At 39.9% G+C, this 461,373-nt stretch carries 388 protein-coding genes, 3 tRNA genes and 1 riboswitch (2 of these 392 running past the window's edge); of the genes, 214 read left to right on the top strand and 177 right to left on the bottom strand.

What is annotated here, in order from left to right; genetic code table 11:
- Both BM015_RS04705 and BM015_RS04695 read right to left on the bottom strand, forming a co-directional pair.
- Positions 1–1,257 carry the 5' portion of an ATP-dependent DNA ligase gene (locus tag BM015_RS04705; protein WP_090655019.1) on the bottom strand. It extends 360 nt beyond the left edge of the window, so 1,257 of the gene's 1,617 nt are visible here — the first part of the coding sequence; it begins with the start codon at positions 1,255–1,257; the stop codon falls past the left edge of the window.
- Between the two features lie 339 nt (positions 1,258–1,596).
- On the bottom strand, positions 1,597–2,637 hold the full coding sequence (locus BM015_RS04695; RefSeq protein ID WP_090655284.1) for a ligase-associated DNA damage response exonuclease: 1,041 nt from the start codon (positions 2,635–2,637) through the stop codon (positions 1,597–1,599).
- A 128-nt stretch (positions 2,638–2,765) separates the two neighbouring features.
- Here BM015_RS04695 and BM015_RS04690 point away from each other — a divergent pair, with 128 nt between their 5' ends.
- Complete coding sequence (locus BM015_RS04690) at positions 2,766–4,409, top strand: M28 family metallopeptidase (protein ID WP_090655013.1); 1,644 nt, start codon at positions 2,766–2,768, stop codon at positions 4,407–4,409.
- A 231-nt stretch (positions 4,410–4,640) separates the two neighbouring features.
- Here BM015_RS04690 and BM015_RS04685 read toward each other — a convergent pair whose 3' ends face one another.
- A complete protein-coding gene (locus BM015_RS04685; protein ID WP_090655011.1) occupies positions 4,641–4,847 on the bottom strand; it encodes a hypothetical protein in 207 nt (68 codons plus the stop codon).
- A gap of 90 nt (positions 4,848–4,937) precedes the next feature.
- The gene (locus BM015_RS04680; protein ID WP_090655280.1) at positions 4,938–6,053 is read right to left on the bottom strand and encodes a saccharopine dehydrogenase family protein; all 1,116 of its coding nucleotides are present in this window, start codon (positions 6,051–6,053) and stop codon (positions 4,938–4,940) included.
- Positions 6,054–6,128: 75 nt separating this feature from the next.
- Between BM015_RS04680 and pnuC the strand changes: the two genes are divergently transcribed.
- From pnuC to BM015_RS04625, 11 genes are all read left to right on the top strand, one after another.
- Entirely contained in the window at positions 6,129–6,806 is a 678-nt protein-coding gene (pnuC, locus tag BM015_RS04675; RefSeq protein ID WP_090655008.1) for a nicotinamide riboside transporter PnuC, read from the top strand.
- A 53-nt stretch (positions 6,807–6,859) separates the two neighbouring features.
- Positions 6,860–7,411, top strand: coding sequence for an AAA family ATPase (locus BM015_RS04670; RefSeq protein ID WP_090655005.1), 552 nt, complete (start codon positions 6,860–6,862; stop codon positions 7,409–7,411).
- A 330-nt stretch (positions 7,412–7,741) separates the two neighbouring features.
- The gene (locus tag BM015_RS04665; protein WP_090655002.1) at positions 7,742–11,119 is read left to right on the top strand and encodes a SusC/RagA family TonB-linked outer membrane protein; all 3,378 of its coding nucleotides are present in this window, start codon (positions 7,742–7,744) and stop codon (positions 11,117–11,119) included.
- 19 nt (positions 11,120–11,138) lie between these two features.
- Positions 11,139–12,842, top strand: a complete 1,704-nt coding sequence (locus BM015_RS04660) for a SusD/RagB family nutrient-binding outer membrane lipoprotein (RefSeq protein ID WP_177191806.1) — start codon at positions 11,139–11,141, stop codon at positions 12,840–12,842.
- 171 nt (positions 12,843–13,013) lie between these two features.
- Positions 13,014–13,592, top strand: coding sequence for a redoxin domain-containing protein (locus BM015_RS04655; protein WP_177191805.1), 579 nt, complete (start codon positions 13,014–13,016; stop codon positions 13,590–13,592).
- A gap of 1 nt (position 13,593) precedes the next feature.
- A complete protein-coding gene (locus BM015_RS04650; protein WP_090654994.1) occupies positions 13,594–14,910 on the top strand; it encodes a c-type cytochrome in 1,317 nt (438 codons plus the stop codon).
- A gap of 8 nt (positions 14,911–14,918) precedes the next feature.
- On the top strand, positions 14,919–18,263 hold the full coding sequence (locus BM015_RS04645; protein ID WP_090655277.1) for a VCBS repeat-containing protein: 3,345 nt from the start codon (positions 14,919–14,921) through the stop codon (positions 18,261–18,263).
- Positions 18,264–18,384: 121 nt separating this feature from the next.
- Positions 18,385–19,632, top strand: a complete 1,248-nt coding sequence (locus tag BM015_RS04640) for an ROK family protein (protein WP_090654991.1) — start codon at positions 18,385–18,387, stop codon at positions 19,630–19,632.
- Between the two features lie 196 nt (positions 19,633–19,828).
- A complete protein-coding gene (locus tag BM015_RS04635; protein ID WP_245751221.1) occupies positions 19,829–22,873 on the top strand; it encodes a SusC/RagA family TonB-linked outer membrane protein in 3,045 nt (1,014 codons plus the stop codon).
- A gap of 7 nt (positions 22,874–22,880) precedes the next feature.
- Complete coding sequence (locus tag BM015_RS04630; RefSeq protein WP_090654985.1) at positions 22,881–24,506, top strand: SusD/RagB family nutrient-binding outer membrane lipoprotein; 1,626 nt, start codon at positions 22,881–22,883, stop codon at positions 24,504–24,506.
- A 104-nt stretch (positions 24,507–24,610) separates the two neighbouring features.
- Complete coding sequence (locus BM015_RS04625) at positions 24,611–27,913, top strand: VCBS repeat-containing protein (RefSeq protein ID WP_090654982.1); 3,303 nt, start codon at positions 24,611–24,613, stop codon at positions 27,911–27,913.
- Positions 27,914–27,985: 72 nt separating this feature from the next.
- On the opposite strand, the gene BM015_RS04620 is transcribed toward BM015_RS04625, so the two are convergent.
- Positions 27,986–29,515 carry an amino acid permease gene (locus BM015_RS04620; RefSeq protein WP_090654979.1) on the bottom strand — a complete coding sequence of 510 codons (1,530 nt, stop codon included), beginning with the start codon at positions 29,513–29,515 and terminating at the stop codon, positions 27,986–27,988.
- 126 nt (positions 29,516–29,641) lie between these two features.
- Between BM015_RS04620 and BM015_RS04615 the strand changes: the two genes are divergently transcribed.
- The 5 genes from BM015_RS04615 (at position 29,642) to lpxB (ending at position 34,794) form a co-directional block, all read left to right on the top strand.
- A complete protein-coding gene (locus BM015_RS04615; protein WP_090654975.1) occupies positions 29,642–30,874 on the top strand; it encodes a dicarboxylate/amino acid:cation symporter in 1,233 nt (410 codons plus the stop codon).
- 20 nt (positions 30,875–30,894) lie between these two features.
- Positions 30,895–31,581, top strand: a complete 687-nt coding sequence (locus tag BM015_RS04610; RefSeq protein WP_090654972.1) for a DedA family protein — start codon at positions 30,895–30,897, stop codon at positions 31,579–31,581.
- A gap of 77 nt (positions 31,582–31,658) precedes the next feature.
- Complete coding sequence (locus tag BM015_RS04605; RefSeq protein ID WP_090654969.1) at positions 31,659–32,894, top strand: MFS transporter; 1,236 nt, start codon at positions 31,659–31,661, stop codon at positions 32,892–32,894.
- A 140-nt stretch (positions 32,895–33,034) separates the two neighbouring features.
- Positions 33,035–33,559 carry a DUF2231 domain-containing protein gene (locus BM015_RS04600; protein WP_090654966.1) on the top strand — a complete coding sequence of 175 codons (525 nt, stop codon included), beginning with the start codon at positions 33,035–33,037 and terminating at the stop codon, positions 33,557–33,559.
- Positions 33,560–33,657: 98 nt separating this feature from the next.
- Complete coding sequence (gene lpxB, locus BM015_RS04595) at positions 33,658–34,794, top strand: lipid-A-disaccharide synthase (RefSeq protein WP_090654962.1); 1,137 nt, start codon at positions 33,658–33,660, stop codon at positions 34,792–34,794.
- On the opposite strand, the gene BM015_RS04590 is transcribed toward lpxB, so the two are convergent.
- From BM015_RS04590 to BM015_RS04565, 6 genes are all read right to left on the bottom strand, one after another.
- Entirely contained in the window at positions 34,791–35,501 is a 711-nt protein-coding gene (locus tag BM015_RS04590; RefSeq protein ID WP_090654959.1) for an RluA family pseudouridine synthase, read from the bottom strand. The genes lpxB and BM015_RS04590 overlap by 4 nt on opposite strands.
- 14 nt (positions 35,502–35,515) lie before the next feature.
- Complete coding sequence (locus BM015_RS04585) at positions 35,516–36,502, bottom strand: pseudouridine synthase (protein WP_090654956.1); 987 nt, start codon at positions 36,500–36,502, stop codon at positions 35,516–35,518.
- Positions 36,503–36,598: 96 nt separating this feature from the next.
- Entirely contained in the window at positions 36,599–37,486 is an 888-nt protein-coding gene (locus BM015_RS04580) for a carboxylesterase family protein (RefSeq protein ID WP_143075747.1), read from the bottom strand.
- Between the two features lie 214 nt (positions 37,487–37,700).
- Positions 37,701–37,774: transfer RNA gene (locus tag BM015_RS04575), tRNA-Asn, on the bottom strand.
- A 65-nt stretch (positions 37,775–37,839) separates the two neighbouring features.
- Positions 37,840–39,030 (bottom strand): GTPase HflX, encoded by a 1,191-nt coding sequence (gene hflX / locus BM015_RS04570; protein WP_090654951.1) that lies wholly within the window; start codon positions 39,028–39,030, stop codon positions 37,840–37,842.
- A 51-nt stretch (positions 39,031–39,081) separates the two neighbouring features.
- The gene (locus BM015_RS04565; RefSeq protein WP_090654948.1) at positions 39,082–39,864 is read right to left on the bottom strand and encodes an outer membrane beta-barrel protein; all 783 of its coding nucleotides are present in this window, start codon (positions 39,862–39,864) and stop codon (positions 39,082–39,084) included.
- A 339-nt stretch (positions 39,865–40,203) separates the two neighbouring features.
- Between BM015_RS04565 and BM015_RS04560 the strand changes: the two genes are divergently transcribed.
- The 3 genes from BM015_RS04560 to BM015_RS04550 all read left to right on the top strand — a co-directional run bounded on the left by BM015_RS04560 (position 40,204) and on the right by BM015_RS04550 (position 42,225).
- Positions 40,204–40,680 (top strand): META domain-containing protein, encoded by a 477-nt coding sequence (locus BM015_RS04560; protein WP_090654945.1) that lies wholly within the window; start codon positions 40,204–40,206, stop codon positions 40,678–40,680.
- A 45-nt stretch (positions 40,681–40,725) separates the two neighbouring features.
- Positions 40,726–41,697 (top strand): aldo/keto reductase, encoded by a 972-nt coding sequence (locus tag BM015_RS04555; protein WP_090654941.1) that lies wholly within the window; start codon positions 40,726–40,728, stop codon positions 41,695–41,697.
- Positions 41,698–41,760: 63 nt separating this feature from the next.
- Positions 41,761–42,225 carry a hypothetical protein gene (locus BM015_RS04550; RefSeq protein ID WP_090654938.1) on the top strand — a complete coding sequence of 155 codons (465 nt, stop codon included), beginning with the start codon at positions 41,761–41,763 and terminating at the stop codon, positions 42,223–42,225.
- A 51-nt stretch (positions 42,226–42,276) separates the two neighbouring features.
- Here BM015_RS04550 and BM015_RS04545 read toward each other — a convergent pair whose 3' ends face one another.
- From BM015_RS04545 to BM015_RS04530, 4 genes are read right to left on the bottom strand one after another with little or no spacing between them, the layout of a single operon-like run.
- Complete coding sequence (locus BM015_RS04545; protein ID WP_090655274.1) at positions 42,277–42,792, bottom strand: YeeE/YedE family protein; 516 nt, start codon at positions 42,790–42,792, stop codon at positions 42,277–42,279.
- A gap of 9 nt (positions 42,793–42,801) precedes the next feature.
- Complete coding sequence (locus BM015_RS04540) at positions 42,802–43,365, bottom strand: YeeE/YedE family protein (protein WP_090654935.1); 564 nt, start codon at positions 43,363–43,365, stop codon at positions 42,802–42,804.
- A 21-nt stretch (positions 43,366–43,386) separates the two neighbouring features.
- Complete coding sequence (locus BM015_RS04535; protein WP_090654932.1) at positions 43,387–44,172, bottom strand: sulfite exporter TauE/SafE family protein; 786 nt, start codon at positions 44,170–44,172, stop codon at positions 43,387–43,389.
- 44 nt (positions 44,173–44,216) lie between these two features.
- A complete protein-coding gene (locus BM015_RS04530; protein WP_090654929.1) occupies positions 44,217–44,861 on the bottom strand; it encodes a Crp/Fnr family transcriptional regulator in 645 nt (214 codons plus the stop codon).
- A gap of 139 nt (positions 44,862–45,000) precedes the next feature.
- Here BM015_RS04530 and BM015_RS04525 point away from each other — a divergent pair, with 139 nt between their 5' ends.
- From BM015_RS04525 to BM015_RS04490, 8 genes are all read left to right on the top strand, one after another.
- Positions 45,001–47,397 carry a heavy metal translocating P-type ATPase gene (locus tag BM015_RS04525; RefSeq protein ID WP_090655271.1) on the top strand — a complete coding sequence of 799 codons (2,397 nt, stop codon included), beginning with the start codon at positions 45,001–45,003 and terminating at the stop codon, positions 47,395–47,397.
- A gap of 183 nt (positions 47,398–47,580) precedes the next feature.
- Complete coding sequence (gene ccoS / locus BM015_RS04520; RefSeq protein ID WP_090654926.1) at positions 47,581–47,739, top strand: cbb3-type cytochrome oxidase assembly protein CcoS; 159 nt, start codon at positions 47,581–47,583, stop codon at positions 47,737–47,739.
- Between the two features lie 8 nt (positions 47,740–47,747).
- Positions 47,748–49,940 (top strand): cytochrome-c oxidase, cbb3-type subunit I, encoded by a 2,193-nt coding sequence (gene ccoN / locus BM015_RS04515; protein ID WP_177191804.1) that lies wholly within the window; start codon positions 47,748–47,750, stop codon positions 49,938–49,940.
- 31 nt (positions 49,941–49,971) lie between these two features.
- On the top strand, positions 49,972–50,148 hold the full coding sequence (locus BM015_RS04510) for a CcoQ/FixQ family Cbb3-type cytochrome c oxidase assembly chaperone (protein WP_090655264.1): 177 nt from the start codon (positions 49,972–49,974) through the stop codon (positions 50,146–50,148).
- A 7-nt stretch (positions 50,149–50,155) separates the two neighbouring features.
- Positions 50,156–51,337, top strand: coding sequence for a cbb3-type cytochrome c oxidase N-terminal domain-containing protein (locus tag BM015_RS04505; RefSeq protein WP_177191803.1), 1,182 nt, complete (start codon positions 50,156–50,158; stop codon positions 51,335–51,337).
- Between the two features lie 5 nt (positions 51,338–51,342).
- Positions 51,343–52,761 (top strand): cytochrome c oxidase accessory protein CcoG, encoded by a 1,419-nt coding sequence (ccoG, locus tag BM015_RS04500; protein WP_090654921.1) that lies wholly within the window; start codon positions 51,343–51,345, stop codon positions 52,759–52,761.
- Between the two features lie 11 nt (positions 52,762–52,772).
- Positions 52,773–53,213 carry a FixH family protein gene (locus tag BM015_RS04495; protein ID WP_090654918.1) on the top strand — a complete coding sequence of 147 codons (441 nt, stop codon included), beginning with the start codon at positions 52,773–52,775 and terminating at the stop codon, positions 53,211–53,213.
- Positions 53,210–53,920: a sulfite exporter TauE/SafE family protein gene (locus BM015_RS04490; protein ID WP_218148420.1), complete on the top strand. Its 711-nt coding sequence runs from the start codon at positions 53,210–53,212 to the stop codon at positions 53,918–53,920. Before BM015_RS04495 ends, BM015_RS04490 begins: the two co-directional genes overlap by 4 nt.
- A gap of 87 nt (positions 53,921–54,007) precedes the next feature.
- Here the strand turns inward: BM015_RS04490 and BM015_RS04485 are convergent, their stop codons facing one another.
- The 6 genes from BM015_RS04485 to BM015_RS04460 form a co-directional block, all read right to left on the bottom strand.
- Positions 54,008–55,423: an MBL fold metallo-hydrolase gene (locus tag BM015_RS04485; protein WP_090654911.1), complete on the bottom strand. Its 1,416-nt coding sequence runs from the start codon at positions 55,421–55,423 to the stop codon at positions 54,008–54,010.
- A 163-nt stretch (positions 55,424–55,586) separates the two neighbouring features.
- Complete coding sequence (plsX, locus tag BM015_RS04480) at positions 55,587–56,543, bottom strand: phosphate acyltransferase PlsX (RefSeq protein ID WP_090654908.1); 957 nt, start codon at positions 56,541–56,543, stop codon at positions 55,587–55,589.
- A 15-nt stretch (positions 56,544–56,558) separates the two neighbouring features.
- Positions 56,559–56,753: a 50S ribosomal protein L32 gene (gene rpmF / locus BM015_RS04475; protein ID WP_090654905.1), complete on the bottom strand. Its 195-nt coding sequence runs from the start codon at positions 56,751–56,753 to the stop codon at positions 56,559–56,561.
- A 16-nt stretch (positions 56,754–56,769) separates the two neighbouring features.
- Complete coding sequence (locus tag BM015_RS04470) at positions 56,770–57,309, bottom strand: YceD family protein (protein WP_090654901.1); 540 nt, start codon at positions 57,307–57,309, stop codon at positions 56,770–56,772.
- Positions 57,310–57,636: 327 nt separating this feature from the next.
- The gene (locus BM015_RS04465) at positions 57,637–58,290 is read right to left on the bottom strand and encodes a gluconate 2-dehydrogenase subunit 3 family protein (protein ID WP_090654898.1); all 654 of its coding nucleotides are present in this window, start codon (positions 58,288–58,290) and stop codon (positions 57,637–57,639) included.
- 146 nt (positions 58,291–58,436) lie between these two features.
- Positions 58,437–60,173 carry a GMC family oxidoreductase gene (locus tag BM015_RS04460; RefSeq protein WP_090654895.1) on the bottom strand — a complete coding sequence of 579 codons (1,737 nt, stop codon included), beginning with the start codon at positions 60,171–60,173 and terminating at the stop codon, positions 58,437–58,439.
- Between the two features lie 152 nt (positions 60,174–60,325).
- Here BM015_RS04460 and BM015_RS04455 point away from each other — a divergent pair, with 152 nt between their 5' ends.
- The 5 genes from BM015_RS04455 to BM015_RS04435 all read left to right on the top strand — a co-directional run bounded on the left by BM015_RS04455 (position 60,326) and on the right by BM015_RS04435 (position 66,015).
- Positions 60,326–61,822 (top strand): gluconokinase, encoded by a 1,497-nt coding sequence (locus BM015_RS04455; RefSeq protein WP_090654892.1) that lies wholly within the window; start codon positions 60,326–60,328, stop codon positions 61,820–61,822.
- Positions 61,823–62,263 carry a GNAT family N-acetyltransferase gene (locus tag BM015_RS04450; RefSeq protein ID WP_090654890.1) on the top strand — a complete coding sequence of 147 codons (441 nt, stop codon included), beginning with the start codon at positions 61,823–61,825 and terminating at the stop codon, positions 62,261–62,263. It abuts the gene before it with no gap.
- A 72-nt stretch (positions 62,264–62,335) separates the two neighbouring features.
- On the top strand, positions 62,336–63,613 hold the full coding sequence (tyrS, locus tag BM015_RS04445; protein ID WP_090654887.1) for a tyrosine--tRNA ligase: 1,278 nt from the start codon (positions 62,336–62,338) through the stop codon (positions 63,611–63,613).
- Positions 63,613–64,293: an alpha/beta hydrolase gene (locus tag BM015_RS04440; protein ID WP_090654884.1), complete on the top strand. Its 681-nt coding sequence runs from the start codon at positions 63,613–63,615 to the stop codon at positions 64,291–64,293. The genes tyrS and BM015_RS04440 overlap by 1 nt, the downstream gene beginning before the upstream one ends.
- A 156-nt stretch (positions 64,294–64,449) precedes the next feature.
- A complete protein-coding gene (locus BM015_RS04435; protein WP_090654881.1) occupies positions 64,450–66,015 on the top strand; it encodes an SUMF1/EgtB/PvdO family nonheme iron enzyme in 1,566 nt (521 codons plus the stop codon).
- A 72-nt stretch (positions 66,016–66,087) separates the two neighbouring features.
- Here the strand turns inward: BM015_RS04435 and BM015_RS04430 are convergent, their stop codons facing one another.
- The 7 genes from BM015_RS04430 to BM015_RS04400 form a co-directional block, all read right to left on the bottom strand.
- Complete coding sequence (locus BM015_RS04430) at positions 66,088–68,241, bottom strand: TonB-dependent receptor (RefSeq protein ID WP_090654878.1); 2,154 nt, start codon at positions 68,239–68,241, stop codon at positions 66,088–66,090.
- A 68-nt stretch (positions 68,242–68,309) separates the two neighbouring features.
- On the bottom strand, positions 68,310–69,296 hold the full coding sequence (locus tag BM015_RS04425) for a pyruvate dehydrogenase complex E1 component subunit beta (RefSeq protein WP_090654875.1): 987 nt from the start codon (positions 69,294–69,296) through the stop codon (positions 68,310–68,312).
- A gap of 155 nt (positions 69,297–69,451) precedes the next feature.
- Positions 69,452–70,606, bottom strand: a complete 1,155-nt coding sequence (locus BM015_RS04420; RefSeq protein ID WP_090654872.1) for a hypothetical protein — start codon at positions 70,604–70,606, stop codon at positions 69,452–69,454.
- A 99-nt stretch (positions 70,607–70,705) separates the two neighbouring features.
- On the bottom strand, positions 70,706–72,355 hold the full coding sequence (locus tag BM015_RS04415) for a tail fiber domain-containing protein (protein ID WP_090654868.1): 1,650 nt from the start codon (positions 72,353–72,355) through the stop codon (positions 70,706–70,708).
- 240 nt (positions 72,356–72,595) lie between these two features.
- The gene (locus tag BM015_RS04410; RefSeq protein WP_090654864.1) at positions 72,596–73,219 is read right to left on the bottom strand and encodes a response regulator transcription factor; all 624 of its coding nucleotides are present in this window, start codon (positions 73,217–73,219) and stop codon (positions 72,596–72,598) included.
- Between the two features lie 2 nt (positions 73,220–73,221).
- Entirely contained in the window at positions 73,222–75,165 is a 1,944-nt protein-coding gene (locus BM015_RS04405; RefSeq protein WP_090654861.1) for a sensor histidine kinase, read from the bottom strand.
- A 270-nt stretch (positions 75,166–75,435) separates the two neighbouring features.
- Positions 75,436–78,804, bottom strand: coding sequence for a vitamin B12-dependent ribonucleotide reductase (locus BM015_RS04400; RefSeq protein ID WP_090654858.1), 3,369 nt, complete (start codon positions 78,802–78,804; stop codon positions 75,436–75,438).
- Positions 78,805–79,156: 352 nt separating this feature from the next.
- Between BM015_RS04400 and BM015_RS04395 the strand changes: the two genes are divergently transcribed.
- Positions 79,157–79,915 carry a phosphoglycerol geranylgeranyltransferase gene (locus BM015_RS04395; RefSeq protein ID WP_090654855.1) on the top strand — a complete coding sequence of 253 codons (759 nt, stop codon included), beginning with the start codon at positions 79,157–79,159 and terminating at the stop codon, positions 79,913–79,915.
- 91 nt (positions 79,916–80,006) lie between these two features.
- Here BM015_RS04395 and BM015_RS04390 read toward each other — a convergent pair whose 3' ends face one another.
- A complete protein-coding gene (locus tag BM015_RS04390; protein ID WP_090654852.1) occupies positions 80,007–80,741 on the bottom strand; it encodes a LytR/AlgR family response regulator transcription factor in 735 nt (244 codons plus the stop codon).
- Positions 80,742–80,747: 6 nt separating this feature from the next.
- Entirely contained in the window at positions 80,748–81,806 is a 1,059-nt protein-coding gene (locus BM015_RS04385; protein WP_090654848.1) for a sensor histidine kinase, read from the bottom strand.
- 209 nt (positions 81,807–82,015) lie between these two features.
- On the opposite strand from BM015_RS04385, the gene dxs reads away from it, so the two are divergent.
- The 4 genes from dxs (at position 82,016) to BM015_RS04365 (ending at position 85,758) form a co-directional block, all read left to right on the top strand.
- Positions 82,016–83,947 (top strand): 1-deoxy-D-xylulose-5-phosphate synthase, encoded by a 1,932-nt coding sequence (gene dxs, locus BM015_RS04380; RefSeq protein ID WP_090654845.1) that lies wholly within the window; start codon positions 82,016–82,018, stop codon positions 83,945–83,947.
- 122 nt (positions 83,948–84,069) lie between these two features.
- Positions 84,070–84,567: a SixA phosphatase family protein gene (locus BM015_RS04375; RefSeq protein ID WP_090654843.1), complete on the top strand. Its 498-nt coding sequence runs from the start codon at positions 84,070–84,072 to the stop codon at positions 84,565–84,567.
- Between the two features lie 33 nt (positions 84,568–84,600).
- The gene (locus BM015_RS04370) at positions 84,601–85,038 is read left to right on the top strand and encodes a VOC family protein (RefSeq protein ID WP_090654840.1); all 438 of its coding nucleotides are present in this window, start codon (positions 84,601–84,603) and stop codon (positions 85,036–85,038) included.
- A gap of 66 nt (positions 85,039–85,104) precedes the next feature.
- The gene (locus tag BM015_RS04365) at positions 85,105–85,758 is read left to right on the top strand and encodes a tetratricopeptide repeat protein (protein ID WP_090654837.1); all 654 of its coding nucleotides are present in this window, start codon (positions 85,105–85,107) and stop codon (positions 85,756–85,758) included.
- Between the two features lie 152 nt (positions 85,759–85,910).
- Here the strand turns inward: BM015_RS04365 and BM015_RS04360 are convergent, their stop codons facing one another.
- Both BM015_RS04360 and BM015_RS04355 read right to left on the bottom strand, forming a co-directional pair.
- A complete protein-coding gene (locus BM015_RS04360) occupies positions 85,911–86,558 on the bottom strand; it encodes a LysE family translocator (protein WP_090654834.1) in 648 nt (215 codons plus the stop codon).
- Positions 86,559–86,566: 8 nt separating this feature from the next.
- Positions 86,567–87,607 carry an ATP-grasp domain-containing protein gene (locus tag BM015_RS04355; protein ID WP_090654831.1) on the bottom strand — a complete coding sequence of 347 codons (1,041 nt, stop codon included), beginning with the start codon at positions 87,605–87,607 and terminating at the stop codon, positions 86,567–86,569.
- A gap of 110 nt (positions 87,608–87,717) precedes the next feature.
- Here BM015_RS04355 and BM015_RS04350 point away from each other — a divergent pair, with 110 nt between their 5' ends.
- From BM015_RS04350 to BM015_RS04320, 7 genes are all read left to right on the top strand, one after another.
- Positions 87,718–88,497, top strand: coding sequence for a (Fe-S)-binding protein (locus BM015_RS04350; RefSeq protein ID WP_090654829.1), 780 nt, complete (start codon positions 87,718–87,720; stop codon positions 88,495–88,497).
- 36 nt (positions 88,498–88,533) lie between these two features.
- Positions 88,534–89,781, top strand: coding sequence for a thioredoxin fold domain-containing protein (locus BM015_RS04345; RefSeq protein ID WP_090654827.1), 1,248 nt, complete (start codon positions 88,534–88,536; stop codon positions 89,779–89,781).
- A 124-nt stretch (positions 89,782–89,905) separates the two neighbouring features.
- Positions 89,906–90,724 carry a sterol desaturase family protein gene (locus tag BM015_RS04340; protein ID WP_090654824.1) on the top strand — a complete coding sequence of 273 codons (819 nt, stop codon included), beginning with the start codon at positions 89,906–89,908 and terminating at the stop codon, positions 90,722–90,724.
- Between the two features lie 126 nt (positions 90,725–90,850).
- Positions 90,851–91,444, top strand: coding sequence for a superoxide dismutase family protein (locus tag BM015_RS04335; protein WP_090654821.1), 594 nt, complete (start codon positions 90,851–90,853; stop codon positions 91,442–91,444).
- Between the two features lie 106 nt (positions 91,445–91,550).
- Positions 91,551–92,378 carry a rhomboid family intramembrane serine protease gene (locus BM015_RS04330; protein ID WP_090654818.1) on the top strand — a complete coding sequence of 276 codons (828 nt, stop codon included), beginning with the start codon at positions 91,551–91,553 and terminating at the stop codon, positions 92,376–92,378.
- 12 nt (positions 92,379–92,390) lie between these two features.
- Positions 92,391–92,912 (top strand): hypothetical protein, encoded by a 522-nt coding sequence (locus tag BM015_RS04325; protein WP_090654816.1) that lies wholly within the window; start codon positions 92,391–92,393, stop codon positions 92,910–92,912.
- A 209-nt stretch (positions 92,913–93,121) separates the two neighbouring features.
- Positions 93,122–94,009, top strand: a complete 888-nt coding sequence (locus BM015_RS04320; RefSeq protein ID WP_090654813.1) for a dienelactone hydrolase family protein — start codon at positions 93,122–93,124, stop codon at positions 94,007–94,009.
- Between the two features lie 2 nt (positions 94,010–94,011).
- Here BM015_RS04320 and argH read toward each other — a convergent pair whose 3' ends face one another.
- From argH to BM015_RS04270, 10 genes are all read right to left on the bottom strand, one after another.
- Positions 94,012–95,343, bottom strand: coding sequence for an argininosuccinate lyase (gene argH, locus BM015_RS04315; protein WP_090654809.1), 1,332 nt, complete (start codon positions 95,341–95,343; stop codon positions 94,012–94,014).
- 83 nt (positions 95,344–95,426) lie between these two features.
- A complete protein-coding gene (locus BM015_RS04310; protein ID WP_090654805.1) occupies positions 95,427–96,527 on the bottom strand; it encodes a M20 family metallo-hydrolase in 1,101 nt (366 codons plus the stop codon).
- A complete protein-coding gene (argB, locus tag BM015_RS04305) occupies positions 96,527–97,318 on the bottom strand; it encodes an acetylglutamate kinase (protein WP_090654802.1) in 792 nt (263 codons plus the stop codon). Before argB ends, BM015_RS04310 begins: the two co-directional genes overlap by 1 nt.
- A 19-nt stretch (positions 97,319–97,337) precedes the next feature.
- Positions 97,338–98,306, bottom strand: a complete 969-nt coding sequence (locus tag BM015_RS04300; protein WP_090654799.1) for a Rossmann-fold NAD(P)-binding domain-containing protein — start codon at positions 98,304–98,306, stop codon at positions 97,338–97,340.
- A 126-nt stretch (positions 98,307–98,432) separates the two neighbouring features.
- The gene (locus BM015_RS04295) at positions 98,433–99,593 is read right to left on the bottom strand and encodes an aspartate aminotransferase family protein (protein ID WP_090654796.1); all 1,161 of its coding nucleotides are present in this window, start codon (positions 99,591–99,593) and stop codon (positions 98,433–98,435) included.
- Positions 99,594–99,617: 24 nt separating this feature from the next.
- The gene (locus tag BM015_RS04290) at positions 99,618–99,971 is read right to left on the bottom strand and encodes a four helix bundle protein (RefSeq protein ID WP_090654793.1); all 354 of its coding nucleotides are present in this window, start codon (positions 99,969–99,971) and stop codon (positions 99,618–99,620) included.
- A gap of 24 nt (positions 99,972–99,995) precedes the next feature.
- Positions 99,996–100,976 (bottom strand): N-acetyl-gamma-glutamyl-phosphate reductase, encoded by a 981-nt coding sequence (gene argC, locus BM015_RS04285; RefSeq protein ID WP_090654788.1) that lies wholly within the window; start codon positions 100,974–100,976, stop codon positions 99,996–99,998.
- Positions 100,963–101,325: a cupin domain-containing protein gene (locus BM015_RS04280; protein WP_090654785.1), complete on the bottom strand. Its 363-nt coding sequence runs from the start codon at positions 101,323–101,325 to the stop codon at positions 100,963–100,965. The genes argC and BM015_RS04280 overlap by 14 nt, the downstream gene beginning before the upstream one ends.
- 70 nt (positions 101,326–101,395) lie before the next feature.
- A complete protein-coding gene (gene argG / locus BM015_RS04275) occupies positions 101,396–102,634 on the bottom strand; it encodes an argininosuccinate synthase (RefSeq protein ID WP_090654783.1) in 1,239 nt (412 codons plus the stop codon).
- A 116-nt stretch (positions 102,635–102,750) separates the two neighbouring features.
- Positions 102,751–103,479, bottom strand: a complete 729-nt coding sequence (locus tag BM015_RS04270; RefSeq protein ID WP_090654780.1) for a GNAT family N-acetyltransferase — start codon at positions 103,477–103,479, stop codon at positions 102,751–102,753.
- 412 nt (positions 103,480–103,891) lie between these two features.
- Here BM015_RS04270 and BM015_RS04265 point away from each other — a divergent pair, with 412 nt between their 5' ends.
- Positions 103,892–104,224: a hypothetical protein gene (locus BM015_RS04265; RefSeq protein WP_143075746.1), complete on the top strand. Its 333-nt coding sequence runs from the start codon at positions 103,892–103,894 to the stop codon at positions 104,222–104,224.
- A 111-nt stretch (positions 104,225–104,335) separates the two neighbouring features.
- Positions 104,336–105,946 carry a Na+/H+ antiporter gene (locus tag BM015_RS04260; protein WP_090654775.1) on the top strand — a complete coding sequence of 537 codons (1,611 nt, stop codon included), beginning with the start codon at positions 104,336–104,338 and terminating at the stop codon, positions 105,944–105,946.
- Positions 105,947–105,954: 8 nt separating this feature from the next.
- Here BM015_RS04260 and BM015_RS04255 read toward each other — a convergent pair whose 3' ends face one another.
- On the bottom strand, positions 105,955–106,890 hold the full coding sequence (locus BM015_RS04255; RefSeq protein WP_090654773.1) for a CPBP family intramembrane glutamic endopeptidase: 936 nt from the start codon (positions 106,888–106,890) through the stop codon (positions 105,955–105,957).
- Between the two features lie 84 nt (positions 106,891–106,974).
- On the opposite strand from BM015_RS04255, the gene dusB reads away from it, so the two are divergent.
- Positions 106,975–108,009: a tRNA dihydrouridine synthase DusB gene (gene dusB, locus BM015_RS04250; protein ID WP_090654771.1), complete on the top strand. Its 1,035-nt coding sequence runs from the start codon at positions 106,975–106,977 to the stop codon at positions 108,007–108,009.
- Positions 108,010–108,053: 44 nt separating this feature from the next.
- Here dusB and BM015_RS04245 read toward each other — a convergent pair whose 3' ends face one another.
- Positions 108,054–108,773: a head GIN domain-containing protein gene (locus BM015_RS04245; RefSeq protein WP_177191802.1), complete on the bottom strand. Its 720-nt coding sequence runs from the start codon at positions 108,771–108,773 to the stop codon at positions 108,054–108,056.
- 233 nt (positions 108,774–109,006) lie between these two features.
- On the opposite strand from BM015_RS04245, the gene guaA reads away from it, so the two are divergent.
- Both guaA and BM015_RS04235 read left to right on the top strand, forming a co-directional pair.
- Positions 109,007–110,542: a glutamine-hydrolyzing GMP synthase gene (gene guaA / locus BM015_RS04240; RefSeq protein WP_090654766.1), complete on the top strand. Its 1,536-nt coding sequence runs from the start codon at positions 109,007–109,009 to the stop codon at positions 110,540–110,542.
- Between the two features lie 30 nt (positions 110,543–110,572).
- Entirely contained in the window at positions 110,573–111,748 is a 1,176-nt protein-coding gene (locus BM015_RS04235; protein WP_090654763.1) for an ABC transporter substrate-binding protein, read from the top strand.
- 30 nt (positions 111,749–111,778) lie between these two features.
- Here BM015_RS04235 and BM015_RS04230 read toward each other — a convergent pair whose 3' ends face one another.
- The 4 genes from BM015_RS04230 to BM015_RS04215 form a co-directional block, all read right to left on the bottom strand.
- Positions 111,779–111,970 (bottom strand): hypothetical protein, encoded by a 192-nt coding sequence (locus BM015_RS04230; RefSeq protein WP_090654761.1) that lies wholly within the window; start codon positions 111,968–111,970, stop codon positions 111,779–111,781.
- 218 nt (positions 111,971–112,188) lie between these two features.
- Complete coding sequence (locus tag BM015_RS04225) at positions 112,189–112,755, bottom strand: hypothetical protein (protein ID WP_090654759.1); 567 nt, start codon at positions 112,753–112,755, stop codon at positions 112,189–112,191.
- 22 nt (positions 112,756–112,777) lie between these two features.
- Complete coding sequence (gene cmk / locus BM015_RS04220) at positions 112,778–113,464, bottom strand: (d)CMP kinase (RefSeq protein WP_090654757.1); 687 nt, start codon at positions 113,462–113,464, stop codon at positions 112,778–112,780.
- A gap of 38 nt (positions 113,465–113,502) precedes the next feature.
- Positions 113,503–114,129, bottom strand: a complete 627-nt coding sequence (locus tag BM015_RS04215) for an outer membrane lipoprotein periplasmic chaperone LolA1 (protein ID WP_090654755.1) — start codon at positions 114,127–114,129, stop codon at positions 113,503–113,505.
- A gap of 151 nt (positions 114,130–114,280) precedes the next feature.
- Between BM015_RS04215 and BM015_RS04210 the strand changes: the two genes are divergently transcribed.
- The 8 genes from BM015_RS04210 to BM015_RS04175 all read left to right on the top strand — a co-directional run bounded on the left by BM015_RS04210 (position 114,281) and on the right by BM015_RS04175 (position 120,575).
- Positions 114,281–115,114, top strand: a complete 834-nt coding sequence (locus tag BM015_RS04210; RefSeq protein WP_090654754.1) for an outer membrane protein assembly factor BamD — start codon at positions 114,281–114,283, stop codon at positions 115,112–115,114.
- The gene (locus tag BM015_RS04205; protein WP_090654752.1) at positions 115,083–115,424 is read left to right on the top strand and encodes a DNA-directed RNA polymerase subunit omega; all 342 of its coding nucleotides are present in this window, start codon (positions 115,083–115,085) and stop codon (positions 115,422–115,424) included. The genes BM015_RS04210 and BM015_RS04205 overlap by 32 nt, the downstream gene beginning before the upstream one ends.
- Positions 115,425–115,483: 59 nt before the next feature.
- Complete coding sequence (coaBC, locus tag BM015_RS04200) at positions 115,484–116,677, top strand: bifunctional phosphopantothenoylcysteine decarboxylase/phosphopantothenate--cysteine ligase CoaBC (RefSeq protein ID WP_090654750.1); 1,194 nt, start codon at positions 115,484–115,486, stop codon at positions 116,675–116,677.
- Positions 116,670–117,587 carry a type IX secretion system protein PorD gene (gene porD, locus BM015_RS04195; protein ID WP_090655262.1) on the top strand — a complete coding sequence of 306 codons (918 nt, stop codon included), beginning with the start codon at positions 116,670–116,672 and terminating at the stop codon, positions 117,585–117,587. The genes coaBC and porD overlap by 8 nt, the downstream gene beginning before the upstream one ends.
- Positions 117,584–117,949 (top strand): DUF4296 domain-containing protein, encoded by a 366-nt coding sequence (locus BM015_RS04190; protein WP_090654748.1) that lies wholly within the window; start codon positions 117,584–117,586, stop codon positions 117,947–117,949. The genes porD and BM015_RS04190 overlap by 4 nt, the downstream gene beginning before the upstream one ends.
- Before the next feature lie 94 nt (positions 117,950–118,043).
- Positions 118,044–118,622 (top strand): outer membrane beta-barrel protein, encoded by a 579-nt coding sequence (locus BM015_RS04185; protein WP_090654746.1) that lies wholly within the window; start codon positions 118,044–118,046, stop codon positions 118,620–118,622.
- A gap of 96 nt (positions 118,623–118,718) precedes the next feature.
- Complete coding sequence (locus BM015_RS04180) at positions 118,719–119,576, top strand: beta/alpha barrel domain-containing protein (RefSeq protein WP_090654744.1); 858 nt, start codon at positions 118,719–118,721, stop codon at positions 119,574–119,576.
- A 3-nt stretch (positions 119,577–119,579) separates the two neighbouring features.
- A complete protein-coding gene (locus tag BM015_RS04175) occupies positions 119,580–120,575 on the top strand; it encodes a GSCFA domain-containing protein (protein WP_090654742.1) in 996 nt (331 codons plus the stop codon).
- Positions 120,576–120,589: 14 nt separating this feature from the next.
- Here BM015_RS04175 and BM015_RS04170 read toward each other — a convergent pair whose 3' ends face one another.
- Both BM015_RS04170 and BM015_RS04165 read right to left on the bottom strand, forming a co-directional pair.
- Positions 120,590–121,846 (bottom strand): sterol desaturase family protein, encoded by a 1,257-nt coding sequence (locus BM015_RS04170; RefSeq protein ID WP_245751219.1) that lies wholly within the window; start codon positions 121,844–121,846, stop codon positions 120,590–120,592.
- A gap of 140 nt (positions 121,847–121,986) precedes the next feature.
- Positions 121,987–122,265 (bottom strand): hypothetical protein, encoded by a 279-nt coding sequence (locus BM015_RS04165; RefSeq protein WP_090654738.1) that lies wholly within the window; start codon positions 122,263–122,265, stop codon positions 121,987–121,989.
- A gap of 205 nt (positions 122,266–122,470) precedes the next feature.
- Here BM015_RS04165 and BM015_RS04160 point away from each other — a divergent pair, with 205 nt between their 5' ends.
- The 3 genes from BM015_RS04160 (at position 122,471) to BM015_RS04150 (ending at position 125,188) form a co-directional block, all read left to right on the top strand.
- Positions 122,471–122,956, top strand: coding sequence for an RNA polymerase sigma factor (locus BM015_RS04160; protein WP_090654735.1), 486 nt, complete (start codon positions 122,471–122,473; stop codon positions 122,954–122,956).
- Between the two features lie 17 nt (positions 122,957–122,973).
- Complete coding sequence (locus BM015_RS04155) at positions 122,974–124,125, top strand: anti-sigma factor family protein (RefSeq protein WP_090654733.1); 1,152 nt, start codon at positions 122,974–122,976, stop codon at positions 124,123–124,125.
- Positions 124,126–124,324: 199 nt separating this feature from the next.
- Positions 124,325–125,188: an outer membrane beta-barrel protein gene (locus BM015_RS04150; RefSeq protein WP_090654731.1), complete on the top strand. Its 864-nt coding sequence runs from the start codon at positions 124,325–124,327 to the stop codon at positions 125,186–125,188.
- Between the two features lie 204 nt (positions 125,189–125,392).
- On the opposite strand, the gene BM015_RS04145 is transcribed toward BM015_RS04150, so the two are convergent.
- The 5 genes from BM015_RS04145 to BM015_RS04125 all read right to left on the bottom strand — a co-directional run bounded on the left by BM015_RS04145 (position 125,393) and on the right by BM015_RS04125 (position 132,962).
- Positions 125,393–127,210, bottom strand: a complete 1,818-nt coding sequence (locus BM015_RS04145) for a CocE/NonD family hydrolase (protein ID WP_090654729.1) — start codon at positions 127,208–127,210, stop codon at positions 125,393–125,395.
- A gap of 108 nt (positions 127,211–127,318) precedes the next feature.
- Positions 127,319–128,857, bottom strand: a complete 1,539-nt coding sequence (locus tag BM015_RS04140; protein ID WP_090654727.1) for an arylsulfatase — start codon at positions 128,855–128,857, stop codon at positions 127,319–127,321.
- A 56-nt stretch (positions 128,858–128,913) separates the two neighbouring features.
- Complete coding sequence (locus BM015_RS04135) at positions 128,914–130,089, bottom strand: DUF2264 domain-containing protein (protein ID WP_245751217.1); 1,176 nt, start codon at positions 130,087–130,089, stop codon at positions 128,914–128,916.
- A gap of 62 nt (positions 130,090–130,151) precedes the next feature.
- Entirely contained in the window at positions 130,152–131,663 is a 1,512-nt protein-coding gene (locus BM015_RS04130) for a sulfatase family protein (protein ID WP_090654723.1), read from the bottom strand.
- A gap of 12 nt (positions 131,664–131,675) precedes the next feature.
- Positions 131,676–132,962 carry a DUF3472 domain-containing protein gene (locus BM015_RS04125; RefSeq protein WP_090654721.1) on the bottom strand — a complete coding sequence of 429 codons (1,287 nt, stop codon included), beginning with the start codon at positions 132,960–132,962 and terminating at the stop codon, positions 131,676–131,678.
- Between the two features lie 189 nt (positions 132,963–133,151).
- On the opposite strand from BM015_RS04125, the gene BM015_RS04120 reads away from it, so the two are divergent.
- From BM015_RS04120 to BM015_RS04110, 3 genes are all read left to right on the top strand, one after another.
- Entirely contained in the window at positions 133,152–136,136 is a 2,985-nt protein-coding gene (locus BM015_RS04120; RefSeq protein ID WP_090654719.1) for a glycoside hydrolase domain-containing protein, read from the top strand.
- A gap of 280 nt (positions 136,137–136,416) precedes the next feature.
- Positions 136,417–139,209 (top strand): PKD domain-containing protein, encoded by a 2,793-nt coding sequence (locus BM015_RS04115; RefSeq protein ID WP_090654717.1) that lies wholly within the window; start codon positions 136,417–136,419, stop codon positions 139,207–139,209.
- 459 nt (positions 139,210–139,668) lie between these two features.
- Positions 139,669–140,463, top strand: a complete 795-nt coding sequence (locus BM015_RS04110; RefSeq protein ID WP_090654715.1) for an N-acetylmuramoyl-L-alanine amidase — start codon at positions 139,669–139,671, stop codon at positions 140,461–140,463.
- Between the two features lie 133 nt (positions 140,464–140,596).
- On the opposite strand, the gene secA is transcribed toward BM015_RS04110, so the two are convergent.
- Positions 140,597–143,917 (bottom strand): preprotein translocase subunit SecA, encoded by a 3,321-nt coding sequence (gene secA, locus BM015_RS04105; RefSeq protein WP_090654713.1) that lies wholly within the window; start codon positions 143,915–143,917, stop codon positions 140,597–140,599.
- Between the two features lie 250 nt (positions 143,918–144,167).
- Between secA and BM015_RS04100 the strand changes: the two genes are divergently transcribed.
- The 4 genes from BM015_RS04100 (at position 144,168) to BM015_RS04085 (ending at position 147,108) form a co-directional block, all read left to right on the top strand.
- Complete coding sequence (locus BM015_RS04100) at positions 144,168–144,629, top strand: hypothetical protein (RefSeq protein ID WP_143075745.1); 462 nt, start codon at positions 144,168–144,170, stop codon at positions 144,627–144,629.
- 106 nt (positions 144,630–144,735) lie between these two features.
- Entirely contained in the window at positions 144,736–145,617 is an 882-nt protein-coding gene (atpG, locus tag BM015_RS04095; RefSeq protein WP_090654709.1) for an ATP synthase F1 subunit gamma, read from the top strand.
- A gap of 91 nt (positions 145,618–145,708) precedes the next feature.
- Positions 145,709–146,473, top strand: a complete 765-nt coding sequence (gene scpB / locus BM015_RS04090) for an SMC-Scp complex subunit ScpB (RefSeq protein ID WP_090654707.1) — start codon at positions 145,709–145,711, stop codon at positions 146,471–146,473.
- A 137-nt stretch (positions 146,474–146,610) separates the two neighbouring features.
- Positions 146,611–147,108, top strand: coding sequence for a cupin domain-containing protein (locus tag BM015_RS04085; protein ID WP_090654705.1), 498 nt, complete (start codon positions 146,611–146,613; stop codon positions 147,106–147,108).
- A gap of 125 nt (positions 147,109–147,233) precedes the next feature.
- On the opposite strand, the gene asnS is transcribed toward BM015_RS04085, so the two are convergent.
- A complete protein-coding gene (gene asnS, locus BM015_RS04080; protein ID WP_090654703.1) occupies positions 147,234–148,673 on the bottom strand; it encodes an asparagine--tRNA ligase in 1,440 nt (479 codons plus the stop codon).
- 169 nt (positions 148,674–148,842) lie between these two features.
- Between asnS and BM015_RS04075 the strand changes: the two genes are divergently transcribed.
- Positions 148,843–149,796 carry a 3-keto-disaccharide hydrolase gene (locus tag BM015_RS04075; protein ID WP_090654701.1) on the top strand — a complete coding sequence of 318 codons (954 nt, stop codon included), beginning with the start codon at positions 148,843–148,845 and terminating at the stop codon, positions 149,794–149,796.
- 101 nt (positions 149,797–149,897) lie between these two features.
- Here BM015_RS04075 and BM015_RS04070 read toward each other — a convergent pair whose 3' ends face one another.
- Both BM015_RS04070 and BM015_RS04065 read right to left on the bottom strand, forming a co-directional pair.
- Positions 149,898–150,347, bottom strand: a complete 450-nt coding sequence (locus BM015_RS04070; protein WP_090654699.1) for a CBS domain-containing protein — start codon at positions 150,345–150,347, stop codon at positions 149,898–149,900.
- Between the two features lie 176 nt (positions 150,348–150,523).
- Positions 150,524–151,756: an ABC transporter permease gene (locus BM015_RS04065; protein ID WP_090654697.1), complete on the bottom strand. Its 1,233-nt coding sequence runs from the start codon at positions 151,754–151,756 to the stop codon at positions 150,524–150,526.
- Positions 151,757–151,897: 141 nt separating this feature from the next.
- Here BM015_RS04065 and BM015_RS04060 point away from each other — a divergent pair, with 141 nt between their 5' ends.
- From BM015_RS04060 to BM015_RS04050, 3 genes are all read left to right on the top strand, one after another.
- Positions 151,898–152,476 carry a hypothetical protein gene (locus BM015_RS04060; protein WP_143075744.1) on the top strand — a complete coding sequence of 193 codons (579 nt, stop codon included), beginning with the start codon at positions 151,898–151,900 and terminating at the stop codon, positions 152,474–152,476.
- A gap of 410 nt (positions 152,477–152,886) precedes the next feature.
- Positions 152,887–153,129, top strand: a complete 243-nt coding sequence (locus BM015_RS21360) for a hypothetical protein (protein WP_143075743.1) — start codon at positions 152,887–152,889, stop codon at positions 153,127–153,129.
- Positions 153,101–153,916, top strand: coding sequence for a sensor histidine kinase (locus tag BM015_RS04050; protein WP_090654691.1), 816 nt, complete (start codon positions 153,101–153,103; stop codon positions 153,914–153,916). Before BM015_RS21360 ends, BM015_RS04050 begins: the two co-directional genes overlap by 29 nt.
- Before the next feature lie 39 nt (positions 153,917–153,955).
- Here the strand turns inward: BM015_RS04050 and fmt are convergent, their stop codons facing one another.
- From fmt to BM015_RS04025, 5 genes are all read right to left on the bottom strand, one after another.
- Positions 153,956–154,897 carry a methionyl-tRNA formyltransferase gene (gene fmt / locus BM015_RS04045; RefSeq protein WP_245751215.1) on the bottom strand — a complete coding sequence of 314 codons (942 nt, stop codon included), beginning with the start codon at positions 154,895–154,897 and terminating at the stop codon, positions 153,956–153,958.
- Positions 154,898–155,018: 121 nt separating this feature from the next.
- The gene (locus tag BM015_RS04040) at positions 155,019–157,196 is read right to left on the bottom strand and encodes a S9 family peptidase (protein WP_090654689.1); all 2,178 of its coding nucleotides are present in this window, start codon (positions 157,194–157,196) and stop codon (positions 155,019–155,021) included.
- Positions 157,197–157,367: 171 nt separating this feature from the next.
- Complete coding sequence (locus BM015_RS04035; RefSeq protein ID WP_090654687.1) at positions 157,368–158,915, bottom strand: Rne/Rng family ribonuclease; 1,548 nt, start codon at positions 158,913–158,915, stop codon at positions 157,368–157,370.
- A gap of 269 nt (positions 158,916–159,184) precedes the next feature.
- Entirely contained in the window at positions 159,185–160,024 is an 840-nt protein-coding gene (locus tag BM015_RS04030) for a tetratricopeptide repeat protein (protein WP_245751213.1), read from the bottom strand.
- A 23-nt stretch (positions 160,025–160,047) separates the two neighbouring features.
- Positions 160,048–160,338, bottom strand: coding sequence for an HU family DNA-binding protein (locus tag BM015_RS04025; RefSeq protein ID WP_090654685.1), 291 nt, complete (start codon positions 160,336–160,338; stop codon positions 160,048–160,050).
- Between the two features lie 195 nt (positions 160,339–160,533).
- On the opposite strand from BM015_RS04025, the gene BM015_RS04020 reads away from it, so the two are divergent.
- From BM015_RS04020 to BM015_RS04005, 4 genes are all read left to right on the top strand, one after another.
- On the top strand, positions 160,534–162,159 hold the full coding sequence (locus BM015_RS04020; RefSeq protein WP_090654683.1) for an ABC-F family ATP-binding cassette domain-containing protein: 1,626 nt from the start codon (positions 160,534–160,536) through the stop codon (positions 162,157–162,159).
- A 117-nt stretch (positions 162,160–162,276) separates the two neighbouring features.
- A complete protein-coding gene (gene recN, locus BM015_RS04015; protein WP_090654682.1) occupies positions 162,277–163,932 on the top strand; it encodes a DNA repair protein RecN in 1,656 nt (551 codons plus the stop codon).
- Between the two features lie 179 nt (positions 163,933–164,111).
- Positions 164,112–168,650, top strand: coding sequence for a glutamate synthase large subunit (gltB, locus tag BM015_RS04010; RefSeq protein ID WP_090654680.1), 4,539 nt, complete (start codon positions 164,112–164,114; stop codon positions 168,648–168,650).
- A 54-nt stretch (positions 168,651–168,704) separates the two neighbouring features.
- Positions 168,705–170,168, top strand: coding sequence for a glutamate synthase subunit beta (locus BM015_RS04005; RefSeq protein WP_090654678.1), 1,464 nt, complete (start codon positions 168,705–168,707; stop codon positions 170,166–170,168).
- Positions 170,169–170,239: 71 nt separating this feature from the next.
- Here BM015_RS04005 and purE read toward each other — a convergent pair whose 3' ends face one another.
- Together purE and BM015_RS03995 are read right to left on the bottom strand one after the other, a co-directional pair.
- Positions 170,240–170,764 carry a 5-(carboxyamino)imidazole ribonucleotide mutase gene (gene purE, locus BM015_RS04000; RefSeq protein ID WP_090654676.1) on the bottom strand — a complete coding sequence of 175 codons (525 nt, stop codon included), beginning with the start codon at positions 170,762–170,764 and terminating at the stop codon, positions 170,240–170,242.
- A 33-nt stretch (positions 170,765–170,797) separates the two neighbouring features.
- The gene (locus BM015_RS03995; protein WP_245751211.1) at positions 170,798–172,288 is read right to left on the bottom strand and encodes a 5-(carboxyamino)imidazole ribonucleotide synthase; all 1,491 of its coding nucleotides are present in this window, start codon (positions 172,286–172,288) and stop codon (positions 170,798–170,800) included.
- A 258-nt stretch (positions 172,289–172,546) separates the two neighbouring features.
- Here BM015_RS03995 and BM015_RS03990 point away from each other — a divergent pair, with 258 nt between their 5' ends.
- The 7 genes from BM015_RS03990 (at position 172,547) to BM015_RS03960 (ending at position 177,646) form a co-directional block, all read left to right on the top strand.
- A complete protein-coding gene (locus BM015_RS03990) occupies positions 172,547–173,206 on the top strand; it encodes a LysE family translocator (RefSeq protein WP_245751209.1) in 660 nt (219 codons plus the stop codon).
- A gap of 34 nt (positions 173,207–173,240) precedes the next feature.
- Positions 173,241–173,798, top strand: a complete 558-nt coding sequence (locus tag BM015_RS03985) for a hypothetical protein (RefSeq protein WP_143075742.1) — start codon at positions 173,241–173,243, stop codon at positions 173,796–173,798.
- 18 nt (positions 173,799–173,816) lie between these two features.
- On the top strand, positions 173,817–174,539 hold the full coding sequence (gene mtgA / locus BM015_RS03980; RefSeq protein ID WP_090654671.1) for a monofunctional biosynthetic peptidoglycan transglycosylase: 723 nt from the start codon (positions 173,817–173,819) through the stop codon (positions 174,537–174,539).
- Between the two features lie 76 nt (positions 174,540–174,615).
- Positions 174,616–175,794, top strand: coding sequence for a methionine aminotransferase (locus BM015_RS03975; protein WP_245751208.1), 1,179 nt, complete (start codon positions 174,616–174,618; stop codon positions 175,792–175,794).
- Between the two features lie 173 nt (positions 175,795–175,967).
- Positions 175,968–176,387 (top strand): hypothetical protein, encoded by a 420-nt coding sequence (locus BM015_RS03970; protein ID WP_090654666.1) that lies wholly within the window; start codon positions 175,968–175,970, stop codon positions 176,385–176,387.
- Between the two features lie 128 nt (positions 176,388–176,515).
- Positions 176,516–177,286, top strand: coding sequence for an oxygenase MpaB family protein (locus tag BM015_RS03965; RefSeq protein ID WP_090654664.1), 771 nt, complete (start codon positions 176,516–176,518; stop codon positions 177,284–177,286).
- Positions 177,287–177,343: 57 nt separating this feature from the next.
- Entirely contained in the window at positions 177,344–177,646 is a 303-nt protein-coding gene (locus BM015_RS03960; RefSeq protein WP_090654662.1) for a polyhydroxyalkanoic acid system family protein, read from the top strand.
- Positions 177,647–177,703: 57 nt separating this feature from the next.
- Here BM015_RS03960 and BM015_RS03955 read toward each other — a convergent pair whose 3' ends face one another.
- The 11 genes from BM015_RS03955 to BM015_RS03905 form a co-directional block, all read right to left on the bottom strand.
- Positions 177,704–178,624: a helix-turn-helix domain-containing protein gene (locus BM015_RS03955; protein ID WP_090654660.1), complete on the bottom strand. Its 921-nt coding sequence runs from the start codon at positions 178,622–178,624 to the stop codon at positions 177,704–177,706.
- Positions 178,625–178,706: 82 nt separating this feature from the next.
- A complete protein-coding gene (hisIE, locus tag BM015_RS03950) occupies positions 178,707–179,378 on the bottom strand; it encodes a bifunctional phosphoribosyl-AMP cyclohydrolase/phosphoribosyl-ATP diphosphatase HisIE (RefSeq protein WP_090654657.1) in 672 nt (223 codons plus the stop codon).
- A gap of 165 nt (positions 179,379–179,543) precedes the next feature.
- The gene (gene hisF, locus BM015_RS03945) at positions 179,544–180,305 is read right to left on the bottom strand and encodes an imidazole glycerol phosphate synthase subunit HisF (RefSeq protein WP_090654655.1); all 762 of its coding nucleotides are present in this window, start codon (positions 180,303–180,305) and stop codon (positions 179,544–179,546) included.
- Positions 180,305–181,027, bottom strand: a complete 723-nt coding sequence (gene hisA, locus BM015_RS03940) for a 1-(5-phosphoribosyl)-5-[(5-phosphoribosylamino)methylideneamino]imidazole-4-carboxamide isomerase (protein ID WP_245751206.1) — start codon at positions 181,025–181,027, stop codon at positions 180,305–180,307. Before hisA ends, hisF begins: the two co-directional genes overlap by 1 nt.
- Entirely contained in the window at positions 181,024–181,605 is a 582-nt protein-coding gene (gene hisH / locus BM015_RS03935; RefSeq protein ID WP_090654653.1) for an imidazole glycerol phosphate synthase subunit HisH, read from the bottom strand. Before hisH ends, hisA begins: the two co-directional genes overlap by 4 nt.
- On the bottom strand, positions 181,605–182,522 hold the full coding sequence (gene hisB / locus BM015_RS03930; RefSeq protein WP_090654650.1) for an imidazoleglycerol-phosphate dehydratase HisB: 918 nt from the start codon (positions 182,520–182,522) through the stop codon (positions 181,605–181,607). Before hisB ends, hisH begins: the two co-directional genes overlap by 1 nt.
- Complete coding sequence (gene hisC / locus BM015_RS03925; RefSeq protein ID WP_090654648.1) at positions 182,522–183,574, bottom strand: histidinol-phosphate transaminase; 1,053 nt, start codon at positions 183,572–183,574, stop codon at positions 182,522–182,524. Before hisC ends, hisB begins: the two co-directional genes overlap by 1 nt.
- Positions 183,575–183,576: 2 nt before the next feature.
- Positions 183,577–184,854, bottom strand: coding sequence for a histidinol dehydrogenase (hisD, locus tag BM015_RS03920; protein WP_317040512.1), 1,278 nt, complete (start codon positions 184,852–184,854; stop codon positions 183,577–183,579).
- Positions 184,851–185,711 carry an ATP phosphoribosyltransferase gene (hisG, locus tag BM015_RS03915; protein WP_090654646.1) on the bottom strand — a complete coding sequence of 287 codons (861 nt, stop codon included), beginning with the start codon at positions 185,709–185,711 and terminating at the stop codon, positions 184,851–184,853. Before hisG ends, hisD begins: the two co-directional genes overlap by 4 nt.
- A gap of 245 nt (positions 185,712–185,956) precedes the next feature.
- Positions 185,957–186,029 (bottom strand) — tRNA-Phe (locus tag BM015_RS03910).
- 51 nt (positions 186,030–186,080) lie between these two features.
- Positions 186,081–186,806, bottom strand: coding sequence for a 3'-5' exonuclease (locus BM015_RS03905; protein ID WP_218148419.1), 726 nt, complete (start codon positions 186,804–186,806; stop codon positions 186,081–186,083).
- A 52-nt stretch (positions 186,807–186,858) separates the two neighbouring features.
- Between BM015_RS03905 and BM015_RS03900 the strand changes: the two genes are divergently transcribed.
- From BM015_RS03900 to BM015_RS03890, 3 genes are all read left to right on the top strand, one after another.
- A complete protein-coding gene (locus tag BM015_RS03900) occupies positions 186,859–187,851 on the top strand; it encodes a hypothetical protein (protein WP_090654642.1) in 993 nt (330 codons plus the stop codon).
- 87 nt (positions 187,852–187,938) lie between these two features.
- On the top strand, positions 187,939–189,096 hold the full coding sequence (locus BM015_RS03895) for a sensor histidine kinase (protein WP_090654640.1): 1,158 nt from the start codon (positions 187,939–187,941) through the stop codon (positions 189,094–189,096).
- Positions 189,097–189,125: 29 nt separating this feature from the next.
- Positions 189,126–189,212 (top strand) — tRNA-Leu (locus BM015_RS03890).
- Between the two features lie 39 nt (positions 189,213–189,251).
- Here the strand turns inward: BM015_RS03890 and BM015_RS03885 are convergent.
- The 3 genes from BM015_RS03885 to BM015_RS03875 are packed head-to-tail and all read right to left on the bottom strand — an operon-like array spanning position 189,252 to position 196,463.
- A complete protein-coding gene (locus BM015_RS03885) occupies positions 189,252–191,216 on the bottom strand; it encodes a DUF3857 domain-containing protein (protein WP_090654639.1) in 1,965 nt (654 codons plus the stop codon).
- 15 nt (positions 191,217–191,231) lie between these two features.
- Complete coding sequence (locus BM015_RS03880; protein ID WP_090654637.1) at positions 191,232–193,160, bottom strand: DUF3857 domain-containing transglutaminase family protein; 1,929 nt, start codon at positions 193,158–193,160, stop codon at positions 191,232–191,234.
- Positions 193,161–193,172: 12 nt separating this feature from the next.
- Positions 193,173–196,463 carry a toxin-antitoxin system YwqK family antitoxin gene (locus tag BM015_RS03875; RefSeq protein ID WP_090654635.1) on the bottom strand — a complete coding sequence of 1,097 codons (3,291 nt, stop codon included), beginning with the start codon at positions 196,461–196,463 and terminating at the stop codon, positions 193,173–193,175.
- A 232-nt stretch (positions 196,464–196,695) separates the two neighbouring features.
- Here BM015_RS03875 and BM015_RS03870 point away from each other — a divergent pair, with 232 nt between their 5' ends.
- The gene (locus tag BM015_RS03870) at positions 196,696–197,658 is read left to right on the top strand and encodes a DUF3078 domain-containing protein (protein WP_090654633.1); all 963 of its coding nucleotides are present in this window, start codon (positions 196,696–196,698) and stop codon (positions 197,656–197,658) included.
- Positions 197,659–197,761: 103 nt separating this feature from the next.
- Here BM015_RS03870 and BM015_RS21800 read toward each other — a convergent pair whose 3' ends face one another.
- From BM015_RS21800 to BM015_RS03855, 3 genes are all read right to left on the bottom strand, one after another.
- Entirely contained in the window at positions 197,762–198,643 is an 882-nt protein-coding gene (locus BM015_RS21800) for a TraR/DksA family transcriptional regulator (protein WP_245751204.1), read from the bottom strand.
- Positions 198,644–198,649: 6 nt separating this feature from the next.
- On the bottom strand, positions 198,650–202,048 hold the full coding sequence (gene ileS / locus BM015_RS03860; RefSeq protein ID WP_090654631.1) for an isoleucine--tRNA ligase: 3,399 nt from the start codon (positions 202,046–202,048) through the stop codon (positions 198,650–198,652).
- A 179-nt stretch (positions 202,049–202,227) separates the two neighbouring features.
- Positions 202,228–202,701 (bottom strand): septal ring lytic transglycosylase RlpA family protein, encoded by a 474-nt coding sequence (locus BM015_RS03855; RefSeq protein ID WP_090654629.1) that lies wholly within the window; start codon positions 202,699–202,701, stop codon positions 202,228–202,230.
- 312 nt (positions 202,702–203,013) lie between these two features.
- Between BM015_RS03855 and BM015_RS03850 the strand changes: the two genes are divergently transcribed.
- From BM015_RS03850 to BM015_RS03840, 3 genes are all read left to right on the top strand, one after another.
- Positions 203,014–203,757, top strand: coding sequence for an electron transfer flavoprotein subunit beta/FixA family protein (locus tag BM015_RS03850; RefSeq protein WP_090654627.1), 744 nt, complete (start codon positions 203,014–203,016; stop codon positions 203,755–203,757).
- Positions 203,758–203,831: 74 nt separating this feature from the next.
- Entirely contained in the window at positions 203,832–204,788 is a 957-nt protein-coding gene (locus BM015_RS03845; protein ID WP_090655243.1) for an electron transfer flavoprotein subunit alpha/FixB family protein, read from the top strand.
- Between the two features lie 69 nt (positions 204,789–204,857).
- Positions 204,858–208,223, top strand: coding sequence for a methylmalonyl-CoA mutase family protein (locus BM015_RS03840; RefSeq protein WP_090655240.1), 3,366 nt, complete (start codon positions 204,858–204,860; stop codon positions 208,221–208,223).
- A gap of 9 nt (positions 208,224–208,232) precedes the next feature.
- On the opposite strand, the gene BM015_RS03835 is transcribed toward BM015_RS03840, so the two are convergent.
- The 5 genes from BM015_RS03835 to BM015_RS03815 form a co-directional block, all read right to left on the bottom strand.
- Complete coding sequence (locus tag BM015_RS03835) at positions 208,233–209,495, bottom strand: TCR/Tet family MFS transporter (RefSeq protein WP_090654625.1); 1,263 nt, start codon at positions 209,493–209,495, stop codon at positions 208,233–208,235.
- Positions 209,496–209,552: 57 nt separating this feature from the next.
- Positions 209,553–212,039, bottom strand: coding sequence for a M14 family metallopeptidase (locus BM015_RS03830; protein WP_090655238.1), 2,487 nt, complete (start codon positions 212,037–212,039; stop codon positions 209,553–209,555).
- Positions 212,040–212,115: 76 nt separating this feature from the next.
- Positions 212,116–213,615: a tetratricopeptide repeat protein gene (locus BM015_RS03825; RefSeq protein WP_090654622.1), complete on the bottom strand. Its 1,500-nt coding sequence runs from the start codon at positions 213,613–213,615 to the stop codon at positions 212,116–212,118.
- 67 nt (positions 213,616–213,682) lie between these two features.
- A complete protein-coding gene (locus BM015_RS03820) occupies positions 213,683–214,441 on the bottom strand; it encodes a zinc ribbon domain-containing protein (RefSeq protein ID WP_090654620.1) in 759 nt (252 codons plus the stop codon).
- A gap of 9 nt (positions 214,442–214,450) precedes the next feature.
- Complete coding sequence (locus tag BM015_RS03815; protein ID WP_090654618.1) at positions 214,451–215,548, bottom strand: Nif3-like dinuclear metal center hexameric protein; 1,098 nt, start codon at positions 215,546–215,548, stop codon at positions 214,451–214,453.
- A gap of 105 nt (positions 215,549–215,653) precedes the next feature.
- Between BM015_RS03815 and BM015_RS03810 the strand changes: the two genes are divergently transcribed.
- Complete coding sequence (locus BM015_RS03810) at positions 215,654–216,499, top strand: aminotransferase class IV (RefSeq protein WP_090654615.1); 846 nt, start codon at positions 215,654–215,656, stop codon at positions 216,497–216,499.
- On the opposite strand, the gene mce is transcribed toward BM015_RS03810, so the two are convergent.
- Positions 216,494–216,904 (bottom strand): methylmalonyl-CoA epimerase, encoded by a 411-nt coding sequence (gene mce, locus BM015_RS03805; protein WP_090655233.1) that lies wholly within the window; start codon positions 216,902–216,904, stop codon positions 216,494–216,496. The two genes, BM015_RS03810 and mce, sit on opposite strands and share 6 nt — an antisense overlap.
- A 104-nt stretch (positions 216,905–217,008) precedes the next feature.
- Between mce and BM015_RS03800 the strand changes: the two genes are divergently transcribed.
- The 3 genes from BM015_RS03800 (at position 217,009) to BM015_RS03790 (ending at position 222,082) form a co-directional block, all read left to right on the top strand.
- The gene (locus BM015_RS03800) at positions 217,009–217,353 is read left to right on the top strand and encodes a HesB/IscA family protein (protein WP_090654613.1); all 345 of its coding nucleotides are present in this window, start codon (positions 217,009–217,011) and stop codon (positions 217,351–217,353) included.
- Positions 217,354–217,580: 227 nt separating this feature from the next.
- Positions 217,581–220,502, top strand: a complete 2,922-nt coding sequence (locus tag BM015_RS03795; protein WP_245751202.1) for a SusC/RagA family TonB-linked outer membrane protein — start codon at positions 217,581–217,583, stop codon at positions 220,500–220,502.
- Between the two features lie 17 nt (positions 220,503–220,519).
- On the top strand, positions 220,520–222,082 hold the full coding sequence (locus tag BM015_RS03790) for a RagB/SusD family nutrient uptake outer membrane protein (protein ID WP_090654609.1): 1,563 nt from the start codon (positions 220,520–220,522) through the stop codon (positions 222,080–222,082).
- Between the two features lie 55 nt (positions 222,083–222,137).
- Here BM015_RS03790 and BM015_RS03785 read toward each other — a convergent pair whose 3' ends face one another.
- Positions 222,138–223,061 carry a GyrI-like domain-containing protein gene (locus BM015_RS03785; protein ID WP_143075741.1) on the bottom strand — a complete coding sequence of 308 codons (924 nt, stop codon included), beginning with the start codon at positions 223,059–223,061 and terminating at the stop codon, positions 222,138–222,140.
- A 113-nt stretch (positions 223,062–223,174) separates the two neighbouring features.
- Between BM015_RS03785 and BM015_RS03780 the strand changes: the two genes are divergently transcribed.
- From BM015_RS03780 to BM015_RS03755, 6 genes are all read left to right on the top strand, one after another.
- Positions 223,175–225,283, top strand: coding sequence for a T9SS type B sorting domain-containing protein (locus BM015_RS03780; protein WP_090654605.1), 2,109 nt, complete (start codon positions 223,175–223,177; stop codon positions 225,281–225,283).
- Positions 225,284–225,378: 95 nt separating this feature from the next.
- Positions 225,379–227,655, top strand: a complete 2,277-nt coding sequence (locus tag BM015_RS03775; protein ID WP_177191801.1) for a CRTAC1 family protein — start codon at positions 225,379–225,381, stop codon at positions 227,653–227,655.
- Between the two features lie 74 nt (positions 227,656–227,729).
- Entirely contained in the window at positions 227,730–231,041 is a 3,312-nt protein-coding gene (locus BM015_RS03770; RefSeq protein WP_090654601.1) for a VCBS repeat-containing protein, read from the top strand.
- A gap of 42 nt (positions 231,042–231,083) precedes the next feature.
- A complete protein-coding gene (locus BM015_RS03765; RefSeq protein ID WP_090654599.1) occupies positions 231,084–234,425 on the top strand; it encodes a VCBS repeat-containing protein in 3,342 nt (1,113 codons plus the stop codon).
- A gap of 40 nt (positions 234,426–234,465) precedes the next feature.
- Positions 234,466–236,499 (top strand): kojibiose hydrolase, encoded by a 2,034-nt coding sequence (locus BM015_RS03760; RefSeq protein WP_090654598.1) that lies wholly within the window; start codon positions 234,466–234,468, stop codon positions 236,497–236,499.
- 207 nt (positions 236,500–236,706) lie between these two features.
- Entirely contained in the window at positions 236,707–237,009 is a 303-nt protein-coding gene (locus tag BM015_RS03755; RefSeq protein WP_090654596.1) for an SWIB/MDM2 domain-containing protein, read from the top strand.
- A gap of 141 nt (positions 237,010–237,150) precedes the next feature.
- Here BM015_RS03755 and BM015_RS03750 read toward each other — a convergent pair whose 3' ends face one another.
- Together BM015_RS03750 and parS are read right to left on the bottom strand one after the other, a co-directional pair.
- A complete protein-coding gene (locus tag BM015_RS03750) occupies positions 237,151–237,606 on the bottom strand; it encodes an RES family NAD+ phosphorylase (RefSeq protein ID WP_090654595.1) in 456 nt (151 codons plus the stop codon).
- An 11-nt stretch (positions 237,607–237,617) separates the two neighbouring features.
- Positions 237,618–238,214, bottom strand: coding sequence for a type II RES/Xre toxin-antitoxin system antitoxin (gene parS / locus BM015_RS03745; protein WP_090654592.1), 597 nt, complete (start codon positions 238,212–238,214; stop codon positions 237,618–237,620).
- A 373-nt stretch (positions 238,215–238,587) separates the two neighbouring features.
- Between parS and BM015_RS03740 the strand changes: the two genes are divergently transcribed.
- The 5 genes from BM015_RS03740 (at position 238,588) to BM015_RS03720 (ending at position 243,607) form a co-directional block, all read left to right on the top strand.
- Complete coding sequence (locus BM015_RS03740) at positions 238,588–239,454, top strand: COG1470 family protein (protein ID WP_090654590.1); 867 nt, start codon at positions 238,588–238,590, stop codon at positions 239,452–239,454.
- A gap of 4 nt (positions 239,455–239,458) precedes the next feature.
- On the top strand, positions 239,459–240,472 hold the full coding sequence (locus tag BM015_RS03735; RefSeq protein WP_090654587.1) for an ABC transporter ATP-binding protein: 1,014 nt from the start codon (positions 239,459–239,461) through the stop codon (positions 240,470–240,472).
- Entirely contained in the window at positions 240,417–241,436 is a 1,020-nt protein-coding gene (locus tag BM015_RS03730; RefSeq protein ID WP_090654585.1) for an ABC transporter permease, read from the top strand. Before BM015_RS03735 ends, BM015_RS03730 begins: the two co-directional genes overlap by 56 nt.
- A 142-nt stretch (positions 241,437–241,578) precedes the next feature.
- Positions 241,579–241,713: a tyrosine-type recombinase/integrase gene (locus tag BM015_RS22040; protein ID WP_394333754.1), complete on the top strand. Its 135-nt coding sequence runs from the start codon at positions 241,579–241,581 to the stop codon at positions 241,711–241,713.
- Positions 241,714–241,936: 223 nt separating this feature from the next.
- Positions 241,937–243,607 (top strand): Helicase associated domain protein, encoded by a 1,671-nt coding sequence (locus tag BM015_RS03720; protein WP_090654583.1) that lies wholly within the window; start codon positions 241,937–241,939, stop codon positions 243,605–243,607.
- Between the two features lie 127 nt (positions 243,608–243,734).
- On the opposite strand, the gene BM015_RS03715 is transcribed toward BM015_RS03720, so the two are convergent.
- Positions 243,735–244,220: a transposase gene (locus tag BM015_RS03715; protein WP_090654581.1), complete on the bottom strand. Its 486-nt coding sequence runs from the start codon at positions 244,218–244,220 to the stop codon at positions 243,735–243,737.
- Positions 244,221–244,250: 30 nt separating this feature from the next.
- Here BM015_RS03715 and BM015_RS03710 point away from each other — a divergent pair, with 30 nt between their 5' ends.
- The 3 genes from BM015_RS03710 (at position 244,251) to BM015_RS03700 (ending at position 245,943) form a co-directional block, all read left to right on the top strand.
- Positions 244,251–244,688: a hypothetical protein gene (locus BM015_RS03710; RefSeq protein WP_090654580.1), complete on the top strand. Its 438-nt coding sequence runs from the start codon at positions 244,251–244,253 to the stop codon at positions 244,686–244,688.
- Positions 244,689–245,072: 384 nt separating this feature from the next.
- On the top strand, positions 245,073–245,564 hold the full coding sequence (locus BM015_RS03705; protein ID WP_090654579.1) for a BON domain-containing protein: 492 nt from the start codon (positions 245,073–245,075) through the stop codon (positions 245,562–245,564).
- Between the two features lie 10 nt (positions 245,565–245,574).
- A complete protein-coding gene (locus tag BM015_RS03700; RefSeq protein WP_090655230.1) occupies positions 245,575–245,943 on the top strand; it encodes a LysM peptidoglycan-binding domain-containing protein in 369 nt (122 codons plus the stop codon).
- A gap of 121 nt (positions 245,944–246,064) precedes the next feature.
- Here the strand turns inward: BM015_RS03700 and BM015_RS03695 are convergent, their stop codons facing one another.
- Positions 246,065–247,306 (bottom strand): TCR/Tet family MFS transporter, encoded by a 1,242-nt coding sequence (locus BM015_RS03695; protein ID WP_090654577.1) that lies wholly within the window; start codon positions 247,304–247,306, stop codon positions 246,065–246,067.
- 217 nt (positions 247,307–247,523) lie between these two features.
- Complete coding sequence (gene pncB / locus BM015_RS03690) at positions 247,524–248,708, bottom strand: nicotinate phosphoribosyltransferase (RefSeq protein ID WP_090654576.1); 1,185 nt, start codon at positions 248,706–248,708, stop codon at positions 247,524–247,526.
- A 62-nt stretch (positions 248,709–248,770) separates the two neighbouring features.
- On the opposite strand from pncB, the gene BM015_RS03685 reads away from it, so the two are divergent.
- Complete coding sequence (locus BM015_RS03685) at positions 248,771–249,457, top strand: class I SAM-dependent methyltransferase (protein ID WP_090655228.1); 687 nt, start codon at positions 248,771–248,773, stop codon at positions 249,455–249,457.
- 89 nt (positions 249,458–249,546) lie between these two features.
- On the opposite strand, the gene BM015_RS03680 is transcribed toward BM015_RS03685, so the two are convergent.
- On the bottom strand, positions 249,547–250,236 hold the full coding sequence (locus BM015_RS03680; RefSeq protein ID WP_090654574.1) for a Crp/Fnr family transcriptional regulator: 690 nt from the start codon (positions 250,234–250,236) through the stop codon (positions 249,547–249,549).
- Positions 250,237–250,374: 138 nt separating this feature from the next.
- On the opposite strand from BM015_RS03680, the gene BM015_RS03675 reads away from it, so the two are divergent.
- From BM015_RS03675 to BM015_RS03665, 3 genes are read left to right on the top strand one after another with little or no spacing between them, the layout of a single operon-like run.
- Positions 250,375–252,261: a chloride channel protein gene (locus BM015_RS03675; protein ID WP_090654573.1), complete on the top strand. Its 1,887-nt coding sequence runs from the start codon at positions 250,375–250,377 to the stop codon at positions 252,259–252,261.
- Positions 252,262–252,288: 27 nt separating this feature from the next.
- On the top strand, positions 252,289–252,714 hold the full coding sequence (locus tag BM015_RS03670; protein ID WP_090654571.1) for a hypothetical protein: 426 nt from the start codon (positions 252,289–252,291) through the stop codon (positions 252,712–252,714).
- 48 nt (positions 252,715–252,762) lie between these two features.
- Positions 252,763–253,899: a trans-sulfuration enzyme family protein gene (locus BM015_RS03665; protein WP_090654569.1), complete on the top strand. Its 1,137-nt coding sequence runs from the start codon at positions 252,763–252,765 to the stop codon at positions 253,897–253,899.
- 7 nt (positions 253,900–253,906) lie between these two features.
- Here the strand turns inward: BM015_RS03665 and egtD are convergent, their stop codons facing one another.
- The 5 genes from egtD to BM015_RS03640 form a co-directional block, all read right to left on the bottom strand.
- Positions 253,907–254,875, bottom strand: coding sequence for an L-histidine N(alpha)-methyltransferase (gene egtD, locus BM015_RS03660; RefSeq protein WP_090654567.1), 969 nt, complete (start codon positions 254,873–254,875; stop codon positions 253,907–253,909).
- A gap of 71 nt (positions 254,876–254,946) precedes the next feature.
- Entirely contained in the window at positions 254,947–256,092 is a 1,146-nt protein-coding gene (gene egtB, locus BM015_RS03655) for an ergothioneine biosynthesis protein EgtB (protein ID WP_090654565.1), read from the bottom strand.
- Positions 256,093–256,150: 58 nt separating this feature from the next.
- Positions 256,151–257,722: an ABC transporter permease/substrate-binding protein gene (locus tag BM015_RS03650; RefSeq protein ID WP_090654563.1), complete on the bottom strand. Its 1,572-nt coding sequence runs from the start codon at positions 257,720–257,722 to the stop codon at positions 256,151–256,153.
- On the bottom strand, positions 257,722–258,675 hold the full coding sequence (locus BM015_RS03645) for an ABC transporter ATP-binding protein (protein WP_090654561.1): 954 nt from the start codon (positions 258,673–258,675) through the stop codon (positions 257,722–257,724). The genes BM015_RS03650 and BM015_RS03645 overlap by 1 nt, the downstream gene beginning before the upstream one ends.
- A gap of 209 nt (positions 258,676–258,884) precedes the next feature.
- Positions 258,885–260,144: an ABC transporter permease gene (locus tag BM015_RS03640; protein ID WP_090654560.1), complete on the bottom strand. Its 1,260-nt coding sequence runs from the start codon at positions 260,142–260,144 to the stop codon at positions 258,885–258,887.
- Between the two features lie 334 nt (positions 260,145–260,478).
- On the opposite strand from BM015_RS03640, the gene BM015_RS03635 reads away from it, so the two are divergent.
- The 4 genes from BM015_RS03635 (at position 260,479) to BM015_RS03620 (ending at position 264,451) form a co-directional block, all read left to right on the top strand.
- Positions 260,479–261,180, top strand: a complete 702-nt coding sequence (locus tag BM015_RS03635) for a succinate dehydrogenase cytochrome b subunit (protein WP_090654558.1) — start codon at positions 260,479–260,481, stop codon at positions 261,178–261,180.
- Between the two features lie 38 nt (positions 261,181–261,218).
- Entirely contained in the window at positions 261,219–263,192 is a 1,974-nt protein-coding gene (locus tag BM015_RS03630; RefSeq protein ID WP_090654555.1) for a fumarate reductase/succinate dehydrogenase flavoprotein subunit, read from the top strand.
- A gap of 83 nt (positions 263,193–263,275) precedes the next feature.
- A complete protein-coding gene (locus tag BM015_RS21790; protein WP_245751200.1) occupies positions 263,276–263,524 on the top strand; it encodes a four helix bundle protein in 249 nt (82 codons plus the stop codon).
- 177 nt (positions 263,525–263,701) lie between these two features.
- The gene (locus tag BM015_RS03620) at positions 263,702–264,451 is read left to right on the top strand and encodes a succinate dehydrogenase/fumarate reductase iron-sulfur subunit (RefSeq protein ID WP_245751198.1); all 750 of its coding nucleotides are present in this window, start codon (positions 263,702–263,704) and stop codon (positions 264,449–264,451) included.
- Positions 264,452–264,470: 19 nt separating this feature from the next.
- On the opposite strand, the gene BM015_RS03615 is transcribed toward BM015_RS03620, so the two are convergent.
- The gene (locus tag BM015_RS03615; protein ID WP_090654551.1) at positions 264,471–266,000 is read right to left on the bottom strand and encodes a sulfatase family protein; all 1,530 of its coding nucleotides are present in this window, start codon (positions 265,998–266,000) and stop codon (positions 264,471–264,473) included.
- Positions 266,001–266,383: 383 nt separating this feature from the next.
- Between BM015_RS03615 and BM015_RS03610 the strand changes: the two genes are divergently transcribed.
- From BM015_RS03610 to BM015_RS03585, 6 genes are all read left to right on the top strand, one after another.
- Positions 266,384–267,076 carry a hypothetical protein gene (locus BM015_RS03610; RefSeq protein ID WP_090654549.1) on the top strand — a complete coding sequence of 231 codons (693 nt, stop codon included), beginning with the start codon at positions 266,384–266,386 and terminating at the stop codon, positions 267,074–267,076.
- A gap of 110 nt (positions 267,077–267,186) precedes the next feature.
- Positions 267,187–268,026 (top strand): KPN_02809 family neutral zinc metallopeptidase, encoded by an 840-nt coding sequence (gene ypfJ / locus BM015_RS03605; protein ID WP_090654547.1) that lies wholly within the window; start codon positions 267,187–267,189, stop codon positions 268,024–268,026.
- Positions 268,027–268,621: 595 nt separating this feature from the next.
- On the top strand, positions 268,622–269,998 hold the full coding sequence (locus BM015_RS03600) for a UDP-N-acetylmuramate--L-alanine ligase (RefSeq protein WP_177191800.1): 1,377 nt from the start codon (positions 268,622–268,624) through the stop codon (positions 269,996–269,998).
- Positions 269,999–270,260: 262 nt separating this feature from the next.
- Entirely contained in the window at positions 270,261–271,367 is a 1,107-nt protein-coding gene (locus BM015_RS03595) for a hypothetical protein (protein ID WP_143075740.1), read from the top strand.
- Positions 271,368–271,388: 21 nt separating this feature from the next.
- Positions 271,389–272,396, top strand: a complete 1,008-nt coding sequence (locus tag BM015_RS03590) for a T9SS type A sorting domain-containing protein (RefSeq protein ID WP_090654541.1) — start codon at positions 271,389–271,391, stop codon at positions 272,394–272,396.
- Positions 272,397–272,535: 139 nt separating this feature from the next.
- The gene (locus BM015_RS03585) at positions 272,536–273,669 is read left to right on the top strand and encodes a lactonase family protein (RefSeq protein WP_090654539.1); all 1,134 of its coding nucleotides are present in this window, start codon (positions 272,536–272,538) and stop codon (positions 273,667–273,669) included.
- A 63-nt stretch (positions 273,670–273,732) separates the two neighbouring features.
- Here the strand turns inward: BM015_RS03585 and BM015_RS03580 are convergent, their stop codons facing one another.
- Both BM015_RS03580 and BM015_RS03575 read right to left on the bottom strand, forming a co-directional pair.
- A complete protein-coding gene (locus BM015_RS03580; protein ID WP_090654537.1) occupies positions 273,733–274,233 on the bottom strand; it encodes a methylated-DNA--[protein]-cysteine S-methyltransferase in 501 nt (166 codons plus the stop codon).
- A 164-nt stretch (positions 274,234–274,397) separates the two neighbouring features.
- Positions 274,398–274,727, bottom strand: a complete 330-nt coding sequence (locus tag BM015_RS03575; RefSeq protein ID WP_090654535.1) for a tRNA-binding protein — start codon at positions 274,725–274,727, stop codon at positions 274,398–274,400.
- Positions 274,728–274,806: 79 nt separating this feature from the next.
- On the opposite strand from BM015_RS03575, the gene BM015_RS03570 reads away from it, so the two are divergent.
- The 12 genes from BM015_RS03570 (at position 274,807) to BM015_RS03515 (ending at position 286,129) form a co-directional block, all read left to right on the top strand.
- Complete coding sequence (locus BM015_RS03570) at positions 274,807–275,220, top strand: OsmC family protein (protein ID WP_090654534.1); 414 nt, start codon at positions 274,807–274,809, stop codon at positions 275,218–275,220.
- Between the two features lie 43 nt (positions 275,221–275,263).
- Complete coding sequence (locus tag BM015_RS03565; protein ID WP_090654532.1) at positions 275,264–277,729, top strand: penicillin acylase family protein; 2,466 nt, start codon at positions 275,264–275,266, stop codon at positions 277,727–277,729.
- A gap of 74 nt (positions 277,730–277,803) precedes the next feature.
- Positions 277,804–278,151, top strand: a complete 348-nt coding sequence (locus tag BM015_RS03560; RefSeq protein WP_090654530.1) for a hypothetical protein — start codon at positions 277,804–277,806, stop codon at positions 278,149–278,151.
- A gap of 72 nt (positions 278,152–278,223) precedes the next feature.
- Positions 278,224–279,339, top strand: a complete 1,116-nt coding sequence (locus BM015_RS03555) for a glycosyltransferase family 4 protein (RefSeq protein WP_143075739.1) — start codon at positions 278,224–278,226, stop codon at positions 279,337–279,339.
- A 109-nt stretch (positions 279,340–279,448) separates the two neighbouring features.
- Entirely contained in the window at positions 279,449–279,937 is a 489-nt protein-coding gene (locus tag BM015_RS21350; RefSeq protein ID WP_143075738.1) for a DUF4573 domain-containing protein, read from the top strand.
- 216 nt (positions 279,938–280,153) lie between these two features.
- Positions 280,154–281,173 (top strand): aldo/keto reductase, encoded by a 1,020-nt coding sequence (locus BM015_RS03545; RefSeq protein WP_090654524.1) that lies wholly within the window; start codon positions 280,154–280,156, stop codon positions 281,171–281,173.
- Positions 281,174–281,192: 19 nt separating this feature from the next.
- Entirely contained in the window at positions 281,193–281,942 is a 750-nt protein-coding gene (locus tag BM015_RS03540) for a prolipoprotein diacylglyceryl transferase (protein ID WP_090654523.1), read from the top strand.
- Between the two features lie 171 nt (positions 281,943–282,113).
- Entirely contained in the window at positions 282,114–283,526 is a 1,413-nt protein-coding gene (locus BM015_RS03535) for a radical SAM protein (RefSeq protein ID WP_090654522.1), read from the top strand.
- Between the two features lie 4 nt (positions 283,527–283,530).
- On the top strand, positions 283,531–283,812 hold the full coding sequence (locus tag BM015_RS03530; protein WP_090654520.1) for a hypothetical protein: 282 nt from the start codon (positions 283,531–283,533) through the stop codon (positions 283,810–283,812).
- Between the two features lie 2 nt (positions 283,813–283,814).
- Complete coding sequence (locus BM015_RS03525; protein WP_090654517.1) at positions 283,815–284,108, top strand: hypothetical protein; 294 nt, start codon at positions 283,815–283,817, stop codon at positions 284,106–284,108.
- 180 nt (positions 284,109–284,288) lie between these two features.
- Positions 284,289–284,831, top strand: a complete 543-nt coding sequence (locus tag BM015_RS03520; protein WP_245751196.1) for an RNA polymerase sigma factor — start codon at positions 284,289–284,291, stop codon at positions 284,829–284,831.
- Positions 284,828–286,129: a porin family protein gene (locus BM015_RS03515; protein ID WP_090654513.1), complete on the top strand. Its 1,302-nt coding sequence runs from the start codon at positions 284,828–284,830 to the stop codon at positions 286,127–286,129. The genes BM015_RS03520 and BM015_RS03515 overlap by 4 nt, the downstream gene beginning before the upstream one ends.
- A gap of 40 nt (positions 286,130–286,169) precedes the next feature.
- Here BM015_RS03515 and BM015_RS21485 read toward each other — a convergent pair whose 3' ends face one another.
- From BM015_RS21485 to BM015_RS03485, 7 genes are all read right to left on the bottom strand, one after another.
- Entirely contained in the window at positions 286,170–286,343 is a 174-nt protein-coding gene (locus tag BM015_RS21485) for a hypothetical protein (RefSeq protein WP_177191799.1), read from the bottom strand.
- Between the two features lie 436 nt (positions 286,344–286,779).
- A complete protein-coding gene (locus BM015_RS03510; protein WP_090654511.1) occupies positions 286,780–287,160 on the bottom strand; it encodes a GxxExxY protein in 381 nt (126 codons plus the stop codon).
- Positions 287,161–287,375: 215 nt separating this feature from the next.
- The gene (locus tag BM015_RS03505) at positions 287,376–288,086 is read right to left on the bottom strand and encodes a peptidoglycan DD-metalloendopeptidase family protein (RefSeq protein ID WP_090654509.1); all 711 of its coding nucleotides are present in this window, start codon (positions 288,084–288,086) and stop codon (positions 287,376–287,378) included.
- A 54-nt stretch (positions 288,087–288,140) separates the two neighbouring features.
- Entirely contained in the window at positions 288,141–289,109 is a 969-nt protein-coding gene (locus tag BM015_RS03500) for an ARPP-1 family domain-containing protein (RefSeq protein ID WP_090654507.1), read from the bottom strand.
- 120 nt (positions 289,110–289,229) lie between these two features.
- Positions 289,230–291,842, bottom strand: coding sequence for a TonB-dependent receptor (locus BM015_RS03495; RefSeq protein WP_090654505.1), 2,613 nt, complete (start codon positions 291,840–291,842; stop codon positions 289,230–289,232).
- Between the two features lie 158 nt (positions 291,843–292,000).
- Positions 292,001–292,705, bottom strand: a complete 705-nt coding sequence (locus BM015_RS03490; protein ID WP_177191798.1) for a LytR/AlgR family response regulator transcription factor — start codon at positions 292,703–292,705, stop codon at positions 292,001–292,003.
- Positions 292,705–293,745: a sensor histidine kinase gene (locus BM015_RS03485; RefSeq protein WP_090654503.1), complete on the bottom strand. Its 1,041-nt coding sequence runs from the start codon at positions 293,743–293,745 to the stop codon at positions 292,705–292,707. The genes BM015_RS03490 and BM015_RS03485 overlap by 1 nt, the downstream gene beginning before the upstream one ends.
- A gap of 326 nt (positions 293,746–294,071) precedes the next feature.
- Here BM015_RS03485 and rho point away from each other — a divergent pair, with 326 nt between their 5' ends.
- Positions 294,072–295,754, top strand: coding sequence for a transcription termination factor Rho (gene rho / locus BM015_RS03480; RefSeq protein ID WP_090654501.1), 1,683 nt, complete (start codon positions 294,072–294,074; stop codon positions 295,752–295,754).
- A gap of 187 nt (positions 295,755–295,941) precedes the next feature.
- Positions 295,942–297,858, top strand: coding sequence for a molecular chaperone DnaK (gene dnaK / locus BM015_RS03470; RefSeq protein ID WP_090654497.1), 1,917 nt, complete (start codon positions 295,942–295,944; stop codon positions 297,856–297,858).
- 227 nt (positions 297,859–298,085) lie between these two features.
- Here the strand turns inward: dnaK and BM015_RS03465 are convergent, their stop codons facing one another.
- From BM015_RS03465 to BM015_RS03440, 6 genes are all read right to left on the bottom strand, one after another.
- On the bottom strand, positions 298,086–299,312 hold the full coding sequence (locus BM015_RS03465) for a T9SS type A sorting domain-containing protein (RefSeq protein WP_090654495.1): 1,227 nt from the start codon (positions 299,310–299,312) through the stop codon (positions 298,086–298,088).
- Positions 299,313–299,361: 49 nt separating this feature from the next.
- Positions 299,362–300,171, bottom strand: coding sequence for an N-acetylmuramic acid 6-phosphate etherase (gene murQ, locus BM015_RS03460; RefSeq protein ID WP_090655222.1), 810 nt, complete (start codon positions 300,169–300,171; stop codon positions 299,362–299,364).
- Between the two features lie 118 nt (positions 300,172–300,289).
- Positions 300,290–300,859, bottom strand: coding sequence for an LPS export ABC transporter periplasmic protein LptC (gene lptC / locus BM015_RS03455; protein WP_090654493.1), 570 nt, complete (start codon positions 300,857–300,859; stop codon positions 300,290–300,292).
- On the bottom strand, positions 300,852–302,261 hold the full coding sequence (locus tag BM015_RS03450; RefSeq protein ID WP_143075737.1) for a hypothetical protein: 1,410 nt from the start codon (positions 302,259–302,261) through the stop codon (positions 300,852–300,854). The genes lptC and BM015_RS03450 overlap by 8 nt, the downstream gene beginning before the upstream one ends.
- Entirely contained in the window at positions 302,236–302,961 is a 726-nt protein-coding gene (locus BM015_RS03445) for a type III pantothenate kinase (RefSeq protein WP_090654489.1), read from the bottom strand. Before BM015_RS03445 ends, BM015_RS03450 begins: the two co-directional genes overlap by 26 nt.
- 5 nt (positions 302,962–302,966) lie before the next feature.
- Positions 302,967–303,614, bottom strand: coding sequence for an LON peptidase substrate-binding domain-containing protein (locus BM015_RS03440; RefSeq protein ID WP_090654487.1), 648 nt, complete (start codon positions 303,612–303,614; stop codon positions 302,967–302,969).
- Between the two features lie 95 nt (positions 303,615–303,709).
- Here BM015_RS03440 and meaB point away from each other — a divergent pair, with 95 nt between their 5' ends.
- Positions 303,710–304,615 (top strand): methylmalonyl Co-A mutase-associated GTPase MeaB, encoded by a 906-nt coding sequence (gene meaB / locus BM015_RS03435; protein ID WP_090654485.1) that lies wholly within the window; start codon positions 303,710–303,712, stop codon positions 304,613–304,615.
- Between the two features lie 10 nt (positions 304,616–304,625).
- Here meaB and BM015_RS03430 read toward each other — a convergent pair whose 3' ends face one another.
- Positions 304,626–304,871, bottom strand: a complete 246-nt coding sequence (locus tag BM015_RS03430) for a hypothetical protein (protein ID WP_090654482.1) — start codon at positions 304,869–304,871, stop codon at positions 304,626–304,628.
- Between the two features lie 186 nt (positions 304,872–305,057).
- Here BM015_RS03430 and BM015_RS03425 point away from each other — a divergent pair, with 186 nt between their 5' ends.
- Positions 305,058–305,642 carry a zinc ribbon domain-containing protein gene (locus tag BM015_RS03425; protein WP_090654480.1) on the top strand — a complete coding sequence of 195 codons (585 nt, stop codon included), beginning with the start codon at positions 305,058–305,060 and terminating at the stop codon, positions 305,640–305,642.
- 5 nt (positions 305,643–305,647) lie between these two features.
- The gene (locus BM015_RS03420; protein ID WP_090654479.1) at positions 305,648–306,412 is read left to right on the top strand and encodes a CPBP family intramembrane glutamic endopeptidase; all 765 of its coding nucleotides are present in this window, start codon (positions 305,648–305,650) and stop codon (positions 306,410–306,412) included.
- A 72-nt stretch (positions 306,413–306,484) separates the two neighbouring features.
- Here BM015_RS03420 and BM015_RS03415 read toward each other — a convergent pair whose 3' ends face one another.
- On the bottom strand, positions 306,485–307,150 hold the full coding sequence (locus BM015_RS03415; RefSeq protein ID WP_090654478.1) for a hypothetical protein: 666 nt from the start codon (positions 307,148–307,150) through the stop codon (positions 306,485–306,487).
- A gap of 27 nt (positions 307,151–307,177) precedes the next feature.
- Positions 307,178–308,668 (bottom strand): RNA polymerase factor sigma-54, encoded by a 1,491-nt coding sequence (gene rpoN, locus BM015_RS03410; RefSeq protein WP_090654476.1) that lies wholly within the window; start codon positions 308,666–308,668, stop codon positions 307,178–307,180.
- 70 nt (positions 308,669–308,738) lie between these two features.
- Here rpoN and BM015_RS03405 point away from each other — a divergent pair, with 70 nt between their 5' ends.
- The 3 genes from BM015_RS03405 (at position 308,739) to BM015_RS03395 (ending at position 311,474) form a co-directional block, all read left to right on the top strand.
- Entirely contained in the window at positions 308,739–309,053 is a 315-nt protein-coding gene (locus BM015_RS03405; RefSeq protein WP_090654474.1) for a hypothetical protein, read from the top strand.
- A 64-nt stretch (positions 309,054–309,117) separates the two neighbouring features.
- Positions 309,118–310,221, top strand: coding sequence for a Gfo/Idh/MocA family protein (locus BM015_RS03400; RefSeq protein ID WP_090654472.1), 1,104 nt, complete (start codon positions 309,118–309,120; stop codon positions 310,219–310,221).
- 143 nt (positions 310,222–310,364) lie between these two features.
- Entirely contained in the window at positions 310,365–311,474 is a 1,110-nt protein-coding gene (locus BM015_RS03395) for a hypothetical protein (RefSeq protein WP_090654470.1), read from the top strand.
- Between the two features lie 18 nt (positions 311,475–311,492).
- Here the strand turns inward: BM015_RS03395 and BM015_RS03390 are convergent, their stop codons facing one another.
- The 4 genes from BM015_RS03390 to BM015_RS03375 all read right to left on the bottom strand — a co-directional run bounded on the left by BM015_RS03390 (position 311,493) and on the right by BM015_RS03375 (position 321,949).
- Positions 311,493–314,834, bottom strand: a complete 3,342-nt coding sequence (locus tag BM015_RS03390) for a VCBS repeat-containing protein (protein ID WP_090654468.1) — start codon at positions 314,832–314,834, stop codon at positions 311,493–311,495.
- Positions 314,835–314,858: 24 nt separating this feature from the next.
- Positions 314,859–316,997 carry a CRTAC1 family protein gene (locus BM015_RS03385; protein WP_245751194.1) on the bottom strand — a complete coding sequence of 713 codons (2,139 nt, stop codon included), beginning with the start codon at positions 316,995–316,997 and terminating at the stop codon, positions 314,859–314,861.
- A 203-nt stretch (positions 316,998–317,200) separates the two neighbouring features.
- Entirely contained in the window at positions 317,201–318,733 is a 1,533-nt protein-coding gene (locus BM015_RS03380; protein ID WP_090654463.1) for a RagB/SusD family nutrient uptake outer membrane protein, read from the bottom strand.
- A gap of 51 nt (positions 318,734–318,784) precedes the next feature.
- On the bottom strand, positions 318,785–321,949 hold the full coding sequence (locus tag BM015_RS03375; protein ID WP_177191797.1) for a SusC/RagA family TonB-linked outer membrane protein: 3,165 nt from the start codon (positions 321,947–321,949) through the stop codon (positions 318,785–318,787).
- Between the two features lie 583 nt (positions 321,950–322,532).
- On the opposite strand from BM015_RS03375, the gene BM015_RS03370 reads away from it, so the two are divergent.
- The gene (locus BM015_RS03370; RefSeq protein WP_090654459.1) at positions 322,533–322,994 is read left to right on the top strand and encodes a GNAT family N-acetyltransferase; all 462 of its coding nucleotides are present in this window, start codon (positions 322,533–322,535) and stop codon (positions 322,992–322,994) included.
- A 245-nt stretch (positions 322,995–323,239) separates the two neighbouring features.
- On the opposite strand, the gene folE is transcribed toward BM015_RS03370, so the two are convergent.
- From folE to BM015_RS03335, 7 genes are all read right to left on the bottom strand, one after another.
- The gene (gene folE / locus BM015_RS03365; protein ID WP_090654457.1) at positions 323,240–323,836 is read right to left on the bottom strand and encodes a GTP cyclohydrolase I FolE; all 597 of its coding nucleotides are present in this window, start codon (positions 323,834–323,836) and stop codon (positions 323,240–323,242) included.
- Between the two features lie 24 nt (positions 323,837–323,860).
- Positions 323,861–324,274, bottom strand: a complete 414-nt coding sequence (locus BM015_RS03360; protein ID WP_090654455.1) for a 6-pyruvoyl trahydropterin synthase family protein — start codon at positions 324,272–324,274, stop codon at positions 323,861–323,863.
- Between the two features lie 3 nt (positions 324,275–324,277).
- Positions 324,278–324,775: a 6-pyruvoyl trahydropterin synthase family protein gene (locus tag BM015_RS03355; protein WP_317040510.1), complete on the bottom strand. Its 498-nt coding sequence runs from the start codon at positions 324,773–324,775 to the stop codon at positions 324,278–324,280.
- A 175-nt stretch (positions 324,776–324,950) separates the two neighbouring features.
- Complete coding sequence (locus BM015_RS03350; RefSeq protein ID WP_090654453.1) at positions 324,951–325,520, bottom strand: hypothetical protein; 570 nt, start codon at positions 325,518–325,520, stop codon at positions 324,951–324,953.
- On the bottom strand, positions 325,517–326,776 hold the full coding sequence (locus BM015_RS03345; protein WP_177191795.1) for an LVIVD repeat-containing protein: 1,260 nt from the start codon (positions 326,774–326,776) through the stop codon (positions 325,517–325,519). The genes BM015_RS03350 and BM015_RS03345 overlap by 4 nt, the downstream gene beginning before the upstream one ends.
- 57 nt (positions 326,777–326,833) lie before the next feature.
- The gene (locus BM015_RS03340; RefSeq protein WP_090654449.1) at positions 326,834–328,261 is read right to left on the bottom strand and encodes a hypothetical protein; all 1,428 of its coding nucleotides are present in this window, start codon (positions 328,259–328,261) and stop codon (positions 326,834–326,836) included.
- Positions 328,224–328,784, bottom strand: a complete 561-nt coding sequence (locus BM015_RS03335; protein WP_090654447.1) for an RNA polymerase sigma factor — start codon at positions 328,782–328,784, stop codon at positions 328,224–328,226. Before BM015_RS03335 ends, BM015_RS03340 begins: the two co-directional genes overlap by 38 nt.
- Before the next feature lie 117 nt (positions 328,785–328,901).
- Positions 328,902–329,122: riboswitch (cobalamin riboswitch) on the top strand.
- Positions 329,123–329,240: 118 nt separating this feature from the next.
- Here BM015_RS03335 and BM015_RS03330 point away from each other — a divergent pair.
- From BM015_RS03330 to BM015_RS03320, 3 genes are all read left to right on the top strand, one after another.
- Positions 329,241–331,100, top strand: coding sequence for a TonB-dependent receptor plug domain-containing protein (locus BM015_RS03330; RefSeq protein ID WP_177191794.1), 1,860 nt, complete (start codon positions 329,241–329,243; stop codon positions 331,098–331,100).
- 88 nt (positions 331,101–331,188) lie between these two features.
- Complete coding sequence (locus BM015_RS03325) at positions 331,189–331,380, top strand: cysteine-rich CWC family protein (protein WP_090654443.1); 192 nt, start codon at positions 331,189–331,191, stop codon at positions 331,378–331,380.
- A 33-nt stretch (positions 331,381–331,413) separates the two neighbouring features.
- Positions 331,414–332,127, top strand: a complete 714-nt coding sequence (locus tag BM015_RS03320) for a Dph6-related ATP pyrophosphatase (protein ID WP_090654441.1) — start codon at positions 331,414–331,416, stop codon at positions 332,125–332,127.
- A gap of 105 nt (positions 332,128–332,232) precedes the next feature.
- Here BM015_RS03320 and BM015_RS03315 read toward each other — a convergent pair whose 3' ends face one another.
- On the bottom strand, positions 332,233–332,802 hold the full coding sequence (locus BM015_RS03315; protein ID WP_090654439.1) for a MarC family protein: 570 nt from the start codon (positions 332,800–332,802) through the stop codon (positions 332,233–332,235).
- 76 nt (positions 332,803–332,878) lie between these two features.
- Here BM015_RS03315 and BM015_RS03310 point away from each other — a divergent pair, with 76 nt between their 5' ends.
- On the top strand, positions 332,879–333,373 hold the full coding sequence (locus tag BM015_RS03310) for a thioredoxin family protein (RefSeq protein ID WP_090654436.1): 495 nt from the start codon (positions 332,879–332,881) through the stop codon (positions 333,371–333,373).
- Positions 333,374–333,515: 142 nt separating this feature from the next.
- Here BM015_RS03310 and trmD read toward each other — a convergent pair whose 3' ends face one another.
- Together trmD and BM015_RS03300 are read right to left on the bottom strand one after the other, a co-directional pair.
- Positions 333,516–334,199 (bottom strand): tRNA (guanosine(37)-N1)-methyltransferase TrmD, encoded by a 684-nt coding sequence (trmD, locus tag BM015_RS03305; RefSeq protein WP_090654434.1) that lies wholly within the window; start codon positions 334,197–334,199, stop codon positions 333,516–333,518.
- 41 nt (positions 334,200–334,240) lie between these two features.
- Positions 334,241–334,633, bottom strand: coding sequence for an RNA-binding S4 domain-containing protein (locus BM015_RS03300; RefSeq protein ID WP_090654432.1), 393 nt, complete (start codon positions 334,631–334,633; stop codon positions 334,241–334,243).
- A gap of 152 nt (positions 334,634–334,785) precedes the next feature.
- Here BM015_RS03300 and BM015_RS03295 point away from each other — a divergent pair, with 152 nt between their 5' ends.
- The gene (locus tag BM015_RS03295; RefSeq protein ID WP_090654430.1) at positions 334,786–335,241 is read left to right on the top strand and encodes an FKBP-type peptidyl-prolyl cis-trans isomerase; all 456 of its coding nucleotides are present in this window, start codon (positions 334,786–334,788) and stop codon (positions 335,239–335,241) included.
- 204 nt (positions 335,242–335,445) lie between these two features.
- On the top strand, positions 335,446–336,132 hold the full coding sequence (locus tag BM015_RS03290) for a hypothetical protein (protein ID WP_090654428.1): 687 nt from the start codon (positions 335,446–335,448) through the stop codon (positions 336,130–336,132).
- 18 nt (positions 336,133–336,150) lie between these two features.
- Here the strand turns inward: BM015_RS03290 and BM015_RS03285 are convergent, their stop codons facing one another.
- The 4 genes from BM015_RS03285 to BM015_RS03270 form a co-directional block, all read right to left on the bottom strand.
- The gene (locus BM015_RS03285) at positions 336,151–337,593 is read right to left on the bottom strand and encodes an efflux transporter outer membrane subunit (RefSeq protein ID WP_090654426.1); all 1,443 of its coding nucleotides are present in this window, start codon (positions 337,591–337,593) and stop codon (positions 336,151–336,153) included.
- Positions 337,594–337,616: 23 nt separating this feature from the next.
- Positions 337,617–340,781, bottom strand: a complete 3,165-nt coding sequence (locus BM015_RS03280; protein WP_090654424.1) for an efflux RND transporter permease subunit — start codon at positions 340,779–340,781, stop codon at positions 337,617–337,619.
- 22 nt (positions 340,782–340,803) lie between these two features.
- Entirely contained in the window at positions 340,804–341,991 is a 1,188-nt protein-coding gene (locus tag BM015_RS03275; RefSeq protein ID WP_245751192.1) for an efflux RND transporter periplasmic adaptor subunit, read from the bottom strand.
- A 326-nt stretch (positions 341,992–342,317) separates the two neighbouring features.
- On the bottom strand, positions 342,318–342,866 hold the full coding sequence (locus tag BM015_RS03270) for a hypothetical protein (protein ID WP_090654422.1): 549 nt from the start codon (positions 342,864–342,866) through the stop codon (positions 342,318–342,320).
- A 94-nt stretch (positions 342,867–342,960) separates the two neighbouring features.
- Between BM015_RS03270 and pepT the strand changes: the two genes are divergently transcribed.
- The 3 genes from pepT (at position 342,961) to BM015_RS03255 (ending at position 348,076) form a co-directional block, all read left to right on the top strand.
- The gene (gene pepT / locus BM015_RS03265; RefSeq protein WP_090654420.1) at positions 342,961–344,211 is read left to right on the top strand and encodes a peptidase T; all 1,251 of its coding nucleotides are present in this window, start codon (positions 342,961–342,963) and stop codon (positions 344,209–344,211) included.
- 24 nt (positions 344,212–344,235) lie between these two features.
- Positions 344,236–347,298, top strand: coding sequence for a ligand-binding sensor domain-containing protein (locus tag BM015_RS03260; protein WP_090654418.1), 3,063 nt, complete (start codon positions 344,236–344,238; stop codon positions 347,296–347,298).
- Between the two features lie 139 nt (positions 347,299–347,437).
- Positions 347,438–348,076, top strand: a complete 639-nt coding sequence (locus BM015_RS03255; protein ID WP_090654416.1) for a response regulator — start codon at positions 347,438–347,440, stop codon at positions 348,074–348,076.
- A 56-nt stretch (positions 348,077–348,132) separates the two neighbouring features.
- Here the strand turns inward: BM015_RS03255 and BM015_RS03250 are convergent, their stop codons facing one another.
- Complete coding sequence (locus tag BM015_RS03250; RefSeq protein WP_090654414.1) at positions 348,133–350,121, bottom strand: tail fiber domain-containing protein; 1,989 nt, start codon at positions 350,119–350,121, stop codon at positions 348,133–348,135.
- A gap of 323 nt (positions 350,122–350,444) precedes the next feature.
- Here BM015_RS03250 and BM015_RS03245 point away from each other — a divergent pair, with 323 nt between their 5' ends.
- The 3 genes from BM015_RS03245 (at position 350,445) to BM015_RS03235 (ending at position 353,080) form a co-directional block, all read left to right on the top strand.
- Positions 350,445–351,389: an SPFH domain-containing protein gene (locus BM015_RS03245; protein WP_090654412.1), complete on the top strand. Its 945-nt coding sequence runs from the start codon at positions 350,445–350,447 to the stop codon at positions 351,387–351,389.
- 56 nt (positions 351,390–351,445) lie between these two features.
- Positions 351,446–352,402: a CvpA family protein gene (locus BM015_RS03240; RefSeq protein WP_090654410.1), complete on the top strand. Its 957-nt coding sequence runs from the start codon at positions 351,446–351,448 to the stop codon at positions 352,400–352,402.
- A 72-nt stretch (positions 352,403–352,474) separates the two neighbouring features.
- Positions 352,475–353,080 (top strand): 2,3-bisphosphoglycerate-dependent phosphoglycerate mutase, encoded by a 606-nt coding sequence (locus tag BM015_RS03235; RefSeq protein WP_090654409.1) that lies wholly within the window; start codon positions 352,475–352,477, stop codon positions 353,078–353,080.
- Positions 353,081–353,242: 162 nt separating this feature from the next.
- On the opposite strand, the gene BM015_RS03230 is transcribed toward BM015_RS03235, so the two are convergent.
- The 5 genes from BM015_RS03230 to BM015_RS03210 all read right to left on the bottom strand — a co-directional run bounded on the left by BM015_RS03230 (position 353,243) and on the right by BM015_RS03210 (position 358,100).
- Positions 353,243–354,484 carry a glutamate-5-semialdehyde dehydrogenase gene (locus BM015_RS03230; protein WP_090654407.1) on the bottom strand — a complete coding sequence of 414 codons (1,242 nt, stop codon included), beginning with the start codon at positions 354,482–354,484 and terminating at the stop codon, positions 353,243–353,245.
- A gap of 117 nt (positions 354,485–354,601) precedes the next feature.
- Positions 354,602–355,636, bottom strand: a complete 1,035-nt coding sequence (gene proB / locus BM015_RS03225) for a glutamate 5-kinase (protein ID WP_090654405.1) — start codon at positions 355,634–355,636, stop codon at positions 354,602–354,604.
- A gap of 150 nt (positions 355,637–355,786) precedes the next feature.
- The gene (locus BM015_RS03220; RefSeq protein WP_090654404.1) at positions 355,787–355,978 is read right to left on the bottom strand and encodes a hypothetical protein; all 192 of its coding nucleotides are present in this window, start codon (positions 355,976–355,978) and stop codon (positions 355,787–355,789) included.
- A 367-nt stretch (positions 355,979–356,345) separates the two neighbouring features.
- Positions 356,346–357,506 carry an MFS transporter gene (locus tag BM015_RS03215; protein ID WP_090654402.1) on the bottom strand — a complete coding sequence of 387 codons (1,161 nt, stop codon included), beginning with the start codon at positions 357,504–357,506 and terminating at the stop codon, positions 356,346–356,348.
- Between the two features lie 216 nt (positions 357,507–357,722).
- Positions 357,723–358,100, bottom strand: coding sequence for a hypothetical protein (locus BM015_RS03210; RefSeq protein WP_090654400.1), 378 nt, complete (start codon positions 358,098–358,100; stop codon positions 357,723–357,725).
- Between the two features lie 307 nt (positions 358,101–358,407).
- Between BM015_RS03210 and BM015_RS03205 the strand changes: the two genes are divergently transcribed.
- Positions 358,408–359,166 carry a L,D-transpeptidase family protein gene (locus BM015_RS03205; RefSeq protein WP_090654399.1) on the top strand — a complete coding sequence of 253 codons (759 nt, stop codon included), beginning with the start codon at positions 358,408–358,410 and terminating at the stop codon, positions 359,164–359,166.
- Between the two features lie 38 nt (positions 359,167–359,204).
- Here the strand turns inward: BM015_RS03205 and BM015_RS03200 are convergent, their stop codons facing one another.
- The 5 genes from BM015_RS03200 to BM015_RS03180 form a co-directional block, all read right to left on the bottom strand.
- The gene (locus BM015_RS03200; RefSeq protein WP_090654397.1) at positions 359,205–360,317 is read right to left on the bottom strand and encodes a glycosyltransferase; all 1,113 of its coding nucleotides are present in this window, start codon (positions 360,315–360,317) and stop codon (positions 359,205–359,207) included.
- A 93-nt stretch (positions 360,318–360,410) separates the two neighbouring features.
- Positions 360,411–361,352 carry a sulfotransferase gene (locus BM015_RS03195; protein ID WP_177191793.1) on the bottom strand — a complete coding sequence of 314 codons (942 nt, stop codon included), beginning with the start codon at positions 361,350–361,352 and terminating at the stop codon, positions 360,411–360,413.
- A gap of 25 nt (positions 361,353–361,377) precedes the next feature.
- On the bottom strand, positions 361,378–362,292 hold the full coding sequence (locus BM015_RS03190) for a sulfotransferase (RefSeq protein ID WP_090654394.1): 915 nt from the start codon (positions 362,290–362,292) through the stop codon (positions 361,378–361,380).
- Positions 362,289–363,269 carry a hypothetical protein gene (locus BM015_RS03185; protein WP_090654392.1) on the bottom strand — a complete coding sequence of 327 codons (981 nt, stop codon included), beginning with the start codon at positions 363,267–363,269 and terminating at the stop codon, positions 362,289–362,291. Before BM015_RS03185 ends, BM015_RS03190 begins: the two co-directional genes overlap by 4 nt.
- 19 nt (positions 363,270–363,288) lie before the next feature.
- Positions 363,289–364,317: an MBOAT family O-acyltransferase gene (locus BM015_RS03180; RefSeq protein ID WP_245751191.1), complete on the bottom strand. Its 1,029-nt coding sequence runs from the start codon at positions 364,315–364,317 to the stop codon at positions 363,289–363,291.
- Between the two features lie 616 nt (positions 364,318–364,933).
- Here BM015_RS03180 and BM015_RS03175 point away from each other — a divergent pair.
- Together BM015_RS03175 and BM015_RS03170 are read left to right on the top strand one after the other, a co-directional pair.
- Positions 364,934–365,662, top strand: coding sequence for a sugar transferase (locus BM015_RS03175; RefSeq protein ID WP_090654389.1), 729 nt, complete (start codon positions 364,934–364,936; stop codon positions 365,660–365,662).
- 53 nt (positions 365,663–365,715) lie between these two features.
- Positions 365,716–366,837, top strand: a complete 1,122-nt coding sequence (locus BM015_RS03170; protein WP_090654387.1) for a UDP-galactopyranose mutase — start codon at positions 365,716–365,718, stop codon at positions 366,835–366,837.
- A gap of 99 nt (positions 366,838–366,936) precedes the next feature.
- On the opposite strand, the gene BM015_RS03165 is transcribed toward BM015_RS03170, so the two are convergent.
- Positions 366,937–367,974: an alpha/beta hydrolase gene (locus BM015_RS03165; RefSeq protein ID WP_090654386.1), complete on the bottom strand. Its 1,038-nt coding sequence runs from the start codon at positions 367,972–367,974 to the stop codon at positions 366,937–366,939.
- Between the two features lie 39 nt (positions 367,975–368,013).
- Entirely contained in the window at positions 368,014–368,829 is an 816-nt protein-coding gene (locus tag BM015_RS03160; protein WP_090654385.1) for a glutaminyl-peptide cyclotransferase, read from the bottom strand.
- A gap of 117 nt (positions 368,830–368,946) precedes the next feature.
- On the opposite strand from BM015_RS03160, the gene BM015_RS03155 reads away from it, so the two are divergent.
- The gene (locus BM015_RS03155) at positions 368,947–369,666 is read left to right on the top strand and encodes a DUF4197 domain-containing protein (protein WP_090654383.1); all 720 of its coding nucleotides are present in this window, start codon (positions 368,947–368,949) and stop codon (positions 369,664–369,666) included.
- A 4-nt stretch (positions 369,667–369,670) separates the two neighbouring features.
- On the opposite strand, the gene BM015_RS03150 is transcribed toward BM015_RS03155, so the two are convergent.
- From BM015_RS03150 to uvrB, 3 genes are all read right to left on the bottom strand, one after another.
- Entirely contained in the window at positions 369,671–370,018 is a 348-nt protein-coding gene (locus tag BM015_RS03150) for an MmcQ/YjbR family DNA-binding protein (RefSeq protein WP_090654381.1), read from the bottom strand.
- A gap of 147 nt (positions 370,019–370,165) precedes the next feature.
- On the bottom strand, positions 370,166–371,869 hold the full coding sequence (locus tag BM015_RS03145) for an N-acyl-D-amino-acid deacylase family protein (RefSeq protein ID WP_090654380.1): 1,704 nt from the start codon (positions 371,867–371,869) through the stop codon (positions 370,166–370,168).
- Positions 371,870–371,913: 44 nt separating this feature from the next.
- Positions 371,914–373,953, bottom strand: coding sequence for an excinuclease ABC subunit UvrB (gene uvrB, locus BM015_RS03140; protein WP_090654378.1), 2,040 nt, complete (start codon positions 373,951–373,953; stop codon positions 371,914–371,916).
- Between the two features lie 247 nt (positions 373,954–374,200).
- Here uvrB and BM015_RS21345 point away from each other — a divergent pair, with 247 nt between their 5' ends.
- From BM015_RS21345 to BM015_RS21340, 3 genes are read left to right on the top strand one after another with little or no spacing between them, the layout of a single operon-like run.
- The gene (locus tag BM015_RS21345; RefSeq protein ID WP_143075735.1) at positions 374,201–374,386 is read left to right on the top strand and encodes a hypothetical protein; all 186 of its coding nucleotides are present in this window, start codon (positions 374,201–374,203) and stop codon (positions 374,384–374,386) included.
- A gap of 59 nt (positions 374,387–374,445) precedes the next feature.
- Positions 374,446–374,628, top strand: coding sequence for a hypothetical protein (locus tag BM015_RS03135; protein ID WP_090654376.1), 183 nt, complete (start codon positions 374,446–374,448; stop codon positions 374,626–374,628).
- A gap of 57 nt (positions 374,629–374,685) precedes the next feature.
- Positions 374,686–374,868: a hypothetical protein gene (locus tag BM015_RS21340; RefSeq protein ID WP_143075734.1), complete on the top strand. Its 183-nt coding sequence runs from the start codon at positions 374,686–374,688 to the stop codon at positions 374,866–374,868.
- 240 nt (positions 374,869–375,108) lie between these two features.
- Here the strand turns inward: BM015_RS21340 and BM015_RS03125 are convergent, their stop codons facing one another.
- From BM015_RS03125 to BM015_RS03110, 4 genes are all read right to left on the bottom strand, one after another.
- A complete protein-coding gene (locus BM015_RS03125; RefSeq protein WP_090655212.1) occupies positions 375,109–377,532 on the bottom strand; it encodes an ABC transporter permease in 2,424 nt (807 codons plus the stop codon).
- A 189-nt stretch (positions 377,533–377,721) separates the two neighbouring features.
- Positions 377,722–378,666: an energy transducer TonB gene (locus BM015_RS03120; RefSeq protein WP_090654372.1), complete on the bottom strand. Its 945-nt coding sequence runs from the start codon at positions 378,664–378,666 to the stop codon at positions 377,722–377,724.
- A gap of 95 nt (positions 378,667–378,761) precedes the next feature.
- A complete protein-coding gene (hemE, locus tag BM015_RS03115; RefSeq protein WP_090654370.1) occupies positions 378,762–379,790 on the bottom strand; it encodes a uroporphyrinogen decarboxylase in 1,029 nt (342 codons plus the stop codon).
- A gap of 186 nt (positions 379,791–379,976) precedes the next feature.
- On the bottom strand, positions 379,977–381,431 hold the full coding sequence (locus BM015_RS03110) for an NADP-dependent isocitrate dehydrogenase (RefSeq protein ID WP_090654368.1): 1,455 nt from the start codon (positions 381,429–381,431) through the stop codon (positions 379,977–379,979).
- A 137-nt stretch (positions 381,432–381,568) separates the two neighbouring features.
- Between BM015_RS03110 and BM015_RS03105 the strand changes: the two genes are divergently transcribed.
- Complete coding sequence (locus BM015_RS03105) at positions 381,569–382,207, top strand: DNA-3-methyladenine glycosylase family protein (RefSeq protein ID WP_090655209.1); 639 nt, start codon at positions 381,569–381,571, stop codon at positions 382,205–382,207.
- A gap of 1 nt (position 382,208) precedes the next feature.
- On the opposite strand, the gene BM015_RS03100 is transcribed toward BM015_RS03105, so the two are convergent.
- Positions 382,209–382,979 (bottom strand): DUF5995 family protein, encoded by a 771-nt coding sequence (locus BM015_RS03100; protein WP_090654366.1) that lies wholly within the window; start codon positions 382,977–382,979, stop codon positions 382,209–382,211.
- A 205-nt stretch (positions 382,980–383,184) separates the two neighbouring features.
- On the opposite strand from BM015_RS03100, the gene BM015_RS03095 reads away from it, so the two are divergent.
- Positions 383,185–383,565 (top strand): BlaI/MecI/CopY family transcriptional regulator, encoded by a 381-nt coding sequence (locus tag BM015_RS03095; RefSeq protein WP_090654364.1) that lies wholly within the window; start codon positions 383,185–383,187, stop codon positions 383,563–383,565.
- Between the two features lie 5 nt (positions 383,566–383,570).
- Positions 383,571–385,085 (top strand): M56 family metallopeptidase, encoded by a 1,515-nt coding sequence (locus BM015_RS03090; protein ID WP_090654362.1) that lies wholly within the window; start codon positions 383,571–383,573, stop codon positions 385,083–385,085.
- A gap of 76 nt (positions 385,086–385,161) precedes the next feature.
- Here BM015_RS03090 and queA read toward each other — a convergent pair whose 3' ends face one another.
- The gene (gene queA / locus BM015_RS03085; RefSeq protein ID WP_090654358.1) at positions 385,162–386,211 is read right to left on the bottom strand and encodes a tRNA preQ1(34) S-adenosylmethionine ribosyltransferase-isomerase QueA; all 1,050 of its coding nucleotides are present in this window, start codon (positions 386,209–386,211) and stop codon (positions 385,162–385,164) included.
- 290 nt (positions 386,212–386,501) lie between these two features.
- Here queA and BM015_RS03080 point away from each other — a divergent pair, with 290 nt between their 5' ends.
- From BM015_RS03080 to BM015_RS03040, 9 genes are all read left to right on the top strand, one after another.
- Positions 386,502–387,794: a M28 family metallopeptidase gene (locus tag BM015_RS03080; protein WP_090654356.1), complete on the top strand. Its 1,293-nt coding sequence runs from the start codon at positions 386,502–386,504 to the stop codon at positions 387,792–387,794.
- Between the two features lie 230 nt (positions 387,795–388,024).
- Positions 388,025–388,705: a YceI family protein gene (locus BM015_RS03075; protein ID WP_090654354.1), complete on the top strand. Its 681-nt coding sequence runs from the start codon at positions 388,025–388,027 to the stop codon at positions 388,703–388,705.
- 134 nt (positions 388,706–388,839) lie between these two features.
- Complete coding sequence (locus BM015_RS03070) at positions 388,840–389,202, top strand: hypothetical protein (RefSeq protein WP_090654352.1); 363 nt, start codon at positions 388,840–388,842, stop codon at positions 389,200–389,202.
- A 130-nt stretch (positions 389,203–389,332) separates the two neighbouring features.
- On the top strand, positions 389,333–390,040 hold the full coding sequence (locus BM015_RS03065) for a DUF481 domain-containing protein (protein WP_245751189.1): 708 nt from the start codon (positions 389,333–389,335) through the stop codon (positions 390,038–390,040).
- 180 nt (positions 390,041–390,220) lie between these two features.
- Positions 390,221–391,375: a patatin-like phospholipase family protein gene (locus BM015_RS03060; protein WP_090654348.1), complete on the top strand. Its 1,155-nt coding sequence runs from the start codon at positions 390,221–390,223 to the stop codon at positions 391,373–391,375.
- A 174-nt stretch (positions 391,376–391,549) separates the two neighbouring features.
- Positions 391,550–392,104, top strand: coding sequence for a hypothetical protein (locus BM015_RS03055; protein WP_090654346.1), 555 nt, complete (start codon positions 391,550–391,552; stop codon positions 392,102–392,104).
- Positions 392,105–392,211: 107 nt separating this feature from the next.
- Complete coding sequence (locus BM015_RS03050) at positions 392,212–393,582, top strand: TRAFs-binding domain-containing protein (protein WP_090654343.1); 1,371 nt, start codon at positions 392,212–392,214, stop codon at positions 393,580–393,582.
- Positions 393,583–393,614: 32 nt separating this feature from the next.
- Complete coding sequence (locus tag BM015_RS03045; RefSeq protein WP_143075733.1) at positions 393,615–394,334, top strand: hypothetical protein; 720 nt, start codon at positions 393,615–393,617, stop codon at positions 394,332–394,334.
- A gap of 85 nt (positions 394,335–394,419) precedes the next feature.
- Positions 394,420–399,738: a CHAT domain-containing protein gene (locus BM015_RS03040; protein WP_090654339.1), complete on the top strand. Its 5,319-nt coding sequence runs from the start codon at positions 394,420–394,422 to the stop codon at positions 399,736–399,738.
- Between the two features lie 8 nt (positions 399,739–399,746).
- On the opposite strand, the gene BM015_RS03035 is transcribed toward BM015_RS03040, so the two are convergent.
- From BM015_RS03035 to BM015_RS03020, 4 genes are all read right to left on the bottom strand, one after another.
- Positions 399,747–400,238 carry a cytidine deaminase gene (locus BM015_RS03035; RefSeq protein ID WP_090654337.1) on the bottom strand — a complete coding sequence of 164 codons (492 nt, stop codon included), beginning with the start codon at positions 400,236–400,238 and terminating at the stop codon, positions 399,747–399,749.
- Positions 400,238–400,483 carry a DUF6429 family protein gene (locus tag BM015_RS03030; RefSeq protein ID WP_090654335.1) on the bottom strand — a complete coding sequence of 82 codons (246 nt, stop codon included), beginning with the start codon at positions 400,481–400,483 and terminating at the stop codon, positions 400,238–400,240. Before BM015_RS03030 ends, BM015_RS03035 begins: the two co-directional genes overlap by 1 nt.
- Before the next feature lie 134 nt (positions 400,484–400,617).
- On the bottom strand, positions 400,618–401,136 hold the full coding sequence (locus tag BM015_RS03025) for a hypothetical protein (RefSeq protein WP_090654333.1): 519 nt from the start codon (positions 401,134–401,136) through the stop codon (positions 400,618–400,620).
- Positions 401,137–401,146: 10 nt separating this feature from the next.
- Positions 401,147–401,581 (bottom strand): hypothetical protein, encoded by a 435-nt coding sequence (locus BM015_RS03020; RefSeq protein ID WP_143075732.1) that lies wholly within the window; start codon positions 401,579–401,581, stop codon positions 401,147–401,149.
- A 463-nt stretch (positions 401,582–402,044) separates the two neighbouring features.
- Here BM015_RS03020 and BM015_RS03015 point away from each other — a divergent pair, with 463 nt between their 5' ends.
- The 11 genes from BM015_RS03015 to BM015_RS02965 all read left to right on the top strand — a co-directional run bounded on the left by BM015_RS03015 (position 402,045) and on the right by BM015_RS02965 (position 416,694).
- On the top strand, positions 402,045–405,542 hold the full coding sequence (locus tag BM015_RS03015) for a histidine kinase (RefSeq protein WP_177191792.1): 3,498 nt from the start codon (positions 402,045–402,047) through the stop codon (positions 405,540–405,542).
- A 19-nt stretch (positions 405,543–405,561) separates the two neighbouring features.
- Positions 405,562–406,311 (top strand): LytR/AlgR family response regulator transcription factor, encoded by a 750-nt coding sequence (locus tag BM015_RS03010; RefSeq protein WP_090655206.1) that lies wholly within the window; start codon positions 405,562–405,564, stop codon positions 406,309–406,311.
- A 113-nt stretch (positions 406,312–406,424) separates the two neighbouring features.
- Complete coding sequence (locus tag BM015_RS03005; protein ID WP_090654327.1) at positions 406,425–407,669, top strand: MFS transporter; 1,245 nt, start codon at positions 406,425–406,427, stop codon at positions 407,667–407,669.
- Between the two features lie 19 nt (positions 407,670–407,688).
- A complete protein-coding gene (locus tag BM015_RS03000; protein WP_090655203.1) occupies positions 407,689–408,537 on the top strand; it encodes an ROK family protein in 849 nt (282 codons plus the stop codon).
- Positions 408,538–408,612: 75 nt separating this feature from the next.
- Complete coding sequence (locus BM015_RS02995; protein WP_177191791.1) at positions 408,613–411,261, top strand: glycoside hydrolase family 2 protein; 2,649 nt, start codon at positions 408,613–408,615, stop codon at positions 411,259–411,261.
- A 17-nt stretch (positions 411,262–411,278) separates the two neighbouring features.
- Complete coding sequence (locus BM015_RS02990) at positions 411,279–412,757, top strand: flavin monoamine oxidase family protein (RefSeq protein WP_090654324.1); 1,479 nt, start codon at positions 411,279–411,281, stop codon at positions 412,755–412,757.
- 18 nt (positions 412,758–412,775) lie between these two features.
- Entirely contained in the window at positions 412,776–413,498 is a 723-nt protein-coding gene (locus tag BM015_RS02985) for a c-type cytochrome (protein WP_090654322.1), read from the top strand.
- A gap of 291 nt (positions 413,499–413,789) precedes the next feature.
- On the top strand, positions 413,790–415,244 hold the full coding sequence (locus tag BM015_RS02980) for a rhomboid family intramembrane serine protease (protein ID WP_090654321.1): 1,455 nt from the start codon (positions 413,790–413,792) through the stop codon (positions 415,242–415,244).
- A 32-nt stretch (positions 415,245–415,276) separates the two neighbouring features.
- On the top strand, positions 415,277–415,426 hold the full coding sequence (locus BM015_RS21480) for a hypothetical protein (RefSeq protein WP_177191790.1): 150 nt from the start codon (positions 415,277–415,279) through the stop codon (positions 415,424–415,426).
- Between the two features lie 145 nt (positions 415,427–415,571).
- Complete coding sequence (locus tag BM015_RS02970) at positions 415,572–415,898, top strand: hypothetical protein (protein ID WP_143075731.1); 327 nt, start codon at positions 415,572–415,574, stop codon at positions 415,896–415,898.
- 73 nt (positions 415,899–415,971) lie between these two features.
- The gene (locus BM015_RS02965; protein ID WP_090654316.1) at positions 415,972–416,694 is read left to right on the top strand and encodes a hypothetical protein; all 723 of its coding nucleotides are present in this window, start codon (positions 415,972–415,974) and stop codon (positions 416,692–416,694) included.
- Positions 416,695–416,781: 87 nt separating this feature from the next.
- Here BM015_RS02965 and BM015_RS02960 read toward each other — a convergent pair whose 3' ends face one another.
- From BM015_RS02960 to BM015_RS02945, 4 genes are all read right to left on the bottom strand, one after another.
- A complete protein-coding gene (locus BM015_RS02960) occupies positions 416,782–417,504 on the bottom strand; it encodes a glucosamine-6-phosphate deaminase (protein ID WP_090654314.1) in 723 nt (240 codons plus the stop codon).
- A 125-nt stretch (positions 417,505–417,629) separates the two neighbouring features.
- A complete protein-coding gene (locus BM015_RS02955) occupies positions 417,630–419,150 on the bottom strand; it encodes a Gfo/Idh/MocA family protein (RefSeq protein WP_090654312.1) in 1,521 nt (506 codons plus the stop codon).
- Positions 419,151–419,321: 171 nt separating this feature from the next.
- On the bottom strand, positions 419,322–420,050 hold the full coding sequence (locus tag BM015_RS02950; RefSeq protein WP_090654310.1) for a 3-keto-disaccharide hydrolase: 729 nt from the start codon (positions 420,048–420,050) through the stop codon (positions 419,322–419,324).
- Positions 420,051–420,224: 174 nt separating this feature from the next.
- Complete coding sequence (locus BM015_RS02945; protein WP_090655200.1) at positions 420,225–422,192, bottom strand: beta-N-acetylhexosaminidase; 1,968 nt, start codon at positions 422,190–422,192, stop codon at positions 420,225–420,227.
- A gap of 310 nt (positions 422,193–422,502) precedes the next feature.
- Here BM015_RS02945 and gcvH point away from each other — a divergent pair, with 310 nt between their 5' ends.
- From gcvH to BM015_RS02900, 9 genes are all read left to right on the top strand, one after another.
- Positions 422,503–422,883, top strand: a complete 381-nt coding sequence (gene gcvH, locus BM015_RS02940) for a glycine cleavage system protein GcvH (protein WP_090654308.1) — start codon at positions 422,503–422,505, stop codon at positions 422,881–422,883.
- 104 nt (positions 422,884–422,987) lie between these two features.
- The gene (locus BM015_RS02935; protein WP_245751187.1) at positions 422,988–423,383 is read left to right on the top strand and encodes a VanZ family protein; all 396 of its coding nucleotides are present in this window, start codon (positions 422,988–422,990) and stop codon (positions 423,381–423,383) included.
- Positions 423,384–423,595: 212 nt separating this feature from the next.
- Positions 423,596–425,197 (top strand): NAD(P)/FAD-dependent oxidoreductase, encoded by a 1,602-nt coding sequence (locus BM015_RS02930; protein WP_090654304.1) that lies wholly within the window; start codon positions 423,596–423,598, stop codon positions 425,195–425,197.
- Between the two features lie 116 nt (positions 425,198–425,313).
- Complete coding sequence (locus BM015_RS02925) at positions 425,314–426,255, top strand: ABC transporter ATP-binding protein (RefSeq protein ID WP_090654301.1); 942 nt, start codon at positions 425,314–425,316, stop codon at positions 426,253–426,255.
- A 133-nt stretch (positions 426,256–426,388) separates the two neighbouring features.
- Positions 426,389–427,702, top strand: coding sequence for an ABC transporter permease (locus BM015_RS02920; RefSeq protein WP_090654298.1), 1,314 nt, complete (start codon positions 426,389–426,391; stop codon positions 427,700–427,702).
- 166 nt (positions 427,703–427,868) lie between these two features.
- Positions 427,869–428,516 carry a hypothetical protein gene (locus tag BM015_RS02915; RefSeq protein WP_090654297.1) on the top strand — a complete coding sequence of 216 codons (648 nt, stop codon included), beginning with the start codon at positions 427,869–427,871 and terminating at the stop codon, positions 428,514–428,516.
- Positions 428,517–428,588: 72 nt separating this feature from the next.
- Entirely contained in the window at positions 428,589–429,011 is a 423-nt protein-coding gene (locus BM015_RS02910; protein WP_090654295.1) for an acyl-CoA thioesterase, read from the top strand.
- 106 nt (positions 429,012–429,117) lie between these two features.
- On the top strand, positions 429,118–430,191 hold the full coding sequence (locus tag BM015_RS02905; protein WP_090654293.1) for a class I SAM-dependent methyltransferase: 1,074 nt from the start codon (positions 429,118–429,120) through the stop codon (positions 430,189–430,191).
- A 105-nt stretch (positions 430,192–430,296) separates the two neighbouring features.
- Entirely contained in the window at positions 430,297–431,544 is a 1,248-nt protein-coding gene (locus BM015_RS02900) for an NAD(P)/FAD-dependent oxidoreductase (RefSeq protein WP_090655197.1), read from the top strand.
- Between the two features lie 77 nt (positions 431,545–431,621).
- On the opposite strand, the gene BM015_RS02895 is transcribed toward BM015_RS02900, so the two are convergent.
- The 3 genes from BM015_RS02895 to BM015_RS02885 form a co-directional block, all read right to left on the bottom strand.
- Positions 431,622–432,191, bottom strand: a complete 570-nt coding sequence (locus BM015_RS02895; protein ID WP_090654291.1) for a hypothetical protein — start codon at positions 432,189–432,191, stop codon at positions 431,622–431,624.
- A 220-nt stretch (positions 432,192–432,411) separates the two neighbouring features.
- A complete protein-coding gene (locus BM015_RS02890) occupies positions 432,412–433,719 on the bottom strand; it encodes a PQQ-dependent sugar dehydrogenase (RefSeq protein WP_245751185.1) in 1,308 nt (435 codons plus the stop codon).
- Between the two features lie 100 nt (positions 433,720–433,819).
- Positions 433,820–434,425 carry a NanQ anomerase/TabA/YiaL family protein gene (locus tag BM015_RS02885; protein ID WP_090654288.1) on the bottom strand — a complete coding sequence of 202 codons (606 nt, stop codon included), beginning with the start codon at positions 434,423–434,425 and terminating at the stop codon, positions 433,820–433,822.
- 180 nt (positions 434,426–434,605) lie between these two features.
- Between BM015_RS02885 and BM015_RS02880 the strand changes: the two genes are divergently transcribed.
- Positions 434,606–437,023: an ABC transporter permease gene (locus BM015_RS02880; RefSeq protein ID WP_090654286.1), complete on the top strand. Its 2,418-nt coding sequence runs from the start codon at positions 434,606–434,608 to the stop codon at positions 437,021–437,023.
- Between the two features lie 375 nt (positions 437,024–437,398).
- On the opposite strand, the gene BM015_RS02875 is transcribed toward BM015_RS02880, so the two are convergent.
- From BM015_RS02875 to BM015_RS02865, 3 genes are all read right to left on the bottom strand, one after another.
- Complete coding sequence (locus BM015_RS02875; protein WP_090654284.1) at positions 437,399–437,821, bottom strand: putative toxin-antitoxin system toxin component, PIN family; 423 nt, start codon at positions 437,819–437,821, stop codon at positions 437,399–437,401.
- Positions 437,811–438,038 carry a hypothetical protein gene (locus tag BM015_RS02870; RefSeq protein WP_090654283.1) on the bottom strand — a complete coding sequence of 76 codons (228 nt, stop codon included), beginning with the start codon at positions 438,036–438,038 and terminating at the stop codon, positions 437,811–437,813. The genes BM015_RS02875 and BM015_RS02870 overlap by 11 nt, the downstream gene beginning before the upstream one ends.
- 289 nt (positions 438,039–438,327) lie before the next feature.
- Entirely contained in the window at positions 438,328–439,320 is a 993-nt protein-coding gene (locus BM015_RS02865; RefSeq protein ID WP_090654281.1) for a GlxA family transcriptional regulator, read from the bottom strand.
- A gap of 194 nt (positions 439,321–439,514) precedes the next feature.
- On the opposite strand from BM015_RS02865, the gene BM015_RS21695 reads away from it, so the two are divergent.
- The 4 genes from BM015_RS21695 to BM015_RS02850 all read left to right on the top strand — a co-directional run bounded on the left by BM015_RS21695 (position 439,515) and on the right by BM015_RS02850 (position 444,209).
- Positions 439,515–439,904 carry an SRPBCC family protein gene (locus tag BM015_RS21695; protein WP_218148416.1) on the top strand — a complete coding sequence of 130 codons (390 nt, stop codon included), beginning with the start codon at positions 439,515–439,517 and terminating at the stop codon, positions 439,902–439,904.
- Between the two features lie 6 nt (positions 439,905–439,910).
- Positions 439,911–440,435, top strand: coding sequence for an SRPBCC family protein (locus BM015_RS21690; protein ID WP_245751183.1), 525 nt, complete (start codon positions 439,911–439,913; stop codon positions 440,433–440,435).
- Between the two features lie 332 nt (positions 440,436–440,767).
- Positions 440,768–443,155, top strand: coding sequence for an ABC transporter permease (locus tag BM015_RS02855; RefSeq protein WP_090654279.1), 2,388 nt, complete (start codon positions 440,768–440,770; stop codon positions 443,153–443,155).
- A gap of 313 nt (positions 443,156–443,468) precedes the next feature.
- Complete coding sequence (locus BM015_RS02850) at positions 443,469–444,209, top strand: head GIN domain-containing protein (RefSeq protein ID WP_090654276.1); 741 nt, start codon at positions 443,469–443,471, stop codon at positions 444,207–444,209.
- A gap of 6 nt (positions 444,210–444,215) precedes the next feature.
- Here the strand turns inward: BM015_RS02850 and BM015_RS02845 are convergent, their stop codons facing one another.
- The 3 genes from BM015_RS02845 to BM015_RS02835 form a co-directional block, all read right to left on the bottom strand.
- A complete protein-coding gene (locus BM015_RS02845) occupies positions 444,216–445,919 on the bottom strand; it encodes a M1 family metallopeptidase (RefSeq protein ID WP_090654274.1) in 1,704 nt (567 codons plus the stop codon).
- Positions 445,920–446,021: 102 nt separating this feature from the next.
- Positions 446,022–447,104: a DNA replication/repair protein RecF gene (gene recF, locus BM015_RS02840; RefSeq protein WP_090654272.1), complete on the bottom strand. Its 1,083-nt coding sequence runs from the start codon at positions 447,102–447,104 to the stop codon at positions 446,022–446,024.
- 15 nt (positions 447,105–447,119) lie between these two features.
- Complete coding sequence (locus BM015_RS02835) at positions 447,120–447,698, bottom strand: Uma2 family endonuclease (protein WP_090654270.1); 579 nt, start codon at positions 447,696–447,698, stop codon at positions 447,120–447,122.
- A gap of 357 nt (positions 447,699–448,055) precedes the next feature.
- Here BM015_RS02835 and BM015_RS02830 point away from each other — a divergent pair, with 357 nt between their 5' ends.
- The 15 genes from BM015_RS02830 to BM015_RS02760 form a co-directional block, all read left to right on the top strand.
- Complete coding sequence (locus BM015_RS02830) at positions 448,056–448,736, top strand: MotA/TolQ/ExbB proton channel family protein (RefSeq protein WP_090655192.1); 681 nt, start codon at positions 448,056–448,058, stop codon at positions 448,734–448,736.
- 30 nt (positions 448,737–448,766) lie between these two features.
- Positions 448,767–449,165, top strand: a complete 399-nt coding sequence (locus BM015_RS02825) for an ExbD/TolR family protein (RefSeq protein ID WP_090654268.1) — start codon at positions 448,767–448,769, stop codon at positions 449,163–449,165.
- Positions 449,166–449,194: 29 nt separating this feature from the next.
- The gene (locus BM015_RS02820; RefSeq protein WP_090654265.1) at positions 449,195–450,247 is read left to right on the top strand and encodes a hypothetical protein; all 1,053 of its coding nucleotides are present in this window, start codon (positions 449,195–449,197) and stop codon (positions 450,245–450,247) included.
- 3 nt (positions 450,248–450,250) lie between these two features.
- Positions 450,251–451,414 (top strand): hypothetical protein, encoded by a 1,164-nt coding sequence (locus tag BM015_RS02815; RefSeq protein WP_090654263.1) that lies wholly within the window; start codon positions 450,251–450,253, stop codon positions 451,412–451,414.
- A 55-nt stretch (positions 451,415–451,469) separates the two neighbouring features.
- The gene (locus BM015_RS02810; RefSeq protein ID WP_090654261.1) at positions 451,470–452,633 is read left to right on the top strand and encodes a sialidase family protein; all 1,164 of its coding nucleotides are present in this window, start codon (positions 451,470–451,472) and stop codon (positions 452,631–452,633) included.
- A 30-nt stretch (positions 452,634–452,663) separates the two neighbouring features.
- Positions 452,664–452,861, top strand: coding sequence for a hypothetical protein (locus tag BM015_RS02805; RefSeq protein WP_090654259.1), 198 nt, complete (start codon positions 452,664–452,666; stop codon positions 452,859–452,861).
- Positions 452,862–452,876: 15 nt separating this feature from the next.
- Positions 452,877–453,782 (top strand): DMT family transporter, encoded by a 906-nt coding sequence (locus BM015_RS02800; protein WP_245751181.1) that lies wholly within the window; start codon positions 452,877–452,879, stop codon positions 453,780–453,782.
- A 257-nt stretch (positions 453,783–454,039) separates the two neighbouring features.
- Positions 454,040–454,924 (top strand): EboA domain-containing protein, encoded by an 885-nt coding sequence (locus tag BM015_RS02795; RefSeq protein WP_177191789.1) that lies wholly within the window; start codon positions 454,040–454,042, stop codon positions 454,922–454,924.
- 30 nt (positions 454,925–454,954) lie between these two features.
- Positions 454,955–455,941, top strand: coding sequence for a TatD family hydrolase (locus BM015_RS02790; RefSeq protein ID WP_090654257.1), 987 nt, complete (start codon positions 454,955–454,957; stop codon positions 455,939–455,941).
- 6 nt (positions 455,942–455,947) lie between these two features.
- A complete protein-coding gene (gene eboC, locus BM015_RS02785; RefSeq protein WP_090654254.1) occupies positions 455,948–456,841 on the top strand; it encodes a UbiA-like protein EboC in 894 nt (297 codons plus the stop codon).
- A gap of 59 nt (positions 456,842–456,900) precedes the next feature.
- The gene (locus tag BM015_RS02780; RefSeq protein ID WP_090655187.1) at positions 456,901–458,061 is read left to right on the top strand and encodes a 3-dehydroquinate synthase; all 1,161 of its coding nucleotides are present in this window, start codon (positions 456,901–456,903) and stop codon (positions 458,059–458,061) included.
- A complete protein-coding gene (gene eboE, locus BM015_RS02775; protein WP_090654252.1) occupies positions 458,058–459,263 on the top strand; it encodes a metabolite traffic protein EboE in 1,206 nt (401 codons plus the stop codon). The genes BM015_RS02780 and eboE overlap by 4 nt, the downstream gene beginning before the upstream one ends.
- A gap of 10 nt (positions 459,264–459,273) precedes the next feature.
- On the top strand, positions 459,274–460,632 hold the full coding sequence (locus BM015_RS02770; RefSeq protein WP_090654250.1) for an alkaline phosphatase family protein: 1,359 nt from the start codon (positions 459,274–459,276) through the stop codon (positions 460,630–460,632).
- Positions 460,633–460,709: 77 nt separating this feature from the next.
- Entirely contained in the window at positions 460,710–461,123 is a 414-nt protein-coding gene (locus BM015_RS02765) for a response regulator (RefSeq protein WP_090654248.1), read from the top strand.
- On the top strand, positions 461,095–461,373 hold the beginning of the coding sequence (locus tag BM015_RS02760; protein ID WP_143075730.1) for a PAS domain S-box protein. The gene runs 2,985 nt beyond the window's last position; the window shows 279 of its 3,264 coding nt (coding positions 1–279); it begins with the start codon at positions 461,095–461,097; the stop codon falls past the right edge of the window. Before BM015_RS02765 ends, BM015_RS02760 begins: the two co-directional genes overlap by 29 nt.

Raw genomic sequence — 461,373 nt, 5'->3', positions numbered from 1 at the left:
AATCATCACTGCATCTATGGTGAGCGGATCAATCTTCCATTTCCACCAGTCGCCCACTTTTCTGCCCACCTGGTACACAGATGTTTTGCGTTTCAGCATAATACCTTCCGCATTTATAGTGCGGCTGGTGGCGCGGGTAGCAGCCAGTTCATCCCAATTATTAAAATAAATAACGGGCGACAGCCGCAGCACCGGTTCATTCGCCCCGGCAACAATTTTTTCCAGCACAGCCCGGCGTTCCTGCAGTGTTTTGCCCCGAAAATCTTCTCCATTAAACTCCAAAACATCGTAAGCAATAAAACCTACCGGCGATTCCGTTAATTGCTTTTTGGTAACGTTCTTCCTTCCAATTCTTGTTTGCAATAATGCAAAGGGCAAAACAGTAAATTCATTATTTGAAGCATCTGCATTGGTTAAAGTAATAATCTCTCCATCCAAAGCCACGCCTTCCGGCAGTTTTTGCTGAAGAATAGCATATTCGGGAAACTTCTCCGTCATTAATTCTTCGCCGCGGCTCCATACAAACAGTTCATTATTTCTTTTGATGATTTCGCCGCGAATGCCATCCCACTTCCATTCAGCCTGCCACTCCTGCGGCTCCCCTAAAGTTTCCGGATTTTCTTCCAGGGCATACGCCAGGTAAAAAGGATAGGGCTTTGAATAATCAATGATGTTTGCATTTTCACTTAAAAGGTCATTAAACGCCGTGGTAACGGGGTCCCAGTTGCCGCTAATGCGGTGCGCAATCACCGAAGACTCCAGCTTTACCGTTTTGGCCAGCGCATTTACCATTTGTTTTTGCGAAATGCCGATACGGAAATTGCCGGTAAGCAGTTTATTAAACACAAAACGCTCATCTTTATGCATGCTGCGCCAGCAACCGGTAATAAATTCCTTTTTTACGGCTTCGCTTTCCTTTTCGAGCGAAATAAGTTTTTCTATGTAGAAAGATAACGAAGACTGGCTGGCTTCTTCCGTGGCTTCGGGCAGGAGTAAAGCAATGGTTTCGGCCATATCGCCCACCGAACCGTAACATTCGCCAAACAGCCAGCCCGGAATTTGCGCTATTTCCACGCACCATTGCGGTAATAAGGATGAGTTTACCAGCCGGCGCGGCCTGCGGCCGCTGAACAAGGCAATCACCCACACTTTATCTTTATCATCTGCCAGGGAAAAATAGTTGATAAGCGCTTCCTGCTTCTCCAATGTTTTAGTAGAAGCGCCCAATATATTTACAAGGTTTGCAAACTCCTTCATATTGTGGTTACTCACATTTTTAAAGGGCTGGTTTTCCCCCTTTTCCTGGAAAACTTCCCCCTTTTATTGTTTATTCTCCCCCTTTTTCTCAAATATTTCCCCCCTTTCTTCAATTTTCTCCCCCCTTTCTTCAAATATTTCCCCCTAAAACCGATTCTTTTCCCCGGAATTTTGAAAAAACTCCCCGGAAAACTGATTCTTTTCCCGAGAAAACAGGAAGAATTCCCGACAAACCCCATTCATTTCCCGATTTATGCCATCATTTTCCCGAGAAACCTGATTCTTTTCCCGATTTATGTCATCATTTTCCCGAGAAAGCCGGTTCTTTCTTCCCCATTTTCAATCCATTTTTCCCGATTCTTCAGCTAAACCTGCTGCATTCTCCTTTTCTTCCTCTTCTTCACCATATTCTGTTTTTACTTCGGCGCTCCAAATGCCTTTTTCATTTAAATAACGGCTGAAAACAGCCTGGTAACCGTGCGTTACATACACTTTTTCGGCCTTCGTGGCTTTAATGGCCTGCAATAAACCGGTCCAGTCGGCATGATCGCTTAAAACAAAGGCGCCGTCCACGTTTTTCCGGCGCACATTACCGCGAACCTGCATCCATCCGCTGCAAACACCAATGGCGTAAGGCGAAAATTTCTTTAACCACGAAGAACCTTCGGCGCCCGGCGGCGCTATTACTATACTTTCTTTCAGTTTTTCCTTTGAGGTTTCAGGCATTACACGTTCTGCCTTAATTTTTGGGAGCGAAATACCGGCATTTATAATGGCCTGGTGCATATTCCAGGTGGCGCCGTGCATAAAAATGGTTTCGTCAAAATCTTCCAGCGCTTTTAATACGCGCTGCGCCTTGCCCAAACTGTAGGCTATAATAATGCTGGTTTTATTGAGGGCTTTATTGGCAAGAATCCAGTTGCGCATGTTTTCAAAAACCGCTTCCTGGTGTTTCCAGCAATAAATAGGCAGCCCAAAAGTGGATTCAGTAATGAAAGCATTGCATTTTACGGGCTCGAATGCGCCGCTAATGCCGTCGTTGGCCACTTTATAATCGCCGCTGGCCACCCAAACTTCATTATTACATTCAACCCGCACCTGCGAAGAACCAATAATGTGCCCGGCGGGGTGCAGGGAAACCTTTACACCGTTAATGGTTTTGGTTTCGTTCCACTCCATCGTTTCATAATGGTTATTGCCAAGGCGGGCCTGCAGCAAAGGTTTGGTGAGCGTGTGGCATAAATAATTTTTGCTGCCCCATTTGGCGTGATCGCTGTGCGCATGGGTGATGATGGCATAATTAACCGGCTTCCAGGGATCGATATAAAAATTGCCGGCGCGGCAAAACAGGCCTTTATCGGTGAATTCAATCAGCGGCATAAGTGGGAAAAGTAAATCAAAAATGTTTCCAAAGCTTTGCATGCGGAATATTGCAGCCCTTGCAAGGTTCTAAACTTTCCGGAAATTGTTAGCCTGTTTATTTTTATACTTGTGTTTAAATTGATTGTATGCGTAACCTGTATTTCCTCCCTGCCATAGCCTTGCTGGCTGCTGCGTGTAACCAAAATGAAAGCAAATCTTCGGGCGAAACCGCCGCTGCATTTAACCGCGACAGTATGATGCAGAATATAAAAGTATTATCCTCCGATTCGTTTGAAGGTCGCAAGCCTTTTTCGGCGGGCGAAACCAAAACAGTGGCTTTTTTGGAAAATGCTTTTAAACAATTGGGGCTTGAACCGGGCAATGGCAGCAGTTATGTGCAGGATGTGCCAATGGTGGAAATAACGCCTTATGCGGACGCGGTGATGAAAGTGCAATCGCCCAACGGCAGTTTTGATTTGAATAAGACGGATGATTTTGTGGTGTCAACCGAAAGAACGGATTCAGTGATTTCCCTGGATAATGATGAACTGGTTTTTGCCGGTTATGGCGTGGTGGCGCCGGAATATAACTGGAACGATTATGCCGGTATTGATGTGAAAGGAAAAGTGGTGCTGGTAATGGTGAACGACCCGGGCTTTGGCGTGGATACCACCATTTTTAAGGGAAAAACTATGACGTATTATGGCCGCTGGACTTATAAATATGAAGAAGCGGCAAGGCAGGGCGCGAAAGGGATTTTTATTATTCACAATACGGAAGCGGCGTCTTATCCTTTCAGCGTGGTGCAAAGCTCATGGGGCAGTTCAAATTTATATCTTGATAAAAGGGGCGATAACCAATACCACTGCGCCTTGCAGGGCTGGGTTTCTGCAGATGCAGCCAAGAAATTGCTGGCGGCTGCGGGCAAAGACAGCTCTTTGTTAGTAAGTGCTAACAAGCAGGGTTTTAAAGCAGTGCCGCTGGGTGAAAAATTATCGCTGAAGGTAAGGGTGAAGTCAAGCTATAATACTTCGCATAATGTGCTTGCCAAACTTACCGGCAGCAAAAGGCCGGATGAATATGTTATTTACACGGCGCACTGGGACCACCTGGGTATTGGGCAGCCCGATGCAAAAGGCGATTCCATTTATAACGGCGCTATTGATAATGCCAGTGGCACGGCGGCGCTGATTGAAATGGCAAGGGCATTTACTTCCTTAAAAGAAAAGCCGGAACGCAGCATTTTGTTTTTGGCGGTTACGGCAGAGGAGCAGGGGCTGCTGGGTTCAAAATATTATGCGGAACACCCGGTGTATCCTTTGGATAAAACAGTGGCCGATTTGAATATGGATGTGGTGGATGCATATAATAAGAAAAAGGATGTTGTAATTGCCGGCCAGGGCCAGAATGAACTGGAAGATTATGTGGAAGCGGAAGCAAAACAGCAGGGCAGGTACCTGGCGCCGGAAGCGCACCCTGAAGCAGGACATTACTTCCGTTCAGACCATTTTAGTTTTGCTAAGGTAGGCGTGCCGGCTATAAGCAGTGGCGGCGGTGTGGATGTGGTGGGCAAGGGAAAGGAATATGGCGAAAAGCTGGAGGATGATTATAATGCCAACCGCTATCACCAGCCTGCGGATGAATATGATTCAACCTGGACGTTTGATGGTGGGTTGCAGGATATGCAGATGCTGTTTTCCATAGGAGATAAATTAGCGAATGAAACTACTTTCCCCAAATGGAAAGACGGTTCTGAGTTTAAGGCTGTGAGGGATGGGATGATGAAATAACCCGTAAATAAGGAGGGTGGGGAAAGTGAGATACTTTTGTGCTGAGAGTGATTAAGCCTTGTTATGAAGGTCTTCCCTCAATTTATAAAGTTCATCTGTAGTAATAAAATTTGTAAAGCCCTTCCTGGCCAGTCCTTTGATTAATTTTTTGTCAATTAATGAGTAAATCGCCGATTTTACCATTTGTGTTTAGGATAGCGCTAAACACCATATTGGCATCTACAATAAATTTCACTTAATAAAACGTTTACGGTTTTTATCCCACCATGAAGCATTTACTTCATCAGCTAATTTATCGGCGTCAGACTGCTTTGCTTTACTTTTAGAAGTGGCTTCAAGATATTTTACATAATCAATCAATCTTTGAAGGCCGAAGCTGTCAACAGAAGAAGATAGTGTGATTACAATCTTATCATTATTTGTACGTTCAACTAACATGCTTAAAATGTTTACTCAAAGGTAAAGGTTGGATTCTTAATTATTTCTTCAGCTAAATACAATTGCAAGGCATCTTTTAGCGCTTTGCAATTAATATTCTTTCTTGTTCCACTTCACATTCCTTGCCTTTAAATAATCTATTACAAATTCAAAGGCCGGTTTGTGTTTGCCAACAAGTTCCGGCGGGAACACGCCTTTTTCTGTAAAAATATTATTCGCAATAAGATTGGCGGATGCCGTGCATGTATAACCCGTGGTGCGGCTCATGGATGAAGTTTGGGTGGCAGCATCATAACGGTCGAGCAGGCTATACTCAATGGTTTTGTTTGCAGACTTTAAAATTACTTTCATTACCGTTAATTCTTCTTCGGCTTCATCCAGCTTCCATTCTTTAAATAAAATTTTTGAAGTGAATTGCAATGGCGATATTTCGTTTCCATCAATGTTTATCTTCTTATCATTAAAAAAGCCGCTTTCTTTTAAAGCTATGATGAGATCAGCATGGCCGGGATAACGCAGGGTTTTTTCTTTCTGGTTTTTTATATGCGGCATAGTAAACAGTAAGGAGCGCAGGCCATCTGTATTAAAAGTTTCCAGCGTGCCTATTTCATCAAACTGTATATGTTCAAGCTCGGTGAGGGCGGGTTTTATAACGATGTTGCCGTTTTCCATCAAGCGGGCGGGACGGGTGTATTCTTCAATTACATCCACCGGCGAAAACGGCGCTTTATATTCAAACGGCTTTTTGCGGATCTTAGGTAATCCGCCCACATATATTTCAAAAGCATCAATGGGCATTTCTGCATCATATCTGCCAATAATATAATTGCTCATGCCGGGCGCCACGCCGCAATCGGTAATAACCGTTATATTTTTTTGCTTTGCCAAAGCATCTAATGCCAAGGCATTTTCGGGAAAGAAGGAAATATCGGCAACATTTTTTCCGCATTCAATAACGGCTTTCAATGTTTCAAAACCCATAAAACCCGGAACAGCCGTTACAACGAGGTCAAAAGGCTGCAGCAATGTTTTATAAGAAGCATGATCCTGCAGGTCGGCTTTTATGGTTTTGATGGCTGCATTCTTTTGCTGAACCCGCTGCAGGTTATTTTCATTAACATCGATGGAAGTAACCTTATGCTCTCTGGAAAGATCGGCGGCCATAACGCTGCCCACCATACCGGCGCCTAAAACAGCAATATTCATGGGAAAAGTTTTTGCAAATATGAAGGAAACAGGCATAAATTTCCTCTTTCAAACTTTACAACCCAATTTTGAAATATGGATTTTGATACCATCTGGCACCAATTTACAGCAGGCATGCAGGCAACCACCTGGCTTGAATACGTGGCCGTATTTACGGGGATTGCCAGCGTGTATTATTCAAGGCTGGAAAATATTTGGGTGTACCCAACCGGGTTGGTGAACACCATTATTTATATATGGCTGAGTTTAAAAGGGCATTTGTTTGGTGAAGCCAGCGTAAATCTCTATTACACCATTATGAGTATTTATGGCTGGATTTTATGGACGAAGAAAGATGCGCTGCAACATCATGTTGTAAATATCAAATTCTCCAATGGCAAACAATGGGTGCAGCAGTTATTGTTTTTCGCAGCTTTTTATACAGGCATTTTTTTAATTCTCACTTATGTAAAACAATCTTTTGCACCGGGCGCTATTCCCTGGGCCGACGCCTTTGCGAGCGCTACTGCCTATACCGGCATGTGGTTAATGGCAAAGAAGAAAGTAGAAAGCTGGTACTGGTGGATAGCCACTGATTTTGCATCCATTCCACTATACTTTGTAAAAGGCTATGTGTTTACGAGCGTATATTATTTTGTATTATTAATAATGGCTTTTTTTGGTTTGATAGAGTGGGTGCGGAGGGCTGGCAAAATTAAGCCAATAGCTGATAGACCACAGACCATGGCAGGCGGCTCGCAAAAAACAATTTAAAACTGAATCAATACTATGGATTATCGACTGTTGTCCATTGACTCACTGAAATCATGATTAAAAAAATTGTAACCATAGGCCCCGAAAGTACCGGCAAGAGTACGCTGGCCCGGCAGCTTGCCGAACATTTTAATGCACTGTGGTGCCCTGAATATGCGAGGGAATATTTGCATCAGAATGGTGTAAAGTATAATTATGATGATCTGATAAAAATAACGCAGGGCCAGTTGGCTATGGAAGATTATTGCACGGTAAAACTGCAAGACGCAAGCTCGCAGCTCGCAGCTCACAGCTCACAGCTTCTCTTCATCGACACCAATATGTATGTAATGAAAGTGTGGTACGAATATGTTTTTGGCAAATGCGAATACATGGTATTAGATGAAATTGCCAACCGGAACTATGATCTTTATCTTCTATGCAATATAGATTTACCCTGGACGGCAGATGAAATGCGGGAATACCCGGATGAAAAACCCCGGATTGAATTGTATCATATATATAAAGACCTGCTTATAAACCAAAAAACGCCCTGGATTGAGATAAGCGGTAACTATGAACAACGCCTGCAGGCTGCAATAAATAACATCAATAAATTTTTATAGCCTTGTCGGGGCCAGGTTATCCTGCCATTTTTCAAATTTAAAAACCCAACAAAACTTTTTAAATTTTTTATGAAAGGTTAGGTGGGTTTATAAAAATCCGCTTATTTTGACCCCGAAACTTAACTTATTGGTAACACTGGCTATCGAAACTGACTAATATCAAAAAATGTTATACCCAGACTTAGGCAGGCATTTATATGCCGATATGTAATGAATCGATTAAACCGCACCTGTACTTATTATAAGATGCAGGCAAAAATTTTAAATGTGAACTGCTTCCTCTCATTATAAAAATCAAACATTAAATCTCTAATTAATCAAACTGTTATTATGAAAAAACGATTCCATTTTTTATTCTTTCTCGTGTTTGTACTGCTAACGGCAGGTGCAAATGCGCAAGAAAAGAAAACGATTACGGGAACTGTGTACGACAGCCTTCATAAAGGCCTGCCCGACGTTTCCGTGCATGTAAAAAACAGCAAAACAGGTTCTGTTACTGATGCCCAGGGCAATTTTAGAATAGCTGCCGGTGCAGGCGATGTACTGCAATTTTCTTCAATTGGATATGAAGCGCAGGAGGTAGCTGTGGGGAATAGTTCAAACGTTTCAGTTACGCTTAAAAGTGCCAGCAATTCTTTGAATGAAGTGGTAGTAACAGGTTTCGGTTCAAGAACAAATACCAGGAAGTTATCGTATGCCACCCAGGAAATTAAAGCTACAGAGCTGCAAACAGCTCCGTCTCCAAATGTATTAAATTCCCTTCAGGGTAAATTGGCCGGTGTGCGTATTGACCAGGGCACAGGCGGTGCGGGTTCAAGTTCGCGTATTCGTATTCGCGGTAATACATCTTTAACCGGCAATCAGTCGCCTTTATTTGTAATTGATGGCGTTTTAATTAAACCAGGCATATCAGGCCCGGAATCATGGTCAGATAATAACAATGTTGACTTTGGAAATATTCTTAAAAACATCAATGAAGATGATATTGAGAGCATATCTGTTTTAAAAGGTTCTGCAGCCAGCGCTTTGTATGGTTCCGGTGCGCAGAATGGTGTAATACTTATTACAACTAAAAAAGGAACAGGCCGTGGCTTAGGCGTTAGCGTAAATATAACCGGGATGTGGGACAAAGCTTACAAAACGCCGGATTTCCAAACAGAATATGGCGGCGGTATCTCTCCAACTTTTGAAAAAGATGCGGATGGTAATAATATATTGGATCCCGACTGGAGCCCTTATTACAATTTCGGCCCTAAAATAGATCCCAATGTTATGGTGAAAGACCTTGACGGTCACATGAGACCATGGAAGAATTATGATTTCCTGGATTTTTTTCAAACAGGTGGTCAGCAAAACTATAATGTGGCTTTAACCGGCGCTACAGAAAACAGCTCAATCCGGGCGTCTTTCTCCAAGAATATTTCAACAGGCCTTATACCAAATGGCTCTAAACTTGACAGGAACACATTTACTGTAAGAGGAACTCAGAAGTTGGGTAAAATATTCAATGTGGATGTTAGTGCCACTTATGCACAAAGTAAAAATACAAATCCAACAAGGGAAGTAAGTAACTATAACCCGTTATTCAGGTTTACTTATTACAGGGCTAATACAACGGACTGGAATTATTACCTTAAAAACTATATGGACACCGTAAATGGCGGGCAGGTGCTGGGTGCAGCAGACCCTTATGGCGTGAATACATTTTTATGGACAACTTTCCAAAATAACCAGTATAGCTACGACGATAATTTAAGAGCGAATATTGACTTTACAACCTATATACGCCCGTGGTTAACTTTGTTAACAAGGGCAAATCTTAATAATTATGATGTTCGTATTGAAAAGAAATTTTTAGGTTCAGGCGCAGGTTATGCTAACGGGTATTATTATGTTCAAAACTCTCAAACGAGAAATTATAGATTTCAGGCACTTTTAACTGCAAGCCGGAATCTTACAGATGATCTTACAGGCAGCCTTACACTTGGCGCGGAGAAAAATAAAGATAAGCTTGGCATGGTGCTTACCCAAAATACAAACGGTGGGCTATCAACCAACAATCCATTTTTCTTTAATTTAAGTAATTCTGTAAACCCGATTTCTACAACACAATCATATAGCCCGTCAAGGCTTACAAATGCCATTTACGCCTACGGCGATTTCACATGGCGTAATATGTTAACCCTGAATTACAGTGTGAGGCAGGATTATAATTCAACCCTTACTTATGCAGATGGTACCGGGAAATATACTTTCGTTTACCCATCTGTGGGGGCATCTTTCATATTTTCAGAATTGCTTAAAAATTCATCTGCTTTAGATTTTCTTAGCTATGGACAGTTAAGGGCTTCTTATGGTATTACCGGTAAAGATTATGATCCGTTTGCATTAAACCAAATTGGTAATTATAATTTACAGGGGGCAGATGAAATCGTTGGCCCCGACGGGTCAGTAACTACAATACCGCATGCAGGATTTACTAATCTTACCCTGCCCAATAAAGATTTCAAAAACGAGAAAACCAAAGAAATTGAAATAGGAGCGAATTTGAAATTCTTTAATAACCGTTTAGGGATAGATGTATCCTATTATAATAAGAATACCTATAACCAGATATTAGCGCTGACTATTCCTGCAGAAACAGGCGGTAACAATGCCATATTTAATGTGGGACAGGTGCGTAACCAGGGTTTGGAAATATTGCTGAATGCAACACCTATACAGCGAACAAACTTCTCCTGGAATTTTATTGCCAATTTCTCAACCAACAAAAACACGATAATATCATTGGCACCTGGTATTGCTCAGTATAATTTGCTAACGGCCTTCGGTGCTGATGTGCGTGCAATTGCAGAACCGGGCAAACAATATGGTGCTGTTTACAGCGGTTATTCTTTTGCCTATTACCAGGCTACAGATGGTGACGGCAAGCCAATTGATGATCCAAATAACGGAAAGAAAGTTATAGGCAATGCGCCTAATGGCTCCAATGGGCTTACCTTTTTACGCGCCCAGGATTATGGACCAGGCCTCGTACACGATAAATATCTTGGTACTATAATGGAGAAGTTTATTGCCGGTACTTATCAAACATTTACATACAAAGATTTCACACTCGGCTTCCAGGTTGACGCAAAAGTAGGCGGCTTAATGGCATCCGGCACTCATCAATATGGTGGATCAAATGGTTCATTTACTTACTCACTTCCAGGCAGGGATGCAGCTCATGGTGGTATTGAGTACACCGATGACCAGGGTGTGGTGCAGGACGACGGTATAATTCCCGACGGTGTATTTGGCCAGGGCGTAACTGCAAATGTAAACGGTCAAACAATTGATCTTGCCGGCCTTACATGGCAGGAGGCTTATGAAAGCGGCTACGTTAAACCCAAACCGGCATGGCAATATTATGAGGATCTTACTCAGTGGTCATCCGGCATACGTGAGTATTCGGTATTTGATAATTCATGGGTAGCATTAAGGGAAGTAGCTATCGGCTATAATCTCCCCAAGAAAATTTCTTCAAAATTAAAAATGAACAACCTGCGGGTGAATCTTATAGGCAGAAACTTAACTTATATATGGAAAAATGCCAAAGGCGGTATAAACCCTGAAGGATTAAGCAGTAACAATGCAGCAGCTTTCGCAGAATATGGCGGTCTGCCTTATGTTAGGAGTTTAGGGTTTTCGCTAAATGCTAATTTTTAATTTTTTAACTCAATTTAATATGAATAAGCTTTTATTAATAATAATAACATTGGCGGTTTTTGCAGGCTGTAAAAAGCAGGATTTTGTAGATGCCAATATAGACCCTACAGTGGTCTATTCTGTTCCCCCAGAAAATCAGTTTTTGAATGGCAGTAAAACCATTTTTGCCAACGATTTTGAAGCGTATTACGAAGTGTATAGGAATATAATGCCCTGGCTTCAATTGAATACACCATTAAACGGGAATGCAAAAAACTTTACCGAAGCATCAAATCCTTTCAGCAGGTATGACAATTTGTTTGGAAGAGGCGGCGGTGCATACTTATACGACGTTAATGTACTTATAAGCAAACTGCCCGACGGTGTAAAAAAAGACTCTTATGCACAGCTTGGCGCCATAGCAAGAATATTGCTCGATTTTGAATATTTCTATGTTTCTGATATTTATGGCAGCATTGCTTATACACATGCTTTTGAAGGCCGTTATAACTCAGTTTATACAGTGCCTTTCGACAACCAGCAAACTATTTTCAGCGGTATAGATGCCGACCTTAAAAATGCAATTGCGGAAATCAAGAATGCTCCTGCAGGCCAGTTTGATATAGGTAATTATGACCAGTTTTACTATGGCGATGTTTCTAAGTGGGTTAAAGCTGCTAATGCCTTACGCCTGCGCATCGCCATGCGTTTGTTGAAAAAAGACCAGTCAACAGCCGAAAGCATTATAAAAGAAGTGCTCGCCAGCCCCTCATCAGAACTTATGAATGCAAACGATGACAGCTGGACCTTCAAAGCGTCAAGCAGCCTTACTTCCGGCGGTAACTTTAATCCTGACCAGTTAAGGGCTGCCAAAGGAATGGTGGATTTTATGCTGAAAACCAATGATCCGCGCACAAGAATATTTTTTACAAAAAACTCTTACAGCAAAGAAAACTTTGATCTTGCCAAAGCGCAGGGTTTGCTCAGCAATTCGGCCGTGTTTATTGACCAGCGTTATGTGGGCAGCTATGCTTCGCCGGATTCTTCGTCTAATACAAAAATTACCAATCAATATTACAGAACCCGCACCATAGCCAAGGGTTCATCCAATCTTGTATTGGATACATTAAGCAATATCAACCCGCGTATGTTCCAAACGGCATTCAATGGCGGCAATGGTATTCAGTATTTTCCTTTAATTACGAATGCTGATTTCCTCTTTATGCGTGCTGAAATTGCTGCAAGGGGTATTGTTCCGGGTAATGTTGAAGATCTTTATACAGCAGGCGTTGCAGCCTCACTCAATTATTACGGCGAAATGGCAGTTAGCCATCAGGTGCTGGATTATTATCTGGAAACAGATGCCGGCACACAGGTAGCAGCGCCAACACAGTCTGAAATTACAGATTACCTGGCCCAGCCTGATGTTAAATTCAATCCGGCAAAAGCATTGGATCAGATCGCCTCTCAATCATTCCTTAATTCATTTAAAGAATGGAATGAAGCCTGGGCACTGGTTAAGAGAACAGGTTTACCAAATAATTCAACTGTTTTAAAACTTGAAAATTTATATTATAATGGTGAATTGCTCGCAATACCGCGCAGGGCGCCGAGGACAATTCCTAACACGGGAGATATAAACTACCAGAATGTAACAGATGCATATAACGAAATGGCCCAGGACCCTAATTATGGCAGTGGCCCTGGCGATATAAGCGGACGTGTTTGGTGGGATGCGCCATAGCAGAGATTTTGATTTGATTTTTTACAAGCAAACTCCCTGTTATTGGCAGGGAGTTTTTTAATTTACAATCTTTATTAACCGTTTTTGCAAGGCAGATATATAAATGGGAACATGATTTCTATAGACAAGCGAATAAAATTTCGGGTAAATAGTTTTGGTATAGTTACAGTTATGTTTTTTCTGTTACTTGTCCAAAGCGTTGCTGCGCAGCAAAAAAATGATTCCGTGTTTAGCGCAGCCATTATTTCTAAAATTGCATTGATGCCTGCAGATGCCGGCAAAAGCTTTTATTTAAATGCAGATAAAAGTGCAAACCCTGAAACGCTTTTGATTTTTTTATCGCCCGAATGCCCTTTGTGCCAAAATTATTCTTCTGTATTAAATGATTTATACAAACAGTATTCAGACCGGGTAAACATTTATGGGATCATTCCCGGCAAAGCATATTCGGCAATAGATGTAAAAGCTTTTCAGAAAGATTATCATATACCATTTCCATTATTAACAGACCCCCATAAAGAGCTTACACAATACCTGCAGGCCACGGTAACGCCGCAGGTAATTTTATTAGATAAAGAATACAGGCTTCTATATAAAGGCGCTATTGACAACAGGCTGCAATCGCTGGGCAAGCAAAGATTAAAACCTACTGCTTTTTATTTAAATGATGCTTTGCAGGCGAGTTTATCAAACAAAATAATTTCAATAAAACGGACAAAAGCAGTTGGCTGTATTATAAACGATTACTGATATGAGAAAACTGTTGAATTCATTGCTTTTACTACTGCTTTTAAAAAATGTAAATGCACAAAAAATTACTTATTATGAAGATGTGCAGCCCATCATTCAAGCTAATTGTGCACCTTGTCATCAGCCTGGTAAAGCGGCGCCTTTTTCTTTGTTAACATATGATGATGTAGCCAAACGGGCAACGTTTATAAAGAAAGTGGTACAATCCCGTTATATGCCACCATGGAAAGCAGATAATAGTTATGTTCACTTTGTAAATGACCGTTCCTTAACGCAGCAGCAAATAGATCTTATTTCCGAATGGGCGGATAACAAAGCGCCGGAAGGAAAAAAGAAGGCTGTACCGGCTAAAAGCCAGGCACTTGAAGGTACGGGTTATAACCGCAAACCAGACCTTGTTTTAAAAACACAGGAACCTTTTACCGTAAAAGGCGATGGGCTGGAGCGGTTTATTGTTTTTAAAATTCCTTTTGAATTAAAAGATACTGCCAATGTTGAAGCCATAGAGTTTTACAGCAATAATGAAAAGCTTGTGCATCATGCCAATTATGAATTTCATGAAGTAGCAGACACTTCTATTGATATTTATAAAACGGCTGATTTTATCAATCTTACCGATGATGACCGCAAGAAGTATGATCAATATCTTCCCTACAGGAAAACGATAACGTACTATGGTGGCTGGATTCCCGGCTCGAGCTATGAATCTTTTCCCGGCGATATTGGATGGGTAATGCCTAAACGTGGCGTTATTCTGTTAACCGTGCATTATGCACCCGCTGTAAAAGATACTCCCAGCATATGCGGCATTAATCTGTTCTTTAAAAATACACCGGTAAAGCGGCCGGTAAAAGTTATCAGTTTTGGTTCCGGCGGCATTGGCCAGCAGGAAATAAAACCATCGCCCTTTTATATACCGGCAGGGCAAACTAAAACGTTCAGTCTTGAAGTAACTAACCCCGGTGAAGATTTTTCCCTCATGGATGTTTGGCCGCACATGCATTATATTGGTAAAGAGTTTACGGCATATTTAACAACGCCGCAAAACGATACCATTAATTTGGTGCATATACCGGATTGGGATTTTCGCTGGCAGGAAATCTATCGTTTCCAACACCTTGTTCATGTGCCAAAAGGATCAACTTTACACATTACAGGCAGGTATGATAATACAGCAGATAATCCATTCAATCCATTCAGCCCTCCGCGAACAATATGGTCTTTCGGCGACATGCGCTCTACCGATGAAATGCTTACCTTAATGATGGTGTTTTTGCCTTATCAAAACGGAGATGAAAATATAAAGCTGCAAAAATGATATTGCTTATGAAAAGGGTGATTTTCATTTCTTTTTGTTGTGGGTTTACCGGTTTAATAAACGCTCAAAATGCAACACTGCCTTTATTCACTTTAATGGACTCCAAAGAAACAGGAGTTTATTTTGAAAATGATATTAAGGAAGATGATTCGCTGAATGTGCTGCGTTATGAATACTTATACAATGGTGCAGGTACAGGTATTGGCGATTTCAATAATGATGGCTTGCCCGATATATTTTTTTCATCCAATACATCTTCTTCAAAATTATTTCTCAATAAAGGCGGTTTTAAGTTTAATGATATTACCAAACAGGCAAACGTGGAAGGCAATGGCACATGGGGAACCGGTGTAAGCATTGCCGATGTGAATGGTGATGGATTGCTTGATATTTATGTTTGTCATTCAGGAAAGTTTATCAATCCGCAAAAGCTTTGCAATGAGCTATTCATTAACCGCGGATTGGTAAACGGTATTCCTGTTTTTAAGGAAATGGCCAAAGAATACGGCCTTGATGCGCCCGGCACACAAAGCACGCAGGCTGCCTTCTTTGATTACGATAACGATGGCGACCTGGATATGTTTTTATTAAATCACTCCAACCATGGCTTCGATCCTTTTATGCAAACACGCAAACAGCGGTCAACGCCTAACGTGAATTATGGAAATCAATTATTCCGTAACGACCGCGATGCTGCCGGTAATATGCATTTTACAGATGTTACTCTAAAAGCGGGTATCATTAATAATGCGCTCAATTTTGGTCTAAGTGTAATTATCAGCGATATAAATAAAGACGGTTGGCCTGATATTTATACCACCTGCGATTATACGGAAAGAGATTGTTTTTATATAAACAATAAGGATGGCAGCTTTACAGAATCACTCGAAAAATCTTTCGCCCATATTTCCAAGAATTCAATGGGAGCCGATATTGCCGATTATAACAACGATACAAGGCCGGATGTATTTACGCTTGATATGTTGCCGGAAGATAATTACCGCCGGAAATTATTAAGAGGTCCCGATGATTACGAACATCATCAATTGATTGTGGATAGCGGTTTTTATTACCAGGAAATGCGCAATATGCTGCATCTGAACCAGGGCACAGATGAAAAAGGCAATATGCGTTTCAGCGAAATTGGCCAGTTGGCAGGCGTTTCAAATACCGACTGGAGCTGGAGTGGATTATTGGCAGATTTTGATAACGATGGCTGGAAAGACCTGTTTATAAGCAATGGTTACCTCCGTGATTTTACCAATATGGATTTCTTGAAATTTTCGGTTGCCGCAGCAAAAATTGAAGCTGCAAAAAGGGGTAATCAAAACTTTCAAACCTATGACCTCGTTCAGCAAATGCCTGCAACTAAACTCAGTAATTATCTCTTTCAAAATAATCATGATTTAACTTTTACCAATAAAACGAACGATTGGGGTTTATACACGCAAACAATATCCGGCGCAGCAGCTTATGCAGATTTTGATAATAATGGTACACTTGATCTTATTGTTTGCAATAATAACGAACCAGCTATGTTATACCGTAATAACGGCGCATTGCTCAATCATTATATAAAGCTGCGGATAGAAGGAGACAGCCTTAACAGAGGGGCTTATGGTGCAAAGGTTACCGTAACAACTCCTGATGGCAATAGTCAATACCAGGAATTATATCCGGTAAAAAGTTACCAGTCAACTGTAATGCAGGATATGATTTTTGGAGTAGCCCAAAATAAAATCGTCAGGGAAATTAAAATAGTATGGCCTGGTGGAAAACAAATTATTTTAAACGATGTGGAGGCTGATCAGGTGATTCAGTTAAAACAGGCTGATGCCCGGTATATGCAGCAGGTATCAGCAGTTTCCAAAAAAATATTTGCCGATGTAACGGCTTCAACCCAACTGAATTTTATACATAAGCCCAATGATTTTGTAGATTTTAAATCAGAGCCACTTATACCATACCAGTTATCAAAACAAGGCCCGGCATTAGCAAAAGCTGACGTAAACGAGGATGGCCTTGAAGATGTTTTTTTAGGAGGCGATATTAACCAGTCATCTATATTATACCTGCAAACAAGCGAAGGAAAGTTTAAGCCATCACCATCCCAGCCCTGGAATACCGATGCAGCTGATGAAGATGTAAATGCTGTTTTTTTTGACGCAAATAATGATGGTTTTGCTGATTTATACGTTGTAAGCGGCGGAAACGTATATGAAGATGGTTCACCCGAATATCAGGACAGGCTGTACATGAATGATGGCAAAGGGAATTTCATAAAAACAATAGATGCCTTACCCATAATGACAAGCAGTAAATGCGCCATTGCCGTCGGCGATTTTGATAAAGATGGTTACATAGATGTGTTTGTGGGAGGAAGAGGAATTCCGGGCTCATTTCCCCTGGCATCCAAAAGTTATTTGCTGCATAACAATTCAAAGAACGGAACTGTAATTTTTACGGATGTTACGGATGATATTTGTACAAGCCTGCGTTTGCCCGGCATGGTTACTGCAGCCTGTTTTGCAGACATAAATGATGATACATACCCTGATTTATTAATTGCCGGTGATTGGATGCCTGTAATGCTTTTTATTAATAGCAATGGGAAATTTAAAGATGTTTCAGACAGGCTTCCAAAATTGAACGGTATGTGGGCTTCCGTTACGGCCGCAGATGTTGACAATGATGGTAAAACAGATTTTATTTTAGGCAATAGCGGTTATAACAACCAACTTAAAGTAAGCGATAAAGCGCCACTTACCATGTATGCATCCGATTTTGATAATGATGGAATAATAGACCCTCTTATATGCAGTTATATACGAGGAGTAAGTTATCCCATTTATTCCAGGGATGAGCTGTTAAACGCAATACCTTCCCTCAGGAAAAAATTTATCAGGTACAGTGATTATGCCAATGCCCGCATCAGCGATATTTTTTCAAAAGATAAAATCAAACAAGCTGTAGTGTACACCTGCAATAACCTTGCATCGGGTATATTGTATAATAATGGCAATAATGATTTTGAATTTCAACCCTTTCCTCCCGAAGCTCAATTTTCAAAAATATTTGGAAGCATTACAGACGATTTTGATCATGACGGGTTAAAGGATATTTTAATTGCAGGCAATTTTTATGTGTATAAAACGGAGCTCGGACAGAATGATGCCAGCCTTGGGTTGCTGCTAAAAGGCACGGCTAACCGCAAATTAAAACCAATGCATCCCACAGAATCTAATTGTTATATTGATGGAGATATGAGGGCGATGGTTGAGATAAAAAATAAAAACGGTTCTTTAATAATTGTTGCTAAAAACGGAGCTGCAGTGCAAGTATTGGCAAAATAAGAACCGGCTATTTAATTTTTGGAAAATTGGTAAAGGGAACTTTCTAAATTTTTTTCAAAAGATTTGTTACATTCATTAATTATTTATTAATATTGGTGAATAATAAAGCTACTAACAAACATTGGATAAGTTAACTGCGCATAAAAAGGAAGTCATAAAAGAACTCTTTTTCTCGGGTGAGTTATCTGCCGCTGATATAAGCACAATTACTAAAAAAAGTCTTCCCATTGCAGGGAAAATATTAGCTGAACTTATTAATGATAAATGGATAATTGAGAACGGTTATGCCGTGTCAACGGGTGGCCGCCGCCCGCAAATGTTTTCACTGGCGCCTGATAATTTTTATATAGCCGCCATATCCATGGACCAGCATGTAACACAGGCTGCACTGATAGACGTAAATAAAAATATAGTTAGTGAAGTTGAAACCCTTGAGTTAAACCTGAAAGAGAATGATGCCGCCCTGAATATGCTGATCGATTTCATTAACACCTTTATTCAAAAAACACATATTCCAACCAATAAAATTGCAGGTATTGGCATTGCAATGCCAGGGTTTATAGATGCTAACAAAGGGATTAATTATTCTTTTTTCAGGAATACCAAAGGTTCACTCAGTACGCACATAGCCGAAAAAACAGGCCTGCCCGTTTTTATTGATAATGATTCAAGTGTTATGGGCCTGGCTGAGCTGCGTATGGGCGCAGCCCGCAACTGTAAAAATGCAATGGTTATAAATGTTGGCTGGGGCATTGGCCTTGGAATGATTATCAACAATAAGTTATTCAGGGGAGATAATGGTTTTGCAGGCGAGTTCAGCCACATTCCGCTTTTTACCAATAATAAAATTTGTGACTGCGGCAAAACCGGTTGCCTGGAAACGGAAGCTTCGCTGTATGTGATGGCCGAAAGGGCTATGAAAGCAATAGAAGAAGGCAAAACAACCATGCTGAAGAATCTTTCGCTGGACCAAATGCAGGAAACAGCCAATAAGATTTTATCTGCTGCTGTTAAGGGCGACAAATTTGCGGTGGAACTATTGTCAGAAAGTGCCTTCAATATAGGCCGCGGCGTATCCATACTTATACATATAGTTAATCCGGGTAAAATAATAATAACAGGAAGAGGAACCGTAGCCGGGAAATTATGGCTTGCGCCGTTGCAGCAGGCTTTAAACACCTACTGCATTCCAAGGCTGGCAGAAAATACCACAGTGGAAATTTCTTTGCTGGGTGTTGAGGCCGGTTTAATGGGGGCAGCCGCTTTAGTGATGGAGAATTTGAATAAAGATTTTATCCAGAAAACAGGCAAAGGCAAACCTGAATTGCATTCTGTGCAGAAAGAAATGAAAAACACTGCTGCTGTTTAATTTTCACGAGCTGTTTTTCTGTAAAGAAGCAGCGCGCAACTGAAAAAACATCTCTGATAAATAAGTACCTATAATATCGAACTAATATTAAAAATGCTTGTATTTATTGAATCTCTTAATTAAAAATCAAATCTCAATGAGAAAGTATCCTCCTCCACAAATGCTTGTGTTGCTAATTGCGCTAATCTTTTGCTCAATGAAATCATCTGCACAAACAAGATCTTTAACCGGGGTTGTAAAAGACTCCGCCAACCAGCCCCTGGTTGCCGCCACGGTAACTGTAAAGGGCAGTAAAGTTTCCACCACTACTGCTGCAGACGGAAGTTTTACCATTGCGGTACCTGCCGGTAATGTAACGCTTGAAGTTAGTTATGTAGGCTATAACCCAATGTCTGTGCCTGTGGGGCCAGACCAGGCAGATGTGTCGGTTGTAATGCAGTCCGGCACCAATACCATCAGTGATGTGGTAGTAACAGCGCTGGGTATTAAGAAAGATGAGCGGAAACTGGGTTATGCCATAAGTACCGTAAACGGCGATGCACTAAATAAAGCACGGGAAACCAATGTGGCATTGTCGCTCGGTGGCCAGGTAGCCGGCCTGAAAGTTACAGGTACGAGCGGTGGGCCCGGCGGTACAGCCAGGATACTTTTAAGGGGTATGCCAAGCATGAACTCAGGTGGCTCTCCCTTATTTGTAATAAATGGTGTGCCAATGGATAACTCTAACAGAGGCGCCTCTGGCGAATGGGGTGGTGCTGATGCCGGTGATGGCATTGGTAATATTAATCCGGATGATATTGAAACCATGACTGTTTTAAAAGGCCAGGCGGCTTCTGCATTGTATGGCGCCCGTGCTTCCAATGGCGTTATTCTTATCACTACCAAATCGGGGTCAAAGGGTTCTCCTACTGTTGAATATAATGTTAACTATGTTACAGATAAACCAATTGACTTTACAGATTACCAGTATGTATATGGCCAGGGTCAAAATGGAGAAAAACCAACTACGGCTGCCGGTGCATTAGGTACAAACCGGTTAAGCTGGGGTTCAAAACTGGATGGAAGCCAGGTAATAGGATTCGACGGTAATCAATATTCATACAGTCCTTATAAAAATAACTTCAGCAATTTTTACCGCAGCGGTTATACACTTACCAATACGGCTTCTGTAAGCGGTGGCGGCGATAATGGTTCGTACAGGGTTTCTGCTTCCACTTTAGGCAATGATAATGTTACGCTGAAAAGCGGCATCAGCAGAAAAACAATCAATTTAAACCTAAATCAGAATGTTACTAAAAAACTGAATGTTGCTGTAATTGCCAACTATATTGATCAAAAAGACAGGAACAGGGAATATTTGAGTGATGGCCCGGGCAATCCTAACAACTTCCAGTTTTTGGCAAGCAACGTAAATAATGAAATCTTTAAGCCAGGCGTTAATGCCGATGGCTCAGAAATTGTTTTTAGTGATGATAATTATGTAACCAATCCCTGGTTTGTAGTAAATAACTGGATAAACAATACCGGCAGAAAACGTTTAATTGGAAGCCTGAGCGCTAAATATAATTTCACTGACTGGATTTATGCTATGGCAAGAGTAGGTTATGATCATGAGAATGATGATTACCTGAACGTTACTCCAACAGGTACTTCTTATTCTTATAATTCGGCAGGCCAGTCTGGAAGCATTAACCAGTCCAATGCACAAACATCAGAATTGAATGTAGATGGTATTGTTGGCGTTAATCATTCAATTACAAAAGATGTTTCTTTTAATGCAACATTAGGCGCCAACCTCAGGAAAAACAATTTTCAATCAGTTGGTGTAAACGGTGGCCCTTTTGTAGTGCCTTACTTATACACTCCTGGAAATGTTGTTAGTTTTGGAAGAAGTTATTCTGAAATACATAGAGAAGTACATTCTGCTTATTATTCAGTTGAATTCAGCTATAAAGACTTATTAACTTTAGCTACAACCGGCAGATATGATGCCTTCTCCACTTTGTATAATTCAGGCATTCCAAAGGATCAGCGGAATATATTCACACCATCCGTATCAGGAAGTTTTGTATTTTCTCAATTGCTTCACAGCCCGGTATTGAGCTTTGGTAAGTTAAGAGCTTCTTATGCTCAAACAAGCGGTGAGCCTGCCAATGCGTATGCAACCGCAGTGTATTATAGTGTAGGTAATTCAATAAACGGAACACCTACGGGTAATTTTAGCTCCACTTTGCCTAATCTCTTTTTAAAGCCATTTACAAAAACAGAATTTGAAGTAGGTACTGAACTTAAATTTTTCAGCAACAGGTTAGGTTTGGATGTTGCCTGGTACACGCAAAAAACTAAAAACGAAATCATGAACGGAAGCCTGAGCAGTGCTACCGGTTACACAAGCAGGGTGGTTGCTAATGGTTCTGTTCAAAACCAAGGCCTTGAAGTTGCAATAACAGGTACGCCGGTAAGAGGTAAAGATTTCAACTGGGATATCACTTTAAACTACACCCATGTACAAAACAAAATACTTACAACAGACGAAGCAGATAACGATATAGGCCTTGGTACTTACAGGCCTTTGAATGCCAATACTGCATTTGTCGTTGGTTTGGCCGGTCCGCAAATTCTTGCACATGATTATACTTATGATTCAAAAGGCCAGGTAGTTGTAGATGCAGATGGTTTGCCAATACAGGGGGGCCTCATTCCTATGGGCAGCGTTTTACCAACTGATTATGGTGGATTGAATAACTCATTTACTTACAAAAATTTCAATCTGTCTTTCCTGGTTGATTATAATTATGGAAATAACGTATTATCTGCCACCAATTATTATTCTATTTATCGTGGTTTGAATAAGATGACGCTTGAAGGAAGAGAAGGCGGTATTACAACCGGCGTTTATGCCGATGGCACTGCCAATACTGTTGCTGCAAATGCGCAGGCTTATTACCAAAGGCTGGCAACGATTTCAAAAATAAATGTGCTAAGTGGTGATTACATTAAATTAAGGCAGGTAACATTAGGTTACACTTTCTCCGAAGAGATGCTTAAAAAAGTTCCTGTTATACGCACGCTGCAAATATCGTTTGTAGGCCGTAACCTGTTTTATCTAATGAAGAAGAGCGATAACATTGATCCTGAGGGCGGCTTCAGGGCAGATGTAAACTACGCAGGCATAGAAGGGACCAGCCTTCCATCAACAAGAACATTTGGCTTTAATGTAAACATCAAATTCAAAAACTAATTTTATCATGAAGAAGATATTAATATTTATTGGTGCAGCAACGGTTATGCTGGCGGCATCGTGCACCAAAGACTTTGATAAGATAAATACTAATCCTGGCTCAGCGTCAGGTGAAAATTTTGATCCGAATCTTTTGCTGCCGACTGCAGAAATAAACTATGTAAGTACCATACAAGGTTATAGTGGTGCTATATTGTTTCAAAGTATGTGGGTGCAAATATTTGCGAATGCAGAATATCCAACATATTATAGCAATGGCGATAAATATGTGGCATCAGGCAATATTTTAACTTATGCTGCAAGCATCTGGAATAACGCATACCAGGCTGCAAGCAAAGCGAAAGAGATACAAAACCTTATCGCAGAAAAAGGCACTGCACAAACCAATTTAAGCAGTGTTGCCTTTATTGTTCAGTTATTGAATTTAGAGCTGATTACAGATGTGTATGGCGATTGCCCTTACTCACAGGCGTTACAGGCAAAAACAGCCAATATTGCTTTCCCGGTTTATGATAAGCAATCTGATATTTACCCGTCAATGCTTAACAGCCTTGATTCTGCAATAAGTACGCTAGATGCATCCGGTGATAAAATTACCAACGATATAATTTATGATGGTGATATAACAAAATGGAAAAAGTTTGGTTATTCACTGATGCTTCGCATGGCAATGCGTTTAACTAAAGTTGATGCCGCTACTGCACAGAAATATGCGGAGAAAGCTTATGCAGGTGGCACCTTCAGCAGCGTTGATGATAACGCCTTTATTAATTTTGATAATGCAAATGGTTATAATAATGCCAACACAAGCGCTTTGCAGGTTCCTGAAGATTTTTCTCAGGTTAGATGGAGCAAGCCATTGATGGATTTTCTTAAAGCGGGTAATGATCCAAGGGTTTCTGTAATTGCTGAAATCCCAGAAAACGGCACAACCAATAATAATGATAAAACGCTTGATGGTGACCACACTTTTGCTAAACAAATAGGCATGCCAAGCGGCTACGATCAAAATGGTGGTGCTACAGATATAAGCAAGGAACCTAATTATCCGGGCGCATCACCTGCAGATGCCTCAATTAATGGAGATGCAGCATTTGCTGTTGGCTTGTACTCAAGGCCTACTGCAGCGCTTTATACAAGAAGCCTGAGTACACCGGGTTTTATTCTCACATATGCTGAAACAGAATTGCTGCTGGCTGAAGCTGCCGTAAGAGGCTGGAATGTTGGAAATGCATCAACACATTATCATAATGGTGTATCAGCGGCGCTTCAATCTTATGGCACATTTAACAGCGTGGGTGAAATATCTGCTACTGAAGCAGAAACATATGCTACTGCACATCCGCTTGTTACTTCTTCAACAGAGGCTTCTCTTGCCCAGATCAATATGCAATTCTGGGCCACCACCGGCACATTGTTCAATTTTATTGAAGCATGGAATAACTGGAGAAGATCTGGTTATCCCGTATTAACACCGGTTAACTATGCAGGAAATTTCTCCGGCGGACAAATTCCAAGAAGAGAAACTTATCCTTCAACCGAACCGTCTACTAACGGCGAGAATTACAACGCAGGTGTTTCCTCAAATGGCGGCGATACCTGGACCAATCGTGTTTGGTGGGATAAGGAATAATGATAAACTTTTAAATAATTAAACTTTAAGGCTGCTTTTTAAGGGCAGCCTTTTTTTTACTTTTATACACCTGCAATCATTAGCAGCCTTTCAAGATATAGCTGATGCAACAAATAAAAATTACTGCTGTTTGTTCCCTCTTATTCATAACGTGCTTTTTAAATGTTTCTGCGCAGCAAAAACTATTTAACCTGCTTGATTCAACTAAAACGGGCATAGGCTTCAGCAATCATTTAACCGAGTCGGAAGAACTTAATGTACTGGCCTTTGAATATTTCTTTAATGGCGGCGGCGTGGCGGTGGGCGATATTAATAATGATGGTTTATTGGATATTTTCTTCACTGCCAATATGCAGCCTAATAAGCTTTACCTGAACCTTGGCAACATGAAGTTTAAAGATATTACGCAGGAAGCCAATCCTTTGATGGGTGGAAGGCCTGGCGGCTGGAAAACAGGCGCTACAATGGCCGATGCAAATGGCGATGGGCTGCTTGATATTTATGTATGTTATTCCGGCATAGCAGATGATGAAACAAGAAGAAACCAGTTATTTATAAACAAAGGCAATTTGAAATTTGAAGAAGAAGCCAGGCAGTATGGTTTGGATGATAAAAGTTACAGCACCCAGGCCGCTTTTTTTGATTATGATAATGATGGCGATTTAGACATGTTCCTGCTTAACCACAGCAATAAAAAAATTGGTAATGAGGAGTTGGCAAAATATCGCAATGATGTTGACAGCCTTGCTGGCAGCAAGTTATATGAGAACGACGGGCATGGCCATTTTAAAGATATGTCTGCCAAAGCGGGATTGCACCAAAGCGCTTTAACCTTCGGGTTAGGTATCGCTATTGCCGATATTAATAAAGATGGATGGCAGGATGTGTATGTAACTAATGATTATAACGAACCTGATTATTTATATATTAATAATCACGACGGTACATTTACTGATGATACAAAGAACCGTTTACAACATCTTGCACAGTTTTCAATGGGCGTAGATGTGGCAGATTATAATAACGATGGTTCGCCCGATATTATTAATCTTGATATGCTGCCTGAAGATAACAAGCGTCAAAAGCAATTGCAGTTACAGGAAAACTACGAGTCGTTCCAGTTAATGATAAGCCAGGATATTTATAAACAATACATGCACAATGCCCTGCAATTAAACAATGGCGATGGCACATTCAGCGAAATTGCACAGTTTGCAGGCGTTTCAAATACTGACTGGAGCTGGACGCCTTTACTTGCCGATTTTGATAACGATGGCTATAAAGACCTCTTTGTTACAAATGGTTATTTAAGGGATTATACTAACAAGGACTTTTTAAAATACTGGGGCGATTATAAAGTGAAAAAAGCCGTGGAGCGACAACCGGTTTTATTAATGGACCTTGTAAAAGCCATGCCTGCAACAAAGCTGCCGAATTATATTTTCAGGAACAACCATGATCTTACATTCTCGAATAAAATAACAGATTGGGGGATTGATGAACCTTCCATATCAAGCGGTGCTGTGTATGCTGATCTTGATAATGATGGCGATCTTGATCTTATTGTAAACAACGTTAATCAACCTGCATTTATATATCAAAACATGAGCAGGGATAATGATAACGCTGCTTACATTTCAATACAATTAAAAGGCGTGGGCCAAAACAGTTTTGCCATTGGTGCGAAGGTTTATGTTTACACAAATGGCAATGAACAATACCAGGAAGTAAATCCTTCCCGCGGGTATTTATCATGCATACCGGCAACTGTAACTTTTGGATTAGGCGCTGCCACTGTTGTAGATTCCATCCGTATCATTTTTCCTGATCAAAAAACAATACTCCTGCAAAAGCAAAATATAAACCAGCATCTTGTTATTAATGAAAAAGAAGCAACGCAAAAATATAATCAGCCTTCAGCCAAACCTTCAAAAACGATATTTACTAAAAAGGATAATATTTTAAAATATACAAGAACAGAGTTTGATGAAAACGATTTTAAGCGCCAGCCATTAATGTTGTTCATGCTTTCCAAAACAGGTCCTGTAATGGCTAAAGCCGATATTAATAAAGACGGGCTTGATGATATTTTTATAAGCGGCGATGGTAATAGCCCGGGCAAGATATATGTGCAGCAAAAAGATGGATCATTCAGGCCAATTGCCGGTTTAAATATTGGCGATGAAAACGCTTCCGCCATTGCAGCCGCTGCGTTTTTTGATGCTAATGGCGATGGTTATCCTGATTTATATATCGCCAAAGGTGGCTATTCATTATTCGAACCAAACACGCCAGCCTTGCAGGATGAATTGTATATAAACGATGGCAAAAATAATTTTGCCATTTTACAAAATGCTTTGCCTGATATGAGCGCTAACAGCAAGAGCTGTGTAAAACCCTGCGATTATGATAACGATGGCGATATTGATTTGTTCGTAGGAGGCAGGGTTATTCCCGGCCAGTATCCTGCAACGCCCGAAAGTTTTTTATTGCAGAATAATGGCAAAGGCTATTTCACCAAAATAAAAGCAAGCTTTGAAAAAGCCGGCATGGTTACAGATGCACAGTGGATTGATCTTAATGATGACGGAAGAAAAGATTTGATTATGTGCGGAGAATTTATGCCTTTAAAAGCATACATAAATTCAGCTAATGGTTTTACAGATGCAACACTAACTTATTTTCCGGGAAACAATAATGGTTTCTGGAACACACTTACTGTGGCTGATATAAATGATGATGGTAAGGAAGATATCATTGCAGGAAACCTTGGTTTGAATTCACAGATACATGCATCATCTGATGAGCCGGCAAAAATGTATTATGCCGACTTTGATGGCGATGGCAATCTTGACCCCGTTTTCAATTTTTATATTCAGGGTAAAAGTTATCCTTATGTGAGCAGGGATGAATTAAACAATCAAATTACAGGCATGCGTAAAAAGTTTACAACATACAGGGATTATGCAAGCGCAACTATTACGGATATCTTCTCTCCTGATGAAATATCGAAATCAGATTCACTTACCGTGAATGAATTACATACCTGCGCATTCATAAACAAAGATGGAAAGTTTATTAAAACAGTATTGCCTTCACAGGCGCAGTTCACTTATATATCAAAAATAATTGCGGATGATTTTGATAAAGATGGTAAAACAGATTTATTGTTGTTCGGCAATCATACAGATAACAGGTTAAAGCTTGGCGCTATTGATGCATCTTATGGTACTTTATTGAAAGGCGATGGAAAAGGCAGCTTCATTTATGTACCGCAAACATCATCGGGCATGAGCATAAAAGGCGATGTAAAATCTGCATTGCAAATGAATGTTCATCAGTCTTCATACATATTTGCAGGCGTTGCAGGCAGCGCATTGCAGGTGTATAAAATAAACGATGAATAAGCAGTTATTTTTTGTTTGCCTGCACAAAAAAGGCCGGTTTCAAAGACCGGCCTTTTTCTATTACGGGATAAACTATTTCTTTTCAAAATCTGAAGCGCTTGGTAAAATTTCACCGGCAGCAGCGCCCACCCTGCTATGTTTTTTACTATAGCCAAAATATATTATCAGTCCTATAATCATCCATACTAAAGCACTTGCTAAAGTTTCATTGGGCAGGCCAACAATCATAGCTGTACATACTAACATTCCGAGAATAGGAACCAGCGGCACCATAGGTGTTTTAAAAGGACGTTTTATTGTTGGTTCTGTTTTGCGCATAATCATTATACCGAGGCAAACCAGCACAAAGGCGAATAAAGTTCCGATGGAAGTAAGGTCGCCTGCTACATTAACAGGAACAAAAGCAGCAAACAATCCTACAAAAACAAACAGTACAATATTGCTTTTATAGGGGGTGCGGAATTTGGGATGCAGGTCGCTGAATATTTTTGGCAATAACCCGTCGCATGACATAGTATAAAAAACCCTTGACTGCCCCATCAGCATTACCAGTATTACTGAAGAAAAGCCAAGCAAAATGGCAAAAGATACAAGCTTTGCCAGCCAGCCATAATTAGTCATGTATGTTTGAATAGCATAAGCAACAGATGCTTCCTTACCTGACTTTACAAAATCGGTATAAGGTGCAACGCCGGTTAAAACGTAAGAAAAAAGTATGTAGAGAATGGTGCAGATAAGCAATGAGCCGAGAATGCCTACCGGCATATCCTTCTTTGGGTTTTTTGCTTCCTGTGCTGTTGTTGAAACAGCATCAAAACCAATAAAGGCAAAAAACACAATACCTGCCCCGGTTAATACACCGCCCCATCCATGCCTGAAGAAATTGGAATACGAGTATTCAGATCCATCCGGCAGTATAGCGGGTTTTGCATCTTCGGGAATAAAGAAAGGCGTATGGTTTGCGCTGTTTATAAAGCCCCATCCAATCGCAATAAAAACAAGCACAATGGCCACTTTTATAATAACGATAATCATGTTTACACGGGCAGATTCCTGCGTGCCTTTTATTAATAATACAGACAGCATCAATAAAATAAACAATGCCGGTATATTCATAATGCCATGATGCATTACCCCGTTTGCATCCTGCAAAGATTCAAACGGCGAGTGGCACCATTCATACGGTATCGTTTTCCCCACAAGTATGTTTAAATATTCACTCCATGAAATAGAAACCGTGGCGGCGCCAAGAGCGTATTCAAGTATCAGTGCCCATCCAATTATCCAGGCTATTAATTCGCCCATAGTGGCATAGGCATAAGTATATGCGCTCCCTGCAATGGGGATCATGGAAGCAAATTCAGCATAACATAATCCTGCAAAAGCGCATCCAATTGCAGCAACAATAAAAGAAATGGTTACGGCAGGGCCTGCATGCTGGCCTGCTGCTGCAGCCGTTCTCACAAATAAGCCTGCGCCTATTATTGCGCCAATGCCAAGAGCAATAAGGTTACCCGCATTCAATGTGCGTTTTAATCCTTTTTCTCCTTCCTCTGCCTGTGCCAGCAAAGAGGCCAGCGTTTTTTTTCTGAATAAGCTCATAGATTTAGTTATTAATAGCCGGAAAAATAAGGATTTATTTTTTTGCAGATAAAATGTTTTAAGCTGCCCGTGGAAACAAGCCTTTGATTGACTTTATTAATATTATATTGCAAACGAAATTATCTGATGAGGAAACGCAATAATCTTACACTCTATATTTTGGTGGCGATGGCTTTGGGCGTGGTGGTTGGCTATCTTGTATTTCTGTATTGTTTGCCCGAAACAAGAAACGGGTTTGCTATAAAAATAAAGCTACTTTCCACTATTTTTTTAAGGCTTGTGCAAATGATAATTGCACCGCTTGTTTTTTCTACACTCGTGGTAGGCATAGCCAAACTCGGAAATATCAAAACCGTGGGCCGCGTTGGCGGCAAGGCTTTGCTGTGGTTTATTTCAGCTTCACTGGCCAGTTTATTACTGGGCATGCTGCTGGTGAATGTTTTTAAACCAGGCGCCTCTATTGATTTAAGCAATGCTGATATCGTTGGCGCGGAAGACCTTATTGGTAAAACACAGCAATTCAGCCTGCAAAACTTTGTAGAACACGTTTTTCCTGTAAGCGTAATTGAATCAATGGCCGAAAACCAGATACTGCAGATTGTAGTGTTTTCAGTAATGTTTGGTATTGCCACGGCGGCATTGGGCGATAAAGGCAAAATTGTAATAAAAGGCCTTAATGCGGTTTCTCATGTTATTTTAAAAATGGTGGATTATGTTATGATGACGGCGCCGCTTGGCGTTTTTGGCGCTATTGCAGGTGTAATGGCTGTGCAGGGCCCTAAAATATTTTTGTTCTATGCGAATTACTTTTTATACTTTATTATAGGCATTGCATTATTGTGGCTTTTGCTGCTGATTGTTGGATTTATTATTCTCAATAAAAGATTGCCCAATCTTTTAAAGCACATTGTTCAACCATTAATTATTGCCTTCAGCACAACAAGCAGCGAAGCTGTTTTTCCAAAACTTACCGAAGAGCTGGAAGAATTTGGCTGCGATGAAAAAATAGTCTCTTTCGTTTTGCCGCTGGGCTATTCATTTAACCTTGATGGCAGCATGATGTATATGACTTTTGCAAGCCTTGCCATAGCACAGGCTTATGGCATTCAAATGGACTATGGCACCCAGCTTACCATGCTGCTGGTTTTAATGCTTACCAGCAAAGGAATTGCAGGTGTGCCGCGGGCATCGCTGGTGGTGGTAACAGCCACATGTGCTATGTTTAAAATTCCGCCGGAAGGCGTTGCTTTAATATTGCCCATTGATCATTTTTGCGACATGTTTCGCACGGCAACCAATGTGCTGGGCAATGGATTGGCAACAAGCGCGGTAAGCAAATGGGAAAAGGCATTGGATTGATTACTTATTAAACAAACAAAATGATTCATTTATTAGAATTTCAATGGCACGATCTTATTAATCCTGAGTTTTACATAAAGCTTGGCGGGCTATGGTTATTGTTGTTTATCATATTTGCTGAAACAGGTTTATTTGCCGGCTTCTTTTTGCCTGGCGACAGCCTGTTGTTTGTAGCCGGCATTTACAGCCGCGACCTCGCTTCTTCTGTTATTCCTTCCACAAACGAAGTAGTTGATCTTTTCTTTTTATGGATAATAATTTCATTGGCCGGTATTATCGGGAATTTTGTTGGCTACTGGTTTGGGCGAAAAAGCGGGCCTTTTTTATATCATAGAAAAGATACCCTGCTGTTCAAGAAAAAATATTTAGTGCGTGCCACGGAATTTTATAATCAATATGGCGGATGGGCCATTGTTGCTGCACGCTTTGTGCCTATCATAAGAACGTTTGCGCCGATTGTTGCAGGCGTGGTGCAAATGGACAAAAAGAAATTTACATACTTTAATATCGTGGGTTGTGTGGCGTGGGTGGGCGCTATGCTTTTTGCCGGCCATTTTCTTTACAAATGGGTCATGAGCAAATTCGGAATTGACCTTAAAGAACATCTTGAGATGATCGTAATAATTATTGTGGCAGTATCCACGCTTCCTATCATTTATAAATTCTTTTTTGCCAAAGACAAAAAAGATTCAGAAAAGGCCGTGTGAAACGCCTGTGTGAAAATCTTATGCAAGATGTTTATCTGAACATTCCATGAAACAACTGAAAAAATAATTATGCACGAATGAAAAATAAGCAGCAACAATCTGTATTCAGCTTTGCTGTGCTGGTTGCAGCGCTGGGCTATTTTGTTGATATCTATGATTTGCTTTTATTCAGCATCATCCGTGTGCCCTCGTTAAGATCTTTAGGCCTGAATGATGACCAGATTGCAAAAGACGGTTTATTCATCATTAATATTCAAATGCTGGGCTTGCTTATCGGCGGCATTTTATGGGGTATTCTGGGCGATAAAAAAGGCAGGCTGAAAGTTCTATTCACTTCCATCATTTTGTATTCGCTTGGCAATATTGCGAATGGTTTTGTGCAAACCGTAAATCAATATGCGCTGGTGCGTTTTATTTCGGGCATTGGCCTCGCCGGTGAGCTTGGTGCAGGCATTACGCTGGTAACAGAATTATTACCCAAAGAAAAACGTGGTATTGCCACTTCTTTTGTGGCAGGCATAGGGTTAACAGGTGCAGTGGTAGCATTTTTTATCAAAGAAATGTTTCCCTGGCGAACCTGCTATTTTATTGGCGGCGGCTTAGGCTTCCTGCTTTTATTGCTGCGGGTAAGCGTGCTTGAATCGGGCATGTTCAAGAGCATCGAAAACAAAAATATTTCCAAAGGAAATTTCCTTATGCTTTTTACCAATAAAACACGCCTGCGGAAATATATAACTGCTATTTTTATTGGTTTGCCCACCTGGTATGTCATTGGCATTCTTGTTACCTTTTCAAAGGAATTTGGCGCTCACATGAATATACAGGGCGCTATCGATCCGGGTAAAAGCGTAATGTTTGCTTATGCGGCCATATCTGTCGGTGATATCCTTGTGGGTTTTGTAAGCAAATGGCTTATGAGCAGGAAGAAAGCTTTATATGTTTTTTATGCTATAACCGCCATTGGCATTGTATGGTTCTTTAACCTGCATAATGCAACGCCTTTTCATTTATACCTGGTGTGTGCGCTGCTTGGTTTTGGAACGGGTTTCTGGGCCATATTTGTAACGATGGCTGCAGAACAGTTCGGCACAAATATCCGCGCCACAGTTGCCACCACCGTTCCGAATATGATCCGCGGCTCATTAAATCTCGTTTCCATTTTTTTTGTATGGCTGCAGGGTTCAACCGGTAATTACTTAACGGCGGGCTGGATTACCGGTATCGTTGTATTTATTATCGGCATATTATCGGTGGTTTTTACCGATGAGACTTATCATAAAGATCTTGATTATACTGAAGGAGATATTGCCTGATAAATCTATCAGGTCTTATTGCTTAATTTCATTTCCCCGTATTAAAAATTCACTTACCTGGAAAGAATAATTTCAACAGGATGCTTTGCATTCTATGCTGACCATGAATTTCATGGCACATTTTTTTATGCTGTTATAACATGCAAAGCAGGATAAAAATTTTAGGCCATGCATTGCATCCAATGCTGGTTCCATTTCCCATTGCCTTTAACACAGCTACGATGGTTTGCTGTATGGTATATGCTTCCAAAGGTGATCCGTTCTGGTTTCATGTAGCTTTTATTGCCAACTGCGCCGCTATTGTTACTGCGGTGGTTGCAATGCTGCCCGGTTTAATTGATTGGTTATCTATACCAGAATTGACCGACGCTAAATCAACCGGATTGAAGCACATGATTGCCAACGTTGTTTCGGTAAGCTTTTTTATTGCAAGCGCCATAGTAATGTATCCTGATCTTAATGAAGCAAATCCATCTATACGCTCGAATATTATGCTCACTGTAATAGGCTTTCTGGTAATGTTATACGCAGGATTTAAAGGCTGGTCTATGGTGCAGCGTCATCATATTGGGGTTGATATTACCACTCATGAGGAAATACCTGAACAGGATGAAATTCAAAAAAATGCCAGCGAGATTTTTTCTGATACAAAAGAGCACATTTAATAAAGAAATGCAATAAAGAATTTTGCAAGCAGCTTCATTTACTTTTCTTTACTTTATCTTTTTTAATAATAAATGTTTCCGCCTGGCGGAATATAGTTATGAAGTATTACATCATTGCGGGTGAGGCAAGCGGTGATTTGCATGGCAGTAATCTTATAAAAGAAATAAAGAAACTCGATGAAGCCGCAAGCATCCGGTGCTGGGGCGGCGACCTGATGCAGGCCGAGGGTGCAACGCTGGTAAAGCATTACCGCGATCTCGCTTTTATGGGATTTGCCGAAGTGGTAATGAACCTTAAAACCATTTTTAATAACCTCAAATTCTGCAAAGAAGATATACTGAAGTTTCAGCCGGATGTGCTGGTACTGATTGATTATCCCGGCTTTAATTTACGCATTGCCGAATGGGCAAAAACGGTTAACGGCCAACAATCAACAGTCAACTGCAAAACTGTATTCTACATTTCTCCCCAGGTTTGGGCCTGGAAAGAAAGCCGTGTACCTAAAATGAAAGAAACGATAGATGAAATGATCGTTATTCTTCCATTTGAAAAAGAATATTATAAAGACAAATGGAAGTGGGATGTGGATTATGTGGGCCATCCACTGGTGCAGGTAGTTGAAGAGTTTAAGCAATCTGCCGCCGGCCATCAGCCATCAGCTAATAATATCATTGCATTGCTCCCCGGCAGCAGGAAACAGGAAATTGCAAAAAAGCTTCCCATAATGCTGGAAGTGAGCAGGCACTTTCCGCAATACCAGTTTATTTTGGCAAAGGCGCCTGGCCTGGAAGATGCGTTTTATGAAAGCTTTGTGCGCAATTACACAAATGTTTCTTCTGTTCGAAATAAAACATATCAACTGCTTACAGAAGCAAAGGCGGCATTGGTTACAAGTGGTACGGCAACTTTAGAAACGGCCTTATTCGGCGTGCCAGAAGTGGTTTGCTACAAAGGAAGCAACATAAGTTACCAGATTGCAAAGCGGTTGATTAAAATTAAATATATAGCACTCGTTAATTTAATTATGGATAAACCTGTGGTTAAGGAATTAATTCAAAACGAGCTTACTGTAAAAAACCTGAAGCAGGAATTATCAAAACTGCTTTTTGATGAAGCCAAAAAAGAGCAATTCAGGAAAGATTATGAAGATTTAAAAAACATTTTATCTGCAGGCGGCAATGCATCGGCAAATGCAGCGAAGATTGTTGTGGATACAGCAAAAAATAAGAACTAATTATTCAGTTTTCTTAACTGCTGCAACAACGCTTTCAGGTCTTTCGGCAGCGGCGCTTCAAATGAATATTCCTCTTCATTAAATATAAATTTCAACGAAGCACTGTGTAAAGCCAGCCTTGATAAAAGAGGCCTTTCCTCAATTTCATGCTTACTTAAATTATATTTCTTTTTAAGCGAAGACAGCAAAACAGAGCTGCCATCTCCGTATAAATCATCGCAAACAATACTATGCCCGATAAATTGAGAATGAATGCGTATTTGATGTGTTCTGCCGGTAAGGATTTTAAATTTTACCCAGCTAAAACGCCTGAAATCTTCCAGCATCTCATACTCGGTAAATGAGGGTTTTCCTTTACTGCTTAAAATCATTTTTCCGTTGCCGGAAGGATGCTGCATTATAGGCTCTTCAATTTTTCCGCTTTGCGGGGTAATGCTTCCATGCACAAGGCCGTAGTAAATTTTTTCTGTGGTGCGGCTTTCAAAAAGCTGCGAAATTTCTGCATGCGCAGCTTTATCTTTTGCAAAAACAATTACGCCGCTTGTGCTTTTATCCAGGCGGTGCACGGTAAAAATTTCGCCATATTTATCAGCTAATATTTGCTTAAGCGAAACCTCTTTTCCTTCTCTGTCCGGAATGCTGAGCAAGCCCGCCGGCTTATTAATGGCAATTAATTTATCGTCTTCAAAAATTGTTTCAAACTTCATTATCCAATTCTGTATTAATTTTTCTTTGGCGAGGGTTTCTTTTTCACAAAGCTTTGGTTCATATATTTCAATAAGCGAACTTCTTTTTCATGCAAGAAACGCCATTTGCCACGTTCCAGGTTTTTTTTGGTAAGATTGGCAAACAATACCCTGTCGAGGCCTTTAACTTCATAACCCAAATGTTCAAACAAGCGGCGCACAATGCGGTTTCTGCCACTGTGAATTTCGAGGCCCACCAGCGATTTATCTTTCGGGTCGGCATAGCCGGCAGCGTCAGCAGCTATAAAGCCATCTTCCAGCTCAACGCCTTTGAGCAGGGCTTCCATATCCTTTTTAAGTAAAGGTTTGTCAAGCTTTGCCTCGTATATTTTTTTTATTTCGAAAGATGGATGCGTTAGCTTCTGTGTAAGGTCGCCATCATTGGTAAGCAACAGCACGCCGGTTGTGTTGCGGTCTAACCTGCCTACCGGGTAAATTCTTTCGCCTGTGGCTTGTTGCACCAGTTCAAAAACCGTTTTACGGCCATGCGTATCTTTTGCTGTGGTAATGTAATCCTTGGGTTTGTTCAGTAAAATGTAAACCAGGTTTTTTTGTATATGAAGCTGTTTGTTATTGAATACAACCTTATCGGCTGATGTTACCTTATAGCCCGGTTCGTAAATTATATTGTTGTTTACTTTTACTTTACCTTCTTTCACCAGCACTGCCGCTTCCCTCCTGCCACAAACGCCTGCATGGGCAATAAATTTATTAAGCGGTATTTCTCCCGGGTTTGAACTATTAGCCTTATCTGCTTTTGTGTTTGGGTTTAATGGTTCATGGCCTGGTTTTACCGGCCTGGAAGTCCTGGGTTTTGAAGACTGCAATTCATAATTTAATTTTTTTTCTTCATACCGCTTCTTCTTTTCTTCTTTCCACCTGCGCTTATCCTGTTTTATCGCCTCTTTTTTGCGGGAGTTCTTTTCTTTATTTATAAATTTTTCAAACGAATGCTGCTTCATGTATCTGCTTTGAATGGCAAATGTCAATCAATTAAATAAAAAATGCTTTAAAACTTAAGTTTCAAAGCATTTAGATTGTTTTAAGCTATGCTTCTTTTACCTGCGGTACTGCAAAGCCCATTCAAAGAAGTTTTTCTTATTTACACGCCAGCTTGTATCATAAGCCTGGTTCCAGGCGCTGTGGCCAACGCCTTTCAAACTTGTCAATATTGCCGGGATTTTTGGATTCGCCCCGTTTATAATGTTGGTATAGTTTACAGCATTTCCATAAAACGAATCAGCAGTACCGCAAATATTCCAGCAGGCGATATTGAATTTGGCAACGTTTGTTATTTTATCCGGATGGTCCGCCGCTGCAGAACTTACCGGCCCGATAGCCGCAAACTGCTGGCAGAGGCTCACATCATCCGTCATACAGCTCCATAAGCCCCAGCCACCCGCGCTGAAACCGGTTAAATAAACACGGGAAACATCTATTCTGTAAGTCTTTTTTAATGAAGCAAGCATAGTTTTTATCTGCGGTGCACTCCAGCCCCAGCTTACCGGGCACTGTGGTGTGAAAACAATAAACGAATAGTCTTTTCCATCCGCAGGATTTTTAGAAACGGGATCCCATCCTTTGGAAATGTGGTATGCAATTGTGCCGCTATGCAATAAAGCCTTAATATCTGTGCCTTGCTCGCCCACTCCGTCAAGGGCAATTATTAAAGGATATTTTTTCCTAATGCTTTTTATACCATTATAACCGGCCGGCAGCCATAATAATGCCTGTGAAGTGGGATAGGTATAATCGCCGGTAGCTATTGTTATTTGCTGCTGGCGGCCAACAAGGTCGCCTGTCTGCGTTTTTCTTCTTAATTTTTTAATAGAAAGATCAGATTCATTTGCAGCCGAGACCGTGCTGAGCTGAGCAGTTTCTTTTTTACAGGAAGGAGAAGCCATCAATAACATTACAAACAATACAATAGAGCTTAATTTTCTCATTGAAAAAACTTTACAAAATTTAGTAATAAAAGATATTGGAAAGTAAGTAGTTAAAGCGCCCATGCGGGCGCAAAATTTATGCCATAAGAGGGTTGAATAAAGGATAAATGTGATATTAACTTTTAATGGTTCAGATAGTTGGCTTACAAAAGATTCCTTTTATAAAGAAGACAAAAAAAGCGCTACGATCCTCGTAACGCTTTCATTTTTAAAGCTCCTCAGACTGGACTTGAACCAGTGACCCTCTGATTAACAGTCAGATGCTCTAACCAGCTGAGCTACTGAGGAATGTTTCAGGGGCTGCAAAAATAGTCGTTTTTATATTTTTACCAACTCCTTTTTTAAAATTAGCGTTAAAAGAAATATTCTGTCTTGTATGGATACCGCTGCCGGTACAATGCCCGCACATTTTCCAATACAATATTCCGCAGTTTATCAATATTTCTTTTCTCCACAGCCGAAATAAAAACCGCTTTATTTTCTGTTGCCTTTTGCCATCTTTCTTCAAGCTGGTGCAAAATTTCCTGTTTGGTGCCTGCATCCAGCCATTCATCAAAATTCGTTTCTTCGTAAGCATCAATTTTGTTGAAAACAGTTATAACAGGTTTATCAACCGCACCCAGTTCCTGCAGGGTTTTATTTACTGTGGCCATCTGCTCTTCATATTTCGGGTGTGAAATATCCACCACATGCAGCAGCAAATCAGCTTCACGCACTTCATCCAGCGTGCTTTTAAAACTTTCAATTAAATGATGCGGCAGCTTTCGTATAAAGCCAACCGTATCACTCAGGAGAAAAGGCGTGTTTTCAAAAACAACTTTACGCGTAGTAGTATCAAGCGTGGCAAACAATTTATTCTCGGCAAATACATCGCTTTTGCTCAGCAGGTTCATAATGGTGCTTTTGCCAACGTTAGTATAACCCACTAATGAAACCCGTATAAATTCACCACGATCTTTACGTTGCGTAAAAGATTGTTTATCTATTTCCTGCAGCCTTTTGCGCAGCAGCGAAATTTTATCCCTTACAATACGGCGGTCTGTTTCAATTTCTGTTTCGCCCGGGCCCCTTGTGCCAATACCGCCACCAAGCCTTTCAAGGTGTTTCCACATGCCACGCAAACGCGGCAAAATATATTGGTACTGCGCCAGCTCCACCTGGGCTTTTGCACGGGAAGTTTTAGCACGTCTTGCAAAAATGTCGAGAATAAGATCGCTGCGGTCTATGGCTTTAACGCCGGTGGCTTTTTCAATATTGGTAATTTGCGAGCCGCTTAGTTCATCATCAAAAATGATGATATCCGCCGGGTGCGTTTTAATATAAGCCGCCACTTCTTCCAGCTTTCCTTTTCCTATAAATGTCCTGCTATCGGGCTGCGGTAATTTTTGCGTAAAGGTTTTAATGGCAACTGCGCCGGCTGTTTCGGCAAGAAAGGCAAGCTCATCAAGATTTTCCTGCACCTCGCGTTCTTCCTGGCTCTTTTGCACTATGCCCACGAGCACTGCCCGTTCTTCAGCTTTTACCTGTTGCTTAATATCAATCAAATGCTGTAGCTAATTTTTTTAAAAGTTAAACCAATTCACCCAACCTGCAAATTACAGGCCGCTTAAAGTAAGCCCGATTGAAACGGGGTGAATAACCGGGCCGGCGCCGGTTTTTAAAAAGCTGGTAACCTGGTAAGAACCATCAAGTGAAATGTGGCCAAAACCAATACGGCCGGTTAATGCAAAGCGTGTGCTGTTTATAAACCGCTTGTCAGATTCTTTCTGAATATAATTTTTTGCATAAATGGGATTACCATTGGCATCCACATAATTCTTTCCTTTTGTGTGGGCGGTAACCAATAAGCCACCCTTTATGCCCAGCGCCATCTTAAAGCCTTTATCGGGCTGAACCGGGTTGCCGGAAAACCGCAATTCAAGCGGCACTTCAATAAAACCGGTTGACAGTTTGAATTTATCAAAATGATTAGTGTTGGTTACATTAGTAAACGGCAATGTGCCCGTTTGAGATTTAAGGTTTACGTAAGTATTGGAAAAAAAGATATTGCTTGTTCCTATTCCTAAACCTAAACCCACGCTAAAATGCGGGCTGTTGCGAAAAGGTTTATCCAGCATTACATAAATATTAAAATGCCTTGAAAAGCCTGATGTATTTATGCTGTCCGGCACATTTGGCCACATATCGTAACCATACTGAACCATAAAATGATCGTTTGCCCTTGTGCTCAAATCAAGCTTAGACCACTCCCTGTTTTTTGGCGCCGGTTCCGACATAATGCGGGACAGGGCTGAAGTATCAGTATTAACCTGTGCTTTGGCAGCAACAAAAGCAGCTATTGAAAAGAATAGCAGGAAAAACTTTTTCATCTGGTTCATAATATTTGAGTTTGCTGGTTGCAGAAATCCTGGTTATAATCAGTTATTTCCCGCTTTATGCTTTGTTAATTTTTAAAGTGCGGACAAAAATAAATGAAATCAATCCACACACCCGGTTAAAATAACGCAAAATAAATCTGGTTTTGGCAAGGGCATAAGCATTTGCATCCCGAAATAATTTTTAACCCTGATTTCTTTATCAAACATAAAGCTTAACGTGGCTGGCGTGGCTTAAAAATTGATTCGTTTTAGGCATGAAACCGGGCATGTTAATTCTTCTCACATAGGGAATGTAACAGCAAGGTTACATGAGGCCATTGAAAAAACAAACTTATACGAATGAAACATTTATTATTTGCAAGCCTTGCCCTGCTGCTCATAAACGGCCAGGCGAATGCACACATCAATATGCCGCAAAAAACAGGCAGCGCAAAAATTGCAGCCGCCTTTCATGAAAGCGATACGGCAACCCTCAGCGGAAAATGGGAATTAATGCCTGTGCTGAGCTCTGATACCGCTGCCGGCAAAATTCCTTTCATTGTTTTCAATATTAAAAACGGCAGGTTTACCGGTAACACCGGCTGCAACAATATGAGCGGCGCCTTTTTGCTTTCGCAGGATGCCCTTCAGTTTAATGAAAAGCTAATCTCCACCAAAAAAACCTGCCCCGGCTATAACGAAGAGGCTTTTATGGAAAACCTGCTTAAAACAAACCGTTATCAAATTGAAGATGGCGTGCTTCAGCTAATGTATAACACAACAGTATTGTCAAAATGGGTGCGGCACGCAGATAAAAACCCCACCAAACAAATTTAGTTTGCATGGGCGCAGGTTTTTATCTTTAAACCTTAAAACACTACAATGCAATACAGAAAATTTGGGCGCACCGGCTGGCAGGTTAGCGAAATTGGATATGGCATGTGGGGCATGGCAGGCTGGACGGGCTCTGAGAGCGAAGAAGTAAACCGCGCTCTTGACAAATCGGTTGAAATGGGCTGTAATTTTTTCGATACTGCCTGGGCTTATGGCGATGGTTTAAGCGAACAAATATTGAATGCTGTTTTAAAAAGGCATGCAGGCAAGAGATTGTACGTTGCCACCAAGATCCCGCCCAAAAACCGCAAGTGGCCTTCTAAAAGAGAATTCCTGTTAAAAGATGTTTTTCCTTCTGATTACATAATTGAATACACGGAAAAGAGCCTTAAAAACCTCGGCGTGGAAACCATAGACCTGCAGCAGTTTCATGTGTGGGAAGATGGCTGGGCCGATGAGGATGAATGGCAGGATACGATTATTAAATTAACGCAACAGGGTAAAGTGCGGGCCTGGGGCATAAGCATAAACCGCTGGGAACCCGATAATAGCCTGAAAACCCTGCATACAGGCCTTATAGATGCGGTGCAGGTGATCTATAACATTTTTGACCAGGCGCCTGAAGACAATCTTTTCCCGCTTTGCCGCAAAATGGATATTGGCGTAATTGCCCGCGTGCCTTTTGATGAGGGAACCCTCACCGGCACGCTCACCAAAGAAACCGTTTTTCCCGGGGAAGACTGGCGTTCCACCTATTTTGTTCCTGAAAACCTTAGTTCAAGCGTTGATCATGCGGAAGCTTTGCGGCCTTTGATCCCCGGTGGAATGACTATGCCCGAAATGGCGCTGCGTTTTATTTTAAGTAACCCCGATGTTTCCACAACCATCCCGGGAATGCGCAAACTAAAGAATGTTATGGCCAATATGCAGGCAGGCGATGGCAAGGGCTTAACCGAAAACTTATTACAAGAATTGAAAAGTCACCGTTGGGACAGGGAACCTACCCAATGGTCGCAATAAATATTGTAAGGACACTATTTTTAAAAGCAATGACAATGGTTCATTGCTTTTTTATTTTCTGCTATGCAATATTCTTTCCTTTTTAGGCTGATTTTCTTCGCTGATTACTCCGGCTGCGGCCCTGTTCAGGGCAGTGTGCTGAAAAAACAACGAAAATTGCGGGTGAAACGCGGAGAAATAATCGTTTTTCCAGCGAAAAGAATGGGTTTTATAGGAAATTATACCAGGAAAACAGCGAAAAGAATGAATAAAACAGCGAAAAAAATGAATTTTCCGGCGAAAATTTTTCGCAAAAGCAGCGAAAAGAATGGGTTTTCTCGGGAAAAGAATCGATTTTCTGGGGAATTTTTCCTGTTTTCTCGGGAAAAAATTGAGTTTTCTGGGGAGTTTTTCGGGTTTTTTCGGGAGTTTTTTCAAAATTCTGGGGAAAAGAAACAGTTTTCTGGGGAAGACGAACGCATTTCTGGGGAAGATTTCCGGGTTTCTCGGGAGAAATTCCATGAAAAGGGGGAAGCTAATCCGGTTTGAAGACGTTTTTTTAAACCTGGAACCTGGAAAATCTCCTTCTGCACATCAATATTAATGGGGTAACTTATCTCTCAGCTTTCCATACACCCAGGTACCGGCAACCGCGCTGGCAATTACCACTGCAATCACCGTAAAACCTGCGCCCAATTGTGCAAACAGTGGCCCGGGGCAGGCGCCCGTCATTGCCCAGCCTAAACCAAAAATTAAACCGCCGAAAATTTGCCCTTTATTAAATTTTTTGGGGTGAAAATGTATGGTTTCGCCATAAATAGTCTTTATGTTGAACTTTTTTATGAGCCACACAGCAATTATTCCCGTTATCACGGCCGTGCCTATAACGCCATACATGTGAAAACTTTGCAGTCTGAACATTTCCTGGATACGAAACCAGGAAACCACTTCAGATTTTACCAGCACAATGCCAAACAAAATGCCCGTAATAAGGTATTTGAAATTAAACCAACAGGGGTGCTGCAGCTCACTTTCGTTTATGCACGAAGTATCTTCGGAACGCACCTCATAATCTGTAATAAAATCAACCGGTATATTTTTTTCAACAGTATTCATAATCATTTTTTATAAAGAAAGAATATAAGGCAGGATGAGGTTGGCCATTATAAAACCGCCCGCCATAAAACTAATGGTGGCAACCAGCGATGGCCACTGCAGGTTACTTAATCCCATGATGGAATGGCCGCTGGTGCAGCCGCCGGCATACCGCGTGCCGAAGCCAACAAAAAAGCCACCCACCATCAGCAGCACAAAGCCCCTTGCAGAAAAAAGCGCCGGCCAGCTAAAAAGTTCGGCGGGCAATAAACCGGCGGTATCGTGTATGTTATAATTATTCAGTTCAGCCATTAATGCCGGGTTTACCTGCACGGGGTTTGGATTAGCGAGAAAATGCGCCGCAATAAAACCGCCGCCAATAATGCCCGCAGCAAAAAACAGGTTCCATATTTCTTTCTTCCATTTGTATTGAAAGAATTGAATGTTTGCGGAAAAACATGCGGCGCATATATGCCGCAGGTTAGCCGATATGCCAAAAGATTTGTTGCCTGCAATTAATAAAACAGGCACCATCAGGCCAATTACCACGCCCGACACATACCAGGGCCACGGTTGTTTTAATAGTTCAATCATTGTATAACTCTTTAAAAAAAATCAATTAAGCAAGGTTTCTTTAATAATGATATAAATGCCCATTGCCAGCACAAACCAGCCGAAAACTTTCCTGAGTTTTTCACCATCAATTTTTTTGCTGAATAAACCGCCTATGAAAATGCCGGCAATGGCAATGGCAGAAACGGTTAAAAGAAAAAACCAGTCTGTTTTATGATGGCCTATATCGCCCGCAAAACCCGTGAGTGAATTTAGGGCGATAATGAGCAGCGACGTGCCTACGGCTTTTTTCATGTGCAGGTGCAGCAGTAAAACCAGCGCCGGTATTAAAAGAAAGCCGCCGCCGGCGCCAAGAAAGCCTGTAACAAGGCCAATGCCCGTTCCGTATAAAATTAATACGCCAATGTTTTTTTTATGATTGGAGTGATGTTCTGTTACCTTATTCGTAAGCATGGAAAACGATGCGGCCAGCATTAATACGCCAAACAAAATCATGGTAAGCACAGAGAACTTAAAATGAAAACCGGCAATGAATATATCTTCAGGAATATTGGGAATGATGAGTTTTCTTATAACAAAAACGGTAAGTATGGATGAAATGCCAAACAATAATGTTGTTCTGAAATCAACCAGGTTTTTGCGCCAACTGTTGAAGGCGCCAATTAAGCTGGTGGAACCAACAATAAATAAAGAATAAGATGTGGCAAGCACCGGTGATACGCCAAACAAATACACTAAAACCGGAACAGTAAGAATAGAACCGCCGCCGCCTATTAACCCCAGTGAAATCCCGATAAATAAAGAAGCGATATAGCCGGTAATGTGCATGCAGCAAAATTGCGGTTATGTTTTTACCCGGCAAGTGATATTTATCACGCAGTGGTATTAATTTTCTTTATCCATTCAATGGAATTTCTGTTAAGGCCCACAAGGCCTTTGGCTTCCATTTTTTTAAGTAAGCGGCTTATTACTTCGCGGGAAGAATTAAGATCGCTGGCAATATCGTGGTGTGTTAGTTTTAAGATGGGCCCGAATTGCGCTACCTGTTTTTTCAAATAAAATTCAAGGCGCTCATCCATATTGGAGAAGGCAACTGCATCAATGGTTTTAAGCAATTCTTCAAAACGGTTGCGGTAAGAAGTTATTACAAATTCATACCAGCCTTTATAGCGGCCCAGCCATTTATCCATAAATTCAAGAGGTACCGTTAGCAGTGTTGCATTAGTAATAGCTTTTGCCATTACCTCGCTTGTTTCCTGTTTATAAGCACAAACCATAGATAAGGAACACGCCTGCCCTGCATTAAGATGATAGATAAAGAATTCATTGCCTTCATCATCTTCACGGTACAGTTTAACAACGCCTTCAATGATCAGTATTACAGAGCGGATGTGCTGGCCCACACGCAGTAAAGTTTCTCCTTCTTTTACATAACGGGTTACACCGTGTTGCAGCATTTCTTCATACAATTCATTTTCAAAGCCGGGAAATAGTTTTTGCAACAGCAGTTTATCCATGGGTGCAAAATTATTTTATTGAAGCTAAGTTTATTGAAGCTTACAGGTTATGGCCTTAAAACTGATTTAAGTCATGCTTTTGCTTGTCCGCAATCAGTTAATCAAAATTTGCGCAGTCATAGTTTCGCCGCTTATTTATATGAACGCATACACCGTAAGTAAGGCTGTAACCTGTTATCATTGCGGCGAAGATTGTACTTCAGTCGTTATAAGCGATGGCAGAAACTTTTGCTGCGAAGGCTGTAAAATGGTGTATGCTATTTTAAATAAAAACGGCCTTTGCGATTATTATGCTATCAGCCAAAACCCCGGCAGCAGCCAGCGCATAAAAGTGCGGGAAAACAAGTTTGCTTTTCTCGATGATGAAAAAATAAGCGCCCCGCTGCTTAATTATAAAGATGCGCATCAAACCTTTATTACTTTTTATATTCCGCAAATACATTGCAGCAGTTGTTTATGGCTGCTGGAAAACCTGCATAAGCTTAATAAAGGGGTTATAAGCAGTAAGGTAAACTTTGAGAAAAAAGAAGTTGATATTATTTTCAATCATGCAGCAGTTAGTTTGCGCAAGGTAGCTGAGTTGCTGGTGAGTATTGGTTACGAACCTTACATCAGCTTCAGCGATATGCGCAAAGCAAAGCCCCGGCTTGATAAATCGAAGATCTTTAAAGTGGGCGTTGCCGGTTTTTGTTTCGGCAATATTATGCTGCTGAGCTTTCCTGAATACTTGGGCGTGAATGCGCAGGAGCACAACCTTGTGTTACTGTTCAGGATATTGAATGTATTGCTGAGCCTTCCCGTATTTTTTTACAGCGCCTCGGAGTTTTACATCAGCGCCTGGAAGGGCCTTAAACATGGCTTTTTAAACATAGATGCGCCTATTGTTTTAGCCGTTGCCGTTACGTTTATAAGAAGTTTATATGAAGTGTTTGCCAATACGGGCGGCGGTTATTTCGACAGCATGAGCGGGATTGTTTTTTTTATGCTTATAGGAAGGGTTTTGCAGGATAAAACATATCAACAGCTCAGCTTTGAAAGAGATTATACCGCTTATTTCCCGATAGCGGTAAGCAGGATGAACAGTGGCGTGCAGCAGTCGGTTGCGCTACCCGATATTCGTTTGGACGATACACTGCTTATTCACAATGAAGAACTGGTTCCTGCCGACGGTATTCTTACAAAAGGCCAGGCATTGATCGATTATAGTTTTGTAACCGGCGAAAGCATGCCGGTAGTGCGGGAAATGGGTGAAATAATTTATGCCGGCGGCAAACAGGTTGGCGGAAATATTGAATTGCTGGTTATTAAAGAAGTGGCGCAAAGTTATCTTACCAAGCTTTGGAACCGCGATGAAATGAATGCCCGCAAAAAAGACGAAGCGCGGTCATTCGTGCATATACTTAGCCGCTATTTTACCTGGGTGGTGCTTACTATTGCCATAAGCGCCGCATTATACTGGAGTTTTAATGATACATCTAAAATATGGCCTGCTGTTACAGCCGTTTTAATTATCGCCTGCCCCTGCGCACTGCTGCTGAGCAACACGTTTACCAACGGCAATATTCTCCGGATTTTAGGCCGCAACCATTTCTACCTGCGCAATGCACAGGCCATTGAAGAGATTGGGAAAATTGACACAATTGTGTTTGACAAAACAGGAACCCTAACTACAAGCAGCAACCACTCGGTTGAGTATGCGGGTGATGCAATTACTGCTGAAATGAAGCAGCAAATTGCATCGCTTGCTGCTCAATCTAATCACCCGGTAAGCAGGGCCATCGTTAATTATTTTGATGCGAAGCATGTATTGCCGGTTGCGGCATTTAACGCAGTTACCAGCAAAGGCGTAAGTGGAATTGTTAAGGGCGATTGTATTAAAATAGGTTCCAGGCAATTTGTGCTTGAAGATGGTGTTACGGAAGCCGCATCTTCTACCTATATCTCTGTAAATAATAAGTTGATTGGCCGTTTCTTCTTTAAAAATCAATACCGGGACAACCTGTATAAACTTGTTATGCAATTAAAATGGAAATACAGACTGGCTGTGCTAAGCGGCGATAACGATGGAGAGCGTAATTATCTTGGCGGGTTGTTTGGCGCAGATGCCGCCATACTATTCAATCAGAAGCCGGAAAATAAACTGCAGTTTATTAAACAACTGCAGCAGGATGGTTATAAAGTAATGATGGTAGGCGATGGCCTTAACGATGCCGGTGCTTTAAAACAGGCAGATGCAGGAATAGCTATAACTGATAGCGCCAATAATTTTACGCCTGCCAGCGATGGTATAATTGAGGCAGAAAAACTGCCTTTGTTATATCGTTTTATATTGTTTTGCCGCATGAATAAAAATATTGTTATCACCAGTTTCGTGGTATCAATTCTTTATAATATTATTGGAATATGGTTTGCTGTGCAGGGTTCTTTATCCCCCATGATAGCGGCCATCTTAATGCCTTCCAGCAGCTTAAGCATATTGCTTTTAACTTTTGGCTGCAGCAGTATTGCGGCAAAAGTTTTAAGATTAAATAATTAGTCCCGAAAAATCAAATAAGCAGGCTTCTTCAATATCCGGGGCTTGTCTTTACCTCTTCAAAAAAGCTGTAAACCATTATTTACATAAACCTGTACAGAGAATGATTTTAATCAGCTTTCTGTTTGAATTGTGTCATAATTCTGTCAGAAACCGCCGGATATTTTTGTGCTTTCTAAAATTTCTATGAGCGTAATCTTTTTATTGTTGACCGCAAGCATCCTGATTGCAGCGTTGTTCCTGCTGGCTTTTTTATGGAGCGTAAAAAAAGGCCAGTACGATGACCAGCAAAGCCCGCCTGTAAGAATGCTGTTCGACGATAAACCTACAAACAACAATCAATAAACATTTCTATGCTTAAACAAAAAGACACGATAGGTGGCATTACTGTGCCGGATGAGGTGCAGGAAAAACTGGCTGTTGAACGGTTTTATTACGATAATAAGATCGTTAAAATGTTTGCCTATGCAACTATTCTCTGGGGCGCTATTGGAATGCTGGCGGGCCTGCTTGCCGCCATACAATTGTATTTGCCCGGCGCCAATTTTGATACGGCAGAAACAACTTTTGGCCGCGTAAGACCGGTACATACCAATGCCGTTGTATTTGCTTTTGTAGGCAACGGTATTTTCATGGGTGTATATTATTCGCTGCAGCGGTTATGTAAAGCGCGTATGTTTAGCGATAAGCTGAGCAAGGTACACTTCTGGGGCTGGCAGTTAATTATAGTGACAGGCGCTGTTACATTGCTGGCGGGTTATACCACAGGTAAAGAATATGCAGAGCTTGAATGGCCAATTGATATTTTAATCACTATTGTTTGGGTGATTTTCGGTATCAATATGTTTGGTACTATTTTAAAAAGAAGAGAAAGCCACCTGTATGTGGCAATATGGTTTTATATAGCTACCTGGGTTACAGTTGCCATGCTGCATATTGTAAACTCTTTCGAAATTCCTTTTTCTGCTTTTAAAAGCTATAGCTGGTATGCCGGTGTGCAGGATGCGTTGGTACAATGGTGGTACGGCCATAATGCCGTTGCTTTCTTTCTTACCACACCTTATCTCGGCCTTATGTATTACTTTTTACCCAAGGCTGCCAACAGGCCGGTATATAGTTACCGTTTATCTATTATACATTTTTGGGCGCTGATATTTATTTATATCTGGGCAGGCCCGCACCACTTATTATACACTGCTTTACCAGATTGGGCGCAAAGCCTTGGCGTTGTGTTTAGCGTTATGTTGATTGCACCAAGCTGGGGCGGTATGCTCAACGGTTTATTTACTTTAAGAGGTGCATGGGATAAAGTGAGGGAAGACCCTGTTTTAAAATTTATGGTGGTGGCAGTTACCTGCTATGGCATGGCCACTTTTGAAGGCCCTATGTTAAGCCTTAAAAGCGTAAATGCCATCTCTCACTTTACAGACTGGACCATTGCGCATGTGCATGTTGGCGCATTAGGCTGGAATGGGTTCTTAACTTTTGGCGTGCTGTACTGGATCATTCCAAAAATATTCAATACAAACCTCTATTCAAAAAAGCTGGCCAATACACATTTCTGGATTGGTACCATTGGTATTGTGCTGTATGTGGTGCCAATGTATTGGGCCGGCTTTACCCAGGCAACCATGTGGAAAAGCTTTACAGAAGAGGGTTCGCTTACGTACCAGTTTTTAGAAACGGTTACCAATATAGAATCTATGTATGTTTTGAGAAGCATCGGCGGAACTGTTTTTCTTACCGGTGTATTTTTAATGGCATACAACCTGTTTAAAACCGTTAAATCAGGAAGCCTTGTGGCCAACGAAGCGGCAGAAGCTGCACCGCTTTCCACACACCAGGTAATAGCACACAGCGATAAACACTGGCACCGCTGGATTGAAAAAAGGCCTGTTCAAATGCTGGTGTTCAGCCTCATAGCCGTAGCAATCGGCGGCATTCTTGAAATAGTGCCCACTTTTCTTATAAAAAGCAATGTGCCCACTATTGCATCTGTTAAACCATATACGCCGCTTGAATTACAGGGCAGGGATATTTATGTGGCCAACGGCTGTTATACCTGCCATTCGCAAATGATAAGGCCTTTCAGGGATGAGGTGGCGCGTTATGGCGAATACAGCAAGGCCGGTGAATTTGTTTATGACCACCCGTTTCAGTGGGGCAGCAAACGCACCGGGCCCGACCTGGCAAGGGTGGGTGGAAAATACCCGGATAGCTGGCATTATAACCACATGATGGACCCGCGTATTATGAGCCCTGGTTCTATTATGCCGGCTTATGCCTGGATGCTCGACAAACAACTGGATACTGCTTCAACCGGCGCCAGGATAAGGGCTATGCAAAAACTGGGGGTGCCTTATGCCGAAGGTTATGATAAAATAGCCAACCAGGATTTAATGAAACAGGCAAATGAAATAAAGAATAATCTTAAAAAAGATAAGATAGAAACCAGCAGCACCGCAGAGATTGTTGCGCTGATTGCTTACCTGCAAAGGCTGGGTGTTGATATTAAGAAATCCGGCGATGCCGCACCGCTGCAATAATTCAAAAATTTTAATTCAAAAAATTAGTTACATGAGCTTCATACATTATCTCGAAAGCATTACAGGCGTTTCCATATATGCGCTTATTTCTTTCGGCATATTCTTCAGCTTCTTCGTAGTAATGTCTTTATGGGCATGGAAAGCAGACAAAAAACTCATTAAAACATTAAGCAATATTCCACTGGATAACAGCGCGGAAATAAACTGATATGAGCATGAAAAACAAGTCTATAAAATTGATTGCCTTTTTTGCAGCAGTGCTGCCCTTAGGTGCATTGGCGCAGGATGGCCCTAAAATGAATGAGGCTAAAAGCCCGCAGGCAATTGCTTTGTGCATTATTGCCGCATTGCTGGCGCTGGCCATTTATGTGGCAGCAAAAATGCTGGTGCAACAGGCAAAAGCCAATCTTAAAAAGATTAAAAAAAGCACGGCAACAAAATTAGTTTCAGCTTTATTATTCGTGTTTTTAAGCAGCTCCCTGTTTGCACAGGATGCTGTGGTAACAGATGATGCCGCAGCCGGAAAAACGGAAATAGTTAAAGCCGCTATACCACTATCTTCTACAAGCTTTTATGTGCTCGTTTCTGTAATAGGAGTTGAAATAATTATCCTTATCAGTATAATTGGGCAGGTAAAATCTTTAATGAAAGCTAACGAAGAAGCGCCTGTTGCAGAAAATGCAATAGCCGTTGAAACAACAGAAGAGCAATTGTTCAGCATTAAAAAAATATGGGGCAAGCTCAACAGCTTTAAACCTATACAGGAAGAAGCGGATATTGAAATGAGCCACGATTATGATGGCATTCGCGAACTTGATAACCGCTTGCCGCCGTGGTGGCTGTATGGCTTTTATATCTGTATCATTTTTGCCGTTGTTTATCTCTGGCGCTTTCATGTATCTCACACCGGGCCGTCTTCTGTTCAGGAATTGGAAATAGCCATGCACCAGGCAGAGGAGCAGCGGGCGGGCTTTCTTGCCAAATCAAAAAACAATGTTGATGAAAATACGGTTACCCAATTAACAGAGGCATCGGATATTGATGCAGGCAAAAAAGTGTTTACTTCCATGTGCGCTGCCTGCCACGCTGCTGATGGCGGTGGCGGCGTTGGGCCCAACCTTACCGATGATTACTGGCTGCATGGCGGCAGTATAAAAGATATATTTAAAACCATTACTTACGGCTGGCCTGATAAAGGCATGAAAAGCTGGAAAGATGATTACTCCCCATTACAAATTCAGCAAATAGCCAGTTATGTAATGTCGCTGCATGGAACAAAACCTGCAACCCCAAAAGAACCACAGGGAGATTTGTATAAAGAGGCGGGCGCAACGGCTGCTGACAGCAGCGCTGTAAAAGATAGTGCGCTTAAAACAACCACCGCTCTTGTGAAATAAAAAGAATGAATACAGCAACAACAAATAATAAACATAGCGACGAAAACTTTCGCGACAGCCTGGCAACGGTTGACAAAGAGGGAAAACGAAAGTGGATATACGCATGGAAACCTAAGGGAAAGCTATACGCCATCCGCAAATGGTTAAGCTACTTGTATTTTATAATTTTCTTCGGGCTGCCTTTTGTAAAAATTAATGGCAGGCCGCTGTTCATGTTCAATATACCCAAAGGCAAGTTTGTTGTATTTGGTAAGATTTTCTGGCCGCAGGATTTCTTCATCTTCGGTTTGGCTATGGTTACTTTTATCTTCTTTATTATTCTTTTTACAGCGGCCTTTGGAAGATTGTTTTGCGGCTGGGCCTGTCCGCAAACCAATTTTATGGAAATGATGTTTCGAAGAGTTGAATTCCTGGTGCTGGGCAATGCCAATCAGCAAAAAGCTTTAAAAAATGCGCCGTGGACGGGCGGCAAAATATTTAAAGTTGGCCTTAAGCATGTATTGTTCTTCATATCATCATTTATCATCGCCAACTTTTTCCTCGCATATGTTATTGGTATAGATGACCTGGAGAAAATTATTACCGAACCGGTAAGCGAGCATATAGCGGGCCTTTCATCCATACTTATTTTCAGTGGTGTTTTTTATGGCGTATATGCCTTTTTCAGGGAGCAGGCCTGCACGGTAGTTTGCCCTTATGGAAGATTGCAAAGCGTGCTGCTCGATAAAAATTCAATGATAGTTGCCTACGATTATAAGCGTGGGGAACCGCGTGGTATAAAAAAGAAAAATCAGCCGGCCGAATTGCAGTTGGGCGATTGCATTGATTGTTTTCAATGTGTGCGTGTTTGCCCTACCGGTATTGATATACGCAATGGGGTGCAAATGGAATGTGTTGGCTGCACCGCCTGCATTGATGCCTGTAATGATGTGATGGATAAAATTCATAAGCCGCGTGGTTTAATCCGTTATGCATCTGAAAATTCTATTGCCACCGGCGAGCCGCTGCACTATACAACACGCATGAAAATTTATACAGGCTTATGTATGGTAGTGCTGGTGCTGCTGAGCGTGCTGTTGTTTACAAGAAAAGATATTGATGTAACCGTTATGCGTACGCCGGGTCAATTGTTCCAGGAAAGAGGTGAAGACAGCGTATCAAATCTTTACAACATAAAAGTGATGAATAAAACGGATAAAGATATTCCGCTAACAATAAAGATGAAGAACATGGATGGAAGTGTGCAGGTGGTTGGTAAACCCTATGTGCATGTAGCAAAAGAAGGGCAAGGTTCGGGGTCATTCTTTTTAATTCTTCCTAAAAAAGATATTCATAACAGGAAAACAGAAATAAAGCTGGCTTTGTATGAAGGCGATAAAGAAATTCTTACAGAAACAACCAGCTTTTTGGGGCCTGTGCAATAAAAATTTAAACTATGAACTGGGGACATAAATTAGCCATTGTATTTGTTGGTTTTGCGGTGCTGATTGGAACATTAGTGTACAAGTGCACGCAGCATAAATTCGATCTTGTTTCTGATGATTATTACAACCAGGAATTAAAATTTCAGGATAAGATAGACGGCAGCAAGGCAGCGGCAGCAATAAGCCCGGTAAAAATATCGCAAACGCCAGGCGATATTTTTATTCAGATGCCGGAAGAGATGAAAGGGCTTTCCCTGGAGGGCGATGTTTGGCTGTATTGCGCCTCCGATGCCGCCAATGATGTTAAGCTTCCCCTAAGCCTTGATGCCAATGGCATAATGGAAATTAATAAACAGAAAGTGCCGGGCACAAACTATACAGTTAAAATATCATGGAACAGCAGCAATAATAAATATTATAAGGAGCTGCCACTTACTGTTACAAAACAATGATGTGGCAATTAATCATACCAGCTTTTGCACTTGGCTTGTTCAGCAGCTTTCATTGTGTGGGCATGTGCGGCGCTATAGCATTTTCGCTGCCGGTAAATCATTTATCTAAACCCAAAAAAATTGCTGGCATTTTTTTGTATAATCTTGGCCGCATAGCCACATATAGCACTATAGGTTTTTTATTTGGGCTAATTGGAAGGCAGTTATATATAGCCGGCCTGCAGCAATGGTTTTCAATTATTGCAGGCATAATAATTATGCTTGCAGTATTGCAATATGTTTTCAGAAAACCTTTAATGCACTTACCTGGTTTTGGTAAAGTTCAGTTGCTGGTTCAAAACCTTATTGGCCGGTTCTTGCGGGCAAAAAATATAGGCCAATTGTTTTTACTGGGCATGGCAAATGGTTTGTTGCCCTGTGGATTAGTATATTTTGCTGTAATGGGTGCTGTGGCTGCCGGTTCTGTATTAAATGCTGCCTTATTCATGGGTTTATTTGGGCTGGGCACTTTGCCTGCTATGTTCCTGTTTGGTTATCTTGGTATGAGTATAAATGTTGCAATACGCAACAAAATGAAACAGGCGGTACCTTATTTTCTTACAGTTATGGGCATGCTGTTAATACTGAGAGGGTTGGGCCTCGGTATTCCATACGTGAGCCCATTGCTGCCACATGTTGTGCAGGAAGGTGCGGTTAGCTGCCATTAACTTTTTCTATCCTTTTGTTTATCAAATAAGGCCGCTCTCATTCCTGCGAGCGGCCTCTGTATTAAGGGGGGTATTTAATCTTAAAGTTTATAGCTGTGTTGTGGGAGCAACAAATTCGCTCAGTTTAAATTTGCCGCTTTCTTTTATAGCTTTAAAACCTCCTTTTATGTCAATGAGGTTATCGAACCCTCTTGCCCGCAAAACAGAATTGAATATCATTGAGCGGTAGCCTCCGGCACAATGCACATAATAGGTTTTATTCTTATCAAGTTGCGCCATGCTGTCGTTTATAAAATCGAGCGGTGCATTTTCTGCATCAGTAATATGCTCGCTGTCGTATTCGCTCTTTTTGCGTACATCAACAATTTCAATATTTTCTTTTTGCATGGCGTCTGCCAGTTCATCAGCAGAAATAGAGTGGATATTGTCTGTTTCCTTGCTTGCATTTTTCCAGGCTTCAAAACCGCCCTTTAAATAACCGATGGTATTATCATAACCCACACGGGCAAGCCTTGTTATTACTTCTTCTTCCCGGCCTTCATCTGTTATTAACAAGATTTGTTGTTTTATATCGGGAATTAATGTGCCCACCCAAGGCGCAAAGTTTCCATCTATACCAATATTGATTGAGTTGGGAATAAATCCCTTTGCAAAAGTTTGCGGGTTTCTTGTATCCAATACCAATGCACCTGTTTCGTTGGCTGCGGTTTCAAATGCATTAGGGCCGAAGGCATGCTGTCCTTTTTCAAGCACTTTATCAATGCTTTCGTAGCCGTGAATATTCATCATTACATTCAATGGAAAATAAGCCGGCGGTGCAACAAGGTCTTTTGTAACAGCTTTTATGAATTCATCTTTACTCATTGGCTGCAAAGCATAATTTACTTTTTTCTGATGGCCCAGCGCATCGGTTGTTTCCTTGCTCATGTTCTTGCCGCAGGCGCTGCCGGCGCCGTGTGCAGGATAAACAATAATGTCATCGTTCAGCGGCAGAATTTTATTGTGAAGTGAATCGTACAGGTAACCGGCCAGCTTATCCTGTGTAAGTTCGTTATTTACTTTTTGCGCAAGATCGGGGCGGCCCACATCGCCTATAAATAATGTGTCGCCCGAAAACAAGCCAACGTCTTTCCCGTTTTCATCTTTCAGTAAATAACAAGTGCTTTCCATGGTATGGCCGGGCGTATGCAATATTTTAAATGCAACCTTTCCAACTTTAAATTCCTGCCCGTCTGTTGCAATAATGGCTTCAAAATCTGGTTTAGCGGTTGGGCCGTAAACAATAGGCGCCCCGGTTTTTTTACTCAGGTCTAAATGGCCGCTCACAAAATCTGCATGAAAATGCGTTTCAAAAACATACTTTATTACCGCATTATTTTCTTTGGCTTTTTTTATATAGGGGTCCACTTCGCGCAAAGGATCAATAATAACAGCTTCGCCTTCACTTTCTATATAATATGCACCCTGTGCCAGGCAACCCGTATAGATTTGTTCAACTGTCATAATTTAAGATTTATGGTGTAAAATTAGAAAGAAACAAAGCCTTTTTCGGTGACTGAAATCACATAGACAGGATGATGGCCCTTAGCAATTTAATGGAAATAATTTGGTAAATAAACCAATGCGGAATAATAGATAAAACAGGAGCTTACTGGTTGAAAAGAAATCAGGAGGCGGAAGTTCCGGTGCGCCGGAATGCGGTTTTGATTGTTCCGCACACATCGGTTTCAATCATTTTTTGGGCCAGCAGCAGCATATTGCAAAAGGCAACATCATTGCTTATACCATGCCCGATTATTACCGGTTTAGATACGCCGAGAATGGGCGTGCCGCCATAATTTTCATAAGCAAAGCGGCGGATAAATTCATCATTGTGCATATCCCGGCTTTTGGCAATATCGTACATTGATTCGCCTAATTTTAATACAACATTGCCGGTGTAACCATCGCAGACAGTTACATCGGCACCGGCATTAAAAATATCACGGCCTTCAACATTACCAATAAAATTAATACGGGAATTGTCTTTTAAGAGCGGGTAAGTTTCTTTGCACAGCGTATTGCCTTTACCTTCTTCTTCACCAACATTTAATAATCCTACTCTTGGATTGGAAATGCCTAAGACACTGCTGGAGTAAATGCTGCCTAAAACAGCAAACTGGTCTAAATGCTGCGCTTTACAATCAACATTTAAACCTACATCGAGCAAAAGCGCTGTATCTCCGCCTATTTTGGGAATTACAGAAGCAATGGTAGGCCGGGAAACACCTTCAATAGGTTTTAAAAAAAACATGGCACCCACAAGCATGGCGCCTGTGTTGCCGGCACTTAAAAAAGCATCAACCTTGCCCGAAGCTAATAACTGAAAACCTTTGGAGATGGAAGAATCAGGCTTTTCTTTTAAAGCCTTTGTAGGGTTTTCATTATACCCGATTATTTCCGCCGCGTGAATAACAACTGTTTTTTCTTCCGGTAAATTGTATTCGCTTAAGAGCGCCCGGACCTGCTGTTCATCGCCAATGCAATAAACGGTAGCATTATTATGCTGCAGGTACAGTTGTAAGCCTTTAACAGCTTCCAGCGGTGCGAAATCACCGCCCATCATGTCAAGAGCGAGATTCATTAAAGCGATAATGGTTTATGCTTTTAGCGGAGCTTTTTCAGAAACAACTTTTCCTTTATAGTACAGCTTTCCTTCGCTCACATGTGCACGGTGGCGTACATGCAATTCGCCGGTAGCGCTGTCTTTGCTCAAAGTTACTTCTTCAGCTTTGTAATGTGTTCTCCTCTTCGCGCCGCGTTGCTGAGAATGCCTGCGTTTTGGATTTGGCATAGTTTATTGTTTATAATTATTTAAGATCTTTAAGTTTATTTAAAGCCTCCCACACCGGGCTGGCTACTTTATCTGTTTCTTTTGCCTGCGATAATTTCGCAAGTACTTCCTGGTTACATTGCGTATTGCCTTCTTCATCCGGCGGACAGGTTTTCTGCAAAGGAATGCTCAGGTTTATAAATTCGTATATCCAATCTGCCAGGTGTAAATGGCTTTCGCCGTGGCTGATGTAATATACATCAGGATCTTCTTCCTGTTCATTCATTTCGTCGGGATTATCAACCAGCTTCACCATTACTTTAAACTCATCCCATAACTGGAGCGTAAGCGGGTTACCGCAACGGTCGCAGTTTACGTCAATAGTTCCGTCAACATCAAACTTTAAAAACATGAACCCGTTTTTCTTGTCAAGTTCAAGTTTTACCGTTGCGTTGCAGTTTGAAAAATCCTGCTCGCCATAATTTGTAAAGAACTTATCATCAACCTGGTATTCAAAATGATGAAGCCCGGGCTTCAGGCCAACGAACGCTATTTCAAACTCTCTCCTGAAATTCATGCCTGAAAAATTTGGGGTGGCAAAGGTAACTGAATTTTGCTTAAGAAGCAAAGCTACACGTTTGCAGAACGATATAACACCATGGCTTAGCTAAAAGTTTAACAAATTAATCTTGCCACATTTGGCGAAAAGCTCAATTTTGCTTTTGAATGGCTTTAATATTGTTAAGCAATTTGAAAATCCGTAAAACCGTATTCTGAATTAACATGAGAAACCTTAAAAATATAATCGTTTCTGTTTCAACAGCGTTCGCTTCGCTTATTTACACAAAGAAGAGACTTCAAAAAACAAACAGGCTTCGTATTATACATAATAGCAGCAACCGCTTTAAGAAAAGCTGATGCATTCCTTTAATTCTTTCTCTGTGTAGGCAACGCCATATTGTTTTTGAACATCTTCGGGCACACCGTTCCATTGATTCGGCTTGTTGCCAACGTAGCCAATATCGTCCCAGCCAATTTGGGTTGAATAAAACCCTGTAGCAGTAAGGTTACGCATCAGGTTAAAAAATGAAACGCCGTAACTCATTTCCGGTTTTGCCTTTTCAGGATACGCAATTTGATCAACCACTTCTATCTGCTGCTGCGCTGAACAATCCTTAAACGCTTTTTGATAGGCATTTAAACAATGCACATCCATCCATCTTAAACCTCCACGCAACGGTGTTTGCAAGTTGGGTTCATCTTTTACAATAAACTCTATAAAGTCGGCAACCTTGGCATCGCTGGCGCTGCCACTCACGTCATCTTTTGGAATAATTATATCCGCAAGCACGGTAATAGTGGCAAATTCATCAGGGGTAAAAAACTTATCCCCTTTCCTGATGGCATCATCGTGTGCTTTTTCTTCCGGCATACGGTCTATAGCGGGTTCTGCCAGTTTTGTAAGCGGTTCTTTTTTGTCTGTTTTGCAGGCATCTGCCAAAACGCTGGTTGTAACAGCGCCCACGCCAAGTATTTTTAAATGTTTCCTTCTGTCCATGACCGGGATTTTATACGATTTGTGTGATGATCCTGATTGTCTTTAGTGAAGATCAGCACAGAAATAAATTTAAAATTATTTATTAATGAGTTGCCTGATTGATATGTCCTGTCAGGCAAACCAGAAAAATCAGTTTATAATCGTGGTTATAAATTTTGTTTCTTCATCTGGTCAACGATATAATCGCTCGCCCTCCACGATAAAGCAAGAATGGTATGCGTAATGTTTTTATCTGCCTGTGAAACAAATGCTCCGCCATCCACACAAAAAACATTTTTGGCATCATGCGCCTGGCACCATTCATTAAGGGCAGAAGTTTTGGGGTTACTGCCCATTCTTACTGTACCAGCTTCATGAATAATAACGCCGGGGTCGTGCAAGCCGTAATTATTTTCCGGCCCGTCGTCGCCATAAGTAATAACGGCACCCATTTCGGTTAAAATTTCCTTGAAGGTTTCCTTCATGTGTTTGGCCTGTTTTATTTCGTATTCGCTGTTTTTTACATTGAAACGAAGAACGGGAATGCCATATTTGTCAACCGTAGTGGGGTCAATTTCGCAGTAATTGCTTTCCAGCGCCAACGCTTCGCCGCGGCCGGCCATGCCAACCGAAGCGCCATAAAAAAAGCGGTAATCTTCTTTCAGCGATTTACCGTAGCCGCCTGCTTCTTTTTTAGTTCTTGTAGCTACCTGCTTACCGTTAATGTTTTGAATATTCCAGCCAAAGCCATAAGCCGGCTGATCCATGCCGCCACCATATTCAATATGATAACCACGGGGAAAATCGAGCTTTTTATTATCCAGCCACCAGGGCGTATAAACGTGCATGCCGCCTACGCCATCTTCATTGTAGCGCTTACGGCCAAAAAGATTTGGCAGGTAACCACCCATATCAGCACCGGTTGAGTCATGTAAATATTTCCCTACCACGCCACTTGAATTAGCCAAACCGGCCGAATGCCTCGTTGACTTTGAGTTTAACAGCAACCTTGCACTTTCGCAGGCGCTGGCAGCCAATATTACAGTCCTGCCTTCCACCACGTATTCCTGCATATCTTCTTTATTCACATACGAAACGCCGGTTGCCAGGCCTTCTTTGTTTGTGATTACCTCACGCGCCATGCAGTTGGTAAGTAAATCAACATTGCCGGTTTTTAAGGCCGGGATAATTAATACGGATGAAGATGAAAAGTCAGCATACACTTTACAGCTCCTGCCGCACTGGGCACAGTAAAAACACTGGCCGCGTTCATCATTTATTTTTTTGGTAAGAATAGATAAACGCGAAGGAATTACCGGAATGCCGAGTGAGGTGCCTGCTTTTTTAATCAGCATTTCATGCAAACGTGGTTTTGGCGGCGGTAAAAACACGCCGTCCGGATCGTTAGGCAAACCTTCATTGGTGCCAAATACACCAATAAGCGATTCTACTTTATCATAATAAGGTTTAATATCATCATAACTAATAGGCCAGTTATCGCCAAGCCCGTCAATGTCGCGCCTTTTAAAATCCCTGGGGCCAAACCGCAGGGTAATCCTGCCCCAGTGATTGGTTCTGCCACCCAACATTCTTGCGCGCCACCAGTTCCATTTTGTGTCATCAACATGCGTATAAGGTTCGCCGTCAATTTGCCAGGCCCAGTAGCACCCGTCAAAGTCGCCAAACGGCCTGAATTTTGTGCCGCGGCCCCTTCTTGGTGAAGCCCATGGCGGCTGCAACTGGTTACTATTTTTAGCAGGATCATACATTGGTCCTGCTTCAATTAAACAAACTTTTAAACCGGCTTTTGCCAGAACATACGTTGCCATGCCGCCACCTGCACCGGAGCCAACAATTACAGCATCATATTTTTTCGGATTTTTCTTAACCTGAAGCGTGCCCATCTTGTTATTTTGGATTTTTCGTTAGAAAGGCTAAAATAAGTATTACTCTTTAACCGCATGCTTTTTTATTTTCGTTTTAATAAACCGTTGAGAATTGAATAAGATTGGAGCACAAAAGCGTTATTGCATCATTCCGCAGTTAACTATGTATAATGAATATAATCGCAATTGATATTGGCACTTCCAATTGCAAGGCTGTTATAACCGGCACGGATTTAAAAGCTTTAAAAACTTTTGAATATGCCACCACGCCTATAACGCCCAGGCAGGGTTGGAATGAACAAAATGCAGTCACCATTTTTAACGCGGTTGTAAAGCTGCTTCAGCAATCGATACGTTTTTGCGGGGAAGAAAATATTGCCTGCGTATCGTTTAGCGCAGCTATGCATAGTTTTCTCGCCGTTGATAAAAACGGGGTGCCTTTAATAAATATGATAACCTGGGCTGACCTGCGCAGCGCCAAATATGCACAGGCGCTTGAAAAGAAAAATCTTGCAAAAAAATTATACAAAGCCACAGGCGTTCCCATTCATGCCATGTCGCCTTTATGCAAATTGATGTGGCTGAAAGCAGAGCAGAAAGCTATATTCCGCCGGGCGCATAAATTCATTTCCATCAAAGAATATATTTTTTTTAAGCTCTTTGGTAAATATATAATTGATCATTCCATTGCTGCCGCCACGGGTTTAATGGATGCAAAAAATATTTGCTGGTACGGCGAAGCATTGAGACTTGCAGATATTACAAAAGAGCAACTTTCTGAATTAAAGCCGGTTGAACATTATGAAACAGCCTTGCTTTCTCCCATAAAAAAGAAACTGAAACTCAAAAAAGAAATCCCTTTTGTGCTTGGCGCCAGCGACGGCGCATTGGCTAACCTGGGCTGCGGCATCGTTAATGCAAACAACGCGGCAGTTACGGTGGGCACAAGCGGAGCGGTGCGCATAACATCAAACAAATTTTTAATTGATAAAAAGCAAAGGCTTTTTTGTTATTACATCGGCGATGGAGCTTATATAACAGGCGGCGCCTTAAATAATGGCGGCATTGTGCTGCAATGGCTGGTTGAAAAAATTTTAAAACAGCCTTTCAGGGATGAAAAACAGCTTGACGTATTATTTAAATCGGCTGCGGCCGTTAAGCCCGGCAGTAACGGGTTGATCTTTTTACCATACATTCTTGGCGAAAGGGCCCCGGTTTGGGACGAGAATGCCAAAGGCTGTTTTATCGGATTAACAGAAACACACACGGAAGCGCATATTATACGGGCTGCGCTGGAAGGTGTTTGTTTTGCTGTGGTAGATGTGTTGCTGGCACTGGAAGAAACCAGCGGTAACATTAAAAATATTTACTTAAGCGGGGGCATTCTGAAATCGGAAGTTTGGGTGCAGTTACTTGCAGATATTTCCGGCAAAAAAATAATGCTGAATGAAGCCGCAGACGCATCGGCGCTGGGCGCAGCTTTCATTGGCAGGAAGGCGTTGGGAAACGTAAAGAGCCTGGCAGCCGCCAAAATGTTTTTGCAAAATGTAAAAACGGTTAAGCCTTCAGCGGCCAATCATCGCATATATAAAAAATACTTTACCGTTTATAATGATTTGTATGGGAAGTTGAAAAACGTTTTCGCTGAATTAACTGCAATAAATTAAATGGAAATAATTATAAGAAAAGCAGAACCTGAAGATTTTGAGGAGATTTACAGGCTCATCAGAGAATTTTCAACATTTATTAAAACTCCCGAAAAAGTTACGATAACTCCCGAACAAATGTTGCAGGATAAAGATTGCTTCAATTGCTTTATTGCAGTAGATAATAATAAAAAAATAGTTGCTTTTGCTACATGGTTTATTGCATATTATTCATGGACGGGCAAGGCTATATACTTAGATGACTTGTATGTTTTAGAAAAATATCGTGGCTTGGGTATCGGAAGCAAATTATTGGATCAACTGATTGCAACAGCAAAAGAAGAAAATTGCAAAAAGTTAAGATGGCAGGTATCAAACTGGAATAAAAAGGCGATTGAATTTTATAAAATGCGTGGAGCTGTAATTAATGACATAGAAATAAATTGTGATTTGAAATTGTAAATGCGCTGCGCTTGTTCTGCCTGCCAGTATTAGAATAGCCCGCTCCCTTATTTTTGCACAAATTTTTTTGAAATGAACCTGATTGAAGAATTGCGCTGGCGCGGAATGATACAGGATATTATGCCTGGCACAGAAGAGCAATTATTGAAGGAGCAAACATCGGCCTATATTGGTTTTGACCCTACTGCCGAAAGCCTGCACATTGGCAGTCTTGTTCCTATTTTATTATTGGTGCATCTGCAAAAAGCCGGTCATAAGCCGTATGCATTGGTGGGCGGCGCCACAGGCATGATTGGCGACCCTACCGGCAAAAGCGAAGAACGTAATTTACTGAGTGAAGATGTTTTGCAACGCAACCAGGATGGCATACAAAAGCAACTGGCAAAATTTCTGCAGTTTGATGAAAGTAAACCCAATGCCGCTGTAATGGTAAACAATTACGATTGGTTTAAAGGAATGAGTTTCCTCGATTTTATACGCGATACGGGTAAACACATTACCGTAAATTATATGATGGCAAAGGATAGCGTAAAGAAAAGAATTGAGAGTGAAAACGGCATAAGCTTTACAGAATTCACTTACCAGCTTATCCAGGGTTACGATTTTTATTGGTTATATAAAAACCACAATTGCAAACTGCAAATGGGTGGCAGCGACCAGTGGGGAAATATAACAACCGGCGCGGAATTAATACGTCGTAAAGCCGGCGGCGAGGCTTTTGCTTTTACCTGCCCGCTGCTTAAAAAAGCAGATGGCGGCAAATTTGGCAAAAGTGAAAAAGGAAATGTGTGGCTGGATGCAGAAAAAACCTCGCCCTACCATTTTTACCAGTTTTGGTTAAACGCTGCTGATGATGACGCCAAGAAATGGATCAAAATCTTTACTTTTTTACCAAAAGAAGCAATAGAAACGCTCATACAGCAACATGATGAAAATGCCGCTCAACGCCTGCTGCAGAAAACGCTTGCAAAAGAAGTTACGCTATTTGTGCATGGCGAAGAAGGTTTAAAACAAGCAATAGAAACAACTGAAAAATTATTTGCCAATCAATCAGCACCGGCTGAAAGTTTAAGTGAAGACGACCTCGAGGGCATGGAAGGCGTTGTTAAGATTGATTATGATGGAGATAAAGTAAAAAGCGGTATTGATGTAATTTCTTTTCTCACTGAAACTAATATTTTCCCGAGCCGTGGTGAAGCCAAAAAAATGATTCAGAACGGCGGTATAAGCATTAACCGCAAAAAGGTTGAAGATGCCAGTTTGGTTATTGCTTCTGATAAGTTGCTGCATAGCAAATACTTATTAGTACAGAAAGGCAAGAAAAACTATTACCTGGTTAAAGTTGGCTAATGCAAAACCTTTATTGCATTTCGGGGTTGGGCGCAGATGAAAGGGTATTTCAATACCTCGATTTATCTTTTGCCCGTCCTGTTTTTATCAGTTGGATAAACCCGCTGCCGGGCGAAGCCCTGGAAGCTTATGCCAGCCGTCTCAAAGAGAAATTTATTGGCGAAGAAGATCCGATGATTATTGGCCTCTCGTTTGGCGGCATGCTGGCCACAGAAATTGCAAAACAGCTCCCAAAAGCAAATGTTATTATCATTTCAAGCGCTAAAACCAAGAAAGAACTGCCATTTTACTGGAAAATTCTCCGTCACATACCTGTTTATAAGGTTCTGACATACAGCCTGATAAAGCAAACATTGGCAGTACAGGAATATTTCCTGGGCGCTGGTTCTGAATTGAGCAGGCAATATGAAAAAACGGTAGTAGATAAGGCAAATATGCATTTTTATAAATGGGCCATTGGCGCAATTGTTTCCTGGAAAAATAAAATAATCCCTTCTAACGTTTTTCATGTACATGGCAGCAACGACAGGCTGCTTCCGATGCGGTTTATTAAGCCAAACTTTGTAATAAATAATGGAGGACATTTAATGATAATAGAAAATGCGGCAGAAGTTTCAGCGGTTTTAAAACAAATATTTGCAGTAAAATATAAACCCGGTGGATTAAATTTGATGTTTTAAATCCGCAATAATTATACAAGTGATTGATTTATAAGTTCAACCTTTTCTATGAAAGGCCAAAGCATGTTTGGACGCTTTACAAATTTGTTTATAATTGTGCGCAATATTTCAAACTTTATATCGTTGTTTTAGATTCTAAAAGATTAATTTTCAAAAATGATAAGGCTGCTTAAATTTTCGATGTACACTTTTTTGCTTGCCGGCCTGCTGGTTTCCTGCAAAAAGGGTGGAAGCAAAAGTTCCTGGAAAAAAAAGGATGGTACCAGTGATGTAACCGGCTGGCACTATAATGATAAAGATCAGGGTGGTTATTACGTGGCCAAACCTAAAGATATTAAAACCGGGCCCGGCCTTGTGTTTGTGCAGGGCGGTACTTTCACCATGGGCTCAACTGAAGAGGATGTAATGGGCGATAATAACAACTTCCCACGCCGCGTTACAGTTAATTCTTTTTTTATAGATAAGACGGAAGTAGCAAACGTTCATTACCGGGAATATATTCACTGGATTGAAAACGTATTTTCCGATCCTCAGTATGAAGCCGTAGTTCAGGGCGCAAAACCCGATACGCTTGTTTGGCGCAGCGAACTGGCTTATAATGAGCCTTATGTTGAATATTATTTCCGCCATCCTTCTTATAATTATTACCCTGTAGTTGGCGTAACCTGGAGACAGGCCCATGATTTCTGCATCTGGCGTACTGACAGGGTGAATGAACTTGCTTTAATAAAATCCGGTTATCAAAATAAAAACCTGATTAAGCAGGAAATGAATGGCGGCGGCCAGGACAATTTCAATACAAAATCCTATTTAATGGGTGAATATGAAGGCGTTCCGGGCAAACCGAAAAAGAACCCATTAAAAGATGCCCAGGGCAGGCCAAGAACGACCGTTGCTTTTGAAGATGGCATTTTATTCCCTGATTACCGCCTTCCAACAGAAGCGGAATGGGAATATGCAGCTTTAGGTTTAGTAAGTGAAAACCCTGCGCCGCGCAGAAGCGAAAAGAAAAGAGGGGAAGAATTGATTGCCAATAAGCAGATATATGCCTGGAAAAATGATGGCTACGATAACCTGCGCGCTACCAAAAAAGGCGCTATGCAAGGTGCCATGCTGGCCAACTTTAAACGTGGAAATGGTGACTATATGGGTGTTTCCGGTGGCTTGAACGACCGTTCTGCAATACCGGCTTCTGTTACCTCTTTCTTTCCAAATGGCTTTGGCCTTTATAATATGAGCGGAAATGTGAGCGAATGGGTGGCTGATGTTTACAGGCCTAATTCATTATTAGATGTGGATGATATTAACCCTTACCGCGGTAACGTTTTTATGCAGGTTGACAAAAGCGGTGGCGAAGGAAATATGAGGGATAGCCTGGGCCGCATTAAAATGATTCCTGAGAACGATTCAGCTTTGGCTGATCGCCGCAATTACCAGCGTTCTTATGCTATTAATTACTTGGATGGTGATTCTGCCAGCCGCGTATTTTATGGATATGGTGTTACAACTTTAATCAGCGACCAAAGCAGGGTTATAAAGGGTGGAAGCTGGCTTGATATGCCTTACTGGCTAAGCCCCGGCGCCCGCCGTTTTTATGAAGAATATGAGAGCAGCGCCACCATTGGCTTCCGTTGCGCCATGACGCATTATGGGGCTCCCGAATCAGGATCTACTAAAACCAAAACAGGTAACTTCTTCCCTAAGAGGAGGCAAAAGAGATAAGAATAAATCATGATAAGATAAAGGCCACCTGCGCAGGTGGCCTTTATTATTGGAGTTAATTGATGAATTATTCTATAATTCCAGTTTCACGCCGCCAAAATAATTTCTCAGTGGTGAAGGATTAAAATACCTGCCGCCAATTGCATTCAGGTCGTTTCCTAAACTGTAATTTTCATTTAAAAGGTTATCAACACCAAAATAAAAATCAAGCAGGGTTTTACCGAATAGCTTTTTAAACCCGAGCTTTAGCTGGAGCAATTTATAATTTTCAGCATACACATCATTGGCGTCTGTAAGCGGTATGGCTGAAGTAAAATTAAAGTTGGCGTTCAAGTATAGTCCCGGCATTGTATAAATATCAAGCGTGGTAACATTTACATTTTTTGGAACGCCGGTAAGATGGTTGCCTGAGAAATCTTTTGCCCCGGTAATATAATTATTGAATTTGTATGGCTGATAAGCAAAACTGTTTGAAACCGAAACTGTTTTAATGAACCGGTGGTTATTCCTAACCAGAAATCCATTCAGCCATATCTCAAAACCTGGCTGCTGCGTTCCGCCTGAATTTACAAAATAGTCTGCACCTGTGCTGTCTGTTTGCGCAACGATGGCATTCTTTAAGTTAAAACTGTAAACAGAGGCGCTGAACTCAATGCGCTTCTGCAATGCCGAACCTTTAATGCCCGCCTCATAATTCCATCCATATTCTGGCTGAAGGTTATAAAACTGGTTGGTAGAAGGCCGTACTTCTGCCAATGTGGGCGGCGAAAAACCCTTTGAGGCTATTGCAAATAATGCAAGATTATTATTAACCGAATAAAGCAGGCTAAGTCTTGGCGCCCACAGCATATTTGTGTTTTGATGCTGCCAGTAATTATAAACACTGTCTGAAATGCGGTTGTATTTTAATAACTGCCGGTTGGCGCTTAACCCCGCCTGCACGAGCAATTTTCTAAACTTTACATTCACCTGTGTAAACAAAAGATATTGCGTAACCTGTACTTTGTCGTTATACAATAAATCACCGGGTTTCCCGCTGTTGTTTCCGCAGTTGTTGATATTTGAAATATTCTGCTGCCATTCTGCCCCGGTAAGCCATTTTATTTTCAAAGCATTCATTTCAAATACAGTTCTTGCACCATAGTTTGATTCGCCCCGTTTTTCATAGTTTGTAATAAACGGGTTTTTAAAACCAGTGTGGTTTACGGTTACCGAAGTAGTATTACTCCAGAGGTTATTAAAAACGGAACGAAGGCTTAGCCCGGCAAAACCTGTTTTATTATAAATTCCTGCCTTTTGCTGAACAGCGCCTGGAAGGGTTGTTGTTGGCTGCCTGGCTAACGTTGGCAAAGAATCCATTTGTGCTTTGGTGATGCCGCCGGGTGTTTCATAATGAAGATCAGTGTAAAATAACAGGGCAGATAATTGTTCTTTGTTGCTCATATTCCAGTCCATGCTCAATTGCACAGCATCTTTGCGCATAGCGCTTTGCTGCCTGTAACCATTATTTTGATAATGACTCTGTTGTATGCTGAAATTAAGTTTTTTAGACTGGTGATTGAAAACGAGCTGCTCATTCAGTAAGTTATACGAGCCGGTTTCCACATTGGCGCTAAAGGTCTTCTGCATGGACGAAGGATTTGTTTTCAGCAAAACCGCACCGCCGGTATTGGCGCCATATAAGCTGCTGGCAGGGCCTTTAATTATTTCAACAGAAGAAAGCTGGCTGATATCAATAAGATTTAAATAAGTATTGCCACCGGCATCGGTAAGCGGGATATTATTCCAGTAAACTTTTATGTTTCTCACACCAAATGGTGAGCGCAGCAGGCTGCCCCGTATGGAAAGCCGGTAACTGCCCGGGCTTCTTTCTTCCATTCTTACCCCGGCTACGGCATTAAAAACGGGCACCAATGTTTTATTATCGAATCGTTCAAGTTGCGATTTGCCAATAATGGATATGGTGGCAGGAGCATCTTTCCAGTTGGCGGCGCCACCAAACGCGGTTACGGTTACGGGCTCCAGTATGGCCGTATCGGCAGATCTTTTAGCAGAATCAGTTTGAGCACTGGTGGAAGCAGACATCAGGCAGAAAAAAATAAAAAATAAAGAAAACCTTAATGAATATTTTGCTGACCTGGAATTGAGGCAACTGCTGCCATAAAAATATGCAGCAGAAGGGAGTGACACAACCGTGCTGAATTGAAATACCAAAGCTAGCTTCATAACAATAAAAATCCCGATGTTGTATTGCAAACATCGGGATAAATCTCATTCCTGTTAAAATATGAACTTTATTTCTTCAGGTACATTACTTCTTTTACAAGGTTCACGGTGCGGTCAATACTTGGCAGGTAAGCTGCTACCAGGTTTGGCGCATAGTGCATGGGTGCATCGGCGCTGGTAAGGCGGAGAACCGGTGCGTCAAGATAATCGAAACCTTCTTTCTGTATGCGGTAGCTAAGCTCGCTGGCAACACCGCACATGGGCCATTCTTCTGCAACAATTACGAGACGGTTGGTTTTTTTTACACTCTCCAAAACCGTCATCCAGTCGAGCGGGCGGATGGTACGCAGGTCAATTACTTCGGCGCTTATATTTTCTTTTTCAAGCTCGGCAGCGGCGCTAAGCGCTACTTTCATCATTTTGTTGAAGGAAACAATAGTGACATCGTTGCCTTGCCTTTTTACATCGGCTTTACCTAATTCAATATAATACTCTTCTTCAGGCACTTCGCTTTTATCACCATACATTACCTCGCTTTCCATAAACATTACCGGATCTTCTTCATAACGGATGGCCTGTTTTAATAACCCTTTAGCATCGTAACCATTGGAGACGGATACCACTTTCAGGCCCGGAATATTTGCATAAATATTTTCAAAAGCCGTGGAGTGCTGGGCGCCAAGCTGGCCGGCGCTTCCGTTTGGCCCGCGGAAAACGATGGGGCAACCAATTTGACCGCCACTCATGGCAAGCATTTTAGAAGCGGTATTTAAAATCTGGTCAAGCGCTAAAACAGCAAAATTCCAGGTCATAAATTCAATAACGGGACGCAGGCCGTTTTGAGCAGCACCAACGCCAATACCGGCAAAACCAAGCTCGGAAATAGGTGTATCAATCACACGTTTAGGGCCAAATTCGGCCAGCATGCCCTGGCTTACTTTATAGGCGCCGTTATATTCGGCTACTTCTTCACCCATTAAAAATACACGCTCGTCTCTTCTCATCTCTTCATTCATCGCTTCGCGTAAAGCTTCACGAAAGGCAATTTGTCGCATAATAAAAATTTAAAGCGCGGCAAAAATACAGGAATATGGGTTTAGAAATGCATGTATTAGCGGTTTAATAAGATTTGAGAAAGATGAGAACTTTATAAAACAGGAAGCTGCTTTTTGTGCAGCCCCCTGTTACCCACGTTTGAAAAAACATCCACTCAATTAAAGTCAAACCATTTTTCCGCGATAGTGCTGTGATAAATTTTATACAGATGCTGACCGAAGCCTTCCAGGTCCTGCTGTATCAATACAAGCGAATGACAATCCAGGTAGTGAATAACGCCACCGTCGTTTCCGTAACCGCCACCAGGAGGGTCAGAAAACTGTGTTTGCATATTCAGCACAACTGAATCGCCCAGCGCTTTAATATCAGGCATAATAAATCCCGGGCCGGTTGTATAAGTGCCGTGATACAATGTTTCATTCTGATAAGAATCGGTAATGCCTTCAAGTGGCAGGCAGAAATCGCTCTGGCCGGGCAGCGGAACCGCACCGCGTTCTACTGTGCGGCGGTCGAATGTGTTGCCGTTATAAAAAGTTATTTGCTCGCCTGCAATCTGGTAAAAAGTATTGAAATGCAAATGTGTATTAGCAGAGTCGGCGCCGGGGCATGGCCCGTATATGGAAATGCCATTGCAGCAGCTTCCATTTATAAATTGCCCGTCTGCGCCCCATACTTTTTCGGGTGTGGAAATAAAAAAAGGAGTACGCGAATCTATATACGACATCACCCAATCCCAGGTGTCATTATTGGCCAACTCCAGTCCGCATGCATTTTTTACATCATTTTTATGCGGCATTATTTTTACAGGCTCTATGGCCTGGTCAATGGGATTCTTATCATTATCGTAAGGTGTAATCACAATATTAAAGCTCAGTGGCGGCTCCCAACCGGTTGGGTCAATACCCATCATAATTACCGAAACCGTATCGCTGCTGTCTAAATCTTTTACTTCAGGCACATCATAATAATAACCGGCGCTGCCGCCATCGAGCGCCACTACCTGCAGGAAAATGCCAGATACATTTTCTGTGGTATCTGTATGTAGGAATTTAATGGGGAGTTTTACCTGGTCAACCAAAAACAAAGTGTCTTCGAAGGAAATTTTTAAAGAACTGCCTGATGGCCCGCCGGGAATTTGTCCTTCAATTTTACTGGCATCGTTAAACTGCAGAATATCTGACAGAGAATCTGCCGATGCAGAAGTTTCAGGGGGATTATGCGGTATGATGCCGCCAATTTTGTGGCAGGAAAACAAAGCTGCAGCAAGAATAATGATGCAGCCAAATTGTAAGAAATGCAAGTGTTTCATGGTTTTATTTTTTTGAGAAGTTTTAAAACGTTTTTAATAAGAGATGAGTTGATAAAGTGGACAGATGAGAGGTGGCAGTTGTGAGATGCACAGCCTCCTCTACCTGGCCACAAGCATTTTTTTAGTTGCTATTGTAACGCCGTCAATAATCAATGAGTAGGTATAAATGCCGGTGCTTAATGAAGATGCATATATATTAATTATTCCGCTGCTTGCTTCGGAAAGAGTTATTTGTTTAATGAGCTTTCCGCTCATATCATGTATTACAACGGAAGCATTTTTTGCATTTGCAGGCTTGTTGTAATGAATGCTTGTATTATCACTAAATGGGTTGGGAATATTTTGCTCAAGTGAAACATTGCTGAGTTTTACATCTGTAATATTTTTTTCTTCATGGTTTTCGTTTGATGAAGAAGTGCCGGACAATGTTGAAGCGTTTATGCCTGCTGCTTTTTTCAATGTTTCAATTTCCTCTTGCTGTTCCTGTATGGCTTTTACAAGCACCGGAATAATATCGGCGTACATTACGCCTAAATGCTGTGCAGGTATTTTTTCTGTCTTGCCTGCGCCGTCTCTTCTGTATTCGTGGTCTTTTACAACTTCGGGCAATACTTTTTGCAAATCCTGCGCAACCAGCCCAATCTTGTCATTATCTTCTATGCTGTTCTTCCAGTTGAAGCGCACAGGCTTCAATTGCATAATTTCTTTGAGGCCATAATTGAGGAGTCGGATATTCTTTTTATCTCTTTCATCAGAAGTATTGATGCTGCCATCTATCGACCATACATCAAACCACCTGTTTGAGGAATTACCAAGTTCAAATACACGGTCAATAGCAGAAACAAAACTCCCTTCCGATCCTAAAATGTTTTTACTTATTAAATTTAACCTGGCCCCATAACCCGAAGAACCGGCCGGGTCTCCAAAAAACAAATCTGTATTTGTTACAATTCCAGGGCCTAAAGGATTAAGATAGAGATAAGCGAGAATGCTATGGTCCCTTGCCTGTATTCCCTTTGTGTCAATTACTAAATGTGCATGTTCACCATCACCGGCAACAATATAACCACCGCCCCGTGAGGTTATATCTGTGCCACCTATAACTTGCAACTTTGCCTCCGGAGTTTGCGTTCCAATGCCTACAAAGCCGTTCTTGCTTTCAACGTGTATGCCATTAGAAAGCATATTTATATCTCCGCCATACCGGTTTAAAAACAAGGTGGCGCTGTTGCCGCTATCTCTTGCCTGAATAGTATTGTGGTCTATTGCAAGATTTTTGTCTGTTATTTGCCCCGCTACAATGGCGCCGCCTTTATTTAACCGAACGCTGCTGCCGCCTGTAACCTGCAGCTTCACATCAGGAGTATTAATACCAATACCAAGCTTCCCTTTAAGATATAAACCATTAATGGGAGGTATGAGCGTGTCGCCAATGGCAACGCCGCCATTACTGTTTACAATCATCTTTGCCGTATCAAGCACATCAATTTGCAAAGGATTGCTGCCAGCCTGTTTTGAATTAATATGCACCTGCGCCTTTGGGCTTGTATTTCCAAAGCCCCATAAGCCGCCGCTGGTGAGCTTGCCATAAGTTTTATTGTTTGATATGAACAGTATGGTTTTGTTATTAACAGAACCGAACTTGCCGGTAGTATCTAAAGTGTTGCCATCAACTGTCCAGTTTTGTGCATAGAGGTTTATGCATGTATAAATGCAACATGCAATGAATAAAAGCATTCGTTTTTTCATAAGTTAAATTTTTAAGGCACGCATTGTTTTTGCGTTTGATTAAATAAGTAGAAAAGAGATGGATGGTATGGTTATTTGTTGATCGCTTAAGTGAATAGCCAATTGTGAATAAATCGCCGGTGAACTGTAAGTAGTCTGTCAATTGTCAACTGCTCTATCATCTCAATCCAAAAACAAAATTCCATTGAGCGCAGCAGCTTTCATTTACCCTTTCGGGTGATTTTTAAACTGATATAAAATTTATTGCAGTATCAGTTGCCTTATACGTGCAATAGCGGAAGAATGCGAAGTGGCGTCTAATTTTAAATAGAGGTTATTGATATGCTTTTTCACAGTGTTGATGGATATGAATAACTCAGCGGCAATTTGTTTATTGGTGCAGCCATTATAAATTAACTGCAGCAACTGAAACTCCCGCTCACTTACAGGCGAGGGTAAAAACTTATTAATTGTTGATAGCTTTAATTCCGGAAAATTATGTTTGCTTTTTTGTGCAAAATTGTGCAGGGCAATTTCAATTGAACTGTATAAACCTGCTTCTGTAAAAGGCTTTACAATATAGCCTGCCGGCTCTGTAACCTTTGCATTGGCAAGTGTTTTTTTATCGGAATAAGATGTAAGAAAAAGAAATGGAATATGATAATTACACGCAATGATTTCAGCTATTTCAATGCCTTCCATTTTACCATTGAGGTTTATATCAAGTATGGCAGCATCGGGCAGGTTGTTTTTTAATTCAGCAAGCGCATCTTCCCTGTTATAAACAATTGCTGAAACGATGTAGTCATTTCTTCGCAGTGCGCCGGCAATATCTTCAGCCACTATTGGCTCGTCTTCCACAATTAATATACTTATCTCGTTCATGTTTATACAAGCTTGTAATTTTTTATTTCAATATCCACCTTGGTCCCGTCTTCGGCATAAATATTCATTTTCCCTTTCAGCTTTTGCAGAAACGCATTTATCATTTTATATCCAAATCCATATTCATCTTTTGGTTTTTGCTGAATGCCTGTGCCATTGTCATACACGCCGAGCTTTAATAGGCTGTCTTCTTCTTTTAAAATAATTTTTATAGCACCATCTCTTCCATCATTAAAAGCATATTTCAAACTATTGGTGATTAGTTCATTTAATATTAGCCCAAGCGGCACCACAACATCCACATCAAGATTCATCGGCTGCAATTCTTTAATCAGTTTTATTTTATTATGTTGAATATTATAGGAATGAAAAAGATTGTCGCACAGTTTGCCGATATAATCCTGGATATCTATGCCGGTTAAATTATTTTCCTGGTAAAGATTCTGATGAATGAGCGACATGCTTTGCACACGGTTGCGGCTTTCTTTCACAGCCTGCAATGCGTGTTCATCTGCTATATAATCTGACTGCAGGCTTAACAGGCTTGACACTATCTGCAGATTATTTTTTACGCGGTGATGTATTTCCCTCAACAAAATTTCTTTTTCCTGCAACGATTTTTCAATCAGTTCGTTTTGTGTAGCCAATTGTTTTTTTTTCTTTTTGTTGGATGCAAAAGCAATCCAGACAAGCACTGCCAGCGCAAGCATTAAAACAGAAGCCAGTATAAAATAATTTCTTTCTTTTTTGTTGTGTATAGCTTCTGCAGCAGCCAGCGCATTTTGTGCATTCAGTTTATCAATCTGTTTTTCTTTTTCTGCCGTTTCATACACAGCAGCCATTTCATTCAGTTGCCGCAGGTTTTCTTCATTCAGTAAATCATTGCGAAGCGTTGTAGCAGAATCTGCATAATTAAATGCCAGTGCATAGTTTGTTAGCATACGGTTGCATTTGGAAAGCTTGCGGTAAAAAACCTCCATTCTTTCTTTACGCTGGTTCTTTTTTGATGTTTCCAATCCCTTTAAAAAATAACTTTCTGCTGCTGCATAATTTTCGCGTGAAGAAAAAATATCGCCCAGTCCTTCATAAACTGTTATCAGCACATCTCTGTCATTGTGCACCAAAGCTCTTTTCTCTACATCATAAAAAACAGCTTCTGCTTCATCCAGCCGGTGCAGGCCCACCAATGCAGCGCCCATATTTACCTGCGAGCCATAAATATCTTTTTCTGCATGAATTTTTTTTGCGAGCTGCATGGCGCGGTAGGCATAATAATACGTGCTGTCAAATTTATCCTCACTGTTATAAGCGCTGCTGATGTTTATTAAAGTGTTCAGTATGCCCTGTTCATCATGCAGTTCCTCTTTTATGGCAAGTGATTGCCTGTAATAATGAATAGCATTGGTATAATCTTTTTTGGAGCGGTATAATACGCCGATATTATTCAGAGACTTTGCAACATAGCTTTTATTCCCTGTTTCCTGCCGCAGCTTTAATGCAGTGAAATGATTACGTAGCGAAAGCTCATAGTTGCCTCTTACATAGTAAGCAAGTGCCATATCGCTGATAACATTGGAGAGATATTCTTTATCATTAAGCGATGTATAAAGAGATGCAGCATTGTTCAAAAAATACAGGCAACTGTCAAGGTTTCCAATGTAATCATAACAAACACCGATTGTGTGCGATGACCTGGCGATAAGCTTTGTGTTTTTTATATTTTGAGCAATGGATAAAGCCGTTACTGCATACAACAGTGCTGTGCCGGGCTTATCTTCTATAAATAAATTACTAAGGGCAATGTTTGCATTAATGCGTACAGTATCCTGCCTGGGAGATTGCAGCAGCCGTTTCAGTGAATCTACTTTTTCATCCTGTGGATACAAATAAGTTACTGTAATGTTTGTGCATATACAGGCAATCAATATGTATTTAAGCGTCTTCACAATAGCCGGTTAGGTGTTTATTATTGAGGCCGGCAGCAATACAAAGATTGGAATGTAACGATGATCAGAGATTATTCTTACGGGTAATTTATCTGAGTTCTATATTGTTTCTTTCGGTGTTTGTTCTGTGTTCAAATGGCTGCGGCCTGTGGTTGAAAAGGTAGAATAATTTACTGATAGATAGAGGGGTAAATTTTTAGCAGCATTTCAGTAACACAAAAAGAGGCTGCCTTACAGCAACCTCCTTTTATTAATCATATAAAAATAATATTAACTGCACCCCAAACTATTACCGCAGTTTAAGCATTTATAGCAGGTGCCGCTTCTTACCGTAATATGCCCGCAAACATTGCAGGAAGGTGCATCACTCTGCATATTTTTGGCTGCTGCATTAGCGGCATCCATTGAAGCTTCTGCATGCACTCCAGCCGTTGTTTTCTGCGCTTTATGTATATGTACAGCAGGCGCAGGTACTGATTTTACATGCAGGTTGCTTAAAGATGGTTTCCCAATGATTTCTGCATCGTCATCTTCGCCCAGATTGGTTAATTCAGGCCTGTCTAATACATGTACTAAATCTGTTCTGTCAAGATATTCATACGCCAGGCACCTGAATACAAAGTCAACCAAAGAAGTTGTGGTTTTGATGTTCGGATGATCTACCATACCAGCAGGTTCAAATTTGGTGAACACAAATTTTTCAACAAACTCATCCAATGGAACGCCATATTGCAAACCAACAGAAACGGCAATGGCAAAACAGTTCATCAGGCTGCGTAATGTGGAGCCTTCTTTGGCAAGGTCAATAAATATTTCACCCAATGTGCCATCATTGTATTCGCCGGTGCGCAGGAACAATACCTGGCCGTTTATTTTGGCTTTTTGTGTAAAACCGCGGCGTTTTGCCGGTAAAGTCTTTCTTTCAACAATCTTTGACAATTGCCTTTTTAAAGAAGTATCCTCACTGGCTTGCATGCGCTTATGAACTTCTTCCAGTAATTCTTCGGCACTTAAGGTTGAAAGGTCAACCAGTTTGCTCTCGTTAACCGTCAACAGATCACCGTCAGCCGGTTTAGCTTTTTCATCGGTTAACTGTTGGCTGTTGTCGGTTATTTTTTTCTTATCCGATTTATTGCTGAGCGGCTGGGAAAGTTTAGAGCCATCGCGGTATAAAGCGCAGGCCTTTAAACCTAATTTCCAGCTTAGCATGTAGGAATCTGCAATTTCTTCAACCGTTGCTTCGTGTGGCAGATTGATGGTTTTGGAAATAGCACCGCTTAAGAAAGGCTGGCAGGCGGCCATCATTCTTATGTGACCGTGGGCGTGAATATAACGTTCACCCTTTTTGCCGCATTTATTAGCACAGTCAAAAACAGGAAGATGCTCAGGCTTTAAGAAAGGAGCGCCTTCTACTGTCATTGTTCCGCATACATAATTGTTGGCGGCTTCAACTTGTTCTTCCGTAAAGCCAAGTGCATCCAGCAGGTCAAAATTCCAGTCGTTATATTGTTCGGCTGTAAAGCCAAGCCTTTCCAGGCAGGTTTCGCCTAAAATGAATTTGTTGAAGAGAAAACCTATTTCAAATGCTGAAGTGGCGGCGTTGTTCAGTTTTTGGATTTCTTCTGCGAGAAAACCTTTTTCACTTAAAGTTTGGGGATTGATAAAAGGAGCGCCTTCAAAGCTGGCTGCACCCACGGCATATTTTACAATGGCGTCAATTTCTTTTGGTGCATAACCAAGATTTTTCAAAGCCTGCGGCACGCTTTGGTTAATGATTTTGAAATAACCGCCACCGGCCAGTTTTTTAAATTTCACCAGGGCGAAATCAGGTTCAACGCCGGTAGTATCGCAATCCATTACCAGTCCAATCGTGCCGGTTGGCGCAATTACAGTTGTTTGGGCATTTCGATAGCCATGTTTTTCACCCAGCTCAACGGCGTCATCCCAGGCTTTACAGGCGGCAGATAATAAATAATCAGGGCAATATTTTGCGTTAATGCCCACCGGCTGAAGGCTTAATCCTTCATACGCATCTGAAGCATCGTAAGCAGCAGCGCGATGATTGCGCATTACGCGAAGCATATCAGCTTTATTTTCTTCGAAACGGGGGAAAGCACCTAAAACAGCCGCCATTTCCGCGGAGGTTTTGTAAGCGATTCCGGTCATGATAGCAGTGATAGCGCCGGCAATATTGCGGGCTTTTTCGCTGTCGTAAGGAATGCCGCTTACCATGAGCATGGTTCCGAGATTGGCGAAACCGAGACCGAGCGTACGATAGTCATAAGACAATTGCGCTACCTCTTTTGATGGAAACTGCGCCATCAATACAGAAATTTCCAATACGGTAGTCCACAGGCGGCAGGTATAAGAAAAACCTTCAACATCGAAAATGTTTTTCTCCGTATCAAAGAATTTCATAAGGTTGGCGCTTGCCAGGTTGCATGCCGTATTATCCAAAAACATGTATTCTGAACAAGGGTTGGAAGCGTTGATTCTTCCACCCTGCGGACAGGTATGCCATTCGTTGATGGTAGTATCATATTGTGTTCCGGGATCTGCACAACGCCATGCTGCATAATTAATTTGGTTCCATACTTCACGTGCGGGAATTTTTTTCATCGTTTTGCCGTTAGTCCTGGCTTTTAATTCCCAATCGCCATCTTCTTCGAGTATTTTGAAAAATTCATTCGGAATACGAACCGAGTTATTAGAGTTTTGACCGGATACGGTTGCATAAGCTTCGCCTTCATAACTGCTGTCGTAACCAGCGGAAACCATGGCAGCCACTTTCTTTTCCTCATCTTTTTTCCAATTGATGAACTGCATTATTTCAGGATGGTCTAAATCAAGGCAAACCATTTTGGCGGCGCGCCTTGTAGTACCGCCGCTTTTTATGGCTCCCGCAGAGCGGTCACCAATTTTTAAAAAGCTCATTAAACCGCTGGAAGTGCCGCCGCCGCTTAACTTTTCTCCTTCACCGCGAATTCTTGAGAAATTGGTTCCAACGCCAGAGCCGTATTTAAAAATACGGGCTTCACGAATCCACAAGTCCATGATGCCGCCATCGTTTACCAAATCGTCGTCAACGCTTAAAATAAAACAGGCATGCGGCTGCGGCCTTTCATAGGCACTGGTTGATTTTTTCAGTTTGCCGTCCTTTCCATCCACATAATAATGGCCCTGTGGCTTGCCGGTGATGCCATAGCTTTCGTGCAGCCCTGTATTAAACCATTGAGGGCTGTTGGGCACGCAGGCCTGGTTTAAAATACTGTAAACCAGTTCCTCATAAAAAATTTGGGCGTCTTTTTCAGAATCGAAATAATTATTTCTTTCGCCCCAAACCCGCCAGCAGTTTGCGAGGCGATGCGCCACCTGCTTTGCAGAGGTTTCGCGGCCTAAAGTTCCGTCAGGCTGGGGCACACCTGCCTTTCTGAAATATTTCTGAGCCAGGATATCGGTGGCAATCTGGCTCCATTGTTTGGGCACTTCCACATTGTTCATTTCAAACAAAACTTCACCCGTTGGATTTTTGATGATGCTGGTACGGTAATCGTACTCAAACATATCAAACGGGCTAACGCCTTCTTTTGTAAAGCGGCGTTGAAACAGCAATGCTTTATGGGTTTTTTCTGTTGCCATTGATAATATTTTAATCGTGATAAATTTATTTAAGCTTGCCTAAGCAGACGTTAGAGACAGACGACGAAAATATCTTTAACCTCTGAAAAAAGAAACTATGAATATGCACATATTGTGGAAAATGGATGTGGATTTTTTTAAAGCTCAACCGGGTATTATGTTTCACGCAAAAGCCTTGCACAGATAAAATTTTTGGATAAAAAATTGCTGTTGCTTTAAACATTAATGGCTGTTTTTCGTATGATATATAGATGAGGTGGCAGATAAGCCATTGAAAACAATACCAATGAAATTGCTAAGAATGCAAACTTTTTTGCATTTTTGCAAATAAGGTCTCACTTAAAAAGCCTGCATGAAGCACAAGTTGTACCAACAGATACAAGAACGAAAAGCAACCGGTAAAAAATCCTTTGCGGTACTTGTTGATCCCGATAAGGTTAATGAGGCAACTACCGAGCAACTTGTATCGTTAGCCCTGGATGCCAAAGTTGATTATTTTTTTGTAGGCGGCAGCCTTGTTATTTCCAATAACCTTGATGAATGCATCAGGCAGATAAAAGTCTCCTGTTCTATACCGGTGGTTATTTTTCCCGGTTCGCATTCGCAGATCAGCCGCTATGCCGATGCACTTTTATATTTATCATTAATATCCGGGCGCAATCCTGAATTACTGATAGGGCAGCACGTGGTAAGTGCCCCGGCAGTAAAGCAAAGCGGTCTTGAGGTAATGCCTACAGGTTATATGGTTGTTGACGGCGGCGCACCTACTACCGTTTCTTATATTTCCAATGCAACACCGCTGCCTTCAGACAAAGCTGAAATAGCCATGTGTACTGCCATGGCGGGAGAAATGCTGGGTATGAAACTTATTTTTATGGATGCCGGCAGCGGCGCCAAAAACCCAGTGCCTGCCGCAATGATAGAAAAAGTATCATCGCATATTGAAGCGCCATTAATTATTGGCGGCGGCATTAATAATCCCGAAAAAGCTTACCTGAATTGCAAGAGCGGCGCCGATATTATTGTAGTAGGCAATGCTATTGAAAAAGATGCTTCGCTGATAAAAGAATTGAGTGATGCCATTCATTCTTCAGAGCCGGTAAAAGTTTAAATTGCTGCTTAACATAATTTGCCTGTGATAAATAAGATCGGCCCGGTTTTTAAAATTCCGGGCCGATGTTTTTAATGTATTCTATGCCTTTTTAAAAGCTCATCATTTCCTTAAACTTAACGGTTTGCCTTCGGCTGACTTCAATTTTTTCACCACCTTTTAATTCTACCAATAAGCCACCATTGAAATAAGGCTCTATCTTTTCAATCCAGCGAAGGTTAATAATATGCTTGCGGTTGGCGCGAAAGAAAACACGGTCATCCAAACGTTCTTCGAGCGAATTAAGCGATTTCAAAATAAGCGGTTTATTATTGCCGAAAAAGACCTTGGCATAGTTGCCCACACTTTCAAACAGCCGTATTTCATTGAGTTTTACAAACCAGCAACGTTCGCCGTCTTTTACAAAAACCTGGTCAATTTCGGTAAGCGGGCCGCGGTTATTATTGCCGCTAATGCCAATGCGTTCCTTGCTTATTTCATCGTTCAGTTTATGCACGGCATCAGCGAGGCGTTTAGGTTCTATTGGTTTTAAAAGATAATCCAGCGCATTCACCTCAAACGCTTTCAGAGCATATTCATCATACGCAGTAGTAAATATTACATGCGGCGCTTTTTCCAGGTCTGAGAGCATATCAAAACCTGTTTTACCGGGCATTTGAATATCGAGAAAGATAATATCAGGATTTTGCGATTCTATTTTTTCAACGCCTTCATCCGCATTAGCGGCTTCATCAACAATATCAATATCAGGATATGCCTGCAACAATTTCTTTAATTCTGTTCTTGCAAGGCGCTCATCATCTACAATAATAGCTTTTAGTGGCATTTATATTTATTTTAAAAATGAAATAGCGGTAACCGGCAGCGTAACCCTTGCTTTTACCATATTACCGTTTATATTTTTTATTTCAAAACCGGCATCATTGCCATACAATAATTTTAGCCTGTTTATGGTGCTGGCTATGCCAAAACCTTCCAAACCTTTATTGCCGTTTAAATGGCCGGTATTTTCAACAATCAGTTCATGATGACTATCTGTAAAATCGGAAATGACCCTTACCAGCCCGCCGTTTATCTGCTTGCTTATGCCATGTTTAATGGCATTTTCAACAAGTGTTTGCAGCATCATAGGCGGAACCTGCTGGTCTAAAGTATCTTCATCAATTTCGTATTCCACCCGCAGCCGGTCTTCAAACCGGATTTGTTCCAGCTCAAGATAATCTTTTACTATACTTAGTTCTTTTTCAAGTGTGGTTGTTTCCATTTTTTCAGCCTGCATGCTGCTGCGCAAAATATTGCTTAATTCGGTTATAGCTGTTCTTGCACGTTCAGGGTTTTCATCCACCAATGCACGAATACTGTTTAACGCATTGAAAATAAAATGCGGGTTAATGTGTGCTTTAATGGTTTTAAGCTGCAGCTCTTTTACAAGGCTTTCCATTTTCACACTGTCAATTTTTGTGTTGCGTGAATTTTCTATATAATGCCACAGGTAGTAAATAGAAAGCCAGACAAAAATAATGGGAGAGTCATTGGCAAGGTTGAGGAAAAAGCGTTCCGGGATGCTGGCTTTTATTTCGGGGTCGTATAAATGCAGCCATTCAACAATTGTGCTGCTGATATAGCTGTAAGCAATGCAAACCATTAACGTTATACTGAAAAGCTGCAGCCATTGCCTGCCAAAAATGGGAGGTGTAAGTTTTAAACGCAGAATAATAAGCCGGAGCAAATGTGTGAAAATCAAGCCGAAAGACATACCCAGTAAAATGCGGGCTGCAAAAATGGAAGTAAGCTGTAAATGAAACACCCAGATAAAAAACATTAATGATGCCCCGTAGAATGTCCATCCGGCAAACTGACACCACCAATATGCTAATTGTTTTTTCTGCATTGCTTTACAAATTTATAAACTTATACAGGCGCCGGAATGCAATTTTTATCAATGGTTATTTTAAGGAGTAAGTGGCACATGCCAAACCTTTGAAAGGCATTAAAATAAAACATTATAAAATTGTAAGAAAATTTTAGGGCATTAAACCGGAATGTGGCAAAAAACGTTTATATTCTAAAACTATTATTTTTGCTACTTAATCTTTGTTAATGGAAATTTCCGCCGGTCCTTTGTTAAGCCAGATAAATTCCCCTGCCGACCTGAAAAAGCTCTCCCGGGATCAACTCTTCCAGGTTTGTGATGAACTGCGCCACTATATTATTGATGTGGTAAGTGTTTATGGAGGCCATTTTGCTGCAAGCCTCGGTGTTGTGGAATTGTCTGTAGCGTTGCATTACATTTACAATACGCCCTATGATCAACTGGTTTGGGATGTTGGCCACCAGGCTTATGGCCACAAAATTTTAACCGGCAGAAAAGATAGTTTTATCACCAATCGCAAATACAAAGGGCTAAGTGGCTTTCCAAAAAGAAGCGAAAGCGAATACGATACTTTTGGTGTGGGACATTCTTCCACTTCTATTTCTGCTGCTTTGGGTATGGCAATGGCAGCCAAGTATAAAAAAGAAACAGAGCGTAAAACCGTTGCCATAATAGGCGATGGCGCCATGACTGCCGGCCTTGCTTTTGAAGGGCTGAACCATGCCGGCGTTGCCGATGCAGATTTACTGGTTATCCTGAATGATAACTGCATGAGCATTGACCCGAACGTGGGCGCACTGAAAGAATATTTAACAGATATTACTACTTCGCCTGCTTACAACAAAATGCGGGATGATGTTTGGAAATTGCTCGGTAAACTGCCGGTGGGAAAACGGTTTACCCGCGATATGGCCGCCAAGCTCGAAACCGGCATTAAGGGCATGGTAAGTAAAACCAGCAATCTTTTTGAATCTTTGAATTTCAGGTATTTCGGACCAATAGACGGCCATAACATTACCAAGTTGGTTGATACGCTGGCTGATCTTAAAAAAATACCCGGCCCCAAGCTGTTGCACATCATTACGGTAAAAGGAAAAGGCTATGCGCTGGCAGAACAGGACCAAACCAAATGGCATGCGCCAGGTTTGTTTGATAAAGTAACCGGTGAAATTTATAAGAAGAAATTCGACCTTCCCCAGCCGCCAAAATACCAGGATGTTTTCGGCCATTCCATTATTGAACTGGCAGAAGCAAACGATAAAATAATGGGCGTAACGCCTGCCATGCCCAGCGGCTCATCTTTAAAATTTATGATGGAAGCTATGCCCGACAGGGCATTTGATGTGGGCATTACAGAACAGCATGCCGTAACATTAAGCGCCGGCCTGGCCACACAGGGCCTTCGTGTTTTCTGTAATATTTATTCTTCATTCATGCAACGGGCTTACGACCAGGTAATACACGATGTTGCCATTCAAAAACTGCCTGTAATATTTTGTTTGGACAGGGCAGGGCTTGTGGGCGAAGATGGCCCCACACATCACGGCGCTTACGATATTCCTTATATGCGTTGCATACCTAATATGGTTGTAAGTGCGCCAATGAATGAAAGCGAGCTGCGCAACCTGATGTACACGGCGCAGCTTGACAAAAATGAATATCCTTTTGTTATACGTTATCCCCGCGGCGAAGGTGTAATGCCGGAATGGAAAACGCCTTTCAGGGAAATAGAAATTGGCAAGGGGAGAAAATTGAAAGACGGTGAAGGCCTTGCCATTTTAACTTTCGGCCATCCGGGCAATTTTGCTACGGCCGCCATACGTGAGTTAAAGGCAGAAGGTATTGACCCGGCACATTACGATCTCAGGTTTGTAAAACCAATTGATGAAGCTTTGCTGCACGAAGTGTTCAGCAAATTTGATAAGATAGTTACGGTGGAAGATGGAACGGTTGTTGGCGGGTTTGGCAGCGCTGTACTTGAATTTATGAATGCCAATAACTACAAAGCTGATGTAAAGATTCTTGGCATCCCGGACAGGATTGTAGAGCATGGAACGCTGAAAGAATTGCGTAATGAATGCCATTACGATTCTGCTGCAATTGCTGATGCCGTAAAGGAAATGGTAAACCAACCTGTTACAGAGAAATTAATCAGTTAGGCTTGCTTTTTTTCTCCGGAATAATCTTTATTTACAATTGCCTTAATTTGTTTTTACAGGCATAGTGATTTCAATATATCATCTGTATAAGTAGTATAACTGTTATTTCTAAAATTGCACCTATGAAATCACTTCTTATCATCCGCCATGCAAAAAGCAGTTGGGATGATTTTTCGCAAAAAGATTTTGACCGGCCATTAAATAGCCGCGGTAAAAAAGATGCGCCTGAAATGGCCAGGCGTGTGCGCAGGCAAATGAATGTTAAGCTTGATGCTATCCTCTCCAGCCCGGCAAACCGTGCTCTTTCCACAGCCAGGCTTTTTGCCGATGAGTTTGAGGTGAAAAAAAAGAACATTATAGAATGGCCCGATTTGTATGATGCATCTATCAGCAAATTTTATAAAGCCGTTGAAGCTTTAAACGACGATTTTGATTCGGTTGCCTTATTCTCACATAACCCGGGCATAACCGCTTTTGCTAATAGTTTAATGAACGCCTATATTGATGATATGCCCACCTGTGCTGTATTTGCGTTGCATATAAAAACGGATAGCTGGAAAGATTTTGAAGATGCAGAGAAGGAGTTTTGGTTTTTTGATTATCCAAAAAATGTTTTGTAGCAATTCGGGTTACATTGCATTTAAAATTGCCGCATGAAAAAAATAGTGTTAATTATTTCCTGTTTCGTTTTTATAATATCTGCAAAAGCGCAGGTACATTTTAACCATCTTGCCATTTACGTTGTTAACCTTGAAACAAGCAGCGCATTTTACCGAGACGTAATGCAGTTACAGCAAATACCGGAGCCGTTTCACGATAACCGCCACACCTGGTTTAAAATTGGCGAGCACGATCAGTTGCATGTTATTTCCGGGGCAAAAGAAAAAATGCCGCACAATGTAAGTGTGCACATGGCATTCAGTGTGCCTTCGGTAGAGAATTTTGCCAGGCGCCTTGATTCTCTTCACATTAAATATGGCAATTCAGGCCAGACAAGCAGTGCGCCTCAAATCAGGACTGATGGCATCAGGCAAATCTATTTACAGGATCCCGATGGTTACTGGATAGAAGTAAACGATGATAAATTTTAGCAGTGAATGGTGAGTGGTGAATAGTGAATTGTAAACTGTTATCTTCGCGCCTCGAAAAATGAGTGTATGAAATTTTATAACTTAATAATCAAATACCGTTTTTGGCTGAGTATTATAGCTATTATAATTGGTGTTGTTTTAAATCTTACTGTTTCCGGCTTTTGGCCTGTATTCCCGTTATATTTTATAGGATTAATTGGTTTTCTTAGCCATTTCTTTATCGGCCCAATGCGTTTATTGCAGGAACCAATGGAAAGCGGCAATATTGAAGAAGTGGAAAAAATCCTTGACAGTATATGGTTTCCCAATTTATTATATAAGCCCATCCGCTCCACTTATTATACAGTGAAAGGCAATATGGCCATGATGAAGCAGGATTTTGATACGGCGGAAAAACATTTAAAGAAAAGCGCCACACTGGGTTCGCCAATGCCGGAAGCAGAGGGCGCCAACAAACTTCAGTTGGGCATGATGGCCATGCAAAAAGGTGATATGAAAACGGCTGAAGGTTATATGAGGGCCGCCATTCGCGCCGGCATTCCCGATAAGGAAAGTGAAGCCATAGCTTTTTTAAGTATGTGCCAGATATTTATGAATAAACGCGAGTTTCGTGCTGCAAAAGATTTCTTTAGAAAAGCAAAAGCCTGCAAACCCACAACCAAACAGGTGGTTGACCAGATAAAGGAAATTGAAAAATATATTTCAAGGGTTCCGGGTTAGCAGCTTAAAAATATTCAGTAAAAGCACAACCGAAAAGTTGTGCTTTTTTGTTTGAACAAATTCATTTTTTTCCACTGTAAAAGCAGCAGCAGGAGAATAGAATTTTTGTCTAGCCGCTGATGCTGATTTTATGTGAGACATTAAGTTCGCACTCATTCTTTAAACAAATTACCGAAGAAGATTTTATACAACTGAATTGCTGCAGAAATTATAAATACCGCACCCATAATTACGTTAAGAATTTTATGGCTTGCCTTTAATTTTTTAATAAGCCATTTACCGCCGTGAATGTAAATAGCCTGGCCGGTTAAAGTTCCTACGCATGCACCAATTGTAAAGAGGTTAAAGTTTAACATGGTTGGGTTTATTGTGCCGTTGCTAATAAAATAAGTGCCCCAGAAAAACCAAAATGGTATTTGCATAGGGTTAATGGCACTCAACATAAGGCCAAGTAAAAATCGGTGTAATTTATTATCGATAAGCAAGCCCTTTTTTTCCGGTTCATTTTGCTTTAGTGCCTTACGAATGCTTAAAAAGCCCAACACAAAAAATAAAATAACGGTGGCCCAGCTTAAGTAGATAAACATAGTTTTATTACGCAGTATCCAGCCGCTGCTGTTTAAAGCTATGCGCAAATAAATTACTTCAACCAGCGCTACGCCAATACTGAATATCCATGCTTTTTTTATGCTTTCTTCAACGCCTATCTGCGTGGCGGCTACGTTTAAATTTCCCAGGGGCAACTGCCCTAAAAAGCTCACGCCAAAACCTGCAAACAGTATGGGTAACAGTTCATTCATAAAGCAGTTTAAAGTTTACATTGCAGGTTTAGCTGCTCCATGAATTTCGTATTTTTTTTAGAAGCCCTGAGCATTTTTATTCCCTTAAAAAAAGGAACATAAGCGGCGCCGTTTTTATAATTTATTTTTCCTATCTCAAACATATATTTCCAATGCCTTGCAATAACTTTTATGGCGCCTATATAACTTAACCCGTTATCATAAATATGATTGGGTTCTGAGCCAACACCGTTAAATTCAAGTATCGAAATATTCCTGCAATGCTTAAGGTCTTCAAGCGAAGTGGTTTTAATATCGTAACGGCCATAATAAAAATGCTTGCTGAATAAATTAATTTTATCCATCACAGCAGAAAGCTGTTCATCAATTTTATTACCCAGGTTAATGAACCTTGCGCCGCGGTTATGGTTGCCTAATTCATTCAGCTTATAAACTTCTCCGTTAGCAATAATATTATCCAGGTTTGTTTTATGCAGCTCTTTTTGTTCTTCTGCAATCATGAAAGCCTTCGGGTGCCGTTCTATTAATTGTTTTAATGTTGATCTGCCATCACCTTTTACATGCAAATATTCTTTTTCAATCAGCCCCGTTATTGTCCCTTTATCAGAACCGGGATAACGCACATAGAAAATACTTAGTTCAAGCGGCCAGGTTATCATTTCCTGGATAAGATACGTAAACGGCAATAATGTATGGTAAGCCGCAAGCTGTTCTGCATTTTCAATCTTCCTGAAGAGCAATCCTTTTGTGCCAATATCTGGTTTTACTGCCACCGGAAATTGCAAACCCGAAGCCTGCATTCTTTTTATAATACATTCAATAGTTTCGTTAGGGCCGGCATAAATAGTTATTGGGTATAATGTGCCGGGCAACTGTTCAAACATCTCCCGTTTCGTTTCGCCCTCAAACCCGCCGAAATACAAGGTTGGGTTTACGTTTGAAAAGAACCAGAAGCGGCCGCCCTTTATCCAATAGTATAGCCAAAGAAAAAAGAAAGGCGCATAAATAACGCTGAAAGGCAATTGCTCCCAGTTAAAGATTCTTTTCAACCAAGCATTTTTAGTGGCGCAAAATTAGGGGTGATCAACTATGTTACAACAGTTTGTTTGTTAAATACAAAACGCTTTGCCTTACATTTGAATACAGAAAATTCAATTGTATGCACATTCCGCAAATGGCAGAAATGCTGGCAAACGGCGAAACCCCCGATATTCTGTTTTGGGTGGGTTGTGCAGGCAGTTTCGATCAGCGGGCACAAAAAATTACCCGCGCCTTCGCAACTATCTTAAACAAGCTTGAAATTAAGTATGCCATTCTTGGGAAAGAAGAGGCCTGCACCGGCGATCCTGCACGCAGGGCCGGCAATGAATTTTTGTTCCAGATGATGGCCTATAACAATATCCAGGTTTTAAATGGATATGGCATAAAAAAAATTGTAACCGCCTGCCCGCATTGCTTCAATATTTTTAAAAATGAATATCCTGAACTCGGCGGCAGTTATGAAGTTATCCATCATACAATATTCTTACAACAGCTAATAAATGAAGGCAGGCTGAAGCTGAAAGAAAAAGGCAACTTTAAAGGCCGCCGCATTACTTACCACGACAGTTGTTATCTTGGCCGCGCCAATAATGTTTATGAAGCGCCACGCAAAGTGCTGGAGTTATTAGATGCAGAATTAGTTGAAATGAAGCGCTGCGGCAGCAAAGGTTTATGTTGCGGCGCAGGTGGTGCACAAATGTTTAAAGAAGAAGAAAAGGGCGCCACACGTGTAAACTTTGAACGCAGTGAAGAAGCCATGCAAACCGGCGCTGACATTATTGCTTCAGCCTGCCCTTTTTGCAACACCATGCTTACCGATGGCGTTAAGAATAAAGAAAAAGAAGATAGCGTAAAAGTGCTGGATATAGCAGAGTTAATTGCTGCTGAAATGGAATAACATCACAATTATTTAATCACTTTTTAAACCCACATCATGAAAAAATTATTACTGATTGCATTACTGGCGCCGCTTTTTTGCAGTGCGCAGGAAGGCGTAAACTTTGAGCATAATCAAAGCTGGCAGCAAGTGCAAGCAAAGGCCAAAACCGCCCATAAATATATTTTTATGGATTGTTATACCACCTGGTGCGGGCCCTGCCGTTATATGACCAGCACAATCTTTCCGCAAAAAGTGGTTGCTGATGTTATGAATGAAAAATTCATAAACGTAAAAGTGCAGTTGGATACTACAGATAACGATAATGCCGAAGTAAAAAGCTGGTATCAAACTGGTCATGATCTTGCCAAACAATATAATGTAAGGGCGTATCCAACTTATTTAATCTTTGATGAGAACGGAAAAATTGTGCACCGTTTTGTGGGCTCTTCAAGAACAGGGGAAGATTTTGTTGCCAGGTTGAATACGGCGCTTGACCCGGAAAGTCAATATTATACTTTGCTTGATAAGTATAATGCAGGCGAAAAAGATCCTGCCTTTATTCATAAGCTGGCACTTATGGCGCAGGATGCTTATGATATGAAACAGGCATCTGAACTGGCCAATGCTTACCTGGCAACTCAGCAGGATTTATATACAAAAGATAACCTCGATTTTATCATCAGCTTTACAGAAAACAGCAAGAGCAAGGGTTTTGATATGCTTTTGCATAATGGCGATAAGGTTGATGAGGTGATGGGCAAAAAAGTTAGCAATGGTATCTTACAAAGAATTATTACACGGGAAGAAGTTTACACGGTGATTTTTCCAAGGAATATCCCGAACCCAAAAGACTTCCCTGAACCTGATTGGACTAAACTGCAAAATGATGTAGCGAAAAATTACCCTGCACAGGCAAAAGAAGTAATAAGCCATGCGCAGGTGGTGTTTTATGAAAATAAAAAAGACTGGGAAAAGTTCGGCCCTGCTGTAGTTAGTTATATGAAAGATTATGGCAGCAACGCTTCGCCTGAACAGTTAAATGATTTTGCCTGGAACGTATTTTTAAATTGCAGCGACATGGCTTGTGTGGAACAGGCGCTTGCCTGGAGCAAACGTTCTATTGATAATAATGAAGAACCCATGTTTATGGATACCTATGCAAACATTTTATATAAAATGGGTAAAAAGGATGAAGCGATTGAATGGGAAACAAAAGCAATGAACCTGGATATCAGCGCTGATAAATCTTCTTACGAGCAAACCCTGAACAAAATGAAAAACGGGGAGAAGACCTGGAATTAGTTTTATCTTTTTGAATAATAAAACAGGTTGTTAGGCAAACAGCCTGTTTTTATTTTAATAAAGCTTTAAAAGCCCGGCAGGTAAAAAGTGTTACATTAGTTATACTAAAAGAAGCGGTTGTTATATGAATGCCATTGTTGAATATTTCCAGCATATTCCTTCCCTGCACCGTGCTTTAATTATTGCAGGCGGAATTACTATCTTTTGGCTTATAGAAAGCGCTGTTCCGCTGTTTACTTTTCAATACAATAAATGGAAACATGCGGGCATTAATCTCTTCTTTACATTCACAACCATTGCCATAAATTTTGTATTCGCATTATTAATTGTGTTTACAAGCGACTGGTGTTTGAAGCATCATTTTGGTGTATTGCAATGGATAGTAATGCCCGTGTGGCTTCAATTGATTATTGGTTTAATGCTGATGGATTTAATTGGCGCATGGCTTATTCATTATATCGAACATAAAATAAAATGGATGTGGAAGTTTCATACTATCCATCATTCTGATATGCATGTTGATACTACTACAGCTAACCGCCATCATCCTGGTGAAAGTGTTTTTCGTGCTGTGTTTACAACTATTGCTGTTTTTATTTGCGGCGCACCTTTATGGCTGGTGTTTTTATATCAAAGTGTAAGCGTGGTGCTTTCTCAGTTCAATCATGCCAATATAAAAATGAACAGGAAATTAGATAAGGCATTAAGCTATATCATTGTTACGCCAAACATGCATCGCATCCATCATCATTATATCAGGCCGGAAACAGATACAAATTATGGTAACATCTTTCCTTTTTGGGATAAATTGTTTGGCACGTATTGCACAACATCTGTAGAAAATATTCATTACGGCCTTGATGTTTTGGAAGGCAGGAATGATGAAGATGTAAAAGACCTTTTAAAAATTCCTTTCGGCAATTCTATCAAAACTGATTATTAAAGCTTTCAGTAATGATTGTTCTAAGCTCAAAGCTTACGGCTCACAGCTTCTCAGTTATATTTTGATTATAACCATCATGGTAAGATATTTGTATGATAAATTAAGCTTATTCAAAAAATCTTAATCATGAAACAACTACAAATTAAACATGTACTGCAGTGCATGCTTCTAACAGCATCCCTCGCTTTAGTTTCCTGCGGTACTTCTACGTCTTCAGACACAGCAAGTGACAGTTCTTCAATGGAATCTTCGGTTGCGCCTGCTGAACCTGTAACACATGCCGAGGCTGTAATTTCAGGCACAAAAGCAGATACAACTGTTGATGGTACAGCAAGCTTTGATGCAGACAGCGGAAAGGTTAAATTAACACTCAATCTTACCATACCTAAAATGGCTAATAAAACTGTTGCTGTTCATATACACGAACATCCTGATTGTGGCGATAACGGCATGGCTACGCATGGCCACTGGAACCCAACCGGCGCACAACATGGCGAATGGGGAAGCGCCAGTTTTCACCTGGGCGATATAGGTAATGTGAAATTAGATGCAGAAGGTAAAGGCACACTTGAAATGTCAACAGATTTATGGACGCTTGGTTCAGATACAGCCAGCAGTGTTTTAAATCATGCTATCATCGTGCACAATGGTGTTGATGATTATACAACACAACCAACCGGTAATGCCGGCGGAAGAATTGGTTGCGGCCTTATTAAATAATATTTTTCAAATTAGTTATAAAGCCTTTGGTAAAAAGCCAAAGGCTTTTTTATTTTCTGCAACACATTTTGCATCAAATAAACAGCTTTGTACATTGCAGTAACAAATGGGTATTCTTTCGCTTATATTAATTATAGCAAACGTAATTGTTTCTTATCGCGGTTTTAAAGACAGTATTTTCTACAATAAATACAAGTTTAATGTAGATGCCGTTTTGTTGTATAAAGATTATAAACGGCTCGTAACATCCGGGTTTCTGCATGTAAACTGGATGCACCTTATTTTCAATATGCTGGCCTTATATTTTTTCAGCGGCTCACTTGAATTGTCGTTAGGCCCTGTAAGATTTTTACTTATTTATTTTTTAAGCCTCATTGGCGGTGGCCTGCTTTCTCTCTTCATTCATCGCCACGATGGCGGCTATGATTCAGTTGGCGCTTCTGCCGGCGTAAGCGGTTTAATATATGCAGCCATTGCTTTATTCCCGGGTATGAAAATTGGTTTACTGTTTATTCCCATAGGCATTCCTGGCTGGCTGTTTGGGCTTGTTTATGTGTTGTATTCCATTTATGGCATTCGTTCAAGAAGAAATAATATTGGCCATGATGCACATTTAGGCGGTGCATTAATTGGCCTCATCGTTGCCATCATTATGCACCCGTCTGTTTTAGTTACCAACACCTGGCCCATTGTAATTATTATGCTGCCTTCCGTAGTGTTCATGTATATTATTATTACCAGGCCACATAGTCTGATGATAGATAATTATTTTTTCAATAAGCATTCAAACGCAGTTACCATCGACCATAAATACAATATAGAAAAGAGAAGTAAAGAGCAGGAAATAGACAGGATACTTGAAAAGATTCATAAAAAAGGAATGAAAAGCCTTACTGACAAAGAAAAGCAGATGCTGCAGGAATATTCCCGATGACGACAATACTAAATGAAAAACTCAGGTTTAATTATAATTTCTTTCTTGTCTGTGACAACGAGAATCGTATTAATTCCAAATATTAAGTTGGCAGTTTCGCCTGTTAACTCAATTTGGCAAATCACAAACCCTCAAATGGACACAATAAAAAGACCTTTCCAAATAAAAGTGACAAATGTTGATGAAATACGTATGGGCTCTCCATATAATCGCTGTGATATTGAACTTGTTGGCTTTTACAAAACAAAATTGTCAAAAGAAGGTTGGCAAGACAAGTATGCATGGTCAGATGACTCAAAGAAATTGGTATTAATTAAATGGGATTTTGAAAATAGCAAACCGGGTTTTCATCTTTTTTGCATTGACGCAGAAACAGGACAAACAAAAGAAAGTCCAAGATTTTTTGGCTTGCCTAACAACATTTCATTCATAGCAGATAAAATAAAAATAAACAAATTTCTTTACGACAAAGAGAAATCGAAGCCAGGCGATCTTTGTTGCAATCTTGATGAAATTTTTGATTTTTTTAAATGACAAGGCACTGCTACTAACCTGGTGACTTGGCAAAAACTGGCTGAAGGGAACAACATCAACTTTTGTTTTACTAATCAGCAGCGATTATCAGAACGTCCTTATAAATTTAGCATCAGTTCCAGCTTTGGCGAATTTTAGATACTCGTTCTTCACCAAGCCTTTACCATTAACGGTTGGCGGCTTAACTTAGTAACTTAAAACAATTACTCATGAACGCCATCAAAAAAGAAGATATTAAACAGGAAGTGTTTGATATCTACGATGATTATGCCCACAGCCGTATTGACAGAAGAACCTTTGTGCAGAAGCTTTCTGTGTATGCAGTAGGTGGAATTACTGTAAGTTCACTGATGAGTTTTCTTATGCCTGATTATGAAAACACTTTGCAGGTTAAAGCTGATGATCCGCGTATTAAATCAGAATATATCAAATATGAATCGCCAAAAGGTGGTGGCACTATTAAAGCTTTATTAAGCATGCCGGCAGATGCAAAGGGAAAGCTGGGCGGCGTAGTTGTGGTGCATGAGAACCGCGGGCTAAATCCTTATATAGAAGATGTTGGCAGAAGACTGGCTGTGGCAGGTTTTATATCCATTGCGCCGGATGCTTTAACGCCGTTAGGTGGTTATCCCGGCAATGATGATAAAGGCCGTGAAATGCAAAGCAAACGCGACCGGAATGAAATGCTGGAAAATTTTATAGATGCCTATAACTATCTTGTACATCATAAAGATTGCAATGGCAAAGTGGGCGTAGTTGGTTTTTGTTTTGGCGGCGGAATTGCAAACATGATGGCGGTAAAACTTCCCGGTTTATCAGCTGCAGTACCATTTTATGGCGCACAGCCTGCTGCGGAAGATGTGCCTAAAATACAAGCGCCGCTGTTGTTGCAATATGCAGGGCTTGATACCCGCGTAAATGAAGGCTGGCCAGCGTATGAAGCTGCATTAAAGGCAAACAATAAAGTTTATACAGCTTATATTTATCCCGATGTAAATCATGGCTTTCATAACGATACAACGCCGCGTTATGATAAAGCCGCCGCAGAACTTGCCTGGCAACGGACCATTGATTTTTTTAAAAAGTATTTAAGTTAGAATTAGTCAATCAATTTTTTAATAGCTGCATGATAGTTTTCAAAATGAAAACTATCAACAGCCTTTTGCATGTTGGCTGCAATTTTATCATTCATTAAATTGCCAATGCTGCCTTCATGCACATGCTGCACCGTTGTTGAATATTCAAACTTTCCTTCTTCAATATCCAATCCAACTTTTTTATAAGCATCACGAAAAGGCATACCGTTATTTACAAGTTTGTTTACTTCTTCAACACTAAACAGGTATTTATATTTTTCATCGGTAAGAATATCTTTCTTCACCTCAATATTGCTGAGCATTAAAGCAGCCATATTAATACAATCGTTTAAGGTTGAAAATGCAGGAAATAAATGTTCCTTTAGCAATTGCAGATCACGATGATAACCCGAAGTAAGATTGGTGGTCATCATCATAATTTCATTTGGCAGTGCTTTTATCTGATTGCAATGCGAACGGATCAATTCAAACACATCAGGATTTTTTTTATGCGGCATAATACTGCTGCCTGTTGTAAGCTCTGCAGGAAATGAAACGAATCCAAAATTCTGGTTAAGGTATAAACACATATCCATACTAAGCCTGGCTAATGTATCGGCAATATTAGCCAATGCTGATGCCACAATGCGTTCTGTTTTGCCACGGCTCATTTGTGCATATACAACATTATAATGCAGGTCATCAAAACCTAATAACTGTGTTGTAAGCGTTCTGTTAATGGGAAAAGACGAGCCATAGCCTGCAGCAGATCCTAATGGATTTTTATTAACAACATCATAAGCGCCTTTTAAAATATTTACATCATCCGTCAAGCTTTCTGCGTAAGCGCCAAACCATAAGCCGAATGACGAAGGCATAGCTAATTGTAAATGCGTATAGCCAGGTAATAAATCTTTTTTATATTTTTCGCTTTGCTGAATAAGCAGTTCAAAAAAAGACCGGATGCTTAAAACAAGGTGTTCCACTTCGTGGCGCAGAAAAAGTTTTAAGTCAACTAAAACCTGGTCGTTGCGGCTGCGGGCAGAATGAATTTTTTTGCCAATATCGCCAAGCTTTTCCGTTAATAAAAATTCTATCTGCGAATGAACGTCTTCAATGTTATCGTGAATTGTGAATTGTGAATCGCGAATGGAAGTGTAAATATTCTTTAGTTCGTTCACGAGTTTATCTGCTTCATCGTTTGTAAGCAGGCCAACAGTAGCCAGCATTTTTGCATGGGCTATATTGCCTAATACATCAAAAGGCGCAAGCAGTAAATCAAACTCCCTGTCGTTACCCACGGTAAATTTTTCTACTTCCTTTAATGATGTTGTATTTTTTTGCCAGAGTTTCATTGTGAAGATTTAAGGTTTAAGGTTTAAGGTTTAAGGTTAAGACTGCAGTAGCCCTATACCCTAAACCTTACGCCTTATACCTTTTAAAAAATTATTTTATTCAATAACTCAATGTATAACCCAATTCCATTCTTAATCTCATCAACAAAAATAAACTCATCTGCACTATGGCTCCTGGCGCTGTCGCCGGGGCCCATCTTCAACGCAGGAAATGGCATTAATGCTTTATCGCTCGTTGTGGGCGAACCATAATATGTTCTTCCTAATGCTGTTCCTGCCTTTACCAATGGATGATCCAATGCAATATTTGTTGAACGCAACCGCAAGCTTCTTGGCATAACTTCCGATTGAATGTTTTGCCGAATGATATCAATCACTTCTTCAAAAGTATATAACTCATTCACACGCACATCTACCGTAAACTTGCATTCAGAAGGAATTACATTATGCTGTGAACCTGCATTGATGATGGTAACGCTCATTTTATTCGGGCCAATCAGCGCAGACACTTTATCAAACCTGTAATTTTTAATCCACTCAATATCTTTTACAGCTTTATAAATAGCATTATCTCCTTCTTCACGTGCTGCATGGCCAGCCTTGCCCAAAGCCGTACAATCCAATACCAGCAAGCCTTTCTCGGCAACAGCCATATTCATTAATGTTGGTTCGCCAACAATTGCCGCCCATCCGCTGAAGGGATTTTTTGCATGGCCTGAAAGATGTAAAAAGCCTTCGTTATTTAACAACAATTCAATTCCATTTTTACCACTGATCTCTTCTTCTGCAGTTGCAGCCAAAACAAGATTGTATTGCAAATTCTGCTGATGATAAAAATGTATAAATGTTGCAATCAGCGAAACCAAACAGCCGCCGGCATCGTTGCTGCCGAGGCCGAACAATTTCTCATCTTCAAAGTTTGCTGTAAAAGGATCCCTTGTATATTGTTTATTGGGCTTTACGGTATCGTGATGTGAGTTAAGCAAAATAGTTGGCTTGCTTTTGTCAAAATATTTATTAACAGACCAAACATTATTTAATAACCTGTTTGTTGCTATGTTTTTTGAGTGAAGGAACTGCTCAATTGCATCAGCTGTTTTATCTTCTTCTTTTGAAAAAGAAGGAATTGAAATTAACTGCTGAAGAAGGGAAATGGCAGCATTGTATAAGGTTTCAATTTCCATTATTGTGTTATCAAAGTGCCGATTGTATTATTTGTTGTATTTTGAATAAGATCATTTGCATCACCAATCAAAACTTCATGAACGCCTGCATCTATTGCTGCAAAAGCATTATCTATTTTGGGAAGAATGCCTGCAAACAATTTTTGTTCTTCCAGCAGTTGCCGGTATTTTTCTTTATTGATAAGATTAATGACAGAATTGTCATCCTCTACATTTTCCAGCACGCCTTTCTTTTCAAAACAATATATTAAACGAACATCATAATAAGTTGAAAGTGCAACAGCGATTGACGAAGCGATGGTATCTGCATTTGTATTTAAAATATGGCCTTGTTCATCATGAGTAAGCGGTGCAAGTATTGGAGTGAAATTGCTTTCAAGCAAAGCTTTTAAGTTTTCACTTTTTACTTTTGAGTTATCAATATCGCCAACCCAGCCAAAATCAACATCTTTTACTGCACGTTTTTTTGCCGGAATAATATTCGCGTCGGCACCAGTTAAACCAATTGCATTACAGTTTAATGATTGTAGTTGTGCAACAATTTTTTTATTGATCAATCCGCCATATACCATCGTTACCAAATCAATCGTATCATCATCTGTTATTCTTCTGCCGTTAATATATTTTGATTCGATGTTGAGTTTATTGCCGATTTCAGTCGCAATCTTCCCACCTCCATGCACCACGATTTTATGCGATTTTACTGATGCAACTGAAGTAAGAAATACTTTTAGTTTCGCTTCATCATCAATAATGTTTCCGCCAACTTTTATAACAAAAAGTTTGTTCATACTTATAACATAAAACTTATTACTTATTACTCTTCAGGATTTCGCTAATAACTGCCTGCGCTGCCCACACACGGTTTGCTGCCTGTTGTGTAACTATGCTGTTTGCACTATCTAAAACTTCATCGCTTAATTCAACATTTCTTCTTACGGGCAAACAATGCATCACCTTTGCATTATTGGTAAGTTTCAGTTTATCTTCTGTAAGCATCCATTCTGGATCATTTTCATATATCTTACCATAATCATTATAAGTGCTCCAGTTTTTTACATATACAAAATCAGCATCCTTTAATGCTTCATCCTGGTTATGGGTAATGGTTGCGCCTTTTGTAAATGCTTCTTTTAATTCATAATCCTGCGGATGTGTAATAACAAAATCCGCTTCGCCCCAGGCATTTATCCACTGCGCAAAACTATTGGCAACACATTGCGGCAAAGGCTTTACATGCGGCGCCCATGTAAGAACAATTTTGGGCCTTCTGATAGCTGGTGGCTGACGGCTGATTACTTCTTTAATTGTAATTACATCAGTTAACGATTGCAGCGGATGCAAGGTTGCGCTTTCCAAACTAATTACAGGAACGCCGCAATATTTTATGAATTGTGTAATGTACAATTCGCTGTAATCATCATCGCGGTTTTTTAATGAAGGAAATGTTCTTATGCACAGAATGTCAAAATAGTTTCCCAGGACTGGCGCTGCATCTTTTATATGTTCAACGGTGCTGCCGCTCATGATGGCGCCTTCTTCAAACTCCAGTGCCCAGCCTTCTTTATCTACATTAAAAACAATAGCATCCATTCCAAGGTTGCCTGCGGCAACCTGTGTGCTTAACCTGGTACGCAAACTTGGGTTTAAAAACAATAAGCCAATGCGTTTGCCGGCTCCCAGCGTTTTATCTTTTAAAGGATTTGCTTTATACATCAATGCTTTTTCAACCAAAGCATTAATGTTGCCTGCGTCATGAACGGATGTAAATTGGTTCATCTATTCTTATTTATAAATGAAACCACAAAGGCGCTAAGGACACAAAGTTTCACTAAGTACTTTATGGCTCGTGTCTTCGTGACTTAGTGGTTCAATTTTTTAATGCTTAATATTAATGCAGTTAACTTATTCGGCATGTGCTACAACAGCTTTCATCTCCGCAACAGCTTCATTCAAAGTGTCCAGAAATTCATCTACCTGTTTGCGTGTAATATTCAATGCGGGCAATAAGCGAATTACATTTGGCTTTGCCTCACCGGTAAAAATGAAATAATCATGTAATAACTTTTTGCGCAGGTCTTTCAGGTCTTCAGGCACATCAAAACCAATCATCAGGCCTTTGCCGCGAACATTATCAATTCCATCAATACTTTTTAATTTATTAATGAGATACATGCCGCGCTGCTTGGTCATCTCAATCAAATTATCTCTTTCAATTACTTCCAGCACCCCAAGTGCCGCAGCACAGGCCAGCTGGTTGCCGCCGAATGTTGTGCCAAGCATGCCATGCTTTGGTTTAATATACGGCGCAATTAAAATGCCGCCAACCGGAAAGCCATTGCCCATACCTTTTGCCATAGTATATATATCGGCATTTACGCCGGCGTGGTCCAGCGCAAAGAATTTTCCACTTCTGCCGTAACCACATTGCACTTCATCTGCAATAAATAAAGCATCATTAGCATCGCATAATCTTCTTATCAGTTGCAAAAAGCTTTCGCTGGCTACGTTTATGCCGCCAACGCCTTGTATGGCTTCCACAATTACTGCCGCCACTTTATCACCGTTAGTTTGAAAATATTCTTTCAAAGCAGCTTCATCATTGAACGGAAGAAAATCAATGTTGCCCGTTTCATTTACCGGCGCCACAATGTTCTTATTGTCTGTAGCTGCAACGGCTAATGATGTTCTGCCATGAAAAGCTTTATTAAAAGCAACAATCTTTTTCTTGCCTGTATGAAAAGATGCAAGTTTTAATGCGTTTTCATTGGCTTCGGCGCCACTGTTTACAAGGAATAACTGGTACTCTTCCTTGCCGCTAACTTTGCCTAATTTATCAGCCAGCTCCTGTTGAATTGGAATGTGCACAGAATTAGAATAGAATGCAATTTTTTCTAACTGGTCTTCAATTCTTTTAACCCAATGCGGGTGTGTGTGGCCAATGCTGATTACTGCGTGGCCGCCATACAAATCAAGATACTGAACGCCATTTTCATCCCACACATAAGAACCTTGTGCTTTGGTAATTGTAATGTCGTTTAAAGGATAAACATCGAATAAAGTCATAAGTTGTAAGTTGTAAGTAATAAGTTAGGAACGCACCTTGTTGATAAGTGCAATCAACATTCCTTTTACTTCGTTAATTAATTTAAATAATGTTTGAAAAATTTCTTCTTTTAAATATGATAAATCTTTTGAAAGGATAAGAAAATATTCTGATTCGTTTGATGAACCTAATGCGATGTTTAAAAAATGAGCAAATTCCTGATTTGAATTCTTCCCACAGCCTTCAGCAATATTTGCCGGAATAGATGAAGCCGATCTTCTGAGTTGATTTGTTAAGCTATATAGTTCTTCTTTTGGAAAAACTTTTGTGCATTCATACACTTGTAAAGTAAATGAATGTGCTTTTTCCCAAACTTTTAAATCTTTGTAATTCTGCACTACTTATAACTTAATACCTACAACTTAAAACATTGTTCCTTTTAGTTTCAGCCCTGTTGTTTCATTCAACCCAAACATTAAATTCATGTTTTGAACAGCCTGTCCACTTGCACCTTTCAGCAAATTATCAAGCGCACTGTGCACCACCAATTTGCTGCCAACTTTTTCTAATTGTATCAAACATTTATTCGTGTTTACAATTTGTTTTAAAAAGATAGGCTCATCGCTAACAATAGTGAATGGGTTGCCTTTGTAAAAATCCTTATACAATATTTTTAATTCTTCTGCCAACATTTCGCAATGCACAGTTGAACTGATAAAAATACCTCTTGTAAAATCGCCGCGCCAGGGCACAAATGACATTTGCAAATTCTTATCAGACTGCAATTGTGTTAGAGACTGCATGATCTCGCCTAAATGCTGATGCGTTAATGTTTTATATGCTTGTATATTATTGGCACGCCAGCTAAAATGTGAGGTAGCACTTAAGCTTTGCCCCGCGCCTGTTGAACCTGTGATGCCTGTTGTGTAAATATCATCTAACAAACCTGCCTTTGCCAACGGTAATAAGCCCAACTGAATGGCAGATGCAAAACAACCGGGATTAGCTACATTATGTGCTGATTTAATTTGCTCTTTGTTTAATTCAGGTAAACCATAAACAAAGCTGCGGGCTTTAAGCTTTGAGCTTTGGGCAAGGCGAAAGTCGTTGGCAAGGTCAATTATTTTAATGCTGTCAGCAATTTCATTTTCTGATAAAAATTTTTTTGAATCGCCATGACCAAGACATAAGAAAAGTACATCAATATCATCGCTCAAAGTATCTGTAAAATTCAATTCTGTTTCACCAATTAAATCCCGGTGCACTTTAGAAACAGCGTTGCCTGCATTGCTTTTACTATGAATAAAACGGATATCAGTATTTGGATGATTGATTAATAACCTGATCAATTCGCCGCCTGTATAACCGGCGCCACCTATAATACCAACATTAATTTTCTTCATGTTCAAAACAATTAAATCTATCGTTATTAGTTGAAGGCTGAGAGCTTAATATAAATTCAAGATCAGTATTTGTATTATTTACAATGCGATGCTTTTTGCCAGCAGAAATATGAAAGCCTTCATTTTCTTTTACTGAAAAAACCTGTCCTTCCACCTCAAATGTTGCATTTCCTTTCAATATAAAAAAGAACTGCTGTGCATTTTTATGATAATGTAAACTTTCTGCAGCATTCTCCGGCATTAATTCCTGTTTTACAGATAACGCATCTGTATCAACAAAAACCCATCCATCACAATTATTTCCCCATTTGTAATGATGCAAGGCAGTATGTTTATTCAGAGCCTGCATGGATAGTTTTAAAGGTAGAAGTTATATGGTTTAGGGTGTAAGGAAAGCCTTAAGCCCTATACCTATCTCTTTACGCTTTATTTAAAAAATGATACATGGCAGTTTGATTGCCAAAAATTTTACTGAAACCACGCACATCTTCACCGGTAAAGCCGGTATTCATTTCGCCATATTTACCAAACTTGCTGTTCATTAAATCGTGCTCGCTTTCTATACCGATAATTTGAAAACGGTAAGGCATTAATTGCACGAATACATCGCCGGTTACATTTTGCTGTGAGCTTTGCAGGAAGGCTTCTATATCACGCATTACAGGATCAAGTATCTGCCCTTCATGCAACCAGTTGCCGTAGAAGTTGGCAATATTATCTTTCCAGCTTAACTGCCATTTGGTAAGCACATGTTTTTCCAATGCATGATGTGCTTTTAAAATTACCATTGGTGCAGCAGCTTCAAAACCCACACGGCCTTTTATGCCAATGATGGTGTCGCCCACATGTATATCGCGGCCAATGCCATAAGCACCTGCTATGGTTTGTAAATATTGAATGGCTGCTGAAGAATGGCTGAACGTTTTATCATTCACGGCAGTGAGCTCACCCTTTTCAAAATGCAGTTTTACTTCTTCGCTATCATGTTTTGAAACTTGCGTTGGCCAGGCTTCTTCAGGCAAAATGCCTTTACTTTTTAATGTTTCTTTTCCGCCAACGCTGGTGCCCCATAAACCTTTGTTGATTGAATACGCCGCTTTTTCAAAATTCATATCAACACCTTTGTTTTTCAGGTACTCAATTTCTTCTTCACGGCTGAGTTTTAAATCGCGTATTGGCGTTATAATTTCAACTTCAGGTATCATGATGTGAAACACCATGTCAAAACGCACCTGGTCGTTACCGGCGCCGGTGCTGCCGTGCGCAACTGCTTTTGCACCCACGGCTTTCACATGATCTGCAATGTGCAATGCCTGCACTAATCTTTCAGCACTTACGCTTAAAGGATAAGTATTATTTTTTAATACATTTCCGAAAACAAGGTATTTGATAATGCGGTCATAATAACCTTTTACCGCATCAATTGTTGTATGTGTTTTTACACCAAGTTTATAAGCGTGCTCTTCAATCTTTTTTAATTCATCTTCGCTGAAACCGCCCGTGTTTACGATAATGCTGTGCACATCGTAACCCTGGTCTTCTCCTAAATATTTAACACAGAAAGAAGTATCAAGGCCGCCGGAGAAACCGAGAACGATGGAGCGCACATCCCCTGGAGGGATGTTTGCATGTTCATGATTATTTTGATTTATTGACATTAATGTTGCTTGTGTAATTTATGCTTTATGAATGATGCTGAATAATGATATGCTGTACAAGTGTTGCGACGCAACGATGATGCCATTATTGATGTTGCTGGTCACCAAAAAATTTCTCATGAAAAAATCATGGAGAACATGGAAACAAGCGAACGTCGCTTTTTTTGTTCCCTTACTTCAGGCTTTTGCTTATCTTTTTTTTGAAAGGCTTTCAGAAAACGATTTTTTTTCCTGCGTAAAAGCCTTGCATACACTTCGCTTTTTTCCTTAAAATGTTCTTTGGTTTCCTGTGGTTCGTAATGATCGGAAGGATCGTATAACATAGCAGTGCACATGCAATTCTTGCGCTCTTTCATCATGAGGATATCGTAGTTAACGCAGCTTTTACAGCCGGCCCAGAATGTTTCGTCCTGTGTAAGTTCACTGTATGTTACCGGCTCATAACCGAGGTCACTGTTTATCTTCATTACAGCAAGGCCGGTGGTTAAACCAAATATTTTTGCCTTTGGATATTTCTGTCTTGAAAGCTCAAATATTTTTTTCTTTATCTGTTTTGCAACGCCGGTTTTTCTGAAAGCCGGCGATACGATAAGCCCGCTGTTGGCAACAAACTCGCCGTGGCTCCATTCTTCAATATAGCAAAAGCCAACCCATGTGCCGTCTTTTGTGTGCGCAATAACAGCTTTGCCTTCTATCATTTTTAAAATAATATATTGCGGGCTGCGCTTGGCAATACCGGTGCCCCTTGCCTGTGCGCTTGCTTCCATTTCGTTGGTAATGGTTTCTGCGTAATCTGCATCGCCACTATTGGCTATACGTACTATAATATTTTGATTTTGTTCCACTTTGATTTGCTTGTTATAAAAAGATGTTGTTTACGTGTAACTGTTTTACACGAATGCAAGGCTGCATGTTGCGGGAGGATATCAAATTCTCGGTCGTCGCACAAGGCGGAAGCAAAACGGGTTCGGTAATAAACCAACACTCATCATGGTATGATGAGAAACATGTAAGTTGTTATGTGTTGTGTTCTTTTTCAACGTCAGTTCAATATAAAATTGTGAACCAATATTTTTTGAGGGCGTAAAATTAGTAATGTTTAAAATATAAATGCGTTAATTTTTTTCAGAATAAATAAGAAGGGTGCTAATGATTGTTAGCTTATTGCCTGGAAGTTTGCTATTGCAATAAAGCCTTTTGTGTCATTTGACACAGGAATTTAATAATGTGAAAAATAGTTTTGCTTTAAACCGAACCATGCTCATAGCTGAACGAAAAAATCTTGTACCTGTAAAAATATTAATTGATACACCGCTTATCCGCCTTGAGCTTTTTGAAAATAAAAACGGTAACCTGTTTCTCGCTTCCAATACACTTAAACCCGGTGGAACGGTATATTATGCCACTATGCCTTCTCCTTTTTTTGCCTTTCTCGATAACGCAATTACACTGCAGAAGTTGTTCAGTAAAAGCCCTTCTTTGTTTATGGAAGTTTCACAAAAAGAAGGGAAGACACTTTACTGTTGCACCGATGCTGAGATTATACTGGAGCTCGGTGATAAAACTTTAAGCGAGCTTAAAAGCATGTAACCCTATTCCGGACTTAAGTTAAACGGGATTTTATAAATAACCCTTCAAACTTAATAGTTCAAATCTATTGGCCATTTTCAAATAATTCAACAAGATTGTTATTTTTAAAACATGGAAAATGTTGATATCATAATTATTTTATTATTTGGTGTTACGTTTTTAGGTGTGCTCAGCAAAAAATTTAATTTTCCTTTACCGATAGCGCTTGTGCTATCCGGTATTTTGATAAGCCTTATCCCCGGTTTGCCGGTTATATCTTTACAGCCCGATGTTGTATTCTTTGTTTTTCTGCCACCGTTATTATATGGAGCAGCCTGGAATACAAGCTGGCGCGACTTTAAGGCTGCCATACGGCCTATAAGCTTCGCCGCTATTGGTCTTGTTTTTCTTACCACATTAGCTGTTGCCTGGGCTGCACATGAGCTGATTGAAAACCTTTCATGGCCTGAAGCATTTCTTTTAGGCGCTATTGTATCACCGCCCGACGCAGTAGCAGCTACATCGGTTACAAAAGGCCTCGGTTTGCATCCGCGTATAACGGCCATACTTGAAGGCGAAAGCCTCGTAAATGATGCCAGTGGTTTAATTGCCTACAAATATGCGCTGGCCGCCGTAACCACGCAATTTGTATTATGGAAAGCCGGCCTTAATTTTTTATGGGTTTCTGCATGCGGTGTAGCTATAGGGCTTTTCATTGCTTATGTTATTTATCTCATTCATAAAAAGTTTTTTTGCGACCCGGTACTGGAAGTTACGCTTTCCTTCCTCACACCATTTGCTTCTTATCTTATAGCAGAACATTTTGAAGTATCGGGTGTGCTGGCTGTAGTTACATCCGGCTTATACCTTTCTTTTCGTTCTGATGAAACTTTCAGCAACGAAAGCCGGATAATGACTTATGCTGTTTGGCAGGCGGTAATTTTTATTTTAAATGCACTGGTATTTATCCTCATTGGTTTACAACTGCGTGATGTGATAAAAGGTATAAATAATTATCCCTGGCAAACCCTTGCTTCTTCTGCACTTATTATAAGCGCCGTTGTAATACTGGTAAGGTTTATCTGGGTAATTCCTGCTGCTTTAGTGCCGAAGGCGCTAAGTAAGCGCATTCGTGAAGAAGAGCCTTTCGATGCCCGTAATATGGTAATATTTGGATGGGCCGGCATGCGCGGCGTAGTATCAATGGCGGCAGCATTAGGGTTGCCTGTAATACTTGCCAGTGGTGAAAATTTTAAAAACCGGGAACTGATTGTTTACCTGTCGTTCTGCGTAATTCTTATTACACTTTTATTACTGGGCGGCAGTTTAAAATGGGTTGTGCGAAAGCTGAAAATCGAACCTTATTCTTTGGTTGCCGAAGAATATGAAGTGCGCAATACCGTAGTAAAAACAGCCATCGGTTATATAGAAGATAATTTATCGCTGGTGCAGGAAGATTTGCTTGATAATATTAAAAGTAAATATGAAGTTAAATATAACCGCCTGCAAAAAACGGAGTTGCCTGCAAACTATTTTGGCAAGGGTAAAATGCTGGCCGGCAATATTTTTAATGAATATTCGCAACTGCAGATTGACCTGCTTAAAGTGGAACGTCAAACCATTCAGCAGATGCACAGAAAAGGAGATGCCAGTGAAGAAATTTTGCGCAAAATGGAACGCGAATTAGATCTTGAAGAAACAAGGCTTAAGCTTGAAATTTATGACTCTGGGTATAATGGCTGAGCCGTGTTTCAAAACTTCTTTTTATGAAAGTTATACATTGATATAACCACTTCGCTTTCTTTCTTAAAATAACGAAAGATAATGAGCACAGATATGGTTGCAAGCAGGCCATATATTAAAGGCGTATTATTGGCGTTCATAGCTTCCGGCGTTAATTTCCCCCGCATACTTAGAGCATACATTTGAGATACGCCAAAAGCATTATACAGGAAATGGGTTATAGATGCCAGCCACAAATTCTTACTGAAATAAAACACATAGCCAATCATTAATCCCAAAGCTAATCTTGGTAAAAAACCGTAATACGATATATGAATAGCGCTGAATAAAAAACTGGTTAAGAAAATACCGATAAAAACATTTTTTGAAATATTTATCATAACCGGCTGAAGCGCCCCCCGGAATAGCATCTCTTCAAAAATGGCAGGCAGCAGGGCAATCATTAAGAGCGATACAAGATAATCCTGCACCGATTTCATACTGGCTATGGCCATCATTTGCTGGTTGTATTCATTTTCCAGCGCTTTAAAATAATCTTCGGCAGTTTTAGAAATAGGAATAAGTTCGTTTACTGCGCCAAGCATTTCACTTACATACAAACCCATAAACATAATACCCACAATAAAAAAAACCTGTTTGCCACTGATAGCGCCATTAAATCCAATATATTTAAAAGGCTGTTTGTTTATTATCCTGGCAAAAATGAAGGAAGGCAACGCCATGAAGAAAAATGTGCTTACAAATTGCATAAGCCTGGAAAGGTTTGCATTTTTTGCGTTCTTTAAAGCATCAGGAAGTTGTTGCAGGGGCACATGTAAAACGGCGTCGGCTATTAAAAAACTTACTACGCTCCCGGCAATGAGCCCAAAGCCGCAAAGCAATAATAAAATTGAAAACTGAGACCACGGGTTATATCGTGGGCGTTGGGCATCATAATCAAACATAAAATTTCTATAGCTTAATTTTGCTGCTTCAAATTTATAGGAGCAGCCTGAGATAGCTCTAATTATTTACAAGAACCGGTATTAATGATTCCAATCGGCAATATAACATTACCTGATTTTCCGTTGCTGCTGGCGCCAATGGAAGATGTGAGCGACCCGCCTTTTCGCGCTGTGTGCAAAGACAATGGCGCCGATTTAATGTACACTGAATTTATTTCCAGTGAAGGCTTAATCCGCGATGCCATAAAAAGCAGGCAAAAGCTTGATGTGTTTGATTACGAAAAACCCATCGGCATACAAATTTTTGGCGGCGATGAAGAGGCAATGGCCATGAGCGCAAAAATTGTTGATGCAGTCAATCCTGACCTGCTTGATATAAATTTTGGCTGCCCTGTAAAAAAAGTGGTGAGCAAAGGCGCCGGCGCAGCCGTTTTAAAAGATATTGATTTGATGGAGCGGTTAACAAAAGCCTGCGTTAATTCAACATCGCTGCCCGTTACCGTTAAAACGAGGTTGGGCTGGGATGAAGAGAGCAGGAATATTGTTGAAGTGGCGGAACGGCTGCAGGATGTGGGCATAAAAGCTTTATCCATTCATGGCAGAACGCGCAGCCAGTTATATAAAGGCGCAGCCGATTGGCGATTGATTGCTGAAGTAAAAAACAATCCGCGCATGCATATTCCCATTTTTGGGAACGGCGATATTGATTCTCCTGAAAAAGCGCTGGAATATAAAAACCGTTATGGTGTGGATGGCATTATGATTGGCCGTGCAGCCATTGGCTACCCGTGGATTTTTAATGAAATAAAATATTACCTGCAAATAGGAACTCATTTGCCAGCGCCAACCATTGAACAACGTGTTGGTGTTATAAAAAAACATTTGCAAAGAAGTATTGAATGGAAAGGACAAACACTCGGCATTCTCGAAATGCGCAGGCATTATGGCAATTATTTGAAAGGCCTTCCAAACATTAAAGAATACAGGACAAAACTGGTAACATTAAAAGAGCCTGAAGCCATCTTTTCTTTATTAGATGATATTAATAAAACTTATGCAGGCATTGAAATACAGCCGCGAAAAATAAATATGGATGAACTGGCCTACAGCTGCGGTTAACATTATTCAAAGTATTCTTCTAAGCGCAAACACTTTTAAAAATATTAATCTTTCTTCTCAATTTTTCCGGTACCGGCTATTTTTTGATTTACCGTTGCATTGCCCCTGTAATAAACGTTGCCAATGCCTGCAATATTTATATCGAGCTGGTTATCCACAAACAGCCAGGCATCGCCGCTGCCGGCAATTTTTATAGTGGCATTCTCTGCTTTTAAATCATCAGCATGATAGTTTCCGCTTCCCGCAATATCAATCCTGGAGTCTTTTGTTTCACCGCTTAAATAAATATCACCGCTCCCTGAAATAGACGAGTTTATAGCTGGCGTGTTTACATCAAAATGTATATTGCCGCTGCCGGCAATATCAAGGTCAAGATGATCGCTGCCTGTAAATTTATTAGTGGTTTTAACATCACCGCTGCCGTTTAACTTAAATCCCTCAAGCTTATTGGTAGTTATATAAACTTTTATCTTATCAGATGAGCGTATATTCACGTCATCTTCTGTACGTATCACCAGTTCATCGCCATTTATTTTTGTTTCAATGTAAGGCAACAGGTTCTCATCGGTTTCAATTTTTATGGTTGATGCATTGCCCTGCGTGAGCTCAACATTGTAGCTGCCCGAGCATCTTACTTTATCGAAAGTTTGAAGAGTTCTTTCATCGGTTTTAATGTTGCCATTGCCCTTTACGGTTTTAGAAAACGGGTTATAACAGGATGCAAATACAGTAATAACCGCAAACAGTGTAAGGTATATTTTCATAGATAAAATTTTTTTCATGCCGCTAAAATAAGCACATAATAAAAAAATACTGCCATCATTTTATGGGAGGCGATACTGCCATATATGAGGTGACAGACATTCCTTAATAACCTTCCATTCTGCAATCTTTAAATGCCGCCCGGCTATACCTGGCGGCTTCCGGAAATCATGCAGTTAATTGATTGCAAACCCTCGCCGGCATCTTTTAAAATCGGCTATCTTCGCGCATTCTTATGACCGAAAAAATTTTAATTCTCGACTTTGGCAGCCAATACACACAATTAATTGCCCGTGCGGTAAGAGAAGCCAATGTTTACTGCGAAATACTTCCTTTTAATAAGCTTTTTGCCATTGATGAAACCGTTAAAGGCATTATTTTAAGCGGTTCGCCTTTCAGTGTGAACGATGGAGATGCGCCTGTGGTTAACATTCCATCGTTTGTGCAAAAAACACCTGTGCTGGGCGTTTGTTACGGCGCACAGCTTACCGCAAAGGAATATGGCGGGAAAGTGGAAAAATCAAACAAGCGCGAATATGGAAGGGCAAAGCTGCATAAGCAGATTGAAGATGATGTGCTGCTTGCCGATGTGGAAGATGATTCGCAGGTTTGGATGAGCCACAGCGATACCATTACACAATTGCCAGAGGGGTTTGAATTATTGGCTACAACAGCGAGCATTCCTGTTGCGGCTTTCAGAAATACGAATGAAAAATATCCTTTATATGGCATACAGTTTCATGCAGAAGTTTATCATTCTGCCGAAGGCAAAAAGATCATAAAGAATTTCCTGGTAAATATTTGTGGCTGCAAACAAAATTGGACGCCGGCATCATTTATACACGAAACGGTTGATGCTTTGAAAAAACAAATTGGCGATGCGCATGTAATTATGGCTTTAAGCGGTGGTGTTGACAGCACGGTGGCTGCAACACTCATCAGCAAAGCAATTGGCGAAAGGCTGCATGGCATTTTTGTTGACAATGGTGTATTGCGGAAAGATGAGTTTGAAAGCGTGCTTGAAACGTATAAAAATATCGGGCTTAATGTAACGGGCATTGATGCGAAACAAAATTTTTACGATGCTTTAAAAGATAAGACAGATCCCGAAGCAAAGAGAAAAGCCATTGGCAAATTATTTATAGATGTGTTCCAGGAAGAGGCTGCAAAAATTCCCGAAGCAAAATTTTTAGGGCAGGGAACAATCTATCCTGATGTAATTGAAAGCGTAAGTGTGCACGGGCCTTCGGTAACTATAAAATCGCACCACAATGTTGGCGGCCTGCCAGAAAAAATGCATCTTTCTTTGGTTGAACCGTTGCGTTTTTTGTTTAAAGATGAAGTAAGAAAAGTAGGGCTTGAGCTGGGCATTCCATCAGACATGATTAATCGCCATCCATTTCCAGGACCGGGCCTTGCTATAAGAATATTAAGCGATATAACCGAAGAGAAAGTTAAACTGCTGCAGCAGGCAGATGATATTTTTATTAAGTCGTTAAAAGAATATAACCTGTACAATAAAGTGTGGCAGGCTGCCGCTATATTATTGCCGGTAAAAAGTGTTGGCGTTATGGGCGATGAGCGTACGTATGAATATACCGTGGCATTGCGTGCTGTGACTTCGGTTGACGGCATGACAGCGGACTGGGCGCATTTGCCTTATGATTTTCTTGCCCACGTATCAAACGAAATTATAAACGGCGTTCGCGGTATAAACCGTGTTGTGTATGATATAAGCAGTAAACCGCCTGCCACCATTGAGTGGGAATAGGCATTAAATTTGATTTTGCGATTACGATCTATGCATTCAGCTATTAAAAAAATTCTTCCTGCCCTGCTTTTCGTTTTTATAACAGGTACTTCAAAAGCAGCAGATACAATGCAGGCGCCTTTGCGTGTTGCAATACTATTGCCTTTAAATCTTGATTCTGCCTTTAACGGTTATGAATACAAGCTGAGCAACGTAAGAATATCCCAGTACTTTTTATCGGGCCTTGATTTTTACAGCGGTGTAATGATGGCTATTGATTCTTTGCAAAAAGAAAATGCCAATATTGAAGTGTGGATTTATGATACGCATAAAGCCAATCAGTCTATAGAACAGCTTACCGTACAAATGCAGCCTATGAATTTTTCGCTTGTGGTTGCATCAATTTCTAATTCAACAGAACAGAGGGCGCTTACTTCATTCTCCGCAAAAAACAGCATACCGGTAATATCAGCCACATTCCCAAATGATATTTATCTCGAAAACAACCCGTTTTTTATAATGGTAAACCCAACCTGGAAAACGCATATACAGGCTGTTTATAATTATCTCGCAAGTAATTACCGCGGTAAAAAAATTGTTTTTTTTACACGCCGGGGTTCGCTGGAAGACAGGATTGCTGAAGAATTTAAACTGTTGAATACAAGGCGGGCGCTCAATTTTTCTACAGTTATTTTAAGGGATAATTTTTCTGCCACCGATGTATTGAGCCATTTGGACAGCACAACCCAAAACGTTGTTTTGTGCGGGAGTTTATATGAAGGTTTTGGCCAGGCGCTTATAAAAGCACTGAACGATAAGGGTGAAACTTATTCAAGCGTAGTGGCCGGTATGCCCACATGGAATGGAATGAATGGAACAACAGGCACGGCTTCTGATAAAATTCAGATTGTAGTAACCACGCCTTATAACTATGTGCGTGGCGGTGCTTTTATAGACAGTATTTCGGCAAATTACATGCGTGCTTATTATTCAAAACCGAGCGATATGGTTTATAAGGGATATGAAACTATATATCACTTTGTAAAGCTGCTGCTTGCAAACCCTGTTTCTTTTATCAATAATGTATCCCGCGATGATTACAAGGTTTCGAATGATTATAATTTTGAACCGGTTCGGTTAACCCAAACGTCTTTTTTACCGGATTATCTTGAAAACAAAAAGCTGTATTATATAAAAATAATTAATGGGCGTATTACCATTAACTAATAAAAAAGGCGGTTTTAAACCGCCTTTTTTTTAATTCCATAATGTTGTTCTTCTTTGTATTCTTGTTTTCATTCTTTGAATATTCCAGAGATCAGCAGCGCTGAATGTATTTTTAACTTCGTTGTTAATTCCGGCTGCCACTGTTTCTTTTACTTGGGTTACAAGTGTGTTTAGTTCTTCATGGTCAAGATACACTTTCGAATTGCTTGTTTCGTGTTTCATAATTGTTCATTTAGTCAAAAATCTTTCTATATAGCAGGCAATGCGAAAGAGCTAAAAGCATTTATTTATGCTTGCTAACATATAAAATTTAATTTTTATGTTGGCGCTGCAAATATACACACTTTATTGGTATGAATAAACATCCAATCGTGAAGGAAATGATAATATATAAGTGGTTACATAATTTATGTAAGTACTTGTATAAATAAGTTGCAGGCTTAACCGGGCAGCCTGTTATGCAGTAAACTGTCCACTTTTTTAAATAGATGATAGGGTTTATAAACACGCCATTCGGGCAATTCTATCAATTCAATATATTGATCGATTTTTTTCCTGTGAAAGTCATACTGGGCAGGCTCGCTCATGTTTAAAGCAACAGCCCATCCGCTGGAATCTTCATTTTCTTCAGCCCATTCCTGATAATAATCTTTATCGCCGCTGTGAAAATTCAAAACGTTTTCTGTAATGAGAATAAACTTATTTATGCCATTGCCCATCATCACATCAATCACATCCCGTTTTAAGGTCATTATATCATTTTCAATAGCGTCGTTCCATTCACCAATCATTTCAATAATGGCATAACCTGATTCATAATCTGCATAAATTATTTTCAGGTATAAAGTGCGGCTGCCAAATTCATCCCATTGCGGATGTATGTAGTAATTATAAACCGTTTGGGAATATTCAAATTCACTGTACATACGCCCGTAAAAAGGCGATTTCGGGTCTTCCTCCGAAGTATATATATGTCTCCAGTTATAAAATGGTTCTATCTCATGCATAATATAAATCCTTGTTCATCTTTTATACCAAATCAATTTTTTCCCTGGCCCATTGCAAAGCTATTTTCAATTGCTGTGCCATTGTAAGGTCGCTGTTGTTTAAAACAACAGCATCTTCAGCTTTTCTTAACGGGCTTATTTCCCGGTTGCTGTCAATGTAATCCCGCATTTCAAGATTTTGCTTCACTTCTTCAATTGTAATGGCCGGGTTTACAGCGAATAATTCCTTAAACCTTCTTTCAACACGAACAGCAATATCTGCCGTCATAAAAATTTTTAATTCAGCATGCGGAAAAACGGTTGTGCCAATATCCCGCCCATCCATTACAATACCTTTGTTATTGCCCATTCGCTGTTGCTGCGCCACTGCAAATTCCCGCACTTCTTTTATTGCTGCAACCTCACTTACCTTTTCACTTATTATCATGTCGCGAATAGGCAATTCAATATTCTCATCATTCATATATAAAACGCTTTTGCCTGCATCCACATCAAAAACGAATTCCAGGTGTATGTCTTTTAAAGCCTCTCTTACTTTATTTAAATTGGTATGATGAATTTCATTGCGCAAAAAGTATAGTGTAATAGCCCTGTACATAGCACCGCTGTCGGCATAAATGTAATGCAGTTCTTTAGCCAATTGTTTGGCAAGCGTGCTTTTGCCGCAGGATGAATAACCATCAATAGCAATGATAATTTTTTTATTCATCCGGCAAAGCTGCAAAAAAACTGTAACGTAAGCGCAGCTTAATTATTAATAATATCTATGCCGGGATGTTTTTTTGCATCAAATACAAACTGGCTGTCGTCAAATGAAGCATTTAATGAAATACTATTAAAATTAATTTCGATAGTATCGTTCATTTTGCTCACGACTGATGCTTTGGAAATAAGGCTGGTGGATTTATTTATGTAAAGTGTAATTTCTTTAAAATTCTGCCGTTTGTCAAGCGGCGTTAATAATACCTGGTAATTATTTCCTGCTGAAGAAACCAGCTTAATATTAAAATCTTTTTTATTGAAGCCGGTTAAGATTTGCGGTGGCGAAAATTCATTATCATCTTTATAAACTTTAGCAACGGTAACTTCATCCTGGCCGTCGAAATTCCATATTTGCAGGCCATTGCAATAAATCTCGCTGCCGTCCTGATTAATGTAGTATTTATCGCCCTTCATTTTCATAATGCCTTTGGAATTTGAAACCACCTGGTTTTGTTTATCTTTTTGTGTTAAAGAGAAGCTAACGTTTATGCCTTTGGCAGATTTTATTTTAGCCGAAGATTTATCCAGGATGTTTTCTGCAGAAGTATTATTTTGGGAAAATGCTGTGCAAAACGAAAACATAAACAATACAAGAAAAAGTTTTTTCATCATGCAAATTTCGACAAGGAAGCGCTTCAATAGTTTAGCCGGCGAGATTTAATGGCGCAGATTTGCCTGATTTTTCTTTTTATTAACTGATATATTGACTAAAACTGAATAACAGATGCCTAATTTGCCCGAAAAAACTATCTTTGCACGTTTTATGAAATTCTTACCTGGCATTTTATTAAGCTTATTGCTGCTCTCTTCCTGCGCCTCCAAGTTTGGTAAGGTGATAAAAAGCAAGGACAAAGAGTACAAGCTTAAAATGGCCGAACAATATTATGTGAAGCAGGATTACAGTAAAGCGCAACAGCTTTACAGTGATCTTTTACCCTTATATAAAGGCGATCCGCGGTTTGAAGATATCTATTATAAATATGCTTACACAGCCTACTATCAGAAAGATTATATGAATGCGGAAAACCTTTTTAAAACTTATGGCGAAAATTTTCCAAACAGCGCCAAGGTTGAAGAAACGGAGTTTATGCGTTGTATGGCTTATTATAAGCAATCGCCAAAGTATGAGCTTGATCAGACAAATACGGTAAAAACAATGGCGCTGTTGCAGGCTTTTATAAATACACACCCGGATTCAAAAAAGGTTGCTGAAGCAAACGATATAATTGATCAATGCAGGGCGAAACTTGAACTGAAAGAATTTAGTAATGCCAGGCTTTATTACGACCTGGGGTATTTTAAAGCAGCCGGTGTTGCCTTTTCTGTTTTGATGGATGATTATCCTGATTCCGAAAGTAGTGACAGCTATGCTTTAAATTCCATCAAATCATATTATAAATATGCAGAGATGAGTGTGGTTGATAAACAGGAAGAAAGATACCAGAAAGTGGTGGCAGATGTAAACGATTTTGAACAGCGTTTTCCGCAGAGCAAATTGCTTGAAGACGCCGTTAATTATAGAACAGATGCAGAAAATAATTTAAAAAAACTTCAAACACGAAATAATGAGCAAACTACGGAGACAACTCGGCGCTAATACGCTGAATACAGTTGAAACAAAGAGCCTGTTTGATATTAAGTCAAGAACAGGCAATCTTTATGAGTCTATTGCCATCATTGCTAAAAGGGCTAATCAGATAAATATTGCTATTAAAGAAGAATTACATAATAAGCTGGAAGAATTTGCAAGCCACACAGACAGCCTTGAAGAGATTCATGAAAACAAGGAGCAAATAGAAATTTCAAAGGCTTATGAAAAAATGCCTAATCCTGCTATTCTTGCAACACAGGAATTCCTGGATGAAAAAATTTATTACAGGAAGAATGATGACGACCTTTTCCGTTAACAGCCTGTAAGTCGTACTTTTAATCCCCCGGTACATCGGGGGATTTTTTATTAAAGAACATGCTTAAAGGAAAAAAAATTTTATTAGGTATAAGCGCAAGCATTGCAGCTTATAAGTCCATATTGCTGGCACGCCTGCTGGTAAAAGAAGGTGCGGAAGTTAAAGTGATAATGACGCCTGCAGCAAAAGATTTTGTTTCTCCGCTCGTGCTTTCAACGCTTACCAACAATAAAGTACTGATTGATATTTTTAATGAAGATAGCTGGGCTAATCATGTAATGCTTGGCCGCTGGGCCGATGCAATGCTGATAGCGCCATTAAGCTGCAATACCCTTGCAAAAATGGCACATGGGCAATGCGATAATTTGCTGCTGGCCATATATCTTTCATCAACCTGTCCTGTGGCAGTGGCGCCGGCGATGGATGAAGACATGTGGCATCATCCTTCCACTCAAAAAAATATTGCTGCGTTAAAAGAATATGGGAATATTTTGATTGATGTGGAATCCGGGGAACTTGCCAGTGGATTGATTGGCGAAGGCAGAATGGCTGAGCCTGAAAACATCGTATTTTTTTTAAAGGAAAAGTTTTTCAGGCAGAACATATTAAAAAATAAAAAAGCGCTTGTAACGGCCGGCCCCACATACGAACCGCTCGATCCTGTGCGTTTTGTAGGTAACCATTCATCCGGCAAAATGGGTTTTGCATTGGCTGAAGATTTATATGAAAAAGGCGCTGATGTTACTGTGGTAAGCGGGCCTGTTTATCAGCAAACAAAATACAAAGGCATTAAAGTGATAAATGTAAATACTGCGGAAGAAATGTATAATACCTGTTTGCAGTTGCATGATGAAATGGATATTGAAATAATGGCGGCAGCAGTTGCCGATTATAAGCCGGCAGCAGTTGCACCAGAAAAAATAAAGAAAACAAACAATAGCCTGCAGCTTGAACTGGCTAAAACAAACGATATCCTGGCAACATTAGGCGCCCGGAAAAAGCACCAGTTTTTAGTTGGTTTTGCACTGGAAACAAACAATGAAAAACAGCATGCACTCGATAAGCTGGAAAAGAAGAATGCAGACATGATTGTTTTAAATTCTTTGAAGGATGCGAATGCAGGCTTTGGGTTTGACACTAACAAAGTATCTGTTTTTTCAGCCAATGGAGATAATGTTGAAATGGAGCTTGCATCAAAAAAGGAAATTGCCAATAAAATTGTTGACCTTGTTATTAAAAAAATACATGCGTAAAAGCTTATTGATAATAACAATGTGCATTTCCTGCAGCCTGCTTAAAGCGCAGGAATTCCAGGCTAAAGTTGTTGTGCTGGCACAGCAGGTGGGCACTGCAGTTGATAAATCAGTATTTACCACTTTACAAAATCAGCTCACCAATTTTGTAAACAGCCGTAAATGGACAACCGATGTATATCAGCCACAGGAAAAAATAAAATGCAATTTTATTCTTACCATAAAAAGCGTTGATGGTGACAATGTTTATAATGCCAGTTTAGCTATTCAGGCGGCAAGGCCGGTATTTAATTCTTCGTATCAAACGGCATTGGTTAATTACCAGGATGCAGATATACAGTTTAAATATGTTCAATACCAGCAACTCAATTTTAATGAGAACAGGGTGCAGGGCACGGATGCGCTAAGCGCTAATCTCACAGCCATCTTTGCTTATTATGCATATATGGTTTTGGGGTTTGATTATGATTCCTTTTCGCCAAAAGCCGGCGATCCTTATTTCTTAAAAGCCCAGAACATTGTAAGCAATGCGCCTGAAGCAAAGGGCATAAGCGGATGGAAACCTTTTGACGGGCAAAGAAACCGTTACTGGCTTTCAGAAAATATGGTGAATACCAAGTACAATAATATACACGATATTATTTATAGTTATTATCGCGACGGCCTTGATAAAATGTATGATGATGAAGAAGGCGCACGGGCAAGTGTGCTGGAATCTTTATCATCGCTGCAGGATTTTAACCAGCAAAACCCAAACACGATGATTGCACAATTTTTAGTGCAGGGAAAATCGCAGGAATACATCGGCATATTTAAAAAAGCCGATCCGCAAAGCCGCTCAGAAGCATCGCAAATTTTAGCATCGGTTGATATTTCAAATGCAGGCGTTTATAAACAGGAAATGAAATGAAGTATTTGTTTTGTATAGGGTTTTTATTTGTTTTCTCAGCCTGCGGCACGGAGGATAAAAAAATTCCTGACAATGTAATGCAGGTTGATAAAATGAAGCTGGTTATGTGGGACTTGCTACAGGCCGGTAATTATGCAACCATACAAAAAGAAAAAGATACTTCGATTAAACAACTCAATACGGCTTATATGGTGCAGGTTTTACAGCTATATAAGATTAGTAAAGACGATTTTTTTAAAAGCTTCGATTATTATCAAACGCATCCCGAACTAAATAAAATATTATTCGATTCTATTAATGCTTACTCGCAACGTAAACGTGGAGATCTTTACAAAGGTGATCTTCATAAAAAGGTAGAATAATACCGCTTTAGGATTTTTTTAAGTAATTTATTGCAACCTATAACGTTTTAATACGGTCTCTTTAGCTGGAGATCAAAAAATCAAAATCAATTCTATGCAAAAAATCATTTTGTCTTTATGTTTTATAGTAGCCCTTTCTGCTGCAGCATCGGCTCAATCGTTTAGCCTGGGTGGTAAAGTAGGCGCTAACCTTGGTAAGGTTGATGGGCAAAGATTTAAAGATGGCTATAATTTCGGTTATGTGCTTGGCGCCTATGCAGAACTTGGCATAAGCAAAACAATCGCCATACAGCCTGAACTACTTTTCAGCCAAACAAATACAACTTATAAAGATTCATCAGATATAATACTAAGCAAACCAGGTAGCAAGGTTCATCTCAATTATCTTAATATACCGGTGTTACTTAATATTAATGCAGGCAAGCTGCTTACTTTTCAACTTGGGCCACAGTTTAGTGTGTTAATGAATAAAGATCAGAAACTTGGCGAAGAAATAGGCGATGCATTTAAAGGAGGCGATGTAGCGGCTGTTTTGGGCGCACAATTAAATGTTGGAGTAATTAAAGTATATGGACGTTATAATATTGGCTTAAACAATATTAGTGATGTAACCAATTCTGATAAATGGAAAAGCCAAGCCTTGCAATTTGGCTTAGGCATTAAGATTTTATAAGATTTGTATTTTATATTGAAGAAAAGCATCATGCATTTTGTGTGATGCTTTTTTTGTTTGCAGCAACAATCACGGCAATGCTTTTACATTTGTATAATGGATAATGCCGTAAAACTTATTGAATGTCCGAGGGATGCTATGCAGGGATGGCGTGCATTCATTCCAACGCAGCAAAAAATAAATTATATCAACAGCTTGCTGCAGGTTGGTTTTGATACCATTGATTTTGGAAGCTTTGTTTCGCCGAAAGCTATTCCACAAATGGCTGATACGAAGGAAGTAATTGAGCATTTGGAATTAGGTAATACAAAAACAAAACTGCTTGCTATAATTGCCAATGAAAGAGGCGCGAAAGAAGCTGCTGAATACGATGTAATCACTTATTTGGGTTTCCCTTTTTCTATATCGCCAACGTTTCAGCAGCGCAATACCAACAGCACCATTGAAGAAAGTTTGCAGCGTGTTGAAGCCATTCAATCTGTTTGTATTCAGCATAGCAAGACGTTGGTTGTTTATTTAAGCATGGCATTCGGTAATCCTTACGGCGATACTTATAATGAAGATATTTTATTGCATTGGGCCGATGCATTGGTGCAAAGGGATATAAAAATTATTTCACTGGCAGACACCATTGGTATTGCAACGCCTGAACAAATAAAGACTGCTTGCGCCACTTTAATTCAAAAATATGCTTCTATAGAAATTGGCGTGCATTTACATTCATCCGCTCACAACAGGAAAGAGAAATTAAATGCTGCTTTTAATGCCGGCTGTTTAAGATTTGATGGCGCCTTAAAAGGCATTGGCGGTTGCCCCATGGCGCAGGATAAACTTGTTGGTAATATGGATACGCTTTATTTGATTGAATATTTCAAACAGAAAAATGTGACAGGTAAATTGAATGAAGAAGCTTTACAAAAAAGCATCGCTATTGCAAACGAAATTTTTATATAATACATGCAGTTTTTTGCAAACATTAATATCAAACCACTTGAACCTTCTATATCATACAGGGATAAGATTGTATTAACGGGTTCATGTTTTACAGAACATATCGGTAACTTTTTAATTGAATCAAAGTTTAATGCGCTGCAAAACCCAAACGGTATTTTGTTCGATCCGCAAAGTGTTGCTTCAAGCCTGTTGTCGTACATTGAAAATAAAGCGTACGCAGAAAATGATTTATTCTATTTGAATGAAGCGTGGAATAGCTGGCAGCACCACAGCCGTTTTTCAAATATTGATAAAGAGGCATGCTTAAATGCCATTAATAACAGCCAGCAACAGGCGCATGCTTTTTTAAAACATGCTGATTGGTTGATTATAACATTGGGCTCAGCATTTACATATAAACTTGTACAAGGTTCAGCATTTTATGTAGAACCAAATGAGGTGGCTAATTGCCATAAAGCGCCTGCACAAAACTTTATTAAGCACCTTAATACCATTGAAGAAATCATAACAACTTTTGACACGGTAATTCACCGGCTTTTTTATTTCAACCCAAAGCTTAAAATAATTTTTACCATAAGCCCCGTGCGTCATTTAAGGGATGGCGTTGTTGATAATAACCGCAGTAAGGCAAGGCTGATAGAAGCGGTGCATCATTTGGTAAATAAATTTGACAAGCTGTATTATTTTCCTGCGTATGAACTGGTAATTGATGTGTTGCGGGATTACCGTTTTTATGATGTTGACCTGGCGCATCCCAATTATGCAGCAACGCAATTTGTACTGGATAAATTTTCTGAAACCTGTTTTAGTCAATCAACAAAAGAATTGGTTGAAGAAATAAAGAAAATTGTTATTGCCAAAAAGCATAAGCCTTTCAATTCGCAATCATCTTTACATAAAAAATTTTTGCAGCAGCAACTGGAAAAAGCAAAAGATATTTTGCAACGCCATCCTTATTTGAATCTTGAAGAAGAAATAAAATATTTTTCAAAGGGCTGATCACTTGCTAAAACTTATACATTTTGAGCAGTAACTGTTTTAACGACTGCTGTATCATCCTTATTAAAATCAACTAAAACAAACCAAATAGTAGCAATCAATGCAATGATGAAGTAAACGATTAATGCTATGTTTATCCAGGACAGAATTGCATCAGCGCCAAACCAGTTGCCATAATAATAAATAATGCCAATGCCTGCAATGCATTTTATAAGCTCCCACGCTAATGCATATTTATTGCGGTTCATTAATTCAGTAAAAGCATATACATCAATAAAAATAAAAGCGCCATAAATAAACATGGCCGGGCTGCCAATTGATGCAAGATTGCCAAACAGCCAGCTAATCAAAAGCAATAAAACACTTAACTGCACCCAGCTCCAGGCATATAATAATGTTGATGATGCGGGGTTATATTTTTCAAAATTGTAAGCATCTTCAATTTTATAAACGGAGTATTTTTCAGCAACATCATTTGGCCGCCAGCCGGTTGGCATAAACCATATACGCAGTTTGTCTTTCCAGCTTTTTGTACGCCATGCATCTTTTATCAATAGCCATAAATGTTGAAAATTTATAGCGATAGGGTTCCATGTGCTTACCGGCCTTGTAATGCCATAAACCGGTGGTTTATCGGGCAACTCTTCCTGGAAGGTCCCGAAAATTTTGTCCCATATAATAAATATCTGCGAAAGGTTTTTATCAATGTATTCAGGATTGAGCGCATGATGCACGCGATGATGCGATGGCGTTACAATTATCTTCTCCAAAATCCCCATCTTTTTTATATGCCTTGTATGGTACCAGAATTGTGCAAACAATTGTATAGGTGCAACAATGGCAATAACTTCTGTTGGAACGCCAAATAAAGCTGCGGGTATCAATAGAAAAGTAAACAGGCGGATAAATACAGAAATACTTTGTCTTAAAGCGCAGGCAAGGTTGAATTCTTCGCTGCTGTGGTGCACCAGATGGCTGTTCCAGAAAATGTTTATTTTATGATCGATCCTATGCACCCAATAACCGGCAAAGTCTATCACAATAAATGCAATAATGTAAGTCCATACGGTTGATTGAATATGGTAAATGGCAATCTTGTTTACAAGCCAGTCGTAAGTGAGAATAGTAATGCTTAAGCCAAGCACATCTTTAGTTACGTTGGTAATGCCGCTGCTGAGGCTGCTGATCATATCCATGCCGCGGACCGTGTCATTTCCTTTGTACCAGCCATACCATTTTTCGAACAAAACAAGCAACAGAAAAGCAGGCATTGCAATCAGCAAAATTTTACCATAAGCTTCCATACAGCAAATACAATAATACAACCAAAGGTAAAAAGTTTATAGGTGGGAATTGCTGTAATATAACGGCATTGCAAGACCTGGAAAAACACCCAAATTAAAGGCAGGGCTTAAAAAGCCAGCGAGGTTTGCTTATTCATGATTTCTGTATAAAGCTTCTGGCTTTCAAGCGTAAGCTTATCAAAATCTACCTGCACCTGTGGAATAATTTCAGACAGCGTGTTTATTCTGCCCTCAACATCGAGAAATTTATTTAACACCACAATTCTTTTCTGCTCAAGCAGGCACCAGCCACTCTGGAATGTACCCCGCTCGTAACGAATGGTGTAATTACAGTCAGTAAGTATCTGCTGCAATTTATCAAGATATGCCTGTGAAGGTTTAGTCATGCTACAAAGTTAAAAGCATATTGCCGGGGCAATTTTGTTAATTTTCCACAGGATGTTACTACAAAATAGGCGATTGCTGTATAAATTATCATTTTCAGGGCAAAAACAAAAAAACACCAGTTGTTGTAACATTTCATCCGTTTATCCGTACAATAATAAATTCAAGTTTTCGAATATTAATTTTACAGCTTTTTAAAGAGCATTTATGACCGAACGGGACTATAATGAGTGCGTTAACCAATATGCTGACAATGTTTTTCGCTTTATTGTGAAAAACCTGCGGCATGAGGAAGATGCAAAAGATATTGTTCAAACTGCTTTTGAAAAATTATGGCGTAATCTTGAAACCGTGAACGCCGAAAAGTCGAAAGCCTTTTTGTTTACGGTGGCATACAATCAAATGATCGACCATATAAGAAAAGTAAAAAGGATAAGTTTAAAAGACGAGTTTAGCGCTGAAACAAAAACATACAGCCAGCCGGCGCCGAACCTGAAAAAGAATTTGCAGGATGCATTGAATACGCTGAATGAAACGCAAAGAAGTTTGGTATTGCTGAAAGATTATGAAGGCTATAGCTATGAGGAAATTGGACAAATTACAGGACTGAATGAAAGCCAGGTAAAAGTTTACCTGCACCGTGCAAGATTAAACCTGCGCAATTATTTGGTAAAACCTGAAAATGTGTTGTAAGCTTAAATTTTTTTAAAATGCAAACAATCAACAGAAATAATTACGAAGAATTCTTTTTACTGTATGTAGATGGCGAACTTGACGCCGCACAACAGCATGCAGTTGAAAATTTCGTTCAGCAAAACCCTGATCTTGCTGTTGAGCTGGAAATGCTCTTACATACAAAACTTACTCCTGAAAGTATTTCGTTTGATAATAAAGAAGGCCTGTTAAGAACAGAAGGCCATAGCATTAATGAAACGAATTACGAAGAATTTTTTTTACTATACATTGATAATGAACTAAGCCCGGCCAAACGTGCAGAAGTTGAAAAATATGTATTGCAGCACCCGAAATTGCAGGATGAATTTATTACTTTAAAACAGGCTGTACTTGCACCTGAAGTAATAAGCTACGGCAATAAAGAAGACTTATACCGAACAGAGAAAAGAAGAACAGCTTATTTAAAACCTTTGTATTGGGCGGCAGCCGCGGTGTTTATTGGTTTATGCGGTGTTGGCGTTTGGATGATGCGGCCTGAAAATAATGTTCAGCAACCGGTTGCCATAAACAAACCGGCGCCAATAAAACAGCCAACGCAAAATACTTTAGCTGAAAAACCTGTTACAACAGATAGTATTAAGGAACAAGTGAAACAGGAACCTGTTGTTGCCGAAAAAACTGTGACTGAAAAACCCGAACAAAAAGCTATTGCGTCAACACCTGTTATTAAAAAGAAAAAAGATGTTACTGCAACAACGAGGCCTGTTGAAAATAATATACAGCAACAACAGGATGAAGTGGCCTACGAACCACCTATTGTTAAGCGCAATAACAGTAACAACATTGCCCAACAATTAAAAGAACCACCGGCTGAGAAGCATGACGTGGCAAGCAATCCGGCGCAAACAGGCAATCATCAGCAAAATGATGTGGCAGCTTTGCAAGCCCCGGCAAAAGAAGATAATGAACTTCAAAACGGTTATAAAGTGTATAATGTTGCCTATAAGGAAATCAATACGAATGATGAAGACCGCTCTCTTCGCATAGGCATGCTCGACCTTAACAAAGACAAGGTAAAAGGCTTCTTTAAAAAAGCAGGCCGCTTATTCAGCAAATCAAATAATAACGAAAATGAAGATGGCAAACTGCAGGTTGCCAATTTTGAAATAGACACAAAAAAACAATAACAACGCAAAAGCAATAATATAATGAAACCGAGCATGAATAATTTTTTCTCACACCGGGAAATGTTTATAGCGAGGTTCCATGAGACCATTAAAAAATAAAACTTGTACGAATGAAACCGAGCATGAATGATTTTTCTCGCACTAGGAAAATGCACATAGCGAGGTTCCATGAGACCATTAAAAAATAAAACTTGTACGAATGAAACGGATATTACTCGCAGGAATAATCATGCTGTCATCGCTGGCAACCTTTGCCCAAACCGATACAACCACAAAACCATCCACAGAAGACACGGTGTTTGTAGGCAATTTTATCATCATAAGAAATAATAAAGACAGGAATACATACAACGATAGTTTGCCGCCGGGGCGCGAAGATTATACGATCATCAATATACCAAAAAGAAGAGGATATGTTAACCCACGTCCAAACAGACTCATCAGCACCAATTATCTCATCTTCGACCTTGGCTTTGCAAACTATAACGATAAAACGGTGTATAACAGCCCTGATGCCGCAGACTTTGCAGATGCCGGTATTAATAAGAAAGACCTTAAGCTTATTACAGGCAAGTCATCCAATGTAAATATCTGGCTGTTTATGCAAAAACTTAATGTAACAAAACATGTGGTTAATTTAAAGTATGGCCTTGGTTTAAACATGTATAATTATCGTTATAACAGCAATATTTCTTTCCAGGAACAGGCACCTTATGTAATAATGGATACAGTTGATTTTTCAAAAAACAAGCTGTATGCAGGGTATGCAACAGTGCCGTTCATGCTTAATATAAACCCGTTTCCGCATCGCCGTCACGGGCTTAATTTTAGCGCAGGCGTAAGCGCCGGCTACCGCATATTCACCCATTCAAAACAAATAAGCGATGAGCGCGGCAAACAAAAAAACCACGATGCCTTCGATCTTAACGACTGGATGTTTGCCTACGTTGCTGAAGTTGGTCTTGGCCCGGTACGCATATATGGCAGTTACAGCATCAACACTTTGTTTGAAGATGCAAAACAATATCCATACACGGTTGGTCTTCGTTTTAGCAACTGGTAAAATTCTTTAGCACAAAGAAAACGGAGCAAACGGAGATGTACGCTGCTTACTCCTTTGCTCTGTGCGAAACTTTGAAAAGCTGCGTAGTATGCACTACGCAGCTTTTTATTTTTTATGTTACCGGCAAATGAACAAGCAGCATCACGGTTGCGTCGCAACACTGCATCTTAATTACAGCTATCAGCTACGGTTTCAAATTCATAATTACTTCACTGCTTCACTCACTTCAATAAACGAAGGATGTGCATCATCATGCAAAATGGTGATCGTTTCTTTCTTAAAATCGCTATCCTTTGCTGTAGGAATATTAATGAACTGTTGCGGGTTTCTGTCAACCAATGGAAACCACGAGCTCTGAATTTGTACCATAATCTTATGGCCCTTTAAAAAAGTATGCGCCACATCATTCAGCTCCAGTTTAACCTTTGTTGGCTGGTTGGGAACAAATGGTTCAGGCTTTTCAAAACTGTTGCGAAATTTGCCTCGTATAATTTCTGCACGCACTAATTGCTGAACATTGCTGCCGGGCAACACATCAATCACCTTCACTATAAAATCTGCATCGGTGCCGCTTAAGCTTACCGATAAATTGGCTGTAACAGGGCCAAGCAATGTTATATCATTATTTAAAACATCACCTGTATAATACACAACGTCGTTGCGATTGGAAGCAAAGGTTTGGTCAGCAGCCATGTATTCATTTACGCGGTCATCACTGCGCTTATCAATATAGGGAACAGGATTAGCGGGATCAGAAACATATTCATCTTTCCCTGAAGTGTTTGCTTTCTGTAATAAAAGTTTATGATCTTTATCAAGGCTCCATGTTGCTTGTTTGATATTCTTTGGCGGCCATGTATTAAATGTTTTCCATTCATTACTGCCGGTTATAAAAATAGTGGCTTCGCCTTCATTAAAATGGCCTTTGCCTTTCAGGTAATAATTAAAAAAATCAAATTCCAGTTGCTGGTATTTTGCATTAAGGTCGCCGCCAAAATCATAACCCGCAAAGCGGTTCCATTGCGGCCTTTCCCATGCGCCATGCGTCCATGGCCCCATCACCAAGCGGTTATCGTTTTTTACATTCTGCTGTTCAATGGCTTTGTAAGTATTTAATGCGCCAAACATATCTTCCGCATCAAACCAGCCGCCCACAACTAATGTAGCAGGCTTTATATTTTTTAAATGTGCACGGATGTTTCTCGCCTGCCAATATGCATCTTTCGTTGAATGTTCAAGATACTCATTCCATATTTTTGATTTGTTATGAAAGTAGAGGTCATTGAGGTTATGTAATGCGCCTGCCTTTAAATAAAAATCATACGCATCTTTTATTTCAAGCGTTGAATCAACAGGCGGGTTTCTTTGCCTGGGGCCGGTTCTCGGCGCATCAAAAAAATTCAGGAAACCAAAATTATCCATCACGAAAAAGGCGCCGCGGTGATTGGCGTCATCACCATCAAATTCATCAGTAACAGGTGCCTGTGGCGATGCTGCTTTTAATGCAGGGTGCGCACCGGGCAAAGAAGCAGTTGCATAAAAGCCGGGATATGAAATGCCATAAATGCCAACCTTGCCGTTATTGTTATGAATGTTTTTCAAAAGCCAGTCGATGGTATCATACGTGTCGCTGCTTTCATCAACCTGGGTATTATCTTTTTTGTTGGCAATGGCCGGTGTCATTTCTTTAAATTCACCTTCGCTCAAATGCCTGCCCCGAACATCCTGGTAAACAAAAATGTATTTTTCTTTTATAAATAATGCGTTAGGCCCAAGGCTTCTCTTGAAATTATCTTCACCATAAGGCGCCACAGAATAAGGCGTCCTTTGCAATAATACCGGGTATTGCTGCGAAGAATCTTTAGGTATATAAACCGACGTAAAAAGTTTTATACCATCCCGCATGGTTATGCGGAATTCTTTCTTGCTATAATTGCTTTTAATGTAAGCCGTATTATCAGCGGGCTGTGCATGCAATTGCAGTATGGTGAGCGTAAATAAAAAAGAAAGTATGCATTTCATGTGGCTAATGTAAGCAGGAAAACGAAAATGTTGAAGCTTACTATTCAGGTGAACAGGATTGCATGGCTGTTATACTTTTTTAAATAAAACCTGCAACAGCGAAAACAATCAGTTTGCTTTATTGCTATACTTCTCTTCCAGCGCAGGCATTAAGAAAGTGCTTACTTCAGGCGTATGATGTTCTTTTTTTACAATGGCATCCATCTGTTTAATAATATCAGCATGCTGCGCTGCTACATCATGTTGCTCCTGTATATCTTTATCCAGGTCAAACAACTGCCATTGCATATTTCCTTTGCTGATGTTTAGTATCACCCCTTTCCAGTTGTTTATGCGCACTGCCACCTGGCCACCGTATTCAGGATATTCCCAGTATAAATAAGGATGCTGCTGTGTTTGTTGTTTGTTTAATATCTCCGGCAATATGCTTATACCATCAATATTTTTTGGTGAAGGAATATGCAGCAGTTCGCAAAACGTGGGCATCACATCGATAGTTGAAGAAACCATATTGGATGTTGTGCCTGCCTTTATTTTTCCCGGCCATGAAACAATAAATGGTTCGCGAATGCCGCCTTCATGCACAGAGCCTTTGCCCCAGCCCGATTCGCTTTTAAATAAACCGCCGCTGTTAAAGTAAGGTGCATCCACGCCAACGCCACCGAATGAAGGTCCGTTATCGCTGCAAAACATAATGATCGTATTATTATACAAACCTTTCTTTTTTAATGCGGCAACTATCTGCCCCACCTGCTCATCCAGCGTTGCTATCATGGCTGCGTATGTGGCCCTTGGATAACGGCATGGAAAATAGCTTCCGCCCATGTAAGGCTTTTCATCGCCAAATTTTTTATGATAATAATCCACCCATTTCTTTGGCGCCTGCAGCGATACATGCGGCAGCGGTGAAGCATAATAAAGAAAGAAAGGTTTGTCTATTTGTTTGTCAATAAAATTCAATGCGGCTTTAATTAAAAAGTCTGGTGCATAATCTTTTTGCTGATACCCTTCATAGTTCTTTTCATCCAGTGAATCCTTATCTTTTGGAAAACGGACTTGCGGATCAACAATTTTATTGTTCAGCGGCACACGCATTTCATTCTCCCATAAATGGCCGCTGTAATACGTATGGTCCTGGCGCTGGCAAATAAACCCGTAGAAATAATCGAAGCCTTGTTTGTTTGGCGCTCCATTGCTGAAAGGCGTGCCCAGCCCCCATTTGCCCACAAGCGCTGTTGCATAACCGGCATTCTTTAAAAGTTCGGCAATTGTAAATGTGGAATCGGGTATAGGTAATTGCCCTTCAAGAAACGGGTTAGCTTCCATTGCTTTAAAATTCCATACATCGCCGCGCTGTTCCCATTCATCATTGCCGCGTATATAAGCTTTGCCTGAATTAATACCCGTCATTAACGAATACCTCGATGGCGCACAAACGGGAAATGCATAATGCTGTGTAAAGCGTTTGCCTTCTTTTGCCAAAGCATCAATGTTGGGTGTTTCAATCTTTTGCTGGCCATAACATCCAATATCGCCATAACCCAAATCATCTGCGAGTATGTAAACAATATTGGGCTTGTTTTGTGCTGCCGCACAAATGCCGGCTAATGTAAAAACACTAAAGAAGAGAATATGTTTTATCATCATTAAATTCTATGCAGTTAAGTAAATTTCATTTATTAAAATATAGTATGCCCGTATAACTAATCTTCTGCATGGTCTGTTTGCACATCAACACCTTTCCATATTTTTTTTGATGTCCAGTCTTCATCATCTCCATTCCAGAAATGATGGCTTGATGGCAAGCCTAATATTAAAAATGCTTCAGAACATAAATACAAACTGCCTGTTGAAATATACCCTTCGCCAATGCCCGGCTGATGACCGGCTATGCCTATTTGCAGCCAGCCGTTGTTATCAAAAGTGCCCGGCATGGAAACTTGTTTTTTCACCACATTGTATAATGCGGCACGCACTTGTTGTGGCGTTATATATGCAGGCAATTTTTCCATCAATGCCATTTTTGATAATAAATGAAAGGCGCCAAAACGGTAAGCCAGCGACCTGCCAATGGGTGGATAAGTTGCTTCGGGAGATATCAATCTTTCCTGCACCGCAGCATATCGCTGCGCCCGTTTAATGGCAGTGTTATAAAGATTATTCCATGCTGTGTCTTTGGATTGCAATACATCCAACACTTCAATTAGCATGGGCTGAATAACAAAGCTGTTATAATAATCCCAGTGAAAATTTGGTCCGTCGCCATACGTGCCATCGCCTTTATACCATTCTTCATGTTTGTTAACGGCATAAATAATGCGCGATGTATCACAATGCCCGTCCAGCTTCAGCAAAGCAGCTTCAATCATTGCACTAAACAAAAGCCAGTTGCTTTCATAAGGCTTAATTACCCTTGATGATTGTAAAGCCTGGATGATATTTTGTTTTGTTTTATCACTTAATGGTTGCCACAATTGTTGCGGCGCCCTTAACAGAGCTTCGGCCAGGAAGGCAGCATCTACCAATGGCTGGCTTCCTTTATTAAAATTCATATAATCCGGCGATGAGGGGTTGGTAGCATTATCCAAACATATTTCTGCCAGCTGAATATATTTAGCTCTTAATCTTCCTTCTTCCGTGCTATCTGCACCTAATTCAAGCCATGGCGCCATGCCTGATAAAAGCCTGCCAAATGCTTCAAGATAAGTATAGTTCTGCCTGTCATCAGCTTTCGCTTCAACGGGCATTTTTTTCTTTAATTCATTTTTACTTAATGCATTTAAAACCGGGTTGGCAATAGCAGTCATTGTTTTAATAAGATAAGCCCTTTCCTGTTGCCCTTCATTTGTTTGGCAATATGTTGTTGCAGCAACTGACATTGAAAAAGCAATACATATAATTTTAATAAACCGCATAACCGTATTTGATAAGATCAGTCAATTTAAAATTGTTTACTGCGTTCCTGTTGAAGAAGCCCTTCAAGCTCTTTTACTTTTTCGGGATATTGATTGGCAGCATTATTTGTTTCACCTATGTCGTTTGAGAGGTCATACAATTGCGGCACAGGCGCATTGCCGAGTTCTGTAGCGGTTAATTCTGCATAAGGCCTGAGATTGTTTGGTGCAATATATTTCCAGTTATCTTTTATTACGGCCAAAGCGCCGGCCTGTTCTATCAAATAATTTCTGCCTTTCTTATCTTTTCCCAACAAGGCATTCAGTACATCTTTACTGTCGCTTTTAAAAGCAGTTATATCTTCTTTGAACAAGCCTGCAAAAGATGCAAGAAAATCAACCTGGCAAACCAACGCATCAGAAGTGCCCGGCCTAATATTTCCAGGCCATGATACAATAAATGGCATCCTTGTGCCGCCTTCAAATATGCTGTATTTACCGCCGCGAAAAGGGCCTGCGGGTTTATGGCCGTTTGATCTTGTTACAGCTTCATCCTGGTAACCATCATCAAGCACAGGGCCGTTATCGCTGGTGAAAATGATAATGGTGTTCTTGTTCAAACCAAGGTAAGTAAGCTCTTTCATTATTTCACCAACGCACCAATCCAGCTCAACTATTACATCCCCGCGATAGCCCAAACCACTGGTGTCTTTAAACATAGTTGCAGGCATGCGCGGCACATGCGGCTGGTTTAATGCATAGTATAAAAAGAAAGGTTGCTGTTTGTTTTTATTGATGAATGTTTTTGCTTTTGATAAGAAGGTAAATGATAGTTCTTCATCCGTCCATCGCGCCGTTTTTCCGCCGGTCATATAACCGATGCGGCCAATGCCATTCACGATGGTTTGGTCGTGCCCGTGGTTAGGTGAAGATTTCAGTTTTAATAGTTCGGGATTTTCTTTACCTGTAGGATCGTTGCCAACTTTTTGTTTATAATCAACATTAATAGGGTCTGTTTTGTCAAGACCAACAATTGTTTGATTTTCGAGAAAAACGGTGGGCACCCTGTCGGCAGTAGCCGGAAAAATAAACGAGTAATCAAAGCCCACTTCACGCGGTCCTGGTGCTACAGGTTCATTCCAGTTTTTTTCTACTGTATTGCCTAAACCCAAATGCCATTTGCCTACAATGGCGGTTGCATAACCTGCCTGTTTAAAAACTTTAGGCAGCGTTAATGTATCAGTTGGAATGATAAGCGCAGCATCGCCGGGCAAAATGCCTGTTCCGTTTTTACGCCATGCATATTTGCCGGTTAACAGGGAATATCTTGAAGGTGTACAGGTGGCAGCGGATGAATGGGCGTTGGTGAAACGTATGCCTGAAGCAGCGAGTTTATCAATATTGGGCGTATGTATTTTTGTTGCACCATAACAACTTAAATCGCCATAGCCAAGATCATCGGCATTTATAATAATTACATTTGGTTTTTGCTGTGCGGAAGAATTAGTAAAGAAAATAATTGTGAGAAAACTGAGTAATAACAAGCGTTTACAATTCATATATTTTTTCGTTTATTGTTGAGGCAACTGCGCAAAAATAATTTCCGGTTTTTTGTTGGAAGCATGCCGTTTAAAAGACTGATAGGGCTGCACAAATTCATTAAAGAACCCATCATTTTTCAAAAAGAATTTATCGCCGTCAACACCGCCTGCATAATCTTTACGGTAACCCCCTTTTGCAGTGGCATCAATGGTAAATGTAGCGTTTATCAATTCATGCCATTCGCCGCTGTTGTTTGCTATCCATTGATTTTTATAAAAACCCATTCTTGTTTCATTGCCTGTTTCAGGAATAAAATTTTCAAGGAAAGAATACAGGTGTGTAATGTAAGTTGTTGTTTGCGGCCTTTTAAAACTTGCTATCAAATACCATTTAGCTGCGGCTATATCTTTAAAGTAAGCAGTGTATGCTGTTGTGCGATGAATACTATCCGGTTCGGCATGCAGCAGGAAGCCGTAAGTATTGCCGGCCTTCCAGTTAAAGCGCATAAAGCTTTGCCCGCCGGAACCTTCGCCGCCAAAATTATTCGTGTTAACAGCTTCGCCTTTCTTTAGCAAAACAATCTTCATGCTGTCAGGAATAGATTTTGGATCATCTGTATCAAACGGGCTCCATACCGAAAATAAAATTCTTCTTTCTGTTTCACTGTTTACCTGCATGCCAAAATAACCTTCGCCAAAACCATCAGCCATAAAGTAAGAACCTGGTTTATCATTGCCTTCAGGAATAGTAAGTTCGTTATAAAACCAGCTTATATTATTCTTTAAGTTTTCAGGAACATCATACCGCAGGTGCACAGAAGGGCCTCTTCTTCCAAAATGAAATGAGCTGCCATGCTTCACATATACAATGCCTGTATCTTTTTTTGTATATTGAATAATAAGGTCTGAAACATCGGCATAAACATTACCTGTTTTGCTAATGCCTTTTAAATCTATCTTGACATAACCCGGCTTTGCAATATTGAATTTGCCAATATGTACAACACCAGATACAGGCTGCTGAAACTGTTTTTTAAAAGTTGTATTGTTTGCAGAAACACTTATTTCGCTTTTGCCTTTTGGTGCTTGCATGCGCAATGATACATCGAATGTTTGCGGCACATTTATCCTGAAATAAATGCTGGTAATGGTTGACGGGCTTGCCCAGCTTGTTAAACCATCATCAGTAATTGCCGCTGGTGCATTTGTATAAGCATTGCCGCCAAGCGGAATCGTATCTGTATAAGTTTGCGCCATAACATTATTTGCAAACAATAATGCAAATAGTATTGCAGGTATTTTAATAAATAAGTTCATGCTGCAAATTTTTTGTAAGATAATTTTTAGGAATGACTTTAAATAGCCTCAAACGTTTGTGCGAGTTTAACGCGGTTGTGCAGCAGGTTATAAAATTTATTTTATGCAACCGTTTGTTAAGTGAAAACCAAAAGCGGTTGAAGTACTTTTATCGAAGTTCTCCTCATCGTTTATTCTAAAGCATAAATAATGAAGTCGTTTTTATTATTCACTGTTTTGTTTTTCGCCAGTTCAATCTATGCACAACAAATACCTTACAAAAGCAGCGCTAATGCATGGAATGCAGATTCGCTTGGCAACCACCGCGTGCTTGTGCAGTTTAATGGCATCGGCAATGTGGCGGAAGCCGCTGTTGAATGGCGAAGGCGGGATGAACATCCTGAACAAAAAAGAATAATTGTCGTGGATGCAAAAACCAATCAAAGGGTTTTAAATGTTAAGCTGAATAATATAACACGTGAAAGTGGTGAAATATATTTTGAACCAACTTCAGGTGCTGGCGATTATTACATTTATTACATGCCATATAAAAGCGAAGGCAGGAGTAATTATCCCAAAGGCGTTTATTTAAAACCTGATACCACTGCGTCATTAACATGGCTTACTACGGTTGATGCCAACTATAATGTGCCGCCCGCAACTGTGAAGGCATTTGAATCTATTGATGCATTCAATAGTTTTTATCCTATGGAAATAATTGCCACGCAAAAAGAAACCAATGCTATTATTCAGTCTTCATCAAACAAATCTTTTATTGTTTTTCCTGAAGACAGGATGCATCCCATAAAAATGAAGGATGATCTTCCGCAACGCTGGATTGAAAAAGGCATTCAGCAAAGCTTTACTGATACTGCATCCAAGAGTGAAAATTTTGCTTATCAATTAGGTGTGTTTGCGTTAAAAGATTTACAGGATGTAAAAGTTCATTTCAGTGACTTAACCGCATCAAACGGAAATAAGATTGCTGCACAACATATATCTTGTTTAAATACAGATGGAATAAGTTATGATGCTAAACCAATTCATTTTATAGTAAATATTCCTGCAAAAAAAATACAGCCTATATGGTGTTTGGTTAATGTTCCTTCAAACATTGCTGCAGGTTTATATAAAGGCAAAGCATTTATAAAAGATGCAGCCAATGAAACTGCAACGGTTGATGTGAATCTTTTCATAGAAAATAAAACACTTGCAGATAGTGGTATAAACGAACCGTGGAAACAAACACGCCTGCAATGGTTAAACTCAACCCTGGCGCAGGAAAATACTGTTATTAAACCTTATATCCCGCTCGAAATAAAAGATAAAACCATTAGCCTGCTTGGAAGAAAAATTATATTGAATGATAATGGCCTTCCCAAACAAATTCAAACATTTTTTACAGAAGAAATGACGGGGTATTCAACAAGGCCAAATAATCTTTTAACCGAGCCCGTTCATTTTCATTTTATAAATAATGATGGAAAAAACCTGCAGTTTAAAAGCAAGAGTTTTACCATAACCAAACAAATGCCCGGAACAATTGAATGGAATGCAGCAAGCACTAACGATACTATCAATATGAATGTTTGCGGCCATCTTGAATTTGACGGCTTTGCATCTTTCACTGTAAAAATTGTTGCCATGAAAGATGTTGCGTTGAAGGATATTCAATTGCATATTCCCTTCACCAAACAAACGGCTAAATACATGATGGGGCTTGGCGAAAAAGGAGAAGCCAGGCCAGATACCATACGCTGGAAATGGGATGTGGCGCATAAAAATCAGGATGGTGCATGGATTGGCAATGTAAATGCAGGCCTGCAATATTCACTGCGCGATGAAAAATATGTGCGACCGCTCAACACCAATTTTTATTTATTAAAACCTTTATTATTGCCAGCGTCGTGGGGCAATGATGATAAAGGCGGCATAGATGTTTTTCAAAAAGGCGAAGCTGTGCTGGCAAACAATTACAGTGGCGCAAGAACTATGAAGCAAGGCGATACTTTGTATTATAATTTCAATCTACTCATAACCCCTTTTCATATCATTAATACAGATTTTCAATGGGCAACGAGGTTCTATCATAAGTATAATAATGTTGACAGCATTAAGGCCACCGGAGCAACTGTTGTAAACATTCATCATGCTACACCAATCAATCCTTATATCAATTATCCTTTCATTGCATGGAAAGAGATGAAAGCGTATATAGATTCAGCTCATGCTATTGGGCTGAAAGTAAAAATCTATAATACAGTGCGTGAACTGTCAAACCGCGCTTATGAATTATATGCATTGAGAAGCCTTGGCCATGAGATTTATTCGCCAGGCAAAGGCGGAGGTTTTAGCTGGCTGCAGGAACATCTTGACAGCGATTATATAGCCGCATGGTTTGTGCCTGAATTAAACGATGCAGCCATCATCAACAGCGGCATGAACCGCTGGCATAATTATTATGTTGAAGGCATGAACTGGCTTACGCAGAATGTGGGCATTGATGGTATTTATTTGGATGATGTTGCATTTGACCGCATTACCATGAAACGCATTAAACGTGTATTAACGGCTGATGGCCATCCGGGCATTATTGATTTACATTCCGCCAATCAATATAATAAAAACGATGGCTTTAATAACAGCGCCAATTTATACATGGAGCATTTTCCTTATCTCAACCGTTTATGGTTTGGCGAATATTTTGATTATGAAAAGAACAGCCCTGATTTCTTTTTAACCGAAGTGAGTGGCATTCCATTTGGCTTAATGGGTGAAATGCTGCAGGATGGCGGCAATGCCTGGCGCGGCATGATTTATGGCATGACCAACCGTATGCCGTGGAGCGACAATGCAGACCCAAGGCCTATATGGAAAGTATGGGATGAGTTTGGCATGCAGGGCACAAAAATGATAGGTTACTGGAGCAGCAACTGTCCTGTAAAAACTACGAATGATAAAGTGCTGGCAACGGTTTATAAAAAAGATGGCAAAGCATTAATATCCATTGCAAGCTGGGCTAATAATGATGTGAATGTGCAATTAAAAATTGACTGGAAGCAGCTTGGTATTGATGCTTCTAAAGCAACAATAACAGCGCCGGAGATTAAAAATTTTCAACCTGCAAAAACGTTTAGCGTGAATGATGCAATACCCGTACAGAAGAATAAGGGTTGGCTGTTGATTATTAAATAGAGGTTGAACTAATATTTTCAGGAAATAAAATAAATTGACCTGTATCTATGGCTTTTCTGCTGATGACAGCAACAAAACAAACCAAACATTTTCCTGCTTCAGTAATTCATTAGCACAGGCAACAACATTATTGCTGCATATTTTTTATTTTCGCGGCAAACTACCTGGCTATTGAGCTTTTATAAACTCTGTGAATGTGCAGTTATCTGCCTGATATTTTATAGAAGCAAATAACAACAACCGCTTAAAAAAGTTATAATCCGTAATAATTCTGTACGCTATGAAAATGTATGTTATTGCTGCATTATTGCTATTGTATTTTACTTATGCGGCAAGCGCTCAAACAGTTATTGGCAGGCAAAATGTTGATCAGTATCCCATTTCTTCAAAGGGGTCCACAACATACGGGCTTACCTGGTTGCCAACAGATTATGCTTCAACAAGTAAAAGCTACCCGCTTATTATATTTTTACATGCGGCTGGAGAAGTTGGCGATGGTGTTTCAGGGTTGAATAATCTTATTAAAGTGGGGCTGCCTAAAAAAATAGCCCAGGGCTGGAACCCGCAGGCTGTAAATCCTTCAGATAAAAAAAATTACCAGTTTATAGTGGTATCGCCCCAGGCGCCCACAATCAGTGGATGGTCATATACCTATGCGCAGGTAGTATATATATTGGCCGATATAGAAAAAAGATATAGGGTTGATGCAACAAGGGTGTATATAATAGGTGAATCTGCAGGCGGCGGGGGCACATGGTCCTGCGTTACCAACGATAGTAACTTTACAAAGAAAATTTCCGCCATTATCCCTATAAGTCCCACAGGGGTAAATAACCCAGTCAAGGAATATGGAAACATTCAATATATCAGCGGAAAGTATGGTGTAAAGGTTTGGACGATATGCGGCACCAGGGACCTTTTTTATAATGTTGTTTCACTGCCTTATGTAAATATCATCAATACTGCAACCCCTGCTCCTTTGGTGCCTGCTGTAGCCACAGGTGTTGCCGGGTATGGCCATGATACAGCTCTTTGGAATAAGGTGACTGACGCTTCCTGGCGAAGCAATACTTTCAAACTTAATTTATATGAATGGATGCTGCAATACCAGCGGGCCGGTTCAGATCCGGCCGTTAATAAAACTCCCGCAGCCAATGCCGGCGCAAATAAAACCATTACCTTGCCGGTAAACAAAACAACCTTATCAGGCAGCGGTACAGATACTGATGGAACAATAACAGCTTACCTGTGGACAAAAGTTGGAGGCCCAAACCAATTCACTATCGCTTCTCCAACATCGGCTAAAACTACTGTGACCAATCTTGTTGCCGGTACTTATCAATTTGAGTTAAAAGTTACAGACAATTCAGGCGCCATAGCCAAAGACACTGCCAAGGTAATAGTTTTACCAGAACCCAACATGCCTCCCGTGGTAAGCGCAGGCAAAGACCAAACAATAAAACTGCCGGTTAATTCTACAACTGTAACGGGCACTGCCACCGATGCCGATGGAACAATAACAGCGCATAACTGGAAAAAAGTTGCCGGGCCGGGCTCCCCGGTAATAAAGCAACCAGGCGCCTTGCAAACTGCCATTACCGGTTTAATACAAGGCAGTTACAAATTTGAATTTTCAGCCACTGATGATGATGGCGCCACAGCAAAAGATACCGTTGTTATTAAAGTGCAGCCCCTGAATATTGCACCTGTTGCCAATGCGGGCAGCGACATAACACTTATATTGCCTGTTAACTCCACAACCTTAAATGGGTCGGGAACGGATGCTGACGGAACAATTTCATCATATAAATGGACAAAAATATCGGGGCCTGCGCAATATGTTATCAGCAATAGCAAGGCTGCTAAAACAACTGTAACCGGCCTTATTGCCGGAACATATATTTTCAGGTTAACGGTTACTGATAATAACGGAAGCTCTGCAACCGACGACGTAGCAATTGTTGTAAAGGCTGCGCTTACCGGTTATAAAGCAATTCCGGGAAAAATTGAGGCTGAAGATTATGATGCAATGAATGGTGTAAAAAAAGAAGCCACAAGCGATACCGGCGGCGGGCAGGATGTGGGATGGATTGATAAGAACGATTGGATGGACTATTCTGTGTATGTTGATTCTGCAGGTGCTTATACAGCCAGCTTCAGAGTGGCTACTTCTTTAAATAACGGCAAGCTTCAGTTGCGCAAGCCTGATGGCACTGTACTGGCAACAGTTGATATACCCAATACCGCCAGTTACCAGGGCTGGTGCACAAGAAGTGTAACTGTAACCCTCCCACAAGGCTATCAAACGCTAAGGGTTATATCCACGGAGGCTGCTATTTGGAATATTAACTGGATATCGTTTGTACGCGGCATATCCGCGGGCATACCTATACCTTCTAAAGTACAGGCAGAAGATTACAGCCAGATGTCAGGCATACAAATGGAACCTACGGGCGATACCGGCGGAGGCCTTGATGTGGGATGGATAAACAAGAACGACTGGATGGATTATACAGTATATGCTGCCGCTGCGGGAACATACAGCGTGAATTTAAGGCTGGCTACGCCAAACTATTCGGCCAGGCTTGAAATAAGAAAGTCAGACGGCACTGTATTGGCAAGGGTAAATATTCCAAGGACCGGTGGCTATCAAAAATGGTCGACTGCCAGCACGTCCATAACCATTCCTTCGGGCAAGCAAACATTGCGTATTGTTTCTACCGCATCACAGGACTGGAACATCAACTGGATAGAATTTGTTCGGCCCGACGCAGCCATTGCACAAATGCTAAATATGCCTTTGCAGGAAAACGCAACGCCATTTCATATATTTCCCAACCCGGCAACTGATAAATTCAATATAGAGATAAATAATGGCAGTACAGGAGTGATACACGTGCAGGTATGCACCATGAGCGGCTCAATAGCGAAGGTGTTTACACTTACAAAAAGCGTAAAAGGAAAACAAAGCTTTAATTTAAGGGCCGACGGCCTTGCAAAAGGATTATATATTGTGCGGTTGCAATATGGCAATAAGGTTGAGTCAATCACACAATACTTATTAATTTCCTGAGCTGTATAAGTTTTATTTTTGAGCTATAGCTCCTTGTATAAATATTTCTATCAGGCTTTTGCTTATCTCAATTTCTTCTTTGACTGCCTCTTTGTGCCTGGGCGGCGAACCTGCATCTTGCGTTGTAATACGAATGTGTTTATCGTCAATTAAACATTGGTATTTTTTTCTGAGAAATTGAGTATATAATCTAAAGTTTATAAACGAAAGGTTGATTTTAAAATAGCATTACAAAATCAATATTGCCAAATTACACGAAGCCGGTAAATCTACTTTTAAAGTAACAATCTTTCCAAATTTGCCGTTTGCTTTCCTGGTTTTTCCCGGCATTTCTCCCGGAGAAACTCAATTTTTTCCCGACTTTAACCGGCCACTATTTCCCTAAACTTCAACCTTCACCAGCGGGTTTCATACATAAAGAAGCTTAAAACCTATATCTTAGATTTTCAACTCCATTTCATGAAGTATATAATCTGCCTGTTCCTGGTTGTTTGTGTAAGCTGTGTCAAAAGACCTTATGCCTCTACCAATAAAATATACAAACAGCAGGTAAAAGACCTGGCCGCCGTCATTAAACAATACCCGCTTGAAGATTCATTTCCTAACATGGATTTTGTTGGAACGATCAATTTCAATTTGCGCAAACCCAATTTTGTTATCATTCACCACACAGCGCAAAACAGTTGCGAACAAACGCTCAGGACATTTACGGTAACGCATTCGCAGGTGAGTGCGCATTATGTAATTTGTAAAGACGGCACAATTCATCACATGCTGAACGATTACCTGCGTGCCTGGCAGGCGGGCATAAGCCGCTGGGGCAACGACAGGGATATTAACAGCAGCAGCATTGGAATTGAGCTTGATAATAATGGTTTTGAAGATTTCACCGGTCCGCAAATAGCGAGCTTGCTGCACCTGCTTTCGGCGCTTAAAAAGCAGTATGGCATTCCAACGGCCAATTTTATCGGGCATGGAGATATTGCGCCTACACGAAAAAATGACCCCAACTTTCGCTTTCCCTGGAAAATGCTTGCCGACAGCGGCTACAGTTATTGGTACGACGATACCACCAACCTGGCTTTGCCGCCAACTTTTGATGATATACAGGCTTTGCGCATCATCGGTTTTGATGTGAGAGATACCACTGCAGCTATTATAGCTTTTAAACGCCACTGGATGCAGGATACTTTGCCTGGCCTGGATTCTGCACAGTACAAAGTGTTATTTAATGTAATGAAGAAATACCAATAAGAGAATGAAAGTTTTCAGCCGGTGAACTTATTACAAACAATATTTTTTATAAGCAGCCTGAAGCCGGCATTCTTCTGTTGCACATAAAAAAAGCCCGGTTTTCACCAGGCTTTCTTTATTTTATATAACAAATTTATTCTTCCCTTCCGTGGCAGTTTTTATATTTTTTACCGCTGCCGCAGGGGCAAGGATCGTTACGGCCTACTTTAGGGCCAACCCTTACCGGTTCCTGTTTTACCGGGGTTGGATCATAATAATCGCTTTCGTCGGCAGCATAATCCTGGCCGGCATTATCTATTTCGCGTTTGTTGGAACGCATTTTACTCATGTCGGTTTTTTCCTGCGTAGCTTCCCGCACCGGCACATTTTGCTGAACCGGCAGTTCTGCATGGCACAGGAAACTTACAATGCTGTTGCTTACCTGGCCGTTCATCTGGCTGAATAAATTGAATGCTTCGCCCTTATAAATTACCAGCGGGTCTTTTTGTTCATAATGCGCCGTTTGAACGCTTTGTTTCAAATCGTCCATAGCACGCAGGTGCTCCTTCCAGGCATCATCAATTAAAAAGAGCGTTACGCTTCTTTCCAGCATATTCACCAATTCTGCGCCGGAAGACTGCAGGGTTTTATCAAGATTTACCAATACCTGCACGGCTTTTCTTCCATCACTGAATGGTACTGCCACATTTTGAATATGGGCGCCCTGCGTTTCGCGGATGTTTTTAAATACAGGTAAAGCCACCTGTGCAAGGTCTTTGCGCTTGCGCTGGTAATTTGCATTAGCTTCTTCATACAAGCGCTGCGACAGGTTCTTTTCATCAGTTCTTTCAAACTCTTCCTGCGTAATGGATGTGCTTAACCCAAGGTTCACGATTGTTTCCAGTTTAAAGCCTTCATAATCGTTGCGTTCTTTGAAAGTTGCCACAAGGCCATCGGCCACATCGTAAAAAGCATTGTCCAAATCGAGCGCCAGGCGTTCGCCAAACAAAGCATGATTGCGTTTGGTATAAATAACCGTACGCTGTTTGTTCATTACGTCATCATATTCCAGCAGGCGCTTACGAATGCCAAAGTTGTTTTCTTCCACCTTTTTCTGGGCGCGCTCAATGCTTTTTGTAACCATGCTGTGCTGAATAACCTCGCCTTCTTTATAACCGGCAAAATCCATCACCTTGGCAATGCGCTCACTGCCAAACATACGCATCAAATCATCTTCCAGTGATACAAAGAACAGGGAAGAACCGGGGTCGCCCTGGCGGCCTGCACGGCCACGCAACTGGCGGTCAACACGGCGGCTTTCATGCCTTTCCGTACCAAGAATAGCCAGCCCGCCAGCTTCTTTTACGCCGGGGCCGAGTTTAATATCCGTACCACGACCGGCCATGTTGGTAGCGATGGTAACATTGCCAGCCAAGCCGGCTTCTGCAACCACCTGCGCTTCACGCTGATGCTGTTTTGCATTTAATACATTATGCGGAATTTTCTTTTGCTGCAGCATGCGGCCCAGCAATTCACTCACTTCCACCGAGGTTGTACCCACAAGCACAGGCCTGCCGCTATTGCGCATTTCTTCGATGGCTTCAATAACAGCTTTATATTTTTCACGCTTGGTTTTATAAACAAGATCTTCCACGTCTTTTCTTACACAAGGCACATTGGTGGGAATGCTTACCACATCCAGTTTATAAATGTCCCAAAGCTCGGCTGCTTCCGTTTCGGCAGTACCGGTCATGCCGGCGAGCTTGTGGTACATCCTGAAATAGTTTTGTAAAGTAACCGTTGCATACGTTTGGGAAGCCGCTTCAATTTTTACATTTTCTTTGGCTTCAATGGCCTGGTGCAATCCGTCTGAATAACGGCGGCCTTCCATTATACGGCCTGTTTGTTCATCCACAATTTTTACAGCGCCGTCAAGCACTACATATTCATCATCTTTTTCAAATAATGTGTAAGCTTTTAATAACTGCTGAATGGTGTGAATGCGGTCTGCTTTTGCAGCATAATCGTTTAAAACAGCTTCTTTTTTATGCAGCTTATTGTCGGCATCAAGTGTTGTGTCGGCATCAATGGCAGCGAGGTCAACGCCAATATCTGGCAGTATGAAAAAGTTAGGGTCTTCTCCGCTTTTGGTTATGAGCTGAATGCCCTTGTCTGTAAGCTCAACAGAATTATTTTTCTCATCAATATAGAAATATAATTCTTCATCTACCACGCGCATTTCTTTTTGCTGATCGGCGAGATAATGATTTTCGGCCTTCTGCATTTTTACGCGAATACCGGGTTCACTTAAATATTTTATCAGCGCTGAGTTTTTAGGTAACCCGCGGAAGGCGCGGTACAAAGCAAGCCCGCCGCTTTTAGGATCATCATCCCCTTCACTTATTTTTTTTCTCGCTTCATTCAAAAACTGGTTCACAACACGTTTTTGTATTTCTACCAGTTGTTCAATACGCGGCTTTAGTTCAAAGAATTGCTGGGTGGTGTTGTCTTTGCCAACAGGCCCTGAAATGATTAATGGTGTACGGGCATCATCAATCAGCACACTATCCACCTCATCCACCATAGCGTAATGATGTTTGCGCTGTACCATTTCTTCGGGCGTGTGCACCATATTGTCGCGCAGGTAATCAAAACCAAATTCATTATTGGTGCCGTAAGTTATATCTGCGAGGTAAGCATTGCGGCGGTCGGCGGTGTTAGGCTGATGTTTATCTATACAATCAACCCGTAAACCAAGCCATTCGAAAATAGTACCGTTCCATTCGCTATCGCGTTTGGCGAGGTAATCGTTTACCGTAACAATGTGCACGCCTTCGCTGGCCAAAGCATTTAAGTAAGCTGGCAGCGTTGATACCAGCGTTTTACCTTCACCGGTGGCCATTTCGGCAATTTTACCCTGGTGCAAAACAATACCGCCAATTAGCTGCACATCGTAATGCACCATATTCCAGGTTACAAGGTTGCCTGCCGCAGGCCAGCTATTGTTATAAATCGCCTGGTCGCCATCAATTTTAATATATTGTTTCTTAACGCTTAAATCGCGGTCGAGCTGGGTTGCCGTTGAAATAATCTGCTCGTTCTCCTTAAACCTCCGTGCGGTTTCTTTTACCACGGCAAAAGCTTCGGGAAGAATGTTATTCAGCGCTTCTTCAATTTTTTTATCACGGTCTTTTTTCAGATCATCCACTTCTTTATATAAAGTATCGCGGGTAATCATATCATCTTCCGGCAAGGCCTCTGCTTCGGCTTTTTTTGCCGCAATTGTATCATCAATTTCCTTTAAATGATCCTGGATGCGCTGCCTGAACTCTGTAGTCTTTCCACGCAGTTCGTCGTTGGTAAGCGATTGGTACTGGTTAAAAAAGCTGTTGATTTTTTCAATCTGCGGTTCTATCTTTTTTACATCCTTTTCGCTCTTATTACCACCTAAAATCTTATTTAAAAATTTGAGCATATATCAAGTTGGCTGTTTGCAATAAAAATTTTTTGTTGTCAAAAATTGTGCGCCGGTTTTTTAAAGTCAAACTGGCAGAATTTTAAGGGTTGCAAGGTAATACTTTACTAATGGCGACAGAAGTTATTAACATAAATCTTAAAAATTATCAATCAGTTATGCAGGTTTTTTCGATAGTGCGTGTTTGCGAATGAAAATGGAGTTCTGAATATTTATGTGAATTTTTTAAATTTACATAAATTCCAATCTTATGATAAGCCGATGCCTGTACATGGCTATGCGCGCTGCTGTATGCACCTGTATCTGTTTATTATCTTATAAAAGCTCCGCCCAGTTTTACATCCAGATGAGAGGCGGCCTGCAGGCAAATCCAAAAAGGGTATTAATAGCACCCGCCGTTTCTTACAGCATATATGGATTTAGCCTTACTCCCGAACTGGTTATATTTCCCAGCAATGATGCGCCGGTGCATTTTGGCAGCAGGATCAGCTACACGTTCAGGTTTTTGGAAGTGGGTTATGGGAGATATTACGAAACCTACAGCACGGATAAATATGACAGTTATAAAAATGGTTGGGTAAATATGGCATTCGTTGCCGGCCACTGGAAGTCGTTTTTCGCTGAATACGGTTATTCCAAAAGCAGCATTTTCAGCATTGGCATCAGGGAAAGATTAGGCCGGCCCGGCCCGGGCAAAAACAAGTATTATTAACTCCTCAACATTACTTACTTTTGCGCCCAAAATTAAGTTCACAGTTTAAAGGTTTGATGCTTTCAAAATGAGCGCAGGCCTTGAAACTTAAACAATTAAAAGCAATATGCCCGGTCAATTAAAAGAAGTACGCAACAGAATTTCATCCGTACAAAGTACACAGCAAATTACAAAGGCAATGAAAATGGTGAGCGCCGCTAAGCTGCGCCGTGCACAGGATGCTATTTTGCAAATGCGCCCTTATGCCCAAAAATTGCAGGAAATGCTGAGCAATATTGTAAGTAATATTGAAGGTGGTGCAGATATAAAACTGGCTGCTGAAAGGCCTGTTGAAAAAGTACTGCTGATAGTTATTACCAGCGACCGTGGCCTTTGCGGCGGTTATAACGCCAATATAGTAAAGCTGGCAAAACAGCTTGTTGCCGATAAATATGCCAGCCAGTTTGCCAAAGGCAACGTAACCATCTGGAACCTTGGAAAAAAAGGTTATGAAAGCCTTACCCGTTCAGGCTATAAAACCACCGGCACTTACAGGGATATTTTTCTGAACCTGAAATTTGAAAATGTGCAGGAGATTGCCCAGGCTGCTGTGAAGGCTTTCGAAAATAAAGAGTTTGATGCTGTTGATATTATCTACAGTGAATTTAAAAATGCCGCCACCCAGCGTTTTGTGGCAGAACAGTTTTTACCAATTCCCAAAGTGCAGCAGAAAAAAGGCGCTAAAAAAGCAGATTTTATTTTTGAGCCCGAACAGGACAAGCTGGTTGCTGAACTGATGCCTAAAATTCTCAACACCCAATTATATAAAGCTGTGCTTGATGCCAGTGCCAGCGAGCATGGCGCCCGCATGACGGCAATGGATAAAGCCAGTGATAACGCCAATGAATTGCTGAAAAGCTTGCGTATTTCTTATAACCGTGCACGCCAGGCAGCCATTACAACCGAGCTTACGGAAATAGTGAGCGGCGCCGCAGCATTGCAGGGTTAATCAGCAATTTGAAAATTTGGAAATTCGGTAATGAATAATTGTAAAGCCTGACCGTTTTCAAATTCTCAAATTTTCAAATTCTCAAATTCCAATGGAACTTAAAGCAATCATTCCCCATATAGAAGCCTTGATTTTTGCCAGTGAAAAACCATTGACGGCTTTAGACATTGTTGAACTGATCAATAATGCCCTGGGCTTCCTGGAAGAACGCATTAATTTAGACCAGGTTGAAAGTTGCATTGAAGGCATTCGTGAAAAATACCAGAGCGAGTTTTATCCTTTTGAAATGAAGGAGAGCGGCGGCGGCTGGCAATTTCTCACCAAAAAAGATTACCATAAAACTATTGCGCAGCTTAACGGAGATAAGTTTTTAAAACGCCTTTCCACTGCTGCGATGGAAACCCTGGCTATTATTGCTTATAAACAACCTATAACCAAAGGTGAAATAGAAAGCATTCGCGGTGTAAACAGCGATTACAGTATTCAAAAACTCCTGGAGAAAGAACTGATCGTGATTACAGGCCGCAGCGAAAACCTGCCCGGCAAGCCACTTATATATGCAACTTCCAAAAGCTTTATGGATTATTTTGGCATCAACACTTCTGAAGACCTTCCAAAAATAAAAGAAGTATTTGCCGAACAAATGACACAGCCAACATTAATGAATGAAGATGATTTTAAAACGGCTGAGGCTGAGGCAGAAATTATTGAAGAAACTGCTGTTGCCGGAGAATCAATAACTGATATAATTGAAACGCCTGAACCGGAAACAACGGAAGATACTTCACCGGATAGCACTGATTTAAGTGTAAATGAAAACGGTGACCTTGAAGAAGGCAAGCCTGATGAAATTTAATTTCTGAATTTGTTTCCAGTTCTTATTAATGTATTGTACACCCCCACAGTATCATCAGCATATTTAATTATCTGTAAGACATCTGCAGCAACGTTAGATTATCCATAAAAAATTGCCCGGTTTATTATAGAATTAACATGAAAAACGCAGCTTTTTACATAGATCATTTGAACCTATTACCCCATCCCGAAGGTGGCTATTACAAAGAAACTTATAGAAGCAAAGGTTTAATTGAAGCAGGCGCCTTAAATGATTTTACAGGCGGCCGGCATTTTTCAACAGCTATTTACTATTTGCTGGAACAAGGCGATTTTTCAGCCTTCCACCGTATAAAAAGCGACGAATGCTGGCATTATTATGCAGGCGATACTTTGCATATTTATGTTTTGCATAGCAACGGGCATTATGAATGCATCTCATTAGGCGCTGCCATTGACGAAGGCGAAACTTTTCAGTTTATTGTGCCTGCTTATGCCTGGTTTGCTGCTGAGTGTGCGGCAACAGCCAGCTTTGTTCTAAGCGGCTGTACGGTTGCACCCGGGTTTGATTTTGCTGACTTTGAAATGGCGGATAAAACTGAATTATTACAGGCCTTCCCAAAACATGCAGAACTTATAAACAGGCTGTGCAGGTAATTAATATGTCAACATAACGGCGGTGTGTTTCGAATTTCGGGTTCATCAAAACACGTTCTTTGCTTCAATACTTTGAGCAGGTTTTTGAAAAGAAACTACCTTAACGAATCCACTAAAAAACCTGTTTAAAACTCGCAGTTCTTTGGCGTTCTTGCAAAAGGAATAACGTCGCGAATATTTGTCATGCCCGTCACAAACTGCACCATGCGTTCAAAGCCCAATCCAAAGCCGGCGTGCGGCACAGAACCAAAACGGCGTGTATCAAGGTACCATTGCATTTCCTCAACCGGCACGTGCATGGCTTCCATTCTTTCCACCAGATTATTATAACGTTCTTCACGCTGCGAACCGCCCACAATTTCACCAATGCCCGGCGCAAGAATATCCATGGCGGCAACGGTTTTGCCATCATCATTCATGCGCATATAAAATGCTTTGATGGCGGCAGGATAACCCGTAACAATAACCGGTTTTTTGAAATGTTTTTCTACCAGGTAGCGTTCATGTTCACTCTGCAAATCAATACCCCATTTTACTTCGTATTGAAATTTCTTCTTTTTATAATGGCTGCTGTTTAAAAGAATGTCTATTGCTTCTGTATAAGTAATTCTTTCAAAAGCATTACTTTGAACGAATATAAGTTTCTCTATCAAACCAAATTCGCTGCGTTTATCCTGTGGCAGTTGTTTTTCTTCGTCGGCCAGGCGCTGGGCAAGAAATACTAGATCTTCGCGGTTGTTGCTCATCACATATCCAATAAGATATTTGATGAATTCTTCGGCGAGGTTCATGTTGTCTTCAATATCATAAAAAGCCATCTCCGGCTCTATCATCCAGAACTCTGCAAGATGCCTTGTTGTATTGGAATTTTCTGCACGGAACGTTGGCCCAAACGTATAAATATCACTGAACGCCATCGCCGCCAGCTCGCCTTCCAATTGTCCGCTTACCGTAAGATTGGTGCTTTTGCCAAAGAAATCTTCTTTAAAATTAATACTGCCATCATCGTTTCGGGGCGGGTTATCAAAAGGCAAAGTGGTTACGCGAAACATTTCACCGGCGCCTTCTGCGTCGCTGGCTGTGATAACAGGCGTGTGCAGGTAAATAAAACCTTTATCATTAAAGAATTTATGAATGGCAAAAGCCAGTGAATGGCGAATGCGGAATACAGCGCCAAATGTATTGGTGCGAAAACGCAGGTGCGCTATCTCACGCAGGTATTCAAGACTGGGCCTGTTCTTTAGTTGCAGAGGATACTGCTCGGAATCACAATCGCCCAGCACTTCAATTGATACTGCTTTTACTTCACTCTTTTGCCCTTTTCCCTGGCTTACAACCAGTTCGCCCACTACTTTAAGGGAAGTGCCGGTTGTAATGCGTTTCAGCGTTTCATCGTCCAGTAAACCCAAAGCGGCAACTACCTGTAAATTCTGGTTAGTGCTGCCATCGTTTAAAGCTATAAACTGGTTGTTGCGAAATGTGCGCACCCAACCCATTACTGTAACTTCCTGGCCTGCCGGCTCTGTGGCCAGCAACGCTTTAATTTTCGTTCTCTTGTTAAACATACGCTTTATAAAAGGAGCGCAAAGATAAAGTTTAAGGAAAGATGATGGATGAACAGGACAAACACATATAACAAATTATGAAACGTGCAGATAGCTGCGCCATCTCATCCCGGAATGCTTTTGCATTTACTGCTTTTTCAACTACATTTAGCCACAATTCTTCAGCTATATGAAAAATGTATTGATAAAAACTTACGGAGCCTGCCTGTCTTTCATTATTTTTTTATGTACCGGAATATCCGGCAGTGCTCAAACTGATAATTCAGCTGCTGTTATCGGCAGGTGGGATATTACCATTTATGACAATGGAAAGGAATATCCATCCTGGCTTATGGTGCAGCGTTCCGGAACGAGCACATTAATTGGAGAATTCGTGGGCACCGGTGGGAGTGCAAGGCCTGTATCAAGGGTAAATTTCAGCAACAACAAATTAAGCTTTTCTATTCCGCCGCAATGGGAGCGTGGTTCCAATGATCTTTCTGTGGAAGCGGCATTAAATGCAGATACGCTTGCCGGTAAAATAACTATGCCCGACGGAAAGGCGATGAACTTTGGCGCTGTGCGTGCACCTGCTTTGGCTGCAACAGCAACGCTTTCCTGGCAAAAACCAATTACCTTGTTTAATGGTAAAGACTTATCCGGCTGGCATGCTATGGGAAGCACTAATCAATGGATTGTAAATAATGGCGTTTTGCAAAGCCCGCATTCAGGTGCGAACCTGGTAACCGATCAAACATTTAAAGATTTTAAACTGCATATTGAATTCCGCTATCCCGAAGGCAGTAACAGCGGCGTTTACCTGCGCGGCAGGTATGAAGTACAAATAGAAGCAAGCAACGGCAATGAACCTTTTAAAAATGTATTCAGCGCTATTTATGGTTTTGTTGAGCCTACTGAAATTGCAGCTAAACAGCCCGGCGAATGGCAGGCTTATGATATAACGCTGGTAGGGAGAATGGTAACCGTTGTGGCCAATGGTAAAACAGTTATCTGCAACCGTGAAATTCCGGGAATTACAGGCGGTGCTTTAAACAGCCGTGAAGGTGAGCCGGGCCCTATTTTATTGCAGGGCGATCACGGCCCGATTGAATACAGGAATATTGTAATTACGCCGGCGAAATAATTGAAAAGATTAAAGTGGTGTTACCCACAGATGCACAGGTTTTATCCGTGCATCTGTGGCAGAAATAAATTTAGACAGCTTTAAGCGGATTGCTTTAGCAATTAACTGCTGGATTTTAAGAATTCTATCTGGTGCGCTTCCAGTTCCTTTCTGCCCTGTTCATAATCGGCCATGGCTTCCCGCATAAGATCGTGGATGGTAATAATGCCAACGAATTTGCCTGCATCAAAAACAGGAATATATCTTGCTTTGGAGCTGTTCATCAGCAACATAAGCTTACTGGTAGAATCTTCGGGAGAAGCATTTACAAGGTTGGCCGTCATTATGTCCTTTACTTTCGTTGTTGCGGAATGCCTGTTTTCAAGAATTACTTTATGCGTGTAATCCCGCTCTGAAAATATGCCTATGTATTTATTGTCATCGTCTGTAACGATGAGGTAGCTGATATTTTTAGATTTTAACTGGCCAATTGCATTCAACACATTTTCGTTTTGATCGATGTAATTAAACTGTGCCCCTTTTTGCTGTAAAATATCTTTGGCGGTGCGCATGGTTATAAGTTTGCTTTGCTGCAAATGTACTTGTACAGTTTTAATGCCTGTATAATATTAATGTAAAAACTAGTAAAACGCTTCGAATAAATAATGCTGATGTTGCAACAAGTTCACAGGTTTTATTCCTAATCCCTCACTAATCAACCCAATCAACTTTTCAACCAATCAACTCCTCACCTAAACTGAATTGCCTTAACCGGCCTGATGGTTTTTACAAGCCATGTGGGGATTAGCAATGCTAAAAAACAAACTAGCAATGTGGCTGCGCACACAGCAATTACCTGCCACCAGATGATATAAACAGGCGCTTCCGAAACATAGTAAGCAGCTTCATTCATTTTTATAAAACCGGTTTGCTGTTGTAAGATGCAAATACCCAATCCGAATAGAAGGCCTATGAGAATACCCCGCACAGCAATAATACCTGCATGGTAAAGAAATATTTTTTGTATTACCCAGTCGCGGCAGCCAAGCGCTTTTAAAATGCCCGTCATTCTTGTGCGTTCAAGAATTAGTATTAATAAGCAGGTTACAAGATTGATAATGGCAACAATGGCCATAACTGTAAAAATTACATTGCGGTTTACATCCTGTATCTGCAGCCAGTCGAATATATTGGGATAAATCTCTTTAATGGTGCGGCTTATCCATGCCTGCGGCAGCATTTCATACAGCATGGAGTTGATGGTGTCCATTTGTTTATAATCTTTCAGAAAAATCTCATAGCCGCCTATCTCGCCATGATCCCAGTTATACACGCGGCGCAGCAGGCGTATATCGCCTATGGCAAAGGTTTTATCATATTCTTCAATACCGGTTTTAAAAATGCCGCATACCTGCAGCCGCCTTACGTTTGCCCTGCCTTCCTGCTGGTTAATAAAATAAACATTTACCGAATCGTTCAATTTTATTTGCAGTTCGCTGGCAACAGGTTCTGAAATTAAAATCTCCCTGCTGTAGCCCGCGGTATCAAATTTTGGAAAGCGGCCCTGCTTTAAAAATGTTGTAAGGTTATTAAAATCATAACCTGTATCTACGCCTTTAAAAAGTACGCCTTCTATTTCTTTATTCTTTTCAATTACGGCGCTCTTGGTAGCGAAAGCCTGCACCTGGTTTACCTGTGGAAAAATATGCAATATCTGCAGTGTTGTATCGTTGGGTTGCCAGGGCGTTTCTTCGGCAATCATAGCTTTATCAGGCTCATATTCCTGCACGCGCAAATGCCCCCAGAAGTTGAATATTTTATTGCTTACCGCATATTGAAACCCGTTTACAAAAGCCAGTGTAATAATCATAGCCGCCACGCTCAAGGCAGTTGCAGCGGTGGCCAGTTTTATAATAAACCTTGAAAAGGAATGTTGTTTATTAAATGCTATACGCTTTGCTAAAAATGTTGCGAGTTGCATAGAAGTTGGTAAAGATAAGTGTTAGTTGAGAGTTGATTTTACAGCGTGATTGTAAACTTTATTAAAACAGTTTTGGAAGGTTTAGCTGCATGAAAAAGAAATGCGCTGAAGACGTTATCTTTGGCTGCTAAAAGCCCCGTTATGACAAGAAAACTACCTTCTTTTATTTGTTTCCTTATAGCTGCTAACTTTTGTTTCAATGCCAGTGCCCAGGTTTCCGTAGCCGTTATGTCTGTTAAAGGCGCTGAAATAAAGAGAGTGCTTAATAATTATGCAAGCGGTATAATTGTTTTGCAGTTTAAAACTGATGATGGCACGCATTTTTATGCAGACGCTTCAGCGTATAACTCGCATATTAATCCGCCTTTTAGCAGTATAACACTGCAAAAATCATCAAACATAAATTTACCCGCTGATACATTTATACTGTCCACATTAAAATGGAGTTATTCGCTTGATTCCATTCCCGGAGGTTTAGATACTTCCAAAACCTATTATTTAATTCCTTTCTATCAAAACCCTTATGTGCTTTATAAATTTTCAGCGCAAAGCCCAAAGGCATTGCTGAAGGATGTAAAGGTGGATGGGTATGAAAATTTAACCTTCGATATGCTGGATGAGCTTGACGCAGCTACCAGGAGAGAAGTGCTTGGAGAAATTTATAAAAAGCTGGCTGCTGCCAGGAGTTTTAACCCGGTTCCGCCAAGCCTTGTTCCATAACCTTGATCATTCTTTATATTTTACAATGGACGGAATTATGGGCAACCCTGTTGCCCATAATTGTGTGGCTTTTTTGCAAGCCGCACAATTATTATTTAAAGCCGGTTAAAATTTACCTCGCATTAATACTATGCCTGTATTTAGGCTCTTATACCGTTTACTTTAATATAATAGATAACAATCATTTTTATTACACACTTATTTCTGTGTGCAGGCTCAGTTGCTTTATGTGGTTTTTTGCACGAATAGAATTGTTGCCAAATAAAAAAATTATACCGGTTGTTTACGGCACAGCCATTATTATAATCCTGCTCAATTTTATATTTCTTGAAGATTTCCTAACGGCATTCAGTTCAACCACCTTTAGCCTCGAAGCTTTAATTTTGCTCGTACTATGCATATTGTATTTTTTGAAAAAGCTTAAAACGGATGAAGTTTCCAAACGGGTTGATATTTCTTCTTTTATTATAATGGGCCTTGCAGTTTACGAAGCTGTTTGCTTTCCGCTGTTCCTGTTTTATAATGCACTTATTAATAGTAATAACCATTATGCTGCAGCTGTTTGGAATATTGTTCAGAACATCAACTATCTTGTATTTTGTTTATTTATAGCAAGGGCGTTTTATGGAAATTCTAAACATACCGGCAATTAATATTACAGTATTTGTTACTGTGGCTATTGCCGCAATGTTATTGCTTATTATAAGTTTTTTAATTGCATTCAATACCAGCCAGCGTAAAAAATTTCAATACCAGCAAAGCCTGCTGCACTTAAAAGAAGAACAGCAGAACGAACTGATAAGGGCTGCGGTAATGAGTGAGGAAACAGAACGGCACCGCATTTCAGACCAGTTGCATGGTGAAGTGGGCGCATTGCTTTCGGCAACAAGATTGTACCTGTATAACCTGCATGCCGAGAAGATGGGAGAAAATGAAAATGAAATTTTTCAGAAATCGATTGAGCTATTAAATGAATCCATTCAGAAAGTGCGTTTTATATCGCATAACCTGCATTCAAACGTTTTAAAGGAATTTGGTTTGAATGAAGCCATTTACAGCTTCACCCAAAAACTCAACCAGCCGGGCAAGTTAGATATAACAACGCAGTTAGATGAATCGTATGAATCAAGAAACCCTGAAGGCGCTATCAGCATTTACAGGATATTGCAGGAACTGTGCGGAAACATTATTAAACATAGCGCCGCCACTCAATTAAATATTCAGTCTTTTGTCTCGGGGGGCAGGCTTCGCTTTGTGATAAAGCATAATGGCGAGGGCTTAACGCAGCCGGAATTTGAAAAGCTGCGTTACGAAAAAAAAGGCCTTGGTTTAAAGAATATTCAAAACCGTATTATTTTATTAAAGGGCAGCATCCTGTTTGAAAGAATTGGAGATGAAAATATAATTGCATTCACAATTCCCCTTAGCAGCGATGTATAAAGTGTTGCCGGCAGCCGGTAACTTGTAACCTAAAATCTGCTAATTAAACCTGTAGCCCCGTAAAAAATCTTCTATATGCATTCGTTTCTTTCCCTGCAACTGCACATCACTGCAATAAATAAAACCATCAGCACAGGCAAATTTTAAATAGGTTTTATTATCGGTGTGAAAAGAACCATTTGAAAAATTGTGTGTTGCTGTTTCTTTTTCAGCGGAAAAAATTTTAAGCACTTTATCATTCAGATAAGTAAAAGCAGCCGGGTAAGGCGATAAGCCGCGAATTAAATTATAAATATCTGATGCATTATTGTTCCAGTCTATTTTGCAGGTTTCAGTGTTTAGTTTAGGCGCATGTTTGATAGTGAGTTGTGAGTTGTGAGTTGTGAGTTGTTGTTGCTCTTTAATATTTCCCTTAGCTATTTCATTTATTGTTTTTACAATTAATGATGCGCCTAATTCTTTCAGCTTATCATGCAATTCCCCTGCTGTTTCTTTTTCTCCGATAGCCATTTTTTCCTGCATTAAAATATTGCCCGTATCAATTTCATGCTGCAGTTTAAAAGTGGTAATGCCTGTTTCTGTTTCACCATTTATAATAGCCCAGTTTATAGGCGCCGCTCCGCGGTATTGCGGTAATAAAGATGCATGTACATTAATCGTTCCAAGTGGTGGCATGTTCCATACAGTTTCGGGCAACATGCGAAAGGCAACTACCACCTGCACATCTGCCTGAAGTGATTTTAACTGCTCAACAAATACAGGGTTCTTTAATTTTTCCGGTTGAAGAATAGTGAGGCTTTTTTCAACGGCATATTTTTTTACAGCGCTTTGCTGCAACTGCATGCCGCGGCCCGCAGGCTTATCAGGCGCGGTAATTACGCCAACAATATTACAGCCGGCATTTACCAAAGCTTCCAGGGAAGCAACGGCAAATTCGGGTGTGCCCATAAAAACAATGCGCAGATCTTTTAATGTGCTCATACACGCAAAGTAAAACAGATGAAATTAAGTTTTAATGGTTTTTCACACAAGGGAGCTAACGGAGATGTATTATTCTCAAGTGCCCTTTCTGTCATCCGTCATCTCCTATCTGTCATCATTCCTACCTTCCTCCCGGCGGGCAATACTGCTGCAAAAAAGTAGTATAAAGATTGCGTAAATGCTTTGTGGTCCCCTCGCCTTCATTTATGCTGTGCGTACGGTTTGGATAAGGCATAAACTGGAATATCTTATTATATTTTATCAGTTCATTTATCATCAGCTCTGCATTTTTATAATGCACATTATCATCGCCCGTACCATGAATGATGAGTAAATGCCCCTGTAAATTTTTTGCATAGGTAACAGGCGAACCTGCAATGAAATCTTCCTTGTTTTCCTGTGGCAAACCCATGTAACGTTCCTGGTAAATATTATCGTAGGTAAGCTGGTAATCAACCGCAGCAATGGAAATGCCTGTTTTATAAACATCAGGAAACTGGAACATGCAGTTAAGCGTTGTGGAACCGCCGCCGCTCCAGCCCCATATTGCAACGCGGCTTGTATCAACAAACGGCCATTGAATAATTTTCCTTGTCGCCATACCCTGGTCGCGGATATTAATACGGCCAATATTCCGGTAAATAGCTTTACGCCATTCAGCGCCTTTGGGCGCAGGTGTACCGCGGCCATCAAGGCTTATATAGATGTAACCATCATCTGCCATGCTGCCGTTGTACAAAAAATTAAATCCTGCACCGTATTTGTCAACAACTGTTTGCGAAGCTGGTTCTGTATAAACATAAAACACTACGGGGTATTTTTTGGTTGAATCAAAGTTGGCGGGCTTTACCATCCAGCCATCCATTGTAACGCCATCATCTGTAGTAACCTGGAACATTTCTGCATGTGGTAAGCTTCGGCCATAGCCTGCATTGTCTTCCTGTTTAATTATTTTATGCTGCGGAAGGCTTACCCAGTCTTCTACAGGCGCTGTGTTGATATTTGAAAATTCATGCGAAGCATACAGGCCGTTGGGAGAAAGATCGTAATCGTGTGTGCCGCTTTCATTGGCAGGCGATAAACGTTCAGCTTTGCCTTTGCCGTCCATTTTTACGCGGTAGAGATATTGCTGTGTGGCATTATCCGGTGAGGCCATAAAATACACATAACTGCTTTTATCATCATAGCCATTCAGCGTAATAATGTCATAATTGCCGTTGGTTAAAAGCGTTTCTTTTTTACCATCCCTGTCAATTAAATAAATGTGCCGCCATCCATCTTTTTCACTCACCCATAAAAATGCGTTGCCCTTCTTCACCCATTCCCATCCTGTTTTAAAATTATTATATGCCCATACATTTTTATTATCAATCCATGTCTTGCTGGCTTCTGTATAAATTTCACTGGTATTGCCGGTAGCTGCATCGCAGTACATGAGCTTAATTTCATTTTGCTTGCGGTTGAATTGTTGTATGATGAGTTGTGAAGCATTAGCAGCCCATTCCATGCGCGGAATATAATGCTGCTGCGGATCGCCGGGAATATTCATTTTAACCGAATTGCCGCTGGCAACATCCACGGTGTAAACATAACAGGGTGAAGGATCAACCCCGGCAACAGGATACTCAACAGGGTTTACAAACGGGTAAGTTGAATCGATATTATTGATCATTAAAAAGTTAGGGATTTTTGTGGCATCTACTTTCCAGTAAGCAATAGTTTTACTGTCGGGACTCCAGCGAAAACCATCGCGGCAATCAAATTCTTCTTCATACACCCAATCGAAAGTGCCGTTTATCATGCGGTCTGTGCCATCTGTTGTAAGCTGCTTTGTAGTGCCTGAATTTAAATCTTCCACATATAAATTATGATTGCTAACATAGGCGATATTATTACCATCGGGAGAAAATTTTGCATACATGAGCGAAGATGGCGGCAATGATTTTCCAACCTGCTTTAAAGATTTATCGGCTGTATTTAAAACCCAGTAATCGCCGCGGGTATCGTAACGCCAAACCTTTTTACTGTTTGTATAAATGAGCAGTTTTTTGCCATCAACAGAAAAGAAAAAATTGCGCACATGCAACGGTTGCGCTGCGCCGGCCGGCGTTAATTGCTGCGCAGTGGCAATTGTTGTTACGGCAAACGAAGGCATTTCAACTTTAATAATACCATCGGCAGAAGCCTCATAATAGCTGTTGCCGTCGGCAGCCCAGTTAATACCGCGGGGCGGCTGTGCAAGTGTGATTAATGAGAAACAAATGCCAACAATCAGCAATAATGATTTGAATATTTTCATGCATGAATTTTTGAGATGGCGAATGTAAAACATCCGGAAGAGTATTAAATAGACAGCCTGAATTTGACAATACTTTTAACTGAATGCGGTAATAAGGCCTTACAATTTTTGCATCTGCGGCATAAAAAATCCCCCGGTGCACCGGGGGATTAATATCTTGAAATTATAAGGTTAGAATTTTATTTCTTCTTCCTGTGCATCAAAGAAATGAAACTCTGTTAAGTAATAATCAGGATTGGATTTTACACGAATGCGGGTTTTGTACTTGCGGTTCCATTTCCAGGCAATGGAGAATAAGCCCTTGGTTAAATGTGAATACAGGTAAGGATGAACGTTTATGGTAAGGTTCTTATGCTTATGCGTTACAAGATAATTAAGGCGGTTTTCAATTTCATCCACCAATAATAATGTAGGCGCTACTTTGCCGGTGCCATTGCAGCTTGGGCAAATTTCGGAAGTGTTGATGCTCATCTCCGGCCGCATGCGCTGCCTGGTTATTTGCATCAGCCCGAACTTTGAAATGGGCAGCACGGCATGTTTTGCCCTGTCTGGCCTCATAAAACCATCCATTGCTTCCTGCAGTTTTTTCTTATTGTCAGGAAGTTTCATATCAATAAAATCAACCACGATAATGCCGCCAATATCACGCAAACGTAATTGCCTAGCTATTTCTTCAGCCGCTTCCAGATTGGTTGCCAGCGCATTTTCTTCCTGGTTATTGCTTACGCTTTTATAACCGCTGTTTACATCAATTACATGCAGCGCTTCAGTGTGCTCAATAATTAAATAAGCGCCGCTTGGAAGGTTAACGGTTTTACCAAAGGCTGCTTTCACCTGTTTGGTTATGCCAAACTGGTCGAAAACAGGTACGCCGTTTACATGATTGGTTACAATATCCGCTTTTTCGGGCGCTATCTTTTGTATGTAAGAGCGGGTATCATTATAAACATTGCGGTCGTTAATAACAATGCGGTTAAAATCTTCGGTAAGCAGGTCGCGCAGAATGCTGGTTGTTTTATCCTGTTCGCTCAGAATCTTCGCCGGCGCTTTGGCAGCTTTCAGGTTCTGCTGAATGCTTTTCCAGGTTTGAATAAGCTGGGAAAGGTCTTCATGCAGTTCTGCTGTATTTTTCCCTTCTGCCGCTGTACGCACAATCACGCCGAAATTTTTGGGTTTTATGGCGTCAATAATTTTCTGAAGGCGTTTCCTTTCTTCCGAGCTATGTATCTTTTTTGAAACTGCAACGATGTCATTAAAAGGCGTTATTACCACGAAGCGCCCCGGCAGCGAAATTTCACAGCTTAGCCTGGGCCCTTTGGCAGCGATAGGTTCTTTTAAAATCTGGACCAGTATTTCCGGTTTGCCTTTTATTACTTCACTTATTTTCCCTGTCTTCACTATTTCCGGTTCTACCTCAAATTTTGAAAAATCCAGCACTTCATTATCTTTTTGCTGGATGGCCAGTTGTGTAAATTTTAAAACAGACCGGGCGTAAGGGCTAAGGTCTGTATAATGCAGGAAGGCATCTTTTTCAAAGCCTACATCAATAAAAGCTGCATTTAAACCGGGAATTAATTTTTTTACTTTGCCAAGGTACAGATCGCCGACAGCAAAACTGGCATCCGCTTTTTCGTGATGCAGTTCTACCAGCTTCTTATCTTCAAGCAAGGCAATTTCAACGCCATTGGTTGTGGCGTTAATTATCATTTCTTTGTTCACAAATTCATTCTTTATTATGCCATAATTAAATTACAAAAATGCCTGTACAGCAAGCATGTACACGCAGCATTCGTACAAGGAAGGAAAGGTAAGGCAGAGGATAGGGGAAAAACCGGCGCAAGGGCTTTGCGCCGGTAATCAAATTTATCTGTTTTTCTTTTTATGGCGGTTCTTTCTTAATCTTTTTTTACGCTTATGCGTTGCTATTTTATGACGTTTTCTTTTTTTACCACAAGGCATATCAAATAATTTTGTTTTAGTGATTTAAATTATTGTAATGATTTAATTCTATCCTCAATTTCTTTCCTGGCTTGTGGTACCTGAATGTAGTTTAAAGCATTTTTATACCATTTTGCCGCTTCTGGTTTATTACCCAAATGTTCGTAAATGCTGGCGAGGTTTAAAATAGCTTCAATATTATCCGGTTGTTTTTTTACTACGGTGAGAAAGCGTTCAGCCGCTTTATCGTATTGGCCACTTTGAATACCGCCAAGGCCCAGCATCATTTGCGCATAAAGGTTATCAGGGTTTTTATCTGCAATCTCCCGAATGGCAAGAATGCCTTGCATGGGATTGTCAGAAATATTACCAAACATATAACAAACACCAACGCCAACTTTTGAGGAATCGTTGTTGGGATTTATTACAAGCGCTTTATCAAATAACTCTTTGGCTTGTTCCGCCAGCCAGTGCTGCTGAGAGGCATCAGTTGCAGACATCATGTCATCCAACAGCAAATGGGCTGCAAATGTGAGATTTTTTTCAGAATTTTCCAACTTGGCAGCTTCGCCGGTATAATAGGCGCCCATTATTGAATTATGCAGCGTATCTGCCCAGTAAGAAGATAACTGGTGGTAAACATGAATCTGCTGGTCGCGCACATCGCCACGCACAACGCTGTTTTCAAGCTGTATTATTTTTTGAATCTGCTGGGTATCAAGCCCGCTTTTAAATTGAGAGATAACTGCATCGGTTGTTAAATGTGCCGGTGCATTGGCTGTGGCCGTGGCAGGCGTACCCTTATCAGGTGGAATTGTATTACCGAAAAAAAATAACAGCAGCAACACCACAATACCTGATAAACCTAAAATCCATTGTTGTTTTCGCACGAAAAAATATTAAGGCTGCAAAGTTACTGCTGCGTAGGCATTTGCTTTACTTCATTCACAAATTCTTTAGAAGGCTTAAAAGCCGGAATGTAATGTTCCGGAATGTGAACGGCAATATTCTTTTTAATATTGCGCCCAATTTTAGCAGCTCTTTTTTTGGTAATAAAGCTTCCGAAACCGCGGATGTAAATGTTTTCTCCTTTGGCAATATTCCCTTTAATTTCCTTAATCAATGTTTCTACGGTTACCAGCACGTCAACCTTGGGGATGCCTGTTTTATCTGATATGTTATTGATGAGATCAGATTTGCGCATGGTGATTGATTTTTAAGATGAATGTAAAAACAACCCTAAATGTAAAGCATTCATTTTGAAAACAAAAGGAAATTTCAATAAAAAAATTATTTAATGCCCTGATTAGCAAATCAATGTATTTAAAGAAGTTCTCCAGCTTGATGGATTGGGAGGGTTGTTTTACTTTTGCGCCTTCAAAAAAATTAAGGGTAAGTAATGATTAGTGTAAGAAATGTTACGCTGGCTTATGGCAAGCGTGTTTTATTCGATGAAGTTAACCTCAGTTTCACCAGGGGAAATTGCTATGGCATTATTGGCGCCAATGGTGCAGGCAAATCAACCTTTTTAAAAATATTAAGTGGGGAAATTGAACCCAATAAAGGCGTTGTTGAAATTACGCCCGGCGAACGTATGGCCGTATTAAAACAAAACCAGTTTGAATTTGATGAACAAACTGTTTTAAATACGGTATTGATGGGCCATGCCAAGCTTTGGAAGCTGATGCATGAACGCGAAACTATTTATGCCAAAGCAGATTTTGATGAGGAAGATGGCATGCGCGCCGCCGAACTGGAAGGGGAATTTGGCGAAATGGGCGGTTACGAAGCCGAAAGCAGCGCCGCCAGTTTATTAAGCAGCCTCGGTGTTACCGAAGAATTTCATAACAGCCTGATGCAGGATATTCCCGGCAATTTAAAAGTGCGTGTATTGCTGGCGCAGGCGCTGTTTGGTAACCCGGATATTTTATTATTGGATGAGCCTACCAACGGCCTGGATATTGAAACCATCGGCTGGCTCGAAAACTTCCTGGCTGACTATGAAAATATAGTTTTGGTGGTGAGCCACGACCGTCACTTTTTAGATGCGGTATGTACCCATGTTGCCGATGTTGACCGGCAGAAAATAAAAATATTTACCGGCAACTATACATTCTGGTACGAAAGCTCACAGTTAATGAGCCGCCAGATAAATGATAAGAATAAGAAAATTGAAGAAAAACGTGCAGCACTATTAGATTTTATTGCGCGTTTTTCTGCCAACGCTTCCAAGAGTAAGCAGGCAACTTCCAGGAAGAAAGCGCTGGAGAAATTAAACGTAGAGGAAATTGAACCCAGTAACCGTCGTTATCCCGGCATTATTTTTCAGCCCTTGCGCGAGGTGGGCAATCAAATTCTTAATGTAGAAAATCTTAGTAAAACTGTTGATGGCAGAAAACTGTTTGATAAAGTAAGTTTCAGCGTAAATAAGGGCGAAAAAATTGCCTTTTTTAGTAAAGATGCGCTGGCAATAACCAATTTCTTTGAAATCATCAATGGCAATGAACAAGCCGATGGCGGCAAATTTGAATGGGGCACAACCATTACAAAAGCTTACCTGCCGCTGGAAAACACTGAATTTTTTACGGAAGGATTGACGCTGATAGAATGGCTGCGCCAATATGTGCCGCCGCATGTTACAGATGCCGATGAACCTTTCCTGCGCGGATTTTTAGGCAAAATGCTATTCAGTGGTGATGATATTTTAAAGAAAACAAATGTTTTAAGCGGAGGCGAAAAAGTACGCTGTATGATCAGCCGCATGATGCTGCAGAACCCTAATTTAATTACGCTCGACCAGCCTACCAACCACCTTGACCTGGAAAGCATACAGGCCTTTAACGAAGGCTGCCAGGTATTCCCTGGTATTGTATTAATTACTTCGCATGACCATACGTTTATACAAACGGTGGCCAACCGCATCATCGAACTAACACCAACCGGTACCATTGACCGTTTGATGGATTTTGATGAATATATGCAAGATAGCAGGGTGCATGCACTGCGGGAAGAGATGTATAAATAATCTGTTCTATTTTTTTATAGAAAAAAGGCCTGGTGACTTTAAAAGTTATCAGGCCTTTTTATTGCAAAAGCATATCCTGCAATAAATAGTCTTTTACTTTTTATATTAATTTGCCTCATGCTTTCAAAGCTTGTTATACAGAACTACGCTATCATAGATTTCATCGAAATAAATTTTTCTGAACACTTCAATATTATTACCGGCGAAACCGGCGCCGGTAAGAGTATTCTGGTGGGTGCTTTAAGTTTGATTTTGGGTGAACGCGCCGACTCATCTTCCTTATTAAGCAAAGAAAAAAAATGTTTTGTTGAAGGCATCTTTAATATAGAAAAGCGAAGGAATGTTGTAAAGTTTTTAAATGATAATGATTATGGTGAAGATGATGAACTCGTTTTGCGGCGTGAGATTGCGGCGAATGGAAAAAGCCGTGGTTTTATAAATGATACCCCTGCCAATATTCAGCAATTAAAACAACTGGCTTCCATGCTGGTTGACCTGCACCAGCAATTTGATACACTCGAATTAGGCGACAGCGATTTTCAGCGTGAAGTATTGGATGCGCTCGCCGGCAATGAACGATTGCTTGCAGAATATATTGGCATGTATAGTGAATGGAAGCAAACACAACAGCAATTAGAAGCATTAACTGCATCTAAAAATAATTTTCAGAAGGAGCTTGATTATAACCGGTTTTTATTTGATGAACTGCATGAGGCTAACTTCAGCGAAAATGAGCTGGAAGATTTAGATAATGAACTGCAGTTATTGAGTAATGCAGAAGAAATTAAAATGGCTTTAGAAACTTCGGTATATGAATTAAAAGAAAGTGAGCAACCCATTGTTCAAACATTAAAGCAACTGGTAAATAAGCTAAGCGTTTTTGCTTCTTTTAATGCAAACCTTGAAGAAATAATCAAACGCCTGCAAAGCACACAAATTGAACTGGCCGATATCGGCAATGAACTGGAAAATTTAAACAATGATGTAAACTACGATGAACAGCGCATCAATTTTATAAACGAGCGGCTGGCAGTTGGTTATAAACTACAGAAAAAACATGGCGTTCAATCAACCAAAGAATTGCTTGAGATAAAAGAAACATTACAACAAAAATTAGATGATGTTTTAAATATTGATGAAGCTATCCGTTCCACCCAAAATACATTTGACCGGCAATTAAAGCAGCTTGAAACATTGGCGGAAACACTTTCATCAAAGCGAAAAAAAGTGGTGGATGCATTTGAAAAAAATGTGAACAGTTTGCTTGCGCAGGTAGGCATGCCGAATGCAGTAATTAAAGTTGTGGTTAGTGATATTGCGTTGCATGCATTTGGCAAAAATGCAATTGAGTTTTTGTTCGATGCTAATAAAAGCAACCGCTTTGAACCATTGCGCAAAGTGGCCAGCGGCGGTGAACTAAGCAGGCTAATGCTTTGCATAAAATCGCTGGTGGCAGAAAAAATAAACCTGCCTACTTTAATATTTGATGAAATTGATACCGGTATTTCCGGTGAAGCTGCCAAACAGGTAGGTGTAATTTTAAAACAACTGGCCAAACAAAGGCAGGTAATTTCCATCACCCATCAGCCGCAGATAGCCGGTAAAGCCGATGTGCATTTTTATGTGTACAAGCAGGTAAAAAATGATATGGTTAATACAAATATCCGCCAGTTAAATACAGATGAACGCATCCAGGCGATTGCCCAAATGCTCTCTGGCGAAAAACCTACTGCTGCGGCAATTGAAAATGCAAGAGAAATGATTGCTAACTGAGCTGTGCAGGATTATCATAAAAAATAACCAAATTTTCATTTGGTTTACCTCAAAAATTAAAGTTTATATATTAAACTAACACCTGTTAATTGCCGATTTCCGTATCTTGAAACCCTCGCCTGCCATACGAATAAAAATTTATTAATAAATTAAACTGAAATTCTGTAAAGTGCATGCCTATGGCAAGTAATTACGGGTTGTATGACCCATCTTTTGACCGCGATTCGTGCGGTATTGGTTTTGTTGCTGATATTAAGGGCAAGAAAAGCCATCAAACAATTTCTGATGCGCTTACTGTGCTTGAAAATATGGAGCATCGCGGCGCTTGTGGTTGTGAAAATAATACAGGCGATGGCGCAGGCATTATGATACAAATGCCCCATGCATTTTTTAAGGAAGAATGCTCAAAGCTTGGGTTTACATTGCCGGATTATGGCAGGTATGGCGTGGGTGTTATCTTCTTTCCAAAAGATAAAGAGCATTATGAAGAGTCACGCATGCTGTTTAGCAAATGTGCCGATGCATTGAACCTTAAAGTGCTTGGTTACAGGAAAGTGCCGGTAGATGATACGGAGATTGGTTTTTCGGCTTTAAGCGTTGAGCCGCACATTGAGCATGTTTTTATTAAATGCCCCAATCACATTTACGACCCGGAAGCGTTTGAGCGCAAGCTTTTTGTGCTGCGTAACTATGCTTCCCATCTTATTAATAAAAGTATTGGGGAAGACGAAGTTGGGTTTTATATAGCATCGCTCTCCCATAAAACTATTGTATATAAAGGCCAGCTCACCAGCGCCCAGGTACGTAACTATTTTATCGACCTTAAAAATCCAAAACTTGTAAGTGGTTTTGGGTTAGTGCATTCCAGGTTTGCTACCAATACTTTTCCTTCGTGGAAGCTTGCACAGCCATTCCGTTTTATGGCGCATAATGGCGAGATCAATACGCTGCAGGGCAATTTAAACTGGCTGCGTTCCAGCAATAAATCATTCACTTCGCCTTATTTTTCCCCGGAGGAAATGAATTTATTATTGCCAATTGTAACGCCCGGCCAGTCTGATTCTGCATGCTTGGATAATATGATAGAACTGCTCACGCTTTGCGGCCGCTCATTACCGCATGTAATGATGATGCTGATCCCTGAAGCCTGGGACGAGGATGAAAAAATGGACGCCGCTAAAAAAGCATTTTATGAATTTCATTCTGCCTTCATGGAGCCGTGGGACGGACCGGCATCTATCACTTTCACCGATGGTAATATTATAGGTGCAACATTAGACCGCAACGGTCTTCGCCCTTCACGCTACTGTGTTACTTCAGACGGGCGCGTTATCATGGGGTCTGAAACCGGTGTTTTGCCGGTTGACCAATCCCTGGTAATTGAAAAAGGAAGATTGCAGCCGGGTAAGATGTTCGTGGTTGATATGAAGCAGGGAAGAATTATCAGCGATGAAGAACTAAAACAGGAAATTTGTTCCCAGCAACCTTATGCCGACTGGCTGAATAAGTATAAGATCCGCCTGGAAGAATTGCCGGAGCCGAGAATTACTTTCTCCCAGCTAAAACCTGACCAGGTGTTTAAATATCAGAAAGCCTTTGGTTATACCTCTGAAGAGCTTGACAATATTATCACACCGATGGCGGTTGATGGCAAAGAACCTATTGGTTCAATGGGTACTGATATTCCGCTGGCAATTTTAAGCGATCAGCCACAGCATTTAAGTTCTTATTTCAAACAATTATTTGCACAGGTAACCAATCCGCCAATCGATCCTATCAGGGAAAGGCTGGTGATGTCGCTGCACACTTTTGCAGGTAATATTGGAAATATACTGGTTGAAAACCCGCTTGCCTGTCACAGCGTTTCTTTAAAGCAGCCCGTTCTTACCGATTATGAACTGGAACAAATACGCAGTATTGATACCGGTATGTTCCAGGCAAAAACATTACAATGTTATTTCAGGGCTGATGGAAACCCCGGTTCGCTCGAAGCCGGTTTAAGCAGGCTTTGCCGCTATGCGGAAGATGCCGTAAAAGATGATTTTAAAGTACTTATTTTACAGGACAGGGCAATAGATTCAGAACATGCCTCTATTCCATCTTTATTAGCCTGCTCTGCAGTGCATCATCATTTAACCAAGAAAGGCCTGCGGGGAAATGTGGGTATTATTGTAGAAGCCGGCGATGTTTGGGAAGTGCACCATTTTGCCTGCCTGATTGGGTTTGGCGCCACAGCTATCAACCCATACCTGGCTTTAGCTACCATAAAAGATTTACGCGAAAGCGGTAAAATACCGCAGGAATTATCTGAAGAGCAGTTAAAGAAGAATTATATAAAAGCTGTTAATAACGGCTTATTAAAAGTGTTCTCAAAAATGGGTATCTCTACCCTGCAATCTTACCAGGGCGCACAAATTTTTGAGATACTGGGCATAAACAAAGCAGTAGTTGATGAATATTTCACCAACGCTATTTCCCGTATTGAAGGCATGGGGCTTGATGAAATTGCCAACGAAGTGCTGGCCAAACATTTCTATGCTTTCAGCAAGAAAGAGAATTTAGGCGAAAGGTTGCCTGTTGGCGGCGTATATCAATGGCGGGCAAGAGGGGAATTTCATTTATTCAACCCCACCACCATTCACCTGCTGCAATATTCAACCAGGAAGAATGACTACAGCCTGTTTAAAAAATATTCGGCTGCAGTTAACGATCAAAGTGAAAAGGCATGCACTTTACGCAGTCTTTTCAAGTTCAAAAAAACAAGGCCGGCTATTTCTATTGATGAAGTGGAACCTGCAGAAAATATTTATAAACGTTTTGCTACCGGTGCTATGAGCTTTGGCTCCATTTCATGGGAAGCACATACTACATTGGCTATTGCCATGAACCGTCTCGGCGGTAAAAGCAATACCGGCGAAGGCGGTGAAGACGATGTGCGTTACACACCATTGCCAAACGGCGATTCCATGCGCAGTTCTATCAAACAAATAGCTTCGGCGCGTTTTGGCGTAACCAGTTATTATTTAACGGAAGCTGATGAATTGCAGATCAAAATGGCGCAGGGCGCCAAGCCTGGTGAAGGCGGGCAACTGCCTGGCCATAAAGTAGATAAATGGATTGGCCGCATTCGTCACGCAACACCGGGCGTGGGTTTGATTTCGCCACCACCGCACCACGATATTTATTCTATTGAAGATTTAGCGCAATTAATATTTGATTTGAAAAATGCCAACCGTAAAGCGCGGGTGAATGTAAAATTGGTAAGTAAAGCAGGTGTGGGCACCATTGCTGCCGGGGTTACAAAAGCCAAGGCTGATGTGGTATTAATTTCCGGTCACGATGGTGGTACAGGCGCCTCACCGGTAAGCTCTATCAGGCACACGGGTTTGCCCTGGGAACTTGGATTGGCCGAAACCCATCAAACACTGGTTACAAACAGGTTGCGCGACAGGGTTGTAGTGCAGGCCGATGGCCAGATGAAAACAGGCCGCGATATTGCTATTGCAGCTTTATTGGGCGCTGAAGAATGGGGCGTTGCAACCGCAGCTTTAATTGTAGAAGGTTGTATTATGATGCGTAAATGCCATTTGAATACCTGCCCTGTGGGTGTGGCTACGCAGGATGAAAATTTGCGCAAAAAGTTTACCGGCGATCCTGAACACGTAATTAACTTCTTCAGGTTTATTACACAGGAATTAAGGGAAATAATGGCCGAGCTTGGCTTCAGGACGGTGAATGAAATGATTGGCCAGGCAGATTGCCTTGAAATGCGCGATAATATTACGCACTGGAAGTTTAAAAATATTGATGCTTCTGCAATATTATTCAAAGCCCCGGCGCCGTTAAATGCTGCCGTTTATTGCAGCGAAAGCCAGGATGATGTGCTGGAAGGCGTGCTCGACTGGAAGCTGCTGGAAAAAGCGCAGCCAGCCATCCTCAGCAAAGAAAAAGTGTATGCAGAATTTGATATAAAAAATACAGACCGCACTACCGGCACCATTGTTTCCAACGAAATAACGAAAGTGCATAAGGCAGCAGGCTTACCGGATGATACCATTCATTTTAAATTTAAAGGAACAGCCGGCCAAAGCTTCGGCGCTTTTAATACAAAAGGCGTTACGCTTGAACTGGAAGGCGATGCCAATGATTATTTCGGAAAAGGCCTGAGCGGTGCAAGACTTATTGTTTATCCCGCACAGGAAGCCACTTATGTTCCGGAAGAAAATATTATTATCGGCAATGTGGCGCTCTATGGCGCAACAGATGGAGAAGTGTTCATTCGCGGTAAAGCCGGCGAGCGTTTCTGTGTAAGAAATTCAGGCGCTTCGGTTGTAGTGGAAGGCGTGGGCGACCATGGTTGCGAATATATGACCGGTGGTATTGCAGTAATACTTGGCGGCACAGGTAAAAACTTTGCAGCAGGCATGAGCGGTGGTATTGCATTTGTGTATGATGTGAATGGAAACTTCACGGAAAACTGCAACGTGGAAATGGTAGATCTTGACCCGGTGGATGAAAAAGATGAAATTGGTTTAAAAGAACTCATTCATAAACATTATCTCACAACCGGAAGCACAGTTGCCAGGTTTATGCTGGAAGATTTTGAGAACCAGTTAAAGAATTTCATAAAAGTATTCCCTAAAGATTACAAGAAAGCGCTCAGCCAGCGTATGGCAGAAGCCGAATCTGAGTCTGAATCAGAAACCGCAGTGAAATAAATTTTTTGATCACCAACTTTAAATAGTTATCCTCCTATAAAGAAAAGTGTGCTTATGGGCAAGACAACAGGGTTTTTAGAATTTGACAGAGCAACGCCGGCAAAGGTACCGGTGCAGGAAAGGCTTAAAAATTACCATGAGTTTGTGGGCCGGTTCAGTGAAACGGAATTAAATCACCAGGCTGCACGATGTATGAATTGTGGTGTTCCGTTCTGCCACAGCCATAGCGGCTGCCCGCTTGGCAATGTTATTCCTGAATTTAATGATGCCGTATATCGTAAAAGCTGGAAGGAAGCGTACGATATTTTAAGCACCACCAATAATTTCCCGGAGTTCACAGGCCGTATTTGCCCTGCACCCTGCGAAACAGCCTGTGTGCTCGGCATCAATAACCCGCCGGTAACCATTGAGGAAATTGAGAAGCATATTATTGAGATTGCTTTTGAACATGGCTTTGTTCAACCTAAAAAAATAAATGTGCGCAGCGGCAAAAAAGTGGCCGTTATTGGCTCAGGGCCATCAGGGCTTGCGGCTGCCGCACAGTTGAATTATGCGGGCCATTCTGTTACCGTTTTTGAAAGAGATGATGTGCCTGGCGGTTTATTGCGCTATGGCATCCCCGATTTCAAACTGGAAAAATGGGTGATTGACAGAAGGCTTGATATATTAGAGAAAGAAGGCATTGAATTTAAATGCAATGCTAATGTGGGTGTAAACGTTCCGGTAAAGGAAATACTGGATAATTATGATGCAGTTGTTGTGGCCGGTGGCTCAACCATTCCAAGGGATTTGCCGGCGACTGGCCGTGATGCCAAAGGCGTGCATTTTGCCATGGAATTTTTAAAGCAGCAAAATAAATTCAATGCTGAAAAAAATCCTTTTGCCAACAGTGATATTGAAAGCAATATCTATCCTGAAATCATCAATGCGTTTAATAAGGAAGTAATAGTGATTGGCGGCGGCGATACCGGCAGCGACTGTATCGGCACATCTAAAAGGCAGGGTGCTAAATCTGTTTTGCAGATTGAATTGTTGCCCCAACCACCAAAGTCAAGAACACATCACATGCCATGGCCTACTTATCCTATGTTGTTGAAAACAACTTCTTCACACGAGGAAGGTGCCGACAGGGAATGGGCAATTGCCACCAAAGAATTTTTAAAAGACGAGGAAGGCAACTTAAAAGCCCTTAAAGTGATAAGCCTTGAATGGCAATTGGGCGAAGACGGACGAGCTGCAGGATTTAAAGAAATTGCCGGAACAGAACGTGAAATACCCTGCCAGCTCATTTTACTGGCTATGGGTTTTGTACATCCGCAGCATAAAGGCATGCTGGAAGACCTGAAGGTTGACCTGGATGAAAGAAAAAATGTAAAGGCTGATAATAAAAGCTATCAAACTAATAATAAAAAAGTATTTGCAGCCGGTGATATGCGCCGCGGCCAGTCGCTGGTGGTTTGGGCCATTAACGAAGGACGGCAATGTGCAGAAAGCGTTGATGCGTTTTTAAATGTATAAATCTCTATAAGTTTTATTGTATTGTTGTTAAAAGAAAGCTGCTGTATATGGCAGCTTTTCTTTTTTATTGATTAAAAATTATCAAAACTATTTTGCCATTCAGCGGATAAATTCTTTGCTTTATTCAATACAGATGTTTCAAGATCGTTTTTGTATTGTTTTAAAGCCGCCGCTATTTTTTCATCTGAAGTGCTAATAATCTGCGCTGCAATAATACCCGCATTCTTTGCAGCATTCAATGCAACGGTTGCCACCGGAACGCCATTCGGCATTTGCAAAATAGAAAGCACAGAATCCCATCCATCAATAGAGTTGGAAGATTTTACAGGCACACCAATAACCGGTAATATTGTTAAGCTGGCTACCATGCCGGGCAAATGTGCTGCGCCGCCGGCGCCGGCAATAATTACCTTTAAACCGCGCTCTGCCGCCTTTGTTGCATACTCCACCATACGCATTGGTGTGCGGTGCGCTGAAACAACCGTTAACTCAAAAGGAATATTAAATTCTTTCAAAATATTGGCGGCATCCTGCATAATTTTTAAATCGCTGTCGCTGCCCATGATGATACCGACGAGAGGTTGATTAGTTGGCATGTTGATATGTATTAAGGAAAGAATGTAAATATATCAGCTTATTACTTTTAATGTGCTTTTTATGCGATGCACTTTATTGAGCAAATCAGTTTTGTCTGCGCTCATGATAGTTACATGTCCCATCTTCCTGCCGGGCTTGGTTTGTGTTTTTCCATAAAGATGAACAAATGTATTGTTCATGCTTAATACTTCATCCATGCCTGCATATTTGGCCGGGCCGCTATGGCCTTCTTCACCCAGCAGGTTTACGATTGCTGAAGGAAGGATGGCTGCTGTATTGCCCAGCGGATAACCTAACATAATCCGCCATAGCATATCATACTGGCTGCAATAACTGGCTTCAATGGTATGATGCCCGCTATTATGCACCCGCGGTGCAGATTCATTTACCAGCACTTTATTGTTTTTATCAACAAACATTTCTATAGCAAATAAACCGGCACTGTTGAAATTTTTTACAAGCTGTAATGCTATGCTTTTTGCTTCTTCTAAAATTGTTTCAGGTAAATCCGCCGGCGAAACCTGGTAATCGAGCAGGTTTAGTTCGGGATCAAAAACCATTTCGGTGGCGGGATAAACGGCGGTTTCTCCTTTATCATTCATTGCCACTATTACAGCGATCTCTTTTTGTATGCTTACCATTTTTTCCAATACTGACGGCGCATCAAAACCTTTATCTATCGATGCCTCATCTCTTATTACCTGCACGCCTTTGCCATCATAACCGCCTTGCCCTATTTTGTGCACGGCCGGTAAAAAACCTATATGGCTTTTTAATTCTTCCAGGTTTTGCGTAATGATAAATCCAGGTGAAGGAATATTATGTTGCTGATAAAATTCCTTTTGCGTAACCTTGTTCTTAATCATCTTAATTATCGCTGGCTTTGGATAAATTTTTACGCCCTCACTTTCCAGCTTTTCTAATGCTTCTACATTTACAGCCTCTATTTCTATAGTTAATGCATCAAGCCCTTTGCCGAAATTATATACGGTATCAAAGTCTTTGATATCACCTTTTATAAAATGATGGCATAAATGTGCGGCTGGTGCATTTTCATCATTTTCCAAAACATAGGTATCAACTACATAATTAGCGGCTGCCTGTAAGAGCATACGGCCTAATTGTCCGCCACCGAGAATGCCTGCCCTGAGCGGAGCCGAAGGGCTTTTGGTAATGGATGTTGTTTGAGGGATGGAAGAAGATTGAGCGGAGCCGAAATCTTTGTATTTGCTATGCGACATATTCTGACATTGTGATAAAAGCTGCAATTTGTGAAAATTCTGCTCAATCAATGCTTTCTTTTTTCCTCTTGTCCATCCACGCAATTGTTGTTGCCTTTTTATGGCATCGGGTAAAGATGGAATTACTTCATAATACATCATTTCAACAGGGGTGCGAATATTGGTGAACTCGTAAACACCTTCATTATGTAATTTGAAATCTTTCAGCAAATCATTTGACAACCCTATAAAATAGGCATCATCGTAACATTTAAGTATATAAACAAAGTATTGTTCCTGCATCTATCTAAAATAAAAAAATATTTCGACTGCGCTCAATATACATGTCCTTCGGCTCCGCTCAGGACGCACTTTACAGCACTCTAATATTTACAACCATCTTCAATGATGTTATACCTTTAAATTTGAGCTATGCCTGAATAAAACAATATACGGCCATGGTATATGTTAATATATCCTTGCCCGAAATGCATCTTAACAGCCCTTCAAAAAGAATAATTCTTTACTTTGCCGCCAATTAATGTACCATAAGTTTTCATAATGTTTGAAGCATTAGTGAAAGGATTAATTTTAGGATTGCTCTTAAGTGTGTCTGTTGGTCCTGTAATTTTTTCTATCCTTAAACAAAGTCTCAATAATGGTCATCGTGGCGGTTATGCGTTTATAGCGGGCGTATCAGTAAGTGATGTGCTGATTGTTATCATTTGCAATATGTTCACCCGTTTATTCGATACTATGCTGGAGCATGAACTTATTATTGGTATTGCAGGTAGCAGTTTACTGGTAGCTTTAGGCATTTACAATTTTTTCTTTCGAAAGGTGCAGGTGGAAAATGGAATGCTTACAACCAATAACCTGCGCACCCATCACCTGGCCGGTATTTTTTTCTCCGGCTTTTTTATGAATGCCTTAAATCCCGGTGCGTTATTATTCTGGTTTGCCACCACAGCAACTATTACGGCAGATTCAAAGCTGGTGGAACATCCCGATCAATACCGGGTGGTTGTTTTTCTTACAACCCTTGCGTTTAACCTTGCGGCAGATACAACCAAGGTATTGCTGGCAAATAAGATCAGGCTGAAATTAACGCCGCATAACATTCATATCATCAATCGCATATCAGGGGTTATACTGGCAGGTTTTGGAATTGCTATCGTTGTTACCATGCTTATACGCAATGCCCATGCGGGCAACCTTTAACAAGCTGTTATCAAGCCGCGTAGTATTTTTAAAAATGAAAAGCTGCATACTTTCAATCATAGCTGCATTAGCCCTTACATCTTCTTTTGCACAATCCGATTTTATTCAGCTTAAAAAAAATAACAAGGTTATAAAAAGCTGGTTTAAAGGAAATGATTTTTACGGTCAGTTAAAGAACGGCAACTGGATAACGGCTGAGGTTTATAAAATCCAGGATGACAGTTTATACCTGCGGCCTTACGTAGTAAGAACTTATGCCAACAGGCTTGGATTACCTTTTTTAGATACGACTTATTATGGTTTGATGCCGGTGCACCCAAACCAGTTAAATGCTTTTCCGAGAGAAGACAGGGGCTTTGGTTATGTAAAGAACGGATGGATATTTGACATTGCAGGCGGCGGCTATTTACTGCTGAATGTGATTAATACATTAAGCGATAATGAACCTGTTTTCGGTTCAGATAATCTTCCTAAAATAGGCATTGCGGCAGGTGTGCTTGCTATAGGCGTTGTGCTGGGATTAACGCATAAATCCACCTACATTATCGGTAAAAAATATCACATAGAATATATAAATGCAAAACCATCTTAATAGTACTTTCGGCCTTGAATGAAATCGAAAAAGCAATCAAAGTTCAAAACATTCCTGCGCCGTCTCTTCAAGATAATTCTTTACGGGTTTATTCTTTCACTTATATATTTATTAGTTTGTAAATGGCTGATGCCACCCATAACTTTTACGCAATTAACAAACTGGGTTGGCGGTTATGGTTTAAAAAGAGATTATGTAAGCTGGGATGATATTTCATCCAATGTGAAGCTGGCTGCCATTGCAGGCGAAGATCAATTATTTCCGATGCACAATGGTTTTGACTGGAAAGCTATTTCAAAAAGCATGGACAACGACCCTTCCAAAAATGGAAGATCAGTAGGCGCTGCGGCAAGCACCATAAGCCAGCAAACAGCAAAAAATGTTTTCCTGTTCCAGGGCGAAGGCGTTTTGCGTTATGTGCGCAAACCTTTGGAAGCAGTTTATACAGGATTGATAGAATTGATATGGGGCAAGCGCCGCATACTGGAAGTGTATCTCAATACAATTGAAATGGGTAAAGGCATTTTTGGTATTGAAGCAGCGGCGCAAAAATATTTTGGTAAGCATGCAAAAAACTTATCGCGCAATGAAGCTGCTATGATCATTGCCTGTTTGCCCAATCCAAAAATATACTCTGTAAAACCGGCCAGCCGCTTTGTAAGCTGGAAAAGCAAATGGATATTAAGACAGATGAATAATGTGCAGGGCGATAAAAACGTAGCAGCATTGTTGCGTGAGTAGTTGATTGGTTAATAAGTTGAAAGGTTGTTGTAAACCCGTGAACCATTAAACTTGTGAATATTTAAACGGTAAACTTGTGAACTTAAAATTATACTCCCCTTTAGGGGATGGGGGCTTAATTTCCAAACTTCCCGATACCGGTACAACCATATTTACCGTAATGAGCCAGCTGGCGCTGGAACATAACGCTATTAACCTCGGCCAGGGTTTTCCTGATTTTATGATGAGTGAAGAATTAATTGCGTTGGTAAATGCAGCCATGCTGCAGGGCCATAACCAGTATGCGCACATGTGTGGCGTACCGTTGCTGCGTGAAAAGCTTGCACAAAAAATACAAAAGCTATATAACAGTGATGCCAATGCTGAAACGCAGATCACAATAACGCCGGGTGGCACGTATGCCATTTATACAGCGCTTACAAGTATGCTAAAAAAAGATGATGAAGTAATTGTGTTTGAGCCTGCCTATGATAGTTATATCCCCAACATCACTGTAAATGGAGCAAAGCCGGTTTTAATACAATTGCAATATCCTGCTTATAATATTCCATGGCATAAAGTGCATGAGAAGATAACAGCTAAAACAAGAGCCATCATTATTAATTCGCCACATAACCCAACGGGCGCTGTAATAAATGAAAGCGATATTGAACAACTAAAGCTTATCATTCAAAAACATAAAAATATTTTTATTGTAAGCGATGAAGTGTATGAGCATTTAATATTTGATGACATTGCACATCTTAGTATTTTGCGTTATCCTGAACTTCTTGAAAGAAGCTTTGTTTGTTTCTCATTTGGCAAAACATATCATTGTACCGGCTGGAAGATTGGCTATTGCATCGCTTCGCCATCGCTTATGCATGAGTTCAGAAAAGTGCACCAGTTCAACTGTTTTAGCGTAAACAGTTTTGTTCAATATGCATTGGCTGAATTTTTAAATAATGAAGATGCCTATTTATCATTAAGCAATTTCATTCAGCGCAAAAGAGATTATTTTCAAAACCTGATGAAGACTACGAAATTCAGGCCGCTTGCATCGCATGGCAGTTATTTCCAGTGTTACAGCTACAAAGATTTAAGTGATGAAAATGATATGGAATTTGCCATCCGTTTAACCAAAGAATACGGTGTGACGGCTATTCCTTTAAGCAGCTTTTATCAAAATAAAAGGGATGATAAAGTGTTACGTTTTTGTTTCGCCAAAAAAGAAGGTACACTAAAGGAAGCGGCTGAAAGATTGAGCAGGTTGTAAACCCTTACTGTATTTTATCTTTATCTGAATTGTATTATTTACCTTTTAACCTTCATAAAACCCTTTTACATATTTGAATGCCGGTAAGCTTTAGCCGGTATTAATTTTAGCATCGTTTACCTTCCAGCCAATACCATTTATCTACTTTAATTATTAATTTAAAAAAAGGAACAATGAAAAAACTTACGCTCTTTGTAAGCGCTTTTGTAATGTGTGCATTTGCAGCCAATGCACAATGTGATAAAAAGATAAAATGGAACGCATCAAAAATGGAAATGGTTGATACGTCTGGTAATGTAAGAAGTAAAGACGGCATTATAACGGTAATTACCGGCGATGGAAAAATTGTTGTAACAGCAGCGGAAGACAATGAACAATTAAGCGGCGGCATTACAGATTATGTTTGCAATTGGAAAGACAGGAATAATGGCAGTATGAGTTTTAAAAGTTTGCTTACAGATACGCACGGAAAAGAACGCCATGCAACCATAACCATAGAAGCGAAAGATGGTAAAACAGTTATGGTATTTTCTGCCGAAGAAGAATTAACCAAAATGCAGTTGCCAATAGACGCTTATGAAGAAATAAATTAAAAGGCCTTATAATAATCCTTGTGAAATGGCAGGCAGGTGCAGCAGCATTCAATACTTCTATATATTCAATTAGAAAGAAATTGAAGAAGATAAAAGATATTTGCCGGTGAATAATAATTGAATGAGTGATGGAGGATGATGCTGAGTTTTTTGTTAAACAAGACTCTATTGTAAGAAAAATATGGGGCAAAGCCGATACGGTAATGTTTATTTTCGCCGGCTCTGCTGCTGAATTTGCTTTGAATAAAGCTGTTGACTGGCTTTACTTCACGGGCAAATTGCCTGCCGACCCAATTGGCCGTTTATTTTCAACTGTAACGTATGCAACCGCCATCATTTTTGCAGATTTAGATAATGCACATAAGGCTATTGACAGGATAACCTCTATTCATACTGCCATTGAAAAAGGCAGGAATGCAGCTATTCCTGATTGGGCTTACCGGGATGTTTTATATATGCTCATTCACTACTCTGTTGCATCTTATGAACTGTTGGAAAAAAAATTGACCGCAGCAGAAAAGGAAGAAGTGTTCGATGTGTTTTACAGAGTGGGCAAACGCATGCATTTAAAAGCATTGCCCACAGATTATACATCGTGGGCGAAGGATTATGCCTCGCATCTTCAGAATGACCTGGTGAAAAGTAAATTCACCGTTGATTTGTTTAAACAATACAAAAAACATCTTGGCGCTTTTCGTTATTATATATTGGTCGAAGTGCAAAAATTGCTGGTGCCAAAACGGGTGCATGCATTGCTGGGCTTTAATAAATTTTCTATAATGCGCATAGTAATTCCGGGTTATAAATTATCCAGGATGATTAAGCTTGATGGCTTTTTAAAAGCAATGATTTTACCGCAGGAATATAAGCCACGTATAAAAGAATTGGATATTGTTTAAACTTTTCTGGCATTTCTTTAGATAGCTGAAGATATATTTGTTCCTCAATTTTATACTATGTCAGCACTCAATTTAAGCGTACCGCACAGCCTTACCAAAGAAGAAGCTTTAACCCGCATCAAAAACCTTTTGTCAAACCTTAAAGAAGATAAGAAAGACATTGTTTCTGACGTGCAGGAAAACTGGCAGGATAATAAAGGCAATTTTAGTTTTAAAGCCAAAGGCTTTGATCTTTCCGGAAATATTATTGTGAATGATGCTGATGTTCAGATAAATTCTGATCTGCCGTTTGCAGTGTCATTTTTCAAGGGCGCTATCAGCGATATGATAACCAAAAAAACAAAGGAATTACTGGCATAGATGTACCAGCTATATAAAAACGACTTGTGAACTCTTCAACTTTAAACAACAATACATTTATTTCAGCAACTCACAAGGTTTAAGCCCGGTATGCTTTTTAAATGCTGCAGAAAAATGAGAGATGGAGGAATAACCAAGCAAGTCACTTACATCTGTTACGCTTAAATTCTTTTCATATAAAAGATATTTTGCGTGCTCCATGCGTTGCTGCTGGTAAAAATCGAAAATGGTGGTACCGAAAATTTCCTTGAAGCCTTTCTTAAGATAACATTCATTAATGGCTACTTTCCGGCTTAATTCTTTTATGGTAATAGGGTTGCCTATATTTTCCAGTAAAATGTCACGTGCTTTGTAAATGCTGTCGCGGCCACTTTCATTTTCAAGAAACTTGCAGGCGAAGCCTTCTTCTTTTTCATCAATCAAGCATTCAACACTGTACAATAACAACTCATGCACTTTCGCATTCGTATAAACATTCTCCAGTGCGCCGGTGAAATTATTATTCAGCATAGCATCAAGCACCATGCGCTTACGGTTGCAAACAGGAAAAAGCTTGTTGAATGAATAAGGATATTTGAAAGCCAGCACTTCATCTTTACGATTTGTGAGCTTTACGTTATGTACAAACTGGTAAAGAAAACTGGTTGAAAAATGAAAGGAGAAAACATCAATCGTATTGTGGCTTTTACAACCGGCATCTTCAGCCTGACCGCAGGAAAGACAATTTTTACCGGAACAATACCTGTTTCCGGTAATGCAAAAGCGCATTTCAAAGAAATTTTCGTCGGGCTGGTTTTTGCTGTAATGATATACCAGCATGCCCTTATCTTCCATATTCACAAAATCAGGCGCATTATACCTGCGGATTACGTAATGTGCAGAACCCGGAATTTCCTGTCCTTTCAGTTCCAGTAAATCCATTCTTGAGTCTATAGTATCGCGGTGCGCAGCTTGTAATATGTCCAGCGTCTGCATCATAAAGGTTGCAAAGATAAACCCTATCCCGCAACCTTCATAAGGAAACGCCTTTAAGGGGCTTATTTTACAAAAGCATTACAAATTATGCGCCTTCATTCTCAGGCAGGGAGTTAGGTCCAGCCGCATGCCTGGCTTCGAGCACTTTTATAATATCATTCAGCCGCATGCCTTTGGCATTAAGTAAAATCAGGTAATGAAATAAAAGATCGGCTGCTTCATTTTTAAACAAACCTTCATTATCATCTTTGGCTTCAATTACCACTTCTACGGCTTCTTCGCCCACTTTTTGCGCAATCTTATTAATGCCTTTTTTAAACAAACTGTTTACATAAGAGCCTTCCTGCCTGGTTTCTTTTCTCGATTGAATAATCTTTTCAAGCTGCTGCAAAAAGCTGCCTTCATTTGTTTCATTAAAACAGGTATCGGCGCCGGTATGGCAAACAGGCCCAACAGGGTTTGCTTTAACGAGCAAACAATCATTATCACAATCCTGCAAAATTTCTTTAACCAGCAAAAAGTTGCCACTTGTTTCACCTTTAGTCCAAAGCCTTTGTTTGCTGCGGCTGAAGAAGGTTACTTTTTCTTCAACAATAGTTTTATTGTATGCTGCTTCATCCATATAACCCAGCATTAAAACTTTATTGGTTAAAGCATCCTGCACAATAACCGGAACAAGTTTATCCGGGAATTTATTGAAGTCTGGCTTTATGCCTCCATTCTCCGAAGGAATGTTTATATGCTCGTGATTGCTCATTTTATAAAAAAATATTTTGATAAATTTTATGTTACCAGCTATGGTATTTCATGGCATCTTCGTTGTGTCACTCCCTTGTACTGCATAGTTTCATGGCAACAGGAAGCCTTTGTGCAACTTTGTGTTTCCGGGCCTTGGTGGTTAATGTTTTGAACCACCGGGCCACTAAGAAGCTATCCGCACATTTACACCTTCTTTTTTTAAAAACATCTTCAAATTGGGGATAGCTATTTCTTTATAATGAAATAAGCTTGCCGCCAATGCTGCATCTGCACCCGCTTCAAATACATCCGCAAAATGCTGCATACTGCCCGCACCACCACTCGCAATAACCGGGACTGATGAAAATGATTCTACTTCTTTTATTAATTCATTGGCAAAACCCTGTTTAGTCCCATCATGATTAATAGAAGTTAATAAAATTTCACCGGCTCCCAAATCAATCGCCTTTTTCAACCATTCAATTGCATTCATGGTAGTAGCAACACGGCCGCCATTTAAATATACAAACCAGGCATTATTTTCAAATTTTGCATCAACAGCAAGCACCGTGCATTGTGTACCGAATTGTTTAGCAATCTCTGTTATCAGCGCAGGCCTTTTTATAGCTGCCGTATTAATAGAAACCTTATCAGCGCCTGCATTCAGCAGAACGCTTACATCTTCCACTGACGATATGCCACCGCCAACAGTGAAAGGAATATTGATTGCTGCGGCTACTTTTGTAACAAGCTCCGCCAATGTTTTTCGCTTTTCATTAGTGGCGGTTATATCTAAAAAAACCAGCTCGTCAGCGCCCTGTTCTGCATATACAGCGGCCAGCTCAACGGCATCGCCCGCATCGCGGATGTTTACAAAATTTACGCCCTTTACAGTGCGCCCGTCTTTTACATCCAGGCAGGGAATTATTCTTTTTGTAAGCGGCATTATTGCAAATATTTTTTTAGCTGTGATAATTGAATTCTTCCTTCATACAACGCCTTGCCGATAATTGCACCTGAACAACCGATGGTATTTAGTTCATCCACATCTTCAATAACAGTAACCCCACCGCTTGCAATTAAATTCAGTTCAGAAAATTCAGCCAGTATCTTTTTATATAAATCAACAGATGCGCCCTGCAGCAAGCCATCTTTGGATATATCTGTGCAAAAAATATTGTTGATGCCTTTAATTATATAAGCACTTATATAATTAAAGATATTTATGTTGGCCGATTGCTGCCAGCCATGTATCATAATGTTTTCATCTTTTACATCAGCGCCCAATAAGATTTTTGAAGCGCCGAATCGTTTAATCCAGCCTTCAACAATTGCAGGTTGCTTTACTGCAATACTTCCGATGTTAAAGAAAGTTGCGCCGGCATTTAAAACAGTTTGCACATCGTTGGTGGTTTTAATGCCGCCGCCAAAATCTATTTTCAGTTTTGTAGCGTTAGCAACGGCTTCTAATGTTTTTATATTAACGATCCTGCTTTGTTTGGCGCCATCCAAATCAACTATATGCAAACGTTGTATGCCTGCATCTTCAAACATCTTCGCCACATCAACGGGCGATTCGTTGTATATTTTTTTTGTATCGTAATCGCCTTGCGAAAGCCTTACGCATTTCCCTTCTATAACATCTATTGCCGGAATGATTTCAATCATAGTTCAATAAAATTTTTCAGGATTTTTTCTCCGGCCTTACCAGATTTTTCAGGGTGAAACTGTGCTGCATAAAAATTATCTTTTTGTAAAGCCGCACTGTATTCCAAACCATAATTTGCTGTTGCCGCCGTATGCGCCGATTTCTCTACATAAAAGCTATGCACGAAGTACACATATTCCTGTTCATTCAATCCTTTAAACAATGGCTGCTGTAAATTGTAGATATTATTCCAGCCCATTTGCGGCACTTTAATATTGCCGGTAAATTTTTTCACCTGTTCATCAAATACGCCAATGCACTGCGTATTGCTTTCTTCGGAATGAGCGCACAATAACTGCATGCCCAGACAAATGCCCAAAAATGGTTGCTTACAGGTTTTAATTACCACATCTAAATTTCTTTCCCGCAAATAATCCATGGCAAAACCCGCGGCGCCAACGCCGGGAAAAATAATTTTATCAGCGCTTAAAATTTCTTCTGCATCATCTGTTACAACTGCATTAACGCCCAAACGCTGTAAACCAAATTCAACTGAGCAAACATTGCCTGCATTGTATTTTATAATTACAATTTTCATTATAATAAACCTTTCGTTGTAGGTAATGCATCGCTGTTTTCATTAACAGCAACTGCCATTTTTATTGCCTTTGCAAATGCTTTAAATATCGATTCAATTTTATGGTGTTCATTATCGCCTTCAGCTTTAATATTCAGATTGCATTTTGCCGCATCACTGAATGATTTAAAGAAGTGATAGAACATTTCTGTTGGCACATCACCCACATATTCCCGCTTAAACTGCACATCCCACACCAGCCATGCACGGCCGCCAAAATCAATGGCAACCTGGGCAAGGCAATCATCCATCGGCAATAAAAATCCATAACGTTCAATGCCGCGTTTATTCCCTAATGCTTTTGCTATTGCTTCACCCAAAGCAATAGCAGTATCTTCTATAGTATGATGCTCATCAATATGCAAATCACCATCTACTTTTAAATTTAAATCTATCAGGCTATGCTTTGATAATTGTTCAACCATGTGGTTGAAAAAATTCAGGCCCGTATCCACATGGTAAACGCCATTGCCATCGAGGTTCATTTGAATGGCAATTTTTGTTTCGTTAGTATTTCTTGTGTGTGTGATTTTTCTTGCATTCGATTTTAAATAATTGTAAATCTCATTCCAGTCTGAACAAGTCTTGGTGTCTTCTTTTGTTTTTATAATAAGCTGGTCGCTGATTTTCTCAATTAAATAATCATGCCCGGCAATGCTTTCCGGTTTGTTGATAATTTCAAATTGAAATTCACCGTTTAAAATATTAATGGCTTGTTGTATAGAAGGTTCATTCAGCAATGTGTCATCAATAATTAAAGAAAGATTGTAACCAGATTTTTGTATGCGATACAGGTTGCTGATTACGGCTTTTTCAAAAACTATAACATTATTAAATGTGCCAACAACTGAACTTATGTGGGCAAATATGTTTCTCATTATTTATAATTTTTTAAGGTAGTGATTAATACATCATTTTCTCCAGGCGTTCCAACAGTTATGCGCAGGCTGTTTTCACATAAAGGCTGGCTGCTGCGGTTTCTTACCACGATGGTTTTTGCAATAAGATATTGGTATAATTTTTTTGCATCATCCACTTTTACCAAAATGAAATTGGCATCGGACGGATAGATAGTTGTAATGAAATCGAATTGCTTAAATTCTTCAAGCAACCGCTCTCTCTGTTGAACCAATACATTGGTTTTTTCTTTTGCCTTTTGTTCATTTTGTAAAGCCTGCAAAGCCAGTTGCTGCGTGGCTTCGCTGATATTATACGGCGGTTTTATTTTATTGAATACATGGATAATTTCTTTTGAGGAGTATGCAAAACCTATTCTTAATCCTGCAAGGCCCCATGCTTTGGAAAGGGTTTGCAACACAACGAGGTTAGGAAACTCATTCAATCTTTGCGACCATGATTGAGTGCCTGTAAAATCAATATAAGCTTCATCCACAACCACAATGCCGTTAAAGTTCTTTAATAGCCATTCAATGCTTGCAGTGTTTAATAAATTTCCTGTTGGATTGTTGGGCGAACAAACGAAAATGATTTTGGTGTTATTATCTATACCTTCTTTTATTGCTTTAATATCTAATTGGTAGCTGTTTGTGAGCAAAACTTTATTGATTGCTATATCATTTATCTCAGCGCTTACTTCATACATACCATACGTTGGCGGAAAGATGAGGATGTTGTCAATACCGGGATTGCAAAACGCCCTTATTAATAAATCAATCGCTTCATCGCTTCCATTGCCAACGAAAATATTTTCAACAGGCACATTTTTTATTGCACAGAGTTTTTGTTTTAATTGCTTTTGCAAAGGGTCAGGATAGCGATGAAAGTTATTGCCAAGCGTTGAGCCCAAACTGTTTTCATTTGCATCTAAAAATATTTGCGCATCACCTTCAAACTCTGAGCGTGCAGAAGAATAAGGAACTAATTTTTTTACGTTGTTGCGAAGAATGCTATCCAAATTAAATTCAGTCATACTTAATTTTTTAAACGAACGTTCACTGCATTTGCATGTGCCTGCAAACCTTCAGCTTCAGCTAATGTTGTTACTGCTTTGTCAATATTTTGTAAACCCTGTTTTGTTAATTGCTGAAATGTAATCTTCTTATAAAAACTATCCAGCGAAACGCCGCTATAAGCTTTTGCAAAGCCATTTGTAGGTAAAGTATGATTGGTGCCGGAAGCATAATCGCCAACACTTTCCGGCGAATAATTGCCAATAAAAACAGAACCCGCATTGGTAATTTGTTCAGCGATAGCTTCAGCATTATTACAATTGATGATTAAATGTTCCGGTGCATATTCATTCATTAATTTAACCGCTTCATGCAGATCGTTTACCAAAATAGCTTTACTGTTTTGCAAAGCTTCAATAGCAATATCTTTTCTTGGCAAAGCTTTTAATTGCTCTTCCAAAGCCTGTATAGTTTTTGCAATGATGTTTTCATTATCAGCAACTAAAATTACCTGTGAATCTTTTCCATGTTCAGCCTGAGATAAAAGATCGGCGGCAATAAATTCAGGTTCAGCAAATTCATCAGCTATTACAGCAACTTCACTTGGCCCTGCAGGCATATCAATGGCCAGGCCTTCAGCATTCACCAGCATTTTTGCGCAGGTTATATATTGATTTCCCGGCCCGAAAATTTTATATACTTTATTAATTGTTTCAGTTCCGTAAGCCATTGCGGCAATAGCCTGTGCGCCGCCAATCTTATATATTTCAGTGATGCCAATTTGCTGCGCTGCATATAAAACGGCAGGATGAACCCAACCGTTTTTTTGCGGCGGTGTGCATAAAATAATTTCTTTGCAGCCGGCAAGTTTTGCCGGAACGCCCAGCATAATTAAAGTGGAAAACAATGGCGCAGTGCCACCCGGAATGTATAAACCAACCTTATCAATGGCAACACTTTTTCTCCAGCAAACAACGCCCGGCATGGTTTCAATTTTTTGAACCGGTTGTTTTTGTGCGGCATGAAAAGCGCTTACATTTTTTATAGAAAGCTGTATGGCTTCTCTCAGATAGTGGGGGATACTGTTAGCTGTTTGCCATTCTTCATCATCAATTAAAAAATTATCCAGCTCAATTTTATCAAACTGTTTTGTGTAATCTTTTAATGCTTTATCACCACGTTGTTTTACATCATTTAAAATATTTTGAACAATGTTTTTTACTGTTGTAAAATCCTGCGACGGACGTTTTAATAATGCATCCCAATCTTCTTTTTTTGGATATTGTATTACCTGCATCATAAAACCATTTTTTCGATTGGTATAATTAAAATGCCTTCAGCGCCATTATCTTTTAAGCTTTCAATAATGTTCCAGAAATCATCTTCCTGCACCACGGAATGCAGTGAGCTCCATCCTTCAATACCCAATGGTAAAATGGTGGGGCTTTTCATGCCGGGTATAAGGCTGCAGATTATATCCAGCTTATCGTTTGGCGCATTTAATAAAATGTATTTATTCTTCTTTGCTTTTTTTACGGCTTGTATCCTGAATAATAATTTTTTAAGCAACAATTGTTTTTCAGAGGAAAGATCTTTGTTGCCAATAAGCGCCGCCTGGGAATTCAATACCACTTCGGTTTCTTTCAAGCCATTTGAAAACAGGGTGCTGCCGCTGCTTACCAAATCACATATTGCATCTGCCAAACCCACGCCCGGCGTGATTTCTACTGATCCGCTTATTTCATGTATCTCTGCAGTCACCTTATTCTTATCTAAAAAACTTTGCAATAAAAAAGGATAAGTTGTAGCAATGCGTTTACCATTCAGAAATTGCGCATCAGCATAATTTTCATTACGCGGAACAGCAACAGATAAGCGGCATTTGCCAAAGCCAAGCTTCTCAATAATCTCAACATTTTTATTGGTTTCATATACGATGTTCTCGCCAACGATACCAATATCTGCAACGCCATCTTCAACATATTGTGGAATATCGTCGTCCCGCAAAAACAAAATCTGCATGGGAAAATTAATGGCTTCATTCAGCAGTTTGTTCATGCCGTTTTGCAGTTCAATACCGCATTCTTTCAGGATTTTTACAGAATCATCATACAGCCTTCCAGATTTCTGCAGGGCTATTTTCAGTTTTGTTTCCATTATTTTAAAATAAAAAAGGCCTACGTTTAAGTAAGCCTTTTGTTTGAAATGTTTTTATTGTTACATACAATCATTACAGCTTACCATGCTTTGGTAAAATGATGATGATGTGTATGTGTGTTATAGTTCATAATTGAGGCGCAAAAATAATAACTCCGTTTAATTGAACAAGTTTTTTTTGAGTGGTTATAGTAAACAAAAAGCTTCAATTAATTGGGGGAACAATATAATTGAAGCTTTTACTGTGGTGTGGGGCGGGATCGAACCGCCGACACAAGGATTTTCAGTCCTTTGCTCTACCGACTGAGCTACCGCACCAGAGGGCTGCAAATATAGGAGGTTTTTATAAATACAAACAACCTGTTGCAACTATTTTATTATCTGGATATTTTCTTTCTTCAACAAAGGCTGGTTTTTGAAGCGGAGAATAATATTGGCTACTACAATTACATCTTTTTCACAATAGGTAGCTATGCGTTGTATGTCCTTATGCTCGTAATATACTTCCCTTACTTTACTTCCATCTATATCGTCTTTAGATGATGGCACATTCAAAATAGTAGCCAGCAGGTTAAGTGAAATATAATTTTTATAATCACCGAATTTCCACCACTGCAGTGTATCGATCATTTCAATTTCCCAGGGTTTGGCAGCATGCAACTGCAAATAAGGCGGCAGGGGAATATTATTAATCAGCATGCGCCGGCATATATACGGTATATCAAACTCACGTATATTATGGCCGCCGAATACAATGTGCTTTTTGCTTTTAAAAAAACCGTCAGTTATTTTTAAAAAATTTTGCAAAATTTCTGCTTCTTCTTCGCAGCAAACACTTTTAACTTTAAAGCAAACCTCGTTGTTTTCATCTTCATAAAAATAACCCGCTGATATACAGATTATTTTTCCAAACTCAGCCATAATGCCCGCTCTCAGCAAATAGCTTTCATCAAGCGTAAGGCTTTCTGGCACGGTTTTGGAAATTTTGTCGCCCCAAAGTAATTTCAGTTCATCCGGAAGCATTTCAAACCTTTCATAGCATGGCACAGTTTCTATATCGAGCAATAAAAGGTTTGATAAGGGAAAAGTATTCAAAACATAGTTTTTTCAATATTACTAAATTAGCCTTACAATTAAACCATAAAATATGAGTTACAGCAATTATCCTTCTTCTACATCCGAGAATCAGCCGGCTAACCAGCCGAAAGATAACCGTAAGCTGATCTTCGGCATTTTAATAGCCGCTTTGGTTGGTACCTGGGGTTATATTATTTATGATAAGAGCCAGTCAAGCAAAAAAATTGATCAGCTTACTGTTCAATATACCGCCGCCGATTCATCCCGCAGCGCGGTTGAAGCAGAATATAATGATGCTTTATCAAGAATGGATTCATTAACCGGTTCCAATGCAAAACTTTCAGGTGAATTGGCAGATCGGAAAACGGAGATTGAAAGCCTTAAATCGCAGATTAAAAATGAATTGGGCAAAAAGAATGCAGATTTAAGCAAAGCCAGGTCGATGATTAAAGAATTAAATGGAAAGATCACCGATTTACTGGCACAGGTAGAGCAGTTGAAACAGGAAAATCAAACATTGACTGTTGCCAATGCAGATTTGAGCACGCAGCGCGATACGCTTACTGCTCAGAAAACAAGAGTTGAACAAGACCTCTCTACCACGCAGGCTGCAAAAGCACAGGTGGAAGATGTTGGTTCCACATTGCATGCAAGCAATATCAATATTGCAGCTATTAATGTAAAAGGCAGCGGTAAAGAAAAAACGACAGAAACCGCAAAACGCGCAGATCTTTTCAGAATAACATTTGATCTTGATGAAAACCGCATTGCACCAAGCGGCGAAAAAGAATTGTTTGTATGTGTTACAGGCCCGGATGGCCATCCAATTACAGTGCCTGCTAATGGCAGCGGTACCTTTACAACAAGGGAAGATGGTGATAAAGTGTTTACCAATAAAATGACAGTGAATTACGAGCAGGGCAAACGCATGCCGGTAAGTTTTGACTGGAAACCGGAGTCAGGAAAATATCAAACCGGCAGTTACAAAATTGAAATTTATCAAAACGGTTATAAAATAGGACAAGGAACAAAAGAACTTAAGAAAGGCGGCCTGTTCAGTTAAAAAGCGTGTTTTTATAATGTCTCAGCAAAAATCCCGCAATCATTACTGCGGGATTTTTTATTTGCACCCGTTTATATATTTTAGAGCATGATTCAGCAATGGCTTAATGGCAAAACACTGTTATTTCTTATAGCAGCGGCTATTGTTACAGGCACTATATTTTATTCATCTTACCTGGCTAAAAAAATAGCAGCAGATGAAAAGAAGAAAGTAGAAATATGGGTGGAAGCGCAGCATACTATATTAAATGTTACAGATGAAGTTAACCTTAATCTTGCTGCCAGGATTTCTTCGGAAAACACCGAAATACCTATTATTGAAACCAATGAAAACGACAGCATTAATGCAGGCAACTGTGTAAACCTCAATTCAGCAAAAATTAAATCAGACCCAAATTATCTGAAGAAGAAATTAGTTGAGTTTAAAAAAGATCATGAGCCTATAATTATAACTCTTTCCGAAAAACCTTACAAGGCCAATAAATATTATTATGGCCAAAGTGTTTTGCAAAAAGAGGTGAGGTATTATCCTGTTGTTCAGCTAATCATCGTAGGGCTTTTTCTTATAGTGATAATAATTGCGCAGCACACATCATATAGGAGCACGCAAAACCAGGTATGGGCAGGCATGGCTAAGGAAACGGCGCATCAGTTGGGAACACCCGTTTCAAGCCTTAAAGGCTGGGTGGAAGTTTTGAAGGAAACGCCCGGAACGGAAAAATTCAGCGCAGAAATAGAGAAAGATATAAACCGGCTTGAACTTATAACAGACCGTTTTGGCAAAATAGGCAGCCATCCTCATCTTGAAGAAAAAAATATTGTGGAGCAAGTCAGCAATATGATGGATTATATAAAACGAAGGGCAGGAGGCAAGGTAAATATGAGCTTAAATGCCGGTGGGGAAAAAGATATTCCGGCTATGATATCGCCGCCGTTGTTCGACTGGGTAATTGAAAACCTGCTAAAAAATGCTTTGGATGCTATTGAAGGCAAAGGCTCGGTTGAAGTGTATATAAAAGATACGGTATCACAGGTTTTAATTGATGTAACGGACACCGGTAAGGGCATTTCAAAAAACAATATTGCAAAGGTTTTCAATCCCGGCTTTACTACAAAGAAACGAGGATGGGGGCTTGGGTTAACACTGAGTAAACGCATAATTGAACAATATCACAAAGGCGCTTTGTTTGTAAAACACAGCGAACCGGGTAAAGGCACAACTTTTAGGATAGAACTGAATAAATAATTTATTTTCCCCCTACATTTGCAGGCCATGCCCAGGTGGTGAAATTGGTAGACACGCTACTTTGAGGTGGTAGTGCCTTAACGGGCTTGCTGGTTCGAATCCAGTCTTGGGCACCAAAAAGCAATCTGAAAAGGTTGCTTTTTTTATTTAACAATCTATTTTTTCTCAAGAACAAGCACCACTTTATTAAAATCCGCAGAAGCATTAATAACCTTTTTATAATCTTCAAACTCTGATAAAGGGTACTTTATTTTGCGATAGGTTTCATTGATTGAGATCGTTATTGTATTACCATTTTCTGAATAGCTGCTTGTAAAACCCATTGTTGTTTCACCGCCTTCCTTATGTTCTGTATTTATATTTATATCATCGGGGTTTTTTACCCTGTACCCATCCGGAACATGCAACACAATCTTCCTGTTTAATATATGAGGATAAGGCAATTCAACCGGTAACTGCCTTGGTTTCTCCTGGTACATTTGTTCCTGCGGGCCAATTACAGTACCTATTTTAAACAGGATTTTATTGCCGGCGCGTTCAATCATTTCAGGGTTTTTTACAAGCGCACTTATTATGAGTGGCTTGTTGTCAAAATAATCTGTAAGTGCAGTATTTTCAATTTTTATGTTTGAAATATTATCGGTTCCTATAAAACTTTTTATGATTTCCTTATTTACTTCATCCTGCTTATCCGGCGTAAGAAATGTATAAATGGGCCTGTATCCTACCGCTCCATAACCTTTAAAAATCTGATCTAACTGGATGATAGCGGTGTCCAGGTCCGCATTAAAATGAATATCAGCTTCAAGGTTATGCGCATGCTGATCAAAAGGCTCTATTGATATTTTGCGAAAGCTGCCAATAGCTGTTTTATAATCACCGATAAGCGTTCCTTTTAAGAACAACCCGTTTGTTTCCGTGAACTCATAAGGAATATATGGATAACGCAAATCCGGCCTGCCGGGAGATATAAACTTCCCGGTGGAAGGAAAGAAAAAAAGAATGTCATTGATACGATTCCAGTTTTCCAATTCGGGATCAATGGTATAACCTGTTCTTGTACCGGGAAAAACCACCTGGTAGTTAATTCCAAGCTTATCAAAAATGCCGCAGAATAATTTTGCAGCGCCATCCACATTTGCTGTTTTATTTTTTATAAGCCATTCAATGTTGCCGGCATCATCACCAATGGCATCTTTATCAATATTGATATTTGTTTTTATATAATCTTCAATAGCAAGAATTTTTTGTGCATCATCATTATTACCCGGCATTTTTATTTTAGCTGTGAATGCATCCAATACCTTTTCTTCTTTTGAAGTGCGGGTAGTATAATATTCGTAAGCCTTCTTTGCATATTCCTTCCATGTATATAATCTTACGGAAGCACTTTTATCAATATTATAGCTAAGCTTATAATCCACTCTTTGCAGGTAAGGTTCTGCCTGAACGTATTTTACATCATCAATTTCATCAAGGTTACTGCTGTATCCTGCAATTATGCGCTTTTCATTTATAACAGAATCTTTGCTCACATTAAAACCATTATAACCTTTTGCATCAAACTTTAAATAAGCCGGCGTTACAAGCAAAAATTTTGCATGCAGGTAAGGCATTGTTGTACGTTGAAAAACTTCGCTTCCAAAAAGGCTTAGCGGGCGTTTTATGGCATATTCATATTCCACTTCGCAACCTGGTTCCAGTCCTTCAAATGCAAACAATTTATACTGTTGTCCATCTTCTGTTAGTTCTTTAATTTTTGTTGTATCGAGATTGATAACTTTTCCATTGGGCAGTATCGTTCTTGCCTGTATATGCTCAATTGCAGAGCCTGCATACATGGGTATATAAATTTTGTTGAAACGTTCAACGCCGTTATCATTTGTAAGCTTTACAATAAAGTGATTATAATCATTAATAACCACACCAGCTTTTTCGTTGTAATATTCTATTTTTCTTTCATCGAGAATACCTGCGGCGCTTGCCGAATCATAAGGCTTTTTTATTTCGTGAAGCACTGGTTTTTTATTCCAGGTATTATTTAAACTATAATCAAAAGTTTGGGCAGAAAGTATAGCTGTGGCTAATACTAAAGTGGTTGTAACAAAAAATTTTCTCATAACAGAAAGCAATATTTATTTCTTTTTTTCAAGCACTACTTCTTCTTTATACTGGCTGAAAAGTTGTTTTAATGAATTGTTCCAGGTTGCAAAACCTTTAGGCTGCAGCATTAAAAAGTTTTGACGCAACTCCTGCAGGGCAATTACCTTTCCATTCTCCTGTGAATATTTTATGCTGAAGCCGAGGATGTCGTTGTCAATGCTGTAGTTTTTCGGCATATAGCTCACAGTATAAGATTCAGGCACATCAAGAATGGTGTATTGTTTAATTATATATTTAAATTCATTCTCAACCGGAACCCTTCGTTTTGCTGTGTCTATTATTTGGTTCACAAAAAGCTTTTCAAGGTTCAGGTTTATATAAAGTTCATCTGCAATCTTTTTTCCATAATCAGGCACTTCAAATCCGGCTTTTATGTTTACCCGTTTATCGGCATTGCTTAATTTATTGATAGCATAATCGCCCATAATAAATTTATTGCTTGCCTTGCCCATCCGGTATTTCACGTAATCGCGTGTTTGTTTGGCATCGCTAAACATTAAACGGTTATAAACGTCTGCGCCCCAATACCCGTTGTAATAAACGCTTGAACGGCCTTTAATGCCATTGTCAGTAACAGAAATATAAGTGCTGTCGATAAGTGTATTTTTTTCGGCGCTTACTTCCGGCACTCTTTCAACTTTATAGTTATCCTTTGAAATTGCAATCAGTGCCTGTTTACCCTGTATGGCAGAACTGGGCAGGCCAAAAATACAGTTGGGGTCTGTTGCGTCAAGAAATATCCATTCGTTATCGAGCTTAAGCGAAGCAATCATGTGGTTATCGGTGATGGGCAGGGAAACGGATGTATAATCATACGGTATATCTCTCGTGCCAATCCATGTGAAATAAGCATCTAAACCCTCAAGCTGTAAAAGTGATGTAAGAATGCTGGCCATGTCTTTACAATCGCCAAAACGACGGTTACAAACGTCAATGGCACGGCGTGGCACAAAGCCTTCGAGGCCATCTTCAAAGGCAATATATTTTATGTTGCCCTGCACCCATTGATAAATATTTGCAGCTTTTTCAGCGGGCGAATTACAACCGGCGGTAAGGCTGTCGGCAAGTTTCTTTAAGTAAGGTTCTCTGGTATTGTCGAGCTTGTTTATAAAACCATAGTTCCATTTATATAAATCGTCAAGGCTGCCAAGGTAATTTATGCGCCCGCCATTTTCATTCTCATAAGACACAATTTGTATAATAACATGCGGCGCATAATAAGCAGCAGAAGGTGCACCATCAAAGCCCGCATAAGCATCAACGTTATTTGCCCTGAATATGTAACTGTGCTCTTTGCCTTTGGTGTCTTCAGTTACATGCACCAGGTTATCATCATTATTCATAATGGTGTATTTAACCTGCATGGTTGCGGGAAAAGTAACAATAAACTTTTCGTTGACAACAGGCATATAAGAGACAAAATAGAACGGTGACAGCAGGTGTGGATCCTTATGCGCCTGTGTATAGGTTACGTAACCAACCGCTCCTTTTATCATTGATGGAAGATCAAAGGTTGATTGTTTGGCATCATCGTAAAAAACACTGCTGCTTCTTGAACTTTCCGTTTTTATATCAGTTACTTTAAGCTTATTGTATCTTTTTCCATCTGGTACTTTTGTATAAGCTTCAAGCGACGTTAATTCATTATACGAGCTGCTGAAAACATACTGCCTGTTATAAAGGCCATTGGCTTTATCGTCCAGTGCAAGAATTTCCTGCCCGGTTTTGCTTTGCGCAAAAGGTTCGCCGTTTTTTAAGCTGATGGTTATTGTCTTTGTAAAATTTTGAATTACCGCCTGGTTATTCGGATATTTTGCAGCTATTGCATCAAACGACTGCGCGTATAAATTACAGCCCAGCATAAGCAGCATGCCTGTATAAAATATTTTCAACTTTCTCATAAGCCTTGTTCTTTATTGCTTGTTCACGCTTAGCAAAACGCCAAAATAATAAGTTCTTGTTTCCGTAAGCTTGCCGGTTTCATTGTAATATTTGCTAGCGCCATTTTCTTCTCCTTCATAAAAACTGCGCTCTGATTTTAAATTACCATTTGCATAAAATTCTTTTATTATGCCATGAAAATTATCGTACACATAATTTTCTTCTTTGGAAATTTTGCCATCTTCAAAAAATGTTTTGGCAACGCCGTTATTATAACCGTACACTCTTTCATATTGTGAAAAAAGCTGCCCGTTGCTGAAGTAAATTTTTTGCGGGCCATTGGATGTGCTGCTCTCATAATTTAGCTCTGCACTTTTATTGCCATTGGGATAATAGGCTGTAATAGCCGCAGTTCCATTTTTTACAGCTACAGGCCCTACCTGTTTTCCATCTTTGCTTAAATAAGAATAACTAACAAGCCCGTCTTTATGAAAGTTTAATATTACGGCCACCTCGTTATTCTTGCCGTAGATAACAGTTAATCCTTCAAGCATATCGTTTTTGTAATTAAACTCTGCTTTTTTATTGCCGTTTTCGTGGTAAGAAACCGATGTGCCATTCAGCTTTCCCTGGTCAAAAACCTGAACATAATATAGCTTGCCATTATCATCATAAAACTTCCACTTGCCTGTTTTCTTATCTAATTTGAATTGGCCTTCCTGCGAAAGTGTGCCGCCATAATTATAAGCTTTATAGATGCTGTCTGCAAGGCCGTTTTTATAATATCTTACACTTAGCGGCGAGCCATCAAAATAAAATGATTCGTATTTGCCCTGCGTGAGATAGTTGTTATAGGAAACCCGTATATAATCTTTTCCGTTCAAATGTTTGAAAACAAATTTTCCTTTGCCTGTCGGAAAATTTGATTCGGAAAGTATGTTGCCTACGGTGTCAAACTGAGTGGTTTTAATCAACCAGCCTGTGCGGTACTTTTCTTCATATAATTTTTTACCATTGGGCGCATAGTAAGTGCTATATCCATCCTGCTCATCATTGAGATAATATATTGACGAAGTAAGGGTATTAAAAAGATTGAAGGTTTGATGTTCGCCCTGCTTTTTTCCTTCAGCAAAATTGCCTGCATATCTTAAGCCGCCGTTTATATGATAGGCTAATAAAAGGCCATTTTCCTGGTCGTTTGTAAAATTTACTTTTTCTGAAATATTGCCATTAGCGTAATAAATGATACGTTCACCTTCACGCAGGCCCGACTTGAAATTTATTTCGGATTGTATTTTGCCTGATTTAAAATAGTAGGTTGATTTACCATCTGCATCGCCATCTTTATTATAAAAGCCATCGGTGGCCTTGCTGCCATCTGCATTATAAAAGCTAAGATTGCCGGCGCCTTTCCGCGTAGTGGAAGTGCTGATAACCTGGCCTGATTTATCAAAATAGGTGAGCTCTCTTAACTTGCCTTTTTCATATACTGCCTCGCCATATTTTATGCCGTCTTCATCAAAGTTTTCTTCTTTGCCATTTATTTTGCCGGCAGCATATTGAATAACCTGTGATGGCTTTCCATTTTCATGGTACGTTTTATATATACCATCAATTAAACCATCCACATACGTATATTCTGCCTTTAACGATTTTGAGTCGTAATATTCTTTCCAGTTGCCGGTAGCTTTATCATCAGCATAACTGCCTTCCACATCAGCAATACCATTTTCACTGAAATGTTTATAAGCGCCGTTTAGTTTTCCTGCTGAATAATTTTTGATTACTTCAGGCTTGCCATTTTTATAATAGAAAGTGAGCGGCCCTTCCAGTTCATCATCTTTATAATTGGCAACATAATAAAGAAAACCATTGTAAGTATATGACCTGGCTTCGCCGTTCAACTGATTATTTTTATAATGCTCAATCATTTTAGGCAGGCCATTGAAGAAATAACTTTTCGATTCACTATTTAAATTATCCCCGGCATAAAGATTTTCTCCCGATAAAATTCCGTTATCAAACCAGGTATAACTTTTTCCTTCAGCCTTACCGTTTTTGTAAGTTGATTTTTCTTTTACTGTACCATTATCATGGTAGAAAACCCAGTCGCCCTCTTTTTCTGAATTAATAAAATTCCCTTTTGATTTTAACCGGCCATTACCGTTAAAGAATTCCCAGGGGCCATTAAAAATATCATCAGAGCCATTATTCGTCCATTTGCCAACGCCTGTTAAGCTCGTTTCACCATAATAATATTTATTATCAGCTTTTATTCGCGCTGAATAATCTGGCAATTCTGTCCGCCTTATTAAATTGAGGTAGCTGATGGCAGAATCTGTCAATACGCCTATTTCTTTTTTGTGTTTATCGTTATAACTTTTTACTGATTTTATATCAAGCCCGCTGAATATATAATTGATGAATGCATTAAACTCTTCCCGTTTAAATACGCCTTCATAAAAGGGTACATAATATTGCATGCAAAACCCTTTATCTGTTGCCTCATACTCCAGTTTTTCGAGCAATACCTGCAGTTGCCGCACAATGGGGTCGTCCACATCTGCCAGTAATTTATATTTTTCATCAAGGGCAGCTTTGCTCAGCAATATTTCCTGCTGCAATTCAAAATTATCATCGTTGTATGTTGCTGCATGCGAAACAAAGCCGTTTATGTCGTCTGTTATTTTGGAGATAGCGTTTAAATAATTTACACACTTATTAATATACCTGTTTTCCGGGTTTATCAGCAGGCTGGTTGTAAAGCACAGCATTGCCTGGGGCAGCCTGCCCTGTTCAGTATAAATGGCACCAAGAAAATAATGCGACGATGAATGGTACGGATTGATAGTAACGGCTTTTTGAAAGCATTGCAATGCATCATTGCTTTTATCAGAATTATACAAAACAATGCCTTTATTAAACCATGTATAAAAATTGTATGGGTTAAGAGCTAAGGAACTGTCATAATATTGTACAGCTTCATTTCTTTTCCCTTCCGCATCGAGCACATTTGCCACAAGGCTATACCAGTCTTCCGCCTTTTCAGGAAAGAGCTTCATGCCTTGCCTGGCATAAGCAAGCCCTGCATTAAAATCGCTGTCGAGGTAACAGGCATAAGAAAGTTCATGCAAGATGCTGCTGTAGTTAGAATCGCTTATTGGCACAGTTTTATATAATGCAATAGCCTGTTTGTATTGCTTGTTGCTACTGAAACCGGCGGCCTTTTCTATTACGTCTGCGCTGTTAATTAATTGGGGGTGTTGTGCAAAAACAGCATTACAAAAACAAATGCAGGCAAAGACAACAGGATATTTCCTCATAACAAATGGTGGATTGAATTGGAGTTATTTAATCAGTTCTTTTGGTATATATAAGCGTTACAATTTCAGGTTGAGTAGAAGCAAATGTAGAGAATAAGTTTTGGATTCATATTATTTGGTTTAAACAGGCTTTGCATATTTTTACGCCGTTCAATAGAGAATGGCAAAACGCAGTTGTGCTGCTGAACTGATGCGCCCCAATGTTCTCTAATATTAACTTAAACAACAAATTATGAAGAAATTTCTTTTTGTTTTTTTTCTCCCTGCATTTTATACAGCCTTTTCGCAGGATGCAACTGTACAGGATTTGAAAACAGAATCATCCAAAACAATTACAAAAGATCCTAACGATACAATTCCTAAAATATGGAAAACGGGCGGCCTCATAAGTGTTAACCTTGCACAAGGCTCATTGAGCAACTGGGCTGCGGGCGGGGAGAAATTCTCATTATCACTGAACTCACTGTTAAGCGGTTTTGCATTTTATAAAAAAAATAAACATAGCTGGGACAATCTTGCAACCTGGAATATAGGCTATGTAAAAACTACTAGCCTTGGCACCCGTAAAAACGATGACCGCGTGGAATTTACATCTAAGTATGGCTATGCATTAAACCCAAAACTTAATCTTAGCGGCCTCTTTAATGTAAGAACGCAGTTTTTTAAAGGATATGATTATCCGGATGCGGATACAAAAAATTACACATCTAATTTCTTTGCACCGGCTTATGTATTATTAAGCCCCGGTTTTGATTATCATCCGGTAAAAAATCTTTCCATATTCGTATCGCCTGCCACTGCAAGATGGACCATCGTCAGGCCCGACAGCCTGCGGGCATTATATGGCGTTCCGGTTGACAAACCAGCAGATTTTCAGTTTGGTGCTTATGGCACTATTTCTTACGTCGCCAATCTTGGAAAAGCAGTAAGCTATACCGGCAAACTTGACCTGTTTTCTAACTACAGGCATAATCCTCAGAACGTTGATGTGTATATGACGAATCTGTTTGCCGCTAAAATTTCCAGGATATTGTCTGTTACCTATAGCCTTACCTTAATATACGATGATGACGTGCGCCAGTTTGGGCCGCATAATACCTCTGCCGGCTTACAGGTGCAGTCACTGTTCGGAGCTGGCCTAATGGTTAAGTTCGACAATTTTACGCCTAAGCCGCCCAAAGCTCCTGCGCCGTAAAGAATATTAAAAGATTACCGGTTTTATCTGGCCGGGTAACATAAATAAAGAGGCCGGTTGCAATTGCAACCGGCCTTCTTTTTATAATTTAAATGAGAAAATTTTATTCTCCTGCTTTTACCAAACCAAGCTTGGCTTCAAGGCTTAGAGTGGCATGTGGTACTGCGCGTAATCTTGCTTTATCAATTAATTTACCGGTTACACGGCAAATGCCGTAAGTTTTGTTTTCAATACGGATTAATGCCTTTTCGAGATGGTCGATATAAGTTATCTGGCGGCTTGCCATCTGGCTAAGTTGTTCACGCTCCATGCTTATACTGCCATCTTCCATAGTCATGTAGCGGTTTTCGCTTTCGTCGCCGCCCATATCGTCTTTACGGGTAATAAGGCCTTGTAAATAAGCCAGTTCTTTTTTTGCGGAATCCAGCTTGCGCTGAATTAATTCCCTAAACTCATTCAGTTCAGTATCGCTATAGCGAACAAGCGGTTCAGCCGATCTTACCGGCTCCTGCCGCTGTTCAAGCGATTTATAAGAAGGCTGATAAGGCACACTGGTTTTAGCGCTTATTTTAGGCAATTTCACTTCTTTTACCGGTTCCTGCTTCTTCGCTGCTTTTTTCTGAACCGGTTTTTCTTCTTGCTTCTTTTGCTTTGACATAGCTTTAATTTGTTTATGTTGCTTGCTGGCATCAGCTTTTGGCTGAGGCTTTGCCCCCGCTTTTTTTGCCGGCGCTGCAGCTTTCTTTATTGTTTTTACTGGTTTGGCTACAGGTTTCTTTGCAGATTTCTTATTGGAAACAGCAACCACCTTTGCCTTGGGTTTTGCCACCACAGCTTTAACCGTTTTTGCTGCTGCTGCCTTTTTAACAGCTTTTTTAGCTGCTTTGGGAGCAACTTTTTTAACGGGGCCGGCTTTTTTGCTGCCGGGCGATGTTTTTTTGGTTACAGCCTTAGCTGCTTTTTTAATTGTTTTTTTCTGTGGCATAGTTCGTTATCCTTTTTTATTTACGCTCACTTTCAATAAGTTGTCATTAACCTCAACCTCAATGCCGTCTGTTATTTCCGGCACCCAGTCAAGATTATCTGCCAAAATTTCGGCGCAAATATAGTTTTTAAATGTATTGATAGAGGGTTTGAGAATAGCATTGTCGAGAACATTTACAGATATGCGGTCAGTAAGGTCGAAACCCTTGTCTTTCCTGATATTCTGGATCCGGTTTACAAATTCACGGGCATCGCCTTCCATTTTCAATTCAGCAGACAATTGGATGTCTAAAGCCACTGTTAAATTCCCTTTTGAAGCAACGCTCCAGCCAGGAATATCTTCTGCAATTATTTCTACCTCGTTTAAGGCGATAGCAGATTTTCCGGTTTTCAGCTCAATTTCAATTGATCCGTTCTTTTCAAGCTCTGCAATCTGTTCCTGTGAAAAGCTGCCAATAATACCGGCGGCTTCTTTCATTGCCGGGCCAAGTTTAGCGCCCAGTAATTTGAAATTGGGTTTTACTTTTTTATGAATGATATTGCCGGCATCAGTTGCCAGTTCTATTTCTTTAATATTTACTTCAGACTTTACCAGGCCTCCCACTTTTTCCAACTGCTGCTTCATTTCCGGGTTTAATACCGGTATCAGGGCTTTCTGTAAAGGCTGTCGTACTTTTATATTGTTTTTTTTCCGGAGCGATAATATTAATGAAGATGCATCCTGCGCCAGTTGCATTCTTTCTTCAAGTGAATTGTCGATCAACTTTTCATTTGCAACTGGGTAATCGGTATGATGTACTGATTCAACATTAAACCTTTTTGTAACGGCATCCAGGTTTTTGAAAACGGCATCGCTGAAAAACGGTGAAACCGGGGCCATCAGGCGGGTTACAGTTTCCAGGCATTCATATAAAGTTTGGTATGCTGCAATTTTATCCTGCTCATATTCACCTTTCCAGAACCTGCGGCGGCAAAGGCGCACATACCAGTTGCTTAAATGTTCATCCACAAATTCCTCTATTAACCTGCCGGCAAGCGTGGGTTCATAATCATCCATCGCTTCTGTAGCTTTTTTCACAAGGGTATTGAGCGATGAAAGCACCCAACGGTCAATTTCGGGCCTTTCTTCAACAGGGATGTAATCTTCGCTGAAAGCAAAGCCGTCCACATTGGCATATAAAGCAAAAAACTGGTAGGTATTATATAATGTGCCGAAGAATTTACGCTGTACTTCTTTAATGCCGTCAAGGTCAAACTTTAAATTATCCCAGGGTGAAGCATTCGTGATAAGGTACCAGCGGGTGGCATCGGCGCCAAAATCGGCAATGGTTTTAAATGGATCAACCACGTTGCCAAGGCGTTTGCTCATCTTTTGGCCATTCTTATCTAAAACCAATCCATTGGAAACACAGGTTTTAAAAGCCAGTCCGGGATATTTTTCGTCTGAAACTTCAAACCCTTTCTGTTTCAGTTCATCCTGAATAGATTCCTTCAGCAAAGAACCCAGCGCATGCAGGGTATAAAACCAGCCGCGGGTTTGGTCAACACCTTCGCAAACAAAATCTGCCGGGTAATTATCGGCAAAGGTTTCAATATTTTCAAATGGAAAATGCCATTGTGCATACGGCATGGCGCCGCTGTCGAACCAAACATCCACCAAGTCAGGCACACGTTTCATCGGCTCACCGGAAGAAGAAACCAGCACAATCTCATCAACCATAGGTTTATGAAGATCAAGATTATCATGGGCAAGAAAAGCAGCGTTCATAGTGCCTAACTGGTCATCAGCTTTTTTGCCTTCTGCTTTCAATTCTTCTATTGAACCAATACAAATTTCTTCTTTGCCATCTTTTGTGCGCCAAACCGGAAGCGGCGTTCCCCAGAAACGGCTGCGGCTCAGATTCCAGTCAACCATATTTTCAAGCCAGTTGCCAAAACGGCCTTCACCGGTGCTTTTGGGTTTCCAGTTGATGGTTTTATTCAATTCCACCATGCGATCCCGCAGGGCAGTGGTTTTTATAAACCAGGCATCAAGCGGGTAATATAAAACCGGCTTATCCGTGCGCCAGCAATGCGGGTAGCTGTGCTCGTATTTTTCTACCTTGAAAGCGCGGTTTTCTTTTTTCAGTTTTACGCAGATGTCAACGTTTACATCCACATAATCCGGGTCGTCTTTATAATTTTTTACGTAGCGGTTGCTGAATTCGCCAAGGCCATTAACAAATTTGCCCTGGCGGTCAACCATTGTTAATATGCCGATGTCATATTTTTTGCCCACTTTATAATCATCCGCGCCAAATGCCGGCGCTGTGTGAACAATGCCGGTACCATCTTCCGTAGTAACAAAATCGCCCAATAAAACTTTGAAAGCATTGGGGTTATCGGTTTTATTGGCTTCGAAAGGAAGTAGCTGTTCGTAGGGTATTCCTTCTAAATCTGATCCTTTAAATTCAGCCAATATTTTCCATTCAACATTTATTTTCTTAGAATCAGTATTCGTGAAGAAATAACTATCTCCGACTTTTTCGTCACCTCTAATTCCTTCAAAATATTTGCCCAGCAAAGCTTTGGCAAGAATTACATTAACTGGAAAATGTGTGTAGGGATTGAAAGTTTTAACCAGTACATAATCAATGTTGGCACCAACGGTCAGGCCAAGGTTGGAAGGAAGTGTCCAGGGCGTTGTCGTCCAAGCCATGAAGAAAACCTCATCATTTCCGGCAGCATTAAAAAGAAAATCACTTTTTTCATTCTTTACCGCTTTAAACATAGCTACTGCACTTGTATCCTTCACATCTTTATACGTACCCGGCTGGTTCAATTCATGTGAGCTTAGACCTGTTCCCGCTGCGGGAGAATATGGCTGGATGCTCACATCTTCATATAATAAACCTTTATTGTAGAGTTGTTTTAGCAGCCACCAAAGGGTTTCAATATAATTATTTTCAAAAGTGATGTAAGGATGTTCCAGGTCAACCCAGTAACCAATACGTTTGGTGAGCTCGTCCCATTTATCTTTATAACGCAAAACCGCTTCGCGGCATTTTTTGTTGTAATCTTCAACCGAAATCTTCTTTCCTATATCTTCTTTGGTAATGCCAAGCTCTTTTTCAACACCCAGTTCAACAGGCAAACCATGTGTGTCCCAGCCGCCTTTGCGTTTTACCTGGAAGCCTTTCATGGTTTTGTAACGGCAAACCAGGTCTTTTAAGGTTCTGGAAATTACGTGGTGAATACCGGGCATGCCATTGGCGCTTGGCGGGCCTTCGTAAAAAACGAAAGGCTGCCTGCCCTGCCTTAACGAAACACTTTTTTCAAATGCTTTTTCATCATCCCACTTTTCTAAAATTTCCTTTTCTATAGCGGGAAGATGTAAACCCCGGAATTCTTTGTATGTAGCTGCCATTATACGTAAAAACCTGTCTGTAAATAATAAAAAGTGTGCAAAGGTAGCAATATACTATTAAATATGGTTCGCAGTTAAGCGTATAAACCCGTATGGATTTCGGCTTGCGCCTGACTTCTAAAAGCAAAAAAGACCGCGGTGTAATGCTGCGATCTTTTTCAAAAAAAATATAAAATATCTTATTTGCCGGCTTCAACCTGGTTTTCAGTAAGCGGTTCAATTTTTACTTTAGCAACACCGCGTTTAACAATTTTTAATTGTTTGGCGCCTGTTAAGGTAAGGTCCAATACCCTTCCTTTTTCATTCATCCTGGGGTGCATCCGGTCGTTAATGCGAACAATAATAGATTTCCCGGTTAAAATATTTGTAACCTTAACCCAGGTATTTAAAGCAAACATATTGCTTGCTGCAGTTAAATCACTGTGATGGAAAACTTCACCGGTGGCAGTTAAATTGCCTTCAAACTGGTTGGCATAATAAGTGGCAAGGCCTGTAATAAAATTCCTTGTACTGCTATGAGACAAATCGCCTGATTTTTTCGAAAATGAAAAAATAGGAGGCCAGTTAGCAACATTGGCATTAGCCCGGTTGTTAATATTTGGAAATAAGGCCGAACAAAGTAAAAGAACGGCAATCACGCAAAATCTCTTCATGGTAGATGATTTGTAAAGCAACTAAGACTTTAATGAATAATAAGTAAGTCCTTTCTCAAAACACGCTTAATCTTCTTCTTTAAAAATCTTGGCTTGATTTGCAACTATCATGCCATATCTTCTATTCCACAAATGGGGATGCAAGGTAACATTTTCTTTATTAAAAGCGGTAATTTAATGCTTGTTTTAAATATATATCATTGATTATCAACTTTTTTCGTGTTTAATTTTGTAATGCATTTAACAAATTACATCTTAAAAATAGTTGCATAAACAACTTTTCTTTTACTTTTGTTTACATAATTTTTGCCAATGAAAATATTAGTTTGTATCAGTAAAACACCGGATACCACCTCTAAAATCTCCTTTAAAGAGAATAATACAAAATTTGAAGAATCAGGTGTACAATGGATAATCAATCCTTATGATGAATGGTATGCGCTCGTAAGGGCAATTGAATTAAAAGAAAAAGATGCTTCTATACAGTTGCACCTTATAAGCGTTGGCGGCGCAGATTATGATCCTGTTATCCGCAAGGCGCTGGCGCTTGGGGGCGATGAAGCCATTCGGATTAATGCCACAAATAATGATAGTTATTTTATTGCCGTCCAAATTGCTGAAGTGGCAAAACAAGGTGGCTACGACCTCATTTTAACGGGGAAGGAAACCATTGATTACAATAGTTCGTCAGTGGGCGGAATGTTGGCCGAATTGCTCGATGTGCCTTATATTTCTCTTGCAACAAAAGTGGAGGTTAATAATAGTGCGGCTACCGTGAACCGCGAAATAGAAGGTGGTGAAGAAACCGATGAAGTTTCCCTGCCGGTGGTTATCAGTTGCCAGAAAGGCGTGGCAGAACAACGCATCCCCAATATGCGGGGTATAATGGCTGCCCGCACAAAGCCACTTAAGGTAATTGAACCTGCGGCGGTTGAAGCATTGACTAACGTGGTAAGTTACGAATTGCCTGCGCCAAAAGCTGGCGTAAAACTGGTTGCGGCCGATAACGTTCAGGAACTGGTGCGCCTGCTGCACGAAGAAGCTAAAGTAATTTAAGGATATTATCAGCAAGCTCGTGGCTCATGGCCCGCAGCTCTCAAAAAATTATAATCATTATTCAAATTCATTACATGGTACTCATATTTGTCGATCATTCTGATTCAGAAATAAAAAAATCATCGTACGAAGTATTAAGCTATGGTGCAGCTCTTGCAGAAAAGCTCGGCACTTCAGCCGAAGCCCTTTTACTGGGTGCTGTTAAAGATGATCTTGCCACCCTTGGTAATTATGGTGTTTCAAAAGTGCACCAGGTTTCCAATGATGCCTTAAATAATCTTGATGCGCAGGTGTATGCAAGGGCTGTTGCAGATGCAGTCACCTCTTTAAATGCCGATGTAATTGTGTTCAGCCACAACCAAACCGGCAAGGCTGTAGCCCCACGTGTTGCAGCTCGTTTAAAAGCCGGGCTGGTAGCAGGCGCAGTTGCACTGCCCGACACTTCAAATGGTTTTGTTGTAAAAAAGAATGTTTTTAGCGGTAAAGCATTTGCCAATGTAAATATCACATCGGCTATTAAAATTATTTCGCTTAATCCAAACAGTTTTCAGGTTAAACAAACCGGCGGTACGGCATCTGTAGAGCAATTAAATATAACGGTAAGTGAACCGAAAGTAAAAGTTACATCGGTTAATAAAGTTAAAGGTGAAGTGCCTTTAACCGAAGCTGAAATTGTTGTGAGCGGCGGCCGCGGCTTAAAAGGGCCTGAAAACTGGAAGATGGTAGAAGACCTTGCGCACGAATTGCATGCCGCCACCGCGTGCAGCCGTCCTGTGGCCGATGCCGGGTGGCGGCCGCATCATGAACATGTTGGGCAAACGGGTATTCAGATTGCACCGAACCTTTATATAGCTATTGGTATTTCAGGCGCTATTCAGCACCTGGCTGGCGTAAACCGCAGTAAAACCATTGTTGTTATTAATAAAGATCCTGAAGCGCCGTTTTTCAAAGCTGCCGATTATGGAATTGTGGGCGATGCATTTGAAGTTGTTCCAAAACTTACAGACGAAATTAAAAAACTGAAGGGTTAAAGCTGCAATAAACTAACAGCCGTTCATTTAAATTGCAAACAGTTAATTTTGTTTGCAATTTTTTATTTAATGAATTACATGCCGCAACATAAAATCCGCATAGTTACCGCAGCTTCTTTGTTTGATGGTCACGATGCCGCAATCAATATTATGCGCCGTATTTTACAGAGTAAAGGCGCAGAGATTATTCATCTTGGCCACAACCGCAGTGTAAAAGAAATTGTTGAATGTGCTATTGAAGAAGATGTACAGGGCATTGCAATTACTTCATATCAAGGCGGCCACATAGAGTTTTTCAAATACATGAAAGATTTGCTTGATGAAAATGGTTGCGGTCATATAAAGATTTTTGGCGGAGGCGGCGGCACCATTCTTCCACAGGAAATAAATGAATTACACAACTATGGCATCACAAGAATTTATTCGCCTGATGATGGTAGAAAGATGGGCTTGGAAGGCATGATTGAAGATGTGATTCAGCAATGTGATTTTGTATTAAACGGCAACGGTGCATATAAAAAACCGATGACGCTTAGTGAAGTAAAAGATATAAGAACGATTGCGAGAAAGATAACAAACATTGAAAATGGTCAACCGATAACCGGCAACCGACAACCGAATTCGGTAAACGGTGAACGGCCAACAGTTATCCCGGTTCTCGGCATTACCGGCACCGGCGGCGCAGGCAAATCTTCCGTTACAGATGAAATTGTTCGCCGTTATTTGAATGCTTACACAGATAAAACAATTGCCGTAATTTCTGTTGATCCGTCCCGCAAAAAAACAGGTGGCGCATTATTGGGTGATAGAATAAGAATGAACTCTATTTCACATCCGCGTGCATATATGCGCAGCCTTGCCACCCGTGATGATAATATTGCATTAAGTGGCGCGGTTGAACATGCATTGGAAATTTGTAAAGCTGCTCAGTTTGATTTTATCATTTTGGAAAGTGCAGGCGTTGGTCAGAGCGATGCATCCATTTTAGATTATTGTGATGTAAGCATGTATGTAATGACGCCCGAATATGGTGCCGCATCCCAGCTTGAAAAAATAAATATGCTGGATTATGCAGACATTGTTTGCATCAACAAATTTGATAAAGCCGGTGCGTTGGATGCATTGAATGATGTGCGCAAACAATATAAACGTAACCGCAATTTATGGGAAGCGAAGAATGAAGATTTACCTGTCGTTGGAACCATTGCATCTCAATTTAATGATGCGGGCATTAATGAATTGTTTGAAAAAATAATGCTCACGATTGAAGAAAAAACGAAGGTGGATTTTGGTAAAATTGAAGTACATCATATAAAAGATACAACGTCAAAATCACTGATCATTCCACCTAAACGTGTTCGTTATTTGTCTGAGATTGTTGAAAGCAATAAAGCGTATGATAATTGGGTTGATGAACAATGTGCCATCGCATCGAAATTGTATAAGATTGATGGTGTGCTTGAAGAAAAAAACCTAACAGGTCATCAAGACCTGTTAGGTTTAAAAAAACATTACGAACAACAATTGAATGCTGAATGCAAAAAATTAATTGATGCTTGGCCATCATTGCAAAAAAAATACAGCGCAGATTTTTTTGAATATACTGTTCGCGATAAAACAATTAAACAGCCATTAACATCAACTTCATTAAGCGGCACACGCATTCCTAAAATTGTTTTGCCGAAATATAAAGACTGGGGCGATATTTTAAGATGGCAGTTACAGGAAAATGTGCCCGGCGAATTTCCATTTACGGCAGGTGTTTTTGAATTAAAACGGCAAGGCGAAGACCCGACAAGAATGTTTGCCGGTGAAGGCGGGCCGGAACGTACCAATAAACGTTTTCATTATGTTTCATTAGAGCAGCCGGCAAAGCGTTTGAGCACTGCATTTGACAGCGTTACATTGTATGGTGAAGATCCTGATAACCGTCCTGATATTTATGGAAAAATTGGTAACAGCGGCGTTAGCATAGCAACTGTTGATGATGCAAAAAAATTATACAGCGGTTTTGATTTGTGCGATGCAAAAACCTCCGTTAGCATGACGATTAACGGGCCGGCGCCCATCATTCTTGCATTTTTTATGAACGCTGCCATTGATCAGCAATGCGAGAAATGGATAACAGACCATGGTCAATGGTCCATGGTCGATGGACTTGTAGAATCGAAGTACAAGACGAGTGGTAAACCATCTTATTATAATCCATCATCGCCGGAAAGATTGCCTGATGGCAATAATGGTTTGGGTTTAAAATTATTAGGATTTAGTGGTGATGAAGTGTTGCCGGAAGATGTGTATGAACAAATCAAAGCATCAACATTAGCTCAGGTGCGTGGAACGGTGCAGGCAGATATTTTAAAAGAAGACCAGGCGCAAAACACCTGCATCTTTTCAACAGAATTTGCATTGAAATTAATGGGCGATGTGCAGGAATATTTTATCAATAATAAAGTAAGAAATTTTTATAGTGTAAGCATCAGCGGTTATCATATTGCGGAAGCCGGCGCCAATCCAATAACACAATTAGCGTTTACGCTGGCAAATGGCTTTACTTATGTTGAATATTATTTAAGCCGCGGGATGCACATAGATGATTTTGCGCCAAACCTTTCTTTCTTTTTCAGTAATGGTATGGATGCAGAATATAGTGTAATTGGCCGTGTGGCAAGACGTATATGGGCAAAGGCGATGAAGTATAAATACAAAGCCAATGAGCGTTCTCAAAAATTAAAATATCATATTCAAACATCCGGCCGCTCCTTGCATGCACAGGAAATTGATTTCAATGATATAAGAACAACACTGCAGGCTTTATATGCCATTTATGATAACTGCAATTCGCTGCATACAAATGCTTATGATGAAGCCATAACAACGCCAACGGAAGAAAGTGTGCGCCGTGCAATGGCCATTCAATTAATCATTAACCGTGAATTAGGTTCTGCAAAAACAGAGAACTTTATACAAGGCTCATTTGCTATTGAAGAATTAACTGATTTGGTGGAAGAAGCTGTGCTGGCAGAGTTTGACCGTTTAACAGACCGTGGCGGTGTGCTGGGCGCAATGGAAAGAATGTACCAGCGCAATAAAATTCAGGAAGAAAGCTTGCATTACGAACATCAAAAACATACAGGCGAATTACCATTGATTGGTGTAAATACTTTTTTAAATAAAACAGGTTCGCCAACAATAACACCCTCAGAAGTCATTCGTTCAACAACGGAAGAAAAAGAGCAACAGATTGTAAACCTCAACGCATTTCATAAACGTAATGAAAATGTATCAGCTGATAAGTTGAACAAGTTGAAAACTGTTGCTGTTAACAATGGAAATCTTTTTGAAGAATTGATGGAAACGGTTAAATATTGTTCACTTGGCCAAATCACACATGCATTATATGAAGTGGGCGGTCAATACCGGCGCAATATGTAAAGCTGTTTGCTATTCACTTATATCAACTGTTGAATATTGAACCTCTTCTTCTTCAACCATAGCTTTATTTTTCCTGTAATTTTTATAAGCAAGAATAGCGCTTATTGTAGTAAGCATAGCGCCAACAATGAACGGGGCGCCGGGGAATTTAAAGGGCGCATCTTTACCCGTAAAATAAGCAAACAAACCGGTCATGATAACGGGCCCTATAATGGCTGAAGCACTCATTAAACTGGTTAATCCACCCTGCAACTCGCCCTGCTCAGTAGCTGGTGTCTGGCTTGAAATTATGCCTTGTAAAGCAGGCCCCGCAATGCCGCCTAAGGCATACGGTATCATAAATACAAACATCTCCCATCCCTGCGTGGCAAAAGCAAATAAAATAAAGCCAATGCTATACAACATCAACCCAACGTATACGCTTCGTTCCTGGCCAAGCTTTGGTATAATTATACGGATTAATAGGCCTTGCACCAGCGCAATCATCAATCCAATAAAGCTTAATGAATAACCGCCCCATTTTGCATCCCAGTTAAACTTTTCCATGTTATAAAAAAGCCAGGTGGCTTGTATAGCATGGGCTGAAAGATAGATGAGAATAATGGCCACGATAAGCCCTGAAAGTGAAGGATGTTTTTTAAACTGTTTAAAAGCGCCAACAGGATTTGCCCGCTTCCATTCAAACTTGCGCCGCCGTTCTGCAGACAATGATTCTGGCAATACAAAATATCCGTAAATACAGTTGAGTAAACTCAGCCCCGCTGCAGCAAAGAATGGAACCCTTGTTCCATATACAGAAAGATGGCCGCCCAATGCCGGGCCAATTATAAAGCCTAATCCAAATGCTGCGCCAACCAATCCAAAATTTTGCGCCCGTTTTTCTGGTTCACTTACATCAGCAATATAAGCGGTGGCAGTAGTGAAGCTGGCGCCCGTCATGCCGGCGATAATCCTTCCCACAAATAACCAGCCCAATGTTGGCGCAAAACCCTGGAAAAGATAATCAAACCCGAACCCTAACAAAGAAAAAAGTAATACCGGCCTGCGGCCATAACGGTCGCTTAAATTGCCCATTAACGGTGCGCAAACAAACTGCATAAATGCATACGCAAATGTGAGCAGGCCGTTTAATTCAGCAGCGCGGCTTAATCCTTTACCTGTTAGTTGCCTGATCAGGTCAGGCACAACGGGAATGATAATGCCAAGCCCTATTACATCAATTAAAACAGTAGTAAAAATAAATCCAAGCGCAGCTTTGTTATTTTTTGCCATTAATATATTTCCTTCTTTAAAGCCCGCAAAGGTTAATGAAAATGGGCGTACATCAAATTAATTGCCGGCTAAAAAAACGGCATTGGCAAAAAGCATTTTGCCGTTTTGCCAAAACTGGCGGAATAAAACATCATCATTAAAAAAAATAATGTTGCCTTTACCATAACGTTTTTCTCCAATGGCAACGCCCTGCTTCAACTTCGATTTTAATGTGCTGCCTACAAAGCCCGCCACATAAGCGTTTGAAGGAAATATGCCCACATTCCATCCGCCTTTAACAGACTCATAAACACGTGCATCCTGCTTTAATGTGTAATAGAAATTTGGGTAGCCGTAAGCAATGGGATGCGTATTATCTAACTGTAATTTATAGATAGCGCCGGGGATGAATGAAGTGAGGAAATCACGCTCTGAAGCGCCATAGTTTTTTTGTACAATACTGTCTGAAGATTGTGCTGTGTCTTCAATAAGTTTCAAGCCGCTCCAGTTAAAATCAGCAAGCTTTTCGGCGCCGCTTTCTGTGGCTATAAGTTTGCCGCCACCCTTTACAAAATCTTCAAGCTTTGCTGCATTTGTTTTATCATCAAACACATCATAACCGCCATCGGGCATTATTAAAACATCGTAGTTAGAAAGATTAATATCATCCATATCTTCTGCCATTAACTGAGATATGGGATAATTCAGTTCATTATCAAAATAACTCCAAACTTCGCCCGAAGCAATGTAGGATACATTTTTGCCGGTAAGCAAAGCCACTCTTGGCGCTTTTATAAAATGCACATCGGAGGAGCCGAAGTCTGCACCGGCATCCATAAAACCTGTTTCCACTGCAAAAGGCTGCACATTATAACTGCTGCAGGCTGTGTTAACAGCGTTAAGCCAGGTTGGTTGATTGTTACCTTTTAAAATAATAAGCGTGCCTTTGTTGAAGGCTTTGCCGTTATAGGTAAAATCATCAGCAGAATAACGTACGCGGATGCCCTGCGATAATAAAGCCGCCAGCACTTTTGATGCATTGATAGAAGTGTACGGGATCAATACGCCATAATTACTTTGAACAGGCGTAACTGCTGCCGGCATTGTATAAGCGCTTAATGAAATTTTATCTTTTGTTGCCCATGCATTCACGCCATATACATAAGGAATGCTCCATGCCGTAATATCATAAGTGGCAGAATCAACCAGTTTGCTTTCTCTTTCAAACAACACTTTTACCATGCGGCCTTTGGGTTGCAATGTGTTAACCGCAATTTGATAACCTTCGTTTTTAAACACTTCTGTTTTATTATCAATATAATTATAACCACTAAAACTTGTATTGGTTGCGCCATAACTTATACCATTATTATCAAGCAGTTTTCTTACCGCTTCAATTTTGTTTTGGTCTGATGATGTAAGCACATACGTTGTATTTCCCAAATCAACGCCATTAACGTTATTGTCAAAATACTTTTTATATTCAGTTACGAGTTGCTTTGCATTGTTTGAAGCTACTTCAATAGTAGATATGCTTGAAGTGTAGTGGTGCATCAGCCTGTCAGTTAAAGTGAGCGTATCGCCGCTTCTTGTTTTTATACCGAGCCCGGCGCCAATGCCACCTTGTTCATACGTCATGCCGATAGCGCCGTTATAAGTTGGATACGTATCGCCATAAGAGGGATAAAATAAATCGAATATTTGTTTAGTGAAATACAGCCACCCATTAGCATCAAAATACTTTGCATTATTTTTTCCAACAGTAACCTGGAAATCCCTTTGCCATTGCGTAACTACTTCGTGAAAGGGCTGTGCGGCCGGTGCAAAATAATAAGGTGCATTATAACCTTGTTCATGCAGGTCAACATGTATCTGGGGCAGCCATTGATTATATAATTTCATTTTTTGCTGCGTCTCTTTTTGCGTTTGCCAGGCCCAGTCGCGGTTAAGATCAAAGTTATAATGATTGGTTCTTCCATACGGCCACGGCTCGTCATGTTCACGGCTTTGCGGATCGGCATTAAAATTTTTGCCAACAGCATTATTATACCAGTTTATGTAACGGTCGCGGCCATCAGGGTTTTGTATCGGATCAATTATTACAACAACATTTTGCAGCCATTGTTTTGTTTGTGTGTTGGAAGCATCGGCTAATGCATACAACACTTTCATAGCCGCTTCGCTGCTTGAAGGTTCGTTGCCATGCACATTGTAGCTTAACCAAACAATGGTGGGCGCATTTACATCAGCAGGTGTATTATCTTTTAACATGCCTGCAAGACGCAAATTATTCTGCCGTATATTTTCCAGGTTCTGAATATTTTGTGCCGAAGAAATAAAAGCCACTATTAAATCGCGGCCTTCATTGGTTTCGCCATATTTAAATGTTTTAACGGTAGATGGCGAAGCCTGTGCCACCGCGTTGAAGTAATTATCTATTTTATAACAAGGCGTGAAACGTTCACCTAATTCATAACCGAGAAATTGTTTTGGCGACGGAATGTTTTGAGCAGAAAGAATAGTGGTGATGCAAAGCAGTATAGTAATGATATTTATTCTTTTCATAAGAACAAATATCGGTTTTGTCAGTATGATTATAAAACGATTTAAATAGATACGAAAGCAGATGCCGGATGCAAAATCATCCGCCACTGCATCTTGCAATACCTGACTTTGCCTTCTGGTCCATTGAATCTTTATAATCGTGGTTTTGCATGGCCAGGCATTTTTGATAATACTGAATGGCAAGCTGTTTATTGCCCTGCTTTTCATAAATCATCCCTATTTGCAAGGCAGCGCGGGAAGCATAATATTCCGTTCTGTTGATGCCGAGTGAAATAGCTGCCTGGTAATATTTAACCGCAGAATCATCATAATTCATATCATCATAAATCCTGCCTGTGCGGTAAGTGTATTCGAGTTTGTCGGTGGCATCGGTAAAGTCGTTTGCAGATTTACTTCTCAACAAAGAAATTGCCTGCTGGTTATAACCGCCATCATTCAAAACCCTTGCCTTTAATAAAAGTGGGGTTGGCCATTTGCCTGCCTTTGCATTTTTATTGGCTTCTTTATCTGCATCGGTATCTGTGTTGCCGCGTTTTAATACCATTTGCCGGGCATTGTTTGCAGCAGCGGTATTACCCATTAAATAATAACACCAGGCCAGTTTTTCGCAGGCATCCTTTACATAAAATTTGCCTTTGAAATGCGAAAGGAAATATTCAAAATTCTTAGCAGCGTCTTCCAGTTCAAGATGGCGCATTTGTACATACGCCAGTTCAAAATTCCATACAGGTGTTTGCATGTAAGCTGATGACCTGTTCCGGTTTTCAATAACGTCCCTTGCAAATTCATTCATCTTATTATTCACGGCAAGGTTAGCCGCCATGTAAGCCATCAGGTGATTATTTACGAGGTCAAAATTTTTCTGCCTGATGAATTGAAAAACCTTTTCCGGCTGGTTTTGTATATAGAAACTTACATAACAGTAATAAAAAGCCGCTTCGTTGGCAAATAACCGGGCATAACTGTCGTTACTGTTAATTACCCCCTGCATTAAAGTCATGCCTTTGCTGATGGAACCTTTAATGCCAAACAATCCCGCTATCCATTTATAACCGTCGGGAATGGTGCCTGCAACCACCTGCATTGGGCCGTACAGCATATTGTTGGGCACAAAACCCGGGAATTTTTTACGATTGTCTTTTATCAGCCCGAATGCCTTGCGGAAATCCCAGCCTGCAGACCATCTTTCGCCGAATTTTATTTCAACACAGGCAGCTTGTATCAGCACCACGGCGCGGCAGTAATTATAAAATGGTGATGAAGACGGGCCTTCATCCAATATATCCACGTAATCGTCAAAATGCGGTTCACGTATTTTTAATTCAGCCGGGTCTTCATTAAAAAAGAGAATAAAAAAATCTATATAGCTGTTGAGGAAATAAGGGATAAGATTATCCGGGTTTTCTGCTTTGGCCTGGGCAATCAATCTTTCGCCATTTTCCAGGCGCAGGCTGGTTATTTCTTTATAAGCCTGCTGGCAGGTAGCATTAAAATCATAAACCTTGCCTGCTTTAACAGTAAAAAAAGCAATACAAAACAGTAATGAGAAAACTAATTTCTGTAGCGTAAACTTCATTAGCCCGAAAATAAAAAAGGACGTTTAAAGCAACGTCCTTTTTATAAAGATAAGATGTTAATGTTATTTATTTTTCCATTTCTGTAGCCACATTCAGCTCTTCATCCACCAAAATGCGCCCGCAGTTTTCACAAACGATGATTTTTTTGTGCTGGCGTATTTCGCTCTGGCGCTGTGGCGGTATTGCGTTAAAGCATCCGCCGCAGGCATCTCTTTCAACCGGAACAACGGCCAAACCATTGCGGTAACTTTTGCGGATGCGGTCGTAAGAATACAACAGGCGGTCGTCAATGCCTTCGCGGGCCTGCCCGGAAAGTTTTGAAAAATGTGTTTCTTCTTTTTCTGTATCGGCAATAATTTTTTCAAGCTCGCTTTTCTTCTGCTTTAATGAAACATCTTTATTGCCTATAAGTTTTTTGGTTTGTTCCAGCATTTTTGCTTTTTCGGCCAGTTCTTCGTTGGCATCGCGAATGTGTTTTTCGGCCAGTTTACCTTCCAGTTCCTGCATTTCAATTTCCTTGGTAATGGCTTCGTATTCGCGGTTATTCTTAACGCTGTCGCTTTGCTTCTGGTATTTTTTTACCATTGCATCAGCTTCCTTTATAAGATTTTTCTTTTGCTCAATGAACTCGGTGATGCCGTTGATTTCTTCTTCAATTCTTGTTTGACGGCTGTGCAAACCCTGAATTTCGTCTTCGAGGTCGCTTACTTCCATGGGAAGCTCACCTTTTAATATTTTAATTTCATCCAGTTTACTGTCAATTTTTTGCAGGCGCACCAGCGATGCAAGTTTTTCTTCAACTGAATATTCTTTTACTGCTGCCATATTTATTATTTAAACAAAATAATGAACGGGATTGGTTACCGTTTTTGTTTTGAGGACGGCAAAGTTAGGGAATTTAGCCTGCAAAATATCATATAAAAGTTCTGTGGTAAATTGCTCGCTTTCCCAATGACCAATGTCTGCAATCACCATTTTGCCGTCAGCATCAAAAAACTCATGGTATTTTATATCGGAAGTAATGTAAAAATCAGCACCCGATGCTTTTGCTTTGTTAACAAGAAAACTCCCGGCCCCGCCGCAAACGGCTACTTTTTTAACAGGTTTTTGTAATAAAGGCGTGTGTTTTATAACGCTTAAATTGAAAGCTTTCTTTAAGGCAGCGAGAAAATCCGTTTCCAGTTTTTCAGCTTCCAGTTCCCCAATTAAGCCGCTCCCGATATTACTATATTGATTTGAAAGCAGGATAATATCGTAAGCAACTTCTTCATAAGGATGCGCCTCAAAAAGCGCTGACAATACTTTTTGCTGAAGATAAAACGGGAAGACAACTTCAATCTTGACCTCGTCTTCGGCATGCTGGACATTTTGTTCGCCCACAAAAGGCTGGGTATTTGCACCCGCCTTAAAAGTGCCTTTGCCTGCTGCATTAAAACTGCATTCACTGTAATTGCCGATGGCGCCGGCGCCTGCATTAAACAAAGCCGAACGCACTTTTTCTGCATGCTCTGTTGGCGCAAAAGTGAACAGCTTCATCAGCATATTTTCTTTAGGCAATAAAACCTGCCTGTTTTTTAAACCAAGTTTATCGGCGATCTTATTGTTCACGCCTGTTATTACATTATCAAGATTGGTGTGGATGGCATAAATGGCAATATCATTTTTTATAGCATTAATGATGGTTTGCTCCACGTAATTTTTGCCGTTTATTTTTTTAAGCCCGCGAAAAACAATCGGGTGATGTGCCACGATTAAATTGCAATTGGAGGCTTTGGCTTCTTCAACGATAGCTTCGGTGGCATCGAGCGTGCATAAAACGCCGGTGCAGTTCCATCCGGCATTACCGGTAATTAATCCTGCATTATCATAATCTTCCTGCAATACAGGCGGTGCAATGGTTTCGAGATGGTTTATTATTTCAGCAATCTTCATATGTGCAAATTAGCGAACAAAATTTTGATGAATCTTGCATGAAGTTTAAACATCATTTGCTTCGCAACTGATTAACCTAATTAAAGCTGAACTTATTTTTGTTTAATGGAAGCAGGCAAATATTTTTTGCACAACCATAAAATGGTTGCATCCGGTAAGGCTGTTCTTACTGCTGATAATCGTTCTTTCCGTTTTGGCGATGGCCTTTTTGAAACGATGAGATTAACGGATGGTGAAATAGCACTAAGCGGTTATCATTTTGAGCGCCTGTTTTCATCTTTACAGGCTTTTCATTTTGATGTACCGGCACATTTAACCGCGGCCTTATTTTTGGAACAAATAAAGAAACTGGCTGCAAAAAACAATCATCAAAAATCGGCGCGGGTGCGTTTAACTGTTTTTCGAAGTGATGGCAGCCTGTATGATTTTGCAAACAATCTCCCCAATTATATCATTCAAACCTGGCCTTTGAAAGAAGCGATAAGATTAAATGATAAAGGAATGAAATCAGGCCTTTTTACAAAGGCAAGAAAAGCCTGCGATGATTTTTCGCACATCAAAAACAATAATTTTTTACCCTATATAATGGGTGCTTTATGGGCCAGGCAAAATAAACTGGATGAAGCCGTCATCTTAAATAATTACAACCGTATTGCCGATGCAACTATTGCCAATATTTTTTTAGTGAAGGATGGAAAGATCGAAACACCCGCCTTGAGCGAGGGTTGCATTAGTGGCGTAATGCGCCGCTATTTAATTGATTGTATAAAAAAAGAAGGCCTTCCTTTTGAAGAAACCGCCATTGCGCCGGATGCACTTGCCAATGCAAATGAGTTTTTTGTTACGAATGCGGTAAGAGGAATTAACTGGGTTGGACAATGTGATAGGCATAATTATAATAACCAGTTGGCAGCATACTTATATGATAAATTCCTAAAGGGTAAATTATAAGCCAGGTATAATTTGTTCGCACAATTCAACTAACACACCGTTGGTTGATTTAGGGTGAAGAAAGCAAACCATTTTGTTATCTGCACCTTTCTTGGGCTCTTCGTTTAAAACAGTAAACCCTGCCTGTTTAAGCCTTGCTATTTCGTTCCGTATATTTTCCACTTCAAATGCAATATGATGAATGCCTTCACCTTTGCGCTCTATAAATTTGCTGATAACGCCATCTCCCTTCTCATCCTGCAATAATTCAATCTTTGCATCGCCCGTTTTAAAAAATGCTGTTATAACTTTTTCAGACTCAACAGTCTCCTGCTTGTAGCATTTTGCATTTAAAAGGTTTTCAAACAGTGGCACAGAAACTTCAAGGTTTTTTACGGCGATGCCAATATGTTCTACGTGATTCATGTTTTCAGCATTAATTATCAAAGAAAATGCAAACTTTTCATGAATGGTTACGTAATGTTCAATTCAATGTGGTAAGTTTTATCTTTGTAAAATAATTAAGGATTATGGAAACAGTTACTGAGGGAATAACAGCATCGGAAAGGGCGCAGATAAAAGCCAGGGAATTAATGCAGCAGGCAGGTATTGATGACACATATTTTTTACGGGTATCTGTGGTGGGCGGCGGCTGTTCGGGCCTTAGCTATAAACTTGATTTTGATAATGAATTAAAAGCCAGCGACCAGGTTTTTGAAATGGAAAGCCTTAAACTGGTTACTGACATAAAAAGCCTTCTTTATTTATTAAACACCGAACTCGATTACTCTGATGGCCTGAATGGAAAAGGGTTTGTTTTTAGAAACCCCAATGCTTCACGCACCTGCGGTTGCGGCGAAAGTTTCGCAGTTTAATTTATCTGAAATTTTAAGGCAGCTTTATTTAAATTAAAGATGTCATATGTATGAGCGTTAAAAATATTTTTTTAACAATTGTGTAAATATTACACAGCTTCTGTATATTTACAGTTCAATTGCTTGATATTTATACAAAAAGAATTACTTCTTAATTTATTAAACTGCTTGTAATTATGACATCAAATCGATTGCTCAAAGCACTATTTCTGTGCCCGCTATTGCTTTTGCTAGCATTTGCCGCGCAGGCCCAAAAAACCGTTACGGGAAAAATTATTGATGAGAAGGGTAACCCTATTTCGGGGGCGTCAATTATTGTAAAAGACGGAAAAATAGGTACCACTACCGATGCTTCAGGAAGTTTTACATTAAATGCCCCGGCGGGTACCACTGCCGTAACCGTGAGTTATGTAGGGTATGTTTCTCAGGATGTTGATGTATCGTCAACGTCTAATATATCCGTTTCTTTAGCTCCGGATAATTCCAGTTTAACAGATGTTGTTGTGGTTGGTTATGGTACTGCAAGAAGAAAAGACCTTACAGGTTCGGTGGCATCTGTAAAGGAAAAAGACTTCAATAAAGGTGTGATTACCTCTCCTGATCAGTTGATACAGGGGAAAGCTTCCGGCGTTATGGTAATGAATAATATGGGCCAGCCTGGAGGTTCTGCTACAATAAGGATTCGTGGTACGTCTTCTATCAGATCAAATAACAATCCATTGTTTGTAATAGACGGTGTTCCATTATCGGGAGGTTCGGCAAGGCCGGGCGAAGATGGTGGAAGTTTTGGTTCAGATCCAGGTAACCCATTAAGCTTTATTAATCCGGCTGATATTGCCAATATAGAAATCTTGAAGGACGCTTCTGCCACAGCTATTTATGGTTCAAGAGGAGCGAACGGTGTTGTTATTGTTACTACCAAGCGTGGCCAGTCAGGGATTCCTCAACTAAATGTAACCGGTTCTACAGGCATTTCCAATTATTTAAAAAAGATAGAGGTTTTAAATACAAATCAATACAGGCAAGCCTTAAAAGATTATGATTTGCAGAACGATCAGAGTGATGGTGGTGCCAGTAATGTAGATGCCTGGGATGCTATAACGAGAACTGCAGTTACTCAGAATTATAACGTTGCAGTAGGCGGGGGTAACGAAAACGGAAGATATCGTTTATCTGTGAGCTATTTAGATCAGCAGGGTATTATAGAAACATCGGAATTAAAAAAGTTAACGGCTAATTTCAACAGCAGCTTTAAGTTTTTAGAGAGTAAGAAACTCGGATTGGATATAAACGTTTTGGTTAGCCAAAATAATGAACATATAGCTCCAGTAAATTCTTTTGTTGGCTTTGAAGGTAATGTTATAAGCCAGGCTTTACAATGGAATCCTACATTCTTATTATATAATGATGATGGCACAATATACAATCCTCCAGGTACTACCATAAATCCATTGGCTTCCCTGGCATATTACAAAGACAAATCTGCAGTAAATACCATTTTAGCGAGCATTTCACCATCCTATAAAATCACCAACTCGTTAGAATATAAATTTTTGTATAGCGTAAACCGGCAGGTTGGCGTGAGAAAGGGTATGGGTGACCAACGTTTAAACCTTAACGGTATTAAAGATGTTGGGGTTGCTTTTATTAATAATAATCAAATGACTAACCAACAAATCACCAATACATTAAACTTTAATAAACAAGTTTCTTCATTGAACATTAATGCTGTCGTAGGTCATGAATGGCTGATTTATGATAATGCATGGAATGCTGAAAACGGACATGGATTTGCGGCTGTGCCTGTTGGAATTAATTATTATGATGTGCTTGGATATTCTCAACAGTCTGACAGGTCCATTAATTCCTATGATGACCCCACTACCGAAATTCAATCTTTCTTTGCAAGGGCTATTTTAAATTACAAAGATAAATATTTGGTTACCGGTACTATCAGGGCAGACGGCTCAACCAAATTCGGGAAGAATAATAAATATGGCTATTTCCCGTCAGTAGGTGTAGCATGGAATGCTTCCAATGAAAAATTCCTTTCTGGCAGCAATATTGTCAGCAACTTGAAAGTGCGTGCAAGCTGGGGTGAAACAGGAAACCAGGAGTTCCCCTCCGGCGCGTCTCTAAACCGTTTTGATTTTGGCCAGCAAAGTATTTCCCGCTCTAATTTTGGGAATCCTGATTTAAGGTGGGAAACATCTTCAACAGCAGATGCCGGTATTGACTTTGGTTTTTTTGATAACAGATTAACAGGCTCTGTTGATTATTTTTATAAAAAAACCACTGATGTTTTATTTGAAAGAGAATTGGCACAGCCGGCTCCTTCAGGAAAAATATGGGTAAACCTGCCGGGTTATGTGTTGAATAAAGGACTTGAAGTATCCTTAACAGGAAATGTCATCAGGCAGAAGGATCTTAACTGGAATATTACTGGTAATGCGTCTTTTTTAAAGAATACAGTTCAGGGACTAGTTGGCTTTTATGAAACAGGTGATCTCCGGGGTCAGGGCTTTTCCAATGTGCGCGGGCAACGAGTAACAAATGGACAGCCATTGGATGTGTGGTATCTCGGAAAATGGACAGGTATAGATAAAAACACAGGACTAAGCACTTATGAGGGTGGGGATCCTGCAGCCAATAAGTTTTACTTAGGAAGCCCCAACCCTAAAATGTTGCTTGGCTTATCCACAGATATCACCTATAAAAAGTTTTCTGCTGTTATTAACATGAATGGTGCTTTTGGCCAGTATTTATTTAATAATACTGCAGCAACTGTGTTAGCTATTTCTAATTTGGGAAGTAGGAACCTGGCCAAAACTGCTTATGATGTGGCAAAAAGTTCTGGTGAGAGCACCTCAGATGCCGCGGCTCCTTCTGACCGCTTTTTGGAAAAAGGAAATTATCTTAAAATGGCAAACGCTAGCTTAGTATATAATGTGGGTAATATTGGGAAAGTTATCAAAAACCTGAATATCTCTCTTACAGGACAAAACCTGTTTGTCCTAACTAAATACTCAGGTTTTGATCCTGAAGTAAACACAGACGGAGCGGTTAACGGAATTCCATCTTTAGGGGTTGATTATATTCCTTATCCCTCTGCCAGAACTATTCTTTTAGGAGTAAACTTTTCATTATAATACATAAAAAGATTTTTATGAAATCCATCAAAATATTCTTCTTATTATTTTTAATTCCCTTTGCTTTCTCCTGTACGAAGCTGGATGAGCAATTCAGGAGTTCGTTGGAAGAACAGGAAGGCGGAGCTGTTTCTGCTGCAGACCTTCTTACTTCAGCCTATAACAATATTAATGGTACTTACATTGCGGGAAATTTCTGGCATTTGCAGGAACACACCTCTGACGAATTAATCGGGCCTACTCGTGGGGGAGACTGGGATGATAATGGGCAATGGCGCGCTTTACATGCACATACATGGAATGCAGACCATGCATTAATTTCCGGAGCTTTCAGCGATTTATTAAGCGCCCAGTTTGCAGCATCTAATGTTTTGCAAAACAGCCCTTCAGCCGAACAGGCTGCCGAAGCCCGCTTTTTAAGGGCATTAAGTATTTTTTCTGTTTTAGATGGCTGGAACCAGGTGCCTTATAGAGAAGACCTCTCTGATTACAGAATTGATCCTATAACGCTTAAAGGTGCAGGTGCGGCAGATTTTATTATCAGCGAGTTAAATGCGGCTATGAACGATCTTCCTGATAGCGGGCCGGCTTACAAAGCCAGCAAAAATGCAGCAAGGGCATTGTTGATGAAAACTTATTTGAATTATGGTGTTTTTGCAGATAGTGCAGATAACAGATCAAATCCAGGCTTTTCTGCAGATGATATGAACCAGGTGATTACCCTGGCTGATCAAATTACCGCCAGCGGTAAATATGCAGTAAAAAGCGGTAGTTATTTTGACAATTTTGCGCCGAATAATGATGCCGTTTCTACCGAGAACATTTTTACATTCTTTAGCCAAAATGGTTCTGACCGAACCACAGGTGTTGCAAACAACTGGTTCCAGGTAGCGCACTATAGCATGGAACCAGGTGGATGGAATGGGTTTGCCACTTTATCTGACTTCTACGATAAGTTTGATGCTAATGATGAAAGACGTGGCAAGTATTACGATTACCCGGGGGCTTTACCTAATCCGGGCAAAAGGGTAAATGTTGGTTTCCTTGCCGGCCAGCAATATAATCTCAGGACAGATGTTGCTTTGCAGGACAGAAAAGGTAATCCATTGATTTTTACACCTGAAGTGCATTTGAGGGAACCGGGCAATAACCTCGAAGTAACCGGTATAAGAGTTGATAAATATGCTTATGATTATGCATATAGCGGAGGTACTGCTGCACATGAAAACCAGGCAAGTGATAACGACTGGGCATTATTAAGGTATGCTGATGTGTTATTAATGAAAGCCGAAGCCTTGCTAAGAACAGGAAAAGAAGCTGATGCCTTGAAAATTGTGAATGATATAAGGACTGCACGCGGTGTAGCTAACCTTAGTTCACTTACTTTGGATAATTTATTGGATGAAAGAGGAAGGGAAATGTATTGGGAAGGATGGAGAAGAGAAGATCTTGTGCGCTTTGGAAAATTCCTCGATCCCTGGCAGGAAAAACCTACAGATGATCCGAAAAATATACTATTCCCTATACCAAGCAACCAGTTGGCAGTTAATCCAAACCTGGAGCAAAACCCGGGGTATTAATACAAACGGATATGTTTTTGAAAAAAGCTGTACTGATTTGGTACAGCTTTTTTTATTAATAAACCGGGTAATAAATTTTCGTTACCCACTTGCTTGTATCTTTTTCCTGCATACGATTGGTGATAAGGGATTCAAAAGGAACGGCGGGAGATATGAATTTATGATCTTCAAAGAAATCTTCGAGATTATTAAATGCCTTTTTGATAGTGTAAGGGCCGCCTTTAATTTCATTCGTGGCAAGCATCCTTCCTGTTGAAGGCATTTCCTTGTGTAAGATTATGCCGCTGCCTTTAAGGTCTTTGCTGATGGGAAGCCCTGTAATTATTTCAAAATTTATGCTGTCCCCAGTTCTTACACTCAACATAGGATAACCCGTTTGCACGGCGCCGTTGGCTGTTGCGTAATTTTGCAGTTTATCAATGCGACCATAAACTTCCTGCAAACCGGGATAATTTTTTGAGGTTGTTTTTATAGCTACCAATAAAGTGTCTTTAATGCTTACCATTTGCACTTGAATGTCATAAATGTTCTCTGTTTTTTCAAGAAACTTTTTCACGTTGCCAAGTATGCCTGCAGTAGAATTTTTTAATTTTTTTGCGATAAAATAATTCTGTATTCTTTTAAACAGGCCAGGCCCACGTTCAACATTCAGCGTCCATTTTATTGCAGCAGAGTCGTTCTTTAGCGCCAGTATTTCAATCAGCCCCGGAAACGATGAACCTTTATCTTTTATCTGTACCTCCATGCTGCCCATCAGTTTCTTACCTATCTTAATTTTTTGTTTGGGATTATCAGCAGAACCTTCTTCCTCCAAAATTTTTTCCCATTTAGCTTCGTTCGATAAGCATCTGTAAATGCTGTTGGGGTTAGCTTTTAGTAAGATAGTATTTGATACTGTAAATTGAGGAGGAATAAGAAAATATATGATTGCGAAAACAAGCAGTAAAACAACAAGAATAGCAACCGTCAATTTCTTCATGCTGTGCAACATACAGCATTGTAGGATAATGAAACAAAACTGTAAATCTTTTTTAAAAAACTTTAGGTATTCATGCGCTTTTAATTATTGAATATTCTTGTCAGCATATCTTTATGAAGATGTTTGCCAACTGCAACTGCAATAAAAAATCATTAAGCATTATAAGGCTTGTTTATTTAGTTTTTGCATTGCAGGCACAGGTTGCATATACCCAGGTTTGCGTGGATGATTATTTCAACATAAACCTTAATACAAGTACGGTTCAGAATATAGTTGCAACTACCTCCACTCCTGAAAATGAAATATTAGTTACCGGAAATGTTTTTCGTTATAATTCTTTGCTTCAGGGCGGATGGCTTACCAGGTATTCTGCGCAGGGCACTGTGCTTTGGAGCAAACAATACTATACGCCCGCATTTAATTTTCTCAATTTTACTAATATCATCGCCGCGGATAATGGCAATTATTTAATTACGGGAAATATCGGGGATGTAGATACTACAGTGTGGCCGCTGGCGCATCTTTCAGAATATGGGTTGTTGCTAAAAATTGATAAATATGGAAATATACTTTGGTCTAAAATACTCTCGAACAGGATCAGGCAATTCGAGTCCTCAAACATCACCAACATAGATAAAACGAAAGATGGAGATTTTATTCTGTCCATCAATTCCTTTTCTGTAAGGCAGTACATTGTTGTAATGCGAATAAGTAAAGATGGAAATGTTATATGGACTTCCATATTAAATTCTCCATCGGTCAATACAGGTTTTGGCGATGCCAGATTGAAACTATTAAGCAATGGTAATATTGTTTTTGGCGGCACTGCCAATGTTATGGATGAAGGTCATCCTTATCAAAGAAAAGGGTACTATTTTAACTGCCTTGATAGTAAAACGGGAGGAATACTATGGAATAAATTTTTTCTTGGCAGGGACACACTTTCCCTTAGCCAGGCTTTTTTGGGAGATATGGTAAACATAACCGAAATGCCGGATCGCAGTATAAGCTTTATAACTTCTTATGCAAAATCGGCAATGCAAAGCGGCTTACGAAAAACCAATGAGGTATTAAATTTTACCATAGATGAATCAGGCATTCTAAAAAAAGTTCTTTCTTATGCAAACCTTTTGCCTCCAATATATGCATCGGCTGTTGCCGAATCCGGCAACGGTAGCCGCCTGATTTTAATGGATGATGGTGATGCGCCTTATTTGATGAATATAAATGCGCAAGGTGACATTGTTTGGCAAAAAGGATATGCATTAATTGGCCGGGGCCAGGAAACAAGAAGTGTTTTGCATACGAATGCCGGTAACTACTGGTTTTGCAATACTAATAATGGCGGAAGCCGGGACCCTAAGCTTATTAAAACAGATAATGCAGGAAATGTGCCATGCATTGAAAGCGCTTCTTCAATATTGCAGGAAGATATTACAGGGGCTTTTTTTATGCAGCCTTTAAATATAAAATTTGATCAAACACCGGGCACATTTGGTAATCTTTCTTTACCCGGTGTATATAGTTATACCATGCAAAGCAGCAGCTCATGCCGTATTGCATGCTGCAGCGATGTTACCGATACTGCAGACGAAGTGAAGCTATGCGATATATATTCTTACATTTTGCCAAATAAAGACACTATAAAAAATTCAGGCATATATACTACTACTTATAAAACAGCGAAGGGCTGCGATAGCATTGTTTACCAAAGCGTGGTTTTTAGTTTTACACCTGTGGCAAAGCTTGGCGCCGACACATGTTTAGGCGAAAGGGATTCACTTGTATTAAAGGCTGCACAGGGTTATGATACATATACCTGGAACGGAGTTAATACACCCAGCTATAAATATGCAGTAAAGCAGCCCGGCGATTATATATTGCAAATAAAAAATGAATGCGGCATGCAGGCTGATACTATTAAGATCTTTAAAGAATGCCAGTTTGAAATTTATATGCCCAATGCATTTACACCAAATAATGATGGCTTGAACGATTGGTTTAAAATACCCAGCCAAAACTATAATAGCCTAATAAACTTTTCCATTTATGACAGGTGGGGGAAGAAGATATTTGAAACTAAAAATATAAATGAAGGCTGGAACGGAATGAACAGAGAATATCCCGCAGCCGCCGGCACATATATTTATGTTATTGTAATGAAGTCATTGGATAATAAAACTACTTTTACAAAAACAGGATGGGTGGTTTTAATAAGGTAAATTATACTGCCTGTATAATGCAGGCTAATAATTTTTAGTAACTTCTGAAATGAATGCTTGCAATGAGAGAACGCTATAAATTTTATCAGCTTCAGATGAAAAATATCATACTGTTAATTATCATGGTTATTGCATCTGTTTCATGTGAACAGCAAAAAAATAAACTGGATGCAGATAAAGCAGGCGAAGAAAGAATGCTGGTGATATTAGATAGTATTTCAAAAAAATATGGTAATGATAATCCATATTCGCCTCAATCCCAATTAGCTTATTTTAATAAAGAGATTGAAAGGGCAGATACAAACGTGTATCGTAAAGCAGGAATGGAATACTATAAAGGCGGAATACTGTTACAGCTTGGCCGCGAAAAAGAAGCGATAGAAACTTTTTCTAATATAGCTGCTGTGCCAAGATTAAAAGGAACAGAAGTATATAAGCAAATGCTGCCGGATTATGCGCTTGCTTATATGCGTTATGGCGAGCGCACCAATTGCATCAACCATCACATGGCAGAGTCATGCATATTTCCGTTGCAGGGAATGGGCCTGCACCATGATGAAACGGGCTCGCAAAAAGCCATTGAATTATATAAAGAGGTGCTTACTAAAAAACCGGATGATTTGGCTTCAAGATGGGTATTAAATATTGCCTATATGACATTGGGTGAATATCCTGCAAAAGTGCCCAAGGCATTTCTTATACCTGATATGGGCAAAGATAATTCAGGGATTACTGTGAAGCCGTTTATTGATGTGGCTTCAGATTTTAATTTCGACACTGAAAATGATGCAGGCGGCGCCATTGTTGATGATTTTAATAATGATGGTTATCTGGATGTAATAACTTCTGATTTAAGATTGGGAAAGGGTTTTATGCACTTTTTTAAGAATAATGCCAACGGCAGTTTTACAGATGTAACCACACAATCAGGCCTGAAAAAATTTACAGGCGGATTGAATATGATACAGGCTGATTATAACAACGATGGTTATACAGACATATTGGTTTTACGTGGTGGCTGGCTTTCGGGCGAGTATGGCAAACAACCTAATTCTTTGCTGCGCAATAATGGAGACGGAACGTTTACTGATGTTACCATTCAAAGCGGCTTGCTGTCTTTTCATTCTACACAAACTGCTGTTTGGAAAGATTTTAATAACGATGGATGGCTCGATTTGTTTATTGGTAACGAAACAACCGATTCTCATGATCCTCAGCCTTGCGAATTATATATAAGTAATGGCGACGGTACATTTACGAATCTTGCAAAACAGGCAGGTTGTGATGTAGTAGGTTATGTAAAGGGAGTGGCCTCTGCAGATTATAACAACGATGGCTTGCAGGATATTTTTATTTCAACATACAATGGCATGAGATTGTTGCTTAAGAATGAAGGCGTGCAAAACGGAGTTGTACATTTTGCTGATGCAACCCGCCAGGCAGGCCTGGATGATATATATGTAAAAACTTTTCCCACCTGGTTTTGGGATTATGATAATGATGGCTGGCCTGATATTTTTGTTTGCGGATACGATTGCGATAATTATCCTATTGCTTATACAACTGCTGCAGAAGCCTTGGGAAAACCTTTGCCTGATGCCAGCAAAATGTATCTCTATCATAATAATCATAATGGAACATTTACGAATGTAAGCGTTGAAGCAGGGCTTGATAAATCTGTATTTGCCATGGGTTCAAACTTCGGCGATATTGATAACGATGGTTATCTTGATATGTATTTGGGAACAGGCAACCCGGATTACAAATCCCTTGTGCCCAATAAGCTTTTTAAAAATATAGAAGGCAAAAAATTCGTAGATATAACTACGGCTGCACGGGTTGGTAATTTACAAAAGGGGCACGGTGTATCTTTTGCTGATCTGGATAACGATGGTGACCAGGATATTTTTGAAGAAATAGGCGGCGCTTATGCAGGTGATGTTTATTACAATTCGTTTTATCTTAATCCCGGGCAGAATAATAACAAGTGGATAAGCTTAACGCTGGAGGGAACAAAAAGTAACCGTTCGGCAATAGGTGCAAGAATAAAAATATCTTTTAAAGAAAATGGCATAGAACGAAGCCTTTACAGGGAAGAAAATTCAGGAGGCAGCTTTGGCTGTTCTCCTTTGCGCAGGGAAATTGGTATTGGCCAGGCAAACATAATTGATGAAATAGCTATAACATGGCCAGCCACAAACAAAACACAGGTTTTTAAAAATATTAAGCCTTGCCAGTTTTTAAAAATAAAAGAAGGCAGCAACGAAATTGAAACCATTCAATTAAAAACTTTTGACTTTGAAAAACAGCATAAGGAAAACAACATGAATATGATGGATATGAGCGCTGCACAGCATGCACATGGTGAATAAAATATCAGTTTAATATTAAGCCCCGCAATTTTTATATTTTAAATAAAACTTTTTCCAAATAACCTGCTTCCTGTATGAGATTGTTGTCAACACTTTTTTTTGTGTCATTCTTTTTTCTTCTTTCCTGCAAAGAAAAACATGCTGAGCAATTGTTTAGCCTGGTTGAAAATTCAGGTATCAATTTTAATAATACAGTAGTTGATGGTAATTATGAAAACGGCTTTTCTTTCCGTAATTTTTATAACGGCGGTGGCGTAGCAACAGGTGATATTAATAACGATGGTTTGGCCGATGTTTTCTTAACGTCAAACCAGGGCGAAAACAAATTATACCTTAATAAAGGCAACTTAAAGTTTGAAGATATTTCTGCAAGCTGCGGCATGAAACAAGACAGCATGTGGAGCACCGGTGCCGTATTTGTTGACATTAATAATGATGGCTGGCTTGATGTTTTCGTTTGTAACTCCGGCCATATTAAAAATGGTAATCGTAAAAACAAGCTTTACATAAATAATCATAATCTTACGTTCACTGAAGAAGCTGCAAAATATAGTTTGGATATTTCAGCTTATACAACGCAGGTTTCTTTTTTTGATTACGACCTTGATGGCGATCTTGATTGTTTTTTGATTGATAACAGCCCCATGCCTGTAAATATACTTGAATACGATAACCAGAGAGACTTGCCGCAAGACCAATGGCCGGTTGATGATTTTTTAAAAGGGGGTGGCAACCATTTGTACAGAAATGATGGCGGCCATTTTACTGAGGTAACAAAAGATGCAGGCATTCATGGCACGCTCATAAGTTTTGGGCTGGGCGTTTCAGTGGGTGATCTAAATAACGACGGCTATCCCGATATATACATTGCAAACGATTTTTATGAACGCGACTATCTCTATATTAATCAGCAAAACGGCACTTTTAAAGATGAGATTGAGTGTTACATGCCGCATATAAGTTTTTCTTCAATGGGTGCAGATATTGCTGATATAAATAATGACGGCTATCCCGAAATATTTACTACAGATATGTTGCCCGAAGATGATTCGCGTTTAAAAACACTTGGCTCGTTTGATAATATTGATGTGTTTCAAAAAAAGTTGCAGCAGGGATTTTATTATCAATACACTAAAAATTGCCTGCAGCTGAATAATAAAGACGGCAGCTTTTCAGATATTGCTGATTATAGTGGCGTATCGGCAACAGACTGGAGCTGGGGCGCACTAATGTTTGATGCTGATAACGACGGCCTGAATGATATTTATGTTTGCAATGGGGTGAATGGCGATGTTATTGATCTTGACTTTATGGATTTTTTTGCCAATGATGTTATCAGGAAAATGATGCAAACAGGCGAAAAGGCCAGTGTGGATGAAGTGCTTGCCCACATTCCTAAAAACCCTTTAATCAATAAATGTTTTAAAAACGCCGGTAATTTAAAGTTTGAAGATGTTGGAAGTAAATGGGGGTTCACTCAATCATCTTTTTCAAACGGTGCTGCTTATGCAGACCTTGATAATGATGGCGATTTAGACCTTGTTGTCAGTAATATAAATCAGCCTGCTTTTGTTTATAAAAACAATTGCAGGAAGGTAAATAAAAATCATTATGCTGCTTTCTTTCTCAAGGGTGATAGCTTAAATACTTTTGCAGTTGGTGCTGTTATTAAATTATATGCGGGCAACCAGGTTTTTGCACGGGATGTAATTCCTTCAAGGGGTTTCCAGTCTTCAGTTGATTATAAACAGGTAATTGGTCTTGGTGAAATAGACAATATTGATTCTGCTATTATCATCTGGCCGGATAGAACTTACAACAAATACACAAGCCTGAAAGCTGACAGCGTTTATACAATTCATAAAACAACAGAAAAAAATTACTATCATTTTTCTTCAGCTGCAAATGCTGCAAAGCCTTTGTTTGATAGCTTAAAAAGCAATTTTGAAAAACATGAGGAAGATGCATATTTGGATTATTATTACGAACCCAATATTCCCGAAATGCTTTCCCGTGAAGGCCCTAAGGCCGCAGCGGCCGATGTAAATGCAGATGGGCTGGACGATGTATATATTGGCGGCACAAAAAATCATCCCGGGCAATTATATATTCAGCAGCCGGATGGCTCTTTTAATAAAAAAGAAGAGTCTGCTTTTAAGCCATTTTTAAATTTTGAAGATGGTGCTGTTTTATTTTTTGATGCAGATAAAGATGGAGATGTTGATTTGTTTATAGGTCCTGGGGGAAATAGTTATTTTCCTTTTGCAGAAGAAACACGAAACCGTTTGTTTATAAATGATGGTAAGGGAAATTTTACTTTAAATGCAAAAGCATTTCCTTTAAACGGAATGAACACCGCTATTGCAGCGGCTTATGATTTTGATAAAGATGGTGATTTGGATTTATTTGTTGGCGGCAGAAGCGAGCCCAGGAATTATGGTGGCAATCCTGCAAGTTATATTTATGTGAATGATAGCAATGGCAATTTTACAAGCATGCCTAAATCAAAAAATGCCGGCATTGCAAATGTGGGGATGGTTACCGGCGCTGTGTGGGCTGATGTAACCGGCAATGCAGATAAAGAGTTAGTTATTTGCGGCGAATGGATGTCTCCCAAAATATTTTCTTACAACGGCGATCATTTTGTGGAGATAAAAACAAATCTTCAAAACTTAAACGGACTTTGGAAAACGGTTGCTGTTGCAGATATAAACAATGACGGCAAAACAGATTTAATATTAGGGAATATTGGTGAGAATTTTTATTTGCGGCCTGATGAAAAACATCCCGTAAAATTATGGATGAATGATTTTGATCAAAATGGCAGCACAGATAAGATATTAACAAGAACAGTTGAGAGCCGCGATATGCCGGTGTTTTTAAAGCATGATATGGAAGATGAAATTCCATTGATAAAAAAGCAAAATCTTACACATGCGGCCTATTCAAAAAAATCTATACAGGATTTGTTGCCACCCGATATTTTAAATAAATCATCTGTGAAAATTTTTGATTATTGCAGTTCGGTTATTGCAATAAACAAAGGCGATGGTAATTTTGAAATTCAAAAACTGCCGGTAGCAGTGCAGCTTTCAAACGCAAATTCAATTCTTGTAAGAGATATTAATAAAGATGGATTGCCGGATTTAATTGTTGGTGGTAATCAAGATAATTTTCCGCCGCAATTTGGAAGGCTTGATGCAAGCTTTGGCAATGTGCTTATTAATAGGGGCAAAGGAAATTTTGTAGCTGCTGATTCAAGGCAATCGGGTGTAAAAGTAAAAGGTGTTGTGAGAGATATTTGTGAAATACACGGAAGGAATAAAAATTTTATACTCTTTTTGCGTAACGATGATTTCCCCGTTTTATATAGCGGGAATAATTAATTATTTAAACTAAACTGATAATACTTGCCAGGTAATAATCTCATGCAAAAAAGATATTGCTTTCTTTTTATATCGCTTATTGTGTTGCTTAATTTCGGTTGCCGAAATGCTGATAATATACCTGCAGCTTTTGAAGTATTAAGCCCGCAGCAAACGGGTCTTGATTTTTCAAACAAGCTCACTCCTTCCAATCAGTTTAATGTTTTTCATTACATGTATTATTATAATGGTGCAGGTATTGCCGCAGGCGATTTTAATAATGATGGAAAAATTGATGTGTTTTTTGGCTCTAACCAGCAGCAGGATAAATTGTATATTAATGAAGGCAACATGCAGTTTAAAGATGTTACCGCACAGGCGCAGATTCCAAACGATGGCGGATGGAGCACCGGTGTTTCTGTTGTTGATATAAACAATGATGGCCTGCTCGATATTTATATTTGCCGCGTTGGGCAGTTTGAAGTATTAAAAGGCCATAACATTCTGCTTGTATGCAAAGGCATTAAGAACGGCGTGCCTTATTATGAAGAAGAGGCAAAGCAATATGGCCTGGATTTTTCAGGCTTTAGCACACACGCTGCTTTTTTTGATTATGATGGTGATGGAGATTTGGATATGTATCTTTTAAATCATTCCGTTCATCAAAACGGTACATATAAACCCAGGAGCACAGCATCTGCTATAAAAAGCAATGTATCAGGCGATCGTTTGTTCAGAAATGATAACGGGCATTTCACTGATGTGACGCTGCAGTCTGGCATAAACAGTTCTATCTTAGGGTATGGCCTCGGTGTTTCTGTTGCTGACATTAATATGGATGGATGGCCCGATGTATATGTTGCCAATGATTTTCATGAAAAAGATTATTTATATATAAACGATCATAAAGGTGGTTTTAAAGAAGAAGACTCTATCCGATTCATGCACACAAGCGAATACTCAATGGGTGTTGATGTAGCTGATGCCAATAATGATGCCCAACCCGAAATCATTAGCACAGATATGCTGTCAGATAACCCGGATATTCTTAAACGTTCGGAAGCAGAAGCCGAATATGATGTTTATATGATGAAGATAAAATATGGTTACAGTTACCAGTTTTCGCACAATGCACTTCAGTATAACCGTGGTAACGGCATGTTTAGTGAAATAGGCCTTTATGCAGGCATTGGCACTACAGACTGGAGCTGGTCGCCATTATGGATGGATTTTGATAATGATGGCTTGAAAGACCTTTTTATTTCAAATGGCATTCCCAAGCGTTTAAACGATATTGATTACATTAATTATGTTTCAAACGACCAGATGCAAATGGATATAAGGCTGAAGAATCTTAACGATAAGGATATGATGCTCAGCAAAAAGTTTCCTGAAATAAAAATACCCAACAAGTTTTATAGAAATAATGGTTCGCTATCATTTAATGATATTGCATCTGCTATTAAAAACGACGTATCCACATTTGCCAATGGTGCTGTATGTGCAGATTTTGATGGTGATGGTGATCTGGATATTATTACAAACAACATTAACGATATAGCCACCCTTTATCAAAACAAGTCAAACGACAGTCATGCTAAAGATTATATTAATATCAAACTTAAAGGCACCGACAAAAATATAAATGCTATAGGAGCAAAAATTATTGTGTATGCCAGGCATGATATAAGAACTTATGAAAATGTTTCGGTGCATGGCTTTATGTCAAGCGCCGAAATTCCTTTGCATATAGGGTTAAAGAATGTGGTTGTTGACAGTATGATAATTATTTGGCCTGATAATTCTTATCAGCCATTAAACTGGCAGGCAGACACAGGTAAAACGGTTGAAGTTAAATACACACCGGGCCTTCCAAAATTTAACTATAATGAACTATCAAAGTATAATGTAAATGCAGGCCCGCAAGCAGCAGATATAGCCAATGCTATCGGTTTAAAATATAAACACGAAGAAAATGAATTTCCTGAATTTGACAGGGAGCAGCTATTGCCTCATAAAAATTCAACAGAAGGCCCCGCATTAGCTGTTGCCGACATTAACCACGATGGGCTTGATGATGTATTTATCGGCGCCGCAAAAAGAACAAGACCTGCTTTATTTATTCAAAACGCTGCAGGAAAATTTAAAAAGGTGAATGAGCCTGATTTAGATAAAGATAGTTTGTATGAAGATGTTGATGCCTGCTGGGCAGATGTAAATAACGACGGTAATACAGACTTAATTATTGCAAGCGGCGGCAATGAATATTATGGCACAAATGTAAACTTGCTGCCACGTATTTACCTCAATGATGCTAAAGGTAATTTAACGAAGAAACATGATGCTTTTGCAAACATATATACATCGCAATCCTGCGTGGTTCCTTACGATTTTAATAGTGATGGTTATGTTGATTTATTCATTGGCGGAAGGGCTGTTCCTTTTCATTATGGAGCCGTGCCGCCTTCTTATTTATTAATGAATGATGGAACCGGTAAGTTTAAAGATGTTACGGCAGAATATGCGAAAGACCTGTCAAAAGCAGGAATGGTTACCAATGCCGTTTGGTATGATATAGATAAAGATGGTGATAAAGATTTAATCGTTTCGCTTGAATGGGATGGCATCGTTGCTTTTATAAACGATAAAGATCATTTCTCTAAAAAATACTTAACAGATAAAAAAGGCTGGTGGAATTTTGTATTGCCTTATGATATAGATAATGATGGGGATATCGATTTGATTGCTGGCAATCTTGGATTAAACAGCCGCCTGCTGGCAAACGATAAACAACCTGTTCGCCTGTACATCAATGATTTTGATGACAACGGCATCAGGGAGCAGGTGCTTACTTATTACCTTGCCGGCAGAGAGTTGCCTTTTGCCAATAAAGAAGAACTGCAAAAACAAATGCCTTTTATAAAAAAGAAATATCCTCTCGCAGGTGATTTTGCAAAAGCATCTTTGCGTGATTTGTTCTCTGAAAGTAAAATGAAATCTGCTGATACATTAACGGCAAACTGGTTTGATAATACAATTTTTATTAATGATGGTAAAATGAATTTCAAACCTGTGCCTATGCCCTGGCAGGCACAGTTAACAACTTACAGAACGGCGACCATTGTTAATGTAAATGATGATAACCTTCCGGATATTTTATTGGGCGGAAATTATTATGATAATAATATACAAATGGGCCGGTATGATGCAGATTACGGCACCATTCTTATAAATAAAGGCAATGGAAATTTTACTGCTGAAAATATAAATGGCGTTATTGTAAAAGGGCAGGTGCGTTCAATTAAGCCATTAAAACTTGCAGGCGGTAAAGAGGCATATATTTTAGCAAGGAACAACGATAGCACAATGGTTATTAATTTTAAAGCTCCGGGTAACAAACCATAGAAATGTAAGTTGCATTATTGTTTAGTTTATTGTTTGCTATATGAAGAAAATAATAGTACTCTTATTTGCTGTTCAGCTTTCACTATTCTCCTTCTCACAAGATCCATGGATAATTAAAGCAGATAAAATTGACCCATCCAATTATTACGGCATCACGGTGGCCAATGGCATGATCGGTATTGTATCATCGCCCGAACCTTTTAAGGTAAAAGATGTGGTGCTTGCAGGCGCTTACGATTTATATGGACGTGGCCGTGTAAGCAATTTCCTGCGCAGCTTCAATCTTTTAAATATGTATCTCGAAGTAGATGGCAAAAGGCTGGATGCGACATCTGTTTCCAATTTCAGGCAGCAGTTAGATATGCAGCATGCTGCATTCACCACGAGTTTCGATTACGGCGATAAAGCTTCTGTTCAATACACGTATTATGCATTGCGCCAATTGCCTTATACCGTTTTAAGCAATATTAGTATCACCGCAAAAAAGGATATTAATATCACAGCCGCCAGTGTAATGGAGGCGCCGGACGCGTTGCGTGATGTAGAGAATTATTACAATGAAATAGACCGGCCGCATGTAACCATTTCATTGCTTACATCGCAGGCAAAATCGCCAACGGGTAAATTGTTAATGTGTGCATCCAATACATTTTTGTTTGATGAGCCGCATGGCAGTGAACCAAAGGTTATTCATGAAATGTGGGACAACAATATGCACTTAATGAAGTTTTCCAAAACCATTAAAACAGGAACAACTTATACTTATTCTGTTGCAGGTTCTTCTATAACATCTGCTCAACATGCCGACCCTTTGAATGAAGCAGAACGCATGACCTTGTTTGCAAAGCTTGAAGGCAAAGAAAGATTAATGAATTTTCATAACAAAGCCTGGGATAGCTTATGGGTGAGTGATATTGTTATTGATGGTGATGCGCAGTCGCAGCAGGATGTGCACAGCATGCTGTATCATTTATATGCTTTTTCAAGGGAAGGAACAAACTATTCCTTATCGCCAATGGGTTTAAGCGGTTTGGGTTATAATGGACATGTGTTTTGGGATGCAGATTTATGGATGTTTCCCGCCTTGCTGGTGATGCATCCTGAGCTGGCAAAGAATATGGTTGAATACCGTTATGAGCGATTGGAAGCGGCAAAACGCAATGCTTTTTCACATGGTTATAAAGGCGCCATGTATCCGTGGGAAAGCGCTGAAACCGGTGTGGAAGAAACGCCGGTATGGGCATTAAGCGGCCCCTTTGAACATCACATAACAGCAGATGTTGCACTGGCTGCATGGAATTATTTTTGCGTTACACAAGATACTGCATGGCTGCGCTTAACAGGATGGCCTATGCTTTCATCAACAGCAGATTTCTGGGCAAGCCGTGTTGAAAGAAATGGCCCGCATCAATACGATATAAAAAATGTTGTTGCTGCAGATGAATGGGCCGAGAATGTGGATAACAATGCATTTACCAATGCGGCAGCCATCGCCAATTTGAAAGCGGCTATTGCTGCTGCTAATATTTTAGGTTTGAAATGGAATACAGACTGGCAAACTGTTGCAGATAATATTCCCATCTTAAAAATGTCAAATGGCGTTACGCAGGAGCATGCGCAATATAAAGGCGAAGGCATTAAACAGGCTGACGTAAACCTGTTGGCTTATCCTTTAAAAACGATTACAGATACAGCGCAAATTCGTAAAGACCTTGAATATTATTCAACCCGTGTGCCCAATGAAGGCACGCCTGCCATGACGCAGGGAATATTTGCTTTACTGTATTCAAGATTAGGCAATGGAGAAAAGGCATATCATTGGTTTAAAGACGCTTATGAACCAAATCTCAATCCACCATTCAGGGTAATTGCCGAAACAAAAGGTGGTACAAATCCTTATTTTGCCACCGGCGCAGGCGGTATTTTACAAGCGGTTTTAATGGGTTTTGGCGGTTTGGATATTACGGCATCTGGCATTGTTCAGATAAAGACGGCTTTACCAAAACAATGGAAATCGCTCACTTTAAAAGGCGTTGGTATTAACAGGAAAACCTATGTTATAAATAATGAATAGAGAGAGATATATTATTTACAACTTGTAAACTGACTATACCCCTTCAAATTCTCCTCTCAAAACTTATTCATCAGTAAAAAAATAATGTGAATTAATTGTACGTATTTATTAGGTTAATTCATTTCAGTATATGTATCTTTCTCCCTTGAAAACCTTTATAAATAAGGTTTTTATTAAAAAAAATAATAACTCTTTAAATTTAAACACATGGCAACAGCAAAAAAAGCTGCTCCAAAAAAAGCAGCAAAAAAAGCAGCAAGAAAACCAAATGCAGCTTTTATGGCGCCACTTGCACCCAATGAAAAACTGGCTGCAGTAATTGGCGATAAAGCAGCACCCCGTACGGAAATCGTAAAGAAAATATGGGATTATATCAAGAAGAATAACCTGCAGGACAAGAAGAATAAACGCATGATTAATGCAGATGCAAAACTGAAACCATTATTTGGTAAAGACCAGGTTTCTATGTTTGATTTAGCTAAGATTGTTAATGATAATATCAGTAAATAATTTTGCTTGCTAACAAAATATATAAACTGCGAAGTGTAAAAGCTTCGCAGTTTTTGTTTTAAGGATGCTATTCTTAAAATATATAAGTGCTTATACATTTTTTAAGATAAAGCAAATTGCCCGCAACATGGCATAGGTTCACTAACTCTTTATCCGCACATCATACGCATAATCTTCCACATTAATTATTTTCATTTTGTTTACTTCGAGATGTTCAGGGTTTATCAGATAAATATATTCTTGCGGAATAATTGCAGAAGGGATTTTTATAACCAGGCTTCTTCTTTCGGTTAACAGTTTGCTGCCTAAATCCCTTGTTTCTTTTGGATGCGGAAAGTCTTTCCAGTTGCCGGGAAGAGTGGCAATTTTCAATTCCATAATGGAGTCGTCGGGAACAGAAAATGTAGTAAAAGATAAGGCTCTTTTAATATTGAGGATTGATATATGCGCAGAATATTCCAGTAAAACAATTGCCCGCGATTCTCCTGTATAAATGCAGGGAATACCGGCATGGTTCCATCTTCCCCCATTTAGCCTTGCACCTTCTCCTGTTACATCATTGGCATATTTTGCAGCGCCTATCCTGTATAGCAACATGCGATTTTAATTTAAAATACACCATATTCAATTCTGCCAATTTCTTTCTTTACTTCATCTATGCCATAAATAGTATCCATTAGTTCGATGGGCGCTTTGCCGCCAAGTGCTGTATTGCTGGTTTTAAGCCATTCATTGAATGTTTTTTTATCTTCAAATACATTTTGGCCATAAGCAATTACATCTGCCAGCAACATAATGCGCTCACTGGTATTTTGATCAAACTTTTCAGCGCCTTTTTTACTGTGCAGCTTTGCTTTTGATACAGAAAGTACATTGCTTAATGTATCATAATCAAGCCCTGATTCTTGCTTAACGGCCTCAAGCTCTCTTTTGGAGATACCTTTTTTAATAATGGTTATTTTATCAGCGGCGGGTACTGCATACATATCTTCATCCCAAAAAATATTTTTAGAAGCATGGTTTAAAATTGTCATGCTGCCATATTGCACGGCAGCTTCCTGTAATTTATTGCTGACAGGAGAAGTTCTGTTATATTTTGTATTGTGAATAGCATCTTTGGCTTTGGTATTATTTTTTTTGGCAGTACTATAAGAATTGCTGCTTTTCAAATTAATAGGCTTTGCATTTTTACTAACCTTTGCCATAATCTATATTTAAACCAAATGTAGTCCATTTTTGGATTGTTTTAAAATATTTTTTAATTACTCCTATTGTTTGCTTATCATAACAGATAGTATGTACTGGCTGCATCGATTATCCCATATATATCAAAATAAATGATGCAGTTTATAAACTGTTTTAAATTGTTATGAAGGCAAAATGCTGTTTGTTTTAATCATTAAAAATTTTCTTAAAACTATCAGTCACACTTTTTTTTAATATCCTTGCTTTATTACCTTGGCGGCACAAAATTGCAAACACTGCTGCAATAAACTGCTTTTGCCTTACGGCGTAAAAGCTGCTTATATAATAAATGAAGCTATTATTTCAATCATAATAATTTTTATTTATTAAGGTATGTTCGCAGAATCTACAATTACCAGCCGGCGCATAATGCGCCCTTTCAGCTTGCTTGCATGTTTTTTCTTATCAGCAGGCCTATGTTTTTTTCTACCGTTATCAGCACAAACAACCGCGGGTGCTTCAGCGCCATCTTCGTTCACTTCAAACCTCATCAATATTGAGGCGGCGGTTAGTGAAACATTCCGTTACAATGCCAATTTGCATAATGGTTCTTCGGAAACACGCATATACGATTTATATGCGCAGATGCCCGACGGATGGCTCATTGCATTCCGCACCATAGGAAGCCAGGTATCTTCTGTGAGTGTTGATGCCGGCAAAACGCAGGATATAAGTATTGAAATAAATGCCAGCCAGCTTGCAAAGCCTGCCAGGTACGATATACCGGTGATGGCTATCTCCCCGAAAGATACTTTGCGATTAAACCTGCAAGCTGTGGTAAAAGGCGCTTATGGAATTAATCTTTCCACTCCAGCCGGTCTTTTAAGCGATGATATAACTGAAGGCAGCAAAAGAGATATTCATCTTGTGGTAACAAATACCGGCACCATTCCTTTAAAAGAAATAAATCTTACTGCGCAAACACCTGCCAAATGGCAGGCGGGTTTTGTGCCTTCCAAAATAGCACAAATAGAGCCCGGTAAAACGGCTGATGTAACGGCAACCTTAACGGTGCCCGATAAAACCATTGCCGGTGATTATGTTACTGTTTTCACCGCCAAAAACAGTAATGCCAGTTCCGATGCAACTTTCAGGATGACGGTTAAAACTTCCATACTATCGGGCTGGATTGGCATTGTGGTGATACTGCTTGCTGTATTCCTCGTATATCGCCTCATTCGAAAATACGGAAGGAGATAAGGTTATGGAAAATGCTGTTATACAGTTGCGGGGGTTAACCAAATGCTATGGTAAACTCAAAGCAGTTGATGATCTTAATCTTGTGGTGAACAAAGGCGAAATATTCGGCCTGCTTGGCCCGAACGGCGCAGGAAAAACCACGGCCATATTAATGATGCTGGGGCTTACAGAGCCTACTGCCGGCACAGCGGAGGTTTGCGGTTATAATGCTACGGCCAATCCTATTGCCGTAAAACGTAAAGTGGGTTATATGCCGGATAGTGTGGGTTTTTATGATAGCATGACGGCGCTTGAAAACCTGCTCTATATAGCAAGGTTAAATGGCGTTGCTGAAGCTGAGGTAAAGGAAAGGGCACACGATATGCTGAAGGAGGTAGGCCTCGGCGCTGATATCAATAAAAAAACCGGCGCTTTTTCCCGCGGTATGAAACAGCGGCTGGGCCTTGCCGATGTGCTTATTAAACAGCCCGAAGTTATTATACTCGATGAACCAACACTGGGCATTGACCCCAGCGGCGTAAAGGAGTTTCTTGCTTTAATACGGCAGCTAAGCCGCCAGCAGGGATTAACGGTATTATTATCTTCCCATCACCTGCACCAGGTGCAGCAGGTGTGCGACAGGGTAGGCATTTTTGTTGGCGGCAAACTGCTGGTGGAAGGCAATCTTGATCAACTGTCGCGCAATTTATTTGCTGAAGAAAATTATGTGGTGGATATAACTTTAAAAGAACCGGTTGCAACACCCTGGCGCCTGGAGCATGCATTGTTGCAGATGGAAGCAGTAGAGAAAATTGCAGTTAATGATAACAATATTGAGATCGCCTGCTCACAAAATGTAACGCCGGATATCGTACGCTTTTTTGTGAATGAAAATTTTGATATAACTGGCGTACAGCAAAAAGAATATGGCCTCGATGAAATTTATCAAAAATATTTTGAAAACAATCTAACAGAGAATACAGATGAAAAGCCTGGAGGTTTCTTTCAAAAATCCTTTCTTCAAAAAAGCAAGCAGTAGCCAGCCATATACCACTGCAAACCCGTTCAGGGTAATGGTGCATAAAGAAATTGCTGATAATATACGAAGCTGGCGTTTTACCGTATTGCTGGCTTTAATTGTACTTACATTTTTCGGGTCGATGTATGTTTCATTAAGCAACATAGCAACGGCTGTGGCCAATGTAAAAGACCCCGGCCATCTTTTTCTTTATTTGAAATTATTGACTACTACCGATGGCACGTTGCCGCCGTTTCATGTATTCCTTAATTTTTTAGGGCCCTTGTTAGGTATTGGATTGGGGTTTGATGCCATCAATTCGGAACAAAACAGCGGAACGCTTATCCGGCTCATGGCACAGCCTGTTTACAGGGACAATTTATTGCTGTCAAAATTTATAAGCGCATTAATCATTGTAAGCACTTTGTTCTTTTCGCTTGTTTTATTAATGATTGGCGGTGGCCTTTTAATTACCGGTGTGCGCATTGATCCGGAAGAAATACTGCGCATCTTTTCTTTTACGGCATTGAGCATTGCTTATGTTGCTTTCTGGTTAAGCCTTTCTATTTTATTGTCTGTAAAATTTAAACAGGCTGCAACATCGGCGCTTACAGCTATTGGCATTTGGTTGTTCTTTACCATTTTTTACCAGATGATTGTAAACATGATAGCCAAAGCGCTGTTGCCCAATCCTGCTTTTATTTCACCAGGGCAGACGATTTATTACAACAATATTGTTTTAAATGTGCTGAGGCTGGCGCCGGGCAGGCTTTATACCGATGCCGTAACCACGCTGCTTATGCCTTCGGTGAGAAGCCTTGGCCCGCTTACCATGGAGCAAATGGCAGGCGCTATTCCTTCCCCGTTGCCGTTTAAAGAAAGCCTGATGATTGTATGGCCGCAGGTAAGTGGTTTGGTAGCAGCTACGGTTGTATGTTTTGCCTGGTCTTATTATTTATTTATGCGAAGGGAAATAAGAAACTGATGATGGAAAGCGTTATGTACCGTTAAACAATCAGCGTACTGGGCTAAGAATAATTACAAGGGTTCTCTTACCCGCAATATCTCTTTAGTAAAGCTATGAGCAGGGAAAAGGACTTTGCGGCCTATGAAACAAAAGCGGGAATATGGCAACCGGGAGGCATGCACAGTTGTGGCACAGCTTTGCAACTCACCTTCTGGAAAAAGGAATAGATGTTACATTTATACAAAAATTGCTGGGGCACAATAGCATAAAAACCACATTGGCTATCTGCATGTAACGAATAAAGATTTAAGTAAGATCATCAGCCCGCTGGAAGACATAAAGGGAATGATTAAATAATGCGAAATTGCATTTGCAAAACTATTTTTTATGAGATAGCTGCGTATTTTAAGCACAAAAAAATAAAAATCAGTTGTTGTAAAAAATTGTTGTTGACTTTTTATTTCGTATAATTTCACAAATATTCGCGTTGGCTGCAAGCATTTTGACACACCCTAAGTATGCAAGTAAATTTCATCGGACACGGTTTACATAATGACAACCAAATAAATGTAGGAGAACAACTTGCTGCATCTTTCTCTGACAATAAAATTTTTGAAACTTTTCACGGCTTCGTAGCTTTTGCTGCATCATCAGGCATTTTAAAACTCGACAAATCTTTAAATATTGCTCAACAAAATTTTAAAAAACTTGTCTTTTACATTGGAGTAGACAACAAAGGAACATCAAAACAGGCTTTAGAACTATTACTTGAAAAAGGAATTGAAACATACATCTATCATAGAGAAGAAGAGTATATAACTTATCACCCAAAACTTTTTCTGTTTGAAGGGCAAAAACACACAAGAGTTATTATCGGCTCATCTAATTTGACACATTCAGGTTTTATAAACAATATTGAGGCTTGCATTCAGCTTGACTTTCAACCGGCAACAGACAAACAAGGCAATAAACTTCTTTCAGAAGTAAAACAATATTTTCGGGAATTTTTAACCTTACAAAGCCAATTCCTTTTCAAACTTGACAAAGAATTAATTACTAAGTATGACGAACAAGGATTACTTTATTCTCAATTTGAAAAAGGCACTGAAAAAGAAACACAGCCAACCGACGGAGAAAATGGAGTAGCTACAGATGAGGTTTTTATACCTGAAGATATAATTTTTGAAAATGGCGAGTTGCCGAATGAAAGAAATTACAGTAATAAACCGCCAGTAGTTACTGATACAGATTTTGAAAACTTTGAAATTTTCTTACCACAATATGTTGAATACAAAAATTCAGTAAACCCGACAGGGGTAATTAATGATAACACACAATATGTAGAGAATAGACAGTTAGTTAATTGGTACGACAGAATTAAAGAGCTGATTAGGTTTGACATTTTGCCCTTAGAATTAGAACTCAGATTACGAGAAGCCGGGTTCCCTATAGGAGATGGGAAATATTCCAGGAGTGCTTACATATGGGAGCAAAATTTTCAAAAACTTAAACAGTATATGGTAAAGCATAAGCAAACAAGAGCTTATGTACCACAACACAAAGACAGAAATCATCCCGACTACGAACTTGGCGGGTGGTTTGCAAGACAAAAATTAAGAAGGAAGAAAAAAATAATACCATATTTTCTAGAAGGTGAATTTGAGAAACTTCAATCCGTTGGGTTTGTTTGGGAAACAATGAATGCAGGCGGAAAATCTGACGATGATATTTGGTTAGAAAATTACTTTCAACTTGAAACAGCTTGGAATGAAAGATCACATAAGCTAAAATTACCTTTGCAAAAGACTCCCGATGGGAAATGGCTAATAGGGAAATGGCTTGCAGACCAAATTGCAAATTATAAAAATACGACAAGGAAAAATGCTAATGGAGAAGTATTAAAATTACTTCCAGAAAGAGCTGCAATTATTGAAGAGTTGTGCGGAAAACAAATTTGGAATTGGGAACAGTACAAGAGGGAACAAATACTTAATTTACAAATTGAAAGGTATTTAGAATTCCGAAAAAAGTATCCTAACGAAAAACCTGATGATGACAGAAGTTTTGACGATGTTTTGCAATGGAAATCTCAAACAAGGTACCGATACAAAGGCGATACATCCGAAAAAAACAAATGGCGAATGGAAATATTAAATTCTGAAAGAGTTAAATTTCCTTGGGATGAATGAGCCCATTGAATATGCCAGCAGGCAACATTGGGTTTTATGAAAGTTGCGCTTGACCTTGTAACATCAGCTAATTGCAAACCTCTATCTGGCGCAAGGTACTGTCTGTAATTCCAAATAATTTTAAGTGTTATTTTTGCAAAAGCCGAGAGGATGCAAACGACGATACTTCGATGGTTGTATACCTTGTGTAGCTCTGATTTGCTTCAGAGCTATTTTTTTGTGCAGCTTCTTCGAAGCTGAGCCGAGAGGAATGCACCAACTCCTCATCTCTGGTTGTATTGTATTGATGTTGTTCATTAAATACCTGATTGTTTTTCCACAGAGAATAAATGATTACAAGTATTTTCTTTTGCACAGCAACATAACTTTTCATTTTTATATTATGCTTTTGCAATGTTCTTTCATAGAGTTGTATAAAAGGCTGAACCTGGTATCTTACCACATTAAAGGCAGGCATGTGCAATACGCGCCTTATGTGCCCATTGCCTTTCTTCGATATTTTAGTTTTGCCAACGTGCTTGCCTGATTGGTTTTCTACAACATCATATCCGCAATAACTAACCAGTTGAGATGCATTTTTAAATAAAAGAAAGCCATTTGTTTCAGCAAGCAACGTTGCTTACCAAATAATTTCCAAAAGATTTTGTCGGAATTAATTGATGATTTAGGTAAAATAAGGTCATTAATTGCAAGGGAAATGTATTTAAGTGCATTAGCTGAAAATTACTCTAATCAATATAATGATGAAGAAAATGCTTTGAAAACTATCAATGAAGCTATAGAAATTTATCCAGAAAGTTCTTTTCCACTAATAACAAAATTAGAAATATGTGAGAGACATAATAATATAAGTGAAATGGAAGAAACCTTAAAAAGGTTTGAGAGACAAAATGCCACCGCAAATAGTTATACAAATACATTTCATTTATTTCAAGCAAGACTATTAGCATTAAAAGGAAAAATAAATGAAGCAAATGCAATTGTTGATAAAAAGCTAAACCCCTATTTACCGTCGTATACTATCAAAAGGATTAAAAGAAGATTATTAGATAATCATTTCAATAGAAATAAAAAAAATTAATTTTTCATTTGACAAGCACACAAGTCGCATAACTTTTTAGAGTCTGCTCAATATTGATAGAGCATAAAAAAATCGTTTATAAAATTGCTTAGGGAGTGTAAAAAAAACTGTGTCAGTTAATAATTTGTCGTAGCAGGGTCTTCGTTAAAAGCATTAGTGCAAAGCCACGAGACCCTGCGTTTTCAATCAATGCAATCGCCCCACATCATCATCAATTCACTAAATCTACTAATGTTCCAAACCTGCGTAAAACATGATACCAGGATAAATGCACAAAACCCTCAATACGCTTGGCATGATTTTTAAGATATATTCGGCATGCCATTAATAATGCCCGTCCGCCAGGATTGGGTATTTCTAATTATTTAACTTCAAAAATTCATCATGAAAAATTTTAAACTCAGGTGGACCGCATTTATAGCGGGGCTATGCATTCTGTTTGCATCGTGCGGCCCTAAAGATGCTGACATACAAAAGGCTGTGAGCGATGAGCTTGCTAAAAACCCCGGCTATACAGGCATTACCGCTTCTGTAACTGGTGGCGTGGTTACGCTCACCGGAAGCTGTGAAGCAGAAGGTTGCGACGCTTCAGCAACAGATGCCGTTAAAACAGTAAAAGGCGTGAAAGATGTAAAAAGCACAATTACCGTAACCCCACCCGCACCACCGCCGGCACCTGTTGTAATATCTCCGGATGATTCTTTAAAAACCGCTGTGAATGATATTGTCTCCGGTTATAATGGCGTAACGGCAGCTATTAATGATGGCGTGGTTACGCTCACGGGTAAAATTAAAAGGGCCGACCTCCAGGCTTTAATGATGAAGCTGCATGCCATTAAACCTAAGAAAATAGAAAACAAATTAACCATTGAATAAAAGCAATACTATGGCACTACAGGATAAATATAATGAACTGGTAACCGCTGCCCAAACAGCGGGCGTAACCGGCCTGCAGGTAAGGGAGCAGGATAATGTTTTATATATTGACGGCCAGGCGCCGTCGGAAGATGTAAAGAAACAGTTGTGGGATATTTACAATAAGATTGACCCCGATTACCGCGCAGGCGACCTTGTTTTAAATATTACTACTGCGGAAGGCGCAACGGAAGAATATGAAGTGAAGGCGGGCGATAACCTTTCCAAAATTGGTAAGCAGTTTGGCGTAAGCTGGCAAAAGATTTATGAAGCCAATAAAGATGTGATCTCCAATCCCGATCTTATTCAGCCGGGCTGGAAACTGAAGATACCCCGTTAATACCGTAAAGCCGCTTCTTATAAAGAGCGGCTTTATAATTTCCGGATGCTGAGGTATAACATCCCAGGTAATTTTGCATGCACTATTTTAGAAGGCCAGCGGTGTAGATAAAGAACAGCAGCTATTGCCGTCTTGTGTTTTCCGCCGCCAGTTTTTTCTCCCTGTTTAATACAAACCATATAATAATAAGGCTGAACAGCATAAACACAGCGCCTAATAAAAATGATACGCCCGGGAATAAAAAAGGGGCTTTCGAACTGGTGAAGAAAGTAAACAGGTTATTCATAAGCAACGGGCCAAGCACCGTGGTGAGGCTCATAAGCCCGGTTAATGCGCCCTGCAATTCTCCCTGCTGATTGGGCGCAACATGCCCTGCCAGCGTTGATTGCAGCGCGGGGCCTGCAACACCACCCAAACAATAAGGAACGAGGAAGGCAAACATCATCCAGGTGGAAGTGGCAAAGGCGAATAACACCAGGCCAACGGTGTATAAGATCAGCCCGAGATAAATGCTTTTTGCATCGCCGATTTTTGGGTTCAGCACTCTTGTTAACCCCACCTGCACGGCGCCCACCAGCACGCCCACTACGGCAAGGGAAACGCCCACCAGGCCCGGCGTCCAGTTAAAACGGTACATGGTAAAAAAACTCCAGTTGCCCTGAACGGCCTGGGCAGCCATATAAATAAGAAAAAAGCCGAATGCAAGCCCGCTGATAGCCGGTGTTTTTCTAAGGAATTGCAATGAACCAAAGGGATTCGCTTTTTTCCAGTTAAAGGCGCGGCGGTTTTCTTTGCTTAACGATTCGGGCAAAACAAAATATCCATACAAAGTATTTAATAAGCACAGCGCTGCTGCTGCGAAGAAAGGCGCCCTTATTCCCCATCCTGATAATAAGCCGCCTAATGCGGGGCCTATAATAAAGCCCAGCCCGAATGCAGCGCCTATCAATCCAAAATTTTTGGCCCTTGTTTCCGGTGTGCTTACATCGGCAATGTAAGCGGAGCCGGTTGTGAAACTGGCGCCTGTAATGCCTGCAATAACGCGCCCCAGGAACAGCCATCCGAAGGTGGGCGCCAGCGCAAGAATGATATAATCTATACCAAAGCCCAATAATGATGATAGTAGCACAGGCCTGCGGCCATAGCGGTCGCTTAAGTTGCCGATTACCGGTGAAAACAGGAATTGTGTGATGGCATAAGTGGATAAAAGCAGCCCGCCGTAAGCGCTTGCCTCGTTGATGGTTATATGTTTCAGTTCTGCAATTAATTCGGGCAATACGGGAATGATAAGCCCCCAGCCCATAGTGTCGATTAACAACGTAATGAAAATAAATCCTACTGCTGCTTTCCTGTCGTTAGCCATGATGTTTCAGGTTTGCTGCGCTCAAAGGTGTACGAAATTTCTAAACAGGTATCAATAATAACTATGAACGGTTAACTGCAAGCTGTTTTTTAATCTTCAATCAATGTTCAACAAAACAATAATCCCCGCCTGCCTTACGGGCAGGAATGCTTAATCTTTGCAACTTGAGTGTTGAATATGGCGTATTGAATATTCCAAACATTAACGCTTAACTAAATTACATTGAATCTTCAATCTGTAATATTGTTTTGGCAAGTGCAATGCTGCCCGCATCGCCGGTATATTTTCCTTTTTCATCGGACAGCTTTACCACATTTGTCCATGGCCCGCATTCCGGATAGGCTTCCGTTAATTTCATTACAATATTCATGGGCGGTAAACCCACATCGTTTGTAAAATTGGTGCCAATGCCAAACGATATGCCTATTTTATCTTTAGCAAAAGCTGCAATGCGTTTTACCTTTTCAAAATTCAACGCATCAGAAAATATAATGGTTTTTGAAAGCGGGTTAATGCCAAGGCTTTTATAATGGGCAACGGTGGCTGCAGCAAAATCGAGTGGGTCGCCACTGTCGTGACGAACGCCATCAAACAGTTTCGCAAACTTTTTATCGAATTGCTGAAAGAAAACTTTTGTAGTGAATGTGTCGGATAAGGCAATCCCCAAATCGCCGCGGTACGTTTCCGTCCAATGTTCCAGCGCCATTGAATTGGCCATTTTATAACCATACTTTGCTGCATGAAACATAAACCATTCATGCGCATGTGTGCCAATGGGTTTTGTATTGTAAAGCTGCGCAAAATGCACATTGCTGGTGCCCACAAAAGCAGCGCCGCTATTTTCTTCCAGTGCACGCATAACTATTTTATGCACATTGTATGAATGCCTGCGGCGTGTGCCAAATTCTGCAATGGTTATCCCGAGTTTATTATAGCATTCTATCTTTTCTTTTGTAACAACATATACCTCCTCATCGCTTATACGCTGCATATTATTCAGCCTGTAATACAGTTCACTTATCAAGCATAGCAAAGGCACTTCCCATAAAATGGTACGGTACCAATATCCTTCCACGGCAACAGATAATTCACCATCGTTTTGCTGTATATGCACTTCGTTTGCGTTATAACGGTATCCTTCCAAAAAATCAAGATAAGTGGGTGGAAGGTACGGGCATGTGGCAGCAAGAAACTGCCGCTCTTCTTTAGTGAGCTTTAAATCGCTCATAGCATTTACCAACTGCTGCAATGCTGCAGCGAAACCGTCAGGAAAACTATGTTTTCCGCGATTGATGAAATGATACCTCGCTTTGGCCCGGGGGAATAATCGCACCACCGCAAACTGCATGGTGAACTTATAAAAATCGTTATCGAGTAAAGATGATAAATAAAATTTCTGCATGGCAATTTCAAAGCAATTTATGTACTGAAATTTGTAACCTGAATTTGAAAATAGCATTTATTATGCAGGATGTTTTAGGCGAAGCATTAAAAGATTACCAGCAAGGTAATGGTCGCTATAAGCTTTGGATTCATAATAAGTATGGCAGAAAGGAAGAAATGCCGGTTCCTGTTTATTTCAGGAGTGAAAAAGATATGTCGCCGGGGGAACTGCTGGCTATGGAAGGTTGCACAGGCCAGGTACTGGATATTGGCGCTGCTGCCGGTTGCCACAGTTTAATATTACAGCAAAGAAACTTTCCTGTTACGGCAATGGATATTTCTGCAGGAGCGGTTTGGGTAATGAAACAACGCGGCGTAAAGAAAGTGATACAGGCAGATATTTTTTCCTGGAAGAAAAAGCAGTTTGATACATTGCTCTTTTTAATGAACGGTATTGGGCTTGCCGGAACTTTGAATGGATTGCAGATATTATTGCATCATCTCAAGCAATTACTGAAACCGGGCGGCCATATATTATTTGATTCATCAGATGTGAAATATATGTATGCCCCGAAAAAATTCCCTGCTCATTATTATGGTGAGATAGATTACCGTTACGAGTATCGTGGTAATTTTTCTGCATGGTTTAAGTGGTTATATGCGGATCAGTTAACCATGCAATCAATCGCATCGCATTGCGGCTTTACAATGGAAGTATTGGAAGAAGATGATTCAGGCCAGTATTTTGGCCGGTTAATGCTGCAATGAACATTTTTTCGCACAGAGCAAAGGAGTAAACAGCGTAATAGAATATCTCTGTTGGCCCTGTATTCTCCGGGCGAAAAGTTGAAACGATTTTAAATTTTTGAATATACTTCAAGTTTTGAAGGCTTAAGTATTTTCACTCTCTTCCCTGAATAACGAATGATTTTTTGTTTGGCAAATTCGTTGGCTATCCTGAAAAATGTTTCATAAATAGTACCCGCAAAAGAAGCTATATCCTGCCGTGTAAGCACTACATCAATATAACCCTCCTCATCTGTACCAAATTTTTTTTGCAGCATTAAAAAGGTATCGGCAATGCGGCCCCGCACATCCATCAGGGCGAGATCACGTATCCGTTTTTCAGCATCCTGCAGCTCATCAGAATAAAACATCATTAACTGCAGGGCAAATTCAGGGTTTACCTGTATGGAACGGAGAAAGAAACTGCGCTCAATAAAACAGGCTGTAATATTCTCCAGCGCAGTTGCAGAAACAGGATAGATTGTACCGCTGCCCAACCCGCGATGGCCAATAACATCCCCGGCTTTTGCAAAACGTATTACCATTTGCCTGCCTTCTTCCCATGATTTATGCACTTTTAATTTGCCCTGTTTTAAAAAGAATATCCCATTTACGGCATCACCTTCCTTAAATAACTGGCCGCCTTTTTTTAGCCGCACGGTTGTTTTAAACTGCTCTATTGAGGGTACCCATTCCTTTAAACAATACTTACACAGAAAACAAATTTCAGGGTTGCAATCATTATTATTCCTGCCATTCATGGCTCAATAATAAAGAAAAATTCAATGAAGCTAAGTCATTAAAAACATTGCTTAAGATATTTAAATTGTCATAAATTTTAGTCAATCAGTTTAAAAAATATATTTTATGATATACTTTTGCACCCTTTAATTTATAAAATGATTCGAGCGAATAGTATTCCGGTATCACCTACATTAGATGAAAACTTTAAACCGGAGACTATACCTGAAAGTGAGCAACCTGTTACCGGAAGGGTATTTTTACTGAGCCTCCAGGCTATTTTAAATGCATTGGTCATAGGCTTTATAGCCAAAGGCCTTGTTCTGCTGATAGACCTGATTACCAATATATCTTTTTACGGAAAATTTTCTTTTGAGGCTACAACGCCGCTGCATAATCCATTAGGCTGGATGGTAATATTGGTGCCCATTGCCGGAAGTGTTATTGTGGGTATTATGGCGAGGTTCGGGTCTTCTGCCATACGTGGCCACGGCATACCGGAAGCCATGGAAAAAATTATAACCGGCGAAAGTAAAATACCCATAAAGCTTACATTTTTAAAGCCCATATCGGCAGCAATTTCTATTGGAACAGGTGGCCCGTTTGGTGCAGAAGGCCCCATTATAGCAACGGGTGGCGCATTCGGTTCGGTGAGCGGGCAGATTATGCGCATATCATCAAGTGAAAGAAAAATCATGCTGGCTGCAGGCGCTTGTGCGGGTATGGCTGCTATTTTCGGAAGCCCATTGGCTGCCACTTTGCTGGCCATAGAATTACTACTGTTTGAATTTTCACCCAAGTCTGTAATACCTGTTGCCTTATCCTGCGCCACCGGCGCGGCTGTGCACCTGGTATGTTTTGGAAACACACCGGTTTTTGCAATGCCGGATATACCGGTAGCTTCAGGCATCGCATTGGTTACTTATGTAGCTATGGGTTTGTTTATAGGTGTTATTGCCGCCATCATTTCAAAATCGGTTTACCTGCTGGAAGATTATTTTGAAAAGCTTCCTGTGCACTGGATGTGGTGGCCGGCAATTGGTGCAATCGTAGTTGGTATTACAGGTTATTTTGCACCTTCCACTTTAGGTGTTGGATATTCAAATATAACAGACCTGCTTACCGGCTCACTGCCTTTAAGCATGTTGCTGATACTTTGTTTCCTGAAATATCTTTCATGGGTTGTGGCTTTAAGCAGCGGCACATCAGGCGGAACGCTGGCGCCGTTATTTACAATTGGTGGTGCAGCGGGCGCTTTAATAGGTGTGTTTGTATTGAAGATATTTCCGGGTAGTGAAATAAACATTGCCACGGCAGCACTTATAGGTATGGCTGCCATGTTTGCCGGTGCATCAAGGGCAATACTTACTTCCATTGTTTTTTTAATGGAAACCACGGCGCAGCCACATGCACTGCTGCCCTTGATCGGCGCATGCACAGCAGCTTATTCTATTTCTTTCTTCCTGATGAAAGGAAGCATAATGACTGAAAAAATTCAAAGGCGCGGCATACGCACGCCGGATGTTTATAAGCCTGATGTTTTGCAAACCATCAATGCATTGAATGTAATGGACGATGCGCCGGTGCTTGTTTGCATTGACAACAAAATAGGCGATATTAAACAGTGGCTGCTGGATAATATCAATACTTACCAGGACAGCTTTCTTATTGTAACTGATAAAAAGGAAAACTTTATTGGCTATGTGGAAACCAGCAAGGTGTTTACTTCCGATGACAGCATTGCTTCAAACTCCATTCAAACCCTCATTTCAGAAAAGCTGCCTGTTGTACAGGAAAGGCAAAGCCTGGCCTCGGTTTCTGAAGTAATGGCCAATTACGATATGCAATGTGTGGCAGTAATAGAAGGTAATAACAAAAAAGTAAAAGGGGTTATTACTTCAAACGATATAGTGCAGGCTTACAGCAATCATTACAAACAGGAAAATGACTACAGGGTTTCCATTTCAGTAAAGAGAAGAACGAAAAAGTTTTTGATAAAAGGGAAATATTTCATGCAGTCAAAATTCTCAAGAGAAGACATTTAATATTTATAAAAACTAAAACATTTTAGTATGAATTACGATTATGAGCAAACGGAATTCTCCAAATCAGTATTATCGGGGTTGTTTGCCGGCATCTTTGCAACATTTGCCAATCTTATTTTCAATTTTGCGTACCGCGCCATAACAGAGTATAATCCTTCGGCCCTTATTAATGTATCATCTATCATTATTATTTCTGTATTGGTTGTAACCATAAGCGGTGTGCTGTTTTATTTTTTCAATCATTATATAAAAGGCGGCAGCATTATATTCCGAATAGTTTTTATTGCACTTACCGGCATAGCCGTTTATTATTCACTGCATGCACCACATTCAGGCGATGCACTTGCTGTAAAACAGTTTGGTGAATTGCTGGCCGGAACAGTTCTTATACTGGGCGCTTTTATTGTTTTTTATGTGCCTTATTTATTCACGCACGAACATGTATATAGCTGAGCTGCATAATTTTCTTCCGCTTTACAAATTTCCTGAGTAGCTTTAGGCATGAGAAATTTTGATACGGATTGTGTTCATCCGCTTAATGAAGAATTATATAATGGCGCCGTTACTTCGGGTATTCAGCCGGCAGTTGCTTACGAATATATAGACCGCAAAACATTACAATATCCCGGCTTTTATTCTACCTATAACCAGCAAAGGCTGGGACAGATTATCTGTAACCTGGAACAAGGTGCATGGGGTATGGTTTTTAGCTCGGGCATGGCTGCCATAAGCACTGCTATTCTTAGTTTTTTGAATAATGAAGACCACATCATCTTTTCAAAAGATTTGTATGGCGGCACGCTGAAGTTTGCTAATGATGAATTGCCAAAACGCGGCATTAAATGCAGTTTTGCTGGTGATGTTGAAGCGTTTAAAAATCTTATCCATAAAAACACCCGGATCATTTATATAGAAACGCCTTCCAATCCTTTATTGAATATACTTCCGCTTGAAGAAATTGCGGCTATTGCTAAAGCCAATAATATTCTTACGATTATAGATAACACATTCGCTTCTCCCATAAATCAGTTGCCGCTGTTGCATGGCTTTGATATTTCTGTACATAGCGGAACAAAATACCTGGGCGGCCATAATGACCTTCCTTATGGCGCATTGGTATCCGGCAGCCATGAAAATAAAGACGTGATTTTTAATACCGCTAAAATGTATGGAGGCTCATTAACACCTTATGAATGTTACATGGCAGAGCGAAGTTTGAAAACGCTTTCATTAAGAGTTAAAAAACAAAATGAAAATGCATTGGCTATAGCTGAGTATTTAAATGGTAATACAAACATTGAAAATGTATATTACCCGGGGTTATTTTCGCATCCTCAATATAGCATAGCGGTAAAACAAATGAATGGTTTTGGCGGCATGTTGTCTTTTGAATTAAAAACAGGTTTTGAAGGCGTAACTGCATTTCAGCAGAAGCTTAAATTAATCAGCCCGGCCTTAAGCCTCGGCGGTGTGGAAAGTTTAATATGTTCCCCCGCAGTTACTTCGCACAGGTATCTTACAAAAGAAGAAAGATATGCCATTGGCATAAAGGATAGCCTGTTAAGGTTGTCTGTTGGAATTGAGGATACAAGAGATATAATTGAAGATATACAACAGGCAATGCAGCAGGCTTTATAGCTGGTATCTATATGCATTTCCATAACACATCGGCAAACCATTGTTTTGAATCGTAAAAATATTCAACAGGTTTAAAGCCGCTTTTTTCCGCCATTTCATTGGTTTGTTTTATGGAATATTTCATAGAAATTTCTGTGTGAATGGTTTCATAAGCATCAAGGTCTATGAATTCTGTATCACCAATAAAAATGCGTTGTTTGCAATTGCTTACAAGATAACTTTTGCATTCGCCGCTTTCCGGATTATACACAGGAAAATGTGTAAAATTTTCAATAACAAAATCTGCATTAAGTTCCCTGTTTATCCTTCGTAAAAGATTGAGGTTAAACTCACGTGTTATACCTTCTTTATCATTATAAGCATCTAAAATAATGGCAGGATCTTTCTTCAGGTCAAAACCAATCAGCAGGTGATCATCTTTTTTCAAACAGCTTCTCACTTCTTTTAAAAATGCAACTGATTCATAACTATTCATGTTGCCGATATTGCTGCCCATAAACAGCACTAATTTTCTTTTGGATGAAATGGCGCCGGATTGTTTCAGCATGTCTATGTATTCGCCATTAAGGCCATGAATGTTTAAGGCTTTTATTTGTTTTGGAAGTTCCTTTTCAATAAGTTCAATAACATGTTTTGAAATATCAATTGGAAAAAAAGTAAAGCTGTTATCAAGCTCAAAAAGCTTTTTCAGAAGATGTATGGATTTGCTGCAATCGCCTGCACCCAATTCAACCACATCGAAATTCTTTTCAATATTTTTTATAGATGAAATAATATTATCTGATTGTTGCTGCAGTATTTCCATTTCGCAATTGGTGAGATAATACTCATCGCAATTCATTATCTGCTGAAATAATTTATCGCCGGTTGCATCATAAAAATATTTTGAATCAAGACGCCTTGGAAATGAACGCAATCCTTTCAAAACATCTTTATAAAATTTTGTTTTCTGATGTGTTATTGTTGCCAGCTCCATAATTAATGATTGATAATTTAAAATTTTGCTGCAGGCTTTGAGTTTAACCAGCTCAAAGCCCGCAGCTTATTTTATTTAGCTAATCTTATGCCTGTATATTGCCATCGTAACGGCGGATGAAAAAAATTCCGATACGTAATGCGGCTATGGTTTGGCGGTGTTACGTCGCTTGCACCGCGCAATACTTTCTGGCTCACCATAAACTTGCCATTGTATTCACCAATAGCGCCCGGCGCTTTTGAAAAGCCGGGGTAAGGAAGGTAAGCACTTTCTGTCCACTCCCAACGTTTGCCCCAGTTAAATTTTGTTGCTGCTATTTCCCATTCAGCTTCTGTTGGCAAACGCGAACCCTTCCACGATGCATAAGCATAAGCTTCATAAAAACTAACGTGACAAACAGGTTCATGCTCATCAAGCGGCAGTAAGCCGTTTAATGTATAATTCATCCATTCGCCATCAATAAAATGCCAGTACATAGGCGCATTAATTCCATTGGCTTTCACCCATTCCCATCCTTCCATGTGCCAGTAAATAAAATTTTTATAACCGCCTGCATTTATAAATTCAAGGTATTCTTTATTGGTTACAAGCTCACTGCAAATGGAATAATCATTTAAATAAACTTTATGACGGTTTAACTCATTATCGAAACAAAAGCCTTCTCCTTCAAAGCCTATTTCATAAATGCCTTCATCAATGTGTATCCATGTTTTTTTTGCAGGTAATGATGATTTTTTTTCTTCGGGATATAAGGCAGGAAACAAAGGATTGTTGCCTAAAATATACTTGATGTCGGTTGCCAGTAATTCCTGGTGCTGTTCTTCATGATTAAGGCCAAGTACAATCAAATCCTGCAGTGCTTTGCTTAAATTATTTTTTAAAAAATGCAGCATGCCTTTATCAACATGCTTGCGGTATTGATAAATTTCTTCAACAGACGGCCTGCTTAAATTACCGCGGTCTGTTCTTATAACCCTTGTTCCTGCCGATTCGTAATAGCTGTTGAAAACATAATTATAGTTAGGATTGAACTGCTCATAATTTTCATCATTCGGTTTTAAAACAAACTCTTCCCAAAACCATGTAGTGTGGCCGAGATGCCATTTGGGCGGGCTCACATCTACTACAGGTTGCACAACATAATCTTCTGTTTGAAGATTGGAACAAATGTCAATTGAATGCTGGCGTACTTGTTTAAAACGTTCTTGTAAATTCATTGATCATTTTTTTATTGTGGATCGTGAATGCAAATTGGCGTTTTCACCTTCACGAAAATCATTTCTGCTTATCAATATAATTCGTTAGTTCACTTATTGAATGTACATTCAGTTCATCACTTTGTTTTCTTCTCATCATTAATGCATAAGCATTATTAAAACCTATCGGCTTCAGCCATGTTAAATTATATTTTTGTTTGAATTGGCCAGACACATAATGATATATGCTGTCTTTATTCTGTTTTAATTTATCCAATGTATTAGCTGAAGCATTTAAAATAGCCAGCAACCCTGTTCCCGTATATTCGGGATACATATCAATTTGATTGTTGGTTAATGCATCAAAGCAAATTTTTGTACCACCCAGGCCTGTTTTTGTTTCAACATTTAGATTGGTATAACCCCTGATAAGCATTGCATACATATTGATGAGAATATATTGCTCGCCAAAAATTTTTGAACCTAAGCGTATAGTTCCTTTATTACCATTTTGCGGTGGCTTATACAAATCATTTTCAAGCAGAAAATTTCTTGCCACTTTTTCCGGCGATTGTTTTAAATAATCCACTTCATAATTCAACGCTGTCATTATGGAATCATTTATTTTCCCTGAAAGCATATTCAATACATTTTCAAGCTGCGGATATGTTTTCAGCACATCTGCGCGAATAACGGGCGCTGCATAATATGGCGGAAAAATATGCCTGTCATCATCCAGTACAACAAGATCAAAAGCTTTCAGCCTGCCATCTGTGCTATAGCCGCTTATTATGTCTAATTTTTTTTCATAGGCAGCTTTATACATTACAGCATCGCTGATAACCACATTTTTAATGTTGAGTTGATAAACTGATTTTAAGCCAAGGTATCCATCCTGCCGCCCCATAAATTCCGGCGTAAACCCTGCAAGCAATTTATTTTTTTCAAAGGAAGGAATAACATAAAAAGAGGATAGCAATAAAATGATAACCGGCATCAGCCAAACAGCCAGTCTTAATTTTTTTAAGTTGATTTTTTGAATGCGTGATAATAAAAAATCAAACAGAATAGCAAGCAGGGCGGCAGGAATAGCACCTGCTAAAATCATGTTAGTATTGTTAAGGGAAATGCCGCCAAAAATAAATTCGCCCAGGCCACCGGCAGCAATATAAGCAGCCAGCGTTGCCACGCCAACATTAATAACAGTGGCCGTTCTTATGCCTGCAAGTATAACCGGAAATGCAAGCGGTAATTCAACTTTTGTTAAAACCTGCCACCTGCTGAAACCCATGGCTGTTGCGGCTTCCAGCACACTAGCATCTGTTTCTTTAATGCCTGTGTATGTATTTCTTATAATTGGAAGCAACGCATATAAAAACAAAGCCGTAATGGCGGGCAATGGACCGATACCTAATAGCGGGATCATAAAGCCAAGCAATGCAATGCTTGGTATAGTTTGCAAAATACCGGCAATGTTTAAAACAATGCCTGCTGCTTTTCTTCTTCTTGCAATGAAAATGCCCAGCGGCAAACCAATGGCAACAGCAATAAGCAATGAAATAAATGTAAGCCCGATATGTGCAATGGTTTGATCGAGCAATTTATCCCGCTGCTGTACTATGAAATTCCAAAGGTTTTGTTGCTGTTCCATCAATTGTATTTTTTATATTGATTGAAAGCATGCATAAGAGAAGCATAGTTTATTTCTTTGACTGTATTATTATTTTTTGTGCTGACGCTATCGTCATTATTTGTATTTAAATATTCAAGCGCCTGCCAGATATTTGTCTGCGACGAAATTTCTTTTAATGATGATGTGTTGCTATGGTCATCTTTCAAAAATTGCCAGAGCATTTGCAGCGTTACAGATTTATATTCCAGCTGCAATCTTTGTTCATCAAAGAAAGTTTTTACAAAACTGTCAACTGGTTTAAACAGCAATTCAGCCGGTGTGCCCGTTTGAATTATTTTGCCTTTATCCATTAAACAAATCCTGTCGGCAAGTTCAAAAGCTTCCTGTACGTCATGCGTAACAAGCACAATTGTTTTCTTTTTAAACTCTTCAAGATTTATAAAATCAGTACGCACTTTTGTCCTGGTTATGGGATCAAGCGCGCCAAAAGGTTCATCCATTAATAATATAGCAGCATCAGCCGCCAAAGCTCTTGCCAATCCAACGCGTTGTTGCTGGCCGCCGCTTAATTCGTTTGGATAAGCATTGTAATATTCTTTTGAAAGATGAAGTTTGCGCATCAGCTCTTCCACACGTAATCTTATCTTCTCTTTATTCCATTTAAAAAGATTAGGAACAACGGCAATATTTTCTGCAACGGTGTAATGCGGAAACAAGCCTGTATTCTGCAATACATAACCAATGCTTCTTCTGAGCGTTTCAGCATTTTGCTCTTCAATATTTTTTTGATTGATATAAATAGAACCGGCAGTAGGTTCAATCAGCCGGTTAAGCATTTTAAGTGTAGTAGTTTTGCCGCAGCCGCTTGTGCCCAGCAATACAAAGTTTTCTCCTTCTTCAATGTTGAAAGAAATATTATCAACGGCGGTTTGTTGCCTGAATTTTTTAGTGATATTCTTCGCTTCAATCATTATGTTGCTGCAAGCTACAACATAGCTTTTATAACAGTTATTAGCTTAAACTCACTGACATTAATTTCCGGAACCCGGCATTAATCACCTTGTATTAATTTTTGTTTGCCACAGATGCACAGATAAAAAGCTGTGTACCTGTGGCAATAATTTTTTGAATGATTTTATAGAAATACAAGTGAAGTAATTGGATAACCCAATCAGCTAAACTATTTGCTTCTTATAGCCACCACTGGGTTCATGCGTGCTGCAATGGATGCGGGAATAATGCCTGAAAGAATACCGAGTATTACGCAAATAGAAAAAGCGAGCAGGATTATTTTGCCGGAAATAACAATTGCAAAAGGCAGGAATGTGCTTAGAATGGCGGCGAGGCCCCACACCATAAGCAGGCCAATAAAACCGCCGATGATACATAGAAATGCGCTTTCCAGTAAAAACTCAAGTAATATCGTTCTGCTTTTAGCACCAATGGCTTTTTTCAATCCAATCTGGCTCGTACGTTCACGCACGGTAACAAACATAATGTTGGCAACACCAAATGCGCCCACAATTAAACTCAATCCTGCAATGGCCCAGCCGCCAATGTTTACGGTGCCAAAGAAACCACTCACTGCCTCGGTCATAAAGTTAATATCGTTGAGCGCAAAATTATCTTCCTGCTTAGGGCTTAATCTGCGTATTTGCCGCATTACACCTTCCAACTCATCCACCAGCGCGCCGGATGGTACATTGGCCCTGCCTTTTACCATCACATAATGCTGGTTAAAAGGCTGGTTGGTGCCATACACTTTTGTATAGAAATGATAAGGAAGGATTATGGATTCATCAAAATTATAACCGGGGCCAAAACTGCTTCCCTGCTTTTCTATAACGCCTATAACGGTTGCCTTAAAATTGCTGAACGTTACCACTTTGCCCACCGCACTGTTGGCAGAGCCAAATAACAGCCTGGCGTTTTCATAACCCATCACTACAACCGGGTTGCCGTTGTTAAATTCTGTTTCGGTAAAGTAGCGGCCCTGTATAAGGTCAATAGTTTGAATTTGATTGAATTCTTCGCTTACACCATAAATACTTGAGTTTTTTACTTCCTGGTTTTTGTATTTAAGATCGGCATTGTCTTCAATAAAGAAAGCAACATTTTCAGCAAGCGTGCTGCGTTGCTTCACCAGCTTTACATCACGGAATTTCGGATCAGGCCTGTTTACAAATTTCCACCAGGGATAATCGCCGTCATCGCCTGCGCCGTATTGCCATTTATCAATATAAATTGTATTGGTGCCGAGGGCAGCGATATCGCTTTGAATTTTATATTCAAGGCTGTTCACAGTTGTAAGCACACTTATTATGCAAAAAATACCAAAGGCAACGCCAATAAGCGAAAGCCCGCTGCGCAGCTTATTATTTTTTAATTCGCCCAGCGACATCTTAAAGCTGTTCCATAAAATATTCAAAAGCTTTCGCATATACCAAAAGTATAAAACAGATTGGTAGTGAAAATAAATTTTAGATGAGCGGAAACTTTGCGTGATTATTCATAATCTGTATGATCAGAGCCTCGTTCATGTAAACGTGTTATTTTGTTGCTCACAGGTTACACGGATGTACACAGATTTATTTTTCTTTTATGAATCTGCGTTATCTGTGAGCAATTTATATTATGCTAAACCTGGTGTTCTGTTGCTCATGGATTACATGGATGCACACTGTTGTTTTCCTCTATAAATCATTTTTTTGACATGATTGTGACAATCGTGCCGTAATTTTGCGGGCGGATTTATCTAAACTAATCTTGCAAATATGACTTGGAAGCAGGTTTTTACATCTTCAATAGGTCAGAAGATAACGATGGCCTTAACCGGAATTTTTCTTATTCTTTTTTTAATAGTTCATGTAGGCGTTAATGCACTTGTTTGGGCAGGCGATCACGGTGAAATGTTTAACAGGGCTGCAAATTTCTTAGGCGCCAATGTTGTTCCGCGTATCCTGGAAATAGGTTTATTTCTTTTTATCATACTGCATATTGTTCAGGGGCTTGTGCTGGAAGCAGAAAACCGCAGCAAACGCGGCATTGGGTATGCTGTAGATTATGGCAACCGCGGCAGCCGCTGGTATAGCCGCAGCATGGGTTTGCTCGGCACATTAATATTGCTTTTTCTAATTATTCATCTTATTGATTTCTGGGTGCCATCACGTTTTGGCCGCATGCCTGAAGCAAGCATTAATAATGGCACAAAAGAAGTGCACGACCTGTATTCTTTAATGTACTACCGGTTTCAAACCTTATGGATTGTGGTTGTATATGTTTTGGGATGCATCTCACTTGCCTATCATCTTTTACATGGTTTTTACAGCTCGTTTAAAACAATGGGTGTTTATAATAAAAGGTATCTTGTAATTATAAGATGGTGCGGTTATATATTTTCTATTGTTGTATCTCTTGCGTTTGCCATGATGCCTGTAAGTTTCTACCTGGGCTGGCTTAGTGCGCCGGTAAACTGATTATTTTTTATTCTTTTCTAAATTTTGAAACTTTCAATATGCTTGATGCAAAAATTCCAGAAGGAAAATTAGAAGATAAATGGACAGATTACAAAGGCCATTGCAAGCTCGTTAACCCGGCAAATAAGCGTAAAATTGAAATTATTGTAATTGGAACTGGTTTGGCCGGTGCTTCTGCTGCCGCCTCATTAGGGGAATTGGGTTATAAAGTAAAAGCATTTTGTTTTCAGGATTCTCCCCGCCGTGCGCACTCTATTGCTGCACAGGGCGGCATTAACGCCGCAAAGAATTATCAGAATGATGGCGACAGCGTTTTTCGTTTATTTTATGATACTATAAAAGGCGGCGATTACAGAAGCCGTGAATCTAATGTGCACCGCCTGGCAGAAGTAAGTGCCAATATTATTGACCAATGTGTGGCGCAGGGCGTGCCTTTTGCCCGTGAGTATGGCGGCCTGTTAAGCAACAGGAGCTTTGGCGGCGTACAGGTACAAAGAACTTTTTATGCAGCGGGCCAAACAGGCCAGCAGCTATTAATAGGCGCTTACCAGGCATTGGAAAGGCAGGTGGCTTTAGGCAATGTAACTATGTATTCCCGCCACGAAATGCTTGATGTGGTTGTTATTGACGGAAAAGCCCGCGGTATAATCTGCCGTAATCTTATAACAGGTCAGTTGGAGAGGCATTTCGGCCATTCCGTAGTACTATGTTCCGGCGGTTATGGCAACGTTTTCTATCTTTCAACAAATGCTATGGGCTGTAATGTTACCGCCGCATGGAAAGCGCATAAAAAAGGCGCTTATTTTGGCAATCCTTGTTTTACACAAATACATCCAACCTGCATACCTGTGAGCGGCGATTATCAAAGCAAGCTTACACTAATGAGCGAAAGCCTGCGCAACGATGGCCGTATATGGGTGCCGAAGAAAAAAGGCGATAACAGGCCGGCTAACCAGATTCCGGAGGAAGAAAGGGATTATTACCTGGAAAGAAGGTACCCGGCTTATGGTAATCTCGTTCCGAGAGATGTTGCCTCAAGGGCTGCCAAAGAAAGATGCGATGCCGGTTACGGCGTTGGTTCATCAAAACAGGCTGTTTATCTCGATTATGCATCCGCCATTGAACGTTACGGTAAAATTGAGGCTGGCAAGCGCGGCATAGATAACCCATCGTCCGAACAAATTAAACAAATGGGGGATGAGGTTGTAAAGGAAAAATACGGCAACCTTTTCGATATGTATGAAAAGATTACCGGGGAAAATCCTTACGAGGTGCCTATGCGCATATATCCCGCAGTGCATTACACAATGGGTGGCCTTTGGGTGGATTATGAGTTGCAAACTACTGTTCCCGGTTTATATGCTTTGGGTGAATGTAACTTCAGCGATCATGGCGCCAACCGTTTGGGTGCAAGTGCTCTTATGCAGGGTTTGGCAGACGGTTATTTCGTAATACCATACACAATAGGAAATTACCTGGCAGATGAAATAAGAACGCCTGCTATTCCTACCACGCATCCTGCATTTGAAGAAGCAGAAAAGAAAGTAGCGGAAAGGATACAAACGCTGATGAATATTAAAGGCAGTGAATCTGTTGAAAGCCTTCATAAACGTCTCGGAAAAATTATGTGGGATAAATGCGGCATGGCCAGGAATGCGCAGGGGCTGAAAGAAGCAATTGAAGAAATCCGTGCGTTGAGAAAAGAATTTTGGAGCAATGTAAAAATACCCGGAAGCATTGATGAATTTAATCCTGAATTAGATAAGGCCGGCCGCGTGGCAGACTTTATAGAATTGGGAGAACTAATGTGCATTGATGCGTTAGACCGCAACGAAAGCTGCGGCGGGCATTTCAGGGAAGAGTATCAAACGGAAGAAGGCGAGGCCATGCGCGACGATGAGCATTATATGTTTGTTTCGGCCTGGGAATATAAAGGCGATGAAGATTGGGAGCTGCACAAGGAAGCATTGGATTATGAAGTGGTGCATCCAACACAGCGGAGTTATAAATAGTTTGAAAATTTGAAAATGCGGTAATTTCCTGCCTGTCGGCAGACAGGGAAAATTCAATTTACCCAACTTCAAATTTTTAGATTATGAGAAATGATAAAGACAATATTATTGTCAACAAAACAATTAATTTTTCACTGGCAATAATTAATTATTGCGAGGTTCTTGAACAAAAGCAAAAGTTTGTAATTGCTAAACAGTTTTTACGCTCAGCAACATCGATTGGGGCAAATGTTTTTGAAGCGCAAAATGCAGAAAGCAAGGCAGATTTTATTCATAAAATGAAAATTGCCGCAAGGAAGCCAGCGAAACTTATATTGGCTGATCTTATGTGAGTGCAATGAAAGTTATTATTGTGATGCAAAATTTAGAAATGATTTGAACGACATTTTATCAAAAATCATATCTTCTTCAAAAGGAAAGATTCCTGGTTTTATTTGGATGCTGATCTATTCATTTTCAAATTTTCAAATTTTCAAATTGATACATTAGTTGATATGGAACATTACAACATGAATCTCACACTTAAAGTGTGGCGTCAAAGAAATAATAAAGAGAAAGGAAAATTTGAAACCTATAAAGTAGAAGGCATTTCGAGTGAAATGAGTTTTCTTGAAATGTTTGATGTGCTGAATGAGCGGTTAATTACTGAAGGTAAAGACCCTATTGCTTTTGATCATGATTGCCGTGAAGGTATTTGCGGCATGTGTTCCATGTATATTGATGGTAAGCCGCACGGCCCCTGGCAGGCAAATACCGTTTGCCAGTTGCACATGCGTGCTTTTAAAGACGGCGATACCATTATTGTTGAACCCTGGCGTGCCAAAGCTTTCCCGGTTATAAAAGACCTGGTAGTTGACCGCTCTGCTTTCGACAGGATTATACAGGCCGGTGGCTATATTTCTGTAAACACCGGTAATGCGGTTGATGCAAATGCTATTCCCATTGAAAAAGAAAATGCCGATAAAGCTTTTGCCGCAGCAGCCTGCATAGGTTGCGGCGCCTGCGTTGCAGCCTGCAAAAACAGTTCTGCCATGTTGTTTGTATCTGCAAAGGTTTCTCACCTGGCTTTATTACCACAGGGCGATCCAGAACGCAAAACCCGCGTGGTAGCCATGATTAACCAAATGGATAAGGAAGGCTTCGGCGCCTGCACCAATACAAATGCATGCGAGGCTGCCTGTCCTAAAGAAATTTCTGTAACCAACATTGCCCGCCTGAACAAAGAATATGCGATGGCTGGTTTTGGGGCTGATAAATAATTCAGCGTGTGTTGTCAGCCTATTTTACAGCCGTGTTAAAAAGCGTCAATGCTTCTTTATCATCATATTTAATTATCAGGCCTTTCAGCTTTTTCATTAATTCATTTTGAATGGCTTTATACCCTGCCTGACCGTAAACATTATTTAATTCGTGCGGATCTTTTGTAAGGTCAAAAAGCTCCCAGGAATTTACACCTTTATAAAAACGTACCAGCATATAATCTTTTGTGCGGATACCAAAATGCGGCGAAACATGATGCGGCTGCGGGTATTCGTAATAATGATAGTATTCCGCATCAGGCCAATCCGGCACAGCCTCTTTTTTTAGTAAAGGGTAAAATGAACGGCCCTGCACTTCCGCCGGTGATTTTAGGCCCGCAATGTCTAAAACAGTAGGCGCCCAGTCAATGTTAGACACCAGGCTGTCTAATTTCCAGCCGGGTTGAATAACGCCGGGATATTTTATTATGAATGCTGTTTTAAGCGACTCTTCATAAATAAAACGTTTGTCGAACCAGCCGTGTTCACCCATATAAAATCCCTGGTCTGATGCATAAATTACCACCGTGTTTTTACTTAATCCCGTGCTGTCTAAATAATCAAGAATCCTCCCAATATTCCTGTCCATAGATTTTGCCGTAGCATAATAATCTTTCAGGTAGCGTTCATATTTCCATTGCACGAGGTCTTTACCGCTCAGCTTTTTGTCATCAAACTCCTTACTTATTTTTCCATAATAATCTTCATAAGCTTTTTTCTGTGCTTCATCCATGCGGCTGTATTCGCCATATCCTGCGCCTTCGCCAAAGCCCTGGTGCACTTTCAGGTCTTCTTTCAGGCGCATGGTTTTATCAATGGTCATATCCTGGTCTTTTGCGGCCAGTCTTTTATCGTAATTATCGTAAAAAGTTTCAGGAAGAGGAAAGTCAATATTATCATAAGCGCCGAGGTCCTGAATGTCGGGCAGCCATTCCCTGTGCGTAGCTTTTTCACCTACAACTGCAAAAAATGGTTTGCTTTTATCCCTGTCTTTTAACCAGTCGAAAAAGAACCCGGAAATAAGATTAGTAACATAACCATGATATTGAGTGGTATCTGCTTTGCTGATAAATTGAGGATTGTAATAAGTGCCCTGGCCGTTTAATATTTTCAGGTAATCAAAACCATTTGGCAGGCTGTTTAAATGCATTTTGCCAATCCAGGCGGTTTGATAACCGTTTTGCTGCAGCAATTGCGGAAATACAAACTGGCTTACATCAAAGGCTTCTCTTCCGTTTAATGCATAACCGTTTTTATGGCTGAATTTGCCTGTAAGCAATGTAGCCCTGCTGGGGCCGCACAGCGAATTGCCCACGCAGTTATTGGTGAGCAGCACACCGTCGTGCGCTATCCTGTCTATATTAGGAGTGGTTATAAATTTATTGCCATAAGCGCTTATAGCCTGGTAAGCATGATCGTCAGAAATGATGAATATAATATTCGGGCGGTTAGTTTGGGCTAACAATGAAACCGTACAAAATAAAAATGCTGAAATTAAAATCGACTTCATATCTTTTTATTGAATGGTTTAATTAACCTGGTTAAAGTTGCTATCCGTGAATTGTTTATTCCGGTATTTTTCCTTCCATAGCCTCTGCAAGATAAAAGGCTTTAATGTTTGAGAATACAAATAATTTTATAATCAATCCTGGTCAAAAATATTCAACATTGAAGAAACATTCATAGAATTGGGAACGATGTTTGAATAACATAAAAACTTTCAATATAAACCGGCCTGGTCAAAGAAATTTTGATACGTAATAAATGAATATAATGAGGTTTAATATGCCGGTAAAAGATTAAAAATATCCACACACAGGGAATGTACATCAGAGCGTTCCCTGTCTGCCGGGCAGGCAGGCATGAGGCCATTGAAAAAACAAACTTGTACGAATGAAATATCTTTCTTTAATAATTGCATTGCTGTTTTTTGAAGCATGTAATCAGCAACCCGGCGCAGAAAATAATACAGCAGATTCCGCTGCTATACAGAATGATGTGAAACCAAGTGAAAGGGATTCTTTATCAGGCATAAATAATAGCGGTGAAACAAATAACGATACAATTACAAACGAAGAACCTGCTAATAAAGTAATAGTTCCGGGCAAAAGCATCGGCAATATCGAAATTGGAATGGATGACAGCGGGCTTGAGGTTTTTGGAAAGCCTGATATGAGCGATGCTGCTATGGGAAAAGCATGGCTTACCTGGTATGGGAAAAAACCGGATGAGCATAATAACAAAACGCAGTTGAATGTTTATACCGCTTATAAAGACACCAGCATGCGTGCCAAGACAGTGCAGCAAATTCGTACCACATCATCTTTTTTTGAAACCGCAGATGGCTTACATGTGTATGCTTCTTTGAAAGATATAAAACAGCAATATCCAAAATTGAAAAAGGTGGCCGCTTATACGGATGACGGAAGAAAAATTGATATATACGATGCGCAGCAGCAAGGCATAGCATTTGAAGTTGTGAATGCCAATCAGCAGCAGATATGCACTGGTATTATCATACACAAGAGCGGTGTTAAAGTAACGCAGGTATATATTTCACTGCACCCTGATATGCATGTTTTGTAATAGTAAACGCTTGTTGGGCAAAAATTTTTACAGGAAAGTAATGTTCCGGTAATGCTGCAGGATTAATTTTTACTAATTTTCAAATAACTTCATTTAAAAAATTTTTCATTATGCAATGGAGAGGGCGGCGCGAAGGCGGTAATATAGAAGACCGCCGCGGAATGTCAGGCGGCAAACTGGCTTTCGGCGGAATTGGTGGTTTAGTAATAGCTGTTATTGTTTATTTTTTAGGTGGCGATCCAAGCCAGATACCTCAGCAGAATATTGGCCAGCAAACCCAAAGCGGTTACCAGGATCCTGATGACCCGGGCGATACATTAAAACAATATATGGATGTAGTGCTTACTTCTGCCAACGAAGTATGGACTGACCAGTTTAATAAAATGGGCAGGCAATATACAGAGCCTACACTTGTTTTGTTTACAGGCCAAACGCAGGCAGGCTGCGGGTTAGCAAGCTCGGCAACCGGCCCGTTTTATTGCCCTTCTGATCAGAAAGTATATATCGATCTTTCTTTTTTTAATGAATTAACCAATCGTTTTGGCGCAGAAAAAGGTGATTTTGCGATGGCCTATGTTTTAGCGCATGAAATAGGCCACCATGTGCAACATCAGCTGGGCATTACAGATAAAGTTGATGGCATGCGGCAGCATTTAAGCGAAACAGGATATAATAAACTGAGTGTGAAACTTGAGCTGCAGGCCGATTTCCTGGCCGGCGTATGGGCGCATTATAATCAATCTTATCTTGAACAGGGCGATATAGAAGAAGCCTTAAGTGCGGCCAGTGCAGTTGGAGACGACCGGTTGCAAAAAGCGTCGCAGGGCCGCGTTGTGCCGGATGCATTTACACACGGCACATCAGCTCAAAGAATGTATTGGTTTAAGAAAGGCTATCAAACCGGCGATATAAGCCAGGGCGATACTTTTAATGACCCGAACCTGGATTAATTTCCTTGCAACCTTTCTTCGAAATCTTATTCTATTCCAATTGGAATGAAATGCTCACAGATAGCGCAGATTTAACACAGAAGAAAACAAATCTGAGTGCATCTGTGTAATCTGTGAGCCATGAAATATTTATTCCAAATGGAAATGAATTTTTCACAGATAGCGAAGATTTAACACAGAAGAAAACAAATCTGAGTGCATCTGTGTAATCTGTGAGCCATGAAATATTTATTCCAAATGGAAATGAATTTTTCACAGATAGCGCAGATTTAACACAGAAGAAAACAAATCTGAGTGCATCTGTGTAATCTGTGAGCCATGAAATATTTATTCCAAGATGGAAATGAATTTTTCACAGATAGCGCAGATTTAACACAGAAGAAAACAAATCTGAGTACATCTGTGTAATCTGTGAGCCATGAAATATTTATTCTAAGATGGAAATGAATTTTTCACAGATAGCGCAGATTTAACACAGAAGAAAACAAATCTGAGTACATCTGTGTAATCTGTGAGCAACAAACCAAACAACAACGCTAAATCAATATTTAGCATGCATACGCTTTCTTGCTATATTGCTTTCGTTTAAATAATTATGATTACTTCCATAAACGATTTTAAGAACGTCTTTTTTATAGGCATTGCAGGCACCGGAATGAGTGCGCTTGCCCAATATTTAAAATCCATCAATAAAAATGTGAGCGGCAGCGACCGTTATTTTAAGCCGGGCGAACCCAATGAAACAAAAAGCAAATTAGAAGCAGAAGGCATAAGCTGTTTTCTTCAAAATGGTGAAGGCTTAAACAGCAATGTGCAACTTGTTATTGTTTCAGCAGCAGTTGAAGATACCGTGCCGGAAGTGCAGAAGGCAAAGCATTTAAATATACCTGTTATGAAGCGCAGTGAACTGTTGGCGCTCATTACACAAACAAAAAAAACAATTGCGGTAGGCGGCACATCCGGCAAGAGCACAACAGTAGCTATGCTGTTTGAAATACTGGAACATGCAGGCTTACAGCCTGGCCTTATAAGCGGCGCAGGCTTAACGCGTTTAATAAAGCAGGGCAAGATAGGCAATGCAAAAGCAGGTAATGGCGAATGGCTTATAATAGAAGCCGACGAAAGCGATGGCAGCATTGTACAATATCGTCCTTCTATTGGTATATTGCTGAATGTTGATAAGGACCACAAAGATTATCCTGAGCTTATAAAGCTTTTTGCACAGTTCAAAAATAACAGTGAAACATTTATTGTTAACCGGAACAATAAGCTTGCTTCGGCATTATCTCAAAACATAGTACATGATTTTTCTGCCGATGAAAAAGTGGAGGCGGGTTATACGGCAAAAAATTTTCAACAACATGGGTTTGAAATAAGTTTTGCAATAAATCAAGCAGCATTCAGCCTTCATGTGCTTGGAAAACATAATGGAGAAAATGCATTGGCTGCTATTGCAGCCGCTAATATTATTGGTGTTGATTTAAATATTTGCGCAAATGCATTGCAGCATTATGAAGGCATTTATCGCCGCCACCAGGTTATCGGCAATAAAAAAGGTGTTTGGCTGGTGGATGATTATGCGCATAACCCAGCCAAATGTGCCGCCAGCATTAAGGCCTGCCAGCCGGTGGCTGAAAAATTGATTGCCTGGTTTCAGCCGCATGGTTACACACCAACAAAATTTTTGCGCGAAGATTATGTAAGAGAAATTGCAGCGGCTTTACGCCCGCAGGATGAAATATGGATGAGTGAAATTTTTTATGCAGGCGGCACAGCGCTAAAAGATATTTCGGCCAATGACTTGATTAATGATATAAAGACGCTGCATAAGCATGCTTTTTTTATTGAAAACAGAAATGATTTTCCGGATGCTGTTCAATCACATCTTTCCAATGATTGCGTTATATTACTCATGGGTGCAAGAGACCCTTCGCTTGAAAAGTTTGCCCAATATGTATGGGATAAAATTTAAGTTTTAATCTTCTTAGGTTCTTCTACAACTATATTAACCTGATATTTTTTTCCTGCATCATTCAGCTTTCATTGTGTTTGCAGCAAATAATAAACCATTCAGTGCAAATAATAACTGTTGCTTCTTTCCGGGTTTTTTTAATCGTCAATTTATACCTGAAAGCCAGGCTGCGATGAGGTTTCAAACGTATAAGCGCCGTGCCAATTCATCAATAAAACTTCCCGTTTACTGGTTATTATTTAAAAAACTAAATCATAAAATCATGAAAAAGATTTATTCTTTATTGCTTTCAGCAACTATACTGTTGTTGAATGTTCATACAGCCAATGCAAAAATCTGGCGGGTAAATAATAAATCGAATTACAATGGCACCAGCATATATGGTGATAATTTAGGAGGAACATCCACCTACCCTGTGTTTAACCAAATAAACCAGGCCGTAGCCTGGGCAGCTGTTGCTAATAATGATACGCTGTATGTTGAAGGTTCAACTACTGTATATGTAAGTGCAACCGTTACAAAAAAACTTGCCATTATAGGAGCAGGATATTTTCTCACAGAAAACCCAAAGGTTACAAACGATGCGCTTGAAGTAAAGGTTAGCCAGTTAACTTTAAACGTTCAGGGTTCATCTGTTACAGGATTGAATATTGTGGTTAATGGTTATGCCTCCGATGGGAAGATTTACGTTAACGCAAGTGGTATTACTGTTAAGCGCTGCCGCATTGAAAGAGGCGTTCAATTTGCAACAGAATTAACAGATGTATATATCCTTCAGAACTTCTTTTCAAACACGTATGCAACCAATGCTTTTTATACCAATGGCTATTCAAGCTTTATTGCGCCAACCGGTATTATATTCAACAACAATATTTGCCAGAAAACACTTAACTGGAATACATGGCCTGTAAAACAATGCAAGAACAATGTTTTCGACGGGCCTGTAAATGCAAGCCCTAACCTGCAGCTTCAGTTTACTACTTCAGAATTCAGCAATAATATTTTGAAAACAACGAATGCCTCTGTTGATATAAATGGTGGCAATAAAGAAAAACTAACTTATAATATTGGCACGTTGTCCACGCAGTTTGGAACCGCTAATAACAATAAAGTTATTGCTGATATAACAACATTATTTGTTGCTTCAGGAACAAGCGATGGAAAATACCAGCTTAAAACCAATTCAAAAGGCAGCAAAAATGGATCAGACGGAGCAGACCGTGGTGCATTTGGCGGAGCGGTAGCTCAAAACCGTTATACGCTTTCAGGATTAGCTAATATACCGGTAATATATAAACTCACCACGTCCGGTGTTGCCACGCAGTCTTCAGGCTTATCTGTAACTATAAGCGCCAGGACAATCAAATAATCATCGATTTAAAACACGATTATGAAAACATTGCTAACAATGTTTTGTATGGCCTGCACTTTTCTTTTAAATGCACAAAGCCTTAAACAGGCTGAGTACTTTTTTGATAAAGACAAAGGTGTTGGGCTGAATACAAAACTTAATGTTGCCGTTGCAGCCGATAGCAGTTATTCTTTAAATATTGTAACTACATCGCTAAAGCCGGGTATGCATAAGTTGTATATACGCATGAAGGACAGCAACGGAAAATGGGGTATTATAAACAGCAGCAACGTAGAAGTATTGCCAGCCGATACGCAGTCTGTTATTATTGGCGGTGAATATTTTTTTGATAAAGACCCGGGATTTGGGAAGGGTAAACAAATAGCTATAAGTAACAGCGACACTTCAATTGTGAAAAGTTTTACAGCAGCAACAGCCTCTCTTGCGGCAGGCTATCACAAATTATACACGCGCTTTAAAGATAGTTATGGTAAGTGGAGCAGCACTAACAGTCAAAGTGTTGAAATTATTAAAACGCCGGATACTGTTCACGTAATTGCAGTGGAATATTTGTTTAAGAATGATAAAGGGTTTGGTAAAACAAGCGTAAAAACTTTTGCAACAGTTTCCCAGGATAGCACTTTTAAGTTTAAAATATTGTATAGCGAAATACCTGCAGGTGCTGATAGTTTGTTTGTAAGAGTTAAAGATGATAATGGCAAATGGTCAACCACAAAAATTGCCGCATTCAGCATACAAAAATTGCCTGGCCTGAATGCTGTTATTGCCAATGCAGTTATTGAGGATAACAATTCATTAAAAGTATATCCTAACCCTGCACAGGATTTTATTAATATTAATTTTCAATCTAAAAAAGAATCGGTTGTAATACAGATTTTTAACGAAAATGGAAAACAGGTATTTCAGGGTATAATCAAACCCGGCTTTGCTAATAAGATAAGTGTAAACAAATTTGCCGCAGGCGCTTATTTTATAAAAATAATTGATGGGGACATAATGCAATCTGCTGTTTTTATTAAACAATAAATACATGCTGATATTGAAAGGGGTTGTCTTTAATTAAAGGCAACCCCTTTTATTTTGATAACTTTCATGCTTAAATTAACAACTCAATTTTCTAATCTTCTTTTACATTTACAACTATTAAAAAATTTATAGTTACTGTATGAAAAAAATATTTTTAATACTAATTACTGCATTTGCTATGCTAAATCTTAATGCTCAAAATCCTATTCAATATTTATTTGTTGGTACTTACACGGATGGCGGTGCTAACGATGGTATTTACGTGTATAAATTTAATCCCAATAAAGGCGAGGCAACGCTTGTAAGTAAAACAAGCGGCGTACAAAATCCTTCATGGATATGCGTTACCAAAGATGGAAAATTTGTGTATGCTGTAAATGAGAACGGCGGCGATAAACCCGGTGAGCTTAGCGCCTTTGCATTTGATAAGAAAAGCGGCCAGCTTACTTTTTTAAATAAGCAGCCAACGGATGGTTATGCGCCTTGCTATGTAAGCGTTGATGCATCCGGTAAGAATGTAATTACAGCCAATTATGCAGGTGGAAATATTACAGTGTTTAAAACAAACGAAGATGGTTCGCTGCAGCCGCATGTGCAGTTGGTTGGTCATGAAGGTTATGGTGTAAATGTTACCCGCCAGGAAATGCCGCACCCGCACCAGGTTATTTTTTCACCGGATGGTAAATTTGTTTTTTCTCCTGACCTTGGTACAGACCGGGTTTATCAATATAACTTCAATGGCGCCGACGCAAAAGATGTGCTTACGCCGGCAAACGATCCTGGCTATGTTACCGTAGATGATGGTTTGGGGCCAAGGCATATAGTATTCAGCCCTGATGGAAAAACAGCTTATTTGATTAATGAGCTTGCCGGTAATATTATTGTTTATGGTTATGCAGATGGCAATTTCACACCAAAGCAAACCATCGCATCTACAACGGCAGGCGATAAGAATGACCGCGGCAGTGCAGAGATCGCTATTTCGCCCAACGGTAAATTTTTATATACCTCTAACCGTGGGGCAGCTAATGACGTTGCTTTGTATAAAGTGCAAACAGACGGTACGTTGCTGGCAAACGGCACACAGGCTGTAAACGCAAACCCGCGTGGTATGATGGTTGATCCTACAGGAAGATTTTTATTAGTTGCCAGCCAGAATAATAATACCGTTCAGATATTTGTGATCAATAAAAACTTTGGCTTGCTGCAGGATACCAATGTTAAGATAGATGTGCAGAAACCGGTTTGTTTGGTGATGACGCCGGTGAATTAAGATATCATTAAATTGTTTTAAACAATTCAGCCACAGATGAACGAGACATCTGTGGTTTTTTTATTAATCAAACAGCGTTTGTATGCCATGAGAAATCTTAAACTCATGCTGCAGCAGCCATTTTTTTCTCCACACACCGCCGGCATAGCCAACCAGGCTTTTATCGCTGCCAATTACACGGTGGCAGGGAATGATGATGCCAATCTTGTTTTTGCCATTGGTTGCTGCCACAGCGCGTACGGCTTTTTCATCACCGATAAGGCGGCTTAATTCAAGATAGGAAATGGTTTTGCCATAAGGTATTTGCAATAGTTCGCCCCATACTTTCTGCTGAAAAAAAGTGCCGGGCTGATGAACTGGTATATCAAACTCTTTGCGCTTGCCACTAAAAAACTCTATCAGTTGTTCTGTACATTGGTGCATCACTTCGCTTATGCCCGGTTCGCCATGTTTCATTTGCCCCGGCTTATCAATAAATGATAATTCAGCAATGTAATGATCCGTGCCCGCAATTTTTATCATGCCAATCGGGCTTTGATAATATGTGTAGTAGAGCTCTTCCATGTTGTGCGTTGCGCCCGTCAAACGTGAATCGTCAAAGGTGAAATCTTCTGAGTTTGATCATTGCTTAATAACACGTTTAATTCATTTATTCTTTAAGACATTCAAATTACGCTTACAATTTCATGTACCTGTATTCACGTTTGACGATTGACGTTTCACGTTATTCATCCCACCTTCATCCCGTTCTTTACATTTCGTTCCGGCTGCAGTAATACAACATTATTGTTTTCATCATACACACCCAGCACCAGGCATTCACTAAAAAAATTGGCTATTTGTTTTACAGGGAAATTTATAATGGCAACAACCTGTTTATCTTTTAAATTTTCTTTTGAATAATGATGTGTTATTTGTGCGGAAGATTTTTTTATTCCCAATTCACCAAAATCAATCGTAAGCTGGTATGCAGGCTTTCTTGCATTTGGAAAATCATGTACTTCTGTAACCGTTCCACAGCGTATATCAATCTTCTCAAAATCATCCCAGCTTATCATATTTTGTTATTAGTGAATTTTGTATATTATTTTGTACCTATAAATTGGTTCGTAAATTAATAACAAAAAAATAATCTTTATGAAAAGACATGCAACTGCCGTTTGGAACGGTTCAGGAAAAGAAGGAAATGGTACAGTAACCACGCAAAGCGGTACTTTAAGTAATACCCAGTATTCTTATAAATCGAGGTTTGAAGAAGGCACAGGCACTAACCCGGAAGAGTTGATTGCTGCTGCACATGCCGGCTGCTTTACCATGAAGTTAAGTTTTGTTTTGGGTGAAGCGGGTTTTACGCCTGAAAGCCTCGAAACAACTTCCAATATTAACTTTGAAAACGGTGTGCTCACCGAATCCCACCTGGTTGTAAAAGGCAAGGTGCCGGGCATAAGCAAAGAAAAGTTTGATGAATGTGTGAAGAACGCCGAAGAAAATTGCCCCATCAGCAAAGCGTTGAACATGAAAATTTCATCTGAAGCAACGCTTGAGGGCTAAGCCTTGTTTTCAATCTAAATTTATTAATTAAACATCTCATTACATGAGGATCATCGGGTGCGTTATTGCTGCTATTATAGCGATTGTGCTTATTTATTTTTTAGATAACCAGCAAACTTTAAGTGGCAGTAAAACGCCCCGTTTTGGTTTTTTTCTTTCTCCGCAAAAAGGTTTCTGGCAGAATGCAGAACCTGCAAATGAAACCTTTAACGATAATCTTAATTTTCCGCAATTAAAAGGCGCCACAGAAGTTTTCTTTGACGAAAGATTAGTGCCGCATGTATATGCCGAAAACGAAAACGATGCCTGGTTTGTGCAGGGTTACCTGCATGCGAAATTCAGGTTGTGGCAAATGGAATTCCAGGTATATGCAGCGGGCGGAAGATTGAGTGAAATAATGGGCGATTCGGCCAATGGCACCAACTTTTTGAAGATTGATAAATTTTTCAGGAGGCTTGGAATAGTATATGGCGCAGAAAAGGCCCTGCATGCCATGGAAAACGACCCTGAAATGAAAGCTGCCTGCGATGCTTATACTGCAGGCGTAAATGAATACATTAAAACCCTTAAGGAAAATGATTATCCTTTAGAATATAAATTGCTTAATTACAAACCTGAGCCTTGGACCAACCTGAAAACTGCATTGCTTACAAAATATATGGCTTATGATCTTGCCGGGTATGAAGAAGATTTTGAAAGGACTAATGTAAAGTCGTTCCTTACCAAAGCGCAGTATGAAGCGCTCTTTCCTTACGTACAGGATTCCATGCAACCGATCATTACCAATCCTCTGCCTAAAATAAATTCACTTAAATTTTCAATTCCGCCTGCAACAACTGACTCTTTATATTTTAATTTCAAAACGGCTGTTGCGCCGCTGAATCCCGCCATAAAACCTGATAAAAATAACGGCAGTAATAACTGGGCTGTTGCCGGCAGCAAAACAAAAAGCGGCAGGCCTATTTTGTGCAACGATCCGCATTTAGGGCTTAACCTTCCATCGCTTTGGTATGAAATGCAGATATCTACGCCGGCATTTAATACGTATGGTGTTTCGCTGGCGGGTGCACCAAACATACTTATAGGGTTTAACGAAAATATTGCCTGGGGCTTAACCAATGCAGAACGTGATGTGAAAGATTATTATGAAGTAAAATTTCGCGACAGCACTATGCAGGAATATTGGTTTAATGATGGCTGGCGCAAAGCAGAATTGCGCAATGAAATAATTAAGGTACGCAACAAGCCAAGCGATACAGAGCATATTGCTATTACGGTTTGGGGGCCGGTAATGTATGATCCTCATTATCCTGATAAACTGCATACAGACAAGTATTATGCTGTGCACTGGCAGGCGCACGAGGAAAGCGATGACCTTGCCTGCATTCTGAAATTGGTAAGGGCTAAAAATTACGATGATTATATTGATGCTATTTCCACATTTAGCTGCCCGGGGCAAAATTTCGTTTTTGCAGATAAAGCCGGTGATATTGCCATTCGTCAGGCAGGCAAATTTCCTGCATTATGGTACAGGCAGGGCGATTTTGTTATGCCGGGGTTTGACAGCACTTATGCCTGGCAGCATTACATTCCTGATAGCCTGGAAATACCAATGTATAATCCTGAAAGAGGTTTTGTAAGCAGCGCCAACCAGTCGCCTTATGATGTAAAAACCTATCCTTATTATACGCCGGGCAACTTTTCTTTGTACAGGGGCTGGCTTATTAACCGCTACTTATCATCTATGCAAAATATTACAACAGATGATATGGAAAAGCTGCAAAACAACAATTATAACCTGCTGGCAGAAAAGGCTGTTCCGCTTTTATTGTCGCAGATTGTTTATGCCAGGTTAGATAATAAAGAAAAGCAATATCTCTCCACCGTGGCATCGTGGAATTTAATAAATGATGCGGCGTCTGAAGGCGCTACTGTTTTTGACTTATGGAAGGATAGTTGTATAAGCAGGATTTATGGTGATGAACTTCACCAGGCTTCTTTGCCTGTTCCGCCGGTTGAACCGGGCACATTGGTAAAAGCTATTTTAAAGGATTCTGTTGCATTATTTGCAGATGATATAAATACACCTCAAAAAGAAACCCTGAAAGACGACGTTACAGCAGCATTTAAAAGTATTATACCTGTATTGGAAAAAGCTAAAGATGATAATGTATTAGCCTGGGGAAAATTTAAAGATGGCGGCATTACGCATCTGCTTAAAATTTCCGCCTTTAGCAGGCCTCATTTGAATGCAGGCGGTGGAAAGGATATTATTAATGCTTTCAAAAAAGATCATGGGCCAAGCTGGCGTATGGTGGTTGAATTAACCGATGATATTAATGCTTACGGCGTTTATCCCGGTGGGCAAAGCGGAAATCCCGGCAGCAGGTACTATGATAATTTTGTAGATACCTGGGCAGCGGGTAAATATTACCGCATAAAACTGTATAGCAAAAATGATATTGCCGGTAAAAGAGATAACCTTGGCAGAATGATCTTTGAAAAATAAAACTCAAAGCAAAAATGCTTTGGAATGCATGCCTTTGAATTGAAGATTTCTGATTTAAAAATTTAAAAATTAATATGAAGTTTATAATTGTTGTTTTGCTTACGGCATTGCTGGGTTATGCAGCACCATTGTATTTCACGTGGTGGAGCTTTGCCGTTACTTCATTCATAATTGCCTTGCTTATTCATCAAAAAGCGCTTGCCGCTTTTTTAGCCACGTTTCTTGGTTTGTTTTTACTGTGGGGCGTTATGGCATTGATTATTGATAACGCTAACGACCATTTACTCTCCCAAAAAATTGCTACGTTACTGCCATTAGGCGGCTCATCCATATTATTAATTTTTGTAACTGCGTTCACAGGCGGGCTGGTTTCAGGTTTCGCAGGGTTAACGGGCAGCCTTGCACGCAAGCCTGTGGAATAATTTCTGGGTGACTGATAGATTGAACTTTCCATAACTTTTTTATCAGTTTATTTGTGGCTATAATTAATTCCTGTGGCAAAGATTCTTGACATTGTTTCCTACAAAATTTTGCCTGCACAAATGGGTGGGCAAAAAGGCATTGCCATTTTCTGTAAATACCTGGGCGAACAAAATGACCTTACGGTTGTTTCGGTTGAAGACAACGATATAAACCTTGCTGAAACCTATAATATGGTGCCGCTTTTCAGCAAGGAAAGAAGAAGGTATATAAACCCTTTTTATGTATCACAGATAAAAAAAATAATAAAGCAAAAGGATATTAAGAATGTTATTACCGAACATCCTTATATGGCCTGGATGGGCTGGGTTTTAAAAAGAAGCCTTGGAATAAAATGGTTTGTGCACACACACAATATAGAATATGAACGCTTCAGAACCATTGGCAAATGGTGGCATAGCCTTTTAAAAATTTATGAAAGCGCTGTTTATAACCATGCCGATAAAGTTTTCTTCAAAACAAAAGAAGATATAGAATTTGCCATAGCAAAAAAAATGGTGAAGGAAAAGAATGCAGTATTAGTGCCTTTTGGAATTGATATTGATAAAATGCCTGCTGATAAACCTGAAGTAAAACGGGCCATATATAAAAAACATAACATTCCAACTGATGCAACACTGCTTTTTTTTAATGGCACACTGGATTATAAACCAAACCTTCACGCCCTGCTATTTATATTGAATGAATTAAACCCGGCCTTACTTAAAACTCCGTCTTTTAATTACCGCTTTCTTATTTGCGGCAGAGGCTTGCCTGCTTCTTTTAATGAACTTAAAGATTATAAGAACAGGAACATTGTATATGCCGGTTTTGTAGATGATGTATATGCTTATTTTAAAGCAGCTGATATTTTCGTTAATCCCGTTATAACAGGCGGTGGCGTTAAAACAAAAATAGTGGAGGCAATGGGTTATGGTGTAAGCGTGGTTTCCTGCGTATCCGGGGCGGCTGGCATAGAGCTTTCTGTTTGCGGGGAGAAGATTAAAGTGGTAAACGATAATGATGTTTCCACCTTTGTTACCGCAATAATCAATAACGAAAGTATGCAGGCAAATACCCCGCAGCAATATTATGATTATTACTCATGGCGCAACATTGTAAAAAAGCTTCAATCTTTATTTAATGCATAGCTGCATAAATAAATTTTTATAAAAACAAAAAAATTTATTTACTAATGGATTGATATTTGTAAAACATTTTTACCTTACAATCCATTTCTATAAAAGAAAAATTCACATCATGGCAAAAGCAAATAAAAAAGCTGTAAAGAAAGCAGCACCAAAAAAGGCTGCTAAGAAAGCGGCTCCTAAAAAAGCTGCTAAGAAAGCAGCGCCAAAGAAAGCTGTAAAAAAAGCAGCGCCCAAAAAGGCCGTTAAGAAAGCTGCTCCTAAAAAGGCTGTGAAAAAAGCAGCACCAAAGAAGGCTGCTAAGAAAGCGGCTCCTAAAAAAGCTGCTAAGAAAGCAGCGCCAAAGAAAGCTGTAAAAAAAGCGGCGCCCAAAAAGGCCGTTAAGAAAGCTGCTCCTAAAAAGGCTGTGAAAAAAGCAGCACCAAAGAAGGCTGCTAAAAAAGCGGCTCCCAAAAAAGCTGCTAAGAAAGCAGCGCCCAAAAAAGCTGCACCTAAAGCTGCGGAACCTCAACAACCTGAATTACCACTAACAACTACCGATGTTCAGCCAGCGCCTGAAGTGCCAACGCCTGAAGATACAGGCACAGAAAGCGCATCTTAAAGCATTTGTAAGCCCCGTTTGGGGCTTTTTTATTACCAGGTATTCACTGCGAGTTTATCTAAAATCCCTCTGCATTTTCATGAGGCTTTAATTGTTTGAACCTGTAAATGCTTTATTATTTTTGTAGTGTATGAAACCAGCATGATAATCTTCAACACAAAGAAAATATTCATAGTAACATTTCATGCGCATGACTGAAAAAATAAATATACACGAATGAAATATAAATTACTTGGAAGGAGCGGTTTAAAAGTATCAGAATTATGCCTTGGCACTATGGGCTTTGGAACAGAAAACGGCTGGGGTGCAGACAAAGAAGCCAGCTTTTCCATAATGGAAAAATATGCGGAAGCAGGCGGTAATTTTTTAGATACGGCAAACATTTACAAGTTTGGCACCAGCGAGAAAATAATTGGTGAATTTTTAAATGCCCGTGACCGTGATTATTTCGTTATAGCAACAAAATATTCTTTGCACGATAATAAAACCAATCCTAATGCCAGTGGCAATAACCGCAAGAATATGATGCGCAGTGTGGAAGCAAGCCTGCAACGGTTACAGACAGATTTTATTGATGTTTTATACCTGCATATATGGGACGACCTTACACCCATTGATGAAGTGTTGCGTGGCCTGGATGACCTTATAAAACAAGGCAAGGTATGTTATGCAGCCATAAGCGATACGCCTGCATGGATAGTGGCCAAAGGTAATGTTATGGCAGAACTGATGGGCTGGAGCCAGTTCATTGCATTGCAGGTTGAATACAGCTTATTGCAACGTACGCCTGAACGTGAATTGCTGCCCATGGCAAAACATTTTGGAATGACGGTTACACCCTGGGCGCCACTGGCAGGCGGTGCATTAACCGGTAAATATTTGCGTGGTGATTTTGGAAGAATAAAAGAAGGCAGCAACCGGTTAAATGAAAACAGCCAGCGTATTACAAAAGAAGTAATGAATGTTGCAGAAAAGTTAGGTGTTGACCCATCGCATGTGGCTTTGAAATGGACCATGCAACAACCACTTTCTGTTATCCCGATTGTAGGCGCAACAAAGCTTTCGCAACTTGAGCAAAATTTGAAAACAATTGATGTTACTATTCCGGATGAAGATATGCAGCATCTTAATGAAATAAGCGCTATTGATTTAGGTTTTCCAATGAAATTTTTTAAAGAAGATAATGTGATAATGAATAATTATGGCGGCTTTTATGATAGAATTGAAAAACGCTGAAATATTTAAAACAACATAACTGCAATTTCCTGTAACCATAACAATCGGCAACAGTAATATTTTGCTGCATACCATTACTGAATTTGCAGGTTTATTTGTTGGCTTTCGTTACTACTTGTTTTTAAAAAGAAAACGAGGAGATATAATTGCACCACCTAACCGCTTATCCATCATAATTGGCGCAACCCTGGGTGCTTTTATTGGCAGCAGGTTAATTGGTGGTTTGGAAAATCCTGCAGGATTAGTGCAGTCCGAAAATATTTTGTTTTATTTCTATTCAAACAAAACAATCCTGGGCGGTTTATTGGGCGGCCTTATTGGCGTGGAGTTAGTAAAAAAAATAATCCATGAAGAAACAGCTTCCGGTGATTTATTTACCTATCCCATCATACTGGCTTTGATTGTTGGGCGCCTTGGTTGTTTTAGCATGGGTATTTATGAAGAAACATACGGGTTGCCAACAAACCTGCCGTGGGGTATGCATTTGGGCGATAGTTATTACAGGCATCCTGTGGCTTTGTATGAAATTATTTTTTTGATATTACTATGGATGGCGCTTATTAAAATTGAAAAAAAATACACACTGCAAAACGGGGCACGGTTTAAGCTATTTATGATCGCCTATTGTTTCTTCCGCTTTATACTTGATTTTATAAAGCCGCATTATACCTTCAGCATTGGCCTTTCCACCATACAAATAACTGCGCTGCCTGGCTTGATGTATTATTACAGATATATTATTCATCCGAAACAATTATTGCAGTATTAAACAGTCGTCTTTTTTTCAGGCACATTATTAAAAATATTGTTTCGACTTCGCTCAACAGCAATTGTCTTCGGCTCCGCTCAGACAATTTTTAATAACCCTTTTGTTTTTACAATACGGCTTCTTTTCAAAAACAATAACAGAACATCTATCTTTATAATACATACATTTTTTATGCCTGAGCGCGCCTATACGTATTACGATTTCACCATAAGCCTTTGCCCTGTTTGTTTAAAAAGAATTGATGCAAAAATTGTGTTTGAAGGCAATAATGTTTTCATGCTGAAAAATTGCCCGGAGCATGGTTTTCAAAAAGTATTAATTGCAACCGATGTTGAATATTATAAGAACATCCGCAATTATAATAAGCCCAGTGAAATGCCTTTGCAGTTTAATACAAAAACTTTGTATGGTTGTCCGTACGACTGCGGGTTATGCGTAGATCATGAACAGCACAGTTGCTTAACGATTATAGAAATTACAGACCGCTGCAACCTTACCTGTCCCACTTGTTATGCAATGAGTTCGCCGCATTATGGAAGGCACCGCACAATTGATGAGATTGAGAAAATGCTGGATATAATTGTTGCCAATGAAGGAACGCCGGATGTGGTGCAAATAAGCGGCGGCGAACCAACGGTGCACCCTGATTTTTTTGAGATACTGGATATTGCAAAAAGCAAACCTATCCGCCACTTAATGGTAAATACTAATGGCATCCGCATAGCAAAAGATAAAGCGTTTGTAAAGCAGCTTGCTTCGTATATGCCCGACTTTGAAATTTACCTGCAGTTTGATTCTTTTAAGCCGGAAGCATTGATGCAACTGCGTGGTAAAGATTTAACGGATGTGCGAAAAAAAGCGCTGGCGCATTTAAATGAATTTAATCTTTCTACCACATTGGTGGTTACATTGCAAAAAGGCGTGAATGATGATGAGATTGGAGAAATAATTGACTTCGCTTTAAAACAGCCCTGCGTAAGAGGCGTAACCTTTCAGCCAACACAAATTGCAGGCAGGCTGAAACATTTTGATGCGGCAACAGACAGGATAACGATGACAGATGTGCGGCAAAAGATTTTAGAGCAAACAAATGTATTTCAGCCAAACGATCTTATTCCGGTGCCATGCAATCCCGATGCACTGGTGATGGGCTATGCATTAAAACTTGCAGGACAGGTTTTTCCGATGACACGGTATATTGATCCGGCGCATCTTTTAAACAACAGCCGCAATACAATTGTATATGAACAGGATGAACAACTGCATGCACACATGCTTAAAATTTTCAGCACAGGCATTTCGGTTGACCGCGTGGAAAACAATTTTAAAGAACTGCTTTGCTGCTTGCCCCAAATTCATGCGCCCGGTTTAAGCTATGAAAATTTATTCCGGATAATTATTATGCGGTTTATTGATGCCTATGATTTTGATGTGCGTGCTATTAAAAAAAGCTGTGTGCATATTGTAAATAAAGATGGCCGAATTATTCCATTTGAAACCATGAATATGTTTTACCGCGATGAAAAAGAAATGTATGTAAGGCAATTACAAAATGAGCGCAGCCCGCTGCTGCATAAATTATAGATATATGAATAACTGGAAACTTGCTTATAAAATTACAGCCGTCAATTGCGGCATTGTTGTGCTTATTGGTATTGTTTGCGGTGCAGTTAATTACCGGGATAATTTTGGTTTGATATTAGGACTTGTTTGCTTATTTGGCGGCGTAATAAATTTGGTGCTGGGCATCTTCATTATATTGCTGGGATCAAAAGACTGGGGCAAAGGGTTTTTAAACAGTGCGGGCATATTATTGCTGCTAAGCGGCATATCATGCAGCATTGGTTTTTCCGATTTTAATTTGCACTGATTATGACCTACGATGAATTTATATTAACCATTGAAAATGATGACACGCCTGCTTCAAGCCTACCTTTATATGTGCAGGCTTTGTGGTGGGATGCCAAAGGCAACTGGGGCAAAGCTCATTCATTAATTGATGCATTGGATGATAAAAATTCCTGCCGGGTGCATGCTTACCTGCACCGGAAAGAAGGCGACATTTGGAATGCAGATTACTGGTACAGGCGCGCTAATGCACAACGGCCTGCTATAAGCCTGGATGAAGAATGGAAAAACCTCGCCATGAAACTATTGCTGGAATAGCAGAAAAGCTACATATAGGATTAAGATGAAGCTGCCATGAAAAACCAATGCCTGCGCCTAAAAATAAGTCAAACAATTTTTTAATATAAAAGCAACTGTTTTGCAAAGGCGGCAGTTAAATAAAGCATATCAAAATATTTGCGCTGATTGAATGATCTTTTGTACATAATGAAAGGCTGCATGGAAAACGATGCAAAGTGCCAGAAGCTGTTTTATGAAAAATACCTTCCGTATGCACTGCGCATTTCCTACCGTTATGTGCATTCTTTTGATAACGCCGCGCTTGCTGCCAACGATGCTTTTGTAAAGATTTTTAAGAACTTTCAAAAGTTCGAGATACGCGATCATAATCATGTGGAAACAATGCTGCTTGCATGGATAAAGCGGATAGTAATAAATGCATCTATTGATTTTATGGGCAGGGAAAACCTCGTGACCGCGAATGGTAAACCGCATAATGAAAACGGGGAATATTTAAAAGTGAATAACAGCGGCGAGAATAAACTTGTGTATAAAGAACTGGTGGAACTGGTAAGAAAACTGAGCCCGGCTTATAAAGTTGTTTTTAATCTTTATGTGATTGATGGGTACACCCACCAGGAAATAGCTAATATGCTTGGTATTTCAGTGGGCACATCAAAATCAAACCTTTCAAAGGCAAGGGCATTTCTTCAGAAATATTTAATAAAAGATGACAAAGGCAATGTATTATGCTTTACATGAAGGAAGACGATATGGATGAAATGATGCGTAAAGCTGCAGAGAATTACGACATTGATGCCGGCAAGGCTGCCGACTGGAATGCTGTGTATAATGCCGTGCATGCAACTGAACAGCCATTGCCGCCTGTTGCAGAAAAAAAGCGCAGGCGCCGCTTTGCTTTTTGGTGGCTGCTGCTTATTCCTTTAGGCTGGATAGCAAGTAATGAATACAATAAATTTAAAGATGGGCAGCATAATGAAACTGTCAAAAGCCCTTCGCAAGTAAAGGAGGAGTTAAATAATAATCAACAACCTGCAGCAGCAGATAAAGCACAGGTAAAAACCGCACCAGCTAATAATAGCATGGATGATGTTATTATAAACAGCAATGAAAACAAAAACAGCCGGAGCAATAAGATTGTTATAACACAAAGCGGCAGGCTGCCGGCAACGAATAATATAGCAGCTTTTCATCCGTTACCAGTTAAGGAAGAACCTGCAATCAATCAATCATCAGCAAATCAATTCAAAGAAAACCAGGCAGGGTTGCCAACAGAAAATAACAGCATTGTCAATAATAATACTAATGCTGTTGATTTGAATAAAGATGAAGAGCAGGTTATCACACAAAACCATCTTCCTGCTTTATCCAAAGCAAAAACAGAAACGGATACTACGCAGCTCAATACAGGCAATACTTCAAAAAAGATTATTAAAAACCCTAAGGGCGACAATCATTATTTCTACGCAGGATTAGCTGCCGGCACAGACTTAAGCTTTATAAAATATCAAAGCGCACGGCCACTGGGTTACAATGTGGGTTTGCTGGCAGGTTATAAATTTAATAAGCTAAGTATTGAATCGGGTTTTTTTATTGACAGAAAGAACTATTACACCAAAGGAAAATATTTTGATAAATCGGGCATTGCTTATTTCCGCAACTCCGAGATACTTACGGTTGATGGTTATTGCACCATGTTTGAAATTCCATTGAATATTAAATATAACTTCATTGAAAAGAAGAACCATGCATGGTTTGCCACAGCCGGCGTTTCTTCTTACTTAATGAATAAAGAGTTTTACAATTACGATTATCTGCGGGATGGCGAAGAACATTATGGCAGCCGCGCCTATTATCATGCAGCGCAAAACTGGCTTTCTGTTTTAAACCTGAGTGCAGGCTACGAACTTAAAACAGGAAAAAAGACAAGCTTTCGCATAGAACCTTATTATAAAACTTCCCTCAACGGGTTAGGCACCGGCAAGCTTTCTATATCAAGCGCCGGCATTAATGCAAGCCTGGTAAGAAGAATACCTTAACTGCTCTTCTTTTAAGCGGGCAACTATTTATTCAACAGGTTTAATAACCGGGTTCCACAACAGTTGTATTATAATGCCTTTCGCCGTGTTCATCGTGTTCAAAATCACCTTGCCAAAGCATCATCAGCATAGCAAATACAAATGCAACAACAATACCTGTAAAAAGCACTGCGGTAAATTTTTTTGGATCGTTTGGAGAAGTATGTCCAGACATATTTTTTTGTTTGATGATTATCGGCTCAAAAATAATGAATCAATTAAACTTTATTGAGTGGCCGAAAATATTTTATTGCTCACAGATTGCACGGATGCCCACAGATTTGTTTTTTCTTCTGTGTTAATCTGCGTTATCTGTGAGAAAACTTACATATCTCGAACGTGATATTTTATGGCTCACAGATTGCACGGATGCCCACAGATTATTTTTCTTTCTGTGTTAATCTGCGTTATCTGTGAGAAAACTTACATATCTCGAACGTGATATTTTATGGCTCACAGATCACACAGATGCCCACAGATTATTTTTCTTTCTGTGTTAATCTGCGTTATCTGTGAGAGCTTCAAAGCATGTCAAACGCGATATTTTTATGGCTCACAGATCACACAGACATCCACAGATTATTTTTCTTTCGTGCTGATTTAAACGAAGATTAATTGATGATTCGTATAATATTCTCTTTGTCTATCAATTTTGAAACATTGAAGTTTACCAGTATGCCAAGATGTTTATTGGTAAGTTTAAGATAAGTAAGCAATTGTTTTTTATGAACGTCATGCAAAGTTTCTACAGATTTTATCTCAATAATTACCAAGTCATTTACAATTATATCGGCTCGAAAACCTACCTCCATTCTTATATTCCTGTAGATTACCGGCACCGGAACCTGTGTTTGAACATAAAGCCCCATATCCCTTAATTCGAATGCGAGAACGGTTTCATATACACTTTCCAATAATCCCGGGCCCAATTGATTATAAATTGAGAATACAGCACCTCTTATTTTATAAGTGATAGTGTTAATCTCTTCCATTATGGTACAATTTTATTCTTATGGTAAATATATTATGGCTCACAGATCACACAGATGCCCACAGATTTGTTTTTTCTTCTGTGTTAATCTGTGTTATCTGTGAGAGCTTCAAAGTATGTCAACGTGATATTTTTATGGCTCACAGATCACACAGATGCCCACAGATTTGTTTTTTCTTCTGTATTATCTGTGAGAAAACCTATTGTCTGAAAAAATCAATCCGGCTGCGCATATTGCATCATATTTAAAACCAAATCCGGGTCCGGACAATTCTTAAGGTATTTCTCTTTTTCTCCATAAGCGCAAACGCCGGGGTAATCGCCTTTCTTCATTTCCATATCGTAAATAAGCTGGAAATGTAAGTGCGGCGGCCAGTTGCCGTTTTCTTCAGGCTTACCAAACTGTGCAAACTTTTCGCCTCTTGTAATATACTCGCCGGCGCGCCGGTTATTTATATCGTTTAATGAAATATGGCCATACAAACTATAAAAGGCAATGCCATCTAACTGGTGCAATAAAATTAATGTAGCACCATAATCGCCAAAGCGGTTGTTGAAGGCCAGGCTATGGACCATGCCGCCCATGAAAGCAAAAACAGGCGTGCCTGCATTGCACCAAATATCTACGCCCAAATGCAGGCGCCACGGCTCAGCGCCAGGCACATCAAATACGTCGCTGCGGTTATAAATAGAACGGTATTCTGTATAGCCGCCAATGCCATACACAGCACCTGCATCTTTTATTTTTTTATCTATATACGCGGAAAACTTGCCGGCATCTTCCAGCTCTTTGTCATTTAAATCGGCATTGGTTGCGGTGAAGTTCATCAGCAATAATTTATCTTTTGCTGCATTGAATGGCACCACCGCGTGGAATGTATCCTGGTATTTTTTTAAGACTGAAGTGAACCTTGGATTATTGAGCATGCGTTAAAATTACAAAGCAGGGCGTTAGTATCGCCGGCAGATTTCATGAAGAAGCTACTCATCATCATACGCAACCAATTGAATTATTACACCATCATTATAATAAATGCGGCCATTTTTGGCGAGGTATTGTTTTTGCGTGGTTTTATCTTTAAGGAATTTATCCGTAAAACCTTTTATCGCCTCTTTTGGTTTTGATGGAATGCCATCCGCCGGTTTCAATGTGTGCACATAACTTTTTATATTTTCAATGTAAGCAGCAAGGCAGAGATCGGTGCCGCCAAAAATATCCGCTCTTATAATGCGGTTACCTGTAATAGCAATAAAACCTCCATAAGCGCTGTCGCTACTTTTCATTTTTTCAATAAAATAATGCAGGTACGATGTATCAAAATAAGTGCTGTCATTATACGCCTTCAGGTAAGCTGATGTTTGGTTCTTTTTATTCTTTTCAGAAAGCTCACTGTCAATCTGCTTCCACACTTTGCTTTGCCGTTTGGAAACATCAATCTGTTTGCGCACGCCGGCATCTGCCGTGCCGGCATGCCTGAAAGATTTTGCCTTATTATCCCATCTTCCTTTTTCAACACAAAAAACCTGCACATAGTTTTTTCGCCTGCCCTTTGGAATAATAGCTGTTTCACCAAAGGCGCGGTCCTGCTTGCCGCCCTGCACCATTTCGCCGCTCATCAGCATTATATTTTCATTCGACCGGTTTTTAATCATCAGCGTTGATACGTCTGCACCACCTTCACTCATTTCCTTCACAATTATTTTTCGCCTGCGCATGGCATCATCAAAACTGGTTATTTTTCCATTAAACATTTGCTTATTGGCATAACCACTATCGCCGCCGGCATTTTTAAACCGAACAGGAATAAGCTGTAATTTTTTGTAGGTCCACGGGCTGTCGTATTGAACGCTTAATTCGTTATAGGTAAGCTGGGCAAAGCTTTGTGCATGACAGAAAAAAATAACCGTCACCAAATAACACCATTTAAAATTAAGCAGAAGTTTAAGCATGCACTGCAATCTTAAATGCCACAAGTTATAAGAATTATTAATACCTGATAATTGATAGCCAATTAAAACAAAAGCCCCGCAATTGTTGCGAGGCTCTGCCAGTTTATTTATACATTGATATTACATGCCCATTTGTGACTGGTCCATGCTGCTTTGACTTTTGTTCTGGCGTTTGAATAATGAAACATCCATTTTGCCAAAACGATAAGAAAAGTTTAAGCGAACCAGTTGCGGATTATTTAACCTGTAATAATCCTGGTAGAAATCTTCAGCATAAGAAATCTGCCTGTTGGCGCTTGTTCTGAAAATATCGTTTACGCTAAGTGTAACGGCGCCTGCCTGGTTTTTGAAGAACGTTTTCTTGATAGCAATATCTGTGCGCCAGAAAGGTTTAATATAACCCTGCGAAGCTGACTGTGCAGACTGCGGAGGTCCAAACATCTGGCGGCCCTGGTTAACCGGCAGGTTTGTTTTGCTCTGGTAATTGGCAGATAATTGTACAGAGAAATTGGCAGGCAACTTAATATTGTTGTTCCATTTTCCAAACCAGCTCAGCATACCATCCTGTGTTAAAGTGCTAAGGTTTTCTGCGTTGATCTTTGACCTGTAAAGGTTAACGTTCAAATTAAAATCCCACCACTTTGTTACATAGTTTACAGAAGTTAATTCAGCGCCATAAGAATATGCGGAGTTTGCATTTTCATACGTGTTGATCCATTCAACCCTGTCGAGCGTTTGGTTGTATTCAGACTTCTGGAAACTTGTTATAAGGTTGTTTGTGTATTTATAATAGATGGAAGCGAGGAACATATTGTTCTTGCCATACGTTTTGCTGTAAGAAAATTCAAATGAATTAGTGAATTCCGGATGAAGATCTGGATTACCGCGTGTGATATATAAACTATCGCTCCTGTCAGTATAAGGAATTAGCTGGAAGAAGTTAGGCCTGTTGATGCGGCGTGAAAAGTTTGCCTGCAACTCCTGCCTGTTTTCCAATTTATAACTTAAGAAAACTGAAGGGAATAAACTGATAGGATAATTATTGGTAAAATGTCCTGTATCGTTCAATATACCTGAATAATCGCTTCTTTCTGCACGCAGGCCTACCTGGTAACCAAAGTTCTTAATGGCGCTTGTTATAGTGGCATAAGCAGCATACACATTATTGGTATTGGTATATTCTATACCTGCTGACGGCACTTTAATTGACTCGGAGCCTTTTACATAATAGGTTTGATTATTATTTTCCAGCTTATTGATCTGTGCTCTTAAACCGGTTTCGAGTTTAATATTTTTTGTAATTGGATTGGTATAATCTGTTTGAATAGTAAAAAAACTGTTTTTGCCATCTGACACCTGGCGTTGGTTGGTAATGCTGTTGGCGCTGCCACCAAAAGTATTACTTGTTATGTATTGTGAGCCGTCGTTCTTTCCACCGAAATAATTTACGTCTGCAGTAAGCTGGTGACCATCTTTCGTGAAGTTATGCACCACGCCACCTTGCACACCCGTTCCGTTAAAAGTTCTGTTGTTGTTTGATAAACGGTTGCCGGTCAGGTTTACAGTATGGTCATTATATATGCTGTCTGTAATAATGTCGCTTGATGAAGTGGGTTTAAATTCGCCATGCACTTTTGTTCCGGATATAGATAAGGTTGTTCTGTTGGTTACAAAATAATCAAGCCCTATTCTTCCAAACATAAAGCCGCCATTGTTTTTGCTTTCCGTATTTTGAAAGCTATGCACATTTTTCAGGTTTAAAGTATCGTAAGAATAAAGCTGGTCGGTTGTGCCCTTTGTAAGGCTTTTACGGCTGTTGAGCATTGCCGCTGCGGTAAAATTTACCTTGCCCTGCCTTACGCTAAAATTGCCACCTGCATTATAGCCGCCACGGCTGTCAACTCCGGCCATAATATTGCCGTTATAACCGGTTTTCTTATTCTTCTTTAAAACAATATTTAAAATACCTGCGTTGCCGCCGCTTGCATCATATTTAGCTGAAGGGTTTGTAATTACTTCCACGCTTTGAATGGCATCTGCGGGAATCTGGTCTAATGAAAGCGTTGTAGGCCTGCCATCAATATATAATTGCGGCGTTGCATTGCGCAGCTTAACGTTGCCGTCAATATCCACCTGCAAAGAGGGTACGTTTTTCATTACATCAACCGCCGTTCCGCCTGCGCTTACAATATTTTTATCTACGTTAAATGTTTTTTTGTCAATATCCAGTTTAAGCGCTGCAGATGTTCCGGTAACGGTTACGGTTTGCAGGGTGTTGGCCTCATCGGGCTGAAGTTTTATGTTGCCGAGATCTTTATCAAGGGCGCTCATCATATTACTGCCGCCCATTTGCTGGCCTTGCTGGGAAGGTGCATTTCCGCTACCCGCTTTCATTTGAAAGCTTATTTTTTCTTCATGCATTTTATAACCCACAGCGGAAATTCTTAAAGTGATGCCAAATAAAGGCAGGTCGCTGAAACTAAACTCGCCATTGGGTTCTGTTGTAGCGCCTTTAAATAATACCTGTTTCGATTTTTTTGTAGCGCTGTCATACTGGTTTTGCAGCAGGATTATAGTTGCTTCAGATAGCGGCTTGCCAATGCTGTCAAGCACTTTTCCGTATATATGACCAATACTCGGCACCTGGCGGCCCTTTCCACCACCTGCGGGAAACTGGGCAAATATGCCTGTAGTTGTAATCAGTAATACCGCCGCCATTAATACTTTTTTCATAAATTCTGTATTTGTAATTTGAATGGCAAAATTATTTACAGGGCGAACGATTATAAGCCAAATGAGACAAGCGGATGAAATAATGCGACAAAAGGCAAATGAAATTTTGCGCTTGTTTAGCGGTTGATTTTCAACGCAAAAGGAAGGTGAATTAATTGTTAATGTTTGCCTGTTAATTCGGCCACCGCATCCTTATAGCTATCGCCAACGGGTATCTCCATATCATTTATAAAAATGCTGTTTTTACGAATGGATGTAATGTAATCTTTGGAAACAATAAATGATTTTTGAACGCGTATAAACATGGAAGCAGGCAACTGCTCTTCTATGGCTTTCATTGTAATGCGGGCAACGAGCGGTTTGGATGAGCTTTTAAGATGTATCTTGAGATAATCTTTCAACCCTTCAATCCACATAATATCGGTAAAAATTACTTTTACAAGGCTGTAGTCTGCATTAATGAAGAAATAAGGCGGCGCCTCAGACCCGGCCTGTTTTTTTGTTTTAAGCTGGTGCAGTTCCCAGGCCTTATTACAGGCTTTAATAAACCTGTCGAGCGATACGGGTTTTACAAGATAATCAACCACATCAAGCTCGTAGCCTTCCAGGGCATATTTTTCATACGCCGTAATAAGAATAAACATGGGTTTGGCCGTAATTGTTTTAATAAACTGCAAACCTGTTAAGCCCGGCATTTGTATATCAAGAAAAACAAGATCAATTTCTTCCTGTTGCAATAGCTGCATAGCCTCAAGTGGGTTATTGCAGGCAGTAACCAGTTTAAGAAAAGGCACTTTGCTTATATTATCTTCCAGCAATTCCAGCGCCAGCGGTTCATCGTCTATTGCAATACATTTCAGCATTAATGTAAATTTATCTGAAGTGAAACCGTAAACCAGCCATCTTTTTTATTGATGAGTAAGGCATGATTGCGGCCATATAATAAATTTAATCTTCTTTGCACATTGTTCAACCCTATACCGGAATCTTTATCTTTTATCGCGTTCAGCGCATCGTTATATTTATTACTAACAATAAACTGAAGGATGCCGTTTTCAACTTTCAATTCAACTTTTATAACAGCATCTTCTATAATCCCGGTGCCGTGTTTAAATGCATTTTCAACAAAGGGAATTAAAAGCATAGGCTCTATTTCACTGCCCGATCCCACTTCGTTAAAAGAAGATTGCACCTTAACGTTTTTGCCAAAACGCTGCTGCTGCAGGTCTATATAGCTTTGAATATATTCCACCTCTTTTTCAAGCGGCACCTTCTGCTCATCTGTTTCATAAAGCATATAACGCATGAGCGATGAAAGTTTTATGAGTGAATCTTCCAGCAGATCAGATTTTTTACGAGCCAGCGCCACCATATTATTCAGCACATTAAACATAAAGTGCGGGCTAACCTGCGACCGTAAGAACAGTAACTCTGTTTTAAGATTTTCCGTTTCTTTTTCCTGCGAACGTTTGATAGACTGTTGCCTTTCGAGCAGGAAAAAATAAGCCGTGCTGCTTGCAATAATAAAGAAGTAGGTGAATATGTTATAGATGAAAAAATTTTCTGCTTTAAAAGGCACATGATGCACAAACAATGAAAAATAAAGTGAATGTAAAAAGTACACTGCCGCCAGTGTAAGAACGTGCAGTGAAATAAACTGCCACACTTTTTTTGTGCGCAACAGGAATGGTAAAAACATGTAAGCGTTCAGGTAAAAGAGGCCTGCCCAGATACCGCTGCTTAAAAAATAAAAATAAAATAGGGCTGCATCATCGGGTTGCGGGGGGCGACGGTCTTTTTTATAGGTAGCCTTTAAGAAAAATGGGAAAGAAAAGAGTATGACCCAGCAAACAACATGCAATACGGCCACCACCCATTTTTTTCTTAAGAAATTATACTTCATTTTGTCAAAGTACCTAAGAAAAGATATAACAATGACTGAAACAGAAAAGATTGCGACAAAAACAAATTTTACATAGATGAAAACTTGCAAAAAAGAAAGGGTGTGATATAATAATATGAAAGGTTTGCAAGTACGAAACTGTTAGTTAAAAGCTTCAAAAAATTTATTTCATTTCAATTTTTTCTGTAACATTGCAGCCGGAAACAGCACATAGTCCAATCAAAAAAATCACACTCGCCTGTTTTCTTTTTAACCAAAAATTTCTTCCAAACCGTTTCAAAAAAGTTTTGAGAAATTACATTATTCCATAAGGATTATTATTTTTTATGTACGACATTCTCCAATTGAACGACATGCTGGTGCCAGAGCTCCTCGACATTGCTGAGCACCTTGACATTGCTGATGCAGGAAAGCTAAACAAGCAAGACCTTATTTACCGCATCCTTGATAAACAGGCATTAACGCCGGCAGCAGCTACTGCAACCGCAGAAAAGCCCAAACGTAAACGCACGGTAAAAGCAAGCACCGCAAATACTACAGAAGAAGCAGAAGTAATGACAGATACATTGCAGAAACCTGCAAAGGAAACGAAACATTCTTCTAAGGAAAAAGCTTCAAAAGACGATGCAAAAGAAGACAAGCCCAAGCGGTCCCGCGTAAAGATAAAAGCTGCCGCAGAACCTAAAAAGGAGGAGCAGCCGGAAGAAGAAGATGCAGCCGTATCGGCTGAAGATTATGTTGATAATGATGATGCCCTCACACAAATGGGCGCCAATTTATTAAGCATGCTGGGTGGCGATGAACCTATTGTTTATCCTGATGAAGTAGAAATTGCCGAGCCTGTTGCAAAGCCTTCAAGTCCTGGCCGCAAAGAGCCTGCATTTAACATCGAGTTTGATGGTGTTATACAGGCCGAAGGCGTTTTGGAAATGATGCCCGATGGTTATGGCTTTTTACGCAGCAGCGACTATAATTATCTTTCTTCTCCCGATGATATTTATGTTTCCCCTTCACAGATAAAATTATTCGGCCTTAAAACCGGTGATACCGTTTTTGGCGCTGTGCGCCCGCCCAAAGAAGGCGAAAAATATTTTGCTTTATTAAAGGTTGAAACCATTAATGCAAAAAGCCCGGATGAAGTAAGGGACAGGGTTCCTTTCGATTACCTTACACCGCTTTTCCCTTATGAAAAGCTGAACCTTTTTACTTCCCCCACTGATTATTCAACACGTATTATCGACCTGTTTACCCCAATTGGTAAAGGCCAGCGTGGTTTAATTGTAGCGCAGCCTAAAACAGGTAAAACCATGTTGCTGAAGGCTGTGGCCAATGCCATTGCCGCCAATCATCCTGAATGTTATTTAATGGTGGTGCTGGTGGATGAGCGTCCTGAAGAAGTTACCGATATGGAGCGCAGCGTGAAAGCTGAAGTAATTGCTTCTACTTTTGATGAGCCGGCAGAAAAGCACGTTAAGGTTTCTACTATTGCTTTGCAAAAAGCAAAAAGGCTTGTTGAATGTGGCCATGATGTGGTGATTTTATTAGATAGCATTACCCGCCTTGCCCGTGCACACAATACAGTGGCCCCGGCCAGCGGTAAAGTGCTGAGTGGTGGTGTTGAGGCCAATGCCATGCAGAAACCCAAGCAGTTTTTTGGCGCTGCCCGTAAAATTGAAAATGGTGGCTCTTTAACTATTCTTGCAACCGCATTAATTGATACCGGCAGTAAAATGGACGAAGTGATCTTTGAAGAATTTAAAGGCACCGGCAATATGGAACTGCAGCTTGACAGAAGGCTGGCCAACAGGCGCATTTACCCGGCTATTGACCTTGTGGCTTCATCCACCCGCCGTGATGATTTGCTGCTCGACAGGGATGTTCTTCAGCGTATGAATATTCTCCGTCTTTATATCAATGACATGAATACGGAAGAAGCAATGACAGAACTATTGAAACGCATGCGCGGCACAAAAAGCAATGAAGAGTTTCTTGCAAGCATGAACGGATAAGATTTGTTTTATGATAATGAAAGAGGTTGCCCAAATATGGACAGCCTCTTTTATTTTGTTGATCCTTATTTAATTATCTTTCATTCATATTATCATAACATCTGCCATTTTTACACCTTTTGCGGCCATGGCATAATGATTGAGCAAACAGGTAATAACTTAAATCTTAAAGAATTAATCAATTAATATGGGAAAAATAATAGGTATCGACTTAGGTACAACTAACAGTTGCGTTTCGGTTATGGAAGGAAACGAACCAGTTGTTATTGCCAACGATGAAGGTCGCCGTACTACGCCTTCCGTTGTTGCTTTTTTAAAGAATGGCGAACGCAAAGTAGGCGATCCTGCCAAGAGGCAGGCCATAACTAACCCGCAAAACACTATTATGAGTGTGAAGCGTTTTATGGGCCGCCGCTACGATGAAGTAAAAGAAGAAATCAGCCACTGGAGCTACAAAATAGTTCGTGGTGAAAATGATACAATACGCATAGATATTGACGGCCGCTTATATACACCGCAGGAAATTTCTGCTATGATACTTCAGAAAATGAAGAAGACAGCAGAAGATTATCTTGGCCAGGAAGTAAACGAAGCCGTAATTACAGTGCCTGCTTATTTTAATGATGCACAAAGGCAGGCTACCAAGGAAGCTGGCGAAATTGCCGGTTTAAATGTGCGCAGGATTGTGAACGAGCCTACTGCCGCAGCATTGGCTTATGGTTTGGAAAAGAAACATGCCGATCAGAAAATAGCCGTGTTTGACCTTGGTGGCGGCACATTCGATATATCTGTACTCGATTTGGGCGATGGCGTTTTTGAAGTAAAATCAACTAATGGTGATACGCATCTTGGCGGTGATGACTTTGATAAAGTGATCATGGACTGGCTGGCTGATGAATTCAAAAAGCAGGAAGCCATTGATCTTCGCAAAGACCCGATGGCTTTACAGCGTTTAAAAGAAGCCGCTGAAAAAGCAAAGATCGAATTGTCTTCTTCATCAGAAACAGAAATAAACCTGCCTTATATTACTGCGGTTGATGGTGTGCCAAAACACCTTGTTACAAAATTAACCCGCGCAAAATTTGAGCAGCTTGCCGATAATTTATTTGCAAGATGTTTAAAACCTTGTGAGCAGGCATTAAAAGATGCAGGTTATAATGCTTCTCAAATTGATGAAGTGATTTTGGTGGGTGGTTCTACCCGTATTCCTAAAGTGCAGGAAATTGTAGAAAAATTCTTCGGCAAAAAACCGCATAAAGGTGTAAACCCTGATGAAGTGGTTGCTATTGGTGCAGGCATACAGGGCGCTGTATTAACCGGTGAAGTGAAAGATGTATTGTTGCTCGATGTAACGCCGCTTACACTTGGTATTGAAACTTTGGGCGGTGTATTAACCCCAATGATTCCTTCCAATACAACCATTCCTACAAAGAAAACAGAAGTATTCTCTACCGCCAGCGATAACCAGCCCGGTGTGCAGATACACATTTTACAGGGTGAAAGAAGTTTGGCGAAAGATAATAAAAGCCTGGGCGTATTCAATCTTGATGGTATTCCGCCTGCACCACGGGGCATTCCGCAGATTGAAGTAACATTTGATATTGATGCGAACGGCTTGATTCACGTGAGTGCAAAAGATAAAGGCACCGGTAAAGAACAGAAGATACGCATTGAAGCCGGAAGCGGTTTAAGTAAGGAAGAAATTGAAAAGATGAAGACTGATGCCCGGGCGCATGAAGCTGAAGATAAAGCAGCCCGTGAAAAAATCGACAAATTGAATCAGGCAGACAGCCTTATTTTCCAGACTGAAAAACAATTAAAAGAATTTGGAGATAAAGTTCCGGCTGATAAAAAAGCTCCTATTGAAGCAGCTTTGAATAAATTAAAGGAAGCCCACAAGAGCCAGGACGTTGCCGCTGTGGATGCTGCCATGAACGAGTTAAACCAGTCATGGACAGCAGCCAGCGAGGAACTGTATAAAGCACAGCAAGCCGGAGCAACAGCCGATGCTGGCGCTCAGCCAAATGCAGGCGCTTCTGATAACGGAAGTGGTCAGCCGGGTGGTGAAAACGTTACTGACGCTGAATTTGAAGAAGTAAAATAAATAATTTGCCTAACCCGGATTTTAAGGGGTTAGCAGATTAAAGGATTATAAAAAAGCCTTCGCAATTGCGGAGGCTTTTTGTTTTAAGTAGTAAGATATTGTGATATTAAATATGGTATGTTATACCAAAATGTTTACAGCTTGCTATTGATAAAGCCAATGAAATAAATAAAAAATTCCGGCATATTCTTTTATGCCGGAATTTTTTATCAGGTAAGAGGAACCTGCTAATCTTTGCTTACAATAATTTTATTGCTATAAACGGTTTCGCCGTTTGCATTAATTACGCTTACGAGGTAAGCGCCGGCTGCTGCTGAAACTGAAATGTTTTCCGTTTGAGAGCCTGATATTTTTACTTCTTTTTTCAATATGGTTTTGCCACCGGTTTCGCTGAGCATTATAATGTATTTGCCGTTTTTAAAATTGCTGAACTGTATTTGCAGCCGTCCTGTAGTCACAGGATTGGGATAGGCGCTTACCGTGCTTGTTTCAAGTGTTTTTGCTATGGCATCCGTTCTGTTATCAAAAGCAAAATTGCCGTTGGCAAAATCTGAAACATTATACACCTGTTCTGCTGTACTTATAATTGCGGCCTGCAATGTGGTAAGGTTTACCCTGTAATAACCTGTTGTTTGGGTGGAGCTGCCCACAATAACATGCTCTGCGTCTTCAACCATGGCTGCATTTATATTGTAATCTTGGGGAATGTTTTTTATCTCACCAAGAAAAGTTGCAAGCCTTGTATTTGGGTTGATCTTATACACCTGGCGCATCATAGTAAAGAGATAAAGATTGCCACTGGCATCCGCAATCATATCGCCGCCCCAGCTTGTAAACTGTGTTCTTACCGATTTATCCCCGTTTGCAGGTGCATCCAGCAATCTTCCCAAATCTGTGATCTTTGTTTGCTTTCCTGTTGAGAAACGTATGAGGTGCTCATTATCATTTGTAAGAGCATACCCGTTGCCATCTGATGCAATTACCATTCTTGTAATTACAGAGGCTTCACCTGCTGCATTCTTAAAATTTTTAAGCAACTGTGTGGTTACTGAATAGGCTTTCGGCGTGGTGCTGTTTAAATCAAGATAGCGCAGTTGGCTGCCCAACATTTGCGTATAATACAACCGGTTGTTTTTTGCATCATAGGCAATTGCCGCTACCATCCTGCTGTTGATACATCCGCAGTTTTGCAATGTGGATATGGTTTCAGTTTTGGCATCAACGTTTATTATTTGAGCGCCTGATATCGCATCATACACAGCCTCGTTTACTGCGGCTGGTATGTAGAGGGTCCTGATATTTTTTGTATTAAGATCAGCCTGGCGAAAGGCAACCCAGTTGGTGCTGCCAAACTGTTCACCTGTAACTGCAAAAAATTTTTTTGATTGTGCCGAAACACTTAAAGCAAAGAGCAGTGTGAGGGCTAATAATGTAAGGGGTAAAGATGTTTTCATAACAAATGATTTACAAATTGAAATTACTTATAAAGCTGAAATAAAACAATCAGCTTTTATGAATGGATTGCACGGCTTTTTTTACACTCCCCTGTCTTATCAACAAATCCTTGGCTTTGGAATAGTCGGCAATATTTGCCTGCTGCATCAGCATTTTTACGCCGCGGTCAATAAGTTTTTCATTGTTAAGCTGCATGTTTACCATACTGTTGTCTTCTACGCGCCCCAACTGTATCATTACCGTGGTGGATATCATATTCAGCACCATTTTTTGCGCGGTGCCTGCCTTCATGCGTGTGCTTCCGGTAACAAATTCGGGCCCTGTAATTACTTCAACCGGGTAATCGGCTGCTGCAGCCAAAGGCGAACCAGCATTGCAGGTGATACAACCCGTTTCAATATTGTGTTCCCGGCAATGATCTAAAGCGCCAATTACGTAAGGCGTTGTGCCGCTGGCGGCTATTCCTACCACAAAATCCCTCTCAGAAATGTTTTTTTCCTGCAAGTCAAGCCAGCCCTGTTGCCTGTCGTCTTCGGCAAATTCGGCCGCACGGATAATGGCGCTGAAACCACCGGCAATCAAGCCCTGCACCAGGTCATAAGGAACGCCATAAGTAGGCGGGCATTCACTTGCATCTAAAATGCCAAGCCTGCCACTGGTACCTGCGCCCACATAAAAAAGCCTTCCGCCTGCAAGCATTTTATCTGCAGCCGCTTCTACCAGTTTTTCAATTTGCGGTAAAGCTTTTTCAACAGCAAGGGCAACGGTTTTATCTTCTTCATTTATATGTGCAATGATTTCTTTTACCGGCATATCTTCAAGATGCCTGTAATGCGACGGTTGTTCAGTAGTAAGCATTAATGCAAATGTATTAAAGAAATAAAATTTTATTAATCTATCAGTTTTGCACCTCTTTTTAGGCGCTGATATTACCTGCAAAAAACATCTGTGACAATGAATGTGCTAAAGCAGAATTTTAATTTGCAGGAAGCGTGCTATCCGGCACATTAATCGGCCCTCTTGCGTTGAAGATGGTATAATGATTAAAATTCTGATCAGCCGTCATGCTATCACCATCAAGCTTTTCATCAGGCTTGCGTATATGCACCGGGAGGCTTGTATAGATTATTTCCTTATCCTGGTCCCACCATAATTCTTCGCTGCGCAAAGTATCGCCCTGCACATTAAAAACAACCACGCTGTCTCTTAAAAACACTAAATGTTTATTGGGGTAATACAACCCATATTTTGCAAACAGCTTGCTTTGCAGTTTTACGCTGTCGTAAAAATCCACATGAAGCGTTTTGGGAAATTCTGTTTTAGGCGTATCGCCCTGCGCCATCGTCATTAAAGGAGTGGTAAGCTTTGCTTTTGTAATGCCACCCTGGCTAAAATAGCTTGTAACATCTGTAGCCTTATCCGTAGGTATTGTTTTTTTTGCAAGGTCCTGCACCTGCTGATAATCGTTATGGCAGCTATATAAAAAAAAGCAGCCGGTAATAAGGGCTGCTTTAAACATTTTTATATAAGGCAATTTATTAGTCATACTTGCGCTTGATGAACCAAATATCGCTTAAAGATAAGCCTACAGAAATTTTGAAAAAGTTTTCTGTTATATTATTAACAGTGCTGCCTCTTTTCCCAAATTCAAGTGCCGTGTTTATCATGGTAAACTGCCTGTCGTAAGAATGATATTTTCTTAAGTTAAAAGAATAACCCAGCGTGAAAGCCTGCGTTTTATAGCCATTGCCGTCAGCATTTATATAATCCTTGCCATTGTAATATCCAAACCTGTAAATGCCGTTTGAAAGAATGCCCTTGCCGGTAAGCGGATTTGGTGAAAATTCGATACCGCCGCGGATAAACCAGCTATTATTCAATTTATCGGGCTGGCCATAATCGCGGTATTTTGACCATTGTGCAAAATTATATTCTACGCCAATGCCCCATTTTTTTACACTAAATGGCCCGTTAGAGAGCATATTGCTCAGCATTAACCCGCCGTTAAAGCTCATTGGCAATGTTATGTTGCCATGCAATGTGCCCACTCTGTAAACACTGTCAACAGCCACTATATCGCCATCGTCTTTATAATAAAAAGTTTCTCTTGTAAGGTCCCGTGAAGCGTCGAGTTTTTGTTCTAAAGTTCCCGAAGCGCCCACAGTAAGCACATAAGAATTCTTTAATTTGGAAATGGGGTCTGTTTTTTCACCCACAGTAAAGCTTGCCATAAAACCGGGGTTTAAAAATAATCCCCAGAAATGCGTAGAATCGGTTGAGTTGGAATTATACCAGGTTTGGTAAGAGCTGTCAGAGGGGAAACTAACCTTATTGCTTATAAACTTGGTGCCCCATTCATAGCCGGCATTAAAACCAAGGCTAAAGCTATTGTTGGGATTTTTCTTATTCTTCCATGTTTTGCCAATTCCCAAAAAAACCTGGTTTAGCCCGCCGTTTCCTTCATGCAGGGTTTGCAGGCTGTCGGTAATACCAAGGCTGTCATAAGCAATACTGCTTCCTTCTTCAATACTATAATTTATTCTTGTGGCCGGTCTTAACCCAAACACAAGCGCCGCACCATTAATATTGCCCGGCTTTGTTAAAGGCATGCCCAGTGTTAAGTAGGAAGGAGTAAAATTTACAGACTTGTATTTGTTTACCGGTGTTTTGCTCAGCAGGGAGCGGCTGTCAATGCTTAAAGCGAAATCATAAGTAACAAGCCCGAGCGAACCATAGCTGGCCGGGTTTATCGTATTAATGAATTGTGAGTTTGTAACAGTGGCACCCAGGCCGCCCATTGCCCTGGCAGCAATATTTTGCTGCGGGTAAACATCTCCAATGCCATACCTGGAAAATGGAGAATTTTCCTGGCTAAATGAAGTACTGCATATCAATAATAAAAGAACACAGAAAAAAAAATATTTAGCCGTTGGTTTCACTAAGTGCATACAAACCATTAAAGATTAAATGAGGGTTTGCAAATATCTTGTTTTTGATAAGAGGCACAAAAAAGCTCATATCACCACCGGTTAAATGCACGTTAAAGTTGCCGTATCTAAGGTTGTATTCGTCAATAATACCATCCATTTCTTTTGCCATGCCCAGTATAACGCCGCTCTGCAAATTGGTTTTTGTATCGTAGCCCACAAGCGGAAAATTAGAACTGGCAGTTTCAAGTGGCAGTTTTGCCGTAAACTGGTTCATGGCTTTAAAGCGCATATTAAGCCCCGGTGAAATGGCGCCACCTAAAAATTCGTGCAGCTTATTTACAAAATTGTAAGTAATGCAGGAGCCTAAGCCAATGATGAGGTTATGCTGTTTGGGATAAAAGTAAACGGCAGCGGCAACCAGCGCCAGCCTGTCTGCGCCCACCGTTTCCGGTTTGCCAACCGGTATGGTAAAAGGCAGTTTTGATTTTTCGCTGAGCTTATGAAATTTTGTTTTTTCTTCAAGCAGGGCTTCTATTTCGGGGTTATGATTGATAACGGATGATAATATAGATTTCCTGGGCTTTTCTTCAGTAATGATTTTTTCTATTGACGCTACGCTATCGTCTTCAAGCGTTATTACTTTTACTATTTCCTTATTATTAAAAACGGCGCATTTAAGGCGCGTATTCCCAAAATCGAAGCAGAGCGTGGTTTTCATAATTACTATTTACCGAAATTAAAATCAAATCCTTTTAATTCTTTAAAATGCCCGTTCAACTGAATTTTCTTTTTCAACGTTTCTATACCTGCTACCACGGGGATTGTTTTTTGCAGATGACGGCGTAAATATTCCATCCGCTGGTCTTCACGTAAAAGGCACAAAAGCTCATATTCCTCTTCCAGTGAAAGCGCCGCATGATGCGCAATGTCATAGCTTTTTAATGTTTCATCGGGTTTATTAAAGTCTTTCTGAATATTTAAAAGACGATGCAGTTGCCGCATGCCATCAATTATTTTATGCGTGTGCCGGCTTATGCCGTCTTCATCATTTGGCAGGTGTTTTACAATAGCGCCGCTATACAGTTTGGCCGGAATGGAGTTAATTACTTCGAGCACCCTGAACACACTTACGCCTTCAGTCTTTACATCCATTTTTCCATCAGCATATTGTTTTACGATTTCAGTGACCTTTACCAATGTGCCGGTTTCAGCAATTTTATTTTTTAAAACAGGCGGAATGCCAAACATCTTTTTTTCTTTAAAACATTCGGCTATCAGTTGCTTATACCTTTCTTCAAAAATATGCAGATTAAGATGTTCGCCCGGATAAACTACAATTTCAAGAGGAAATATTGGAATAAAATTAGTCATAACGCAAAGGCAAAAATAAACATTGAGCCATACTTCGAAAACAATCGGCTTATTTTTGATAAATCTTTAAAGCTGATTATAAACGGGTGCACATAATGCAGTGGAATAATTTATTGCAGCAAATACAAAACGATAATGTTAAAGCGCTTGCCCGTGCTATTTCTTTAATTGAAAATGAATATGAAGGGTATGAAGATTTTTTAAAGCTGCTGCCTTTTTCAAACAAAAAAATAATTGGTATAACCGGGCCGCCCGGCGCAGGAAAAAGTACAATCGTTGATTCCCTCATCAATGAGTTTGCTGCAAACAATAACAGGGTTGCTGTGTTGTGCATCGACCCTTCTTCTCCCTTTACGCAAGGCGCCCTGCTTGGCGACAGGATAAGAATGAATGATTGGTATAATAATCCAAACGTTTTTATACGCTCACTGGCAAGCCGTGGCAGCATGCATGGGCTTCATCCTAAAATAATTGAAATAACGGATGTGCTGAAGGCTGCGCCTTTTGATATAATTATTGTTGAAACCGTTGGTGCAGGCCAGATTGAAACGGAAATTGCCCGGCTCGCCGATACTTCAGTAGTAGTGCTGGTGCCCGAAGCCGGCGATGAAATTCAGAATATGAAAGCCGGCTTGATGGAGATTGCCGACATATTTGTTGTAAATAAAGCCGACAGGCCGGAAGCTGATAAGCTTGTAAAAAATATGTTAGCTATGCTGCCGCTTTCTTTACACGAGAAACAAAAAAAAGCGCCGGTGCTTAAAACAATTGCCACAGAAAAAAAAGGTATTAAAGAATTGTCGGAAAAGATTATCAGGCATCAGCAAACTGAGACAGGGAAACTTAAAAGTTTTATGATGCATGCCGAAAAGGTTTATAAACTGATAGAACAAAAAAGAATGAGCGATATTGATATAAAAAGGCTCGCTGCGGAAATAGAGAAGTTATCAGCAGATAAAAACTTTAGCCTTTACCGGTTTGCAGAAACCTTTTGCAAATAAATACGAAAGATTAGTTGTTCTTTTCGGCTTCGCCGTCTTTAAGCGCTTTTTCACTGCGCCACCAGCGATAACCAAGAAAGCCGGCAATAGTGAGCGGTGTAAACATTAAATAAATAATGCCGCCATTTAAGCCCTTGCCCTGTTTTTCCCCAAGCTGGGAAGCGGTTTTTGTACAAATAGAACATTGGGCATCGGCTGTATTTGCCTGCACCAGGAATAATAAAGTGATGGAAAAAATAAAAGCCAGCTTCTTCATGATCCACTTATTTCGGCCCCAAAGATACGAAGCCCGGGCTACATTAACTTAATCCGTTCATTATGTTTAATTGTCAAGTTGCATCATAATAATGCATGCATTATTACTTTCACTTTATTTTAATTGCCGGTTGGCGGCTGTTCTTAAAACGCAAATATTTTTTTGATTTAGATTCGTTATATATACATGCTATCTGAAGAAAACATATTATACATTCAGCAGATTAGCGCTTTGCAGCCGCAGCCGGTGCAAACAAAACCGGCAGCTTTAATTTGCCATCATTGCAATTATGTAAATGAAACTGAATTTTTGTATTGTACCAATTGCGGTTATCCTTTGCAAAACAAGCAAGGCAGCAATAGTTATAAACAACGTATTGAGCAACGCAAAACAGCCTTGCTCAAAGCGGAAAATGCTGTGCTGGCTGCAAGAGTGGTTTTGTATATTATTGCCTCATTTTTATCGCTGGGCTTTTTTTTCATTTTTGCTGAAAGCAACCGGAAATATATTGTTGTACTGATGGCATTATTACTTTCCGGGTTATTTTTTTTGCTGGCTTCCTGGAGCCGCAAAAACCCTTTCCCTGCATTGCTTACCTCTTTTATAATGCTCATTGCTTTTTCAACAATTAATATCTTCAGGAGCCTTACAATTTCCACCATAACATTCCGGGGCATAACCGGCATTTTAATCTGCCTTGCTTTATTAATGGTAATATTAAGAGGGTTGCAGGGCGCTTACCGCATTAGTTTAATTAAAGAAGAATTATAAATAAAATGATATCGCCTAAAACCAGTGATGCAAATTGTGAAACCTGCAACAGCAGCATAAAACCCCATCATCGCTTTTGTTATAATTGCGGCGCTTATCTCGGCACATATAATGCGCCTGTTACAATATTCAATAACCGGAATTTAAGATCTGCGTTTTTTTTCTTTATTGTGTACTTGTTTGTTTGCCTGCTGGTGCAGTTTACAGGCTGGTTTAATATTTACAGCCGTTTGTTTTGGGTTGAAATATTTCTTGCGGGCTTCACTTTATTTCATGTATATAAAAACTATGACGCAATTAAGCCTTTGCTCAGGTTTAATAATTTTAATATAGTAAGGTTAGCTGGTTGTATTTCGTTTGCTGCTATGGCTTCATTTGTGGTGAACGTTATTGTTACCAAAATGAACTATTCATTTTTCAGGACAGATATAACGTATTATCATCTTTACAGCGCTTACAGCGTGCCGGCGCTTATCATGGCCTATTCTATTGCACTCAATCCTGCCATAATTGAAGAGCTTGCGTTCCGCGGCGTATTGTATAATTATCTTAATGCTTTTTTAAATGAAAGGCTGGTTATTATTGTTACCGGTTTCGCGTTTGGTATGATGCATCTCAGCTTTATTTCATTGTTCTGGTTAGTGCCGTTTGGTATTTTAACCGGCATTATGCGCCGTCGCTTCGGCACAATATGGTACGGTGTTGTATTCCATTTTGTTTTTAATCTTATTGCGGTATTATTTGATTTGTACAGGCATGGGCATTTATAAGAAGCTTCAGGCTTGCTGAAGTGATTTAAAATTTGAATGCTTGCGGCGTGAAGCTAACAGCTTGCAGCTATTTTACAATGCAATCCACAAACCCAGCAACTGGCCGAGCGCTCCCACTATCAATCCTGCATATATTTCTGCTGAAGAATGCTGGTTAAGCAGCAGGCGTGCCGTACAAATAAGGCCACATAAAAAAATGGCAATCATAATATCTGTACCCAGATAAATTTGATAACGGGCACAGGTTAAAATGAGAAATGTAAGCATTGCGCCCGCCCCCATTGCATGCATGCTTATCTTGATGAAGTTGTTAACAACAAGGCCGAAAACTGTATTTAAAAAAATGCCGAAATAAAAGAATTTCAATACATCCGGCTGATCGGTAAAATTCCTGCTTAAATACCAAAGCCACCAGTAAAATATCATGGTGATGATATACGGAATGATTCGGTCTTTTTGTGTGCGCAGGTAAATGCTTTCAATAAATTTCAGCCGCCATAAAAGGAACACCGCAAATGCAGGAAAGAAGCTTGCATTTAAAAAAACGCTGACTGTTTTTAACGTTAAACCCGCAGTTGTTAAATCACTAAACTGAACAGGAAAACGCTGTGTCAACCAAAAAAAAATATAGCTGGGAATAAACAGCGGGTGCAGAACGTATGAAATGATTTTTGCCGGAATTTTTAATGCAGATGATTGATACAATCCTTCATTATAATCCAAACTTTGATCAACCATATTCCCATTAAAATTTAAAACTGTTCTTTATAATTCTTTACGCAGACGTGCCACCGGAATATTTAACTGCTCGCGGTATTTGGCCACCGTGCGCCTGGCAATATTGTACCCTTTTTCCTGAAGCAGTTCTGTTAAGCGTTCATCGCTCAGCGGTTTCTTTTTACTTTCAGCCTCCACTAAATCACTCAAAATTTTCTTTACTTCTCTTGTACTTACTTCTTCGCCGCTGTCCGTACTTAACGATTCACTGAAGAAAAATTTAAGCCTGTAAGTGCCAAACTCTGTTTGCACAAATTTGCTGTTGGCTACACGGCTTACAGTAGATATATCGAGCCCGGTAATTTCTGCAATATCTTTTAAAATCATCGGCTTAAGCGTGGTTTCGTCACCAGTAAGAAAAAAGTCTTTTTGATAATGCATAATGGCGCCCATGGTGCTGAGCAAAGTATTTTGCCTTTGCTTAATCATATCGATAAACCATTTGGCCGAATCAATTTTTTGTTTGATAAACATTACCGCTTCTTTCTGCCGCTTATCTTTTTTGCTGCCGCGGTCATATTCTTTCAGCATATCGCGGTAGCCTTCGCTGATGCGCAGGTCAGGCGCATTTTTCGAATTGAGTGTAAGCTCCAGTTTGCCCGCATTGTTGATGATGAAAAAGTCGGGGATAATATAGCTTTCAGCTTTGTTTATTTCACCCACATTTCCGCCGGGCCTAGGGTTTAATTTTAAGATGAGATTGATAACATCTTTCAGTTCTTCATCTGAAATGCCAAGCCCGCGCTGAATTTTTTCGTAGTGTTTTTTTGTAAACTCGTCAAAGTACTTTTCAATCACCTGGATGGAAAGGGTAACGTCACGGCCATCGGCCTGTTGGCGCAATAGCTGCAGCATTAAACATTCCTGCAAGTTCCTGGCGCATACGCCGGGGGGGTCAAATTGCTGTATCAGTTTTATAAGGTCTTCAACTTCGGCCTCATCTGAATCTATATTTTGCCTGAAGGCAAGATCATCTACAATGGAAGATAATTCGCGGCGCAGGTAACCATCATCATCTATGCTGCCCACAATCTGCTCAGCAATTTTTAATTTTCTTTCATCAAGTGACAGCATGCCTAACTGGTCAACCAGTATGTCGTGCAATGTTGTTTCAACTCTTAACGGAACTGTTTTTTGTTCTTCATTATCGCCGTAATTATCATCACGCAGTTTGTAATCGGCAATCTCATCATCGCCATCATTCACATATTCTGAAATATCAATATTGCCATATTCCTCTTCGCTGCCATCATATTCTTCATCATTAGCCTGTTCAAATTCCTCATTGTTATGTTCATGTTCCTCAAAGCCTTCTTCACGGCCTTCTTCTCCCACCTCGAGCGCCGGGTTTTCTTCCAGTTCTTCTTTAATCCTTTCGTCAAGAATAGCCGTAGGTATTTGCAGCAGCTTCATCAATTGAATTTGCTGCGGCGATAACCTTTGTAATAATTTCTGTTGTAATGATTGACTTAATGCCATGCTTCTACGGGTAAAGTTTAATCTGAATTTAGCAATGCAAAGTAATTACAATACTTAATTTAGCGCAAATATGCTCTCGAAAAATAAAACATTCATTGCATTTACTGTTAAATTCCTGTTTGCTGCTGCTGCATTGCAGGCGCAACCTGCAAACGATTCAGCAAGGCAAAAAATGGATTCGCTTGCAGTAATGCGGCAATTTATATTTTCAATAAAACAGCCGCCTTTGCCAAAACAATTGCCGGGCAATTTTTATACAAAGCAATTACCGTTTTTTTGCAGTAAAGAACTGTTGGTTCAAAAAGCTGTTGGCTTCCCGGTAAAGTTTCGCATCGGCTCTGTTGAATATTGCGACAGGCTGGAAGGAAAAACAGGTAAGTTTTAAGCAAGCCTTATTCAAATAATCAAAACGTTAAACGCTGTTTGTTAACTTTATAAAAATCTAACGTATGCTAACATCATCCCGCAGAACTGTATTAAAAACTTTAGGTATTATGGGCAGTGCAATAGCTTTCTCACCCAATGTGCTGTTATCGGCCACAGGCAGAAAAAAAGAGAAGCTTGGCGTGGCCCTGGTTGGGCTTGGCTATTACAGCACCGATTTGCTGGCGCCAGCTTTACAGCAAACAAAATATTGTTATCTCGCCGGCATTGTTACCGGCACGCCTTCAAAGGCTGAAGCCTGGAAAGCAAAGTATAATATTCCTGATAAGAATATTTATAATTATGAAACGATTGGAGATATTGCAAATAACCCTGACATTGATGTAATATATATTGTGTTACCGCCATCAATGCATGCGGAGTATGTAATTAAGGCGGCTAATACCGGCAAGCATGTTTGGTGTGAAAAGCCTATGGCTGTTACTGCAGAAGAATGTAAAAGCATGATAGATGCCTGCAATAAAAACAAAGTGAAGCTTGCCATTGGTTACCGTTTACAGCATGAGCCCAATACAAAAGAATACCGCCGCATAGTGCAGAACAATTTATTGGGCAAAGTAAAGAAGCTTAATTGCGCCGCAGGATATTATGAAACACGCACCAATCACTGGAAGCAGAAAAAAGAAATGGGTGGCGGCGTAATGCCTGATATGGGCGTTTATGCCATACAGGGTGCAAGGCTTGGAACAAATATGGAACCGGTGTCTGTAATTGCTGCAAAGGCTTCCACAACAAGGCCTGATATTTATAAGAACGGGCTGGATGAAACAATGGTTGCACAGCTTGAATTTCCCGGCGGTGTAATTGCTGATATAAAAGCAACTTTTGGAGAGAACGTAAACTTTCTTGATATAACCTGTGATAAAGGTATTATTAAACTGAAACCATATTCCGCTTATGATGGCGCAAAAGGTTCGAGCCCGGTAGGAGAGATCAATCATTCGTATAATGTGCCCTGGCAACAGGCAAATCAAATGGATGATGATGCACTTTCCATCATGCAAAATAAACCTATGCTTGTGCCTGGTGAAGAAGGCCTGCGTGATGTGCGCATTTTCCAGGCTATATATGCTTCGGCGGCAAGTGGCAAACCTGTTTCGCTTGTATAATTAATACCATAGTATAACATAGTAATGAATAGTGAGTGAAATGGAACATTCTTGTCTCATCCCTCATCTTCATTATTATTAACTCACCATTAATGAAAACACCAGGAATAAAATTTTGATTAGCTAACCTGTTATCTTTTTGTATGGGAAAAATGTATGCTGAAAAACAAACCGCTGCTGCTGCGCCGCCCGTTAATACAAGTTTTTTCGCACCAAAAAATATAATCCAGCGGCAGCCTGATACAGTTGAGCCTGTAAATTATCTCAGCCTGATAAATATGGACGAAGCCAATCAATCGAATATCAAAAACCTTAACCAGTTTTCCAATGAACGCTACCTGCTTTCTTTGTTTCTGAATGTGCCCATGCAGGTTACAACATCAAGGCCTGCCAGTAATGAGGCGGAAGATATTTCGCCTTTAACATTGGCCATTGCCGCCTGGCAATATGATTATATTAATGATAAAAGCGGCAGGTTTAAAAAAGAAAAAAGCACTGTAGCTAACGTAACAGGCAAGTATAAAGATTCCCTCAATGCTATGCTGGAAAATGGTTTTGACCCGAAGGGAAAAACACAGGACTGGAAAACAATTGACAGGAATGATGCAGCCGCTGTTCTGGAAGCTGAAAAAACCTACAAAGAATCTATTAAAGATAATGCTGCTGCTGATGCAAAGCGGCAGGCAATTGTTGATCTTGCATTATCACAAACAGGCAGTGTGGTGGCAGTGAACAGGGGCGATGGTTCAAAATTCGGATGGGAGAGAATAGCACGTTTTTATGAAGTGGCGCAGGAAGAATTTAATGGGCCGGATCAATTTAAAAGAACAAGAAATGATGAAGGTGCACCCATTGACGAACCGAAAGAAACTGATCTTAAAAAGTCAAAACTGGCTGGTATTAAAGCTGCCAACAAATTCGCCAACGATAAAACAGCCGACTGGTCGTGGTGCGGTATATTTACTGTTTGGGCAATACGAAGCATAACAGGTAAGGGGAGCTGGAATGCAGGCCCGCAGGGCTTTGGAGATAAAAAAGGTGATATAACCAATGCAAAAAAAGGTGACATTATCAATATAAAACCGGGCTCTAATCCAAACAATCATCATTTTATACTGGCGCAGGATATTCCATCCGATGCAACAGACAGCTATGTTTTATATGCGGTGGAAGGAAACATAGATTTGCAGGGTATTAAAGCAACGCACCGCTGGAAGCTTAGTGATGTATCAGGATATTATTCAACGGTGTAAAGTTCTTTTCTTTGTAGCTTATCGTACTTCAAACACCCTTAAGTAATCATCATTTACAGCAACAAGAATAAGTTTTTTATTATTTGCAGTTGTTATCATCTTCATATCTTTTATATCGCCGTCAATTTTTAATCCTGTTTCATTATAAGGCACTGCTTTAAACTGATGCTGATTATTTCCTTTTAAAAAACATCCGTAAGAAGCATCATAACGGCCGGTTACTACTTCAGTTTGATATTCATTGCCTGCCAGTAAAATATCTTTTATGCCGTCTCCATCCATATCAGCGCATATAATTGCATTTACTGGTGCAAACTGCGCTTCAACAGGTAATGCATGCATTTCAAATTTGCCATTGCCTTTATTCTCAATCCAGCAACTGCGTGTTTCATTACAGGTTAAAACCAATAAGCTTTTGCTGCTGCCAAAAATTTTATCGGCTGTTGCCATTGTAAAATCTTTGTTGGTTGCAAATTGTTTATTTATCAGCGGCACCTGCATGGCCAATTGGTTTTTATTGATAGATGGATACAATTTCCTTTTGCCATCTGTATCTTTTATGTAATAAAACAACAGGGGATCGATGCTTCCATTCTTATCAATATCCTCGGCATATAATTTTACAGGATATTGTGCGGATGCATGATAATTACAATTCAAACCCAAATTACCGGCGATAAAATCTGTATCTCCATCTTCATCCACATCTGCTGCAATGAGGCTGCGCCATAAACCATTCATATTTTGCAAACCGGTTGATGCGGTAACTTCCTTAAACGTTGATCCATTATTTTTAAAAAAGCGTACCGGCATATATTCACCTGTAATAATTAAGTCAGGCTGTTTGTCGTTATCATAATCTGCCCACTGCGCTGCTGTTACCATGCCTGCTTTGGCTAAAGCCGGGCACACTTTGTTTGTTACATTTGTAAAAACACCTTTATTATTTTGCAGTAAATAAGTATTGGGCGGCAAAGGATATTGTTTGGAAACGCGGCCACCGATAAACACATCCATATCGCCATCGCTGTCATAATCTGCAATGGCAACACAACCTGCAATGGTTCTTACATCAGATGGAATGGCATTAATGCTTAATGTAAAATTTCCTTTGCCATCATTTAGGTATAAACGCGGCTGATAATACATGGATGTATCATTAAAACGCATGTCGCCGTAAGTGACTAATAAATCTTCATCGCCATCGCCATCGGCATCAAAAAAAGTGCTGGCAGCATCTTCTTCAAATTTTGAATTTTGCGTAAAATCCCTTCCATTAAAGGCGCCGTTATTTGTTTGCATGAAAACCTTTCCGTTAGAGTTAAACCCGCCGCCAATATAAAAATCCGTTTTGCCGTCATTGTTTATATCTCCGGTTGAAATAAACGGCCCTAACTGCGAATATTTTTGTGGTAATAACCGTTGCTCAGCATAATCATTAAATATATAATCGTTGTGTTTATAGGCCGCATTTACAGTGGCCGTCACATCAATAAAAAAAGATGGATTGGTAGCGGGAGATGGCTGCCATATTTCGTTTGCATTTTTTTGGTGCAAAGTATAAGTGGAATCAGCATTTATATTTTGCAATACCTGTTTTTTATTGTTCGGCCAGATAATAATAACTGAATCTGCCTTTGCATTATTCCCCATGCCGAATAAGAGCTTTGTATCAACAGAAGATAAATAACCACGAACCGGGTATTGTTCCTGCACCTGCGCCGTACCATTTGAATAAACAAAAAGTTTAGCGCCAAAACCATTTGTGTTTAAGCTATCACCTTTTAATAGGAAACTTATACTGTGACTGGTTTTTGGCTTGCCCGGCTGATTTTCATTATTGATTAAAATGTATGCTTCTTTATTAATGTTGTTCACAACCAAATCAAGATCGCCATCATTATCCAGGTCGATATATGCTGCTCCGTTTGATAAAGAATTTTGTTTGATGCCTGATGAATCTGTTATGTTTGAAAAAGTATAATCACCATTATTCCGGAACAAATAATTAGGCAGATCGACATGATTGAGCGCAACCAGTTTGTCTTTTAATATTTGTCTTGACTGTTCCCCACCCATATTATTATCATTTGTTTGGCTGAGGGAAATAAAATCTGCATTGATAAAATCCCGGCCAATGCCATTGGTTATATGCAGATCTTTATAACCATCGTTATCAAAATCTGCAAAGAGGATGCTCCAGCTCCAGTCGGTTTCGCTTATGCCTGCCAGTTGTCCAATCTCGCTGAAAAAGGGGAGCAGTGTATCACCTTTGTAATAGTTGCCATTATTTAATTGCAGTACGTTACGTGAAAATTCCGGTGAATATCCCATAGATCTTTCTTCCTGGTACCGGTCATAATTCATGAATGAGAAGATTTGTTTTTTTCTGTAGTTGTTTTCAGGCATCATATCAACAGATGCAAAATCGAACCTGCCATCATTGTTTATATCAGCAGCATCACTGCCCATGCTGCTATAGCTTTGATGTTTAGCGGCCGCGTCCAATATATTGCTGAATGTGCCGTTTTTATTATTGAGCCATAAATTATCGTTCGAAATAAAATCGTTGCTTACAAACACATCAGGCCATCCGTCCATATTGAAGTCGCAGACAGAAATACTCAGGCCATAACCATCTTCTTTAATGCCTGCTTCCATGGAAACATCCGTAAATACTGGGTGGCCATTTTTATTGCCATCATTTCTATAAAGCCTGTCATTTGCAGGAGAATCGCCGGTTGTATTTTTTCTGAAAAGATAGTTGGCTGAATAGGATGCATTCAACATGTAATTGGATAAATACATATCGAGATCGCCATCTTTATCATAATCAAAAAAAGCAGCCTGTGTTGAGTAGCCGGTATCGGCCAGGCCATATTCAGCAGCCGCTTCTTTAAACGTATTATTTTTTTGATTGATGAATAGCAGATTGCGTGCACGTGCATTTGAGTTATTGCTGTAAGTGCATAGATAAAAATCATCGTAGCCATCTGCATTAATATCAACAACGCTTACACCGGTTATCCAATCTTTGGTAGCAACACCAGCGCCCGCAGTTATATCTTCAAATTTATTATTGTTTTTATTCAGATAGAGCTTGCTGCTAACCTGGTTGCCGCAAAAGAAAAGGTCTTTTAGGCCATCATTGTTTATATCTGTAACACCAACGCCGCCGCCCATATAAGCAAATTCATTCAGCGCTTCGCCTGCTATTTTTGTTTCATCAATATCATTACTGAACGTTATACCTGTTTGGGTTGAAGGCAAAAAAGTAAATAGCTGTTTTTGCTTTTTTGCTTTGCAGCTAAGTATCATGCAACTGATAAGTAAACAGAAAATAGCACTGCTATATTTCATACAATATTAATTAGTAGGCTTGCTTTAATGATGTTGTTCAGTATGATCATGCATAAGCTGTTTGTCATGTGTAAAATCAAATCGTTTAAGTTGATAGGTGCTGTAATTACTATCACCTTCACGTATTTTAATATTGGTATTTGAAGGCAGGTTTTCAAACACCTGCACCTTTCCTGTTACGGGCCATGTTATTTCAACTTTGTCAACAGCAGTTGCACGGCCAATGCCTATATGTTGAAATAAAGGATTGGCGCCAAAGCTGCCACCGCTGTTTACATCGCGGTAAACAGAGCGTGCTGTATTACTGTCTTTGAATGTAATTTTTATTCTTGCACCGATGGCTGCTCTATTCGAAATTGTTCCTTCGAGGGAAAGATTTATCCAATGATTATTAGTTTGGCCTGGATTTAAATACAATGAATTTTCATAGGCATCGCCGCTGTATGCGCCGCCCATCTTTATATAAATATCCTCATTGCCGTCGTTATCCAAATCAACAAAAGAAACGCCATGGCCTTTTTGCAGATTGCCAACGCGGGCAGACGTTGTAATATCTAAAAACCTTTCACCATTTATGTTTTTAAACAATTTATTTGGCACTGCCGATTTAAGGTTGGGATTACCGGTGCCGAGATAAAAATCGAGGTAACCATCATTATCTATATCGCCGAAATTGGATCCCATTGCAAAAGCAATTTTATTTAGCCCCACTTTGGCAGATACATCTTCAAATGTGCCATCATGTTTATTTCTGAATAAAAAAACCTTGCCTGCATTGTTTACCGGAGCATTTGATGTTTCAGCACCTGCATAATAGGCAAGCGATTCGGTGAATTCATAACCGCACACCAAAATGTCAAGCCAGCCGTCATTATCATAATCCCAAAACCATGTGGGAAAGCTGCGGGTGACATTGTTGCTTAAGCCTGACTGTTTGCTTACATCTTCAAACTTCACGGCACCATTCTTAACCGAAGTATTTTTCAATAATATTTTGTTGCCGTTTAATGTGGAAATAAAAATATCTGTTAATCCATCGTTATTATAATCACCGGATGTAACGCCCTTTACAAACCGTGTTATGGCACAGCCTGCTTTTGCCGCGGCTTCCGTAAATGTGCCGTTTTTGTTATTCATATACAATTCGCACGGATGTATTTCGCCTCCGGGTTCTGTTTCGTTGCCTATAAAAACATCAAGCCAGCCATCATTATTAAAGTCAGCCCAGGTTGCTGTTTGTGTTGGATGAAATGAAAGCAGGCCGCTTTCTTTTGTAACGTCAGTAAAAGTACCGTCGCCATTGTTTCTTAATAGCGAATTAGGGCTTTTTCCGTAAGCGCCTTTCCAGCCGCCCCTTGTTATAAAAATGTCTTTGAAACCGTCGTTGTTATAATCTGTTTGCATCATGTTAAGGCCGCCGGTTAAATTGCCTAACCGGGATGAATCAGAGACATCAGTAAAAGTACCATCAGCGTTGTTCCTGTAATAATGCATCGGCTCGCTGAGCGACCAGCTGCTTATTACTATATCGGGATAGCCATCATTATTAAAATCATCAACAATATTGCCACCTGCCTGGCATTTATAGTTGAGACCAATGTTTGCCGCTACATCAATAAATGATTTTACACTATGCAGGCTGTCCTCATTTTTTACAGCTAAAAGAAATTGCGGCGGCACCTGTTTGGGATATGCGCCTATTGTCATATAAGCTATATTCAACAGCCATTTTGATTCGAGGTCGCCGGGGTTATCAATTAATACCTGTGTATATAACTCAATGGCTTTTTCAGAAGGCGTTTTGTTTTTATGAATACCGCCATTTGCGATAGGATAGATGCAGGATTCTGCACTGTGGTTATTAATGCAGTTCATTCTTTCGCCTAATCTTAAATAGGATACGGCAAGGTCTTTCAGGATGGATTGCCGCCTGTCGAGATCACCGCCGGTTTTACCAAGCATATCCTGAAAAATATCAATTGCTTTTTGTTCTTCACCTAACTGTAAAAGTGCATTGGCTTTTTTGTTCAGCGCCTGGAATATCATCTCTTTATCAGAAGTGTTGTTCAATACGGAATCGCAAAGTTTTATTAAAGCAGAAGGGCTGAAAAGATTGTTTGGATTATTGTATTCTTTTTCTTTTGCCTTCAAGATATCAATCATGTATTGATTGGGCAATGGTTTCTGTTTGCAGGAAGCAAGAGATATTGCGAAAAGTAAAAGTATAATTATGCCTTTTTTTGACATTGCACCCTTCTTAAATTATTATATCAAATAAAAGAATTCAAAAGGAAATATATGTGAGTTGTCAATAAAAAAATAGAGGCTACCTGGTAGCCTCTATTGCATTGAAAACGATCATTAATTTATTTTATCAATGGATTAGCGGCTGTTTCGCTGGCCGGGATTGGGAAGAATTCTACCTGCCCGGGTTTTGGATCAGGGCGGATGGATGGATAATAACCTTTTGCCCGCCATCTTAAAATGTCAATATTGTTTACTTCTTCGCCACATAATTCTACTGTTCTTTCATGCATTACTGCTGCAATTGCCTGGTTTTTTGTAGCAAGTGTAACCGGAGGCATATTTACGCCTGGCCTTGCACGCACTTCGTTTATATATTTGGCGGCATTGGCCGGTGTGCCGGCTTCTGCTTCACATTCGGCGAGCATCAATAATACATCGGCATAACGGATTATGCGCTGGTTTAAACCATCCGGATGAAAACCATCGGCAGTCCAGTCAAGAATTGAATATTTGCGATATACCCTTTTTTTCTTTACGCCATTCCTGGTACTTTGGGCCACGTTCATTCCTGATTCAGTAAGTTGTGTGCCTGTTTGTGTGCCCGCCATGGTTTCAATCATGTCGCCGGATTCAAAAAAGGTATATTTATACCTGGGATCGTTGGGCTCAAATTCATCCAGCACCGCATCGGAAGGAACCACGTTGCCCCAAACTATTCCATACTCCTGGCTGCGCATAGTACTTGCGTTTGCAGTGGGGCCTTCACCTGTATAACCCCAGTTAAAGTTATTATCGCCTTTATCCACAAAAGCTACCTCAAAAACAGATTCGGCATTGTATTCATTCCCTGTTGCAATCTGGTTGCCTCCCAATTTAACGTCTCCATCAAAATTATGCAGAAAAGGTACGAGGTTGTATTTGCCGTATATTTTCAAGAGCGCATCTTTGGCTGCTCCATAATCGCCTTTTTGCATTTGCACTTTGCCAAGCATGGCATAGGCAGCGCCTTTTGTTGCGCGACCCGGCTGGGATTGAGCATCGGGCAATTTGGCTGCAGCATCTGTAAGATCACTTATTATTAAAGAATAAATGTCGGCTGCTGAAGATTTCCCTTTATAATCGGATGGTGTTGCAATAGGTTCTGTGTACATGGGAACATCGCCCCACATTGTTACCAGTTCAAAATAGGCCCATGCCCGCAGGAATTCGGCTTCTCCAACTGATATATCCCTTGATGCCACATCATCTGTTACATCAGGCGCTTTTGCAATAACGAGGTTAGCCCTGTTGATCATTTGGTAACATCCACTCCAAACGCTCGTGATTACGGTATTGGAAGCGGATGGTGAGGCTTGCTTCAACAGTTCTGCTCTTGGAGCTTCCAGTTGAGAGCCGCCCGCTGCGGTTTCGGCGCCCCGCATATCATGAGTGAAAAACCATTCGCGGCCAACCAAATTGCCGGCACGTAAAATAGAATATATACCGTTTACGCCGTTTTGTAACTCGGTAGCGGTTTTAAAATAGCTCTGTACGGTGGGGTTATTCTGGTCGGTAACATCCAGTTTTTTATTACAGGCTACTATAGCAGCTGTGCCTATCACAGCGGTTACAGCCAGCACTGTTATGTTTCGTTTTATATTATTTGGTTTCATCTTTTAATTTTTATGTGTTAGTCAGACGCTTGCTTTAAACACAGGCGTTTTTTAAAAGTTTACATTAATACCTACCTGATAGCCTTTAGGCTGAGGATATACGGCATAGTCAATGCCATTGGTTAGTGATGAACCACTTGGATTTCTGTTACCCACTTCAGGATCATAGCCGCTGTATTTTGTAAACGTCAGGATGTTTTGTGCTGATACATAAATAGTAAGGTTCTTAACTGCTCCTCTTGTGATAGATTGCAACGATTTATTTGCAACATTATAGCTCAACATGATATTTTTAAGACGGAGATAAGAGCCATCTTCCAAAAACCGTCCTGAAGGCCTGGCATTCTGATTAGGATCAGAAGAGACAGCACGGGGAACATTGGTATTTGTATTCGACGGCGTCCAGGCATCTAATACTTTTGTACCGGCATTAAAGAAACGTACCATTCCTTCTGTGGTAGTGCGCAATGCATTGTATATTTTGTTGCCTTGTACACCCTGGAAGAAAACAGTCAGGCCAAACCCTTTATAGTTCGCGCCGGCATTAAGTGCATATGTGAATTTTGGAATAAAACTGCCTAAAAATGTACGGTCATTACCGTCAATAACACCATCACCATTCAGGTCTTTAAATTTAAAGTCGCCGGGAGATGTACGGGGTTGTGATGGATCCTGAGGGGCAACCTGTGTTGCATGTTTATCAATCTCATCCTGTGATTGAAAAATCCCTTCTATTACCCAGCCATAAAAAGATTGAACTGGATGGCCTGGTGCCGTATTGGTAACATTGTACCCTTCCGTAAGGTCAACATCAGACCCGGCTTCTATATTAGTTACGCCTTCTGCCAGGGAAAGTACTTTATTGGAAATAACACTGAGATTGGCTGTTGCGTTCCAGGTAAAATCACCTTGCGTTTTGTTATAACCTAGCTGAAACTCAAAACCATTGTTTCTCATTGCTGCTACGTTTTGATTCACAGTACCGTTTAAGAATCCAAGTGAAGGTGCAATGGGAAGCGCAATGATCAGGTTATCTGTTTTACGCTGGTAATATTCGGCTGATAAGGTGATTGAATTATTCAGTAAGCCAAGATCCAAACCTATATTTAGCTGTTTGGTAGTTTCCCAGTTCAAATTTGAATTACCTAATGCCTGAATTGAAGATACCGGGCCACTTGTTAGAACATCGCCAAAAGGATAATAAGCGCTGTTGGAACTAACACTTACCAGCCAGGGTGTATTTCCTAAAACAGTACCATTAAGACCTGTGACACCATAACCAGCACGTACTTTCAGTTCAGAAATCGTTTCCTGACCTTTCATAAAATCTTCCTGGTCTATTCTCCAGCCTACAGAACCGGATGGAAAGGTTGCCCATTTTCTGCCCGGAGCCCAAACAGAAAGGCCATCCCGGCGTATGGCGCCGCTCAACAGATATTTCCCTTTATAATCGTAGGTAACACGACCGAGATAGGATATGAGGGAATTTTCTCCAATAAGCGTTTGAACAGAAACATTACTTGCATTGTTCAAGGTTTTAAGTTCATTGGAAGCCTGGTTGCCGCTTGCATTTTCATTGCGTACCCGCTGGCCCTGGTATTCATATACAGCCGTTGCTGTAACATGATGATCGCCAAATGTTTTATCAAACGAAAGCTGTTGAGTATATAACTGAACAGTAGAAACTGACCTGTTGTTAGTAATGGTAGCCAGTATGGCGCTTGAGCCGGCTACGGTACCACCATCATTAAATATGGGTGCAAAGCGATAGTCTAATCCATTGGCATAATCAATGCCCATTGTGGAGCGAAACTTTAACCAGTCAGTAAAATTTATTTCAGCATATGCTGTTCCTAAAATTTTTGCCACTTTCCTGTTGCCCGGGTTTTTCACAACTGCATCTTCAATGGGATTGGTGGGGTCGCCGCCATCCAATACAGAGTTTACACCCCTAAAGCCATCTGAAGTGGTAGGGTCGTACACCGGCATATAAGGCATCAGTTTAATTACATTCACCAGGTTTGACCTTGTGCCTGTTTCATTATTGTCATAAGCCTGGTTGCCATAAGCCATATAGAGGTTTTCGCCAAAAGTGAAGACCTTGCCAATTTTATGTTCTGAATTTATGCGGAAGTTATAACGGCGATAACCTACAGTAGGTGAGGTGCCTTTTTGATCAAAAAAGCCGGCAGAAGCATAAAAGCGGGAAACATCGTTACCGCCACTTAAACCTATATTGGTTTGCGTCATTGAACCTTGTTTAAAATATGCATCCTGCCAATCGGTAACATTATTACCATAAGTGGTGGCAGCGCCGTCGTAAATGGGCTGGTTAACCCATACCGGGTCGTAGCCTGGATCACGCCTGGGCACTAAACTTCCTCTGTAAGCGATAGCATATTGATCAAATTGTTCAGGATTTAGCAGGTCTAATCTTTGGGTAATATCCTGAATGCCATAATAAGAATTAAGGTTTACATGAAATTTGCCATCCCGGCTGCCTTTTTTGGTAGTAATCATAATTACACCGCTGGTTGCCCTGGAGCCATATATTGCGGCTGCAGAAGCATCTTTCAATACATCTACAGATTCTATATCCCTTGTATCAATGGTTGAGAGATCGCCTGTAGGGAAGCCATCCACCACATATAAAGGATTAGAAGCATAACTAATAGAACTTATACCTCTTATAGTAACAATCGGGGATGTACCGGGGCTCCCGTTGTTTACAACCGAAAGACCAGGCACACGGCCCTGTAATGCCTGCTGCACGCTTACAACAGGAACTTCATTTAATGTTTTATTGTTAACCGTGGAAATAGCCCCCGTAACGTTTGTACGTTTTTGGGTACCGTAACCAACAACAATTACCTGCTCAAGCTGGGAATTAGTTAAGGTTAATGAAACGGTTATGTTGCTTTGGTTGCCCACCGTAATTTCCTGGGCGGTAAAGCCTACAGAGCTTATTACCAGCATATCCGCAGGTGATGCGGATATAGAAAATGCTCCGTTTTCATTGGTGGTAGTTCCTCGGGAAGTTCCTTTTACGGTTACGGAAGCTGCGGGTACAGGTTTGCCTGTTTCATCCGTAACTTTTCCCTGTACTGTCTGGGCATTCGCAGTGGTTTGAAGTGCCGAGAAAAAAATAAACGCTAAAATGGTCAGTACCTGTTTTCTGGCAACAGCAAACAAATACCTCGTTAGTCGATTTGGCATGTTGATAATCATAAGAGTTGTTTTTAGAAAATAAAAAGCTGTGTTATAGGCTGTAAAAAAATTGTGTTTCGGTATATAGTTGACATACTAAAGCAAAGCAATTTTATCATCAATCGTTGTACGAATAGTCTTTAAGAGAAATTGGCAATAGAATTATCCCGGATTTACAATAGTATTACAGAAACCGATTACGAAAAAGACACTACTTTCTTTATTTATGCTGCATCTCTTGTTATTTGTCTCTTATCGCAGCAATAATATTTTGTCTTATAAAATAATGATTTCAGGGCTAAAATAAGGATTTTGTTTATTTTAGCAATCGATTGCATTATTTTTTTTAAAATTAATGCAATCTGCAATTCCGTTTTGAACTGTAAGGGCGCAAACTGCCTGTTGGTTAAGCAGGCAGATTAAGAGATTGGTAAGTTGTATAAATAATTTTGTCTCATAAATAAGCAATCAGTTAAAAACAGCTTTAGTCTTAAAGCTGTTTCTTATATAATCATATACTAATTGTATTTTATCTTTTATATTGTAAAAATGATTTTTGAGACAGCGAGATTAACCGTTCGTGCATTTACGCATGATGATGCCTTGCTTTTTTTTCAGGGTAAACGGCAATGAGGAAGTGATGCAACATATAAGAAAGGCCTTAACCAGAACAGAATCAGACAAATTCCTGGAAGAGAATATTCAGTTTTACAAACAAAACCCTCGCCTGGGCCGGTGGTGCGTTATGGAAAAAGCTACCAATTGCTTCGTTGGCAGTTTTGCACTCGTTTATCTTCCTTTTGAAGATGAAAAATATAAAATACAAATCGGTTATGCATTGGTGCCTGATGCCTGGGGTAAAGGCTATGCAACAGAACTAACTATGGCGGGTATAAATTATTATTTTGCAAACCAGGCATCCAAAACCTTGCATGCTATAACCACTTTAGAAAATGATGCTTCAAAAAAAGTGCTGCTGAAATGCGGGTTTACTGAAAATGGAATAAAGCAAAATGGAGCAGGAATGGTGCAGCGATTTATCTTAAAAAAATAGGCCTGCCCTGAAAAGAGCTGGCCGTTGCTAACCTATGAAAAACACCAAGTTAAATATCTTATGTATTAAGTTGAACTTATTTATGTAATCAGTTGCAAAGATAATTGCATTATTAAAGATAATATTGTGTCAAATGACACAAACTCCGCACATTTTGTCTACCAACCGTTTTTAACACACTGTTCAATTGCAATTTAATAGTTGGAATTATTACCATTTTAGCATCAAAACTTTATAAACATGCATTAATCAAGATCGGCTGCAATAAGTTTTAAAAATTCGTTGCGGGTTGGATATTTTTCAAACTCACCAAAGAAAGCAGATGTTGTGGTTACAGAATTTTGCTTCTGAACGCCACGCATCATCATGCACAAATGTTTCGCCTCAATTACCACTGCCACGCCAAGTGGGTTTAAGGCTTCTTTTATGGCATCAAGAATTTGTGTTGTAAGCCTTTCCTGCACCTGCAGCCTTCTTGAAAAAACATCTACCACCCTTGCAATTTTGCTTAAACCGGTTATATAACCATTGGGGATATAAGCAATATGCGCTTTGCCGAAAAAAGGCAGCATGTGATGTTCGCACATGCTATAGAGTTCAATATCTTTTACAACAATCATCTCGCTGATGTTTTCATGAAACTTGGCTGAATTTAATATGGCAACGGCATCCTGGTTATAGCCCTGCGTATTATACAACATGGCTTTTGCAATACGCTCCGGCGTTTTCAGCAGGCCTTCACGCTGTACATCTTCGCCAATACTTCCGATTATATTCGCATAACTTTCCTTTAAGCTGTTAATGGCTTCTTCATCATAATAAATTTTCTTTTCGTATAACATCGATCTCCTTTTATATTAGATTATTTATGCAGGGTACTCTACAAAATTTCTTTCAGTTTCGTACAGGCGCACCCGCAAATCAAATTCGCTGTTTATTAAAGGCCGCAGTATTTTGTAAATGATAATAGCAATATTTTCTGCAGTGGGGTTTAAACTTTTAAACTCTTCAACATCGAGGTTGAGGTTTTTATGATCGAAGCGTGCTAAAACATTTTCCCGGATAATATCGCTCAATTCTTTAAGGTCAATTACAAAACCTGTTTGCGCATCCGGCACACCGGTTACTTTTACTATCAGTTCATAATTGTGGCCATGATAATTTGGGTTATTGCATTTACCAAAAACCTTTTGGTTGGTAGCTTCATCAAAAGCATCGTTATGCAGGCGGTGCGCTGCATTAAAATGTTCCTTGCGGTAAACGGCTACTTTTTCGTTCATAATTTATTCTCCAAAATACTCTACATAAATTCTTGGTGTTTCATATAGCTTTAAGCTGTGTAAGGTAACATTTGCAGGAATATGCGGCTGTAACTGCTTCCATATTTCAACTATTAAATTCTCTGTGCTGCACATTTTCCCTTCAAGGAATTCTACGTCGAGATTAAGATTTTTATGATCGAGCTTTTCAATTACATGCTCTTTTATAATACGGCTTAGTTGCTTGGCATCCATTATAAAACCGGTATCTATATCTGGAACGCCTTTTACGGTTACAAAAAGCTCAAAATTGTGCCCATGCCAGTTTTCATTAGCGCAGGCCCCGAACACGGCCTCATTTCTTTCCTTGCTCCACGCAGGATTATATAGTTTATGCGCTGCATTAAAATGCTCCAGCCTCGTTAAATAAACCATCGCTGCTTTAAAAATTTGCGCAAAGTTACGGCAAACGCAGGCTTTTGGTGCAAGCTGCAAACTGCGGGCTTTGAGCAGTGAGTACATGAGGTTTACCGTTCAATCATTTTCGAAATATACAATATTCAACAAAACAATAATCAATGTTCAGTTTTAAGCCTCTGCAAATTGAGCATTGAATTATTGAACATTGAGTATTGAATATTTTCTTAAATCAACGACACTGATTAGTAAACCATTATTTAAAGCTGAAGGTTGCTTGCTACCATATTGTCCAGCCTGCCATTACAGCAAGTCTTCTGAAAGTATATTTATTGATTGTTGGTTTTTGTTCCGGGCAGGCAACAAAATCGCAGTAGGTGTATAACGACTCATTTACTTTCTTTAATGAGAATGCCGCACTTAATGTTAATGTGTTTCGTTTAAACAAATAAATTGAATAGCCGGCTCCGGCATTAAAATAAAACCCGCTTTTATATTCAGGATTAAAAAAAGAGCCGGCCTTTTGATGATCCTGCACCCATTGAAATTGCGGGCCTGCATCAGCAAAAACAAAAGGTGAGTTTTTGCTTTTAAGAATATCTGCCCTTAGGTCAATAAAAACAGGTATCGTTCTGAAAACATAATTATCGATACCAGCACCAATACCTGCGGAAATTTGTTTCCATCTTACACCATTTATTGTTTGCACACCAAAGGAAGGCTCTGTTTTTCCTGCCAGTAAACCGGCCTGCAAAATGCTTTGAAAATGCATGGGCGTTTTCAAAGCATTTTGCGCTGTTGCATTGTATGCAAAACCAAGCAGCAGCAGGCTTGCAATAATTTTTTTCATTTTTGATTGATGGAAATTTTACTTAACAGCTTTACATTATTTGTATTGGAATAATCATATTGATACAAACCGTCACCTGCGGTTACAAGTGCAATTTTATTCCATGCAATAACATCGTTTGCTTCAAAACCGCCGATTGTTTTTAATAGGGAAAGGTTATTAATGTCTGCCGCATTATAAAGTTTTAAACCATCCGCTCCATCGCAAATAAATAATAAGTTGCCGTCTTTTGTAAGGCCGCGTGGATTAGTGAGGCTGTATGTTTTAATTAATGAGGGATTGGTTATATCTGTTGCAATATCTAATATCTCAAGTTCATTATTAAAACCCTGGCAGGCGGTGCCGGAGCGCAGCGTAACAAACGCATTGCTGTTGTCTGCAATAACGGGATCGCATGCTGTAAAATGGCCAAACTGACCGGTATATGTGGGTATGCCGCCGCCTGCAACTGAATAAATAAATATACCGTTGCTTGTACCTATAAACAGGTTATTGTTTGAAGGATATATTGTTTCTACAACGCCTCCGGTCACAGTAATGGCTTCATCATGTATGGGTTCCGGATCACTGGCATTGGTGATATCGAAAGAATGGAGCGCATAATAATCCACCGTATATAAGTAATCGTTTAAGACTGTAAAGCGTGCAGTGGAGCCTCCGATGCCTTTGGAAGGCACTGCTGTTGTAAATACCTGTGAAGAATTGGGCGTGGCAACATAATCGTAAGCTATCCAGCTATTGTATGTATCGCAATTTACCAGCGTATCCGTCATTATATAATCAACAGGCACTAAAACAGAATCAGGATTTACAGTAGAAGTATAATAGTAATAATAGCTTTGTCGCGGAAATACATTGTTCTTAAATGTTTTTGAAACTGCATGTTTAGGATCTGCAATATTCAATACAACAAGGTCGCTGTAAGAATCAGCATATAAATAATTACCTTTTATAGCAAGATCATAATTACCGGGAATATTAATGAAGGATATGTTTTTAGGATTGGATGGATCGCTGTTATCAATTACATGAATGCCTGCACCTGGCTCGTTTAAAAAGATATAGTTTTTATACAGGTAAATTTTACCGGCAACTTTTACCGGCTGCGCTGCTTCTGAAGCAATGCCGGCACGTACCTGCGTGAGCGTTTTAAAAACCGGTTTGTAAATGCGGTGAATGCTTTTGCAATCGTCTTTAAAACATCCTGCAAAAAGGATAATAATGAGCAGGAATGAAAGAGGGTAAATTTTTCTCATGGCCAAGGTTTTATATCCTGACATGAGCAGCATAATGAACGTTGTAAAATTTCGTTATTATTTTTTATGAAAAAGCAAGCCGGCTTTTAACCCGTAAGTCATGAAATGAAAATTGCCGTTGTCTTTATTCTTTGTAAAGTTTGATAAGCTGTAAGAAATCTGCGGACCTGCATAAACAGATGTGGTTTTGCCTGTGTTGAATTTCAAATTAAGGCCCGCCTGCAACTGCAATTGCGTTTTGCGCAGCAGGTCGTCATTTGAAAAATAAATATTACCCTGTTCGTTATAAATAAGCGAGTTTGAATTAAGCAATTGCCGCACGGAAAAGCCTGCATTATAACCAAATGCAAACATTTTCCGCTGCAATAAGTTCTGCTGAAAAGAAACGGGCAATTCTATAAAATTATATTTATTGATATACTCCTTAACCACGCCCGGCCGGTAATAATTGTTCACCATATAATCAGGGCTTATTGCATAATTGGCATTAACCACACCGCGTACATTAGATGCTGTTGCAAGATGCGTAAAGTTTAATCCTGCGTTTATTGAACTGTTCTTTGATATGCTGCGTTGCACTTCAAATCCAAAGCTGTAAGCGCTTGACGAAGTGTAAGCATATTTGTTAAAAACAGTATCACCGCTGATAATGGCTGTTGGTGCTGTTAATGTTGGCGCACTTAATGCAGACTGCCGGTCAGGTTTTCCAATACTTCCTATGCTTTTCACCGTACTGTTGGCTCCATAAAAAGCATTTACGCCCCATTGCCATTTGGGAAGTTTATTGCTTTGTAAGGCTGGTTTTGCAATTTGAATATTATCGTGAGTATTATTGTTTGAATCGTTTTTAGCAATGTTATTATCAGGTTTATTAACCGGGTTTTGATTGACGGCCTGAATTTCTTCAGAAGTTGCTTGCTCTAAATCTTTTTGTAATGCACCAGCTTTATCGTCATTACCCTTAGCATTTGTTATAACATCGCCGGGCTGATCTTTGCCATCTAAAGAATTGTCTTTTGTTATGCCTGCTGAAATACCAGTGTTATTTTTTTTGATGCTTTTGTTAATGCCAGCAACCTCATTCATTTTTTTGCTAATGAAGTTAACCCGGCCTTTGTCTGTTGGCAATGAAGATTTGCTGTTATCAGCATTGTTCTTTTCAACTTTATTGTTTATGGAAGCTACGCCAGAGTCGTTTAAGACAGCGCCATCTTGTGCAATACCTGCATTGCTATTATTTATTGCAACTGTATTTTGTACTGTATCTTGTTTATTGCCTGTGTAATAAAATAGCAATCCCGCAGCAGCCAAACCTGTTGCCAGCAAAAAAATGAAGGGCAGCCTGCGCCGGCGCTTCTCCTTTAGCCTGCGGCTTATTTTTGCCCAGGCTTCATCGGACGGAGCCGGCTTAAAGCCCTCCATCAAATTTTTCACCTGTTTTTCAAATTCATTTTCCTGCATACCGCTGTTGTTTAATTTTCTCATTTCTTTTCTCAATCCAGGCAACCATCATTGTTCTTGCCCTCGCATACTGCGATCTTGAAGTGCCGGTATGTATGCCCAGCATTTCACCAATTTCCACATGCGTAAAACCTTCCACTGCGTGAAGGTTAAAAATAGTCTGGCAACCGGTTGGCAATTGTCGTATTAAATCTGCCAGTTCTTTTGCCTGCAAATGAATAATCGGATTTTCTGTAGATACCGGGTGAAGATGGTCTTCTTCATATAACATTTCTGTGCTGTAGCGTTTACTTTGCTTAAGATAATTCAAGGCTGTATTTACCATAATGCGCCGTATCCATGCGCCCAGCTCGCCCTCCTGCCGGTAGTGTTGAAGATTGCGAAAGACCTTTATAAAACCTTCCTGCAAAACATCTTCCGCATCGGCTGCAGATTTAGTATATCTATAGCAAATGCCATACATGTCAGCTGCAAAATGATTATATAATTGTTTTTGCGCTTCCGACTTTCCTTTAAGGCAATTCTTTACAAGTTCTTTATAGTCCATCCGGATGTTTAGCTGACAATGGCAAATGATAAAGCGTTGCAATAACGGCTAAAATTTTTGTTGCCTGCAGGAAATTTTATGAAAGGAAAATCATTCCGTTTAATATTTTCAAATAACTACATTTGCCGCCGGTTTGGTTTTGAAGGATGAAAAAATTTCATTTAACAAATTAAAAGGGAATCCTGTTAAAATCAGGAGCTATCCCCGTAGCTGTAAGCTTTGTGAATTGTGCCTTATTCACTATTCACCTGCTGAATATAAAACCACTGTTCAGGAAAGAACGGGAAGGGTTTCAGCAGCCGGCAAGCCAGAAGACCTGCCAAACAAATATTATCTGGGCTTTCGGGTGAAAGGCAGAATGATAAGGTCTTACTGCAGAAGACATTTTCATTTCTATTATTCTTCACGAAAGTTCATTCTTCAACAACTTTTAAAACATTCAAAAGAAGAATGAGCATGAAAAAAATCCTGGTTACAGCAATTGTATTAGTGCTTACACAATTTTTAAAAGCACAAACAGATTCATCGGAAAATTTATTGGATGATGTGGTGGTTACGGCAACAAAATCGCCCAAAAAAATGAGCGAAACAGGCAAGGTTGTTAAAGTAATTACCAAAGAGCAGATTGAGCGCAGCGGCAGTAAAGACCTGGCGCAAATATTAAACGAACAGGTTGGCGTTACCATGAATGGAGCGACGAGCAACCCCGGCAAAGACAAATCATTATACCTGCTTGGCGCAACGGATAAATACACGCTGATCTTATTGGATGGTATTCCGCTAAACGAACCTGCGGGTGTTGGTGGCAGCTTTGATTTACGTTTGTTATCGCTCGATAATATTGAACGCATTGAAATTTTGCAGGGCAGCCAAAGCACTTTATACGGTTCCAATGCAGTGGCCGGTGTTGTAAATATCATTTCAAAAAAACCGGAAACAAAGCAGCCGCAGCTAAACGGTTTGCTTACTTATGGCAGCTATAACAGTTTTAAAGGCAATGCCAACATAAGCCAGAAAACAAAAGTGCTGGAATATAATTTGAATTATACTTATTATAATACTGACGGCATAAGCGAAGCAAAAGATACAACAGGCAAAGCGGGCTTTGATAAAGATGGATTTACGCAGCATGCCTTGCAGGGAATTATTGGTATTAATGTAACGGATAAGTTTAAGCTTTCTCCTTATTTCCGTTACACGCATTTTAAAGGTGGTTACGATGCCGATGCATTTATTGATGCACCAAATACTTATATTTCTTCGCTTATAAATACAGGCCTTAACGGCAATTATAATTATAAAAGCGGCAGCCTGCATTTTAATTATGGGTACGATTTCACAAAACGTGATTACAGGAGTTCGTATGCTTTTCAATCAAGCGGGAAATTCAATCATGCAGAAGCATACATTAATCAAACCTTTAGCAAGCACATACAAATGGTGGCAGGGTTGAATTATCAATCTTATACAATAAAAGATGTTGATACAACCAACACTATCATCAGCCCGTATATATCTTTCTTTTTGCACAGTAATAATGGCTTTAATCTTGAGCTGGGTGGAAGGTATAATCATCATAATCAATATGGCGATAATGTTACCTACAGTTTTAACCCTTCTTATCTTATAAATAATACGGTAAAAGTTTTTGCAAATGTTACAAGCGGTTTCAGGGCGCCTTCCATTAGCGAACTGTTTGGTCCTTATGGCGCTAATCCGAATTTAAAGCCCGAAAAATCAAATACGCAGGAAGCAGGCTTGCAAACTTTTTTTCTTGAAAAAAAATTAGCGGTTACAGTTAACGGCTTTAATCGTTATATAAATGACGTAATTATTTATGGCGCCAATGGTTATGAAAATTTAAACAAACAACATGATTATGGTGTACAGGCCGAAGTGAATTATAATAATAAGAATTTACAACTTAGCGCATCTTATGCTTATATAACCGGTAAGCTTACTGATAAAGCTTCAGGCAAAGACACAAGTTGTTTTAATCTTGTTCGCAGGCCAAGGAATGCTGTTAAACTGTTTGCCGGTTATAACATAACACCATCTTTATATGTAAGCACAACTTTGCAGGTAACAGGCAAGCGCACCGATAATTATTTTGATCCGAATACCTTCTTGTCTTCGCAGGTTGATTTAAACGCTTACACTTTATGGGGCGCCTATATTCAATACAGTTTTTTGAAAAAACATTTGAATGTTTTTGTTGACGTAAAGAATATTATCAATAACACAAACTATTATGAAGTTTATGGCTATGCAGTACAGGGTACAACTGTAAATGCAGGTCTTCGTTTTAAATTGTAAAAATTTATAGAGAAATATACAGCGGGGTTTAGCTCTTTAAAAATGTTTATTTCGGCAGTTTAAAGGTTTTGAAAGAGGAAAATATTTTATGCCTGTACATGAAGAAAAAATTTGTCCGCGTTGCGGTCGTATCTTTGAGTGCAAAGCAGGCAATATAACACAATGCCAGTGTTACGGCATACAATTCAGCATTGAAGAAAAGGCTTTCATAGAAAATCGTTACCGCGATTGTTTATGCGCAAATTGTTTGCTGCAGCTTAAAAACAGGCATGTTGTTTAAAGAAAAATATTTACTCAAAACAAAATAAACATATTGAAGACACCTTCATTTTTTAACTGGAGCGGAGGAAAAGATGCAGCATTAGCTTTACATAAAGCATTGCTTTCGGGGGAATACGATATTCAGTATTTACTTACAAGTTTTAACAGTGTTCACAACCGCGTATCCATGCATGGTGTGAGAAGGTCTTTAACAGAAGCGCAGGCTGCGGCTATTGGATTGCCGCTGGTGCCTGTAGAATTATCTGAAGACCCGTCCATGCAGGAGTATGAAACGAAGATGCGTGAAGCATTAACTGCATTAAGAGATAAAGGCTGCAGTAAAGCTATTTACGGTGATATTTTTTTGGAAGACCTGCGTGCATACCGTGAAGAAAAACTAAAGTCCGGCGGCCTGGAATGCGTTTTTCCTCTTTGGAAAACCGATACATCTGTTTTAATAAAAGAATTTATAGATACCGGTTTTAAAGCTGTTATTGCATGCGTGAATGCGGCTTTTCTTGATAAAAGTTTTTGCGGAAGATTGATAGATGAATCTTTTATCAATGATTTGCCAAAGAATGTTGACCCTTGCGGCGAAAATGGCGAGTTTCATTCTTTTGTTTTTGACGGACCAATCTTTAAACAGCCCGTAAGTTTTAAGCAGGGAAGAACAACTTATAAACAGTATGAAGTTTCAAGATTGAATAATGTGGATGATGTAAAGAAAAAATATGGATTTTGGTTTTGCGATCTTGAAATGGTATGAGTTGATAAACTGAATACCCGGCCACTGGTAATTTAATGGAGTTTTGCCACAGATGCACAAATTAAATCTGTGCATCTGTGGCAAATAAATTATTTATTCTCCTGATTATTTTCCAAATGCCTGCAGGCTGCTGCCGAATATTTTTACCGCGATGGCAAGCAGTATAACGCCAAAAAATTTGCGTATTGCAATCAGGCCTGCTTTACCCAAAATTTTTTCCAGCCATTTTAATAAATGAAGGGCAGTGAAAATAATTACAAGGTTTATCAGTATGCCAATAAGTATATAATTATCTTCAAAATTTGCTTTAAGCGACATAATAGTTGTGAGTGTTCCCGTACCTGCAATCAGGGGAAATGCAATAGGCACCAGCGTCCCGGTTGAGCCCGGTTCTTCTTTAAAGATATCAAGGCCCAGCACCATTTCGAGCCCAACCAAAAACATAACAATTGAACCGCCCACAGCAAAGGAATGCACATCTAAATTCATTACTTGCAATATGGGCCTGCCGGCATACAAAAACAGTATCATTAAAACACCGCTTGCCAGTGTTACTTTCCATGAATTAATCTGGCCGGTTTTATTTTTTTGCGCTATAAGCACAGGTATTGAACCGATAATATCAATAACAGCAAATAGTGTAAATGTTACTGTAAGTATTTTATTTAATTCCATACCGCGGTTTATGCAAAGTTAATTTCGTTTGCAAGACGTGAAACGATGAATACATTTGTGTCAAATTAAATTTACAATGAAAGGAATTTTATTTACGCTGGGCCTGTTTATTTTTTTACAGGCGCAATCTCAAAGCACTGATACGGCGCATTTATATAATCCTAAAGCTGATGCTGAAAAAGAAATTGCTGCGGCCGTTAAGCTGGCAAAGTCAACCGATAAATATGTATTGATACAAGGTGGCGGCAACTGGTGCAGTTGGTGCAAGCGCTTCAGTATAACTGTTGCCAACGATGCAAAACTTGATTCAATAGTGAATGCAGATTTTGTGGTTTATCATCTTAACTACAGTGAAGAAAATAAAAATCAAAAACTGTTTGCCAAATATGGATACCCGCAACGTTTTGGCTTTCCTGTTTTTATAGTTCTTGATGAAAACGGCAACCGCATTCACACGCAAAACTCTGTTTATCTTGAAGAAGGCAAAGGTTATAATAAAGAAAAAATAGCCGATTTCTTTACAGCCTGGAGCCCGGCAGCATTAGACCCAAAAAATTATAACGGGAAATAGTTGTAAATAAGCAATGCTCAATATTCAACAATCAATAATCATTTCGCGAATGTTTTACAATTGAATATTGATTATTGCATATTGAACATTGAGTGTTTTTTTAACAAGCATTATTAAAAGTTGAGAAAGTAGCAGCTTCGATTTACTCATCATCTCCTAAAAGCTCCGGCCTCTTCAGCCTGGTAAGTTCAACCGCCTTATCATGGCGCCAGGCTTCTATTTTTTTAGGGTCGCCGCTTAACAAAATTTCAGGCACTTCCCAATCCCTGAATTTAGCGGGCCTTGTATAAACCGGCGGCGCTAACAGATCATCCTGGAAAGAATCGAATAACGCAGAAGTTTCATCATTCAGCACACCGGGAATTAACCTGCCAATAGCATCAACAATAATGGCAGCAGCAAGCTCACCGCCGCTTAAAACAAAATTGCCAACAGAAATTTCTTTGGTTATATAGTTATCGCGTATGCGCTGGTCAATGCCTTTATAATGCCCGCAAATAACCAGCAGGTTTTCTTTCAGCGAAAGCTGGTTGGCCATTTTTTGATTGAACACTTCTGCATCAGGTGTCATGTAAATGATCTCGTCATAATTTGTTTCGAGCTTCAGTTCATCAATAGCGTTTGCCAAAGGTTCGCACATCATTACCATGCCTGCCCCGCCGCCGTATTGATAGTCATCCACCTGGCCATAATCATTTACCGCCCATTTTCGCAAATTAAACAGCCGCACAGTAAGCAGGTTTTTCTCCTGCGCCCTTTTCATGATGCTGTGGTTTAAAGGACTTTCCAGCAATTCGGGCAAAACAGTAAGAATATCAATCTTCATCCCGCAAATATAAATGGCTGCAGCAGTGCGATGTTTTCTAATTAAATATCATCCTTAAATTCATCCAGGTCGCGCCTTTGTTTTTTAGTAGGCCTTCCGGTTTTGCTCAGGCGTTTGCCCGTATAAAAACTGGCTGCTTGCATCTGCATTTTTTCTTTTTCTTCTTCGGGCGTAAGATCAATATAATATTTAACGGCCTCGGTGTATTGCACACGATGATCAAGCAGGCCACTCACTTGTATCAGCCATTTTCTGTCATTTGTTTTAACGGCATATTTGTCGCCAACGTTTACATTTCTTGAAGCCTTTACAGGAGCATCATTCAGTTTAACGCGGCCTTTTTCGCATGCTTCAGAGGCTTGCGCCCTTGTTTTAAAAATGCGGATGCTCCATAAATATTTATCAAGCCTTAACTTTTCTTTTTCCTCTTTCATTAATAAATGGATTGAATAGTTTGCTAAAATAAAACACTTCACACTTTATTTTTCGGGTGCATAATTATTAAACAATACATTTGCCGCAGGCCTATCTTATAGTTCCGCACACAATTTGATTGTAAATTATTATTCATCATAAAAATTATTTTATGCAACAAGTAAAAAAGGGTGACCAGATAAAAGTACATTATCATGGACGCCTTACAGACGGCACGACATTCGACAGCAGTGCAGGCCGCCAGCCGCTTGAATTTGAAGTGGGCAGTGGTATGGTGATAAAGGGTTTTGATGAAGGCGTAACCGGCATGGCTGTTGGTGATAAGAAAACCATCTCCATACCCGCTGATGAAGCTTATGGCCCAAGGCAGGAAGAAATGGTAATTGAATTTCCGATTAAAAATTTTCCACCGGATATTACGCCTGAAGTTGGAATGACCCTGCAAATGCATGGCGACAACGGCCAGGAATTACCGGTTGTAATTACAGCCATTAATGAGGAGTCTATTACGCTTGATGCAAATCACCCGCTTGCCGGCAAAGAGCTTGTATTTGATCTTGAGCTGGTTGATATAAAAGGTAAAAGCCCGCTGATTATCGCTCCTTAAATTTATGCACTTTAAAGTTTAATGTTGCTGTATCTGCGCATGGTGCCGCAACATTAAACTTCTTTTTACTCTTTTATTTGTAATGCCACCTGGGGGAAATTGCAGGGTTTAACTATCAGCAGAAATTATTAATTCTTTCAGCCTGCAGGTTAATGTGCTTCGTTTTCATAAACTAAGTAAATTGCTATTGCTTATGCTTATTTTATGAAAAAACATTTTCAACTAATTGCATTCATAACATTGTATTGCTGCAATTCCTGTTTTGCCCAAACATCTGAAAAGAAAACAGTCAAAGCAGGCGAAAGCCTTTCTTCCATATCGTATTATCTTTTCCCGGGTTTCAGTGATGCTATCGTAAAGCTGAAAGATGGCAATACGCTTAAGTCTAAAATGAATTTTAATTTAACGATTTGCCAGCTGGAATTCATTTCCCCGCAAGGCGATACGCTTGTAATAGCAGAACCTTCAGCAGTGGATTCCATATACTGTAACAACGAAGTTTTCTTTTTTGCCAATAATATATATTACCAGGTTATTGCATCTGCCGGCGCGATAAAACTTGCAGTTGAACGTACAGCCAGCTACGTGCCCGTTAAGATTGGTGCACTGGGTTTGCCAGACCATGTGGGATCTGGCATAGAAACTTACAAGAGTTTCTTTTTGTACACCGGTTTGAAAACGCTTGTGGCAAGTGAGGATGTTGAAATAACGGTAAGAACAACATACGTTCTTGTTACGGGCAACACACAATTTAACAGGGCTAATAAAAACTCGTTTATAAAAGCATTTCCCGCAAATGAGCAAAAGATTAAAACTTACCTGAAACAAAACAGGGTTAGTTTTGATAAGGCGGGCGACCTCGAAAAATTCTTCCTTTTCTGTGCAGCTTAAAGCAGATGGTATTGTTTCCTATTTCCAGCCACCACCCAGCGCTCTGTACAATTCAACTATTGCCTGCAATTCCTGCAGCTTATCGTTTACTCCACTTAATTGCGCGGCCAGTAAAGATTGTTCTGATGTAAGCACATCCGTATAATTTGTTGCAGAGCTGTATTGCAATAATTGCTTGGTATAGTTAACCGCTTTGTTCAGCGATTCTATTTGTAATCCCCGGCTTGCCTGTTTTTCCATTGCTGTTTGATAAGCATATAATGCATTCGATACTTCCCCGCCGGCATTCAGCAAAGTTTGCTGATAGCCATAATAAGCTTCCTGTTGCTGTGCTTTCGCTATGCTTAAACGCGCCTTATTTAACCCTTTATTGAATATTGGTTGTGTAAGGCCCGCAACGATGTTATAAAAGATCGACATGTCAAACAGGTTTTTAATAAGCAGCGTGGAGGCGCCGCCCTGGGCTGTTAATGTTAGCTGCGGATAGAAATAAGTGCGCGCCACATTTGTATTCTCAAATGCTGCCCTGAAGGCTAATTCAGCCTGTTGCACATCGGGCCTGTTTTTTAACAGGAGCGAGGAAACACCGGTTTGCAGATTGGAGTAAGGTTTTTGCTCATCCATGGATGTGCGTTTAATAGTGCCGGGCGTTCTTGCCAGCAAAACGCATAATGCATTTTCTGTTTCGCGTATATTTCTTTTCAGGTCCGGGATCAGCACTTCTGCGGCATAGCGGCTGGCTTCGCTTTGCACTACGGCAGCGCCGGTTACCACGGCGCTCTCTTTTAGTGCCTTCATTGTTTTTACTTCTTCAACCCTGGTTTTTAAAGTTTCTTCTGTAATTTTTAATTGCTGGTCTAAAGAAAGCAGTTGGTAATAATAAGCGGCAATGTTGGCAATTAGCTGCGTTTGCACGGCACGGGTGGCTGCTTCGCTTTGCAGCCAGTTGGCAAAAGCTGCTTTTTTTGTGCTTTTTAATTTTCCCCATATATCTGCTTCCCAGCTTGTGCTAAGGCTTAACTGGTAATTGGTGGTGCTAAGCGGGAAAGAGCCGATATATTCCGGCGGAAGATTAAGCGCTGCAGCAGATTGTTTGCTGAAAGTAACGTTTGCGCCTGCATCAAGGCTGGGCCAGAAAGCAGCCTTGCTTTGCTTTAAATTGGCGTATGCTTCATTAATGCGCTGCATAGCTGTTTTCAAATCAAGGTTTTCATGAATGCCTTCAGCTATGAGATTTTGTAAAACCGTATCGCTGAATAATTGCGTATAAGGCAAATCGGCAATGGAAGATGTATCGCCTGTTAAGCTATCATTTACTGAAGCCATATTTGCCGCCGTATCACGGTATAACTGTCCGTTTACATCCATGCCCGGCTGCTGGTATTTCTGCGTAACGCATGATGTTACCATCAGTATAGCTGCAATAATTATGTATTCTTTTTTAAAATATTTTCTAATCATGGTTCAATCAACTGTTTTGATAATTATGATTGATTTGAAGGAAATTCATCTCCTGCTTTTTGCGGAACCGGCAAAGGTTTGCTGCTTACTTTTTCCTGCAGCGCCTGGAACATGATAAACAGCGTTGGAATAACAAATACGCCGAATATGGTACCGATAAGCATGCCGCCAACTGCGCCTGTGCCGATAGAACGGTTACCGGCTGCACCGGCGCCGGTTGAAACCATCAATGGCATAATGCCAAATATGAAAGCCAGCGATGTCATTAAGATGGGGCGCAAACGGGCTACTGCGCCATTAATAGCTGCCTGCACAATGGTTTGGCCTTCCCGCCGCCTTGCGGCGGCAAACTCCACAATTAAAATGGCGTTCTTGGCCAGCAACCCAATCAGCATGATGAGTGTTATTTGCAGGTAAATATTATTCTGCACGCCAAACAAATTGGCGAATATAAATGCGCCAGCAAGGCCTATTGGCAATGAAAGCAATACGGCAAAAGGCAAAATATAACTTTCATATTGTGCGCTCAGCAGGAAGTACACAAACACCAGGCATAAAATAAAAATATAAATGGTTTGGCCGCCGCTTGCTATTTCTTCCCTGCTTAACCCTGAGAACTCATAACTGTAACCTTCCGGTAAAGTTTCAGCAGCTACTTCCTGTATGGCTTTAATAGCATCGCCTGAGCTATAGCCATTATTCGGAGAGCCGGATACAGCAATGGAGGTAAACATATTAAAGCGGTTGATGAACTCCGGCCCGTACACTCTTTTCAGCGTTACAAATTCCGATACCGGCGCCATTACATTATTGTTAGTACGCACATAAATATTATTCAGCCCCTGAACCGTGCCGCGGTAATCGGCATCGGCCTGCACCATTACACGGTATTGCTTGCCAAATTCATTAAAGTTGGAAGCGTATAATCCACCATAATAACCCTGTAATGTGCTTAATACTGCCGCCGGTGATACGTTGGCTTCCTTACATTTCGGCACATTTAAATCCACCTCGTATTGCGGAAAATTGGTATTGAAAAAACTGGTGGCATACTGTATCTCCGGCCGCTGGTTTAAGGCAGCAAGAAATTTATTGTTCACCTGTACAAAGCTGTTAATGTCGCCACCCGTCCTGTCCTGCACCTGGAATTCAAACCCGCTGGTATTACCAAAGCCTTCCAGCGTTGGCGGTGCAAAAAACAGGATATTGGCGCCTTTTATACCGGCTGTTTGCGCAAACATTTTTTGTATTACGGCATCAACTGAGTGTTCATCGCCCTTGCGTTCATCCCAGGGTTTCAATTCCATAAAAAAGGCTGCATAAGAGCCGCCATTGCCGCCGCTTAAAAGCCCGAAACCGCCCACCTGTGTTACCGATGCAACCTCCGGCATGCTACTGCATATTTTGGCCACCTGGTCAGAAATAACCGAAGTGCGTTCCAGCGAAGAAGCGGGCGGCAAAGAAATATCCGCCATCACAAACTTCTGGTCTTCATTCGGCACAAAACCACCGGGCGTGGTTTTCATTAAATACCATAATAAAAAGCCAAATGCAACAATGCCTGCCAGCGCTATCCATTTACGTTTTGCCAAAAAGCTTACGGAGCGTTTATATTTATTGGTCATGGCGCCAAAGCTGGCATTGAAAGCGGCATAAAAACGCTGCATAAAACCTTTACGCAGTTTGTTTTCATGGTGCGGCTTTAAAAACAAAGCGCAAAGCGCCGGGCTAAGCGTTAAGGCATTTACAGCAGAAATGATAATGGACACCGCCAGCGTTAAGCCGAACTGCTTGTAAAAAATCCCCGTAGAGCCTGTGATAAAGGTAACGGGAAGAAATACCGCTGCCATTACCAGCGTAATGGATATTACCGCGCCGCTGATCTCGCTCATGGCTTCTATAGTGGCTTTCCTGGCAGATTCAGCGCCATGGTCCAGTTTGGCATGCACGGCTTCTACCACCACAATGGCATCATCCACCACGATACCAATGGCCAGCACCAGGGCAAATAAAGTAAGCAGGTTAATGGTAAAGCCAAACAACTGTAAAAAGAAAAAGGTGCCAATAATAGCTACCGGAACGGCGATGGCCGGGATTAAAGTGGAACGAATGTCCTGCAAAAAAATAAATACAACTATAAACACCAGCACAAACGCTTCAATCAATGTTTCGATAACTTTTTCTATGGAGACATTTAAAAAATCGTCTGCTGAAAAAATCATCGTTTTGGTAACGCCGGGAGGAAATGCTTTGGCCGCTTCATCCAAGGTGCGGTTAATTTCCCCTATCATTTCATGCGCATTGGAGCCTGCCGTTTGAAAAATGCCTAAAACAATAGAAGGCTTTCCATCAGTTATGGAAGTAATATTATAATACAAAGAACCAAGCTCGATCCTTGCTACATCTTTCAGCCTTAATAACTGCCCGTTTTGCGCAGAACGGATCACAATGTTTTCATATTCTTCAGGTTTTTCGAGCCTGCCTTTATATTTCAATACATATTCAAAAGACTGGTTGCTGTTTTCACCAATTTTTCCCGGCGCTGCTTCTATGTTTTGTTCGGCCAATGCATTGGTAATATCATCAGGCACCAAACCATAAACAGCCATCGCATTAGGGTTCAGCCATATTCGCATGGAATAATCGCCGGTGCCCCAGGCCTGCGCATCGCCCACGCCGTTGATCCTTTTGATCATGGGCACAAGATTGATGTTGGCATAGTTCTGCAAAAATTTTGCATCAAAAGATTTGTTGCTGCTGTTCAGGCCAAACACCATCACCATGCTGCTTTGCTGTTTGGTGGTGGTAACGCCGGCCCTTGTTACTTCCGCAGGCAACAATGGCGTTGCCCTTGATACGCGGTTTTGCACATTCACTGCTGCGAGATCGGGGTTAGTGCCTTGCTTAAAATAAATGGTGATGCCTGCAGAGCCGTCATTGCCGGCAGAGGAGGTCATGTAGGTCATATTCTCCACGCCATTTATCTGTTCCTCCAGCGGAACGATAACACTCTTCATCACTACATCTGCGTTAGCGCCCTGGTAAAAAGCTGAAACGCGTACGGTAGGCGGCGCAATGTCAGGATATAAAGTAATGGGCAAAGTAAAGATGCCGATAAGCCCTAATATGACAAGGATAACTGAAATTACCGTTGAAAGAACGGGCCTTTCTATAAATGTTTTTAGCATAAATCAGTTTAAATAAGAATGATTATTTAAGGCTGTAAACCTTATTTTCCGGCTGCACATCCGGTTTAATAACTGTGCTGTCCCGTAAGGAATAGGTGCTTTCGTACACCACATTATCGCCGGGTTTTAAACCGCTGGTAACAACAAAATACTGGCCTGCGGCAACAGGCATCACTTCTATTTCGGTGCTGATAACTTTATTACTGTCGTTTACGAGATATACAAAGCGTTTGCCCTGCAACTCGTAAGTTGATCTTTGCGGAATAATGATGGCATCGTTTACTGTAACGGGTATTTCAACCACAGCGCTGGCGCCACTGCGCAGCAGCCCGAGAGGATTGGGAAATGCTGCCCGGAAGCTTGCCGAGCCTGTTTCTGTATTTAATTGACCTGCAACTGTTTCTACACGGCCTTTTTCAGGATATTCGGTGCCATCTGCCAGTATTAGCGTTACGGCAGGCAATTGTTTAAGTTTTGCCTCTAAAGTGTTGCCTTTATATTCCCGTGAAAAATCAAGCAACTGTTTTTCATTCATAGAAAAATAAGCAAACACATTGCTGATGCTCGAAACAGTGGTAAGCGGCATTGTGGTGGTGCTGCTTACCAAGCTTCCAAGCCTGTAGGGGATAGTGCCAACAACGCCGTTTACCGGGCTTGTTACATCGGCATAACCAAGATTTATTTTGGCATTGGCGAGATTAGCCCTGGCCTGTGCCAGCGCTGCCTTACGCGTTTGCAACGTGTATTCCGCAGATTCAAGTTCATACTTGCTTACAATGTCCTGTTCCACCAGCGGCTTTACTTTTTTTACCTGAAGTTCAGCAGTGCTCACATCAGCTTCTGCGCTGGTTATGGCGGCTGCAGCATTGTTTACATCCTGCTGGTATTGCGGTGCATTTATGCGGAAAAGCAACTGCCCTTTTTTTACAACGGCGCCTTCATCCACATATATCTTTTCTATATAACCATCTATTTTGGGACGTATTTCTATGTTTTGTTCACCCTGTAATGTGGCGGGATAATCTGTTTTAATAGTGCTCGTTTGCGAGATTACTTTAAAAACCGGGTAAGCCGGCGGCGGCATATTGGCCGCCTGCTGTTGATCTGCTTTATTGCCGCAGGAAGCCAGGAAGAATATACCGGCGATTAATATAAACGCCTTGAATGAACGCATTTTGCCTGTTCTTAAATTATCTATGGTTGGTTTCATGTGTGTTTGTTTATTAAGGCATCCGGCTGGTCACCAGGTTAGCATTATAAAATCCTGTTTCAGAGCCATCAGCAAAAAATGATAAATGCCCAAGCATGCAGTTATCCAATATCTACTTGTAATTTTTTCGCGGCAAAGAAACGTGTTTTACATATTTTTTACTGCCAAAGAAATCGCAAACTTGTGCGCTTTCGGGGAATAAAAAAGGTTTTTAATGATGAGTGGTTTAGTACAGCATCAAATTCATATCTGTAAAAAGCAACTTTTAAATAAAAAAAGCGGCGTGGTTATGCTATTATTATTGCTGAGAATGCCTGAAATAACGGTTATGCTTTTTTCCTGTTGAGCCACCAGCCAAGCCAGATGCCCGCAGCGCCCCAGCTAACAAGATTATCTATGAAATGTGCTTCCAGGTCAAATGTCTGGTACCAGATGTGAATGATATAATTTGAATAAAGCGAAATGATCAGTGCCGTTAATAAAGCTGCAAGAAAAGTTTTACCGAAACTATTAACCGTAAACCCTGAAATTATCCAGCAGAAAAATAATACAATGATGATGTCGGTTATAAGCGCCCTTGCAATATTCATCCCCATACTTGCATCATAGCTTTTGTGATAAGCGATTTGCACCCAAGGCTTGCCCATAGCGTTTTCTTCAAACTTTTTCATATCATCCTGCGAAGCATCTTTGGGCAGGTTAGGTATAAAGTAGCCCCCGCTGGAATCAAACTGTGTATTTAAATAAGCCATTATGCTATCTTGTTTTGGCGTGAACTGCTGTGCAGGTTCATGCAGGTTAAGCATCGTCCATGAAAGAAACTGCCATATAAAGATGATAATGCCGCCAACTATAGAGCCGATAAGTATTTTCATAGTTGCTATTATTTGGTTAATGAAAATTAAGCATTAATTTTTTTATGGGGAAATAATTGGCAGAAACCGTTTATTTGTTGCTCAATTATTCAATATGATTAAAGGTTATGAGCATACGGTCACCGAAAGGTTTATGCGTTACGTAACAATTGATACGCAAAGCGATCCTGAAAGCGATAAGCATCCATCAACAGAAAAACAAAAGCATTTAAGCAGCCTGCTTGCTGAAGAGCTGAAAGCGCTTGGCCTGAAAGACGTTCATACTGATAAATATGCATACCTGTATGCAACCATTCCGTCTAACACGAGTAAAAAGGTGCCGGTTATTTGTTTCTGCAGTCATATTGATACAGCGCCAGATTGCAGCGGTACAAACGTGAAACCAATATTGCATAAAAATTATAATGGGAAAGATATTGTGTTGCCAGATGATACCACGCAGGTTATTTCAAAAAAAGATTATCCTTATTTAAAAGAGCATAAAGGCCATGATATAATAACAGCAAGCGGGCTAACTTTATTGGGAGCAGATGATAAAAGCGGCGTTGCCATTATTATGGACCTGGCTAATTATCTTACCACGCATCCTGAAATAAAACATGGGGAAATAAAAATTTTATTTACGCCGGATGAAGAAGTGGGGCAGGGCACTGCCATGCTTGATCTTAAAAAAGTAGGCGCTGATTATGCTTATACTTTGGATGGCGGTGAGGCAGGCACATTGGAAGATGAAACCTTTAGCGCTGATGCTGTGCGCATAACTATTCATGGTGTGATTGCGCATCCCGGTTACGCAAAAAATAAACTGGTAAATGCCATAAAAATTGCAGGTGCCATTGTGGATGCTTTGCCCAAAGATGAATGGAGCCCGGAAACAACTTCTAAAAGAAAAGGTTTTGTGCATCCTGTTGCTATAAATGGTGTGGCAGAAAAAGCAACCATAGATTTTATTGTACGAGACTTTGATACACTTGAGCTTAAGAACCATGAAGAACGGCTGCAAACTATAGCTGCAAAGGTTTTAAAGAAATATTCCAGGAGGGCAAGGATGGAGTTTAAAGTAACGGAACAATACCGCAATATGAAGGAGGTTTTAGACCATTATCCAAAAGTTATATCGTATGCAAAACAGGCATACAAACGTGCCGGTTTAAAAATAGAAAATGAACCCATTCGCGGTGGAACAGATGGCAGCCGCTTAAGCTTTATGGGTTTGCCCTGTCCCAATTTATTTACAGGCATGCAGGCCATTCACAGCAGGCATGAATGGGTGGGCGTAAAAGATATGCAGAAAGCAGTTGAAGTGCTGGCGCATTTGGTGCATGTGTGGGAAGACGCATCATAATAAGTTCGCTTAAAGTTTTTATTTATGGGCTTTGCTATAAAACAATATGCTTTACTGTTTCTATGCCTGTTCCCATTTGTAAATTCCCACGGCCAGTCAACCCGGCTTTTAAATTTTGAAAAATTCACCATTAATGAAGGTTTAAGCCAGGGCTTTATTTATAATATAGCCCAGGACGAAAAAGGGTTTATGTGGTTTTGCACGCCCGATGGCCTTAACCGTTATGACGGGTATCATTTTAAAATTTACCGGCATGACTATACCGACAACTTTTCTGTTTCATCTAATCTTGTAACTAAATTTTTTGTTGATGCCAATAAAAATGTTTGGATAGCAACGAACGATAATGGCTTGAATTATTTTGATATACGCTACCAGAAATTTTATCATTTTTTTCCCGGAATGGCAATTGATGATATTGCGGAAGATAAATATGGCAATCTTATACTTCTTAGTTATGATAAGATGATTTTAGGTAAAGTGGAAATAAAGGGTGGCGAGGATAAAAAAATTTCTATTGATACCGCTGTTTTTATTTTTCCGGAAGCACTTATATACAGACAAGGTTTTTTTCATTATCACATTTTTTCCGATACTTATGCCAATCTTTATCTAAGTACGGCTGACGCTATTTTTAAACTTAACGGCAGCAGCCAAAGCAATAAGCTGAATATAAGAAAACTTTACTCGTTCCCACACCCGGATACACATGAACCCGCAATTGCTGAAGACAAAGTAACACACAGGTTTTATGCATACATGCAGGCGCAATTATTTGAATTTGGCGATAGTAGTTTTTCAGCCCCGGTTATTATTGATGCCCCGCCCGCCATTATGCATATATTCACTGATAGCAGGCAAAAGTTATGGATGCAGTCGGCTAAAGAAGTTTTTATGTTGGATTTAAAAACGAAAACCATTACCCGCGTTATTTCCAAATCCAATGACATAGATAATTTGCTGAAGACCGCTTATTGCAGTTTTGAAGATAAAAATAACAACCTGTGGATTGGAACAGCAGGGTTGGGCATCTTAAAATTTACAAACGACCTTAATATTTTTCATCATATCCTCCCCGGAAAATACATATATAACATCCAGCAGTATAATAAAGAAACAGCGCTTATAGAAGGCATGTTTAAAATAACATTCAATAATGATAATACTGTTGAAATGGATTCGGTAAATCTTTCTGCTAAAAGAAAAGATTTACCGGACCCTGCTATGAAGTATGTAGTTGACGATAAATATAATTACTGGTTTTTGCAGGATGATCAGCTGCAGATGTACAATGCAGTTGGCAAAAGACTTCGTACAATACCTGTAAAAGAGAAACTAAAGAAGAAGATGGCTTTGCCGCCAACTGTAAAAGAAGTACATAAAAATAATTTTCTTTTTATAGACAGGCATGGCAATCTGTGGTTTCAGTGCTATGGCAAAATGATGTCGTATAACATTAATGCCGATACACTTGCCGTATATCCTTCTTTGCCTGTGTTTAGAGATTTAGACAGGAGTTTCCGTGTAATGTATGAAGACATTAACGGCACATTATGGATAACTGCCAGCCAGGACTTTTACAGTTATAACCCAGCCAATAATAAAACAAACTTTTTCCATCATATTCCCGGAGATGTTGCCAGCGTGGCCGGCAGTAATATCAGTTGCTTTTGCGATGACCCGGTAAACCCTTCACAATTTCTTTGGGTGGGCACACGCGGCAATGGCGTAAGCCGGTTAAATAAAACAACGGGCAGGTGCACTTCATTCAGCACAAAAAACGGTTTGCCTAACAATGTTATTTATGGCCTGCTGAATGATGATGAGGAAAATATATGGGGCAGCACAAATAAAGGTTTGTTCAGGCTGAATGTAAAAACAGGCGCTATCAAAAATTTTGATGCAACAGATGGCTTGCAGGGCAATGAATTTAACCGTTATGCTTATTTAAAACTCAGCAACGGCGTTATGCTCTTTGGCGGTTTAAACGGTATAAATTATTTTAAATCTGCGGAAATACATGCAATAGCGCCCCCGCCCGTGCAGCTTACCAATATAAAACTGCTTGATAAAAACCTTTCTGTAAATAATTCCAAATCTTTAATGGATGTGGATGTGAGCTATCTGAAACAGCTTGCTTTGCAATCTACTCAGAATGTTATAAGCTTTGAGTTTGCAGGGCTGGATTATAAAAAAACAGGCGCAGTTTATTATCGTTACAAACTTGATGGATTTGATAAAGGATGGAATAATGCAGGCTTATCCAATACTGCAACTTATACCAATCTCGACCCCGGTGATTATGAACTGGAAGTTCAGGCGAGCAATGACAATATAAACTGGAGCGATAATACATTACTGAACCTGCAGGTGTTGCCCATGTGGTGGCAAACATGGTGGTTTAAGTTACTGATAGCTGTTTGCGTATCAGCTATTATTTATGCATTTTACCGTTACCGCCTGCAACAGTTGCTGCGCATTGAACGTGTAAGAAATAACATAGCAAGGGATTTGCATGACGAGATTGGTTCATCGTTAAGCAGCATTTCTATTTTTTCAAAACTGGTGCAGGCAAAATGGAATGCCAAAGAAGAAAACCCCGGCTTTTTGTTGAGAAAAATAAATGAAGATGCAAGCCGCGTAATGGATTCAATGAATGACATTGTATGGAGCATCAATACCAAAAATGATGAACTGGAGAATGTTTTTTACCGCATGCGCGAACATGCAGTGCAATTGCTGGAAGCCAAAGATTATACCGTTCATTTTTATTTTGATGATAAGCTTAATCATGTAAAGCTTGATATGCAAAGCCGGCGGGATTTTTATCTTATTTACAAAGAGGCCTTGAACAATGTGGCCAAATATGCCTGCGGAAAAAATGTTTGGATAGATCTTTCATTGTACCACAATAAAATAATACTGCATATTAAAGATGATGGAAAAGGCTTTGATACCACAGCGGTTAACAGCGGCAACGGGCTTTCAAACATGAAGAAAAGGGCAGAAGAAATGAGAGCGGAACTGCAGATAATTTCTGAATTAAATAAAGGCACCGGCTTGCAGCTTGCTTTTCAGAAAAAATAATCACGGATAGTGTTGTTTACTGGATATTAAAAGCATTTAATAACAACCAGGCGCTTGCCAGAATAATTTCTTAAACCCGTAATATTATAACTATTTTAAGCTATTTACATAGCCTGTACATGGCTTTACATTTGAATGTATGATTACAATTATTGTTTATGATGATCATAAAAACCGCCGGGAAGGGCTGAAACTGCTGATCAATAATGAGGAAGACATGGTTTGTATTGGCGATTATGAAAACTGCCTCCATCTTGAGCAGGACCTGCTGAAAACGCATCCTGACGTTGTGCTAATGGATATTGATATGCCGGGCCTGAACGGGATTGAAGCCGTGAAAATAATACGGGCAAAATTTCCCCAGATACTAATTATTATGCAAACCGTATTTGATGATGACGGTAAAATATTTAACAGCATACTGGCAGGCGCCAATGGGTATATTTTAAAGAAAACACCGCCTGAAAAATTAATTGAAGGCATACGTGAAGTTATTGATGGCGGTGCACCAATGACTGCCAGCGTAGCCAAACAAGTGCTTGCCATGTTTCGCAGGCAGCCCGAGAGTAAAGGTGATAAATTTGATTTGTCGGAAAGGGAAATTGAAATATTATCATTTCTTGTAAAAGGATACAGCCAGAAAATGATTGCATCGGAATTGAATATTTCAAGGTTCACTGTAAACAATCATCTCAGGAAAATATATGAAAAACTGCATGTGCACAATGCTACAGAAGCTGTTGCCAGCGCTATCAATCAAAAAATTATAAGGCCTTAGCAGCAATAAAAAAAGCAATGCTTTTGTACATTGCTTTTATTGAATAAAGTGAGCTTTTATTTAGCCAGCAGCATTCGCTTCGATGCAATAAATTTCCCATCAACATACAAAGTATAATTATAGGCTCCTGATGCAAGTGTGCCGGCATCAATATGCACAACACCTTTCCCGTTGGTTGTTAAATTCAATTCTTTCAAAGCCCTGCCGCTCCTGTCCGTAACAATAATTTTTGCTGATGAAAACTGCTGAGGTAAATAATAATTGATGGAAGTTGAATTAGTAAATGGGTTGGGAACATTTTGATACAACGATGCTGCATTCGATAGTGTTACATAATCATTCTTGATTGAGTTTTCAATTCCGGCACTGCTTTGACTGCACTGTTGCTGTATTTGCGATACAAGATTTTTCAGCTCGTTCATTTGTGCTTTCAGGCTGTCAATCTCCGCATCTTTATCATTGTTTGATTTGCTTAATTCCTGCACCGCTTTAATAAGCGGAACAACAAATTCACTGTACCGCAAACCATATACGCCATTGTCTGTTTGTGGCTTGTCAACGCCATCAAAATCATAATTTAATTTTTTTGCAGCGGTTTCCACTTCCTGTGCAATAAGCCCTGTATGTATAATCTTGCTTCCTGCTGTTTCATCATCAGCTGTTATTTGTTTTAGGTGGATACGTGCTGTATCATTTATTTTTTGCCTGTTCTTGTTATAATAATTGTTTATGGAACGCATATCTAAAGTATAGGTTACCGGGCGCAAAGCATTAATAAATGCAAGGCCTTTCACATCTTCTTTTATATTCTTTTTATAACGGCCATCGCTAAAGGTTGTCCAGCCTACCTGCCCGCCAATGCTGGAAACGCTTGTATTGCCAATTCTAACTTTATTGCTGGCATCGGCTAACGCAAAAGCGCCTATTGCAGTAGTATTTTGCAGGCTGGTATCTGTTACATCTGCACCTATGCCCAATGCGGTGTTATTGTTTCCACTTTTATTGGTATAAAGTGCAAAAGCGCCATTGGCAGTATTCTGACTTCCTGTTGTGTTTGAGTAAAGGGTTACTATACCCGTTGCTGCATTATTAGAACCGGTAGTGTTTAAAGCAAGTGCCTGGATGCCTATTGCAAGGTTTTGACTGCCGGTGGTATTGTCAAACATGCATTGTCCGCCAAAAGCGGCATTATAAACGCCGGTACTATTTGAATATAATGCTTGTAACCCTGTTGCGGTATTCGATCCGCCCGTTGTATTTGCATAAAGTGCCTGGTATCCTATGGCAGTATTGCTTCCGCCTGTGTTGGAGCTGAGGGCATCTTGACCAAGGCTTACGCTTCCATTATTATTGTCCGCGCTTATAAGTGCAACACCCCCGGCATAAACCTTTCCGCTAATGTAGATGTTTTTCCAGCCGGCTGTTGAAGAACCGAGGTCTGCGCTATTGTCTGTTTTGGGCAATAAGCTTACATTAACTTTTGTGATGGCGGCCAGGTTAGACAGGTTTTTATTAGCAGCATTGCTGTTTACGCTTAACCATTTAACGGCGCCTGCACCGTTGGTGGTTAATACTTGTCCATTTGTTCCGTCTGTTGATGGCAAAGTATAAGTGCCGATTTTTAAAGTGCCTTTGAATATTGCGTTGCCGGTGTTGGCATTCACATAAAAAACAGGTTTTGCATTACTGTCTCTGAATTCATACTGTGGCGCTGAAGAATTGAAAAATAAACCATACCTGGGATTGAGGGCACAACGAAATACATACTTATTACTTCCTACCTGGTAAAAAGCATTGCTGCTAAATGTGAGAACTCCCGCAGTGTCAATTCTCACATAATTGGTACCATTTCCTAAACGCCATATTCCGGTTTTCAGTAGTCTTCCCCGTTCGGTATTTTTTACTTTAAAAATCAGGTCTTTATTATCTTTTGTTCCCAAAAAGTTATTGGTAGTTAAACCACTATTGCCAGTGGTATTCCAGCTTTGGGCCGATGTATGCTGCACACAATATGCAAGCATCATAAAAAGAAAAATCTTTTTCATGTATAAATTTTATCAGTGCTTTTTATTTAATTATTGGCCGGGTCGTTTTTGTATGTGGTTGTCATCTCCGCAATGATGTCTGATTCTTTCATAGATTCTTTTTAAATGTGTGATAGAATAATTTCAGTAAAAATATTATGCTGTCATGCGGAGGTCAATAGCGTAAATACGTCATTTAATGTACGTAAATAAAGTATGCAGCAGCTTTAAAACAAATACTATAATGAACAGCGGAATTGCTGCTGTACATTGAAGAAGTGCATTTATAAATAGGAAACAATGCTGTTATATATCTTATTATCTTTCCCAAAAAATAATTACTTATGGAAATACTTAACTACTGGTGGCTGCTTGTTTTGCTGTTCATTGTTTTCAGCGGGCTTGTTACTGTTAATCAGGCTACAATTGCAGTAATAACCATGTTTGGAAAATACCAGCGCATACTAAGGCCCGGCCTTAATTTTAAAATACCAATACTCGAACAGATATACCGCCGCATCAGTATTCAAAACCGTTCTGTGGAGCTGGAATTCCAGGCGGTAACGCAGGACCAGGCAAATGTTTATTTTAAAAGCATGCTGCTGTATGCGGTAATGAATGCAGAAGAAGAAACCATAAAAAAAGTAGCGTTTAAATTTATCAGCGATAAAGATTTAATGCAGGCGTTGGTGCGCACCATTGAAGGGAATATCCGTTCTTATGTGGCCACAAAAAGGCAAAGTGAAATCCTCGGTTTAAGAAAAGACCTGGTGGAATCTGTAAAGTTTGAAGTGGACCATGTGCTGGAAGACTGGGGCTATCATTTGCTTGACCTGCAGATAAACGACATCACTTTCGATAAAGCTATTATGGAAAGCATGAGCAAGGTGGTTGCCAGCAATAACCTGAAAGCGGCTGCGGAAAACGAAGGCCAGGCTTTACTCATCACTAAAACAAAAGGCGCAGAAGCAGAAGGCAATGCCATAAAAATTGCAGCAGAAGCAGAGCGTGAAGCCGCCCGTTTGCGTGGCCAGGGCGTTGCACTGTTTCGTGAAGAAGTGGCGCGTGGTATGAGCCAGGCTGCCGAACAAATGAAACAGGCCAATCTTGACACTAATGTTATTTTGTTCAGCATGTGGACGGAAGCCATTAAAAACTTTGCCGAATATGGTAAAGGCAACGTAATATTTCTCGATGGCAGCACAGAAGGCATGCAAAAAACAATGAACCAGTTGATGGCTATGCTTAAAATGGGCCCTGTGCCAGGTAACAACAATTTTGATCAATAAACTCCATAACAAATCTTTTTATACAGGTAGCATAGTTTTTGCTTATGCACGCCCCGATGAATTGGGTAGATGCATTATTGATCGCAGTTGTGCTGCTGGCAATATGGGCGGGCTGGAACCGTGGCTTTTTAGCCGGCAGCCTTGGACTATTCGGCTGGATAGCCAGTGTTTGTTTCGGGTTTGTATTTTATCCTTTCCTCGCAAAAATTATTGAAAGATATGTGCCATCGCCTGGCGTATGGAGCGCACCATTATCGCTCATAATTGCTATAACCGCAACCAGGTTATTATTATCATTTATTATTGATGCTATTTTAAGCGCAGCCTCTGTGCGCGTGCACCGCAGTGCAATTAATCATGCAGCAGGTATGATTCCCGGTTTTATCAATGGGCTGATACTGGCGTCTATACTTTCCGCATTACTGTTTTCCCTCTCCATTTCCAAAGATGTGGCCGATGCGGCACGCAGCAGTATTGTGGCTGATAATTTCGTGATGCCTGCAGAATGGCTGAATGAAAAATTATCCCCCGTATTTGATAAGGCCGTAAACCGGAGCATGAATAAATTAACGGTGGAGCCGGAAAGCAATGAAATTGTAAAGCTGCCGTTTAAAACTTCTGATTTTATTGAACGTTCCGACCTTGAGGCAAAAATGCTGGAGATGGTAAATAAAGAAAGACGCAAGGCAGGGCTGCCTTCACTGGCTGCGGATAGCGCACTGCGAAAAGTGGCGCTGGCGCATTCGGCAGATATGTTTAAGCGTGGCTATTTTGCGCATCTTACACCCGAAGGCGCTAACCCTTTTGACCGCATGCGTGAAGCCAATGTTCATTTTACACTGGCCGGCGAAAACCTTGCGCTTGCGCAAACACTTTCCCTTGCACATGAAGGATTGATGAATTCCGAAGGGCATCGAGAAAATATATTAAGACCGGGCTTCGGCAGAATCGGTATCGGCATTCTTGACGGCGGCCGTTACGGTATTATGGTTTCCCAGGAATTCAGGAATTAACTGTTCATACTGTAAATTTTATCTATATCTTTTCAAACTGCCCTTTCTTAATTTGCATAGAATTCTTTTTGCATGAATGTGAGATTAATATTGCTGCGGCATGGCCAGTCTTTATATAACCTGGAGAATCGTTTTACCGGCTGGCAGGATGTTGAATTAACCGAAACCGGTTGCCATGAAGCAGAAGGCGCAGCCAAACAATTAAAGAACGGAAAGATTGATATAGCATTTACATCTGCGCTAAAAAGGGCACAGCATACCTTGCAGATTATCCTGGATAGTTGCGGGCTTCAAAATATACCGGTAATAAAAAATGCGGCCTTAAATGAAAGAAGCTATGGTGAACTGGAAGGATTAGATAAAGCGGAAACGGCCATTAAATATGGAGCGGAACAGGTGCACATCTGGCGCCGCTCATTTGATGTTGCGCCTCCTGGAGGCGAAAGCCTGAAAGATACTTATGAACGTGTTGTACCTTATTTTAAGAAGGCCATTTTACCTGAACTGCTTAAAGGAAAAAATGTTTTAGTGGTTGCGCACGGCAATAGTTTGCGCAGCCTTATCATGTTTATTGAAAGCCTGGCGCCAGAACAAATTGTGGTAAGAGAACTCGCAACATGCGTTCCCGTAACCTATGAATTTGATGATGAAAAGTTGAAAGATTTGGAAGTAAGATAAAGAGTGTGTTTTAAAAGAATAATCAATATTCAACGGGCGCAATACCCAATGTTCAATTGTAAACATTAGCAAAATGAGTATTGATTATTGAACATTGAACATTGGATATTCCTGCCCGGCTAATTCGGCCAGGCGGGGATTGTTGAATATTAAAGAAAGCAGTTACCGCACTTGCCCGTTACCTCGCACCACCCATTTTTCACTTACTAATTTTTCCAGCGCAAATGGCCCGCGGGCATGCAGCTTTTGCGTTGATATACCTATTTCTGCACCAAGACCAAATTCTTCACCGTCAGTAAACCTTGTAGAAGCGTTGGCATACACAGCGGCAGCATCCACTTCACGCAAAAAACGTTCACAGCTTTTTTTGTTTTTTGATACGATAGCTTCGGAATGTTTGGTGGAATGCTGGGCAATATGCGTTAATGCTTCGTCTATATTTTTTACCACTTTTACAGCACACTTCAGGCTTAAAAATTCACGATCGAAATCTCTGGGTTTCGCATGTTGAAGATGCTGATAACCTTTCAGCAATGTATAGGATTTTGTATCAGCAAAAATTTCAACAGGATATTTTTCAAATAAAGGCTGCAGCTTATCTAAAAATGGTTTTGCTATTTTTTCATCCACCACAATTGTGTCTAATGAATTGCAAACAGCAGGTCTTGTTGTTTTGGCATTCACCACAATATTCACTGCACTATTTATGTCTGCATTTTCTTCAACGTACACATGGCAAACGCCAGCGCCGGTTTCAATTACCGGCACCAAACTGTTTTTACGCACAAACTGTATCAGGCTGTCGGAACCACGGGGAATAATTACATCCACATATTTTGTCGCCGTAAATAATTCCTGCACCACTTCTCTTTCGCTTGGTAAAAGCGTTATGCAATCCGCATCAATTTTGTTAGCCTTTAAAACATCTTTAATAATTTTTATAGATGCTTTGTTGGTTGCTTCGGCTTCTTTACTGCCCTTTAATAAACAGGCATTCTGGCTGCGTAAACATAAGCTGGCAATATCAAATGTAACATTCGGCCTTGATTCATACACTGCACCCACAACACCCAGCGGCACACTTATTTTTTCCAGTTCGAGGCCATTAGGCAATGTGCGTTTGTCAAGTATTTTATTGGCAGGATTAGGTAGCTTACTTATTTTTCTTATGCTGTTAGCAATGCTTTTAATGCGTTGTTCATTCAGCATTAAGCGGTCAACACGCGGATCATTTACATCCTGTTTAGCCACATCCTTTTTATTGGCTTTTAAAATAACGGCTGTATTTGCTTCCAGCGCGCCAGCCAGCATGTTCAATGTTTTTTTTATCTGCGCATCGGTACAATTACGGAGATGAACTGCGGCTTTATGTGTTTTTATTATGAATGGTTGTATTGATTGCATGTTGAGCCTCTCCTGGATCCTCTCCAAAGGAGAGAACTTTTTTGCCCCTAAAATATTAAAAGAATAATAAAAAGAAGATGGCTTCTTCTCCTTCCCTTTGAGAAGGATGGGATGGATTTAAAATATCACAATATCATCTGCATGTGCCGCTACTGTATTTTTCTGGGCTATTTGTGAGCGCATTTCTTTTGCGTCTAATTTTACTTTGGCCACGCCTATTATTTCCTGTGCATCATTCATTAACTGCACTACTTCGCCCGAAGTAAAATTGCCTTCCACCTGTTTTATGCCAACAGTAAGCAGGCTCTTGCGGTTAGCCAACGCCTTTGCAGCGCCGGCGTCGAGCGCAATATTGCCGAGGGTGATTGAACCGCTGGCAAGCCATTTTTGCCGGGCTTTAAAATTTGATTTCTGCGGAATAAAAGTAGTGCCATTTAAACCCTGCAGCGCCGACGTAAAAAAGTCCGTCTTCTTTAAACCGCAGATAATCACTTTTATTCCAAGCGATGTGGCGAGCCTGGTAAACGTAAGCTTTGATAACATGCCGCCCAGGCCAAGGCTGCTTTTATCGTTTTGCACATAGCCTTGTATGTTCTTATCTATTTTTTCAATAACAGGGATAATCTTTTTTTCACCATCCAAAAAACCGCCGACAGATGTACACACAATAAGCGTTGCCGCGTCAAAACCAACGGCAATTAATGTGGCAAGCTCATCGTTATCGGAAAACTTTAATTCAATATTGCTTACAAGATCATTTTCATTTACCACCGGGAGAATATTATTATTCCAGAAAGCAGTGAATGTTTCTTTAAGCTGGAGAAACTGCAGGCGATTGGAAAAATGATGCCTCTCGCATAAAGCCTGCGCAACGGAAATACCATGCCTGTGGAAATATTTATGGTACAATTGTATAAGTATGGGATTGCCCACAGCCGCTGCCGCTTTACGTTCGGTTATGCTGCCCTTATAATTTTGGATGGACGATTTGCCGCTGCCTACCGCGCCGCTTGACACCAGCACTATGCGCCAGTTGGCAGACAGCACAGCAATTTCATCTGCAATTTTTTTTATAATGATTTTATTAATAGAGCCATCAGCTTTACTGATGGTTGCAGAACCAAGTTTTATAACCAGCACAGGTTTTTGCATGAACAGGAAAATTTAATAATGGTTGCTTTATTACAACGGGCTGCAAAACTATAAGCAGAATTAATTTGCTGCGTGTTAAACTGAAATTGTATAAATAAAAAGAATCCCATGATGCATGGGATTCTTTTTATGCGCAGGAGAACAATGACGTTAACAAATACGTAATAACTCGCTTAAACGTTTATCCACATCCTTTAAAGTGATATAAATTGTTTTCACCTCAGTTAATTTTTCGCCATTGGTAATAGCATTGTTATAAATGGCGGTGAGCTCCTCCTTTTGTTTTTGGAGCTGGTCAACAATAATTGACAAACCGGATTTTGTAGCTGTTATTACGTTCATAGCATAAGATTTTAAATTTTAGAAATCAAACCAAATTTTATACCCAAATAAGACGGCAGCAAAAAATTTAAAATTATATAACTAACTCATTACCTGTCGTGTATAAGGTACATAGTTAATACACCGCTGCTTTATATCAGGCTTTCATTCAACAGCATTTTTTTTCTATACGTATAATATTCCGGCACTGCTTATTATTTTAAATAAGCCTGAGAAGGCCTTCCGCAGGAAGTGATTTTTTAATTTCTAAACTGTGTTTTTAAAAATAAAATAAGCGCTTAACAGCCCAGTGATGTCTAAAATATATTTTGGGTATTTCTTTGGATAATCTTTTTTCCGGTATTTCTAAAATGAGGCGCATGGTATATTAACCTTCATCTTTCTTGATTGTTGAGGCAAGCAAAAAAATGGCTGCGCCGAAAAGGGCGATGATGCCGAATGACCATCTTAAACCAATTGCCTGTGCTATAAAACCTACGCCGGGAGGAACGGCTAAAAAACCAAAATAGCTAACTGTGGATACAGAAGCGATGGCCGTACCGCTGCTCATAGTAGTAGATTTTCCGGCAAGCCCGAAAATAAGCGGTATAATGCACGATACACCAAAGCCGGTAAGTACAAAGCCTATAGACGCCGGTATTATATATGGAAAGAGGCTGGCTGTTAATAGTCCCGAAAAAATGCAGAGGCCGCTATATTTTAGAATGGTATGGGTGCCAAATTTTGGTACAATCCTGTCGCCTAAAAACCTGCCCGTTGTCATGCAAACCATGTATAAAACAAAGGCTGCGGTAGCGGTATCTTTTGGGGCAAGCACGGCTTTTTTAAAATAGATGGCGCTCCAGTCATACATCACATTCTCGCAAGCCATGGAAGCAAATGCAATGAGCGCAAAAACAATCAGCGCTTTATCGGGCCACACAAAAAACTTTTTACGCTGGCTGGTTTGTTGCAAAATATAATAAGTGTTGGGGTAGAAGATAACAGAAAGAAGAATGAGTATTATGCTAACTGATAAAAAATGAACGCTGAGCGGTAACCCGGATACAACAAAGAGATAACCCACGGCTGCACCCGCAAAGCCGGCCATGCTCCACACCGCATGAAAGCTGGTAATGATGGACCGTTCGTATAAACGCTGCACTTCTACGCCCTGGGCGTTCATAGATAAATTGAGGAGGTTGCGTGAAGAGCCAAAGCAAAATAATACGATGCACAATTGCCATAAATGGGTTGTGAATGCCAGCAGGGCAAGCATTACATTGTAAAAAAGCGCCCCAAGGATCATAATGCTTTTGCTGCTGTAGCGGTTTAATAAATTACTTGTAAACGGCACGGTTATCAATACGCCAATGGGCGCAGCAAGTAAGGCAGCTCCTAACTGCGCTTCATTTATATGTAGCTGCTGCTGGATACCGGGTATGCGTGATGCCCATGTGGAGTAGCCAAATCCTGAAAGAAAAAAATATACCAGCGCCGCAGTGCGGTGTTTTATGCGCGGCAACTCCGTTTTTGAAATAAGCTGCATGTAACCGGGAAATTAAAAATCAAAAGCCTGTTGCTGTTAATAAGCAAAAGCAGGATAGGTAACCCACGGCCTCCAGGATTAATTGCATAACACTCAACAGGCAATGCTCAATATTCAACTTTCAATTGCAATCTTTCAGAAGTTAACGACACCGGTTTTATATTAAGGTAAAATGCTGCTCAATTAAAATATGCGGGAGAGAAAACCGGATAGAATTTATTGCATAGCTGTTTTTAACCGTTCGCCCAGGAGTTTCATTTGCTTGTAGGCCGCCGGCGAATTTTTTTCTTTATTGAATTTGATAGAAATATATCCCGGCTGCTTTTTTATGTAAAAACTGGTGCCATCGTCAAGAGTAAGGATTGCATTAATTACAGTGTTTGTAAATGAAACGTTTTTATGTTCATCAAAATATTTGTCCATAAACCTGTCAACTTCTTCTGATTGCTGCTTATCATATTTTGCACGTATAATGAAATATGTTCCCGATTCACTTACTTCGTAATTAAGATTATGGCCGCCTGACCGGGAGCAGGAGATTATAAAGCATAGCACTAACAGGTTGCATACAACTAACCATGAAATTTTTTTCATACCACATCATTATTTGAATGAATAAATAAAGCTGGTTAAGTTGCCGGGATAATTAGTTAGAAGATTGGAACCTCAAAGTACTTTTCTTTTTAATTGCCTGCCTGATTAATTGATGAATGGCTGAGCGGAGTTTTTCCATTATTTCATTCACAAGTGACATAGCTGCTTCAACATTAACAATCGGATAATTTCGTATCCCGCCATTTTTAAATTATTTTGCAACTATAAAACGCACATATTAAATTATTGCACAGCATAATATATGTTAAGCCGTTTCACCTCACTATAAAAAAACAAAAATTTACGGATGAAATCTTTTCTTTTAGCTGCTTTGGTTTTTATGGGTTTGTGTGCAGCAGCACAGCCGTCGTTCATGGATTACCAGTCTAATTTTCCCCGCGTAAGCGGGGCAATGAACCGCAAGGCAGACACCTTAAAGAAACAGTTAGCCGCTGCCGGGTTGCAATGGCCTGTGAAACAAATGTATATCCGTTCTTTTAAATATGACAGCCAGTTAGAAGTTTGGATGCGCAACAGCAGGAATGAACCGTTTAAATTATTTAAAACCTATTCTGTGTGCGCATTGGCCGGCACTTTAGGCCCCAAGCGCATGCAGGGCGATTACCAGGTGCCTGAAGGCTTTTATTATATCAATGAATTTAAGCCCAACAGTAATTACCACATGTCGCTGGGATTGAATTATCCTAATGCCTCCGATAAAATTATATGTACCGCCAATAAATTTAATCCCGGCGGCGATATTTATATTCATGGAAGTTGTATAACAGTTGGCTGTATTCCCATCCAGGACCCGCAGATTGAAGAATTGTATATTTTGGCGATGAGCGCCAAAAGCAACGGGCAGGATTTTATTCCTGTGCACATTTATCCTGTTCGTTTTGATAATCCCAAGAGCATGGCCTACCTGGAAAAGACAATGAAAGACCAGCCTGATCTTGAGCAGTTTGCTGATAAACTGAAAGAAGTATATGATTATTTTGAAAAGGAAAAAAAATTGCCGGTAATTTCAATTGATGCGAAGGGCGATTATGTGCTATTGAAATAATAAGACTTTCGCGTTTCCTTCTATTCTCCCCGTAAAAATTAATTGGTTTGCTTTAATTCCCTGTATAAATCCACTATTTCATGCACCTGTTTGGTGAGTGAATAATTGCGCTCGACAAAACTTCTTGCACGCTGGCTTTCTGTTTTAAATTTCTGCGGATCATCTGCATAAGCTGCAATAACCCTGGCAATTTCTGCGGGGTTAAAATCATCAAACTTATATCCAAAGCCGTCAAATGGCAATTGCTTAATGCCGCCGACATTGCTTACCACCGGTACACAGCCCGTGCTCATGGCTTCCATAATAGCAAGCGGCAATCCTTCAAAATCACTCGTAAGTAAAAAAATATCAATACGCTTAAAGGCGCTTGCCGTATCGCTTAACATGCCGGGCAATTCAATTTTGCCTTCCATGTTTAAGGCCTTTATTTTTTCACGCAGCATGTCATCATCAGGCCCATCACCCACCATCAGGAATTTTATGTTTGGGTTGAGCTTATGCACTTCGGCGGCTACTTCAGCCCAGCGGTCAACCCGTTTTTGCGGGCGAAACCTTGCCACCAGCCCAACCGTGAAATTGTTGTTAGCATTATCATAATCGCGATGTGCATTAGTAAACTTATCTGTATTGATACCGTTGAGAATTGTAACGGCTTTCCTGGTTTTATAAAACCAACCTTTATGCACCTTTTTTATTACTTCGCCCACCTCATAAGAAACAGCAACCAGGCAATCGAAAAAACCATAAGTAAGGCCGCTTAAATAATAATTGTATTTGGCGTAAAAATTTACAAGGTTATGCTCACTGTAAACAAATTTTGTTTTTCGGTTAAATAATTTCGCCGGAATGGTCATCCATCCTGCAACGGGCAGGTGCATGTGAACAATATCGTATTTGTCTTTTATGATATGCCGCAAAAATTTTGCATACGCTATCGGAAACTTTGGCGTTGTAATCCTGTAATAATGAATTGAATTAATGTTGGGTTTTACTTCCGGAACAAGGCCAAGCTTTTTGTGATCGAGAATATATAAATCAGATTCTACATTTTCTTTAAAATACGGATGGGCAAAGCATTCACGCAGCAAAACTTCTGCGCCGCCATAGCTGAATACGCGGATTACGTGGGCTACTTTTAGTTTCTTGTCCATGCTTTTTTAGTTGATTGGTTGATTAGTTGACTGGTTGATTAGTTGACTGGTTGATTATTGGCTTACGTGTCAACAGCTCAACATATCAGCTATTCAACTATAATTACCTGTTATTGCTAAAATCTGCTGTTTCGTTTCTTCCGGCATTGCGCTTTTCTTACTTGCAGATTGCCGCTCATTCCGGTTATCAACAATCATATTTTCAAGATAGGCATCCACATTTTTTGATGGCGGCAATTGCATAAAATCCATCATTTTATGTATGAAAGTTTTGGGGTCTTTTACAAAATCTTCATACCGGCATTCATACACATCTAAGCCCAGCTTATTAATTTCCTGCTGTGTGGCCTCCATCAGTTTTTTATATTGAAGGGCCGTTATTAAAGCAGGCTTATCTTTTATGGTTTCTGCATAAGTTATCTCTTCCTGCGTGTAAGCGCCGCGCCACCATAATTTATCAATGCCCATGCGTTGCCAGAAACCTACCTCAAGCCATGAGCGAACGGTGGCAACGGGTTCGCGAATAACATTTACAATAACTGCATCAGGAAAAATACTCGTTAAATATTCCAGGCGTGCAGGGCCGGTAAACTTCATGATCAATCTTTTTTTGCCCTGGTATTTTACCTGCTTATTTAAAAAAGAACGAATGCGTTTCACTTCATCCGGCGTGGCTTTTTCATTCATTAAAAAACCACGTGAAAAATCTATACGTTTACCTGTAATGTGCTCCCAGAAATTATAACGTTCAATTGGATTGAATAAAACAAGATCGATTTTTGATTGGTGTTTCTGCCTTGTATTCTTGCTTACGCCAACATATTTGTAAAACCTTTTAAAGCGCCAGAATTTATTATTCATGAGCGGCCTTAATAAATTTATCAACGGCGTAAAAACAATTATCTCCTGCCAGTTCGAATGCCAGGCGAGGTCTTCATGCTGAAAAATAATTTCAGACATAATGGTGGTGCCGGAGCGCCCGCTGCCAATAATAATAATAGGTTTATCAAGATATTTTTCACCGCCTGTTGCCATTATGATAGAATTTAATAAGAAGCCGTCAGGCATTCACAATTTCCATTATTTGCTGTTTGGTTTCCGGCGTTATCTCAGAATTTTCCGAAACCGCTTTTCTTTCATTGCGGTTAGCAATAGATAATTTTTGCATGAAAGTATCCACCAGTTTCGATGGTTGTAAATGTGCAAAATCCATCAGGTTTTTTACAAATGCCTTTGGATCTTTTACAAAATCTTCATACGAAGTTGTATAAATATCAGGATGCATTTTCTCAATTTCCTGCTGGGTTGTTTCCATCAGCTTCCTGTATTGAAAAGCGGCAAATAAGAATTTGTCGGAGGATAATTCCTCTGCTTTTTTCAACTCGGCCGCCGTATAAGCGCCCTGCCACCAAAGCTGGTTGGTTATTTGTTCGTTCCAGTAAATCTCCATCCATGAACGAATGGTTGCCACGGGGTCACGCTGAATATTTATAAACTGTGCATCGGGAAAAATGCTCATTAAATATTCCATCCTCGCCGGGCCTGTAATTTTTATGGCCAGCCTTTTTCGTTTTTGATATTTTACTATCCGCGCAAAAAAAGTTCTTATGTGTTCCTGCTCTTCAGGCGTGGCTTTTTCGTTCAGTAAAAAGTTGCGGGAAAAATCTATTCGTTTTCCTGTAACGGCTTCCCAGAAATCGTAACGTTCAATTGGCCTGAATAAAATATAGTTGCGAAACGATTTATTGTTTTGCGTATTCATGCCAATTACCCGCCAGTATTTATTATCAAATAAACGGCGCAGGTAATTTATGGGTGCAAACTTTGGAAAAAGTTCCTGCCAGTTAGAATGCCAGGCTAAATCTTCATGCTGAAAAATGATCTCGGAAATAACAGTTGTGCCGGAACGGCCTGTGCCAAAAACGATGATAGGTTTTTCAAGAAGATGGCTGTTTTGTTTTAAAAAATCGTTCATTGCCTGGCCGTTTGTGATTTGGTTAAAACTGAAGGGTCATTTTTTTCGAGATCTTTCTTTAGATCTGATGCGAGCCTTGCAGAAAAAGCATGGGCGCCTTTATCGTTTAAATGCACATTATCATAAAAATAGTCTTTCCTGAAAAATTCAGGATCGAAGGAATAATCGAGGTATTCAACATTATATTTTTTGATGATGGGCATTAATGCAGCCAATGAAGGAGATGTTGTAAATTTTTGTACGTAATAAGGTGATTGTGTTATAACCAGCTTTACATTTTTTGCCTGCAGCATGGTTACAAAATGTTCGAAATAATCTTTTGCTGTGCTGTCGTAGCTTTCGCCTTTATCCTGGAAAGCGGGTATTTCACCTTCAATTTTAGTTCCGTGAACGGGAAGGTAGCCGTTCTCTTCAAAACGGTTTTTTTTAGTGCCCAGCAAAAGTGGCAATACCTGGGAATTATATCGCTGCAACATAGATAGCTGCGCCGCAAAAACTTCTTTCGGAAAAAGCTTTTTACCTATGCGCAAAAAAGAAGTGTCTGTATTTATATGCGGTATCATAAGGTTAGCAAGAATAAGCTTGCTGGCTTCCATGTTGTGCGCAACTGTTTCTTTGGCTGTTATATCAAGAATAACGAGTTTAGGAGAATGCTTGCGCAGCATTTCACTCATTACAACATCGGCATATAAAATATTGGTTTGTTCCCTGCCTGCATTAAAACAGGTTAGGCCAAGCGTATCAGCAAAAACATTGCTTACATAACCATGTGCTACCTTTGAGCTGCCGAATATATAAACATCTTCCTGCGGGGTATTCATCACATGATTAAAAGCTTTTATATCAGGCGGCGGGTCTTTCTCATATAAATATTGAAGAAATAACCCAATGCCCCTGTCGAATATAAAAAGCAAGACTGCAAGAATGGATAGCTTTTTTAAAAACCTTACAACATGATTTATTTCTTCTCTTGTCATTAACCTGTTTGTGTGTTTCTTAGAATTGGAAGTAAATAAACTGTCCTCCGTTAAATACGCCAATCATTAATATTATCAGTATTGCTAAAAGGTAACCTCCATATCTTATTACCACTGAATTATTATTTATAAGTTTTATTTTGGGATAATACTCCTGTATAACCTCAACTGTAAACAACATACAAATTGCTATTATGCAATAATAAAAATTGATAGGTGGGGTGCCTTTAAAAAGATTGCCGCCTTTAAATGATAAGATGGAACCTAATATATGGAATGCATCGCCAACCGTAGGCGCCCTGAAAAAAACGAGCATGATACAACCAATAATTGCCGGTATTATGGTGCCGAAAAATCGCAGCCACCATCTGTTAATATATTTATGCGGACGTACTTTATCCTGGTAAATACGTTCAACCACTATACTTAAACCTGCGGAAAACCCCCATAAAATATAAGTCCAGTTGGCACCATGCCATAAACCACTTAACGTAAAAATTAATACAACATAGCTTAACAATTTAAACCTGTTGCGTCGCGCTTTTCGTGCCAGTGGTGTATATACATAATCTCTAAACCATGTATAAAGCGAAATGTGCCAGCGATACCATTTATCGGCAAAACTGGTTCCCAATAGGGGTCTTCTGAAATTTTCCATCAGGTTATAGCCCATTACCTTGGCACTGCCGATGGCTATATCGGAATATCCGGAAAAATCGCAATATATCTGCGCATAAAAAAACATGCTGGCCGTAAATAAAGTTAACCCGCTATGATGGTAAGAGTTACTAAAAACTGTATTTACATAAATGCCAAGCCTGTCGGCCACCACCAGCTTTTTAAAGAAACCCCACAACATAATTTTCAACCCTATTACCACCCGGTCATATTCAAATTTTTTGGGTTCGTAAAACTGGTGGATAATATTTTGCGGCCGCTCAATTGGCCCTGCCACCAACTGCGGGTAAAACATTACATATAAAGCATATATTCCAAAATTACGTTCAGACTTCTGGTTGCCACGATAGACTTCTATTGTATAACTCATTGCCTGAAAGGTGTGAAACGATAGGCCGATAGGCAAGATAAAACTTAGGTCCTGAACAGGGTTTGTAAAATTGAAAAGCTTTAGAAGGACCGTTATGTTATCATTAATAAAATTAAAATATTTAAAGAAGCCGAGTATGCCCACGTTGGTTATAATGCTCAGCCATAAAAAAAGCTTCCTTTTTCGCCCTTCGCTTTTCTCAATAAAAATACCGGCGAAATAATCAATTACAATCGTAAAGCCTAATACCAATATATATATAGGCAGAAACGACATGTAGAAATAACAGCTGCTCATCAACAATAGCAGCCATCTGTATTTATGGGGCAGCAGAAAAAAAAGCGATGTAACAATTATGAAAAAGCCAACGAAGGCTAAGGAATTAAATAGCATTTAAACGCAGCTGTTTTTGGCAATGATAGTAATAATTCCGCAAATAATGAATTCTGGTATCATGCTTGTAGGGAAGTGCGGCATATTTGTTACCCCGATAGAATACGTTAACCAAGAAAAATACGTTTTTTTCGGAATGTTTGACTACGGTCATTGATTTCCATATAATTTTTTCCGAAAACTTATATCTTTGTTAGGTATCCTATTTAAACAACAAGTAACTATGAAACTAAATTTTACCAGCAACACTGCGGAAGATACCGGCTTTGTTCATGTATATGCTAACGAAACAGAGGATCAGCGTTCTTTTTATACAATCAGCCGGTCTATTCAGAAAAAGTCATTTCAATTTTTTCTTAAACGTGCTTTTGATATTTTGGTAGCATCCATACTTATTATACTTTTTGCTCCCATATTAATAACAGTAGCACTCTTAATAAAGATAACTTCAAAAGGCCCCATCCTGTACAGTAACGACAGGGTAGGTTATGGCGGCATAAATTTTAAATGCCATAAGTTTCGCTCGATGGTTACAGACCACAGCGTAAAACAAAAGGATCACAAACGTCATATTGAGAGTGCTGAAAAAGGTGTTTTACACAAAGACAAAAATGATTCACGTATTACCTGGATTGGAAAAATCATCCGTAAAACCAGTATTGACGAACTGCCCCAGCTTTTTAATGTGTTATTAGGCGATATGAGCATAGTAGGCCCAAGGCCGCTTGTGCCATTTATGCTTGTGCCTTATCCTGAATTTAAAGAAGTGCGTTGCCTGGTGCGCCCGGGTATTACCGGTTTATGGCAAATAAGGGACAGGGAAAACAATACAAGTGCAGAATTTATGATAGAGCATGATACAGAATATATTGAAGAATATACCTTTTTACTTGACATGAAAATTCTCATGCAAACACCCGTTGTTGTGTTATCTGGCAAGGGAGCATATTAATATGCATATTGTAGCATGCCAAATAATATTATACTAAAACTTACATTTGCTTAATGACTGAAAAAGACTTCGTAATTGTTGGCGCAGGGCTGACCGGCAGTACTATTGCACGCATACTTACAGATCATAACCAGAACGTAATTATCCTCGACCGGAAAAACCACCTTGCAGGGAATGTTTTTGATTACAGGCACGAGAGTGGGGCAATGATCCATAAATATGGCCCTCATTATTTCAGGTGCGGCTCTGAAAAAATCTGGAATTTTTTAAACCGGTTTACAGAATTTTATAACTGGTCTGCAACCATACGGTCAAAAGTTAACGGTGAATACCTTAATTGGCCTGTGAACCAGGATTACATTGAAAAGATCGCCGGTAAAGACTGGGAGGAAGAAACTTTTAAAGGCGAGCCTTCCAATTTTGAAGAAGCATGCCTTGCAAAAATGCCCCGCCAGCTATATGAATTATTCATAAAGGGATATACCGAAAAACAATGGGGTGTAAAGGCCACTGAGCTTGATAAGGAACTTGCGGTGCGCATTACAATTAATAAATCAAACGTAAACACGCTCACGCCCAACCACCGATGGAATGCTTTACCCCGTAACGGTTACACCGAAATGGTGCGTAATATGATTGAGGGTATTCCTTTGGAACTTGAAACGGATTACCTGCAGAATAAAGACAACGTAGCAGCAAAGAAATTGCTCATATTCACCGGGCCAATTGATGAATTTTTCGGTTATAAATATGGCAAATTAAAATACCGCGGCCAGGAGCGGCGCGTAGAGCATCTTGAAAATACAGAACAGCATCAACCCTGCATACAGGTCAATTACCCAAATGTTGAAGACCCCCGCATAAGAACCATTGAATGGAAACATTTAATGCACCCTGATGAAAAAGATAAAGTGAAAGGAACAATGCTTACGCATGAAACACCTTTTACGCCCGAAAATTCAGCCAATTTTGAATATCCTTTTCCTGACAAAGCCAATAAGCAGTTGTATGAACAATACAGGGCCGAAAGCGAAAAGTTGGAAAATGTGCTTATTTGCGGGAGGCTGGGCGAATACAGGTATTATGATATGGACCAGGCAATTGGCCGCGCCATGAAACTTGCTTCCGGGATTCTGGAAAAATTTGAGATTCCTTCAGAGGAATATGCTGCTTAAAAGAGTTGCAGTTTCAAAGTTCACGGGTTCACTTGTTTACTAGTTCATTCTCAAATCTGGTTCGCACTTTTCAACCAGTAAACTAATCAGCAAGTCAACTTATTTATCACAACTGTTTTGAATGCCGGTAAGGTAAACCTGCTTTACCCTGTCCTGTCTCACATCATTCAAAAAACAAAGTATATTCTTTATTCTGAAATCTTCTGTAAAGACTCCGTGGCCGCCCTGGGGGTCAACATGTGCAATGGCTGTTACGCCCAAATTTTTCAGGCGGTTGTATAAAGGACGGGTTCCGTAAATAGGCGTTGCCACGGCGCATGGCGCAAACGGCCTTGTATTAAACGGCACAACATTATCTCGCTCTCCCTGGAAAAATATAGTTGGCAACGCTGTTTTAGCCGTAATCAGGCCGGGATCTAAAAATGCACCCCACATGCTTATTACCCCGCGAATGGTAAAACCGTTTTTTGCAGCAATGGATATTCCTGGTCGTTCTGCGACGCTGGAGAAAAATTTCTGTGTACGATCATTTTGAAAGTAAGCAGTTGATAAAGCCGTAATAGCGCCTGCGCTTTGCCCGCCGACGAAAATCCAGTTCTTATCCACATTATAATCATCTGCGCGTTGAACAACATAATTAATTGCGCCGTATGCATCTTCAACAGAACGGTAAAGGGCCTGTTTTAAAAGATTGCTGTCGGCGCAGTTGGAGCGGGCGCCATTCTTTCCAAAACCAAGCCTGTAATTAAGCGAAATAACCACATAACCATTAGCTGCCAGTTTGGAGGATGTTGATGTAAGTGAATTTTTATCGCCATTCACAAAGCCACCGCCGTGAATAAGAAAAATTGCAGGGAATTTTTTCCCGGCTGCATTGGCAGGTTTATAAACATCCAGCGCAAGCTTCTGATTAATGCCATTGGCATTTGCGGCTGTGCTGAATACAATATTTTTTAACGTGGTAACATTTGCTGTAGTAGTGGTTGAAGGAGCATTGTTATTTTTATTACCGGCAGTTTTATTGGTATTGCGTTTATGGTTTTTAGCGTTGCCTGTGCCTGGCCTTAATATGCGGGCGCATGATGATGCAAGAATAATGATGGCAATGAATAGAGTAACGGTAGAAAGTTTCGACATAAAAAATTTATTGCTTTATGGTACAAAAACGATTCCAGATCAGTTATTCAGTTTTATTTCAAAAAGGGCCGGCCACATTTTGCCGGTAACAAAAAAACTGTTTTTAACAGAGTCGTAGGCAATGCCGTTTAAAACATATCCTGTTGCAGCTGTATAATTTTGAATATTTACCGGCATGCCGCTTTTAGCTAAAATACCACTCATATCCAGCTTGCCAAGCACGCTTCCCGTTTCCGGATCAATCTTTACAATATAATCTGTTTGATAAATATTAGCATATATAACGTTGTTTACATATTCCAGCTCATTCAAATTACTAACCGGGCCATAATTATCCGTAACGCTAAACTGGTTGAGAATTTTAAAGTTTTCCGGGTCCACAAAATAAAGCACGCTGCTGCCGGTGCTTATAATTAAATCTTTACCATTATTCGTCATGCCCCAGCCTTCATAAGGCCATTCCATCTCCTTTATTTTTTTGAATGTAGCCGCATCGTAAACAAATACCTTATGTTCCTGGTAAGTGAGCTGGTAAATTTTATTGTTCAGTATAGTAATGCCTTCGCCAAAAAATTCCTTTGGTAATGGTATGGATTGCAGGGTTTTGCCTTCCAGTGTTGCCTGATAAAGTTTGCTGGTTCCATAGCTGCCGCCGCTTTCATACAAACTGTTATTTCTCCATTCCAGGCCTTCGGTATAGGAAGATGTATCGTGCGGATAAACTTTTACGATTGAATAGTTTATCATTGGAGGGGCAGGATTGTCATTATTATTGACTGTTATTTTATCCGGCTGATTATTATTATTGCAGGCTAAAAAAAATACAATGCAGGGAAGGATGCGTGATAATTTCATGAAAAGCTATGTTGTTAATTGCAGCAAAAATATATTCGCAAATATTAATAATTTGTAATAAAGCGGGGATTCGCTTAAACTGGCATTATTTTAAGCTTTTTCAAACTAAACAGTAAAATGAAAAAAATAGCGTTTCTTTTTTTTACAGCCATTTTCCTTTGCTCCTGTACCGAACTGCAGCAGGTAGCCGGTTCATTGCCTTCGTCTGGCAATAATAATTTGTCCCAGTCACAAATCGTTGCCGGTTTAAAACAGGCGCTTACCATTGGCACGCAAAACAGTGCAAACCAGTTAAGTGCTGTGGATGGATTTTTTGCAGATGCAGCCATAAAAATTTTAATGCCGCCCGAAGCGCAGAATGTTGAAAAAACATTACGACAGTTTGGATTGGGAAGCCTCGTTGATAAAGCGGTTCTTTCTTTAAACCGTGCTGCTGAAGATGCCGCCAAATCGGCAACGCCCATTTTCACTAATGCTATAAAACAGATGACGATTACAGATGCATTGGGCATTTTGCGAGGTGGTGATTTTGCCGCTACCAATTATTTTAAAGGCAAGACTACTGCACAACTTACGGCCGCTTTCAGCCCGGTTATTGAAAAATCTTTGAATAAAGTGGATGCCACCAAATACTGGAGCGATGTATTTACAGCCTATAATAAATTCGCCGCCAAAAAGGTTCCAACGGATATCTCAGCTTATGTAACACAAAAGGCCATTGATGGTATTTTTTATGAAGTGGGCCTGGAAGAGCAAAAGATCAGGAAGGACCCGGCTGCCCGTGTTACGGAATTATTGAAAACAGTGTTTGGCAGTAAGCAGGCAACAACAAAATAGGATATTAAAGATCATCCCTTACTTTCTTAGGCAATGATTGAACAATGAGGTTATAAGAATCATCAATCATTTCTTTTATAAGTTTTGATGGAATGCTGCCATCAATTATAATAGTATTCCAATGTTTCTTATTCATGTGATAGCCTGGTCTAACAGCATCATATTCTTCCCGTAATTCAACTGCTTTCTCAGGATCACATTTGGCATTGAATTGCAAAGGATCGGCATCTAATGCAACCAGTAAAAATATTTTTTCCTTTACCCTGAATACAAGCGTTGTTTCGCCAAAAGGAAAACCTTCTGTTACGGCTTTCTTTGAAAGGCAATATTCACGGAGCGTTTCAATATGCATACAATTTTATTATTGTTACGTGTTGTGCTATTAAAGTATATAGAAGGAGATTGAACCGTCATTTCGACGACAGGAGAAATCTCTCAACATGACGAGCTAAGAACGTTATATAACAGGTGCTCCCTAAAATTTTAATAGCACAACACGTTATTGTTTATAACCTGGCCCTTTGATAAACCTGCCCGGTGTTGCGCCTGTGTGTTCGTTGTCTTTTAAAACCTGTACGCCATTCACCCAAACATCTGTTACACCCGTCGCGTACTGGTGCGGTTTTTCATACGTGGCATGATCAGTAACAGTTGCCGGGTCAAATACAACCACATCTGCATAATTGCCCACTTTTAATTCTCCGCGTTTTTTCAATTTTAAATTGGTGGCAGGCAATTTTGCAAGCTGGTAAACTGCCTGCTGCAGGCTTAACACTTTTTCATCTCTTGCATATTTACCCAATACTCTTACAAAATTTCCATACGCCCTTGGATGCGCATTTGATTCAAGAAAAACGCCTTCGTTTGTATAAGAACCTTCATCACTTCCAAAACTTACCCATGGCAAAGTCATTTGTTTTTTTACATTATCTTCACTCATTAAAAAATACGCAACGCCAATTCTTGTACTGTCTTCAACTATTAAATCCATGGCCGTTTCTTCCGGTGTTTTGCCTCGCAGCGCAGCCACTTCAGCTAAAGTTTTGCCGGTATATTTTTTAAGAGAATCCTGTTTAAAACCGAGCAGCAAAACATTATCGGCACTACCGGCGCCATAATATAAATTTTCCCAGTCTTTTGCATCCGTATTCATGGCTTTTGCCATTTGTTTTCTTATGGCAGGATCGTGCAGGCGTTGCCATAATTTTCCAAAACCGCCATCCTGCAAGGAAGGCGGAAATGCCGCCGTCATCCCGGTTGCACCGGCGAGATAAGTGTACATATCTGCTGTTATTTTTAACCCCGAAGCGCGGGCTGCTTCAACTTGTTTTATTACACTATCCATTTTAGGCCAGTTATTTTTACCGGCAGCTTTAAGATGATATATTTCAGCAGGAATATTTGCTTCCCTTGCAATCGTTATTAATTCATTTACTGCTTCATTTAACTTATTGCCTTCACTGCGCATGTGCGAAATATACATGCCGCCATACTTGGATGCTTCCTTACATAAAGCGATCAATTCATCAGTGCTTGCAAAAAAATCAGGCGGATAAATTAAGGAAGAACCAACGCCCATTGCGCCTTCCTGCATGGCATGGTCAACCAGCATACGCATGCTGTCTAATTCTACCGGCGTTGCAGCGCGGTTATCTTCACCAACAATATAGGTGCGCACTGTTCCGGCGCCGATAAATGAAGCCACATTGCAACTGATACCTTTCTTTTCAAGGTAATTCAAATATTCGCCCAGTGTATTCCATTCAACTTTATATTTTATATCACTTTGGCCTTCCTGCATTTGTTTTTTCATGGTTGCATTTAATGGGCCCATGCTGCTGCCTTCGCCCATCACTTCAAGGGTTACGCCTTGCCGTATATCACTTTGCGAACGTCCGTCTTGTATTAAAGATTCTGTTGCCCAGCTAAGCATATTAATAAAACCAGGAGCAATGGCTTTGCCATTTGCATCGATCTCATTTTTTGCTGAAGCGTTTTTTAAATCACCAATGAAAGCAATGGTATCAGCATACAAAGCAATATCTGCTTTGTATGGTTCGCCTCCATTACCATCATATACAATACCGTTGCGAATGATAGTTTCGTAAGATGTTTTGTTATTGCATGCTGCTAATGCCAGGCATAAAAAGAATGCAATGCATGTTTGTTGTATTAGTTCCGGAACTTTAATAATCTTATTCATTGCGGTCTAAAATAAGCTTATTAAATGAATGTTTATGTATGGGATTACTTCATTGCTTCAAGCTCTTTTTGCATACGGAACATTTCATCACGCAGCTTTGCGGCTTCTATAAAGTCGAGATCGCGTGCAGCTTTCTCCATCTCTTTTTTAATTTTATTAATAGCTTTCTCCATCTGCGGAATGGTTTTATAAATCACCTGTTCTTCGGCGGCAGATGTTGTAACTATATCTTCGTCGCCTTGTATGGCATAAGGATTTTTTGCATCGAAACCTTTTATATCAAGCACAGAAGTTTGCGCAAATACATTCTCTTTTGTTTTTGTAATTGTTCGCGGCGTAATGTTATGTTCTACATTAAAGGCAACCTGTTTTTCTCTTCTCCTGTTGGTTTCATCAATCGTTTTTTGCATGCTTTCCGTCATCTTATCTGCATAAAAAATTACAAGGCCATCCACATTGCGGGCAGCACGTCCGGCCGTTTGGGTGAGCGACCTTTCATTACGCAAAAAGCCTTCTTTGTCTGCATCAAGAATGGCCACCAAAGAAACTTCCGGAAGGTCGAGGCCTTCACGCAAAAGGTTTACGCCAACCAGCACGTCAATCTCACCTAAACGTAATTGCCTTAAAATTTCAACGCGTTCAAGTGTGTCAACATCGCTGTGTATATATTTTGATTTGATATTGATGCGTTGCAGGTATTTATCCATTTCTTCCGCCATACGTTTGGTTAAAGTGGTTACCAATACGCGGTCGCCTTTTTTAACACGCTTATCAATTTCATCTAATAAATCATCTATCTGATTTACCGATGGGCGAATCTCAATCGGCGGTTCTAATAAACCTGTTGGCCTTACCACCTGTTCAACAACAACACCGCCGCATTTCTCTAATTCATATTCGCCCGGCGTGGCGCTTACATAAACAGTCTGGCCTGTTAAGTTTTCAAATTCGTGAAAATTCAAAGGCCTGTTGTCTAAAGCTGATGGCAGGCGGAAACCATATTCAACCAATATCAATTTGCGGCTTCTGTCGCCACCATACATGCCGGCAATCTGCGGTACGGTTTGATGGCTTTCATCAATAATGGTAAGAAAGTCTTTTGGAAAATAATCCAGCAAACAGAAAGGCCTTGTACCGGGCTGCCTCCTGTCAAAAAACCTCGAATAATTTTCAATGCCATTACAAAAACCAAGCTCACGTATCATTTCAAGGTCATATTCAACACGCTCTTTTAAACGTTGCGCTTCTATTAATTTACCAATGCTTTTAAAGTACTCGGTTTGCAAACGCATCTCATCCTGTATCTCGTATAAAATGGTTTGCATCATGTCTTTCGGAGCAAGGTATAAGTTGGCAGGAAAGATGGCTGCATTCTCCACCTTCATCATTCTTTTGTTGGTGTTTACATCAATGGTTTCTATTTCTTCAATCTCATCACCAAAAAATGTTATGCGATAGCCGTAATCAACATAAGGTAAGTTAATATCGATTGTATCGCCTTTAACGCGAAAGGTGCCACGCTTAAATTCAAGTTGCGTCCTGTTATATAAACTGTTTACAAGCGAATGCAAAAAACCTTGCCTTGAAATGGTTTGCCCTTTTGCTATGCGAACGATGCCGTTTTCAAAATCGGTGGGATTGCCGATACCATAAATGCAGCTCACGCTGGCTACAACAATTATATCCCTGCGGCCTGTGAGCAGCTCGCTTGTTGCCTGCAAACGAAGCTTGTCCAGCTCTTCGTTAATGCTTAAATCTTTTTCAATATATACATCGCTAACGGGCATGTAGGCTTCGGGCTGATAATAATCATAATAGCTTACAAAATAGCCAACCGCATTATCAGGAAAGAATTGTTTAAACTCACCATACAACTGTGCTACCAATGTTTTGTTATGCGTTAATACCAATGTTGGCCGCTGTACATTTTGGATAACATTGGCCATGGTAAAAGTTTTGCCACTGCCCGTTACACCCAATAATGTTTGATACTGTTCGTTATTATTGATTCCTTCTGTTAACTGACGGATGGCTTCAGGCTGATCACCGCCAGGTGCATAAGGTGCTGCTAATTTAAAAGGCATAACCGCTAAGTTATAAAACGTAAAATGAATTTTTATTTCATATTATTTTAATTATATCATGACAAAATGAATCATGTATTACCTGCCATATTTCAATCACTTATATATTCATATTAGTGAAAACAATTTAGTATGGTTTTAACCGGCTTATTTTAATACTGCTAAAAAAATACGTTCATGTAAAACTGGCAAAGTACTTGTATTCACATGCCCGCTAAACTTTTAATAACTAAAAAACATTTTTACTATGAAGAAGTTCCTTTTTTCAGCAGCGATCGTAATGAGCGCAATGGGAATAGCAGTGGCAAGTTCAAATCATAATGCTACGCGCCCAATTGATAACAAAGTGTATATCTTAAATGATACTACGCCAAGCGACACTACACCGAGTGATACAACACAACCTGTGGACTCCAGCTTTTTATTGAAATAAAGCAGGCTAATTACAGGGTTTCGGTTATTAATTAATCATTTAAATTTTAATGTTAAACTATGAAAAAATTCCTTTTTTCAGCAGCAGTGGTTATGAGTGCAATGGGAATAGCTGTAGCAAGTTCAAACCATGCTACACTTCCTGTTGACAACAAGGTGTATATCGTAAACGATACAACGCCTACTGATACAGTTCCGAGTGACACAACACAGCCTACAGATTCCAGTTTCTTATTGAAATAGAACGATGGCTTGATTACGTAATTCAATTCTATTTAATTAATCTAAAAACAGTTTAATATGAAAAAATTTCTTTTTTCAGCAGCAGTAGTTATGAGCGCAATGGGAATAGCAGTAGCAAGTTCAAACCATGCTACACTTCCTGTTGATAACAAGGTATATGTAGCAAACGATACAACGCCGAGTGATACAGCTCCAAGCGATACTACACAGCCTACAGATTCCAGTTTCTTATTGAAATAATACAGAAATTTTATCTGTGAATAAGGATTAAATTTTTGGTTTAATCGTGCACGCAAAGCTTTTATAATTTTATTATAAGGGCTTTGCTCTTTTATATACGTGAATGATTGTTTAAGTAAGACGCGTTGTCCTTGGATTAAGAATTTAATCTTTAAATATTATACAATGTTCTAAAATCAATAATCATTTGCCAATGTTTATAATTGAATGTTGAGTTTTAATTAAAGATTGGATAACTGTTTACTCCGATCTTAATGATTGTACAGGGTTTGCCATAGCTGCTTTTATAGCCTGGAAGCCCACCGTGATTAATGCAATAAATGCAGCTACAATTGCGGCAATAATAAATACCCACCATTGAATATTTATTCGGTAAGCAAAATCCTGCAGCCAGCTATGCATGGCATACCATGCAACGGGGAAAGCAATAACAGCGGCAATAAGCACCAGTTTTAAGAACTCTTTTGAAACCAGCGTAACGATGGACCCGGTGTTTGCACCCAATACCTTCCGTACACCAATTTCTTTTACCCTTTGCGAAATTGTAAATGCAGACAAGCCAAACAATCCAAGGCATGCAATAAAAATGGCAATGCATGCAAACGTTGTGAAAATGGTTTCCTGCTTTTGTTCTGAAGCATATAACTTCTCAAAATTCTCATCAAGAAAAGTAGATTGATAAGGAAGATCAGGAAGGTATTTTTTCCAGGTGTTTTGTATGGTTGCCAATGAGGAAGCAATATTGCTTCCTGCAATTTTTATTGAAATGTTATTATAGGAATTTTGCCCCGGCGGCATAACGAAAATGACAGGCGCAATGGTTTGATGCAATGATTCAAAATGAAAATCTTTCATTACGCCGATGATGCGCCCGCTATTGCCTCCATAAATAAAACTTTTTCCAACGGCATCCTGTGCTGTCTTCCATCCAACGGCTTTTGCAGCCGCTTCATTAATAATAAAGCCGGAAGTATCTGTTCCATAACTACGTGAGAAATTCCTTCCTGCGGCCATCTGTATGCCATAAGTTGGTATAAAATCATAATCCGTTGCCACATACCGTATGTCAGCCTTTACCGGAACCATAGAATCGTTGCCGGGCGCCTGCGCTCCCTGGCCATCCAACAATCTGCCGGTTGGAATTCTTGAAGAACGGCCTGCTTCCTTAATATTTGGATTCTGCAATAATGTATTTCTGAACGATTCATACTGATCGTTCAATTGCCCGTAATAAGGCATAGTAACTAAATGCTCTTTATCATAACCCAGCGAAGCATTTTGCATATAGCGCAGTTGCTGAAACACAACAATGGTTGTTATAATTAATACAATGGAAATGGCAAACTGCATTACAACAAGCACTTTGCGAAAACTGATATTGCCGCCGCCCGCTTTGAATAAACCCTTTAATGTTTTTACCGGCTGGAAAGACGACATAAATAATGCAGGGTATATGCCTGAAATAATGCCTATGATAAAAGGTGACAAAAACAATGGAACAAGCACCTGCCACCGCATTAAAATATTTATAGAAAGGCTTTGCCCGGAAACTTTATTCAGCCAGGGTAATGTAATGTTTAATAAAATAAAGGCTATGATAATGGCTGTCCATGTAAGCAATATTGATTCACTCAAAAACTGCGATACAAGTTCTCTTTTTCTGGCGCCCACTACTTTTCTTATGCCTATTTCTTTTGCCCGCAGCGCAGAGCGGGCTGTGGAAAGGTTCATGTAATTAATGCAGGCTATGAGTAAAACAAAGAATGCAATAATGGAAAAAATATAAACGCGTTTAATATCGCCGTTAGGTTCAGCTTCATAATCTGTGTGGGAATACAAATGAATATCCGTAAGCTTCTGCAGGTCAAGCGTTGTAAATTTGGAAGGTTTATTCGGGCCATACTCGTTGGTCATGCGCTTATCCAAAAAGGCAGGAAACCTGGCCTTCATATTTTCTATATTGTAATTTTTTGGAAGCATGATGTAAGTGAAGAAAGAATTGTTGCCCCAGTTGGTACGCAGGTTTTCTTCGCCATATACAGCAGAATCTCTAAGTGTATTAAACGATACAAGTATATGCGGATGCAGGTGCGCATTGGCCGGAAAATCTTTGTATATGCCGGTAACTTTTACATCAAACTGGTTATTGGCCCGCAATACTTTATTGATGGGGTCTTCATTACCAAAATATTTCCTGGCTGTTTCTTCGGTAAGCATTACAGAAAAAGGGTTGCTCAGTGCGGTTTTAGGATTGCCTTTTATAACATCAACCGTAAATACGTCAAATAAGTTTTCATCTGCAAAAAATACATTCGGTTCATTTATTAGTTTGTCTTTATAGCGAAGCGGGGTATTGCCATTGTTTAACAGCCGCGTCATCTTTTGTATTTCAGGAAAATCCGTAGGAAAATAATATCCGAATGGCGGTGACACGGTGCTTAACTTAAGCGTGGCTTCTCCATTGCCGTTATAAAAAGTTCTTGTAACACGGTAAATATTATCAGCGTTTTTATTGTATTTATCATAGCTTAATTCATTCAGTATATAAGTAAGAATAAGCAGGCAACAGGTTAAGCCGATAGTGAGGCCAAAGAGATTGATGAAAGAAATAAATTTATACTTCATCAAGTTGCGCCAGGCCGTTTTAAAATGATTACGGAACATATAAGGTGTTTTACGTATGTTGTTTTCATTCAACACTTATGCCGGCATATAAACTGTTTGATTACAACAATTTAGAAATCAACTGATCGTAAAAACTGTTCGGAAACGAACAATGTTGTGCGGGTGCGTGCAATTAATGAATTTTGTAACCGGATGTTGTTCATTTATTTGCCTGGCCTTAACAGCAGGTTACTCCTGCGAAAAATATACTGCCTGCTGAAAAGAATATTTCACATGCCTGTTATGCTGTGTGGCCGGAATCCATTTGGGTGATTTTTTTACGGCGTCAACCGCTATTTTATCAAATGCCGGGTATAAAGGCGTATTCACTTCAACCGCTGTCATATTCCCTTCTTCATCAATAGTGCCTTCAATTACAACTACTGCTTTATCAGCATTTTCAAACTTGTATTGCGATGGGAAATAAACATTCTTAAGCAAAAACTTTTGCCAGGCCTTTTTTCCACCGGAAAATTCAGCAGGCTTATCCATGTTAGTTGTATCAAGCACGGGATTGCCATCTTCATCAAAATATTTTTTATCAACAAGCGTGCCTTTGTCATACAATTCTATTGCGCTTAATTTCCCATTCTTATGAAAATATTGCCATTTCCCGTTTTGTTTATAGCCGGCACTATAGCGGCCTGCCGCAGATGGATTGCCATTGTCGAACCAGGATATTTCAACGCCGCTGCCATCTGTATTAAAAGCAGATGAATCCATTAAATAACCATTGGAATGCCATGACATATTTATGCCTATGGCGCTTCCATCCAGATAGGTATTGGAATCTTTCATCATTTGGTTAGGATAATAGGTTAACCAAACGCTATCTTTCTTTCCGTTTTTGTAAACGCCAATAGACTCTAAACTTTTGTTTGGATAATAATATTCAAAATGCCCCACAGGTATTTTGCAGGATGTATCTGTATAACTGCCTATCATTTGAAGGCTTCGTTCATGAATGAAATAATCTTTTCTTTCCCATAAATCATCTTTCTTGTTCAGTTCTGAATAAAACCTGGCTTCTGCCGGCAAGCAGGGGTTCCACCTGAAATCATAGTATCGTTCATAATGCTGGGCGCAAATAAGTAAAGGAATGAAGAAATAGAAAAGCAATAAAAAGGATCTCATATTAAGGGTATATATTTTCCAAAAAATTTATAGTGGAAAATTAAGGCAAAAAATAGTATGGCCTTATTTCTGTTTAAAATTTTTAAAGCAGAATATTAGGCATATTCCTTCACCGCTTCCACAAATGCTTTAGCATGATCAACCGGAACGTTTGGTGTAATACCGTGTCCGAGGTTAGCAATGTATTTTTGCGCGCCAAAGTCATCTATCATTTCTTTCACCCATTGTTTTATCTGCGGAATAGGCGCCAGCAGTTTTGCCGGATCAAAATTGCCTTGTAAAGTGATATTGTTATTTGTAAAAGCCCTTGCCTGTTTGGGTGAGACCGTCCAGTCTAAACCAATAGCTGACGCAGATGATTTACTTAAATCTTCCAATGCATACCAGGTACCTTTTGGAAAAAGAATAACAGGCGCATCATCTTTTACGGCATCTGCAATTTGTGTGAGATAAGGCTGTGCGAATGTTTTAAAATCTTCCGGCGATAAGCTGCCGGCCCAGCTATCAAATACCTGCACACAATCAGCGCCGGCTTTTGTTTGCGCTTTTAAATAATCAATTGTGATAGCCGTAATTTTTTGCAGCAACTGATGCGCCAATCCCGGTTCAGTGTAAGCAAACTGTTTGGCTTTATCCCAGGTTTTGCTGCCCTTGCCTTCAATCATATAACAGAATATCGTCCAGGGTGCACCGGCAAAACAAATTAACGGAACCAAACCATTCAATTCTTTTTTGGTAAGCGTTAAAGCATCCAATACATATTTCAAATGTTCTGCTGCGTTTTCAGTATTGAGCGCATCAATATCTTTTTTTGTTTTGATAGTTTTTGGCAATGATGGCCCTTTGCCTTCTTCCATTAATACTTCAACGCCCATTGCCTGCGGAATAACAAGAATATCCGAGAAAATAATGGCAGCATCAACGCCCACCTGGTTCACCGGCTGCAACGTTATTTCCGTTGCCAGTTCAGGCGTTTGCACACGGGTAAAAAAATCGTATTTATCACGGAGTTTTATATAGTCGGGAAGATAACGGCCTGCCTGCCGCATCATCCATACGGGCGGGCGGGAAACGGGTTCTTTTTTTAATGCTTTTAATAATAAATCGTTTTTTAAACCACTCATAATATTTGAATAAATCTATCCTGCTAAATCTTTTATTTAATATTTCTGCTTTGTTCCCCAAACGTTGCATCATATTGTTGCCATGAAATACTATCGCTGGTTACATAAATAAAAAGTCAAATTATAAACATTCTTACGAAAAAATTATACACGGCTGTTGACGGTGGACTGCTAACGGTTAGCCGCTTACTGTCCCTGCGCCAAACTATATGCACGTTTATCACCGAGCATTAATAATAATTCTGATGAACATATTTTAAAATCGCCGCTGAGGCTCACATACAATCCTAATATATCCTGCTGTTTAAGCGGCATATCATCAATACTTTCAAAACGCACGTTATATTGGTTTACAAGATTAGTGTAAACCGAACCTGTTGGCCAAACCTGTGTGCCGCGGTTGCTGATATTAATCAGCTTGAATTTTACACCGCCATGGCGCAGGCATTTATTCGCAATAAAAACAGGTTGCTCATCACTCTCAATGAAAAAGTCAACGCCAATAATATTTTCTGCAGGTGCATTTGCAGATTCGAGCATTACATTTTCATTCAGCTTAAACATGGTTTCTGTAACCGGAGCATCTTTTAAATGCGGCTTGGCGCCTTGCCCGGGCTGTTTGCCAAAATTGCTTGTTATGGCTTCCGCAAACTGTGTTGTATTTACTGCAGAAATTGATTTGTTGCCAAAATCACCGGTATGAACACCTTGCTCGAGGGTATAGAGCAAAGCATTTTCAATCATGGTAGCGCTTTCCATTAAACCAAGATGACGCAGCATGCCGATACCGCTTAACAGCAATGCTGTAGGGTTTGCAATATTTTTTCCGGCAATATCCGGCGCCGTGCCATGCACCGCTTCAAATATGCAGATATGGTCGCCAATATTGGCCGATGGCGCAAAACCTAAACCGCCAATTAACCCGGCGCAGAGGTCGCTTACTATATCGCCCTGTAAATTGGTAAGCACAATAACGTCAAACGTATCAGGTTTTGTAACCAGTTTCATGCAGAGGTCATCCACAATTACATCATCAGCTTTAAGGTCAGGATAATCTTTGGCTACTTCCTGGAAAACTTCAAGAAATAAACCATCGGTTATCTTCATGATATTGGCCTTATGTGCACAGGTTATGCGGCGTGCTTTTTTCTTGCGCGCCATTTCAAAAGCATATTTAATAACCTGCATGCTGCCCGGGCGCGTAATGATTCTGCGGCTGATGGCTACATCGTTGGTGATCATGTGTTCAATACCGCCATACGTATCTTCAATATTTTCCCGCACAACGGTTATATCAATCGGAATGCCGGCTTTACTGAAAACCGTATCAACGCCGTGCAGGGTTTGAAAAGTTCTTGTATTGGCATACGTGTTCCAGGTTTTACGCGCTGTAACGTTGATGCTTTTTACGCCCTTTCCTTTCGGCGTTTCCATCGGGCCTTTGAATAAAATGCCAAGCGTTTCTATGGTTTGTCTGGCTTCGGGCGTCATGCCTGTATTAAAACCTTTATCAAATACCCATTTGCCTATATCAACGGTTACATATTCCAGCGGCACTTTTGCTTCGTAAAATATTTTTAATACGGCATCCATTATTTCCGGGCCAATGCCATCGCCTTTTGCAACTGCTATTCTTCGCATGAGGCAAAAGTAATGTGCTGATGTGATAATCTGCTGATATGCTGATAGCCAAATGCGGGATTATGATTTTATTTGGAAGATAAAAGAAGCAGCTAAAACTATTTTTGCCTGCTTATATTTTCAGATATATCATTATTATGCTTCACACATACAGCAAAAAAGATTTTCATACAATATGCCATACGCTGGCTGCTAAAGATGCCGACCTGAAAGGTATTATGGAAAGATGGGGATTGCCGCCAATGTGGACGAGGCCTGCTATATTTCAGTCGCTTGTGCTTACCATTCTTGAACAACAGGTTTCATTGGCTTCGGCTTATGCGGCTTTCAGTAAACTAAAAACCAAAATTGGTTTTATTACGCCCAAAAAGATAATGGCATTATCTGATGAAGATTTGAAAGCCTGTTATTTCAGCCGGCAAAAAATGGTATATGTGCGGGCTTTGGCGGAAGCGGTTATTTCAAAGAAGGTCAATCTTAAAAAAATAAACCTTGCAACAGATGAAGAAATACGTACAACGCTAAAACAAATAAAAGGTATTGGCGACTGGACTGTGGATGTGTACCTGATGCATGCTTTGCAGCGTGCCGATCTTTTTCCTTTGGGCGATATTGCTTTGGTGAACAGTTTAAAGCATATAAAACAATTGCATGCGGCTATTACCAGGGAAGAAATGCTTGCCATTGCTGAAGGCTGGCGGCCATACAGAACGGTTGCATCTATGCTGCTGTGGCATGATTATATTAAAAGGAAAAATATTACGGTGTTGGGATAAATTATACGGTTGTTACTTCTTCATTCAGCTTGTTAATTTTAGAAGCTGTTGTTCCCGTTTCAAATAACCGCAATGCATACATAACGGTGGATGACCACGCGCCGGGGTTTAAAATGCGGTTGCCAAAAGCATTCACTTTTTTATCACGTTCAGTTATATACGCCTGCTGCGCATTTTCGGTTAGCAATGGTGCATAAGCCAAAGCAACCTGCCAGGCAGCTTCCCTCGCAACGATCATGGAAAACCCTGCCATAGAATTTTCAAGATCGCCGGTATTCAATTTTGCAAGTAATTTACTAAGTGGCCACATGGAAAACAGCTTAAGTTTTACATCATTTATCATAGCGATGAGCAAAGCATTTATCTTCAGGAAGTCATTATGAATATCATTGATTTTATCGCCCGGTGAAATGATAGCTGTAGCAATGCCAAGGTCAAGGCTGATATGCGCATTCATTCCCAGCAATAAATGATGCATTACCATTGGTTTCCATTGTTTGGTTGCATCAAAAGCAAGCTGCCACGAAGCAGTGCAGGTTTTTCCATTAGCATAAGCGTTATAGGCATCGAGGTAGCGGTTGGCAAATAATACATCCAGCTTTTCCATGCGCGGGCCATCATCAAAGTAACCCTCATTAATCTTTTGCGCAACAGATTCTGTTACACACCTGTATAATACGGCAAAATAACCCATCCTGCTGCCGGTGTTAATTGAATGATCAACAATTTCATTAAGCTGTTCTATTACTTCCCGAATACTTGATGCTGCCATGATGTTAGTTTTTCTGTTGCGGTTTTTTGCGATTAAAACTAAGTATTAAACCGGGAATGAATATTCTTGTAATAAAGGCATGGTTTAAATGTTGCTGTGAAAGGGTTTTTTATTGCTTGCTGCATTTTACCGGTCATCAAAAAATTTTTTCTTAACGTTCATTTTACGAATATAATCGTACATTGCCTTTGTTAAAATAATAATAATGAATACTACGAAAGCTTTAAAACCCACGGATAGTGAGTTGGAGATACTGCGGGTTTTGTGGGATAAAGGTGAAGCCACTGTGCGGGAAGTGCATGAAGAACTGGCGGCAACGAAAGATTGTGGTTACACAACCACGCTTAAACTAATGCAGATTATGTTTGAAAAAGGCCTGGTTATCCGCGATGACAGCAGCCGCACACATATTTACCAGGCCAATGTGAGCCGTGAAAAAACGCAGCAGCAACTGGTAAATAAAATGGTGGATACTTTATTCAGCGGCTCAAGGTCTCAATTGGTAATGCAGGCGCTTGGTTCTCATACGCCAAGCAAGGAGGAGTTGAACGAAATACAGCAACTATTGGATAGTCTCAAAAAATAACTAACGTGCAGTTGTTCTCTGAATCATCTTTTTTACAGGCATTAGCTTACAGCCTTATTGCAAGCGTGTGGCAGATGGGGGTTTTGTGGCTTGCGGTGATTGTGGTTTTGAGAAGTTTTAAACTTTCTGCTGCACAAAAATTTAATCTTGCTTATGGTGCTCAGTTAAGTGGTTTTGCTTTGTTTATTTATACATGCATCAATGCCTATAAAACCGGCGCCGGTAAAATAATCGTTACTTCGGCCAATGCAGAATTTTTAACGAATGCAGGTTCTTTTATTAATGCAGTAATGCCTTATGCCGCGGCTTTATATTTAGGTATATTACTGTATAAACTTGTAAAGCTTTCGTTTGTATTTGGAAATACACAGCAACTAAAAAAGCAGGGCCTCAAAAAAATTGCTGCTGAGCAAAGAATATTTGTTCAGGAATGCACGCAATTATTTTCTATACACAGAAAAGTAAAAATTTATTTATCGGAAAAAGTTATTTGCCCGCTCACAACAGGCTTTCTTAAACCGGTTATTTTAATTCCAATTGCGGCTGTTAATCATCTTTCAACGCAGCAGCTTGAAGCCGTTATATTGCATGAACTTGCTCATATAAAACGCGCCGATTATCTTTTGTATATTCTTCAAAACCTTGTTGAAAAAATATTCTTCTTTAATATTTTTTCGATAATGCTGGGAGAAATTATAGAAAGGGAAAGAGAAAATGCCTGTGATGACTGGGTATTGCAGTTCCGGTATAATTCAATGCACTATGCCGAAGCTTTGTTTAAGCTTGGCAGGTTAAAGGCTATGCCTGCAATAGCTATGCCGCTGCAGGGCAGAAAGGAAAACCTGCTGCTGTTTAGAATAAAAAGATTGTTGCATAACGATAAAACATATCATCAGGCAATTGGTTTCCGGCCTGTTTTGTTCGGGTTATTCAGTTTAATTATAGCTGCGGGTATGCTCGTTTCACCATCTGTCAATAAAAAAGCAGATAATGCTTTTCAACCGGTAAATGTTGACGAAATTAATATTGCATCTGCTCCACAGGTTGTGAATGTAACGGTGAATAAAGAGGAAGAATCTGCTGAAAAATTATCTGAAAGCAAAGTAGCTCAAAAAAGGCCTGACATTAAGCAGCAACAAAAGACAAAAAAGGAAGCGGCTCCCAAAGCAGAAAAGGCTGCTACAGAGATTGCACTGAAACAAGCCGAATATGAATTGGCGCTTAAGCAGAATTATCTTTATAATGTAAGCCGGCAATTAGATTCTTTGCGGTTAGCCATACCGGAAGTTAAACAGGCTGTGGCAGCAAATGTGCAGCTTAATACAGAGCAATTGCAGAAAGCCATTTCCTATCAAAACTTTAAGCAACTTGAAGCAATGCTTGCTGCAACCGGTGATTCAATTTCTGTAAAAGAAAGTAAGGATTCAAAAGGCAGTTATAAAAAACTAATCACCATAGAATCTTTTGATAAGAATGGCAACAAGCATGTTTATTCCGTAGTTGTTGAACTTTATCAATAACCTGTTATCATAAATAATTGCAATAAAAAACCGGCTGATAAAATCAACCGGTTTTTTTTCAGCTTTAAACCTTTTCTTAGATAATCAGCATGGCATCGCCGTAACTAAAGAAACGGTATTTATCTTTTATTGCTTTTTTATAAGCTTCTATTATAAGATCGTAGCCGGCAAATGCGCAAGCCATAATCAACAAACTTGTTTTTGGCAAATGGAAATTAGTAACCAGGCTGTCTGCAACATTAAAGTTATATGGCGGATGAATAAAAATATTTGTCCAGCCTTCACTTGGCTTTAAAAGTTTTTGTGCAGTAAAACTTGTTTCCATGGCGCGCATGGTAGTGGTGCCGATGGAACAAATGCGATGACTGGTTTCTTTTGCCTTATTTACAATCTGGCAGCATTCTTCATCAATGCGGTAATATTCAGCATCCATTTTATGTTTGCTGAGGTCTTCCACTTCTATTGGGCGAAAAGTGCCAAGGCCGGTGTGCAGCGTAAGTTCGGCAAACCGAATGCCTTTTATTTCGCAGCGTTTTATCAGTTCCCTGCTAAAATGAAAACCTGCTGTTGGCGCAGCCACGGCGCCTTCATTTTTTGCATACACTGTTTGATAACGTTCTTTATCTTCTTCGTCAGGCTTGCGTTTAATGTATTTAGGCAGTGGTGTTTCACCTAAAAATTCGAGCATATTGCGAAAGCTTGCATCATCGCCCTCCCACAAAAAGCGAATGGTTCTGCCACGGCTTGTTGTGTTGTCAATTACTTCGGCAACCAGTTCATCGTTTTCACCAAAATATAATTTATTGCCTACGCGTATCTTCCTTGCGGGATCTACAATTACATCCCAGAGGCGGTTAGGTTTATTCAACTCACGCAGCAAAAACACTTCAATGCGGGCGCCGGTTTTTTCCTTGCGGCCATACATGCGGGCCGGAAAAACCTTGGTGTTATTTACCACGAAAACATCTTTGTCGTCAAAATAATCGAGAATGTCTTTAAAATGTTTGTTTTCAAGTTGCCCTGTCTGGCGGTGCACAACCATCATGCGGCTGTCTTCACGGCGCTTTGTAGGGTTTTGTGCGATAAGATTAAGAGGAAGGTCAAAACGGAATTGAGAAAGTTTCATCTGAATGTTTTGTTTTTTCTATTGCAGATGAAATGCCAGATACATTAAATGCGGCATTTCAAGTGTTATTTTCTAAAATATGTGCCACATTCAAACCGCTTCCGCCTTACGGGGCGGTTAAAACGTATGCCTTTCAAAAATAAAGGCTGCAAAGGTAATTTAAAAAGATATATCAAAAAGGGTTTAACAAGAAAATAGAATTTGACCGGTTACAGGTATTTAGTATTGTCAATTTTTGGCTTAAAAATAAAACCTGCCTTTATCTTTATCCTCTTTTTAAACCTATTTATATGCGGAAGGAATTTTTATTGTTATTACTGTTAGTTGGGTTCAATATAGCTTTACCGGCACAGGATATTAATAAGATAATTACGGTTTCAGAATTTGAACGTATTGAAAAAGTCTTGTCTTCCGATGCTATGCAGGGCCGTAAAACTTTTTCGCCAGGCATAGCCGCTGCATCTGGTTTTATTGAAAATGAATTCAAACAAACAGGATTGCAATTCCTTCCGGGCTTAAACAGTTACCGCCAGGTTTTTTATATGGCTGAAACAAAAAACAATACCGCCAATGTTACAATTGATGGTGTTGCCATTGCTGATTCAAACCTCGCCGTTATTTCGTTCGCCCCCGCTGTAAGCCTCACACAAAATGATGAAGTTGAAATTGTGCATATTGATTCTGCGGCAGAATTGCGCAGCAAAATAGGCCAGGTATTTGGCAGCGATAAAAACCAGTTGGTGCTGGCTGATAATTCTTTAAAACGGTTCGCAGGCAGGTTAGTGAACATGGCAAGCTCTTCTATGGATTCATCGTCCAAATCAATTGTAATTGTTTTTGGTATTAAAGAAGCAAATGAATTTGCTATAAAGCTGAATAATACCATTACTAAAAAGGAACTGAACAATGTTGTGGGTATTTTACCGGGCAAAACCAAACCTGATGAATATGTTGTTTTCTCAGGCCATTACGATCATCTTGGTATTGGCAAGCCCGATGCAACCGGCGATTCAATTTATAATGGCGCCAACGATGATGCGGCCGGAACCACGGCGGTAATCCTGCTGGCGAAATACTTCAAGGCATTAAATAATAATGCGCGCACATTAATATTTGTAACATTTACTGCGGAAGAAATAGGCGGTTTTGGCTCTGAATATTTTTCTAACCAGCTCGATCCTGCCAAAGTAATGGCTATGTTTAATATTGAAATGATTGGTACGGAGAGTAAATGGGGAACCAATTCTGCTTATATAACCGGTTATGAAAAAACCGATATGGGCAAAATCCTTGAAAAAAATCTTGAAGGCAGCAAGTTTAAATTTTATCCTGATCCATATCCTGAACAACAATTATTTTACAGGTCTGATAATGCCACGCTGGCAAGAAAAGGCGTTCCTGCGCATACTATTTCCACGTCAAAAATGGATTCTGAAAAATATTATCATACCCAAAAAGATGAAATTGGAACACTCGACCTGGATAATATGGCAGAAATAATTAAGTCAGTTGCTGCCAGTTCTGTTTCTATTATCTCAGGAAAAGATACGCCTACCCGTGTAAATACAAGCGAGCTGAGATAGACATAAACCCAGCTTTCAAAAATTTATCTGCCGGCCTTCCCGGGTTTAGGCAATGAGTTGATTTTTATCGTATGTATAAACATCTTCCATTTTATTTAACATTTTTTTGGTATAGTATAACTAATTAATATATAACGTTTTATTTCTTTAAAATAAAAATATACGAATAAGTAGCCAAAATGCATGTATAAACACTTAATTTTGCATCGTTAATTAAAACACACATACCAATGAGTAAGATTAAACAACTGATTTTTATTTTTTCAGCAGCAGTGATTACGCTAACCGCATGTACGAGTTCATCGGATAAAGCTTCAACAACTTCTGAACAGGAAGCTGCGGCAGCAACCGGCAAAGAATATTTGGCCGATATTAATAATAGCCTTGTTAACTGGAGAGCAACCCATAAAGGCGGGTTTGCGCCCAGGTACGGTACGCTTAAAATTGCCGGCGGCAACATTGCCGTTGAAAACGGTGCTGTAACAGGTGGGAACTTTACGGTTGATGTAAACAGCTTATGGGTTGATTCAGCTTCTGTTACAGAAAAAGATAAAAAAGCAATTAACCTGCAGAACCATTTAAAAAGCCCTGATTTCTTTGATGCTGCAAAATACTCAACTGCAAAGTTTGTGGTAACAGGCGTGGCCCCTTATGATTCTTCAAAGGTAACAAGCCTCACAGATGGCGCCACTCACCTGGTAAGCGGTAACCTTACTATAAAAGACAGCACGATCAATATAACTTTTCCTGCAAAAATTACTGTAAGTGATTCAAACGTTGATATCGCAGCAAAGTTTGCGGTTGACAGAACTTCATGGGGACTTAGGTATGGCGCGGAAGGAAACCCTGCAGACTGGATGGTTAGCAAGGATTTTGAACTAGGACTGGATGTAAAAGCAACAGCAAAATAAGCAAGGGTTTTTGTGATATGAAGAGGCCTGGAAGCACATTTCCGGGCCTTTTTCTATATATATATTTTCGGTAAACATGCTGAGTTTGAATTGCTCAACAGGAACGGACTAATCAGAATATATTAAATTTATGTATGGAAAAATACCAAATAATTGAAGCCATAATTTTAATGCCCAAACGATTTAAAGATGGAGTATTGTCAATGTTTTCTTTACTAAAAGAAAGTGGATATTTTAAATATTATAAAGAAATTACTGAAAATGATATTAGTGAGATTCTCACTAATCATTCCGAAAATGTAGATTGCTGGTTGGCCTGGTCTCAAGATAAACGCACGGGACCTGGATGGTATTTCGAGAAAAAACAAAATGGCGAAAGCTATACTGTAGCTCACTATCCTCCGAAAACTAACTTTGATACAATTATCTCTCTGAATGCTATAGAAGCCTGTGCCGCTTTTATTAAAAGAGAAATTGAAGACATTCGAAGAAGCTAATAAGCCTGCTGTGTTAGGTTGTTGGTAATACAGCAGAAACAGATAAGCCATATCTCACAGCGCCATTCATAAAATTTTGAGATTGTATTTTCGCCGCGTTATGCTGAAAAGAAAATTATGTTTATGCTGTTTGATATTATTAAGCACCATTTCAATACATGCGCAGTTCAATGACAGCACTCAACATTATTTAAAGTTTGCCTCTACCGGCGTAATAAATAAAACCAATGAAAACAGTTCTTATGTTTTGAAGAACACGCTGAACTTTAATGCCCAGAAAAAACGCCTTAGTTACAATACTTTTTTAGGATGGGTTTATGGCGAGCAGCATAAGGAACTCACCAATAACGATCTTAATGTAAACGGCACCATTGATCTTAACAAAAACATACACAAACTGTATTACTGGGGCTTGCTGAATTTTGATAAAAGCTATTCGCTTAATATCAATTACCGCTTGCAGGCCGGCGCTGGAATTGCTTACACCATTATCGACAGCCCTTCCATCAAGATCAATGTAAGCGATGGAATCTTGTATGAAAAAGGCGACCTTATTGATGCTACTATTGGTAAAGATGTTTACCAGGTTCCCCGTAATTCATTCCGCCTTACTTACCGGTGGACGATCTATGACAGGCTTCAGATTGAAGGCATTCATTTTTACCAGCCTTCACTCGTTGCCTTTAATGACTATATTATCCAGTCAACCAATAACGTCTCCATCAAACTGAATAAATGGCTGAATATAGCTGCCTCTTTATTGTATAATGAAGTAAGCCGCACCCATCGCAATAACCTGCTGTTTACTTATGGCCTCACCATAGAAAAATATTTTTAGCAATCTCATAATCCAGAGCTCAAAGCTTTCAGCAAAACATATATTATTTTTCCTCAATCCAATAAATCAATATATTAGCACAGCTAACGTTTCAAATCTCCATTATCCTTATGTTTTCAGCGTATAGAAAAATTACGTCTATACAATTTAAACTGATTAATAAAATTTAAATTAATAACCATGTCAATCTGGGGGCCATTACAGCAACGCTATGAAACATCGCAACCAAGAAAAATACTCTCACTGGATGGCGGCGGCATACGCGGCGTGCTTGCACTTGAAATTTTACTTGAACTCGAAACGCAGTTAAGGGCTGCATTAAATGCAGATGAAAAATTTGTGCTGGCTGATTATTTCGATTACATCGGCGGTACAAGCACAGGTGCTATAATAGCGGCTGGTTTATCGTTGGGTAAATCTGCGCAGGAAATGCTTGACTTTTATCAGCAGAAAGGAGAGGCAATGTTTGATAAAGCTTTCCTGCTTAAAAGGGTTAAATATTTTTATAATGACGGGCCGCTGTTGCAGGAATTGAAAAACACATTCGGCTCAGGAAATATCAACTTGCAATCCGGCGCTTTTAAAACATTGTTGCTGGTAGTAACCATGAACCGCTCAACAGATTCACCCTGGCCCATCAGCAATAATCCATTGGCAAAATTTAATGATCCTTCTTTGCCCGACTGCAATTTGCAGATTCCTTTATACCAGTTAGTGCGGGCCAGCACAGCAGCGCCTGCTTATTTCAGGCCTGAAACATTACAGTGGGATCCAAAAGATCCCGATAAAACTTTTGTATTCGTTGATGGCGGCGTTACGCCTTATAATAACCCTGCATTTTTAATGTACCGCATGGCTACGCAGGTGCCGTATAATCTTAACTGGAAAACAGGCGAGAAGGAATTGCTTGTCGTTTCCGTTGGCACCGGTTCTGCACCAAGCCCCGGCGTATATGATAACCTGCTTGAAACTTTAAAAGAACTGCCCAACAATTTAATGTATGCCATGCAGGTTGACCAGGATATAAACTGCCGAACTGTAGGCCGGTGTGTTTTTGGCGCCCCGATAGATTTGGAATTAGGCGATATGATACCGCTTGGCACTGATGGTAAAATGTTATCGCTTGCCAGCGATGCAAGCCGCCATTTTACTTATGCAAGATATAACGCTAACCTGAGTGCAGAAGGTTTGAAAAATGCAGGGCTTGGCCATATTGATAGCGATAATGTAAGGGAGATGGACTCGACAAAATATATTCCCCAGTTGCGTGAAGTGGGCCGCACCGTGGGTAAACAGCAGGTAAATGTGAAAGCACATTTTGCCGGTTTTATTTAATTGAATTGTTGAATTATTTTTTGGCAAACCGGCAAATAGGCTTCGATTGTATTTTATTGTTTATCTGTTCCGGTTTTAATCAGGACATTTTTGTACTGAAGTATTTTATAAGGCTGCGGTTTCTGGTTTATTCTTTCGTAAGCAATAATTTAAAAATTATAGTCAGCAATACGCATGAAGCATTTTATTTTATTCACCGGCCACATGATAGATGCACAAAACAGGCAAACACCAAGATTTCCTGCACACAAAGAAGAAAAAGCCAGGCGAGAAATAAAACTGCGTTTATTCCATCAGAAATTAATAATAGAATCACCATTGCAGGGCATTGCAAGCGGCGCATGCGGCGGCGATATATTGTTTCATGAAACCTGTGTGCAGCTTGGCATTCCTTCAGAAATTTATTTACCTGTGCCACCGGGAGAATTTAAAAAAGGCTCTGTGTCGTTTGCCGGTAAACAATGGGATGAACGTTTTGATAAGCTGCTTAAACAATTGCCTTATTATGTGTTGCCAGAAGATAAAGGAGATGCTGCCAACATGAATATTTATGAGCGCACCAACGAATGGATGCTGGAAAAAACGTTAGCCGGCGGCGGCAAAAACATGAGCATGATTGCTTTATGGGATGGTGGCGGCGGCGATGGAAAAGGTGGCGCCAAAGGCATGATTAATATGGCAAGAGAAAAAGGCGCTGCTGTTGGGATTATTGATATAAAAAAAATATAACAGCAGTTTATTTTCCTGTAGCCAATTGGGAAAAACCACTGTATGGTTCGCTCTGAAATTAAAGATGTTTATGCCTGCAATTCAGTTTAATTACTAATAATTAGGTTATGAAAACATGTTTTGTTGTTATGGGGTTTGGAAAGAAAACAGACTTTGAAACAGGCCGTGTGCTGGACCTTGACAAATCGTATAAAAACATGATAAAGCCTGCTGTGGAAGCTGCCGGCCTTTCATGCATCCGCGCCGATGAAATTGTGCATTCCGGCGTAATAGATGTGCCTATGTACGACCAGCTTTTAAAAGCCGACGTGGTGGTTGCCGATCTTTCAACTTCCAACAAAAATGCTATTTATGAATTAGGCGTGCGGCATGCATTGCGGCCTTATACAACCATTATTATTTGCGAAGATGGATTTAAAGTTTTTCCATTCGATATCAATCACATCACCATCCGTCAATATCATCATTTGGGAGAAGATATTGGCTTTGACGAAGTAATGCGGTTCAGAGAGCAGTTAACAAAAGCAGTAAAAGAAATTTCTGAAAATAGTTCTCCTGATAAAGACAGCCCGGTTTATACTTTCCTGCCGGCATTAATGCCACCGGAAATAGAAGTGGTAAGAGCAGCAGCGGTTGCAGCAACTGTATCGCCGCAGGCCCCGCAACCTCCGGCCGCGCCGGACCAGACGCACAGCGCTTTAATGCAGCAAGTGGATGATGCACAAAAAAAGGAAGATTGGATTACAGCAAAAGCCCTGCTTTCTACTATACGAAATATGATTAACGAAGAAGTAAAAAGAAAACAGGCGGGAGCAACTGTGAAAGTGATCGATCAGCCGGAAGACCCATACTTATTGCAAAGGCTGGCGCTGGTAACTTATAAAAGCAAATTTCCCACGGAAAAAGATGCTTTAACAGAAGCGCATCATTTACTCAATTTAATGAATCCTGAAACTTCCAACGACACGGAAACGCTTGGCCTGTGGGGCTCTGTGCATAAACGGCTTTGGGAAATAACCAAACAGCTTAGCTATTTAAATGAAGCTATCCGCGCTTATAAAAGAGGGTTTTATTTAAGGAATGATTATTACAACGGTATTAATTATGCTTTTCTTTTAAATGCAAGGGCGGTGCAGCTTACAGACCATGCGGAAGCCATTACAGACTTTATTAATGCCCGCAGAACAAGAATAGAAGTTGCAGCAATATGTGAGGAATGGTTTGAGAAAAATCCGATGCCTGATGAACAAAAACTAACACCGGATATATTAAGTGATTATCTTAAAACATGGTATTGGGTAAAGGCTTCGCAGGCGGAAGCATTTGTTGGCCTGGATGAAGATGATAAAGCGCAAGCTGCATTGAATGCCGCCTATGCAAAAGCGCCGGAAACATGGATGAAGAATAGTACGGAAGAACAAATTGTTAAACTGAAAACATTTCTTGGAGATTCTCCTTTAAAGTTTATAACACAATAAAAATTTAATAAACACACTTAAAATTTCATACTATGATCGACTTCCAGCAAAACCTCTATATGGAGGAATATAATTTTAAAGAAACACAGGAGCTGCGTTCTGCTGTTCGCGGCGATATTCCCACTTCCGAACAAATAAGCGGCATTGAAGTGCGGCTTTCAAAAGCAGGTATCATTGATAATAAAACAAGGAAGTTTGGGCCTTTCCCGGGCCTTGCTACTATTTATTTTATGAACATTGTTTTATCTGATCTTTCCACTTCTGAAATTGATTTAAATCTTAACGGATTTGAAAAGGTGGATGATAAGCAAACACTGGCTGTTGACCGGACTTTATTTTACTGGAAAAAAACAGATGATACGCCAAAGCCTCCTTCACAAATTCATATCATGTCATCGCTTTTAAAAAGCAAAAAAGGATTACGCGACACAGCCGCCGTTGTGGCATCAGCAAAAGATGATAACAATTTTAAAGACCTTACATCGCAATTAGGTTCTTTGTTAAAAACAGCTTCCAGTTTTACAACCATCAGTGGTATTGTTTTCCAGGTGGCAGGCATTGTGGGCAATTTGCTTAAAGACGTGGAAGATAAACCTTTGCTCACCCGCTTTCAAAGCTTTACAGATTTGGGCGGCAACTTTAACCAGTTGGGCAGAACGGATAATCCTTTTACTAACCGTTATGCAGAACTGGATTATTCCATTTACATAAGGGACGTACAACGGCAAAAAGAGGCGGATGCCAATCAATAAAATTTTACGGCATATTCCAATTTACATTATCTGATTTTTATTATCCTGTCAATAACAACATCTCTTCTTTCTTAACCAGTAAATCATGAAAACATTAAAGCTCTCCGTTAACGGAGAAAAACAAGACGTAGCGAAAATTAAAAACGAAACGCCGGGCATTGTATTAAAAGAAAGCATTCTTATATCTGCGGTGCAACGGGGAGGAGATGCTGAAAAGCCATTGCTCGAAATTGCGCCGGACAATCTTGTTGAATTAGTTTTTGATGATGATACAAAATGGTTATGCCCGCCCGACACACTCGAAGAATTATACCCGGGCAGCATTGTTCAGAAAAGAGATGGTGAAGCAGTACTGGAATTGCCTTCGGAATTAGAACACCCTGATGCGAACCGCTCTCTATTTGGAAAAATTGCATTGAAAGTGCTGAACCTTTTTGTAAAGGAAAAGGGTGCAGGCGCCATAATGGGTGAGCTTGCAAAAGACCTCGAAAAAAAACAATTAGGCAGCCTGCGTGGCCTGGTGAGAATCACAAAAGATTTTGATCTTGTGAAGCCGGATGGTATTGATGCATCAAGGCCATTCGTTTTATTCATACACGGTACCAACTCTTCAACAACGGGTTCTTTTGCCGAGTTAAAAGGCACAAGCCTATGGGATTATATTGTAAGCAGCTATGGCAATAACATACTCGCATTGCAGCATGAAACATTAACCAAAAGCCCGCTCGAAAATGCGGTGGATTTAATAAACCAGTTACCCAAAAATGCCATCCTTCATATTATAACGCATTCGCGTGGCGGTTTGGTTGGCGAAATTTTATGCCGCTTCAGCAATGGTGTTGTTATGGGTTTTTCTGAACAGGAAAAGAGTTTGCTGAATGAAGAAGAAAGAAGTGATGATATTAAGCAAATAGAATTGCTTCAGCAGCTAAGCCCGCAGAAAAAATTTATTGTCAATAAATTCATTCGTGTTGCCTGCCCTGCCGGCGGAACAACTATAATTTCAAAACGGCTCGATCATTTTTTCAATATCAGCTTAAACCTGCTTGGCCTTATTCCGGGTTTTGCCATAAGCCCCGTGTATGCAGCTATGAAGAGCCTCTTAGTGGCATTGGTAGATCAAAAGAATGATATAAATGTTTTGCCTGGCCTCGAAGCCATGAAACCGGATTCGCCGTTTATTACGGTACTTAATAATCAAAACAATCAAAGCGGTAGTATTTTGCTAAGCAACCCTGTTATAGCGATAGCAGGTAATTGCAAAACAAAGCTTAACCTTAAAGCGCTTGTTATAATTGCAAGCAAGCTTTTTTACCTTGAAGAAAACGATCTTGTTGTAAACACCAAATCCATGTACTGCGGTTCCAAACGCTTAAACAAGCTGGAGTATTTTTTTGATGAAGGCGCAGACGTAGATCATTTCAGTTATTTTAAAAACAAGAAAACGAATGAAGCTATTTTGCTTGCGCTCAAAACAGTTGCAGGACCTGTAACCGGCTTTTCGGAATTTTCAAGAGGCGCCATTGGTGAAGCCGAAAGAAATGCTGCGCTTGGCCTTGACGGCGGTGAATATTCAACAGGAGAACCTTCCGGCAAAAAGCCTGTAGTGATTTTATTGCCTGGCATAATGGGTTCTTCTTTAACCAACAGCAATGGTCTTTTATGGATCAATTATTTTAAGTTTCTCACCGGCGGGTTAAGTAACCTTGCTTTAGATAATAACGATATATCCACTTCTTCCATTATTAAAACATCGTATAAAAAACTGGGCGATGCTTTGGCTGATAAGTATGATGTGGTAACGTTTGCGTTTGACTGGCGTTTATCCCTAAAAGAATCTGCAGCAAAATTTAATGATAAGATCATTGCCTTATTAAAACTTAACCAGCCCATTAAAATTGTAGGCCATTCAATGGGCGGCGTGCTGGTGCGGGATTTCATGGTTTTTCATCCTGATACATGGGAGAAGTTAAATGCGACTAAAGATTTTAGATTATTATTCCTTGGTTCTCCGCTTGGCGGTTCATTCCGCATAAACACCGTGCTTTTTGGTGAAGATGATATCATTAATAAACTAAGTAAAATTGATATTGTTCATTCTAAAAAGAAGCTGATAAAAATGTTTGCCACTTTTCCCGGCATACTCAACCTTTTGCCATTTAATACAGATAAAGAAAATGACTTTACTGATATTGGAATATGGAAAAAAATGTGTGATGCTTTTGGTGATACTGACTGGCCTGTAGCCGGTGAAGAAAATAAAACGCTATTATCAGATTTTAAACAATACCGCGATACCGTTTTAAAAGCATCAAAAGATATTGATTACAGCAATGCCGTTTATATAGCCGGGCATGATAAACAAACGCCTTGCGGCTATAACATTGAAGAAACCATTCGCGGCAAGGAGCTTGTTTTTTACTGCACTGGCGAAGGCGACCAAAGTGTAACATGGGAGTCTGGTATTCCCAGGCCTATGATTGAAGCCGGTAAGGTTTATTATGTGAATTATTCGCATGGCGCTTTATCTAATACACCTGCTATTTTTAATGCTATAAAAGAGATACTGGAAAAAGGCGAAACAAATCTCATCAGTAAGAGCAGGCCTGTTATAAGAGGCGATAAAAAAGTATTCAGGAAGCCGGAAATCACTGATTTTGATCTTTCACCCGAAGGCCTCGCCAATACATTATTAAGCCTGCCGCCATCAGATGAAAAAATCAATACCAGCGACCTGCCCATAAAAGTATCGGTATCGCACGGCGATCTCAAATATGCATCTTATCCTGTTATAGCAGGTCATTTTAAAAATGATGGCGTGCTGTATGCTGAAGCCCGCATTGACGGTTTGCTAAATGGCATTTTATCGCAACAGCATAAGCTAGGTTTATATCCCGGCGAAATAGGAACGCATGACATACATCTTACTTACAGCGGCGATGGTTTTCCCGGCGCTATTATTATCGGTTTAGATGAGCCGGGAAATCTTACGGGTTTCGAACTGGCGAAATCCGCAGAGCTAAGTATTGAAAAATATCTTATAAAACTCATCAATAAACAAAACCTTAATTCGGGTTACCAGGTAAAGCAGCCGCTTGGCGTTACATCATTAATTATTGCCTGTGGATATGGCGGCCTCTCCGTTGAAAATTCAGTCGATTCAATTTTACAGGGCATCATTAATGCGAATACAAAAATCAGCAGTCTCTTTAAAGAAAAAGCAAAACAAATAGAATGCGTTGAATTTGTGGAACTCTATGAAGACACGGCTTTGCGGTGTATGTATGCCATACGCAGGCTGGGTAAAGAAGCTGGCGGCACTTTAAATATCACTATCACAAATAACACCTTAAATAAAATACCCGGCGCTAAAAAGCAAATGCTGCTTGATGAAACCAATGACTGGTGGAACCGCATAACCATAATAAAGCAGGAAAATAAAAAAGGTGAAATAACAGGCATGCGCTTTTCCATATCAACCAGTGCGGCAAGGGAAGACCTTAGAACTGTTTATACCTGCACCGGCATTGTTGATGATTTGATAAAAGAAATCTCAACTGACAATAACTGGACCGGCGAAAAAGCGCGGGCTATTTTTGAACTGCTTATACCAAACGATTTTAAGAGCCGGTTAAAAAAACATGGCAATATAATTTGGGTATTAGATGAATATACCGCAGGCTTTCCATGGGAATTGCTGCAGGATAAAAGCCAGGATGCAACACCGCTTTGTATAAATGCAGGCATGATACGCCAGTTGGCTACAGCTAACAGCAGGCTTGTAATAGATTCTGTTCCGGGAAGTACAGCATTGGTTGTTGGCGATCCTGATCTTAAAGGGTTTTTTCCTCAATTGCCGGGCGCTTATAAAGAAGCCGATGAAGTATCGAAATTATTAACCGGCCAGGGTTATAATGCAAGAACGCTGCTTAATGAATCTGCAGGAGCAATAGTGCCGGCTTTAGTTAGCGCAGATTACAAGATCATTCACCTGGCAGGCCACGGCGTTTTTAATGAAGACCCGGATAAACCTTCAGGCATGGTGATTGGCCAGAACAGTTTTCTTACCACTGCAGAAATAGCCCAAATGAGCACTACGCCTGAACTTGTGTTTGTTAACTGTTGTTTTCTTGGCAAAACAAGTGGTGTGGCTGAAGCGCTTTTCCAGGAACGATTTAAACTGGCTGCTAACATTGGTACGCAATTAATTAACAATGGCGTAAAAGCTGTTGTTGTTGCGGGCTGGGCTGTTGATGATGAAGCTGCTTTAACGTTCGCAATGAAGTTTTATGAATGCATGTTCCAGGGAAAAACTTTTGGCGAAGCCGTAAAAGCTGCAAGGGAAAATATATATCAGAATTACGGGAATAAGAATACCTGGGGCGCTTATCAAACTTATGGCGATCCTTTTTATAAATTGAATGAACGTGCAGGAAGCAGCGCAGTAAAAAGTTATATTATATCAGAGCAGGCGGAAACTGATCTGAATAATTTGCTGAGCGACTTAGATACGCCTGATGTAAATAAAGAAGCCATTAAAAACAAGCTTGCACAGATTATAAATGAAGTGGAAAAGCAAGAGCTGAGAACGCCGCGCATCACAGAAATGGAAGCTTTTATTTATAAAGCTTTAAACGACTATGAAGCAGCTATAAAAAAGTTTGAGGCATTGTTATATTCAGAAAATGCATCTTATTCATTTACTGCCGCGGAGCAATATTGTAACATAAGGATTAAGCATTTAATAACCGGTATTGACAATGGCTTGCCGACAGGCCCGGTGCAAAAAGAATTTGACAGGGCCATAGCAGACCTCCAGGCCTTAATTCATTTAAACCCATCGGCAGAAAGATATATACTGTTAGGCAGCGCTTTTAAAAGAAAAATTTATTTCTATAAAAACAATAAAGCAAAAGCGCAGCAGGCAATAGCATCTGCCTATAAGAATTACCTGCTGGCATTTGAAGCATCAAAAGAAAAAAATATTAATGCTTATATCAACTGGGCTTCGCTTAAAAACATACTCGTGCTGGCCGGCCTGGAAGCATGGGGTGAAAAAGAACCGGCTGCTATAATAAAACTGTTGAAAGAAACGAAGAACAGCATGCCTGAAGCCGTAATTGTTCATAATGATTATTGGAGCAGCATCATTATTTCAAACATAGAATTGTGCTTATGGATGTTAAAAGCTTCGGCAGAAAAAGGTAAAATGCCCGATACAAAAGATGTGATAAAAAGTTACCGTAAAGTTTGGGATGTAATAGGCAGCCCGGATCAGAAGAAGGTAGAAGTACAACATGTAAATGCTTTGATACAGGCTATTGAAATTTTAAAACCGGATCATTTTATATTGCCTGATCTAACAGCCTTGCGGGATAGTTTCAATGCTATGATAGATGGATAAATAATTTACTACATCATATCATCACCATTAAAATTTAATGGCAACAAAAAAGAAGCGTCATCAATTATTACAATCTTTCCATTCATACCGGCGAGTATTAACCGTATAGGATGTTTTACACGCTGCTGGTATTCCATCAGGCTTTGCCTGCATATACCGCATGGTGAAATGGGATGATTGCTTTTATTATTCCTGCGGTTGATATAGCTGATGGCTATTGTATCAACGACAACTTCACCGTAAACAGATGTGATAGCTGAAAGCAAAACCCTTTCTGCACAAATGCCTGCGGGAAAACTTGCATTCTCCTGGTTGGTAGCCGTAATGATTTTTTTATTTGATAACGATGCTGCGGCGCCCACAAAAAAATCTGAGTAAGGCGCATAAGCTTTAGCAGTAATCTCCCTCGCTTTTGATAAGAGTAATTTATCTCCGGCATTCAGCAGGCTGTCGTTTTCAAATTCGTGATACGAAAAAGTATATTTTTTTGTATTTGTCATTATTCCACCTTTAAATTATTAAGCAGGCTTTCCAGCCCTTTTGCAACTTCAATGCCCTTTTCAGTTAAAAACAATGATTTCGCTGTTTTGCTTTGTGTAATGAGCCCTTCTTCTTCCAGTTTATTTAATGTATCAAAATCGTGCCCTTTCCAGGCCCGGCGCACAGGTTCAAAATATCCCTTTTCTTCCCAGCTATTTAAATAGAGCAACAAAAGTGTAAGCATGTTTATTTTATCCTTCTGCATATTGAATTGAAATTTTTTAAACGTGCATATTTGCTTTGCAAATGCCAACGCCTAAAGATATTACGGAATATAAACAAAAAACCCCTTTAGAAAAAGGGGTTGCTTACACTGCTATGCATTATGACATTGCATAGTTATTTTGATCTGGTAAACTGCTGTGTTTGTTCCAGCTCTCCGTTTTCAATTCTTGCAGTTATTACCTTGTCATTGTTTTGCAATTGTACCACCCAGATATGCCGGCCCTGTTGCATTATTTCAAAAACCGAAGTAATGTCATGGCATTGATACTCCTTTTGCACAAACGCTTTTAAGTCTGCCGGCAGCAGGGTTTCTGTTCCATAAATAATTGTGTAAATAAGGCGGCCGTTTTTGGTGAACAAAGCATTAGCCCGCCTGCCATCTATATAAAAATGATTCAGAAAATTATTGCCGGTCACGCTCCAGGCGCCGGTTGTTGTTTCTCCAAATTCCTTTATAAAGGCTTTTTTAATTTTTGTGTTTACAACGGTTTTATTTGAAGCTTCGTTATAGCTTTTTTCTGCTGCGTTGGAAAACAATGCCGCTTTGTTTACCGCAGTTTGTGCGCCTGTGTTGCCGGCGCAAATGCCTGTTGCGAAACAGGCAATCAATGCATATAATATTGGCGCTTTCATACAATAATTTTTAATTAATCTGCGTATTAAATTTTTGTAGCCTGGCAATGGTTCCATCGCTCAGAATATCCAGGTTATACAGTTTTTGGCCCTTCGACAGTTTAACATTGTAGAACATGTTTTCCCCTGCTGTATATTCTGTAACGCCAAGGATTTTTGAGCCTTCAAACCTTTTATTCAGTTTAATGATGATGTTTACCGGCAGGTCGTTTCCATCTGTATATTTCCATGAGCAAACAAAATCGCCGTCTTTATTATAAAGTGCTTTTTTAAAGTTGCCGTTTTGCGTAAAACTTACAAAGAAGCCATCTTTATCATCAGACCATTTTACATTCTTTGCATTGGGAAATGTTTCATTAAACTTTTGCTGCAAAGAAGATCCCGGCGCTGCTATTGCTGATGCCATTATTAAAAGGCTGAGCGCATATACAATTACTGTTTTCATAACATCACTTTTTTTGGTTATTGAATGCATGAATTTATACCTGCCGGCACGCCAAAGTCAAGTGCTTATACAGCATTGGTTTGTTAAAGTGAATTGATGTTTTAACCTGTCACTGTACGATATTGGACGAAGGGAAAAATCTATTTCCCGAAGCGGGATTTTATAACCTGAAGCAGGAACCCGGCCCGGAGGTTTAATGGTTGGGCTTATATGTTAACTTGTGTTAAATGGATGATAAGCGGCTTGCAGTATGTTGTATGTTGCAGGCGTTTATATTCTTCATCAGCTTCTATTTATGCATGGTTTTATAAAAAGGATAGTAGCTAAAAAAAATTGCTGTTTGCACAATGAATGTTTTTGTAATCACTCCTTTCATTATATTAGTGGTATTGTGTTCCCTTGTTTTAAAAGCATCGTAAACGGCTATCGTTTTTTTCTGCACAGTATAATCATTTTGGCGGGCATGTTTGTGTTTGTGCAGCATTGCTGCTGCCAGTTACCAGATTACCATGTGCAGCAATTTGATTATTCATCAGGTATAAGGCCTGGCAATATTATAGCGCTTACCAAGGATAGTAAAGGGTTTTTATGGATATTATATAACCGCAGTGTGCAGCGGTTCGATGGTAGCAGGGTAGTTAACTTTAAGCCGGGCAACGACCTTGCTAATATCTTATGCGATGATAAGGGAAGGCTTTGGCTTAACTCCCGTAAAAAAGTATTTTATTTTAATGAGGGCAGGCAGGTTTTTGAAGAAGTGCCGGTTGCAGCACAAAACGGTAATAATCCTTTAGGCAGCCTTTTTATTTTACCCGGCAAACCAGTGATGCTTTCATCGCTTAATACAATTTATGTTTACAACGAAACAGTGAAGCGCTTTATATATGCTGAAGTAAACAAACATATCTCTCCGCCTTATGACGAGCTTAATTTCACCAGTTTTCGCAACAGTGTTTTTTTTCAGCGGGGTGATTATGTTTTCAGGTATAACACTTACAGTAACCGTTTAGACAGTATTAAAAACATCAATCCGCAATTTATTTATCCCTTTAGTGAAGACAGTGCTATTGTAAGCGCCTGGAACAATATAAGCTACTGGAATAATTTTGTAAAACATACAACCACCGCCATAACGGCCCCTGCCATTGAAGGGCCATACACTTCTAAATACCTTAATGTAAGAGATGCAAAACTGATGGCGGCAAATAAGTATCTTATTGCTTCTGCATCAGGTTTATTTCAATACGATAATATCAGCAATACATTTCTTGCACTTAATATTTATGAAAGCGGAGAACAAAAGCATACTGCAGATTATACAAGCTATCTGTATATAGATCCGGATAATTTTGTGTGGATGATAACCGGCAATGGCATTAGCCGGTTTTCTTTAAACGGCCAATCATTTGGCCTGTTGCGAATGAACAAACAAGGGCTTAACCTGCCTGCTACCATTGACAATATACGGGGCATAACCGGCGATGGGAAACATGATTTCTGGCTGGCAAGCGCCAATGGGTTTATACACTGGAACAGGAAGATTAATGATTGGACAGTTTACCTGCCGCAGGAAGGAAGCCGGGATCAATTATCCTATCCTGCCGTGAGGGGCATAGCCTGGGACGGACGGTATGTAATATTGGGGCCGGGCGATCTTGGTATATGGTTATTTAATCCTGAAACGAAAAAATATAGACGGCCATTATATGAAAGTGACAGCACAAAACAATTAAGCGAACAGGATTATATAGATGCTATTACCACTCTGCAAAACGGTAACCATGTTATAACGGGAAAAGATGCGATTTATATACTGGATGGAAAAACATATATGCTGAAACGCCTGAAAACACAGGCGTCCGGTGAAAATTCAAATTTTTGTTTTCAAACACCCGACGGCTTTGTTTGGCTTACCACGCAATTAGGACTGCACCTCTTTGACAACAATATGAATTATTTGGGGCCGGTAACCCTTCCCAATAATCAAATGCTGGTAAGAGCGGGTTTTGCTACCGCAGATAACCGCTTTTTATTTACGCTGAATAACGGTTTGTATATTGCTGTACGCAAGGGTAATCAAGTGCTGGTAACAAAATATTCAGATGTATTCGATAATATTTTTATAGCCTCTTTATATCAGGACGAAAAAGGAACGATATGGGCCAGCTCGGATAATGGCATTTATAGTTACGATACGCTGCATAAACGGTTGCACCTGTATGATTATACTGATAATGTGCAGGGATATGGTTTTAGTCCTAACTGCTGGTACCGCAGTGAGGATGGAACATTATTTTTTGGCGGCACTAACGGCCTCAATTACCTAAACCCGGAAAAAATGAGCCGGCAAAATGATCACCTGAAAGTTTACATTTCTTATATTAAATTATTCAACGATTCTGTAGTTTACAATATCAGCAGCGTTCGTGATATTCCTTATAATGAAAGATCATTTGAAGTGGGTTTTGCAGCGCCCTATTATAACAATGCGGGCAAGGTGCAGTACCGGTACAGGCTGGCAGGTTTTGATAATGTATGGACTAATCTTGGAAACAATAACCAGCTTCGTTTTACGGGCCTTGGCCCCGGTAAATATGTGCTGGAAGTGCAGGCCAGCATTAACAATGTAGATTGGGTAAACACACCATCTGCCTTTCCATTCATTATTGATGTTCCGTTTTGGTTAAACGGATGGTTTTTGTTGTGTTGCCTGGTATGTGCATTAGTATTGATATTTTTTTCAATAAAAAGCCGTAACAGGCGGCTGCATCTTAAACAGGAAGAGCTTGAAGTGGAACAGGCCATTAACCACTTTGCTTCCAGCATGTATCAGCAGCAATCGGTGAGGGAAGTGTTATGGGATGTTGCCAGGAATTGTATAGGCCGCCTTCACTTTGAAGACTGTGTAATATATGAGCTGGATAAAGAAAAACAGGTTTTATGCCAGGTGGCAGCTTATGGCGCCAAAAGCCCGAAAGCATTTACTATTATTACGCCTATTGAAATACCCGTTGGAAAAGGTATAACGGGTTATGTGGCACAAACGGGGCAGCCGGTTATTGTAAAAAACACGCTTGAAGATGAACGGTATATCGTGGATGATAAAAGAAGGCTGTCGGAAATAACGGTGCCTGTTATGATAGAAGATGCAGTTTTTGGCGTAATTGATTGCGAACACTCAAAAAAATCGTTCTTTACTCAAAAGCACCTGCATATACTTCAAACAATTGCTTCCTTGTGTGCAGGTAAAATAATGAATATAAAAGCCGAAGCCGAAAAGGCAGCAGCAGAAAAATCGTTGATGGAAACAAAGCAGAAAATGGCAGAAGTTGAAATGCAGGCATTACGGGCACAAATGAACCCTCACTTTATTTTTAATTGTCTTAATTCTATTAACCGGTATATAGTAAAAAGCGACCAGGCCACCGCATCGCTTTACCTTACACGGTTTGCAAAGCTTATAAGGCTTATACTTGATAACAGCAATAATCAAACTGTTACCCTTTCCAGCGAACTGGAGGCGCTGAAATTATATATTGAAATGGAAAGCATTCGTTTTGAAAAACAATTTACATACACCATTACAACGGATGAAGATGTTTGCCCCGACAGCTTATTTGTTCCACCGCTTATTATTCAGCCTTATGTGGAAAATTCAATATGGCACGGATTGCTGCATAAAGAAGAAGCGGGGCATCTTTCAGTTCATCTTTCCATCAGCAATAATGTATTGCAATGCATGATAGAAGATAACGGTATTGGCAGGCAGCGTGCCATGGAATTAAAGAGCAAATCAGTTTCATCAAAAAAATCTTTAGGCATGAAGCTCACGGAAGACAGGCTGGCCCTGCTTAATAAGCATGTGCAGTTTGATGCTACTGTTGAAATAAGCGACCTTAAATATGATGATGGCAGCGCAGCGGGCACAAGGGTTATTATTATGATACCTGTTGATCAGTAAACGGAAAAATAATATTGCTATGATAAAAGCGGTTTTAATAGATGATGAGAAAAATGCACTTGAAATGATGGAGTGGCTCCTGAAAACATATTGCCCCCAGGTAACCATCGCTGCCATGTGCGATAATGCAAAGGCAGGTATTGAAGCCATTAACCGTCATAAACCGCAGGTGGTTTTTCTTGATATTGAAATGCCGAAAATGAACGGCTTTTATATGCTGGAGCAATTTGATAAATTGTTTTTTGATGTGGTGTTCTGCACTGCATACGACCAGTTTGCCATTAAAGCTTTCCGGTACAGCGCTGTCAATTATTTATTAAAGCCTGTGGACCCCGAGGACCTTATACAAACAATACAACGCATAGAAGAAAGAACGTCTGTGCCCACAAAAGAACAATTTCAATTGCTGCTGCAGCAAATAAAACAACCTGTAAAAACAGCGCCGCAGCGCATAGCGCTTACAACAGGCGAAGGGTTAACGTTTGTGCCTACATCTGAAATAATATATTGTGAGGCAGAAAGCAATTATACCAATGTGGTGCTTGCAGGCGGGAAAAAAATACTGGTTTCCAAAACGCTGCGTGATATAGATGATGCTTTAAGCGGCGATGATTTTTACCGGGTGCATAGCTCTTATCTCATTAACCTGAACCATATTAAAAAATTCGTGCGTGTTGATGGCGGTTATCTTATAATGGATAATGATGCAACTATCAACATCTCCCGGAGCAGGAAGCAGGAATTTATGGAAATGTTTTCCAGGTTTTAGCGCAAGCTGCGGACCATGAATCACCGGTTTCACATTATCCATTTTCTCCACTCACCACATCAATCACTTTATCCTTAACTTGTTGCCTCTTTCATTGCTTTATACATCAAAACATGAAACGCAACTACTACATCGTGGCATTAATAATGCTTACGTTCTTTGTTATATCTTTTCTTACCAATATCATCGGGCCGCTTTCGCCGGAATTTATTCAGGACTTTAAGCTGAGTGATCTGCTTGCCGGGCTTTTGCCTTTTGCCTTTTTTATTGCTTATGGCGTTATGTCAATACCATCGAGCATGCTGGTGCAGCAGTATAATGAAAAGGTTATTATGGTTGCCGCATTTGTGGTTGCGTTTATTGGATCGCTTCTGTTGGCGCTATGGCCAAATTATCTTACGGCTGTTTTATCATTGTTCCTTATTGGCTGCGGTATGGCCATGCTGCAGGTTGTTATCAATCCATTGCTCAGAACAGCAGGCGGAGAAGAAAATTATGCATTCACTTCTGTGCTTGCCCAGCTAATTTTTGGCGCTGCATCTTTTATTAGCCCGCTGGTATATTCTTACATGGTAACAAATATTAACACGGCAAACCATAGCCTGTTTGATCTTCTAAAATCGCATATACCGGCAGCTATGCCGTGGATCTCACTTTATTGGTTATTTGCTGTCATTTGTTTATTCATGTTTCTTATTATCCTTGCATCGAAATTTCCAAAAGTTGAATTAAAGAGCGATGAAAAAGCAGGCCCGCTAAAAACACATTTATTGTTATTGAAGAAGCCCGTAGTAATTGCTTATTTCATTGCACTATTTTGTTATGTTGGAACAGAGCAGGGCGTCTCTTACTGGATGTCGCAGTTTTTATTTGAATACCATCACTTCGATCCGCAAACAACCGGCGCACATGCTGTAGCATATTTCTGGGGCCTGATGACAGCCGGCGGTGTACTGGGATTGCTTTTGCTAAAGCTGATGGACAGCCGCAAACTGCTCATCATTTTTACGATTGCTGCATTAATATTTTTAACGCTGGGCCTTTTTGGAAGCGCCAATGTTTCATTGTACTCATTTCCCATCGTTGGTTTTTTTATGTCTGTAATGTACCCCGTTATTTTTTCGCTTGCATTAAGTTCTGTTTCAGAAGATCATGGCTCATTCGCCGGTATTTTGGTTACAGGCATCATCGGCGGCGCTATAGTGCAGCTGCTTATTGGCGGGCTCGGTAACCTGTTTGGGTTAAAAGCGGCTATGTGTTTTATTTATATCACTATGGGTTATATGTTAAGCATTGGTTTCTGGGCAAAGCCGCTTATTACCAACAAAACTATTTTTGATAAAAAAGAAATTTCTTAACGAGGCCGGATTAATATTTATGAAAGAAAAAATTATTGGTATTGATTTGGGCGCCACCAACATTCGCGGCGCAATTGTTCAGCAGAACGATTTATCGCAGATAACATCACAGCGCATTCGCAGCAATGGAACGGAAGAAGATGTTTTGAATGATGTGTTTGCATTAGCGGATGCGTTGATGCATGATGATATAACGGCAATAGGCATTGGCGTTCCCAGCGTTGTTGATGTGCAGGAAGGCATTGTTTACGATGTGCAATATATTCCTTCGTGGAAAGAAGTGCATCTTAAAAAACTGATGGAAGACCGCTATCACATCCCGGTATTTGTAAACAACGATGCCAACTGTTTTGCACTGGGCGAATATTATTTCGGTAAGGGCAAAGGTTATGATTCAATGATTGGATTAACGGTTGGCACAGGCGTTGGCGCGGGTATCATCATTCATAAAAAATTATATGCAGGTTATAATTGCGGCGCCGGTGAATTTGGCATGGTTAATTACCTGGATAAAGTGTATGAATATTATTGCAGCGGTTCTTTCTTCGAAAATATACATGCATTAAGCGGCGAGTTTGTTTACACCCAGGCGCAGCATGAAGATGTGCAGGCTTTAAAATTATATGAAGAATTAGGTATGCACCTCGGCAATTGCATTAAGACGATTATGTACACTTACGATCCGCAAATAATTATTCTCGGCGGCTCTGTAAGGCATGCGTATAATTATTTTGAAGAAGCTATGTGGAAGCGTATTAAAACTTTTGCTTTCTCAAAATCTGCAGAACGGTTAATTATTGAAACTTCATCGCTGCAAAACAGTGGTATTCTCGGCGCTGCTGCTTTATATTACGATGCCGCCAGCTGAGCCGTTATTTATTGGATTAAATGATTTGAAGATTAATAATTACATCTTAATTATCTAAACTTGTTATTAATGTGCATGAAAAAAATGTTTGCGGTTGCTTTGCTCTCTCTCTTATTGCATGATGCTTTTAGCCAAACACGCAAAGAAAACTTTAGCATGATATTACATGATGACTGGCGCATGCAGTCATCCATAACTGATAATACAAAAGGCGATAAAATCTCGATGCCCGGTTTTACAGCAACGGGCTGGTATCCTATATCAGTTCCATCTACAATTATTGCCGGGTTGCTTGCCAATCATGTGTATAATTTTGATCCCTTCTTTGCAAAAAATTTTGAAAAGCTTGCTGATGATAAGTTCAATCATACATGGTGGTTCAGGAAAGCATTCGGGCTGCCTTCATCAGAAAAAAATAAAAATGTTATACTGCAATTACATGGCATTAATTACAAAGCAAATGTTTGGCTGAACGGTAAACTGATCGCAGACAGTTCGCAAATCAAGGGGCCTTTTCGTATCATCAATCTTGATGTTACAAATGATATTCAATATGCAGGCACGAATGTATTGGCGATTGAAATTCTGCGCCCGTTTAATCCCAACAGGCGTGATGGCGATCTTGCTATTGATTATGCAGACTGGATACATTACCCGCCTGATTACAACGGCGGCATCGTGAATAATGTTGAAATAAAAACATTTAATAAAGTTGGAGTAAGTTATCCGCTGGTATCAACGCATTTTAACCTGCCCTCATTAAATGTTGCACATCTTACAGTAGAAGCATTGGCAACAAACTATACAAATCAGCCGCAGGATGCCGTTATAAAAGGAAAGATAAATGATGATATAAATTTTGAACAGGCTATACGCCTGCAGCCGCACGAAAAAAAGGTAATAAGTTTTAACCCGGGAAATTTTAAGCAACTCAATATTAATGATCCAAAAATCTGGTGGCCGTGGCAATATGGAAACCCTGATTTGAACCGCATAGAAATTTCATGTAACGTAAATAATGCAACCAGTAATTCTATAGCAGAAAATTTTGGTATTCGGGAGATTACATCGGAACTTATCAATGACGAGTCAAGGGTTTTTATGGTGAATGGAAAACGCATCATGTTGCGTGGCGCTGCATGGTCGCCCGATATTTTTCAGCGGCATTCTTTATTGCGTGATGAACAGGAATTGAAATTAGTGCGTGATATGAATATGAATATTGTGCGCAGTGAAGGCAAATTTGAAGATGATAATTTTTATGATATATGCGACAGGGAAGGCTTATTGGTAATGACAGGCTGGATGTGCTGCGGCGCCTGGCAATATCCCGAAAACTGGGATGCTGCAGAACGCGCCGTTGCCATGTCATCAGACAGCAGCATGATGTATTGGCTGCGCAACAAAGCATGCATAATGGTTTGGCTGAACGGCAGCGATATGCCGCCACGTGACACAACTGTTGAACGTGATTATTTAACGATAGAAGACAGTTTAAACTGGCCTAATCCAACTATTGGTACTGCCGATGCAAGCAAATCAAAAGTATCAGGCTTTAGCGGTGTAAAAATGAATGGCCCTTATGATTGGGTGCCGCCCATTTATTGGGAAACAGATACTTCCAAATATGGCGGCGCATGGAGTTTTGCAACAGAAATTTCTCCCGGCCCATCTATACCGCCGTATGAAAGTTTGGTAAAATTTCTTCCAAAAGATTCGCTTTGGTTTACCAATTCAGATTGGCTGTATCATTGTGGAACGATGACTTTCGGCACTACCAATATATTTGACACGGCTTTGTTTAACCGCTATGGAAACGTAACGGATATACACGATTATTTGAGAAAAGCGCAGCTGCAGAATTATGAAGGCCACCGCGCTATGATGGAAGCTTATGGTGTAAAGAAATATAACACCACAACCGGCGTAGTGCAGTGGATGCTGGCCAATTCATGGCCGGGTTTAATATGGCACACGTATGATTATTATCTCTATCCCGCAGGCACTTATTTCGGTATGAAAAAAGCAATGGAACCACTGCATGTAATGTATTCTTACAAAACACATGAAGTTGCTGTCATCAATTCTTATTTGAAAAAATATGAGGGCTTAACGGTAAAGGCAGATGTATATAATCTTGATGGAACCAATAAATACGCTAATACCATTACAACAAACGTTGGTGAAGATGGAACGCAGCAATGTTTTACCATTCCATCAATAAATGATTTATCGGATGTGTATTTTTTAAAATTGGAATTAAAAGATAAAGACCACCAAACAAAGAGCATTAACTGGTATTGGCTTTCAAAAAAAGCGGATGCGCTGAACTGGAAAAAATCAAAATGGTATTTTACGCCACAATCATCTTTTGCCGATTTTACAGCACTGCAAAATATGCCATTAACAACACTTGATATATTGGCTTCATCCGTTAAAAAAGAAAAGGAAACGGTGCATACCGTCACTATAAAAAATACAGGAAAAGCGGTTGCTTTCTTCGTACATGTAAGATGTTTAAACCATGAAAAAGGCGATGATATTTTACCTGTTATCTTTTCTGATAATTATATTTCACTGGCGCCGGGAGAGAGCAGGACAATTGAATGCAGTTATGAAAATAAAGATGCGCAAAATGCAACGCCATATATTTTAGCAAGCGGGTGGAATATTGATGTTTCCAACAGCAGCGCAAATAAAAATTCAGGATTCAGTAAATACTAATAAAACCAAAAACAACCATGCAAAGAAGATCGTTTATAAAGAATACCACCCTGCTGGGGGCAAGTGTTTCACTGGCAAATGATATGCTTCCCAATAAAGAAATAAGTGTATTACGTGAAAGCAAAAAAGCTTCAGCCGCAAAAAAGGTTATTGTTGCCGGCGCCGGCATTACAGGTTTATGCTGTGCGTATGAATTAATGAAAAGCGGCCATGATGTAACGGTGCTTGAAGCAAGCGGCAGGTATGGCGGCCATGTATTTACAGGCAGGGACGGATTATCTGACGGATTGTATGCAGACTATGGCGCCGACCATATAACGCAACCCGGCTATGAACGTTTTTTTGAGTATGTAAAAGAGTTTAACCTTACAGCCATTCCTTACCCGCATGCGGAAGGCAGCGAAGCGGCGCCCGATAGTTATTCGCTTAAAATGATCAATGGCAAATTTTATACGCAGGAAATGCTTTCTGATGCAACCATATTAAAGGAGTTTGGCTTTAATGATAAGGAAGTGCAATTTCTTTCCAAAAACCCAAGGTATGCATTAAGCGCTTTTTATATTGATAAATACACAACGAATTTTAAAGATGCTTACCAGCCTTTCGGTGTTGGGTATGATGACCTCGATGCAATATCGTTGTATGATCTTTATAAAAGAGAGGGCGCTTCAGCCGCTGCGCTCAATTCCCTGGGCGGCAAAAATGTTTCTGCATTGTATGCTGTATGGCGGTTGTATATTATGAAGGCCAGGAGCATCCCGCTTTCTGAAGGAGAAACTTTTCATTTAAAAGATGGCAATGAGCAACTGCCTATTGCGTTTGCAAAAAAATTGGGCAACCGTTTAAAACTAAACCATGCTGTTACGACTATTCAGCATAATGCCGGCAACGTTACTGTTTCATATAAAGCATATAACCGCGATGATGAGCAGCAAATAACTGCTGATTATTTTGTTAACTGCATTACGCTGCCTGTGTTTAAAAACATCCAGGTTACACCGGCTTTATCTCCCGAAAAGCAATACGTGATTGATAACCTGCAATATTCATCTCATCCTTTTTATGTGTTTGAAGCAGCAACAAAATTTTGGTTGGATGATGGTTTTAAAAGCATCAACATGGAGTTTGAGCATCCGGATATTTCTTCTGTATGGATGGAGACAAACCAGGTTGATTCAACAAAAATTATATTGAAAGCGTTTGGGCCGGGCGGCCTTTCGCCGCAGCGTGTACTGGCTGCTTTCAGGGAAGTGTACCCTGGCAAGCATGATACAATAGAACAGGCTTTAACCTTTGACTGGACAAAAGATAAATATGCGCCTGCATGTGAAATGAGGCCTTTCCCGCCGGGCGAAATGCATAAATTCTGGCCGCAGATCATGCTGCCCGAAGGAAGGTTATATTTTGCAGGAACCTATGCTGATAATATGAGCCGGGGCATGGAATCATGCATTCGTTCTGCACAGCGCGTGGCAACAGAAATTGACAAAGCTTAGTATAAAGAAGTATATGTTATGATAAGATCAATAAAATTTTTCTCCATTATATTTTCAGGTGTTTTTCTTTGCGCCGCAATAATTTCTGCGAGGGCTTCTAATCACCGGCAGCAAAATAACCGTCCCGTTGTAAAGATTATCAATCCAAAAAACAATAGCAGCATTAATAGTAATGCGCCGGTTAATTATGCAATAACTGTTTCCGATAAAGAAGATGGAGAATCGAAGTATGATGAAATAAATGCAAAAGAAGTTTTGCTGGAAGTAAGGTTTATACGCGATACAACAAAGCTCGCCGCTATTATTAACCAGCCTGTACAAAATGATGCTGCCGGGCTTACAGCAATAAGAACATCCAATTGCTTTAATTGCCATGCATTCGACAGTAAACTGATCGGGCCTTCATTTAATGATATTGGAAAGAAGTATAAAACCACTGCTGCTAATATTGCCTTAATGCAAAAGCGCATACTGGAAGGAACAACAGGTGTTTGGGGTAATGTGGCCATGCCATCACATCCGGAACTAAATAAAACGCAGGCTTTGAATATGGTTGAATGGATACTGAAAATTGCAAACGATAACAACACTAATTATTTTGTTGGAACGCAGGGTTCGTTTCATATACCGGCGGCCAAAGGCACGTATCTTTTGCTGGCCAGTTATGTTGATCATGGATTGGAGAATCAATCGGCACAGCGCTTAAAAGGCCAGGATGCGATTGTTATTTATTCGAAATGATTTACAACCTGGTTGGCCCGCGATAGCGGCCTGACCGAGGCATGAGGAGTAAAAATGTAACCTTTCTGGCATCCATCCTGTCAGCTTTGCCGTGTCAATGGAACTTTCCTACTATCCGTTGGTGTTCTGATATGAGGAACTGATGGATGTCACTTTTCAAAGGTTGTCATTCCTTTACCAAAGTTTTGAATAACAGCTTGCAATAATTATTAGCCCTAACAAAATTGTTTGGTATTTATTTATATTTTTGACTACCAAAATTTATTAACAGCATATACCTAAACTAATATTATGTCATTTGGCTTAAACCCTAAGTACACCAGTAATATTGAATTGGAAAATGTTTCCGGCCAGAATTTCCTGGTAGTTGCGCTTGAAGCAGCAAAGAAATTGAATTGGAATATTGCCCATGTGAGTGAAACGGGTTTCACTGCATACGGCAAATTTTCAGCCAGGTCTTCAGGTGAAGAAATCATTGTTACTGTTGAAAATGATAATGCACATATTGAAAGCCGGTGCATTGGCAACCAGATGTTTGACTGGAATGTAAACAAAAAGAATGTTGAAAGATTTATTACATCTTTTAATGAAATTTTGCCTGCCGTTACAGATGAAGAAGTAACCCGGAAATGGGAAGAGTTGCAGCCTGCATTTGAAGCAAACAAAGAAAAAATATTTCAAAATGCAGAAGCCGCACAAGGAAGTTTTTTCAATTTATTTATACCGGAGAAGGGCTACTTTGTCACCCCTCTTTTAATCGACATCAACATCTTGATCTTTATTTTAATGGTGATATCCGGCGCAAATATTTTGCTTCCCGACAACCAGGCACTGATTAGCTGGGGCGCTAATTTCCGGCCCTTAACATTAAGTGGCGAATGGTGGCGCGTTATAACAAACTGCTTTTTACATATTGGCATTCTGCATCTTTTATTAAATATGTATGCGTTGTTATACATAGGTTTATTATTAGAACCGAGGTTAGGCAGCCTTCGTTTTTTTACAGCTTATTTGCTCACAGGCATTGCCGGCAGCGTAAACAGTTTATATTGGCACGAGCTTACTATCAGTGCCGGTGCATCAGGCGCTATTTTCGGGTTATACGGAGTATTTCTTGCCATGCTTACTACTAACCTCATTGAGAAAACAGCACGCAAAGCATTATTGGCAAGTATCAGCGTATTTGTTTTCTATAACCTTGCAAATGGAATGAAGGGCGGAGTTGATAATGCTGCGCATATCGGCGGACTGATATGCGGATTGCTAATCGGGTATGCTTATTACCCGGGCTTGAAAAAAACTGTTTCCAACGTTTTTCAATACACAACATTAATTGTGCTTGCTGCTTTTGTATTGACAACTTCTTTTGTTGTTTGTTTTAATATCCCAAATAATATTGGCAGGTATGATGCAGGCATGAAAATATTTGCAGATAACGAGAAGAAAGCTTTAATGCTTTATAGCAATGCGAATGCAAACACACCAGTAGATACGGTGAAAGCAATGGTTACAAGAGGCATTCATTATTGGAATGAAAATATAAAAATCATAAATGACCTGGATAAATTTCAGTTGCCTGATGCCTTGCATGAACGTAATAAAATAATCCTTCATTATTGTAACCTCAGGTTGAAGACTTATGAGTTAACCGGCAAAGCTATTTCAGAAAATACCAGTGATTATGATTCAATGCTCCGGTCTTATGAAGATAGTTTGATGACAGACTTTAATAAGCTTAAGCAATAACACTTTAAAATTTCTTAAAAAAATTATGGCGAATGGAATTTTTACAATTACTTTGTAATTCAAAGTGCTTTTTAATATTGGGGTGTCATGAAAAAGAAAATAAGCAAAAAAATAAAATGGGGCAAAATTCTTCCGGTCTTAAGTATATTCCTTGGGATTGTTTTGATGATTTATATGATTAAGGTTGAAGATGAACCAGGCGCCTTGCCATTGCTTTTAATAATTGCCGGAACAATATGGTTGATTATAAATCGATATCAAACTAAAAGGCAAATACAGTAAACCCGGTTGATGCCTGCCTGTTTTATAAATTATAAAACTAACAGTATGAAAATTTCATTAAAAAAATTCGTGATTATCTTTCTCATTTCGGGGTTTGTTTTTTTGGGCATCACTAATTTAATTTTAGTGCCCGTAAATGGAGATTGGTTTCCCGGCATGAACTCGCCAATAGCCTGGAAGCGTACTTTAGCCACCATTATATACCCTGTAAAAATTGTTTTGGTAGGGCCCCTGGCACCAATATTTAATGACCCGGACCCGCCACCCCCGATTCGGGCGCTTGCCTGTGCCTTATACTGGACTGTCATAGCATCGGTTCTCTATTATCTTATCAGTAAAATAAAAATGCTCATAAGAAAACATAAACCGTAACGGTACCAGCGTAATTTGTGGTTAACTATTTCCGTAAACCTGCAGCAAATTCAGGCATATCATTACACAAGTCATGAACAGCGTTGAAGAAATATATTATGAAGCAAAAGCTGATAAATGGTTTCAGGGATTTGCTGTTTTTTGCCGCATCGCGCTGGCAGCGAGTTTTCTTCCTGCCGGTTTCGTTAAAATCATGGGTGAAAGGTTTGCGGCCGGCTTACCATCCAATAATCCTTTAGGGCATTACTTTGATGCCTTATATCTTACAGGGTACTACTATACATTCATTGGAATTGTTCAAGTTATAACAGCTATATTATTACTCATTCCACGAACTTCCCTTCTTGGCGCATTAATGTATTTCCCCATCATTATTAATATTTGTGTGCTTACTTATGCTACGCGATTTGACGGTACCCGGATCAACACCATGATGGCATTAGCAAGCCTGTTTTTATTAATTTGGGATTATGACCGTTTAAAACACATTTTGCCATTTAAGCAACCCAAAGTAAAGCCTCCTGTATTGAAAAAGCCCCTGGGTAAACGTCTCCGCTTTATATTTTTGGGAGGTTGTTTTGCGGCCTTAGCTATTATAATTATTGGTACTTTTTATTTATACGCGATTGTGCCGGGCAACTCTGAAGAAGAGTGCAGAAATCAATGTGTTTCCAGCAAAAACCCCGCGGCCTGCGAAGAATTTTGTGATTGTATTTATAACGAAGGCCAACCGCTGGATAGTTGCCTGGTAAATTTTAATAAAGCGAAAAATATTCGCAGTCCCGGCTTAAAATAACCACCTTCAATCTTTTCCCATTTTCTTTTCTCTATCGGGGTTAGGAGTAAGAATGATATGGATAGAATTACTTTCATTCTTTTAAACCTATAATAATTTTGCGGCGGCTTTATCAGCATACACCATCAAGCCGGGATGTTCTCTTATTAAGGTAGCTGGAATGCTTTCTGTTGGCTCGTGCTGCAAAGCTTCCTTTAAAATGGCTGCTTTCTTTTCGCCGCTTACTATTAAAAACAAATGCTTTGCTTCCGTTAAAGTAGCAAGCCCAAGTGTTATGCCTTTGGTAAGTATTTGTGGTTTGGAAAAATATTTTTGCCCGACTGTTTTTGTGGTTTCGGCAATATCCATAACATGCGAACGAAGCAAAGGCGAAGTGCCCGGCTCATTTAAACCAATATGCCCATTCATACCAAGGCCGAGAATAGCCACATCAATGCCGTTATGTTTTGTTATGAAATTTTCGATGCGGTTACATTCTTTTAATGCATCATTTGTTTTGCCATCAAAACAACAGAGCATTTCTTCCTTTGCATGCAATGGATGGAATAAATCTTTATTCAGCATATAACGGCAACTGCCTTCATCGCTAGCATCAAGACCTATCCATTCATCCAAACCTAAAAAATACCAACTGGAAATATCTATTGCTGATGCATTATTTCTTTGTATCAATTCTTTATACAAACTTTTTGGCGAATCGCCGGAAGCCGCACAGAATAAGGGTTCTGGTGCATTATTCATAATATTAACCACATCATCTGCAATGCGCTTTGACATGGCTTCATAAGTATCGTCAATAAATATTTTCATGGATTCTCCTAAATCCTCCCGATATATTGTGGGAACTTTTAATAGCGTGATAAATTAAGCTGATCAAATAAATGAAACGTTGCCTTCTTGACCTTCCCACTTGTGGAGAAGGGTTGGGATGAGGTTTACAATTTCAGTTCGCCCCAACCCTGCCTGTATTCTCTTTTTACAAATTGGTTGGCTGCTTCAAAATTGGTGATGCGCATATTCTCTCCATCCCATTTATACGTGATGTAACGGCCAGGTGTTATAAAGTCTGTAACTTCTCCATACACAGGATCATTTCTTTTTATTTGCTGGCGCATATTAAAACTCCTCAATAATAAATTCCCCATCAGCACAGTTTCTGTTAATGGCCCTGCATAACCTTCAAACGGAGAGTCAACTTCCATGTTGCCATAACCTGCAATGCAGGCATCAACCCACTGCCACCAATGCCCATCCATATCACCTTCCACACGCGGATATTTTTTGGGAACATTAATTTCTTTATTAAGTGATAAAGGCAATAATCTCGGGTGGCTGCCGCCCCATCCGCAGGAAACTTTTCCTTTTGTGCCGATGAACAAACTGCCGCCTTCAAAATCGTTTTCCTGAGGTATATCAGCCAATGCTTCATTCATATTTACATCGGGATCAAGTTCGTCAGGGCGGTCAGGAACAATGCCGCCATCCATCCAGTACAGCAATAATTCTTTACCGTTTTTCATAGTGAATTTATAACGCAAAGAACTTGACGGCGGAATGCTTTCTGCAAAGTCTGCTTCTTTAAAAATGCCCGAATAAACAGTGGTGGCGCTGCCCGAAATTTCTGTGGGATAACCGAGCTGCAATAACTTAAATGCCGGGCCAATAATATGACAGGCCATATCGCCCAAAGCGCCGGTACCGAAACGCCACCAGCCACGCCAGTTAAAGGGAACAAGATTATCAATATAATTGGTTGTTTGCGCCGTGCCGAGCCATAAATCCCAATCCAGTTCTTTTGGAATTACAGCGGCTTTAGCTGGCCATGGAATGCCTTGCGGCCACACAGGCCGGTTCGTCCAGTTATATACTTTTTCTATATCGCCGATTACGCCGGCTTCAAACCATTCACGCATAGTTCGTATGCCTTCGCAGCTTGCACCCTGGTCGCCCATTTGTGTAACCACTTTATATTTTGCTGCGGCCTGTGTAAGAATGCGGGCTTCATAAATATCATGTGTTAAGGGTTTTTGCAAATACAAATGCTTGTTCAATTGCATTGCACTTAAACCAACGATGGCATGATTATGATCGGGAATAGCAACAGTAACCGCGTCGAAATTTTTGCTCTCTTTATGAAACATTTCGCGCCAGTCTTTATAGAAACCAGCTTTAGGATATTGCTTACGCCGCGGCGCCGCCTGCCGGTCATCCACATCACATAAAAAAGCGATCTCTGCATTCTTATGTGGTGATGTTGCAAAATGCGTGATGTCACTTTCTGCCTCGCCGCCACAACCCACAGCGGCAATGTATAATTTATCGCTTGGCGCCACATATCCTTTACCCAACACATGCCGTGGCACGATATAAAAACTTGTTGCGGCTAATGCGGAATTCTTTATAAAACTTTTGCGGCTGAGTTTTTTTTCTGATGATGAATTGCTGTTATTTTCCATGATGGCAAGATTGATGGTGAATGGTCAATAGTGAATAGATACCATTTGTTTAATTTTTAAGTATTCAATAATCAATACGCAATAAGCGATGTTCAAGATAGTCGCTTAAAAATGAATATTGTTTATTGAACATTGATTGTTGATTATTCCTAATCAACAACGGTTGAATAATTAAAGTTGCTTAATCTTAATGTTGCGGAACCATATCTTTCCGTTTTCTGTTCCCTGGAAAGCAATATGGCCTTTTTTAAAGGTGCCAAAGCCAGGCATATCTTTAAACTTAACAGCGGCAATCAATTCTTTCCAGTGATCATCCCACATTGTTGCATCCACAACTTTATGCCCTTCTTCAAAAAGCTGCAGGTGGCCATTGTTGGCTATTATTTCATATTGATACCATTTGCCGGATGAGCCCACATATTCCGAATCTACAGGATATAAATCGTACAATGTTCCCATCCTGTTCATCTTTGATAAATGATCAGGGCCGCAAACCACATCATCAATCTGCATCTCAGGGCCGGTTTCCCATGTGTTTTGATATTCCGGCGCTTCATGCACATAAAACAGTACGCCGCTGTTGGCGCAGGTGTCTGTTTTAAATTCAAGCTTGAGGTCGAAGTTTTCAAACTCCTCATCAGATGTGAGATCGGCAAAATCTTCATACACACTGTTGGAATCTTTATTCAGATAAATAGCGCCATCTTCCACCTGCCACGATTTGCCAGGTTGTTTTTGCAAGTAAGAATGCCAGCCCGTTAAATCTTTCCCATTAAATAATAATTTCCAGCCATCTTTTTGTTCCTGTTCCGTAAGCGTGTTTTGCTCCTGAACCTTTGGGCTGCATGCGATGTAAAAAATAATAACGGTTAAGCCTGCGATAATTGTTTTAATGTTCATATCAAGCAATTTGAAAGAAGTGAAGTGTTCCTGGAATGAACGAATGTAAAGAATTTTGAATTGTACTTTTTAAACATAGCCACTGCAATACCGGTTTTAAATCATAAACCCCGGCCTTAACCGGGTTTTATAAAAGTGAGGTTTATGAAAGCTTATGCCAGGCCATTATATTTATTACTTTATCCAGTAAGGCTTTTTCACTTTTGCTCTTTCCACCAATTCGCTTACAGGCATGGAGATCATTCTGCCGATAGGTTGCATGCCCCTGTACGTAATAACTTTTAATTGTGTTGCTTCTTTCGGAATAGTTAATGGCTGTGTGTATTTGGGATAAAACCTGTCGGGATAAGAATTATCAAAACTGTAATAAATATCCAGGCCATTCACTTCGTTCTTTAACTCAACCGTAAATGAAGTATCGCTGGTTTTGTTTATAATAAACTGCGGATCGTACATGCTGGGTGCATACTTTACTTCTGCCACATTAAAGCGTTTAAACTGTGCCTCCACACGGCGTACAAAATCATCCCAGTTTTTGCTTTCGTTTGGCGACCATGTGTCTTCAGCAATAGCAAATGCACGCGGCCATGTCATATATTCTACCTGTCGGTAATTATAAATTTGTTCCGTCCATAAATTGCCCTGCGCACCAAGCACATATTTTTGTTCGCTGGCAGTAAGGCCGGCTGGCATAGGATCAAAACTATACACTTTATTTAAACGCAATGATGCATATACATGCGGCTCCATAATGCGGTCGCTTTGCATGTAATCAAGATATACAAATTCAGTAGGGCTCATTACAACATTGTGGCCCAGCCTGGCAGCCGCCACACCACCGTTTGGTATAGGCTGCCCGTTTGCGGGGGCATTGCCATCATGTGCGCCGCGCCAGCTCATTACAGCGGCGTTGGGTGCAAGGCCGCCTTCCAGTATTTCATCCCAGCCCATGAACTTTTTGCCTTTTGATTCAACAATTTTTTCAAGCCTTTTGCTGAAGTAACTCTGCACTTCTTCCATTGTTTTTAAATGCTCTTTTTGCATTAAAGCTTTTACAGCATCGCTGCTTTCCCAGAAAGTTTTAAAGGTTTCATCGCCGCCCATGTGAATGTATTCAAATGGAAACAACTGCGCAATTTCTCCTACTACCTTATCCAGGAATTCATATACATTTTCATTAGCCGGGCAAAGATTGTCATCGTAAATAGCGGTGTGCGTTCCCCAGTCTTTTATGGATTCGCCTGATGTAACACCAATATTCTTTACACCGCCGGAACAGGAAAGTTCAGGATAAGCTGCAATGGCTGCCATGCTGTGGCCGGGCACATCCACCTCAGGTAAAATATTTACAAACCTGTCTTTTGCATATTGCACCACTTCTTTAATATCATCCTGTGTATAAAAGCCGCCGTTTGTTTTTGGCTCATCGGGCGAAGGTGCTGCGAACGTGCCAAACTGGCCAACACGGGGCACGCTCCAGGCGCCTACTTCTGTAAGTTTGGGCAGGCTCTTAATTTCAATGCGCCAGCCTTCATCATCCGTTAAATGCCAGTGCAAAAGATTGAGTTTATATTTTGCCATCTGGTCAATATAATCCTTCACTTCGTTCTTGGTAAAAAAGTGCCGCGATACATCGAGCATTAAACCCCGCCATCCAAAACGCGGGTAATCTGTTATTTCAACGCAGGGTGCTTTCCATTCGGTTTTGCTTACCAAAACACTGTCTTCAATTTCAGGCGGAAATAATTGCAGCAATGTTTGCACGCCATAAAATAACCCGGCAGGTTGATTGGCTTTAATAAGAATGGTTTTTGGCGTAACGGAAAGATGATAGCCTTCACTGCTGAGTTGCTTATCTTCTGTTTTATTCAGTTCAAGTTTGATAACGGCTGTTGCTGCATTTTCTGTAAGCGAAACTTTATAACCTGTGGGAACGGAAAGCCTTTGCTGCAGTTGCACAGCCGCCTGTTTAAGCGCTGTTGTTTTTGCAATATTGATGGTTACATTTTGAGGCAGCATAAAATAACCTGTTGTTTTTGTAACTTTTACCGGTTGAGGCACAATGGCAATATCAGCGTCGGTTTGGGCAAAAACAATTAAGCAGGCAAAAAAGGAGGCGATGAATAAAACTGTTTTTTTCATTCGTAAGTATTTTATTTTTTCAATGGCCGAATGAAACACCTTTAACCACATCTCTGTGTGATAAACATATTGCATGGGCGTTTCATTAGAAGAAATTGTATGCGTTAAAAATAGCGCTTAAACAATTATTTAGCCCTGAGAATTTTTTTGGTTATTGAGAATGCTTTTTTGCAGTGTAATCAGCAACGTTATACCGAATATCTTTTTATATTGTTTATTTCCTGTAAACTATTAATAAATAGCATTTGAATTAATTAAAATTGGTTGCTAAAACTTTTCAATTAATATTTGTAGTCAAAAATATTCTATTATGAATTTTCCGGCAGAATTAAAATATACCAAAGACCACGAATGGATAAAAATAATTGATGATAAAACTGCATTAATAGGCATTACAAATTATGCACAGGGCGAACTGGGTGATATTGTTTTTGTAGATGTGCCCACAGTGGGTAAAACACTTAATGCTGAAGATGTTTTTGGCACCGTTGAAGCGGTGAAAACTGTAAGCGATTTGTTCCTTCCTGTTGAAGGAAAAATACTTGAAGTAAACAGTGCGCTGGGCAATAACCCCGAGCTGGTAAATTCAGATCCTTACGGTGAAGGCTGGATGGTTAAAATAGAAATGAATAACGCTGCGGATCTGGATAATTTACTAAGCGCCGAAGCTTACGAACAATTGGTTAGCTAATTTTTGCTTTGAATTTTAAAACGAACCTATAATAAAAACAGTCAGTAAGATTATGTAAAATGGCCGCAGTAATGCGGCCTTTTTTATTATATTTTTGCGCGCAAATGAGGCTAAAACGAATCTTGTTTATACCGGCCATTGCCTGGTTTATCATTGCAAGCATTTTATTCTTTCTTCCAGGGGAAGATATTCCTGAAGTGAGTTTTTTAGATTTAATATATTTTGATAAATGGGTGCATACAGGCCTTTTTGCAGGCTTGGTTTTTTTATCGGCTTTGCCGTTTATAAAAGCGGGGAAATGCACGGCTAAATTGGTGATTAAAATCAGCATTCTGTTTATCCTATATGGGGTGTGTGTTGAATTTATTCAAAAATTTCTTGATGAAGGCAGGTCTTTTGATTATACGGATATGATTGCAGATGCTGTGGGATGTGTTATTGGAAGTGTATTTTCTAAGTGGGTGGCAAGAAAAACTGCGGAAAAAAATAAGCCCCTGTAGAAACAGGGGCCGCAACCAAAACTAACTGCTTATGAGAAAATTGACTACTTACGTTTTAATAAGTAAATATATTCAAACTCAATGCCAAAAAATTTATCCTGATTGTTAAAAGAACTACTTAGCGGCATCTTCGTTGTCATTTCAATTTGATAGAACAAATATCGCTATAAATTTGAAACACAAGTGTTAAGATACTGAAAACTTAAAGATGGATGCAAAAAAAAGTCTCATTAAACCTGTTGCCTTCGGAAGCCACCAAGCCGGATATAATAAGGGGTTATATAGCAAAAACACTGGTAATTAATGATACATCTGTAACCGGTTATAATATAGTTAAACAAAGCATTGATGCCCGGAGCAAACAACCCCTGATTAATCTCACGCTTAATGTATTTATTGACGAACCTTATACAAGCTTTGAAATAAACAGCGCAGTTTTTCAGGATGTTGCAAAAGCGAAAAATAAAGTTTTGATTATTGGCGCCGGGCCTGCAGGCTTATTTGCAGCGCTTAAATTAATTGAAAATGGTGTTAAACCCATTATTCTTGAGCGCGGAAAAGATGTGAGGGCAAGGCGGAGGGACCTTGCCCTGCTGAATAAAGAAGGATTGATAAACGAAGAAAGCAATTATTGTTTTGGCGAAGGTGGAGCAGGAACCTACAGCGATGGCAAATTATATACACGCAGTAATAAACGCGGCAGCATACAACGCATATTAAACCTCTTTGTTCAGTTTGGCGCAGAAGAAAAAATATTATACCAGTCGCACCCGCATATTGGCACTAATAAACTGCCGCATATAATAACCGCTATGCGAAAGCAAATACTGGATAGCGGCGGAGAATTTTTATTTGAAAAAAAGCTCATTGATTTTAAAATTGATGGCAATCAAATTCATTCAGCCATAACTGCAGATGGCGATGCATTTAAGGCCGAACATATAATATTGGCAACAGGCCATTCGGCAAGGGATATATTTTTATTGCTTCATCATAAAAATATACACATTGAATCAAAACCTTTTGCGTTGGGCGTAAGGATAGAGCATCCGCAAACAATTATTGATTCAATCCAATATCATTGCACACATCGCGGGGAATATTTACCGCCTGCGTCTTACAGCCTTATACAGCAGGTAAATGGCAGAGGCGTTTTTAGTTTTTGCATGTGTCCCGGTGGTATCATTGCTCCAGCCTCTACCAATAAAGAAGAACTGGTGGTGAATGGATGGAGCCCCAGCAAACGTAATAATCCTTATGCCAACAGCGGTATTGTAGTTCAGGTAGAACAAAAAGATTTGTTGAATTATAAGGATTATCATCAGCCTTTAAAAATAATTCCGCCATCATTGCAAGCCATGTATTTCCAGCAGTCTGTTGAGCGAAAAGCATATACCGCCGGCGGTGGAAATTTTGTTGCACCGGCACAGCGGATGGTTGATTTTTCCAATGGTAAAATATCTGCGGATTTGCCTGCGTGCAGTTATTTGCCGGGCATTGCAAGCGCTTCCCTAAAAAGCGTGTTGCCGCCGTTTATACATAAATCATTGCAACAGGCATTTAAAGATTTTGGTAAGAAAATGCGCGGCTATTTTACTAATGAAGCAGTTATTGTGGCAACAGAAAGCCGTACGTCTTCGCCTGTTCGCATTCCGCGCAATGAAAAAGCATTAAATCATCCGCAGTTGGAAAATTTATATCTATGCGGTGAAGGCGCCGGTTATGCGGGCGGCATTGTAAGTGCTGCAATGGATGGGGAACGGGTGGCCGGGGCTATCATTCAAAAAATAAATTCAGCCGTTCAACACAAATAAATGCTGTAAAGCATAAAACCTGTTTTGTTTTGCGCTAAAATGAGGTAAGAAAGAAACGGTACTATTTACTGCTTCAATTAATTTACAGTTACATTTGAAACGAAATTCAATCTTGCATGAACATTCTTGAACTCCATCATTTAAAAAAATATTTTGCCACGCAAAAGGCTGTAGATGATATAAGCCTGGAAATAGAACAAGGCAGCATTTTTGGTTTGCTTGGCCCGAACGGTGCAGGCAAAACAACATTACTGCGTATGATAACCGGCATCTTTTATCCCGATGAAGGCGAAGTTATTTTAGATGGAAAGAAATTTGACCCGCTTACCGACATTATTAAAATAGGCTACATGCCTGAAGAGCGGGGCCTTTATAAAAAAATGAAGATAGGCGACCAGGCGCTTTATCTCGCCCAGTTAAAAGGTTTAAGCAAAAGCGATGCTGTTCAGAAAATAAAATACTGGTTTGAGAAACTTGAAATGCAAAGCTGGTGGAATAAAAAAGTGGAAGACCTGAGTAAGGGCATGAGCCAGAAACTGCAATTTGTTACAACCGTTTTGCATGAGCCCAAACTCATTATTCTTGATGAGCCTTTCAGCGGGCTTGATCCCTTAAATGCTAATCTTATTAAAGATGAAATTTACGGGCTTGCACAAAAAGGAAGCACCATTATTTTCAGTACACACAGAATGGAGCAGGTGGAAGAGATATGTGATCATATTGTGCTGGTAAATCTCGGCAGGAAAATACTGGATGGGTCGGTGCAGGAGATCAAACACAGGTTTAAGGAACATAAGTTTAATGTGCAGTTAAGCAACGTGCCTTCCATTATATTGGAAAGCCCTGCTTTTCACGTAGCCGAAGAAAAGGCCAATAAATATATTGTGCGTATAAATGATGGATATAAAAGCAATGATGTTCTGAAATATTTTATAGAGAAAGATTTGAATGTGGACGGCTTTAATGAAATATTGCCTTCGCTCAACGATATATTTATAAATCTTGTTGAAGACACCAAAGCAACCACCCGTTCTTTTCAAAATATTGAAGCAAACTAATGCTGAATTGATTGTACGGGGCCATTGAAAAAACAAATATGTACGAATGAAACCGAGCCCGATAATTTTTCCTATGCAGGGGAATGCACATAGCGAGGTTCCATGAGGCCATTGAAAAAACAAATATGTACGAATGAATAAGATAGCTTTAATTGCACGCCGTGAATTTTTAACCCGCGTTCAAAAGAAAACATTTTTACTCACCACTATTTTACTGCCTTTATTGTTTTTCGGCTTTTATGCCATGATTATTTATTTTTCTGTAAACAGCGATGAAAAATATAACATAGCCGTAGCCGATGAGGCCAATGTTTTTAATAATAAACTGGAAGGCGATGAAAATATCAGTTTCAGTTTTGTAAAGGGCGAAGATGAGCAGTCTTTAAAACAGGATATAGAAAAAGATAAGTACCAGGGTTATGCTATCATTCCGGCCAATGCAAATATTCTTGACAAAATAAACATATCAATTGTTACGCAGAAATCCGTTGGTTTAATGTCGCGTGGAAAAATTGAAGATAAACTGAATGCTGCATTGGAACAGCAACGTTTACTCGCATTGAACATTTCCCCTGCGCAATTAGACAGTGCTAAAAAGGAAGGCAACATACAGTTTTCAACCGTTGAAGGCAAAAACGATTCCGGTGAAGAAATTGGAATGAGCTATGCCATTGGGTATGTTTCCGGGTTCCTTATTTATATAGTACTGTTTATTTACGGCGCTATGGTTATGCGCGGTGTAATGGAAGAAAAAGTAAGCCGCATTGCAGAAGTAATTGTAAGCAGCGTAAAACCCTTTCAATTAATGATGGGTAAAATATTAGGCATCGGTGCAGTGGGGCTTGTGCAGTTTATCATCTGGATTATTTTAATGACGAGCCTCAATTTTCTTTTACCATTAATATTTCCGCAACTGGCAGCGCAAATGCATGATTCGAATATGCAAAACGGTGCTATGCAAGCGGCTGATACATTGAAAAATTCGGGTTTGATCGGCAACGTAAATATTAATATGCCTTTAATACTGGGCTGTTTTATATTTTATTTCATCGGTGGCTACCTGTTATATTCATCACTGTTTGCCTGCGTGGGCAGCGCAGTGAACGAAGACCCGCAAGATGCACAAAGCCTTATGCTGCCCATCACCATGCCTATCATTTTTGGTATTGTTATTATGACAAAAGCAGTGAATGAACCAACCAGCGGCCTTGCTGTATTTGGAAGCCTGTTCCCTTTGTTTTCACCCATTGTAATGATGGCAAGAATAGCGCATGGCGTGGGCGATGTGGTGCCTGTCTGGCAATTGCTTACCAGCATGGGCCTGCTTATAGTAGGGTTTATTTTCACAACCTGGTTCGCCGGCAAAGTTTACCGCACAGGTATTTTAATGTATGGAAAGAAACCATCCTGGAAAGAAATGTGGAAATGGGCATTCAGAAGATATTAAAACAATGCAGTGCATGGTTGCCTTAAAAAGCAATTATCATATTGCAGCGTGATTTTTCGTGATCATAAAATTATTTGCAACAAAAGATATATAACCTTTATTTGCAGGCCATAATATTTCTGTCCTTTTTGAAATATACTAACCATAGTAAATAAACCTACTGAATATGAAACACAAAATCAATGCGCTTATTATTGCTTTACTGCTTTGCCTTAATGGCGTTTTTGCGCAAACATTAAAAGATGTTTTTACAAACAGTGAAACACCTGTTTTTTATCTTGGTATCGATTTTACACAAACGAAACTGATAGATGACGCTACTGCAAATGAAATAGATATCCGCGACCGGCAATATGATGCTATTAACGATGTAATTGTAGCCGAGCCAAAAAAATATGATCTCGCCGGCGCTTTCCATAAAAGCGAGGTAGATCACGATTTAGGCTATGTTGCTAAAAAGAATGAAAAGGCAAATGCTGAAGCCATCAAGTCAACCAATACCGCAGATTTTCACAGGTTCAAAGAAGATGATGTGGCAAAAATTGTGAGCAGTTATGATTTTAGCGATAAGAGTGGCATAGGCCTGCTGTTTGTTACAGAAGCTTTAAGCAAATCAAAAAAAGCAGCGGCGGTGTGGGTTACGTTGCTTGATATGAAAACAAAAAAGGTACTAATGACAGAACGCATGGAAGGTTCTGTTGGAAGGTTTGGCGGATTTGGGTTCCGTAACTATTGGGCTTCTCCTTTTAAGGATATAATTGATGCAATTGAAAAGAAGAAGTACAGCGAATGGAAATCAAAATATGGTAATTAGTTTTTGCTGAAAATATTTAAAAAACTGTTACTCCGGCTTAAATGCAACACAGTATAAAACCGGGAAAAGATCATGGGTAATTTACTTTTAGAAAAGATAGGGGTAAACGTACGTTTTAATGAAGCAGATCCGCTGGGCATGGTTTGGCATGGTCATTATATACGCTATTTTGAAGACGGGAGGGAAGCTTTCGGAAGTAAGTATGGCATAGGTTATCTTGATTTTTATAATCATGGCTATATTGTTCCTGTAGTGAATGTGCAATGTGATTATAAGCGCTCACTGCGCTATGGTGAAAAGGTGCTCATTGAAACTGAATATGAGCCTTGCGAAGCAGCCAAGCTTATATTTCATTATCGTTTGTATAATGCCGAAACAAATCATATAGTAGCTGTGGGCAGTTCTGTGCAGGTATTTTTAGATCGGGAGAAGCATGCACTGCAATTAACCAACCCGGTTTTTTTTGAAGAATGGAAAAAGAAATGGCATCAATAAAGCATCTTTTTTTGCATATAATTTTTTTTACGGTAAACTTTTTTCAATTAAAAAAGATACGTATTCTTACACCTTACTTGCCAGGATATAAATACATAATTTATAAATGCATTTTTTTTCAACTGACACCAAAACGGCTTTAGAGTCAAAACATTTAGCACAATTTATTGCTTTCGGGCCTGTGGTTTTCCAGGTGGCAAAAGTGTTGCGGGATTCAGGCATACTAAAAGAAATTGAAGATAGCGGAGCAGCGGGTTTGTCACTCGAAGCTATTGTTGAAAAAGTGCAGTTGCCGCATTATGGTGTTCGCGTTTTACTTGAGTCTGGTTTGGGAATAGGATTGGTTATTTTTAATAATGACACCTATAAAATAACGAAAACAGGCTATTTTATTTTGCACGATCCGCTTACTAATGTGAACATGAATTTTATTCATGATGTTAATTACAAAGGCCTCTTTCATCTCGAAGAAAGCATTAAAACCGGCAAGCCCGAAGGGCTTAAAGAATTAGGCGACTGGCCAACAATTTACGAAGGCTTGTCCCAGCTTCCGCCGCATATTCAAAAGAGCTGGTTTGGGTTCGATCATTTTTTTTCAGATACAGCTTTTCCAAAAGTATTGCCGCATGTGTATGATAATAATCATATAAAAAACATGCTTGAAATTGGCGGCAACACCGGCAAATGGGCTATATCCAGCACGGCATATAATAAAGATGTGCATATTACAATTATGGATTTGCCGCAACAATTGAGCATGGCAAAAAATAAAATAGAAGCATTGGGCTTAAGCCATAGGGTTTCATTTCATCCTGTAAATATTTTAGATGAAAGCCAGCCTTTTCCAAAAGGGTTTGATGCCATTTGGATGAGCCAGTTTCTCGATTGTTTTTCTGAAGATGAAATTGTATCAATTTTAAAAAGATGCCATGCAGCGTTGGATGAGGACGGGTTTGTATATATACTTGAAGCGTTTTGGGATGTGCAGCGTTTTGAAACAGCCGCATTCTGCCTGCAGCAAACATCTGTTTATTTTACGGCCCTTGCAAATGGCAACAGCCAGATGTATCATTCGGAAGTGTTTAAAAATTGCATTTATAAAGCAGGGTTTGAGATAGCGCAGGAAACAGATAATATCGGGCTGAGCCATACATTATTGAAGTGCAGGAAAGTTGTCTGAACCAGGATTTAACTGATGTTAAGGATTATTAAGATTTTCGGATATTATAAATAAGTTTAATTACACAAATCATTTATTTCCCTTATGGGATGGAGGTTTAATATTATGAACACAGAACAGGTAGATGTATTGATAATTGGTGCTGGCCCTGCCGGAACGGTGGCCGCTTCTATAATACACAAAGCAGGTTATAAAGTAAAGATTGTTGAGAAAATGAAATTTCCGCGCTTTGTAATTGGTGAAAGTTTATTGCCGCGCTGCATGGAAGCGTTGGAAGAAGCGGGCTTTCTTGAAGCAGTAAAAGCCAAAGGTTTCCAGGATAAAGGCGGCGCCAAATTCGTGAAAAACGGTAAGATTTGCGATTACTCTTTTGATGATCAATATACCAAAGGCTGGACGTGGACCTGGCAGGCGCCACGTGCTGATTTTGATAAGACCCTGGCTGATGAAGTTGAAAAAATGGGTGTGCCCGTTTCGTATGAAACTACGGTTACAGCCATAGATTTTGATGGCTCTGACTCCACCACAACTGTTGAATATGCCAATGGCGAAAAGGCGCAGGTAAAGGCCAGGTTTATTGTGGATGGTAGCGGTTATGGCAGGGTGATCCCGCGTTTATTCAAACTTGATAAGCCATCAAACCTTGAGCCCCGTAAAGCAATGTTTGCACACGTTACAGATGAAAAGCGTGCAATGGCTGACGAGCCTAACCGCATTACCATTATCGTGCATGAGTTTGGCGTATGGATTTGGGTAATACCTTTTTCAAACGGCAATACTTCTATTGGCTTTGTTGGCAGCCCTGAATTTTTTGAGAAATTCAAGGGCAGTAATGAAGAACAGTTCCGTGCGCACATTGCATCCCAGCCATACCTGAGTGAACGTTTTAAAGATGCCGAACTGATCTTTGAACCAAGGATTCTGGAAGCATGGTCAAGCACCACGGAAAAGTTTTATGGCGATGGCTTTGTGCTTACCGGTAATGTAACCGAGTTTTTAGACCCTGTTTTTTCATCAGGAGTTACGCTGGCCACAGTTTCCAGCCAGAAAGCAGCAAAGCTTGTTATAAAGAAGCTAAAGGGTGAAGATGCGAACTGGGAAGAAGATTATACGAAACCCATGATGCAGGGCGTAAACACATTCCGCAGTTATGTAATGCGCTGGTATGATGGCACACTGGATACCATCTTCTTTGCCGATAACCAGGACCCGCTTATTAAAAGCATGATCTGTTCAGTGCTGGCAGGATATGTTTGGGACCTCGATAATCCGTATGTAAAAGATCATGATACAGCGTTAAAGAAATTGGCGAATACCATCACGGTGAGAGATATGTTTAAGAATAAAGAGTAGTTCTTGGGGCTTTTAATTTATTGGCATAGCAATGTTACATTTTGCTATGCCAATAAAACCTGGAAAAAAGGCCTCAATTATGCAATCATCACAGTATAATTGGAAAGAGAAAAATCTTTCAGGTCAATATAGCATTGTTCGCGTTCTACAAACATTTCTACCCGCATCACATCTTTGCCAAAACCTAAAATTATAATAAGCGTTTTGGCTACCCCATACCATGAATCCCCAAAAGTGAAATTGTCTGCCTTAAAAGATAAAGTATTAAACGGGCTTATGAGGGTTTTAATTTTATAGGTTACATCATCGGGCCCGTATGTGGCGCCAAGAACAGACAACCTTTGCTCATGCACAGGTGTTTGCCGTGGCGCTGAATTTGATCTTTCAAACTCTTTAATGCCAACAGTTAAAACTTCGTTTTCCCTTGCGGCAGCTATGAACAACGGGCCATCGTCATAACAGTACATAATCGTTATAGATTTCTTTTGGCCCGGCCATCCGTCTTCACCTATTTCTTTATTGTTAACAATGAAATTTAATGTTTGCGGATTACCATCACGAATTAGCGCAGCTATATTATTTGTAACTACTTTAAGCCCATACACTGCAATGCGGATGTGCAGCTTGCCCTTTGTTTGTGTTTGCATGGTAATATATTTATTAATGAATGATTATTTTTCAAAAAAGATTATTGAGTAATAACTATGTAAGTATTATTGCCTGATCATTTTATGCAGGCGGCAACATCGCATTGTATGCATAAAGAAATAGGTTTTTGATTTTATAATTTGTAGTGCAAGATTAGCAACAATTTTAATTCCTACCAAATTAGTAGGAATTAATTTAAAAAATTTTTTTTGAAGAATATTATTTATCTGCGGTATAAGTTATATGCCAGATGCGGTTGCTTGTATCATCTGTTAGCAGCATTGAACCATCTTTTAAAAACACGATTCCCACAGGCCTGCCATGCACTTTTTCTTTATTCAAATCAGCGATAAATCCTGTAAGAAAATCTTCCGGAGGGCCTGACGGTTTTCCGTTCTTAAAAGGAACATATAATACCTTATAACCGGATAACTGCGAGCGGTTCCACGAACCATGCTGTGCTATAAATGCACCGGTTTTATATTTTTCAGGGAAGTTACTTTTATTGCCAAATGCCAAACCCAGCGATGCTGTATGCGAGCCCAATGAAACATCGGGCACAATAGCCTCTTTAATTAAAGCTTTGGCTGCTTCATCTTTCAACCGTGGGTCTATATGTGTGCCATAATAAAAATAAGGCCAGCCATAAAAGCCGTTTTCTTTTATGCTGGTAAGATAGTCAGGCACGAGATCGTCGCCTAATTCATCCCGCTCATTTACGGCAGCCCATAAAATACCTGTTGCAGGTTCCCATGCCATACCAACGGGGTTACGCAAGCCTGATGCATACACCCGCATGCCGCTGCCATCTGTATTAATTTCCAGGATGTCTGCACGGTTTATTTCTTTATCCATCCCATTTTCTGCCACATTGCTTGATGAACCCACGGCAATATAAATCCTTGTGCTGTCAGCATTTGTTATAATATTTCTTGTCCAGTGCCGGCCTTCGCCAGGCAGGTCAATGAGTTTTTCAGGTTTTGCTGTTATACGCGTTTCGCCGGGTGTATAGGGAAATCGCAACAAAGCATCAGTATTGGCAACATACAGCCATTTGCCAATAATCAGCATTCCAAAAGGCTTGTTTAAATTATCAATAAAAGTCTGTTTTAATTCAGGAATGCCATCACCATCGGCATCCCGCAAAATGGTAATGCGGTTAGCGCTTTCGCCAAGATTATCTGCTTTATTTGCGCCAATAATAACAGCGCCAATCTTCTTGAAAAAACCAACCTCAGTATTAGCTTCGGTAACCAGCACATCACCATTAGGCGTTACATACATCCATCTTGGGTTGTAAAAGCCTTCTGCATATAAATTCACTTTAAACCCTTCCGGCGCAACAGGCTTTTCATTTGCTTTCCAGCCAATCACATTACTGAAATTCATTTTTGATTTGGTAGCGTAAGGTTCAGGCAGGTCTTTTGTATAGTTTACAGGCCCTGCTGTTTTTTTGTTTGAAGCACAGGAAGCCAGTAACATCAGCAACAAAATGTATAGTGGTGTCTTTATAAATTTTATTTGCATGGTTAACTTCTTACTGAAAGAAGATTAAAAACCATGCCGTGATTAAATGCAATGCTGCATTAATCTTTTTAAAACTAAAAATACATAAACTGAAAAAGGATTATTCTGTGTACCTGATTTTTATAACAAGCTTTTTATCGGGCTTATTTCCGTTTGTGGTAATGCCCGGCCGGTGCGCCTCGCCGGGAAAGAAAAGAAAGAATGTGCCGGGAAAAGCATCGTAGAGCTTTCCATCGCCTGAATAATTGGCTAAATCTTTTGAAGCATCGTACGGCATGGTTACGGTTAGTTTTGAAACAGGCGTCATGCCAATCTTTTCTTCACCACTTATTACGGCCTGCAAATCAATATAATCATGGTGCGACTCCCATTTTGCATCGTCTAAATTTTTAGTAGGCGCTTCGGTTATCATAGCATAAACATTATCGCCATCAATAGCATACCGGCCGGCGCCTAATTTTTCAAGATCATTATTTTTCAAAAATGCAAAAGCCTTGTCCCAATAAGATTGATTGAGCTGATATTGCCTTGCCAGCTCAGCCTTGTTTATTGTTTTATGCGGTTGAAGCGGGGCGCCGCCAAGCCAGTCTTTTTTAGCAAACCATGCATTTATTTGTTTGTCGGTTAATGCAGTTTGCTGAGCGTTTATATGCGAGCTTGTAAACATTAATGCAGTTGTTATAATTACTAAAAATGCTTTTTTCATGTGGCGAATCTTTTAAAATAAATTGAAGATACAAACTGCAGGGTAAATTAACCAAATTGGGCAACCTCTTTATAAGACAGCATTGCTGTGATTATAGCCTGTAAATATTTAACAGCAATGGTAACATATTGCGGAATAAAACGTAATACCTGCGTACTGCTTAACTTTTAATTTATATCAATGCTTAAAAATTATTTGAAAGTTGCATTGCGCAACCTATGGAAAAATAAGGGCTTTTCGGCCATTAATATTATCGGGCTGGCATCGGGGCTGGCCGTTTGCTTATTGATCGTACTATATGTGGTGGATGAATTAAGTTACGATAAATATTATCCCAATGCAGAGCGTATATACCGCATAGATGCCGATATATTTTTTAATAATACTTCAGCCATTTTCGCGGTATCGCCCGACCCGCTGGGCCCCGCTTTGAAAAGAGATTTTCCCGGAGTGGAAGAAATAACGAGGGTTGACAACCAGGGTGGCATTCTTGTGAAAAAAGATAACCGCAACGTACAGGATGATCACGCGGCCTTTGCAGACTCCACTTTTTTTAAAGTGTTCTCTTTACCAATGATTGCAGGCAACCCGTTAACTGCATTGCGTGATCCTAATTCAATTGTAATTGATGAAACTACCGCCAAAAAATATTTCAATACAACAGATGTGCTTGGTAAAACTTTAATTGTTGATAACGACAATTATTGTAAAATAACGGGTGTAATAAAAGATATTCCGAAGCAGTCGCATTTTCATTTTCATTTTATCCGGCCACGCGGCAAAGACAATCCAAGCTGGCTCAGCAACAACCGGTATAATTATGTGTTGGTAAAGCCAGGCGTAACAAAACAAAAACTGCAGAAAGATGTAGATGCAACCATTAATAATTATTTGGGTAAAGAACTGCAGGGACAGTTGCACGCTTCATTAGATGATCTTAAAAAAACCGGCGGGCATTTTAACTATTATGTAATGCCCGTAACCGATATTCATTTGCATTCAGATAAACAATATGAAATAGAGGCAAACGGCAACATTAACTATGTTTATATTTTTTCTGTTATTGCCATTTTTATTTTATTGATTGCCTGCGTAAATTTCATGAACCTTTCCACGGCACGTTCTGCCAACCGCGCCAAAGAAGTAGGCATAAGAAAAGTAGCAGGTTCATTGCGCACACATCTTATCACACAGTTTTTAACGGAATCAATTTTAATATGCCTGTTTTCACTGGCGCTTGCTATTGTAATAGCTATGCTGTTAATGCCTTTGTTCAACCAGCTTTCGGGTAAAGAAATGAGCATCGGCACTTTGTTCTCAACCTGGTTATTCCCGGTAATGCTTGCGCTGGTTATTGTAGTGGGCATTATTGCCGGCAGTTATCCTGCATTTTATTTATCATCCTTTCAACCCATAGATGTATTAAAAGGAAAGATAGCAAAGGGCTTTAAAAGTAGCTGGTTGCGCAGCAGCCTCGTGGTTTTTCAATTCAGCATTTCCATCATACTTATTATTGGGACGATTGTAATTTATAACCAGCTTGATTTTATACGCAGCCGCAAAATTGGTTATGACCGCGACCAGGTTTTGGTATTGCATAATGCCTGGTATCTTGATAAACAAATACATTCATTCAGGAATGAGCTGTTAAATATTACAGGGGTTGAAAATGCAACTATTTCGGGCGACCTGCCAACCGGTAACAGCTTTGATACCGAAGGATGGTTTCGTGATGCTACCATGAATGCAGATAAAGCAGTTGTGCTAACGAATTTTTTTATTGATGAAAACTATATACCAACACTTGGCATGAACATAGCAAAGGGCAGGAATTTTTCAAAGGATTTTCCTTCAGATTCAACTGGTATAATTTTAAATGAAGCGGCTGTAAAAGTGCTTGGCTTAAAAGAACCGCTTAAGGAAACATTATACCGGCCGGATTTCAGCAACGATGTTATAAGTGCTGCTATTCCTTATCGTATAGTGGGCGTTGTAAAAGATTTTAATTTCAGTTCTATGCATGATAATGTTGGCCCGCTCATAATTCAGTTAGGCGAAAATTGGGGCAGTATTGCCGTTCGTATTAAAACAAAAAATATTGCTTCGGTAATAAACACAATTGAAACGCGGTGGAATGCCGCCACAGCAGGCCAGCCTTTCAACTATACATTTATGGATGATGATTTTAATAAAGTATATACAGCAGAACAGCAAACAGGTAAACTCTTTATAACATTTGCTTTGTTTGCCATCTTCATCGGTTGCCTTGGCTTGTTTGGATTGGTTACGTATGCGGCAGAACAGCGTGCCAGGGAAATTGGTGTGCGCAAAGTTTTAGGTGCAAGCGTAAGCGGCATAGTTGCTATGTTGTCGAAAGATTTTGCAAAGCTTGTATTGATAGCTTCTGTTATAGCATTTCCTGTGGCATGGTGGATTATGCATACCTGGCTGCAAAGTTTTGCTTACAGAACAACGCTTAGCTGGTGGATATTTGTTGTTGCTGGTATTGTAGCTATTTTAATTGCGTTAATAACCGTGAGCATTCAGGCAATTAAAGCGGCAGTAGCTAACCCTGTGCAGGCATTGCGAAGCGAATGAATGGCATGAATCGTCAATCGTCAAACGTGAATGCAAAAGCGTTATGGCGCAAAGCCGCTATTAATATTTCACGTTTCAACTTATCAAGTTGTTACAAATTCATAGCAACAACTTGAAACTTTCCCGTTCCCCGTTTAACGATTCACAAAACGAAAATATTGCCCCTCCTTAACCAATAACAATAGGATTATTTGCAATAACCATAGCATTGTTGACAGTAGCTTATCAAAGCATTAAAGCAGCATTGATAAACCCGGTAAAGAGTTTAAGAATGGAATAAGAAAGGAATTGTGTGTAGTGAGTGATAAGTGATAGGTAGGAAAATAAAATATTTTATATCAGGTAATCGGGAAACACGAAACCGGGTACTGGTAATCAAATAGTCTTTCGGACAATATTTAAAAAATCAGCAGCGCTTAAAATAGGTATTCCGCGAAAAGGGTGCAGCTCCAATAGATCTTTATCGCCTGTAATGATGCAGGCCGCATTTGTAGCTACGGCCAGCTCAAGAAACTTATTGTCTTTGGTATCACGGCAGGCAGTGATGGTTTCCGGTATTTCACTAAATAGGGCAAGCTGTTTGAAATCCTTTAAAGCTAATAACCTTTCTTCAAGAGAAATATACTTATCAAATTTTGGACGCAATAAAACTTCGCTAAATTCATTATATGTTTCAAGGCTTGAACAAACTGTTCCCGTTTTAACAACCCATTCAAACGCTTTTCTCGGGTTGGAATATCTGAATAAAAAAGCGCTGATTAATGTATTGGTGTCAATAACAAATAAGTCATTCTTCATTCAGCAATTTTTCAAGCATTTCTTCTGTAAGCCCGTTTTTTACCGCTTCATCACTTATTTTATCAAGCAGGGTAAAGAACTCGTCTTCCTGCACGCCACGGTAAAGAATTTCTATTTGTCTTTCGATATTCTTTTCAAGTTGTTCCTTTATTTTAGGAGAAACCTCCTGCCATTTTTTAGCCGTAGCATCATCCACTTCAATCACAATACGTTCCATTTAAAAAAAATTTAATTGTATCTCAAATTTACTGATAATTATGTTTAAGAATTATGTAAAAACCGCATGGCGGAATATCAGGAAAAGCAAACTTTTTACCGCATTCATATTTCCTGGTCAATTTTCCTGTTGCCGGTTTAGCAGCCTTATGCATTGCGTTAATAACCGTGAGCATTCAGGCAATTAAAGCGGCAGTAGCTAACCCGGTTAAAGCATTGCGAAGTGAATAGGGCTTTGCCTTTTGGGAAGTTTAATTGCCTTGAATCGTAAGCCCGCAGCTTGCAGTGCCTTATCCAAACGCCATTTCTTTGTTGTACTTGTTTTTATATTCCAGCGGCGACACGCCCGTTATTTTTCTAAATACTTCCCTGAATGCTTTTACATCAGCATAGCCCACTTCATACATTACTTCACTAATGGTTTTGCGTGTGGTTTCCAGCGCCTTTTTGGCCGATTCAATTTTCACTCTTTGCAAATATTCAACCGGCGTATTGCCTGTTGCTTTTATAAACCGCCGGTCAAAATTTCTTCTTCCAACAGCAAACTTTTGTGAGAGGTTTTCCATAGATATCTTTTCATAAAAATTGTTTTCAATATACTCCTGTGCTTTTTTTACCACTTCATCCCCATGCGCTTTTTGCCCGGTGAATATTGCAAAATCAGATTGTGTTTGCCTGTCTATATCTATCTGGAAAATCTTGGAGCAGTAAATAGCCGTTTGCCTGTCGTAATATTTTTCAACTAAATAAATTAAGAGGTTTAAAAAAGAATAACCACCGCCGTTGGTATAAATGCCTTGCTCATCAGTTATTAGTTTTTCTGCTTTTACAATCACTTTGGGAAACAGGCCCCTGAAGTTGTTTACTGCATTCCAGTGAATGGAGCAGGTTTTGTTGTCCAGCAATCCTGTTGAAGCCAGCAAATAAGCGCCGGTGCACATGCTGGCCAGTTCAGACCCTTTTTTATATTGTTCGTTTATCCAATTTACCAGCAGCAAATTTTCCTGGTGAAGCTTTTTGAAATCTCCCTGTATGGCGGGAATAACAATAAGATCGGTTTTCTTAATAGATGAAATGTTTGCCTGGGGCATAACGCTTAGCAACCCGTTTACAAAATCTGTGTGTGTGGATATGCCGGCCATTTCTATGTTAAACGCCGGCCGTTTCCCATTCTTTTTCCAGTATTCATTAGCGCTGGTAAAAACATGCCATGTGCCAATAATGCACGACAAGGTATTAGGCCCTGTTTGCGCATTTGGTATTAATATGGTAAGATGTTTCATAGAATTAATTTAATGGTTTAAAAAGCCTGCTTAGCAGATTTAATGGTGGTAAAGTTAAAAACTTATTTTGTCTAAATTAACCCGTCACAAAGTCTGTTTTACACCCCTTAATGGTGGTTAACTGTTAATACTTTTGAACCCGGCGCATTGATGTAATAATGCGGAGATATTATTTAAAATAAAAAAACAGGATTATGAAAAACAACGATTTTACAACAACTATTTTGGTTGATGCAACACCGGCACAGGTTTTTGATGCGGTGAACAATGTACGTGGCTGGTGGTCTGAAAATATTGAAGGCGATACCAACAAACTGAATAGCGAATTTTTATATCACTACCAGGATGTGCATCGTTGCAAAATGAAAATCACTGAACTTGTTCCCAACAAAAAAGTGGTTTGGCATGTGCTGGACAATTACTTTGTATTTACAAAAGATAAGAGTGAATGGAAAGACACGGATATAATTTTTGAGATTAGTGAAAAAGAAAACAAAACGCAATTAACATTTACCCAAAAAGGATTGGTACCTGCGTATGAATGTTTTAAAATTTGCCACGATGCATGGACGCACTATATATAGGATAGTTTGAAAGCGCTTATTATAACCGGTAAAGGCAAAGCAACGCCAAAAGAAGTTGAAGAAGAAAAGGCGGCAACGCCGGATACCCCGGAGCAGGCAACCACAAAAAGTATTTATCACCGGCTGCTTATTGAAACCCCTGCAGAAAAATTATATGAGGCAATAACCACACAGGAAGGGTTGGCCGGCTGGTGGACAACCGAAACGACAGCAAAACCGGAAGTTGGCAATGTTATGCGATTTGCTTTCGGCCCTGATTATTTTAAAGAAATAAGGGTGGAAGAGCTTAAACCATACAGTAAGGTAAAATGGCGCTGCCTTAAGGGCTTTGAAGACTGGGTAGGAACTACGCTTACATTTGAATTGCTTCCGCATGCCAAAGGAACTGTACTGCTGTTTCATCATGATGGATGGGCTGCCTACACGCCTGAATTTGCATCGTGCAGTTTTGATTGGGCGCTCTTTTTCAGAAGCCTGAAATTTCTATGCGAAACAGGAAAAGGTTTTCCTTATCCCGACTTTCGCAAATAATACGTAAATACTTTTTGTGTTCCGGGCATTAAATATCCCGGATGAGGGTATTCTTTTAGCCACAGATGCACAGATTTTTACCTGTGCATCTGTGGCTATTGATTGTATATAGCAATAAGTTGATTTACCGCTCACTGTTCGCTAACAAATAATTCATTGTACGATTTCGTACAGTTTTTACGACTGCCATTTTTATAACAAGCTGAAAATAAACTTCTTTTTCCGTGGCATTGCACTTGTTTCATTTTAATGCCGTTGCTAAAGTACTGTGTGGTTTTATAAAATGCCGGCCTGTAAAAATCATTTAAATTATATAAATCCCGGTTTAAACAATGCTTAAAAATTACTTCAAAATCGCCTGGCGCAACCTTGTTAAAAACAAAGTGTATTCTGCCATTAATATTGTTGGGCTTGCCGCAGGCATGGCCGTAGCCATGTTAATCGGCTTATGGATATCAGATGAGGTTACGTATGATAATTATCATACCAATCATAAAGAACTTGCCCAGCTGATGACTGTTTTTGTTGATAACGACGGAACCAGATCAGCAAGTGCTGCGGTAGCTATGCCTGCAGGTGAGGAACTGCGTAGCAAATACGGCAGCGATTTTAAGAATATATCCATGGCTTCCTGGAACTTTGGACATGTATTGGGGGTTGGGAATAAAAAAATAACCGGACAAGGTATGTGGGTGGAACATAATTTCCCTTCCATGCTTTCTTTAAAAATGATAAAAGGGAATATTAATGCATTGAATGATCCTTCTTCTGTGTTAATCAGCGCTTCTATTGCAAAATCTTTGTTTGGTGATGCCGATGCCATTAATAAAACCATACGTTTTGATAATAAGAATGACTTTAAAGTGGCTGGTGTGTTTGAAGACCTTCCGCATAACACCACTTTATACGATGCCAAACTTTTCCTGCCCTGGAAAAAATATATTACCACCGAAGACTGGCTGAAGCGGGCAGCAACACAATGGAATAATCACTCCTGGCAATGCTTTGTGCAGTTGAACGATAATGTGGATGTGGCAAAACTTACTGCTAAAATCAAGAACGTGGTAATGGTGCATAAAAATGCAGCTACTGATGGTGTGGAAGAAGCGTTTATTCATCCCATGGATAAATGGCATTTGTACAGCGATTTTAAAAACGGAGAAGCAACATCGGGCCGCATACAATTTGTTTGGCTGTTTGCTGTGATTGGTGTTTTTGTATTGCTGCTGGCCTGCATCAACTTCATGAATTTATCTACGGCGCGCAGCGAGAAGCGGGCAAAAGAAGTAGGCATACGTAAAACAGTAGGCTCTGTAAAAAGCCAGTTGATAAGCCAGTTCTTAAGCGAATCTGTGCTTGTTGCTTTTCTTTCTTTTGCACTTGCCATATTACTGGTTATTGTTTTATTGCCCATGTTTAATAAACTGGCAGATAAGAGCATCAGCATACCCTGGAGCAATGGCGCATTCTGGCTGCTTGCCACTGCATTTACCTTGCTTACAGGATTGATTGCGGGCAGCTATCCGGCATTGTATTTATCCAAGTTTGAACCGATAAAAGTTTTAAAAGGCACATTCCGCGTGGGCAAATATGCATCGCTGCCACGCAAGGTATTGGTGGTGGTGCAGTTTACCTTTTCCATTGCATTAATTATAGGAACAATTATCGTGTATAAACAAATTCTGTTTGCACAAAACAGGCCGGTGAATTATGATAAGGCAGGATTGATAACCATACCTATGACAACGCCCGATTTATACGGCCATTATGATGCTTTGCGCAGCGATTTAATTGCAACAGGCGCTGTTGAAAATATGGCAGAATCGTCAAGCCCCACAACGGCTGTATATGCTAACCAGATAGGGTTTAACTGGCAGGGGAAAGACCCTAACACACTGCCCTCATTCGGAACAATTGGGGTAACAGTTGATTTTGGCAAAACCATTGGCTGGCAAATAAAAGAAGGCCGCGATTTCTCTAAAGATTTTGCAACAGACAGCCTTGGGATGATATTGAATGAAGCAGCGGTTAAACAAATTAATATGAAGCGGGATATTGTTGGGCAAACCATTCAGTTTAACGACAGGAATTATACCGTTGTTGGTGTAATAAAAGATATGGTAATGGAGTCGCCCTACCAGCCGGTAACGCCTACTGTGTTTACGTATGATCCCAACTGGGCCAATGTGATCTCCATAAAAATGAAACCCGGTGTTGGCGTAAAAGATGCGCTTGGTAAAATTGAAGCGGTGTTTAAAAAATATAATCCCTCATCTCCTTTTGATTATTCGTTCAATGATGAAGAATATGCAAAGAAGTTTGCCGATGAGCAGCGCGTAGGCAGGCTGGCTACGTTCTTCACTATTCTTGCCATATTTATTTCATGTTTAGGATTATTTGGGCTGGCATCTTTTGTGGCAGAGCAACGCAAGAAAGAAATTGGCGTGCGTAAAGTATTGGGCGCTTCGGTATTCAATTTATGGCAGATGTTATCAAAAGAATTTGCATTGCTGGTGGGCATTTCGTGTTTGGTTGCCATTCCGCTGGCGTGGTATTATTTAAACGGCTGGTTAAAACATTATAATTATAAAACGGATATAAGCTGGTGGATATTTGTCGTGTCCTGTGTTGGTGCGCTGATGGTAACATTAATAACCGTAAGCTTCCAGGCAATAAAAGCAGCAATCGCCAATCCTGTAAAGAGTTTAAGAACGGAGTGATTGTCGTGAATCGTGAAGCGTCAAACGTGAATAATACATGAACCACAAAGGCGCAAAGTGCACAAGCAACACAATGATTTCTTCGTGCAGCTTAGTGACCTCGTGCCTTTGTGGTTTAAAAAATATAATCGCTTAATCATACAAATACCGCCGCAGGCAATGTTTAAAAAGTAAACAATGATAAATTAAATAACATAATGTTACAAGCTCGTAGCTCAAGGCTCACAGCTTATAGCTTGCAGCCTTAAAAATCTTGCAATGCCTGTAACAAAGAAGCAGCTAATTCGTTTTACATTATTGTAAAAAAATAATCATGAACTTATTTAAAGCTTTTCTATCAACATTGTTATTGCTTATAACCAGTACGGTTATTGCGCAAACAAAAAAAATCAGCCATTTCAGTAAAGTTATTGTTAGTCCATACATACAGGTTTCATTGGTGCAGGGTAATGAAGAAAGTGTAAAAATTGATGACATACAGGTGGATGAAAGCAAGCTGCATATTGAAGTAAATAATAATACGCTTCGTATTTACCTGGATGGCGCCAAAGATTTTCCGAAGAATGAAAAAGAATATAGAGATGGTTATACGGAAACTTATTCCCTGTATCCTAAAACATCTGTAACGGTAACTATAACCTATAAAACGCTGGAAGCACTTTCTGTTCGCGGCGAAGAAACAATACTTTGTGCAGGGCCGGTTGAAAGCGATTTGTTTGTGTTGAGAATGTATGGAGAGCCCGATGTTACATTTAAAGAAATGAATGCAAACGAACTTTCAAGCATTATGTATGGTGATGGTTCGCTGCATATAAAATCCGGCACTATCAACAATCAGAAATACACCTGTTACGGCGAAGGCAAAGTAAACAGCCTTGCCACTAATGGCAGCACAAGCCGTGTAATTGCTTATGGCGAAGCTGATTTTAAACTGAATGTTTCAGACAGGATTAAGATTACTGCTTTTGGCAGCGCACAGGTTCATTATAAGGGAAATCCAAATATTGATAAAGGCCTGCATTTCGGCGACCTGGTAGTTGATAAAATGGATTAGATAACTTTACTCCGCCTTCACTTCTTTCAGCTTTATATAATAATGCTTATCAATCCATGCTGTATTAAAAAAGGCAGTGTCATTTAAACTTTTCCATTGTTGGGTTGGCTTTATGCGGATGGCTTTACCATCATGCAATAAAACAAGCTGAAGGTTAAAACCATTTATGCAGCTATCCCAGCGGTAATAGACTTTCTTTTTATCAGGCGAATAATAATAACTCAACTGCGGTATTTGTATGTTGCTTAAATATTGATCAAATACTTTACTGAAATCTATACCTGCATTCTTACTGATGTAATTTTCTATTTGCTGTGCGGTAACAGTTTGATGATAAAATGTTTTGCCAAGGCCGCGTAAAATGCTGCGCCATTTTGCATCATTGTTTATGGAATAACGAATGGTTTGCAGCATATTGCCACCTTTATAATACATATCGCCGCTGCCTTCTTCATTTACGTTATAGTGAGCAATAATAGGCTCATCATTTCTTATCTTTTTGCGGGTGCCATAATTGTAATCATTACCGGCTTCCCTGCCAAACAAATATTCTGTATATAAAGTTTCACTGTAGTTGGCAAAACTTTCGTGTATCCACATATCTGCCAGGTCTTTTGAAGTAATGTTGTTCCCAAACCATTCATGGCTGCTCTCATGCTCAATAATAAAATCCCATTTCAGGCCCCAGCCGCTGCCGCTTAAATCAGAACCGAGATAACCGTTGCGAAACCTGTTGCCATAGCCAACAGCGCTTTGGTGTTCCATACCCAGGTGCGGCGATTCAACCAGCTTATAACTGTCTTCATAAAAAGGATAAGGGCCCCACCAATATTCCAGCGCATGTATTACAGATTTGGCTTGCTGAAATTGCACTTTGGCTGAGTCAAGGTTATAATCAAGCACCCAGAAACTCATGTCAAGTACACCTTTTTCGCCATGCAAAGTATCAGTCCAGTTTACATATTTGCCAATGTATGGAATGATGTTATAGTTGTTGATAGGATTTTTTACTTCCCATTTCCACGTAGCTGTGCCATCATTATTTTTTATAGTTGATGAAAGCCTGCCATTGCCAACCGCTGCTAAAGTATCGGGTGCAATAATAGTGAGTGAAGCGCCATTATCAGGCTCATCGCTTTGATGGTCTTTGCAGGGATACCAAACGCTGGCGCCCAAACCCTGGCAGGCAACGCTCATCCAGGGTCTTCCCTGTTTATCTTTCTTCCATATCCAGCCGCCATCCCAGGGCGGGCGAACGGCTTCGCGGGGTTTGCCGTGATAAGTGATGATTATTGAATCAATCAGTTGTTTCTTTTGAATATAATTTGTGAGGCCTTTATTAATATACCAAACATTTTCACCTTGTTTATGTATAATAGAAAAGTTATTGTTTTCTGTACTCTGTACTTTATCTATAACCAGCGGAGATTGCAAATCGATTTGCATAAGCGCCATTGGTTTATCCATATCCAGCTTATTTAAGCTTTTTCCGTTTATTTTATAAATGATCTTTACTGTTCCCTCAATCGTCTTATTCTCATAATCCGGTTTCACCGTTATATCATACCTCAACACATCCCACCATGCCCGCTCAGGAGTAATGCTGCCACGCAATGTATCAGCATGTGTGAATGTTTTCGTTTGCTGTGCATTTAATGAGGCTGTGACCAACGAGCAATTAGCTATGAGCAAAAACAATAATTTTTTCATTGTATAGTATTCTTGAAACGTTTCGCGCAAAGGCGCAGAGGTCCACAAAGAGAATAAGCTAAGTCTTTGCGCTTCTTTTTTGCTTTGCGTGAAACTACAAATTTATAACCCGATCAAATTATATCCTTTACCAATCTTTATGAAAGATTGCTGTAACCTGTCTTTATGCGTATCTGTTATAAAAACCTGTGCGCCGCTTTGCACGCAAACATATTGTAACAGGTTTTCCATACGCTTTTCATCAAGTTTTTCAAATACATCGTCCAATAAAAGAATGGGCGCAAAACCTTTTATAGTTTTCAGCGTTTCAAAAGCAGCCAGTTTAAAAGCAAACAATAAACTTTTCCGCTGTCCCTGCGATGCAATGTTTTTAAAAGTAGTTTGCTTCAATTCAATCACCATATCATCTTTATGAATGCCGGTGCCGGTGCGTTGCAGGTATAAATCGCGCTGCAGGTTTTGCTGCAACAATTCTTCAAATGTGTTATTGTTCAACTGGCTTTCATATTCAAGGGAAAGCTTATCATCTTTATCAGCAATGGAAATATATTGGGCTAAAACCTGCGGCAGAAATTCGTTTAAAAACTGTTGCCTTCGCTCATAAATAAAATTGCCTTTTTCAAGCAACTGGCTGTTTAATATTTCAAGCAATTGTTCATCATAATTATTGCGTTCGGCAGCGAATTTTAAAAAGCTGTTGCGTTGCTGTAATATTTTATTATAGGCAATCAGTTGTTCAAGATAATCGTGTTGCAATTGCGATAACAATGTATCAATAAATTTCCTGCGCTCTTCGCTGCCTTCGGTAATTAAAGACACATCATCCGGCGCTATCATCACGCAGGGATATTTGCCGATGTGTTCCGAAAACCTTGTGTAACTCTCCTCATCAGCCAAAAATTCTTTGCGGTTGTTTTCACGCAGTATGCAAACGAGTTTATGCTCTTCCTTATTTTTTTCAAACCTTCCGTCAATGCGAAAACCGGCAAAGCCATCTTTTACGCTTTGGGCATCGGGGCGGTTAAAGCTGCTTTTGGTAAAGCATAAATAATAGATTGCATCAAGCAAATTAGTTTTACCGCTTCCGTTTTGACCATAAATGCCAATAATATTTTCGTTGAAGTTGAAAGATTCAAAACGGTAGTTGCGGAATTGTGTAAGTGCAATATGCCTGCATGCAAACATGCGGGCAAGATAGTATTAACGCTTTACTTTATCAACGCCGTTGTATATCTCTGCAATGCCAACGGTGAAATTGATGGAAGGGATTGTTAACGATTGGCCTAAATCTTTTGTTTCTGACAAAGTCCATGTGTTATCATCATTTTTCACATATAGCACTGCATGAATAGCTGTTGAATCAATAAGAAGATATTCGTGTAAAGATGTTATCTCCCTGTATAAATCGAATTTAGCGCCTCTGTCGTAATTGGCGGTAGATGGAGAAAGGATTTCAATGATAACAGATGGGTTTGTGATGGTGTCAAATTCATCATCCACAAATGCAGGGTCATCACAAAGAATAATAATATCAGGATAAGTATATAATGTATTGGATGGAATGTGAATGCGCAGGTTACTGCCAAATTCGTTGCAGCCTTTGTCTTTTAAAAAATCATGCAACGTTCCTCTTAAATTACTTTCAATAAGGTTATGCTTGAATGATGCACCACTCATGGCAAATATTTCGCCTTTATAATATTCATGCTTATCCAAAGCACTGCGTTCAAAGGCGAGGTAATCCTGCTGTGTTACATATTTTGCTGCGGTTTGCTGCATGTATCAAAGATACAATTATCTGGTAAGTGGATTGCTGCAACCGTTTGAATAAATGCGGATACATTAGATATTCAAGCTGCCGTTGTACCATAATATTATAAGTGTTTGAGTATGGGTATCCCTCTCCATTCCCGGAGAGGAAATGAGGGTGAGATTTTGCTGCCATGAAAATATATAGTACAAGGGAGTGACACAACCGTGATGCCACCTGTTTATTGGCTGGCAACCAAAAAACATTCATCAAAGCGGAGCTTTGCTGCAAAATCTTTCTTAAAATAACATCAAAACGTAATTTATCAACAGGGCAACCGTTGTTTTGTGGTTGAACGTATTTTGCATACATCAAAAAGTATAAGCATGCTATTTTTATTACAGGTTGATAGTTCAAAGCTTGTAAACACTATTGCACAACAGCCGCAAACCATGAATTTATGGACTTTGCTGAATAAGGGCGGCTGGATTATGTACCCGCTTTATGTGTTGCTGGCCGTGGCTATTTTTGTTTTTTTTGAAAGATTGATTGCTATTCGCAAGGCTTCGAGAATTGATGCCAACTTCATGCATATCATTCGCGATAACATTATTACAGGCAATATAAATGGCGCAAGAAACCTTGCCCGCAATACCGATAACCCGGTTGCCCGCATTATTGACAAAGGCGTTCAACGCATTGGCAAACCCATTGATGCCATTGAAAAAAGCATGGAAAATGTGGGCCGTATTGAAATGTATAAAATGGAACGTAACCTGAATATTCTTTCTTTAATTGCAGGCATTGCGCCTATGTTTGGATTTTTGGGGACCATTGTGGGTATGCTGCAATTGTTTTCTGCCATTGCATCAACCGGCGAACTGGAACTGGGTGAAATTGCCGGTGGTATTTATACAAAGATGATTACATCGGCTGCGGGGCTTATAATTGGTTTGCTGGCTTACGTTGCCTATAATTTTTTAAATACACAGGTGGACAAAACAGCCAACAGGATGGAAATAGCCAGCGCAGAATTTATTGATGTGCTGCAGGAACCAACACGTTAGTTTGTAGTTTAAAGTTTTGAGTTTATAGTTATGAATATTAGAAGAAGGTTTAAAACACAGGCAGAAGTGCATTCGGGAACATTGAATGATATTTTGTTCATCCTGTTGTTTTTCTTTTTGATTATATCAACACTGGCAAACCCAAATGTTGTGCGGGTAAACAATCCTAAAGGCACAAAAGATACCAAGGCCAAACAAAATATAGTTGTTTCCATTGATAAAGACCAGCATATTTATATCGGTCACCGCCAGATTGAGCCCGGTAGCCTCGACAGTCTTATAAAGTTTGAAGTTGATAAAAACCGCAGTACCGTAGATACACCTTCTGTTGTCATCAATGCCGATACCTCTTCTTATTACGGCGAAGTTTTTCGCGTGATGCAATCTGCAAAAAGGGCGGGGGCAAAAGTGGTGGCGAATGTGAAGTAAAGTTGTAAGTAATAAGTTTTAAGTTATAAGTGGAAACGCTTGCTTATTTTGGGTTTTTACTTTTTACTTTTGAATTATACATGAATTTTTTCCGTTACATTCATATCGCCAGGAAAGTTTACAGTGAAATAAAAGTTCAAAAGCAATTCAATAAAACATTCCTTATTCCTTATCTGGATGAACTTGAAAATAAATATAACGGGAAGTTTGAAACAGAGCAGCGTGGCAAGATCTTAAAATATTACGGCCTTTTTATTACATCTTTTTTATGCAGCAGTTATAAAAGATTATATGGTGAAATCTTAAGTAATGAAGAACGTAAACGCGCCACATTATTCGGCATTCTTACGCCCGTTGGCGATGATTTGTTTGATATAGATAAGCTTGATAATGATAGCATACGCCAAATAACATTTCATCCTGAAACCTTTGCTGCTACTACGTTTTCAGCGCATGTGGCAAAAGAGATTCAAACATATTTATTAAAAACCGTTCCGCATAAGGAAGAATATATTAAAGCATCAAAAGATGTTTTGGATATACAGGTTGAAACAATTGCACAAACGAATCCCGGTATTTCAAAAGAAGAAATGCAGCGCATTACTTATACAAAAGGCGCTGTTAGTGTAATTATCTATCATCAATGCCTTGACGAGGCGGCCAGTGAGCAAATGCTGGAAGTGTTGTTTTTAATTGGCAGCTTATACCAGCTTGGCAATGATATTTTTGATTTGTATAAAGATGTGCGTGATAATATTTATACATTGATAAATACCTGTGATGATTACGTTCAGTTTAAAAAAGAATTTATTGAACGCATACAGTTGCAGAACAAAAAAATTTATGCTTTGCCTTATACAAAAAAAGATAAGGAAGACTTTTGCATTGTTATGAATACCATCAATGCAAGAAGCCTTGTAGCTATTGACCAGTTTATTGAAACGCAGGAAAAGCATAAAGGTAAAGTTGACTGGTGGAAACTGGAAAGGAAGGATATGATAGTTGATATGGAAAAGCCTGGCAATATTTTAAAATGGCTGAAATACATTTATAAAATCACCCCATCTCCTAAAGGTGCGTAAAACATGTTTAAGCAAATTTTTACCATACTTGTTTTTCTATGCCTTTTTGAAGCGGCTTTTGCACAAAACAAAGATTCACTTATTCATGCCTTGCTTTTGGATATTCAATCAATGCAGGTTAAAAAAGATAGTTTCTTTTACAGGGGCGGTTTTCCAACGTATCGCGAATGCGGCGGAGCGCCGCATAATCTTCAGCCGGACAATACTGTTTTTTATACGGCCATCACGGCCTTTGCCCTGCGCAATATGCTGCCTCATTTGAATGCAGCAGATAAAGCTATTGCTGAAAATATTATTCATGAAGCCAGGATTTCTTATCCGTTATATCGCAATAAACATGGTTATCCTTATTATGGTTTCTGGGCAACAAAAGACCCGATAATGCCGGGCACTTATTACTTTAAATATTTGAAACAGGTTTTTGGCCAGGGCGAAGATGCAGATGATACGGTGATGATATTAATGACTGACAGCAGCAGCAATAAAGATGTTACAGACTTAAAGCAACGGTTGATTGATGTTGCCAATCTTTCCAAACAAAAAATAATTGCTGCTTATAAAAAATATCGAGACATCCCCGCTTACAGCACATACCTTGGAAGCCGCACTGTGCCTGACTTTGACTTTGGTGTTCACTGTAATATTTTATATTTTGTACTGGATAAAAAGCTACCTTTTGTAAAGCAGGACAGTGCCACTTTGCAACTAATTACAGAAATGGTTCGCAACCGCGAATATATGCGTGCGCCAATCTATTTGTCGCCTTACTATGTGCGTTCTTCTATTTTAATTTACCATGTTGTTCGCTTAATGCACGCTTTCCATATTCCCGAACTGGAAGTGTATAAACAACAATTAATTGATGATGCTAAAAAAGAATTTGATGCCTGTAATAATGTGATGGATAAAATTATTTTAAGCACATCTTTAATGCGGCTTGGTGTGAAAGATGAATATTATAAACCGCCATTCACGGATATTGAAGCATTTGAAAAAAGCAACCAACAGCAATTTATTTTTTTCCAGGCAAGAGCGGCGTTTTCTTATCCCACGCCATTCAAGCAAATATTCCTGCATTGGAGTTATATTAATTATTATTTCTATTGCCCCGCTTATTATAAAACCTTATGGCTGGAGAATCTCGTAGAACAGGCAAAAGGAAATTAATGCAGATCGTGTATAAAAAAGCAGTAATCGGGTTACTATTCAAATTAATTATCTAATGAAACATTTATTTGTCTGCCTGTTTTTCTTTTGTTCATGCATACAAGGTTTTGCGCAGCAAAAGGTTCCTGTTTTTGTGTCGGGAACAGAAGGGCATAAAAGTTATCGCATTCCGGCGATCATTGGTTTGCCGGATGGAAAACTGCTGGCTTTTTGCGAAGGCCGGATAAACGGCGCCGGCGATTTTGGCGACATTAATATTGTAATGAAGCAAAGCCATGATGGCGGTAAAACATGGTCGCCGTTGCAAACCATTGTAGATGTTAATTCATTACAGGCAGGCAATCCCGCACCCGTTATTGATTTAACCGATCCGGCTTATCCCGGTGGCCGCATTTTTCTGTTTTATAATACAGGCAATAATCACGAAGGCGAAGTAAGAAAAGGTAATGGCCTGCGGGAAGTTTGGTATAAAACTTCAACTGATAACGGTAACACCTGGAGCGATGCTGTAAATATTACAACGCAGGTGCATCGTCCCAAACAACCAGAGGTAAATCCGGCTTACAATTTTACGGAAGACTGGAGAAGTTATGCGAATATACCCGGCCATGCCATGCAGTTTCAAAACGGAAAATATAAAGGAAGGATTTTTGTGGCGGCCAATCATTCTGCAGGTGCACCACAACAACATTTTGCAGACTATGCTGCGCATGGGTTTTATACCGATGATCATGGTAAAACATTTCATTTGGGAGCATCAGTAAATTATCCCGGAAGCAATGAATCTATGGCTGCAGAATTAAGCAGTGATCAATTAATGATGAACAGCCGCAACCAAAGCGGGGATATGAAAGCAAGGATTGTTTCTATCAGCAGCGATGGCGGTGCAACATGGGATACAACATACGTTGATCAAACACTCATCGATCCCGTAAACCAGGGAAGTATTTTAAATATCGGCACAAAAAAGGGTAAAAACATTATTGCCTTTTGCAACGCTGCTGATATAAAACAAAGAGATAACCTTACACTGCGCATCAGTTATAATGATGGCAAAACATGGAGTAAAGCCATTGCAGTTGATAAAAGCGCTGACAACCGTAAAAAGGATTTTACGGCTTATTCCGATCTGGTAAAACTTAATAAAAAAACAATTGGTGTATTGTATGAAAGGGATGGCTACAAAGAAATTGTTTTTACGGCAGTAAAATGGAAGTAAAAATTATACAAAGCAGGTTTACAAATGTGCATGAATGAATTACAAAAGGATTTTATTACCGCTGCTGTTTTGTATTCTGGCTTTTTTCATTTGCCAGCCAGAGAAAATGGGAAGTGGTATGGCTATCTTCACCGCGATGGAACTGTAGCACAAACGGCGAAAGGAAATTTATTTAAAGGGGCTGGAATGGTATTGCATGCAGGGCTTGCAGCACATCTGATGAAGTGATGCTTTTCAATTATAATGATGCATATTAATAAAAATTTTAGTTGGTTTATTACGGGAATATTGTTTGCAGTTTTATGGGCATCGGCTTCAACTGCCACTAAGATCGGTCTTATGGCCGCGCAGCCTTTGGTAATTGCAGAAATGCGTTTTGCACTGGCTTCTACGCTCATGTTGTTTATTGCACATTTTATTTTAAAACAACGTTTGCCTGAAAAAAAAGAATGGAAGCAATTGATGGTTTACGGCTTTTTAAACATCAGTGTATACCTGGGTTTGTATGTTATCGCCATGCAAAACGTTACAGCAGGTATAGGCGCTTTGGCTATTGCTTCCAATCCTGTGTTCATCGGCTTTCTTTCGGTGTTCTTTTTAAAAAAGAAACTGCATTACTCCATCATTATTTCTATCATTGTTTGCACACTTGGTGTTGTATGTGCTTCATGGCCTTTAATGGGCGACGCCACTGTAAGTGTTGCAGGTTTGATAACAATATTTCTAAGCATGTTATCTTATTCCATTGGGGCTATTTATTTCTCATCCAGGCAATGGAACGGTCTTTCTCTGCTTACCATTAATGGCTGGCAAACTTTGCTTGGCGGATTATTTTTACTGCCTGTAACACTTTTCTTTTATAGGAGTTCCGGTAATCATTTCAATGGTAAATTCTGGCTGTCTGTAAGCTGGCTGGCCATACCCGTTTCTATTTTTGCCGTGCAGTTATGGTTGCGTTTATTGCAATTGAATGCTGTTCGCGCAGGCTTGTGGTTATTCCTTTGCCCGTTATTTGGTTTCATCATCGCGGCATGGGTGGTAAAAGATGTTATCAGTATCTATACAGTTACCGGGGTTTTGTTCGTGGTTATTGGTTTGCTTTTATCAAGAATAAAAACGAACCAGGGTGAGGCGCGGCCGGGTGATTAAAGCCGGGGTTGAAAACCTTTTTTACCAGCGCTTTTCCCATAGGACTGACGTATGAGGATTATCGCCTGAACCTGTTTCCACTAAACCGCGGGCCTTTCCGCGCAAATATTAAAACTATTGTATAAGTATGTTAAACTTTTTTTACAGGCAGTAAATAACAGCGGGTTTACTGTTTCTTCTTTTATTTGCCCGCATGGGGCAGGATAGTTAAAATTAAAATTGAATTAGTTTTATCCCGCCGATTTTTTAAATGATTAATGATGCATGTTTTTCAAGCAGAACGATTGAATGCCTTTCTTACAGGGATTATTGAGCAGCAACTTACGCCGGCAGCCTGGCAGTGGCTGCAGCAGCAACCTTCATCCGGTGATATTGGACAGTTTAATAAAACCTTTGTTTTAATTCCACGTAAAACGGGTAAGGAATATATACAGGTTTCAGTGGAACAATTAAATTCCCTGCAGCAAATACGCCCCGGGTTTTCAATAGAAGGATATAGCATTGACCGCTTATGCAGGGTATGGCTCCTGCTGCAATTGGATAATACAAACGAGGATGCTTATATAAAAATAATAGAGAACCTGTTTCTTGCGGCAGAAGTAAATGAACTGGTAACATTATATGGCGCATTACCTGTTCTTGCTTACCCGCAAAAATGGGCAGCCCGTTGTGCAGAAGGCATAAGAAGTAATATAGGGGCGGTGCTGGAAACGATTATCTGCAATAATCCTTATCCTTCAGAATATCTAAGTGAAGCGGCATGGAACCAGTTGGTATTGAAAGCTTTTTTTACGGAAAAAAATATTGATTGCATCATCGGCCTTGATAAAAGAGCTAACAAAGCATTGGCTGATACTTTATGTGATTATGCGCATGAACGTTGGGCAGCATCAAGAACGGTGCACCCGCAATTGTGGCGTTGCGTTGCACCATTTATTGATGCAGGAAATTTCAGCGATATACAAAAAGTGTTGGAAAGCAAAAACCCGGTTGAGCAAAAAGCTGCTTTGCTTGCCTGTTATAACAGCAACTACGAACCGGCCAAAACGTTGCTGCATGAATATTCTGAAATAGAGAATACGATTGAATCGGGTGAATTAAATTGGCATTCGCTTGCAAAAGAAGCAGCGGCTGCTGTATAAAATATTCTTTCAAATTTTAATTAAGCAATTATGTGTTGTAATGGAAACCTGACAGAAAAAGAGCTGCAACCAAACAGTAATGATACCAGTTATCTTGATACAATTAAAGGCATGCGTTTTTTTGATCCGCATGTACACATGACTTCACGCACTACGGATGATTACCAGGCCATGGCCGATGCCGGCGTGGTAGCATTGATTGAACCGGCTTTCTGGTTAGGCCAACCACGCACTGCTGTTGGTACGTTCAGGGATTATTACAGCAGTTTGATAGGCTGGGAACGGTTCAGGTCATCGCAGTTTGGCATTAAACATTATTGCACCATCGGCCTAAATTCAAGGGAAGCCAATAATGAAGCGCTTGCTGAGCAGGTGATGGAAATATTGCCTTTATTTATTTATAAAGAAGGCGTGGTTGGCGTGGGTGAAATTGGTTTTGATGATCAAACAGCGGCAGAAGAAAAGTATTATCGCCTGCAACTGGAACTGGCGAAAGAAGCTAATCTCCCTGTACAAATTCATACGCCGCACCGCGATAAGAAAAAAGGAACGACAAGGAGCATGGATATTGCGTTGGAGCATGGGCTTGATCCATACATGGTAATTGTAGATCATAATAATGAGGAGACCGTTAGAGAAGTCTTAGACCGCGGTTTCTGGGCAGCATTCACTATCTACCCGTTTACCAAAATGGGTAATGAGCGCATGGTAGAAGTTATTAAACAATATGGCAGTGAACGCATCATGGTGAATTCAGCAGCAGACTGGGGCATCAGTGATCCGCTGGCGGTGCCCAAAACGGCTGCATTAATGAAACAGCGCGGCATCAAGGATGAAGATATATTCCTGGCAACATATAAAAATGCCATCACCGCTTTTGCACAAAGCGGGCAAATTGATGAAGCTGATTTTAATAGCGATAAAGAAATAGACCAAAGCCAGAAATTTAATGGCAATACTATTTTGCGCGGCGGCCAGCAACCACGCATAGATAAAAACGCTATCATTATTAAATAAGGTTTTGTGAGAAGGATAACGGGGTTGCTCCGGTTAACAAGGCCGGCTAATGTTATTACTGCGGTTTCCGATATACTTGCAGGTATCACTATATCCGGGTATTTTTTGAATGCGAATGAATACTCATGGAAACCGGTGATTTTACTGGTCATTTCAACAATGGGTTTATATGCAGGCGGTGTTGTATTCAATGATGTATTTGATGCAAAACTCGATGCAATTGAACGCCCGGAACGCCCTATTCCTTCAGGTGTTGTAAGTAAAACTGCAGCAACAGTTTGGGGCTTATTGTTATTGGTGATTGGAATTATAGCGGCCGCAAATGTTCATGAAGGTTATACAGTTTCTGTTGTTTTATCTGTTGCTATTGCTGTTTGTGCATTGGTTTATGATAAATGGTGCAAGCATCATTTTATTGCAGGCCCGTTTACAATGGGCTTGTGCAGGGGCTTGAATTTATTACTTGGTATAAGTATTATGCCGGCAGCCGTACACAGTTTCTGGCCTCTGTGTTTGGTGCCTGTTGTTTATATAGCCGCAATAACCACGGTGAGCAGGGGAGAAGTGCATGGCGGCAACAAAGCCAACTTATACCTTGCTGTTTGTTTATATGCATTGGTAATAGCAACATTGCTTACATTCAGTATAATACAACAATACTGGCGGACCGCTGTTTTTCTTATTGCAGGTTTTTGCGGTATGATTATGCCACCGCTTATGAAAGCTATTAAACAGCCTTCCGGCCCGTTGATTGGCAAAGCTGTAAAAGCCGGTGTGCTCGCATTGATATTAATGAATGCAGCATGGGCCGCTGCATTCGGACAATTTTATCTTGCCTGTATTATTGTTTTGTTACTGCCGCTTTCTATTTTGCTGGCGCGGCTTTTTGCAGTAACATAGTATAGTTGATGACAGCAATCATGTTATTTTAAAATTGTATTGTTTAATTTTTGTTTGAGATGGATTATATACAACAACGTTTTAGCGTTCCATTTGAATATCGCGTTTATTTCACCAGTCATTTGTTTCAGCAACAGAACCCTGTGTTAAGGCAATTTTTGCAGGCTGATGTTTCAGACAATATCAAAAAAATATTTTTTGTAATTGATTCAGAAGTTGCAGCATGTCACCCAACACTTATGGATGATATACGGCAGTATTTTGCGGCCAACAGTGAAGTAATATTAATTGATGATATGCTTATTGTACCCGGCGGTGAGGCTTGCAAAAACACAGATGTTTATGTGCATGAAATTATTGCAGCCGTTGATGAACATGGCATTGACAGGCATTCTTATATCGCAGCCATTGGCGGCGGCGCTGTGCTGGATATGGTTGGTTATGCTGCTGCCATTTCGCACCGTGGTATTCGCCATATCAGGATGCCTACTACTGTACTGTCGCAAAACGATTCAGGTGTTGGTGTAAAAAATGGCATCAATTATAATGGCAAGAAAAACTTCATCGGCACATTCGCGCCACCTGTGGCTGTTTTTAATGATGATCATTTTCTTACTACACTTGCTGACAGGGAATGGCGTGCAGGCATTGCGGAAGCGGTTAAAGTAGCGCTTATAAAAGACAAGCAATTTTATGCATGGCTTTGCAAAAATGCACTGGCATTAAACAGGCGTGAAATGGAACCGATGCAATACCAGATAAAACGATGTGCACAATTACACATTGATCATATTGCAGGTGGCGATCCGTTTGAAAAAGGATCGTCGCGCCCATTGGATTTCGGGCATTGGAGCGCTCATAAAGTGGAACAGCTTTCCAACTTTGAAATACGTCACGGCGAAGCAGTTGCAATGGGCATTGCGCTCGATACGGCTTACTCGCATTTATGCGGCTGGCTTAATGAAGAAGATGCAAGATTAGTCATTCAGTTATTGATTGACCTTGGGTTTGATATTACGCATCCGTTGATGGAGGTTTCAGATGATAACAGTCCTGTGATACAAGGCCTGCACGAATTCCAGGAGCATCTCGGAGGTAGGCTTACAATCATGCTGTTAAACGAAATAGGCAAAGGTGAAGAAGTGCATCACCTGGATATTTCATTATTACAAAAAGCTTCAGAATGGCTGAAGCAATACCATCAAATTGAACAACAATGAAGACCTCTTATTGCCACTTAACATATTGCAGCAATATACATGCGGGCGAAAGCTGGAAAGATCATTTTGCAAAGCTGAAAGAAAATGTACCGGCAATAAAAAAAGAACTGGCGCCCAATGAAGCATTTGGTTTAGGCCTCCGCCTTGCTGATGCTGCCAGCAAAACATTGCAACAACAATCATTGCAGGAATTTAAAGAATGGTTAAGCGATAATGATGTGTATGTTTTTACTATGAACGGTTTCCCTTATGGAAACTTTCATCATACTGCAGTAAAAGATAAAGTGCATGCGCCTGACTGGTTGACAAACGATCGCGTTGCTTATACCATAAGGCTTGCGGAAATATTAGCAGAACTATTGCCGGATGAAATGGAAGGAAGCATTTCTACATCGCCATTAACCTATCGATTCTGGCATAAAGAAGATGAATGGAATACGGTTATAAAAAAAGCCACAGCTAATCTTTTATTGGTTGTTGACAGGCTGATTGATATTAAACAACAAACCGGCAAAACAATACATATAGATATTGAGCCGGAGCCTGATGGACTGTTAGATAACGGAACTGAATTTTTAGAATGGTACCTGCAATGTTTATTGCCATTGGGTATTGAACATTTGCAAAGTAAAGGCTTGAATAAAAATGCTGCGGAAGAAGCTATTAAAACACATATTCAGCTTTGCTATGATGTATGCCATTTTGCAGTGGGTTATGAAGACCATGCAGCGATGATTAAAAAATTTGAAGAACATGGAATAAAAACAGGTAAAATACAAATCAGCGCAGCATTAAAAGGCCGTCTTGATGGTTCAACTGTTGAAAAAGAAAAGGTGATTAATGCTTTTAAAAATTTTAATGAACCTGTTTACCTGCACCAGGTGGTAGCAAGAAAAAAAGACGGTATGCTTTTGCATTACCGGGATATGCCGGATGCGCTTGCAGATAGTAATCGTGCAGATGTTGAAGAATGGCGGGCGCATTACCATGTTCCGCTGTTTATTGAACATTATGATATACTGCAATCAACGCAGGCAGATATTAAAACCGTGCTTGATATTCATAAAAAAAAACCGTTTACAAAATATCTGGAAGTGGAAACTTACACATGGGAAGTGTTGCCAACGGCAATGCGTTTACCCATTGATCAATCTATCAGCAGGGAACTAAAATGGGTGAAAGATTTACTGAATAATCATTAATGAATTTAAGATGCATAAAACTGTTGTTATTGATATTGTGGGCTTATCATCCAATCTTATTGGAGAGTATACACCTTTCATAGAGAAATTTACAGCGCTGCATGGTTTACAAACCGTGAAGCCTGTATTGCCTGCCGTTACCACTTCAGTTCAATCTGTTTATGTTACCGGTAAATGGCCTTCAGAAAACGGTATTGTTGGTAACGGATGGTATGATAAAACGGATTGCGAAATAAAATTCTGGAAGCAATCCAACAAGCTGGTGCAGGGAGAAAAGATATGGGAACGTGCAAAGAAGATTGATCCTTTGTTCACCATTTCCAAAATGTTTTGGTGGTATAACATGTACAGCAGTGCAGATTATGCTGTAACGCCCCGCCCCAACTATCTTGCTGATGGAAGGAAAATGCCTGACTGTTATTCACATCCTGCAGAACTGCGGGATGAGTTGCAGCAAACATTAGGACAATTTCCTTTATTCAAATTCTGGGGGCCGGGTGCAGACATTACTTCCACGCAATGGATAGCAGATGCATCTTTGTTTACAGACAAAAAATATGATCCTACTCTTACCTTAATTTATTTACCCCATCTTGATTATTGCCTGCAGAAATATGGCGATAATCTTTCGCAGATCAACACTCATTTAAAAGAAGTTGATGATGTAGTAAAGCAATTGGTTGAACATTATGAAACAGCAGGCGCAAGCATTATTTTGCTTTCGGAATATGGCATAATGCCGGTTAATAATCCAATTCATATCAACAGGGTTTTGCGTAAGGAAGGGTTATTAGGTATTCGGATTGAACGCGGCCTGGAATTATTGGATGCAGGCGCTTCAAAAGCTTTTGCAGTGGCCGATCACCAGGTAGCGCATATTTATATCAATGATGTTTCTGTGTTATCAAAGGTCCGTTCGCTTGTATCAAATATTCCCGGTATTGCATTGGTGCTTGATAAAGAACAGCAGCAGGAATATCATATCAATCATGAGCGTTCCGGCGATCTTGTGCTGGTTGCTGATACCAATAGCTGGTTCACTTATTATTTCTGGTTGGATGATGCTGTGGCCCCGGATTATGCAAGGGTGGTTGATATACATAAAAAACCGGGCTATGACCCGGTGGAGTTGTTTATGACTTCGAAAGCAAGAGCAGGATATAAATTGCTGCGTAAAAAGCTTGGGTTCCGCTATGTGATGGATGTTATTCCTTTAGATGCAACACTGGTAAAAGGCTCGCATGGAAGCATATTTGCAGATCAAAAATATCATGCTGTTTTTTCCAGTAATCATGATAAAGCTGAAGCGCCACTTGATGCTGCGGAAGTATATCAATATATCTGGAACTGCCTGGCGAAAGATCAATAGTTTTATCATAGACAATAAATCATACATTAAAGATTTAAACCGAATTTATTTAAATTCGTTTACCTATTAATGATTCTATGGTACAAGCTCCTACCTTGCTTCTTATTGATGATGATGCTGATGACCAGGAAATATTTTCAATCGCCCTTCAGAATATAAGCACCTTAATCAGGTTTGTTATTTCAGATAATTGCAAAGAGGCACTGGAAAAGCTTACAAAAGATAAAATGTTTAAACCTGATTTTATTTTTCTTGATTTAAATATGCCTGGTATGAGTGGCAGCCAATGTCTTGCAGAAATAAAAAAGCAAAAACGCCTTAAACACATACCGGTTATTATTTACACTACCAGCAGCGGGCAGCGCGATAAGGAAGAAACAAAAAAGCTTGGCGCAAATTATTTTCTTACCAAGCCAACAGATATAAATAAACTGATTACAATACTTAAAAAAATTTTATCAGGTGAAGAAAAGTTTGTCGAAGCGCAGTGAAGGAACTGATGAAAAAAAACGAGCTGGTTTTGTAGCGATAGAAAATTCAAAGACGGGTAATTTAAAGCGGGCTGCCGATGATTACCCCGCAAAGCCATTAACCGGGTTCGTTCATGCAAAAAAGAAAGATAAAAAAAAGGATAGCAGGGCTGAAGTGCAGATACGCAATGTATTTATGCAGGCGCCGGCTGCTATTGCATTAGTAGAAGGCCCGCTCCAAAAATATGTGCTTGCCAATGCTTTGTACCAA

This window comes from Parafilimonas terrae, assembly GCF_900115755.1.
Lineage (GTDB): Bacteria > Bacteroidota > Bacteroidia > Chitinophagales > Chitinophagaceae > Parafilimonas > Parafilimonas terrae.
Note: the sequence above shows the minus strand (reverse complement) of the source record. Positions and strands in the feature narration are given on the sequence as shown.

What these genes read in the sequence shown, in the direction of transcription:
- BM015_RS02825 (WP_090654268.1), top strand. Translation starts at nt 448,767, where the DNA reads ATGAATATTAGAAGAAGGTTTAAAACACAGGCAGAAGTGCATTCGGGA.
- hisC (WP_090654648.1), bottom strand. Translation starts at nt 183,574, where the DNA reads ATGACTGAATTTAATTTGGATAGCATTCTTCGCAACAACGTAAAAAAA.
- BM015_RS04215 (WP_090654755.1), bottom strand. Translation starts at nt 114,129, where the DNA reads ATGATGAAAAAACTTTTTCTTGTATTGTTTATGTTTTCGTTTTGCACA.
- BM015_RS04490 (WP_218148420.1), top strand. Translation starts at nt 53,210, where the DNA reads ATGATGTGGCAATTAATCATACCAGCTTTTGCACTTGGCTTGTTCAGC.
- BM015_RS02865 (WP_090654281.1), bottom strand. Translation starts at nt 439,320, where the DNA reads ATGAAACATCTTACCATATTAATACCAAATGCGCAAACAGGGCCTAAT.
- BM015_RS03965 (WP_090654664.1), top strand. Translation starts at nt 176,516, where the DNA reads ATGGAGGATGATGCTGAGTTTTTTGTTAAACAAGACTCTATTGTAAGA.
- BM015_RS04510 (WP_090655264.1), top strand. Translation starts at nt 49,972, where the DNA reads ATGAGCTTCATACATTATCTCGAAAGCATTACAGGCGTTTCCATATAT.
- BM015_RS02835 (WP_090654270.1), bottom strand. Translation starts at nt 447,698, where the DNA reads ATGCAGCAAACCGCAGCAAAATATGTAACACAGCAGGATTACCTCGCC.
- BM015_RS03035 (WP_090654337.1), bottom strand. Translation starts at nt 400,238, where the DNA reads ATGACAAATACAAAAAAATATACTTTTTCGTATCACGAATTTGAAAAC.
- BM015_RS04065 (WP_090654697.1), bottom strand. Translation starts at nt 151,756, where the DNA reads ATGCAACTCGCAACATTTTTAGCAAAGCGTATAGCATTTAATAAACAA.
- BM015_RS02950 (WP_090654310.1), bottom strand. Translation starts at nt 420,050, where the DNA reads ATGAACATTAAAACAATTATCGCAGGCTTAACCGTTATTATTTTTTAC.
- BM015_RS21695 (WP_218148416.1), top strand. Translation starts at nt 439,515, where the DNA reads ATGAAAAACAACGATTTTACAACAACTATTTTGGTTGATGCAACACCG.
- ccoN (WP_177191804.1), top strand. Translation starts at nt 47,748, where the DNA reads ATGCTTAAACAAAAAGACACGATAGGTGGCATTACTGTGCCGGATGAG.
- BM015_RS04660 (WP_177191806.1), top strand. Translation starts at nt 11,139, where the DNA reads ATGAATAAGCTTTTATTAATAATAATAACATTGGCGGTTTTTGCAGGC.
- BM015_RS04145 (WP_090654729.1), bottom strand. Translation starts at nt 127,210, where the DNA reads ATGAAATGCATACTTTCTTTTTTATTTACGCTCACCATACTGCAATTG.
- BM015_RS02960 (WP_090654314.1), bottom strand. Translation starts at nt 417,504, where the DNA reads ATGAAAATATTTATTGACGATACTTATGAAGCCATGTCAAAGCGCATT.
- BM015_RS03245 (WP_090654412.1), top strand. Translation starts at nt 350,445, where the DNA reads ATGGAAATACTTAACTACTGGTGGCTGCTTGTTTTGCTGTTCATTGTT.
- BM015_RS03075 (WP_090654354.1), top strand. Translation starts at nt 388,025, where the DNA reads ATGAGTAAGATTAAACAACTGATTTTTATTTTTTCAGCAGCAGTGATT.
- mce (WP_090655233.1), bottom strand. Translation starts at nt 216,904, where the DNA reads ATGAATCACGTAGAACATATTGGCATCGCCGTAAAAAACCTTGAAGTT.
- tyrS (WP_090654887.1), top strand. Translation starts at nt 62,336, where the DNA reads ATGAACCTGATTGAAGAATTGCGCTGGCGCGGAATGATACAGGATATT.
- BM015_RS03380 (WP_090654463.1), bottom strand. Translation starts at nt 318,733, where the DNA reads ATGAAACCAAATAATATAAAACGAAACATAACAGTGCTGGCTGTAACC.
- BM015_RS04205 (WP_090654752.1), top strand. Translation starts at nt 115,083, where the DNA reads ATGAGCAAACTACGGAGACAACTCGGCGCTAATACGCTGAATACAGTT.
- BM015_RS03590 (WP_090654541.1), top strand. Translation starts at nt 271,389, where the DNA reads ATGAAAACATTGCTAACAATGTTTTGTATGGCCTGCACTTTTCTTTTA.
- BM015_RS03565 (WP_090654532.1), top strand. Translation starts at nt 275,264, where the DNA reads ATGAGGATCATCGGGTGCGTTATTGCTGCTATTATAGCGATTGTGCTT.
- BM015_RS03360 (WP_090654455.1), bottom strand. Translation starts at nt 324,274, where the DNA reads ATGAACGAAAAAGTAGCCGTTTACCGCAAGGAACATTTTAATGCAGCG.
- BM015_RS03595 (WP_143075740.1), top strand. Translation starts at nt 270,261, where the DNA reads ATGAAAAAGATTTATTCTTTATTGCTTTCAGCAACTATACTGTTGTTG.
- BM015_RS04320 (WP_090654813.1), top strand. Translation starts at nt 93,122, where the DNA reads ATGAACGCCATCAAAAAAGAAGATATTAAACAGGAAGTGTTTGATATC.
- BM015_RS04225 (WP_090654759.1), bottom strand. Translation starts at nt 112,755, where the DNA reads ATGCATGAGATAGAACCATTTTATAACTGGAGACATATATATACTTCG.
- BM015_RS04170 (WP_245751219.1), bottom strand. Translation starts at nt 121,846, where the DNA reads ATGCCTGCTTTTCTGTTGCTTGTTTTGTTCGAAAAATGGTATGGCTGG.
- BM015_RS04625 (WP_090654982.1), top strand. Translation starts at nt 24,611, where the DNA reads ATGCAACAAATAAAAATTACTGCTGTTTGTTCCCTCTTATTCATAACG.
- BM015_RS02985 (WP_090654322.1), top strand. Translation starts at nt 412,776, where the DNA reads ATGATAAGATCAATAAAATTTTTCTCCATTATATTTTCAGGTGTTTTT.
- BM015_RS03985 (WP_143075742.1), top strand. Translation starts at nt 173,241, where the DNA reads ATGAAAAGCTGCATACTTTCAATCATAGCTGCATTAGCCCTTACATCT.
- BM015_RS04255 (WP_090654773.1), bottom strand. Translation starts at nt 106,890, where the DNA reads ATGTTTGATTATGATGCCCAACGCCCACGATATAACCCGTGGTCTCAG.
- BM015_RS04410 (WP_090654864.1), bottom strand. Translation starts at nt 73,219, where the DNA reads ATGAACGAGATAAGTATATTAATTGTGGAAGACGAGCCAATAGTGGCT.
- BM015_RS03340 (WP_090654449.1), bottom strand. Translation starts at nt 328,261, where the DNA reads ATGAGAAAATTAAACAACAGCGGTATGCAGGAAAATGAATTTGAAAAA.
- BM015_RS03230 (WP_090654407.1), bottom strand. Translation starts at nt 354,484, where the DNA reads ATGCAATCAATACAACCATTCATAATAAAAACACATAAAGCCGCAGTT.
- BM015_RS04260 (WP_090654775.1), top strand. Translation starts at nt 104,336, where the DNA reads ATGGAAAATGTTGATATCATAATTATTTTATTATTTGGTGTTACGTTT.
- BM015_RS03580 (WP_090654537.1), bottom strand. Translation starts at nt 274,233, where the DNA reads ATGGAAGAGCTCTACTACACATATTATCAAAGCCCGATTGGCATGATA.
- BM015_RS21480 (WP_177191790.1), top strand. Translation starts at nt 415,277, where the DNA reads ATGGAATTTTTACAATTACTTTGTAATTCAAAGTGCTTTTTAATATTG.
- BM015_RS04155 (WP_090654733.1), top strand. Translation starts at nt 122,974, where the DNA reads ATGCAAACAATCAACAGAAATAATTACGAAGAATTCTTTTTACTGTAT.
- BM015_RS03850 (WP_090654627.1), top strand. Translation starts at nt 203,014, where the DNA reads ATGAAAATATTAGTTTGTATCAGTAAAACACCGGATACCACCTCTAAA.
- BM015_RS03750 (WP_090654595.1), bottom strand. Translation starts at nt 237,606, where the DNA reads ATGTTGCTATACAGGATAGGCGCTGCAAAATATGCCAATGATGTAACA.
- BM015_RS02885 (WP_090654288.1), bottom strand. Translation starts at nt 434,425, where the DNA reads ATGAAAAAAGCATTTTTAGTAATTATAACAACTGCATTAATGTTTACA.
- BM015_RS03830 (WP_090655238.1), bottom strand. Translation starts at nt 212,039, where the DNA reads ATGAAAAGAATAAATATCATTACTATACTGCTTTGCATCACCACTATT.
- BM015_RS04190 (WP_090654748.1), top strand. Translation starts at nt 117,584, where the DNA reads ATGAAGTATTTGTTTTGTATAGGGTTTTTATTTGTTTTCTCAGCCTGC.
- BM015_RS03390 (WP_090654468.1), bottom strand. Translation starts at nt 314,834, where the DNA reads ATGAAATATAGCAGTGCTATTTTCTGTTTACTTATCAGTTGCATGATA.
- BM015_RS03040 (WP_090654339.1), top strand. Translation starts at nt 394,420, where the DNA reads ATGAAAACATTAAAGCTCTCCGTTAACGGAGAAAAACAAGACGTAGCG.
- BM015_RS04485 (WP_090654911.1), bottom strand. Translation starts at nt 55,423, where the DNA reads ATGACAGTTGAACAAATCTATACGGGTTGCCTGGCACAGGGTGCATAT.
- BM015_RS03425 (WP_090654480.1), top strand. Translation starts at nt 305,058, where the DNA reads ATGCTATCTGAAGAAAACATATTATACATTCAGCAGATTAGCGCTTTG.
- BM015_RS02900 (WP_090655197.1), top strand. Translation starts at nt 430,297, where the DNA reads ATGAACACAGAACAGGTAGATGTATTGATAATTGGTGCTGGCCCTGCC.
- BM015_RS04680 (WP_090655280.1), bottom strand. Translation starts at nt 6,053, where the DNA reads ATGAATATTGCTGTTTTAGGCGCCGGTATGGTGGGCAGCGTTATGGCC.
- hisD (WP_317040512.1), bottom strand. Translation starts at nt 184,854, where the DNA reads ATGATGCAGGTAATACAATATCCAAAAAAAGAAGATTGGGATGCATTA.
- BM015_RS02875 (WP_090654284.1), bottom strand. Translation starts at nt 437,821, where the DNA reads ATGAAGAATGACTTATTTGTTATTGACACCAATACATTAATCAGCGCT.
- BM015_RS03495 (WP_090654505.1), bottom strand. Translation starts at nt 291,842, where the DNA reads ATGAAAAAAGTATTAATGGCGGCGGTATTACTGATTACAACTACAGGC.
- BM015_RS03600 (WP_177191800.1), top strand. Translation starts at nt 268,622, where the DNA reads ATGATTACTTCCATAAACGATTTTAAGAACGTCTTTTTTATAGGCATT.
- BM015_RS04325 (WP_090654816.1), top strand. Translation starts at nt 92,391, where the DNA reads ATGAAAAACTCAGGTTTAATTATAATTTCTTTCTTGTCTGTGACAACG.
- BM015_RS04280 (WP_090654785.1), bottom strand. Translation starts at nt 101,325, where the DNA reads ATGCAGGCTCTGAATAAACATACTGCCTTGCATCATTACAAATGGGGA.
- BM015_RS21345 (WP_143075735.1), top strand. Translation starts at nt 374,201, where the DNA reads ATGAAGAAGTTCCTTTTTTCAGCAGCGATCGTAATGAGCGCAATGGGA.
- BM015_RS04620 (WP_090654979.1), bottom strand. Translation starts at nt 29,515, where the DNA reads ATGAGCTTATTCAGAAAAAAAACGCTGGCCTCTTTGCTGGCACAGGCA.
- BM015_RS02880 (WP_090654286.1), top strand. Translation starts at nt 434,606, where the DNA reads ATGCTTAAAAATTATTTGAAAGTTGCATTGCGCAACCTATGGAAAAAT.
- egtD (WP_090654567.1), bottom strand. Translation starts at nt 254,875, where the DNA reads ATGGAGCTGGCAACAATAACACATCAGAAAACAAAATTTTATAAAGAT.
- BM015_RS03700 (WP_090655230.1), top strand. Translation starts at nt 245,575, where the DNA reads ATGGCACTACAGGATAAATATAATGAACTGGTAACCGCTGCCCAAACA.
- BM015_RS04135 (WP_245751217.1), bottom strand. Translation starts at nt 130,089, where the DNA reads ATGTCAGTTGCTGCAACAACATATTGCCAAACAAATGAAGGGCAACAG.
- eboE (WP_090654252.1), top strand. Translation starts at nt 458,058, where the DNA reads ATGAAGACCTCTTATTGCCACTTAACATATTGCAGCAATATACATGCG.
- BM015_RS02890 (WP_245751185.1), bottom strand. Translation starts at nt 433,719, where the DNA reads ATGCAAATAAAATTTATAAAGACACCACTATACATTTTGTTGCTGATG.
- BM015_RS03060 (WP_090654348.1), top strand. Translation starts at nt 390,221, where the DNA reads ATGTCAATCTGGGGGCCATTACAGCAACGCTATGAAACATCGCAACCA.
- BM015_RS04245 (WP_177191802.1), bottom strand. Translation starts at nt 108,773, where the DNA reads ATGAAAATATACCTTACACTGTTTGCGGTTATTACTGTATTTGCATCC.
- BM015_RS03430 (WP_090654482.1), bottom strand. Translation starts at nt 304,871, where the DNA reads ATGAAGAAGCTGGCTTTTATTTTTTCCATCACTTTATTATTCCTGGTG.
- hemE (WP_090654370.1), bottom strand. Translation starts at nt 379,790, where the DNA reads ATGAGTGGTTTAAAAAACGATTTATTATTAAAAGCATTAAAAAAAGAA.
- BM015_RS03135 (WP_090654376.1), top strand. Translation starts at nt 374,446, where the DNA reads ATGAAAAAATTCCTTTTTTCAGCAGCAGTGGTTATGAGTGCAATGGGA.
- BM015_RS03020 (WP_143075732.1), bottom strand. Translation starts at nt 401,581, where the DNA reads ATGAAAACAGTAATTGTATATGCGCTCAGCCTTTTAATAATGGCATCA.
- BM015_RS04540 (WP_090654935.1), bottom strand. Translation starts at nt 43,365, where the DNA reads ATGATTGAACTATTAAAACAACCGTGGCCCTGGTATGTGTCGGGCGTG.
- BM015_RS04025 (WP_090654685.1), bottom strand. Translation starts at nt 160,338, where the DNA reads ATGCGCAAATCTGATCTCATCAATAACATATCAGATAAAACAGGCATC.
- BM015_RS21485 (WP_177191799.1), bottom strand. Translation starts at nt 286,343, where the DNA reads ATGTCTGGACATACTTCTCCAAACGATCCAAAAAAATTTACCGCAGTG.
- BM015_RS04150 (WP_090654731.1), top strand. Translation starts at nt 124,325, where the DNA reads ATGAAACGGATATTACTCGCAGGAATAATCATGCTGTCATCGCTGGCA.
- BM015_RS03325 (WP_090654443.1), top strand. Translation starts at nt 331,189, where the DNA reads ATGCCTGTACATGAAGAAAAAATTTGTCCGCGTTGCGGTCGTATCTTT.
- BM015_RS02895 (WP_090654291.1), bottom strand. Translation starts at nt 432,191, where the DNA reads ATGCAAACACAAACAAAGGGCAAGCTGCACATCCGCATTGCAGTGTAT.
- BM015_RS03150 (WP_090654381.1), bottom strand. Translation starts at nt 370,018, where the DNA reads ATGCATATTGAAACGCTCCGTGAATATTGCCTTTCAAAGAAAGCCGTA.
- BM015_RS04460 (WP_090654895.1), bottom strand. Translation starts at nt 60,173, where the DNA reads ATGGGCACGCTTCAGGTTAAGAAAAATCCGAAAAAATATGATGCTGTA.
- proB (WP_090654405.1), bottom strand. Translation starts at nt 355,636, where the DNA reads ATGCAAAAACCTGTGCTGGTTATAAAACTTGGTTCTGCAACCATCAGT.
- BM015_RS03345 (WP_177191795.1), bottom strand. Translation starts at nt 326,776, where the DNA reads ATGAGAAAAATTTACCCTCTTTCATTCCTGCTCATTATTATCCTTTTT.
- BM015_RS03810 (WP_090654615.1), top strand. Translation starts at nt 215,654, where the DNA reads ATGGAAGCAGGCAAATATTTTTTGCACAACCATAAAATGGTTGCATCC.
- parS (WP_090654592.1), bottom strand. Translation starts at nt 238,214, where the DNA reads ATGGCAAAGGTTAGTAAAAATGCAAAGCCTATTAATTTGAAAAGCAGC.
- BM015_RS03730 (WP_090654585.1), top strand. Translation starts at nt 240,417, where the DNA reads ATGAAAAGCCTGGAGGTTTCTTTCAAAAATCCTTTCTTCAAAAAAGCA.
- BM015_RS03210 (WP_090654400.1), bottom strand. Translation starts at nt 358,100, where the DNA reads ATGAAAAAAATTTCATGGTTAGTTGTATGCAACCTGTTAGTGCTATGC.
- BM015_RS03740 (WP_090654590.1), top strand. Translation starts at nt 238,588, where the DNA reads ATGTTCGCAGAATCTACAATTACCAGCCGGCGCATAATGCGCCCTTTC.
- BM015_RS04535 (WP_090654932.1), bottom strand. Translation starts at nt 44,172, where the DNA reads ATGCACATTACCGGCTATATCGCTTCTTTATTTATCGGGATTTCACTG.
- BM015_RS04690 (WP_090655013.1), top strand. Translation starts at nt 2,766, where the DNA reads ATGCGTAACCTGTATTTCCTCCCTGCCATAGCCTTGCTGGCTGCTGCG.
- BM015_RS03310 (WP_090654436.1), top strand. Translation starts at nt 332,879, where the DNA reads ATGAAAGGAATTTTATTTACGCTGGGCCTGTTTATTTTTTTACAGGCG.
- BM015_RS04335 (WP_090654821.1), top strand. Translation starts at nt 90,851, where the DNA reads ATGAAACAACTACAAATTAAACATGTACTGCAGTGCATGCTTCTAACA.
- BM015_RS03705 (WP_090654579.1), top strand. Translation starts at nt 245,073, where the DNA reads ATGAAAAATTTTAAACTCAGGTGGACCGCATTTATAGCGGGGCTATGC.
- BM015_RS04110 (WP_090654715.1), top strand. Translation starts at nt 139,669, where the DNA reads ATGAAGTATATAATCTGCCTGTTCCTGGTTGTTTGTGTAAGCTGTGTC.
- BM015_RS02955 (WP_090654312.1), bottom strand. Translation starts at nt 419,150, where the DNA reads ATGGAAAATAACAGCAATTCATCATCAGAAAAAAAACTCAGCCGCAAA.
- BM015_RS03525 (WP_090654517.1), top strand. Translation starts at nt 283,815, where the DNA reads ATGACCTACGATGAATTTATATTAACCATTGAAAATGATGACACGCCT.
- BM015_RS03510 (WP_090654511.1), bottom strand. Translation starts at nt 287,160, where the DNA reads ATGGAAGAGATTAACACTATCACTTATAAAATAAGAGGTGCTGTATTC.
- BM015_RS03180 (WP_245751191.1), bottom strand. Translation starts at nt 364,317, where the DNA reads ATGAGTTATACAATAGAAGTCTATCGTGGCAACCAGAAGTCTGAACGT.
- BM015_RS04450 (WP_090654890.1), top strand. Translation starts at nt 61,823, where the DNA reads ATGGAAATAATTATAAGAAAAGCAGAACCTGAAGATTTTGAGGAGATT.
- BM015_RS04210 (WP_090654754.1), top strand. Translation starts at nt 114,281, where the DNA reads ATGAAATTCTTACCTGGCATTTTATTAAGCTTATTGCTGCTCTCTTCC.
- BM015_RS04600 (WP_090654966.1), top strand. Translation starts at nt 33,035, where the DNA reads ATGCAAAGCAGGATAAAAATTTTAGGCCATGCATTGCATCCAATGCTG.
- pnuC (WP_090655008.1), top strand. Translation starts at nt 6,129, where the DNA reads ATGGATTTTGATACCATCTGGCACCAATTTACAGCAGGCATGCAGGCA.
- rpmF (WP_090654905.1), bottom strand. Translation starts at nt 56,753, where the DNA reads ATGCCAAATCCAAAACGCAGGCATTCTCAGCAACGCGGCGCGAAGAGG.
- BM015_RS04375 (WP_090654843.1), top strand. Translation starts at nt 84,070, where the DNA reads ATGAAATCACTTCTTATCATCCGCCATGCAAAAAGCAGTTGGGATGAT.
- BM015_RS04040 (WP_090654689.1), bottom strand. Translation starts at nt 157,196, where the DNA reads ATGAAAATATTCAAATCATTATTGCTGATTGTTGGCATTTGTTTCTCA.
- BM015_RS03465 (WP_090654495.1), bottom strand. Translation starts at nt 299,312, where the DNA reads ATGAAAACATCTTTACCCCTTACATTATTAGCCCTCACACTGCTCTTT.
- BM015_RS04085 (WP_090654705.1), top strand. Translation starts at nt 146,611, where the DNA reads ATGAAAAACGCAGCTTTTTACATAGATCATTTGAACCTATTACCCCAT.
- BM015_RS03350 (WP_090654453.1), bottom strand. Translation starts at nt 325,520, where the DNA reads ATGAAAAAAATTATTGCAAGCCTGCTGCTGCTTGGTTTTGCATACAAT.
- BM015_RS03250 (WP_090654414.1), bottom strand. Translation starts at nt 350,121, where the DNA reads ATGAAAAAGATTTTTCTTTTTATGATGCTTGCATATTGTGTGCAGCAT.
- BM015_RS03835 (WP_090654625.1), bottom strand. Translation starts at nt 209,495, where the DNA reads ATGGCAAAAAATAACAAAGCTGCGCTTGGATTTATTTTTACTACTGTT.
- argH (WP_090654809.1), bottom strand. Translation starts at nt 95,343, where the DNA reads ATGAAACTCTGGCAAAAAAATACAACATCATTAAAGGAAGTAGAAAAA.
- gltB (WP_090654680.1), top strand. Translation starts at nt 164,112, where the DNA reads ATGGCAAGTAATTACGGGTTGTATGACCCATCTTTTGACCGCGATTCG.
- BM015_RS04345 (WP_090654827.1), top strand. Translation starts at nt 88,534, where the DNA reads ATGAAAAAATTATTACTGATTGCATTACTGGCGCCGCTTTTTTGCAGT.
- BM015_RS04390 (WP_090654852.1), bottom strand. Translation starts at nt 80,741, where the DNA reads ATGCCACTAAAAGCTATTATTGTAGATGATGAGCGCCTTGCAAGAACA.
- BM015_RS03895 (WP_090654640.1), top strand. Translation starts at nt 187,939, where the DNA reads ATGATTCAGCAATGGCTTAATGGCAAAACACTGTTATTTCTTATAGCA.
- BM015_RS03790 (WP_090654609.1), top strand. Translation starts at nt 220,520, where the DNA reads ATGAAATCCATCAAAATATTCTTCTTATTATTTTTAATTCCCTTTGCT.
- BM015_RS04465 (WP_090654898.1), bottom strand. Translation starts at nt 58,290, where the DNA reads ATGGACAGAAGGAAACATTTAAAAATACTTGGCGTGGGCGCTGTTACA.
- hisH (WP_090654653.1), bottom strand. Translation starts at nt 181,605, where the DNA reads ATGAAAATTGTAATTATAAAATACAATGCAGGCAATGTTTGCTCAGTT.
- BM015_RS03680 (WP_090654574.1), bottom strand. Translation starts at nt 250,236, where the DNA reads ATGAATGGCAGGAATAATAATGATTGCAACCCTGAAATTTGTTTTCTG.
- BM015_RS02935 (WP_245751187.1), top strand. Translation starts at nt 422,988, where the DNA reads ATGAGGCTAAAACGAATCTTGTTTATACCGGCCATTGCCTGGTTTATC.
- porD (WP_090655262.1), top strand. Translation starts at nt 116,670, where the DNA reads ATGCGTAAAAGCTTATTGATAATAACAATGTGCATTTCCTGCAGCCTG.
- BM015_RS04160 (WP_090654735.1), top strand. Translation starts at nt 122,471, where the DNA reads ATGACCGAACGGGACTATAATGAGTGCGTTAACCAATATGCTGACAAT.
- BM015_RS03505 (WP_090654509.1), bottom strand. Translation starts at nt 288,086, where the DNA reads ATGCTCAATAATCCAAGGTTCACTTCAGTCTTAAAAAAATACCAGGAT.
- BM015_RS04665 (WP_090655002.1), top strand. Translation starts at nt 7,742, where the DNA reads ATGAAAAAACGATTCCATTTTTTATTCTTTCTCGTGTTTGTACTGCTA.
- BM015_RS03185 (WP_090654392.1), bottom strand. Translation starts at nt 363,269, where the DNA reads ATGACAAGAGAAGAAATAAATCATGTTGTAAGGTTTTTAAAAAAGCTA.
- BM015_RS04685 (WP_090655011.1), bottom strand. Translation starts at nt 4,847, where the DNA reads ATGTTAGTTGAACGTACAAATAATGATAAGATTGTAATCACACTATCT.
- BM015_RS04555 (WP_090654941.1), top strand. Translation starts at nt 40,726, where the DNA reads ATGCAATACAGAAAATTTGGGCGCACCGGCTGGCAGGTTAGCGAAATT.
- BM015_RS03105 (WP_090655209.1), top strand. Translation starts at nt 381,569, where the DNA reads ATGCTTCACACATACAGCAAAAAAGATTTTCATACAATATGCCATACG.
- BM015_RS03955 (WP_090654660.1), bottom strand. Translation starts at nt 178,624, where the DNA reads ATGATGCAGACGCTGGACATATTACAAGCTGCGCACCGCGATACTATA.
- BM015_RS22040 (WP_394333754.1), top strand. Translation starts at nt 241,579, where the DNA reads ATGGCAACCGGGAGGCATGCACAGTTGTGGCACAGCTTTGCAACTCAC.
- BM015_RS04350 (WP_090654829.1), top strand. Translation starts at nt 87,718, where the DNA reads ATGCACATTCCGCAAATGGCAGAAATGCTGGCAAACGGCGAAACCCCC.
- BM015_RS03970 (WP_090654666.1), top strand. Translation starts at nt 175,968, where the DNA reads ATGAAAAAACTTACGCTCTTTGTAAGCGCTTTTGTAATGTGTGCATTT.
- BM015_RS03155 (WP_090654383.1), top strand. Translation starts at nt 368,947, where the DNA reads ATGAAAAAAATAGCGTTTCTTTTTTTTACAGCCATTTTCCTTTGCTCC.
- BM015_RS04645 (WP_090655277.1), top strand. Translation starts at nt 14,919, where the DNA reads ATGAAAAGGGTGATTTTCATTTCTTTTTGTTGTGGGTTTACCGGTTTA.
- BM015_RS03720 (WP_090654583.1), top strand. Translation starts at nt 241,937, where the DNA reads ATGCAAGTAAATTTCATCGGACACGGTTTACATAATGACAACCAAATA.
- fmt (WP_245751215.1), bottom strand. Translation starts at nt 154,897, where the DNA reads ATGAGCACATTAAAAGATCTGCGCATTGTTTTTATGGGCACACCCGAA.
- rpoN (WP_090654476.1), bottom strand. Translation starts at nt 308,668, where the DNA reads ATGGCATTAAGTCAATCATTACAACAGAAATTATTACAAAGGTTATCG.
- ccoS (WP_090654926.1), top strand. Translation starts at nt 47,581, where the DNA reads ATGAGCGTAATCTTTTTATTGTTGACCGCAAGCATCCTGATTGCAGCG.
- BM015_RS04545 (WP_090655274.1), bottom strand. Translation starts at nt 42,792, where the DNA reads ATGAATACTGTTGAAAAAAATATACCGGTTGATTTTATTACAGATTAT.
- BM015_RS03240 (WP_090654410.1), top strand. Translation starts at nt 351,446, where the DNA reads ATGAATTGGGTAGATGCATTATTGATCGCAGTTGTGCTGCTGGCAATA.
- BM015_RS03405 (WP_090654474.1), top strand. Translation starts at nt 308,739, where the DNA reads ATGCTCTCGAAAAATAAAACATTCATTGCATTTACTGTTAAATTCCTG.
- BM015_RS04120 (WP_090654719.1), top strand. Translation starts at nt 133,152, where the DNA reads ATGAAGTCGTTTTTATTATTCACTGTTTTGTTTTTCGCCAGTTCAATC.
- BM015_RS04590 (WP_090654959.1), bottom strand. Translation starts at nt 35,501, where the DNA reads ATGAAGTTTGAAACAATTTTTGAAGACGATAAATTAATTGCCATTAAT.
- BM015_RS04330 (WP_090654818.1), top strand. Translation starts at nt 91,551, where the DNA reads ATGGGTATTCTTTCGCTTATATTAATTATAGCAAACGTAATTGTTTCT.
- BM015_RS02920 (WP_090654298.1), top strand. Translation starts at nt 426,389, where the DNA reads ATGAATAAGATAGCTTTAATTGCACGCCGTGAATTTTTAACCCGCGTT.
- BM015_RS02770 (WP_090654250.1), top strand. Translation starts at nt 459,274, where the DNA reads ATGCATAAAACTGTTGTTATTGATATTGTGGGCTTATCATCCAATCTT.
- BM015_RS04185 (WP_090654746.1), top strand. Translation starts at nt 118,044, where the DNA reads ATGCAAAAAATCATTTTGTCTTTATGTTTTATAGTAGCCCTTTCTGCT.
- queA (WP_090654358.1), bottom strand. Translation starts at nt 386,211, where the DNA reads ATGAAACTTTCTCAATTCCGTTTTGACCTTCCTCTTAATCTTATCGCA.
- BM015_RS03770 (WP_090654601.1), top strand. Translation starts at nt 227,730, where the DNA reads ATGAGATTGTTGTCAACACTTTTTTTTGTGTCATTCTTTTTTCTTCTT.
- BM015_RS03885 (WP_090654639.1), bottom strand. Translation starts at nt 191,216, where the DNA reads ATGAGAAAATTTTTTGTTACAACCACTTTAGTATTAGCCACAGCTATA.
- BM015_RS02810 (WP_090654261.1), top strand. Translation starts at nt 451,470, where the DNA reads ATGAAACATTTATTTGTCTGCCTGTTTTTCTTTTGTTCATGCATACAA.
- BM015_RS02765 (WP_090654248.1), top strand. Translation starts at nt 460,710, where the DNA reads ATGGTACAAGCTCCTACCTTGCTTCTTATTGATGATGATGCTGATGAC.
- trmD (WP_090654434.1), bottom strand. Translation starts at nt 334,199, where the DNA reads ATGAAGATTGATATTCTTACTGTTTTGCCCGAATTGCTGGAAAGTCCT.
- BM015_RS03440 (WP_090654487.1), bottom strand. Translation starts at nt 303,614, where the DNA reads ATGACTAATTTTATTCCAATATTTCCTCTTGAAATTGTAGTTTATCCG.
- BM015_RS04130 (WP_090654723.1), bottom strand. Translation starts at nt 131,663, where the DNA reads ATGAATTGTAAACGCTTGTTATTACTCAGTTTTCTCACAATTATTTTC.
- BM015_RS04695 (WP_090655284.1), bottom strand. Translation starts at nt 2,637, where the DNA reads ATGCCGCTGATTGAATTCACCGATAAAGGCCTGTTTTGCCGCGCCGGC.
- BM015_RS03845 (WP_090655243.1), top strand. Translation starts at nt 203,832, where the DNA reads ATGGTACTCATATTTGTCGATCATTCTGATTCAGAAATAAAAAAATCA.
- BM015_RS04370 (WP_090654840.1), top strand. Translation starts at nt 84,601, where the DNA reads ATGAAAAAAATAGTGTTAATTATTTCCTGTTTCGTTTTTATAATATCT.
- rho (WP_090654501.1), top strand. Translation starts at nt 294,072, where the DNA reads ATGTACGACATTCTCCAATTGAACGACATGCTGGTGCCAGAGCTCCTC.
- BM015_RS04400 (WP_090654858.1), bottom strand. Translation starts at nt 78,804, where the DNA reads ATGGCAACAGAAAAAACCCATAAAGCATTGCTGTTTCAACGCCGCTTT.
- BM015_RS03880 (WP_090654637.1), bottom strand. Translation starts at nt 193,160, where the DNA reads ATGAGAAAGTTGAAAATATTTTATACAGGCATGCTGCTTATGCTGGGC.
- BM015_RS04175 (WP_090654742.1), top strand. Translation starts at nt 119,580, where the DNA reads ATGCAGTTTTTTGCAAACATTAATATCAAACCACTTGAACCTTCTATA.
- BM015_RS03375 (WP_177191797.1), bottom strand. Translation starts at nt 321,949, where the DNA reads ATGCCAAATCGACTAACGAGGTATTTGTTTGCTGTTGCCAGAAAACAG.
- BM015_RS04455 (WP_090654892.1), top strand. Translation starts at nt 60,326, where the DNA reads ATGAATATAATCGCAATTGATATTGGCACTTCCAATTGCAAGGCTGTT.
- dusB (WP_090654771.1), top strand. Translation starts at nt 106,975, where the DNA reads ATGATTCCAATCGGCAATATAACATTACCTGATTTTCCGTTGCTGCTG.
- BM015_RS03395 (WP_090654470.1), top strand. Translation starts at nt 310,365, where the DNA reads ATGGGAAAAATGTATGCTGAAAAACAAACCGCTGCTGCTGCGCCGCCC.
- pepT (WP_090654420.1), top strand. Translation starts at nt 342,961, where the DNA reads ATGATTAAAGGTTATGAGCATACGGTCACCGAAAGGTTTATGCGTTAC.
- BM015_RS03400 (WP_090654472.1), top strand. Translation starts at nt 309,118, where the DNA reads ATGCTAACATCATCCCGCAGAACTGTATTAAAAACTTTAGGTATTATG.
- BM015_RS02805 (WP_090654259.1), top strand. Translation starts at nt 452,664, where the DNA reads ATGAATGAATTACAAAAGGATTTTATTACCGCTGCTGTTTTGTATTCT.
- BM015_RS04550 (WP_090654938.1), top strand. Translation starts at nt 41,761, where the DNA reads ATGCAATATTCTTTCCTTTTTAGGCTGATTTTCTTCGCTGATTACTCC.
- hisG (WP_090654646.1), bottom strand. Translation starts at nt 185,711, where the DNA reads ATGGAAACAAAACTGAAAATAGCCCTGCAGAAATCTGGAAGGCTGTAT.
- BM015_RS03095 (WP_090654364.1), top strand. Translation starts at nt 383,185, where the DNA reads ATGAATACTACGAAAGCTTTAAAACCCACGGATAGTGAGTTGGAGATA.
- BM015_RS02925 (WP_090654301.1), top strand. Translation starts at nt 425,314, where the DNA reads ATGAACATTCTTGAACTCCATCATTTAAAAAAATATTTTGCCACGCAA.
- BM015_RS03520 (WP_245751196.1), top strand. Translation starts at nt 284,289, where the DNA reads ATGGAAAACGATGCAAAGTGCCAGAAGCTGTTTTATGAAAAATACCTT.
- ypfJ (WP_090654547.1), top strand. Translation starts at nt 267,187, where the DNA reads ATGCAATGGAGAGGGCGGCGCGAAGGCGGTAATATAGAAGACCGCCGC.
- ileS (WP_090654631.1), bottom strand. Translation starts at nt 202,048, where the DNA reads ATGGCAGCTACATACAAAGAATTCCGGGGTTTACATCTTCCCGCTATA.
- BM015_RS03900 (WP_090654642.1), top strand. Translation starts at nt 186,859, where the DNA reads ATGAGTTACAGCAATTATCCTTCTTCTACATCCGAGAATCAGCCGGCT.
- BM015_RS02850 (WP_090654276.1), top strand. Translation starts at nt 443,469, where the DNA reads ATGAACTTATTTAAAGCTTTTCTATCAACATTGTTATTGCTTATAACC.
- BM015_RS04585 (WP_090654956.1), bottom strand. Translation starts at nt 36,502, where the DNA reads ATGAAGCAGCATTCGTTTGAAAAATTTATAAATAAAGAAAAGAACTCC.
- BM015_RS03145 (WP_090654380.1), bottom strand. Translation starts at nt 371,869, where the DNA reads ATGAATAAGATTATTAAAGTTCCGGAACTAATACAACAAACATGCATT.
- BM015_RS04310 (WP_090654805.1), bottom strand. Translation starts at nt 96,527, where the DNA reads ATGGAAATTGAAACCTTATACAATGCTGCCATTTCCCTTCTTCAGCAG.
- BM015_RS03675 (WP_090654573.1), top strand. Translation starts at nt 250,375, where the DNA reads ATGATTCGAGCGAATAGTATTCCGGTATCACCTACATTAGATGAAAAC.
- BM015_RS03765 (WP_090654599.1), top strand. Translation starts at nt 231,084, where the DNA reads ATGCAAAAAAGATATTGCTTTCTTTTTATATCGCTTATTGTGTTGCTT.
- BM015_RS04395 (WP_090654855.1), top strand. Translation starts at nt 79,157, where the DNA reads ATGAAGCACAAGTTGTACCAACAGATACAAGAACGAAAAGCAACCGGT.
- BM015_RS03420 (WP_090654479.1), top strand. Translation starts at nt 305,648, where the DNA reads ATGATATCGCCTAAAACCAGTGATGCAAATTGTGAAACCTGCAACAGC.
- BM015_RS03190 (WP_090654394.1), bottom strand. Translation starts at nt 362,292, where the DNA reads ATGAACGATTTTTTAAAACAAAACAGCCATCTTCTTGAAAAACCTATC.
- BM015_RS03800 (WP_090654613.1), top strand. Translation starts at nt 217,009, where the DNA reads ATGGAAACAGTTACTGAGGGAATAACAGCATCGGAAAGGGCGCAGATA.
- BM015_RS04635 (WP_245751221.1), top strand. Translation starts at nt 19,829, where the DNA reads ATGAAATCATCTGCACAAACAAGATCTTTAACCGGGGTTGTAAAAGAC.
- BM015_RS03855 (WP_090654629.1), bottom strand. Translation starts at nt 202,701, where the DNA reads ATGAAGAGATTTTGCGTGATTGCCGTTCTTTTACTTTGTTCGGCCTTA.
- BM015_RS04430 (WP_090654878.1), bottom strand. Translation starts at nt 68,241, where the DNA reads ATGAAGCTAGCTTTGGTATTTCAATTCAGCACGGTTGTGTCACTCCCT.
- asnS (WP_090654703.1), bottom strand. Translation starts at nt 148,673, where the DNA reads ATGTTTAACAAGAGAACGAAAATTAAAGCGTTGCTGGCCACAGAGCCG.
- BM015_RS03055 (WP_090654346.1), top strand. Translation starts at nt 391,550, where the DNA reads ATGAAGCATTTTATTTTATTCACCGGCCACATGATAGATGCACAAAAC.
- BM015_RS04230 (WP_090654761.1), bottom strand. Translation starts at nt 111,970, where the DNA reads ATGAAACACGAAACAAGCAATTCGAAAGTGTATCTTGACCATGAAGAA.
- BM015_RS03530 (WP_090654520.1), top strand. Translation starts at nt 283,531, where the DNA reads ATGAATAACTGGAAACTTGCTTATAAAATTACAGCCGTCAATTGCGGC.
- BM015_RS03840 (WP_090655240.1), top strand. Translation starts at nt 204,858, where the DNA reads ATGAATTACATGCCGCAACATAAAATCCGCATAGTTACCGCAGCTTCT.
- BM015_RS03995 (WP_245751211.1), bottom strand. Translation starts at nt 172,288, where the DNA reads ATGCAGGAACAATACTTTGTTTATATACTTAAATGTTACGATGATGCC.
- BM015_RS03775 (WP_177191801.1), top strand. Translation starts at nt 225,379, where the DNA reads ATGAAAAATATCATACTGTTAATTATCATGGTTATTGCATCTGTTTCA.
- argG (WP_090654783.1), bottom strand. Translation starts at nt 102,634, where the DNA reads ATGTCAATAAATCAAAATAATCATGAACATGCAAACATCCCTCCAGGG.
- BM015_RS03875 (WP_090654635.1), bottom strand. Translation starts at nt 196,463, where the DNA reads ATGAGGAAATATCCTGTTGTCTTTGCCTGCATTTGTTTTTGTAATGCT.
- BM015_RS21340 (WP_143075734.1), top strand. Translation starts at nt 374,686, where the DNA reads ATGAAAAAATTTCTTTTTTCAGCAGCAGTAGTTATGAGCGCAATGGGA.
- BM015_RS03280 (WP_090654424.1), bottom strand. Translation starts at nt 340,781, where the DNA reads ATGCTAAAAACATTTATAGAAAGGCCCGTTCTTTCAACGGTAATTTCA.
- BM015_RS03630 (WP_090654555.1), top strand. Translation starts at nt 261,219, where the DNA reads ATGCTTGATGCAAAAATTCCAGAAGGAAAATTAGAAGATAAATGGACA.
- hisA (WP_245751206.1), bottom strand. Translation starts at nt 181,027, where the DNA reads ATGATTGAAATCATTCCGGCAATAGATGTTATAGAAGGGAAATGCGTA.
- BM015_RS03260 (WP_090654418.1), top strand. Translation starts at nt 344,236, where the DNA reads ATGGGCTTTGCTATAAAACAATATGCTTTACTGTTTCTATGCCTGTTC.
- BM015_RS03450 (WP_143075737.1), bottom strand. Translation starts at nt 302,261, where the DNA reads ATGCACTTAGTGAAACCAACGGCTAAATATTTTTTTTTCTGTGTTCTT.
- BM015_RS02815 (WP_090654263.1), top strand. Translation starts at nt 450,251, where the DNA reads ATGTTTAAGCAAATTTTTACCATACTTGTTTTTCTATGCCTTTTTGAA.
- lpxB (WP_090654962.1), top strand. Translation starts at nt 33,658, where the DNA reads ATGAAGTATTACATCATTGCGGGTGAGGCAAGCGGTGATTTGCATGGC.
- BM015_RS02780 (WP_090655187.1), top strand. Translation starts at nt 456,901, where the DNA reads ATGGATTATATACAACAACGTTTTAGCGTTCCATTTGAATATCGCGTT.
- BM015_RS03560 (WP_090654530.1), top strand. Translation starts at nt 277,804, where the DNA reads ATGAAGTTTATAATTGTTGTTTTGCTTACGGCATTGCTGGGTTATGCA.
- cmk (WP_090654757.1), bottom strand. Translation starts at nt 113,464, where the DNA reads ATGAATAAAAAAATTATCATTGCTATTGATGGTTATTCATCCTGCGGC.
- BM015_RS03485 (WP_090654503.1), bottom strand. Translation starts at nt 293,745, where the DNA reads ATGAAGTATAATTTCTTAAGAAAAAAATGGGTGGTGGCCGTATTGCAT.
- BM015_RS03235 (WP_090654409.1), top strand. Translation starts at nt 352,475, where the DNA reads ATGAATGTGAGATTAATATTGCTGCGGCATGGCCAGTCTTTATATAAC.
- BM015_RS03015 (WP_177191792.1), top strand. Translation starts at nt 402,045, where the DNA reads ATGTTTGTGTTTGTGCAGCATTGCTGCTGCCAGTTACCAGATTACCAT.
- BM015_RS03200 (WP_090654397.1), bottom strand. Translation starts at nt 360,317, where the DNA reads ATGGACAAGAAACTAAAAGTAGCCCACGTAATCCGCGTATTCAGCTAT.
- BM015_RS03570 (WP_090654534.1), top strand. Translation starts at nt 274,807, where the DNA reads ATGAAAAGACATGCAACTGCCGTTTGGAACGGTTCAGGAAAAGAAGGA.
- BM015_RS03275 (WP_245751192.1), bottom strand. Translation starts at nt 341,991, where the DNA reads ATGAAACCAACCATAGATAATTTAAGAACAGGCAAAATGCGTTCATTC.
- BM015_RS03165 (WP_090654386.1), bottom strand. Translation starts at nt 367,974, where the DNA reads ATGTCGAAACTTTCTACCGTTACTCTATTCATTGCCATCATTATTCTT.
- BM015_RS04005 (WP_090654678.1), top strand. Translation starts at nt 168,705, where the DNA reads ATGGGCAAGACAACAGGGTTTTTAGAATTTGACAGAGCAACGCCGGCA.
- BM015_RS02970 (WP_143075731.1), top strand. Translation starts at nt 415,572, where the DNA reads ATGAAAATTTCATTAAAAAAATTCGTGATTATCTTTCTCATTTCGGGG.
- BM015_RS03100 (WP_090654366.1), bottom strand. Translation starts at nt 382,979, where the DNA reads ATGGCAGCATCAAGTATTCGGGAAGTAATAGAACAGCTTAATGAAATT.
- BM015_RS03535 (WP_090654522.1), top strand. Translation starts at nt 282,114, where the DNA reads ATGCCTGAGCGCGCCTATACGTATTACGATTTCACCATAAGCCTTTGC.
- BM015_RS04425 (WP_090654875.1), bottom strand. Translation starts at nt 69,296, where the DNA reads ATGCGACAAATTGCCTTTCGTGAAGCTTTACGCGAAGCGATGAATGAA.
- BM015_RS03215 (WP_090654402.1), bottom strand. Translation starts at nt 357,506, where the DNA reads ATGCAGCTTATTTCAAAAACGGAGTTGCCGCGCATAAAACACCGCACT.
- BM015_RS03080 (WP_090654356.1), top strand. Translation starts at nt 386,502, where the DNA reads ATGCGGAAGGAATTTTTATTGTTATTACTGTTAGTTGGGTTCAATATA.
- BM015_RS21790 (WP_245751200.1), top strand. Translation starts at nt 263,276, where the DNA reads ATGAGAAATGATAAAGACAATATTATTGTCAACAAAACAATTAATTTT.
- lptC (WP_090654493.1), bottom strand. Translation starts at nt 300,859, where the DNA reads ATGACTAATAAATTGCCTTATATAAAAATGTTTAAAGCAGCCCTTATT.
- BM015_RS03330 (WP_177191794.1), top strand. Translation starts at nt 329,241, where the DNA reads ATGAAAAAAATCCTGGTTACAGCAATTGTATTAGTGCTTACACAATTT.
- BM015_RS03760 (WP_090654598.1), top strand. Translation starts at nt 234,466, where the DNA reads ATGAAGAAAATAATAGTACTCTTATTTGCTGTTCAGCTTTCACTATTC.
- BM015_RS02995 (WP_177191791.1), top strand. Translation starts at nt 408,613, where the DNA reads ATGAAAAAAATGTTTGCGGTTGCTTTGCTCTCTCTCTTATTGCATGAT.
- plsX (WP_090654908.1), bottom strand. Translation starts at nt 56,543, where the DNA reads ATGAATCTCGCTCTTGACATGATGGGCGGTGATTTCGCACCGCTGGAA.
- BM015_RS03545 (WP_090654524.1), top strand. Translation starts at nt 280,154, where the DNA reads ATGAAATATAAATTACTTGGAAGGAGCGGTTTAAAAGTATCAGAATTA.
- BM015_RS04020 (WP_090654683.1), top strand. Translation starts at nt 160,534, where the DNA reads ATGATTAGTGTAAGAAATGTTACGCTGGCTTATGGCAAGCGTGTTTTA.
- BM015_RS04580 (WP_143075747.1), bottom strand. Translation starts at nt 37,486, where the DNA reads ATGAGAAAATTAAGCTCTATTGTATTGTTTGTAATGTTATTGATGGCT.
- meaB (WP_090654485.1), top strand. Translation starts at nt 303,710, where the DNA reads ATGCAGTGGAATAATTTATTGCAGCAAATACAAAACGATAATGTTAAA.
- BM015_RS03610 (WP_090654549.1), top strand. Translation starts at nt 266,384, where the DNA reads ATGAAATATCTTTCTTTAATAATTGCATTGCTGTTTTTTGAAGCATGT.
- pncB (WP_090654576.1), bottom strand. Translation starts at nt 248,708, where the DNA reads ATGCAGAAATTTTATTTATCATCTTTACTCGATAACGATTTTTATAAG.
- BM015_RS03160 (WP_090654385.1), bottom strand. Translation starts at nt 368,829, where the DNA reads ATGAAATTATCACGCATCCTTCCCTGCATTGTATTTTTTTTAGCCTGC.
- BM015_RS04495 (WP_090654918.1), top strand. Translation starts at nt 52,773, where the DNA reads ATGAACTGGGGACATAAATTAGCCATTGTATTTGTTGGTTTTGCGGTG.
- BM015_RS04630 (WP_090654985.1), top strand. Translation starts at nt 22,881, where the DNA reads ATGAAGAAGATATTAATATTTATTGGTGCAGCAACGGTTATGCTGGCG.
- hisF (WP_090654655.1), bottom strand. Translation starts at nt 180,305, where the DNA reads ATGCCGCTTACAAAAAGAATAATTCCCTGCCTGGATGTAAAAGACGGG.
- BM015_RS04265 (WP_143075746.1), top strand. Translation starts at nt 103,892, where the DNA reads ATGCTCATAGCTGAACGAAAAAATCTTGTACCTGTAAAAATATTAATT.
- recF (WP_090654272.1), bottom strand. Translation starts at nt 447,104, where the DNA reads ATGTTTGCATGCAGGCATATTGCACTTACACAATTCCGCAACTACCGT.
- BM015_RS03205 (WP_090654399.1), top strand. Translation starts at nt 358,408, where the DNA reads ATGAAATCTTTTCTTTTAGCTGCTTTGGTTTTTATGGGTTTGTGTGCA.
- BM015_RS03355 (WP_317040510.1), bottom strand. Translation starts at nt 324,775, where the DNA reads ATGTACTCACTGCTCAAAGCCCGCAGTTTGCAGCTTGCACCAAAAGCC.
- BM015_RS04610 (WP_090654972.1), top strand. Translation starts at nt 30,895, where the DNA reads ATGATTCATTTATTAGAATTTCAATGGCACGATCTTATTAATCCTGAG.
- gcvH (WP_090654308.1), top strand. Translation starts at nt 422,503, where the DNA reads ATGAATTTTCCGGCAGAATTAAAATATACCAAAGACCACGAATGGATA.
- BM015_RS03815 (WP_090654618.1), bottom strand. Translation starts at nt 215,548, where the DNA reads ATGAAGATTGCTGAAATAATAAACCATCTCGAAACCATTGCACCGCCT.
- BM015_RS04360 (WP_090654834.1), bottom strand. Translation starts at nt 86,558, where the DNA reads ATGAATGAACTGTTACCCATACTGTTTGCAGGTTTTGGCGTGAGCTTT.
- BM015_RS04385 (WP_090654848.1), bottom strand. Translation starts at nt 81,806, where the DNA reads ATGCAGAAAAAACAATTAGCATATTGGTGGTGTCAGTTTGCCGGATGG.
- BM015_RS02910 (WP_090654295.1), top strand. Translation starts at nt 428,589, where the DNA reads ATGGGTAATTTACTTTTAGAAAAGATAGGGGTAAACGTACGTTTTAAT.
- BM015_RS02800 (WP_245751181.1), top strand. Translation starts at nt 452,877, where the DNA reads ATGATGCATATTAATAAAAATTTTAGTTGGTTTATTACGGGAATATTG.
- egtB (WP_090654565.1), bottom strand. Translation starts at nt 256,092, where the DNA reads ATGAATTTACAAGAACGTTTTAAACAAGTACGCCAGCATTCAATTGAC.
- BM015_RS02855 (WP_090654279.1), top strand. Translation starts at nt 440,768, where the DNA reads ATGCTTAAAAATTACTTCAAAATCGCCTGGCGCAACCTTGTTAAAAAC.
- BM015_RS04525 (WP_090655271.1), top strand. Translation starts at nt 45,001, where the DNA reads ATGAACGCATACACCGTAAGTAAGGCTGTAACCTGTTATCATTGCGGC.
- BM015_RS04060 (WP_143075744.1), top strand. Translation starts at nt 151,898, where the DNA reads ATGACAAGAAAACTACCTTCTTTTATTTGTTTCCTTATAGCTGCTAAC.
- scpB (WP_090654707.1), top strand. Translation starts at nt 145,709, where the DNA reads ATGGAACTTAAAGCAATCATTCCCCATATAGAAGCCTTGATTTTTGCC.
- BM015_RS04530 (WP_090654929.1), bottom strand. Translation starts at nt 44,861, where the DNA reads ATGGATAAACTGCTGTTGCAAAAACTATTTCCCGGCTTTGAAAATGAA.
- BM015_RS04505 (WP_177191803.1), top strand. Translation starts at nt 50,156, where the DNA reads ATGAAAAACAAGTCTATAAAATTGATTGCCTTTTTTGCAGCAGTGCTG.
- BM015_RS02965 (WP_090654316.1), top strand. Translation starts at nt 415,972, where the DNA reads ATGAACAGCGTTGAAGAAATATATTATGAAGCAAAAGCTGATAAATGG.
- purE (WP_090654676.1), bottom strand. Translation starts at nt 170,764, where the DNA reads ATGCCAACTAATCAACCTCTCGTCGGTATCATCATGGGCAGCGACAGC.
- BM015_RS03300 (WP_090654432.1), bottom strand. Translation starts at nt 334,633, where the DNA reads ATGAAAGAGGAAAAAGAAAAGTTAAGGCTTGATAAATATTTATGGAGC.
- BM015_RS03640 (WP_090654560.1), bottom strand. Translation starts at nt 260,144, where the DNA reads ATGCGAAAGCTTTTGAATATTTTATGGAACAGCTTTAAGATGTCGCTG.
- BM015_RS04125 (WP_090654721.1), bottom strand. Translation starts at nt 132,962, where the DNA reads ATGAACTTATTTATTAAAATACCTGCAATACTATTTGCATTATTGTTT.
- BM015_RS04670 (WP_090655005.1), top strand. Translation starts at nt 6,860, where the DNA reads ATGATTAAAAAAATTGTAACCATAGGCCCCGAAAGTACCGGCAAGAGT.
- BM015_RS04440 (WP_090654884.1), top strand. Translation starts at nt 63,613, where the DNA reads ATGCAAAACCTTTATTGCATTTCGGGGTTGGGCGCAGATGAAAGGGTA.
- BM015_RS03990 (WP_245751209.1), top strand. Translation starts at nt 172,547, where the DNA reads ATGTTTGAAGCATTAGTGAAAGGATTAATTTTAGGATTGCTCTTAAGT.
- guaA (WP_090654766.1), top strand. Translation starts at nt 109,007, where the DNA reads ATGACCGAAAAAATTTTAATTCTCGACTTTGGCAGCCAATACACACAA.
- BM015_RS04140 (WP_090654727.1), bottom strand. Translation starts at nt 128,857, where the DNA reads ATGATGATAAAACATATTCTCTTCTTTAGTGTTTTTACATTAGCCGGC.
- BM015_RS03125 (WP_090655212.1), bottom strand. Translation starts at nt 377,532, where the DNA reads ATGTTCCGTAATCATTTTAAAACGGCCTGGCGCAACTTGATGAAGTAT.
- BM015_RS21800 (WP_245751204.1), bottom strand. Translation starts at nt 198,643, where the DNA reads ATGCCACAGAAAAAAACAATTAAAAAAGCAGCTAAGGCTGTAACCAAA.
- BM015_RS03735 (WP_090654587.1), top strand. Translation starts at nt 239,459, where the DNA reads ATGGAAAATGCTGTTATACAGTTGCGGGGGTTAACCAAATGCTATGGT.
- BM015_RS03270 (WP_090654422.1), bottom strand. Translation starts at nt 342,866, where the DNA reads ATGAAAATACTTATCGGCTCTATAGTTGGCGGCATTATCATCTTTATA.
- BM015_RS04470 (WP_090654901.1), bottom strand. Translation starts at nt 57,309, where the DNA reads ATGAATTTCAGGAGAGAGTTTGAAATAGCGTTCGTTGGCCTGAAGCCC.
- hisIE (WP_090654657.1), bottom strand. Translation starts at nt 179,378, where the DNA reads ATGAGCAATCACGAGCATATAAACATTCCTTCGGAGAATGGAGGCATA.
- BM015_RS02945 (WP_090655200.1), bottom strand. Translation starts at nt 422,192, where the DNA reads ATGAAAAAAACAGTTTTATTCATCGCCTCCTTTTTTGCCTGCTTAATT.
- BM015_RS03635 (WP_090654558.1), top strand. Translation starts at nt 260,479, where the DNA reads ATGACTTGGAAGCAGGTTTTTACATCTTCAATAGGTCAGAAGATAACG.
- dnaK (WP_090654497.1), top strand. Translation starts at nt 295,942, where the DNA reads ATGGGAAAAATAATAGGTATCGACTTAGGTACAACTAACAGTTGCGTT.
- BM015_RS03220 (WP_090654404.1), bottom strand. Translation starts at nt 355,978, where the DNA reads ATGAACGTAATAACAGCTACAAAATCCGGTTTGTCAATTATTGTTGAC.
- BM015_RS03175 (WP_090654389.1), top strand. Translation starts at nt 364,934, where the DNA reads ATGAAACTAAATTTTACCAGCAACACTGCGGAAGATACCGGCTTTGTT.
- dxs (WP_090654845.1), top strand. Translation starts at nt 82,016, where the DNA reads ATGGAAATTTCCGCCGGTCCTTTGTTAAGCCAGATAAATTCCCCTGCC.
- BM015_RS04655 (WP_177191805.1), top strand. Translation starts at nt 13,014, where the DNA reads ATGTTTTTTCTGTTACTTGTCCAAAGCGTTGCTGCGCAGCAAAAAAAT.
- BM015_RS03870 (WP_090654633.1), top strand. Translation starts at nt 196,696, where the DNA reads ATGAAGAAATTTCTTTTTGTTTTTTTTCTCCCTGCATTTTATACAGCC.
- BM015_RS03050 (WP_090654343.1), top strand. Translation starts at nt 392,212, where the DNA reads ATGAAAACATGTTTTGTTGTTATGGGGTTTGGAAAGAAAACAGACTTT.
- BM015_RS04070 (WP_090654699.1), bottom strand. Translation starts at nt 150,347, where the DNA reads ATGCGCACCGCCAAAGATATTTTACAGCAAAAAGGGGCACAGTTTAAT.
- BM015_RS03290 (WP_090654428.1), top strand. Translation starts at nt 335,446, where the DNA reads ATGAAAAAACATTTTCAACTAATTGCATTCATAACATTGTATTGCTGC.
- BM015_RS04340 (WP_090654824.1), top strand. Translation starts at nt 89,906, where the DNA reads ATGAATGCCATTGTTGAATATTTCCAGCATATTCCTTCCCTGCACCGT.
- BM015_RS03195 (WP_177191793.1), bottom strand. Translation starts at nt 361,352, where the DNA reads ATGGCAACAGGCGGTGAAAAATATCTTGATAAACCTATTATTATTATT.
- BM015_RS03755 (WP_090654596.1), top strand. Translation starts at nt 236,707, where the DNA reads ATGGCAACAGCAAAAAAAGCTGCTCCAAAAAAAGCAGCAAAAAAAGCA.
- BM015_RS03295 (WP_090654430.1), top strand. Translation starts at nt 334,786, where the DNA reads ATGCAACAAGTAAAAAAGGGTGACCAGATAAAAGTACATTATCATGGA.
- BM015_RS03820 (WP_090654620.1), bottom strand. Translation starts at nt 214,441, where the DNA reads ATGGCAGCAGTAAAAGAATATTCAGTTGAAGAAAAACTTGCATCGCTG.
- argB (WP_090654802.1), bottom strand. Translation starts at nt 97,318, where the DNA reads ATGAACAAACTTTTTGTTATAAAAGTTGGCGGAAACATTATTGATGAT.
- BM015_RS04650 (WP_090654994.1), top strand. Translation starts at nt 13,594, where the DNA reads ATGAGAAAACTGTTGAATTCATTGCTTTTACTACTGCTTTTAAAAAAT.
- BM015_RS04115 (WP_090654717.1), top strand. Translation starts at nt 136,417, where the DNA reads ATGAAAATGTATGTTATTGCTGCATTATTGCTATTGTATTTTACTTAT.
- BM015_RS04560 (WP_090654945.1), top strand. Translation starts at nt 40,204, where the DNA reads ATGAAACATTTATTATTTGCAAGCCTTGCCCTGCTGCTCATAAACGGC.
- argC (WP_090654788.1), bottom strand. Translation starts at nt 100,976, where the DNA reads ATGAAGAAAATTAATGTTGGTATTATAGGTGGCGCCGGTTATACAGGC.
- folE (WP_090654457.1), bottom strand. Translation starts at nt 323,836, where the DNA reads ATGTTATACGAAAAGAAAATTTATTATGATGAAGAAGCCATTAACAGC.
- BM015_RS04180 (WP_090654744.1), top strand. Translation starts at nt 118,719, where the DNA reads ATGGATAATGCCGTAAAACTTATTGAATGTCCGAGGGATGCTATGCAG.
- BM015_RS04295 (WP_090654796.1), bottom strand. Translation starts at nt 99,593, where the DNA reads ATGACTTTATTCGATGTTTATCCTTTAAACGACATTACAATTACCAAA.
- BM015_RS03575 (WP_090654535.1), bottom strand. Translation starts at nt 274,727, where the DNA reads ATGATAAGCTGGGATGATTTTGAGAAGATTGATATACGCTGTGGAACG.
- BM015_RS04165 (WP_090654738.1), bottom strand. Translation starts at nt 122,265, where the DNA reads ATGACTAAACCTTCACAGGCATATCTTGATAAATTGCAGCAGATACTT.
- BM015_RS04235 (WP_090654763.1), top strand. Translation starts at nt 110,573, where the DNA reads ATGCATTCAGCTATTAAAAAAATTCTTCCTGCCCTGCTTTTCGTTTTT.
- BM015_RS04615 (WP_090654975.1), top strand. Translation starts at nt 29,642, where the DNA reads ATGAGGAAACGCAATAATCTTACACTCTATATTTTGGTGGCGATGGCT.
- BM015_RS02870 (WP_090654283.1), bottom strand. Translation starts at nt 438,038, where the DNA reads ATGGAACGTATTGTGATTGAAGTGGATGATGCTACGGCTAAAAAATGG.
- BM015_RS03620 (WP_245751198.1), top strand. Translation starts at nt 263,702, where the DNA reads ATGAATCTCACACTTAAAGTGTGGCGTCAAAGAAATAATAAAGAGAAA.
- mtgA (WP_090654671.1), top strand. Translation starts at nt 173,817, where the DNA reads ATGAAATCGAAAAAGCAATCAAAGTTCAAAACATTCCTGCGCCGTCTC.
- BM015_RS04300 (WP_090654799.1), bottom strand. Translation starts at nt 98,306, where the DNA reads ATGAACCAATTTACATCCGTTCATGACGCAGGCAACATTAATGCTTTG.
- BM015_RS03665 (WP_090654569.1), top strand. Translation starts at nt 252,763, where the DNA reads ATGAGAAATTTTGATACGGATTGTGTTCATCCGCTTAATGAAGAATTA.
- BM015_RS03785 (WP_143075741.1), bottom strand. Translation starts at nt 223,061, where the DNA reads ATGAAGAAATTGACGGTTGCTATTCTTGTTGTTTTACTGCTTGTTTTC.
- BM015_RS21350 (WP_143075738.1), top strand. Translation starts at nt 279,449, where the DNA reads ATGGCAAAAGCAAATAAAAAAGCTGTAAAGAAAGCAGCACCAAAAAAG.
- BM015_RS03670 (WP_090654571.1), top strand. Translation starts at nt 252,289, where the DNA reads ATGAATTACGATTATGAGCAAACGGAATTCTCCAAATCAGTATTATCG.
- ccoG (WP_090654921.1), top strand. Translation starts at nt 51,343, where the DNA reads ATGAATACAGCAACAACAAATAATAAACATAGCGACGAAAACTTTCGC.
- BM015_RS03315 (WP_090654439.1), bottom strand. Translation starts at nt 332,802, where the DNA reads ATGGAATTAAATAAAATACTTACAGTAACATTTACACTATTTGCTGTT.
- BM015_RS03780 (WP_090654605.1), top strand. Translation starts at nt 223,175, where the DNA reads ATGAAGATGTTTGCCAACTGCAACTGCAATAAAAAATCATTAAGCATT.
- BM015_RS03045 (WP_143075733.1), top strand. Translation starts at nt 393,615, where the DNA reads ATGATCGACTTCCAGCAAAACCTCTATATGGAGGAATATAATTTTAAA.
- BM015_RS03445 (WP_090654489.1), bottom strand. Translation starts at nt 302,961, where the DNA reads ATGAAAACCACGCTCTGCTTCGATTTTGGGAATACGCGCCTTAAATGC.
- BM015_RS03120 (WP_090654372.1), bottom strand. Translation starts at nt 378,666, where the DNA reads ATGAGATCCTTTTTATTGCTTTTCTATTTCTTCATTCCTTTACTTATT.
- BM015_RS04605 (WP_090654969.1), top strand. Translation starts at nt 31,659, where the DNA reads ATGAAAAATAAGCAGCAACAATCTGTATTCAGCTTTGCTGTGCTGGTT.
- BM015_RS02930 (WP_090654304.1), top strand. Translation starts at nt 423,596, where the DNA reads ATGCAAAAAAAAGTCTCATTAAACCTGTTGCCTTCGGAAGCCACCAAG.
- BM015_RS02845 (WP_090654274.1), bottom strand. Translation starts at nt 445,919, where the DNA reads ATGAAAAAATTATTGTTTTTGCTCATAGCTAATTGCTCGTTGGTCACA.
- BM015_RS04565 (WP_090654948.1), bottom strand. Translation starts at nt 39,864, where the DNA reads ATGAACCAGATGAAAAAGTTTTTCCTGCTATTCTTTTCAATAGCTGCT.
- BM015_RS03285 (WP_090654426.1), bottom strand. Translation starts at nt 337,593, where the DNA reads ATGATTAGAAAATATTTTAAAAAAGAATACATAATTATTGCAGCTATA.
- secA (WP_090654713.1), bottom strand. Translation starts at nt 143,917, where the DNA reads ATGCTCAAATTTTTAAATAAGATTTTAGGTGGTAATAAGAGCGAAAAG.
- BM015_RS03515 (WP_090654513.1), top strand. Translation starts at nt 284,828, where the DNA reads ATGAAGGAAGACGATATGGATGAAATGATGCGTAAAGCTGCAGAGAAT.
- coaBC (WP_090654750.1), top strand. Translation starts at nt 115,484, where the DNA reads ATGCTTAAAGGAAAAAAAATTTTATTAGGTATAAGCGCAAGCATTGCA.
- BM015_RS03415 (WP_090654478.1), bottom strand. Translation starts at nt 307,150, where the DNA reads ATGGTTGATCAAAGTTTGGATTATAATGAAGGATTGTATCAATCATCT.
- BM015_RS03490 (WP_177191798.1), bottom strand. Translation starts at nt 292,705, where the DNA reads ATGCTGAAATGTATTGCAATAGACGATGAACCGCTGGCGCTGGAATTG.
- BM015_RS02790 (WP_090654257.1), top strand. Translation starts at nt 454,955, where the DNA reads ATGTGTTGTAATGGAAACCTGACAGAAAAAGAGCTGCAACCAAACAGT.
- BM015_RS04100 (WP_143075745.1), top strand. Translation starts at nt 144,168, where the DNA reads ATGATAAGCCGATGCCTGTACATGGCTATGCGCGCTGCTGTATGCACC.
- BM015_RS02905 (WP_090654293.1), top strand. Translation starts at nt 429,118, where the DNA reads ATGCATTTTTTTTCAACTGACACCAAAACGGCTTTAGAGTCAAAACAT.
- BM015_RS03010 (WP_090655206.1), top strand. Translation starts at nt 405,562, where the DNA reads ATGATAAAAGCGGTTTTAATAGATGATGAGAAAAATGCACTTGAAATG.
- BM015_RS03370 (WP_090654459.1), top strand. Translation starts at nt 322,533, where the DNA reads ATGATGATGCCTTGCTTTTTTTTCAGGGTAAACGGCAATGAGGAAGTG.
- uvrB (WP_090654378.1), bottom strand. Translation starts at nt 373,953, where the DNA reads ATGCCTTTTAAATTAGCAGCACCTTATGCACCTGGCGGTGATCAGCCT.
- BM015_RS03615 (WP_090654551.1), bottom strand. Translation starts at nt 266,000, where the DNA reads ATGAAGTCGATTTTAATTTCAGCATTTTTATTTTGTACGGTTTCATTG.
- BM015_RS03005 (WP_090654327.1), top strand. Translation starts at nt 406,425, where the DNA reads ATGAAACGCAACTACTACATCGTGGCATTAATAATGCTTACGTTCTTT.
- BM015_RS02915 (WP_090654297.1), top strand. Translation starts at nt 427,869, where the DNA reads ATGAAACACAAAATCAATGCGCTTATTATTGCTTTACTGCTTTGCCTT.
- BM015_RS03695 (WP_090654577.1), bottom strand. Translation starts at nt 247,306, where the DNA reads ATGGCTAACGACAGGAAAGCAGCAGTAGGATTTATTTTCATTACGTTG.
- BM015_RS03110 (WP_090654368.1), bottom strand. Translation starts at nt 381,431, where the DNA reads ATGCGAAGAATAGCAGTTGCAAAAGGCGATGGCATTGGCCCGGAAATA.
- BM015_RS03650 (WP_090654563.1), bottom strand. Translation starts at nt 257,722, where the DNA reads ATGGAACAGCAACAAAACCTTTGGAATTTCATAGTACAGCAGCGGGAT.
- BM015_RS03025 (WP_090654333.1), bottom strand. Translation starts at nt 401,136, where the DNA reads ATGAAAGCGCCAATATTATATGCATTGATTGCCTGTTTCGCAACAGGC.
- BM015_RS03500 (WP_090654507.1), bottom strand. Translation starts at nt 289,109, where the DNA reads ATGCTTAAACTTCTGCTTAATTTTAAATGGTGTTATTTGGTGACGGTT.
- BM015_RS03000 (WP_090655203.1), top strand. Translation starts at nt 407,689, where the DNA reads ATGAAAGAAAAAATTATTGGTATTGATTTGGGCGCCACCAACATTCGC.
- atpG (WP_090654709.1), top strand. Translation starts at nt 144,736, where the DNA reads ATGCCCGGTCAATTAAAAGAAGTACGCAACAGAATTTCATCCGTACAA.
- BM015_RS02990 (WP_090654324.1), top strand. Translation starts at nt 411,279, where the DNA reads ATGCAAAGAAGATCGTTTATAAAGAATACCACCCTGCTGGGGGCAAGT.
- BM015_RS04435 (WP_090654881.1), top strand. Translation starts at nt 64,450, where the DNA reads ATGATAAGGCTGCTTAAATTTTCGATGTACACTTTTTTGCTTGCCGGC.
- BM015_RS03335 (WP_090654447.1), bottom strand. Translation starts at nt 328,784, where the DNA reads ATGGACTATAAAGAACTTGTAAAGAATTGCCTTAAAGGAAAGTCGGAA.
- BM015_RS04050 (WP_090654691.1), top strand. Translation starts at nt 153,101, where the DNA reads ATGGAAATTCTAAACATACCGGCAATTAATATTACAGTATTTGTTACT.
- BM015_RS03645 (WP_090654561.1), bottom strand. Translation starts at nt 258,675, where the DNA reads ATGATTGAAGCGAAGAATATCACTAAAAAATTCAGGCAACAAACCGCC.
- BM015_RS03030 (WP_090654335.1), bottom strand. Translation starts at nt 400,483, where the DNA reads ATGCAGAAGGATAAAATAAACATGCTTACACTTTTGTTGCTCTATTTA.
- BM015_RS03170 (WP_090654387.1), top strand. Translation starts at nt 365,716, where the DNA reads ATGACTGAAAAAGACTTCGTAATTGTTGGCGCAGGGCTGACCGGCAGT.
- BM015_RS02830 (WP_090655192.1), top strand. Translation starts at nt 448,056, where the DNA reads ATGCTATTTTTATTACAGGTTGATAGTTCAAAGCTTGTAAACACTATT.
- BM015_RS03385 (WP_245751194.1), bottom strand. Translation starts at nt 316,997, where the DNA reads ATGATTGATATCTTGAAGGCAAAAGAAAAAGAATACAATAATCCAAAC.
- hisB (WP_090654650.1), bottom strand. Translation starts at nt 182,522, where the DNA reads ATGAGAAACATATTTGCCCACATAAGTTCAGTTGTTGGCACATTTAAT.
- BM015_RS03960 (WP_090654662.1), top strand. Translation starts at nt 177,344, where the DNA reads ATGTCAGCACTCAATTTAAGCGTACCGCACAGCCTTACCAAAGAAGAA.
- BM015_RS03070 (WP_090654352.1), top strand. Translation starts at nt 388,840, where the DNA reads ATGGAAAAATACCAAATAATTGAAGCCATAATTTTAATGCCCAAACGA.
- BM015_RS04420 (WP_090654872.1), bottom strand. Translation starts at nt 70,606, where the DNA reads ATGAAACACTTGCATTTCTTACAATTTGGCTGCATCATTATTCTTGCT.
- BM015_RS04415 (WP_090654868.1), bottom strand. Translation starts at nt 72,355, where the DNA reads ATGAAAAAACGAATGCTTTTATTCATTGCATGTTGCATTTATACATGC.
- murQ (WP_090655222.1), bottom strand. Translation starts at nt 300,171, where the DNA reads ATGCTTACTACTGAACAACCGTCGCATTACAGGCATCTTGAAGATATG.
- recN (WP_090654682.1), top strand. Translation starts at nt 162,277, where the DNA reads ATGCTTTCAAAGCTTGTTATACAGAACTACGCTATCATAGATTTCATC.
- BM015_RS04075 (WP_090654701.1), top strand. Translation starts at nt 148,843, where the DNA reads ATGAAAAATGTATTGATAAAAACTTACGGAGCCTGCCTGTCTTTCATT.
- BM015_RS03585 (WP_090654539.1), top strand. Translation starts at nt 272,536, where the DNA reads ATGAAAAAAATATTTTTAATACTAATTACTGCATTTGCTATGCTAAAT.
- BM015_RS04365 (WP_090654837.1), top strand. Translation starts at nt 85,105, where the DNA reads ATGAAATTTTATAACTTAATAATCAAATACCGTTTTTGGCTGAGTATT.
- BM015_RS03825 (WP_090654622.1), bottom strand. Translation starts at nt 213,615, where the DNA reads ATGAAGTTTACGCTACAGAAATTAGTTTTCTCATTACTGTTTTGTATT.
- BM015_RS03685 (WP_090655228.1), top strand. Translation starts at nt 248,771, where the DNA reads ATGCAGGATGTTTTAGGCGAAGCATTAAAAGATTACCAGCAAGGTAAT.
- BM015_RS03255 (WP_090654416.1), top strand. Translation starts at nt 347,438, where the DNA reads ATGATTACAATTATTGTTTATGATGATCATAAAAACCGCCGGGAAGGG.
- BM015_RS02980 (WP_090654321.1), top strand. Translation starts at nt 413,790, where the DNA reads ATGTCATTTGGCTTAAACCCTAAGTACACCAGTAATATTGAATTGGAA.
- BM015_RS02795 (WP_177191789.1), top strand. Translation starts at nt 454,040, where the DNA reads ATGATGCATGTTTTTCAAGCAGAACGATTGAATGCCTTTCTTACAGGG.